Origin of the sequence: Pseudoalteromonas sp. MMG013, assembly GCF_018100885.1 — a bacterium.
GTDB lineage: Bacteria > Pseudomonadota > Gammaproteobacteria > Enterobacterales > Alteromonadaceae > Pseudoalteromonas > Pseudoalteromonas aurantia.
On record NZ_JAGJEE010000001.1, the window covers coordinates 1 to 461,373 of the forward strand.

A 461,373-nucleotide genomic window follows, 5' to 3' on the forward strand; every position below is an offset into this window, starting at 1 on the left:
ATGTTGATATATCAAAGCACTTGCTAACGGTTGATCAGGTTTGTTTTGAAGTAGACACTCATTACTCAGGGTCGGGCTCCACTCCAGGTACGGCGGGTGTAAATGTCTATAACTACTTTATGTATGCTAATGGTAGCCGTAGTGCAAATAAACAGAATGGATCAGCATCAAGCCTTGCAAGACCAACCTTCTCTCATTGTTTTGAACTTGCGGAGAGTTATGCAAAGAGTTTCGTTAACGAGGGTAAAATTGCATTTACACCGTATACGACCAATGAAAATGTAGCGATTGCTGATGTTAGGGTGTCGGTGACTGGGTTATCAAAAATCAGTGGCGATATCGTAACAATAGACGCCGCGTCGAATGTGGTAGGCAACGCCGGTGGTGAAGCTGTGATGCACCCTGTAGAAAGTGGGGTCACTTATGCGCTTACTATTATCGATAATACGACGGCACTCAGCAGTGGCGTTGGCTCGTACTCTACGTTAGGCGTTTCATACTTAGATGCAAGTGGAAATAGCACACTAAAAACGCTTGATGGCCATACGCCAGTGTATCTTGAATCAATGAGTGATCTATCATTGTTCTTAATTGGTAGTGATACATCAAGCCAAGGTCAAATGAGTGTGAATATTAAGAAAGTTAACTTTGATTAATTACTGTGCCTGATCAGAGTGCTATTACAATTACTCAGGAATAGTGCGAGTGATGAACAATTGAATTGTTGATTTGAATGCTCGTATTAAAAGGTAAAGCCCAGCACTTGCTGGGTTTTATATTTGCGGGTAAAAGCTGGTGTGTGACAACAAAACAGGGCAGGGAAAGTTACAAAAAGGGTTGGGTGTGATGATAACCTGAGTTGATATGGGGACTTTTTGAAATAATGACTAAAGTGGTGAGCCAAAGTTAATTTTGCATCGTAATACACTGTACATGCAGTTGCGGAAGATAAAATATGCTTCATTATCTAATCACTAGTCAAAATTACCATGCCTTTGTTAAAGCTCAGCAGCAAATCGACGCATTTGCGCTAACAGAAGACATATCGGCCCTATGTGGCAAAAAACCTCACCCATTACACACGTGGCTCACAAAAAGTGTGTTGAAGATTGTTAAATTAGAACTTTACACTTTTATGTGTGCATTGGTTTGTGTATCTGTATTCTCAGTGGCATTTAATTTAACACTGGGTGTGTTTCTACTCTTATCCTTGCTCTCGTTGCTGTTTTCTGTCTGGGTTTCAGGTTTAGCGGGGGCAGAGTTACTGCAGCATTATTTACAATGCCAACATGCAACACAAGATAGTGAGAGCCTTCTTGCCCTTTACGTTGAAGTGCGAGAGCCTGAAGTATCGCAACTGACGTCTTTTTTATGTGAGTCAAAAGAGGTTGCAGCGGTAAAAATTGATTAGCCTATAGGTAGGCTTTGCAATGAATGGGTATAGGTGGGCACCGAGGCGGTTTTGGTGGTTCTAATAGCTGATAGCACGAAATGGAAGTGCAAGCAGAGGGTATATCCTAGCGTTTAGCAGGGATAACCTCTTCTTACTTTATTTTAAGAGTGATATAGTACTTTTCACACTGTTGGCATGTTCATTCGCACGTACCGTTTGCCTTTTTCTCTTTCTAAGTACGCTAATTTCACAGCGGTACTTAGCTCTTCATATAGGGCATTCACAATCGGTTTATTAACGTGTTGCCCAGCGATTGGGAAACCCCATTCAAATAGCCAGACCAAAATTTGGTTGAGTACGGTGTCGCTTTCTTTGTGCGGGTTGATCATACCATAGACTAACTTATTCGAAATCTCCGTTTTTTGTATAGCAGATAGCTCTGATGCAGCATCTGTCCATCCTTTTAAACGCATCAGCGTATCGCTTTTTGCGCTATTCATGGCTTGGCTCATTTGCTTGGTTTGGCGTAAGTCTTCATTTTTACACCTGCCAAGTATATCAAGGTCTCGATTGGGCAGGTCAATTGTTGCCCAGTTTGGATAATTGATAAAGTCGAGTTTATACGATTCATTCACCGCAACATGGGTTAACTCGTGGACTAAATTTCCGATATTACCGAACTGGTAACGTACTTCATATTGCCGTGTGTTGTCTGTTTTGTAACGACACACGGCCGAGCCACTTGTTTGCACGTTTATCCACTCTACGACTAAAGGTGTCACTTCTAAGACTTCACTTATGATGAATTTTAGTGGCCCACTGACGATACTATTTAAGCGATGAAGTTTCGCCAAATCTTGCTCTACACTCATGATTTACCTATATAAAATAGCCATTAACCAAAACCTTAGGATGGTTAATCTGTATCAAGAAAAATGACATTTGCTGTTTATATATCACAGTAAATATGCAATATCGAGGATGAATGACCACTCTTTATAAGTAATCTCAGCTCTGGATAAGCGAATTTGCCCAATAAAGCTCTTTTTCTCACTCTCGGCGTTGTTTTCATTTGTAATAGCCCGCTATTACTGCATAAAATCGCCTTGATATTGAACAAAATATCATCATTGGATTGTACATAAGTTTGTTTGCAAAACATTTTCTACTCCAAAACCCTTATCCAAACCTGAGGTTAAGTATTTTTACAATGATCCATGGGCATATTAGTGAGTAAATCAAAATATGGAATTGAATCATGTAGCGCAATGAATAGTTCAATTCGTGAGATATAAAAATTTAACTTTCATGCGATTATGTACTGTAATCTACGGTAGAGAATGTCAGCAATGAAAAATTATTGCGATGAAAGTTATTATTATACCAACAATCATACGCATAACAGGTGTTTTATATTAATGCAGATTAGTTGATTGTTTTTTAATTGTTAACTCCAAGTTTATAATTTCTTGTTTTTCATAGTGTTGAATTTTTCAAAATAGTGTCGCATAGTGTTTATGCACAATAATAATCAAACAAAGGAATTGCGATGAATATGAATAGAGGTTTTATTACGTATGCGTTAATGGTTGCAGTCATCTTTATTATTGCGACTTTTCAGGTTAAGGCTGCTATAAAAATAAAAAAAGAGGTATATCCCGCCAATTATATCATTTTAGATAATGACAATCGGTATACTGCCACACAGTTAACACTCAAAAGAAACGGTGAGGGCATTTTAAAGCAACAAACTCGGTCACGTATTAACTGGGAACAAACGGTCGGTGGCACCGTGATAAAATTTGATCAGCCGATGATCATGTCTCGCTTTGAAAATGCGCCCAACTCTGTTATTCGGATAGAGCTGACTCAACTTCAGCTAATACATCAGGATGACTCAATTTATCAAAGTATTAGGCATCATAATGTGGTTGACGATAGTTCGAATGATGTTATTGAAACATTTATTGAACAGTCGAGTGTCACCTTATTAGAAAAACAAGATTTAGCGGGTTGGCACCTTGATTTGGTGGGCAAAAAATGGACTGTTGACGGGGTTGAACTGCTTACATACCCAGAACAGCCTTATTTTTCTGATTTGGCCTCGGCGAGTGCTCACTTCATCAGTAAAAAACAGGGGGAATTTACGTTTTTTAATGGCGAAAAAGCCCCATTTAAGTGGCGCATTAAAAACAATAAGTTGATTATAAAAGCATATATAAATGGAAAGAAAATAAAGTATACCTTTTGGCAAACCAACCCGGTTGGCAGCGTGGGGGCGGAATTTGTTGCCAACGTAAGTCAAGGTAGTGGTGTTAAGTGGCATACACGCCGAGGCATGTTTATTGAGCAACAAGAAGAGGTATTTGATTTAGATTCAATTGTCGGTAGTTGGCATTTAGGTAGCCGCCAATATGATCATTATGCAGATAACATCACGGTACCCAATATTGTACATCCAGGTTCTCGCTGGGAGTTAACAGACAACGGGACTTTTTTAAGATTTAAACTGACTCATCCAGAACTCGGCTCGGTGGTCGATTGCCCCGATGATACGTGTTACTTGGCATGTAAATTTACCCATCGTCTTATCGCAAAGGAAGGTAACACATTTTACATGGAAAATGGGGTTATTTCAGAATTTGAACCAATGAGCCCGTTAAAGCTGAATAATGCGTCAGTGAGCGTGGTCGAATTCGACCCTGCTCATGGGGTGGAGCGGTTTTCACATAGCTGGCTGGATCATGCCACATTGACATTTAATGATGAGCAAGGGAGTGACAAGTTACGGTTTATTGCCCAAACACAGGCTGATGGTAAAACCAATTATACGGTGCGCAGTATGCATAGTAATAGCGAGTTAGGCCGTTATAGTGTCGCTAATAGCGTACTATCTATCGTCACTGAGCAAGTGACAACGCATTTTAAGATGTTGTCTTTTTCCCGCGATCAATTGACAGCATGTAAGTATAGCGAAGCACAAACCTGTGACGACGGCGAAGTAATTAAAATAGACTTACATAACGGAGTACTGAACTAATGGTGCACTAAAAAGGTATGCTAAAAATATGTGTCGAACTTTACGTAAGGCCTATTTTTAGCATGTCACAACGAGTGAATTAAGGAGAGTGATTTTTGGTTGCTCTTTTTGTTGAAAGCTCGACTTGCCATTTATGACGTATTATTTTTCTAAAAATAGTGCAGAGTAAAAATAATCCTCCTCTTGCCCGTCTTCGGGCACAAATTTGTGCAATTGCGCCATCTCGAGTTTTTTTATCTTTTATCGCAAAGTGGGCGCTACTTATTGGTGACAAGCAGGTTGTTACGAAGGCATAGGGGCTTTGAATAAATAATTTACGATAATCAGGGTTATCTCCTGATAAGTGCGCTATTTGCTTACAGTAAGTGTATGGTTCGACGAGTGTGTCAGAATTTGCTTGGCGGTTGATATAGCGTGACCAAAACTGATTATCGAAATTAATTTGGTTTTGCATCCTAGGTAGACTTGGTAAATATTTCTTTCCGCTGAGTATTTTAAAAGCCCATCGACATTGTAATTCACTGATAAGTGGTAATGTGCCTACACAGGGGCGTACAGAACCAATAAAAATAAGAGACGGGTCTTGGCAATCAAACACCGATTTATAACATTGGTTTCGCGCCTTATAGGCATATTTTTTAGGGAGGAAAGATAATTGATAGGTGTACCCAGTACATAATATTATTCGATCAAAGTAACGGGTTTCACCAGAATAGAATTTGACAGATTGCCCAATGGAGCTATGTATCGCATCTTTACAATTTATGTTTGCATCGTACTTAGGTATGGCTGTTGTTTTTTTTAACTGTGATGTATATCGGCATTTATTGATCCATAACTTGAGTGTTGAAGTCGCGGTATTTAGCCACCTCGATAAGGTGTCTGTAGAGTATTGAGACGCTTTATTTAGCGCACATGCGTGGATTTCTTGATGCAAGGAAATATCATCAGGTTGTGTTAAATTAATGGCTGAGAAACACGTGTATTGCTTTGGTATAGAACACGTTAATGTGTGCGTTGATGTCGCTAAAAACTTTAAAGTATCAATAGCCAGCCCTTCATTTCCGTATAATAAAATCCGTTCTTTTGAATACATATGGTGGTTTTTATACTCTTTGATATGACCTAAATGCTCAACCTTACCTTCAAAGTCTCGAAGTTCTCTTGGTCGTGACGGCGTTATCGCATTGGCTCCACCGGATACAACTAAGTTTTTTGCTTTGATGGTGGCAGACTGGGTGGTGACTAACCAGTTATTTTCATTCGTGGTATGAATCACTGTTTCATTGAACTTGATATGAGGTAACAAATTAAAGTGTCTTGCGTAATCATTAAGGTATTTAATGATTTGGCTTTTGTTAAGGAGATCACTGGTCTCTGGACTAAGATAAAAGTCACAAGCTTCAGTCAAGTAAGCGGGTGAGGGTATAGCGGCTGATGTTGCAACTGAGACAACATTAGGGTCTTGGCTATAATTCCATATACCACCTAAGTGGGCTCTTTGCTCAAATACAATGACAGATAGTCCGTTTTCTAACGCATATTTACATGCCATTAAACCAGACCACCCAGCACCTACTACACACACATCGTATAGTGTTGGGTCAGTTTTCTGTTTTTTGTCCATAAAAAGTAATCACTATCAGCGACCAGTTGAATATGCATTGTAAATAAAAATAATTCATTTACAAATATTTAACTTAAAATATTTTCATGTGTAATTGCCTAATTTGGTATACGTAAAGAGCATGAACAATAGTGAGTTGCACTAGTGCTATTCAAGTTTTTGATTTTAATGCACTTTATTTTGTTTTGACCAACTACAGTCTTGTACATGCTTAAACCAAGGCCGATTAAACATAATTTGTGTTGTGGTTGGATCTTCCATGTGTTTAAAGTCAAGCGCTGGAGCTAAATACTTATTAATTAACATTTTTAGCTTTGGACCTTTAATATGTGAATAAGCAATTTTGAGCTGGCGTTGTTCTTTAGCGGTTATGGGCTCGCCTTGTAATTGTAAAAACCGAGTATGTAACCAAAGCAATAGTGCTTGCTTTGCAACACTTGAAAAGCCATTGGTTAAGTTTTTTGTGGGGCTATATAATCGTTGAAAATTAACCAACTCTTGCTGTATTAAGAAAGTAAATAATAAATTCAAGCCAGCGGATATTTGACCTGAGCGTTTATCTAGGTTCTGATACCCAACTAAGGCAAGCCTAAAATGTTGTTCAGCTAAAGCGATGTTACCTTCTTCTAGCGCAATCATGCCTTGATTATTTTCTATTATGGCTAATACATTATCGCGTTGAGTGAGCTTTGCTATTTTTTTTGCTTCATTATAGAGTGCTTTCGCGGTGTCTAGGTCACCTATATGGCGAGCGACAAGCGCTAAACTATTTGTTAATGTTAATTTTTGTCGATCATTTTTGGCATGCTTGTAGGAGCATTCTAAGCTTGTTTGTGCCTCAATAAGATGGTTGTTTTTACGCAACCAGATACCTAAAGCACTGGTGATTGTAGTGAGGTTTTCAATAAAGTAAGGGTGTTGATAGTGATAAAAAATAGCTTCTAAAGAGTCAATAAGCATGTCGGGGTTATCTGTTGGTACTGATGCGCGCATGGTAATAATGTGCCATTGTATTTGCTGTTTTACTGACAGCGCGTTGATATTAGGTATTGCCTGAAGAATTGTGAGTGAGTGAGCGGGATTTACCGTTAAGTAATCTTTCGCTTCTTTTAGCTTGTCATTGGTGCTTTGTGCGGTTACGTCTTTTAAAAATAACAACAAAATGACAAAGCAGAACATCTTCATTGGCAAGTTCCGTTAGCATATAGGCCGAACTAAAACTATAGAGTGTTGTGGGTGAATATTCAAAGAAGCGTTGGAGCGAAGGCGAGTATTGAAGTTGTCACTTGGTAGTTACCTTGTGGCTAATCAGGGAATGCTGCAAATGGCATTCCCACAGATATAATTTATTTTATGTACATATAGTTACATGTTGTGCACTCTGGTAGGCATTAGGGTGTCTAAAACCTCCATCTAGAACTCCCCCAGTGTTTGATCTTTACTCCTCTTAATTGTTGCAGTATTTGGGGCTTTTAAGTTACTGATATTCTTTTTAAATAGTCGCCTTGCGTTCAAGTCTTAAGTAACGGATAGCGAAGTGTGTTTCTATAGTTTTGGTTTGTATATTAACCATAGTTGCATAGCATCTGTTGACTTAATTAAACGAGATGAAAGGACTTATTGTTTTAATTTCATCTGGGTTTATTTACTACAAGCCAAAGCAAACTTAATCAAGTCTGCTTTCTTCAGTGTAAGAAAACTCTTTCCCTTTTTAATTTGCAGTTCTAGCATGCATTACATTTCTGTCTTTTTTGCTATCGTCGTGCTGTTTTGTCGGGAATGTATGGCTTCGGTTGTAGTGGCTAATGTTTTCCTGGTATTGCTTTAATTGTTCTTCGCTCATTAAACCTTGCAACTGATTTTGATAGTTGCTTGTTAATTGAGAAAATGTATTTCTATACTGCTCAGGGGAAGTTTGATATTTATTACTTTCTAAATCCCTGCGTTGTTGAACATGGGCTTTTACTATACTTTGATAGGCTTTTATTTGCTGTTGTGATAGGCCTATATTCTCATAAGGTTCGGGCTGAGCACGAGCAACGCTGAGGCTTTCATTTGTGCCACTCACTTGTCGCTTTTTATCTTGATATGAATGCCGAACTTGTTGATGAGCGACTACTTTTACACTAGATGTTTTATTGTCATTTATTTTCTTTTTATATTCTTTATTGGTGCTGGTAACTAAAGGAGGGTGATCGATTAATTTAGTGGGGCCATGCTTTGGATAAAAGCTGAAAGTTATTATACCGATAGCCACAATAATGACGGGGGTGGTGAATACTGCTTGACGAGTCATCATTTATTTCCTGAGTAAGTATAGTGTAAAGAGCTACGACTAGAGCCCTATTAACCGGGCTTTAGTCGTAGAGCGCAATTATTGAATGGTGACCGTATAGTCTTCAATTTCGCCTTCAAACCCACCAGTGGCTGTGGGTGTACGGTATGACATGGCGATACGCATACGTGTTGTTAAACCCATTGCATCCGTTAGGTTCTCTAATGTACCAGAGACGTCATTAGACTTATTAGGGCTTTGATAAGTAACTTCATCATCACTGAACTGTCCATCACTATTTAAATCAACCCAAACAATCCAACGCTCATTTTTATTTCCTGATGCGCTTAAACTGATCTCGTCATTTTGCGAAATAGTTATAGCCGGTTTGTGAGAATAATCACCATAGCCACCATCATCACCACTTAAGTGGGTGGTCATATTAATCTTTACACTATCAATATGCTCCCAGTGAGTATTGTTTTTTTCTGGTTCTGCATAGGTAACAGTGTCACAGTCGGGTGTACAGCCAGCAGAATTATCAATAATTGTGACTGTGTAATCTTCAATTTCCCCTTCAAACCCACCGATAGCAGTTGGTGTACGATAGGACATAGCAATACGCATACGCGTGGTAATGCCTACAGCAGCGCTAAGATTGGATAGAGTACCACTCACGTCGTTGGATTTAACGTCACTTTGATAAACAAGTTCATCGTTACTAAATTCGAAGTCATTATTTAAATCAACCCATACTAGCCAATTCTCTTTGCTTTTACCTGATGCACTCATACTAATGCTGTCGCCCTGAGCGATTTCAAAGGGGGCCAATGCCGAATAATCGCCATAACCTGCATCGTCACCACTAGAATGTGCAACATTAGCAAGGCTAATATTATCTATATGCTCCCAATTAGTGTTGTTTTGTGCGGGCACAGCGTAATCTTTTGGTAAATCATCTCCAAGATCAAATATTTTAACATTGTTTGCATAACCCCCATCGCTACGAATTTCAACGTCTGTGCCAGCATTTCCTAGAGTGGTAACGGCTAAACAATTATCACTTTGGTCAACTAAAACAATTTTATCACCCGATTTAAAATCTGTTGCGTTATAAGGAGCAGCATCCGGTGTAAGCCACGCATAAGGGGCGCGTAATGCGAAGTCAGGGTATCTTTTTCCTTCTTCATTTAACCAGTAAAACCCAACAGTTTTATCGGTCGACGTGTTTTTAATGTTAAGCGTTACTTCACTGGGTCCTCTGGTATAAGCTTTTTCATCGGCACAAAAAATAGGTTGGTCCATATTCGGGAAAGACACATTAATGTCTGCCGTCATAATTGGCCCCGAAGCACTAATATTGGTAATGGCTAAACCACTTTCAGAAAAGTCATAAAATCGCGTGCTAGGGTAGGTTGAAGTTGAAATACCGGCAATGCGGTTTGAATATAAATCACCTTGATTTGCACCTTTACCTTTTTGCAATTCCCATAAGTTGTCGGCTTGAACTAATGCAATGACGGAATGAGCAAATTTATCACAAGTTCCTTTTGTTGCTGCATCTATTGGATTATCAGGGAAAGAGCAACCTTTTTTAGTTGCCGTAGACCACGAGCCTTCATCTATATGCCAAACTGCTAAACCTGATGTTTCTATGCCAGCATCGAAACTATCGGCATCTTGATAGCGATTTTCAATAAGATAATATTCTTCAGGATTTTTGGGATTGGTAAGTTTATAAATGGTCGGATTATTGGTGGAAGCTGCATGAATTTGAGCGTTTTTAATGCTGTCGCCAGCAGATAGCTCAATCGGTTCAACCCAATTCATTAGCACTTTAGTAAAGGCTGTCGCGTGCGCTGGGCGAGAGTAGTTGTCAGCGACATAATTTGGATTTCTTTGACCATCAGGGGTGCGATAAGGAATCGAACTTAAATGGTTACCTATACCCATAAGTCCCCAACGACTTATCCCTTTGTGATTGCCCGAACCATATAAATCAGGGAACCAACTACCGCCGAGTCGGTTTCCAAAACCACTATGAACCAACTCATGAGTGAGTAAGCCAATGGGGGTTAGGCCATCGGCGTTGTCGCTTCTCAATTCTGGAATTAAAGTCAAGCGTTCAACTGTCATGAAGCGAGTTGTATCTGAGGTACAGCGATCTTTCGTGGGCTCATTTTTAAGTGCCATATTGATGGGCCAAATGTCAGTTGGCAGTCCTTCATCGGTACCTGGGTCGTTCTCAGCATAACCTTGATATACAACAGCAACAGAATCGACAATACAATCACTGTTAGCATCGAATTTTGAGAAGTCAATCAACGCATCAGATGCTGCGATAGAATCTTTACCTAACTGAACGTAGTTAGTATCCCAGTCATTGTTATCGGCATCATTTGTTCCATAAAAATCATGCTTTTGAGGTAGTTGAACCCAATCAAAAGCAGTCCCGATAACATCGAAATTACCGTAACTGACTTCGTCAAAATAAGCGCTTACATCATGTTCACTGTTAAAAAGTTTATTTTCTATTTGAGAAGGTGTTGTTGTTGTTTTTGTGTCGCTAAAATTGGCTAATATAAGTGGTACTTTCATTTTTCCCGCTTCAAGCAATGTTTCAGCTTGCACTGGGAAAGAAAAAGCCATTATAGCGGAAATGATGGATATGGCAGGTATACCATTGTTAAATTTCTTCATTTTTATATTTATTACCTTTCATATTATTTTAAAGTTTCATTTATCTATCGGTTGTTTCAATTCAAAGGCCTGTTTTCGACCATTCACAATATATAGTGAGTAGGTTTTATTTGTAAATGTGTCGGCCTTCACAGAAAATACATGGTTTTTCTATCGTGATATTTCTTAATGTTTATTTTTGTGGTGATGTGAAGTGAGGTGTTCTTATCTTGTTGCTTTATATGGTTAAGTTTTTATTTTTTTAAGTGTCATAACTTACGTGATAGTTTGTGACTTTTTATTCGGAAGAGATAAAAAGATAATTAATTATAAATTATTTTATATTTTAATGGGTGGGGTTGTTTTTTTAGTGTGGGTGGTAGGTTTAAGAGTTCTTGATATGATGATATTTTTGTGTGAGCTAAAAGGTAAGTTTGACTATATTTTAAAAAGTGGAGAGTGTGGTGCTGGGATTATTGTGTTCTATATTGTCTTGATTGCTATATTAACCCAGCGCTACATTATATCAATGCCGCATTATATCAATGCCAAATTGTAAAATATTATTGTTGGGTTTGAGTTATTCAATCAATAATAATTTACTGTCGTGATTTGTTGACTCTATTAAATATATAAAACGTTCATCTTCGCTAATTACAAGGGATGGGTAATTTCCTTTGCTATCAATGATATACTCACTTTTTTTGCTGGAAAAGTCATAGTAGTAAATGCTATTTTTGGTAACTGCGATTCTATCCATATAGTAAATTCCCTGTGCAGTCACAACAAAGTCATTGCCAGAGTAGCGGTGATAGACAAAAGTTCGCTTAACTATTAGGGTGTTTTCTCCTGTTGTGGGATTAAAGTGATAAATATCAAAGCTTGGTTCTTTACTGTAATAGAAACTACCATCACTGTTTTGATGAATGGAATTCACTGAGCCTAACTCTGGAATATTATTAACAGGATAACCGCTCACACCAATTTCAATTGCATTAGAGTTATCAAAGCTGGCCAAAAAAATTGATTGGCCATCATAACTAAACCTTCCAGCATAAATATTTTCATTGTCTGGGCAGAGCGGTGTGTCTTTACCTGAGTCGATATCTATTATTCGACAACTTTTATTTATGGAAAGTAAAGCTGTATTGGTATTCTTTGACCAATGTAGGTTTAATGGTTCACGATACTCTATGGTTTCGTGAAATTCATTTAATTTAAACACTTTACCGTGTTGATATTTCCAGATCTCAATTTGTTGATTAGGTTTTACCGAGGCAAAAATGAGACCTCCATTGGCGATACCTTCAACCGCCGCAATTGATAAGCCGTTGTTGACGACCACTTCCGAAGCACCATCACCACCGACTCTTGGGTTATTAGTTTTAATTATCTGAGCTGTCAATGGGGATAGTCCCCAATCTTCTTGCATTATAAATTGCTCTTTACCAGGGATTTTTAAAGGCCAATATCCCATATGCTGCTGTGCTGATATTTTTGTTATAACTTTCTTTTTTATATCATAACTGGATAAAAAGCCTTGCTGGTCAACAAAATATACCTTTAGGCTATCATCACTAAAGCTAATGTTTAATCGCTGTTCTGTATTTGTGACTTGCGTTTTCATTAAGGTTTTTGTACTGAGATGATATAAATATAATTGATAGCCATGTAGATTATCTGCACGCATTATCGCTAACCAGTTTCTATCAGGGGAAACAACAACTGCAAAATCACCAACGGTATTGATTGGTGGAGAGGTAACTTGCTCCGAGCGGTTGGTTGCTAAGTCGTATAAATAGATTTTTAACGGTGCTAAAGCGGTTTTTTTTGCGGTATAAAAAAATTGACTGTTATTGAGCCAACTGATAGCAGGTGTTGAATTAACTGCACTAAGCGGAATGGTTAATTTTTCGTTATGCGCAGTTAAACTATCAGCGTTAAAGTTTGCAATATAGATGCCTTCGGCACCTTTTGCATAACGGATAAACGCGATGTATTTTTTGTTAGGAGAAATACTGACAAAATTATCATGGTTTACCATAGAACTAAATACTTTAGTCGGCTGCAAAGGGGTTTGGACTTTACTTGCATAGAGCTCCCAAGTAAAAGGTCTACGTGTCCGATTGGCATAAATGATTATATCACCATCTAGGCTGATCGCAGGGTTTTGTTCTTGACCCGCGTGGCTAGTAAGTGCAGTAGCGTGGTTATAGAACTTAGTCTCTTGAGAAAGGAATATAATAATACAAGTTACAATTAAAAATGATGGTAAAATCAATGAACGTAATTTTGTTTTATTTAATTTATTTTTATTATGTGCACTTTCATCACTTAATTTTGATGCGTTTAAACCTGTACTAGATGATATTGGTTGAATTGTTTCTTGCGTAACGTCAGCGAGTAATCGATAACCATTTTTAGTGCCTGTGACTGTATGAAAAAACTTTGTTTGATCATCGAGTTGAGCAAGTGATTGTCGCAAGCTATAGATATGGTTATTAATCGTATGATTTGATGTCGTGGGGTTTTGCCATAGGTCATTACGTAAACAGTCTCGACTAATGACAATATCTTTATTTTTTGCAAAGTAGCAGATCACTTTCATAGCCATCGACTTGATTGCAATGGTTTTTCCACAATAACTCAGCTCATCAGTTTTAGGGTGGACAGTAATGTTTTCGAGTTTAAAAGGTTTTTCGATATCAATCATAATTATTACTTGTTAGCTAATACAAATTAATTCTTGGGATTTTAGATAAATAGCTTATTCTTAGTTTAGAGGTAACATGTTTTATCAATAGGATACGTTAATTGATCTTGTTGAGCAAATTTGAATTTTTTGCGTTTGTTATGTTAAAAACTAGGGTTGATCTATATGTTAATGATTAATTGTCTGTAAATTTTAGGATTATAAGCAATTGAAATTAGCTTGGGTTTTTATGTTTTTAGTGGGTTTGTTGTGTTTTTTGGTTGTTAAATAAGCCACTCAAGAGAGTGGCTTAAGGGGGTATAATTGGCAAATTAAATGATCCTTATTTACTTTACCAACACTATGAAATTAAATTTATTTAAAAGCATATAGTCTGTTAATGATTCGAATAAAACACTACTTAATCTCACCGTTTCTTTTTAAATTATATTAAAATTCGTATGAAATCCCACCATAAAAGAACCGTCCCATGGAATCATACTGACCTAGGCCTGAGGCTGTTGTAGGGTGATCATAATATGTTTTATCAAAGACGTTCCTTATGCCGAAATAAAGATTCGTGTTATCTGTTGCTTTATAAGCGATTCTTACGTCATGCTTGAGAGCATCTTCTGTAAAGGGCTTTTCATATAAATCATAAGTGCCGTCAATATCAACTTGAACGCCTTCCGCATAGTTTGTTATCCAATTGATACTGATATCTTCATATCGATAAGTCATCGTTAAGCGGCCCCTCAAATTTGAGTTAAAGGTTCCAATACCTCTAAACTCTTCTTCGTCATTATCAATGGAGTCTCTACTTGTTGAATGAATTAGCTTAGTGACATATATAGAGAAATCGATTTCGCCATAGCTTTCTAAGTTACGTAAATAAGAGATTTCGAAATCAACGGCACGTCTGCCCCTTAATGCTTGGTTGACTACAGCATTTAATACAGAATCGATTTGTCCTGTGCTATTACGATTAACCAGTGCGCAATAAATATCAGAATTAATATCGTCAGCTGTTGCACATTTATCGAGAGAGTTTTGTATGCCTGTTGATTGCATTGCATTGGTTAAATCAATATCAAAATAATCTACAGTGAGTGATAAATTATCTATAAAGTTGGGTGTATATACTACCCCTATCGTTAAGGTGTCAGCTTTCTCTGGTTGTAAAGCAATATTACCACCACTAATTGAATTTACACCACCATCAGTCGCTGTTGGAGAATCCCAACTTTCGGGGTCAGTAATACCAAATGCTTTACAATTACTGATTGTTTTCGCTCGGTCACTGTTAGCAGCATTGGCTATTTGTAGTTTATCGCATGGATCTTCTATATTTGCCCTCCAACCAAGGCTAGCTGCACGAAATTGCTCTACTAGCTGTGGTGCACGTACTGTATGTGCTAGGGTAGAGCGCATAGCTAGGCCATCAATAATGGTCCATGTTGCGCCAAGCTTCCATGTATTATGTTTTCCTGAGTAGGTATAATCAGAGACTCGACCAGCTGCACTTAATACTAACTCCTCAACTAAGAATGTATCACCAAGTACTGGCGCTTCTAATTCAAAATAAAGCTCTTTAATTGTTCTACCTGCATCCCAAGGTAATCGACTTGACCCTGTTATTTTTGAATTTTGCCAAGCTTCATCTGTATTTAACTCTAAAGATTCACGGCGAACTTCAGCCCCCGCGGCAAAAGCTAAGGCACCATAGGGTAATTCCAACAAATCACCTGATGTAGTAAAGGCAAATGTATGTTGCTCTGACTTTATTTGACTTCCATAAGGCGCAACTCTAACGTAATCAATTGCTTCTTGTGACATGGGGAGTAAAGGGTTAAAAGCAGGGCAGTTGTTACCATTGCATATCTCACCGCTAGCACTTAAGGTTTGATAGCCATTTCGAGGTAGACGGCGTTTGTCTGTTCTATTGAAAAATAAGCTATCATTGTGTGTTACACCACTAGAAGCGTAAGCATCCCAAACCCAACCATTTTCAAACTCCCCCTCTAGCGTGGCTGAGAAAGCAAATAAATCACGCTCAACTGCCGCTTTGCGTGGACCTAACTCGTATAAACCTACAGACGTTTGAAAGTAGCCATCATCTTGAGCCAGTAAGTTTTGTACATGGCTTGGTAAAACGAGGTTGCTTTGTGCAAAATCATTAATATTTATAAAACGTTGACCATAGTTGAACTCGGGTGAAGAAAGTAAATTTGATTCGACCTTGGTGTAACGAAAATCAGTGGTAAGACTGGTATTGTCGTCTAATTCATAGTTGAAAAGTAAGTAGGCTGTATGGCGTTCAAAAGGGTTGCGCGTCATAGCAAATGTGTCTAGCTCATATCCTTGTGCACTGTCACTGTTTTGTATGTAAAAAGGCCCCACTTTATCGTTACTATTGTACATGTATAGGGCTTCATCGCCTGAAATATCATAATAGTTTGTTCTGTCGTTATCTGCGTCCCAAACTCCCATTAGCTGACCAACGACATTATAATCAGGCCAACCAAGGTTTGTACCTACAATTTTATTTGAGTGGCCATCGCCAGTGCCTGTACTTAGTGGGTTATTGATCCAACGAGTTGTGCCAGAACCTGGACGATTGCTATCTTTTGCTCTCTCCTGATTATAATAATCTAAAGAGAATACAACATTACCTCGCTGATCATCAAAATTATGGCCCGTGGTGATCGTGAAAGTACTTTCTTCACCATCACCAACCGCTGAGCCACCATATTGTCCAGATATTTTAGTGCCTTCATAATTCTTTTTCATCACATAGTTAACTACACCAGCGACTGCATCTGCACCATATGTAGATGCCGCGCCTCCAGTTAGTATGTCAATCCGATCAATTAATTCGGTTGGAATATAACTGGTATCAGTGACCATCTCTCCCGTGTCGTAGGTAGACTGTACTACACGACGTCCATTGATTAACGTTAGTGTTCTTTCGGTCCCTAAATTACGTAAGTTTGCAGCATTTAGACCGGCATTTGAGAATCCATCCTGGTTACTAGAGGCGGTACCTACACCAAAAACGAACTGCGGCAACTCGGTTAATAATTCATTTATGTTTAAATAACCTGAGGCTTTGACTGCTTCAGCATCAACACTGATCACAGGCGATGGTGTGTGTGTATTGATACGAGCAATACGTGAGCCTGTAACCTGAATGCGGTCAATTGTATCATTTGCTTCTGATTGGCCCTTATCTTCTTCTGCGTAAGTTGGAATTGCAGTTAATGCACTTATCAAAGCAAGCGTTATTGGGGAGTTCTTAAACCTCATAACTCTAGTATCTCCATCTTATTTTTTAATAATTATTTTACTCAAATATTGAGTTTTTAGATCCTGCCTCTGAGGTGGCAGAACACAATATATATTGAGAACGCTTTCACTGTAAATATACCCAAAATCAGGTCGAAGGTTCATTGCTATGTTCAAATTTATGAAGTTATTATAAGTTTTTATTTATATAAGATTTTGTTTTTGAAGCTTACTTTTATTTTTATCTTTGTGGTTTGATCTTCTAATCGCCTTGCGGAGATGATGTTTTATAATGCTTATGTAACGCTATATATGAGCTAAAAGGATAATAAATTATATTTTTTGTCTACATATTAACTGATATGTCACCATACAAACCCTAGTTCTATTAAAGCCAATCGAAAGTGGCTCTCCACTCGCTTAATATTACCTGCCTCTAGCGCAATCATTCTTTGGTTATTTTCAATTATTGCTAAAATATTATCTCGGTGCGTAAGTTTCGTTAGCTTCTTTGCTTTAATACAGTGTGTCTTTGCGACATCTAAATCATTGATGTGCCTGTTTACGACCGATAAACTATTGCTTAATTTAAACTTTGCCTGTCATTTTTAGTGTGGCTTTAGGAACATTCTAAGCTTGTTTGTGCCTCAATAAGCGGGTTATTTTGACGCAACCAGATACCTAAAGCACGGGTGATCGTGTTGATGTGTTCAATCAAGTAAGGATGTTGATAGTGATAAAAAATAGCTTCTAAAGAGTCAATAAGCATGTCGGGGTTATCTGGTGGTACTGATGCGCGCATGGTAATTATATACCATTGTATTTGCTGCTTTACTGACAGCGCGTTGATATTAGGTATTGCCTGAAGAATTTTGAGTGAGCGGGATTTACCGTTAAGTAATCTTTCGCTTCTTTTAGCTTGTCATGGGTGCTTTGTGCGGTTACGCCTTTTAAAAATAACAACAAAATGACAAAGCAGAACATCTTCATTGCAAGTTCCGTTAGCATTTAGGCCGAACTAAAGTTATAGAGTGTTGTGGGTGAATATTCAAAGAGACGTTGGAGCGAAGGCCGAGTATTGAAGTTGTCACTAGGTAGTTACCTTGTGGCGAATCAGGGAATGCTGTAAATGGCATTCCCACAGATATAATTTATTTTATGTACATACAGTTACATGTTGTGAAGGCTGGCAGGCATTAGGGTGTCTAGAAGCCCCACAGAGTTGGATATTAGAAAAACATACATATATCTCAGAACCTCTGCCACCTGCAATCATCGGCGTGGCATTTTTCCGATAACAGTATTATTAGACAGATTTTTTATTTTGTTCTTTTTTAATTTTAAATTCATCGTAATTTCCTTTTTCGGTTAAAGTTGATTTACTCTTACTCAAAGCTGGCATTTATAGAATAGAGAATATCTCTAGAGTTATCGCCGTCTATGTCAACGCGAATATATATCCGACTATTTACTTCAACACCAATATTAAAGTCAACGTCCATTCCATTTACAGCCTTTACTTTACTTATTTACTCTTCGGTTGCATTGTAAATGTAGATTGTATAATTACTTGATGCGCTCAGCTTATCTGAGTGAGTGAACTGAACACGTAGCGTGTTTGATTCGGTATTGATGTAATAGTAGTCGCGATAGTCGCTTCTGAAACTCCGAGAGCCACGTTTTGTTGTGTTATTGAGAAGTAAGTTAGCATCAGACAAAGCGTTATTAGGCTCTAGTTCATAATTATAATTTAAAATCCGAGTTCCAGGTTATATCTATCGTTAATCGTGGTGTCGTTTTTCATGTTCATTTTTATGTATACCGGCTTGTTTTTTTCTACCCCAATAATATGTTGATCATTTTCTCCATTATATGATGGAAAAGAGTGGATAAGCTCTTCATTGTGGTTATATATATAAATATCGTAATCACTTGTTGCACTATATTGCTTTTCATGGATAACTTTGAAATCTAAAGCTGTTTTTGAAGGAATGAGTTTAAACACATCATTATAATCTTGCGCCGTTGTTTTTTGACCTGATACAACGCCTGCTCGGATCTCTTGTGCTGAATTTATATCATTATTCGGTTCTACTTCAGGTTGTTTACTGTTTCCACCGCCATCAATTGGCCCATCACCAGGTGGTGTTTCATCTCCAGGGATTGTTTGAATGCCATCTTCAAGCCCAGTTTCACTTTCTTGGCGATTAACTGTGAAAGACACTTTGAAATAATATGATTGATTTGGCGCACCTTCAAAGGTATAAAATGGATCCTCAACAGTTATTTTCTGACTGTATGTAGAAGTGGAGTTGGCATTAATCCCCGCGGTCTCTGATTGAAATATATTGTAGTAGCTTGCATTTTCGACAGCCTTCCAAGTTATATTTATTAAATTTGCATTATTAGGATCGAGCGCAAGCTTCAATGATGTTGGGATCCGGTTAATACTGGCAATATTTCGCTTTAAAAAGCCTATTTGAACAGGTGCCACACCCTCAAATTTATATTTTGATGAAATTTGGCTGCTTGAAGACTTTTTGACATTTGCTTCAGCACTAAACAGGTCGGTCTCAAACCCTGCTCCTAGTGTAATTTCTTTAGCATATTCATCATAAAACGAAATACCATATTTTATTTTTGCGCTGTATACCCCGTAGGAAAATTCATTTGCTGCGACGGTATCACTGCCACCAGATAAAATTGCATGTACAGGGTTTTTAAGTTTGGTTAATGTAATATCTGACAGGGATATTGTGTAGTTGATGGTTTTAACTTTGGCGTTATTACTTCCTGCACCAAGGGTAAATGAGAACCCAGGGATCACTTTTAATGATGTATCGGCATCTTTGTAGGAAGCATCTTTTTCGTCTAGTTCAAAACGGTAGCTGATCTCTTCAAAAGAATTCAGAGTCATTTGTTGATCTGCAATATCCTAGCTACCATGTAACGCACCATCTTGTAGAAAAGATCCTACTTCATATGCACTTAATCCTACTCTTAAGTTAAATTCCGGAGTGTTATTGGCAACTTGGAGTAATTTAGTGTCAAAATCAGCACGTGCATCCGAGAAGCTAATCGTCCTTCTTGGATCAATAGTTGGTTTACTCGCGGTGCTACCTTCGTCACTGTCTCCACATCCAGATATTAAAAAGAGTGGTGTGAGAAATATTGCGCTATAGCTGTAAGTTTTTGCGTGAATGATCGATACCATTATTACTCCTTATTAAATCAATCATGGCATTTAAGTTACCTTCAAAAATAAATGAACCTTATTGTATGTGTTGAACTTAACATTAATCTATTTTTAATCTTGATTTCACACCATTTACTTTTTGCTATCAATTTTAACGGGGTTTATAATTTTATCTTGAAATGAGTCGTTTTCAATATGGTATACTTCGCGCGTTTTTTATATCGATAGGTGCAATTATGGCAAATACGGCGCATGCATTACATATTCTAGTGAAGCACAAAGAGCTTGCTGAAGACATTATTAAACAACTTAAAAAGGGTGCAAAGTTTCAAGTTCTCGCGAAGAAGCACTCAACATGCCCATCGGGCAAAAAAGGTGGAGATTTAGGTGAATTTAAGCGTGGTCAAATGGTGCCACAGTTCGATAAAGTTGCATTTGGCGCTGAGATCTTAGAACCCCACCTAGTTAAAACACGTTTTGGTTGGCATGTGATCAAGGTACTCTATCGTACATGATTTGTGTTTGTTAGAAGGTAGTGCTTGCTGACCTTCTAACAAATTTCTCTTTAAGTGGCTAACACTGGTTGGCCATTATTACGGCTTACATATCACAGCTTAAAATTTTCATGGCTTTGCTCGCCGCTAACACACATCCTCGTGCTTCATCACTGGCTTCTTTACATTGCTTTGTCATATCTGCGGTACTGGGTGCTTTATCCCCTAATACTTTTTTTGCATGTGCAACGACTTTGGCACATTCACCGACCGGAACCGGTGCTGCGTCAGAGCAAGCTGAAAGTGTAAAAAGCGTACTCAGTACAAGAGCTATTCGTAATATCATCATGGTTCCTTGTTTAATTATGAGTTTTATCACCTTAAGGAAAGTAGGTTTTATGAGACTTAGCAAATAATTACTGCTGTTTGCATTCATTAAAAGTGGTTTCATGGTGAATTAGAATCTATTTATGAGTATTCCAACCGTAGGTAAAAACCCGTATAATTCGCGCCCTGTAATTTTATTTGATAACGCGGCGTCGGTGAACTGGCGATGTGGGAAGCCTGCAATGACTCAAAAAGAAACACCTGAAATCACTAAACTACATAAACGCCTCAGAAAGAATGTTGGTAATGCGGTTGTAGATTACAACATGATAGAAGAAAATGACGTAGTCATGGCGTGTATTAGTGGCGGTAAAGATTCATTTGCTATGCTGGATATACTTTTGAGTCTGCAAAAAGTTGCGCCGATCAAATTTGATGTTGTAGCGGTTAATCTTGATCAAAAGCAGCCTGGCTTTCCCGAGCACATTTTACCAGAATACTTTGAAAGTCTTGATATTCCTTATTACATTGTTGATAAAGACACCTATTCGGTTGTAAAGCAAAAGGTGCCTGAAGGCAAAACGACATGTGGACTTTGCTCTCGTTTAAGACGAGGTACTTTATATTCGTTTGCGGAAAAAATTGGTGCAACTAAAATCGCGCTGGGTCACCATCTAGATGATATTGTTGAAACCATGTTTCTAAATATGTTTCACGGTGCTCGACTAAAAGCAATGCCGCCAAAATTGCGTTCAGATGATGGCCGAAATGTGGTGATCAGACCATTGACCTATTGTCGCGAAGATGATTTGATTAAATACGCAGAGTATAAACAATTCCCAATTATTCCTTGTAATCTGTGTGGTTCACAAGAAAACTTACAGCGACAGAATATTAAAGCCATGTTGGTTGATTGGGATACTAAAACCCCCGGGCGCGTCGAGAGTATTTTTAAATCAATACAAAATGTAAGTCCAAGCCAACTGGCGGATAGAGACTTATTTGATTTTATTAACTTACCAATCGATCGAGCAGCGCAAAAAGCGGAATATGAATTTGCTGAAGCAACCGTCTCGTCTTCAAATATTGATGAGTCTTTATTTATAGATATCACAAATATTTAATGCGTGCTGATAGCACGTTCGTTAACGAGCCACCGGAATATTTCAGTGGCTTTTTATTGGCTGCAAGCGAATATTTATCAATGCGTTAAATAGCTTTTTCTTGTCTGAATTGCTTAAATAATCCACGGTTAAAGCGTTTATAAATCCAGTCTCTTGATCTGCAGTGAAGGGTTGTCCATGCTTTAGGCAGTATGCAATTTGTGTATTGATCTTACTCCCTAATTCAATCAATTGGGGACGAATAATTGTGTTTAGATCTCTCGGCTTATGACTTGTTTTGTTACTGAGTAGATCGGCTCGATATCGGTATTGAACTGCTTTTGCTGCAGAGATTTGTGCAATAAAAAATGCTTTGACACTCTCTTTATCTAACCCAATTTTGGCCGCTGAGTTACTACTTGCGGTAATGACAATGTTCTCGCGCGCGATATCTTCTATGGCTAAATGGTTATTGGCTTTATATAGCGCGATATCTTGCATATAACTGAGTCGTTTATTGATCGTATTGAAAGTTTCAGTCGTGCAAGATATTGACCATGCGGGAAGGGACATTACGACCATAAGCAATACAATGAATTTGAGCATAGTTACCTTATTTGATTTAAGTATATTTGCAGGGCATGCCAAAAACGCATCAGCAATAAATGGGTAATTAAAGCACACTTTATTGTATTGTATCAACGCGATAATGTTGTTCTCACGTGTGAAATATACGTTAGTAGCAGCAGAAGGTTTTATGTGGTGCGAACCTGAATAACTGTTTTTATAGAGGGAGTGTATGTCTGTTAGACACGATGACTGTACTGTTTGGTTTGGTGGCAGCAATTTGGATAGAAAAGGTGTTTACATTACAGGTCGCTTTTATCCAGATTATGACCACAGTAAACAGTTTTACAGCGCGTTAGGAGTCACTGGGAGCCCAACAGAAAAGCGAACACCTCGAATGAGTAATTATCCACTGGCGGTACTTTTTGCCTATTTGGTGGCTATATCGCAAGTGTTGGGATCATGGTAGCAATTTTATCTGGAGGGTTTATTGTGCTACATGGTATTGGAGCAGGGTATTGGAACAAAGGTTGCGGGTTACTTCCCAATGGATGCAGACCCTTGTACTAAATCACCAACCTTAATCTGTAAGATTAACTTAGGGTTGGGTGCGTTATGTTACTTAGCCTACTGATAGCACCAATTTTAATGTTACTTTCTTCCTATGATGATGTTACCTCAGTCGTGTTTCGTACTTTTTCATTCATTTTTGTCACCGTTACCTGTGTGGTTAAGTGTATTTTCTGTATTTTAGGGGTGGGAAGAGAAAGTGTTTTTGCACAAGCGGAAGTACCTTCAGAACAGATAAGAATAGCATTGCAGCGAAAGTGTTATATACGGTAAGCTTCTCTTATATGAAAGCAAAATATGAATAGGGCAGCTGAATTAAGTGTTCCACATCATATCGTAATAAAAATGGTTCAGTTAATTAAAAGAGACATTGAGCATGAGACTTCACCCATATGATACGTTGTCACTAGATAATGGTGGACAAATTATTTTTACTCCCTGCCCAGGCACGAAAGACGCAACGCTGCAAGAGTCGGTCGAAATATTGAAATCAGCGGGCGCAAATGCGTTGATATCGGTAATGTATGATAAAGAATTAACGCGTTATGGCGCGCAGACATTATCTCAAGTGTGCATGACACAAGGCATTGAATGGTATCAACTCCCCATCAGCGATGAGGCACCACCAACGGATGCTTTTTCAACTGCATGGGCAGATTATGTACCAAAGATTATTTCACTACTTAATGATCAGGGTGTTGTCGTCGTGCATTGTAAAGGAGGATCAGGCCGCACAGGCTTAGTAGTAGCACTGTTAATGCATGCGCTAGGGTATGACAAGTTATCTGCAAAAAATGCTGTCCAACGCCTACGACCTAAAGCGTTGTGCCATCCAGAGCAGTTGCGTTTTTTCAATGACTTTATGATTTAAAAACTGCAATGATACGCTTTAAGTTAGCTTGGTGTAAGTTAACGTATTTAATAGCCAAATATGCGTGAAGCCTATTTGGCTATTGGCTTATGAAAGATCCTTACTTGAAAAGGGCTGGTGGTGCACCAAACTTCAATAAGTTTGGAAAGATATTTTCAAGTGTGTTTTGGTCTATGCCTAGCCATTGGCCGAAACTGGCGGCGTATTGATCTACCGACAGTGTTGGAATTAAACGGCCATTGCCCGCATCTAATGAATGGTTTAATTTGGCCTCGGGAATATCACCGAATATCGTCCCACCTTGTACAGCCCCTCCCATCACAAAGTGATGAGAGCCCCAGCCATGGTCAGTGCCATCTCCATTAATTGCCAAAGTGCGACCAAAATCGGATGCTGTAAATAGGGTAACTTTATCAGAGAGTCCAAGACTTTGCATTGCAGAATCAAACGCGACGAGTGCGCCATCTAAGGCTGATTGCAACTTAGGCAGCGATTGTGCTTGCCCAGAGTGTGTGTCAAACCCACCCATAGCAACAACAAAAACTTGCCGCTTTTCTTGAAGTTGATCTCGAATCGCAATGGTTTTACTCACGGTTTCTAGTTGTTTGGCGACGGACGTTGCAGGGAATGTTGGCAGTGCAACAGAGACCTCAGACAAAGCCGCATTAAACTGATCATTGGCACTATAGGCTTGGTTGATTTGCGTTGACATATCTTGTTCAACCAAATTGTTAGTTTGGTGTCCAAGCGCGCTAAAGTGCTTTTGTAATGCGTTTGGTTCATCGAACATATCCAAAACATCTATAGTTGCCGCTTGACCGTCATGAACATGATACGGTGTTGTGTTACTCCCAGTGATGAGTAACTCGGCGCTTGAGGTTGTTATGGCAGAAAATGTGCTAGGGCTTTGTTGTCCTTGTTCTATTAAAGCATCATTAAGCATGCCAGCCCAACCGAATTGAGCCCCCTCCGTTTGGCCTGACATCCAAGTTGATTGCTGGTCGTTATGGGAAAACAGCCTTGATGGTAACTTTGCTGTTTCTGATCGAATACTCGCAGCGGTGGTTGGTTCAAGCAAAGGGCCCACATTACCTACCAGAGATACTTTTCCTTGTTGGTATAATTGTGCAATTCCGCTGAGCTCTGGGGGCAAGGCAAATTGACGCGATCCGAATCGAGCAGGGGTATCAATGGGTAATAAGTTAGCCTGTGAGCGTTTATTGGTATATTGAGATAATAATGTATTTCTAATATTTGACCATTGCGTATAGCTTGCTTGATCATATGGGATCACGGTGTCGTGGTTATCCATGCCACCGTATAGAAAAACACATACAAGGGCTTTATAGTCATCGTTGTTTGTCGTAGGGGTATTTGCAATCGCTTGTGCAAGATTCAAAAATGGTGCTGCTGCCATAGAAGCACTGCCCGCTTTTAGAAATGATCGTCTGTTCATGAGAGAGTCCCCTATTTTTGCACTAAATAATCAGGTGTTGTCATAACGAGCAGTACAGCAACTCGTACACGCATTAGGTAACCGTCATCTTCATCGTTGGGTATTGTGCCAACAATACGCTTAATTGCCGTGAGAGTGGTACTTGAAAGTTGATTGGCAGTGAGTAATAAGTTTAGTCGGGCAAGCAGGGCATCAACATCTTGTGCGATTGCTAGTTCTTCTTCATAGGTAACGAGAAAGCTTTTCCGAATATCTTCGACGGTGATTGGCACGCTGGGGTGGTCAAATTCTTCGAGGATATCTTCTACATCTGCTTCTTGTGGTTCCCCTGATATATAGTGGGTCATAAAATTAACATAGCCAGGAATGGTGGTGGCATTGGTAATTTGTAGTTCAGGTGCAACTAACCCCTTTTTTGCTGTGATCGAGCCAGGTGCGGTATACCCAGGACGAAAGAAGTTAAACACACTGGATGAGCGATATGGGTGTTGCCCGAGTGCATTTGGTGCACTGGTGTCCCACAGCATGGTTTGATACTGAGGGGTAATATTTTGTGCATTAAAAGCTCTTGCCCACTGTGTAAAACGAAGTATGGGTTCTCTTATTTTTCCTGCGGTAGTGATAGCAGGCTCGCGAGCTTCATTATCAAATAAAATAGCGGCCACAGTTGCACTGAGATCCCCCCGTTTACCTGTACCTACTTGTGACCCATCCGGCAGTGTAAATAGACCACTGGTAAACGCGGCAACGGTACGTGAAATATAGGCATTACTAGGGTTAGAACTCACCAGTCGTTGGATGAGCTGTCTAGTAACAAAGGGAGGTAAATTTGGGTGTGTGAAAATGTGATCCAATGCCATACTGATAGACGCTTCAGCATCAATACCAGCTGGAATAGTAAGCCCTAAGAATACCTTTTCTTGGTCTGAATGGGCTTCGGGGTTAATTGCCATTGGGCGGGTGAAAATATTATTGCTAACGGTATCTTTATCAGTCTCATTATAATCTAACCCGGTCATAACCTTTGCTAGGCCGGTGATGTCTTTGTTTGAATATAACTCCACGGGGACGTTGTTTTCGTTTTTGTTTATTGAGCCATCGCTGTTGAGTTTAACCACACCTAAAGTGAACAGCTGTAATAATTCTCTGGCATAGTTTTCGTCGGGGACTCTGCCAGTATCGGGGTCCGTTTTTTCATTACCCAAATAAGTTAGATAGTGACCCATGGCAGGAGAATAGGTTATTGCTTCTAGTAAGGTTCGGTAATTACCAAAAGCATTGTTGATCAGTATATCTTGATAGGCAGCCACGGCAGTGGGTTGATCGGTTAAGGTTTCTCCGCCCCCGTTAGAGACCACCAAGATTTCAGATAATGCAAAAGCCACTCTTTGGCGCAGTTGGTCCTTGCCTGAGATACTATTTTTCCAAAATGCGAAGGTGGTTGATTCGATGAAAAACAAATCAAACTCATCGTTGTGGTTTACACTTTTTGGCGCATAGCTAACCACAGTTGGCATGATGTTGCTTGTGGGTATACTGAGTTGGTTTTTAAACCACTTGGATGCACTGCTGTGCGTGAGTGTTTTAATATCTTGCGCAGTTGCCCCAAAAGTTGATTGCTGTAAAAAACGGGATGTTTTTTCCGCTGAAGAAAAGGTCCGGTCAGCATGTGTATTTTGGTCGTTATTCACGGGAGGAAAGGGAGTTGGAGTGAATGCTGATAGTGTTGACTGAGGCTGGCTTACAACGGAATGTGCATTGTAATCCAGTGAGACATCTGAGCCAGAAGCACCGCCGCAAGCAAGAATTAAACTTATGACAGTACTAAGGGTGAGGTGTCGAAACGTTATATTAATTTTCATTATTAAATTGCCCCTAACTAAACATAGCTTCAGTATATAGAAGAAATTTAACACTATGTTTTACATTTCACAGTACCAAATCATACAAAGTTGTATGGTTTATTGTTGTGATAATAAGGGTAATTCAATATTAAATACAGCGCCTTTTTGATGCTCAAGCAATTGGATTTCGCCGCGGTGCACTTTACAAATGGCTTTAACAATGCTCAATCCTAAACCATTGCCTGGTTTCGAACGGCTAATATCGGCGCGATAGAATTTATCAAACACATGGGATCTATCCTGTACTGAAATACCTGGGCCATTGTCACCTACTTGCAATAATGCACCGTCAATATGGTTTTGCAGTCTGATCCAAACCTGTGCATCCTGGCTGCTATATTCCAATGCATTTTCTAATAAATTACATACTAATTGATTGATAAGGTCTTCATCTGCAAGACAAAATACGTCATCTACAATGGAGATCTCAAGGTTGCGGCCAGTATCAATAAAGACCGGTTCATAGCTTTGGGCTAAATCAAGAATTGTTGATGATAAGTTGAGTTCTACAAAGCCATTTTTATGCTTTCCAGATTCAATGGCATTGAGGCGAACTAAATTATTGAAAGTGGCAATAACCGTGTGTAAATCTGATGATGCTTTATCTAAATGAGTCTCAAGCATATCGGGGCTGGTGATATCCTGCTGCATACATTGGAGTCTATTTGCCACGCGTGTTAACGGCGTCTTTAAGTCATGTGCAATACCAACAGACATGGTTTTCATGGTGGTGTGAAGATCTGAAATGTCATCTAACATGGCATTTAAAGAAATGACTAACGCATTTAATTCATCAGGTGTTTGGTCACCGTCAATGCGTTCTGAATCGGGAGATTCAGCGACCTTTGAAAGCGCGTTTTTTATACGAACAATACGTACGGCATATTGCTGTGTTATAGAAAATATGATGAATAGTATCGGTAACCAGCTGAGTGCAGTGAACCATATATTGATACTTATGAGCGTATTTCGAGTATCTATATAATGATGCGTCAGTGGTTGAAGTATGGCTAGGCTATAACGTTCATCAAGCGTAAAGTGTATGTATAATGCGCTTATAGGCTCATCAAGTGTTGAATCATACTTTTGCCATACAGCTTCATCAACAGGGGTTATTGTTAACTCAGTGCTACCTAGCAGCAAAGTATTCTTGTCGTAAAGTGAAAATAGTAACCCTTCTTCATCTAGTCGTTCATCGCTCTCATGCTTATGCCAAATTGGGCGGTGGGATAGCTCATATTCATCGAGTAAAGCGTTTAAGCCGTCCTCGTTGTAGAGGTGAGTCACTTCGCTTTGCATTTCTATAAACTCGTCTGTTTGCTGCGTTTTTACTTGTTGCAATAGGAGATAGCTGATCGCAATGAGCATGCTACAAACGAGCACCCACGCAGTGAGTGTTATTTTCAGTACTTTGCCAACCCAGTGGTAGTTTTTCATATGTGTCATGGTCAATCAGATATTATGTAGCCACTGCCGCGCACTGTTTTAATGAGCTCAGTAGTAAAAGGTTTGTCTATTTTATTGCGTAGTCTACTTACATGGGTTTGTACGAGACTGGTTTTGGGGTCAAAACTGAACCCCCACACTTGTTCAAGTAGCATGGTTTTTGTGACTAACTGCTTAGGATTGAGCATGAGGTACTCTAAAATTTGATATTCTTTGGGCATTAAGTCAATGTGTGTATCCGCACGCTTTACTTGTCTGGTGGTACGCTCTAACGTTAGGTCAGCAACGACTAATTCAAGTGCCTTAGGTGTCAACGGTTGACGGCGAGTAAGGGCTTTTAAGCGTGCGTAAAGCTCAGAAAATGCGAATGGTTTCACAAGGTAATCATCTGCGCCAGCATTTAGCCCGGCGACTCGGTCTGATGTTTCACTGAGCGCCGTCAGCATAATAATAGGCGTCACTATTTTACTCTGCCTAAGAATACGTACCGCATCCAAACCATCCATACTCGGTAGCAAACGATCAAAAATAATTACGTCGAATGGGTGTGTAGATGCACTCAGCAAAGCCTGTTCGGCATTATCACAGAGAGTGGCTGAATCGCCACTTTGTTCTAATCCGCGTGCGATAAATTGGGCGGTGTCTAAGTCATCTTCAACAATTAATACTTTCATTCAATATACCAGTGTCAGTCTAACGGCAACGTCTATGACTAAAGCATATCGTAAATTAGCGTAAGGATCAGATACAATTTTGTAAGAAAAGCGTGCCACATATACAGTGGCACGAGAAAATAAGATGATTAAAACTGAGTGTCATTTATGAGCCAGTGGGCTTTTGTAGCCATCGGGTTTTAAGGCCAATACATCACAATCGAGACTATCAATAACATGTTCTGCGGTGTTTCCTACCAGCGCAGCACTTAATCCAGTGCGCCCAACGGTACCGATAACGACAAGTTCTGAGCCTTTCTCACTGGCAACGTAGGGAATAACATCTTCTGGTAACCCTTCTTTAACTTCGCATTCTGAACGCGCAATATTGAATGAATCGGCTAAGGAAAATGTCTCATCTTCATGATGCTTTTTAACTGCTTCATTGTATTGCGAAGGGTTGAATTCAGGGATCTCTATTGCAATATTGACAGGCGTAGCGGGGTAGGTGTTAACGAGGCTCAGTTGGGCATTGGCAAGTTGGCAAATAAATTGTGCATCACTAATAATGCGTTTATTCAATGCTTGATGTTGTTCGTTATCACTGACGGCATTAACAGCCGCTAATATATGGCCTTCTTCTGGCCATTCATGATCTTTTACAAGCAGCACAGGACTTGGACATTTTCGTATTAAATGCCAGTCAGTTGGCGTGAAAATAACCGATTTTAAAGTGTCGTGTTGGTGGGTGCTTTTTATCACTATATCGTACCCGTCATCAATCACGGTGTTAATAATGGCTTCATAAGGGCGGTTATGCCACAACACTAAGCTATGTACATCAATATTTTCAATACTAGAGAGTAAATCATTGATCCACGCTTCTCTGTCTTTGATGACGGCGGCACGCATTGCTTCACGTTCATCTTTTGAGAGCATTGTGGTCATTTCATATGAGAAATCATATATCGACAAGAAGGCGGTGATCTGTGCCCCTGTTTTTTTTGCTAATGAAAGAGCACGTTGCAAACTATTTTGCTGTGCTTTGGTTGGATCGATAACGGCAAGAATGCGTTTTATTTTATCCATTATGAACTCCTTAACATACTTTATCAGCTAAACCAGTTACATTAAGTGTAACTGATTTAGCGTAAGGTGAAAGTCGTTATTGAGAATTCATTGCCCTAGATCAAACCGCTATCGCTGCTGTTTTAGCTAATTCAGGGATATTTAAGATGGTAATAAACTTACCTTCAACTTTAATGAGATTGGCTTTTTGGAAGCGGCTCAATAAACGGCTTATTGTTTCAACCGTAAGCCCTAAATAGTTACCAATTTCTCCTCGAGTCATGGTAAAGCGGAATTCTTTACGTGAAAAGCCTCGCTCACCAAACCGGTTTGACAAATTATATATAAACGTAGCGAGTCGTTCTTCAGCTGTTTTTTTGTTCAGCAGTAATAACATTTCTTGATCATAGTTAATTTCGTTACTCATTAAGCGCATGATCTGCTGGCGCAATTTAGGTAGCTTGCCGGCGAGCTCGTCCAGTGTATCAAATGGGATCTCACACACCATTGACGTTTCCAGTGCTTGTGCAAAGCTCTGATGCTGCATTTTGTTGATGGCATCAAATCCGACTAAATCACCCGCTAGGTGGAAGCCGGTTATTTGTTCATCACCTTGTTCTGATAGTGTATAAGATTTAAACGACCCAGAGCGTACGGCAAAGATGGAGTTAAGTTTCGCACCCGACTCGAATAAGTAGTCGCCTTTATGTAATGGTTTCTTACGTTCGATAATTTCATCTAGTTTATCCATTTCACTGCCATTTAAGGTAAATGGTAAACATAGTTGGCTGATACTACAGTCATTACAACTGATGGTGCATTGACTTTTCGAACGTTGTTGATTATTTAAATCCATAATAAATCCATTAAAATATGACGCTGAGACTAGGTTAATGTACTAATCTATCGGATGCAATGATTAGTAGATAGATTCCATACCAGATAAAAATACTACCTAGCGCCCACCTAATAAGCGTGTGGTTTAAAAAGCGGCTAAGCTGTTGTGCCGATTGTCCAACAATGAGCATCGAAGGCAAAGTACCCAGTGCAAAGCTCAACATAATAGCACTGCCGTACCACGGAGTAGGGGCTTGTAATGTCCATGTGAGTGCTGAATATACCAGTCCACAAGGTAGCCAACCCCATAGCATGCCGTAGAGTAAAGTTTTAGAGTATGTATTAATAGGGAGTAAATGTTTGTTCAGTTTCACCAAGTGTTGCCAAAGAACGGTTTTTCCAGCTTGCTCTAGCCACTTTAATGAACTGGCAAGGCGCATAACATAAAGCCCAACCAATATCATGAATACGCCACTGAATATCTTTAAACTTAGAGCAAATTCGGTGTTTTGTTTTGCAAATGAGTTCCCCAATGACGCCACTAACGCACCGGCTACCATATAACTTGTCGCTCGGCCTAAGTTGTAAGTAAGCCCGACGCGAATAGGTTTGAGTGTTGAATTAGCCATTTGTAGGCTTGAAGCAATACCACCGCACATCACAATACAGTGGCCACTGCCAACTAATCCCATAATAAACGCACCAAATAAACTAATCTCTGTCATTGGCATTTTGATGCTGTTCTTTGTCATCTTCAAACAAAATGCTGTGACCTTGTTTATTTAAGTCAGAAAATTGTTCACTTTTAACTGCCCAAAAGAAGATACCAATGGCAATAATGACAAATAAAATAGCGATGGGAATTAAAATGTAAATGATGCTCATAGCTTTAATAACCTCAATGAATTACCTATCACAATAATTGAGCTGGCCGACATACCGATGACCGCGACCCATGGTGGGACCATACCAAGAGCAGCCAGTGGCAAGATTGAACCGTTATATAACAAGGAAATGGTCAAATTTTGCTTCACGATACGACGGGTTTGCAGTGCAATTTTTTGCAACTGCAAAATGGCATTTAGGTCACTCTTTAACAATACCACATCGGCGGTATTTTTTGATATGTCTGCGCCGGTTTCCATCGCGATAGAAAGGTGAGCACTGTTAAACACTGGGCTATCGTTGACGCCATCGCCCACCATAGCAACGATTTCGCCCTGTTTAGACCACGCTTCAACAGCATGTTGTTTGTCTTTTGGAGAGCAACTGCTTTGTTGTGAGTCAAGTTTAAGCGCTGTTGTTAGCTTTGCACCTGCATCGGAGCTGTCGCCTGTTAATAAGTGGCAGCTTAAACCGTTATTCTGCAATTGTGTTATTACGTCGTGGGCATTTTTTCTGACTTTGTCATTGAAATAAAAGTCCGCGATTGCATGTTCATCTATGTATAAAGTTGCTTGTGCATTAGAGCGCTGCTGTTGGTGCCAGCCACTTTTTCCTATTGCCAGTGTTTGCTCGCCCAATGACGCGCTGATCCCTTTCCCGGTATGTACTTCAATATTTTTGAGATCATGATGGGTGTTTAAGTGCTCATTGAATGCGGCTGCAATAGGGTGTTCTGAGTACTTTTCTAAGCTGGCGGCTAAGGAAAGTACCTCGTTTTGGCTATAAGCATTATTGTGTAATACCACTTTATCTATCGAAAAATGCCCTTCAGTTAAGGTGCCTGTTTTGTCAAAGGCAACCCGAGTGAGTTTTGTGAGTGTTTCTAGCACATGGGCTTCTTTTATTAATACACCTTTTTTGGTTAGCGTGGCGACAGCACAGGTTAATGCGGTCGGTATTGCTAAGCTCAGTGCACACGGGCAGGTTGCTACTAAGACTGAAATAGTGATCCAGAATGCTTGTTCAGGGGAAACGGGATACCAGCCAATCGCTGTGATAGAGGCAAATATTAATAGGCAAGCGACGAACCATTGTGCCACTTTGTCTGTTACTTCAACCAGCTTTGGGCGCTTAGACAGTGCAGAGTGTTGCAATTTAATAATTTGATTAAGTAGGGTGTTTTGCCCCACTTTATTAATTTTTATGCTAACGACGCCATCGTGATTCACTGTACCGGCAAACACTTGTTGACCAAGGTACTTTTTCACAGGTAAATGCTCACCGGTCATCATTGATTCATCAACGGTGGTGGTGCCAGCGGTGATGATTCCGTCAGCGGCAATGGTTTCGCCGGCTTTGATTAATACTTGGTCATTCAATTTTAGATTTTTTGCAGCGACTACAGACTCGTCACCTTTTTCATCCAGCTTTCGGGCTGTGAGCGGCAAGAGTTTTTGTAAGTTAGCAGTAAACTCACTGGCTTTTAAGCGCGCTCTAAATTCGAGATATTTACCCAATAAAAGTAAGAAGGTAAACATACAAATAGACTCGAAATACACTTCACCCACTTCCATAACAGTGGCGTAGCAACTTGCGGCATAGGCACCAAAAATGGCCAACGAAACGGGCAAATCCATGTTGAGTTGTTTGGCTTTGAGGCCTTTAATCGCATTGGTTAAAAAGGGCAGTGCGGAGTAAAGAATAACCGGAGAGGCCAAGATCAGGCTGATCCAGCGAAAGTACTGTTCGAAGTCTTCTTCCATGCCTGAAAACATGCCAAAGTACATCGCAAATGCAAACATCATGACTTGCATCGTCATTAAGCCTGCTACGCCTAAACGACGAATGTAGGCTTTGGCCGTCGCTTGTTTTTGGCTTGCTTCTTCATCTGCTTGGAATGGGTAGGCTTTATAGCCGATATGTATTAATGCTTGAATAATATCACTGAGTAAAGTTTGTTCTTTATCCCACAAGATCATGGCGCGATGAGTTGATGTATTTACATCGACGCGGTTGACGCCTTTTAGTGCCAATAACTGCTTTTCTATCAACCATGCGCATGCCGCACAGCTAATGCCCTCTACACTCAATAATACTTCTGACAATTTACCACTATCAGAGACAAAATCAGATTGAATATCTTGATTGTCGTAGCTTTTTATCAGTGAGAGTTGTTCTGGAATTAACTCATCAACTTTACCGGCACTTTCAGTACGAAATTTGTAATAGTCACTCATACCTTGAGCAACGATGGTTTCAGCAACAGCTTGACAGCCAATGCAACACACTGGGTGTTGCTGGCTATCAAATAGCACCGTTTCATTAAACCCTTTTGGGACAGGCTCTAAGCAATGGAAACACGCTTTTGACATGGTGACTACTTATATTCTGGTGATATTTTTATGATTGTGTCGCTAGGTAGTTGTAAGTTTTCTTTCAGTTTCCAACTGCCATCCATAGGCTCAAGAAAAACCGTATAGGCCCCTTGTTCAATTGAATCTAATACGGCGGTAAATTCGCCATTGGCATTGGCGAGTAAGTTGGTACTGAAATCGTATTTTTTGATTGTGCGGTGATAAAACGATGCTTTTAATGCATTTACCTTGCTGGCATCACCTTTGGTAAAATGAAACTTGATGGTGTCAGCTGTGACTTCTAAATCTCCGTGTAAATAGAGCGCTTTTGCTTTGTCGAATTTGGTAAGCTCAAGGTTAATTGCTTTCCCTTTTTTGTAGTAGTCATCAACGACCATATCTGGGCCATTACCAACAGCAAAAACCACTAACCCAATACAGGCAATGATGGTAACAACAGGAAAGAACATTAAAAACCAAGGCCAAAAGTTTTTATACCACGGGGTAGGATTCATAACGACTCAAAGACTTAAAAAGTGTGCAGGTATTTTATCTCATTTGCGGTGAAAAACCTAAAAAAAAGCCTCCAAATGGAGGCTTTTTTGATCTCGATTAATTCGTTATAATTTATTGATTATTTTGCGATAAGCTATAAACATAAGCGGTTAATAAGTGAACTTTATCTTCACCTAAGATCTCTTTCCATGCTGGCATTACACCGGCACGACCATGGTTAAGCGTTTCTTCAACTGCGCGCTTAGAGCCACCATATAACCAAACATTGTCTGTGAGGTTAGGCGCACCAAATGGCAGGTTATGGGCAACAGAGCCTTTACCGTCCATACCGTGACAGGCTGCACACATTGCGAACTTAGCTTTACCTGCATCAGCGTCTTTTTGGTTTACTTTACGACCTGAAAGGCTCAGCACGAATGCAGTCATTTCTTCAACGCCTTGTTCACCAAGTGCATCTTTCCAACCCGGCATTGCTGCAACACGACCGTTAAGCAGTGTTTCTTTGATTTGGTCCGGCTTGCCGCCGTATAACCAATCATTGTCGGTTAGATTAGGAAAGCCCATTCCACCGCGAGCATCAGAACCGTGACATTGTGCACAGTTTTGTGCAAACAAACGCTGGCCAATCTCAAGTGCTTTTTCGTCTTTAGCCAATGTTACAACATCTTGCTTTGCAAATGCTTCAAAGATAGGACCAAAACGCTCTTGTGCATATTCAACTTCTTTGTCTAGCTGCACCCAATGGCCATTCTCTTGAGCGGCTAAAACTGCCGCCTTAGATTCTTCCATTGATTTAACGCCCTGGTTTGAGCTAGTCCAATTAAGCCAACCTGCGAAATTACCAAGACCAGGGTAGGCTGCAAGGTAATAAACAGACCAAACAAAGGTTGCGAAGAACATGTAGGTCCACCATTTAGGGAGTGGGTTGTTCAGTTCTTCAATACCATCAAACTCGTGACCACAGCTTTCACCTTCTTCAACACCTGCATAGTTTTTCAGGTTCCAAAGTAGTAGGCCTAAGATCAGAGCAAGACACGCAAGGGTTAATACAATTACCCAAATACTCCAAAAGCTAGTCATTTTTCAGACTCCTTTTCCTCGTTAGAGATTGTGCTGTCGTGCTTTTTCTCGTCTTCGAAAATCGCATTTGCTGCGCTGTCGAATCGATTTTTTGAGCGTTTACTGTATGCCCAGCCAACAATCACAATAAATAGTACCAAAATTATCAGAGTCAAAATGCCTCTGTATGTGCCGTAATCCATAATAATTACTTCAAATGTGTGCCAAGTTGCTGAAGGTATGCAATTAGGGCTTGCATTTCGGTTGCACCAGTGCCGTTATTCATAGAATCGACTTTAGCGATTTGAGCTAATAGCTCATTATCATCGCCGTAACCTTTTCCATCATACTTGGGTGATGCTTTATCAATACCAAAATTGTCACGGAAGATCTGCAGCTTCTTAAGGGTAAGAGAGGTATCTACCTTTGTGCTGTCTAACCATGGATAACCTGGCATATTTGATTCTGGAACTACTGAACGAGGATCCATCAAATGGGCATAATGCCAATCATCAGAATAGCGTTCGCCAACACGTGCTAAGTCAGGACCAGTACGCTTAGAGCCCCACTGGAATGGGTGATCCCATACTGATTCACCAGCAACTGAGTAGTGACCATAACGTTCAACTTCATCACGAAACGGGCGGATCATTTGCGAGTGACAGTTATAACACCCTTCACGCACATAAATATCACGACCTTCCATTTCTAATGCAGTTAATGGGCGTAAGCCATCAACAGGTTTCGTTGTGTCTTCTTGGAACATAAGTGGCGTAATTTCTACCAGTGCACCAAAGCTGATCGCAAAAACAGTCAGTATGGCCATTAGGCCGACGTTCTTTTCTACGATTTCATGTTTGTTGGCTGAATTTTTATTGCTCATATTCTACACCCCTTAAGCCATTTTTGTGTGTGCATCAGTAGCAAGGGTGCCACTTTTAGCACTCACTGTGCGGAACACGTTGTATGCCATAACCAGCATACCAATTACGATGAATACACCGCCAAGGAATCGCATTATGTAGAACGGTTTAGACGCTTCAAGTGATTGTACAAAGCTATACATCAATGTACCGTCAGCATTTACCGCACGCCACATAAGGCCTTGCATTACACCTGAGATCCACATTGCAACTATGTATAAAACAACACCAACAGTGTGTAGCCAGAAGTGGGTGTTAACAAGCTTAACGCTGAACATGTTACCGTGACCAAATAGTGCAGGGATCAAGTGATAAATAGCACCGATAGAGATCATAGCAACCCAACCGAGGGCACCTGAATGTACGTGACCAACAGTCCAATCAGTGTAGTGAGATAATGCGTTCACTGATTTAATTGCCATCATTGGACCTTCAAACGTCGACATACCGTAAAACGATAGAGAGACAACTAAGAAGCGCAATACCGGATCGGTACGAAGTTTATGCCATGCCCCAGAAAGCGTCATAATACCGTTGATCATTCCGCCCCATGAAGGCACGAATAAGATAACAGACATTACCATTCCTAAAGACTGCGTCCAGTCTGGAAGCGCGGTGTAATGAAGGTGGTGAGGGCCAGCCCAAATGTAAAGAGAAACCAATGCCCAGAAGTGAACAACTGACAAACGGTAAGAATAGACAGGACGGCCAGCTTGCTTTGGTACGAAGTAGTACATCATACCTAGGAAACCAGCAGTTAATAAGAAGCCTACCGCGTTATGACCATACCACCACTGCACCATGGCATCGACGGCGCCGGCATAAATTGAGTATGATTTAGTTAACGATACAGGCACAGCCATACTGTTCACGATGTGAAGTACAGCAACCGTAATAATGAAACCAGCGTAGAACCAGTTAGCTACGTAGATATGAGACACTTTACGCTTGATCAATGTACCAAAGAAAACAACCGCATAAGTGATCCAAACAACCGCAATTGCGATATCAATTGGCCACTCTAGCTCAGCATATTCTTTTGACGATGTAATACCAAGAGGAAGCGTAATAGCTGCCGAGACAATGATTGCTTGCCAACCCCAAAAGGTAAACGAAGCGAGTTTGTCGGAGAAAAGTCGCGTTTGACATGTACGTTGCACAACATAATAAGACGTTGCGAAAAGTGCACTAGTACCAAATGCGAATATGACTGCGTTCGTGTGTAACGGACGAAGTCGTGAGTATGTTAACCATGGTGTATCAAAGTTCAATGCTGGCCAAGCGAGTTGGGCAGCAATTAGAACACCAACACCCATGCCAACGATGCCCCAAATCACTGTCATGATAGCGAATTGGCGTACAACTTTATAATTGTACTCAGTTTGTGATGCTACTGTCTGGCTCATTTTCTGGATTCCGCTGCAATTAATGCGATTAGAAATGAATTACCTGCATAAACAGGCCCTGCTTTATATTTCAACAAGCTTGATTCAAAATAAAATTGCTTGACAATTACATTTCAAACCAACCTGAGAAACCCTTATTTTTGCAAGGAAATAATAATTTTTTTGCAAAAAAAAAGATACCTCAAACGCATAAAATTATGACATCAATCAAATTTTGCCCCATTCTTTGTTCAGTTATTCATCATTGTAGCGCAATAATAAAATCTGCATTACTATGCATCAGTTTTTATCGTCTAAATTAGGATAAATAATGCTCAAATTGTGGTTTTGCGTACTTGCCGTGTTGAGTTTTGTGAGCGCATGCTCTGACCCTACAGCTATTATACATGAAAGTTCAGAAAAAAGTGAAAGCTTAAGTAAAATAGAAAATTGTATAAGACAATCGCCTTGCTTACAGAGCAATGGAGTACGACTTTGGTATTCATCAACAGTGATAAAAGGTGAAGAAGAGATTGGCGTGACTCTAGTGCTACCGCAAAGCAATACTGTTGACTCTGCTTTTTTAGCTGGGGAAGACATGAACATGGGCTATATTCCTGTTTTCTTTGAACAGCAAGAGCATGGTGTGTTTCATGCAACAACCATGGTCGGGCTATGCACTACGCAGTTGATGCAGTGGAAGCTGACCATTAAAATAGTCGATAATAAGAAACAGGAACAGTCATTGGCTTTTCCTTTATATGTGATTTTGTAGTCGTAAGAGAGAGAAAATGAATAAGGGCCATGTAATAGAGCATATTAAATTTGCGTTAGAGGCAAAATTGGCACAAGCAAAACAGGCGGCCGACAGTGCACATCAAGATGCAACCCATGAGCAAAGTGCTGCCGAGACCCAGTATGACTCGTTAAGCATTGAGTCTGGCTATTTAGCCCATGGTCAAAGTGAGCGGGTGAATGATATTTATAAATCTATTGCCCTTTTTACCCATAGCTTTAACCAAGACACTGAAATACGGGCTAAAGAGGGTAGCCTTGTTCAGCTTATTGATATGAATAACGTTATGCACTGGTTTTATTTAGGCCCATCCGAAGGCGGGTTAAAAGTGACCGTTCAGCAACAAGATATATTAGTTATTACACATGCTTCACCAATAGGGCAGGCGTTATTCATGAAACAACTCGGCGATGAGGTTGTATTAACGGTAGGCGAGTGCACCCAGTATTTTGAAGTAGAGGCTATTTTATAGTCATTTAAGTGTAAAGTTTATGAATTGTTGGCCGATATTTGAGATATAACCCGTTATTAGGCACTTTAATCGCAAGGAAACAGCGATGCGTATTCAGTATCCCTTCGTCAGTCAGAATCAAGTTAATCAGAGTCAAGTTAGTCGGGGTCAAGCTATCAAGTTAGAAATGACCCCGATTACGGTGTCGAAAGAAGACAGAGCTTTACTTGATAGTGAAGTAGAAAAACAACACAAAAATAGTGTGACTACAACTCAACGCGACGTTGCGATCATAAAAAATGAAGCGCCCGAAATAGGATCAAAGCTTTATTTTTCAGGCTATCAGCCCAAAGTGACGATTGATCTATCAGCCCCTGATAGTGAAAGACAATATCAATACGGCGAGTTAGATAATAAACAAGATATAGACGCGTTTTTAGATCAGCTGGACAGATTAAGTCCAGATCAGCGCGATATCATGAAACAATATAAGCCTTCAAAAACGTTATTATCTATTTTAGAAAAAATGGATGACGAAACTTTCAGTAAATTCACCCAAGTGCTAGATCAATCATTTCCTCCTTTGAGATTGTTCAACAATAAAAAACCCGAGGAGTTGTTTAACGCACTCGAAGGCATGTCGACTGAGATGTTAAAAGATACGGTAGACACGTTTATGGCTTTATCTGCACAGGCGCAAAACAGGACTGCACCTACTTCATTGATCCCCGTTGATGAAGATGGTAGAGAGCCTATTTTACTGCATGTTCCACGGGCTGAAAATGGATTAGATATGCGCTTAACAAAAAGCAATAACAGCAAAGACCTCACCGATACCTATACGGATATTCTGGCGCGTACAACTTTCAGCGAAGATGATTTACTGACTATAAATACTCATTTAAAAGACAGTGACTTTGAAAAAAGTCGCGGTATTGTCGATATGGCAAGCCTGGTTGCACACAACGACAAACGCACCTTTTTTGATATGTTAAGTGAGGCTGATGACACTGGGCCAATCAATATTTTTAGCTATATAGGTCAACAAGTTGATTATGAAGCACATGTTAATTATTACCAAAGCTCAAAAGGGCAATATGTCTCTTTGAATGATGCGATGCCTGACGATGGCCAGCGTAAAAGTTTCCATAAAAAGCTCTTGAATGCTTACGAAGATTATGGACTCAGTTGGATGAATGACATGGTTGAGCAAGTTAATGAAAAACCCGCTCAAATACAATCAGAACTTTGGTCTAAGTTGATGACGGATGTAGCAGAAAAGCCGCATTTATTTAAAAAGTCAGATTCCATTGAACAATGGACTGGCGCAAATATAGCTGATGTTGAACAGCGATTTCATGCGCGGCAAATAGACGATATTCATACCTATTCATATGATCTGGAAGTACCAGTGGTATTAGGGACACTTACATGGGCTGAGCGGTTTGCCGCATAAGTAAGATTCACGGGTTAACAAAAAACAGGCGCGTGATACGAATGTAAAAACACATTAACTAATACAATGTAGTAATGTACTCAAAAGAGACGCTATTTTACACTTTAGTTAACCTCAGGTTTGAATAATGGTTTTGGAATAGAAAATGTTTGAAAACACACTTACGTCCAATCCAATGATGATATTTAGTTCAATATCAAGGCGCTTTTATGCAGTAATAGCGGGCTATTAAAAATGAAAGCAACGCCGAGAGTGAGAAAAATAGCTTTATTGGGCAAATTCGCTTATTCAGAGCTGAGGTTAGTTAATTCAGTTTGGGTGTTTTACTTTTCTTGGTGCTAAGCGCGCAGCACCAATGGCAACGCCAATACCAACGCCAAATGCACACCCAATAGAGATGCTAAATGCCAAAATATCAAAAATAGCACCCGCAATTGCGCCTACCCCGGAGCCGACTCCAGCGCCCAAAGCGATATATAGCCCCAGTTTGTTTTGTACGACTTTATTGTCACTTTTATGCATGATTATTTTTCCTTGTATTGTCTCATTGTATAAAAAACAATGACCTTCAATGAATAAAGTCGTTAGTTACTTTTGCATCAGTAATACATCTATGCAAGATGAATTTCCCATTTTTGTAGCGTATTTTTTCTGAATTGGATTGCCATCAGTAATTCGGCTAATGACGAACTAAACACTGTCACACGAGTTTAGTTTCACCTATCTATTGGGCTTAAAGTATGGCTAAATCGACTCCCTATCACATGCGTGTATAGTTCGGTTGTTTTTAGATCTGAATGGCCTAACAGTTCTTGAACTGTTCTAATATCAGTACCGTGTTGTAAAAGTTCAGTGGCGAAAGAGTGACGAAATGTATGCGCTTTTACATGTTTGGTAATAGGCGTTGCTAACACAGCTTGCCTTAGTTGCTTTCTAAAGGACGTTTCATGAAGGTGGTGTCGACAAATATAGTTGTCATACGGATGAACACAACGTGTAGATGAAGGAAATAGATATTGCCACGCAGTATCTTTTGCTGCATCGCCGTATTTTCGTAATAAAGCAGGCGGTAGTGAAGTTAAGCCATACCCTTCAGATACGTCTTTAGTATGAAGTAGTTTCACCTGCGCTATTTGTTGGGTTATTGCATGGTTCAGCCGCTGTGGCAGCAAAGTATATCGGTCTTTTTTACCTTTTCCTCGAAATATAAAGAGGGAATTGTCATGTAAATTAATGTCTTTTATGCGAAGTTGGAGTGCTTCATTTATTCTTAGCCCACACCCGTAAAGTAGCGAGCCGATTAACCAGTATTTTCCATGCAGCTGTGCAATTACTTGCATGGCTTCTTCATGGGATAACACGCTAGGCATTGACTTCTCTCGTTTAGTAAACGAGTAGCGAAGGTTTTTAATATCTCTTTGAATAATATATCGATACAGAAAAATTATAGCGCATAAGGCTTGATTTTGAGTGGCACCACTGACGAGCCTGTTGACCGCTAAGTGGTTTAGAAAACGCTCAATGTCATGGTTGCTCATATCCTTAGGGTGTTTTTTATCATTAAAAATGATGAACGATTTGATCCAGTATAAGTACACCTTCTCAGTTTTAATACTATAGCGCCTTGTACGCAGTTCGGTTCGAACCGATTCAAGAAAAGGAGATGAAGACATAAGATGCTCTACACCTGTTTTTATATACAGTTATAATTTAATTTCTCAAAATTGCTAACCTCTCTTCTCGTTATGTAAATTAAAAAATGCACGTTTAAATTGACATATAAATTTAATCGACTGAATTATATATAGTTTTTACTTTAGTAAAATTACATAACGACCCAAATGCTTCTCGGATAAGTAAACTCTCGGTTTCATCAGTGGTAGGAGGTGATTGTTGTGTGTTAGAAAAAATGTTAAGTTACTAATATATATTAAATTAATTGGCAGTTCTGATTGTCTCTGCATGAAATAAGGGCAGAGTGTTTATCGGTATTCACGCTAATACACTGTTGAACTAAGCCGCTACGCGGAGATCCTATTCTCAGCATTTGAGCCACACTTTCTCTGAGTTATTTCACAACTTAGAGGTCAAAAATGCATACACTCATTGAACAGGTCAAGGCAGAAATAGCCTATCGAGGTTATTCACAAAGAACAAGTAAAAGCTATTGTGCGCACTTACTTAAACTCAGAAATTACTTTAATAAATCATTGGATTTAATTACAGATGAAGAGTTGAATTCATTCTTTCAAGATCCGGCTATTCGCAGGCTTTCTCGGGCAAGCCAAAAGTTGCAGATAAACAGTATTTGGTTCTTGTTTAAGCACATTTTACATCGGCCATTGAACTTAGATATTACCTTACCAAAAGCGAAGTCTCGTGCACCCATTTATTTATCTCGTAGCGATATACAACGGCTGATAGCAAGCTGCACAGACATGAGATTAAAGACGCTAATTATGGTGTGTTATGGCTGTGGTTTACGTATTGGTGAGCTATTACGCATTAAAGTTAAAGACATAGACGGTCAACGAAAAACCATTTTAATTGAACAGGGTAAAGGAGATAAATCACGTTACGTTGTTGTGTCAGAGAGTGTATTGAAGCAATTACGTTGCTACTGGAAAATGTATCATCCTACAGGTTGGATGTTCTATTCTCGGTGGTTTATGGACAAACCGATGTCGCCATCGAGCTTCAGAAAGTCATTAAAAAAGCAGTCACACAGCATTGGTTTGCAGCAGTGTAACCCGCATGCACTTCGCCATGCTTATGCGACACATCAACTTGAATCAGGCATGCCGCTTCATCAATTGCAACATCAGCTTGGTCACAGTGATATTAAAACGACACAGAGTTACTTGCATTGGTTACCTGAATTAGGCCATGGCGGCATTGATTTACTGGCCGATTGGTCGAAACAATGAGTACGCTACACCTTGCTGATATTTTAAAATTAGGGTTAGATGATTATCGGCAACACCACTCATTGAATTACCAGCAGACACGGGTCTGTCAACACCTTCAATCATGCAGGACAGGCAAGTTAGGGTATCAATCATGGCAATGTGATACGTGTGGCGAGGTAAAGCAGGTCGGGTGCAGTTGCCGAGACCGCCATTGCCCACGCTGTCAAAGTATGGCAACAGCACAGTGGGCGCAAAAACAGCAAGCACGTTTATTGCCTTGTCGTTACTTCCACCTTGTTTTTACACTGCCACATGAGCTGAATATTGTTGCACGCTATGACCCAAACACGCTTTATCAGTGTTTATTTAAAGCAGTATGGGACACCCTAAGTAAATTTGCACAGCGTAAAGGGCATGGGCAGTTAGGGATGACAAGCGTTTTGCATACATGGGGACAAACCTTAAGTCAGCATATTCACCTGCATTGCTTAGTGCCTGCGGGAGGGCTAACGCAAACTCAATGGCATGAAATAGAACAGGGCTACTTATACCCAGTTAAAGCATTATCAACGGTATTTAGAGGGAAAATGCTTGCGGCATTGCATGCGCAAGGTACTTCGCTGACACATATAACGACACCAGCTAAATGGTGTGTGTATAGCAAAGCGTGTTTAACATACAGTGATAAGTTAGTAAGTTATCTAGCACGGTATACCCGAAAGGGCGCGATGTCAGAATCGAGACTGGTGTCGGTGAATAAACAAAGCGTGTGCTTTAAATATCGAGGTTATACAGGTAAACACAGTGAAAAGGTCATGACACTGAATTGTAGAGAGTTCTTACGACGCTATTTACAGCATGTGCTACCAAAAGGGTTTATGCGAATTCGTCACTATGGCTTTTTAGCCAATGCATGTTACAAGCGAAAGTTGGCGTTGATAAAGGCGCAAGGGCCCAGTTTACGTAAAGTGAAGAAGAAAAAGGCGGAAGCTGCGTCACCATCCCCTCATTGGGCTTGTGAAGTATGTAAAATCGGAGTCTTACGATTTAGTGAAATGGTTAATTCAAGTGAAGAGACAATGAAATTAGCACGAACGAGTTAGCAGCAGAGCTTGCTGAATTAAATCAACGCGTTAACCTGCTTAATTGTTCGGGCTAGAAAAGTGCGTGTGTGGTGAAAATATCATTGATAAATCGGAGAAAATTAGCTCTAATGGCAGGATAAAACGTACTGAGTAATGCAGGGATGGCTTAATCATGAAAGACAAGCCGATAAAATAGGCTCGAGACAAGTTACGCCACTAAAAGCAAATTCCCATAGCATAAATAACACCAACTCTGACACACCGAGCAGGTAGCGGCTCAGTCCAACAAGCGATTATGCAGCACAAACAACGTGCTGCATAAATACTAAATAGTTAAGTTTCTCGAGCGTCCCAAATAGCGCTTGAGTTATTCGTTCCATCTTACGGAAAAATAAATGAAAGAAATTATTGATAAATTTACAAAAGCTCAGGATAGCTTAGTTACACAACAGTCTGATTTTTCGTTATCAGCCATAGCTGAGATGGTGAAATTTGAATCGATAGATATATCTCCTCACTATCAAAGACGAGATAGGTGGCCAAGCGAAAAGCAATCTGCATTAATTGAATCATTTTTGTTAAACGTACCTGTTCCACCTGTTTATTTATCTGAGGATGACTATGGAACATATACGGTAATTGATGGAAAGCAAAGAATAACAGCAATATATGATTTTCTATCTGGAAAGCTAAAGTTAAAAGATTTGAAGGAGTTGCCTGAATTAAATGGCTTTGTTTTCGAAGAGTTGCCACCACAGCTAAAACGCGCACTATCAATTAGACCTTTTATTCGAGTGATTACATTGTTAAAGCAATCTAATTCGGAACTAAAATATGAAGTTTTTCTCCGGTTAAATACTGGTGGAGAAAAATTGAAAGCACAAGAGATTAGGAATGTTGCCTACTCAGGGCCTTTAAATGATCTTCTTTTTGAACTGTCTGAGAATAACTTTTTAAAGAGAAAAATGAAAATAACCTCTAAGAAATCTGCATCGTATAGAAATATGGATGACTTAGAAATGGTGCTAAGATTTTTCACTATCCGATCAAGATGGGAAAATTTTGGTAAAAAAATATCCGTAGCTATGGATGACTTTATGGCAGAAAATCGAGACTCCAGTCCTGGTGAACTCCGTGAAGTATTTAACCGTTCCATTATTGGTTGTGAACGTCTTTGGGGGAATCACGCATTCGAAAAACCTCAAAATAGTGGATGGAGAGAGCAATTAATTGCTCCACTTTTCGATGCACAAATGGTAGCGGTGTCACTATTAAATGACGCAAGGCTTGAACTCTTATCAAATCACTCGTCCGAGGTTCTAAGAGCTACTCGTGAATTGTATTCTGAGGATGGCGAATTCTTAAAAGCAGTTTCACAAGCCACAGGGGATTCACTTGCTATAAGAAACAGAATTAGTAAGTTATTGAATATGCTTAATACGTTAGAGGTATAGTATGCCCTCTGCAAAAACGGATTTCATTGAACGCATACGTTGTCTAAATATATCTGTACAATCACAAGCAGTTCAAAATAGACCCCTAAGTGAAAGAGAACATAACTCCATCGCAAGAATGCTACGAAATGGTTTGGCAGTTGTCAGCTTTGCGGCACTGGAAGATTTTATTAAAAAGCGCTCTTCTGAAGCAATGGCTGAAATAAGCCGTTGTTCAATAGCATTTACAGCATTGCCTGAAAAATTACAGAAGGCTGCTACTTACGAAGCGTTAAATGCAATTTCATATCAGTTAAGTTTGTTAGATAAAGAAGACAAGGCTTCTTATGTCCAAACTCAGGCATCAAAAATAGCCTCTACAGCGACTACTCATTATGAGCTTTCTGACCATACTTTTGCGTATTCTCAAGCAAATGTTAATGGTGCAGTCATTGGTGATATATTAAAAAGCTTCAATGTAGAAGACCCTTGGAGACAAATGTCGACAATATCTTCAGGTTTGGGATTGACGGGATTATTATTAGCTGAAGCGTATAGAAATGCTGCAACCAGAAGACACAGAGCCGCTCATGTAGCTTCAGCAGATACCCCTCCCAATGATATTTTGCAGTTCGTTAAAGAAGCATTTGCTATTGCGATTAGTTTTGATGCTCTCTTATCAAAATCCATCCAAAAATTTCGTGAAAATGAAATGGCTCATCTAAACGGAACGATAAAATTAAATGCTTCAGCAATTAACACTCGAGTTCTGAAAAACATAAACAACACATGGAAAGAGTTCTCGAACAACAACACTCGAGCTTATCGGACTTCTAATGACTTACAAACTTTGCAAACAGATTGCAAAAGAAGAGCATCAACGGCAAAACAGCTATATGTAGAGTTCGATGATCAAGGCCTCATAATAGACTGGGAATGTTATTAATAATGAAACTTAACAAGCCAAGTCAGTCGGACTCCTAACATTGTCGCGCTTTTTCTTACCCGCTTCGCGGGCAAAAAGCCCATCAATGTTCCTCACCTCTGCTTGGGGCGTTACATACCAAATGAACTTAGCATCATTAGGCGATGGAGTTTGAATGTCAGATAAAGATACATGGAAGTTAGATAAAGACTCTCCTGTTTTTAATTTTTTCATAGAGTTTGTTGCATATATCATTACTGCAATCGTAGTTCTTGTTGTTGGTTTTATAGCCGCAATCCTATTTAAGGATTTTACGCATTTAGGCCGGGCGGGGGCTGTTGTAACCTTGATAGCGATAGCTATGGCCTATAAAGATTTCTATTTGGATCTCAGGAATATGAGTTTTGAAGAAACGATTAAATTTATAGGCAAGGAGAAACTTTTTGAAATATGGGCATCGGGTTTTGTGCATAAGAAAAAGAATGAGTTGAAGAGTATTAAGCCAGGGTTCAGCGAAAAGGACGCTCTTGATATCCTAGAGAGCCTAAAGAATTACAAGAATGGTGAGTTAGCAGGTCTTGATAAAGAAGGGTTTATTAAGGCTTGGCTCAAAGATATGTTTAATATTTGGTCAAAAAATCTTAGGGGTTTGGAATTTACAATGCTTAAAATTGGCACTGTGTTATGGGCCTTCTCAGATTTAATAAATATCCCACTTGGATGGTAGTATGTAACAAACAAAAGCAGCGGATAAATCGCTGTTTTGGGCGTTACCGAGCGTCTGCTTCCAAAAAGTCAGGAGTATTGCATTTTTTAGTAGCCGAACGGCGGTTGTTGGCACAAAACTGTCCTTCGTCTCTAACACGTTTATGTCCAAAAACGAGTTTGCTGTCCGTCTCTTCGCGCTCATAGCAGCCAGTAAGGTATTTTAGATAAAGCAGGATGAGTCGATGTTAGGCGTTAGGAGTAATGTAGTGATACACCCGTTTTAATTCTTCACTCAGGCTCTGAATGTGTAATTTACATGTGGCTTTATCCTGCTCCTGTGAAGAGTCTTCAAGGGTTTGTAAATGATGAGCGCAAATTTCGGCGCCGACGGCTTTGGCCGAGGTTTTTAAAAAATGTGCTTCTTCTTTTATTTTTGCCAGTTGCTCGGTACGATAAAATGTGGCGATATGTTGTAAGCTTTGTTTTGCTTGTAATAAAAATTGTTGTTGAAAGCGAATGATTTCATTGCGGTCATTGCCAATAAGGTCCATCATCACTTGTTGATTTATGGTTTGTAACTCACCTACTTCACGCTCCTTCATACCACCTCCCAATCACATTTTTAAATTTGTCTAAGGTAATCGGTTTACTAATAAAGTCAGACATGCCTTTAGATAAACAATAGTCCCTGTCACCCTTCATGGCAGCACCCGTCACCGCTATTATCGGAATATGTGGTTTATCTAAATTATTCTCTATTTCACGGATCTGCCGCGTCATTTCATAGCCATCCATTTCAGGCATATGGCAGTCAGTTAAAATTAATGTGTACGCTTTATTCTGCCATTGCTTTAACCCTAGAAGCCCATTCTCAGCAATATCACATTGATAGCCAAGCTGGTTGAGCTGCTTTGTCATAAGGTTTTGGTTAAAGGGATTGTCTTCGACAAGTAAAATAGTCGGGTTACCCTGCTTGTTTGCGTTAGTTGCGTTAGTTGCGGCATAAAGCAATGAGTTATCACAGACTTGAGTAAGCTGATTGTCAATATCTGTACTTTGATTATGTAATTGTGGTTCGCACACAAGATTCAGGTCAAAATCCGTTGCGCTGAGACTTGGCGTTGAGTCATTGTGAGTACGTACTAATCGGCGCAAAAGCTTTTGTATCGAAAACAGTGTTTGTGTACTCAAAAACCCAGTAGGTGTGTCTTTAATTAATTGTTTAAGCTGTGTTATGTCACCTTTTTCCACAAGGACGACCGCATTGTGGTCAATCGTTTTTAACATATTGTATTGTAACGAGGACTGCATGTTATCGACAGCGAGTATATAAGTGCTGAGCTTATCTAATTGGGGTAAGGCCCCCCAATCAAGTATATGAATTTCATTACAAAACATCTCAACTATTTTGATAAGTTGCTGTATATTTTGAGCTGTTGAATTTGAGCAAATGAGGGTGATAACCGAAAAAAGGGTATCTACTTTACGAGGCTCGAATTGCCAAGTCGGTATGCGTACTGTAAATGTGCTACCTATATTCAATTCGCTGTGTAAATTTAACTGACCGCCCATCAAATCAATCAATCTGCCACATATTGCAAGCCCTAACCCTGTGCCCCCAAAGCGACGAGTGGTGGTTTTGTCTCCTTGTGTAAACGGGGAAAATAATTTTTTTTGCGTGTTTTTATCAATACCAATGCCATTGTCTTTCACTGAGATAACAAGCGTATGGATGATTTCATTTTCAGGCTCCCAGCTTACAGAAATATCAACGGTACCCGCGTGTGTTTTGTCGTTACCGCTAAATTTGATGGCATTACTAATTAGGTTAAACAGTATTTGTCTGATCCTATTGTCGTCGTTGTGTATGGTTAAAGGAAGGGTGCTTGATTCATATACGGACAAGTTAACCCCTTTACTGTGAGCTATGGGGCCAAATACAACCAAAATATTATAAAGTAGCTCTGAAAAGTCGAAACTAATACAATCAAGCTCTAGCTTACCGGCTTCTATTTTCGTAATGTCTAAAATATCGTTGAGTATTGCAACCAGATTATTGGCTGAAATTGATGCGGTATCCAATAACTCTTGTTCTTCAAAACTATTTTGCTGGAGAGTAAGCAAGTCAAGTGCCCCAATGATGACATTCATTGGTGTACGTAGCTCGTGGCTCATCATTGAAAGGAAATCCGACTTAGACTTGTTTGCTGTTTCAGCATGTTCAAGTGCTTTATTTAATTCAGTGGTTCTATCTCGAACTTTTTCCTCCAGATTTAGATTTATTTCTTGTAGCTGTGCTTTGGTTTTATAGGCGGCGGTTTGATCTATTACAACTCCATCCATACGGATGCTCTCTCGTTGATCATTTTTACTTACCAGCCCTTTCACTAACACATGAATGACATTGTTAGATGGTTGGATATATCGGCATTCTTGCTCAAATTCATTCCCGGTATCTAGTGCGTGTCTGAAGGCTTTAAATACATTCGAGGTGTCTTGTGGGTGAATGTTCTTCAACCAGCTTGTTATTTTGCTATCTTCAGTAAGGTCCATTTGAAAAATCGCATTGGCCTGTTTATCCCACACCCATTCCCAATGCCCATTGCGTTTTACGCTGCTCCAATTACCGATTTTACCCGCTTCTAAAGCAATGCGGCGATTTTCATTGGCCTCAGACAATGCTTTTGTCATTTGTTTTTCTTGGCTGCACTCCTGTAACGTACCATACCAGTATTTTTTATAATTATTGGGCTGGTTTGCAAGGAGTTGATACCAATGTAGGTGGCCATGTATGGTCATTCTGAATTCAAGACTTAAGGGTACATTTGCGATGGAATTAGTGAAAAATGACTTTAAGGTAAGTTGATCTTCTGGGTGGATCAAAGAAACAAATCGATCCCAAGATAAGCCTTGCGCGGGCGATTTTTTAATAAGCTGATAAAAACTGTCTGAGAAATAAACATTGTTGAGTGAGTTATCAACTCGCCAAATCCCTATTTTGGCACAGGAAATTGCGGTATCAAGAATATAACTTGAGTTAGGTGTTAACGGTGTAATGGCATAGGTTTGATTACAAGTGATGAGTATGTCGTAATGATTGGGTTTTGTTTTATAGCAGTGTAATGTATAAGGAAATCTATTTTTAAAATACGCAGTAATACTCTTTGACTCATTCATTTTAATGCACTGATAAGAAACGTGCTGTGTGAATGCAAAGAGTGATGCTAAAGGTTTTCTAAGGAGTTCATCTATTGTGACGTTGAGTAGCTCACACGCGGGATTGTTCGCAGCGCAAACTTCTCCATTTTCAGTGACCTCTAAAAGAGGTAGCGCATCCAGTAATGAACTCATCTGTCTATCCTTGCTATTAGCTGGCTAAGGCCCGCTTTGCTTTTTCGACGGTTTTTAATATTGAGTGCTTAGTAGATGGCTTTGCAATATATGCTGTTAATCCAAGTGTTGCCCACTTTCGAATTAACTCTTTGTTTTTATTACTTGTAAGCGCAACAATTGGTAAATTTTTACAGTGGTTAATATTACGAATGTTTCTGGTAGTATTATATCCATCAAGCTCTGGCATAAATAAATCCATGAAGATCATGTCGTATTTTTGTTTTTTGAGCTTTTTAATTGCCACTAAGCCACTTGATACCGCTTCTACATTATGTCCTTCGTCAATTAGGATTTTACTGATCATTTCACGATAAATTTCATTGTCTTCAACGACCATGATTTTGATATTACGATTGGTCAGTGCAATTACTTTGTCGGAAGGGTCTTCAGCTGCATATTCAGTTGCTGAGCGGGTGGTTTCAGGCAACGATTTTTCAATTAATAATGCTGACAACTCAGCCAAAGTGATTTGCTTGTTTTTTAAGTTGTTAGTAAGTTCTTCGATGCTCATAGCGAGTTTTTTTTCGAGCTGGTCTAGCAACGGATCAATATGTTGTGCCCTGAGTTCTTTCATTAATGCCGTTTGGATATCATTAACCCCCTTGGCTTGTTCTAAATTTTTTCGTGCGTTTGTTAAAGTTTGCTGAGCGTCAACATGATAAACAGCTGCATCATCAATCAGCTGTTTGAGACTTTCATCAATTTTACCAAAGTGCTCTTCTCGTATGTGTGTGGTGTCGTGTGCATTTTTACAGCGTAATAACGCATTATGTAATATCATGCGCAATCGATAGTTTTCATACATAGGTTTATAAACGAAATAGTCGCTGAAGACGTGCTTCATACAGCAGCGAAATCCAACGCCTGATTCCTTGTTTTCACACAGCAATATATTTTCATGGGGGTAATCAAGAAAACCAAGTTGTGCTAACTGCCGGTACAGTTCAATACTTGCACTGACAGAAGGCATCGCGATAATGATGACAAGGGGGGCCGACTCAAGTAACACTTCTTTTATGTCATGCATTTTTGTGAGTACGCGAAAAGCACTGACTTGCGAACTAATGATATCACTGACCCCACTGAGTTCTTCAACTTTGTTGCACAATAATACGACTTTAGGGTGGCGTTCGATATGTTCAATTTCTTTTCGAGCCATGGCTACGTCCATTCATGAATTTTTCATTACTAACATGGGTTATCTATATCTAAGTCGCATTAACATACGATAGGAGTAAGACATTATTACTACATCCTTTTTTACTATAGTAAGGTTATTCAGCAACGCAACCCGCATTAAAAAGTAATTATTTTAGTTAGAATTGGGTACAAATATATGGCTGTATTTATATATCCGCGGCTTTACATGGAAATAGAAATGGGTAAATAGTGAGGTTTTTAATGCGTCATAAGTAAATTCAGGCTACAATTGCGACTGTATATCATTACCCTTGCGGTAGCATTTCATCAGTTTAAGGTTTCCAACTTCTTCAATGACGGACATAACAACACATCGTGCTTCTCGAGCTCGATTATTAATTGCTTTGGCAATTACTTGCACATTTATGGTTATTCAATTAATCGGTGCCTATTTCTCGAATTCACTTGCTGTTGCAGCCGATGCAGGTCACTTATTTGTTCATAACAGTAGCTTATTCATTGCTTTAATCGCTTCTACATTGGCTATTCATTTGGCCAAAACATTCAATGATGGGTATAAAAAAACCGAATATGTAGGGGGGCTAATTAATGGCTCTCTTTATTTAGTCATTTCATTGGTTATTTTGTTTGAGGGCTCAGAGCGATTTTTAGAGCACAGCCAAGGGCATGATTTTGAAGTGAATACTTATTTGATGTCAGTGGTGTCTGCGATTGGGTTTTTATTTCATGGTGCATCAGCCTGGGTGTTATACAAAGGTAGAAAAGACAGCATTAATGTATATGCCGTTTTTTTACATTCATTTTTTGATCTTCTGTCAACGATATCAACGTTTGCAGCAGGTATTTTGATCTATGTGACTGGCTATGAGGTGATTGACATTATTTCTAGTATGTTGATCTCTATGTTTGTTTTGTTTACTGGTGTGAAAGTCATTCGTAGTTGTGTTATTGGGTTGTTTTTTACGTCAGTGAAATTACCAAAAATTCAGCAAATTGAAAGTGAAATTCTACGAACAGAGCATGTTGAAAGTGTTCACAATATCGCTATCAGTGAGCTAGATGGTAAGTTGGCTGTTGGTGCGCATATTGTTTTAAAACATCATTGTACAATAGATAATCATGACGAGTCATGTCGATCTCAAGTTGAGTTACTTTTGCAAAAAACGTTTGGTGTTTCTAGCTGCGTTTTGCAAATAGAAAGTCATGATTGTCCTGAACATTAAATGTACGCTAATAAAATTGCGTAGTTACAGTATATAACTTGGCAAAATGGTGTTTTTCTTTTACCTTTAAGAGACTTAAGCTAAGAGACATGCCATTGCTCGCATTGAATAACAAATACAAGCCGATTATACTCACGCTAGTTCTGGCGACTATTGGCGGGTTTGTCAATCTATTACCCATTTGGTTTTTAGATAGTTCAGAGTTCTTGTTTGGCCAACTATTTGTATTAAGTTGTTTGGTTTTATTTGGTTGGCAATATGCCGTACTCGCCATTGCTATTACCGGTAGCTTTATTTTTTATAGATGGGGGCATAGCTGGCCCTCCGTGGTATTTTTATTAGAAATACTCTGGCTACAGTTATTTTGTGTACGTCCGAAAAAACCATTTTTTACTCGAGGATTGAGTTTTTGGTTTGTGATCGGCCTGCCATTGTTATTTATTTTTGGCTTTTATGTATTACAACTTCCTTTATTAGTGATATTCACTGCGTTAGCAAAGTATTTTATTAACGCGACACTGTACCTTGCCGTCATCGATTTACTGAGCTTTTTTCTTATAAGAGCGTTATGGCGTGCCCAACCTCTCTATTCAATACTCAATTACACGATCAGTTTGTTAGTTGTGTTGGTGGTTTTGATCACATCAATTGTTTTAACCAATAATCATTACAGTAGAATAGAGTTTGAGGTGCAAGCCCAGCTTGGTGAAGCGTCTGAAACAATCAATAAGCAAGTTGAAGACTATTTACAAAGTTATACCAGAGCAATTTCAATGACGGCTCGAGGAATTGCACACGGTATTGACAAAGATTTTGCATTGGAGCGTTTAATATCGATGCACTCAGGGCTTCGCACAGCCATTGTTTCAGATGAAAAAGCATTTGTATCACATTATTATCCCGCGGCATTAAAAGAAAGTTTAGTTGGTGATATACCCTCAATTGCTGACCGAGATTATTTTATACAAGCCCCATTTCATCCTGACGGCTACATTTCTTATATTTTCCGTGGCCGTGGCTTTGGTGATGACCCCATCGTAGCAATTTCAGCACCAATTTTTGAGGGGGAAGAGTTTAAAGGGGTTGTGGAAGGCTCATTGATTTTTGAATCGCTTGAACAGTTTATTCCCAAACTGCTGTCTCAAAAAGGGGAGTTAATTGTACTTGATGGCCGTCACCAAGTGGTATATAGCTCTTTGAAAAGTGATTTCAATACGTTAGATTTGGTGCCAAAAGATGTGTTTAATGGCTGGTTATCAAAAGACCAGCAATTGTTTACAACCAAACATGGGCAGGTATTTTATCGTCAGGCATTTAAATCGAAAGTCTTAAGCTGGACTGTAGTCACAATGCTTGAGCGCAAGCACGTTAATTTGGCAGCAGCAGCAGCGTGGGGACAATCTCTGTTGTTAGCTGTTTTTATTATTGTTTTGAGCAGTGTTTTTGTGAGTCAATTAACCCGAATGCTGGTTAAACCGATTGCAGCACTCAGTGATGACATTCATAAGTTTGAACCAGATAAGCTAATAGAGGACTCTTCTCAGTCAGATACCAGTTGTTTGGAGGTGATTGCATTACAACAACAATTTAATCAACTTGCTTTTAAACTCACGATGAACTTTTCTAAGTTGCAAATGGCCAGTGGAGAAAATGAGGCACTTAACAAGAGGTTAACTGATTTTAATTCAAAGCTTGAGCAACAAGTTGATGAAAAAACGCAAGAACTTATTGCTGCTGTTGCGGCGGCAAATAATGCCAGCAAAGCAAAGAGTCAATTTTTGGCTAATATGAGTCATGAAATTCGAACGCCTCTCAACGGTATTATAGGTTTAACCGGCTTATTAAAGGAGCAATTGGAAGAGGATGAAGAATCCGCACATCAACTAGAAATTATTCAAACATCAGCGCGTAATTTATTACTGATCCTAAATGATATTTTGGATTATTCGAAAATTGAAGCCGGTGCATTATCTTTGGATTTGCATGCAACAGATCCATTTCGTATGTTTGATAGCTTAGCTGCTGTTTTTAGGCAAACAGGATTAAAGTCAGGCGTGACATTTGAGTATTCAATAGATGCAAAATTGCCGGAATATATCCTTATTGATTCGTTACGAGCGACGCAAGTGATTAATAATTTACTGAGTAATGCGGGGAAATTTACGGAGCAGGGGAGTGTCACGTTAAAGGTTGAGTTTATCGAAGATCATATCGAAGTTTGTGTGAGTGACACGGGGATTGGCATTTCAGATGCTCAACAAGAAATTTTATTTCAAGAGTTTACGCAAGCAGATGTGTCTACAACGAGAAAGTATGGGGGGACTGGATTGGGTTTAACCATAACAAAGCGTTTAGTAGAAGCAATGGCCGGATCATTATCATTAGAAAGTAAGGTTGGGAAGGGCAGTCGATTTAAAGTTAGATTACCAGCAACAGCAACAAACTCAGATATAGCAACTCATGCATTTAAAAAAATACCTGATCTTGCTGGGGTTGAAGTACTATTAGTGGAAGATAACATGGTCAATCAAATTGTTGCATCGAAAATTTTAAGTAAAACAAATTGCACTTTACATAAGGCCGTTGATGGTATTGAAGCGTTAAAACACCTTGAGAACCATGCCACAGCTTTAGTATTGATGGATTGCCAAATGCCCAATATGGATGGCTTCGATTGCACACATCATATTAAGCATGCGCCTGACAAGTATGGCACGCCGTATATTATTGCCATTACTGCAAATGCATATAATGAAGATAGATTGAAATGCTTACAATATGGAATGGACGACTTCGTCGCCAAGCCAATCGACGAAGAGTTACTGTTTAAAGCCATTGCGCATTGGTATAGGGTGTAATTAAGCTTAATAATTCGGATTTTACGGCTATTTGCGGTAATTAAAAAGCGGCTAGTTTCTCAATGAGCAGAGGAACTTATGTTACCCGGCCTTATGATAATAGCAATAATTCTCATTTTTTATCTATATCGAGTTGATAACTATTTTTGTTTAGATTAAACTTAGCAGCAGTTAATGTTATTGAGATTGGTTTTCATTCATGTATATCTGCATATGCCATGGCGTCACAGACAAGAAAATAGTTCAAACCATCGAAAATGGTGCGACTAGCATGCGTGAATTAAGCAAAGAATTGGGTGTGGGTACACAATGTGGTAAGTGTACAAACTGCACTAAAAAGATACTTAATGAGAAACTAATAGATATTGTTGATATAACCGACAAGGTCGCATAGAACACGATCAACATTCTCATCGATTAAAAAAGGGCTTAGAAGCCCTTTTTTAATGGGTATATGACTTTCACATTAGAGTTGAGACTGTAAATAATTCTCTATCCCTGTCACCTTAATTAAGTGTTGTTGAGTTTCAAGCCAGTCAATTTGTTCTTCTTGTTCGTTCATTATTTTATCTAGCGCATCACGAGATATGTAATCTTGGTGTTGTTCTGCGAGCGCAATCGCATGCTTTAAGTCAATGATCGATAGTTGCTCAAATGCCATGTTGGCCGCTATCATTTCTTCACTATTCTCACCAATTTTTAGCCGACCTAAATCTTGCAGATTTGGTAATCCCTCTAAGAATAGTATTCGTTCAATTATTCTGTCTGCGTTTTTCATTTTTTGAATGGATGTTTTGTAGTCTGCTTTATCTAGTTGCATAAAACCAAAATCTTTAAACATACGCGCATGCAAAAAATACTGATTAATGCCAACAAGTTCATTTGCGAGCACCTTATTTAAAGCAATAATAACGTCTTTATTTCCTTTCATGATAGTGCCTTACCCAATTTGAGATTGAATGTAATTTTGCGAACCAATTTTTTCCATTAAACCAAGTTGCTGTTCAAGCCAATACACATGATCTTCTTCCGTATCGAATAATAGTTTCGATAATACTTCTCGAGATTGATAATCTTGTTCTTGCTCGCAAATTGCAATTGCATTTTTAACACTGGAGACGACTTCAAGCTCAAGTGTTAAATCGTTTTGCATCATTGATTTTACGTCGTGACCAATCAGTAAATCACGACGATTAGTCATATTAGGTACGCCTTCGAGGAATAGTATACGCTTAATAAGCCAATCAGCGTGGGTTGTTTCCTCTTCCATTTCATGATTAAGGCGTTCATATAGTTTGCTCAGGCCCCAATCATCATACATACGTGAATGGATAAAGTACTGATCAATTGCCGCTAACTCGTTTGCCAGAAGTGCATTAAATGCATCAATGACTTTTTGCTTACCTTGCATACTATTCACCTTCATAAATTTAATTGTCGCCAGTTTATCCCAAAACACTGCCCTGTCAATAAAAATGCTTATAAATCATGTGCTTGCAATTGGTTTTGATTCGTATTACAGTTTGTTTTTAAACAATTAGAATAGAATTATTTGCATTAAGCTCCTGTCGTTTGTTGTTCAAGTCACCTGCATATGGAGCGCTTGTGCTTAAGCCTGTGCTTTTTTCTTGAGTTAGGGGGCGTAGTTGGGTATGGTACTGCTCAACATCCTCGCTTTTTGGTTTCTATGTATAAATCATTTATTTTAGTCTTGTTGTTACTATGCCAGCCTTTGCTGGATAGTTTTGATGTAGCTAAAAACAATGATGCTTTTCATTTGACAACACACCTGCTTGATGCGACTCAAATTTTAGAAGCGCACTGTCAGGCTTCCGATGATCATGAACGCCATAAAATACAACATGACAATTTAAGTGCACAATTATCAGAAGCCGCAAATGATGCCCATTGTCATGTGTGCCATTTGAGCCATGATTTATGGATGGGGGTTTTAACAAATAACATCGGTTATAAGTCTGTACATCATCATCATACACAACATGTGTTTATAAATGCCCAATACAAAGTCCCGCTTCGACCTCCTCTAGCTTAGTAATTAAATCAATCTGTTCCTTTTTTAATTACTGAGAATCAAAATATGAAAAAAATTAATTTTATAGACATTAAGTCTATGGGTTTGAATGTGCGTATATGTGCATTGGCACTGATGTTTACTTTGCCAGTTAAGGCGAGTGAAAACGATCATGATCACGTAGACAATAGCGGTATTGAATTAACGACGCGTCAACAAGCCAATAGTGGGATCGAAGTGAGTACAGTGGAGCTCAGTTACAACAAAGTTGTTGCTGTAGCGCCTGCTGAGGTGATTAATAATGATTTCGCAACTGAACTTGTGAGCATTGCAGTGCCTTCACAGGTTAAAAAACGCTATGTGAGCTTGGGTGAAAAAGTCAAAAGTCAGCAAAAATTAGCCACTTTATATAGCTATGAGGTCGCAAAAGCACAGATCCGCTACCGATTGGCAGAAGATGAGTGGCAGCGAGTAACGAAACTCAAAGGTGAGGCTGTGAGTGAAAAGGCATACTTGCTAGGGAAAGCTGAGCGAGAGGCCGCCGCAAGTCAGCTAAGAGATTATGGTTTTAATGAATCAGATATTATTAACACTCAAAAAAAACACGCCAAGCAACTGGGGCTTTACACTATTTATGCACAACTTGAAGGCACCATACTACAAGAGCAATTAACCCTAGGGCGCCGCTTTTCTGGTGGAGAAGTTATTGCGAAAATAAGTAATGAAGCGCAAGTCTGGGTTCAAGCGAGGTTACCGCAAGATCAAGATTTGGAAATATACCTTAATTCTAAAATTAGTATATTACATGCCGGCCAACGATTTATGGCTCGTTTGCTTCAGGCCGGACATAGTATAGACCCAAAAACTAGAACAGCCCTTATTCGCGTTGTTGTAGACAACCCTAACCACATGCTTCACGCAGGTATGTTTGTAAAAACGGAGTTTGTGACAGCTGGAACTGAACCTCAATTATTAATTTCTAGGGGGGCTCTGAGTCAAAGTGCTGATGGTGATTGGCAAGTTTTTATTGAATCAGAACCAGGACATTATGTCGTCAAAGAAATAAAAATAACGAAAGATTATGGTGAGCAAGTCGAAGTAACAGGCTTGATGGTGGGTGAGCAGTTGGTGACTGGAGGTGTATTTTTCTTAAATGCACAAGCGGCGAAATCTAACTTTGATGTTCACAGCCATTAGGAGAGGGCAATGCTTAATCGATTAGTGTCAGTTGTTATTGAACAACGTGTATTAGTGATCGGTGTGTTTATCACCGTTTTAGTACTTAGTGTATTTCAAGCAAATAAATTAAATCTTGATGCCTTTCCTGATGTGACTAATGTACAAGTAGCCGTTAATACGCAAGCACCAGGCCTTGGTGCTGAAGAAGTCGAGAAATTAATAACGTATCCCATCGAAGCGGTGATGTACGCGCTTCCTGATGTTGAGCAAGTTCGTTCGATTTCAAAAACAGGCTTAAGCGGGGTTACCGTTGTTTTCAAAGAAGGGGTTGATATTTATTTTGCTCGGCAACTTGTATTTGAACGATTACAAGAAGCCAAAAACTTAATTCCAGATGGCATAGGCACACCTCAAATGGGTCCTAATACATCTGGGTTAGGGCAAATATTTCAGTATGTTTTGAAAACATCACCGGATTCAGATATTGATTTAATGACCCTGCGCAGCTTGAATGACTGGTTAGTGAAACGGTTGTTGATGCCTATCGATGGCGTGACAGATGTGTTGTCATTTGGTGGGCAGGTCAAGCAGTATCAAGTACACGTATCAGGAGATAAACTGTTGTCTTATGGGCTTTCTTTACAGCAACTGATGACCGCTTTATCGGATAATAACCAAAATGCTGGCGGTTGGTACCTCCCAAAAGGGGCTGAGCAGGTTACGATAAGAGGGAGTGGGTGGTTTGATAGTGACACACAAGGGCTTGAACAAATTGCGGAAGTACCCGTTAAAGTCGTTGATGGTACTGTGGTTAAAATATCTGATGTCGGGACGGTAAAGCTTGGCGCGGAAATTCGCCAAGGTGCTGTTTCCATGTCATCAAAGAATAGAGATGGGTCAATTGAGCGCCATGGGGAAGTGATCAGCGGTATTGTTTTAAAACGGATAGGCGCCAATACATCAGAAACAATCAATAGTGTCAACGACCTGATCCCGAAAATAAACCAAGCCCTTCCAGCTGGTGTAACACTGATACCGGTATATAACCAAGCAGAATTGGTGAATGCAGCAGTATCAACCATAACACAAGCATTAATAAGTGCTTTTGTAATGATAGTGATTGTACTTTTCCTATTTATGCTCGACGTGACGGTCACTTTTTTAGTGTTATTGGCGATCCCTATTTCAATTGCAGTTGCTTTGATGTTGTTAAGTCTGTTTGGTATATCAGCCAATTTAATGTCATTGGGCGGGCTAGCGGTTGCAATTGGTATGTTAGTTGATGGGTCTGTGGTTATGGTTGAACGTTTGTTTCATCAAGCGCAATTAGGCAAAGTCGGGTTTATTGAAAATTTAAAAGCAGGTGCGCAACAAGTTACGAAACCTATTTTACTGGCAACGAGTATTATTATTGTGGTGTTTCTGCCGTTGTTTAGTTTTGAGGGAGTAGAAGCAAAACTATTTGAGCCCATGGCCATGAGTATTATATTTGCGTTGATTTCAGCTTTGTTCGTTGCGTTATTATTATTGCCAGCATTGTCTTCATTTTTATTGAGGAACAAAGAGAAGCCCCGTAAAAACCATCTGTTATTGAAGTTGGCAAACATTTACCAGTCTAGTTTAATATGGGCGTTTAATCATGTAGGCGTAATGTGCGTACTTGTGGCGATAGCATCAGGTGCGGCATTGTATTCGTTTAAGCAATTAGGCAGTGAGTTTATTCCTACCTTGGAAGAGGGAACATTAAACTTGCGGGTAACGCTTGCGCCATCGGCTAGTCTTGAAACGTCTTTAGAATTAGCCCCAAAGATTGAGCAACAGTTATTAACGTTTCCAGAAATAACTTATGCACTTAGTCGAGTAGGGAGGCCTGAATTGGGGGGGGATCCTGAGCCAGTAAATAATATTGAAATATATATCGGCCTGAAACCAACATCACAGCGACAGGGCGGACGAACTCGCGTTGAACTTGAGAAAGCCATTTCAAAGAACTTAGCTCAGTTTCCAGGCGTTTTGTTTACATTTTCACAACCAATAGCGACAAGGGTTGATGAGCTCTTATCTGGCGTTAAGGCTCAGTTGTCAATCAAATTAAGTGGCCCTGAATTGACTGTATTAACGGAGCAAGCTGAAGTAATTTCACAAGCAATAGCAGCAGTAGAAGGCACGGTGGATGTGGCGGCAGAACAGCTAGGAGGTGAGCTGCAATTAATGATAACGCCAAATCGTACGGCATTGTCGCGTTATGGTATGTCAGTAAAAGACGTCATGTCAGTGGTATCACAAGGGATCGGAGGCGCCCGAGCAGGTCAGGTAATTGTTGCCAACGAGCGTTATGACATTCAAGTACGTTTAAACGCGAATGAACGTAATAGCCTTACGGCGATCAGAAACATTCCTGTGTTATCTGAGACCGGTGCGTGGCTTACGTTATCACAAGTGGCCAATATTGGATATCAACAAGGTCCCGCTCAAATTCGAAGGGATGACGTGCAAAGGCGTATTGTTATTCAAGCGAATGTGTCAGGTCGAGACATGGGGGGGGTGGTCAGTGATATTCAAAGAAAATTGAATGAGGTGCCTTTACCTTCGGGGTATAGTTTGAAGATTGGCGGGCAATTTGAAAGTCAGCAGCGTGCTAATTTACGTTTGTTGTTTGTGATCCCCATGGCACTAGTTGGCGTTATGGTGTTGTTATATTTAGCTTTTAATTCAATTAAGCAAACGTTGATTGTAACTTGTGCAATTCCCTTATCTCTTATTGGTGGCGTGATTGCATTGTATAGTTCGGGGCTCTATTTATCGGTGGCCAGTGCTGTTGGGTTTATTACATTGTTTGGTGTTGCTGTATTGAATGGGGTCGTTTTGGTCGATAGCATTAATCAACAGCGGCATACTCATAGTTTGCAATCTGCGGTGCTGATAGGGGCTCAGTCTAGGCTAACCCCTGTTTTGATGACTGCGATTACCTCTGTATTAGGGTTGTTACCGATGCTGTTGGTTTCAACCACTGGCGCTGAAATACAAAAGCCTTTAGCGACGGTCATCATTGGAGGGATTTTTTCGGCCACTATACTGACATTATACATTTTGCCCACATTGTACTTTAGATCTTATAAGTAACCGTTTTGCGCACAATGAATCTTTATTGTGCGCAGTAACACTAATGACAATATAAATAAAAATCATTTGCAATAACTTTTGTAAAGTGTATATTCGCTACACCTCATACCCATTGTGTAAGTTTAGCGAAGTCATGTATTGAATGTGTGATAGCTTTACAACGCGTGGCACTGTTATTGGAATGTAATCTATGTCATTAGCTGAACAACTTAAAAAACACCCTCAAAATTATGTAGATATGGCGTTAAGTCCATGGCAAAGCAACATTATGGCCGGAAATCATGCGTTTGAGCGCGGCGCATTTTTAGAAGCTCGAGATAAATATGTTGCAGCTTGGACTTTAGCAACCCACTTACTTGAGCAATTTTGTAAAGTACAAGTAGATAGAAATGTATGCGGTGCAATTGAGCACTGTTGCCCAGCCGTTGTGGTCGCTGCACATAATCTGGCTGATTGTTATTTGGCAATGGGAAGGCCTGCACAAGCATGCCATAAATTATGTGATGCGCATGAGTTGGTATCGCAGTTGAGGCAACATCCAGATGAAAATATTGCAAAAATAGCTTGTCACCATATAAATAAAACCCGACAAGAGTTACTGCACTTTGCCAGTCATCACCCCCATTTTCCAGAGTTGATTGTACAGGTTAATAGCAGTATTAACGTCCCAATCAATAGTTCAATTACCCTACATTAGTAAAATAAACGAGGAATAATCATGGCTTTTACTCTACCGGCATTGCCATACGCTTATGATGCATTAGAGCCACATATTGATGCAAAAACAATGGAAATCCACCATACTCTGCATCACCAAACTTATATTAACAAAGCAAATGCTGCGCTGGAAGGCACAGAGTTCGCAGATAAACCAACACAATGGTTACTAAACAACATTTCGACACTACCTGAGTTATTGCAAAAGGCCGTCCAAGAGCACGTTGGCGGGCATAACAATCATAGTTTATTTTGGCAAGTAATGAGTCCTACAGGTGGTGTATTACAAGCGGGTGAATTAGCAAAGGCGATTGATCAAAAGTTTGGTAGTTTTGATACATTTAAAGAGCAATTTACGGCAGCAGCGGTGAGTAGGTTTGGGAGCGGCTGGGCATGGTTAGTGGTTGACGAAAATAAAGCGCTTCAAGTTACTAGTAGCTTAAACCAAGACAGTCCATTGATGGAGCAACACACACCAATATTAGGTTTGGATGTGTGGGAACATGCGTACTATCTAAAATATCAAAATCGTCGACCTGAATATATTGCGGCATTTTATAATGTAATTAATTGGACCGACGTTGAGCAACGGTACTTGGGTGCCTTGTAATAGATACACTATAAATAAACAATTGAGATAAATTGTTTGGTATTTAGTGCCATTTATGGCCATTCATAGCTTTCATATCAGTTAATATATAATCAATGATATAGATATGAGTGGTCACATGTATTCATCTGAAGTTTGTCAACAAGCAAGGAAAAGTCGAGATCATCGATTTGATGGGCTATTTTTTGTCGCGGTTAAAAGTACAGGTATTTACTGCCGGCCAATTTGTCCTGCACCGATGGCCCACGAAAAAAATGTCTCGTATTTTGAACATGCTTATAGTGCAGCAGCCGCGGGGTTTCGCCCCTGTATTCGTTGTCGACCAGATTCAGCACCAGGCAGTTATGCATGGCTTGGCGTAGAAACTACGGCGGTGAGAGCTAAAAAACTCATAGATGAAGGTGCGCTGAGTCATATGTCAGTTGAGGGGCTTTCGAATAGACTAGGTATATCTCAACGTTATTTAAATAAGCTTTTTAAAAGGTATTATGGCACTAGCCCAAAACAATATGTGTTGTACAAGCAATGTGATTTAGCGAAACAGCTGCTTCAACAAACACAGTTACCAATTTCCCAAATAGCGTTTGCCAGTGGCTTCAACTCATTGCGCCGTTTTAATGACGCATTTTCAAAACTATTTTCACTCAATCCCAGCCAGTTTAGAAAGGAACGCGTTATTTCCGATACGCCAATTAAGTTATTCATGGCTTTTCGCCCCCCTTACAATTGGTTCGCATTGCATCAGTTTTTTAGTGCGCGATTGATTGAACCAATAGAATGGCTAGGTGAAAGAAAGTACGGAAGAACGTACTCTTTGGGTGAGTATACGGGGGCATTTACAGCACACTTTGATGAATTGAACCATGGCTTTAATGTGGAAATTAAAATCAATGATATCCGTGGGCTTCATTTAGTTGTGGCGAACATTCGTCGCGTCTTGGATTTAGACGCAGATCCAGAGTTTATTAATCAATATCTGGAGGCGAATATACCGAGTGGCTTAATATTAGAACAAGGGCTACGTCTACCAGGGATTTGGGATGTGTTCGAAGCTGGTATTCGTGCCATTCTAGGTCAGCAAGTGAGTGTGTCAGCAGCTCGCAATTTGCTATGTATATTGGTTGAACATAAAGGTTTATCAGGTCAATCTAATGAACCGTTATTTCCAACTGCAAATGCTTTACAAAACTGTGAATTTGAGTTTTTTAAAATGCCAGGGGCAAGAAAGAGTGCTTTACGTAGTTTAGCTCAGTATTGCGTTGAGCATAAAAATAACGATGATTTAGATACATGGTTAGATATCAAAGGAGTCGGACCATGGACTGTTGATTACGTAAAAATGAGAGGACAAAGTAACCCAGATATATATCTAGGGGGAGATTTAGGTGTTAAAAAAGCTTTTGCACAGTGCGGATCATTTGATACCCAAACATGTGCACCGTTTCGCAGTTATCTGACATTCCACCTTTGGCGCACATTGTAGTTGTTATAGCCGGAAGCGTTGTATTTTTGTGTTTCAGCTAGATGACTGTTTAGTGCAACAATTTCGGCAATTTCGATGAATTTGCGTATACTAGAAAGAGGCTAACATATTTATAGGTCTTACTTTGTTATTACGTTGGTTGGTTAGTTTAGCTTTTGTGGCAGTGTCTCCATTCTCTTATGGCGTGAACTTAACGTTTTGTTATGAAGATAAGGAGCTGTCACCCGCATACATGGGCAACGGACAAGCAGTTCCCAGACACAATCCCGGTGCGGCAATTGAAATATTGCGCCGAGCTGATGCGCAAATCCCACAAGTCTCTTTTACTTATGTTCGTAAACCTTGGCAACGGTGTTTGCATGAACTGAAAAAGAACAAAGTCAATGCCGTAATTGCAAGTTACCGTACGGAAAGAGAAGCGTTTATGGTTTATCCATTTAACGCGGATGGTTCGGTGAATTCCACAGTGGCGATTAGCCGTTTTGGACGATGCATCGTTGGAAAAGAGGCGCTTTACCAACATATTCAAGCGCGTAACAAAGCACTCTCTTTGGCAATACCAAGTGGTTATTCAGCGGCATCAAGTATAGATACCAAACGTTTTGCTATTGTTAATACAAGCTCTCAAACAGAAGCTTATGATTTGGTTATGAAAGATGTTGTTGATGGCTCAATTGGTTTGTGTTTAATTAATGGTGAAAAAGTGCGCGCCTATCCTTATTCACAAGAGTTGGTATCCGTTTACCCACCTTTTGACATGAGCTATGGGTTTTTAACATTTTCAAAAGAGTTTTTTACACACAACAGCCATGAAATTAATTTGATTTGGTCTTTATTAGGTACTATGCCAGTCGCCGAGTTTTATATGGAGTACCTTGAAATGGATGATGACGGTATTGAGTAATATGGTTAATTCTAAGTGACGGTAAGGTCAACATAGCAAATTTGTATTTGGTTGGGTAGACTACGGCTAAATTTCTAGTGTGGAACGATTAAGAATGGCTCAACTTTATTTTTATTATTCAGCAATGAATGCGGGTAAATCTACCACTTTATTACAATCAGCATTTAACTATCGTGAAAGAGGGATGAATCCTTTTATTTTGACGGCGGCGATAGATAATCGCGCTCAAGTGGGTAAAGTCGCTTCTCGAATTGGACTACAAGCCGATGCGCATATTTATGCAAATGACACAGGTCTTAAACAATTAATCAAAACTCATCATAATGAAACTAAATTGGACTGTATTTTAGTTGATGAATGCCAATTTTTAACCAAAAAGCAAGTTGATGAATTAACTGACGTGGTTGACCAATTGGATATTCCCGTTTTATGTTACGGGTTAAGAACTGATTTTAGAAGCGAGTTGTTTGAAGGATCGCAATATTTGTTAGCTTGGGCTGATAAATTAATTGAACTGAAAACGATTTGTCATTGTGGACGCAAAGCGAACAGGGTGCTGCGTACTGATGAGCATGGCAAAGCGATTGCAGATGGGGCGCAAGTTGAAATTGGTGGAAATGACCGCTATGTTTCAGTCTGTAGACATCACTATAAAGCGGAGTTAAATCAAGTTTAAAACTTGAAAAATCACCTTATAGCGCCCAAGCTTAGCGTTAAAACTCCTTGGGCAGTTATGACAGATAGAAATAAACCTCTTGCGTTGTTTTCCAGTGAGCCTGAGCAGGCAAAGCCACAAGCAAGGCAACCCCAAATAGGCAACCATGATCCTTGGTATGTTTTAATTGTGGATGATGATGAGTCCGTTCATCAGCTGTCTAAGTTAGTATTAAGAAGCTATAAATTTGAGCAGCGCTCCCTTCAATTGGTGCATGCTTATAGTAAAATCGAAGCACTTACTATTTTAAAAGATTCACCAGATATTGCGCTGGTTTTGTTAGATGTCATTATGGAAAGTGATGAAGCAGGGCTTGAATGTGCGCAAGAAATTAGGCAAGTGTTACGTAACGAGACTATCAGGATTGTACTTAGGACTGGGCAACCAGGTTCTATTCCTGAACATGAATTGATGCTGAAATATGATATCAATGATTATAAAACGAAGACTGAGCTAACAAAAGAACGACTTTATACTGTTATTACCGCGTCTTTAAGATCATATGAACACCTAGTTAAACTCGCGAATATGGCCAAGAGGCTGTCGTCGTTTAATGAAGAACTGGAGCAATGTGTAGCCGAGCGCACTTATGAACTTGAGCAACGAAACATAGCGCTTGAATTGGCAAAACAAAAAATAGATGCGCAACAACAAGTGTTAGTGCAACAAGAAAAACTGGCATCCGTCGGGCAACTCGCTGCCGGCATTGCCCATGAAATTAACAATCCTTTGAGTGCCATTAGTAGTAATAACGAATTTATCTCTGAACATTTTACTAAGTTAAATGATGCTTGGGCGCGATTATGTATGGCGACGAGTGAGCATAATGAATTGGCAGAACTTGTTAAGGAAATAGAAGGGCAATTTGATTTACCTTGGATTCAAACTGAAAGTAAGGATTTGGTTAATGAAACAAAGCAAGGTTTAACGCGTATTGCACATATAGTTAGAGATTTGAGTGTTTTTACCAATTCAAGTCAACAAGTGAGCTCAGGTAATTGTATCCAAGATATTCTTGATACTGTCATTATTAACTTAAATTTAGAACCTTCATCCTCTTTTGAGTTGATGGTAGAGTGCAAAGATTCGTTTAGTGCCGCTGCTGATTTATTAGGCCAAGCCATTGGCTGTATATTGATAAATGCTTTGGAAGCACAGTGTGATATGAATCATACCGTTCATGTTAAAGCGATACGCCGAGATGCCTTTTTAGAGATAACAGTGATAGATTCAGGATGCGGTATTAGTACTGAGCATATTCATCAAATATTCGACCCGTTTTATACATCAAAGCCGATTGGTTCAGCGACTGGTTTGGGGTTAACTATCGCAAATTCAATAGTTAAAAGTCACAATGGCACAATTCATGTTGAAAGTGAAGTTGGCTTTGGTAGTACGTTTATTATCACATTACCGTTTTGGTAAATGCAGCTCAGCGCTCGCTTATCTCGCTATATTTTTTCAAAAAGTGTCGTCTTTTTTTATACGCCTCCGTCTTAAAGATGTAAAGACACTGAAATTACTTTAGAGGTAAAGCATGGTTAAATTAGTGAGTTTTAAAATATGTCCTTTTGTTCAAAGAGTCACTGCGGCGTTAGAGGCCAAAAATGTTCCTTATGAGATCCAATATATAAACCTTCAAGATAAGCCAGATTGGTTTTTGAATATTTCGCCTAATGGACAAGTTCCGGTCATGGTAAGTGAAAATGGAATCACGATATTTGAATCGGATGCTATCGTTGAATATATTGAAGATGAATATGGCCCATTGGAAACGAACGTAAGTAACGAGCAACGCGCTCTGGATAGGGCATGGAGTTATTTAGGTACTAAAAACTACTTAGCACAATGTGGCACCATGAGCAGTAAAAATGAAGAAACCTTCACAATGCGTGCTGGCAAGTTAAATGAAATATTTAATAAAATAGAAGCTCAGTTGTCAGGTAAAACACAATTTTTTAAATCAGACAGTCTAAGTAATGTAGATATCGCATGGTTACCGCTTTTACACCGAGCCGCCATTGTTAAAAAATATACAGGACATGACTTTTTATGTGATTTACCAAAAGCTCAGGCATGGCAAAGTGCAGTGCTGGCGACCACGATTATGGATAATACGGTCTCAGATGACTTTGAATTACAATTTAAAGACTTTTATCTGACAAATACTTATTTAGCAAACAACAGTCACGTAAATCAACCGAGTAGCAGCAATTTAAGTGCTTGTTGTTAATTGTTATAAGAGGAGTGCCGAGAGGCACTTCTTCTCACCGATATTTTACGTGATTGGAGCTCAAGGAATATTTTATGAACTTAGAAGCTATTTGGGCTGATTATCAAAGTAGCGTCAAGGCGTTTTTGTACAAGCATATTTCAAACCCAAGTGATGTCGAAGACTTATTACAAGACATTCTGATCAAGACTTATCAAAACCTAGATACAGTGAAAGATACGAAAAAAGTTAAATCCTGGGTATTCCAAATCGCGAATCATGCAATTATAGACTTTTACCGGAAACGAGCCACTATCTCTAAAATAAATAAACAGGTGATTTGGTATGAGTTAGCTGAGGAAGATATCTATAGTCAACTTTCTCACTGTGTCACTGCATTTATTAACGGGTTACCAGACAGTGAAGCAAAGCTACTTACCGCAATTGATATTGATGGCATTTCACAGAAGGATTATGCAGCCTTAAACGGGATGAAATACTCAACGTTAAAGTCACGGGTAAAAAAAAGTCGGCAAAATCTGAGCGAATTATTTAATCAGTGTTGTGAATTATCGATAAATTCAAAAGGGGAATTAATCGATTTTGATAAGAGAGATAAAAAATGCTCATCCTGTTAGGCGCATTTTGTTAATCGCACCATCTGTTTACTTTATGCTAAGTATTTACGCCTCAAGACGTATAGGTAAGGCCACTTATCTATCACGGCTAACCCTCATCAGCACAGCATTCGTCTTGTAAAAATGCGATAACAGACAGTAATTTTTCATACTCAACAACACAGTAAAGTGTTCTACCCTCACGTCTTTGTTTAATTAACCCAGCAGAAGCTAAACTTGAAATATGGTGTGACAATGTAGAGCCAGGAATTTGTAACTCTTCTTGAACAACTCCAACAGCAATACCTTGTTCACCCGCTTTTACTAGCCGCTTAAAAATAGTTAACCGTGTTGGGTGGCCAAGCTCCTTAAGTGCTTTAGCAATCGTTTCTATTTCCAAAATAACACCTCAAAAACTCTTTATATTTCGATATTACTAGAAATGTATTGACAATGATACTGTTTCCTATATATTTCGATATAACTGGAATTATGGAATTGTTTTTGATCATGAATATCACAGAAAATATGGTGTTTGAAGCACTGCACATGTTCGTTTTTCTGGCTATTGAGTTAACCGTACTATTTTTACTGATTAGCTATCTTGTTGGGGCACTTCAAGCGTATATCCCGCCAGATAAAATACGGGACATATTAAGTAGTAAAAATGGTAAGGGGTATATTATTGCAGGGTTTCTTGGCGCTATTACGCCTTTTTGTTCATGCTCAACTATCCCATTTTTAAAAGGGTTGTTAAGAGCTAAAGCAGGCTTTGGCACTATGATGGTATTTCTATTTGCCAGCCCCTTACTTAATCCAATTATTATCGGGTTATTTGCAGTAACATTTGGATGGAAAGTCACAGTTTTTTATTTTGTCATGGCTATGGGCGTGTCTGTGGTCGCAGGGTTTTTGTTAGAAAAGCTAGGCTTTGAGAAGTATATCCGTCCTGAAGCTTACGTCGAGCCTAAGATAAGTCGCTGTTCTACGAGTGGTCGTAAGGAAAGTAAACCAGTAAACAAGTGGTTTGAAATATGGATTGTGACATGGGCTGATTTCAAAAAAGTACTGCCTTTTTTAGTCGGAGGCATTGCGATTGGTTCATTGATCTATGGCTTTATGCCTACTGAATTTGTAGCAAGAGTCGCCAGTGATGACAACCCATTGGCAATACCCTTTGCTGCGATAATTGGGATTCCATTGTATATACGTGCTGAAGCAGTGATCCCATTAAGCGCAGCATTAGCAGCCAAAGGTATGGGATTAGGGGCGGTCATGGCGTTGGTGATAGGTAGTGCTGGAGCAAGCCTTACTGAAGTCGTGTTATTAAAATCTATTTTTAAAAATCAGATGATAGTTGCATTTTTAGTCGTGATATTGTCAATGGCTGTGAGTGCAGGCTACTTATACTCATATCTTTTTTAATCGTGGTATCTCCAACAGGTTTAGAATATTCAAAATAGTCATATCAGTGAATTGAAGCTGGTATGCATAAAGTAGAGACAATAGGCGTTTGTTGCATGTGACGTATACAGCGAAACTGAAAGTTGTTTTACGTCTTTATCACAATAGCGACGTCTTATTGTTGTTAGTTATAAGTGTAAAGAGAGGATATATGTTTCAAATTACCCCAAAACATACCAATACTCGTCATAAATTCATAAAGAGCGATAGCAAGATGCTACAGCAAATTTATGGTACAGATGATGTCACACCTTATTGGATAGCTGATATGGATTTCCCCATTGCTTCTCCAATAACGAATGTAATGCAGCAATTAGTTAACCGTGAGCTGTATTCTTATGAATTCGATTCTCAAACTGTTTTTGAGGCTATTTCAACATGGAATAAAGAACGACATAATCTTGATTTGAAGCCAGAGCATTTTGTACAAGTTCCAGGAGTACTAAGTGCCATTGCAATGTTGATACGTGATTTCACTCATGAAGGGGATGGTATTTTAATCCAAACACCCGTATACCACCAATTTCGTAGGTTGATTGAATCAGCAGGGCGGCAGGTAATAAATAACCCTTTAAAAATTGAGGGTGACCAGTATGTTATTGATTTCGAAGACTACGAACAACAGCTGAAAAGTGGAAATATAGCAATGATATTGTTGTGTAACCCACATAATCCAGTTGGTAGGGTATGGACTAAATCGGAATTACAGAAGCTTGTTTCGATTGCAAAAAAATATAATACAACAATAATTAGTGACGAGGTGCATGGCGATATTATTTTTGACGGCGCGAGATTCACAAGTATTGCATCGTTAGATTATAACAATAGTTTAACAATTATCGGTTCACCCGCAAAAAACTTTGGATTAAATAGTATCTCAAATGGTTACATTTACAGTGATAATCAGATGCTACGAGAAAAAATTAAAGCAACGTCGAGTTCTATGTCGCTAGACCATGCAAATGCAGTAACTATGTATGCCACGATTGCAGCATATCAACATGGTCAAGAGTGGTTTGATGGATTTTTGAATTATACACAAATAACCCGTAACTGGATTGTTGACTTTATGGCCAAGCAGCTTCCCCAAGTTAAAACATTTTTACCACAAGGTACAAATCAAATTTGGTTTGATTTTTCTGGGTTGGATTTGAAACCAAAACAATTAAAGGCGTTGTTAACTCTAGAAGCTAAAATAGCGTTAACACCTGGCACATGGTTTGGTGAGGAGGATGAAAATTTTTATCGTATGAACTTTGCATCTCCATTAGAAAAGGTACAAGCTTCGCTTCAATTACTTAAATCTAAAGTGGGTTGAAGAATAGGTGATATTCAAGTGCAGGTCGCTAATTTTTTCATTTTCCTGAGATGGATCTCGACAATGTTGGCGATTAAGAGGACCATTGTTGGGCGGTAGGTACGTAGCTTATTTATTTTTTTAATTATAGAGTGATATATTAATGTACATCACAACCTCAGTTTGTGATGTACCCAGATGTTATTGGCAGAGCAATGTTTTACGTTGCTCTCGATTTATAAATGTCCACGCTATAAATCGACTTTGTTTTTGTCCTTGAGCCATTTTTATCACTTTAACCTCAACAGGTTGCAATTTATTTAGTGCTTTTTTGAGTGGCTGCAAATTGTCTTTGTTAGAGACTAATGACGTAAACCACACGCATTGCTGTGAAAAAAGCCTACTTTCATTGATCATTGTTTTAATAAATCGCAGTTCACCACCCGTACACCATAGCTCAGGTGCGTGCCCGCCAAAATTAAGTGTTTTTGGAGGGGTCTTTCCTAAGTTTTTCCATTTACGCTGAGTGCCTGCGCTTGCGGCTTTTTCGCTGCTATGGAATGGGGGGTTACACATGGAGAAATGCAGCGTTTGATTTGGCATAATGACATTTTTGAAAATAAACTCTGCGTTAGGTTGATGAATGACTTTAATAGGTAATTTGTTTGCTGTACAAATTGTTTGAGCACTTTTCACTGCTTTTAAATTAATATCAGAGCCAATAAATTGCCACTTGTATTGCGCATTTCCAATGAGCGGGTAAATCACATTTGCGCCGGTGCCAATATCAAGCCCATATATTTGACAAAGATTGTCTTGTTTGCAGGTCATGTCACACTCTAACAGGTCTGCAATACCGTGAATGTAATCGGCTCTTCCTGGTACTGGTGGACATAAAAATTCGTCAGCTATATCCCAATACTTCACGCCATAATGGTGTTGTAACAGTGCTTTGTTTAGGGTCTTCACTGCTGTTTTATTGGCAAAATCAATGCTGGTATCCCCTCGGGGTGTCACTATGGTGAACTCGGATAACGCAGGCAGTGTGGTGATCAAAGCTTTAAAGTCATAGCCCTGTTTATGTTGGTTTCTTGAATGCATATAAATTCTAGCTGTGTTTGATTTTTACATTATAGCGAAGTCATAGACATCTCGACCAGCACTGAATTTTCTTTATGTGTCGCTATGCAATTGATGGAAGTGAATTCAACTGGTACGATGAGGTGGGTTGATAATAATAATGATGAAATGATGATAAAACAAACCTCTTTATACTGCGAGTTAACAAACCAACAAACACTGCATTTAAGACATATTTATAAAGAAGGCGTAAACGGGCCTTGCATTTTTTTTATGCATGGTGCAGTTGAGAACGGCAAAATCTTTTATTCAGAAAAGAATAAGGGGTTGGCTCCTTATTTAGCAGAGCAAGGGTTTCACTGCTATGTTGCTGACTTAAGAGGGCGAGGAAAAAGCCTGCCTGCAATCTCTAAGACATCGATGTATGGTCAGACAGAAGCGATCTTAGAAGATTTCCCAGCAATGCTTGCGTTTATTGAAAGTCATCATGGCAGTTTTCCTAAATACTGGGTTGCACATTCATGGGGCGGCGTATTAATGAATAGTTATTTTGCACGCTTTCCCGAGGTAATAAACAAGGTCGCATCATGTGTTTATTTTGGGTCAAAGCGGAGTTTATATAACCATCATATTAGTAAATATTTCCAGGCCAATTTATTGTGGTTTGGCCTCGCGCATTTATACACAAAAAAGTATGGCTTTTTACCAGCGAAAAAGTTGAAGTGGGGCAGTGACAATGAAACGCGTAAATCGCATCGACAAAGTGCTCTATGGGCAAAACGAGCCCCATGGGTTGATAGTGATGATGGATTTGATTACGCAAAAGTACTCAAAAATAAAGCGCTTCCACCGGTACTGCATGTAGCTGGTGTTAATGACAAAGCCCTAGCTCAACCTGTTGATATTGAAAAATTTATTGATGAGTCGGGTTGCGGCATTCAAAAAATGACGATATACGGGCGAAAATATGGGTATAGCTTTGATTATGGTCATATTGATATGCTTACACATACGCTCGCCCATCAAGATCAGTTTAAAGACCTCATATCATGGTTTACTCAGTATTCTGAGCCGGAAGTAGTTGTGACATAAGTTTTTCATAATGACGCCAGTTTGACCTTGGGGCTTGGTTTATAGGTTGGCGAACTTGAGACTTACTCAAAGTGTGCACTTTATGTCGAGCTTTATGAAACTCTAAGCACTGAGGTTGAAAATCTTGATACATAAAACTCAAAACTTTCCGTATTTGCATAGTTGGATCGTCTAATAGATCTTCGTAACTTAAGCTATAGATGCTTCGAGGTATCATGGCTTTAAAGTGATGCATGGTGTCGTCGTGGTATTGGGCATATAATTGAAATTCACTGAGAGAACAAAAATAGGGCTCGTTCTCAGCAAAGTGATTGCTAAATACTGACCAAGCAGTGGCATTGAAGCTACGAGTTAGGTGAATGATACGGGCCTCAGGAAACAATTTATAGATTAGCCCTATATTCTGAAAATTCGCAGGGAGCTTGTTTATTACAGTTTGTTCGCCGACACGATGCTTTTTGACTTCATCAATATAGAGTGCGCGGCAGTGGTCCAACACGGAAGTAGTCAAATTTTGTAAACATTCAGGAAAAGCTGATTCTGAGCGATGCATTAAAAAAGGAACTAGTTTATCACTAATAACTGTACTCTCTCCCATGCTCCCTATATTGCTATGTTGAATAAGCATCTGCTCTAATAGCGTTGAACCAGTTCTTGGTAGCCCTAGAATAAAGGTGGGTACAAATGTGGTTTTGACTTTGTCATTAGGGGATTCAAAAAAGTCACTGTTACAATGAGCTTTGATGCTGTCATAAAAGGGTTGCATATATTCGGTGCGAAAATCACAGTATTCTAATTGCGTACTATTTGCCAGCTTAAAGTAATCAAACGCTTGGTTGAAATCATCTAGCCTGTGACAACATTTAGCTAGTGCATAATAGACCACCACCTTTAAGCGGTTGTTATCATATTCATTCAGCAATTCATGTAAAGGCGTTAAATAGCCATCGAGATTTGCTTTGGGCGCTATCTGCACGAGTTCATAGAGCATAAAAGCGGTGACGGCGCCTTTTGGGCAGGTGATACCTTTTTCAAATGTACGTCTAGCGTTGTCGATGAAACCATGATCCAAATAAAATTGACCAAGCTGATAATGTGCTTGTGAATTATGCTGTGCGACGGTTAGTGTATATTCAAGCACTGTTTTGGCATCAACAGGTGAACCTGCTTCAATAAATGCGTCAGCAAGGGCAAACAATGGATCGAGCATTTTAGGGAGGTATTCACAAGCCCGTTTTAAATAGTAAATCGCGCTATCGTATTCTTCTAAGCGCATACAAATTCGGCCCAACCCAAATAAAGCAGGCCCATTCTTTTGGTTCTCCTTCAAGACCGCCTTAAACATAAATTCGGCTTCTCGAAGTTGGTTATCGGCCAATAACTCGTTGGCTCTTTTAAGTAGTAGCATGTATTTTTTATAAACGGATATTCAATAGTTAGATAATAAAAATAAAAAGGCGAAATAGCTATTGCCATTTCGCCTTTGCTGCTGGGTTACAGTAAATTAGAACGTATATGTTGCTTTAACGTAATAGAAGCCACCATTGATCCCGTACGGAGAGGTTTCATAATACTTTCCACCCCAGTTATTATTTGGAATGCCTGTTGCACCCACAAAATCTAACTTTTCAGGTTCTTGGTCAAATAGGTTGTTTGCGCCGACACTGATACTCACTGATTCAGTTGCAAAATAGGTGACTTCAGCATCGATAGTTACAGAAGCATCAGCAATTTTTGCAGTTTGGTCGAAATCAACGTGTACGCCTTGATACTCACCAAAGTAGTTAGCACGTACGAATGAAGACACGGTTTCCCACTGCGAAGACCACGTAAATGATGAGCGGTGTTTAGGTAAGTCTTCTTCTAAGCGTTTTACTTTGAAGTCACCTGTAATTGCAGAAAACTTATCTACTGTGGTCTCATTCCAGTTGTAAGCAAATGCAAAGGTTGAGTAACCATCTAATAAATCCATAGAGTAGTTTGCAACAACGTCTACACCCTGCGTCGTGGTATCAAAGTCATTGGTGAAAAAGCTTACTTGGGCTAATCCATCAACATTTGGTACGCCAGCCGCTTTAAGTGCTGTTTTGTCTGCCTGTGTCAGCTCAATCTTTTCTGATTGACTAATACGGTCAGTTACTTCGATGTTGTAGTAATCTACGGTTAAGAATAAATCACCAGATTGGTAAACGGCACCAAACGTATAGCTTTGCGATTCTTCTGGTTGTAGCTCACTACCGCCAAGTTGCACTGCGATAGGGTTTGTCGGTGGCAATAAAGCTGAATCAACTAAAACACCACTGCTTAAGTTGGTTTGTACGTTACTTACATTTGCTTGGCCAACTGTGGGTGCTCTAAAACCAGTACTGATTGAACCTCGCAGAGATAAGTCGTCGGTTGCTTGATATTGTGCAGTTACTTTGTAGTTTGTTGTAGAGCCAAATGAATCGTAATCTTCATAGCGCAGTGCCCAACCCATTAAAAACTCGTCAGTAAAAGGTGTTTCAATATCGATATACGCGCCATAGTTACGACGGGTAAACACACCAGCTGCCGAAGGCTGGAACCCAGGGAAGCCATTTGACCCAATACCAAAACCTTGTTGTGTTAATGGGCCAGGTAAGAATGATGCTTCATCACCTGAAACGACTTCGAACGACTCTTCATGCCACTCAAGACCAGCAGCAACGTTGACTTCATAGGCTAAATCGAAATCGTAGCCTTTTGAAATATCTGCATTAAAATTCTTTTCTAGTTGAATGTATTTACCTGGGCTGAAATCTTGTGGGCTATCTGGGCCTAAAGATGCATTCACTGTGTTAGTAATAAAATACCGTGATTCATTGCGTCCCACAGAGCCGCTTAAGTCGAAATATGCACCTTCAAAGTAACCTTCATCAATTTCACCTTTTGTACCAACAGTGAAAGAGGTATCTGTTATGTTACCACCAAAAAATGGCGTGAAACCAGCCGGTAATACTTGGTTAAATGCAAAACAATTGGCAGCAGTCAGTGAATCTAACGCAGCTTGATCAGGTAAACCATTGGTGCCAATTTCGACAACCGGGCAGTTTAATTGTTGATCATAGCCATCAAGTGAGCCAACGAGTATGGTAGGCATTGCGGCATCCCATAACTTTTGTTGTTCAACATCATTAGGATCGCGGCGTGATGGTGTGCCATTTACATTACGTATCACACCTCCGTATACACCTGGGCGAGTTGTTGGGTTACGATAGTAAAATCCACCTCGTACATCTCGTTCAGAGTAGTTACCAAACATATAAAATTGGTCATTATTAGATATGTCTAAACCGACATTAGCAAATAAAGAGATATCATCATTAATTTCAGGTGCACCCCAAACTTGGGCTGGGTCTCGAACGCCTTCTAAGCCTGCCGAAGCAAATGCTGCCGCATCAGGGCGTTGTACGCTGCGACTCGTTGGATCAGCTTCTTTGTACTGGAAACTTAAGTTCGCGAAACCGTCATCAGAAAAGGGTAATCCAACGTTACCTTCGTACGTTGTTGCATCACCGTCTCCTTCGAAGTATTGACCTTTCTTAACTGAGAAACTGCCGCCTTCAGATGCGTCTTTTAATACAAAGTTAATTACACCTGCAATTGCATCAGAACCATATTGTGCAGCTGCACCATCACGCAGAACCTCAACTTGTTTCAGTGCAATACTGGGTATCGTTGAAATATCTGGTCCTTGGGCTCCATCATTGATGCCACCGCCCAAAAATGCAATAACAGATGAACGGTGACGACGTTTACCATTCAATAAAATGAGCGTGCTATCGGCAGGTAAGCCACGTAAGTTCGCCGGACGTACTAAAGAAGCGGCATCACTAATTGGATTTTGGTGAACATTGAGCGATGGCACGGAGCCTTTTAGTAACTCAAGCATATCATCGCCACCACCTTTCGATAGTTCCTCGCCACCGATGATGTCGATTGGAACTGGTGAGTCACCAACCGAACGAGGCGCAGCCCGAGAGCCAACGACGGCAATTTTTTCTATTTTCTTGTCGGTTGCTTCATCCCCCTCCGCAGCGATAGCCGACGTTGACATAATGCCCATTGTGGCAGTTGAAGCGAGCGCGTACGTTAAAGCACGGCTTACCTTATTTAATTGTAATTTCATCCTGTTTCCCCAGTTGTTCTATTGTTGTCATAAGTTAAATAGAGCTCGGTATTATTATTTGAGCTTCTGAATATATACATATCATTAACTTAGGATGCAAATTAAATTTGCATCTTTTCAAACTTAGCAGTGTTTTTAATAAAGGCAAATATTTTGATAAGTTTATGTAATTAAATGAGGTTTTTGGTTGTTTTTTGAACTTTTCATCGGCGGAAATCAGTATTTTTCTAAAGGTTTAGTTAGATTTCTCCAATACTTCACTCTTTTGAACGCTTATTATCCATGCTTTTCGAGCGACACGGTACTCATCCCATACACAAGGACAGCAACTACCGCCCCCACAGCAATCATCAGAACGTGGCTTGGTTGGTTCTGGAAGGGGAGTATCAGTATTTTGATTATTAAGCTCAGACATAATGCGTGCAGTAATTAAGACTAAAATCACATAGTAACATAGGTCTTTCTTTTGCTACACTGTCTTCATAATACATACGTGTTTATAAGTGATAATGCGCCTAATTAGAGTAGTTCATAAGGCTCCGTTGAGAGTTGCAAAAATAACAAAGCGAAAACAGCAAGTGCGCTTGAGGCGTACAATGTTGGCTCTTAAAGGTGCTTTAGCTCAAGAAAAGCAAGAGACAAAAGAGATGCTCACAATCTATAAACGCTATACGATGGGGGAAGGAAATAAATCAGACTTAAAGGTGGCGAATAAGCAGCTAGTCGACATTTTGAAAGGGCTTGGTCTTGGTGTGTTTGCTGTTTTACCGTTTGCGCCTATTACGATTCCATTGATCGTAAAATTAGGACAATGGGTTGGTGTTGATGTATTACCGAGTTCTTTCTCCGTCAATAACAAGTCAAATCATAACCGTAAATAAGTGATCTCGAACGCGTAACTTGGTATTCTAAATTTAGAATTTACCAGATAGAGAGTATTATGCGCGGATTACTTGTCCACTCTGATCAAGGAACACCCTTACACTTTGTTGAGAAAGCCCAATTAGACAATTGGCTAAACAACCAAACTCATTATGTTGCGAATGTAGTTAATGCATGTCGCAGTCAATCATCACCAGTATTTACCATTACAGATGCGAATAGCAGCGAATTGCAGTTGGTCCTGTGTGTAGTGGATGAACTGGAAAGCATGTGGTTAGCTGGAGATCTTGCTAAGCAATTACCGAAAGGTCAGTATCAAATTCAAGGAGCACATGAGTTTGTAGAGCAGCAGGCGCTTAGCTTTATTCTCGGTGCTTATCAGTTCTCAGCATATAAATCGTTACCTAAAATAGAGGCGTGCTTAGCAGTCAGCGACGCGGCAATATTTAAGAAAGTATATCAACAAGCTGAGTCAATTTACTTAGTTCGAGATTTAGTGAATACACCAGCGGCAGATATGATGCCTCAGCATCTTGCTGAGACAATGATTGAGCTAGCAGAGCGCTTTGACGGGCAGTTTAACGAACTGATTGGTGATGAGTTACTCGAACATAATTATCCGACTGTGCATATGGTTGGACGTGCCAGTGATAACAAACCACGGTTGCTAGATTTGGTTTGGGGGAATGAGTCGCATGCAAAACTCACCCTGGTGGGCAAAGGCGTTTGTTTTGACTCGGGTGGCTTGGACTTAAAACCAGCTGCTGGTATGCGCAATATGAAAAAAGATATGGGCGGAGCTGCTCATGTTATCGGTTTAGCACAAATGATTATGGCTGCTAATTTACCGGTACGCCTAAGAGTGTTAGTACCTGCGGTTGAAAACGCGGTGTCACGCAATGCATTTAGGCCAGGCGATGTTATTAAAACGCGTAAAGGTATTACTGTAGAAATTGATAACACGGACGCTGAAGGGCGTTTGATCTTGTGTGATGCACTCGCAGAAGCGCAAAATGACAAACCTGACTTGTTAATGGATTTTGCGACACTGACGGGCGCGTGCAGAGTTGCGTTAGGTACAGAGTTACCAGGCTTTTTTAGTACAGATCACACTGTAGCAAGTGGGCTTGTTGAACAAGGATTACTTAATCAAGATCCCGTTTGGCAGCTGCCATTGTTTGATCAATACAAAGGATTATTTAAAAGTGAAATAGCTGATATTTCTAACTGTGGTTCAACCCCTTTTGGTGGCGCTATCACGGCTGCACTGTACTTAAAAGAGTTTGTTGAACCTGCACAAACACCTTGGGTACATTTTGATGTGATGGCTTGGAATGTTCGTTCATTACCGGGTCGTCCAGCAGGTGGGGAAGGGTTAGGCCTACGTGCAACCTTTTCTTATTTAGAAAAACGTTATTCGGCATAATATTGCAAGAGTGTGGTGAACCACACATCGCACTCTTGCGCTTCTATGTTTTGTGCTCAAGGTATAATTCAAAGCGGTAAACATAGTCTTGTTGTCTATGTTTTCGGATCCAAATAAATAGTCGCGTTAACCAGCTCTGCTAGGTCAGCCTAACTTAAGTCTGTACATTACCATCAAGTATATATGATTCGAAGAGAATAGGGACACCAAAGGCTAAAGGGACCGTTTGCTTTGTAGAGCGAACAGTTTAAGCAAAAATTCCAAGGCTATTGTAAGCAGAGCCTTTACCAATAATGAGTAAATATTGGTAAAGGGTATACCTAACTTTCAGTTATTTCGCTGGGATATTTTCTAATATCGCTTTCATTTGCTGCCAATATAGACCAACGGTATCAATTTTCACCTTTTCGTCAGGTGAATGGGGGAACTTGATAGTTGGACCAAAAGATATCATATCCATTTCGGGATAAGGCTTTTTGAATAACCCACACTCAAGGCCGGCATGGATCACCATGATATGTGGTTTTCTTCTGTAAATACCTTCATACACATCGCGGAAAATATGCAGTATTTTCGAGTCAGGCTCAGGCTTCCAACCAGGATATGCGCCTGAAAATACGATGTTGGCGCCAGCTAACTCAGCCAATGAATTTAGGTGCCCTTCAACGTCAGAGCGACCTGAGTCGATTAAAGAGCGAATTAAGCACAGCACTTCGAATTCGTCGGTACGTGTATTGATCACACCCATGTTAAGTGATGTCTCAACGACCCCAGCAATATCGTCACTCATTCTGATCACGCCATTAGGACATGCATTCATAAGCGCTAAAACTCGCTGCTTAGTTTCGTCGCTCATTGGTAATTCAGTGGAGGATGAAGGTGTGCAGTCGAACGTTAAAGTTGTTTCGATAGAGGCAAGTTCTTGCGAGATAAGTTGTAGGTATTCATCGACGGAAGTTTCAAAAGCAGTAAGTTGAGAGGTCGCGATCGATATTTCAGCATAAGCTTCTCGTGGAATCGCATTTCTTAATGAACCACCTTTAAAGCTAATGAGCTGAAATGGGGTGCTCTGAACATGGTTCTTTAAAAAACGTGAAAGCAACTTATTAGCATTGGCACGACCAGTATGAATATCGACACCTGAGTGGCCTCCTTTGAGTCCTTTTAAAGTGAGTGTAACAATGGTTTGGTGTTCACTAGCCTGTACTCTGTCAATTGGTAAGGTGATCGTAGCATCTACGCCACCGGCACAGCCCATGTAGATTTCACCTTCTTGTTCTGAATCGGTATTTAATAATATTTCGCCTTCTAGATAGCCAGCTTCTAAGCCAAAGGCACCCGTCATACCTGCTTCTTCGTCGACCGTCAGCAGCACTTCAAGAGGGCCATGATTTATGTCATTTGCAGCAAGTACAGCTAGGCAAGATGCCATCCCCATACCATTGTCTGCGCCTAGGGTTGTGCCAGTTGCAGTGACCCATTCCCCATCAATATATGGACGGATCGGGTCTGTTGTGAAGTCATGATCAACATCGTCGTTCTTTTGTGGAACCATATCAATATGTGCTTGTAAAACAACCGGTGTGATATTTTCCATGCCAGATGTAGCTGCTTTTCTGATGAAAACATTACCAGTAGGGTCTCTTCGAACGTCCAGACCTTGCTCATTTGCCCAGTTAATAATGAATTGTGCAAGCGCTTCTTCATATTTTGATGGATGTGGAATAGCGCAAATTTGATCGAAGAACTGCCAAATGGCCTTTGGTTCAAGTTGAGCGATTTCAGTGTGTTGGGTGAACAAGGTTGTCCCCTTAAGTGAGTAAAGTTTTTATTATTTTACCACTGGATTAGGGGACAAAGGAATAACTTTATTGGCATGCCTTTACAGCATGCTCTATCAGCTGTAGGCCTGTTTTATCGGTATCAGGCAGTTTGGCGTCACTTATATTAATAGGGGTTGTGCGCTCACCCCATTTAATGTAGCTTGCAGCCCATGTTAAGCCTGCGCCAAATGCTGCGGACATAATATTACTATGTGGCTTTATCAAACCCTGTTCTACAGCTTCACATAATGCAATGGCAATCGTCGCAGCCGAGGTATTACCGTATTTATCGATGTTAACCATGACTTTGTCATCGTTTATATCAAGGCGTTGTTGCATTGCCTGGATAATTCGTAAGTTTGCTTGATGCGGAACCAGAACATCTATATCAGATAAGGTTAATTGAGCTTGATTTAGCACGTCATCACATGCTTCACTCATGCCTTTTACAGCGCGTTTAAAGATTTCACGACCTTCAAAAAGTAATTCAGAAGGGCCTGTTGGATTATATTTATTCATATCGGTACCATAATTTTCGATGTGAAGAATATTGCGATCAGTGCTATCGCATCCGGTTTTAGACCCTAACAGACCGCTAGGTGTTTCGCTTGCTTCAAGCACAACAGCGCCTGCACCATCGCCAAAAAGGACCGCACTATCACGTTTTGCCCAATTGACATACCAAGTCATGCGCTCTGCTGCAACAACGACCGCGCGTTTAATCATACCAGCTTGAATTTGCGCCGTCGCATTTTGTATGGCATACAAAAATCCAGAGCATGCGGCATTGGTATCGCATGCTGCTGCGCCTTGTGCCCCAATGTTTTTTTGTACCAAAGATGCGGTATTAGCAACCATCGTAGATGGTGTGCAAGTGGCCAGTAATACCAGGTCGATATCTGAGCCATCGATACCAGCACAGGCTAGCGCATGTTGACTGGCTACCGTTGCCAATTCAGCGGTGCTTACATGACTGACGCGACGTTCTTTAATGCCCGTTCGAGTTGTTATCCACTCGTCATTAGTCTCGACTATCTGACTGATTTCGTCATTAGTAATGGTTGCTGGAGGAATGCATTTCCCCCAGCCCGTAATTTTGGCATAAATCATAATTGTTCTCTATTCTTGTCTGACCAGTCGGGCTAACCCGCATTTATAGCAAACATTGCTTTTCAAAGCCAGTTGATATTGTTAAGCATATAACTGTGAACTAAACTTTCAATACTTTAGTTAAACTGTCCCGCTTATTTGTTATGACGACAAAAATATCTGAGTCTTTACTTGAACATTTGGTTGAACTTGAACGCATCTTATTAGAACCAAGTGTAAGGCAGTCAGTGAATAGGTTAGATCAGCTACTTAGCCCTAATTTTCACGAAATATCAGCCAATGGGTTAATGTTTAATAAAGCGCATATAATGTCTAGGCTACCCAGTGAGAAAGTGCCACAGTTTTATAATCAGTCATTTATAGGTCAAATGTTGAGTGCTGATATAGCGCAGCTCACTTATCACGCAGCATATCGGCACAGTGCTAGAGCACCCTTGCATTATTCGATTAGAATGTCGATATGGAAAAAGGTCGCTGAGCAGTGGCAACTTATTTATCACCAAGGAACTCCTTGCCCAGAGTTTGCACTACAATACGAATAGTGCTTTATTTGATCTAACACATACCATTCATAGACTATCGCTTGTTATTTGTCATGAGTTAGTTAAAGTGACGAGCTTAATTCGTTATCTGGTTTTGCAAATAGGCATGATAGTATTTTCACCTAACTCTTCAATCGGTCGATTACTTTTACTGAGAACAATCGCGATTGCGCTACAACTAATAATGGTGTTAAGCGGGGCTTACTTTTTTAACAAAGAAATTACTTTGCTACCTGCGTTTATTGTCATTGGTATTGAATCTTTATTTCAATTAGTCAGTGTCTATGCCTATCGCAATACCAGTGAAGCGGCACCTACAGGTATGTTATTTCAATTACTGGCTGATCTGTTGTTCTTAACCGTCTTATTATCGCTGTCTGGTGGCGCGAGTAATGCCTTTGTGTCTTTATTACTGTTGCCAATTGTTATTGCGGCCGTCACCGTACCTAAAAACTATGTCGTTATTGTCGCAGGTTTAGCATTAGCAAGTTATGGCTATTTATTTGTCACTATGCCAAGTCATCATTTACATCATATGGACATGCATCAACATTTAACAGGCATGTTGGTCAATTTTGTTTTCAGCGTTATTGTGATTGTTGCAGTCGTAATGGCGTTAGTAAATCAAATTCAAAACAAAGAACATAAACTTGCAAAAGCACGAGAACAACAACTAAAAAGTGAGCAAATTATGGCATTGGGCAGTGCAGCGGCTCAAGCAACACATCAATTGGCAACACCCATCGCAAATTTAAATCTTTTGTTTGAGGAGGTTCAGGAGGATATGCCTGAGCATCCCGCTATTGCAGATATTCAAGTCGCTCTTACGCAATGTAAAACTCAACTAAATAGTTTTAGACGACAGACGGAGAATTTTAAAGAAGGTATTTCTGATAAAGCTAAATTGGTTTCGGAAGTCTTGGCGGAGCTTGTGACGTTAATGGCGCTTCAGTACCCAGAGCAAAAACTTGAATGCTCTGATGAAACTGGTAGATTAATGGTCAGCTCTGACCCGATGTTGATCCCCGCAATACTGAATATTTTGAGCAATGCAGCCCGTGCTAATCAGCATAATGCTCATAGCACCATTGTATTATCGAGTAAAATACAGCAAAGCCGTTGGCAATTGACCATTGTGGACAATGGCAAAGGCATTGATCCGCAAAAACTCAGTGAGTTGGGCCACGAAATTGTACAAAGTGATGATGGAATGGGGATTGCGTTGTTACTTTCTCACGCTACATTTGAACGGTTAAATGGAAGCCTAACAATTGAAAACCATATGAGTTTAGGGGCTCAAACACGCCTCTTACTCCCTGCAAAATTAGCCAAATAATGAAAAAACTAATAATTATTGAAGATGATATCGCCTTTTCAAATACGTTAGCCCGTAGATTAAGTAAATATGGCTTTGAATGTGCAATTGTGAATGAGGAGTGCAAGGTTTTACTTACCTGTGATGAGTTTATGCCTGATTATGTATTGTTAGATATGAAATTGACAACGCAATCAGGTTTGCATTTTATTGAACCAATTAAAGCACGGTTACCGAATTGTAAACTGGTTCTTTTGACTGGGTTTGCCAGTATTGCCACCGCAGTTGAAGCAGTAAAATTGGGGGCCGATGATTATTTGACGAAGCCAGCAGATACACAAGTTATATTACAAGCGTTAACAGGTCAGATCCCCAAAGGAAGTACGAACACCGAAGAAGTGATTATGTCGCCAGAGAGGTTGGAGTGGGAACATATTCAGCAGGTCCTCAAAAATAATGAAGGAAATATTTCACATACCGCGCGGCAATTGAATATGCATCGACGTACGTTGCAACGGAAACTACAAAAGAAGCCGGCACCAAGATAAATCAAATTAAAGTGAGAGAATGTTGGGTTGATCACGGTCTGTTTATTAACTAAATTAAAATAATAGTGCGTAAGAGATACGAGACATGGAGATACTTGAACTTAATTATTGGGCGGTATTACTTGCTGCTTTATCTACATTTATGTTGGGTGGGATATGGTATTCATCGTGGCTTTTTGGACAAATGTGGATGGAGGGGTGTGGCTTAACGGAACTAGACCTAAAAAATAGCGACCCCAAACTGATATACGGCGTTGCAATGTGTTTATCACTGATCGTATCTTTTTCGATGGCACTGCTCCTAGGTAAAGATCCGACATTTTGGAATGCGGTTGTATTCGGCTTATTGACAGGGCTTGGCTTTGTCACTGCGGCGTTTGGAATTAGCTATATTTTCGAGCAAAGACCACTCAAACTTTTGTTGGTTAATGGCGGCTTTCACACGGTTCAGTTTATACTCAATGCTGTTGTGTTAAGCCTTACTGGATAAAATTAATGGCAAAACCGAATAAATCAGGACCGACACGAACGGTTGATATCTTTTGTGCAAAATGTAAAGCCACTCTGTTTAAATATCGTAAAGGAGGGAAGGGGGCATTGGTAAAGTGCTTTATTGAGCGAATATCAAAAGACTTTACACATGACCAAGTGCACTGTCCTGAATGTGATACTCTTTTTTCTCGGCAAACTTTGATCCGTGGCACACCCGCATTAAAAATTATTGGGGGTAAAGTGACGTTTAAGTGAAGCGGACAAATGCCCTGTATTTAACATGCTTAAATGGTAGGATTGCTCGGTTTTGTGCTGTTTCAACGATTGAAAATAACCCTTCCCATGGACCGGGCCAGTCAGTTTGGGTGACTTTTATTGCCGATATTATTGTATCGGCTGCACAGATGGAAAAGACATGATCGATTTATTGTTTGATGTTATTGGTATGAGTGGTACTGGGTTAGTAGTTGGCGCATTCTTTATGTTGCAATTAGGGAAAGCAAACCCAGAAAGCCTCACTTATAATCTGATGAATTTATCAGGCGCAATCCTTTTACTTATTAGCTTATGTTACAACTTTAATTTGGCCAGCTTCGTCATTGAGATATTCTGGATTGCGGCGTCTTTGATAGGCTTATATAAGTACTTTAAAGCCAAACAGTCTACAGCAACAGCTTAAATATCAATAAACTCCGCTAAAAGCTTGCACAGTTAGCCATCGCTTGTATTATTAAAGTAGAATTGGTTGCTGTGCGGTGGTTTCTCTATATTGCGAGCAACGTTCTTGCAATTTAGAGAATGTGATGAAAAATAAATTAGTATTGTTTATAACTGGGTGTGTTTTTTCATTTTCAAGCTTTGCTCAGACAGATCCTGATGAGGGGCTATTTGAATTATCTTTTGAAGAATTGCTCGATGTAAACATTAGTTTAGCTACCAAAACCGCAGAAACACGCGCAAGCGTCCCCTCGAGTATCACTGTTTTCAATCATCAACACATTTCTTTGTTAGGTGTAAATAGCGCCTATGAGTTAATGAATTTTGTGCCAGGCTTTCAATCTACCCGAGGTGATTGGGTTGGTGCAGTTCCAAAAGAACACACACGCGGTGTTTACTTAGACAGTGGCAATGTATTAGTGATGATCAACGGCCTTCGGCTAAATGAGTCATCGTTTGGTAAAGCCTCTGTGTACATGCCTTTTATTCCAGTTGAAATTATTGAACGCGTTGAGTTTATACGCGGTCCTGGTTCGGCTTTGTATGGTAGCAATGCATTTCTAGGCGTTATGAATGTTGTTACAAAACAAGATGCAAATCAAATCTCGGTTGCGCTTGGAGAGCAAGGGCATGTAGAAGGGAGTGTCAATCTGTTTAAGCAGCTGAATGAAGAGATTGATGTATATGCCAATTTATCATGGCAAACACGCAATGGTGAGCGTTACATGCCTTTTAATGTGCGTGATCCTATAGAAACACATTTTGTTGAGTTGGGGATGAAATGGCAAAATGGACGGCTTTCCATACATCATAATCGAACTAAACTTCGGGAGTTTGTAAATTTAGCTGGCTGGTCGGTAGGGAATGAACACAATAGCGAAAATATTGCGTTTAATTTGACACATCAATGGTTAAGCAATGAAAAGTGGCAGGTAACCAGTGATGTTCAATTTATTGAGCATGAAATAATAAGCAATGGCTTAATTGCACCCGCCGAGTTATTGGGTTTAGAGAGTGACTTTTTTGTAGGTCCAGCTTGGCAAACACAAGATGCCACCATTAAGTTAGATGCTTCTTACACATTTGATGCTGAACTTGTATTGAACTTTGGCGCTGAATATTCGGAAGAAGAGCAATCGAAAGCTGGGATCAGGACAAGCTATTTCGATTTTGAACGTGGCGATGTTTACGTTGATAAACCGTATGATCAAAATGGATTAACGACGGTCTACGATTACGATGCTTTTAGTGGCCTGTTACAATCATTTGATTCATATGCGGTTTATGGTCAAGTTAAGTATGGTATTACCCCTGATACGACGTTATTTTTAGGGGCTCGATTTGATGAGGTGAAACACATTGATAATAAGCTCTCACCTCGGTTAGCGATTATTTATAATATTTATGAGCACCATACCGTAAAGCTTCAATATGGGGAGTCATTTAGAACGCCTGTGAGTAACGAGTTGAATTCAAATGACGATGTCACCATTGGCAATCCAAACTTAAAATCTGAATATGTTAAAACAACGGAGCTGGTTTGGCATGCCCAGTATGATTCGTGGCAGGCTGACGTGGTTGTATTTGACAATGAACTAGAAGACTTTATCAACCTAGTACCGATTGATGCAGAGCAAGGTCGTTTTACTTTCGATAATGTGTTTGAAACAAGTATGCAGGGTGTGGAGCTCAACGGTAACTTCAATTTGTCGAACAACACATGGTTTGAACTAGGCTATACACAATTATTCGATGAACCGTTTAATGCCAGTTTTAAACGCTTTGGTGCATTGGCATTAACACATCAGTTCTTAGATTTTCAATTGAGTATTAATGCAGTTTGGCGTGATAGCGTTTTTGTTGAATCGCTTGATCTGAGCGTTTCTCCACATTTTAATCAATCGGCCTATTTTGTTTTTGGTTCAAGTGTTACTTGGCAATTATCACCTGTCCAGTCGTTGCAGCTAAAGGCACAAAATCTATTTGATAAAGGCTATGTTGTATTTGACCCTAGAATGCTTGATGGACAGCTTCCTGCAAAAGGACGGAATTTGCGTTTACAATACAGCTATACATTTTGATTTTAAAGCGAATATTCAGTTTTAATTCATACATAAACCTGCCAATCTAGATACCTATTGATATCAATTTCCCCAGTGTTGTGCCGCAACTTATAAGAAAACTTTGATCTAAAACAAAGAAAGAATAATTATACCTATAATGCAAATCTAAATGAAAATAATTATTGAATGCACCTTCTTTATTGGTTAATATTTCGCACGGTGAAACAATCTAATAAAAAAAGATGGGATAATTGTGAAAAATATTAAAAATATTGCGTTAACTTTAGTTTGTACTGCGGTACTAGCTGCATGTAGTGGTGATGATGGAAAAGATGGCACAGTTGGAACCGCTGGTGTTCAGGGTGAATAAGGCGTTGCCGGTGTCAGTAATTTCGTGACAGCACAAGATGTTGTTAACACAAATGCACAACATGCATATGCCGCATTTGCCGACTCACTGATCGCAGCTAAATTTTTGCAAGAAAAAGTTAATGAATTAGTTCAAAACCCTACCGAGGCTAATTTTACTGCGGCGAAATCAGCATGGTTAGCAGCGAGAGAACCTTATGGTCAAACTGAGGTATATCGATTCCGTGAAGGCCCTATCGATGCGTTAACAAAAAATGAAGCAGGTGAATGGGTGCTTGTCGATGGTGAAGGTCCAGAAGGTGCAATTAATGCGTGGCCTTTAGCTGAAGCTTTGATTGATTATACGATTGATATGGATGGTAACGAAGGTCGTGGCAACGCTGCTGTATATCAAAATGGTGGAAATATTATTCATGACGTAACGTCATTCCCTGTTATCACCAAAGCACTTCTACAAGAAAAATTTGAATTAGATGGGGAAGAAGCTAATGTCACTTCAGGTTACCATGCAGTTGAGTTCTTACTTTGGGGGCAAGATTTAAACGCTGATCTTACTTATACCGCAAACCGAGATTACACAGCTGGTCACCGCCCTGTTACTGATTTTTATACCGCCGCAACCATCCCAGCTGATGAAGCAAATGGCAGAACATGTACATCTGGTGAACAAGGTGCACAAGATGCTGTATGTGAGCGCAGAGCACAATTTCTAATTGCAGCAGCTGATTTGCTGGTGGATGATTTGCAAAACGTTGTTAACGCATGGAAACCAGGGTCTGGCTTTCACTATAGTGAATATACAAAAGCAGAAAATGTTGATAAGAGTCTAGCATCGATGTTTGAAAGTATGGGTCGCTTGAGCTTCGGTGAGTTAGCGGGTGAGCGTATGAGCATTGCGGTGCGAACTGATAGTCAAGAAGATGAACATTCGTGTTTTTCTGATAATACACATAGAGATATTTGGTTAAATGCAAAAGGTGTCCAAAATCATTATTCAGGTTCTTACACCAAAGTCGATGGTGAAGCACTTATAGGTGCCAGTATTCATGATCTGCTTGTTGTGAAAGGGCATCATGAACTAGCAAATGAGCTTCGTGCAGCTTTTGAAGCAACGATGGCGACGGCTTCGGTGATTGATAACACAGCTAAGCTAGGCATGTCTTTTGATGTTCAAATACAAAATGAACAAAATAAGCAAGATGTCTATTCGACGATTCAAGCGCTTGTAAAGCAAACAGAATTGATACAAAAAGCGGTTGATGCGCTTGGCTTAGAAATTGATAACTCACTTAAAGGTGATACGGAAGAAGATATCTAATACATATCCTTTAATTTCTATAGTGGCTGATGCAACGTCAGCCTTTTTCAGTTTTCTGCATTGCAATTTTGCATTGGAGAAGTAGGGGCACTGAAGATGAATTTTTTAAATAAATATAACTATATAGCGGCATTGTTAGTCACTATTTTGCTGTCGGGTGTGGCGGCGGTTCGAGTGAATCAAGTAATCCAACCACAGGCACACCGCCAGATACCAGTACACCACCAGATCCCGTTCCAGATACGTCAAATCACGCATTTTCAATTACCGTAAATGATGGGTTACCACCATTATTAACCGATCAAGTAGATAATAATGAGCATTTATCGGCGGGTGCTGCAACGACAACTATCCAAAACAATGATGCTTATAGCCAGGCTATTCCTGCAATTGTGCAACAGCCCGAGCGTGATGCTGTTTTTAAAGCTGGAGATCATACATTTAGAAGTAATCATGACGGTGAAGGTCCATTGTTTAATAATACGAGCTGTCAAGGTTGTCATATCAAAGATGGCAGAGGCGAGGTGCCGTCATCGAATGATGAGCCAATGATGAGCATGTTTTTAAGGGTGGGGGATTCAAAAGGTCATATCGATCCAATTTATGGCGACCAGATCCAAGTGTTTGGCGTAATTGAAGGTAAATCAGGACCTATATTAGCCAAATATCAAGGCGCGATTAACGAAGGCTTATCCTACGGTGAAGCATATACTTGGGTTGAATATGAAACACAACAGGGTGAATTTTCAGATGGGGAGAGTTACACACTTAGAAAGCCCATCTATAAAGTGAAAGATTTGGCATATGGGGACTTCAATGAAGATGTCAGGTTTTCGGCTCGAGTGACGCCACATGTATATGGCTCAGGCCTAATAGAAAGCATTCCTGAATCGTCAATTCTGGTCTACGCAGACCCAAATGACAGTAACAACGATGGTATATCGGGTCGCGCTGCATATACATCGCAACCTATCACTGGCGCTCGCCAGTTAGCAAGGTTCGGACAGAAGGCCGTTACAGGGTCGATACTACAGCAAATATCAGGTGCGTATCGCGGAGATATGGGGGTGACCAGTAGCCTAAACCCTGAAGAGCCGTGTACGAATTTGCAACCAGCGTGTGATCAGCAAGCATTGCGAGAAAATAACAGGCACCACAATGGTGTAGATCTAAATAATATTGACTTAGCACAAGTTGAATTTTATAACCGAACGCTAGCTGTGCCTAAGCGCAGAGGGTTCGACGAAGCGAGTAATACATGGAACTCAGACGTATTAGCAGGAAGAGGTTTGTTCTATAAAGCTAATTGCCATAGTTGTCATGTACCACGCCATAAAACTGGTAAGGCGCTCGGTAGTGTTTTAGGAGATGTTGACTTGCTACAAATCAAAGAAACTAAAACCAATATTACCGCACTTGAGGACTTAGTGATTTATCCTTACACAGATTTGTTATTGCATGATATGGGGGGGTCCTGTGATGTTACTCGAGAATTGGCGTCGGGTGAAAGTTGCACAAGTGGTGAGCAGTGTGTGTATGTCCAGCGATGTGACGGGTTAGCAGATGGACGTCCGGAGGGAGATGCAACAGGAGTAGAATGGAAAACCCCGCCTTTATGGGGGATCGGTTTAGTGAAGACGGTTAACCCTAAAGCGACTTTTTTACATGATGGTCGGGCATTGACAATTGAAGAAGCGATTTTATGGCACGGCGGTGAAGCGCTTGCGGCTCAAAAAAGCTATATCAACATGACTAAAGCAGAGCGCTCAAACTTACAGGCATTTTTGAACTCGTTATGATAATAAGACGTAACTATCGACTAAATATGCGGATTATTATTGGCGTCATACTGTTCGTTGGTGCTGCTTTATATAAAGTAGCGGAATCCTTTGGCGATACGCCGCAATTTAGCGCGAGTGAATTAAAACCTGGAGGCGAGACAACCCGTAAATCAGTGTCTCACCGCACATTTGTGTATCCAGCAGAGAATGTGCCAATTATGACTCAGTTAGATTTTTGGGATGGGTTTTCTTTTTTTAGAGATCCATGGGTTGCATCACCGGCTATTACCAAGGATCGGGATGGATTAGGGCCGCTGTTTAATGCTCGGTCATGTAAAACATGCCATGTAGATGGTGGCCGTGGAAAGCCACCGAAGCATGGGGAGCTTGCGCCACCAGCGTTGTTGTTTCGGTTTTTGAATATAAAGAGTTACATGGCAGACAGTCGATATGGCGGACAACTACAACCTCTTAATGTGCGTTTGTCTCATGCTAATTTGGACGGGCCAGTGAAAGGCGAGGGGCAAGTTCGCGTGTTTTATGACCAGATAGTCGGAACATATACCGACGGCACTGAATATACCTTACGAAAACCTCGATACCAATTTGAGAATTATCATTATGGTCAAATGGATAGTGACTCTAGGCTATCAGCACGTTATGCACCTGCAGTTTATGGTATGGGGCTATTGGATGCAATTAAAGCAGAAGACTTGCTAGTACAAGAAGATATCGACGATCTCGACGGTGATGGAGTCAGTGGAAAATACAACTTTGTTGTAGATGCGATTGACCAGACTCGACAGATTGGCCGCTTTGGCTTTAAAGGACTGCATAGCACATTAGAGCAACAAATTGCGGGAGCCTTTGTAAATGATATTGGTATTACTAATCCAATATTTGAGCAAGAACAATGTTTACCTCATCAAGTTCGATGTCAACAAGCCGCTGATGTTGATCCTAATGGCACACTAGATATACCAAAAAAGCTACATGACCTCACTGTCTTTATGGGTCAAACCATAGCCGTGCCACCTGCTCGGGATTTAACCAGTGATCAAGCGATACAGGGGCGAAAACTTTTTTATCAGATTGGGTGTAATACATGCCATACCCCGAGCTATATAACGGATCCTGATTATGCTATTGCGGCAATCGCGGGTCAAAAAATTTGGCCTTATACCGATTTGGCTTTGCATGACATGGGAGAAGGACTGGCAGATGAAGGCATAGAAAATTCAGCAACTGGTATTGAATGGAGAACCCCGCCGCTATGGGGGATTGGTCTACAAAAACGCGTACAAGGCTTCGCTGCGTATTTGCATGATGGTCGAGCCAGAACCATAGAAGAAGCGGTGTTATGGCATGGTGGTGAAGCAAAGTCACATCAACAAAAATTTATTGATCTAAAAATAACAGAACGTGAAGCATTACTTCACTTTATTAATCAAATTTAATCGAGGCTGGATCTGCAATGAACTTATTTTCGGAGCCTAGAATGGCGTTACACACATTAAGACCTATTACTTTAATATTAGCAGGCATATTTAGTTTTTCTTTCTTGTCAGGATGTGGTGGTTCATCTGGTGGGACGGATACAACCCCAACAACCCCAACGACACCTACAGTACCAACGACTCCGACTGTCGGTGCATTAAGCGTGAATGATGGTTTAACGAAGCTAGCAGCAAGCTTAGTTGATAATACAATATTGCCAGCGTACCAAAATATGTACTCAGCGGCTAAAAAGTTAGAAAGTAATAGCACAGAATTTTGTGCGTTAACTACGCCTTCAAATACTGACTTAGAAAAGCTAAAACAAACTTGGCGTGAGACAAATCTGGCTTGGCAGGCTGCAAGAACTTTGAAATTCGGACCGATTGCTGAGACATTCTACTACTCACGAGTGCAATTTTGGCCGATATCGGCCAGTAAATTAGCCTTAGATGTAGAGGCTGCACTGGCAGAAAAAAGTGATTTTTCGGAAGGGTTTGGTAGTCAAAAACACCAAATTCAGGGCTTGCCAGCAATGGAGTACGTGTTGTTTAACAGTGATCCAGCAACATCGCTAGTCGGCGCGCAAGATAAGGAAAACAGGTGTGGCTATGTTAAGGCTATTACACGTAATGTAAGTGATATTATGGAAGATACCTTATTGCAGTGGAACTCAGGGTACGCGCAGAGTTTTAAAGATGGGAATGGCGATTTCGATAGTAAAAAACATGCATTAGAGAAGTTTCTTACTATATGGTTTGAATATCTAGAGATCATCAATGACGACAAGTTGAAAGCGCCGTTAGGTGTTGGCATCCCAGGTAAGCCTGATTTACTCGAAAGTGCCATAAGTTTAAGTTCATTCGACAATATAGTGGTTAACATCAATACCTTATTCTCTCAGTATAAAGGGGGCAATGAATTTGGTTTTGACGATTACCTAACTCAAGTCAATGATCGAGAAGATGTCAATACTGCACTTATGACGGCGTTTGATACTTTATTGGCAAAGGTAAATGGACTTAAAAGTGACACGTTAACTGATTTAATTAAAACAGATGAGGGTCGGGTCAAATTACAAGAACTCCGCAAAGCTATCACAGAGCTACGTACCATTATGAGTACTGATTTTGTACAAGTGACAGATCTTGCTCCAGGGTTTAATACTAACGACGGAGATTAAACTTGGCAGGCAATACAATACAGTTTGATGGTAGGCGAAAGTTTTGCAAGAACATGCTCGCAATTGGTGCAGCAGCGTCGGCTGCTGTGCTAATAAGCGGTTGTGCATTTTCGGAAACGTCACAGTTTGCCAGTGCATTCACCGACCTGTCAGGAAGGCATTTTATTGGGTGGTTCGACCATAATGGTAATATGCTTGGCCGAGTTGAAATACCAGAGCGAGCGCATGATTTAACTTATTGTGGTAAAAATAAAACGCTCTTTGCGTTTTCACGGCGACCAGGTAACAAATTATACGTTATTGATATTAATGCCGGTGCAATAAAAAAACAGCTATTATCTTCTGTTGGGCAGCATTTCTATGGACATGGTGTCTTGACTGAGAGCGGGGACTTTTTGTATACCACCGAGAATCGGTTTGACAAGAGTTATCAAGCATATGAGGGAGTGATCGTGGTTCGCAACACGACTACCTATGCAATTGAAGCCGAGTTTTTAAGTGGTGGGGTAGGCCCCCACCAACTGGCACTGATGAATCAAGGTAATACAATTGTGGTTGCCAATGGAGGGATCCATACTCATCCTGCAAGTCCAAGGACCAAACTTAATATTGAATCAATGAAGCCCAATATCAGTTACTTAGATACTGTGTCGGGTAAGTTAATGGGATCATTTTCTCCACCGAATAATCAGTTAAGCACACGTCATTTATGCGTGTCTAATGATGATAAAGTGTATGTAGGGTGCCAATATCAGGGGGCTAAACACCATACTCAGCCACTTATCTTTTCACATAAGTTAAGTGACGAGTCTGAACTAGAAGCGCTCAATACAGAATTAAATACATGGCGAGTGTTTAATCAATACACGGCAAGTCTGGCCATAGACCCTATGAATAAGCGCCTTGCTGTTACGTCGCCCCGAGGCGGAGTAATAAGCTATTGGGATACTCAAACAGATAGCTTACTTGAAGTAACTAAACAGCGAGATTGCGCTGGTATAGCCAGTAGTAATGGGCAATTTATGGGAAGTACGGGGCGAGGTGATCTCATACTGCAAGATAAGCGAAAAGTGAGATTAAAGAAACATCAACTTAAATGGGATAACCATATGATACATATGGTATAAAGTAGGGGCGCGAATGTGAGTGATTTTAAGCGTTTGTGGCTTACTTTTAGCTGCGCCCTAGATATTCCTTCGGAAATAACAGAGTTAATATTCAGAATATTGTATTATTCATATGGTTTTATTAATAATTATTTAGTTAAGCTTGGATAGCACGACTTTTATTTCATCTCTGACTTTATCAATATTCAACACAATCTTATCAACCGCTATTTTATCTTCATGAAGCTGTGGCCAATTGTCACGCCAGACCTGCTCTAAATTGGCAGCACTTTTTTCTATGTCAGTAGAGGTTAAGGCACTGAAGTCGTTAATAAGTCCCACTTTTATCCAGCCTTTTCTTGGATTACCTTCGACTTTATCTTGGTCGTAATAAGCGTAATAAATAATTTGCTCTAGTGACGCGAGCTCTTTTAATGTTTCAAAACAGGCGACTCGGATATTGTTATTGGTCTCGGTTGATTCTAGACGCCATATATTATATGAAAATCCAACCAGCGCAAAAATCATACTAAAGATAACGCTAAGTTGGTAAAGCTGAAATTTTTTGTCGTTCATATATATGACAACCTTATTTTTTGGTACTTACTGTTTAGATATTTTCATTTATAGCATGGTCCTAGCATTTATTCTCATCATCGTGAGTTTTGAAATATGCTTAGTTGTGTATATTTTTCAATATATTGATTTGATATAACATATCTTTATTGTTTTTTAAAGAAGCGTTCCATATTTATATTATTAACATTTGTAAGTAAAAGTTTACATTAAAACTATACACTTAGGTTTGATGTTTATTTGAACAGTTACAATTTGTTGATGTTTAAAGTTTTATTTTTTGGTAAATGAAATATGTATTAAATGTTAAGTTTGGGTTTATTTATTTCCAATGATGTCTAGGCTGGGTGATGTAACGGTTATTACTGTTGCAAAATTCAATTTATAAAAAGCCAATCTAAATGGCTGATAATACTAAACAACATTTTGGAGCGTAAACGTGAAACTATCACAAATCACTTTAGCCACAATTACAGCGATGGCATTAAGCTACGCAGGCAATGCAGCTGCTGCGAATAAGCAGTACTTGAACGTACAAGGGAGTATGAATAGCTTATTACAGTCTAATTCTACAACATTGTTGTCGGCAACTGCGAGTCAAGTTGTCGGTTTAGGTGCAGGGAACGATCTGGTCTTAGTTAAAGAATTTGCAGGAAAAAATGGCGAAGTTACTCGCCGATATCAACAAGTTTATAAGGGTGTACCGGTTGTCGGAGACCATGCGATTTTAACGTTTGATAAGCATGGCCAGGTGCAAAGAGCACATGGTGCCGCTGTATATGATCTTGCAAGTGATGTTAAAACGGTAAAACCATCATTAACGGAAGCTGTGGCGGTTAAAAAAGCGATAACGCAGCATCAAGCATTGTCAGGTACATCAGAGGAACTAACTCAGCATAATAAGACGTCTCGTTTAGTTATTTGGCTAGACGAAAACTCGACAGCACGACTTGCGTACGAAGTGACATATGTTACCTATGGCAAAACGCCTTCTCGACCGTATCAGATCATTGATGCGCATTCGGGTGAAATGATTCACAGCTTTGATAATCTACAGCATGCAAACGCAACAGGCCCTGGTGGAAATGCTAAAACAGGCAAGTATGTATACGGCACAGACTTTGGTCATCTTGACGTCGCGCAGTCAGGCAATACTTGTACGATGACAAATGCCAATGTTAAGACAATTAACTTGAATCACGGTACAAGTGGCAGTTCAGCACATAGCTTTACGTGCCCAGAAAATACGGTAAAAGAGATTAATGGCGCATTTTCGCCACTTAACGATGCGCATTATTTCGGAAATGTTGTTTTCAACATGTATAACGATTGGATAGGGACAGCTCCATTAACCTTCCAATTAAAAATGCGAGTTCATTATAGCAATAACTATGAAAATGCGTTTTGGGATGGCAGTGCAATGACTTTTGGTGACGGGCAAAGCACATTTTACCCGCTCGTAAGTCTTGATGTGTCAGCACATGAAGTGAGTCATGGTTTTACTGAGCAAAACTCAGGCCTAATATATAGTGGCAAATCAGGTGGCTTGAATGAAGCGTTTTCTGATATGGCGGGTGAAGCAGCTGAATTCTATATGAAGGGTTCTAATGACTGGTTAGTAGGACAAGAGATATTCAAAGGGACTGGCGCACTACGTTATATGAATAATCCAACACAAGATGGACGTTCAATTGATCAACAATCTAGCTATACGTCAGGTATGGATGTTCACCATAGTTCAGGAGTGTTCAATAAAGCTTTCTATAACTTAGCCACAACGGCGGGTTGGGATACTCAAAAAGCATTTAAAGTGATGGCTAAAGCAAACCAACAATACTGGACTGCAAGTACTAACTGGGACTTAGCGGGTAATGGTGTGATGGATGCAGCATGTGATCTTAATTACAACACCGACGATGTAAAAGCGGCGCTTGCTGCGGTTGGTGTTGTATCTAACTTGAGTTCGGGTAGTTCATGTGGCGGTGGTGAGCCACCCATTGGTGATGAAGAGATAAGCAATGGTGTTGCGCGTACTGGAATTAGTGGTGCGGCAAAAGAGCAAAAGTTCTTTGTGCTTAACGTGCCTGCTGGCGCATCAAACTTAAAGTTTGAAACAACAGGTAATTCAGGGGATGCTGACCTATACGTTAAATTTGGTTCTCGCCCATCATTATCCGTTTCAGATTGTAAAAGTACGACGTCTAGTAGCAATGAAACATGCCCTATCGCAACATCTCAAGCCGGTGCTTATTATGTGATGGTAGAAGCGTGGAATGCAATTTCAGGGGTGTCATTAACTGGAAGTTATTCAACAGGTGGTTCAACTCAACCAATTGACAGAACAGAAAGTAACGTGAGTGTAAGTCGCAATGGCTGGACACGTTTCACGCAAGACTTGAGCGCAGGTTATTCATCATTAGATGTCACAATCTCAGGCGGTACAGGGGATGCGGATTTATATGTGAATTTCGGTTCACAGTCTACAACAACGTCTTATGAATGTCGCCCATATAAAAATGGCAACTCAGAAACATGTACGATCGCCAACCCACAGGCTGGTACATGGCATGTAGATGTTCGCGGTTATAGCGCAGCAAGCGGTGTAACTTTAAGCATAAAAGCGAATTAATACCTAGGACTAAGCAAGGGAGCTTCATGCTCCCTTTTTTGTTTATCAGACAATGGAATTTAGTTATGAAACATCATGTAAAGTACTTACTGAGCTGCTTTTTTTTACCCATGGGGCTGTCGGCTTCTGAAGTATCAAATGAGCATGTTTGGGTCACAGTTGGGCCTGACGCTGCTCACCACTATAAATTGAAAAAAAGCTTGCTGGGTGAACAGCTACAATCAAAACCCAGTTTTCATCAACATGCCCAGTTATTAAATATCAATGTAAATCAAGTGAATGAACTAAGTGAATTTATGCACGATAATTACCATCGTTGTGGTGGGTTCGTTGCACATGATTCAGTAGAGGAAGCGCACACGTATTTGGCTCAACTGGCGTTGGTTGAGCAGCAACAAATTCAGCCGCTGGCGGTAAATTATACAATAGATAACCCAGATACGGTGAATGCCCTGATAGGGAAAATATCGGCGAGTAATTTAACGAATACAGTGAATACAATGTCGGCATTTCATAACCGTTATTATACACAGCAAACGGGCATAGATGCTTCTGAGTGGTTAAAAGGTCATTGGCAACAAATTGCTCAGTCTCGCAGTGATATTAGCGTAGAATATTTTTCGCATAGTTGGGCACAGTCCTCGGTGGTTGTGACCATTGCTGGTAGCGAAAAAGCAGATGAAATAGTTGTTATTGGAGGCCATCTGGATTCAATTAACAGCGCGAATGCCAGTGGTGGAAGAGCCCCTGGTGCAGATGACAATGCATCGGGAATTTCCGTGTTAACTGAAGCTCTACGGGCAGTGGTTGCAAGTGATTTTAAGCCAAAAAGAACGATAAAAATCATGGGTTTTGCTGCAGAAGAAGTGGGGTTAAGAGGTTCTAAGGCTATAGCTCAATCATACAAGTCACAAGGCAAAAATGTTGTGGGAATGGTACAGTTTGATATGACTGGTCGTAATGGTAGCACTCAAGACATTGTGATGATGACTGATTATACCAATGCCGCACAGAATACATTTTTAGGTCAACTAATAGACGCTTACTTACCGGCAATGAGTTATGGCTTTGATCAATGTGGTTATGGATGTTCAGACCACGCGTCATGGCATCAACAAGGTTATGCCGCTTCAATGCCTTTTGAGTCTAAAATGGCTGACATTAATCGTAAGATCCACACAGTAAATGATGCTGAATTTGACGCAGACCATGCAAGCAAGTTTGCTAAATTGGCGGTCACCTATTTGGCTGAGTTAGGTAAGTCTGCTGGAACGATAGACCCACCACCAGTTGATAACAGTTTGGAAAATGGCGTTACAAAAACAGGGATAACTGGGGCTGCAAAAGCGCAGTTATTTTACACTCTTGATGTTCCCGCTGACAGCGCCAATTTAAAGTTTAATACATCAGGCGGAACAGGCGATGCCGACCTTTACGTTAAGTTTGGCGCTAAACCATCGCTACAATCTTATGATTGTAAAAGTACCAACTCGAATAGCAATGAAACATGTAACATTACAACTGCACAAGTTGGTAAATATCATGTCATGGTTGAAGCGTGGAACGCCATTACAGATGTCAGTTTAGTAGGCAGCTATCAAGTCCAAAATGGTGGACCTACTCCTATCAATCGTACTGAAAGTAACTTGTCAGTAACGCGAGGTGGCTGGGTGCGTTTTAATCAGACGCTAGATTCTGGCTATCAAAATTTAACGGTTACGGTTTCCGGTGGTACAGGAGACGCTGATCTTTACGTTAAACATGCAAGCGATGTATCAGAGTCAGTATATGATTGTAGACCTTACAAAAACGGCAACCAAGAGAGTTGTACATTTGATTCGCCAGCATCTGGGCAATGGTTCATCGGTATGAAAGGATATAGTGCAGCCAGCGGTATAACACTTTCGGTCACTGCGAATTAGTGTGACATTAAAGTTAGGTGATACGACTTAGTATCACCTTCATTATATTAAATAACCTCAGGTTTAGATAAAGGTTTTGAAATAGGAAATATTTTGTAAACAAACTTACGTACAATCCAATGATGATATTTTGTTCAATATCAAGGTACTTTGCTGCAGTAATAGCGGGCTATTACAAATGAAAGCAACGCCGAGAGTGAGAAAAGTAGTTTTATTGGCAAATTCGCTTATCCAGAACTGAGGTTAAATATAATTCCTCACTTGAGCTATGCATTCAGCTGCTCCATACTCTGTCCTCAATTAATTATTACTATTGTGTAAATTTATTCAAGATATTATGACTGTGAATTCAAAGAACAAAAATAGGTTTAACCAGTTAATGCTGTTACTTGGGCCAAGTATTTTTTTATTAACTTGCCTTACAAATGCACCGGTTGGTATGGAGGTGAATGCATGGAGAACTGCTGGGCTGGCTCTTTGGCTAGCTATTTGGTGGGTTAGTGAGGTTGTTCCAATACCTGCGACGTCATTGGTCCCTCTGATTGCAGTGCCACTTGCGGGTATTAACGACATTAAAACAGCGGCAAGTTTGTATGCACATCCATTGATTTTTCTTTTCCTAGGTGGTTTTTTAATCTCAATTGCTATGGAAAGGTGGCAGCTACACCGACGAATTGCACTCCATACTATGCTGCGAAGCGGCAATAATCCGAAGCGCCAAATTTTGGCCATGATGTTGGTCAGTGGCTTTTTGTCGATGTGGATCAACAACACCGCAACAACCCTGATGATGTTGCCTATTGCATTGTCTGTTATTCACGTTTTAAAAGAAAACAGTCAAGGTGACGATAATTATGGGAAAGCGCTTTTACTGGCTATTGCCTACAGCGCCAGTTTAGGTGGAATTGGAACAATTATTGGCACAGCCCCGAATGCGTTAATGGTCGCATATTTATGGGAAAGTTATCAAATTAAAATAGGCTTTGCACAGTGGATGGCACTGGCTGTGCCATTTAGTTTTATTATGATCATAATTTGTTGGTACTGGTTGACTCGTTTTGCATTTAAGCTGCAAGACGATAAGCAGGATGACACAGTTAATTTATCTACTTTATTTAGACAACAGTTAAGCGAACTTGGGTCTATGACTTTAGCAGAAAAAAACGTGCTGGCAGTATTCGTTTTTGCTGCGGTCAGCTGGATTTTGAGACCATATATAGCACAATTTACAGGATTAAATATCACCGATACAGGTATTGCAATGATAGCAGCTATTATGCTGTTTATTTTGCCCGCGAAGAAGAAAACAGATGAACGAGTACTCGATTGGCAGTCGGCCAATCAGTTGCCATGGGGAATTTTATTGCTGTTTGGTGGCGGCTTAACGCTTGCTGCTCAAATTAAATCATCAGGTTTAGCCGTGTACATTGCGAACTCTTTAGCGGGAGCATCAGCAATGCCGATTGTTATTGGGGTTTTAGTTGTTACTGCTTTAATTTGTTTCTTAACGGAAATGACCAGCAATACGGCGACGGCTGCTGGGTTTTTACCCTTGCTTGGGCCTGTTGCTGAACAAGTTGCAGGCACGCCGCTTATATGGGTTATTCCGGCTGCGATTGCCGCAAGTTGTGCATTTATGATGCCAGTTGCAACACCGCCCAATGCAATTATATTTGGCTCTGGTGAAGTAAAAATAAAAGAGATGATAAAAGCAGGCTTTGCGATGAATGTTATCGCCATTGCGATTATAACAGTGATGACCATGAGTGTAGGGTCATTGGTGTTTGGCTTTTAAGGACATATTCATTAAGGTCGAATGTAAAACTAAATACTTACATTTTGTAAATACTAAGCATTAATTTTGCGTATATCACCTTGCTTGGTTATAGTGGTCATATCAGTAACTAATGTGGTCATAAAATCGTGCATGTACAAGAAATATCACAATTAAATCAAGAGCTTTTAAGGATGAAAGCTGCATACTCGGCAGCCCCATTTGCTGATTTGAATGACAGGGTTGCGTTACTTCAAACATTATTATCACGGTTGGTTAAAGCACAAGAGGCGTTTGTGAATGCAGCTGACCTTGATTTTAATGGTCGAACCGAATTTGACTCGAAAATTGGCGATATAATGCCAACCATCAATGGCTTAAAATATCAAATTAAGCATTTATCGAAATGGATGAAACCAGACAGACGCCGCTCTGGGTTAGCTATGTGGCCTTCAAAGGTGTGGGTACAACAAGTGCCAAAGGGAGTTGTGGGTGTGATAGCCCCTTGGAATTACCCCATTCAGTTGTCACTTTTACCGGTTTTCACAGCACTTGCAGCAGGTAATAGAGTGATGCTAAAGCTCAGCGAATTTACGCCACATGTGAATCAAGAAATTATCATGTTATTTGCAGACCTCACGGAGCATTGTATGATTATTGAAGGGGATCATACTGTTGCATCTGAGTTTTCGAGTTTGAATTTTGATCATTTATTTTTTACCGGCGCAACCAACATTGGAAAAAAAGTAATGATGTCGGCGGCAGAAAACTTAGTGCCCGTGACACTTGAACTTGGGGGGAAATCGCCGGTTATTGTTGCCGATGATGCAGATATGACACACACCGCCCAGAGTATTTTGTTGGGGAAACTGACAAATGCAGGACAAATATGCGTTGCGCCTGATTATGTGCTAGTGACTAAAAAGAACAAGAGTGCACTCATTGAAGCATTAAAAGAGCAATATTTATTACACTTTAGTGACGGTAAGCACGATAAAAAATTATCGAGCATTATTACTAAAAGGCAGTTTCAACGTTTGTGCGGTGTTTTAGATGATGCAATAAACAAAGGGGCAACAGTTTGGCCTGAAGTCAAAAATGATACTGACCAAACTTCACCATTTCGTATGGGGTTACATATTGTTACCGAGCCAACTGAAGATATGCGTGTGTTGCAAGACGAAATATTCGGGCCAATTTTACCCATCATCGAAGTTGATAGTATTGATGCAGCATTACAATACATAGAACTGTCTGAGCGTCCTTTGGCGAGTTATTTATTTACCGAGAATAAAACGCTGCAAGACTTAGTATGTAAACGTCTGCGCACAGGAACGTTGGCAATCAATGAAACTATTTTGCAAGTGACGATTGAAGATATGCCGTTTGGTGGGATAGGCCATTCTGGAATGGGGCAGTATCATGCTAAAGAAGGCTTTCTGACCTTCAGTCATGGTAAAAGCATACTTGCCAGCGACAAAAAGTTACGCTTTAGAACGGCTTTGTTACTTAAGCAATCTAAGATTTTGTTAGAGCCGATTAAGGCACTTTTCCTGAAATAAGTATTGCGTCTATGATGTATTGAATATTCACTAAAAAGTGTGAACCAGCCAGTGAATATTCAACATTGTCATAACGCGTTTAGAATGTATAAGATTTTTGCTTTGGTCTTATCTCGGGTGCGTAAGTACCCTGTTGTATTCTTTGGTATATATCGTCTGCTATTGCAGTGGCCTTTTCAATTTGTGATGGAGACATCTGTTGCTCATCTAAATCTCGGCTTTTACTCGCGTCTCTACTGCCGTTATATTCGGCTATTAAATTCCAGATATATGATCTTTCAATATTTTTATCAGTACCAAGGCCTTGATAATAGAGTAACGCAAGATTGAATTGTGCTAAGGTATAGTTGTTAGAGGCCGCTCTTTCATACCAGTCCATCGCTGTATAATAGCTTTGTACAACACCATCTCCATTGGCATACATTACACCTAGGTTAAACTGTGCAGCTGATAGGTTTTTATTTGCAGCTTGTGTAAATAGCGTAATGGCTTTGTGCTTGTCTTGTTTAACTCCTTTTCCATCATCGTACATCACTGCCAGTGCAAACATGGCATCGGCACTGCCAAGTTCAATTGCATCATTAAAGAGTGAAGCAGCTTTACGTAGGTCTTTGTTTACGCCAAACCCACCTTGATACATTTTAGCTAACTCGTAGATACCAGGCGCGTAGTTCATATCTGTGAGGTAACGAAATTCTTTAAGTGCAATGTCAAACTGCCCTGAATTAGCAGCTTCAATGCCTTCTTCTAACCCTGCGATTGAAGTGTGAGTCCAACTAAATAGTGCGACGAACATTACAGACTTGATTTTAGCGTGCCACATAACGCTGTTCCTTAATAACCATTTTGTACAGTTTAAATCACTGATTAAGAAATACAATCATTACCTACAAGTAATACAAATCGACTGTGCGTCACGCTAAATAGAAGACCCATCAAGGAGTCATGTATGATGAGACATGCTCCACTTTAAATTAAGTTAATCAGAGGGCTGTTGATTTTCCAAGTCAATAAATTGTGGCGGCTCGAAAGGCTTTGCATATTTAAGGCGGCCTAAAGGTTTTGTCGAGTGATAGCTGTCGAGCCCAGAAACCGCAACTGTGCCCATCTTCTCAAGGTCGACAAACCCATCGTCACAAATTGAATCACATTCAATATGTACGTCTATGATTTCACCGACCACAAGCTCTGTTTTATTTATTTCCAGTGTTTGCACACAGCGTAATGCCAGCCCGATTTTTACACGACTTTGCTGCACATAAGGGGCGGAAAAGTCGTTTAAATATTGTGAGGTAAGCTTAACTGCGTCGAATTCAGATTGGCTTTTATCGTAGCGAGCAGATGTCTGGTGTGCTGAAGTAACAATATCAGTGTTGACATGATTGATTGTGTAAAATTGGGTTTGTAAAATATTCTCAAGTGTGTGGCGAGGTACTGAATTGGGCCGTATTATCATACCCATTAAAGGAGGGTTTGCACCCAAATGAAATACGGAGCTGACAATTGCGAGGTTCTCATTCCCGTCTTTGTCAGTGGTGCCAATGAGGTTGGCACTTTTGAAACCTGACAGTGAATTGATCATTAGCGCTCGATAACGATCATCGAATTGTTGGATATCATGTTGGGAAAAATACATAGTATGTGCTCTTTTAAGGTTTAATGGGTATAGCTACCAGCTAATTGTATGCCCTTGCCAATCTATATAATCAACATCGCCATCTATAACACGAGTATCGATAACGTGAGATAATTGCTGTGCCACAAACACGGGGGTAAATAACTTTCCTTTTGGTACATTTTTTTGAAATGGTTCTGATAGGGGAGTATCAGTAGTACCTGGGTGAAATAACACTAACTTGGTTGTTTTTGCTCTACGTTTGAGTTCAATAGCGGCTGTTTTAACCATCATATTGAGAGCGGCCTTTGATGCGCGATAGCTATACCATCCACCAAGTTCATTTTCGGTGATACTGGCAACGCGTGCACTTAAGCAAGTAACAATGCATGGGTGGTTAATTTTGCTTAAATGGGGGGCGAGATATTTGAGCCATAACAATGGTGTTGCGGCATTTGCTCTGAACAGCCAATCGAAATAGGCCAGTGAGAAGTCTTCAAGTTTTTTTTCCGGGGAAAACTCGCTGTTGTGAAGCTGCCCAGTAAAGATAGTGATGCTTTTCACAGACTTTAATATCTCTGAGAGTTGCTGCACTGCAGCCTCAATACTCTGTTCATTGTAGTCGCACGTGATGTGGTGGTGATTTTCATCCTGTTTCACTAGGCTTTTTTGACTTAACGAATAAAGCGATGAATTAGGGTCTCTGTGCCGTTGGAGTTTTATAAAAGCCTGTGCAATGGCGGCAGAAGCGCCAATAACTATGTGGGTATCTTGCATCACTTTATCTCACACCGAGGGTGGTCACATTGATTTGGAAACAACCGTGTAGACAAATGAACTCTATGCTTAGCAAACAGTAGATAGGCTTTGTCTGCAACCCATTTTATGGGCGGCTTGCGTAGATATTGTAGCCATTTGAATTTACCGACTAGGTGCCAAACGCGACAAGTTACATCAAGCCCCAGCAAGAGTGTACCGTCGTTGTCGATACCATGCAGTATATCTAACGTGCTTTGTTTATTTAAGTGGCCATAGTGTCGTTCAAAAAAATCGCTGTGAACGTCAACAAGTGTGATTCTATTGTTCGTATCGTGCTTTTTAAGGCTGTTCATTTCCCGTGAGCACAATGCGCATTGTCCATCGTAGAATATTATCATAATCGACCTTTTGTCATTTTTACATGAGGTAATACGCAGTGAAGGACATAATCGATCGATCGTATTTATCTTAAATCTCTGTATAGTGAAAAGTATGAAATGTAGACAAAGGATGTATGATGACTGAGCAATATCAAACACTTCGCGCTAACGTAAGTATGTTGGGTGAGCTACTAGGGCAAACAATAAAGCAAGCCCAAGGTCCTGCAATGCTGGATAAGGTTGAACAAATTAGGCAACTATCTAAATCATCACGAGGTGGTAATGAGCAAGATAGAGCAAAGTTAATCGACACACTCCACTCTTTAAAAGACGATGAACTCCTGCCTGTTGCACGTGCGTTTAATCATTTTCTTAATTTGGCGAATGTCGCCGATCAATACCACACAACCTCAAAAAGCGGCGCGCCAGAAGGGGTGCTTCAGCCGCTCAAAAAAACCTTGGCTACACTTGCCGACGATATACAAGCAGGGACGTTAAATTTAAACACGGTCGCTGATACCATCGCAAATTTGAAAATGGATTTGGTATTAACTGCGCACCCAACCGAAGTAACTCGACGAACTATCATTAATAAGCATGTTGAGCTCAGTGATTGTCTTGCAGCTATGGATTTACATTGTTTGGCACCCGATGAACAAAGCTATTTAAGTAACCGAATTGAGCAATTGATTTGCCAAGCTTGGCACACAAATGATATTCGCCAAAAAAGACCAACCCCATTAGATGAGGCTAAGTGGGGGTTTGCAGTAATTGAAAACAGTTTATGGCAAGCGGTACCAGATTTTATTAGGGAGTTTCATGCACAAACTAAGTCGCTGCTTGCTTTAGAGTTACCAAGTTCGTTTGCGCCAATTAACTTTACATCATGGATGGGCGGAGATAGAGATGGAAACCCATTTGTCACGGCGCAAGTGACGGCAACCGTGTTGGATCATGGCCGATGGATGGCATTAGATTTGTACCGTCGTGACCTTGATAAACTCAGTGCCGAGCTGTCAATGTATCAGGCCAGTGATGCGCTTTTAAATATTGTAGGAAATGAGCCAGAACCCTACCGCTATTTACTCAAAGGATTAAAGGCAGACATTGCTGAAACCATTAATGCGTTAGAGAGCCGAATAAAACAGCAACCCAGCAAGTGCCAAGATATAGTGGTTGATTTGTCTCAATTAAAAACCCCATTGGAGTTGATATACCGGTCGCTGGTCGCATGTGATATGACCGTAATAGCGGATGGACTATTGCTTGATGTCTTAAGGCGCCTAGAGTGTTTTGGTATTAATTTATGTAAGCTCGATATCAGACAAGACTCAGCGCGCCACACTGAGGTTTTGAGTGAATTAACGGGGTATTTAGGCCTAGGTCAATACGGTGATTGGAGTGAGCAAGATAAGCAAGCATTTTTGTTAGCGGAGCTACATTCGCGGCGGCCTTTGATCCCCAAACATTGGCAGCCTAGTTCAAATGTGCAAGAAGTCTTGGATACGTTCGACGTGATAGCCAAGCAAGACCTGCAATCATTAGGTATTTATATTATTTCTATGGCGCGCGCTGCATCAGATGTGTTAGCTGTAGAGCTACTTTTACAAGAAGCGGGTTGCCGCTTTAAGCTTCCTGTTGCGCCTTTATTTGAGACTTTAAATGACCTTAATAATGGTGCTCAGGTGATGTCAGAATTATTTAGTCATTCTTGGTATCGACAACATATTGACCGGTCACAACACGTAATGATTGGCTATTCTGATTCTGCGAAAGATGCAGGAATGATGGCCGCGGGCTGGGCCCAGTATAGCGCCATGGAGCAATTGGTATCTTTATGTGCAGATCAAGATATTGAGTTAATCTTGTTCCATGGTCGCGGAGGCACGATTGGCCGAGGCGGCGCACCTGCGGCTCAAGCACTTCGATCTCAACCCCCAGGTTCACTTAAGAATGGTTTACGGGTGACAGAACAAGGCGAAATGATCCGCTTTAAATTTGGTTTACCTAAGGTTGCATTGCAAAGCTTCGCGCTATACAGCTCAGCAATTATTGAGAGTAATTTATTACCACCTCCTGCACCAAAGGCGCATTGGCGGGAAGTTATGGAGATTATTTCCGTTAATTCTTGTCAGCATTATCGGTCAATAGTGAGAGAAAATCCGCAATTTGTACCGTATTTTAGAATGGCCACACCGGAGGTAGAACTCGCTAAATTACCGCTTGGTTCTAGACCTGCAAAACGCAATCCGCAAGGCGGAGTCGAGAGTTTACGTGCGATCCCATGGATTTTCGCGTGGAGTCAAAATCGTCTGATGTTGCCAGCATGGCTTGGTGCACTGCAGGGTTTGGGTGCGGCACTTGACCAGTTTGGTGAAAGTGAACTTCATACTATGAGCGAACAATGGCCATTTTTTAGAACTCGATTAGAAATGCTGGAAATGGTTTTTTGTAAAGCAGATAGCTGGTTAAGTGAGCATTACGAACAAGGTTTAGTATCGCCTGAGTATCATGACCTTGGCAAACAATTAAGAACGGAGCTAATGCAGGTTAAGTCTTTGGTCGAACGTCTTGCCCCTAAGTCCACGCTGCTGTCTGCACAGCCTTGGATCAAAGAGTCAATCGCATTGCGTAATCCTTATACGGACCCGTTGAATGTGTTGCAGGTAGAGTTGCTTAATAGGGCGCGCTCAAATCAAAGTGAAGACATTGATAATGCGCTGATGATCACCATGACAGGGATAGCAGCCGGCATGCGAAATACAGGTTAGATCTGAAATAAAAGCAGCTAAGTATATTTTAACAAATTGTTCCCACTTTGACTAAAAACCAACCCGAAAGGGTTGGTTTTTGTTTTTTATTTAGTTTATTTATACTAAATTTATTGACATTACTTCTCATTTTCATAAGAATTCCTTTCTGGTTAAACCAGTTGTCTATTTTTTGTATAAAACCAATGGTGGTGTTTATATGAACTTTTGTATATTGAGGTCCAATGTCTACACTTTCCACAAGCATTACTTATGATGAAACGACATCTTTGGTAATGATGACACTCAGAGGTATAGCAAGTGCACAGGATGTGGTTGATGTTTATCAAATAGCGAATGGATACGCCAAAACGCATAACAGTTCAAAAATCTTGGTTGATGTCAGTGAGCTAGAACATCGTTTTGCCGCGATTGATATTGTTAATATCATGCCAAAAATAGCACACTATCTTACCGATTTACATATTGCGCGAGTGGTCGGGTTCGAAGGGTATATGCATGATTTGTTTTTACTTAAAGCAAAGCGCTTTAATGTACGTGCAGAAAATTTCGAATGTTTTAAATCTGCAAAGCAGTGGTTGTGTAATACTTAATTAGTGCTTAAACTATGCTGCCATTGGTTTACGATGAATACATAATGGCAGTATTAACTCCGCATCAAACAGAAAACTTACAAGAACAAGCGAAACAATCGCGCGGTCACTTATCACATTTAATTATCTCTGACCTGCTCACGACATTTCATTGCGATATTGAAACGTTATTGAAAACACTATTACCTGTTGCCGCATCTTTTTCTCAAGCACCCATATCTCAGTTTAACGTGGGAGCGATAGCGTATGATGAGAAAACCGGGAGCGCGTATTTAGGTGCTAACCTAGAATTTACCCATCAGGCGTTAAATCAAGCTGTTCATGCAGAACAGGCAGCCATTAATAATGCATGGTTAAATGGGGCTCGTTCAGTCTCCTTGATTGCGATTACCGATGCACCGTGTGGTCATTGTCGCCAATTCATGAATGAAATAGCGGGTGCCGAGTCTCTTAGGGTTCTGTTACCAACACAAGAGACTGATTTAAAAGCACTGTTACCAAGCTCTTTTGGCCCCTTAGATTTGGGTAATAGTTGTCGCTTGCTGGATAACAATACCGGAAATGCGACTTCAACGTCAGAGGTGCTGAGTTCAATGCTGAGAGAGCAACTTTCGTTAGCATACGCACCTTATTCAAAAAATGCCGCCGCGGTCGAAGTGGTCACAGTTGCACATGGCACTTTTTATGGCAGATACGCAGAGAATGCGGCTTATAATCCAAGTTTATCGCCAATGCAAAGTGCGTTAAGCCAACTTGCATTAGCCGGTTTAACTATTGATGATGTTGAATTGGAGTCTGTGACGTTAGTAGAGTCAAAAAATGGCTTTAATCAAAAGGCAGTGGCACAAGCAGTACTTGATAGTTATGTGGCAGACATAACACTTCAGCATGTTTTAGTTTAGGGCTGAGGTAGAAAACCGCGTTATATTAAACAACAAAAAAGGGGCAATATTGCCCCTGAATCTATGAATGACTGTACTAATTACAATAAACTTGCAGCTGCTGAAATGACCACTGCAACGGCATTTTTTTCAATTTCACCATGATCAACGTTAGGGATCTCTTGACGTGTACGATTCACAAGTACACCAGCAACACAGGCAGCCTTGAGTCCAAGTGCGGCACACATAGTGAATAATGTGGCTGACTCCATTTCATAGTTCATGACGTTGAGCTTTTGCCATTGCTCAAAAGTGCCTTGGAAGTCTTTGGCAACATAACCTGAGTAAGTATCATATCGCTCTTGTCCTGGGTAAAACGTATCACTAGAAGCGGTGATACCAACATGGTGCGTTACGCCTAAAGACTCACAGGCTTTAACCATTGCTTGTGTACAATGAAAATCAGACACAGCAGGATAGCTAAGTGGTGCAAAATGCTGGCTTGCACCATCTAAACGCACAGATGCGGTACTGACCAGTAAATCACCTTCGTTGATATGCGGTTGAATTGCGCCAGTTGTCCCGATGCGTAAGAAAGTAGTGATGCCTAGCTGAGCAAGTTCCTCAACAGCAATTGACGTTGAAGGGCCGCCAATACCGGTTGAACAAACAATGACGGTTTTATCTTTTAGTTTTGCTGAATAGACATGAAACTCGCGAGTCTGCGCTAGACATTTTGGAGACTCCATTTTTTCTGCGATGCGCTTAGCGCGTTCTGGATCGCCCGGGACTATTGCTAACGTAGCACCTTCTAAAGCGGCTTTGTCTAGTCCTAAATGAAATACCTTGTCCATAGTAAACCTTATTTTTGTGTAAAGCGTAATACTTAATAGTTATGAGTTAAAAGTACAGGACAGATGTCCGAATGTTTTATTCAGAATAGGGTATTGGCTTGCAACTTTAAAGTTGTTCTTCTAAACCTTAAGTAATGCAACTATGAGGAAGAGTTATGCCTGCATCACCGTCACTAGATAAAAACACCGAATTTGCTCGTTGTCTTGAAAGCAATAAAATCGCTGCATTAGCGCCTTTTCATTGGCTGGCTTTGGCGTTTAAAGACATCTCTCGGGCACCCATTTTAAGTCTCATTTATGGACTGGTCTTTACAATTATCCCAGCAAGTATCATGTACCTAGTGTATGAAGCTGGTACACATTTAGTCATACTTCCAGCAGCGGTTGCGTTTGCACTTATTGGCCCAGCGTTTGCCTCGGGTTTATACGACGTGGCATGGGAGCTTGAGAAAGGGCACAAACCAACATTAGGACATAGTTTACATTCCATGTTTAGAAACCCAGCAGGAGAATGGGGGTTTGCGGTTCTTCTAATGGTGATAATGATTGTTTGGATGCGTTTGGCCGCGTTAATACATGCACTGTATCCCAACGTACCTAATCCGACCTTTGAACAATTGTCGGCATTTCTTACTCTGGGAAGTATTGTGGGTGGTTTGTTAATGGCGGCAGTTTTTGCAATCTCCGCATTTACCCCTCAAATAATGATGGAGCGCCGCGTTGATATCATGACAGCGGTGATCTCCTCGATTCACGCGGTAAAAGTGAATGCGCCCGCAATGTTTGTTTGGGGCGCGTTGATAGTCACCTTAGTATTGCTTGGCTTTGCAACCGGCACTGCTGGGTTTATTGTGATTATGCCGCTATTGAGTTATGCAAGCTGGCATGGCTATATCGCCATTATTAAAACCAAAAAAGCGCGAGGGTACGAATAACACGTAACTATGCACCCTCAATGCATATAAAACCATAGCGCGTATTGAAGCGAGTAGCGCTATGGTTGACTTTCCTTATTGGCATGTTATATCTCTCGACTAAAGCATAAATAGCAAGATTGTGGCACCAATTAGCGATCACTTAATTTAAGTAATCCTTTGATTTAAATTGATATTACTAGAAAGTAATTTGGTTGTGATCGACTCATACAGCCGTAACAATATGCACATGCGTAAATAGCGAAATATATGGCTATTCGCATGAATATGCAAAAATAAGCTACCCGGAGGACAATATGACTAACCCAAAACAACAACTTCAAGAAAAACTAGAGCATTGTTTGTGCCCACCAGGAGACGGAGTATTTACCGTTAATACAGCTAAGGAACGCAAAGACGCGCTACGAACTAAGTTATATGGGCAAACTGACGGTGTAGATGAAATTTGGAAACAATCATTAAAGACCATTGATTCTTCTGTGCACAAAGCGGCAATTTTAGGTATTGCATCAGATTGTGGCGGCGGCATATTGCGCGGTGCAAATTGGGGGCCTTTATTTTTACGTTCAACCTTAATTGAGCAGCACCCCCATATTAGCGCGTTCGATCTAGGTGATGTACGGGTGATCCCGCACTTATTACACGATAAGTATTTAAATGAAGCGACTATCAGCAACTGCCAGAAAGCGCTTTATCAAAACCCAAACAGTGACTATTACGTGTCACCTTTGTCAATTACAGAAGATGTGTGCGATGGTTTTTATCAGCAGCATCCAGATAAAGGAATATTTGGTATTGGCGGCGACCACTCAATCAGTTACCCATTAACTAAGTCGTACTTAAAAGCTAAGCGTGATGCAGGAAAGCGTACGGCGATCATCCATTTTGATGCCCATACAGACTTGCTAGTGGAGCGTTTAGGTATTGATTTGTGCTTTGGCTCGTGGTGCACACATGTACTAGAGTATTTACCTGCGCCACACCATTTAATCCAATTCGGTATTCGCTCCAGTGGTAAAGATAAATCTCATTGGGAAAATACATTTGGTGTTAAACAACATTGGGCACATGAAATTCGTGAACAAGGTCCTGCCGCGATAGTTGCACAAGTTATTGCACAGCTAAAAGCAGATAATGTCGATGAGCTATATGTTAGTTTTGATATTGACGCATTAGATGAAGAGTTTGCATCAGCGACTGGTACTCCTGAAGGGAATGGGATGACCCCAGATGAAGCACTTGAAATTTTAGTTGCGTTACGCGCTGAGTTTCCAATAACAGGTGCCGATATGATGGAAATCGCGCCATTTACCGACAGTTCGTTGGTTGGCCAAACAAGTTCAGAAACCACATTACGAGAAGGTGCGAAGATTTCAGCATTTTTAATTGATGCAATGAATAATAGCTAAAATTATAATCAGACGGAGTGCCTGCTCCGTCTTTTCATGCACTACTCCTACCTAATTGAATTTAAATAGCAATGTTAAGTAAAACATTGACCATTCTAACGCGTTAAATAGCGGAATTAATTGCGTCAAAATAATGTAGATAAAATAACGACATTCTGAAATTCTTGCCTCTGTACGACGCTGTTTTCTTGCCGATTTATCTGTGCTGTTATTTCAAACAATGTGCATAACAATTGTAACAGGCTTTATCATTTTTAGCTTATACGCTATATTTTTCTGTAAGTTAACAAAGAAGCACAATACATGTATATAGGATTTGTACTGCTACTGAGCGTGTTTACAGGGAGCGCTTTTGCACAAAAATTGAGTATTGTAACGGAAGATTTTCCTCTATTTCAGTATTATAAAAATGGTCAACTAGTTGGGGAAGCCGTTGATAAAGTTCAAGCCGTGCTTAGACAAGCCGAAGTGGATTATACAATCCATGTGAATCGATGGTCAGTGTCATACACTGCTGCGCTTCGCGATGCGAATACCTGTATATTTTCAATGGGTCGGTCACATACTCGTGAAAAATTGTTTACCTGGGTGTTTCCTATTTCGAAATTTACTACGTCATTTTATGGGCTGAAGTCAGAGAATATTAAAATTCAGACACTGGGTGATGCAAAGCAGTATAAAACAGGTGTGATCCGCAATAATTATAGTCACCAATACCTTAAAATGAGAGGCTTTAAAGAAGATCAGCAGCTTATCATGTTATCAAGTTTTGACCGGGTGTTTGAACTGCTTGAAGCGCGGCGAGGGCTCCTTGACTTGGTTATCTTAAATGACGCACAATTTGACTACCGCGCATTAACCGACCCATTTACCGTGCAGCTTGAAAAGGTGTATACACTAGAAAATAGTGGGGCACAGTTATATTTTGCATGTAATAAACAGGTGCCCAAGCCACTTATCAATAAAATGAGTAGTGCTTATGAAGCATTGCTTCACGATTCATCACTTTTTAATTGATGGCCATGTGAAGCTGTGAAACGTATCTAAGTATAGTTGCTCAACTTTGTCTCTTGCCCACGGTGTTTTTCTTAAAAACTTAAGGCTCGATTTAATACTTGGATCATGTGTGAAGCATCGAATGTCAACCGCTTCACCCATAGCGCGCCAACCCAACTGATCTTTGAGTTTGATTAATATATCTTCTAGTTTAATGCCATGAAGTGGATTCTTTGGCTGCTCTTGGCTCATGATTACCCTAATTTTCAAATCGGTTATTTTACGCGAATAGTACGTTCAGGGTCTAGCTTTATTGGTACACCCGATGCATCGGCTTTTACCCATACGACTCGACTATTGGTTTGCTTTGGATGTTTATTGCTGCAGGCAAATAGCATATCAAACTGTTTGATAAGCGCCCCTTCACTGTATTTTTGGCCTTGATACCAACACACATTTAAGGGTTCATCTATAAAAACGGTATTTTTATGATTTTTATCAAATGCCATACTGTGGGTTGTGGTTAGTATGAAGCATAAGTTGGTGGTTAAAGTTAAAATTCTCATGGCATAACTCCCAGATTTGTCTAATCTTACTATGATTGTAGATAAGATCTTAATTGTGTGAGTAATATTACAACGATTAATCACCTTTCAGATAAGATTAAAAACAAAATAAGAGGGAATCACAATGGCTTTTGATCAAAATATGATGGCAGAGCTGACCTTATTAGCTAAATTTCCGAGAAACAGTATGCATCAAGGTATTAAGCTCCATAAGTCGGCCGAGCCCAGTCTTAAAGATGCGGCAGAACGACTATTTAATAAAGGGGTGATTGATAGCCCTGATGGCGGGTATTTAACAGATTTGGGATTAGACTTAGTAGTGCACCTTGATCAGGTGCACTGTGCACTACAATAAGTCATTACTTAGGAGTAAGCTTAGGCATTAGTACCATTCATTATTGCGCGTCAGGTTGATTCTCTGGCGCTGCATCGATAAAGGCAGGTAATGTGTTGCAACGCGCATAAATCGCTGAGATTTTTGGGTATTGCGACATATCTACTTTAAAACGCAGTGCATTGAACACTTGTGGTACTAGGCAAATGTCTGCCAGTGATGGCTCAGATCCAAAACAATAATCGTGATCACCCAGTAGCGATTCAAGACGGTTAAATCCTTCGATTACCCAATGACGATACCAGGTGTTTTTTTGCACATCATCTACATTTAGTTCACCACTTAAATATTTCAACACCCTTAAGTTATCGATTGGGTGTATATCGCTTGCGATGGCATAACAAAAACTACGTACTTGGGCTTTTTCCCAGCTATCAGCAGGTAATAGCGGGGTATCAGGGTGTGTTTCTTCTAGCCATTCTAAAATTGCCAAAGATTGTGCTAACACACCGTGTTCAGTTTCCAGAGCTGGCAGCAACCCTTGGGGGTTTTTCTCGGTATATGGCGCAGCTTGTTGCTCTGACTTCAATAAATTAACACCAGACAATTCGTGCGAAATATTTTTTAAATTCAGTGCAATACGCACTCGATATGCCGCTGACGAGCGGAAGTAAGTATAGAGTTTCATAGTTGTTCCTTAATCACGACAAAGGCACTATATCAGTGCCTTGTTAAGTATTAGTGTATCGGCTGGTTATTCGCCTTTGTAGTATTTTTTGATGTTTTTCCAGCATTCGGCGTAATTAGGCTGGCGCTCTTTTCCTTCCAGTGCATATTTTGTTGGCGATATGATATATCGAGATTCAAACATAAATGCCAAGGTATTGTCATAACGCTGTGGCTTAAGATCAGCATTTGAGGCTTTCTCAAATACCTCAGCTTCAGGCCCATGTGGAGACATACAGTTATGCAAACTCATACCGCCTGGTACAAAACCGTGTTCTTTCGCGTCATAAACCCCCTCAATGAGGCCCATGAATTCACTCATAATATTGCGGTGATAATACGGTGGACGGAACGTATTTTCTGCCACCATCCAACGTGGTGGAAAAATAACAAAGTCGACGTTGGCAACACCTTCAGTGCCTGATGGCGAGGTAAGTACGGTAAATATTGACGGATCAGGGTGATCAAAGCTAACTGTATTCATCACATTAAAGCGCGATAAGTCATATTTGTATGGGGCACTGTTACCGGTCCAAGCAACCACATCAAATGGTGAATGGCCAATATCACAACGGAACAGGTTACCGTTAAATTTAGCAACTAATTCAAAGTCGCCTTCCTTATCTTCAAAGGCGGCAATGGGATACTGAAAGTCTCGCTCGTTGGTATAGCCATTAGCGCCAACAGGACCACGTTCAGGCAACACCATTGGATGACCGTAATTTTCGCAGATGAAACCACGTGCTTCATCATTTAATAACTCAACGTTAAATTTAATGCCGCGTGGAATAACCGCAATTTCACCAGGCTTAATGGTTAACTTGCCGCACTCAGTGTGAAGCAGTAACTCGCCTTGCTGCGGTACAAAAAGCATTTCGCCGTCTGCATTATAAAAATACCGGTCTGTCATCGATTTGTTGATCACGTATACGTGAATGCCAATGCCGGTTTGGCCGTTCGCACTGCCATTGGCGGCCATGGTGACTAAGCCATCAACAAAGTCTGTTTGTTCTTTTGGAATATCGACTGGGTTCCACCGTAACATAGTTGGCGGCGTCGGGATTTCTGTGATCGGTGCTGTGCGCAATAATCCGTTATCGAGCGGCTGGTAATCACCTTGTACAACAGAAGGGCGAATACGGTAGAACCAATTTCTACGGTTGTCGGCACGAGGGGCGGTAAAAGCGGTGGTGTTATATTGCTCAGCGTATAGATCGTATTTTATTTTTTGTGGCGAAAACTGACCAATTGGTAAAGCACCCGGTAAAGCTTCAGACTCAAATTGATTGCCAAAACCGGTTAAGTATTGATACTCGTGATTCATTCGTTCGACTCCAGTAGGTTTTCATGTAAGATACTCTCACGTGAGAGTAATATCAAGTGTCTATAGCAATTCTTTTTGTATATAATTGTTTACGTAAATTGCTGTATTCAAAGTTGAGTTAGATGTCATTAAAAATAGAAGAGTTTTTACCCTATAGATTGGTAAAATTAGCGAACAAGGTCAGCCATGCATTCTCTGTAGTTTATTTTGAAGAGGCTGGGTTAAGCATGCCGCAATGGCGCGCAGTTGCACATTTGGCACAACGAGAAACATGTTCTGCTAAAACGTTATGTGATTTAACCGAAATAGATAAGTCCACCATGTCTCGTGCAGTCAAACAGCTCACTGATAAAGGCTTCATTGAATTGTGTACAGATGCTAATGATAAGAGAGCAAAATTGCTGAGTTTAACGAGTGAGGGAAAAGCGTTATTCAACCAGTTATCTAAAAAAGCTCAGCAGTGGGAAAGTGATGTATTGGCCAGTTTATCGCACACTGAAAGAGATACCTTACTCAGCGTGATAAGTAAGGTAGAGCAACAAGTTGATAAAGGGTAGTGTATTACGTCAAAGGAGGCTTCACAAAGCACAGTGGTGAGTACTTAGCATATTGTTGATACTCAGAGATAAAAAAGAACCGAAAAGCATATCTGTTAGTTAGCAAGATGATGTATAAAGATATAACACCAAAAATCAGAGTGGTAAACTAAACTGGTATTATATCATTAGTAATTTCAGTAAAGTAGCTTATACTTTATCGGTTAGTAAGGCTTAACAATTGGTAATACAATAATGATTAAAAGACCCTGTAACTAATTCTGTGTAACTGTCTATCATTAATACCCATGTAGGGTTTAGGATAGGCAGACTATGAGAAGAATTTGCTAAACAAGCTGCTAAATCAATAAAGTCAGAAGCCGACTTAACTGATTTTCGTAAAATGTTAACCAAGGTCACTGTTGAAGCAGCACTCAATGCTGAGCTAAACGAACATCTAGGCTACGCTCGTCATGAAAAATTTAGTACAGAGAATTATCGTAACGGTTATTCATCTAAGACCATTCGCACTGAAGATGGCGAAATTGATTTAGATGTGCCACGCGATAGAGACTCAAGCTTTGAGCCTGTGCTCGTTAAGAAGAATCAAACCCGTTTTACCTCAATGGATGACAAGATTTTATACCTGTACTCCAAGGGCATGACCACGCGTGGTATCGTTGCGACCTTCAAAGAAATGTAGGATGTTGATGTTTCAGCAACGCTCATTTCTCGCGTGACTAACGCGGTAATTGAGCAAGTCGTTGAATGGCAAGCTAGGCTTTTAGATGCGGTTTACCCCATTGTTTACCTCGACTGTTTAGTGGTAAAAATCAGACAAGATAAACAAGTTATCAATAAAGCGGTTTACCTTGCCCTTGGCGTTAACTTTGAAGGCCACAAAGAGTTGCTCGGTATGTGGATATCAGAAAACGAAGGCGCGAAGTTCTGGCTTAATGTACTGACTGAGCTTCAAAATCGTGGCGTGAAAGATAGTCTCATTGCCTGTGTTGATGGTCTCAAAGGTTTTCCTGATGCAATTAATGCCGTTTACCCTGACATCCAAATTCAACTCTGTATTGTGCATATGGTACGTAATTCACTCAAATTCGTCCCGTCGAAAGACTATAAAGCGATCACGGCTGATTTAAAGTGAATATATCAATTCATAACAGAAGATGAAGCCTTGATGTCACTCGAGCAGTTTGAGCAACGTTGGGATAGTAAATATCTCAATATATCACGCTCATGACGTAATAACTGGGAAAATGTCAGTACGTTATTCAACTATCCTGAGGATATCCGTAAGGCCATTTACACCACCAATGCGATAGAATCACTCAACAGTGTTATTTGTAAAGCCATTAAGAAACGTAAGCTATTCCCACATGATGATTCAGCGAGGAAGGTTATTTACTTAGCGATTGAGCAAGTATCGAAAAAATGGACAATGCCAATAAGAAATTGGAAAACGGCCTTGAATCGATTTATGATTGAGTTCGAAGACCGTTTGAAAGATGTTATTTAAACTTGGCAGTTACACAAAACCTGTTACAGGCTCGATTAAAACCTTCGGAGTTTAGCTATAACTTCTTCAATTTTTGCAAATTTAGATTGGTAATATTCCTCTTTAGCTTCGTTGGCTCCATCTAGCCATTCATACCATTCTTCTTGCCCATCATAAGAATCATTAAAGATAGTGTTACCATATGGGTCGTTAATTACACAATAGCGCTCTGTATCTTGGTCATATGGGTCACGCTCATCACAACGTTTTCGCAGAGGATAGTCTGCACTTTTTTTATCAAGAAACATTGTATTTAGCGAATTAGCTAGTTGATTCGCTTTAACAGATACAGATTGTTTGGATATAGAGCCAGTTAAATATCGCTCAGTGTAAATAGAAACAGTAAGGGATGCTGCTAACGCATAAGTATCTGCTAGATAAAAGTAGTCATCATTATAACGTGAATCAATAGCTCTATGATTTGTTAAATCATTTACCTTTATTAATAAACTACTCAATAGTGCCAAGTCTTCTCCAGTATGAGCGATAGTATCACTGTAGTGCTTCATGCTAGCATCGATAGATCTAAACTCAGATATAAAATCAAATTCAGCATCTCTAATTACCTCTTTTCTAACTCGGTCTTGGATAGCTTGGAGGCTTTCTTCGCTGAGAGTGACATATTGAGGTCCTTGCGAACCAAATAAAGCATCGCCAAGGAGAGAGCCTACATTTGAAACAAATTTGCTTTTTGCTTTGTCGAGAATTAGAGAGCCCAAGCTTGCTGTTGTAGCTTCAGCCTGTGTTGCTTCCGTTGTAAAAGTTACAGAGCTTAGAGAAATAGCTAAGATTGAAGTAATATACTTTAATTTCATTATAAATCCTTTAAATAATTAAGTATTATGTCACTAATCATTAGTGACATAATAAAGTTATCATAATTTTATGTCCTTTTTATGTCCTGTAAATATAATGAATTAATGTTGGCTATTACTGGGTGTTCTTCACGTTATATCGTTCACTCTTTTTACGATTTATTTTTTAATAAGAATACGCAGCTAAGCCAATAATTAAGCCAGGTACTGATGCCAACATAACATACGGTGTAAAAAGTATTATTCCACTCAGTGCGGATGTGGGAAATAGCGTGCTGCCAAAAATAAGCACATAGTATGAAAATGCAATAATTAGGGTAGTAACCGATACAAAAACAGTTAAAAACAGGTAGCCGGCCTGACTTCTTGTGTATTTAATGACTAGATAAATGATGGCAGCCGGAATTGCTTTAATATACAAGTCTATGAAGATCCAGAACAGTATAGTGCTAAAATAATACTCGCTTGTTCCCCAAATTAAGGAGCTCAGAATGAAAAATACGGGTGCGCTAATGAGTAGGGTACTCATAAGTGCCAATGTTGTTGCGTTTTGATACTTTTTTTCAATGTTCATGTTTCAAAATCCTTTGAAATGCAAGCTTACAGTTTTTTATCGTTAGGTTTTCCAATTTTAAATGTGAATAATATAGTATTGAAGATGGATGAAATATCGAAATTAAATAAGTACACATAAAAAAGGCCAGTGATCACTGGCCTTTAGAGTTTATCTAATTTGCGTGTTAGATACTCTATACGGTGTATTGTTACAAAAGTGCACTTAAATAGCGTATTTAAGTGCACCAATTCATATTAGAACGTGTAACGAATACCAATTTTAGCTTGCCATGCAGATGAGCCTTTAACTATTGTAGAGTAGTTACGAACATCTGAACCTTGGTAACGTTGGTCAATGATTAACTTTTTGTTATCATCTAGGCCACCAAAGTCATATAGTTTTTGGTCTGCATATTGAATTTTCTTTTCAATTCCCCAGTCGCTGTTCAACAGGTTCGCGAAGTTTTCAACCATGAAATATATTTCGCCTTTATGACCTTCAGAAAAACCAGGGATCTCTTGCTTAAAGCTGACGTCCATAGTTGTAACCCAAGGTTGAGTCCCTGTGTTGCGACCAAGTAATTGGCCTCGTTCAGAAATACCGGCTCTATTTAGTAGTGTTTCAAGTTCGCTCCAAGATAGGCCAGATTCATCCCAGTTTACATTGGCATCATCCGCACCAGTAGGGATGTAAGCTAAGTAAGCTGAAGTACTATTGAAGTCTCTTGTATCACCAAAGTCGCCATCACGGAATGAGCCCATTGTATAGCTAAGAGGTCTACCTGAGCGACGTTCGAAGAATACGTTAAACTTAGACGCATAGCCATCGAAGAACTCAGTTTGATAGCTAATGTTTATTTTTAAGTTATGTTCAACTTCATAGTGACCACGGCTAACCAGATCTACGTTACGGCTGTGTGTTGTAGCGTGTTTATAGTTACCATCGGCAGTTGATGCACTACCAGGCGCTACGTCTTCTACATCTTGGTGTGTGTAACTTGCAGAAACATACAGGCCGTTGTCCCACTGTTTTGCAATCGCTGTTGAGAAAATAATTGAACGTGCACTTTCGTCAGCGTTAGTCATCATGATGTCGTAATTATCTCTTAGATCACCAGAGTACATTGTGTCATATATAATACGCCCCGTTGCTGAACGAACGATATCACCATTCTCATCAAGCTTTGGTGAAATAGCTGTATTGTGCCAAACAGCTTCGTTCTGTTTTCTGTGGTACGCAAGCTCTGCTGTCCACTTAAATCCATCACCTAGTAACGCCGAATCAAAATCATACTCAAAGCCTACTTGGGCGCGAATACTTGATGGCAATTCAAAATTAGGGTCGGTATAAGCTGTGCTGCCGGCACCTTGCTCTAATGAATTAACAATTTGCTCAGGTACTTGTGTAATATCAACCTGTTCAATCCCAGAGAAGTAATCGTTGATGGCATTTTGTGAGGCCGCAACGTATGTGATCCCATCGTTTTGGAATGGGTTGTTGTACCAAATACTTGGAACGCCACCTTGGAATCGACCAATACCACCATTAATTGTTAGTGACTCAGTTGCGTAATACTTAAAGCCAACACGTGGTAGAATAATATCAGCACCGTCTAAATTCTCTTGGTTTGTGTAACCATAGGTATTTTGGAATGCAGTATTAAGTGATGGTTTATCGCTCGAAGACAAACGCTCATAGCGTACACCAGCCGTTAATTCTAAATCATCGGTAGGGTAAAACGTATCTTCAACATAAAGCGCTATTTGCTCACGCGTTGCATCGTAGGCCAGGTCATTTGCATTACCCGTGTATGCATTAGAGTAGTCAAATTGGTAGTTATCACGGTTTAAATGTAGTTTTTTGTTCGCAAAGTCTTCTAAACTTCCAAAGTCCCATGAACCTCTGGAGTTTCTAGCATATAAATTATAAAGGCGCATATCTTTCAACTCTGCACCAAAGTTAATTTCATGCTCACCAAGTAAATAACTCGCATCGAACGTAACAGCAAGCGTCTGTGTTTCACCTTCATTTTCATGTCGATTGATATCGCGGCCAAATTCAAATGAATCTCCACGGCCACCGTCAACGTACACTTTGATTGAACCAAGCTGAGAGTTTGAAATACTGTCATTGGTTACATCTTTATATGAAATACCTAGCTCAGTAGTAAAATCATCAGACCAATCAGAGTAAATCTTGGTGGCAAAGTTATTGAATTTAGTGACGTACTGATAACGGCTAGATGCCATCTTTACAGAACCACCACCGGTAGCGAAGCCTTTCGTTTCTTCTTCATCTTGCCATTGATAAGTGAAATCAGCACGATGCATATCATTGATGTTCCAGCTTAACTTAACAAGCAAGCTGTCACTGGTGTCTTCTGGGTTTCCACCAAAGTTATCGTCTAGGCCATATACATTATTTAACGTGCCGATAAATTGGTTATAACTTGCTTCACTTACATCGAATTCATGTGATTTACCAGAGCCATCAAATCCATAATCCATTTCCATCTCTTGCTTCCAAGAGTTGTAGTTCACAAAATAGAAAAGCTCGTCTTCAATTAGTGCGCCACCAGTGCTAAAGCCTAGACGTTTTTCTGTAACGATAGGATCGGTACTTGCTGTCTCGTAGATTCTGTGGCCGTCTTCATCTAGTGCAGGTCTGCCATCTTCTTTAACCTCAGAGAGGTTATCTACTTTACCGCCAAGACTAGGGGTACTTGTTTCGTAGAAACTGGTGAAAGTATATTCATTTGATCCAGATTTAGTTACAGCATTGATGGTACCACCGCCAAAATTCCCTTTTTTTGCAGAAAATGGCGAAGCATCAACTGAGATCTGTTCAATTGCATCAAGTGCTACTGGTGGTTGTGCCGTAGGGTAGCCACCGAAGCTAAGACCAAAGTCATCATTCTGGCCAATACCATCAACGGTTAAACCGTTTGTTCTTGGGTTATTTCCCGCAATTGTAAGTTCACCATTACCGTTAATACTAGCCAGTGGGTTTAAACGGGCAATGTCTTTAATATCGTTGTTAAAGCTTGGGGTATTTGCAATGGTGTCTGCACCGAATACGCTGTTTGAACCACCTGCTTGTTGTACGATACGGTAACCCGTTACTTCAATTTTTTCTACTTTTTGTAGAGGCTGAAGTTGAGATACAAGACGATGCGTGTCACCTAGCTCAAGAAAGATGCTATCTAATTCAGTGTCTGAGTAAATATCAGAATCAAGCACCACGCGGTAAGGACCACCAACGCGTAGACCTTTGGCAATAAATGCACCAGAGTCATTGGTTGTGAATGTGCTCGTTGTGCCTGTTGGCTCGTGAATAACTGTAACTTTAACGTTGGCAGCAGCGTCACCAGCAGGTGTGGTGATTTTACCGCGCATGGCTGATGACGTATCAGATGCAAATGCACTTACAGATACGCCCAAAGCGAGCGCTAACGCGCCGGCTACTTGAGTCAAGCGAACGTTTTTCATTGTGTTGTTTCCCGTGTAAGGTTATTTAAATTACTACTACTGTGCGAATAGCCAAAAAGCTGTAACTTTTCAGTATTACCAGTATTTTTATAGTATGTTGCAGTAAAGCAGTTGTTTTAATCTGCAACGGTTTAATTTGTAAAGTACAATATTTAAGCTTATTTATTGGTTACTTCGTATTTGATAAATAACGGCTAATTTGCAATTTAAGCACCTTAGCCGCTTATAAATATTATATTTTACAGGTGGGTTAACTCCTTGAACCCGTTAAAACTTAAAAGTCGTATTTTACCCCTAGGCGAATTTCGTACAATGAAGGCTTAATTTCAAAGTCAGTACCTGATGGGTTATTAAATTTATGAAACACATATTGACCTTTGTCATTTATTGACGCAGTCACGGCATTTTGCATAAAGCTACCGGTGTTGAGGGTGCCCCAGTTATCATTAAGTAGGTTACCCACATTCTTGATTACGAAGAACGCTGAGCCTTTGTGGTTATCAGAGAAACCGGCAAATTCTTGCTCGATTTTCAAATCAAACGTGACCCACCAATCGCCATCTTGCGAGTTACGGCCTTGAATTTCACCACGTGATAAACCTTCACGTTCAACCCATTTATCAAAATCCGCTTTTTGAAATGGAACTTGTTCCCCTGCATCATTTGTATGGAATCCATATTCGACTAAACCATCATTCTCGCGTGGTACGTACAAGAGATCACGTTTATTATCGGCAAACCCAAACATGTGAGTGTTATCAAACGTATAAGAGTATGGGTTGGTCATACTTGCTTGACCAAATACACTGAACTTAGTTGCTAGCCCATCAATGAACTCATGCTTGTACGATAAAGACATGGTGGCACGGTGTGGAATTTCATAATTTGACGTAGATACACCCGGGTTTTGCGGGTCATGAGCGGCAATACCATGGAAGTTTGAAAACGCCACTGAACTTGTCATTGGGTGAACATCGTTTGACATGGTATACGCATAAGACAGCGCCACATCGATGCCGTTATCAAATGACTTATTCATGCCAAATGATAAAACATGAGTATATCCATCATCACCCGTGACATTGGTTAATAGCAAGTCTGACTTACGAGAATGAAGGTCGTCGTTATAAATAGGTCGACCATCTGGAGCAGTTTCGGTACTGGCAAGCGTTAAGTTGCGTACAATCGCAGAGTCTTGTTTGTCGGTATATAAGTAATCAACCGTAAAGACATAGTCAGACTCAGTGACATAGGTAGCACCGAGTGAATATTTCCACTCTGATGGTAGCTCAAAGTTAGGGTCAGTGACGTTAGTGCTGTCATCTGCGCTGCCTGAGCCTACCGCATTGTATAATTCTTGTGGAATTGCAAACCCAGCCTTTCCGCCATCAACAAAGGCAACCGCATCTGGGCCTAGTAGTTGAACACCACGTTCACTCTCTTGAATATTACGTACGCCATCGTTCGAGTAACTATTTGAGATCCAAACATTCGGGTTACCACCAGAATATAAGCCAAAGCCACCCCGAATTTCTAGTTGGTCGTCGTAAATCCAGTTAAAGCCAAAACGTGGTTGAATGAGGTCAACGCCATCTAAGTTTTGCTGATTAGAAAAACCAAAGCGCTCTTGGAAATTCGGGTTATGTGCAGGTACATCGTCACTGGTATACCAGTCGTAGCGTAAACCGGCTGTTAGGGTAATGTCGTAGTCAATTAGGTCGAATTTATCTTGCGCGTAAAGGGTATTTAATGCGTACTTAAATTCACCTGCAGCATCGACAGGGTTATGCGATGAAGCATTTCCGTAGTAAACACGGGCAACCCCATTTTCAAAGTCTTCGATACTACCAAAACGGTGCTCACCTTCATTGTGCTGTACGAACATATTGAATACGTCGAGTTCTTCGCGCTCATAACCAAATGACAGCTCGTGATCGTCTAAGTAGTATGTACCGGCAAACTTTAACGATAGGTTGTCGTATTTTAATTTATTTGCTTGACGAGAATCATCTGGGCCGAGGTATACATCAACATCACCCGTGTCAATTCTAAACTCACCAAAGCCTGACGTTTGGTCTAATGAAAGTTGGCGGTTATCTAGTTCGGAGTAGCCGATGCGAACTTCTGTCGAAAATACGTCATTCCAATCTGAATAAAGAGAGGTCACAAATGATTGAAGTTCTGCACCACGCTCATAGAAGTGGTTAGACAATGAGATTCTATCAGAACCGCTATCAGACTGAGATAACGTAAAGCCATCGTTGTAGTTGTATACAAAACTTGCACGGTGGTCATCGTTGATGTTCCAGTCAAGTTTTACCAATAGCTTTTCATCTTCAACTGGCATGCTAGGAACAAGCGAACCTGCATCATAGCCATATTTGTTGAGTGATATTGCCGCAATGTTATCAATCGTCGCTTGGCTTATTTTACCGTTTGCAAGCGGAGCATATTCAAAAACTTGTGCACCTTCTAGCTTTTCATAACTGGTGAACAAGAACAGCGTATCTTCTACTAATGGCATGCCTACATTAAAGCCATAACGCTTTTCATTGTAGTCGCCGATGGCTTGCTCTTTACCATCAATTTTATCACCTGACAGTGAGTCATTGGTGTAATCAAAAAACACACCACCAGATAGGGTATTGGTACCTGATTTTGTTACTGCATTGATATTACATGATGTGAAACCACCATATTGCACATCAAATGGTGCTAACTCAACAGCAACTTGGGCAATTGAATCGAATGAGAAAGGCATACGCTCAGTTGGGTAACCATTGCGGTTGAGGCCAAAGTTATCGTTCATGCGCATACCATCAACAGTTAAACTGTTAAAACGCGGGTTACCTCCAGCACATTGAATGGCACCAGAGTTGCTTTCATCTACATAAATACGTGGATCAGTACGTACAATATCTTTGATATCACGGTTTATTGCAGGTTTTTCTTGCAGGTCTGCGAGTGAGAAATGAGTTGCAGGGCCTGTACCACCAGATTGCATGGTCATAGGGCGACCGGTAACAACAATCTGCTCCATGTTTTGCTGAGAATTTAGTTGAACAGTCACGGGATATGTTTTACCTAAAGACAAATAAATGTCTTCAACCAATGTATCTTCAAATTTATTCGAATCGATAATAACTTGATAAGGGCCGCCTACGCGTAGCCCTTTTGCTGAAAACGTGCCATTTTCATTTACCACTGTGGTTTTCACTGAGCCTGACGGAGTGTGGATAATCGTCACTTTCGTGCCAGCAGCGGGGTTCCCTTGAGGACCAACAACTTGACCTTTCATACTAGAAGCTGTGTCGTTAGCAAATGCAGCTCCACTTGCACCGATGCTTGCTGCAATAGCAAGTGATAGGGCTGTTTTGCGCAATAGAGTTTTCATTATGTCGTTTCCCGTGTTTTGAATAGTTTATTTAACAGCGGTTACTTTTGAAGTCTTGAGTGCTTCTTTTAAAGGCGCTGCATTTTTGTCAAAAATTTGATTCAATAAGCCAGCTAAACGAATACCACCTTGTTGTAGGCGTGTTCTTACAGTCGGCATATATTTATAAATGTACCCATAACTTATTTCAGTTTCATTTAAGTTATAGACTTTATCCGAAATATAATGGCTTTCTAATAACCAGTCTGCAGGCTCACTGTCAAGGTAATCACTTATAATGGTTTTATTTGACGTTTTTATGAAATCTGCAAACTCACTGTAAGATAGACTCTCATTTTCAATTAAGCGAGTGTCCCACGTTGAATGTAGGTTTGTTTTATCACCAAAAAATGTCACTTTGATTAGGTTTCCGCCACGATCTTCGCCACGTCCTGCGTGAAATGGTTGGTGGCTATCACCCACAAGGTGCACTAAAAAACGCAAGGCAAAGCGTTTCTCATCTATTGATTTATCATTAGATTGAAGGGTGTTTTTTGCGTAGTAAATACCATCTAGGATGTGCTTTACTTGATCTTTTGAAGAAATCGTATGGTCAACATGGTTATGCATTTTGCTCGCATCTTTAATGTTGATGTAGTGCCATTTTGTGGACTTTTTACGCCAGAAGTCACTGCTGTCAGAGCGCATTTCGTCTGCCCAAGTTGATATTTGCGCCAGTGAACTTTCTTCTAAAAGAGGGGTCAGAGCTTTCGTGGTTGTTTCTGTTAGATGATCTTCAGCAACTTTACCAATAATGCGGTGACCATTTTGGCCCCATGCTACGGCATTAAATGAACTAGACAACACACCCACAAGTGCAATTACAGAGAGCTTTTTAACTAACATATGCATTTTCTTCATTGTTAAAAAGTCGCCAATGACGACTATTCGATAAGGTCAATTGTCCGTATTTTTCAAGAAATAAAAAGGACTTAACGGGATTCATAATTTCTTGTTAATAAAGCATAAAATTCAATGGTTTATAGAGTTTAAGTAAAATTACTTATTGTAATAAGTAAGGATTACTGGTCTAATGGCTAAGTCGGCACTATAAGAATAAATTACCCTTGAGATATCATAACATTCTAATCAATAAACCCTCTATTGTTACATTATTGTTTCTATCTATGTGGGCCTGCTGGGTTTTAGGTCAGGCTTTTAGTAAATCAAACATAGATGATGTAGCCCATGTGTTGACACATTCTTACCAATGCACGACCTCTTCTATTGCAAATAAATCAGTATTACGGGTGCATGTTCCTATCGAACGATTAGCCATAGACATAAAAGAAGGGCTTTGTGAGAGTAAGGTTGTCGCCAAGCAGTATGGGCACGTTGAAATATATTGGGGGGGCAACTTAGCTGAGCAAATAGAGTTTTTAGCCAAAGGTGTTGCGGATGTGATATTAAGCAAAGAGAATGTTATGCAAGCACTCATGGCTGAATCAACACACAACTACCGGCCTATTATTGGTTATCAAAATTACACTGCGTTTTTTATTTCAAATAAAGAGAAACCTAAGTTAAATAAAGCCTATTTTTTAGATAAACGAATTGGCTTACTTGACTACCCAACCAGTCGTTCAGGCCATATATTACCAAAACAGGCGTTTAAGCAGTTAGATATTGATTTAGACGCGTTAGATATTGTTTATGCGAGTACTCATACGTCATTACGAGATAAACTGGCAAAAGGCGAGGTTGATATTATTTCGTCATACTGGAGAAAAGACGACCAAGTGCGTTTTTCTAATAATTATATAGTTCCAATTGGCGGCGAAATCGTGGGCAGCCGATGGTTTTTAAAAATGAATGACGAGAATATAGACTTAGCGTGCGAATTACAATCAGTGATTAGCGCGCTTGCCCGTTCGCAAAGTTCTTCTTATTTCAAGTCATTACAACAGTATTGGCAATGCGAGAAATCACCTTATCACTTTTTAGGGGAGCAAGTGTGATGCCGCATTGGAAAAATATTGCTTTATTCATTGTTATATCGGGTATTTTCACAGGAATATTTTATCGCGCACAAACTATACAAATTGAACAAGACATAAATCAACACGCAGCACAAATTATTACTCGCGTTGCGTTGGACATAAATGCATTGCCCATTGCTGATCCGTTTTTTAGCTATTCTGGCAACCCAAACGTTGTCGCATCTTATATCGAGAAAATAAACAGCAGGCTTGGGAGCCAAGCGGCGAGGGTATCACTAAAAGAAATTAGTATTTCTAAATTACCAGAGCATGATAGTACCGTGGTAAAACCGCTTGCTGCGGCACATCGTACTATATACGTGTCTTTTGATGTTGATACCCAGCACAACAAATCAGCCTATATTTTGCCATTTGTTCTTGCGTTATTAAATTCTGCTTTTTTTGGCTGGGTGAGTACTGGGGTTGTACGAGATAAAGTGCGTACTACCAACACAAATGTTGAGTCAAAAATACCAAAAAGATTGGTTGTTGACCTATATACTAAAACAATTATGCTCAATTGTGCGAAGGAAGATGCAGTTAAGCTTGCCAATAAACCACTGTGTTTTTATTTAGCGTTGGTGGAATTCTGCGAAGCGCAACCTGACGTAATACTAAATCAGAATAAAGATGTGCCTGATGAATTAATGGTAATCGCTGACAAGTATTTTGACAGGTTAATTACATTAGGGCACACCATTCGTAAGCGCCCTAATTTTTCTTCGAGTTTGGAAAAAACATTAAGTGAGATAAGAGCGGCATTAGATGAGATCATGGCTGAGCATAGCGAGCTTAAAATGAAGTATTACCCACCAAAAGCACATGGTGAGGGCTCCCGTTCTAAATTACATAGTTATGGCTTATCTGACGTTTTGCTCGAAGATATTGAAGTGATCGGGAAGTAACAAAATTTACAACGTGAAAATTAAACGCAGTAACTAACTGGTGCATGTGTAAAGGTCTGTTATTGAACTTAAGGCATAGGCCATATAGGCGCTATGCCTTTTAAAGTCTATTTTATAGCTGGTCGACTTTAATTGGAGAGTGGTTTTGGAGGTAATTGATCAATACTTCAGAGTCAGTTAAATCACTCGAAGCAAATCCTGAGTGTTTATTAAGCAGTGGGTAGCCATCTCCACCTGCGGCATTATAGCTGTTAATACTCATGGTATAAGTGCTATCAGCTTGAAATGCCTCACCCTTTATTTTTAAGTTGACTAATTTTCCAGATTCAATATCAAATGTTATACCATAGTACTGTAAGTAAGCACCTGAATCTGCAGGAAATTGAGTAACAACATTCAGGTATTGATATAGTTGCTCACCTGTAAAGGTAATTTTTGTGATCCTGTTTTTAAATGGGTGTACTTTTAGTACATCCTTATAACTGACATCACCCGCTTTAATACTATGACGTATACCACCGCCACTGATAAGGCCAAAATCAGCGTTCACCGCAGCCATTTGTGCCTTTATGATCAAATCAGCCAGTTTGCTTTGCTTAAACCGAACGGTATTTCGGCCTCCATCTAAGTATTTGTCGATTGACCCGACCGTTTTAGCTAATTGCTTTTCACCGATAGATTGATAAGGTTGTAGGAAGTCTTGTAGCTTTTTGTCAGGTTTTATATGCGATTGAACATAATTGCCATCGGCTTTTTTAAGGTTGACCGGGATGAGTTCATAGCTTAGTAGTGATTTCTGGCCATTTTCAATTTTAAACTCTGCTTTGCCAACGTACTTACCCCACTCGTGTGCCTGCATAATCCAAGTGCCATTTTGTTGGTCTGGCTGACATGATTTACCAGGCGCAAAATGCGGATCTTCAGCACCTGTATCAGTTACACAAATGGGTTCTTGAGAATGGCCACCAATAATAATGTCTAATGTCCCTGGTGTTAGCGCACGTGCTAACGTTACGTCACCAGGCGCATTTATTCCGTATTTACCATCGTGATAATGGCCCATGTGAGTTACTGCAATCATGACATCGATGTTTTGTTTTGCACGAATTTCATCAACGACCTGTTTGGTAATAGCTGATGGCTCCACAAAATCTAGTTCCCCAATATAAGTAGGGTTAGCAATTTTTGCAGTATCTACCGTTGTTAGACCGACAATACCTATGGTTAAGCCACCTTTATTTATAATGGTATAAGGTTGATAGGCGTGAGAGTGATCGTCTTTGTTCAAAATATTGGCTGATAACAAAGGAAAGTTAGACCAAGCAATTTGCTTGTCTAAAATAGATAAGGGATTATCGAATTCGTGATTACCTATCGCCATTGCATCATAACCGATTAGGCTCATCCCCTTAAAGTCAGGCTCGGCTTTTTGCAAATCAGACTCAGGGATCCCTGTATTGATATCACCACCAGAGAGCAGTAAAACACGATGACCTTTATTGGCTGCTGTAAGTCGTAATTCATCTATGAGTGTTTTTCGAGCTGCCATGCCATACTCACCATCTTCGTTATGCCAAAAGCGGCCGTGATGATCATTGGTGTGTAAAACAGTTAAGTATTTGGCTTTAGATTCTGAGGTGTTATCAGAAGACGTCGGTAATAAGTTACATGCCGATAAAAGCAAGCAACTCGCGAACAAAGTTATGCGCATAATATAATTTTGTGGAATAAAATAGTTAGGCCCTAGTTTAAACTAAAAGCTCTAAGAATAAATGCAAATATTAGGAGTTTTTTGATACCTCATTCGCAGATTGTACAGCCATGCTTCTTCGTTGCAGTTCATTCTTGGCAATGTGAGACTTTAAATGATCGGTTTCAACCATCCAATTTAAAAATGTCACAGGCAAAGCACGATATGATTCACCACTATGCAACCCAAAATCACAGATTTCTTTTTCGTTATTCATCCTAGACAGCCCCGATTTTTTTATTTTTCGGGGCTTATCCTATCAAAATATTTCAAGAGGAAAAGAACAATACGTTACAAGGTGATGCTTTTTTATAACCTTTTGTTATAAAAGTGTGAATATTATTACTACCCATTGAATAATAAGGAAGACACAGCCGATAAGAAATGTGCGGTATCGCATGAGTACATGATTGGTACTGAGGTGTATGTAACTATGGACTAGTCTAGAAATCACGAAAAGCACCGCACTCAGAGCAAAGACCCATGACACTTTATTCAAGGCAATAGCCAACACACATACAACGAAAAATAGCATAGGAATTTCAAATTGATTACTGAAATTTCTTCCCGCAACGATGACATCTTCAGGCGCGGTCGTCAGATCCATCGTTTTAAATGCATTTTTATCGACTAACTTATTCTTGGCCGCTTTGAATCGGCGTTTACCCATAATAAACATCACCAAAAGTGTGAGTAGAGTTTGGCCAAACATAGCGAATATGACTAAAAGTAACGGGGTGTGCTGCATATTAAGGTGCCTTTTTACAGAGTGTTACAAACAAAGTACGTTTATGATTGCAAATTGGCAAGGAAATTATGACTATATTAAATAGTAAATTTATTATGGAAAGTATATGAAAAGATTATTCGCATTAAGTGCACTGTCGCTGTTCGTCATTACGGGCTGCTCTACGACATCAACGGTCAATAATAGCGTTTCAGCTCCCTTGATTTCAGACTCTTTAATTGTCAGTCCAAATGATAATCGACAATATGAAACAATGACACTTGAAAATGGTATCGATGTGTTATTGATCTCAGATCCAAAAGTAGAAAAGTCGGCAGCTGCATTAAGTGTGGGGGTCGGGTTACTTCATGACCCTATGAGTCAACAAGGTATGGCACATTATCTTGAGCATATGCTTTTTTTGGGGACTGAGCGTTACCCCGATTCAAAAGGGTATACGAATTTTATGACGCAAAATGGGGGCGTTCATAACGCTTATACTTGGCTTGATATCACCAATTATATGTTTAAAGTGAATAATGATGCCTATGAGGAAGGACTTGATAGATTTTCTGATTTTTTTAAAGCGCCGAAGCTTTACCCTGAATACACAGATAAAGAAAAAAATGCCGTAAATGCAGAATGGTCAATGCGCAGAGAAATGGATTTTTTTGGTCAATTCAAACTCTCTAGAAATATGCTGGGTGATCATGCAGCCAACCGCTTTTTAATCGGTAATTTAGAAACACTGGGTGATAAAAAAGACAGCAACTTGCACCAAGAAACGGTGGCATTTTACAACCAATATTATTCGTCGAATATAATGAAAGTCGCCATGATTTCCAATTTACCGACTCAGGAAATGGCGTTAAAAGCGAAAAAATACTTTTCCACAATTAAAAATAAAAATATCGAGAAGCCAGAAGTCGTCAAAGCCATCGACTTTTCAACAGTGGGCAAAAAACGGATTCACTATGTACCCAATGAAGATGTAAAGCAGCTAAAAATTGACTTTACCATCGAGAACAATAGCGCTGATTTCGCAGTAAAACCCAACTATTTTGTCACGTATTTATTGAGTAATGAAATGACCGGTGGGCCTGCACAAGTGCTCAAAGACAAAGGGTGGATTTCTAGTTTAACAGCCTATGCAAGTCCCGCCATGTATGGCAACTATGGTTCGTTAACGGTTGACATCAATTTAACGGATGCGGGTATGGCAAAGCGTTCAGATATTGTCGCGGCTGTTATGCAATATATTTCGTTAATTAAAAAGCAAGGTGTAGATAGTAAATACTTCAATGAGATCAACACGTCTCTTAGTAATGAGTTCCAGTTTTTAGAAAAGGGAGATGAATTTAGTTACGTCAGTAACTTAGCCGATAATATGCAAAAATATCCGCTAAATCACGTGTTGAATTCAGGTTATCATTACGCACAGTTTGATAAAAAAGCGGTTAATAATGTGCTCGAGCAATTAACGCCTGAGCGGTTGCGAGTATGGTATATCAGTCAACAAGAGCCTGCGGATAGCCAACTGCACTTTTATGATGGTAAGTATCAAATCGCAAAGATCAGTGATGAAGAAGTTGCAAATTGGAATAAAGCGACAGATCTTAACTTAGAGTTACCATCAATCAACCGCTTACTACCACAGAAGTTCGATATTAAAACCACAGCTAAACAGGCAAAAGCAGGTGTTTCTGAGGTATTCAATGATGAGCGGATCACCATATGGCATTCGGCGAGTGAGCGGTTTTCTCACCAACCGAAAGGATCAATGGATATTTTTATCAATACTGCAACACCTAATACGAGTATCAAACACGATGTAGCAATGCATTTGTGGGCAGATCTGTTTGGCTTACAACAAAGTCGTTTGATCACAGAAGCGAGTGTAGCTGGTATGTCGGTTAGTTTGGCACCGAGTAATGGTTTAATTTTATCGGTTTCAGGCTTTACGGACAAGCAACCAACGCTTGTAAGTCAAGCACTAAAAAGTGTTGAGTTAAGTGTAGATGAGGTAACATTTTCTCAGGCGGTGGATAGATATCGCCGCGGGTTACTAAACGCTAAAAAGCAATTCCCATTCCGTCAAGCGTTTGGCCAATATTCAAAGCTTATACGGTCCGGAAATTATGACTTGGGCGCTCAATTAGAGGTGCTAGACAGTATCACTGTCGCCGAGTTTAATGCATTACAGCAACAAACGTTAACCGAAAATAATATTCGAGTGTTTAGTTATGGAAATTATGATCAAGCAGAATTGGCTGTCATTGCAGCTAAAATAAATGAAGTACTGCCAGCAGCGAAATTGATCACCCAATATACAAAATCTAAACACCTAGTGCCAAAAGTAGGGCAGACGTTAGTATGGCAGCAGGATATAGATGTTGCAGATGTGGCTATCGTCGATATGTATGTTCACCCAACGCCAGGGTACACACAAAAAGCGGCTGGCTTATTACTTAAATCACACTTTAGTCAGCATGCATTTGAAACCCTAAGAACAGAAGAGCAATTAGCCTATGCGGTTGGCGTAACAGCACAAAGCATTGATGACTATTCCGCGATAGGGTTATATATTCAAACTCCGGTGAATGATGTAGAAAAAATGCAGGCACGTTTTGACCTATTTAAAACGCAATATAGCAAAACGCTGAATGATTTGGATGATGCAACATTTACTGATCTGAAAAATGCATTGTTAGTGTCTTTGAAAGAAGAACCTAAGAATTTAGGGGATGAATTACGACCTTTAATCGCAGATTGGTATAGAGAACGTTATGACTATGACTCAATGGACAAGTTAATTAATGCGGTAGCGCAATTGTCATTGAGTGACATCAAATCGTACTATCAACAAACAATGCTGAATAACACAGCGCCTAGAATCAACGTTCAAATGAGAGGCAAGAAGTTTGCGGATGAACCATTTGCGCAATTGCCAAACCAAACGGTTGTGCACTCTTTAGAGGAGCTTTATAAGCAAATAAAAATGAAATAGTCCAATACAGTGGGGTGAACGCAGGTGTGTTCACCCTTACTTTAGCCGACACAATTTACACTTCAGTCTAATCACGAACATCGAACCACATTAATGTCGTTTAATTATCACTCAATTATAATGCGCTAAGCTCTATGATGAACAAATAGTTACTGCTGAAACCAAAATGTAAGTTACGATTACTGATAAAAATAATGATTTTATTTATCGCCGTATAACGCTTCAAGTTCGGTTACAATATCTGAGTTTAATGCGGCCCAATTCGCTTCAAGTGCACTGATGAGTGCTTGGTAGCCGTCGGCTTTAAGCGCATTGGATTTGAAGAAGTAACTTGATTTTACTAAGTTTTTCTTGCCCTCTTTAGAAGAGAATATATACCAATTTCCAGATATTATTCCGCCATGATCATCATGACCGGCAAAATCATTAACATGTATTTCGACCTCAAAATAGTCTGAAAATGTCGTAGAGACTCTGGCATTAATAATTTGCCATCCATGTAACTGTGAAGACAGCATTTGCTGAGCAGACTTATAAAGCATGTGCTTTGGGTGCTCTGACCAATAATTAAAATTTGCAATGGAAACACTATGATTGGTGTGAACTTGCACGATTGCTTGTTGATCAGATACACCAATAAGCTTGACCGGTTTTAGGAGTAAAGTGCCGCTCGGTATTGCGGCACTCGTTACAGCTGGGGTCGTATTAAATTGATAATAATTGACCGCATTTTGTGAATTACCGCTGCACCCACTAATAAACAAAATGACCCATATTATTATTAACAAACCCTTCATTATTTCTTCCTTGGTTGCTTATCTTCTGGGCTTTGTTTGTCGAAAATGAGCATACTTGGTTGCTCAGTTAAGCCTTTTGATATAGGTTTTAAAGTATTGGACAGGCTTTCTAACTCCTCAAGAGTATCAGTGAGTTGGTCAACCATTCCTGAGCCTTGTTGATAATTCGTCAACGTTTTCTCAAACTGTTTTAAGCTAGAGGTTAATTGACTCAAAGTAGTGTTGATTTGGCCTAAACTGCCTTTTGTGTCACCAGCTAAATCTTGCTGATTAAATTCACTAATTAGTTTATTCATTTCCATTGCAAGTAACCTATATTCCTGTAATGTGCTGTCAAATGTTGTCATTGTTTGTGACAGTGGAAGATTATTTAATTTGTTAAGTAAATCTGTAACTTGTTCTGATATAGCAGTGAAACCACTAGAAACACTGGGCAATACCGGGTAAACCGAAGAGTTTGCTAGTACAGCTTTAGGTGCTTTGCTATAAAAATCTAATTCTATGTATACAGCACCCGTTAAGATATTACCACTTTTTAGCGATGCCCTCAGTCCATTTCTAATCCATTTTTCTATATTATTTTGCCAGTAACTTTCAGCTAAGTCACTTTGTTCGTAAATTCTCCCATATTCAATTTTTATAAGTACAGGCACAGATGTTGTGTCTTGTTGAAAGTATAAAGGCTGACCATCTCTTTCAATTTGTGCGGGGGCTTGTTCAACTGTGCCTATGCGCATGCCACGGTACTCAACAGGTGCACCGACCGTTAATCCTCTAATTGATTGTTCAAATTCAACTAGGAAAAAGTCAAAGTTATCAAAACGTTTTTCTAAAGCTGCAGCAAAATTTTCATGGAGTTTATATTGTCTGAGTGCACTGGCAACGTCTGATGCGGTGCTATTCGGTGGGTAATCGACAGATATGCCTCCCTTAATCAACTTTGATAAGCTCCCCGTAGAGACTTGGATCCCTTCTGTCGACAGGTTGACGTCAATCCCTGAGCTTACCCAGAAAATCGCGTTGGTCGTGATCAGTTTATCGTAAGGAGAGAAAATAAATATGCCATATTCCATAATAAGGTCATCGACATTGAATTTAGCCGATTCAATTTGCCCTATTTTATAGTTACGAAAGTAGATGCCGGAACCAATATCGAGCACTTCGGCTTGTTTAGCTTTCAATTGAAACCGTTTTCCTGACACATCTTGGCTTATTAATGCCGGTTCTTCTTGCAACGTGAAAAGCGTTGAGCGTGCTTCACTTTGACCGGGCTCTAACTCCAAATAAACCCCAGATAATAAAGTATTCATACCTGATATACCTGATTCATCAATTCTAGGTTTCACCACCCATAGTTTTGCATCTTCGGTTAAGAGGTGGTCATAGTGACTGTCTATTTGAACGCGCGCTATAACGGCATTTTGCTCCAATTGCAGCCTTAATGTTTCAACAGTCCCAATTTTAACATTACGCACTTTCACTTGCGTTTTTCCTGCGACAATGCCCTCGGCACTGGCCATTTTAACAAAAATGGTATATCCCTGATTTATTTGATGTTGATAGAGCATCCATCCTGTAATTAATAGTGCAATGACTGGAATAAACCAGATAAATGAAAACTTAGGTTTGCTTTCTATATGTGCGTGCTCATTCATAAGCGTGATATTTATCCCATAATATACGAGGGTCAAAACTGTGTACGGCTATCATTTGGCATAAAACCATAGCGGTAAAAAATACGATGCCTAATTGGGGTTCGACCGTTAAAACATTTCCTAGCTGGACTAAAGACACTAATACAATTACTACGAAGACGTCAATCATGGACCATTTCCCAATAACTTCCAACAATCGGTAAAGTTGGCTTGCTCGTTGTGGAGAACGACATTTGTTTGTTTGTACTATTAAGTAAAAAAGTAAAATAGCTTTTACGATAGGAATGCAAATACTGGCAACAAAGATAATGGTTGCAATGGGATATGACCCAGATTCCCACATTATAATGATACCTGAAAATATGGTTGCAGGAGTATGCTGGCCTAAATTGATGGTGTCCATAATAGGCAGAAAATTAGCCGGTATTAATAGTACGAGTGCAGTGAGCATCCATACTGACGCGCGTTCGATAGATTTCGGTTTTCTAAAATAGGTTTTTGCTTCACATCGTGGACAAGTCTCGCTGCGCGAGAGTTGGTTACATATATGGCATTGCCTAAGTTTGTTTAGCATTGCGGTTTGTCCACACACATGTGGGACCGGTTCAAATTGGCACTGTTGACGCTCCCAAAGCTCACTTTCATCAATCAATGTTAATAATTCGATAAAGCAAATTACAAACAAAACGTAAGCCCAAAACCCATAGCCAAGTGATAACTCTGCAAGTGACATCAGTTTAAATGCACTGACCAGAACGGCGACGAGAAATATATCGGCCAAATTGAGCGGGGTAACATAGCTAAAACTTTTGGTAAGCTTTCGTGCAAGACTTAACGAAAGTGTTGACCAAATCTTACTATGCGAGATCAAAGTTAATGTACATACATACACCGGCATAATTAAAATAGTAAATAGAAATAAACCAGCAAGTATGGCGTTGTACTTTTCGCTTAATAGGACAGAGGCTTGCCAAAGGCTGATTTCTTGTACCAGGCCATGTTGACTAAAGGAAATAAAGCTTGGGTATAAACTGGTGAATAAAAAGAGTAATGAGGTAACGGCAAACGCCATATTCCATTGTGATAAATTTTGTCTACAGGTGATCAAATGTGCATTGCAGTTGGGGCAATTTGCACGTTGCTGCGCCCCTAACTGTGCTACATTAACTAACCTATCGCATTGTTTGCACGCCAATATCACGAGAAAACCAAATCTACTTTACCCATGTTCACAGTGTGATACATCATTCGAGTGAGTGCAATCCTTATCACGTTTATAAGATTCACATATCAAAAATAGCAACGGTTTGACGGCTCAAAGCCAGTAAACGGCCATCGTCAGCATATATTTTTGCATCTTCTAACCCATACCCGTTTGCGCTGTGATGTGTATGTGCTTCAAACCCAAGCCATGCGTTGTTTGATAAGGTTATATCTTCTACAAACTCTATGTACCATGACATACTGCTTGCAGGGGAAGGGGTGTCAGCCATTTGTAATAATGTGGGAGGCCAAGCATCAGCTAATGCGAGTAGGTGCACGTCTTGTAAGGTATCGGTAGGCGCTTGCTTGAATTTCATCCAACCGCCTAACGTGGAGTTGTTTGAACCACTAAATGGCATATCACCGTCTTGAAGGTTCAGAGCAACATGTTGAAAGAATTCTGGCATAACATTTTTTTGATATGGTAAAATGCGTTCACTATTGGCAGGCGATAACTGGTGGTTTTGGGTAATAGGTACTATCGCTTTGGATTCACGTTCTTTTGCAAAACACCCTTGTGCAACAAGGCATACCTTCTCATCTTGTTTGATAGTAGACAGCATTTGTGTCGCATTTTTACCACTGCGGAGTATGTGTGTTTCTATTATAAAAGGGTGTTCAGAAAAAAGAGGGCCAACAAAATTAACACTCATAGATAGCACTCTGCGGTTGTCGGGTAGTTGATGCTTCATATTTTGTAGCATCATCGCAGCAGATAAACCACCAAAAGCAGTGCGCCCTTGGCACCAACTCTGAGGAAATACCAATTCGCAAGGCGTTTTTAGCAAGGTGGGATTACTTAATAGTTCATCAAATGTCATTATGCATCCTATTTATCATTCATTTTTTATAATTATGGATAGCATATCTGGTCATACCTGTTTAATAAACCGTTAATGCTGGTGTTTTTTTGACTAAAAAAGCAGATATTGAAAAAAAATTTCAAAAAAGTGCATTTTTTTTTGTTTTTACGGTTGAATTCGATTTTCTCGCCCCTATTTACAAGTCATCTAAACAGAACAACGAATTTTGAAGTCGGAGAAGATTCATGGGTAAAATTATTGGAATCGATTTAGGTACTACTAACTCTTGTGTAGCAGTACTTGATGGTGAAAAAGCACGCGTTATCGAAAACGCAGAGGGCGATCGTACAACCCCTTCTATTATTGCATTTACTGCAGAAGGTGAAACGCTTGTAGGTCAACCTGCTAAGCGCCAAGCGGTTACAAACCCACAAAATACATTATTTGCAATCAAGCGTCTGATTGGTCGTCGCTTTGAAGATGAAGAAGTACAACGTGATATCGATATCATGCCGTTTAAAATTGCAAAAGCAGACAATGGCGATGCATGGGTAGAAGTACGCGGTGAAAAACGTGCTGCACCACAGATTTCAGCAGAAGTTCTTAAGAAAATGAAGAAAACTGCTGAAGACTTTCTTGGTGAAGAAGTAACTGAAGCGGTAATCACCGTACCAGCTTACTTTAATGATTCACAGCGTCAAGCAACGAAAGATGCAGGCCGTATTGCGGGTCTAGAAGTTAAGCGCATCATTAATGAGCCAACAGCCGCTGCACTTGCATACGGTATGGACAAGAAGCAAGGTGACAACGTTATTGCTGTATACGACTTAGGTGGTGGTACGTTTGATATCTCAATCATTGAAATCGATGAAGTAGATGGCGAGCACACATTCGAAGTATTGGCGACAAATGGTGACACGCACTTAGGTGGTGAAGATTTCGATAACCGCGTTATTAACTACTTAGTAGACGAGTTTAAGAAAGATCAAGGGATTGACCTTAAAGTTGACCCACTAGCGATGCAACGTGTTAAAGAAGCGGCAGAAAAAGCGAAGATTGAACTATCTTCAGCACAGCATACAGAAGTTAACCTTCCTTATGTAACTGCAGACGCAACGGGTCCTAAGCACATGAATGTGAAGCTTACTCGTGCAAAACTTGAGTCTTTAGTTGAAGACTTAGTAACTCAATCTATCGAGCCTCTTAAGCGCGCGCTAGCTGATGCTGACCTAACAGTAAGTGATGTAAATGACATCATTCTAGTTGGTGGTCAAACACGTATGCCACTGGTACAAACAACGGTTACAGAGTTCTTTGGTAAAGAGCCTCGTAAAGATGTAAACCCTGATGAAGCGGTTGCCGTTGGTGCAGCTGTTCAAGGTGGTGTATTAGCTGGTGACGTTAAAGACGTACTTTTACTAGACGTTTCTCCATTGTCTCTAGGTATCGAGACTATGGGTCAAGTAATGACTGCGCTAATCGAGAAAAACACAACGATTCCTACTAAGAAATCGCAAACATTCTCAACAGCTGAAGATAACCAATCTGCGGTAACGATTCATGTATTGCAAGGTGAGCGTAAGCGTTCAAGTGATAACAAATCTCTTGGCCAATTCAACCTTGAAGGTATTCGCCCTGCACAACGTGGCGCACCGCAAATCGAAGTGACTTTTGATGTAGATGCTGATGGTATCTTACATGTATCTGCAAAAGACAAAGATACAGGTAAAGAGCAAAAAATCACAATCCAAGCTTCTTCAGGTCTAAACGATGAAGAAATTGAGAAAATGGTACGTGATGCAGAAGCGAATGCAGAAGAAGATAAAAAGTTTGAAGAGCTAGTTGCTTCACGCAACCAAGCTGATGCAATGCTACACGGTACTCGTAAGCAAGTTGAAGAAGCGGGTGAAGAACTTCCAAGTGAAGATAAAGAAGCAATTGAAGCGGCTTTAACTGAACTTGAAACTGCGATTAAAGGCGATAGCAAAGAAGACATCGATGCTAAAGTACAAGTACTTGCAGAAAAGTCACAAAAGCTAATGGAAATCGCACAAGCTAAGGCGCAAGCACAACAAGCAGGCCCTGATGCTGGTGAGCAACAGTCAGGAGCTGGTTCAGCTAAGCAAGACGACGATGTTGTTGATGCTGAATTTGAAGAAGTTAAAGACAACAAGTAATTGTTGACTTGTAAGGGCGCGCTGGCGAATTTCGCTTGTCGCGCCCTTAGTGTATGTAAATTTGGGTAATACATGCTTACGTGTGGATTCCATAATGGCAGATACTTCATTTGCCAACCAATTAGAGTAGTGTGATAACGATGTCAAAAAGTGATTATTACGAAGTACTTGGTGTTAGCAAAGATGCCAGTGATCGTGACATAAAAAAAGCGTATAAGCGCTTAGCCATGAAATATCACCCAGACCGTACAGCAGGTGATACTGCACTCGAGGCCAAATTCAAAGAAGTAAAAGAAGCCTACGAAGTACTGACGGACAGCCAAAAACGTCAGATGTATGATCAATATGGTCATGCCGCATTTGATCAAAACGGTGGCACTGGAGGCCATGGTGGTGGTCAAGGTGACTTCGGCGATATTTTCGGTGATGTGTTTGGTGACATTTTTGGAGGGGGCGGTGGTCGCCGTCAATCTCGTCAACAACGTGGTGCCGATTTGCGTTACAACATGGACCTATCTTTAGAAGAGGCGGTTCGTGGTAAAGAAGTTGAAATTAAAGTACCTACATGGGTAAGTTGTAAGCCATGTGATGGCAGTGGTGCGAAAGCGGGTTCTAAACCGAAAACATGTTCTACGTGTCATGGTGCCGGTCAAGTACAAATGCGACAAGGTTTCTTTGCTGTACAGCAAACTTGTCCAACATGTAGTGGCACAGGTCAAACAATCTCAGACCCATGTAATAAGTGTCATGGTCAAGGTCGTGTTGAGAAGACCAAAACGCTTTCAGTTAAGATCCCAGCAGGTGTTGATACGGGTGATCGTATTCGTTTATCTGGCGAAGGTGAAGCTGGTATGCATGGTGCGCCAGCAGGTGACTTGTATGTGCAAGTTTCGGTAAGAGAGCACCCTATCTTTGTGCGTGACGGTAACAACCTATACTGTGAAGTACCGATCAGCTTTACCACTGCAGCAGTGGGTGGCGAGATTGAAGTACCAACGCTAGATGGTCGTGCTAATTTGAAGATCCCTTCAGAGAGTCAAACAGGCAAGATGTTCCGTATGCGTGCGAAAGGCGTCAAGTCTGTACGCAGTGGTGCGGTGGGTGATTTGATCTGTAAGGTCGTGATTGAAACACCGGTTAACCTAAATGAACACCAGCGTGACCTTTTAAAACAGTTAGAAGACAGCATGGGTTCAGATGGCAATAAAAACCGTCCGAAGGCACAAGGCTTTTTCGATGGTGTAAAAAAGTTTTTTGATGATTTAACGAAGTAAATTACGTCGTAGAAATCATGTTTTAAAGCGGTGCCTAGGGCACCGCTTTTTTGTATGGTTAGATTAATTTAATAATACGAGATAGTCCTGCTCACTGTCACATTTGCAGCCAATCATTCTACGCTGGTCACTGAAAATGAGCTTTCCAGATTTGCACCCCAATATTTCGCATTTAGTACTACAGGCCAAGTTGCTGGTCCATAAAGAATACTCGGTCATCATAAATTTGATCGCGAAGAAACCCACAAACATTAAAAGTAAAACCCTCCAGTTACGATTAAGCATATCCTAAACCTGTTATCACACTGCATTATTAGACTTTAGTCTAATGTATGAATTAATCTAGTAGGGCATATTGATGTGTAGGCGCTGCAAAGGGGATCTCATGACACCAGCAATAAGGTTATTGGAAAAATACCGAATACCATTTGAGGTATTGCAATTTAAGCACCTGAAAACTTCTGTAAACTTTGCAGAGGAAGCGGTGGAACAACTCGGTTTAAATCCTGAGGAAGTATTTAAAACCCTATTAATTAATGTGGATGGTGTATTACATGTGGCGATATTACCGTCAACTCATAGAGTGGATTTGAAAGCTTACGCAAAGGCGTGCAAGGGGAAAAAAGCAGAGCTGGCCGATGTACAGCAAGCACAAACGAGTACTGGGTATGTGGTCGGTGGGATCAGTCCCTTAGCACAAAAAAAGCGACTAAAAACATTGCTACATTATAGCGCTGAGTATCATGCCCATATTTATGTCAGTGCAGGGCGAAGAGGCGTTGAAGTAAAAGTGCCTCCATTAGATTTATTACGGGTATGTCGTGCTGAATTTGCACATTTCTAGCTATCAATCGTTATATCTGGCGCCGATATAGGCTGGGTGTTACACCAACATGTTGCTTGAAATTTCGACCAAAATGGCTTTGATTGGCAAAGCCACATCGTAACGCAATCTGAGCGAGTGAGTGCTCTGAGGTTTCTAAGGCCATTTTTGCATACTCAATTCTTATCGACATTAAGTATTGCTGGGGAGTTTGGGCAAAATTCAACTTAAACATACGGCAGAAATGATATTCGCTGAGCTCGGCTAAATCAGCTAGCTCAGACAACAATATTTGGCGACTAAAGTTACCATGGATAAAGTCGGTCACTTGCTTGGCCTTTTTCGGTGAAAGCCCTCCGGTGATGATTCTTCGTGTGTTTTTTAACTCTAAAGTCTGTAATACGCTGACAAGGATAGTATCGGTGAATTGTTCTATTGCCAATATGTTGTGCTTATCATACCAGTCAGTGTCGTTAATTTGGTGACGGAACAAGGTTTCTAGCTTAGCGTTTTCAAAAAATATTCGTTCTGGTAGGCAAACTTGTCGTGGGTCAATATCGAATACTTTGAGTGCGGTATGTTTGAGGTGTGCATCACTAAAATATAAATGAACAAACTCTTGAGGAACACCAATTTCCCAGCGACTTTCACTATTTTGTGGCATAAGACAAAATCGTCCTGGTGCACCATTAGAGGAAGGCACATCGGTACGGTGTGTTTCATAGCCGCCATTAAGGTACATACTCAAGGTATGTTGTTGTTGGTTTTGGTAATACAACCGCTCGTACTGATTTGTATAGTGTGACCATTCGACTTCATTACGCAGCAGAGTATGCCTAACACACTGTTTTTTCGATTGCGCAAAACTGACATGGGGATTTTTGTTTGGCATGTGTCTCTACATACTATTTATTCTTAAAATTTAGCTTATCTTAAGTGTTTGTTAGTCGCAATTACTTGTGCTGGAAGCTATAAGTAATAACCGCAAGATCATGTTAATTTAGGCAATAACGTGACATATCTATTTGCTCCAACGAGACATACTTAATGACATTATTGATTAGGAGTACAAAAATAATGTCGTTAATTTTATATTTTTTGTTGGTGTTTGTTTGGGGGTTGTCGTGGATTGCAATTAAGTGGCAGCAAGGGGATGTTGCCTTAGAAGTGTCGATATTTTACAGATTTTTCATTGCTGCCGTCATTATGCTGGTGATGGGTAAGTTTATGAATAAATTGCAGCATACATCTGGTCAAGATCACGTTTGGTTTGCTCTGCAAGGCGCGAGCTTATTTTGTTTTAATTTTATCGCATTTTATGTGGCAACATCGTATATACCCAGTGGGTTAGTTGCTTTACTGATGGCAACAGCGCCACTTTTTAATAGTATTCATGGGCGACTCTTTTTTGGCGCACCTATTACCTTTAATTTTGTTTTAGGTATGTTATTTGGGTTAGTGGGTATAGGTTTTTTATTTGCGAACGAGCTATCTACTTTGCAGCTATCTTTAAATACGTTGTATGGTGTACTTTATTCATTGGTTGGCACATGGTGTTTTTCCATAGGTAACATGCTGAGCGTTAAAAATACAAATAAGGGCATTCGGCCATTCACAGCAACCAGTTACGCAATGATTTACGGATGTGTATGTTTGCTCTCAATCATATTTTTCAAACAATTGAATTTCAACTTTGAGCTTACTACTTTGTATATCGGTAGTTTGCTGTACTTATCTATTCCTGCTTCGGTCCTTGGCTTTACCGCATTTCTAGTGCTTGTTAATCGTATAGGTGCTAGTAATGCGGCTTATATTTTAGTTTGCACGCCAGTAATTGCATTAACGATGTCGAGCATATTTGAAGGATATGTTTGGACTTTTAGCGCTGGTGTTGGACTTGTCTTAATTTGCTTAGGCAATGTGGTTTCACGTATGCACGAAGACATGTTCAATTTAGCAATTCGTTTATTTAAATGGCGACCTGTAAGGTTGACGGATCAATAACTGAACTCTCTATTCTTACTCAGTGACGTAATGACTAACGGTATTTTTTACCAGAAAAGTTACTTCACTGATGCTAAATGCGAGATTTAAATAAAATTGATTAAATTTAATTTTAAAATTGTAACCTTATGATTATTAATGTTTTAGTTTGATTAATGCAATTGTGTTATTGAGAGCGAGTATAAAAATAATTATTGAGTATTTGATCTAAACTGATTTTTATGCAGTAATGTACTTATATCTATCTGGTCGGATGAGTTGATTATGAGCTTAAGAACACAATTAAAAAAAGTATTACCGAGTATTTCAGTAACTGAACAAGAGGCATTAGACGCAGGGGACGTTTGGTTAGAAGGGTCGATTTACCGCGGTAAACCTGACTTTGATGCATTACGTGCCGTTCCTGAAGCGAAGTTATCTAATGAGGAACAAGCATTTCTAGACGGCCCTGTAAAAGAGCTTATGGCAATGGTAGACGACTCGGTTATTCAAAACAGTAAACACTTGCCTGATCACATTTTAGAATTTTTGAAAAAAGAGCGATTTTTTTCTTTGATCATTCCCAAATCGTTTGGTGGTTTAGAGTTTAGCCCTTATGCAAATTCAACCATTGTAGGCACAATTGCAACTAAGTCTTCAGCAGTTGCAGTGACGGTAATGGTACCAAATTCATTGGGGCCTGGTGAACTATTACTCCATTATGGCACTAAAGAACAACAAGCCCATTATTTACCTCGATTGGCAAATGGACGTGAGATTCCTTGTTTTGCGTTAACAAGCCCTGAGGCTGGTTCAGATGCCGGTGGGATCCCAGATTGTGGGATTGTTACCAAAGGCATGTATGAAGGAAAAGAAGTTATTGGTATGGAAGTGACATGGGATAAACGCTATATCACACTCGCACCAATCGCGACCGTTTTAGGGCTTGCATTTAAAGTAGAAGACCCTGAAGGGATTTTAGGAGGCAAAGAGCACTTAGGTATAACGTGTGCGTTAATTCCCAAATCTCATCCGGGGGTAGAGCTAGGTAATCGTCATGATCCTATGGGGATACGATTCTACAACGGAACAACACGCGGCAATAAAGTGTTTATCCCGATGGAGTTTATCATTGGTGGCCAAGAGAATATTGGCCGAGGCTGGCAAATGCTGGTCAGTTGTTTAGGTGCAGGTCGTGGTATTTCTTTACCTGCTTTGGGGGTTTCTACGAGTCAAGTGTCCTTCAAGTCTGCATCAGAATATGCCGCTGTGCGTGAACAATTTGGTTTGTCCATCGGACAATTTGAAGGTATTCAAGAGAAGCTTGCTGATATTGCTGGTAAAACCTATTTACAAGAGTCGATGCGAGTATTAACAACCGAAGGTTTAGGCATGGGTCTTAAGCCATCTGTTGTCACTGCAATTGCAAAATATCATATGACCGAAATTGGTCGAGATGTGCTTGATTCTGCGATGGATATTCAAGCGGGTAAAGCGATTCAAAATGGGCCTCAAAATACGCTAGCAAGCGGTTATGTTGCACAACCTATAGCGATCACCGTTGAGGGAGCAAATATCCTTACCAGAAACTTAATGATCTTTGGTCAAGGTGTCATGCGATGTCACCCATATTTACAATCGATGGTTGAATCTATACATAGTCAAGATAAATCAGCAGATAAAACATTTAATAAAATTTTTAGAAAAACGGTAGGCTATAGTGTTGGTAATGGTTTGAGAGCATTCGGCTTAGGCTTGATGCCGTTTACTGCGAGTAGCACATCGACTTTGCCTGAAGTGCAGCAATACGAAAAGGCGGTGCATCAGTTATCAGCGAAACTGGCAGTTTATGCGGATTTCTCTTTGCTGGTATTAGGTGGAAAGCTAAAGCAAGCTGAAATGTTGTCGGCCCGTTTAGGTGATGTGATGAGCCATTTGTATGGTGCGATGGCTGCAATTAAGTATTATGAACAGAAAGTTGCCGTGAGCGATAGACAATCAGCTGCACCATATTTTCATTATGCTACTCGTTGGTCATTGCAAAGCGCAGAGAATGCACTCCACAAGTTTTTAGATAACTTCCCAGCTTCAGCAGCGCGTAAAGTAATGCGTACAATTACCTTACAATTTAGACATAAAATGCCTGCAATATCAGATGATATGATACGTGAATTAGCCAAAGCGGCACAGCAAGATACGGCTTTCAAAGCGCAGCTTACGCATTTGGTAAAACCGAGCCCAGGAGACGGACACGACATAAATGAACAAGCATACAAAGCAAAATTAGCGTGTTTAGATTTGCTATCTAAAGTTAAAAAAGCGCTGCGTAAAAAAGACATTAAACCAGGAGTTCGTTTCGGTGAAACGTTGGATAATGCCTTGGCAGCGAGTTTAATTAATGCGCAAGAGTATGCACAATTAGTTGATTATAATAAAAAGCGTGAAAAAGCGATTCGTGTTGACGAATTCGACTTTGATATGAATTTGTTAGATGACAATGCTCAGCCTATTGAGCAGGTAAAACAAGCAAGCTAGTCAACAATGCCTAAGCGCTCGCTGTATCAGCGCTTAACTACTCAAAAACCTCGATGTATCATCGAGGTTTTTTTATTGTTTTCGTTTGATGATAATAAATGACATGCGTGATAGGGTACGCAAAAATGGGGTGACGTTTAGAACAAGTATGACGGTATATTTAAAGCAATTAAAAAATGCGTTTGATCAGGTTTTACTCTACGATGATATACACGCATTGTGGAGTGGGTGTGGCTCAATCATTAAAGCCAATATTGATGGGCAAGATGTTGTTATTAAGCATACATTCGTTCCGGACTCACTGAAACATCGGCATATCATACAAACCGATATAGCAAAGCACCGGAAGGCCAAGTCATATGCTGTTGAAAAGGACTTTTATCAATTTATTACTGCGGCGTTACCTGCTCACATTGATGTACCTGAATTAATTTGGTCTGCATCATCAGATGTTAGTAATACATTGGTTTTTAAAGATTTTTCTGTTTCTGGTTTTGTGACCCCTGAAATTGCAAGTCTAGCTGATATTAAAGAGATTATTACTTGGTTGGCTCGATTTCATGGCACATTCTTAGGTGTAAGCAGCCCGTTAATTGAACAAAAGCTGTGGTCTCAGGGCGGCTATTGGCACTTAGCAACTAGACCTGACGAGTTTCGTAAAATGGCGGATTGCCCAGAGAAAATTCATGCAGCTCAGATGGATACAATAATAACAAATAGTCCATTTAAAACACTGATCCATGGTGATGCGAAACTCGCGAACTTTGCTTTAAATCAACAAATGGTTATTGGCTATGATTTTCAGTACGTAGGGAAAGGTATTGGTTTGCAAGATGTGATGTTATTTTTTACCAGTGTATTCAATGCTGAACAGTTAACTGAGCATTGTGATATGTTACTCGAGTTTTATTTTGAGGCATTACAACTTGCTTTGTCCAATAGATTCGAGCCGCGTGTTATTCAACAGATCGAACAGTCATGGCGTGAAGCATGGCCTATCATATGGGCTGACTTTTATCGCTTTTTGCTTGGTTGGAAGCCAGATCATTCCAAGATCAACCCCTATATGAAGATGCAGTCAAAAACGGCTGTGGCACATATGGTATTGTAATTGGCAAAAAATGGCGCTGTGACAAACACAGCGCCCAAGGTATTAATAAATAACGCGCTTATTTACATGAAGCACCACGACGCCAAACGTTAGAGAACACGTCTGGTTGTGCGCCTCGTGACCACCAAATTGCTGCATATTCATTGTTCTTGTATGCAACCTTGTCGCCTACACGGTAGTACTTCGAACTATTCCATGCTTCAACTCCTTGACAACCGCCGCCCGTTGAACCGTCGGTTACAGTAACTGTCGCTGTTTTTGAAGAGGTTTTCTGGTCTGCGCCTGTCGCAGTCAAAGTTACTTGGTAGCTACCAGCAGCCACATAAGTGTGATTAGGGGACGTCGCTGAACTGCTAGACCCATCACCGAAGCTCCAATTGTAGCTTTGTGCATTTGTTGATGAATTACTGAAGCTGACAGTTAAACCAGATGCGTTATGTGAAAAGTTAGCCACTGGTGTAACAACTGGGTCACCGCTACAGCCATTTTGGGCAATATAGTCATATGCTGCTTTAGCTTGCACAATACCATATCCGTATGAGGTATCTTTACCCGCAGCACCTTTATCTTTGGCTGTAACATTTAAGATGTTACGGATCTGCTTGTTGGTACATTGAGGATAGTGACTCCATACGAGTGCGGCGACACCTGAAACGTGTGGCGTTGCCATTGATGTGCCACTGATACTCTTATAGCCATTGTTATTCCAAGTAGAATTAACGCCAACACCTGGCCCCGCAATTTCAACTTGGCTATTATATTGTGAGAAAGAGGCTTTGTTTTCGCCACTATCAACGGCTGCAACAGATACAACATCATCATATGACGCTGGGTAACTTAGGCTGCTATTTCCGCCATTACCAGCGGCTGCAATGTGTAAAACACCACGGTTGTAACTCGCTTGGAACGCATTACGCTCTGCTGTAGAACTACCACTACCACCTAAACTCATACTTGTTACATTTGCGCCAGCAGCTTCACATTGTTCAATGGCTTTAATTAAATCTGAACCATAAGCCCAACGTCCTTGGTCGTTAAATACTTTAACGATATGGAGTCCAAGTTGACCTGATGGATTCACACCTACAACGCCTTGGCCATTGCCGCCAACCGCCGCGATTGTACCCGCCACGTGCGTCCCGTGACCATTACCATCGTTATACCAGTTGCCAGTATTATTGCTGCCATGGCCATCGTTACCTGTGATTCCAGTGCTAGGAAGATCTGGGTGATTCAGTGTATAACCGGTATCCATGATACACACTTTACGATTACCGCTCATCGTATCTGCAAGTTGGTTCGCTTGGACCATACCAATACCGTAAGGGGTTGATTCAGCCATTAAATAGCGTTTTGGATCTACTTCAACTAACGCAACATCATCACTTTCAGCCAGCTGAGTCATTTGTTCTTGTGTTACTTCAGCTACAAAGCCATTCACACTTGGCAGCGTTGAAAGTGCTGGAGAGTTAACTGAACTAGCAAACTCAGCCAAAGTTTGCTGTTTGAAAGACGTTAATTCTTGACCAGACATTTTCACTGGTAAGTGAGCATTAACCGCTTGTGACTTTAGAGTTACTATCACGCGTTGAGTATCTTGAGCGTGCGCAGTTAGAGATGCACATATACACGCTGATAGCGCTGTCATTTTTAAGCTTGTTGAAACCATATTTTTCATTTTTAATTACCTTAGTTACATGTTGTTAACGGCTGTAAATAAAACAGGTAATTAGTTCAGTGTCAATTGTGTGTAATTTACTCAATAATAAATTGGTGGTATTAAATTTCAACGATTATGGTAATTTGGGGTTTTTAATTTTATATTTATATGATTCTTACATTAATTATTTATTGATTTGTTTGTTTTTGAAATTTTTAAGTTATTTAAAAAAACCATTTAAGACATCTAAGTTATAATTCAAAGGGGAGCCCGCTGTCTCAGAGAATTGTGTAAAGTCAATTTCTGTAACATTTTTGTCATGTATTGCTCGATATAATGGCATGTATTTTTCACTGAACACGTCGAATATCGGGTACAGTTCTTCACTCTGTATTGGTTTTTTATTACGAGCATGGTCATAAATTTTCACCATAGCTAATCCCCCAAGAGTGACATGTCCACCAACCGAAGCATCTAATGCGAGATGTTGGTTTTTGTCCCAATTGATACCCCCAACTTTGACTTTTTTACGAACACCGAGCTTCTCAAGTGCTTGAACTGATCCCATTGCCATTGCATCGTTTGCAGCCCAAATAATTTTGGTATCCGGTAGCCGTTGCATGAGCCCTAACGTGAGTTGAAACGCTTCATCATGAGACCAGTTAGCAGATATTCGTTGTTTTAACTGTAAGCTAGGTTCTCTATTGGAATAGCTCAGGAGACCTTGTTCTCTGTTTCTGGCTGCTAAAGTGGCGGTCTCACCCAACAATGCAATCATCTGATTACGTGTATATGACTTGGGTGGTGTTACAATGGTGTTGAGGTGTTGCGCAAGAAGCTTTCCTGCTTGAAAGTTATCAGGCATTATGCTGCTAAGAATACCAAAGCCTTTACTATTGATGCGTTTCATTTGTTGATCATGTGGCTTGTTCAACAGAAAAACAATAGCGGGGTGCGTTTGTGTTGAGTTTATGAGCGTGTCTGTAATTACCGATTTTTCATCCACTAAGATTAAATAGCTGCTGGTATCTTGTAACGCTTTTCTAACCATTTGTTTCATAACAATATGATTGCGTTCAGCATAGTGTACTGTTAACTGTATATCTAAATCATCCGCCGCAGCTTGCATAAATAAGGTAACGTTGAGCCAGAAGTCTCCTGTCGGGTTTTCAAACTCATAGCCTGGATTAATAAAAGTAACTTTTGTACTCGATAGTGCGTGGCAGGAAAATATAAACAAAAATACAAGGCTAATAATTGGCAATTTCATCGTGTATTCTAATAATGAATCTTACTGACTATTATGACACATATTCAGACTTTCGACGTTGTTTCGTAAAGGCCCTTTACACGGCAAATGCATTTTTTTAATGCGTGATAGCAGGTATAATACAGTCTGTCTATTATGGGGGCGTTATGTATAAAATACTATTACTCATCGGTGTAATTTCTTTATCGGTGAGTGCACAACAATCAAGTGAACTATCAGTTGATATGAAAAATATTGGCTTGAGCTACAAAAAAGTTATGCACGCAGAGAATAAAGTCGATTTATTAATGTCATTGGAAGCGATGGCTACCTTGATATCAAATATTCAAAAAGAGCAATTTAAACCAGATCTGCAAAAGCAATCAATCGAGGGGTTAGAAAAAGTGCTTAGCGTCATTTCCGTCGCGAAAAAGTACGCTGAAAATGATGATATTAAAAGTGCCAAAAAGGCCTTAGAAAGAGTTGATAGGTATAGAAAAGAATATCATAAGCTGCATGAGCCTCCCAGTATTTGGCAACTGTTATTTGGTTAATTTCAGTCATATATTAACGGTGAATTATCCACATTGAACTATGTATCGAACTTTTGGATAAGAAATTAGAACGAGTGTATTCTTCAATCACTTTTTTGACTAGAGCCTCTTATTAATTAAAGCTTGCTTTGCATTAGGAACGATCCAATAATGTTGTTTTTACTTTATAGGAGATAAAGAATGCAGTGCAAGTTTATTGTAGTGACCGCGTTAGCGGGGAGTATAGCAAATCATACGGTTGCAAAAGACACAGTATTATATGACATAACGGAGCAAAGTCCGTTTACGACCGCCACACAGTATGAAACATTCATAGAAAACGAAGGGGTTGAGCAACTGTTTGATGTATCGCTACGTAGTAAGTTTATTTCAAAGCACGCGCGTAGCTGGGTATCTTTGGCGTTCGATAACAAGCAACAGGTTTTGGAGTATAGCTTAACTTCAGCAGCAGATGCACCTGAGAGGGACCCAAAGCAATGGACCTTGTATGGGTCAAATGACGCTAAGGTTTGGCAAACGTTAGACTCTCGCGACAATATTAATTTTGCAAAACGTACGCATGTAAAGCGGTTTGTCGTAACAAACCCCGGTAAATTTACATTTTTCAAGTTAGATATGGCGCAGCAGGGCACGACAGCGTGGGGGGACAGCTATTTACAGTTGGCTGACTTCAGTCTGTTCGCGCCAACAAATTTACCTGTTGCACAATTTGAAATAGAAGCACCAACAACTTTGATTAATCAGCCTGTCGACATTGTTGGTAAGGTTCAAAATACGCCAGCAACACTAAATTGGTTGGTACCTGGTGCTAAAATATTCTCCCATGGCAATAAAGCAAAAGCGTACTTTCCCAAACCTGGTCGTTATTCGGTTACGCTGATTAGTAAAAACATTTATGGTGAGAGTCGGGTAGTTCAACGAAATGCCATTAAGGTACTCGACAAATCACACCCATGGCTAGGTTACGAAACGCCTGAAGTAAAAGTTGTTATTGAAGACGGTGAGTCAGAAGGTGCGAAACGGTTACTTCGATTATTTCCTGATATTAAGCGCACAATTGATCGGGTGACAAGAGAGCTTGCACCATTGCTCTACAAGAATTTTGTAGAATTACCCAACTTCGAGCAAGTTACTTTCACTTTGAAATGGATGGATACTATTGCTTATCGTGCAGGAGATGATAGCAATATGGAGATTGCATTTAGCTCTAAATATATCACTGAGCGTCTAGCCAATAAATCTGATGAGGTCGTTAAGTATGAATTACTTGGGGTATTGTGGCATGAATTGACGCATGGGTATCAACATTTTCCTAAATCAATAGGTTACGATGATCCCCAAGCTCATGCTTTTATTGAGGGAATGGCTGATTTAATTCGTATTCAAGCTGGTTATCACAAAAGCCGAAAACCAAAATTATCAGAAAGTTACCTGGGGGGGTATACCAATACAGGATTCTTTTTACATTGGCTTGCACCTCAATATCCAGACTTTACGTACCGGTTTAATCAAACGGCGATAGAACTGAATGAGTGGAGTTTTGAGAAGGCAATTCATGTTGTAACGCAAGAAAATATTGAACAATTGTGGGCTAAATATCAATCTCATCTCAGAGGTCAATTGACGATTATTGAATAAAATACATTGACAGGAAATTAAACAGTGCTAATAATTGGAACGTTCCTTTTTGTTTTATTTAGAGAATTTAATTCGATTCTTACTTTATTTAACATTAAATTGGAACGTTCTAACTTAAAATAATAATCAATGGGTTGAATATGAATAATAATTTAGGTCGATTATCGCCAATTGCAATAGCGATGACTATGGCTGCTTCAAGTATGGCATCTGAAGTCAATGGTGTTAACACAATTGAGCGAGTAGAAGTCACGTCGTCTCGAATAAAGCGAGTCGATGTTGAGGGGGCAATCAATGTCCATAGTATTAGCTCATCTGATATGGTGAGAAACGGTTTTGACTCAGTATACGATGCACTTATGGGTTCAGTTGCAGCTGGGGGGGCAGTACTAGGGGAAGTTGAAACAGGTTCTTATACGCCTGGTGCGAAAGAGCTAAATCTAAGAGGTTTAGGCCCAGAGTATACGCTTATACTCGTTAATGGTAAGCGATTGGCCTATTACCCCATGCCTTTTGGTGGTCAAACTAACTTTGTTAATTTAGATATGATCCCGACCGCGATGGTGGAGAGGATTGATATTCAAACCGGTGGTGCATCCGCTATTTATGGCTCTGACGCGATGGCGGGTGTGGTAAATATTATCACCAAAAAAGGCATAGAAGGGCATTTTATTGATGCCAAATTTGGTCAAGACACCTATGGAAAAGGGGATAAAAAATCGCTGACGTTTGTCGGTGGAACAAAAAGCGACAAGTTAACATTTGACTATGCACTCGAATACAAAAAAGAAGATGCATTGCAGTCAGGAGACCGACCTTTTCACGACAGTGTATGGGATAACCCCGATCCTGATGCGAATAAAGAAGTGAACCGCTCAATTACAGTCTGGGCAGAAAACACGCAATATAGAAACCAATATTCGAAGCAGTTTTGTAATACTGATGATAATCCGCACCCGTCAGCGATTCAACATTTTGTCAGCCGTAATGGCTATGGTCCAAGTTGTGGCTGGGATGAAACTGGCGATAAGTTACTGAGAAATGAAAGTGAAACTTACAGTATTTACCTGAATTCGGAATATGCTCTGTCAGAGTCTATGAGTTTATTTGCTAATGGGTTTTATATCCAACAAGACAAAAAGGGCCGTCGAAACCCTTTTCTATGGGGGCATTTAGATTCAATTCATGGTGGTAACTTTTGGGATCCCGACATCGAAAATAAAGATGGCGGCTATGGCGCGCCAGTTAAGTACATGTGGCGAGTCCTCTCTGATGATGAATACACCGATGATGGCCTAGGACGTATTTTTAATGACGAGTCTTTGTCATTTAACTTCGGTCTAAGAGGGGAAGTCGCGGGGTTTTATTACTCTGTTGGTTACAGCCACGCAAACTATGATTTTGCAGACCGATATTTGTCTCACACTGTTGAAGGAAATAAACGACTCAAAGGTCCTAAACTCGGTGAAGTGGATGGTATGGCGGTCTATCGTCCGAACTATAAATTGTGGTTTGGTGGTGTAACGGCTGACAGTGTCAGCGAGTTAATGGATTGGTCAACATATGATGGTAATTCGTTTAATGACACCATCACTGCGGATCTATCGGGGGATTTATTTGAGTTACCTGCTGGACCACTACAGTTTTCAGCTTACATAGAGTTAATGAGAGAGGGCACTAGAGCAACACCCGACAGTCGTATCCTGAATAAACAATTTGTTGGTTTAACTGGCGTTGTGACAGACGGAGAGCGTGACAGATATGCCGCGGCATTTGAGTTTTTAGTGCCTATCACACAAGAGCTGAGTGCTGAAGCGGCGGTGCGTTATGACTATTACGATGATGCGAGTCAAGTTGGTGGGGCAATGACATCGCAATTAGGTTTAACCTACAAACCAACAGAACAAATTGTGATTAGAAGTGCCTTTGGTACAACGTTTAGAGGCCCAGATATGTCGTCATTGTATCAAGGGTTTAGCGGTAATTTTGGTTCATCAAACGATCGGATCACGGCTGATGCTTGTCGTACGCTCATAAATACACAGCAAGCTGGTGGCTATAATGCACAAGCACTTGCGCATACGTGTGCTAGCGGTGATTTAGACTTAACGAGTAATAATATTAGTCGTCTAAAAGCTGATTTTGAAACATTGTCGGCAGGAGATTTAACCTTAGAAGAGGAAACGGGAAGTTCATTTACCGCGGGTGTGGTGTATGAATATTCAGACGAACTGTCGTTTAACATCGATTTTTATTCGATTAAAATTGAAGATAAGATCAAAAAACTTGATGCAACGTATATCTTAGACAAATTGTGGTTGTGCGAAAATGGCGGTGAAAAAGCAGATTCGAGTTTGTGTAATAACATGCGCAACCGAGTTAAACGCTACGATGAACATGGCAAAGGGGTAGATAGGTTAGGTAATGGCATCGCTGGGTTAGCATATACGCCCCATACGATTCAAGAGGGTTACATTAATGCCGCTGAGCGACAAGATGCGGGAATTGATTTAGGGATTAGAGGTTTTTTTGATACTGAATTTGGAACGTTCCGCTACAAGGCAGATTACAACAGAGTGATAAAGAAAAAAGAGCGTATAAAGGCGGAAGACCCGCTTGTTGATATTTTAAATGATCAAGATAATCGTGATTTTAAAGAACTTGGCTCTTTTGCGACCACGTGGGAACAAGGAGACACTTCTGTGAGTTGGTTGATGCTGTACAAAGGGAAAATGTGGAATAACGCTGAATATGGAGAACGTCAAAAGTTACCCGCTTGGATAAAGCACAACTTAACCCTTGGTCAACATATTAATGATGAAACTCGACTGATATTTACGGTTAAAAACTTATTAAATGCAATGCCGCCACAAGATGAAACGTTCAGTAGTTATCCCTTTTATCATGGCGGTCGTTACGACAGCATCGGGCGTGAATTCAGCCTTCGTTTAACCTACCAATTCTAATAAGGTGCAAGTTATGTTTAATTTTAAATATCCAGCGGTTATGTTTGCAATATGCACAGTATTAACCGGGTGTAACGATGGATCAGGGTTTACTCCTACGTTAAAGAATGACACGTCTGAATTGTCAAGTGCAGTGGTTGACGCAGCTCAGCGTAATATGGCTCAAGACGCAGGGTCAACAATTGAAGCATTCTTGCAAGAGGGTGTAAACGTGTCTCCAGCAGGAGAGCAAGTAACGAATTTAATTGATGGCAATAGCGCGACCAAATATTTGGCGTTTGATGGCAAAGCCACCATTGTATTTTCGTCTGTGAAACCCTTTGAATTAAAAGGGTACAATTTTATTTCTGCAAATGATGAACCTAAACGTGACCCGATGAATTGGGTGGTGTTTGGGTCTAATGACAAATCTGAATGGGTTGAAATAGACTCTCGCTCAAATGAGGCATTTGAATTTCGTGGTTTAACTCGCTCCTTTGTCATCGAAGAAGCCGCTGAATATCAGCATTTTAAATTTGAAATGATGCATGGTGGTACTGATAGCTATGGCAGCAACATATTACAGCTAGCTGAAATACAATTAATGGTGGTATCAGATGTACCATTGGTTGAATTTATAGCGACTAACACGACTCCAGCTATGGATGAATTAGTGGTATTCAAAGATGAATCATTAGTCAACCCAACGAGTTGGAAATGGACATTTGAAGGAGGAACGCCCGAAACGAGTAATGAAAAATCGCCCTTGGTGAAGTTTTCATCGCTTGGTGCAAAATCGGTTACTTTGGTTGCTGCAAATGACAAAGGAGAGTCAACACTTATAAAGGAAGACTACATACGTGTATGGGATGAAAATGAGCCTTGGAAAGGGTTTGAAAATCCAAGTGTCACGTTTGAGAGAAAACAGCCTACACACCCAGGTCAAGTGGCCCTTGAACGAGTAATGCCGGATTTAGAGTCAGTAATACAAGATATTTCTCTTAAAATTGCCAAGCGACTTTTTGACAATGTGACACAAATTAATACATTCGAATCAGTTACTTTTATTACTGATGAATATGACTTCCCAGCAGCAAAAGGAGGGTCAGATAAGCATATGGAACTGATGTTTGACTTGAACCATATAGCAAACTTAGAAAGTCAAGGTGATGACGCGTTACGGGAAGAAATATTAGGGGTACTGTGGCATGAGCTGACGCATGGTTACAATAACAGCCCAAAGACTGGGCAGTATATAACCGGTACCGATTACCATACCTACTTAGAATCTTTGGCCAACTTTATTCGCATTGAAGCCGGTTTTTATGAGCATGCTCGAGCCAGCATTACGTGGGTAAAAGACTATAATGAAGACGCTTATAATCAAACATCATTCTTTTTAGAGTGGGTGGTTAAAAGCCATCGCAATATCGACTTTATCAAACAGTTTAATGCCAGTGCAAAAATACTCGATGAGTGGAGCTTTGATTTGGCATTTAAACACATATTTGGTGAAGCGCGAGGCATTGACACTGTGTTTAGTGAATATATTCAGTACTTAAGTGATGAGAAAGGGATCATGGCACCATTTACCACCCCAGTAGAGGGTTACCAAAATATATCAGTTGAAGAGGGCGTCTTAGTAACGACTAACGCTACGCACATTGGTATTTGGGATGAGGGCCCTGATAAGTTGATAGATAATAACATTAATAATAAGTTTAATGCGCTAATAGAAGCACCTTGGTGGGTTGCAGAGTATGCTGCCTCTTTATTGCCAATCGCTGATGTAAGTAGCGTTTACGCCGATTTTATCTTGCCAGAAGCAAAAATAGTTGAAAAGTACTCAATTGCAACAGCAAAAGACAATGAAATTCGCTTTCCGAGTCGGTGGGATGTGTACGGTTCTCATGATGGACTAACATGGAAATTAATAGACACACAAAATTTTTCGGAGTTACCACAGTTGAGCACAACCTATACCTTTGATGTACAAACGCCAGACAGTTACACACAAGTTCGATTTGATTTTTATAATGAACGAACAGGAGAGCAGATTGGAGGGGATGAAGGAAGGTTGGTGCAAATTGGTGAAATTGCGTTACTCATAAAAGAATAAAAACGCACTCGGTAGCATGACCACTATGATTGGTTGTTGTTTAACGTGTTAGATTTATTGGTACGGGAGGTGAATTAATATTCTATGCTAACTTACCATTAAAAATGAGCCGTTGCAGGTTAGCAGTTATAACTAGAAAAACCTCTACCGCGTTGGTAGAGGTTTTGCTTTGTTAAGATGGCTTCATTATTTCTTAGAGCCGCCTTTACCTTGAACTGCTTTAAAGCGAGGGTTAGTTTTGCAAATTACAAACACACGACCGCGTCTTTTTACCACTTGGCACCCAGGGCGGTTCTTTGCACTTTTTAGCGAGCTAAGTACTTTCATAAATCCTCCGTTACTTTGTACTTAAGTTTTTAAACCTTCTATTGAATTGAGCAACACGTCCATCACTGGCAACGGCTTTTTGCTTACCGGTATAAAATGGATGTGATTCACTTGAAACATCAATTGGTACATAAGGGTAAGTGACACCTTCCAACTCAATGGTTCTATCAGTTTTGATTGTTGAGCCTACAACAAAGTAGCTATCAGCTGCGGTATCGTGAAAAGCAACTTGTTGGTAATCAGGGTGGATCCCAGGCTTCATAAAAACTCCGTAAATAATGTTTTGTTATAATGTAACGAATGGTATTTTAAATAAGAATTGATTGCAACAATTAAAAGTAATTATAAATTTATCTACAGAGATCGCGTGAATGTTGCGCAATCAAGCACTTTGGGGGTACCAATTCCTTTTCAGCCTGTTATAACTAGTAAAACAACAAGAAAAGGGAACACTTATGATGCAGGACAATGAGCAGTTGGATAACACTGTTATTGCAACTTTGAAAAATAAAGATCACTCCGCATTGAGTGAACAACTCGATAGTTTAAGCTGCACACATACCGACATTATAGAGTTGCTGTCTCAGTACCAAGTGCTGAGCGAGCAAGATGACGATGAGAAATTTGATACATGGTACGACGCACTGTGTAAAGAGCAACTGGCTGTATTAAAAGCATTTGAAGTAATGCGAGCTCATTATGAGCAGGCATAGCAGCAGTCAAATACACCGAGCTACTTGACGCTGAGGTCATATTTAACCACTAAAGCGTTAATGTATCGCTCACGCAAAGATAGATTTTGCTCGTGTTTGGCTTGATGACTAATCGCACGGTTTAGCAGCTTTATAGCCTTAAGTAACTGTGGGCGTATCGCTACGTCAATACTTGAGGCTGAGCGTTCATCGGTTAATTCATCAACAATTGCTCTGCCAAGCTCAATGTAAACGATTTCTTCTATTAGCCCGTTTTGGCTAATCGCGCCGTATTTGCTGCATAAATATTGTTGCCAGCTACTTTGTATTTGTTCGTCTAAGTCATCGCTAAACCGAGGGTCATGGCAAGCAAGCCCTTGCTGTTGGCACTTACTTAATGTCTGTAAATACTGTTGATAATATAACTCATAAGCTTGTGATGAACTTTGTACTGTATGTTTTGCTAAATCTTGGCCCCATTGAACGCAACCACGTGGGTAAAAGTCTGTAAACTCCTCACATTCATATAGCCCAAGGTAAGAACTACATTTAATGTTGTTTTGAATACTATATGATGGTTTTGGGAATAACCCTTTTTGCTGCCATTCAAATAATGTATCTTCAGAAATTTTCAGCGTTTGACACAATTCATCAACACTATAAAAATAGGTATTTAGGTGGCTAAGTAAGCTCATAATAAAATTAACTGGATAAATATACAGTTTTTTTATTGTGGATGATTAAATTTAATAATTCAAGTACTATTTTGCATCGTGAAGTACTCGGATATTGCCACTATTTATGGTAAAACATAGCCCAAATGATACAACGCCAAAAAAACCAAATGCGAACAATACAAACAATTAAACAAGCAAGCTTAATCACCGCAATTAAAACGCCGTATACCATGAGTGGTGAAATTGACTTACAAGCGTATGATCGCTTAGTTGAAGCGCAGATAGATTCAGGTGTTGACGGTATTATTGTTGGTGGCACCACGGGCGAAGGCCAACTCATGAATTGGGAAGAGCATTTAATGCTTATTGCCCATAGTGTAAACAAGTTTGCAGATAAGTTAGTTATTGTGGGCAATACAGGCAGTAATAATACTCGCGAAGCAATAAAAGCAACAGAATATGGTTTTGCATCTGGTATGGATGCAGCATTGCAGATAAACCCGTATTACGGACGCACTTCAATTGAGGGTGTAAAACTACACTTTGAACGATTACTAGAGCTAGGGCCTGCGTTTGTTTACAATGTCCCAGGTAGAACAGGGCAAGACCTAACACCAGATATTATTGAACCGCTAGCAAAACATAAAAACTTTATTGGTGTAAAAGAGTGCGGTGGTAATGAGCGCATCGGCCATTATGAATCTCAAGGAATTGCATGTTGGTCAGGTAATGATGATGAAGCCCATGATGGTCGGCATTTATATCAATCACATGGGGTGATCTCGGTCACTTCAAACCTGATCCCTGGCTTGTTCCGTGATTTGATGGACCGAAAAAACCCTGAGCTAAATCAGCAACTAACGCCATTGATGAACTGGTTGTTTTGCGAGCCAAACCCGATTGCGATAAATAGCGCATTAATTATGACGGGCGCAGTGAAACCTGTATTTCGCTTACCTTACGTCCCATTGAGTAGTGTGCAGCAGCTTCAGGGCGTCGAGCTTATCAATGCACTCAACGAAACGGATGTTGTCGGGGGTAAAGCAAATATCATAGACGAAACCCTATTAAAACTTTGTTAGGGCGCAACAAATAACGTATAATCTGCGGCCCTTAAGTATTGGTCGCAGGTTTTTTCATGAATTTTAAATCTTTTAGTTTTTCTCCGTTGTTGCTACAGGCACTAGACGAAATAAACTTTCTTACCTTAACCCCAATACAACAAGCCGCTATTCCGGTTGTGCGAAAAGGGCATGATGTACTCGCGACAGCGCAAACTGGCACCGGCAAAACAGCTGCATTCGCACTCCCTATTATCCAAAAGTTACTTGAATCTCAGCGTGCACAGCAAGCTACCACTAAATCGCCGCGTGCTCTTATCTTGGCACCAACACGGGAACTGGCTGAACAGATCGGCCGAAACTGTGACGAGTTTGCACAATATACTGATATTAAAACGGTATCACTTTTTGGTGGGGTAAATACAACGGGTCAAGCTGATAAGCTTGCACTTGGCGTAGACATTGTTGTTGCGACGCCTGGACGCTTACTTGACCACATTCGTTTGGGTAATATCAGCTTAGCCAATGTTCAGCATTTGGTATTAGATGAAGCCGACCGCATGCTCGATATGGGGTTCATCACTGACATTCAGCAAGTCATCGATTTAACCCATGCTGACAAGCAGATATTGCTGTTTTCAGCGACCTTCCCGCCAGCAATGAAGCAATTTGCTGGGTCGGTACTGAGACACCCTAAATATGTGCAAGTAACACCAGAAAATACAACGGCTGACACGGTTCGACACGTTGTGTATCCGGTAGAGCAATCTCGAAAGCAAGAATTGTTATCAGAGCTTATAGGTAAGAAAAATTGGCAGCAAGTATTAGTCTTCGTCAATATGAAAGACGTTGCGGATGATTTGGTGAATGAATTGATGCTTGATGGGATCCCGGCAATTGTATGCCATGGTGATAAAACCCAAGGGGCACGCCGACGTGCACTGCGTGAATTTAAAGAAGGTAAAGTGCGCGTATTGGTTGCAACTGAAGTTGCTGCGCGTGGGATTGATATTGAAGGATTGCCGAGAGTCGTTAACTACGACCTACCTTATTTAGCAGAAGATTATGTACACCGCATTGGTCGGACGGGTCGTGCTGGCAATGAAGGACAGGCAATCTCTTTTGTTGCACGCGAAGAAGAGCAAGTATTGGTTCATATTGAAGAGCTTATTGAGCAACAAATTAAACGTTATTACTTACCGGGCTATGAAGTCAGTAATCGCGACAATTTGATTAAAAAGCTGAGTAAAAAGCAATCGCACCAACGTCGTCAGCCACGCAGTAATAGGCCAAGTAACCAAGCCAGTGGTGAAGCACGTGCTAAAAACCGTTCGCGTATTGCAAATGTACGAAAGCAAGTAAAAGGCACTAAGCTAGGTCTCGAGAAGTAATGTCAGAACTAGTTTATCGAATTAAATAGCGGCTGAGTCCGCTATTTTTATGCCCAATACAAGAACGGTCGCTGCACTTTAAAACCCAGATAAAAGACAATAAAAAAGCACAATTAAATCCCTCCCAAAGCACCCCTCAAAAAGATGACCGAGTCCATATAAGTCAACCAGCGGAATTAAAGCCATGTGGTGGAGAGCACATAGCAGGGAACATCCCATTTAGCCCATTAGATTATTTAACCTTAGCTCTGGATAAGCGAATTTGCCCAATAAAGCTATTTTTCTCACTCCCGGCGTTGCTTTCATTTGTAATAGCCCGCTATTACTGCATAAAAGCGCCTTGATATTGAACAAAATATCATCATTGGATTGTACGTAAGTTTGTTTGCAAAACATTTTCTATTCCAAAACCCTTATCTAAACCTGAGGTTATTTAGAATTGGTAGATTGGAGTGGCCGCCATGTACACCCAAAAAAGACAGGTTAGATAAAAAAATCTATTCCAAGAGTATTGGTGACTCTCACTATAGAAGAAGCGGTATGGTTAGAGCAGGTACAAAGCTTTAGACGACAATATGCAAACTTTGCAGGGAGTAAACACGCTTTAAGCCACAGGCAGCAGTGAATGACGTCAAATGGTACAAAGGGGCTGGGTAACACAGCAAGTCTTCTGTAGAATATAAAAAACCTCAAAACGAACCAAGCAAGCACACCGGCTAGCTGTTTTGCTTGTCTTGAATTCGGAAATCGACGTTAGAATAGCAAAAGCGAAATATGGGAAGTCCAATAAAAGAATATTCATTGGTCGCATTTTTTCATGTTATTCATAGCGAGTAGTATAGAGCGTGGCTGCAATTGGAGGGGTATAATTGTGCGCCTGTCCCATGTGCACTCGGAAAGTGGGAAAATGCAAGTATGATTATTTGTAGGACACCAAATGCTGCTGGCTTCATACATAGAGGGTATGGAGACGCTGCAAAGATTGGAGATATTAAATTTCGAGGAATTAGCTAATACAATCGGTGAAACTGTTGACGGTTTAATAGGCGCAGCAGATCAACCTATGGGGTCAGACAGCACCAAACCCAAAAGGGAAAGGAAGTAGACCAAACTTTGGAAATAGCCTCTTTCACCGTGGAAATATGACAAAGAGAAAACAAGGTTCGAGTAGATGAATACTAAGTTAGGTATAGCGGTAAAAGTATTTATAATCACATTTGTGATTTATATTATCTACACTCTCATCGTAGGGAAAGTGGAAAGTGGCAAAGCGTTTGAATTAATGAAATCATCAAACTTTACTACCTTTGAAGTATCTGATTCTAATTCTTTCAATACCAAAATTGGTTTTAGGTTTTATAGAGACAAAGAAACGCTTAGTTCGATAAATATGTGTATAAAAAAGCTTGAGCAAGTACCGGATTATAGATTCGGGAAGTTAAAGGTTCAAAAAACAGCGGTATTATCGAATGAGAAATATGAGCATAAGTTTAATGTATATTATTATGAAAATGGTATTGTGCTGCTTGGGGGTGGTTACACTCTCAAAGATCTATTGACTAATAAAGTGAAAAATGTAGGGGGGAAAGTCTTTAAATCTGAATGCCTATATCATACGATTAATTTGTAATAGAAAAAAGCAAAGGCACAAATCTCTTGTTATTCATAGCGAGCAGTATAGAGCGTGACTGCAATTGGTGAGGTATAATTATGTGCCTGTCCCGTGCGTACTCGATCAGTCAAAACCTAAAGAAAAATCGACATCAAAAAATAGTCAACCATCTTTCATGGTTATTGAGATGCCTTCCAGAACACAGAGACATAGAGAACGGGTAAAAAGTGAAGAGCGTTAGATATGAATAGAAAAAAAGCTATAGTTATTTTATTAGGTATAATATGGTTCTCTGTGGCGGCTGTTTTTTTCATAGGGTTCGAACCATTTGAAAAACTACTTTTCTGTTTTTTTATTTTTATTATCTGCTATAGGTATATATATGCTTTTATCTTAGGTAAAAGTATATACGTGCCATATTCAGGAGAGGAAATTCCCGCTACTCCTGAAAGGTATATTGCTAGGCTTTATGCACTTATTATAGGAATTATAGCGTGCTCATACATTACTTTTTACGTTTGACCTCATCGGCAATAAAACTAAAAAAGAAATTAAACATGATATATATGGATAGTCCCAGTATGTCAAACAAAATAACTCTGGCGGGGTAGAATAAACTACCTCGTTTTTTCATTTCGTCTTTGCAAAATAATATGGGGCAGGTGAAAATAATATGGGGCAGGCACAAATTGCTTCTTACTCGATGAAGCGGCACTAGCGGCCTGTATGGCCTATGTTGATTTAAACCCAATTAGAGCGAAAATGGCTGACACGCCAGAAATCTCAGAGTACACCAGTGTTAAAACCCGCTGTGAACATGCCAAAGAAGGCAAACAGCCTAAACAATTGGCACGTTTTGCAGGTAGCCCCAGAAAACATATGCCCAAAGGGGTACCGTTTGAATTAAAGTCGTATTTAGAACTTGTCGAGCTAACAGGCAGATGTATGCGAACAGACAAGCGAGGCGCTATCAATCCCATTAACTCCCCTATTTTAGACAGGCTCAACATAGCCCCAGAAAGCTGGCAAAAACTCACCACCCAATTTACCAAAGTACTCCATGGTGCAGTAGGGCGACCACAAAAGCTTTATAATTATTGTGTGAGTCTAGAAATAAAGCGACGGGTTAATTATCGGCAGTACGAAAAGTTGCTGGCTTAACGTTTACACTATTAAGATAATCCTCCTCTAAACACTCTAACCCTAGACTACACAGCATTGAGGTGGTGGATTAGCTATGCGCTCTGAGCAATACCATTTTTGTATGCATTTTGAGTATACAGCTCATATTTAAAATTCAGGCTTATGAACTAAGCGATATGCTTGTGATATTCTTCAGGATCTGGCTTAATTTTTGAGTGGGTGTCAGCATAAGATTTGTTCGCCAATGGAGCGCTTTTTAGAAGCTTTAAAACAGAGTGGATGCCAAGAACAGGCTATAAAAATATAACAGCAGCAATAGGAGAGATATCACAATATATCGTGGGCTACTATATTCGTTACCGACCTCATCAATATAATGACGGGAGTTCGCCGATAGCGAAAGAAAACCGGTATTGGAAAACTTATAACGAGGTGGCCAAAAAGAATTGATCAGTACATACTCACTGAGGGAATTTGACAAAGAGAAGGCGAGGTTCAAGTCGATGAAGGTTAATTTAGGAGTAGTGGCAGTTGTATTTATTCTTTTTATTGGTTTCTATAATATCTTTTTATCACATGGAGAGAGTGGTAGAGCATTTGAGTTAATGAAAAATTCAACCTTTACTGTATTTAAAATATCAGACTCAAAATTTGTTGATAGTCATGGCTATAGAATATACGAGGATAAAGATACACTTCGCTCGATAAATGCGTGTATCAAAAAGATTGAACAAGCGCCGGACTATAGGGTTGGTAAATTAATTCATCATAAATCAGTATTGTTATCTGATGAGAACTATGAACATAAATTAGTTTTTAGTTACTATGAAAATGGTATTGTGTTACTTGGTTCACCTTATACTCTAAAAGAGTTAGTTACTAAAAAAGTCAAAGATGTAGGTGCTAAAATCTTTAAATCTGAATGCCTATATCATACGATTAATTTGTAATAGAAAAAAGTAAAGGCACAAATCTCTTGTTATTCATTGCGAGCAGTATAGAGCGTGACTGCAATTGGTGAGGTATAATTATGTGCCTGTCCCATGTGTATGCAGACAGCACCAAATCCAAAAAGAAAAGGAAGTAGACCAGGCTTTAGAAATAGCCTCTCCCACCGTGGAAATATGACAAAGAGAAAACAAGGTTCGAGTAGATGAATACTAAGTTAGGTATAGCGGTAAAAGTATTTATAATCACATTTGTGATTTATATTCTCTACACTCTCATCGTAGGGAAAGTGGAAAGTGGCAAAGCGTTTGAATTAATGAAATCATCAAACTTTACTACCTTTGAAGTATCTAATTCTCGTTTTCTCAATGACAAAACTGGTTTTAGGCTTTATAGAGACAAAGAAACGCTTAGTTCGATAAATATGTGTATCAAAAAGCTTGAGCAAGTACCTGATTATAGGGTCGGGAAGTTAAAGACCGAAAAAACAGCGGTATTATCCAATGAGAAATATAAGCATAAGTTTAATATACATTATTATGAAAATGGTATTGTGCTGCTTGGGGGCGGTTACACTCTCAAAGATCTATTGACTAATAAAGTGAAAAATGTGGGGGGGAAAGTCTTTAAATCTGAATGCCTATATCATACGATTAATTTGTAGGCTTTTAATTTTAAAAAATTTAGATTAGAAAAAGGACAAAACTAAGAAAGGACAGGCATAAGTTTCTTGCACAACTGGGTTGGTTAACGACTATTGATATATCCAGTTTTTGTGAGTGATTAAAATGGCAAGCGCAAGGAATGCTTTAATTGATTTGTCTGCAACGCTTTATTACCATTTAATAGCACGGTGTGTATGCCGTGCTTTTTGTGGGGAGTTACACAATGATTCACAGAGGTTTACTATCGCGTTGTGTACAACATTGAAATTATGTAATATTCCTTTTTAAATAGCAGTTAAGGAATTAGCATGAACATTTTATGGACTTCACTATCTCTCACTATATTAAGTGGCACTGTACACGCGGAGCAAATAAAAACACGGTTTGAAGGTGAGTATAAATTAAAAATAGACCATGAGCATAATGGTGCTTTATTTAATGAAGTCGCTACAGATTATGTTTTTCAAGGATTTAACGCTCACTTTATTGCAACATCTAATAACAAGATAGTTTCAGGCTCGACCAGCGACAATGGCGTGAGTATTCAGTTTGAACTTAGTAAGCTAAATACTGGGCAAAATCAATATTTTTCAGGTCATAAAACAAGCAATGGTGGCTATCAAGGTAGCTGGCATAGTGATGATGGCAGTTCAGGAGATTGGGGCTTAGTAAATTATAAACAGCAAGTTTTTACCACCTGTAAACAAATTTTAGATTCAGGCGCCAGTATCGGCGATGGTGTCTACGAGTTAGTGGATGACAATAATGACCCTATGTCTGCTTATTGTGACATGACATCCAATGGCGGTGGCTGGACGTTAGTTGGGAGTTATCCGAATACGGCACCAGGGGGTATTAAACGTACCTCTGAATATGGCCAAATACCAGAAACGAACCCAAGTGGGCCAACCCAACTTTGGATGTATCCAGGTACGCTCGCCAAGTTCAGTGATGCAAAAGAGCAGATTGCCTGCAATGTTGGTGAATTATGTGACACTGGAAAACAAGCATTTGCCGATAATCTAACGGCCCATGAACTTGAGCTTGTTCGTTACTCATGGGGTTATCTTGACCGCGGTGAACACATGCCAAAACTGGTGGATATTCCTTCATGTAGAACTGATTATAATGATGCTACAACGTTAAGAACAGGATGTGTAAACCCTGCTTATCTAGAGTGGAACGACACGGTTTACCGCAGTACTTACCAAATTGGGTGGCAAATTGATTTATATGGCACAACACACTGTTGGGTAGCACGTGGTGAATATAAATCGGGAGGCTTAGGTTCAACAAGGTGTGCGACTAACGCTGAGCCAAATGGCACAACTTTTGCGCTTCTGTGGATGCGTTAATCGTTGTAACTTAAGGTTGTAATGGGTCAAATGCCTCGTTTCATAATACTGACTACATATTAAAGTATTATGAACTTACGGTCTGGCCCTTTTTACGTAAATAATCATAAAGAAACAGATTAAACAAATAGAGACACCGTTCAATTTAGGTAAAAAAAGAGCTTCGGTTACATGCGGCTTGCCGTTGTATTCGAAGAATTGTGAAGCACAGTGTATTCGTCTCCCTGACGAAGGTCAGGGTCTATTAATGTGTAAATAGAAAGTCATAAATAGGCTCCGAAGCAAGCTTTGAGCAAGGAGCTTTTAGTTTAGTGAAAGCACGGCTGCTTATTGACTAAAGGCTAACGGTTCAATAACAACGAAGAATTTATCGGAATGAAGTCGTCACATGATTCAATGAGTAAATTTGCGGTTAACTTGGTCGCGCCATAAACGGTACTTTTGATTTGATATTGATTACGTAAATGTGCGAGTAAAATGGCAAAGTCGCCATCACCAGATAACAGTATGATTTCATCAACTTTTTTAGCCGCCTCCATCATATCAATGGTAATACCCACATCCCAATCTCCTTTTTTTGAACCATCTTGTCGTTGAATATAGGGCTTAAGCTTCACCTCAAAACCAATTGCTCGTAAAATATTTTGAAATTGAGTTTGTTTATCGTCGCCTTTGTAGGTTGCATAGGCATAGGCGTATTCAATTTGGCCAAACTCTTTCGCTTGTGCCCAAAACGCATTGTAATCAAAGTTGCCACCTAAAGATTGTCTACAGGTGTAATAGATATTTTGAACATCGACAAAAATTGCGATCTTTTTCATGGCTAAGCCTAAGTGGTTATTCTTTTAGAATCGGTACCTTATAGTATTAGAAGTTATTTGTCATTGATACGATAAACTTGTGCCGAATAATATGATAAGCCACGGTGTTGGTAGACAAGGCAATTATTTTGGGCTGGTATGCGGTGGCATTTTTACAATGTTACGACCGCATTAATGTGGAATAACGACACGAAAACGGACCCGTTTAGTGTAAATGTTAAATTGGCGGCTGTAAGCATATTGCAAAGGCTTTGAAAAAGCGCATATATTTGGCGACCAATGCCGCCAAAATAAGGCTGATCACGCACTACACTTTAAATTCACTGACCAGATGATTTAACTGATGCGACATTTCGCTTAAGTTGTGGCTTGAGGCCTTTGTATGCTCCGCCCCAGTTTCTGTTTGACTCGCAACAAGGGCGATACCACTCATCCTATTGGCAATATCACTGGTATTTTGTGTTTGAACTTGGGCAGAGTTAGCAATTTTAATATTTATTTCACTCAATGATTTTACTGCTGAGTCAATTCTTTTTAGTGTGTCGTTACATCTAGAGCCTGTTTCTAACCCTTGTTCAGTTGCACGTTTGCAAGTTAACATTTCGGTTACGGTGGCCGCGACGCCTTGATGGAGCTTAGCAATTATATTTTGAATATCATCCGTTGATTGTTGGGTGCGCATGGCGAGTGTTCTAACCTCGTCAGCAACGACAGCGAACCCACGGCCTTGTTCACCGGCTCTGGCGGCTTCTATTGCGGCGTTTAAGGCGAGCAAGTTGGTTTGTTCTGCCACTTTATTTATCACATCGAGCACGGCGCCGATTTCAGTCGATGATTGCTGTAAATCGATAACCACTTTTTCTGCTTGAGATACGCTTTCTGCCACTTTTTCGATGGCAGCCATATTTGATTGCAAATGTTCAATGCCTTGTTCGGTAAGTTGCGACGATTGTTGAGCGGTTTTTAAAGCATGCTGTGTTTGTAAAAATACCGACTCTGATGATGCGCTTAGCGCCGATATTTTATTTTGTACAGATTCAGTATCGGTATTTTGTTGTTTAATACCGGTTTGAATTTGATTTGTCACACACGCAAGTTCTTCAGCCTGAGAGGCGAGTGAATGGGTATTACCGTTAATATTGTTGAGTACATCACGAAAGTGTTGATTCATGCTGTTGAAGGTACGAGCCATAATCGTTAGTTCATCATTACCTTGGCTTTTTAATTGAATGGTGAGATCTTTATTTTGGGTGATTTGTCCCATAGTGCGGGTGAGTTTTGTCAGTGGTTTGGTGATGTTTCTGGCAATAACATGTGAAAGCAATACGAGTAAGCCGATATAAAACACTGTTTCAATGACTATTTGGACTAGGATGTCTTGATAAGCTTGGTGAACATCAGCCAAATATATACCGGTGCCAATGGCCCAATTCCAGTGACTTAAGCGGTAAATATACGATGTTTTACTTTCTTGCTCTGTCGATCCAGGTTTTGGCCACAGGTATTGAACGAACCCTTGGTGTTGGAATTTTGCTTTTGCCACAAAGTCTGTAAATGCAGATGAAATGAATACCTGTGGGTGCAAAGTCATAGATTGGGCGTTTAGTTTTGGTTTAATAGGGTGTGTGATCATATTCCCCTCTAAATCAAACATGAAAAAGTAACCAGACTGGCCGTATCTGGTTGAGTTAATTAGGTGTTTGGCTTGGCGTTTTTGCTGTTCCTCATTGAGTTCATGGTTGAGCTTTATCGCGTTAATTTGAGAATTCAAAGTCCCAACCAAATTTTGAGCTTGTATTTTTCTTTCGGCGATCATGGTTGCCTCAAGTTTATTCGCTGAGGTAAGTTGAATTCCAATGATGATAATACTTGCGAGTATGATGCTGAGTCTTAGCTTATTTGCCACACTTAATTGGCCCAAAAGGTGATTTACTTTTAACATGATTTACCTTCAACTGATTGAGATTTGATAGCTAATTGAAACAGCGTTGTCATTTTTGGGCGCAAGTGTACCCTTTGGAGGTAATAATGAAAGAGGGAACTGAGCCGTTGTTAAGTGTCCACACGGTTAAAGGTAACTATGTTATTGATAATAAATCTCATTATTCACATTATTCACATTGTGAAAGTATGTAAATGGGGAGCATGCTTTACAATAAGAGTTAAGTTTAATAGTGATAAAGGATGGTTCTATGTTTGATTAACAACCTGTAATTAAGTGAAGGTATGTTTACCTTGAGCCGATTTTAGTGGGGAAAGTTAGTTTTTTATACTTTATATCTTAATGTTAGGTATTAGCATGTTGTGTACTCATAATTGGAGATATATAAATATCCTCTACTCAATACAATACTTTATGGTTGGTTCTTTACGTTGTAAAAAGGTATAGAACAATGCTGCATAGTGATACAACATTGTTTTAAATTCAACATTTGAACTGTACAAATGATAGGGAGTAAGCTCGTCACTGAATTTATTGATAGCAGTATATCGGATTTCTACCCTAGTGGTTTAATGGGGTGTTAATATTTATTTCGAGATTGATGATGAGTAAAACCAGCCCGGTAATTAAAAACATCGCACAACCAGATAAGAGAAAGGGATCGATGAGTACGTTGTTGTTAAATTCAAATGTTCCTGCTGAGATTTTCTTCCAGCCCATGAAGTGTTGATTGGCTGCAACGACAGCGCCGAACAATCCAATGACAATAGCAATATATTTGACCATCCAGTGGTATACAAATGGGAGTATAAGTATGATCCCGAGTATCCCAATTACTGTTCTTTGCACCCGACAATATGGGCAAACATACACCGCGCCCATTAACTCTACCAACCATGCAGTTATACTAATTAATATCGCGATAACAGCAACTATTTTTCGATTGTTCGTATACGTATTTAAATCAAGTAATCCCATGCGTTCCCTAATGATTATAGTTAAAAGTTAAAAGTAAAGTTATTTCTTATAGTGTTATAGTATAACATATTCACCTTTGGCGCAAAGGTTTGAGGTAATGGATGCAAAGGGGGCTGGTTGGCTAGGGCGGTTCTTATGAAGCGCGGCATAATTTATTCGCTGATAAGGTACTAAAGTGCTGCACAGAGAATTAACATGGCACACCATCATTGAGAAATACGAATAAGGTACATAAGTGAGTAGACAACCACAGCATATAAATTGAGGTAGCGAAAACCCCTAGTTTTTCGTGCTTAGGATAAATTATTGCATTAAACGCTCGGTGATAGACCAATTTTGCATTTCGACCAAACGGCTTTTAGTTCGTTCAAATTCAAATGCTAACTGTTTACCGACGTACAACAACTGAAGCTCTACGGCACAATGCATGACAACTAAGCAACGTTGGTCATAATATTCATCCACTAAGGCAATGAATCTTCGAGCTTCATCGTCAAGTTGGTGGCTTTGCACCGACTGTTGTGCTCGTTTATAGCCATCTTCAATACCTTGTACGGTATGTTTATCGTCAGCGAATACACCCATTTGTGGTACGTTCTTAACAAATATAACTGGATAATTTTGTGCGAGGTACATGTAGTCAGCTGTAGCCCTTGGCGCAGAACAAAGCTGCATAAAATCAAAGGCAATTAAATTACTGGTGCAACATAGCGTTGCTACTTGTCGATTGCAAATATCAATATTGAACACCTGTTTGAATGAGGTGCAGTGCCGGCGTGCATTTTTAAGCGCGTCATCGAATGGCCTAGGATCTTCGATAAAGATATAACTCGGATCAAACCCATGGTTAAACCTGTGGTCGATATGACCATGTACACTCATTAATTCACAGTGTTGCTTTAGTAATTCAATGGTCGGCAGGAAGCGATCTCGTTGTAAGCCATTTCGGTATAGGTGGTCTGGCTGACAATTTGATGTAGTGACTAATACAAGGCCATTTTTAAACAAATGTTCAAATAGTCTGGCCATGATCATGGCGTCTCCAATATCAGAGACAAAAAACTCGTCAAAGCAGAGTACTTTGGTTTTGTTGGCCCAAGTATCTGCAATTAATTTCAATGGGTTGGCAGCCCCTTGTAGTTGATTTAGCTCTTTATGGACCAGTGCCATAAAATGATGAAAGTGTAAACGCTGTTTTGGAATGTTATCTAACGTACTAAAAAACAGGTCCATTAGCATGCTTTTTCCACGGCCAACCGGACCATATAAATAAGCACCACTACAAGGCTTTTGATTAACAAGTTTTTCTTGTAAGCGAGTTAAATAATTTAGGGCGTGCTGTTGTGCAACGTCGTTAATGAGTTTGCCTGATTGAATTTGCGCCTGGTATTGTTGCAGCATTGAGTAGTCTGTAAAATTATTTGTCAGTATTAGAGCATATTCATAGGTATTAACCTAGATGCTTAAGGTTTGAAGTTTTGATAAGGAGGTTATATGTCAGCTATCTACAGCCATATGCGCAATGAAATGGACGCTTTTTCTTCGTTAAGTGATGAAACTTGGCAACGATTTTTATCTTTTTGCCGGGTGATCACCAAAAGCAAGGGCGAACATTTATACCCGTATTCTCATATGCCAACGAGTTATTGTTTTCTGCACAAAGGCGTTGCAAGACTCTACGCATGTGATGAGTTAGGCCAAGAGTATAACAAGCGTTTTTTTATTGAAGGGCAGTTTCCAGGAGTTATGAGTGCGCTACATTTGGGCAAAGCAACTGATCAGGGGATTGAGTGCTTAACAGACTGTGAACTCGTTGAAGTTGACTTTCACCGTTATCGCACTTACTTATTCACTAGTAATGAACTGATGGCATTTCAAATTAAATATCTAGAAGCCAATTGGCTATTAGACAAAGACCAGAGGGAAATTTTACTTGTACAGCAAGATGCCACTGCGCGTTACCTGTTATTTTTAAAGCAATGGCCTACACTTACCAATCGTATTGCCCAGTACCATGTTGCCTCACACCTTGGCATTTCTGCAACACAATTAAGCCGTATTCGAAAGTCATTAAATTTTGTTGAAAATTAGTCGAGGTATTTACATAGGTAAATGAAGTAAGCGTGGCCTATCCATACAATGAATCCACATTAAATGATTGAGGATAATTGTAATGACTTGCTACCCTGATATTTCTACTTATTTAAACTGGCGGTATGCTGTGCGTCAGTTTTCAGATAAAAAAGTGTCTCGACAGTGTTTGGCTCAGTTGCTTACGATGACGGGTTTAAGTGCGTCTTCTTATGGACTACAGCCTTATAAAATTATCGTGATTGAAGACCCCGCATTAAAGAAAGAATTGGTTGCTCATAGCTGTGGGCAAGAAAAAGTTTCTACTAATAGTCACTTATTGATATTTGCTGCGGATATGTCTGATATACGCACTATGATACAACACTATTTCTTGGTGTTTTCACACGTCAGTACAATACCAGCGCCGAAAATGAAGGTAATGGAAGAAAATATGCGTGATGCACTGACCGCAATGACGGCTGAACAACAATTTCATTGGGCAAGTCAGCAGGTAAATATTGCGTTAGGGACATTCCTTGTATCGGCTGCAAGTTTGGGGGTCGATAGCTGTCCAGTTGGGGGCATTGACACAAAAGCGTATGACGATGTTTTAAAACTAGGTGAGCAGCACCTTAAAACAGTACTTGCGTGCCCGATAGGTTACCGCCATAGAAACGATCAAAGTGCTGATGCAGTAAAGGTAAGAAAGCCATTGAGTGAGCTGGTGCTCAATATTACATCATGATGTATGTTTTACTTGCGTGCATTGCTGGTGCGGCGATTGCTTTTCAGGCCAGTATGAACGCGCAACTTGGTGTTTTGCTCAAAAGCCCAATATTGGCAACCACCACGGCTTTTTTTGTCAGTGGATGCTACGCAATGGTGGTTTATCTCTCAACTGAACGACCTGTAATCGACCTGCAAACTGCAGCAAAAGTGCCTTGGTATTTATGGACGGTGGGCGGGCTGTTTAGTGTGATTGGTGTTGGCTTAAGTTACTATTTAATACCAAAAATGGGTATTGGAAATCTCATGTCTTTGGTTTTAACTGGGCAACTATTAATGGCCATGATGATTAATCATTTTGGGTGGTTCCATACAGAACCCCTACCAATAACAACCACAAAAGTATTGGGGATCCTAGCTTTGCTAGTGGGTATTTATTTAGTTAATAAAGGGAAAGGGTATGCGTAATTTTTATCTTAAAGAAAACATTCAAAATTTACTGTCATTGTGGCATTGCTATGGTGATGTATCAAAACACCAAAACTTGCGTATTCACGGTCAGTGGCCTCATAAAGTGTGGCATGAGCCACTGCTCTTTGATGAACCGGCTAATGTGATCAGGGGATATAAGCGTGATAAACCGCGAGAAAAAAAGGGGGTTGGTTTTGATACTAAAAGAAGGCCGGACTCAGATGAGGTATCTACGTTGGTGGTAATGCATAAATTACTTTTAGACGATGTTGATATTACCGATGATAACACGATAAAGATCCTATCAAGTGAGAGTGAACTAGATCTATGGTTGTCTCTAGGCTGTGCTGGGTTTGGCTATAAAATTGATAAAGCACCAATTGCAAGGGCGTTTATTGATAGCCGTTCTAAGTTTTATTTTATTCTAAACGAAGGTGAGCCGGTGGGGACTGTATTAACTTGGGCTCAAGGGCATGATGTAGGCATACATCAAATGACGATTACACAAGCCTGCAGAGGTCGGGGACTGGCAGGTAAGGCGCTATTACAGCTGGAAAAGCGAGCAAGGGGGAGTAGCGCTAAGTCTATGTCATTACAAGCATCAAAAAAGGGGCTAAAAATTTATGAAAGTCTTGGTTTTGTGCCCCTAGGGTTTCTATCAAGTTATTTGTAGATAGTGAGGTCGGTCTCTTCAAACTCACAGACACTCGTTATAGCTGGGTGTTTTGCTAGGCGTTTTAAGTAACGGTTTAAGTTTGCAAAACTTAAAGGAGGCTTAGTTATCTCGTCTGCCCACATGCATAACATAAACATGTAACAGTCACATACAGTGAATTGGTCATTAATGAGATAATCACTTTCGCCAACTTTATGGTCTAAAATAGCTAAAGCATCACTGATCCGGGTTTGTTGTGTTTTTATTATATCGTCATACATAATGGCATTTTGTGTATGGCGTTCGGGGTAGAAGTACACCATTAACTCATTCTGAAGTGTACCGGTTAAATACATGAGCCACTGATAAAACGCCGCTTTGGCTTGAGGGCCTTCAGGGATCAAGTGCTTTTCTGGGTGCTTTTCGCATAAGTACAGGCATATTGCTGCACTTTCACATAATACAAAGTCATCATCTACTAAGGTGGGTATTCGCCCTGTTGGATTCAAGCGCAGGTATTGTGCCGATTTTTGTGCAACTTTTTTTCTGTCAACGAGTTCAAGCTGAAATGGTACATCTAAAGCTTTTAAAACAAAGTGAGGGGCAAGACTGGCATTACGAGGATAATAAAAAAGTGTATACATAAATTACCTTTGTGATTTGTTTAAGCGTTTCATACGAAACCTAAGCTCCTTTTTGGCAATTTCTAACTTTCAACTTTAGGCTAGCAATTACCATTTAACAAATAATTACGTTCTCCTTCACGCTTTTTGTATCAACAACTATGTACTTAACCTCAGTTCTGGATAAGCGAATTTGCCCAATAAAGCTATTTTTCTCACTCTCGCGTTGCTTTCATTTGTAATAGCCCGCTATTACTGCATAAAAGTGCCTTGATATTGAACAAAATATCATCATTGGATTGTACGTAAGTTTGTTTTCAAAACATTTTCTATTGCAAAACCCTTATCCAAACCTGAGGTTACTTAAATAAAAAATGCCAGCAAAACTGGCATTTATTTATAGTGTATTACGGTGTGTAATAAATAGGGGAGTTGGGTCCAACTGGGAAACCAAATCCAAACACCCAAATATAAAACAACGCGACCCAACCAATTAAGAAAAACATGCTGTAAGGCAACATAGTTGCTACTAATGTGCCAATACCCATGTCTTTCTTATATTTGGTGGCGACTGCCAATATTAAGCCAAAATAACTCATCATCGGTGTGATTAGGTTAGTTACTGAATCACCAATTCGATAAGCTGCTTGAATTGTTTCAGGAGCATAGCCGATGAGCATAAGCATAGGCACAAAAATGGGGGCTGTGACGGCCCATTGTGCCGACGAAGAACCTAAAGTTAAGTTAACTAAGGCACACATGAGTATGAACAATACAAATACTTCAGGACCGGTTAGATGCAGCGCCTGTAGTAAGGCTGCGCCATTGATTGCTAAAATAGTGCCTAAGTTTGTCCACTTAAAAAAGGCAACGAATTGTGCTGCAAAGAACACAAGTACAATGTACATCCCCATTGAGCTCATTGATTTACTCATTGCATCAATGACATCACGGTCGTTCTTCATAGTGCCAACAACGCGACCATACACAAAACCTGGAATGGCAAACGTAACAAAAATGAATACAACAATGCCTTTTAAGAAAGGAGAGCCTGCGACTGCTCCTGTTTCAGGATGACGCAAAATGCCGTTCTCAGGTACGATTGTCAGTGCCAATAGTGCAGAAACAACGAGTAAAGAGACACCTGCCCACTTTAATCCTGAACGTTCCTTATCTGACAAATGATCGATATTATTTTCATTTAAATCGATACTAGCTTCTTCAGGGTTGTACTTTCCTAATCGAGGTTCGACGATTTTTTCTGTGACTAAGGTACCAACAATAGCGATTAAAAATACCGATATCATCATGAAGTACCAGTTGGCTTCAGGGCCAACTTGGTAGGTCGGATCAATCATTTGTGCTGCAGGCGTTGTGATCCCAGCTAGCAGTGGATCAATCGTACCGAGCAGCAAGTTTGCGCTATAACCGCCGGACACCCCTGCAAATGCAGCAGCCAAACCAGCTAATGGGTGGCGACCTAAGCTATGGAAGATCATCGCAGCCAAAGGAATAAGGACAACATACCCTAACTCTGACGCTGTATTTGATAAGATTGCTGCGAATACGACCATGAAAGTCACGAGTCGTTTTGAAGCGCCCATGACCATGCCACGCATGGCAGCAGATAACATCCCTGAGTGCTCAGCAACACTGACGCCAAGTAGAGCGACCAGTACGGTTCCAAGAGGCGCGAAACCCGTAAAGTTGGTTACAAGGCCGGTGACAATTTTTTGAAGACCTTCGGCACTGAGTAAGCTGACGACTTCGATAATACCATCTGGATCACGACCTTTGGCTCCTTCTGGGCGAGGGTCTATGGCGCTGAGCCCAAACCAGTCGGCAATGCCACTGAATACCACAATGGCCACACAGAACATTGCGAATAAAGTGATTGGATGGGGAAGCATATTACCCAAAAACTCAACGGTGGCTAAAAAACGGTTAAACCAACCTTTTGGTTGTTGAGGGTTATCATCCTTTTGAGCTGTTGTCTCTACTGCATTTGACATAGCTGAATTTCTCAAGTGTAAAAATTGGCGATAAGGTATCACTTTTTATTGCGTGGGTCATTTAGATACGGTGATTTATGTCATTAATGCGTTAAAAAGTTAAGTAATTAAATACGCCAGCATTAAGTTGAAACACATTGCTCTGTTAAGTCTGTAGAGGTCTGCTTTGTGTTAAGTCACAATGTGTTCAACGTTTGCGAGTGAGAGTGAGACGGCTTTACTCATGGGTCGTAACCACCCCCTTAAACAGCAATGGATAGAGGCGAACCCGGTTACCAATATAATCGTTAGCGCTAATTTGATTACATATTCTTTGTATGTCATTGTCTAATGCGAGGACCCACTCAATGCGTTCTATAGCAAGTAAAAAGCCACGTTTTAAATAAACTTGAGTTTTATAGTATTCACAGTTTGCTTTGATAATGCGCAATTTTTCCGGTTTTACTCTTAATTCGTTGAGCACACTGTTTAGGTAGTCGCAAGAAGGAGTATTTATTCTAAGGCGTGATAAGCGTCCTCGTGCGGGTCGTTTTTGATACATAGATTTAGCCTTGATTAAGATAACGCGAGCGTATCTAGGTACTTAACCTTTTCTAAGAAGGCGTGCTTTTGGCGTTCATGTTGATACTCTAGGTGATATGTATTGTGAAAACCATAGCGCATCAAGACGCCACAGCCCTTTAAGTAAATGGTATATCCATCAAAATCAGAAAACGCGATGAGGCCATGCGCGTGCTTCTGGTCATTATTTTGTACACCATGCTTTTGAATAAACTCGTAGACACGTAATATCGTTTTGCTGTCGATGTCATTTTTCATATTCACCTCTTTTACTGTTCATACGTGTTAGAACTCAGATACGATTAATGTAATCTTAGTTTTCGTTCTTTTTATATGAAAATCCAATTTTTAGGTACTTCTTCAGGAAGTCCGAGTGTATTTAGAAATGTGTCGGCGACAGCCATTGGCTTTGATAAATCAAAAGAGTGGCTATTAGTTGATTGTGGAGAAGGCTCGCAGCATCAGGTCCTCAAAAGTCAATATACCGCGTATCACTTGGGCACAATTTGTATCACACATACACATGGCGACCATTGCTATGGCTTACCGGGTTTATTGGCATCTATGTCTATGAGCGGTCGAAAAGCGGCCGTAAATCTTGTTGCGCCAAAACAAGTAATCGAGTTTGTACATAACGCAATGCAGTTAACGGATTTATCACTCGGATTTGATTTGCATACCCATATCATTGAGGCGCTAAACAATAAACTTGATTTTGATGATTTCGCTATTGAAATTATTAAGTTACAACATAGGGTCCCGAGTTATGGCTTTAAAATTACTGAAAAATGTATTCCCAATAAATTAAGGTTCAATAAGCTAACTCAGCAAGGTATTCCATCGGGGCCACACTTTAATCAATTACAGCGAGGCTTCGATGTTAATTTCTCAGGAAAGCTACTGAGCGCTAAAGAATATACGTACCCAAGCTGGCGGCCTCGCGTAATAATTGTATGTGGAGATAATGAGAAACCGGCACTATTGAAACCATACATAGCAGGTGTTGATGTGGTGGTGCATGAAGCGACATTTACGCAGTCCGACTTACATAAGGTAGGCATACATACGGGTCACTCGGATGCAAAAAGAGTCGCAGAATTTGCACAGCAATGCCAAATTCCACTGCTTGTGCTATTTCACTTTAGTGTGCGCTATCATGGGGTCGGTCAGTTAGATAAGTTGCGCCAAGAGGCGGCAACTTATTATGATGGGCAATTGCTATTGGCTGAAGATTTTGAGTCAGTCTCCGTTGCTAAGCATTTCAGCCAGCAATGAACAATCAACCTCTATTTGTTTTGCGTAAACGTGTGCTGCTCGAATTAAATGTGGTACATATTCGGGCAACGTATCGATACACTGTTGCTGGAAATTGAGCGAGCGCCGATCGCCTCGCATATGTGCCAGTGCTAATGTGTAACCACAGCTTTGCGCAAATTGCTGAAGTCCCTGCTTTTGAGCTGCACGCTTTCCTAAGCAAAAATCTTCAGGGTCTAGACCTACTCGCGCGTGATGACGAGACCGTACTAACCAGTTTTGTTGTTGCCATAGTGTATCGTCAAGTACGAGGTCAGGTCGACGTTGCATTTTACGTTGACAATTTACGGTAAGATGCGCGGCATTGAGTTCATTTATGGGGCTAAGTGAAGGGAAGTTATGTAAAGGTGCTGCACGACGCTGTTGTTTTACCTCAACAATGTGGCATAGATTTAATTGGTTTGCATCGTTGTTTACTTGCTTTGGACCCACAAGTAAATAGTAGCGACGCATATTATTTGAGCCAGTCCCTGCATTTAACCGTTCTACGCAATCCAATATTGTATCGTCAACATACGGTGAGAAATGTTTCATTAAATCACTCTTGTGTTGTTCTGGTATTGGCTCAAAGCGCTGTGGATTTGTTTTGAATCGAAGAGGTGCTTTAGTGAGGTCAAGTTCTTTTGCGAGTGTACTGCTCGTTAAAAAAGCTGCACCTCCAGCCATGCGCTGTAAACCCTTCTGCCAGCGTTTGTGCAATATGTGTTCTTTATCAAATTCAGTCAGTGCAGATTGATTATTCAGAGTGCCCTCGATAGAGCGAGCACATGCATGTAAATATTGGTCGAAAAAAGCCAAGGCAGCAGAGTCAACTTGCTGTTCTGTAACGAGTGGTTTTTGTCGGAGCTTTAAATCATCGCTATTTTCTTGCAAGTTCTGACAATGCTTTTGGCTTAAATAGAGGCTGACTGTGAACCGGAACAAATCCCAAATCATATTGCCGATACAGGCATCATCAAAGTCATTAGGCGCAAATATTAAGGTGTCGCCATGAGAGCCTTCCTCGCTAATGAATCCAAAATTTCCAGTATGGCAATCACCGACAATATTCGTTAAAGGCAATGTGTACAGCGCCTGTGGTATATCGATTAATCCACACGCGATGTCTTGGTACATAAGAGCGGCACTACCACGGAAAAAGAAAAATGGGCTGCTCGCCATTTTTATATGTTTGTTGATCGAGTGTTCAGGGGTTACCTCATCGACCAGCTGCAGTTGTTCACGGATGGTGTTTTTTCTTATCATAATATGTCCTTTAACCGATGTTCTTAACTAAGAAATTAGCTGTTCTATACCGTAAAAAATACGGAACCACTGTGTATCCGCGTTCATTATTGTATTGCGGTATCTATGTTTAACTATATACCACTTTGATTTATATAGAGTTACCTTGAATCATCGGTAACATAGATAGACACTTTAGTCACGCTACCTCAGTATTATGACAATTATACGACGCTCAATACATGAGTGAGATCATGTTTGATTTAAGGAGTATTGACTGCCAAAAGCGCTAGTGTTATCTGTTTAGCGTGAGCCATACAATAAACAGCGTTGCTTTTGATAAATGAGGAGGTAACTAAAAGTACTTTATATACTGCAAGCCAAGCTTCTGATGTTGCAGTTGACTTGTTTTTACACGGGACAAGCTGAGCGTAATTGAACTATTTTGAGATGGAAACCAACTGATATGCGTATCTAGAGAGTGATACTCATTTGTTTGCTTAGCTTTACCTGAGTTGACTTCATAACTAGCGATGAGCTTCAAATCACCAATAAGGTCGATGATCACACCCGATTTTGAGTTCACAAACCATTGCGAGTGTTTAATATCAGAAGTCAGTCCTGTGCCAATAAGTAAGAATCCAGAAATGTCTTTTGAGATATTCATAGTTTTACCGATGGCCCCAGATATTTCTAGTAATGAATCGTTGTCTAATAACTTATTATAAGACGGTCGATAACCGATATAGAACTCGCCCGATAACATAGGGAAATACGGGTTATCTTTTCCGTAGCTTTTAACCGAGTAAATAGATAACTCTTCTATATTCGCAGCGCCAGTGTCCAAATCAACCTCTAAAGTTGTGTTGCCCATCGTCAGTTCAGACTCACTAAGATATTGCCTATTGTCACCATGAATGTAATGCCCTGTAGGTAACCAATGAAGCTTAATTTTATCCGCGTTCTCCTCATTGCTATATGACAAACCAATACCAGAATCTTGTGGAGTTAAAGCGGGGTGCTTATAGTTTGAAAAATCGAGTCGGTCTGTCTTTTCATTCGGTAAATTGGTTATTTCAGGATTGTGTTTATGGGTACTTTTGTACGGTTTCGAATTTTCAATAACAGTGCGGGCATAATCGTAAACGAGAGGGCGTTTAAGTAGTGCTTTGTCAGCAATATGTTCAGGCTCTGATTGTAGAGCTTGATCAATGAGTTTCTTATCGGTTGGATCAATCGTATCGTTAAGTGCACTAAATAACCATATTGGGCTTGTAGAGACGTTTGTTTCAAGAACCATTTTATGCTTTAACAATATCGGCAGGGCTAACAAAGATGCTACGTTCTGACATTATGTTTGGCTTGGCAAGAGCAAGTAACTCTAGTGTTAATGTTGCGCAATTAAATGACTGAAAATAGTATGTCATATTTATTTGATTTAATTCCCACAAGTGATATTGAATCAAGGTTTTTTGTGCACTGGAGAGGTCTAATTTAAATTGCCATAGGTTTCTAGACTCTGTATCTCGGTATTGGGCTTTGTCTTTATGAAATGGGCGTACTGAAAAAAAACCAGGCATGCCTTTTATTGTGCTGTCGACAATCAATTTTGCTGGGTTGAGAGTATCAATCTCGGTAAAATAGGCTAAAGAATGTTCGACTAAGTTACCTTTAAAGTTAACACCGCTCGCTTTTAAAAAAATATGCCCCATCATGCTAGATGCAGATGAAAGTACTTCAGATGCATAAACAACGTCTAAGGCATCGAATGGCACATGGTTAATAAATTTTTGCAGTTCAGGGCAGAGTTCTATTTGAGCACCAGTTAATCGAATATTTAGAGCATTTGCAAGATAAGTCACACGAGCTGGAAATCGACACAGCGCAGCTTGTGAATCCGATTTTATGAGCGCTAATGTTTCGGTCAATTCGTTTGCTGCTGAATAATTAGGAAGGCTTAAAAGGAAGCTAGCGTCGGTTATTTGTGCGTTACTGTGCCACGAGTGAATAAGGGTTAACCAAATTGGGGTGTTTGCTATGCGCGTAATTTCGTTTGCCTCAGCTCTGGCCTGAGAAATGAAAATGGAAGAGATTAAAAAAGCTGCATGAATGCAGCTTTTTAGTGTATTACTTAACATGTACTTATTCAGGGTTACATTGTACTTCAACGTCAGAGTAATCCCACATTTTGCCTGTCGATGCATCTGTTGTTGAACCTAATACACCACCAATAAGAAGGTTTCCAAAAAATACAGGCGTTACTTTTTTGTCAATAACAGTAGATTTGTCGCAATTTCCACTGGTGCTATGCGCAACTTTATTTTTACCATCACGAAGAACGATGACAGTGCCTGGTGTCGTGATAATTTTGTCGTCTACACGTACTTCAACCGCTTTATTATTTGAAGAAGTTACATTGATCGTTTGTTGGTCTGAAGTCATTACACTGGCACAGCCAGAGAGTGTAAGGATTACTGTAGCAGACAATAGCGTTTTCATGAATTTTCCCTTAATTTCTTGTGATTTCTAACACTCATATTTTAGAGCGCAGGGAATGTACCTTATAATTTTGTTTTTTTTCAATATACGTTTCGCTTAATCGTAAATATAAGTAAATGAAATATCAATATATACATACATGGAACGAATTTAAATTATTGTTTTAAATTTGATTTTGTTATTTCTGTGAGGTTTTTTATATTTCGGTCATGTGGGAAGTGAGAGAAGTTTATTGTTGTTTTTATTTAATTTAATGTTCATGTATTAACTCTATCGCTAAGGTATAAAGTGATTAAAAAGTAAGAGAGAACGAAGTACATTATGCTGGTTTATCTTTTTTCCTATAAACGTGTCAACTTGCACGTACTATATGAATGTTTTCAATATAGTACGTGCATTGTATTTATCTGTTATCTGGCATTCGTACTTTCAAAGATTTTATCGGCAGATGCAGCTACGAAGCCGGTGTATAATTCACCGTCTGGTTTTGCATACCGTAGCGCAAACTCGTAAAAGCAGCTTGGAATTTTGAATTCGCCATCAGAAAACTGCACTGGGTGATGGTCAGCTAAAGTAGATGATTGCTCAAGAAGTACTTCTGGAGAGCCTTTGATTTCACCACCTGCAGTATTTAATTCAAACCCTGCATTCTTTAGATTCTGATTTACGGCATCAATTGTCGTGAAGTTATTCAAATAATTAATGCTTACGGTAAAGTGGTTAGCACGATATCCCCAAGCGGCCATCCATGCAGCATATTCACTTTCAGCAAGCAATGCTTGGTATGTGTCATGGCTTACTTGCCAATGAGTACCTGAATATAAGAAATTATCTGCTGTTACAGCATGTTCATCTATTTTTGCTACCATGTCTTTTACAGCTGCTTGTACTGTGTCAGAGCACTTTTCTACTAGCAGTTCTGAAATAAATACCTTCGGTTTAGTCGGATCTGAATGTTCATAGTGTTTGGCATACAGCTTCTTAGCTTCAAAATGGTATTCTCCACACTCTTTATAACCAACTGCGATAAAGTGTGCTGCGAGTTTTTCTAATCCTACTTTTTCCAGATTAAAGGTACGCAAAGCAATATGATCATTGATTACATCATCTTTTTGAGTTGAGCCAAGTAATTCGTGAACTTTGACTGCTGAAGGCGTCACTTCTAAATAGTTATTCCACAGGGATTGAAATAATTTGTCGACATTGTTGTGCATAATGGGGTCCTATATATTGCGATTTACATCGCGTTAAACTTGGTGCGAATTAAGCTCGACGCATCAAGGTTATAATTTAAATATTCTCACGCTATCACCAGAGGTTACATTCAGTGCGCTCGCTACGTTTGGATGTAAGTCTAGAGTGTTATTTTGCGGATGGTAAAGCGCTTCTTCAGTGAAAGTTGCTCTAAAGTCATTGAGCTTCTGATTGGAAATCGCCAAACTGCCGGTTCCGGTTGGCTCGCAGATATTCACTTTTGCCACAGATGAGTCTTGTACCGTTTGAATATTGTGAAGTCTCGCTTCAACGGTGGGGCCTGCATCAAATAGGTCAACATAGCCTCGGTGTTCAAAACCTTCTTTTTCTAACAGGCGTAATGCTGGTTTAGTTTTTTCATGCACATTACCAATAACCGCTTGTGCTTTTTCGCTCAGTAAGTTGGCGTAAATAGGGTACTTTGGCATTAATTCGCTAATGAATACCTTTTCGCCAAGTCCTACTAAGTGGTCTGCTTGAGGGAATTCAATGCTGAAAAAATGTTCTTGTAGCCATTGCCAAAATGGAGAATGCCCATTTTCATCACTGACCCCTCGCATTTCAGCAATTACCGTATTACTAAACCGATCACTGTGATCCGCCATAAAAGTAAAACGTGAACGGCTTAAAAACCGACCAGCTAGGCCTTTACGATATGGCTCTCGTAAAAACAGAGTACATATTTCACTCGCGCCAGTGTAGTCATTACACATAGATAAAATATCAACCGTGTTATATACGCCAAGTGTTGGGGAGTGGTGTACTGTTTTACCTTGATGATAATGATACAGTGGAACCGTCATACCAACGGCGGCTTCGATGGCGGTTGTACCCATTATGTTGCCTGTTTCGCTGTCTTCAAGAACAAATAAATACCCCTCATCCTGCGGTGTAGATATCTGCTTTATAAAACTTTGCTCTGAGCGATTTATTTTTTCTCTGAGCATGTCATCATTCACAGGTAATGATGTGAAGCCATGGCCAGACTCTTCAGCTATTTGACGTAGTGCATCAAAATCAGTGCTTTTAATTGGTCTTAATATATGCATAGTGCAGCCTTAGGGGCTCTGATCAAGAGCCCCTAACTGAATTAACCGTTAACGACATCAGCAACAGCAAGCTCAAAGCGTGCTAAACCTGCTTTTATGTCATCATCAGAAATTACTAATGATGGCGTGAAGCGAACCACGTTCGTGCCGGCAACCAGTGCCATTAATCCATTCTTGGTGCTTGCAACTAAAAAGTCACGCGCACGCCCTGTGTAATCGTCATTTAAAACGGCACCGAGCAGCAACCCTTTTCCTCTGACTTCACTAAATACTTTAAACTTGTCATTGATGGCAGATAGGCCTTCACGGAAAAGTTGTTCTTTACGTTTAACATCGTCCAAAACCGATGATGTATTTACCGTGTCAAAAGCAGCTTCAGCAACAGCGCAAGCGAGTGGGTTACCGCCATAGGTTGAACCATGAGTACCTATTTTTAAATGTACAGCAATGTCTGTTGTGGTGATCATAGCGCCGATTGGAAAGCCACCACCTAGTGCTTTTGCTGTGGTTAAAATATCAGGTGTAACATTTAGCCCTTGATATGCGTATAAGTCGCCTGTACGACCTACGCCTGTTTGCACTTCGTCAAAAATAAGCAAAGCGTTGTGTTTGGTACAAAGAGCTTTCACCCCTTCGATAAAGTCTTTGTTAGGTGAAATGATACCGCCTTCGCCTTGCAATGGCTCCATCATTACGGCACAGGTAGTGTCACTAATTAGGGCTTCAAATGCGGCTAAATCATTGTAATCACAATGTACGATATCAGCAGGTTTAGGGCCAAAACCGTCAGAATAAGCAGCTTGTCCACCCACAGTCACGGTAAAGAATGTTCTACCATGAAAACCTTTATTAAAAGCAATAATTTGTGTTTTATGCTCACCGTGTTTATCAAGTGCAAACCTGCGAGCAAGCTTGAGTGCGGCTTCATTAGCTTCGGCACCTGAATTGGCAAAGTATACTTTGTCAGCAAATGTCGCGTCGGTAATTTTTTTTGCGAGGCGAAGTGCAGGTTCATTTGTCATGACATTAGATAGGTGCCAAATTTTTTCCCCTTGCTCTTTTAGTGCATTAACTAAAGCAGGGTGGCAGTGACCCAAGCAGTTAACAGCGATACCACCTGCAAAATCGATATATTCATCGCCTTTTTGATCCCAAACTCGAGAGCCTTTACCTTTTATTGGGATAATTTCTGACGGGTTATAGTTAGGTACCATAACTTGATCGAATAATTCACGGTTAGCTTGCATGACAACTTCCTCTATTTTACTTCAACTACTATTGACCACTAAGCAAACGAATTCATGTGAAGACAATGTCTTTTGGTAAAATTGTTTGGTAACGCAAAAGCGATTTTAGTGTTCAATACTGAATATGTTCTATTTATTAGGACCATTATTACTGGTAATGAAGTAAATATGCAGTGCAAAAATGTACAAATTGATTAAAATAAAAGTCAAAATAACGAAATTAATAGTTAATATGATAAATTCACAAGATGAAAAGCTCATTGGTTTGTTACGAGGTAATGCACGTGCCAGTATTTCAGATTTAGCGAGAAACTTAGATGTCTCTCGTTCTACAGTGCAAAGTAGGTTACTAAAACTTGAGCTGTCAGGGGTCATTAAAGGCTACAGTGTTGAATTTGGCGCAGCCTATATTGCGGGTTTAGTGTCTGCGCATGTATCAATCAAAGTGCGGCAAAAGCTCACTACTCAAACCACAATAGCTTTGAAGCATATCAATCAAGTCAGTGCGTTGTATGCCATTAGTGGGGAATACGATATGATTGCTCTAGTTGAAGCACAAAGCCTTGAGCAGCTTAACCATATATTAGATGATATTGGCAATTTAGATGGGGTCGAACGAACAAATTCATCGGTCGTTTTAGAAACCAAGTTTACCCGTTAAACTTTGGCTATTTACTGTCAGGCAACCAAATACTTGTTCCCGTTGAGGCAATATGATTGACATTGCCTTTAAGCACTTTAGTGCCGACGTTGTGTGACGTTTCGGGGCGACTTACAAGATAGCCTTGAACACATCGGATCCCCATACTTTTGACCAGCTCGAACTGTTCAGCTTGCTCAACACCTTCAGCAACAATTTTAAGTCCAAGTTGGTTACCTAGCTCGCTGATTGAGTTCAGTATTTTATGATATTTCTGATTTTGACTGGCTTGTGTAATAAATAGTTTATCAATTTTAATAACATCAATTGGCAGGTCTGCAAGTGTGCTAAGCGAACTAAACCCAGTACCAAAATCATCAATCGCAATCGTTACACCCGCTCGGCGACAGGCCTCAAGTTGCTCGATGATTTCTTCACTGGCTGTGATAAGCGTTGATTCTGTAATTTCAAGCATCAGTGAACTGGCTGGCAGTCCTGTTTTTTCTAATGTTTGTTCAACCCATTTGGCGATTGGTCGGTGTTTTAACTGAATTCCAGATACATTGACTGAAATTTTGACCTTTTTCATTCCTGCATTGTGCCATGCCGACATTTGACGACATGACTCTAATAATATCCAATCCCCTAACTCCAAGATGAGGTTTGACTCTTCTGCAATCGGAATAAATTCAGCAGGGGGTATCAATCCTTCTATGGGATGATGCCAACGTATTAACGCTTCAAAGTAATCAATTGCACAGTCTTCAACATGTACTATTGGTTGAAAAGATAAATGAAAGTTTTGCGATGCAATTGCAAGTCGTAACTCTTCTAATAGGTAGTGATAGCGACGGATTTTACTGCCCATTTCTGGAGAATAAACTTTGAAAATACCTCGACCGTCGGTTTTTGCTCGATACATCGCAACATCAGCCATTTGCAATAATGCGTGCGGATGAGAAGCACTCTCTGGGTAGATAGCAATACCAATACTCGCGCCAATTTTAACTATTTTATTGCCGAGCACAAAATCTCTTTCGATTTCATTTAAAATAGTTTGTGACACGCGGGTACAAAAACTAGCGTCTTCAATTTTGGGAATAAAAATTGAAAATTCATCCCCCCCTAAGCGAGATAAATTTTGTTCGAGGCCATGGATTGGGTGGATATCTTGAATATCATACTGCTTGACGATGCTGGATAAGCGGTTTGCAACTTGAATGAGAATTTCATCACCAAAGCTATGACCAAATGAATCATTAACTTGTTTAAACCCATCTAAGTCAATAAATAGTAAGCCACAATGTTGGTGCTTTTTTTCGGCTTCTGTTAATTGAATATCTAGATGTTCTAGATAGGCATGGCGATCGATGAGCTGAGTTAATTTGTCTTGATATAGGTTGCTATCTGTTTGTAGTTTAATACGATCAACGTTATCTGCTATGACATGGACTGCATGGCTTATTTGCGCTAGTAGTCCACCATGCTGCAAAATTTGAGTTTTGATATCAAGAGATTCAAGTAATTTAGTCACGTCGGTGCGGACCAAGTTTAGCGCGATGTTATGCCTATATTTTTTCCGTTCAGCCCTAAACAGATAGATTAGTGTGAATATTAACATACAAAAACTTACCAAAGCCGTTGGCGATAACAATGTGGTTGTTAGTAATTCTGAGTTTTTAGCGAGTATTAAATTATCGTTATGCTTATCTAAAAGTACGAACGTGTCGTCTTGGTAGGTGAAAAACTGTTGACCAAATATGAATAGCTGATACCAAGGCGTTGGCATTTCTGAGCTTGAATGTTCAGCAATTTCAACTAGTGATATATTATTAAATCCCAAGCGAGCATCGACGCAGGTCTTCGAAAAAAGTATGTTAAAAACATAGCCAAATAAAAACGTGCTCACTGCTAAAAAGCTTAATACTTTTAATGTTTTACTCATAATTGGCTAAATCCAGAACCTTAAATTAACTCGCGCTTTGACGTGACACCCTATTATACATATCTAAGCCATTAGAATTATAATCTTTTACACCCTTTTTTTCTTTATTTCAATTAAGTTTACTGCTTACCGCGATTATTGCAAAAGGAATAAACAATACAATGATTGTAGTCAATCTTTAGATAAATTCACTTTACATGAGAAGAGTTCTCACCTAATTTTTAATAACTCTCACAATTTGGTCTATGTTTTGCTAATTATACTAGCAAGAATGAAAATTTAGACTTAAATGGTATTAAATAGCACCTAGTTGGTGCAAATACTGAACTATTGCACTGTCATAAAGCATAAATATTGTTTTGTTGTAATGTGCAATGATGCCCACCGTTTCCGATTGTTGAGTAGTTAAAAGCACGGCGCAGGGGCAAGGACGTAATTACCCAAAACGATTTATTTGGAGCCTGCTATGTTAACAAAACGTTTTTTTAAAACAAAAGACGAAGCTGAAGTCACATTCGCATTTTCTCACCCTGAAGCAAAAAAAGTGCAACTGGTTGCTGAGTTTACCGATTGGGAACCCGTGACGATGAAGTTTAATAAAAAGGAACGGACGTTTAAGAGTAAATATCGCTTACCAACAGATAAACAGTTCCATTTTAGGTATTTGATTGATGGAGAGTTATGGGATAACGACCACAAAGCAGATGCTTATGTTACCAATAGTTTTGGTACACAAAATAGTGTGGTAAATACCCAAAAAACAGCGCTGTAGATACAAATGAGTGGATTACAGCAATTATTTTACTTGCATGGTGTTGGCTACGACTATGTTAAGTACACCGGTGAGCATGTCATTTTTGATCAAAATACCCGTAGCCAAGCGTTACAGGCTTGCGGCATTGATACCAACGATGAGCAAATTATCGCTGAGTTAAATTACCAGCTAGACGTGGTTCAGTGGCAATCGGTAGTACCTGAAGTCAGCTTAGTTGATGCTCAGTGTAGTACACTGAGCATCAAAGTACCTGCGCATAACAGAGTTACACACGGCGTCATATCAGTTCGAACTATCAACTACGAGCATAATTTTGATACCGCGCATTTAAAAGTTACCGGTGAATATTATTATGACAATATAGCGTATTTGGAACTAGAGGTACCATTACCACCGATGCCTATTGGCTATCATGATGCTGTTATTTCGTTACCTTGGGGTCAATATAATACCCAAATCTGGTCTACTCCAAGCCAATGTTTCAATCCCATAGAAAAAAAGCAATTAGGGATATCAGTCCAACTGTATACGCTAAAAAGCGAGAGAAATTTGGGGATCGGGGACTTTTTAGACCTCGAAGCGTTAATTATTGCCTGTGCTAAATCAGGCTGCGACTTTGTCTTACTTAACCCTCTGCACTTATTGTTTCCAGATGAGCCAGATAGAGCCAGCCCATATAGCCCGAATCATAGGGGGCTAATTAATCCACTTTATATTTCATTAGATAACTGCCGTTGGGCACATGATAGTGATGAATATAACGCACAGTTAGAAGCTGCGTCCAAGCTTTTAGAAACTCAAAAGCAAGAGCAATACATTAATTATAGCTTGATTAGTGACGTTAAACATTCAGTTCTACGTGGACTATATAAAGGGTTCAAGTCTCATGCCCCCGAGAATTTAAAAACACAATTCATTTGCTATCAATCTGAGCAAAGCACTTTGCTGACAGGCTTAAAGGGAGAGGGCTTCGCTGTTTTTTGCCAATGGCTTGCCTCAAGACAACTGCAGAGGTGTCAAGAAGTTGCAAAGCGAAGTGGGATGTCGGTTGGGTTAATAAATGACTTAGCGGTAGGTTGTGCAGAAGATGGCATTGAATATACAGCAAATAGTCAATTATATGCTGGAAATGCAAATGTTGGCGCGCCACCGGACCCTTGGGCTGAAGGGGGACAAAATTGGGGATTGCCCGCTTTAGATCCGGTGAAGATTAAACATAACCGGTTTAGTTTCTTTAAAACATTAGTGCGAAGTAATTTAAATTATGTAGGTGGACTGCGCATCGATCACGTAATGGCACTGCGCCGGCTTTGGTGGTGTTTACAAGTAGAGCAGGAACAAAGTGGTTGTTATGTTTACTACCCCTTTGAACATTTAATGGCGATATTGAAAATCGAGTCAAATATTGCTCAGAGCATGATCATTGGAGAAGACCTCGGGGTTGTGCCGCCAGAGGTGGTTACTTCAATGAAAGAAGCGTCATTATTTGGAAATATTCTTTTCTATTTTGAAAAAGACCATCATGGAAACTTTGTACCACGTGATTATTTGCGTGAAGATACGATTTTGATGGTTGCTAATCATGATGTTCCTCCATTTAAGGGATGGTGGTACGGTGATGATTTGCAACTTAAGTATACTTACAATTTGATCACAGAGCGTGAACTCGGTACCGAGCAACAGAAACGAAGTGTTGAGCGGCAACGATTGTTAACCTGGCTATCAGAACATGGCAAAAATGGTCTGACGCAAAGTAGTGAGTCGGATGTGATTTATCAGGCTTTACTGATTGTATTGGCAAGTTCACCATCTAAACTCCTTTGCCTTCAACTCGATGATTTAGATTTTCAATCATTACCAGTAAATATACCAGGAACAGATAAAGAGTACCCTAATTGGCGAAGACGTTTGACGCATTCAATTGACGATATTTTTTCGGAACACGCCCATTTCATTAAAAATTTAACGGATATTAGGACAGGTCATGAATAGCATATTAAAACCAACCAATAAGATACATGACTATTCAGCGCAGCTGGCAGCACTCCAAGCAGGGGTATTTGGTGACCCATTCTCGTTTTTAGGAGCGCATAAAGTCAGTGATACAGAGTACGAAGTACGTGTTTATTTGCCGAGTGCGAAGCACGTTTCGTTAGTAGGAAAAAACCATAAATCCGTATTTAAACGTTATGTGAACAGTGATTTATTTTTAGTAAGAGTGAATAAAGATGATCTGCCAATTCCGTACAAGCTAGATGTGGCATATGCAGACCAAACAGTTTTAAAAGACGATGTCTATCGTTTCGGTAGCAACTTAAGTGACAGTGTATTGTACTTATTTAATGAGGGGACACTGGAGCATGCATATCGCCATCTTGGCGCCCATTTTGTTTCTCATGAAAATGTAAGTGGTGTACGATTTGCTGTGTGGGCTCCGAATGCACAAAGTGTTTCGGTCATTGGCGAGTTTAATTGTTGGCAGCGAACAGAGCATTTTATGCGTAAGCATCCAGCCAGTGGTATTTGGGAATTGTTTATACCAGCACTGAACGCAGGGCAAATATACAAGTATTCCGTTGTTGACAGTTACGGGAATGTGAATGATAGAGCGGACCCTTTTGCTTTTAAGATGCAACAAGCGCCAGGTACCGCCTCTGTGATACAGCCTTTGACGGTAAGAAAAAAACCTTCATCTAAGCAATTAAACAGCAGAGCTAAACGCAATAAAGTTGACGCCCCTATTAGCATTTATGAAGTGCAGCTAGGTTCTTGGAAACGCCGTGCTGAAGAGGGTAATCGCTTTTTAACCTATCGCGAATTAGCGGATGATTTGCTTCCTTATGTAAAGGACTTAGGCTTTACACATCTGCAGTTAATGCCTGTGAGTGAATACCCTTTCGATGGGTCATGGGGCTATCAACCAGTTGGTTTATTCTCGCCGACAAGCCGTTTTGGGAGTTACGATGATTTCGTTTACTTTGTTGAACGGTGTGAAGATGAAAACCTAGGGCTTTTAATCGACTGGGTGCCAGGGCACTTTCCTTCAGATCCACACGGTTTACATAAATTTGATGGCACACATTTATACGAGCATGCTGACGTTAGGCAAGGTTTCCACCCAGACTGGAATACCTATATTTATAATTACGATCGACCAGAAGTAAAGAGCTTCCTGCTTGCAAACGCGATGTATTGGCTTAGCGAGTTTAACCTCGATGGGTTACGGGTGGATGCTGTCGCATCAATGCTTTACTTAGACTACAGTCGTAATGATGGTGAATGGATTGCAAATAAACATGGCGGACGTGAAAATCTAGGCGCAATTGCATGTATTCAAGATGTAAATAGTCGATGTTATGGACACAACCCAAATATTATGATGGTTGCAGAAGAATCAACAGCATGGCCAGGCGTCACTAATAGTGTTGATAATAACGGGTTAGGCTTCGGGTTTAAGTGGAATATGGGGTGGATGAATGACAGTTTAAATTATGTCAGTCGCGACCCCATTCATCGCCGTTATCATCATCATGAAATGACATTCTCTATGGCGTACGCTTATTCTGAAAACTATATCTTGCCACTTAGTCATGATGAAGTCGTTCATGGTAAAGGGGCGCTGTTGAGTAAAATGCCCGGAGATGATTGGCAACAGTTTGCAACATTGAGAGCGTATTACGGTTTTATGTATGCACATCCGGGTAAAAAGCTGTTGTTTATGGGGAGTGAATTGGCACCTCGGTCAGAATGGGATCACAATCAAGGCTTAGATTGGCAATTACTTGATTCAGCAGCTCATTTGGGAATACAAGCAACGGTCAAATTATTAAATCACGTCTATAAAAAACAAAGCGCATTGCATGAATGCGATAACTCACCAGCGGGCTTTCAGTGGATTGATGGTGATAATGCGGAGCAAAGTATCTTTAGTTTTGCTAGGTATGGGCATTCTAAAGATGATCTTATTGTGGTCATTAGTCACTTTACCCCCCAAGTATTTCACCAGTACAGAGTTGGCGTACCGCTGCGTGGTGTGTATGAAGTTATCTTAAATACAGATGATGAAAACCTGTATGGCTCTGGCGTGAAGGCTGTTGCAGCGAAACAGCAATTGATTGAATCAACGTCAGCTTCTGCGCATGGCTTCGACAATAGTATTGTGCTTACAATTCCTCCTTTAGCCACTGTGTACTTAAAGCGAATTACGGGTTAACCAATGTTAAATTCATGTCGTGGCAACTGTGTGCGTTTTGGTAGTGTAGTAAAAGAATCTGGCGTAAATTTTGCGGTGTTTGCGCCGTATGCTACCCAAGTTTATTTGTGTCTTTTTGATACGAGTGGTCACTCGCAAATTGCAATGATTGATATGTATTTGCATGAGGGAGGCGGTTGGAGCGTATTTGTTGAGCCATTGAGAGAAAATACCCTCTATGGATATCGAGTGGATGGTGATTATGACCCGAATACAGGGAGGTTATTTAACGTACATAAATTACTGATGGACCCATATAGTCAAGACTTCTTTGGGGAGTTTATGTGGAGTGAACGGCATTTCTGTCATATGCCAGTAGGGACATTGAGTACTTTGGATAACGCCATTGATATGCCTAAATCTAAAGTGAGCAATATATCTAAGTATGTGGAAGAGCGACCAAATCATGCATGGTCAAAAACGGTTATTTATGAGTGTCATGTTAAAGGCGCAACCTTTAAGCACCCTGACGTTAACCCTGCATTTCGAGGTAAATTTTTAGGACTCTCAGACCCTGCATTTATACGTCATATCAAACGTCTAGGGATAACAACGCTAGAGTTATTGCCTGTGCATGCATTTGTGAGTGAGCAATTTCTTATCACAAAAGGGCTGCGGAACTACTGGGGCTATAACACGCTAAGTTATTTCACACCTCATAAGTCTTACTTGGTAGACAATGATATAACTGAGTTCCAACGTATGATGGCGACTTTACATGAGGTTGGAATTGAAGTCATCTTAGATGTGGTTTTCAACCATACTGCAGAAGCTGGAATTGATGGTCCGACTTTGTCACTAAAGGGGTTAAATAATCTTGGGTACTATCGACATGTATTAGGGGAGCCAAGTGTATATATTAATGACACCGGGTGCGGAAATACCCTCAACATTGACGACCCACAAACATTGAGATTGGTTTTAGATAGTTTGCGATATTGGGTCGAAGTAATGGGCGTCGATGGGTTTAGATTTGACTTAGCCACCATTTTAGCTCGCACAGAACATGGTTTTAATGCACGACATGCATTTATGCATGCGGTGTTACAAGATCCTGTTTTGAGTAATGCAAAGCTCATTGCTGAGCCTTGGGATATTGGTCCTGGAGGGTATCAGTTGGGGGCTTTTTTGCCACCATGGCGAGAATGGAATGATAAATATAGGGATACTGTTAGGCGTTTTTGGCGCCAAGACGAAGGTGTGTTGCCTGAATTAGCTAAGCGGGTACATGGCTCAAATGACATATTTGAACACAATCGGAGGGGTCCTTTAAACTCAATAAACTTTGTAACGAGTCATGATGGATACACGTTAGCGGATTGGGTGAGTTACGAAAATAAGCATAATCTCGCTAATGGCGAAGTGAATCGAGACGGACATAGTGAGAATTATTCGTTCAATTGCGGTGCTGAGGGATTCTCTACCGATACGAAAATAAGTAACTTAAGGCTAAAAATGCAAAAAAATGCATTGGCCACGCTACTTTTATCTAAAGGGGTGCCAATGCTTGCAGCTGGTACTGAATTTTCTCATTCTCAAGGCGGTAATAACAATGCTTATTGCCAAGATAATCGAACGAACTGGTTAGCGTGGAAATCATCTCAGCAGGATCATGAATTGACGTTCTTTATTCAAGATTTATTGGCGATTAGAAAACAGTTTAGTGTTTTTCAACATCCTTTCTATGTTCACCCTGATGATAGTCGATTCTCGGTAAGTTGGCTTGATGAAAATGGCGAACAAATGAAAGAGTCGGATTGGCATAGCGAAGGGCGAAAGTGGCTTTTATATTCAATTCAAGATCGCCAATTAGAGGAGGCATTGTTTATTGTATTTAATGCGCATGATGCTTGTTTAGACGCAAGATTACCCAGCGCACCGTTTTCAAAACATTGGCAACTTGCATTAAGTAGTTGTGATTCAGCCAAATATGATAATGCACAAAGTATGTGCACAATCTCAGCCCAATCAAGTTGGGTATTTACATCGCTAAAAGAGGGAAACATACATGGCTAATAAAGGCACAAATGTATGCGTCGTAAAACACTGGCAAGATGCACCTAAGCTAGATGAAAGTACATTGAACGATGATTTAACACGTCATTTTTATTATACCTTAGGCCGCGACCGAGTGGGTGAGTCACAATTGTATCTCTACCATGCTTTGGCATTGACAATTAAAGATCGCATGGTTGCTCGATGCAGGGCAACTAATTTGCATCTAACGTCAAAAAAAACACGTAAAGCAGCATACTTATCTCTTGAATTTTTAATGGGGAGAGCGTTGGGTAATGCGGTACTTAATTTAGATCTACAAGAGTCCACGGCGCTTGCACTTAAGCAATATTGCAGCGAGCTAGAAATTGTTGCTGAGGCTGAGCATGATGCCGGGCTTGGTAATGGCGGGTTAGGTCGCTTAGCAGCCTGTTTTTTAGATAGTTGCGCGAGTCTTGCGTTACCCGTAATAGGATATGGGATTCGATATGAGTATGGCATGTTTAACCAAAGTATTGAAAAGGGGCATCAGATTGAACAACCTGATAATTGGTTAAGAGAGGGGCATCCTTGGGAGTTGAGTGCGCCTGATCAAGCTTGTAGAGTTAAGTTTTTTGGTCGAGTTGACAGTTATAAGAGTAAGCAAGGGCGAAATGTTCGTTGCTGGGTAGACACTCAAGATGTACTCGCAGTGCCGTACGATGTCCCTATCCCTGGTTATAAAAATGGGGTTGTTAACACATTACGGTTATGGAAATCGGAAGCGACAGATGAATTTGACTTAAATGAGTTTAATGCGGGTAGTTATTCTGAAGCTGTGGCCCGTAAAAATATGGCTGAACAGATCACCATGGTTTTGTATCCTAATGACAGCAGTGAGAACGGCAAAGAATTACGTTTACGTCAGCAGTATTTTTTATCAAGTGCGAGTTTACAAGACATACTTAATAAATGGGTAGGCCAGTATGGTGCGGAGTTTTCAGATTTCGCGAAATACCATGTGTTTCAATTAAACGATACGCATCCGAGTATTGCTGTTGCCGAGTTGATGCGTTTATTGGTTGATGAATATGATATTGACTGGGATAAAGCTTGGTCCATTACTACAAGTACCATGGCATATACTAACCATACGCTATTACCAGAAGCGTTAGAACGTTGGTCAGTGCCTTTATTTAGCAAATTATTACCTAGATTACTTGAAATTATTTACGAAATTAATGCTAGGTTTTTAGCTGAGGTCGCATTGCAGTGGCCTGGCGATATAGATAAGCAAAGAGAGCTATCTTTAATAGAAGAAGGGGATGTGCCACAGGTTCGTATGGCGTATTTAGCAATTGTTGGAAGTTACTCGGTAAATGGGGTCGCTGCACTCCATACGCAATTGCTCAAGGCAGGCTTATTTAAAACATTTTATGAATTATGGCCTGGCAAATTTAATAATAAAACAAATGGCGTCACGCCTAGGCGTTGGTTGGCTCATTGTAACCCAGCTTTAAGTGAGTTAATCACGAGTAAAATAGGCGATGAATGGGTTGCTGATTTTAGTCAAATTGAGAAAGTGAGACGTTACTACGATGACAAAACCTTTCATAAGCAATGGCAACAAGTTAAGTATCAAAATAAGGAAAGGCTAAGAGCTTTAGTACAAGCGCGCTGTGGTGTTGAGTTTGATCCGACGATGATGTTTGATGTTCAAGTTAAGCGCATACATGAATATAAGCGGCAACTTCTCAATGTATTACATGTGATCCACTTATATGACCGAATTTGTAGAGGCGATGTAGAAGGCTTTACGCCACGCTGTGTATTAATTGGTGGGAAAGCTGCGCCTGGGTATTACATGGCGAAGAAAGTTATTAAGCTCATTAACAATGTAGCTGATGTTGTTAATCAGGATAAGCGTGCAGCTGGACTGTTACGAGTGGCATTTATCCCCAACTATAACGTTACCGCAATGGAAACAATTTGTGCGGCAACGGATTTATCAGAGCAAATATCAACTGCGGGCAAAGAAGCTTCAGGCACAGGTAACATGAAGTTCATGATGAATGGCGCGATAACAATAGGCACCTTAGATGGTGCAAATATTGAAATTAGAGAGCAAGTTGGTGCAGATAACTTTTTCTTATTTGGAGCACACGCAGCACACACTGACCAGATCCGCAGTAATTATGACCCTGTTTCAATTATTGCCGAAGATGAAAACTTAAAACGAGTCATTGCATTACTTGAAAGTGGTCATTTTAATTTGTTTGAACCACATATATTTGACGATGTGATAAATGCCATTAAATGCCCTACCGATCCTTGGCTTGTCGCGCATGACTTTGCAAGTTATGTAGATGCACAAAACCTCGCATCTAAAACGTATCAAGATAGTAAAACGTGGACACGAATTAGTATTTTAAATACGGCGGCCAGTGGAAACTTTTCTAGTGACCGAACAATTTCACAATATAGTAATGAAATTTGGCGACTTGAGCCAATGCAATAGCCCTGCAAGGATATATGGAGAAGATGAATGCCTAGTTACGCAAACCGCTACATAAGTAGTTTAACAAGAGAGACATACGCCCTTATTTTGGCTGGTGGCCGAGGTTCACGTTTGCATGAGCTGACAAATTGGCGCGCTAAACCAGCGGTTTATTTTGGTGGTAAGCACAGAATTATTGATTTCCCTCTGTCAAATTGTATCAACTCAGGAATACGTAGAGTGGGTATTGCAACTCAATACAAGTCGCACTCTTTGATACGCCATGTAAATAGAGCCTGGGGCCACTTCAAAAAAGAATTGGGAGAGTCTGTTGAGATATTGCCTGCATCACAGCGATATGGAGATGAGTGGTACTGCGGCACAGCGGACGCCGTATTTCAAAATATGGATATTATTCGTCATGAGCTACCGAAGTATGTGATGATCTTATCAGGCGACCATGTTTATAGAATGGATTATGGTGCGCTGTTAGCGAAGCATGTTGAAACCGGTGCAGATATGACGGTGTGTTGTATTGAAGTTGAATGTGAAGAAGCTGCCAACACATTCGGTGTTATGACAGTAGACAAAGATAAGCGTGTTAGAAGGTTCGATGAAAAACCTGCTGAGCCATCATCGATACCGGGCAAAGAGGGTATATGTTTAGCTTCAATGGGGAACTATGTATTTAATACGGAATTTTTATTTGAGCAATTAAAGCAAGATGCTGAAAGAGAAGGTTCTGGTCGCGACTTTGGACATGATATTATTCCCGCTATTATTGAAGAACATAATGTTTTTGCATTTCCGTTTAGAGATCCTAGTCATGAAGGACAACCCTATTGGCGTGATGTGGGTACTATAGATTCATTTTGGGAAGCCAATATGGAGTTGGTGTCACCAGAGCCTCAATTAGACTTGTATGATCCGACATGGCCAATTTGGACTTACCAAGAGCAATTGCCACCGGCGAAATTTATATTCGATGATGAAGAACGCAGAGGTATGGCTGTAGACTCGACGGTATCTGGTGGTTGTATTATTTCAGGGTCTGTGGTTAGGAAATCGTTGTTGTTCTCTAATGTTCACGTGCATTCATTTTGCGAAATTGAAGGTGCAGTGTTATTACCTGGCGCGATAGTTGAGAGACATTGTAAAATTCGTAATGCTATTGTAGATCGAGGATGCCATCTACCTGAAGGGTTAGTATTAGGTTTTGATGCGGACGAAGATCGCAAAAATGGCTTCCGTGTGTCTAATAAAGGTATAGTATTGGTAACACGAGAAATGCTAGTGGCGTATAGTCAACGTAAAGAACAAGAAGCGTCCAAGCTTAAAACAGCGTAGTAAGGCGAAATATGAGGGTATTAATAGTTGCAGCGGAGAATGACCGCTTACCAAAATGTAAAGTGGGAGGGGTAGCCGATGTTATTCGAGATATCCCTTACGCATTAGCAAAGCACGAAATTGAAGCACTAGTAGTTGTGCCTGATTATGGTCAAAATGATCTAAATAGAACTTTTGTAGGTGATATCGCAGTACCATTTAGGCAACACTTGGAAACTGCGACTTTATGGGAAGTCGAGCGAGGTGAGGGGGTAATACAATATGTTATTTCTCACTCCCTCTTTAGTGCGCACGGTGGGTCAATTTATTGTAACGATGATGAGCAACGTCCATTTGCAACTGATGCGAGCAAGTTTGCTTTTTTTAGTGCTGCCGTAAGTGAAGCGATAGAGCATGGTCTATTCCAGAAACTCGATGTATTACATTTACATGATTGGCATGCAGCATGTGTTGCAGTCTTGAAAGAGTTTAGCCCTCGTTTTGTTCGATTGAAGACATTAAGAACTATTTATACGGTGCATAATTTGGCATTACAGGGGATCAGGCCGTTTAAGCATGATGAATCGAGCCTAGAGGCTTGGTTTCCTACATTAAGTTATGATGGACAAATGCTGTGCGATCATCAGTACCCTCATTGCTTTAATCCAATGCGCAGTGCAATCACATTGTGCGATAAAGTGCATGTTGTTTCACCGAATTATAGTAATGAAGTATTGCGTAGTAGTGAACCTGACAGAGGTTTCTTTGGTGGGGAGGGACTAGAGCATGATATGCAAATAGCAAACCGCCATGGGAAGTTAGTCGGGATCTTAAATGGATGTGAATACCCTCATAAGCAAGAGTCAAAAGGCGATCAAACGATGTTTCTCAATGCGAGTGAAGCACTTTTGTTTGAGTGGATGGCAAGCTCGCCGCAACTGTCTTCTAGCCACTATCTTGCGCATCAGCGCATCAAGCAGTGGCGAGAAGCTCAAGAGCAAGGGCCTGTTGTCACGAGTGTCGGGCGACTGACAGATCAAAAAGCATTACTTTTGAGGCAGGAGGTAAACACTGGGGTTTTATTGGATGAACTCTCAAGTATCGCTGCTAAAATAGGGGGACGAATCATAGTTTTGGGCTCTGGCGATACTAATTTAGAGTTTACTTTTACTCAAGTGATGGCTCGAAACGAGAATTTACTGTTTCTAAATGGATATGGGCAGCATTTAGGAGATATGCTTTATGAGCTCGGAGATTTGTTTTTGATGCCAAGCTCGTTTGAACCATGTGGCATTAGCCAAATGCTGGCAATGCGGGCAGGACAACCCTGTTTGGTGCACAAAGTGGGTGGTCTCAGCGATACAGTCGTTCATTGTGAAAGTGGTTTTGTATTTGAAGGGGAAGACTTGGATAAACAACAAAGTGCATTAATTAGTACGTTTACTTCAACACTGGCAATGTATGATGAGGATAATGAAAAATACAACCAAATACGCGAGTGTGCACGAACACAGCGTTTTGAATGGCATAATGTAGCGAAAGATTATATTAATTTACTTTATTCCACTACGTAAAATTCAGTAAGTATATCTTTAAAAAGCAGGCCTATGGCCTGCTTTTTGTCATTTGACTGCTATATTTATGCGAGGGTGATTTTAGTAATCTCTTTGTTCTATATGATTTTTAATCATTTATGGTTAAAATAAGTGTATCATTGCAAACCAAAGTACTATCTTCTGGGTAGTGATCAGCAAGGAGCCACCATTTGAAGGTATTTGTAGCTAGGCAAGCTATTTTTAATCGAAAAAAACAGGTTGTTGCATACGAGCTGTTATTTAGAGATGGGACGAGTAATAGCTTTCCTAATGTGAGTGATGATGCTGCAACCGCAAAATTGATCATGGATAACCAACTCAATCTTGGAACGCGTTATCTTACATCAGGTAAAAAAGCGCTCATTAATATAGGTCCAGATTCTTTAACGCAGGAGTTGGCGCAATTTTTACCTGCGCACGATGTTATCTTGGAGCTGCTAGAAACGATAGAACCAACAGCTGAAAATTACGAATTAGTAAGAACGCTTTTCCACAGTGACTACCGTTTGGCGCTTGATGACTTCGAGTACACCAAAGATTGGGAACCTTTTCTTAAACTGGTAAGACTCGTTAAGTTTGATATTATGCAAAGCCCTTTATCAAGCATTGAACCTTTGGTTAATAACTTTAAACGTCGAAAGAATATGAAGTTACTGGCGGAAAAGGTTGAAACGGAAGAGGAGTTTAAGCAAGCATATGCTATGGGATTTCATTTTTTTCAAGGATACTTTTTCGCAAAACCGAAAGTCATAGAACAGAATGACATTGAAATTAACTATGCTGTTGCAATGCTGATTTATGCAGAGGTGCTTAAACCTCATATGAATATGGTACGAGTGGCTGAATTATTTGCACAAGATACAGCGTTAGCATACAAATTGCTTCGTTTATTAAACTCAGGGGTGTTTCCTATAAAAAACAAAATAGAGTCTCTTAAACAAGCATTAGTGTATTTAGGTAATGAACGAACGAAGAAGTTTGTGGGGCTGATTATGACTGCACATATCGCAGAAGGTAAGCCAACAGAGCTAACTCGGCTGAGTATTGTTAGATCGCGGTTTTGTGAGTTAATCGCGAGAAAACTAAGTCCTAATATGGCGGGTATGAGTTTTTTAACTGGCTTATTTTCGTTACTCGATGCGATATTGGATAAGCCAATGACGCAAGTAATTAATCGTTTACCGTTTCCCGAGGCGCTTAGGGATGCGCTAATCGGTGAGCCCAATATTCTTTATTACATACTGAATGTAGTTAAAGCGTATGAGTCTGGAAGTTGGTGGCATTTGCAAGAGGCGTGTACCTTACTTAACTTGGAAGATACTTGCTTACCAGATTTTCACGCTTCAGCGATTAGTTGGGCTGATATGTATAAAGATAGAGTGTGAGCATGGAGCGTATTGCAACACTAGATATAAACCGAGGTATTGCAGTACTTGGGTTATTATTTTTGAATATTTACTACTTCTCAATGTTCGAAGTGGGCTATGTTAATCTACCTGTAGTGCCTTTATCAGATTCTGTTATTGATTGGATCAATGCATTGCTACTTGACGGCCGATTTCGAAGTTTGTTTTGCTTATTATTTGGCGCTGCCTTGTGTTTGCAAATGGATAAAAATGGCAGTGATAAGCAAATAAAAGACCGGCTTTTTTGGATCGTGACAATAGGCCTACTCCACGGTTTTATTCTTTGGCCTGGTGACATTTTGGTCAGTTATGGTTTGGCTGGGTTTATCGCATTAAAGTATATAGATGCAGGGCCATCTCGGCTAATTAGACATGGCTGTGGTTTTGGCTTGTTTGGTGTTTCAATGATGCTTGTATTGGGATCTATAGATGTGGCAGATCCCATTATTAGAGGGAGTAGCGAGTTTTATGAAATAGTAGATAATTTGCCAAGAGATGTCGTGTCACATTTTGGACATAATGGTGTGTATTATTCAATTATGTTGCTTATCATGCCGCTGATCACACTTTGGTATAGTGCGGGCTTGATGATTGCGGGAATTTACTGTTATAAACAGGGGATTTTTAAACATGGCTTATCAAATAACGCAAAGCCATTAGTTATTACCGCAACAGCTTTGCTGTCCGTAGGTACGATTTATCTTAAGGTTCTGGACATTAACTCTTTGTCGGTGTTAGTAGATAGTCTTATTTGGGTCAACGCGTTTGCGGGGGCTTTATTAATTATTCACTGTGTGGTGAAAATGAGTCGTAAGGGTTTTCAGTTTTCTTGGCTTCAAGCGGTCGGACGCATGGCTTTGACACTTTATGTATTTCAATCAGTACTGATGGTGTCATTCTTCTATTGGGTTATGCCTAACGGATATGAACAATACAATCGTATGGAATACATGGCTATCGCTCTACTTTTCTCTCTTTTTCAATTGCTTATTGCGCCGCTTTACTTTCGCTTTTTCAAACAAGGACCACTAGAGTATCTATTGAAGAGGCTGTGTTTGCGCAGTAAGGAGGCAGATTATGTTTAGAGTTAGATTATCACTGTGGTTAATTGCTGTGTTGATGCTACCTCTAGAAGGGGCTGCTAAAAGTGAGTTTTCAGTATTGTTCGTTAACCCATCGGTTGCTGGAGAGCCATTTTGGCATAAAGTTCAAACGATTACTGAGCAGGCTGCCGCCCAACTTAATGTTAAAATTGATACGATTTACGGAGAAGGGAATCGCCATATTCAATTGGCGGAATTGAAAAAATATTTAAGTTATCGTGCGACACCAGACTATGTCATTCTCATGAATTATCCTGGAGGTGCTGAGGCGACATTAGAGCTGTTAGATAAATATGGCATTAATTTTATTACATTGGAGCAGACAATTACTGGTCCTGAAAGGTTTGCAATAGGAAACCCTCATGAACGTTATCCAACATGGCTCGGAGAGGTATTTCATGATAATTATGATGCGGGAAGCAGGCTTGCAGAAGCGCTCGTGCTAGATAGTGATATACACATAAAAGAGATTAAAGCTATCGTAATTAATGGCCATTATGGTTCTGAATCTGATGTACGAAGTCAAGGCGCAATCGATTATTTTAATGAACAGGGCATTAAGCTACACCAACAGGTTCATGCAAGTTGGTCCAAAGAGCAAGCGTATGATAAAACCAAGCGACTATTATCACGCTATCCAGGTACGAATTTAATTTGGACTGCCTCAGATCTAATGGCAATGGGAGCTCTTACTGGGGTTAAGTCTTCGAAAATACCTCACAAAGTTGCCATCGGAGGTTTTGATTGGTTAGGTGATGCCATTGAGCTTGTAGATAATGGCGATATGAGCGCAACAATTGGTGGCCATTTTATGATGGGAGGATGGGCACTCGTTACTCTAAGTGACCATTACCATAGCCACCAATTTTGGCAAAAAAACGCCATGTTAAGTTTTAAACTGGGTGTAATTAGCCGCAAAAACTTAGACGACTTCAGATGGATAGTACATAACCCAGACTGGTCATTGATTGATTACAAAGCGATGAGCTTGATTGGGACGAAAAAGTTGACGTATGACTTTAATTTAACTCAGTTACAGCGAAGTGCAGAAAAATAAGAAATTTAACAACGGTTAGTTTAGAATACGGTTTTTTCTTCAGGTAAGAGTAACAAGTGACGCAATTAACCCGCCTAAATAAATATATAAGCGAAACGGGATTCTGTTCTCGCCGAGAAGCTGACAAACTTATAGAGTCAGGCCGAGTTAGGGTCAATAATGCTCTACCTGAAATGGGCGTAAAGGTGAGTGATTCCGATACAATTACTGTAGACGGTAAGCCTCTAAAAGCGAAGCCTAAATGTGTATATATTGCGTATAATAAGCCTGTAGGGGTCACGTGCACGACAGAACGAAAAATTAGAAGTAATATTGTTAGCGCGATCGACTATCCTGAGCGTATTTTTCCAATCGGTCGATTAGACAGGCCTTCTGAGGGACTCATTTTTCTGACGAACGAAGGTGATATCGTCAACAAAATATTGCGAGCGGGGAATAATCACGAAAAAGAATACGTGGTTACTGTTGATAGACCAATTAATAAAAGGTTTATTGAACGAATGGCTGGTGGAATTCCAATTTTAGACACAGTCACCAAAAAGTGTCAGGTGAAACAAACGTCGAATAAAGAGTTTGTGATTGTGCTAACTCAAGGGTTGAATCGTCAGATCCGACGTATGTGCGAATATTTAGGCTATGAAGTTGAAACGTTAAAGCGTGTGCGTATTATGAACGTAAGAATGGAGGGTCTCAAACCGGGTCAGTGGCGTCATTTAACGCAAAAAGAAATGAATGAAATAAATAGCTCTATCGAATCGTCAGCTAAAACGGAAGAGGGCTCAATTGACCCAAATAAAAGGCCGGAAAGAAAGCCAAACGTTCACGATAAAGAGCAAGCTGATAGAAAAGGGGTTAATCGTGAAGAACATTCAAAGCCACAGCGAAATGACGTAAAAGCGCGGCATAAAGTTGAGAAAAGCGCGTCTAAACCTAAAAGAGCGAATAATAAGGCGTCAACGACAAACAAGCCAGTTAAACGCAAAGGTGGCACACTATCACTGAAGAAATAATAAAAGGCCCAGAAGGGCCTTTTATTGGTTTATGGGAAGAACTAAGACGTACTCGCTTCGTGTTTAATGCCAAATAATAGACAATACATAACAGGCACAAATACGAGAGTTAATATTGTTGCAAAGCCAAGTCCAAACATAATTGTGACTGCCATAGACTTGAAAAACACATCAAATAATAGTGGGATCATCCCTAAAATGGTTGTAATTGCCGCCATGGAGACTGGTCGAACTCGACTGACGCCAGAGTCAAATACGGCCATGTAAGGTGGCTTGCCTTCTTGCAATTCTAGGTTGATTTGATCAACAAGTACGATACCATTTTTAATTAACATACCAGACAAACTTAATAGCCCAAGCAGTGCCATAAAACTGAATGGCGCGTTGAGTGAGACTAGCCCAGCTGTTACACCAATAATCGCAAGTGGCACAGTTGACCATATTACTAATGGCTTTTTAACTGAGTTAAACAGCAATACGGTGATCATGAACATCGCCAAGTATCCGATAGGTAATGAACCAAAAATAGCCGTTTTTGCTTTTGACGATGATTCAAATTCGCCGCCCCAGCTCATTTCATAGCCATTAGGGAGTTCAATTGCTTCAATGTCATTGCGCACGCGGTTAAATAGTTTTGCAGGTGTTTCATCACCAATAACATTATGATCTGCCATAACGGTAATCGTGCGTTTTCTATCCCGCCTCATGATCAGTGGGTCTTCCCAGAGCACATTAAAATCGTCGACGATTTGGGTTATCGGAATGTATACATTGAGTAACGGGCTAAATATCTGTAAATCACTGAGGTTTTCTACATTCTTACGCTCTTCTTCGGGAGAGCGCGCGACGATGGGCAACAATTGTGTACCATCTCTATACAGGCCAACTTTATTACCAGACACACTGGTAAGCAGTAATTGATCAAGGTCTGATTTACTTATGCCTAATCGACGTGCTTTCTGCTCATTAAATTCAGGACGGATTACTTTGGTTCTTTGACGCCAATCGTCTCGAATATTAAACGCCTTAGGGTCTTTAGCGAGCATTATTTGAGCTTGTGCAGATAACCGACGAAGGATAACGGGATCAGGGCCTGAGAAGCGAGCTTCAATTTTTGCTTTGGTGGAAGGGCCGATCTCCATACGTTTGATGTTTAACGTGCCAGTTAAGACATGTTGTTTTTCAAACTCTCTTAACTTCGCAATCATATTGGTGACCGCTTCACGGTTTTTAACACGGACAATGAGTTGTCCGTATGCGTCATATTGTTGCTCAGGAGAATACGTTAACATGAAACGTGGGGCGCCTTGCCCAATTGTTGAGGTAACTTCTAGCACTAAATCGTCATTTTGCAAAAATCGTTCTATTTTCGCAAGGTTATCAGCTGTACTACGAATGTCAGCGCCTTGATAATGCCAATAGTCTACGTAAAACATAGGGGTGTTCGATGACGGAAAAAATGATTGTTTAACTGACTTAAATCCAAACAAAGACAGGCCGAGTAACGCAATCATGATCATAACTGTAGATAGCCTGTATTTCAAAGCGGTGCTCAGTAGAGCTTTATAAAGCGTGAATATCATGCCTTGATATGGGTCTTGCTGTTGTACTTCTTTACTTGCAATCGTCGCCTTAAAAAGTAAATCAGCAAAAAATGGCGTCAATGTAATCGCAGTAACCCAGCTTAACAATAATGAAATAAGTAGCACCCAAAATAAAGAGCCTGCAAATTCGCCACTGGCATCACTACTTAGACCAATAGGAGCGAAAGCGGTAATGCCAATAACCGTTGCGCCTAATAAAGGCCACTTTGTTTGCTCCACAATATTGATGGCTGCTCGTAGCTTAGTTTGACCACGTTTTAAATTGATCAAAATTCCTTCAGTGACAACAATGGCGTTATCGACCAGCATACCCAAAGCGATAATGAGTGCACCCAGAGAAATACGCTGTAGATCAATTGCAAATAGCTTCATAAAAATGAAAGTACCAAGGACTGTCAGAAGCAATACCGCACCGATTAATAAGCCACTTTTTACACCCATAAACAGCAATAAGACCACAATAACGATTGCCACGGCTTCGATAAGGCTGATTATAAATCCATCAACTGATTTTTGTACTTCATTAGGTTGATGGTATACCACATTAATTTCGATGCCATGCGGTCGCTGATATTCTAGTGACGCAAGGTGTGCCTCCATTGCTTGACCAATATCGACAACATTTACACCAGAGCTAAAAGAGACACCTACGAGTAGAGCTCGCTGTTCATTAAACCGTGTAATGTGCTGTGGAATTTCAGCATATTCACGACTCACGCTGGCAACGTCACCTAAATATATAAGCTCTTTTGCGCCAGGTTTCGATATCAACAAATGTTCTAGTTCTGTGACATCTTGGAACTCACCCGTTGGATGGAGGCGAATAGACTCGGCGCCAACTCTTATTTTTCCAGCATTTGAAACGCTGTTTTGCGCTTCTAAAAGTGAGAATATACGAGAAGGGGCAATACCGAGTTGAGACAACTTATGTGTCGCAATTTCTACAACGACTTGAGCTTGTTGTTCTCCTGCTACAGTGATTTTACTCACCCCTTTAACCAATACAAGTTCACGCTTTAGATAATCAACATAGTCTTTGAGTTCATCGTAGGAGTACCCATCTCCTGTAACCGCATACATAACCCCATATACATCTGCAAAATCATCAATAACTTTAGGTGTGTAAACACCTGGTGGTAGGCTAGGGGTTAGATCATTAACTTTACGGCGCAGTTCATCCCAAATTTGTTTAAGGTCATTCTTACGGTAGGTGCTCTTCATCTCAACGGATATTTGTGATTTTCCTGCCGATGAAATCGACGTAACGTAATCAACATAGGGGAGCTGTTGTATGGCATTCTCAATTGGAAAAGTGACCTCTTCTTCAACTTGTTGTGGAGAAGCGCCTGGGTACATTGTCACTATCATGGCTTTTTTTAAGGTAAATTCTGGGTCTTCAAGTTGGCCCAAACCAAAATAGGAAATCGCGCCAGCCAAAAGTAGCAGCAATGCAAACATCCAACTTATTACTTTGTTTTCAATTGACCATTTAGCTAAGCTCATTGTTATAGCCCTCGTTCTTTAGCCCAAGGTCGTACTCTTAAACCTTGTTTTAAATGGTGTACACCCGCACCGACGACAATATCTGTGTTTGAAAGGCCTGACAATATTTCTATACCTTGGTCATACATATCACCCACAGTGACCGAATGCATAGAAATCGTCTGGGTTTGTTCGTTGTACAACCATACATAGGCATTGTTGGTGAGTTGCTCTGTTTGCTTTGAAAAAACGGCTTCAACTGGAACAAACAGCTTTTTGGCAGGCAGCTTTGTTACTTTACTGTGATCTATATATACATGACCACTCATACCGGCAAGCAAATTAAAGTCCTTAGGAATTGGTAGGGTAAATACGACTTTGTAACTTAACGTCGCTGGATCTGCCTGTGTATCCCACTCTTTAATGGTCAGCTGATATGATTTAGACGGATAGCCGTCAAAAACTACACTGGGGTGATAATCTAGATCTTTATTAACACGAGCCACCAACTTTTCGGGTACTTGTATGATCACATCCATCATGTCTCTGGTTTCTAGACGAAGGATGTTTTGCTTGGCGACCACACTTTCATAGTTTTTAACAAACACTTTAGCAATTGTGCCACTAAATGGTGCTCTCAATTCAGAGTTTTCAAGATTGGTTTTGGCAATTTTAAACGCAGACTCAGCGACTTGTTTGTTGGCAAGCGCTTGGTCAAATTCAGACTTGGTGGCGATTGATTTATCGAAGAGCGATTTTATTCGTGCTAGTTGTGAACGTGCCAATTCAAATTGTGCACTACGTTGCTCGTATTGTAACTGTAGATCCTCAGGGTCAAGTTTTGCAAGCAACTGGCCTTTATCAACATGCTGCCCAGCAAGAACTGGAAATGCAAGCAATTCACCATTGACTCTAAATGCAAGATAAGAGCCTTGGTTTGCAACCACCTCAGCAGGAAAGCTGCGAACTAACCCTTGCTGGGAATCAGTCACGGTCACTAATTTTACCGGTCTAATAACCTCGGCTTGTGAGTTCTGTTCTGTGGCATCTTGGCAGCCGAGCAATAAAAACAAGGCGATCGTAATAGCGGTGGACCTTAGCATGGTAAAACTCCATCTTAAATTCAGTGTATTAATAATTGTGGTGCACGATATAGAAAAGCACGATAAAATAAAAATTATATAATATTTGAATTTATATAAATACTTATTATGAAGATCAGTGATATTGAAATGTTACATGTTGTGGCCCATTCTCGAAGCTTAAACGAGGCGGCACAAAAGCTATATAAAACGCAGCCTGCGATCACGCAGGCTATGAAACGACTTGAAAGTCAATTGGGGTTTAAGTTGTTCGACAGGCAAAATTATCGCGTGGTCCTGACAGAGCATGGCCAGCGATTTTATAAAGAGTCTACGAAGTTAATTGGAATAAGAGATGATTTACAAATCATGGCCAATGAATTCTCTGCAGGAAATGAAGCAAAGTTAACGATATGCTATGAACCACTATGCCATCAAAGTGCTTACAATCAAGTTATTGCGTCGGTGTTTAAGCAGTACACTCAAACAGAAATAGCCATTACCAGTGGCAAGCGGTTTGTTGCGTTAGAACAAGTTAACAGCGGCGATGCAGATTTAGGCATTGGGCCGTGGTTTGATTTGTTTCATTCCACAGGAGATTTAGACTCGATTGCAGTAGGGGAGTTTAAGCTTGGACTAGTCGCAAAAACAGGTTTACTGCCCAGTGCCTTACCTTATGAGGCGCTTGCCAATTACCCATGCTTAGCTATGTTCGAAAGTGGTTTTGATTTTGATAGTGAGCGGCTTGCTTATGTTCGCGGCACAAATGTAATGAAACTCGATGATATCGCATCAATTAAGTCATTTTTATTATCAGGGTTAGGCTTCGCAATGATAAGCCTGAGCCACTGCCAAAATGAATTAGATGCAGGATTACTAGAACGCATTACGATTACTGATCGACAAGACTCTTTTACTGCGGGGATCCATGTATTTCGTCAACATAATAAACACCATGGACCCGTAGCTCGTAAAGTATGGTCTGATTTTCAAGAATTAGGGAAAGTGTATGGAAGATGAGCATAAGCAATTACTGTTTACATTAATAGGCAGTGTTCCCAGTGGTAAAGTTGTGGCTTATGGCCAATTGGCTAACTTAGCTGGGTTACCCCGTCAAGCGAGGGCCGTCGGTCGGCTATTGAAAAACCTTCCTGAAGGTACAACATTGCCCTGGCACCGAGTGGTAAATAGTCAGGGTAAGATCTCATTTCCTGCTGGCTCAGAAAAATTTAATGAACAAAAAGGACGCTTACAAGAAGAAGGTATTGTATTTAAAAATGATAAAATTAATATGACGGAGTTTCAATGGTGTTGAGTAATCGGGGCTTTAAATGATGTAGTTGATCTGATAGTCCCTGTGCAGCGTATCATTTACAAAGTTATCTAATGTAATCGTTGCCAATGAAATGTGCTATTTTCCCACTCCCGATCTTTTTACTGCCAGAAGGGTATACTCGCTTACGAATTTTTGAAGAGAGATATCTTCGCATGGTAAAAGAGTCGTTAAAAAGCGAAACAGGATTTGTGCTGTGTAATACCGACAATACAGCCAATAAAGGGGCAATATATGAAGGTGTTTATGTTGAAATCGTGGATTTTTCGCAAGATGAAAGCGGCTATCTTCTTGTCGATGTTTACGCTTTATCCAGCGTGAACATTACCAATGTTGTCGAGGATAGCACTCAGCTTCGTTATGGAGATATGATCTTTGAAAAAAGGCCGCTTTGGAGAAGCAATTTAGATCCTAAGCGCTGTCATCATATTGAATTGGCCACAATGTTAGAAGAAACATTCAAAAATCATCCACATATTAGTTCACTTTATAAAGAACAAGCTTTTGATACACCGGTTTGGGTCGCTTCTCGATGGCTGGAATTATTGCCACTTGAGAATGGACAAAAAGAAAAAATAAAGACTGTGACAGACTTTGAACAAGTTGTTGATTTCCTTCATACTGTTTTAATCGAATCTAAGTGATCGCTCTGGTAATAATATACGTATTGTCTTTTAGTAAGCACAAACGAGGCATAGGTTATGGTTAGCCAGTTATCGAGTACAGCTGTACCGCAAAATTCTGGACACACTAAAAGTATGGAAGATACTCCTACAAAAGCACTTTCTAGTGCATTAGTTAAGGTTGCAGAGCAACGAGACAAAACCGCGTTTGCGGTATTGTTTAAATACTTTGCACCCAAAATAAAACGATTTGGAATAAAGCAATATGGTTCTGAAGCAATGGCGATGGAGCTAGTTCAAGACACAATGACGTCAGTTTGGCGAAAAGCACATTTGTATAGTCAAGACAAAGGGGCGGCGACAACGTGGGTCTACACGGTTATGAGAAATGCATCGTTTGACGCACTGCGAAAAATAAAAAGCAAAAAAGAAGATCAGATAAGCGAAGACATTTGGCCGACTTTGCAAGAAGGCGAATGTAGCAATGATGGTTTTAATGACCATCTACAGGATAAGCAGATTCAGAAGTACATTAGTTGTTTACCCAAGGCGCAACAAGAAGTTGTAAAGGGGGTTTACTTTCAGGAAATGTCGCAGGAACAACTCGCTGAGCAGTTAAACATCCCTGTGGGGACTGTCAAATCGAGGTTACGTCTCGCTTTACAAAAATTAAGAGCGGAAATGGGAGATAGTCATGATTAAGCATCACCCTACACAAGAAATGTTAACACAGTTTGCCGAGGGTACATTACCGGCGTCTTTGAGTATTGCTATTTCAGCGCATGTAGAGCTATGTCCCTGTTGTGCCAAACAAGTGAAGGCCTTGGAAAACGATAGCAGTGAAAGGTATTTTGTTCAAATTGATGATGATTTGGGCGGTGATTTAAGCACTGATGTAGATTTTGCTGAGATGCTGAGTGACATAACGTCTGATGATTCGATCACTCAGGTACACAGATACATCCCTCAAACGTTACAATATCAAGCAAAAGAAGTGATTGTACCCAGAGCGATTGCGAGTATCGAGCGGTCAGACTTCTCTCAGGTAGGAAAACTGTCTCGGTCGCGTCTAGACTTAGAAGATGGGGAATTAAGGGCTAGCTTATTACAAATAGCGCCTGGAGGGGAAATACCGAACCATACTCATACAGGCTTTGAGTTAACGCTATTATTAGATGGAAGCTTCGAAGACGAGTCTGGAACTTACGTTGCAGGTGATTTTATTTGGTTAGACGGGCGACATTCACATACGCCGCGCACTGAAAACGGTTGCCTGTGCTTTACTCTGGTTAATAGTGCGTTACATTTTAATAAAGGGCTCAGTAAGTTGTTGAACCCAATTGGCAATCTTATTTATTAAGAGGTGGATATGGAAACTTTTGAGTCAACTATTCAAATAGGGATAAGTGCTTGCCTTGCCGGTGAAAAAGTTCGCTTTGACTCGGGTCACAAACGCTCTAACTTTTGTATGGATGAATTAGGGAACTATGTTGAGTACAAGAAGTTTTGCCCAGAAGTTGCCGTGGGAATGTCAATCCCTAGAGCAACAATAAGGCAGGTCCGTGTAGGCGACACAATAAAGGTGTGCCGGCCAGATGGGAGCGGAGATGTAGGGCAGAGTTTGACGGCATATGGAGAACGAGTTGCAACTGAACAGGCAAAAGAGTTGTCTGGGTTTGTGTTTTGTGCAAAAAGTCCAAGTTGCGGCATGGAGCGGGTCAAAGTATACAATGAAGCAGGTACCGGGAACTCTTCTGAAGGCATCGGTTTTTTTGCAGCGCAAATAATGAAACATAATCCGAATTTGCCGTGTGAAGAGAATGGGCGATTGAGCGACCCACACCTGAGAGAAAATTTTGTCATGCGTGTCTATGTCTATAAACATTGGCAAACGTTGAATTTAGATTGTGTTGGGGTGCATGAGCTGACACGTTTTCATGCCAAACATAAATATTTGTTAATGAGCCATAATTACGAAGCGTATAAAGCGCTGGGCAGATTGTTAGGTAATGCGGTAGGACAGGATATTGAAAAGATAAAAGCGCAGTATATAAGTCATTTAATGAAAGGGTTATCTAGGCCAGCTTCACGTAAAAACCAAGCTAATACACTCAGTCATTTGCAAGGGTATTTTAAGAATGTGTTATCTAAAATCGAGAAGCAGGAATTATGTGAAGCGATTGAGCAGTACCGAGGAGGGATCGTGCCTTTATATGTTCCTCTCACCTTACTGAAACACCATTTAACCGTCCATAGTAATGATTACTTGACTGAGCAGGTGTACTTCAATCCATACCCTAATGCGTTAAAACTGAGGTTTGGCATTTAATGGGCGCCTTGTTTTGGTTTCGACGGGATCTTAGGTACTTCGCCAATGAAGCATTAATTGAGGCAATTGAAAGCGGCGCCAAATCGGCGCTTTTTTTTGTCTGTGAGAGGCAATGGATTGGTAAGCACGGTGCTGCACCGATTCAGTTTGATCTCATCAAGAGAAGAGTGGACTATTTGGGAAGGAAATTGGCGCAATACGGTATCAACTTGCATGTGGAAGTAGCTGATACTTATGCAGAAATACCTGCTCTGTTAAAGCATTTTTGTGTAGCGAACGATATCGAACAAATTTTTGCCAATAAAGAGTATGAAATTAATGAGGTTTTAAGAGACGAGCAATGTAGATCATTAGGCATTAACTTAAGGTTATTTGATGGTGACGTGATTGCTAAACCCACTACGGTGGTGACTAAAAACAGTGAGATGTTTAAAGTTTTCACGCCGTTTAAAAAGGCGTGGCTAAAAATTTATGAGCAACAGATGTTCATAGTCAAACCTTGGAGGGTGGTTGCCCAAACAACCCCTTCAATTGAGTGGCAAACACCTGAATGTTTGAATACCGACAATTCGTCTCAAAAGTGGCCTGTTGACGATGAAAATCTATTTGGCATAGCCAGTCGTTTTGTACAAGAGAAGTGTACTCATTATTCATTACATCGCGATGTACCAAGCATAAAAGGGACATCCGGGTTAAGTCCTTATATCGCCATTGGGGCGATTTCAGTTAAGCAATTACTGGCTGAAGTACAATACTATTATCCTGATATTCTTCAAACACCGAGTAAGCGTGAATTTACTTGGATTAACGAGTTGATATGGCGCGAGTTTTATCGGCATCTAATCAGTGCTTTTCCGTCTTTGTGCCAGTACAAGAACTTTAATCGTAAATATGACACCGTAATTTGGCAAGATAGTGACGCGCAATTTAAAGCTTGGTGCACGGGCAATACGGGCTACCCAATTGTTGATGCTGCTATGCGTCAGCTCAATCAAACTGGATGGATGCATAATCGATTAAGAATGATCGTAGCCAGTTTTTTGACTAAACACTTACTGATAGATTGGCGTAAGGGAGAACGTTACTTTATGAGCAAGTTAATTGATGGAGATTTGGCAAGCAATAACGGAGGATGGCAATGGGCTGCGAGTACGGGATGTGATGCCCAACCGTACTTTAGGATATTTAACCCGATCACACAAAGCAAAAAATTTGATCCTGAAGGCGCCTTCATTCGTACCTATATACCTGAGCTGGTTGATGTTCCAAATAAATATATTCATTTTCCACATGAGTATTTAGCGGAGTCACCAACCTGTAATTATTCATCAGCGATTGTTGAGCATAAAGCGGCACGGCAGCGCGCATTGGACGCATTTAAGGTTTGATATGGGACCTATTTTAGATAGATTTATCGGCATGTATGATGTTTTACGTGTTGATAACTTAGCGGTACTTGCGGATGTATACCACCGAGATATTACTTTTGTTGACCCGCTTCATCAGGTAGAAGGGCTTGCTGATTTAACTCAGTATTTTGCGCATTTATATACAAATGTTAGTGCAATTCATTTTGAAATAGAAGACAAATTTGCAATAGACAATTATGGCTGCGTCTATTGGCAAATGCGCTATATTCATCCACGCCTAAATTCAGGCTGTGAAATTGCAGTGAATGGACATAGCAAGTTGATGTTTAAAGAGGAGAAAGTGATTCATCACAGGGATTATTTTGATGTTGGTGAATTGTTGTATCGTCAATTACCGATACTAAGTTCTGTCATTAAAGTGGTTGACAGAAAGGCGTCAGGAGAATGAAAAAAATACTTATTACAGGAGCAACCTCAGGTATTGGCAGAGGCTTAGCTGAATATTACGCGTTAAACGACGAAGTTTTTGCCTGTGGTAGAAATAAAGATGCATTGCTTGAACTCAGTCGGTTACCCAAAGTTACAGCGTTGCAATTTGATGTAACAGATCTTGGTAGTATTCAAGATGCCACAGGAAATCTACCAGCATTGGATATTTTGATTTTAAATGCAGGAAATTGTGAATACATAGATGATGCTAAGGCGTTCGATAGTGCTTTGTTTGAGCGAATTATACAAGTTAATTTGGTGTCAATTGGTTACTGCTTAGAGCAGCTATTGCCAAAAGTAAAGTCAGGTGGGCAGCTTGTTATTGTCAGCTCTAGTGCCGCTTTTTTAGCCCTTCCTAGGGCGCAGGCGTACGGGGCATCAAAAGCCGCAGTGTCTTATTTAGCGCAGTCACTGTCGATTGATTTAACAGACATAGACGTGACATTGGTGCACCCAGGGTTTGTAAAAACCCCGCTGACTGATAAAAATGATTTTTCGATGCCTATGGCCGTAACTGTAGACAAAGCCGTTGCATGTATCACTGCTGGTATTATTAAACGGAGAAAGGACATTCATTTTCCGAAACGTCTAACAATTATAATGAAATTACTCCAAATGCTACCTTTTGGGTTATGGAGACCAATAGCAAAAGGAATATCTCGATGAAAAATATAGCAATAATAGGCAGTGGTATTTCTGGAATGACAGCCGCTTACCTACTAAGTAAAGTACCTAATCATAATGTAACTGTGTTTGAAAAAAATGATTATGTTGGTGGGCACACTGCGACAGTCGACGTTGAAGTTGATGGTCAAATGCATGCCATAGATACTGGGTTTATTGTATTCAATGATCGTACCTACCCAAAGTTTGAGAAATTGCTGAGTGAGATAGGTATCTCGAGGCAACCGACGCAAATGAGCTTCAGTGTCCAGAATACTCAAAGCGAGTTTGAATATAATGGGCATACATTTACTTCTTTGTTTGCACAGCGACGAAACATATTTCGGCCGACCTTTTGGCGATTGTTATACGATATCGTGAGATTTAATAAACTATGTAAGCAGCTGTTTTATAGTAATGATTATTCGCGTTATTCCACTCTAGGAGCGTTGCTTACCCAGCATAACTTTAATGAATTTTTTAAAACGCACTATATTTTACCAATGGGCGCTGCTATCTGGTCAACAAGCATTGCAAAAATGAGTGAATTTGAAGCGCAGTTTTTTGTGAAGTTTTTTTTCAACCACGGTTTGTTGGATATAGCTAATCGACCTCAGTGGTATGTCATACCTGGAGGATCTCGTTCATATATTACGCCATTAATTGAGTCGTTTAAAAATGCAATTCATTTAAATGCCAACATTAAAACAGTACGTAGAAATGAGGGAGGTGTAGAGCTTGTGATGGAAGATGGGCGAGTGCAGTTATTTGACGAAATCGTTTTTGCCTGTCATTCCGATCAAGCACTGGCTTTGCTAGAGGCGCCAACTGAGGATGAAGCACAAATATTGGGGAGTATGGCCTACACTGAAAACTCTGTTGTATTACATACCGATAAAAGCATGTTGCCGAAGCGTCATGCAGCTTGGGCTAGTTGGAATTATTTATTAGATGGTAATGCAGATGCAGCCGCAGTAGTGACCTATCAAATGAATATCCTACAAGGTATTGAAAGTGAACAGCCGCTGTGTGTGACCCTAAATTATGATAAGGGTATTGATGATTCAAAGGTGCTGCGTAGATTTACGTATCATCACCCTGTGTTTAATCAAACAAGTATTGATGCTCAAAAGAAAAAAGCACTTATCGATGGTAAACATAATAGCTACTTTTGCGGGGCTTATTGGTTTAATGGGTTTCATGAAGATGGAGTTAAAAGCGCAGTAGATGTGGCGAGGCAATTTGGGGTTGAGTTTTAAATGGGGTTAAATAGTGCGTTATACCTTGGCGATGTAAGTCACAGACGTCTCGAACCCACTGAGCATAAGTTCAAGTACCCTATGTATATGGCGTGGATTGATTTAGATGAGTTAGATCACTTAAATGTGGTTCATCCTTGGTTTGGAACGAATTATTTTAAGCCGTTGCGATTCAAGCAAAATGATTATTTAAAAGGGTACTCTGGGCAATTAAAAGACAGAGCCCTAACAGTGAGCGCTCAATTAGGCGCACAACCCAGTTCAGATAGCGTCATGATGTTGTGTCAATTAAGGTGCTTTGGCTTATATTTCAGCCCAGTCAACTTTTATTTTTTCGCTGATCCCACTGGTAAGTTTACGCATATGGTGGCTGAAGTCAGTAATACACCGTGGAATGAGTGCCATTGTTATTTAGTTTATTTAGATAGAAAAGTGAACTTTAAAAAAGTTTTTCACGTATCTCCTTTTATGAATTTGGATATGCATTATCACTGGTCTGTTCGAGCGCCGGCTGCTAGCACCTTGATTCATATTGAAAATAGACGTGAGCAAACACGACTCTTTGATGCAACCCTGAGACTTAAACGGTATACGCTATCAAGGGAAAATATCACGTTTATTTTAAAGCGATTCCCTGCAATGACAGTATCAATTTTTAAAGGTATTTATTGGCAGGCGTTAAGGTTGTTTTTGAAAAAAGTGCCGTTTATTGGGCACCCAGGATCATAAAATGGAAAATACCTCAGATTTAAAAATACGTGCAACATCCAGTTGGCTAACTGGCTTATATAAAAAATTAGTTCTTTCGGCTTTTGGTAAGATTGAAGAGGGCTATATAACTGTGATTGAGGGCGCGCAGACCTATACCTTTGGCTCAGAGCATAGCACGTTGTCTTGTGTAATAACGGTTCTCAATGACCAGATGTATAAGCAGTTTGCACTTGGAGGAAGTGTTGGTGCTGGTGAGGCCTATATAGATGGTCATTGGAAATGCAATGACTTAACTAAAATGATAGAAATATTTGCTATAAACCAGAGTCAATTGGATGATTTTGAGAGGAAATTTTCAGCTTTAAGTGGTTTGGCTAATAAGCTTGCACATCTTAAAAATCAAAATTCAAAAGCGGGCTCAAAAAAGAATATCGCTGCGCATTACGATTTAGGTAACGAACTTTACTCTGCATTTTTGAGTAAAGAAATGCTTTATTCTAGCGCGATATATCAGCATCCAAATACGACTTTAGAGCAAGCCCAAAATAACAAACTTGCAGTTATATGCCGCAAACTGGATATACAAGCAACAGATAAAGTTGTAGAAATAGGCACTGGATGGGGGGCATTCGCAATATATGCTGCGCAAAACATTGGATGCCATGTCACAACGACAACAATTTCTGAAGAGCAGTATACCTACGTTGAAAACTTGATTAAGCGTAACCAGCTTGAGAGTAAAATTACTTTACTAAAAAGCGACTACCGAGAACTAACGGGTCAGTTTGATAAGTTGGTGTCTATAGAGATGATTGAAGCAGTAGGCCACGATTATCTACCGAGCTTTTTTGATAAATGTAATAGATTATTGAAACCCTCTGGTGCTATGCTTATCCAAGCAATAACAATTGCATGTCAAAGGTATGACCATTACCTAAAAAAATCTGATTTTATTCAACAGCATATTTTTCCTGGAGGGTGTTTACCATCACTAGAACAAATGCATATTCAGATTAAAAACGGCACTGATATGGTGGTTCATGAGGTGTCGGATATTGGTTTACATTATGCCCGTACTCTAAACGATTGGCGTGTAAGGTTTATTGAGGCGTGGCCAAAGCTGGACCATAGTAAATTTGACGAGCGTTTTAAACGACTTTGGCTATTCTACTTAAGTTACTGTGAAGGTGCATTTAAGCAGAGAGCGACCAGTACGGTCCATCTAATTGCGAGGAAGCCAAGGTATGTATCGACCGAGTGCAAAAGTACGCTTAGTTATTAATTTCAGCCTATTCCAATTATGTTGGTTTAGTGCGCTGTTTATGCAGGCTGATGCGATTTTTTTTATACTTGTTTGCATAGCTGCCATGTTTATTTTTGTGAGTAACAAAAAGCAGAGTGGGTTTTTGGTGATATGTTTGTTGCCCGTATCGTTATTACTGGAAATACTGTCAATATCACTTGGTATAATAAATTATGGTAGTCCAACAATACCGGTATGGTTAGTCGGGATTTGGGTGGCTTTCATACTGACGTTTAATGAATCACTTAAAAAGGTAATGTCGTTAGGTGTATGGCAAGCAATGTGCTTGTTTGCCGTATTTGCACCGTTAAGTTACCAAGCAGGCGAAAAGTTTGGTGCACTGACGATTGATTTTTCGTTAGTGGACTTTTGGTTCGCATTTTCAGCAATTTGGGCTGTTTATAGTGTCGCTGTACGGACGTTATACCAGGCAATAACAACAAATTTCTAGGAACATTAGGCATAAGCTATTGCTTAATCATTAATGCCTTGCTAATTTGTATTCGCTGATTAGATTTAACGCAAAATGTGCAATGAATGCGCGCCACTACTGAGTTACATCGATTTTTTTTGAAAAAGCTAAGGAAATGGTTGCACATCTAGTCAAAATGCATAAACATAGCTTTTGCTCAGGCAAAATATAAATGAATAGGAATCTTATAATGAATAAAGCTCAACTAGTTGAAAAAATGGCGGCAGATGCTGAAATTTCTAAAGCAGCAGCAGCTCGTGCTCTTGAAGCGTTCACAGGTGCTGTAACTACCTCTCTAAAAGATGGTGATTCAGTTGCACTGGTTGGTTTTGGTACTTTCTCAGTAAAAGAGCGTGCTGCGCGCACAGGTCGTAACCCGCAAACTGGCGATGAGATCCAAATCGCTGCTGCAAATATCCCAAGCTTCAAAGCTGGTAAAGGGCTTAAAGATCAAGTTAACCTATAAGCGTTAATTTTGGTATGAAAAAGGGGCTTTTGGCCCCTTTTATATATTTAATATCGAGTAAATGTCAGCCTTTAAGTGCCTTATCTCCTCTGCCAATACCCACCGCACCAGACCTAACCAGTTCAATAATGTCACTTTCATGACGCAACATATCGAGAAAAGATTCTATTTTCTCTGCACTACTTACTAGTTGCAGTGTATAGCTTTGTTTTCCCATATCAATAATTGCCCCGTTATATACATCTGCAATGCGTGTCACGGAAGCACGAGTCACCTCGTCTTTTGCATAAACCTTAACAAGCAGTAACTCACGTTCAATGTTTGGCATATCGGTCAAGTCAATTACTTTTAGTACATCAACAAGTTTATTTACTTGTTTGGTTATTTGCTCAACGACTCTATCGTCACCATGGGTTGTAATGGTAATTCGAGATAAGGTCTTATCATCAGTTGTACCGACCGTTAAACTGTCGATGTTGTAAGCTCGTTGAGAAAATAGCCCAACAATACGTGATAGGGCACCTGGCTCGTTCTCCAATAAAACACTGAGTATTCTACGCATTATCCTTTAACTCCTTTTTTAAGCCACATATCGTCTATTGCACCCAGCTTTATTTGCATAGGGTACACATGTTCTTTTTCATCTACTCTAATATCAAGGAACACGAGCTTATCTGTAATAGAAAATGCTTTTTCTAGCGCAGCGTCTAATTGGTCAGGGTGATCTACCCGAATACCCACGTGTCCGTAGCTTTCAGTAAGCTTAACGAAGTCTGGTAAAGATTCCATATAGGAACTTGAATGCCGGCCATCATACATCATATCTTGCCACTGTCTGACCATACCTAAAGAACGGTTGTTTAAAGACACGATTTTTACTGCAAGACCATATTGCAAACAAGTTGATAACTCTTGTATATTCATTTGGATTGAACCATCGCCCGTTACACAGACAACGTGCTTATCAGGGAATGCGAGTTTTACGCCCATCGCTGCAGGTAGACCAAACCCCATTGTCCCAAGACCGCCGGAGTTAATCCACTGACGAGGATGTTTAAAGGGGTAATATTGCGCTGCGAACATCTGATGTTGACCTACATCTGAGCTCACATAGGCCTCACCTTTAGTCACTTGATATACTTTTTCAATGACTGTCTGTGGTTTTATGCAGTCATCCGTTTTGGCGTAATCTAAACACTTAACTTCTCGCCATTGTGTTATTTGTCGCCACCAATCTTCTTGTGCGGACCGATCAATACGTTTGTCATTATTGTCGAGTGCCGTTTGCAGTTGCGTCAGTACAGTGGCTAAACAACCTACAACAGGAATATGAGCGGGAATTGTTTTTGAAATAGACGTAGGGTCTACATCAACATGAATAATCGTCGCATTTGGACAGAACTTTTTAACATTATTGGTTACACGATCATCAAATCGAGCACCTAAAGCTAAAATTACATCGGCATTGGCCATTGCTTTATTCGCTTCTAAACTCCCATGCATTCCAAGCATGCCAATGAAATTTGGGTGAGTACCACTAATACCACCAAGTCCCATTAAGGTGTTAGTTATAGGTGCATTCAAAGACTCAACGAGTTCCGTAAGTTGCTCAGACGTGTCAGACAGTATTATGCCGCCGCCAGAATAAACGACCAGCTTTTTTGCATCCAATATTGCATTCACGGCTTTTTTAATTTGTTTAGGGTGACCCTTCACACTAGGATGGTAGGTACGCATTTCAGTGTTGTTAGGAAATTGATATTCGAATTTTGTTTGTGGATTAAGAATATCTTTAGGTAACTCAACCACAACAGGACCGGGGCGTCCGCTAGCCGCTAAATAAAAGGCTTTTGCTAGTATACTGGGAATATCTTGTGCGTTTCGACAGTTGAAGCTGTGCTTAACAATAGGTCGAGAGCAACCAACGATATCAGTTTCTTGAAAAGCATCATCACCGATTAAACTAGAAGGAACTTGACCTGACAGTACTACCATCGGAATTGAATCCATATAAGCTGTTGCGATGCCAGTAATACAGTTTGTTGCACCAGGTCCCGAGGTTGCCAATACTACACCGACTTGACCAGTTGCACGGGCATATCCATCGGCCATATGTGTTGCGGCCTGTTCATGACGAACGAGTATATGTTTAACGTCATTTTGCTGAAATAGTGCATCATATAGATCTAGTACTGAACCTCCGGGGTAACCGAATATGTATTCTACGTCTAGCTCTTTTAGTGCTTTTACGACTAATTCTGAGCCATTAAATTGCCCTTTATTCATCCTCATTCCTCAGTTATCGACTGAATATATAAATTTGACCAAAAAAAAACCCCGCATTTGCGGGGTTAAAGCGTAAACTTGCTCAACACGGCCCCGCTGGACTTATATACAAGACCAGGACGAGGACATTAAGGCTAGAAATACGTTTCATTTTGGTGACGATCCAAATAATAATTAACAAAAGTTATTAAAAGTGTTTTTAGCTATTAAGTCAATAGGGAAACAGCTTTATTGCATAAATAACTCTAAAAGTCGTTTTTTTAGTGTTTTTTTTGCTTTTTATTGTTCTTTGTTGATTTGCTTTGGATTTATTATGCAGTCAATTGTGCCGTTATGGTATTTTATTCCTAATCCAATGTACAAAATAGTAAAATTGCTGTAGCTTTTCTGAGTTTGCAGCTAGTAGGCTCAAAAGATAGATGAAATGTGGTAAATACATACATTGATAGATCAAAAAAGCCCGCACTATGGCGGGCTTTGATACTTTATTTCTAATTATAAGCGGTCAATAACGGCTTGTGTAAAGTCAGTGGTACCATGGTTACCACCTAAATCTCGTGTTGTTCTGTCACCGGTTTTGATTACGTCGGCGACTGCATTTCGAATACGCTCAGCGGTATCACCCATTTGTAAATATTCTAACATTTGGATTGACGCTAAAATGACTGAAGTGGGGTTTGCAAGGTTTTTACCTGCAATGTCAGGTGCACTTCCATGAACTGCTTCGAATATTGCTGCATTTTCACCGATATTTGCACCCGGAGCCATGCCCAAACCACCTACTAAACCAGCGCATAAGTCAGATAAAATATCACCAAACAGGTTTGTGGTTACAATGACATCAAACTCTTCAGGCGTCATTACTAATTTCATGCATGTTGCATCGACAATCATCTCCGCTGATTCGATATCAGGGTAACGCTCACCAATTTCACGTGCAACTTTTAAGAATAAACCTGATGTTGACTTTAAGATGTTCGCTTTGTGAACGGCTGTCACTTTATTACGACCTTCTCGCTGTGCCAGCTCGTATGCAAAAGTTACTATTTTTTCAGCACCTTCGCGTGTGATTTTTGACATTGCTTCAGCTTCGTTGCCATCATCAGATACAACTTGGCCAAGCCCTGAGTACATACCTTGCGTATTTTCACGAACAGTAATGATATCGATGTCGTCATAGCGTGCTTTTGTGCCTTCAAATGACTTCACAGGGCGTACATTTGCATATAAGCCAAATTGCTTACGTAAAGTTACATTAATTGACGTGAAGCCTTCGCCAACTGGAGTCGTTAAAGGACCTTTTAAAGTGATTTTATTTTTTTCAATCACCTCTAATGTTTCTTGAGGTAATAGTTCACCTGTTTTTTCAAGAGCTGCAAGACCTGCATCTACGAATTCGTAATCAAAGTCACAGCCAGCTGCATTTAAGATCTCGATTGCTGAGTCAATGATACTCGGGCCGATGCCGTCGCCTTTAATTACAGTAATGGTTTGCTTAGCCATTGTAGGTTTCCTTTATCAAAAATATATATAACACCAGCTCACGTTGAGCATCTAAATGTTTAATTGTAGTAAACAAAGTAAGAAGGTGTCTGTTCGCTTGAATTTTTAAGGGCGATTTATATCAATTTATGATGATATATTCCAGTTAGGAATGGCTAATTGGTATAACCTGTAATTATACTTACTATGCTTTGTATTTATGTTCTTGATAAAGGGTGGAATTTACAGCAATTTGTATAAACTTTGAGTGATGTTTATCACTCCGTTGTGCAATAAGGTGATTGTTCTAGTAGCGTATTAAAGAATAGTGTACGGCTCTTCCAGCTAAATTCATCTAATGTGAATTCGAGTATTTGGTTTTGCCATGTGGTTAACTCATCATTGCCAGTCAACATCATAACCACGATGAGCTTGATGGCAGAAAAATATTTGGCGTGTATTGAAAGTGCATGTTTATCCATCAATTCAGTTTCAGCAAAAGCATTGTGCATGCTTGAATATTTGAAATACTTTTGAATAAATTGTTCGAACTCAGCGTTATCAAGCTGTTCAAACCCAAAAATATGCGCGATGGATAAGGGCTTTTGAGAAAACTGGTCGGATGGCGTTTTTATCAGTCGCATCACTTGAGAGTCATGTTTAGACAACATAAAGTATATTGCAGCGGTGAACGGGCCAAGTAGTGTTTCAAATAGATCCGATTTAGAATGCTGAGTCAAAACGTAAATGACTTTGTTAAATAAGGCATATTTACACCATATGTCGGTGGAGAAAGGGTGGGGTTTATCGGCTAATAGTGTTTCAAGTAATACGCGTTGACACAGTAAACCCGCAGTATCCAACCCTACCATTGTCAAACAGTGTCTTAGGGTCGTAGCCTTTTGACCTTGTCGATTATACTGTCGTGCGGCTTGTCGTAGCGCATGTTCAAGCTGTGTGAAAGGCGCAATATTTTTTTCTATTGCTTTGAATTCAACATATTCATCACTTCCTAATTCAGCAATGGCATCTAAAATGGACTCAGAGGTAGGAAGTTCAGACGGGGTCATTCTGACTAGATCGTTAAACCAGATGCTATATAGTAGGGTTTTATCATCGGTGATAATTGGTTTATATATTAAGCTCAATTGCTTAGTTGTTTTGACAATACCTTTTACTTGTGTATTTTCTAGTAACGCAAGTGTTACAGTTTTCCCTTCCTTAGCGAGAAGCAGTGCATTACTTTTTTTATAGGATACCATTGCTCCTGACGGGCAGTCGGAAAATTGCTTAGCAAGTGTTACTAAACTCGATTGAGCAAAGACGTTATGTGTATTGAGGTACAGTGACTTTATCGCTTGTATGACACTAAATGTTCTTACTTGAGGTCTGGGTGTGATCGCTTTGGCTATACGTTTAGACAAACATACCAGCACCGTTGTATTGTCATACAAGGGTATGTTTTTAACCCCAGTTATTGAAGCGGTGTATTTATCTAGCCGAGCAAGTATCCTTTGTAACTGACCATTAGGGACTTTAGCACTATTTAGCATTTTAATAGCAATTTGATGACGTAGGTTGAGTAATTTTTGTTCTTGTGATGAAAGAGGTTTACCACTTGCCTTACGGTTGGTTTCATTGGTGCTGCAGATGTGATCTGATAAACAAGCAAGTACCAGCTCTTCTGTAAACTCAGGTGAGTAACCATTTGCTTTGCATAATGCGCAGATAAGGATCGATTGATTGACAACTAAATTTGTTGTGTAGCCATGGTTTTTGGCATAAAACTGTAAATGAGCATGAAGGGCATTCGGTACTTGTGTGTACAATAGCACAAACCGTTCAGCAAGTTGGGTTAATACCGGGTAAATTGTAGGCCATTTTTCTTTACTATAGTAAAGCCGAAGCGCCTGATGGGTATGCTCAAGTAGACGCTTTAGTTGGTTAGGATTTGCTTTAAAAGCTTGCACTAATTGAACGCCTTTTCATAGGCTACCGAGGCGCTAGGCCCCCAAAGCGTCAGTTTTCCATTTTTAAATAACAAACCAGTACATTCATCTTTGGTTGTAATCCCATCAGGTTTAACCAGTTGAGTTCTAAAGTAAACAATTTGAACAATGTCATTGTTTTTCTTCTTTAAAAATGTCAAATCGGGGCTTCCAAGCGTTTCGAGTACGTCGTCAATAGCAATATGTTCCCCTATTTTAAGCTTTGAGATAAAGCGATTATTAAACGCTTCTCTATCTTGCCAAATCATAGCTTGAGGATCATCCTTGTAGAAGTTGATGACAAGCATAACAATGACTGCATAAACCGCTAGCCCCAAAATAATATAACGTAATACTTTTTTTATCATGTAAGGCTCACCAAATAATTAGCTTTAAGTATAGCAAAGCGCATTGTTTGAAAAATATAGTTGCGACTAACGTATATGATTCAATCTTATCTGACTTAAATTGAAGCCTAAATGAATGTCGGTTCGTAACGTGACTAAATTTTTACTAATAATAAAATCATCCATGCCCCTATTTAACTTATTTTTTAAGCTTTGTTTGCAATCATCACTCGCCAGTGCTGACTCAATATCACCGAACTTGTTTAGCAGTTGTGAGGCTGATTTATTGCCTACACCTAGCACACCTGGGATATCGTTGGTTTTGTCTCCAGCGAGCGCCCAGAGATCAATAAGTAAATGTTTTGGGACATCGAAACGTTCCGTAATTTCTTGCTCCGTTAACCAGTTCTTTTTAAAATAGTCAAATACACTAATGTACTCACTTGTCAGAGGATAAAAACCTTTATCTGTAGAGATAATCGTAGAGTGAATTCTTCCCGCTTGTGCTTTAGCCGCTAACGTTGCAATGATATCGTCAGCTTCATCTTGCAATGGTCGATATGCTGTAACGCCAAGCTCCGAAAAAGCATCAGCCATAATATTTAAATTATCGGCAAGTAAACTGGGCATAGGTTTACGAGAATGCTTATATTGCTCAAAATAATGATAACGCCAGCTTTTATCGCCATCAAATATAGCAATCATGTGAGTTGCGTTAGTTGCTTTGATTATTTTTTGCGTTGCGTGTTTCACGCGAGACTTGCAAGATGAAATTATATGCTGGTCACTGTGGTGACTTTGTTGTACATCTACAGCAAAAATGCGCCGAATTAAATTCAGCGCGTCAATAAGTACTAAATTTTTTTTCATGCTTTTATTTTATAACACGGTATATATTTACTGCCTGGAAGCTTCATTCTACCTTGATCAACAAATGCTTGCAGAAGTTTATCCATATCTTTCATTAAAGAGGTATCACCACTTAAAATATAGGGGCCGTGGCTTTGTATTGCTTTTATTCCTTCATCTTTAACATTACCCGCAACAATTCCAGAAAATGCTCGTCGCAGATTGGCGGCTAATTGTTGTGTAGGTTGCTCTAGATGTAAATTAAGACCAGACATATTATCGTGAGTAGGTGCAAATGGCATTTGAAACTCATTGTCAATTTTTAATGTCCAGTTGAAATAGTATGCGTCACCTTGCTCCTTTCTATATAATCGAACATCTGCCATACTGCTTTTGAGCTTCTTGGCGACAAGCTCGGGGTCGTCAACAATGACTTCAAACTTACTAAGTGCTTCTTTACCTAAAATACTTTCAACAAATGCGCAAATCTCATTGAAATAGGCTGCAGACTCTTTTGGCCCTGTTAAAATAACAGGTAAGCATTGCTTAGCGTTCTCAGGGTGAAGTAGTATACCGAGTAAATAAAGTAACTCTTCGGCAGTTCCCGCACCTCCTGGGAAAATAATAATACCATGTGACATACGGACAAACGCTTCTAAACGCTTTTCTATATCAGGCAGTATCACTAACTCATTCACAATCGGGTTAGGCGGTTCAGCAGCAATAATACTGGGTTCAGTTAACCCTAAATAGCGATTACTGGTGATACGTTGTTTTGCATGACCAATGGTGGCACCCTTCATTGGGCCCTTCATTGCTCCGGGTCCACAGCCAGTACATATATTCATACCACGTAAACCAAGCTGATACCCAACTTCCTTGGTGTATTTATATTCAGTTTCGTTAATTGAGTGGCCACCCCAACAAACGATCAAATTTGGGTCTGTGTTTACTTGTAATGCATCTGCATTACGAAGCATATCGAAAACCATATGTGTGATTTCACGGGGTTCTTCGATTTGTTCTTGATGCTTTTGGCAAATAAAAAGGATGTCACGAATGACAGAAAAAATGTGTTCGTGGATCCCTATGATGATCTCACCGTCAACAAAAGCCGTACTAGGTGGGTTATCTAACTCGATTTTAATTCCGCGTTCTCTAGCAATAAGGCGAATAGCAAAATCTTGGTATTTATTATAGATTTCTGAACTTGAGTCAGTATGGCTACCAACATTTAGTACTGCAAGTGCACAGTTTCTAAACAATCTATAGCGCTCGCTATGTGATGATTGTTGTAGTAAGTCTACTTCTAATTGAGATAGAAGATTCAAAACACCTGTTGGGTTTAACTGTATTTGCATAGGCATACTCCTTGTTATTCACGAAGACAAATTCGGTCTCTCCCGCTATTTTTTGCTTCGTAAAGTGCATCATCTGCTCTATCAAAAGCCGACAACGGTGTATCACCATCTCTAAATTGTGTTGCACCTAAAGAAATAGTGATTTGTACTTGTTTTTCTTTAAATTTAAAGGGGATCGACTTAATTGTGGTTCTTACCTTCTCTAACGGTTGTTTCGCTTGGCCTAGTGGCATACCAGGCATAAGTAAAACAAACTCCTCGCCGCCATAACGCGCAATAAAATCTGTTTTTCTAATAGATTTTTTCAATGCGCGAGCAATGACTTGCAGTGTTTTGTCACCGGCGCTGTGACCATACTGATCATTGATAGATTTGAAGTGATCAACATCAATTACAACGAGCGTTACATCAGATTTTTGCACATCGAATAAATGAAACTCTTGGTTAAATCTATCATCAAATGCGGCTCTGTTAGGTAGCTTGGTAAGCCCATCTAACAAGCTCTTAAAACGTTGTTCTGATAAGCGCTTTTTATAATTAGTTACTTTAGATTCAAGTACATTAATGCGCTCGTTAATTTGCTCGAAGCTTGCAAAAAGGGCTTCTTTATCAGCTCGCTCTAATCTTTCTCGCTCAACCAAATCGTGACTTAGAATCTTCAGTTCTCCGTCCACTAATGATTTAAGCTCCGCTATTGATGTCGCTTTTTGAGTTTGTTCATTGAGGTTTTTTATTTTTGATTCAATTTGCTTATTTAAACCATTAAGCTCATGACTCATTGAACGTGAGTTTTTGGTTGTACTAATAATCGATGTATGAAGTTCTTCTAGTGTTTGGTTTAACGACACCAAAAAACCTTGCGCAGATTGACGCTCTCTGGCAATACTTTTTGCAATGATCCTTATTATCCCTAAACCGGACTCTAACAATACGTCGACATTGTCATTAAGACTAATATTATTCTTTATCGCTTTTACTTCGTTAGCAACATCTTCATCAAAAATAAGCTCGTTAGCCAGTGCGAGTAATTCAGCTGCAATCTCAGGATTTTTATCAGAACGATTATTTGCGTCAGAGTCAGTTAAAATAGTTGCTTTACTTTGCAATGTCTTGTGATAAATCGTCACGAGTTTATCAAGGATTGGTATAAACTCGTTCGTGGACTGCACGTCCAATTCATGATCAAGCAAATGGCGTAACATTCGTCTGCCATCTTCAGGTAAACCTTTTACTCTTTGAAGTTGTTTTCCTGAGATTGTGATAGATTCCAGTAATTTTCTATGATTAGCAGAATTCACCGCTTCTTGTTGCTTGAGCATTGCTGACATATTGTCGATTAACGGGGCAAATTCCTCAAAATCCATGCCTTTGTTAAGCGCACTTCTAAATTTAGCAAGTTGGTTATCTAGGGCAACGTCTTGTCCTTTGCAGCTTAGCGATAATTTCGCAGAAAATTGAGAAAGCACATCTACTTGATGTTTTCTTGCTGTTTCTAAGGCCTTGCGAACTTTTATTGCTTGTCCGAGTTTTTTTTCTAATTGCTCAGTATTATCAGTCACAAATATAGACCACTTCCATCGTAGATAAACACGCTTTTAAGTTTACAACAAATATTTGATTAATGTAGATGATTTTGTAATTAGCTGCTAATTATTCATCCAATAATGTAGATTCACCGCGTTTTTTAAATAATCGGTCGTATCTTTGTTAGGGTCCGTGGAACCGACGTTATGTAGAAATAATTATGATTAAAAATACTGCTTGGCTAGCCTTGACGGCATTGCCGTTTTTGTCTTTTGCTGAGGTTGAATATAGGCTGAAAATAGATCAACCAGAACATCATTTAGGCAATGTATCAATTTCATTTCCAAAATTAGCGCAATCCCACATAGATATCCAGTTGCCCGATTGGCGGACTGGTCGTTACGAGATTTTGAATTTGGCAAATGGCGTACGTTTGTTCTCTGCGACAAATAGCCTTGGTGCAGCATTAGAGTGGAATAAAGTAGATAAAAATACTTGGCGAGTCCATTTTGATAAGCCAACAGAAGTGAACGTGAATTACCAAGTATACGCGAATGAACTTGGCCTGCGAGCTAGGCACATCGATGATAGTCATGCATTCATTGATGCTTCAGGGTTTTTCATGTTTAGTGATTCATTCAGGCAAGAACCCATTAACGTTGAGTTGGAAGTTCCCAAAGCGTGGCGTTCAGTTTCTGGCATGAAGTTCGGTGACAATGAACACAGTTTTGTTGCTCAAAACTATGATGTGTTACTAGATTCGCCAATTGAGACTGGTATAAATGATTTAAGTAAGTTTGAAGTCGATGGCCGACAATATGAGTTAGTTGTTTGGGGGGAGGGCAATTATGATATTGCGCTTATGTTGCGAGACCTTAAAAAGCTGGTCAAAACTGGGACGCTGATCTGGGATGATTATCCGTACGAGCGTTACGTATTTATGGTACACGCTACAAGTGGTGCCCGAGGCGCTACCGAACATTTAAATTCAACTATAATCCAGAGGCACAGAGATAAGTTTTCAAAAAGAAAAGATTATATAGGTTTCATTTCTACTGCGGCGCACGAATTCATTCATACATGGAATGTTAAAAATTATCGCCCTTCTGGCCTAGTTCCTTACGATTATGTCGACATTAACTATAGTGATCTTTTATGGTTGGCGGAGGGTTCTACGAGTTATTTAGAAGATTATCTATTACTAAGTGCAGGAATAACCACCAATCAAGAGTACTTCAAAAGTTTGACTCGCTCAATTAACCGGCATTTGGCGACCCCTGGTCGAGAAGTTCAATCTGCGGCGGAAACCAGCTTTGATAAGTGGATTAATCAAGGAGGAGATCATGGCCGAAATTATAGTACAAACATTTATTCTGAAGGTGCGTTAATATCTATGGCATTGGATATTACGTTATTAAAGGATTCTGATGGTGCGGTAAGTTATAAAGATGTTCATCGGGAACTTTACAAGCAATTTAAGCTGCCAAAATCTTTTACCAGTCAGGATGTGAAGAATATACTGAAGCAAGTGAGCGGTAAAGATTATTCTCAATGGTGGACTACGTACGTAGATAGTCCATTAGACATTGATTTTGACGAACTACTCAGTTTGGTTGGTCTACAACATGTACTGCCTACATCGGCTGAAATAACAGCGAGTATTAATGCTCAGGCTAGTATTTCAGGTGAGTTGTTACTCTTAACACATGTAGCTCGTAATGGAGCTGCTTGGAATGGGGGATTGACAGCAGGTGATAAAATCGTCGCCATTGATGGCCATCATGTAAGGAATTCGTTGGCACAAACGCTAAAGTTATTAAAACCTGAAAAAAAAGTCCGTGTAGATTTTATTCGTAGACATAAAATAAATAGCACTTATATTACTTTAGAAAAAGACTATAATATGCCTAAAGAAGTGAAGGCAATTAAAAACCCATCGCAATTGCAGAGAAAAATGTATCAATCTTGGATGGGAGTACCACATCCATATAATATGTAGGTTTATATTGAATGTTACTTTTTATTTAATTATGGCCATATAAAATTTCTGAATTTATAATAAGCGGAGTTAACTTCGCTTATTATTTACTATCTAATGTATTTTTCAGTGCCTTGTTGATCAAATAGAGGACTACTAATCAATTGCTTAATTTTAACTCTGTAGTTGGTATTTGGACATATCTAGCCTGTTTATTACCTTCACTTTAATCATCGTTTCAGTATGCTGACTATTAAAATGACGACTTGTAAGCTTATCACCCATTAATTTTTTAAGCTGATACATTGCCGTCTAAGCAAGTGAATGTAAATGTGAGGACTTCCCTGAATTAACTTTCCACTGCGTTAACCTATTTTGTCATGTTTAAATAGGTTAGCGCTTAATCAAATATTGATGTTACTGAGCTGAACTAAAGCACGATTGTACTGTGAGCTATTTCTAATTTTCTTCTTGACCTAAAAATACGGATTAAAACGTTATATTGCCTTATCTTATATAATCTAATTTAATCAATGAATTAGATGGTGACGACGAATAACATAGCTGTTTATGAAATTGTTAATAAATTGCGTCAATTATGGAAATAAAAAGAATTGACACTAAGTGCATATTGAATAAAATAGGGACACTCAAGTTTGAGTTTATATATTTTTAAGGATAATAATATGCATTTAAAAAAAATTGCTTTTTCAATACTCTCATGTTCAGCTGTTTTTTCTTCGCTTTCAAATGCGGCAACAGAGCGTTTAGAATTTCAACAATTCACGCAAGTTGAAATTAGGAATTCAGCTCAAGGTCTCTGTTTAGATCCACAGGGTACTTCAGGTGCTAAACGAAGTGATGTACAGCTTTGGACCTGTGATAATACCCTAGATCAAAAATGGTATATTGAACCTTTGGGAACGTGGGAGAGTATTAAACTTGGTGGTTCCTTTAGAATAAAAAATGCGGCATCAGACCTATGTTTAGATGTTCGTGGTGAAAATGGAAGTAAAGGGGAAAATGTAGGTATCTGGAACTGTGAGTTTAACACTGACCAATACTGGAGAATAGATGGTAATTTACTCATTAATACCTCTAAGGGCTATGTATTAGACCCTAAGGGTAAATCAGGTAGCCATGGGGCTGATGTGGTTATTTGGGATTGGGAAAAATTTTCAGATGACCAATACTGGTATACTGTAAAATAAATTATTTTAAATAGTCAAAGAGTACTTTAAACTAAAGTTGCTCTTTGACTTATTATTGATTGAAAAATAAAAATGGGAATTTAGAAACAAAACGATAGTAAATAATGGCTCAGGGCAAGAGCATGAAAAAGCACTGTAAATTCAATCTATCAATGTGATTTTTACAATTAATATAAAGTGAATAGGTGTTATACAAATTTTAGGCGCTATTTTTCAGCGCTTTAATTACGTCGCGAGTGGCTATCATATTTAGTCGTTTTTCTTGAAACTGATGCCACTTTCGCTTCCAAAAATGCTTTTTAATAGGTGTGTTACTCGACGCTTTAGCTATATCACTTTCAAATTCACCCGCTTGTTCAATATAGTAGGGCATTATCGAATAAACTGGCACTGCAGTTTCCCAGATATGCTGTATATCAGTATCTACAGGTCTGGCAAATTGCTCAGAGGCTTCAAGAAGTCTTTTTGCGCCTTCTAAACTAATCGCTTGAGCGCAACATCCTGTCATGGCTTTTTTATGAATTACAAGACTAAACAGACCATTTAATTTTTGTGAGTATGCAATCGGCTTTTTTCGGTTTTCATAGGCTGCAAGCTTAATGAGTTGCCAATCGAAATTGAGGTTTTTGATCGTATTAAAGACATCATGTAGGTTTCCTACAAGTTTGAAATCATCTTCGATTACAATGGCATAATCAAGTTTACGGTCAACGATGGTTTGCCAAGCCTTTCTATGACTCAAATAGCAACCAATTTCCCCTTGACTAAGTGCTCGGTGGTATTTTTTGCTATTTAAATTTGTACTATAATGGCGATGTAATTCATCATAACTGAGGGATTTACCATATACTCCCGAGATTCGCTCAAAGCTCAAGCTTTGTTGGTTTAGTCTATCCGAGCAGGCTTTCAAACGTTGTGTGCTCTGATCTAAATTAATCAAAAAAATGGGGGGAACAATATTACTCATTTCAGTGAGATCTCAAGTTTAAAATGCCAAAAGTACTTTTATCTATTTTTGCTGTTACTACAAACAATAATAAATTGCAGCCAGTTAAACCAATAACAAGAGCAAAAGCGCAATGAAGAGGTTTTACCATGGTGAGGTCCTTAACTATTTTTAGCAAGCATACCATGGTAAACCGTAAAGAACAGAATAGCGTTATTTATGCCTGCTTTGTAGGCAACTTATAACACTCGACAAATCAGTTTCACTTCGTTGTAACAACACCAGCAAGTGATAAAGTAAATCAGCTGATTCATTCTCTAGTTCATCTTTGTCTGCCTTCATAGCAGCTAATGCGACTTCAACGCCTTCTTCTCCTACTTTTTGGCAGCTTCGACTGATGTCTTTGGCAAATAATGAAGCAGTATAGCTTGTCTTAGGATCATCTTGCTTACGAGATACAATCACTTGTTCTAATTCGGCTAAAAATCCGAGGGAAGGTTTAGCTTCTCCAAAGCAGCTTTGAGTCCCCAAGTGGCAAGTCGGTCCTTCAGGAATAGCAAGCACTAAGATAGAGTCTTGATCGCAATCAGTATGCGCACTCACTAAATTGAGCACATTGTTAGACTCTTCTCCTTTAGTCCATAAACGCTGTTTTGAGCGAGAATAAAAGGTGACTAATTTTTTCTCTAACGTTACATTTATTGCTTCGCTGTTCATAAATCCTTGCATGAGGATCACACCTGATGTAGCGTGTTGAACGATAGCCGGTAATAATTCTGCTTTCTCAAAATCTAGTTTTGAAATGTTGGTTGGTGTTAATTGCATAATCTGCTCGCTATATTTTGAGTGGCTAAAAATTGCTTCAACTCTTTTATATTTATTATGTTTTTGTGGAATACACTAGCGGCCAAAGCGCCATCTACGTGACTGCTTGTAAATACGTCGGCAAAGTCTTGCATGGTACCAGCGCCGCCAGAAGCGATAAGAGGTACGTCACATATTGCTCGAATTTGGCTTAACTGGTCGTTATCATAACCTTTTCTTACGCCATCTTGATTCATGCAGTTTAATACGATTTCACCTGCGCCAAGCTCTTGGACTTTCCTAACCCAATCTTGGGTTTTATAGCGTGTACGGCTAGACGCATTTGGATCACCAGTCAACTGATAGACCAAGTATTCATCTGATTGTTCATCATAAAAACTATCTATACCTACCACGACGCATTGTTTACCAAATTCATCATGTAATTCCTTAATAAGCTCTGGTCGGGCAATGGCAGGGCTATTAATACTTATTTTATCTGCGCCTTGCTCGAGTACTTTCGCAGCATCCGCAACGGATTTAATGCCCCCAGCAACACAGAAGGGAATATCGATATGCCTCGCTATATTTTCTACCCAATTTACATCCAGTAAGCGCTTTTCAACACTGGCGCTTATTTCATAGAATACTAATTCATCAGCGCCAGCTTCACTGTATAGTTTAGCAAGATCCAATATATCTCCGACGACCTCATGACCTTTGAATTTGACGCCTTTAACAACTTGTCCATTCTTCACGTCTAAACAGGGAATTATGCGCTTTGATAACATTTTAGCGCCTCCTCAACTGTAAACGCATTATCTAATAACGATTTTCCAAGGATTATGCCGCTGACGCCAATCTTGACTAGTTTTTCTATGTCTTCTAATGAACTTACCCCACCAGAAGCTTGAACCTTTATAGCAGGATTGTGCTTGCACAGTTGCTCGTAAAGAGTAAATGATGGACCTGTCATCGTGCCATCCTTGCTGATGTCCGTACATAGAAAATCAGCAATGCCTAGGCTGGCATAAAAATCGACTAATTCGAACAAATCGACTTTCGCATCAGAAAGCCACCCATGTGTCGCGGGTGCCCACCCACTTTCAGTTTTATTAACATCCAGGGCGATAACAAAGTACTCAGGCCCGAATTCTTTTATCCAGTTCGATACTTCTGCTTGTTTATCGACCGCCATCGAACCAATAACAACTTGTGCGGCTCCTGCGTCAAGCCATTGCTTGACATCTTCATAGCTACGAATACCACCGCCGACTTGATAGGGTACAGATAACGCGCTGGTCGCGGCTTGAATTTGCAGCCACTGTTTATTTTTAGGATCTCTGGCGCCCTCAAGGTCGACTAAGTGCAACTTTTCTGCACCACTTTGTTGGTAAGACATCAGTCGTTCATCTAACTGAAACGGATAAAATTGTGCGGTATCGTATTTACCTTGATATAGCCTCACAACCTGGTTTTGTAATACATCTAGCGCAGGTATAATCATTATAAATTCCTTTACAGCTGCCAATTTAAAAAGTTTTGTAACAAAGTTGCGCCAATTTTAGCGCTTCGTTCAGGGTGAAATTGCATTCCTGCATAATTATCTTTCGCTACGATTGCAGAAAAACGCTGACCATACTCACTCTGAGCAAGGGTTACTGAACTGACTGCATGCGCGAAACTGTGCACAAAATACACTTGGTCATTACTAGTGATATTTTCTGTTAACGGGTGTTTGATGCATTCAGATAAGTTATTCCATCCCATATGTGGTGCTGTTAAGCCTTTTACATCTAGTTGAGAGATCACGCCAGGTATTTTACCGAGACAATTTATATCGCCTTCTGCGGTTTTATCACAAAGTAGCTGCATACCTAGGCAAATGCCCATTAAAGGCTTTTGGTACTCATCAATTGCCGCATTCCACCCAGAGCTAGTAAGGCGCTCCATTGCCACTTTTGCATGGCCAACACCTGGTAATATTGCACGGTCAAAGTGTACCAATTGCTGAGGATCAGTAATGACTTCAGGGGTAACACCCAGCCGCTCAAAGGCAAACCGCACAGAGTTTATATTGGCACACCCAGTATTTATAATTGCAATCATAAGCACCCCTTAGAGCTTGCCGTTTGTTGAGTTATATCTTGGGCTATCGCCATTCTTAAAGCGCGTGAAAACGCTTTGAATAACCCTTCAACTTGGTGGTGGCAATTTCCATCAGACACCGACAAAATTAGACTAAACTGTGCATTGTCTGCTAAAGATTTGAAAAAGTGCTCTACCATTTGCACATCCAAATCGCCGGTGCTCTGTCGTGTGAAATTGGCATTGAGTACAAATGACGCTCGCCCAGACAAATCTAACTGGCATTCAGCTTTACATTCATCCATTGGGAGTGAAAAACCATACCGAGCAATTTGTGATTTTGTACCAAGCGCTTCTTTTATTACTTGCCCCAAAGCAATGCCAACATCTTCAACTAAGTGATGTTCATCAATATGCAAGTCACCTTTGGCGATAATATTCAAACCTATATTGGCATGTGTTCTTATTTGGTCCAGCATATGGTCAAAAAATCCTAGACCAGTAGAAATTTCACCATTTTTTGTTTGGTCTAGGTTAGCTGATACGCTGATCTGTGTTTCTTTTGTATTACGACTTACAGTCGCTTGCCTATTTAAAGTCGTTAATTGTGTGACAATGTGGGACCAGCTACCTTCATACAAAATACCTTTAATGCATAAGTTTTCGGCAAGACCTATATCGGTTTGACGATCCCCAATCACATAAGATTTAGCGAGATCCACCTTACCTGAGCGCATAAGTTCGGTCAGTAACCCGGTTTTAGGCTTACGACATAGACAGGCTTGCTCGTCAAAATGAGGACATATGAGAACGTCTTCAAAACGTATCCCTTCACCTTCAAAGATCTCCATCATTTTGTCTTGTGCAATATCAAAATCAGCAGTTGGGAAACTATCAGTGCCAAGGCCGTCTTGATTCGACACCATAACAAGTTTGTATCCCGCGCTTTGCAACTGAATCAAAGCGGTAATTACATTAGGCAACAGCACGAGTTTTTCAAGGCTATCTACTTGTTTGTCTATTGCTGGCTCATCTATTAACGTGCCATCTCGGTCGATGAATAAATATGGACTACTCATGATTAATTCCTTACACCTGCGCAGAGATGGCGTTCAACCAATCTTTTACAGATTTTAATTCTTGTTCATTACCAATTGATATACGTAACCAGTTATCTTGATTGTATAAATTAAATGGCCTCATTATTAAACCTGTGTTGGTAGCAAACGTTAAAAGTGCTTTATCTTTTAATTGCAAAGTAACGAAGTTGCCTTCACCACTGAGTATTTTCGACACTGCGGGAGATTGCTCCAACCAATCTATGAGCGTTGCTTTTGCTTTATTCAAGATCACTACTTGGCGTCGCATTTGTGTAATTGCGTCGCTGCATAACGCATTGGCGGCAATTTGCGCCACAACAGTTGAAACTGGGTAGGGCGCGATTACTTTACGAACCGGAACGAGTGTATTTTTGGCGCCTAACATGAAGCCAGTACGCAAACCCGCTAACGCAAATGCTTTTGATAAGGTTCTCAATACAACTAGATTATCAAAGTCTTTGATTAATAATGCACAAGAATATGACTCAGAAAACTCAATGTACGCTTCATCAACAACAACAATGGCTTTATTTGCTAGCGCTTTAGTAAGTTCAGCAATCTTTTCTACAGAGGTGACGGCACCTGTTGGGTTATTTGGATTACATATAAACACCAGCTTACTACCTGACACAGCATTAATGATGTCTTTTACTTCACCATTGAGTAATAAGTCTTGAGATAAGCTGTTAATTTCAACATTGTGGGTATCAGCAGTTACTTTATACATTCCATAGGTTGGTAGGAACAGAGATATACTGTCTTTTGCCGGTTCACAATATGTACGTACTAAGAGTTCAATACCTTCATCTGCACCTCGGGTCATAATGACCTGATCAGAGTCCACACTTGCATAAGTTGAATAGGCATCGATAACAACTTGAGGTTGTGGATCTGGGTATCTATTTAAGGCGCTAATCTCGATGCACGCCTCTTTCGAATACGGACTTTCATTCGCGTTTAACCAAGTATTACCCGATATTTTTTCGCTTTTAGCTGAACTATAAGCTGTCAATACTGCTATGTTGTCAGGCAACAAGGTTGCTTCTGCTGATTTATTCGTCATTTTCTAATTGCTCCAATCTTACTTTTACGGCATAGGCGTGAGCGTCTAACCCCTCGGCCTTTGCAAGGGGGAGTATCGAAGCACTTAATGACTTAAGTCCTTTTTTCGATATTGTTTGGACCGTATATGTTCTAAAGAAATCTAATAGATTTAAGCTAGAATAAACTTTGCTATAACCATAAGTCGGTAACACATGATTGGTGCCAGAAGCGTAATCCCCTGCAGATTCTGGTGTGTAGTCTCCCACGAATACAGAACCGGCATTGGTGACCAAGTCTAAGTATTTCTGAGGCTCTTTGAGTTGCAAGATTAAGTGTTCAGGCCCATATTCTGCTGAAACTTTGAAAGCTTGCTCGATTGAATCAACTAATATCAAACTACTATTTTTCATTGCTGCTTTTGCGATGTCTGCACGAGGCAGGCATGAAAGTTGTGAGCTGATAGCTTGCTGAGTTTGGTTAATTGTTTCTTGATCATTGCAGAGTAAAATTACTTGCGAATCTTGGCCGTGTTCTGCTTGAGATAAAAGATCTGCAGCGATAAACTGAGGGTTAGCACGCTGATCTGCAATGACCAGTACTTCTGAAGGGCCTGCGGGCATATCAATTGCGAATCCTGGTTGGTTTTGACTTAGCAATTGCTTTGCCATAGTGACATAACTATTTCCGGGGCCAAAAACCTTGTTTACTTTAGGTACTGAATTTGTACCAAACGCCATTGCTGCAATCGCACCCGCTCCACCGCTTTCGACAACCGTCGTGATACCACATAATTTAGCGGCATATAAGATAGCTGGATCAATGCGCTTATCACCATTTACAGGCGTCGCGAGAACAATTGTATTTGCGCCACTAAGTTGTGCACAAACACCTTGCATTAACACTGATGAAGGCAAAGGTGCACTGCCACCTGGCACATAAAGACCAACAGCATCAATTGCCTGATAACGAAGCTCACATAGTACGCCTGCCGTTGTTTCCAGTTCGATGTTTTTTGGTCGTTGTGCTTGGTGAAACATTTTAATATTGTTATATGCGGTATCAATTGCCGCCTTCAATTCCGTCGATAACGCGTGTGCGCTGTTATCTATCTCATCTTGCGGGACAATAAGTCTCACATTACTGCGTTTATCAAATTTCTCAGCAAATGTAATAAGTGCCGCATCACCGAGCTGTTTGACTTGCTCAATTATGTTATTAACAGTGGCTTCAATACTTGCACTGGCTGATACAGCTGGGCGCATTAGAGCGCCTCGCTGCTGTTGTGACGTCAAGTCGTTCCAACGGATCACGTGCCTACTCCATCATTTTTTCAATTGGCATAACGAGAATTGAATTTGCACCCAATGTTTTTAATTCTTCCATGGTTTCCCAGAATAGAGTTTCACTGCTGACCATGTGCAATGCGACGTATTCATCGCTGCCAGCTAGGGCAAGTAAAGTTGGCTGACCAGTGCCTGGTAGCAGTGCACAAACTTCGTCTAGCTTGTTCTTTGGTGCATGGAGCATAATGTACTTGCTTTCTTTTGCTTGTTTTACGCCTTTCAAGCGCGGCATTAACTTTTCAATTAAAGCTAATTTTTCAGGATCTTGAAGCGATGGGTTTTGAATAAGGCAAGCGTTAGACTCTAAAATTGTTTCTCCTTGCATTAAACCATTGGCTTCTAGCGTCGCGCCTGTAGAGACTAAATCACAGATCGCATCAGCCAACCCAGCTCTTGGTGCTACTTCCACCGATCCGGTAAGCATCACAGCGCTTGCATTTATATTTTCACGCTTAAGATATTGCTTTAATATTTCTGGGTATGTTGTCGCTATTCTTTTACCTTCAAACCATGATTTTGATTGCTCACCTAATTCTTGTGGCCACGCAAGTGCTAAGCGGCAATAACCAAAATCTAATTTGGATAGCTTAATTACATCAGCGCACTGTTGTTGATTTTGTCTTTCGGCTTGAGACTCTACAAGGACATTTTCACCAACAATGCCGAGGTCGCATACTCCGTCCATCACTAAACCTGGAATATCGTCATCACGCACACGTAATACATCGATAGGCATGTTGGTTGAGTGCGCAATTAAACGCTGTTCACGTAAATTAAGTTTAACGCCAATTTGTTTTAAAAGGTCTTGGCAGTCTTTTGATAAACGGCCTGATTTTTGAATTGCGATACGTAGTCTATTTGTGTTGCTCATAATTTATTTTCCTTAAGTTATAAAACTAAAAACCCCGAGGGAACCTCGGGGCGAAAATAAGCTATGATTTTTTGCTCGCCGGAGGTTCCTTTTAGGAATAACCCACCAGCGAAATACCTGACAGGTTATCCCGATGAATGATGATGGTGATGTATAGCTGTCATAGTATTGAACATGGTTAACTCTTCGTTAGTATTTGATTACGTATATAGATAAACATATTTACAGAAAGTAACGCAAGCTTTTTTTATATAAGCTTTAGTATATCTTATAACTGCCGATAATAAGTTAAGGTAAACGGTAAGAGGTGAATCAAATGGATGCACTTAAACCATTGTTGTTTAACATTGTTCGTTTAGAGGTTCAGCATAAACCATTATTTTATATAGCTGGGGTACAAGAAAGTGCAATTGATAGAGTAAAATTAGAGCGTGCAAAAAAAGAAGAAATGAAAAAGAAAAAACAGCACATAGATGCAAAAAACAAACAAATTAGCAACAATCAAGACCCTGAAAGCGACAAACACCTTGATACATGGGCATAGTGCTTATGTACTAATAAAAAAGTTGTAATTTTTAAGCCCTTCAAGATATAATTATTTTTAACTTACCAATATCATTACACTTTTCCCTACTTAAGTGGTGAAAAGAAAAATGCAACGGACATGCAGTTTATTTAAGGTTGTAAACATGAGTCTTACTATAGTTCAAAAACTCTATGCTGCATTTTTTGCAGTATTGTTTTTACTTTCTGGCACTTCTGCTTTTGTAATTATTAAAGAAATTCAGATATCAGACGTAACAAAAGAAGTTGCACGTGACGACGTGCCTGGTGCATTCGTTTACATGCAACTTATCGATGAGCTCGGCGATGTAAATACGGCTTTGTATGCAATAGTAAACAATGTTGATGGCGCCATTCTTACTTATAATAAAGATAAAAATGAGTTATTAGACTACTACGATCAATTGTATAAATTAGAATCTAAAAAGCCCGCAGATAGACGAGTTATGGCAGAAATAAAAAGTTTAATTGATGCCGTATTAGACATGTCTAATCAAAAGATAATTAATTCAACTGCATCTATGGAAGATAAGCTCAGGACTTTAATTGATGTTGAACAGCGCTATATATCTAAACTAGAGGATATGCTGGAATTAGGCGCGAATGAAGAAAGGGATGATACATCACGTGCAATGAACAAAATTCAGAACGAACTAGATTTACTCAATAAAGTGCTGGTGGTGATTACTCTTATTGCAATTGCCATTAGTGTTGTGATTGCGTGGCGGTTGGGAAGCTCTATATCGAAACGTTTAAAGTTGGTAGCTGCACAAGCGGAAAACATTGCCCAAGGCCGTTTAGATATTATGCCGCTTACCACAGGTAATACGGATGAAATAGGTGCTTTATCATCCTCTATAAACGATATGCAACGAGCTTTGACAACATTGGTAGGGCAAATCAAATCGGTAACCAGTGAGGTTGGTAGCAGCAGCTCAACGCTCGAAACAATTAATCAGCAAGTGGCTGAAGGGATCAAAGGGCAACAGCAAAAAGCAGATCAAATCTCTACTGCTGCGGCACAAATGAGTAGCTCTATTGCTGAAGTAGCCCATCAAAGTGTTGACGCAGCTGACATTGCAAACCAAGCGGGTAGCAGTGCAAGCCATGGAGGAAAAATTGTAAACGAAATGGTGCTAAGTATTCGCAATGTATCAACCACTATTCAAGACTTGTCAGACTCAGTTGGTAACCTAGGGCAACGGGGTAAACAAATTGGCGAAATAATCAAAGTGATAAATGAGATTGCGGAACAAACTAATTTGTTGGCACTGAATGCTGCGATAGAAGCCGCACGTGCTGGTGAACAGGGTAGAGGGTTTGCCGTGGTTGCTGATGAGGTAAGAGGGTTAGCAAGCCGAACGGCGACAGCGACACAGGAAGTTGCGGAATCGATAAGCGCGATTCAACAAGAAACGGATATAGCGGTCTCTAGAATGGCGCAAAGTACCGATGTGGTTGATAAAGGAGTGTCATTGAGTGAAGAAGCGTTGGCTGCGTTAGAGGATATAGTGAGTCAAGCGCAGACTGTAAATAGAATGATTGATTCAGTCGCGGCTTCAGCAGAAGAGCAAGCAGCGGTTACGAAGGAAATTAGTCATGATATTGCCGATATTAATGATATAGCCACTGTTGCGGTTGGTAACTCAGTGTCAGCTCAATCTGCCGCAAATGTACTATCAGATAACGTTGCCCATCTTGAAGATGCATTAGGCAAATTTAAAGTCTAATGCTGCGGCCAAGCGTATAGAGGCGACTTGCTCTATACGCCAACTATTCGTACAATTATCGAAAATATTCTAGCAGTACTAAAAATTTGTCTATACAACAGGTATTTTCAGAGCAAGGACCTCTTGCTTTACAGTTCTCAGGTTATAAACCACGCCAAGCACAAATTGATATGGCTCAGGCTGTTTTTGACACAATGGAACAGTCGGGGCAATGTATTGTTGAAGCTGGAACTGGCACAGGCAAAACATTCGCATATTTAGCGCCTGCACTTCTAAGTAAACAAAAAAGCATCATCTCTACAGGTTCTAAAGCGCTGCAAGAGCAACTGTTCCATCGTGACTTACCAGTTTTACAAAAAGCATTAAAAGTGGGTAAAAAAGTCGCTTTATTAAAGGGGAGAGCTAATTATTTATGCAGTTACAGGTTGAATGAACATGTAACAAATGTGCCAACAGACGATCCAGATGTTATGCATCAGCTTGCTATGGTTGCTAAGTTTGCAGCAGAAACAAGTACCGGAGACTTAGCGGATTGCATAGGCATTGAAGAGGATGCGAAAGTTTTACCGTATGTGAATTCAACCGCGGATAATTGCTTGGGTAAGGAATGTCCTGACTATCAACAGTGCTACATTCGTAAAGCGCGTGTAGCCGCAATTGACGCAGAATTGGTGGTGATTAATCATCACTTATTTTTTGCGGATATGGCAGTCAAAGATTTAGGCTTTGCGGAGTTAATGCCCAATGCTGATTGTTACATTTTTGATGAAGCACATCAGCTGCCTGAAATTGCCAGTGATTACTTTGGTGAATCGGTAAATACAAAGCAGTTATTCGCGTTAATTCATGATATTCGTTTGATTTATCGCTCAGATATTCCTGACATGCTGCAGTTAGGAAAAACCCTAAATAAATTGGAAACAACTGTCGCTGACTTACGGATTGCCTTCGGTAATGAAGGTGGCAGAGGGGACTGGCGAGAAGCGTTGGCTAATAAAACAATTTGTGATGCGTTACATAGGGTAATTGGAGATCTTGATTTTTTGTATCAGGTACTAAAGCTATGCCTAGATAGAACGGATAAAATAGAACACCCTTTTGAAAGAGTGATTAAGTTTAAAAATCAACTTGAGCGTGCGTTTGAAGTTAGCCAAACGGGTTTTAGTTACTGGTATGAAACGTCTCGTCGATTCATAACTATCCACATAACTCCGCTTGACGTATCGAGTAAATTTAAAAGTATTATTGATAAAACACAAGCCAGTTTTGTGTTTACTTCGGCCACATTGTCAGTGGATCAATCGTTGAAACATTTTACTGCGAGCTTAGGGCTTAAGCCTACACATGAGAGCATTGTTGACAGTCCCTTTGATTATCAAAAACAAGCGCTACTTTGTATGCCGCGATACCTGCCAGAGAGCCGAGATGATGCTATGCCTCATACTCTTGTGAAAATAGCGAAACAACTGATCAATGCGGCCAAAGGGCGTACATTTTTGCTATTTACGAGCTATAGAGTCATGCACTTAGTTTATGAGGGGTTAAACACCGCAATGGAGTACCCCATTTTCATGCAAGGCCAGTCTTCTAAAAGGATCATACTTGAACAATTTGTTCGTAATGGTAATGCAGTACTCATGGGCACAGCGTCATTTTGGGAGGGGGTGGATGTTCGAGGAGATACATTAAGTTGCGTATTAATTGATAAATTGCCTTTTTCTTCTCCAGATGACCCGTTACTACAAGCTCGGATGAAAGATGCGGAAATACTCGGTAATGAGCCATTCGACACTGTGCAGTTACCACAAGCTGTGATCAGCTTAAAACAAGGCGTTGGACGCCTCATTAGAGATAAAACAGATAAAGGTGTCCTTGTTATTTGCGATAATCGTTTAGTTACGCGAAAATACGGTGAAACATTTCTGAAAAGTTTACCAAATATGCGACGAACTCGTAGTTTGGAAGCTGTAACACAATTCTTAGAGAATATAGAATAATATGAAGTATAACTTGTTAGCGATCGATGCTTCGACTGAAGCACTTAGTATAGCGATATATTATAACGGTAAAACGTTTCGTTACTTTGAGGAGTGCCCGCAGCAACATAGCCAAAAAATATTACCGAAAATTGATGCAATGCTAGTGGATGCTGAATGTTCACTGAAAGATCTTGATGGTATTGCATTTGGCAAAGGGCCTGGAAGCTTTACTGGGGTCAGAATAGGCGTAGCAATAGCACAAGGGCTGGCGTATTCATCAGGTCTAAAATTAGTGGGCGTGTCTAGTTTACAGACGATGGCGCAGCAAGCGATTGATGAACATAACCAATGTCGCGTTATATCTGGAATTGATGCTCGGATGGGGGAGATTTATATTGGAGATTATAGCAAAGACGAAAACGGTCTCGCTGTATCCAACAATCAGGAAATAGTATGTAATCCGGATAATTTGGAAAATATTGTTTCATCAAGTTGTGCTGTAGGCACTGCATGGGTAACTTATCCAAACACTGCATTAAGCCATAATTTGTCTGTGCTTGAAAACGTCACCTTACCGGATGCATTTTATATGCTAAAAATTGCCGACCATGCATTTAGCACAGGCAATACTGTGGATGCTGCGAATGCACAACCAAACTACGTGCGAGATACTGTAACCTGGAAAAAGTTGCCAGGAAAGGAATAATTCGTTAAGTTTATAAAGTAGTCAACGAAAAGTGTACGATTAGAATGAAGACGGTAACGGTTAGTAACAACCAACATACATATCAATTGAAGCCTGTGCCTAAAGCGCCTCGGGAGAATGTAACTGCGCCGTCTTCAAACCCTCCAAACCTCGTTGCGCAAGTTAGGGATTCAGCAGAAGGCATCAAACTAGCGCAGGCATTTCAAGAACAGTCTCGTTCAACAATTTATGATCAACCCGATTTCAAGAGTAGTTTGGCTATTAGTGCTTATAAAGAGATTAATAACCAATCACGTCGAGAAGATGTAGAGTCGTTAATTGGTGTCAATATCTATGCCTAGGCATTTGAAATTTATTCACTTTAAATTATTCACTGGAGATTGTTTTATTTTCTAAGTTCGGTATTGTTAAAAGAAAATTTGAGGGGCCGTTTTGCTGAGAGCGTCGTTTAATCACTTTAATAAAACAGCTGTGAAAGTCTCGTCCAATACGCTAATTCTATCTTTACGAGAAGGCTATATTGCTTTAATCCCCTTTTTTATTGTCGCCTCTTTAATTACCCTCGTTAACCAGTGGCTTGATATAGCAGCTAAAGGGTTTGACCATCATTATTTAAATCAATTTAACCAACTTGTGTGGGGGCTATTTCCACTATTTACATTACTTTCCTTTAGTTATCACTTAGCGAAAAATATTAAAATACATACAATAGCGGCACCAATACTGGTGATTAGTTGTTTTACTGCCACGACGGGTTACATTTATGTTGATGATCGAACATTGCATATTGACCATCGAGCAGGCGTACTTTACACCTTGTTTATGCCTATTTTTTGCTGTTACTCACTGGCGTATTTTGAGCGTCTTCGTGCTTTCAAAATAGTGGAAGTAAGCACCATCAGTTTGTTTCTTAGAAAACATGTCAATTTGATTTTTCCCTATATGTTGGTTACAGCGATTACACTTTTTATCTATCCTTTTGTTGAGCAAGGCGCTGATATAGCGCTGGATTACTTAGCACTGGATAGTTTGATATTAAACCCACAAGATAAGATAAGTTTGCAGCTCATTGGCGCTCACCTTTTATGGTTCTTAGGAATACATGGCGATAATACATATCATATTTTAGTGTCTAGCGAGTTATCTGGTTTTATGGTTACACCTGAGCTCATTAACTACCATTTCTTTTCTACTTTCGTAATTTTGGGTGGCACCGGCTGTGTATGGGGACTGATTCTTGCGTGTTTGTTGCTTAAAAATGCTCAACATGAAAAGCATATAGCGAAGTTGTCAGCGCCACTGGCAGTATTTAATATCAGTGAAGTGATGCTATATGCACTACCCATCGTATTTAACCCATATATTTTTATTCCCTTTTTATTAGCACCAGCAATAAACGCTTTTATTTCATATCAACTTTTGATTAACGATTTTATTCCCATTGTTACACAAGATTCTATCCCCTGGTTTACTCCCGTATTTGTGAATGCTTGGATATTAACTGAAAGTGTATGGATAGTACTGTTACAAGCATTGCTAATTATCATGAATGTAGCAATTTACTATCCATTTTTAGTTGCCCACCAAAAAAATAATATGTCAGGGAAAGCGCTTGATATGCTTGTAAAACGGTATGCAGCTGGTCGCATGATAGAAGAACAAGCTGAAAGCCGCTTTGCGACACATCATGCGGAACAACAAATTTCGGGATATACATTAAGTGAAGTAACTGATGCATTAAATCACGGTGCACTTACCCTATATTATCAACCTAAAATAAATCCAGTTACGCAGGAGATAGTCGGATTTGAAGCGCTATTGCGGCTTGTGAATCCAGATAAATCTGTATCAGGACCTTGGTTTTTAGAAACTTTGGAGGAACACAACCTACTGCATGTGATTGATAACTTTGTGATAGACCAATTAGAGGTTGACTTAGAAGCATTTGCGAGTCGAGGACTTTACCCCAAAATTAGTTTTAATATTTCCCCAGATAATTTGTTATCTGGGGGCTATAAACGAGTCATAAAAGCTTTCTCTCGTTTTGCCGATCAAGTAGAGGTTGAGTTGCTAGAGTCAAGTTATATAGAAGACTTCAATAAGATGGTGGCAATAGTAACGACTTTAAAAGATAGCAATATTCAGTGTGCAATGGATGACTTTGGAACGGGTTACTCATGCCTCTCTATTTTGTCTAAATTGAACATTGATACTATCAAGTTCGACAAAAGTTTGTTACCTGATGGCAGTAACGAAAAGGCAGCGCTGTTATATAAAAACCTCGCCGATTTATGTGCTGAGCTTGGGTTTAAAACCGTTGCAGAAGGCATTGAATCTAAAGCAGATGCACAGGTGGTGATTGCGGCTAATATTACGTGTGTTCAAGGGTTTTTATATTATAAAGCAATGCCAATAGAAGAAGCTATTGGCATCTATAAGTCAACATAGCGATAGCGTCACACTGATTCTATTTAATATAGCTAATTAACTTTTCTGCTATGTCTGTATTATTTTGTGAGCCAATAAATTGCTCATATCCTTTTCCATGAGCAAAAACCTGTACATCTATGGCAGTATGCCCACCTGTGGTCCACCCCGTGTAACTGGCTTTGTTAATGATCTGCTTGATAACCTTTTTCAATGCTTTCTCACCGCCAGATTTAGCCTCTTTCAGTAAAATAGCCGTTGCTTTGTTGTAAGGTAATTGAGTGTATTGAATCCATAGCTTTTCTAGATCATCACTTGCCATCATTTGCTTTGTTAATATTGAAGCTGAAGCTGAGACACCTTTTACCACATCACGTAACCATAAGTACTTGCCATTAGCGCCTAGTGTCAAGCCACCTGTAGAGTGATCAGCTGTAATAACTAACAATGTATCTGGGTTTTTATCGACATAGGCTTTAGCCAGTTTGATTGATTGGGCAAAGTCATGCATTTCTCTCATGGCACAGGCTATATCATTAGCATGACCACACCAGTCAATTTGGCTTCCTTCAATCATAACGAAGAATCCGTTGTCTTTATTACTATCGAGCAGTGACAGTGCTTTTTTTGTCATTTGCTCCAAGCGGTTAGGGTGTTCGTCTATCGCATACGGTAAACCTTTTGGCGCAAACAGGCCTAACGCAGGTATTTGTGTCAATTTATGCAAATCTGATAATGAATCAGCATATTGATAGCCAGCATTTGTAAACTCTTTAACTAAATTACGGTCGTCTCTTTTGAAATATTGAGTCCCGCCACCGAGTAATAAATCGACTGGCAACTTGCCTGCTATTTTATTATCGACGTAGTCATCTGCAATTTGATCATAATTACGTCTAGATTCATTGTGAGCTGCGAAACTTGCAGGGGTAGCATGATTGATTTGAGATGTTGCGATAAGCGCGGTGACCATGCCTTTCTCTTTGGCTATTTCAAGCATGGTTTTGAGAGGCGCTTTTTTTGTGTCTACCGCTATGGCGCCATTGTAGCTTTTAGTTGCAGTACTTAACGCAGTGGCGCCAGCTGCGCTGTCAGTGACAACTGTGTCATCATCTGGGTAGGTATGTGCCATGCCTACTAAAATTTCATCGAATATGGTGTTATCTACATGCTTTGTTTTTGGATCGTCAATATAGTAGCGATATGCACTCGTATACGCAGGTCCCATACCATCGCCTATCATATAGATAATATTCTTCGGTTCGGCTATTGCAGCGTTACTGCATAAAAATGCGACGCTGGCTGTAACAGCGCGTAATGTCTTTTTCATGATTACTTCCTTAAGATTCCCGTGTTTGACATTAAGCAGCATATCATTAACGTGTTACATTTAACTTGTGATATGCCTTAGTTGTCAGGCAAGATATTAAATTATAAGTTGTGCAAAGAATACGGAAATAAAGTTGATTGATGAAAAAAATACGATAGACCTCCTTGGGAAACATGGTTTTTCGGCCCAAATACATGGCTCTGGTGAAGAGTGGGTGATTTGTTTGCATGGCTGGTTAGATAATTCGAACAGCTTTTCTCCTTTAGTAGATCATAAAAAAGAAGGTTATAGGTGGTTAATGATTGATATGGCAGGCCATGGTAAATCGCAATGGCGAGGTCCCAATGCCCATTATTACTTTGTCGACTATGTTTATGATTTGCTTACCATTATAGATGTTTTAAAGATTGAGAAGTGTCATCTACTAGGGCACTCATTAGGGGCACTAGTATGTGGAATGTTCAGTGCATTATATCCAAGTCGCGTTAAAAGTTTATGCATGATTGAAGGCATTGGCATGATGTATGGGGATGAAAAAGGCACTAAAGAGCAACTTATTGCGTCTTTTCGTGAACGAAAAAGAATAGACAAGAAAACAGAGTTGAAAGCTTTTCCAAACTTTGAAACACTGGTCAACCTTCGCTTGAATGTGTCTGACTTTACCCCGGAGATTGCACGGTTGCTTATGCTCAGAAACACTAAAAGTACTGATGGGCAGTTACTTCTAACAACGGATCCAAAATTAAAAACACATTCAGCATTTAGGTTTACCCTTGAACAGAGCAAACATTTATTAAACGGATTATCTGTTCCTAGCCTTTTAATTATGGGAGACCGAGGGTATGACTTCGTTAAGAAAAACTTGGTCACCTTTAAATTTTGTTTCAATACTTTACAGGTTGAAATTGTCGAAGGAGGTCATCATTGCCACATGGAAAACCCCCGAGATTGTTGTGCGTTAATAGAGCGTCACCTGAATACAATTAATGGAACTTGATTGTATATTTATTCAAAATATGGGAATATCTCCCAATTAGAGTATTTGCTCAATTGTTTATGTGCCTTATTTCTATTAAGGTAACGTATTAAAAAAATAAATAGAACACAGGAGCTAAGAGTGGAAAAAATCTGGCTAAAGCGCTACCCAAAAGGGATGCCTGAAACTATCGATCCAGAGCATTATAACTCGTTGCTTGAAATGTTGGATAAGAGCTTCACTGAATTCGGGTCTTTACCTGCTTATTCCAATATGGGGAAGACGTTAACTTACGAACAAATTGATGATGCAACTAAATCAGTTGCCAGTTATATTCAAAACGTATTGAAATTGGGTAAAGGTGACAAAATTGCGGTTATGATGCCTAATTTGTTACAAACACCTATTTCTATTCTGGGCATTTTGCGTGCTGGATGTACAGTTGTGAATGTTAATCCGTTATACACAGTACGTGAGCTTGAGCATCAATTAAACGACTCAGAAACAAAAGCAATATTTATTCTAGCGAACTTCGCAAAAACGTTACAAGACGCTTTACCAAAAACAGCCGTTAAACATATTGTGCTTACGGAAATCGGCGATATGATGGGTGGCGTCAAAAAACACCTTGTTAATTTCGTGGTCAAACGTGTTAAAAAAATGGTGCCTGATTTTACCTTACCAGCAACGATACCATTTGCAGATGTGGTGGCGGCTGACCCTAATTTATATACAGTACCGGACATATCACTTACTGACTTGGCGTTTTTACAATACACCGGTGGCACAACTGGGGTATCTAAAGGCGCCATGTTGACTCATGGCAACATGGTTGGCAATTTAGAGCAGGTTTCAGGGTGTTTGGACAAAGTGCTAGATAATGGTAAAGAAGTCGTTATTACCGCATTACCGCTTTATCATATATTTGCACTTACAGCGAATTGCTTGACGTTTATGAAGTATGGTGGACACAATATACTGATCACCAACCCACGTGATATGCCTGGTTTTGTTAAAGAATTGGCTAAACAACGCTTTACTGCGATTACCGGCGTAAATACACTTTTTAATGGTTTATTAAATACACCAGGTTTTGCTGAGTTAGACTTTTCCAGCTTAAAGATGTCACTTGGTGGGGGAATGGCTGTTCAGCGTCCTGTTGCCGAAAAATGGCAAAAGGTAACCAGCAGTAAGTTAATGGAAGGGTATGGTTTAACAGAATGTGCACCTTTAGTGACTATCTGCCCTTGGGACCTTGATGGGTATAACGGGTCAATTGGTTTGCCTGCACCGAGTACAGAATTAAAAATTATATTAGAAAGTGGTGAAGAAGCAGCCAAAGGTGAATCTGGAGAGTTATTAGTAAAAGGTCCACAAGTAATGGCCGGATATTATAACAGACCTGATGCGACGGCTGAATGCCTTCAAGATGGGTGGTTTTCCACTGGTGACATAGCCACTTATGACGATAATGGATTCTTTTATATCGTAGATAGAAAGAAAGATATGATTATTGTTTCAGGTTTTAATGTTTATCCAAATGAAATTGAAGAGGTTGTTGCAATGCACGATGGTGTGCTTGAAGTTGCAGCAATCGGGATCCCACACGAAGTCAGTGGTGAGCAAGTCAAAGTATTTGTTGTGAAAAAAGACCAATCATTGACAGAAAAGGATATAATTGGCCATTGTCGAGATAATCTTACAAATTATAAGGTCCCTAAATTGGTTGAGTTTCGTGAGGAGCTGCCAAAAACGAACGTTGGAAAGATACTTCGTAGGGCTTTAAAAGAGTAGGTAAGAAACCGGCATTAGCCGGTTTTTTTATGTACAAATTTCACTAGGAGTGAACGTGCAGTATCAGTTAATTACCACGCAAAACCAATTAAATCAGTTTGTTTCATCGGTGTCTAACGCTCCCATTCTTGCAATAGATACAGAGTTTATGCGTCGCCGCACGTTATATCCGGAAGTTGCCTTAATTCAAGTGTACGACGGCTCACATTTAGCGTTGATAGACCCTTTATGTGAATTAGATTTTACGCTGTTTTGGCATTTACTGCAGGATGAAAAAGTTTTAAAGGTTTTCCATTCGCCATCTGAAGATATAGAAGTATTTCAAAAGTTTGCAGGGTTTGTTCCTCACCCAATGTTTGATACACAGTTTGCGTTGCAGTTATTAGGTGAAGGTAATTGTGTCGGTTTTGCAAGTATGGTGAAAAAGCTTTTAGATGTTGAAATAGACAAAAGTGAATCAAGAACAAATTGGTTACAAAGGCCGCTAACCGAAAAGCAGCTTGATTATGCAGCAAGTGATGTATATTTTCTATTACCCTGTTTTGAAAAAATAGCAGAACAGATCAGTGAGAAGAGCTTGTTTGACATCATAATTCAAGAGTCACAATTAATTGCTTCTAAACGTGCATTTGAAGTGCCAGACGACCACGTCTATTTAGATATTAAAAATGCATGGCAATTAAAGCCTCGAGATTTAGCAGTATTAAAAGAGTTAGCAGCTTGGCGAAGAGCGAAAGCACAAAAAAAGAATTTAGCGCTCAGTTTTGTGTTGAAAGAGCTGAATATGGTAGAAGTTGCCAAGCGCAGGCCGACAACTTTAGTCAGTCTAAGAAACATACCGGGTATTGAACTGAGTGAGGTAAATCGTTCAGGCAAAGAGATTTTACAATGTGTTGAACGTGGTAAAGCAGTAACTGAGTCCAATTGTCCAGAAAAGCTATTAAGACTGATAGATTATCCAAATTACAAAAAAGCAGCGAAAGATATCTCTGCAATTATAAAAATGGTTGCTGTTGATGCTGGTATTCCCGCTGATGTATTCGCATCTAAAAAGCAAATAAACCAATTATTAAGCTGGAACTGGAAGAAAACAGCAGAAGAACGGGCAGTGTTGTTGAAACCTGATTTACTACAAAACTGGCGCTATTGCTATGTTAAAAAAGCACTATCTCAATGGGATGTGTAATCGATTACTTATCACTATGAAACAAAATTAAAAAGGCGCTCTATTAAGCGCCTTTTTAATGTGTTTCTATTTCTCGTCCTTAATGTCATCAGGTAAAGTTACATTAAGCTCTAAAACAGCTAAGTCATCTTCATTTTGTTCAAATTGAACATTAACTGCGTCTGAGTCAACTTTCACATACTTGCGGATCACATCAAGTATATCCTGTTTAAGCTGAGGCAAATAATCTGGTGTACCACGTTTGGAGCGTTCATGTGCAACAATAATTTGTAGGCGTTCTTTCGCTAAAGAAGCACTGCTTTTCTTTTCTGAACGAAAATAGTCAAGTAATGACACGTTAACCTCCAAATATACGCTTAAGTAAGCCTTTCTTTTCGACGGCTAAAAACCTAAAGTCAATCACTTCACCTAGCAGACGGCTGATCGCATCACTGTAAGCTTGTCCTGCATCAGACTCACTATCTAAAACCACAGGTTGTCCGGAGTTAGATGCATTTAACACCGCTGTTGATTCGGGGATAACGCCTAACAAGTCAATAGCCAAGATATCTTGAACATCCTCGACTGAAAGCATTTCTCCATTCTCTACTCTCGTTGGATTATATCGTGTTAAAAGAAGGTGCTCTTTAACTGGCGCCAAGCCTTGTTCAGCGCGTTGTGATTTGCTTTGTAATATACCTAAGATACGGTCGGAGTCTCTTACTGATGAAACTTCCGGATTCGTAGTTACAATGGCTTCATCTGCGAAATAAAGGGCCATCATTGCGCCAGCTTCGATCCCCGCAGGTGAATCACAAATAATGTAATCAAAACTTTCTTTCATCTCATTCAAGACTTTTTCTACACCGTCTCTGGTCAGAGCATCTTTGTCCCGTGTTTGTGAGGCTGGCAATATAAATAGCTTTTCAACACGTTTGTCTTTAATAAGTGCTTGATTTAGATTAGCTTCACCGTTTATTACGTTTACGAAATCGTATACTACACGACGCTCGCAGCCCATGATCAAATCTAAATTACGTAAACCAATATCAAAGTCGATTATGGCTGTCTTGTAGCCTTTTAAGGCAAGCCCAGTACCTATTGCAGCGCTTGAAGTTGTTTTACCAACGCCACCTTTACCTGATGTTACGACAATAATTTTTGCCATCTGAATTATCCTTTGACCAAAGCGGTAATTTCTAATGAATCATTAATTTGTTTTATTTGAGCAGGGTTGCCCCAATGTTCACCTTGGAGTGAATCACTGATCCAGTAACTGCCATTTATTGACACGAGTTCTGCCTCAAGGCGTTGACAATATATACTTGCTTCCTCGTACCCTTGTGCTCCTGCAATGGCTCTGCCACGCAGTGTGCCATAAATATGTATATTACCGTCGGCAATAACTTCTGCACCATGACTCACAGAGCCTAATACAATTAAGTCTCTGTCTTTCGCATAAATTTGTTGTCCAGAGCGAACAGTTGCCTGAACGATTTGTGCGGGCAAATAAATTTGCTTTTCTACGACTTCAGTCGCTGTTTGAGTTGGAGTAGTTGGTTTTATATCTTTACTATAGTTCAATACTGACAGTTTGGCTGATTTAGCTTGATTATGCTGTTGTTCAGTACCGTTACATACACCAACAGGATTCAGCTGTAGATCAGACAAGGTTGTTTTCAGTAATGCAAAGTCAACCTCTACCTCTTGGATTTCAGCAAGATTGACAACTATGGGTGCACCAAAAAAGAATTTTGGTGCTTGGGAAATCTTTTCATCCAGTTCACTTCGTAATCGTGCAATGTCAACGGAGAACAAGTGTAAAACAGAAAGAGTAAATAAGTTTCCTTTTAACTCAAATATTTGATCTGACATAAGCGCTCTAATAACTATACAAATTCAAGAAAGTTCAAAAGGGAACACGTTAGAGTTTTGTAGATCTTTTACAAACGGACCTATGTGTTACTTTATAATAGTATTATTGTTTGGCCCCGTATTTAATACGTCTAAGCGTCGCAAAACTTTCCAAATATACTGTCTGTCATGGTATAGTGCTGATTAGACATAAGCAAGAAATTATGGGTGTATAATGCTTACTGCTGTATATAAAAGTTCAAAAAAAGCCGATACCTATCTTTATATAGAGAAACGTGACGATTTTAGCAAGATCCCTGAAGCATTGATGGATATGTTTGGGCTACCTAAGTATGTCATGATGTTTGACTTATCAAAACGTGAAAAATTAGGCTTCGCTGATATAGTATTGGTTAAGGAAAAGTTAAGTGAAGATGGTTTTTACTTGCAAATACCACCACCAGAAGAAAACTTACTGGATCAGTTTAAGGCTCACAACGGAGTAGAAAGTGATTAAGACAATTTCACTATTATTGGCATCAGTTGTTTTATCAACAACCAGTTATGCTAACACACAAGAGAAGTTTGATCTGTATGTCAATGCCCTAAAACAAGAAGCGCAGCAAAAGGGGTATGAGCAATCTTTGATTGACGAAGCCTTCGCTACGGCAAAGTTTAAAAAGAAGGTGATTAAGGCGGATAAAAATCAACCTGAAGTAGTAGAAACATTAGAAACGTATTTACCTAAACGTGTGCCGCAGTGGAAAATAGACCGCGCCAGAAAATTGTATAAAAAGCATCAAGTAGAACTTGAGAAAATAGCACAAGAATTCGGTGTTCAGGCTCGTTTTATCGTCGCTTTATGGGGACTAGAAAGCAACTTTGGCCGCATTCAAGGGGGTTATTCAGTGATTAGCTCACTTGTCACATTGGCATTTGATGGGCGCCGAGAAGCATTATATAAACGTCAGTTATGGGCTGCATTAGATATATTAAAAAACGGACATATCTCATTAGAGAAATTTAAGGGTTCTTGGGCTGGTGCGATGGGTCAAACTCAGTTTATGCCGACCTCTTTTAATGCATATGCAGTTGATTATGATAAAGACGGACGAAAAGACATCTGGACGACAGAACTTGACGCATTTGCCTCAATCGCGAATTATTTAAAACAAGCTGGCTGGAACGACGATTTAACTTGGGGGCGTCAAGTGAAACTTCCTGAAGGGTTGAATAGTGAGTATGTTCTAAAGCGTGGAACTAAGACACGTAAACAATGGCTAGAGTATTGGAAGGATTCGGAACGTTCGCTTGCTAAGTGGCAATCACTGGGGTTGCGAAAAGCAGATGGTACAAATCTACCTTTAGTAGATATTACAGCAGCTCTTGTCATGCCTGATGATATCAATGGCAGAATGTATCTGGCATATGATAATTATAAAGCACTGATGCACTGGAATCGTTCCTATTATTTCGCAACAAGTGTAGGTTACTTATCAGATAGAATTGCTTACCCTAAGATTTAGTAGGGGAATAGATAAAAAAGGCAGCCCTCCAACAGGTTGCCTTTTTGTTTGCGCTAAATATACCTCTACGTGAATAATTAATAGTATGAAAGAGGTTGTACTTTCCCCCAAAAAACACGATATGAAAAAATCGTGTAAGTTATTATGGTAGGTACGACGATTGCGACGCCATACAACAAAAAGTTGAGTGATTCAGGTGCTGCAACGGCTTCAAATATGGTGAGTTGTCCCGGAACAACAAAGGGATAGAAGCTGTATGTTAAGCCAAAAAAGCACAGCCCAAAAATGACAGCCGAAATGATAAATGGTTGCCAAGCTCTTTTAGTTGGGGCTAGTACTAACCGTTTGAGTGCTTTATCTTGAATAAAGAACAAACTCAAGCATAACAGTGGTACACAAAGCAGTAAGGTAAATAGGTTAGACTCGAACCAACGAGTATATACGTCATTGTTTATTAAGGGGTTAATGATAGAAACCGCGATGACACCCAAAAACGTGATCCGTCCTGCTGTTTTACACCATTGAATAGCCTTTAATTGTAGTTCACCTTCCGTTTTTAATATTAACCATGCGGATCCAATTAATGTATAGGCGGCGACAACGCCAGCGCCACTAAGCATGGCAAATGTAAATGATACGACCGTTGTCTCAAATGACATGACATATAAACCAAGCATAAAGCCTTGCATAAACGCACTAATGATCGATCCAGCTTTGAAAATAGTATCCCATAGCTGTTTTCTTTTGGTTTTCGCTTTCGCCCTAAAATCGAATGCGACACCACGCAGTATTAAGCCTATGAGCATGATTGTGACAGGCAGATACAAAGCTTGGAGGATAATACTATGTGCTGTTGGGAAAGCGATAAGCGCAAGGCCAACAGCAAGCACAAGCCAGGTTTCGTTGGCATCCCAAAAAGGCCCAATAGAGGCGATCATGGTATTTGCATGTTCATCATGTTTTGTTGGTAATAGAATACCTACGCCTAAGTCATAACCGTCTAAAATAGCATAAACCAAAATGGACAGTGCCATTAAGGAAGCATAGATATAAGATAACATTTCAGGACTAAGCATTGGTTACCTCTGGCATTGTTGAGTAGTCATACTCTTCGACTTGAACGGCTTTGTCGGCCGTATAAAATAAGGTTTTAATGTAAACGACGAGCAAAACAAGGTAAGTTAATAAATACGCGGCAAGAGAAATAGCAACGTTGCTCGATGGCACTAATGTTACCGCTTCTTCCACGGTGAGAATGCCAGAGACTAGGTAGGGTTGACGGCCTATTTCTGTTACATACCATCCAGCAAGTGTAGCTATCCAACCAGAGAAACTCATGTACACGAGTAATTTTAATTGCCAACTGTTTAGTTTTTTATTTCGCCATAAAGTAAACCGACTATAATACGCAACAATGATCATTAGCATACCAATGCCAACCATTATTCTAAAGCCAAAAAATACGGGTTTAACGGGCGGGTGTTCGCCTTGAAACTCATTTAGCCCCTTGATTTCTCCGTCTAAGTCATGGGTCAAAATTAAGCTAGCTGCTTTGGGTATTTCGATGGCAAAATCATTACTACGTGTGTGTTCATTGGGAATAGCGAATAACACTAATGGTAGGCCTTTTTCAGTTTCCCAAGCACCTTCCATTGCTGCGACTTTTTGTGGCTGGTGTTCAAGTGTATTCAATCCATGGAGGTCACCGACAAAAATTTGTAATGGCGCAAGTATGGCTGCAACTGTCAACGCAACTTTTAACGTGACTTGTGGTGCATGTTTGTCATCCTTTTTGAGCAATCTATAACTACTTACGCCAGCGATTAGGAAGGAAGCCGTTAAGCCACTCGCCAACAGCATGTGGAAAAATCGGTAGGGAAATGAAGGATTAAAAATGACCGCAAACCAGTCTGTTGGATACACAATGCCATCACGTAATTCAAATCCTGCCGGAGTCTGCATCCAGGAGTTCAATGACAGTATCCAAAATGCTGAAATAGTAGTACCGACGGCCACAACAATTGTGGATAGGGTATGAACTTTAGGGGAAACACGCTTCATTCCAAAGAGCATGATGCCCAAAAATGTGGCTTCCATGAAAAATGCGGTTAGCACTTCATAGCCCAATAATGGACCAGCAATGTTACCGACTTTTTCCATAAAACCGGGCCAGTTTGTACCAAATTGAAATGACATGGTAATGCCACTGACTACGCCAAGCGCAAAGGTTAGGGCAAATATCTTGACCCAAAAACGGTAGGCTCTTAGCCAGACGGGGTGTTGGGTCAAATCATATCGTATTTTAAAAAATACCAAAAACCATCCAAGCGCTATGGTTATGGTAGGAAATAGAATGTGAAAACTAATATTTGTTGCGAACTGGATCCGAGATAGTAATAATGTATCAAGCATGACGCACCTCTGCTTTTTACGATTTTCTAAGAAGCTTATCTTTTAAATCAATGACTTTACTGACAGATGAACCTAATTTCATTAAAGATTGAAGTTGTTCAGGTGATAAGCGTTGGAGTTCAGCTGACCATTTAGTGACGGTTTCCAAAAGGTCATGAATAGATTGCATTTGGTCTTGGGCATACTCCTCTTCGGGTGTGTTGGCGTTATCTAAAATTTGGCCTCTTAATAGAGTAAGTGTTGGATCTATTTCTCTTTTTCTACGTTCTTCAAATACTTTGTTTGCAAGGTCCCAAATAGACCCGTTAGGTGAATAGTACTCTTTACGGTCCCCAGGAATGTGATGAACTTTCACAAGTTGCCAAGATTGCAACTCTTTGATCCCCATACTGACGTTGCCACGGCTGATTTTTAGTGCTTCAGCAATTTCATTAGCTGTAAGTGGTTTCTCATGAATGACGAGTAGCCCAACCATTTGCCCAATTGTCCGATTGAAGCCCCAGCGACTACCCATTTCACCGCAATGAAGCACGAAATTTTCTATTTTAGGAGATAAAATCATAGTTATTAAACTTTCAGTAATTATTGAAACTTTAATATATAGGGACATTTGATTTGGATCAAGCTTTTAATGAGGATATTTTAATCAAATAATAACAAGATTGATAAGTTGTTTTATAGATGCTGTAACCTTTTGTTTTAAATTGAATAAAAATATTAGTGAGTTTGATATTAAGCTTAATAAGCGTCTAAAAGGAGTGCTATATTTTTGTCCTGATTTGACTTTGAAATGGCGATAGCCAAAAGCTATCCTAGTAATTAGTTCAGGTGGTGTTGGGTTAAATTGAAGGTCTGTGACTTTGGAGCACATTCAATTTAATCACAAGTTATTGGCGTTAAGGGCGGTTTGGGCCTAACAGGTAAGCCCAATGTGCTGTTGTTACTTAGGTGAATACTTCTAAGAAGTGAGCGCCTTGTTATTCAGGGCGCTACTTTAAAATATCAATTCATCAATAAGTGTTGCCAAACAGCTGTTAACCCAAGTGCATGTGCTAAAGTGCCGGATTTTTCCATTTCTGAATAACAAGATTGAATATTTTTCTCCTCGTTGATACCTATATATTTTAACACGGCCTCTAAGTTGTTAGCTGTGTCTTGATTATATTGATACTCAAACATAGGTATTGAACTTTTGCCAAAAAAATGACCAAAACCAAACCGAGACGCAAGGCCTGGGTAGCGTTGAAATAACGTGAGTCCCTTGTTTAGTGGTTTTGACGTTTTATCCCAGTTTATGGCGCCGAGCTTTGGCGATAATTTACAAATCGCTTTTCGATGAAATGCACTACTGACTTTAAAGTTCGCTGGCAACGAGCCTATCGCAGATACGACCTCTGGGGACAAAAATGGGTGGGTTCGATTGTAGTCTTCATCTAGTAACTGTTGACCTGCAACAACCATTCTTGCAGCCCGAACTTTCAAATAGAAATTATCGGCAAATTGTGCTGCACTATAGCTATTATCATTCAACGCTTGGAGTAATTCACGTACTTGCGCCTGTAATTGTTCAGCGTATTCAGGAAATAATTCAAAAGCCGTACGGGCTGTTTTTCCATATTCTTCGGTGATATAGCGCTCAACTCTTGGCATTGTTAAACGGTTTAGGCATTTCAGACCGAAAGCTGAAAAACCAGGCATTCCTCGGTCATAGTAAAAAGCTCGATATGTTTCTGCACCTGTACCCGTCAATAACGTGTGGTTTTTTGTGGCGGCGACAAGAGATGCATCAATTAATGCGTGTGCATGGTGGATTGGCACTTCTCCTTGTCCGGCCAGCGCAATCCGTTTACTATTTTCAATTGTGACATTTCCTGCCAAATCTGAGCTGGTATAAAGTTTAATATTACACACACTTGCAAGCTCAGCAGCAATTTTTGCATCTGCACTGTGCTTATTACCGTAGCATAAAGCAGGTAGTTTCATATTCAAAGCTTCGCAACAAGCAAGAATAAGCCGGGAGTCAAGACCGCCAGAAAGGGAAAGCATTGGGTTTTGACAGTTGTCGATGCTTGCTCTGACAGATTCTACAACGGCTTCTACAGCGTCACTAAAGTTTGTTGTGCGATTAGCTGCTTCACTTAAAGTCCCTGTTTTAAGCTTGAACAGTCGCTCAGAGGATAACGATAAGGAAAATGTTGAACTTGCGCTGATGTGGTGAGTATTTTCTAAAATGCTCATTTCATTAAAGAGTTGACCAAAGGTCAGCATGCATCGCATCGCATTAGAATTTAAAGCAATGGGGCGACCTAACATTTCCACTAAGGCTTGACGGCTTGATGAAACGATAATGTTGTCAGTATCTTGATAGAGAAAGACCGGAAATAGACCGTATAGATCAGCACCAGCGTAAATAGTTCGACTCAGTAAATTTATAAATAGCCAACTTCGACCGGCGACGGTCGGTTGTTGATTTTGTTGAACGCTATGCCAAATTTCTCGGTCGCGCGCCTGCTGTGCGACATCGCCCCAAATCAACAAGTGACCACACTCATTTTTCATTTGAACAACAGCATGAGCGTCGCCATTGCATGTCACGTCAATATCATAAAATGACTTTGGCAGAGTCGCTTTTGAATGTTCTAGGTTAAACTTAACGCTTAATTGTGACATATCAGGGTCCTTCAGAGACAAGAGTGATATGTTTTTAAAGCAGTTAATATACCAACAAATGACCAAAATAAAGCTTATATTAATTAGAAGGTTAGCTTTATGTATGACAGGGAGACGCGGTTAAGTTTGCAATGTGCAAACCAATATGAAAAAAGCCAGCATAGTGCTGGCTTATTAACAATTGATTGTTTTAGCGAACTGCCATCATAATGAGTCCAGGTACGATAAAGAATGAACCTAAAACGTATCCAAGCGCGGCAGGTTTGTTGTTAGCGCCTATTTTAGCGAGTTTTTCTGCCATAATCAGTGGCAACTCACGTAAAGTTGGGATCCCATATATTAGCGTTACCGCAAATATATTAAACATCACGTGTACTAGGGCAATAGTTAAGGCAACCTCGGCAGCAGCTCCCGAAATAGAGGTTGCAGCAAGCAATGCAGTGATAGTTGTTCCTATATTTGCTCCTAATGTAAAAGGATAGATTTGTCGTGTATTAAACACGCCACTACCGGCTAATGGGATCATTAAACTCGTTGTTGTAGAAGATGATTGAACCATAATAGTCACCGCTGCACCTGAGGTGATACCCGCGACTGGACCGCGACCAATCGCACTGTGTAGTAATTCTTTTGCAGTGCCAACTAACGCTTTTTTAAGCAACTTCCCTAACGTGGTTACGGCAAATAGGATCAGGGCAATACCAATGACGACCATTGCAATACCAATGGCTTTACCATCGAGAAAGCTCACGGTGTCTTTAATTACATTAACCGCAGGTTTAACAAGAGGTTTTATAAAGTTATAACTTTTAAGGGATAAATCAGCATCGCCGACAAATAAATGCGATAGACTTTCAGCAAGTTTTTGTAACATGCCAAACATAATTTCTAAAGGTAGGAATATAGCGACTGCCAGTAAGTTAAAAAAGTCGTGTACCGTGGAGGCAGCAAAGGCGCGCTGAAACTCTTCTTTTGAGCGAATATGGCCGATTGAAACCAGTGTGTTTGTTATGGTGGTGCCAATGTTTGCACCCATTACCATAGGTATAGCGATACTAATTGGTAAACCACCAGCTACTAAGCCAACAATGACGGATGTTACCGTAGAGGATGATTGCACAAGTGCGGTGGCTAATGCGCCAAGGAGCAAAGCAACAAATGGGTTAGTTGCAAATTCAAATATTTCTTTTGCACCAGCGCTACCGCCTGAAGCAAGTTTAAATCCACCACTGACTGTTCCTACCGCAACGAGTACTAAATAGACTAGAAATGCGATTGCTGCCCAATTGGTAGCTTTTGAAAATAACGAATTTTGGTTTGATTCACTCATTGTATAGTCTCAAGTGTATGTCTAGCTCATTAATTAGGCTAATATGACGTTTTTATTTCGAGGTGATTAGAACATTGAAATATTACAGAAATATTTCAGTGTGATTAGAAATTCGGCGAATGGCAAAAAGTACTGATAAATTGATTTCGATAACTCTAATGAAAGTGCGAGTTTTAAATTTAAGGTATTGATATTAAATACCTTAATATACAGTTTGGTTACAGAGGATACACTATACCTATTTACATTACTTTACAAAGCTGCAAAGGAGGGGAGCCGGAAATTGCAAGTGCTTTAAATGAGAATGCTTCTCCATATTCTCTACATTTTTTAAGATTAAGCTATTGTTAATCAAAGAGAGAATTGTGACTACAATGAAGCTAGTAAATCTACTCCTGTTGCTAATGTGTACAAATTTGTTTGCTCAGGATGTTAAATTAACACTCACCAATAAACAAGTAGTCTATTCTGTAAAACCCAGTGCGCTTCATTATAACGATTTTTCCGAGATCATTACGTCGAAACAACAATTTATTGATCAACCGCAGTTGTTATCTCCTTTCAATTTAGAACAAAAAAAACCCCATAACCAGCAGTACGATCGGTGGCTTAAAGTCACAATAGTCAATGATTCAGATACGGCATTATGGTATCTCTCATTTGGATTTGCACGCTTACCAAGACTTATGGTGTATTGGGAAGATACACCGGATGATGCGCCTTTATATAAGCTGACTGAAAGTAGTTCTTTCTATGAACGGCCGGTGTTAGACCCACAAACCTATATCCCCATAGAACTGACCTCAGGGGAAACCAAAACGCTATATGTCAGTTACCAAACATTTGCCAATGCACCAGCCAATATCCGTATTCATAGCGCTGAACATTACTTGAATACATCACAATCCAGTTTGTTGACTAACGCAGCACTAGTTGGAGTAATTGCAGCAATTTTACTGATTGTCGTTGTTAATTTGTCATTTAATTTGAATATGACGAATGTATTTTATGCTATTTGGACTCTATTGTTTTTAGCCATCGTCGTCGATATGGCAGGGTTTTCATATCAATATCTTTGGCCTCAAAATGGGCTCTTTGCAGGTCAGTTTTCAATTGCGTTGATGGCCATTGTACCAATATTCCATTTGTTATTCGTACGCGGCTTTTTACAGTTACAGCATCACCATTCAGTATTGAACAGTATATATATTATTGCGATTATTGTGTATTGCCTGCTGGTGCCCTTAGCGCTCTATATTGAAACGGTGTACTACAACTTATTAACAAGTACATTTATTATTCCACTGTTTGTGTACACATGTATTTGGGCGCTAAAGCAACAAGCCCCAGGGATCCGCGTTTTTTCATTGAGCCTATTCAATCATGTATTGTTTCTTAATGTACTAACGATAATGGGCGCGAGTTATGGCAACGTATTCGATGTCTTTGAAATTGCCAGTTACATTAAAATAGGCTATTTAGTTGAGGTTTGTTTGTTTACAGTTGCCATGGCAATTCAACATAAGTCAGTTCAAAAGCAGCTTGTATTTCAGTTACAAAACCAAGTTAATTCGCTCAATCAGACTGTTGCATTTGAAAAGCGTACATCTGAGCAGCAAAAACAAGACATCAAGAAACATGAAGCGCAATTGTTTACGGATCTATCTCACGAATTAAGAACACCTCTTACGGTTATGAAAATTCAGGTGGAGTCATTGCAGCACAATATCGTTGATAACGTTCATGATTCATATACTAAACTGATGGATAAAATTGATGAGCTAAATCAATTTATAAATTCATTGATGCTTGTCACAACTAAGGGGGATATGCATAAGTTATTGAAGGTTGAGTCGGTTTCCTTGAGGCCTTTTATTAATGAAGTCCATCAAGAGTGTCAGCATTTAGTCGATATGCGTCATCAAAGCTTGACGTTGCATAATCACCTTAATTCTATCGACAGTCTGAACTTTGACTCCTCAGCATTAAAAAAAGTCATTATTGAGGTGGTAAAAAACGCATTGCGTTTTGGTGGTAAAAATGTCGAAGTGGAATTGAGCTTTGTTGAACAGGTTGAAGGGATTATCATCAGAATAGAGGACTCAGGAACACCGTTGACCTATGAAGCTCACCAACAGCTTTTCCAACCGCTTTATCGCCAAGAAGCATCTCGCAGTGCGATGCTTGGAGGCAAGGGTATGGGCTTGGCAATGTGTAAAAAAATAATAGAAGCGCATCATGGTAAAATCGGTTCTCACAATAGCTTACTAGGTGGCTTGTGCATTGAACTGATATTACCACGTAGAATTGCTTCTGCAGCGTAACCGATCATAACGTATAAGCCGTTTTCCTTTACAGGGTAAAACTCCAGGTTCTCGTACATCAAATACAGCATTCATTACTTAGCGAGAACCCTACTTTATTGATCACGTACATTGGGTGCTTTATTTATGGGGGGAATGAATTGGTATTTGGTTTGTATGTGATGGCTTTAATGTGTTTCATGACTGAATTCCGATAAGTTATGGTTTAGTTAGATGTTCTCTGTCAGAATCGGACACTTCTAATAAAGTGATAAGGTAATGATAGTAATGTTTAAAAACGTTTCAATTGCAATAACTATTGGACTTATGGCAAGCGGTTGCCAGTTACTTGAGTCTAGTAACTCAATAGAAAGCACAACTAAAATTCAAAAGCTTCGCTCTGCAAATGAGAGTATGGCATTGATTGCCAAAAGTTACTTTGATGAATCAATATCACTAAGACCTGTAAGCGGCACATTTATTGGCTATACCCAATACAATGGTCAGTTTAATAAGCCGAGTACGGAAGATACTCGACAAGCATATATCGAGTTCTTAAAAAAATATCAGGCACAATTGTCAATGATTGACAAGAGCCAGTTATCTGGGCAAAGCCTGCTGAGTTATGATGTATTGTCACGTGATTTGGCCTTTTCACTAAGGGGAACTGAATTTCCTTCTTATATGATGCCAATTAATCAAATGACGGGCGCGCACAATACGTTTGCGAGTTTAGGTTCAGGTGCCAGCGCGCAGCCTTTTAATACAGTCAGTGATTATATGAATTTTCTTTCGAGAGCTGAACAGTATTTTATTTGGCTTGATGGCATCGTTGATAATATGCGGTTAGGTATTAAAAATGATGTTGTATTACCGCAAGTATTAAGTGAAAAGCTGTTACCGCAATTTAAAGCTCATATTGTTGATAAAGCTGAAGATTCGATCTTTTGGAAGCCGATTTCTCAGATGCCTGATACATTTTCAGAAGAACAAATTCGTCAGTTACAATCAAATTATCGAATTATGATTGAGCGATCACTTATACCTGCGTACACCAAAATGGCTCGCTTTTTAGAAGAAGAGTATATACCGAATAGTCGCAGCTCTGTTGGGATAAGCGCTATACCAAATGGCAATGCATGGTATGAGTATCAAATAGAACAGCATACAACACTCTCCTTGACTGCCGATGAAATACACCAAACGGGTCTAAATGAAGTTCAACGAATTCGTAATGAAATGAACTGGGTTAAAGAGCAAGTACAGTTTCAGGGAGATTTGCAGGCATTTTTTATTCATTTAAGGGAGAGTGACGAATTTTACTTTGATTCTTCGCAAGACTTAATCGCAGCTTATGAAGATGCGAAACGTAGAATTGACGCCAAAGTTCCCTTGTTATTTGATGTACAGCCTAAAGCAGATTATGTCGTAAAAGCTGTTGAAGCATATAGAGCACAATCAGCCGCTGGCGCTTCATACGCAAGCCCTGCTCCTGATGGCTCCCGACCAGGTGTCTTTTATATAAATACACACAACTTAAAGGCACAACCTAAGTTTTTAGTTGAAACATTGTCAATTCATGAAGCCGCACCAGGGCATCATTTTCAAATTGCCTTACAACAAGAGATCAAAGACTTACCGTTATTTAGAAAGTTTGGGGGATATACTGTTTTTTCTGAAGGGTGGGCATTATATGCTGAAAGCTTAGGGAAAGAACTCGGGTTATTTACTGATCCTTTAATGTGGTATGGCCGGTTAGTTGATGAACAATTAAGAGCGATGCGCTTAGTTGTTGATACCGGCTTACATGCCAAAAAATGGACCCGTGAACAAGCAATCGAATTTATGATTAATAACTCATCGATGGCAAAAAGTGATGTTATTGCAGAAGTGGAGCGTTATATCGCGTGGCCTGGCCAAGCTGTATCCTATAAAATAGGGCAGTTTAAAATTCAAGAGCTTAGAGCGCACGCTCAGAAAGAATTAGGTGAACAGTTTGATATTAAAGCATTTCATCGTCAGCTATTGATCGATGGTGCATTGCCTATGGTGTTGCTTGAGAAAAAAATCAAGGCATGGGTTACGAGTCAAAAATAGCAACTAGGTAATTAAAAAGCAAAAGCTTAAAAATATTATTTTGAGTTTTTGCTTAAACAGCATATCTTGCGTAAAATCGGGGCTTGGGGCAATCAGAAGTAGTATTTGTACACGTGAATAAAAAACCGTTTTGGCTTTCAATAGGCCTTGAAGATATGACGCAGCAGCAATGGGAATCTATCTGTGATGGATGTGGAAAATGCTGTTTACATTCGTTTATTGATAGTGATGAAGATGACGAATTTGAAAGCACTGACTTTCTAAGAGAAGGTGAAGAGCTTATTTATACAAGCTTAGTGTGCCAGTATATTGATGAAGATACCTGTGGCTGCACACGTTATGAACAAAGACATCAGCTTGTGCCATCTTGCGTCAAGTTGACAAAGGAAAACCTGAAAGACATATTTTTTATGCCTCAAAGTTGTAGTTATCGTCGACTGTATGAGGGGCGAGGCCTCGCAAGTTGGCATCCTCTGCTTAATGATGGGGATAAAACCCAAATGCATCAAGCTGGGATCAGCGCCAAAGGCAGAATCACTAAGGACAATACCGTGGACATTGAATCAGACTTTGAAGATTACATTTCGGATTGGCCAAAATTTGATTGTGATTAGGTTTACTTTACTTCACTAAATTAGCTCGATATAACTAATAATTTAATAAAAAAGAACATAGACTCATGCCTTCAGAACAGTACAGTTTAAAAGAATTAAAAAACAACGAAATTGGACCCGTGAAACGACTGAAAATAGTGGAAGATTTAACTGAATTTCCACATGAGATCTTAGACTTAAAAGCGTCTTTAGAGATACTTGATCTATCAAATAATGCATTATCATCACTGCCACCTGAATTTAAGCAGTTAGATAATTTGAAAATCGTTTTTTTGTCAAATAATAAATTCACAGAGCTACCAGAGGTACTTGGGCAGTGTAAAAACCTTGAGATGATCGCGTTCAAAGGGAATAAAATTTCGAAAGTAGCAGAATATAGTTTACCTCCTAGCGTACGTTGGTTAATTTTGACAGACAACGAAATAACTGAATTACCCGATTCGATGGGGCAGCTGACACAGCTTAGGAAGCTGGCTTTGGCTGGAAACCGCTTGACGAAGTTACCTGCTAAAATGGCGAATTGTAACGAGTTAGAACTGGTTCGTTTATCAGCAAATAAGTTAAATACCTTGCCCAATTGGCTATTTAACTTACCTAAACTTGCTTGGCTCGCATTTTCGGGTAACCCGGTTTGTGGGCCTCGAAGTGAAGCACTTACTTTATTTCCTAAAAACAAACTGGCAGAATTCGAGCTTAAAGAAAAGTTAGGTGAAGGTGCGTCGGGCGAAATCTTTTTAGCTAAACCTCAGGTGGAAGGTAACAGCACCGTAGCAATAAAATTGTTTAAAGGCGATATTACCAGTGATGGTTACCCTCAAGATGAATTAGATTGCTGCTTGAATGCCGGGGTACATTCGAATCTTGTTAAAACGTTAGCGCAAATTAACGCAGTACCTTCACTTGGTATGGTTATGGAATTAATCCCTTCCTCATATCGGAACCTTGGGCTCCCCCCGAGTTTAAGTTCTTGTACGAGAGATACATTTACTTCAGAAACAGCACACCATATTAATAACATATATAAATTAGCACAACAAATGGCGTCGGTCTTAGCGCATTTACATGAGAATAACGTGAGTCATGGAGATATTTATGCGCATAATTCTCTCATAAACGGTCAGTATCACTTATTGTTTGGTGATTTTGGTGCTGCGAGCCAGTTACACCATTTAAGTGAGTACCAACGAGATGCAGTGCAAGCAATAGAGGTAAGAGCATTTGGATATTTTGTTGAGGATTTACTACAGGTTTGTAGCGATAGCGATGAAAAGTACAAAGAGACTTATTTAAAGTTGGCGAAAATCGTTGCGTCATGTACTTCAAATGTGTTGAAAGACAGACCAAAATTTTTAGATCTAGTGGGTATTTTGGGTTCAGAATAACAGTTGGTATTTGATAAAAAGCGATGATTTTTTAGAGAATAAACTTTGATAGTCGCTTGCTATACAGACCGTAATCTATGCAAATACACTAAGTATTCGTCCTATTAGTCTCTAACTGGATAAAAGCGATATAGTGCTATCAATAAAAGTGTTTATGGCGTGTGGGGTAGACTGATTGTTATTTTGACCCCTCCCATAGAGCTTTGTTCTGCGCTAATGTCACCTTTGTGAAGAGCGACAATTTGTTTGACTATCGCCAATCCGATCCCGTGACCTGAAGTGTTGGTAGTCGCTAAGTTAGGTGCTCTATAGAGGTGGTCAAAAATATGAGGTAAATGTTGTTTACTGATTGTAGGTGCAGAGTCTTCAACAATTAACTCGAATGATTTTTTAGTTACATTCAGCTTTACCGCAATAGTGCCGGGTTGATGGGTATATTTAATGGCGTTATTGAGTAAGTTAGAAATAACCTGACGGATCCGTACAGGGTCAATGTATACTGCGTCAATATTACCTAAATTAGTGAAACGATATTCGAATGTATGTTGCGTGATTAGCATAGGCAACTCAGATTCAAGTTGCGCTGAAAATTCAGACAAACACTGTTTTTCTAATGAAACTTTAAAGGTCGCTTCTTCAAGTAATGCAATACCAGCTAAGTCATTCACTAAACAGTTGATGTCACCCAATTTATTATCAAGCCGCTCTAAGTTTTCATCATCTCTTGGAGAGATATTATATTGCATGGCTTCTAGTTGCAGTTTCGCAGCGGTGATAGGGGTGCTTAAGTCATGAGCGATTTGAGAAAATAATTTGTTTCTTTGTAAAAGAATTTGGTCTAAATAGGCGTTTTTTTGGCTGAGTAATGTTTTGTTACTGTGACTTCGCAAAAAGAAAATGACAAAAATCATACTGATTAGAACCAGTGCTAGCAATATCATCAGCGCATGATTCTGAGAGCTCGTTAGCTTAGCTTGTGTGCTAGAGTGAGCTAATTGACTATTTTTGATTAAGATGTCTTTATTTAAAGACTCTAACGAGTTTTGTACATAAGCCAATTCTTTATCAAGGTTTGTACTTGCATATTGCTTTTCGAGCTCCGAGAGCTGTTTTTGCCATTGATACGCGGTTATGTAGTTATGCTCTTTCGCTGATAATTCACTTAACATTTTAACCACAGCAATTTGGGTCAGGTTGAAATCATGCTTTTTTGCTTGTTTTAATACCTGTTTGGCTAGGTGCTTTGCCTGTTGTGTATTATCAAGTAAATAATGTATGCGACTTAGTTGCAGTAAACTTCTATTTTTAAGGTGGTAGTCACCTTCGGCTTTATTTGCAATGTTGACAACATCAGTTTGAAGTTTGAGTGCATCTTTTAACTTATTTTGTGCGGTGAGTATGAGTGATAAATTATGCTGTGCCCACGCGACATTGCGCTCACTTTTACTTGCTTTAAATGCATCTATTGCTTTTAAAGCATAGCGTTTCGCTGTGTCTTGATCACCTAATTTGTGGATGTTGAAACTGAGTTGGGTCAGGCTATGCCCCATGTGAGAAAAATCCCCTGATTTTTTGTCTATTTCATACGTTTGTTTAAAGTAATTTACCGCTTTTTCATATTGGCCGATGTCAGAATACGATACGGCTATAGCATATAGGGTACCGGCCTTTTCATTGTCATTTAGCTCAAGTGACGTTTCAATTTCGAATTTCTTTAGCTTATACGTGAGCGCCAACTTTATCTGATCGACTTGCTCAAGTAATCTTGCAATACTGTGATATAGCTCTGGGAGTAAATCAGGGGTGAGTTGTGCTTCAAAATTACTTAGATGGTGGTTTATTAAATTTATTCCCTCGTAATAGCGACCAGTGTTGTGGTACAAATTCGCTATATCGTTAATTGCTTTGGTATGAAGAGCAAAATCGGCTGATTTTTTGACCGTGATGAGTGCATTGTTAAAGTGGGTTTCGCTAGCTGCATAACGGTGGTTGTTGTAGAGTATCTTACCCAATGCAAGTCTTGTCTTTGCATGCTGCAAGGTATTTTCTTGTGACTGTAACAGCATTTGCTCAAGAATGCGTAGTGCTTGATTCCCTTGCCCTGTGTTGTCCAGCGATTTAGCCAACAATATAGTAAAGTCAACTTTCAGCTCTAAGTTCTTGGACTCGCTAATATGTGTATTTATCGAATTTAGAAATTCAATGCGATCAAGGTGATTATGCAAGGTGTGGGCGTGGAGTAACTGCGTACTAAGCGTACTCTGTTCTATGGCTAAGCTTGCATTTACCCAAAACAATAAACAGAATATAACCCTTGCCAAATTTGAAACTCATTAATCGTCGATAGACAAGTTAGAATATATTAAATTCAGCTGTGTGGCTAGAAAACAAGGGGCTCAGTTAGAAATAGGTCGAAGCTAACTCTTAGTTGAGTTAGCTTAATTACGCTGTGCGTGTTTATGTTTTAATATCGTCCCGTGACGGCAAGGCTGAAAATGCGCCTTTTCGAGTCACTGCAAATGCGCCACAACGGCTTGCATGCTTGATAAATTGCGCTAATAACTTAGGGTCGGTAATAGCCGTTTTATGCTCGCGTTTAGCCATAAGTTGCGCAATAAGCCCACCCATAAAAGCATCACCGGCTGCTGTTGTGTCAATTGCTTGCACGGCGGGTGGTGTCACTCGGCCATGTCCATTTTTAGTGAAATACTGAATGTCGTTGCTACCATCTGTGATAATAAGGCACTTTACATTTGCTTTCATGATAGCATCAATTGTGGTGGTTTTTGGATGGCCTGCATGACTATGCTGATTTAAAAACTCAAGCTCCTCGCTTGCTAGTTTCACAACATCACTCAATGAAATAACATGCCATAGACGCTCGATAGTATGATTTAAAGACGACCACAGGTTGACTCGCAAGTTCATATCGAAACTGGTCGTTAAGCCATGCTTTTTGGCTTGAGTAAGGGCATAGATCGTTGATTTATATATATTTGACTCTGTTAAACTATTACTGCAAACATGTATTAACTTATGCTCATGAAACATCTCAGGATTAAAATCATCGATTCTAAATAATAAATCTGCTGCGGGCGGACGATAGAAATTAAAGCTACGCTCACCATGTTGATCTAAAGAGACAAAGGCGAGGGCGGTCTTGGCTTTATCAGTAAATAAACAATATTTAGTATTTACTTGATGGGATTGTAATTCTTGGTTAAGGAATTCCCCAAACATGTCATTACCTAACATGCCACAAAAGCTTGTACTAATGCCTTGTTTTGCAACGGCTACTGCTACGTTTGCCGGAGCACCACCTGCGAACTTGGTAAATGACTCAGGGGTTTGACCGTTAGACAAAAAATCGATAAGGGCTTCCCCAAAACATACAACACTCATTATACTTGCTCTTTTAATGTATAGGCGCGTAAGACCTCATAACAGGCCCCCATAGTATGATAGTCCGTTTTTCCAGCAGGACTTTTTTCATCGCTATATGCGCGGTTATCTTGCGTTAAGATACGATACCATGCACCATGAGTATGGTCGATCATATGTTCCCAGCTGTATTGCCAAATTTTGTCGTACCATTGCCAATACTTATTCTCACCTGTTTCTAAAGCTAACAGGGCAGCGGCTGAAAAGCTCTCTGCTTGTACCCAGAAATACTTGTCTCCATCACAAACGCTATTATCAGGGGCAAAACCGTAACAGATTCCGCCATGCTCCTTATCCCAGGCATGCTCTAAAGCTGAATCAAACAATGATTTTGCTGTCGAAACCATCCAAGGCTCACTTTTATGGCGGTGCAAGATCAGTAATAGCTTGGTCCATTCTGTTTGGTGACCTGGCTGAAACCCCCAAGGTCTAAATAGATGTTTTGGATCGTCTTTGTTGTAGTTCCAGTCGATTTGCCAGTTTGCATTGTAATGTTCCCAGACGAGGCCATTGGCTAGTGCGGCTTTTTCGACCGTCATTGTGTATGCAAGGTCATAGGCGCGAGTTAAAAACTTGTTATTATTTGTGGCTTCAAAGCACATAAGTAACGCTTCGCACATATGCATATTAGCATTTTGTCCACGATAAGGGTCAGCATTGTGAAAAGCACCATCGTATTCGTCGAGGTACAATTTGTGTTCTGGCAAAAAGTATTTTTCTTCAAGCAGCTGCCATACGCGCTCGATTGTTGTGAGTGCACTATTTAAACCCGCTTTAAGTGCGACCGCATTAGCCAATAAAACAAATGCTAATCCATAACAATGGTTGGTCGTATCTTTGGCTACGCCGTGCTCAATCAACCAGGCATAACCTCCATTACTTTGCTTGTGAATGTCCTCTAAATACGCTATTCCTCTAACTATTTGTTCGAAGTAACACTCATTTGGCTGGTCTATGTGAGCCATTGCATAATTAAATACGAAACGTGTGCTCGATACCAAGTGACGCGTGTGTTTGTCATACACATGACCATCGTCATTAAAGAATTGATAAAACCCACCTTGCTGGTCAATACAATTTGGGTGATAGAATTTCATGGTAGTATTGATGTGCTCACGCAAAAAATCGGCACTTCTAAAGTCTTGTGGCATCCGGCGCTCCAAAAATATAATGATAATTCACTTTATCATTATTTAAAAAAATATGGAACGATCCAATAAAACATTTGTGATTTTCTTGTAACAGTGTGTAGAATCTGGCTATCCCTTTTAATGGAGTATCTCTTGTGAGTGAAATTAATACTAACCAAAGCTTTATCGCTGGTGGAAGCGCACAAAACCAAAACTATGCGTTGCCTTTAACCGCTATGACGACCTTATTTTTTCTATGGGGTTTTATTACGGTTTTAAATGATGTGCTTATACCGCGTCTAAAAGATGTATTTGACCTTAGTTACACAGAAGCGATGATGATTCAATTTTGTTTCTTCAGTGCATATTTCATCGTTTCATTGCCTGCTGGTATGTTAGTAAAGCGGTTTGGTTATAAAAATGGCGTGTTGAGCGGCCTTATTGTCGCATCAATAGGGTGTTTATTGTTTTACCCCGCTGTTGTGGTGCACGAATATTGGCTCTTTTTAAGTGCGTTATTTGTGTTAGCTGCTGGGATCACTGTTTTGCAAGTGTCTGCGAACCCATATGTCGCGGCACTTGGACCAGAAAAAACGGCTTCGAGTAGGCTCAATCTCGCACAGGCACTTAATTCATTAGGTACAACAATAGGGCCAGCAGTTGGTGGGTTTTTGTTATTTGGTGGGGCCGGTGCATTGGCCGCTGAAGCGGGTGCGGACGCAGTTAAAGTGCCGTATTTAATGTTAGCAGCTGCGCTATTGACTATCGCAGTTGTGTTTGCCTTTTTGAAATTACCAGAGATCACCGCTCATACTGAAGAACAAGACTGTAAAGTGAAAGAGCATAACTTGTTAGAAGCCCCCCACTTAGTGATGGGTGTCGTTGCGATCTTTTGTTATGTGGGTGCTGAAGTCGCAATTGGTAGCTTTTTAGTGAATTATTTTTCTGAAGGGCACATTGCAGGTCTTGCTGAGCATGAGGCAGCTAAATACATCAGTTATTATTGGGGCGGGGCAATGATTGGTCGCTTTATCGGTTCTGCTGCCTTACAAAAGGTTGCTCCTTCTAAAGCATTGTTATTTAATACGATATGTATTGTCATTTTGCTCGCTGTGACGATATTAACGGATGGTACTGTTGCTATGTGGTCTGTACTTGCCATCGGCTTATTCAACTCTATTATGTTTCCGACGATATTTTCAATTGCGATTGAAGGGCTAGGATCGTTAACAAGTAAAGGCTCAGGTTGGTTATGCTTAGCGATAGTTGGTGGTGCAATCGTACCGTTACTGCAAGGTTTATTTGCGGACTTTGTTAACATCCAGCTTAGCTTTATTATCCCTGCGATATGTTATGTTTATATTGCTTGGTATGCCATTAACGTGGTTAAATTATCAGAACGCTGGACGCGTAAGGTAAGCTAAGATCACTGACTTATCGTGATCAGGCAAGCATTCGCTTGCCTTTTTTATATCTGTTAACAAAATTCTATCGCAATTGTATTGAATACGTATTCATAATCGGTGTAGTATAAATTACCTTGGAACGATCCAAAGAAGTTTAATAATAAAGGAGAGGCAGATGCAACGCTCAGTATGGGCTTTCGCAATCGCAGTTACTGCAACAAGTGCGTTAGCAAATTCAAAAGATACGAGTAATACCCAATGGGTCGATACATTTATCGGTACTGGTGGCGATGGTCACACATTTCCAGGTGCCGTGGTACCTTTTGGGATGGTGCAACTGAGCCCTGATACAGATAACCCGATGCGCGGCGAGTCTCAACAGTCAGAGATTTATAAACGCTGTGCTGGCTATCATTATGATGACCATACTATTACTGGTTTTTCCCATACCCATTTTTCAGGCACGGGTCACTCTGATTTAGGTGACTTATTGGTTATGCCGATGACGGGCGATATTAAAACTTCGGCGGGGACAGCCAGTCACCCTGAACAAGGTTATCGTTCGCGATTTAGTCATGATAAAGAATGGTCAGAACCAGGATATTACGGTGTTGAGCTGCTTGATTATGATGTCACGGCAGAAGTTACGGCGACCACGCGTGTCGGTATGCATAAGTATACGTTTAATAGCGCTGACAAAGGTCATGTTATGTTTGATCTAACCGCAGCAATTTACAATTTTAAGAATAAAGTGATTTGGAGCGATTTACGCAAAGTAGATGACCACACCTTGGTCGCTTATCGTGCTACTAATGGCTGGGCACGCAACCGCCAAATGTACTTTGCGATAGAATTTTCGAAGCCAATTAGCGAATATAAGTTTATTAATGAAGATAACAATCGTTATCGCTGTATGGGGTGTTTAGGCAAAGAAAAGCACTCAACCATCGAAAACCAAGCTGTTAAGCAAACAGCGGGAAAGGCTGTAAAATTTGTTGCATCATTTAATGATGTTAAAGGTGAACCACTTTACATTAAAGTAGGGTTATCCGCAGTGAGTCGTTCAAACGCACTGGAGAATCTAAAAGCTGAGATCCCTGACTGGGATTTTGACAAAACTCGCCAAGCAGCTAAGGCGCAATGGGCAGAGCATTTGGACAAAGTAGATGTTGAAGGAACTAAGGCACAAAAACGTCAATTTTACACCGCACTTTACCACACTCTACAAGCACCAAGTATTTATCAAGATGTGAATGGGCAGTATAGAGGTGTTGATGGTGAAATCCATGAAGGGAAAGGGTTTGAGCATTACACGTTATTTTCGCTGTGGGACACATATCGTGCATTACATCCTCTGCTTACATATATCGCGCCAGAGCGGGTATCGGGGATGATCCAGTCTATGTTAGTACATTACCAGCAAAGTTATGAAAAGATGCTACCTATTTGGTCATTCCATGCACATGAAACATGGACAATGATTGGTTACCATGCCGTATCTGTCATTGCTGATGCCTATTTGAAAGGAATACGAGATTTTGATACTGACTTAGCAGTTGAGGCCATATTAAGCACAGCAAACAATCCTGTTTATGACGCTATTCCCGAATATAAAAAGTTTGGTTATGTACCCATGGACGTATTACCCGAGTCTGTTTCGATTACGCTGGAGTATGCATATAATGATTATGCAATAGCACGTTTGTTTGAATCTATGGGTAAAACTGAATTATCAAAAGAGTACTTTGCACGTGCTATGAGTTACAAAAATGTGTTTAACCAAGAAACAGGTTATATGCGAGGCAGAGACAGTGCGGGTAAATGGAATCCAGACTTTAACCCATTTGAGGCTAAGTACATGGGGCCATTTACAGAAGGAAACTCAAAGCAATATAGCTTCTATGTACCACAAGATGTTGCTGGACTTATTGACTTAATGGGGGGAGATGAAAAGTTTGAGCAACGGCTAGATGCTTTGTTTGATACCCATTTGTCAGATGAGATGATCAAAGAACATGAGGATATTGCGGGCCTTATTGGTAATTATGCACATGGAAATGAGCCTAGCCACCATATTGCATATCTATATAACTATGCAGGTAAGCCATGGCGCACACAAGAGCGTATACGTCAGATAATGGATACATTGAGTTCAGATAAACCGGATGGCTTAGCTGGAAATGATGACGTCGGGCAAATGTCTGCTTGGTATATTTTCTCGGCGATGGGCTTTTACCCTGTATCACCGGGCGATTTAAGCTATGCAATTGGCGCACCGCAAGTTGAAAAGGTAACTTTGAAGCTGGCGGGAAATAAATCATTTACGACGTTTGCAAAAGGATTGAGTGAGCAAAATAAATATATCCAATCAGTGACGTTAAATGGTAAGGCGTTTACTCGGAATTACTTAACACATAACGATATTGTTGCCGGTGGCGAGCTACGCTATGTAATGGGGAACAAGCCTAATAAACAGTGGGGTAAGAATATAACAGCGCGTCCACCTGCTTTATCGGAGTATCAATAATGAAACATCGATTAAATATTATCGTCAGCGGATTTGCTTTATTGTTAAACACGAGCCTATTTGCGGCGGCGCCAAAAGAGGTTGAGTTATCTTTAAAGCCAGTAACCTATGTAGGCGATATTCATTGGCAGAAATTTTCTTTACCTAAAGTTACGTTGACACGCAAAACGAAAATAGCAAATACGCATTGGGATAGTTTGAATAGCACACTAATTCAACAAATTAGCTATAATGTCGCACGATTATTATACCGTGATGTAGCCAAAGCCCCAAAGTTACCAACGCTAAGTATAATACTCGAAGATATGAAGGGAGTGGCGTATAAAGAAGGTGACTTCAATGGCGCGGTAATTCATGTAAGTGCTCAATATTTTGCAACATTTGCGGCTAAAAATAGTGCGCAAGCCGTGTATGATGAATTAGTTGGGGTGCTCTATCATGAAATTGCGCATGCCTATCAGCTTGATGATCATAATTATCAAGAAATAGGTCCCGTGATTGAAGGCATTGCAGATGTAGTAAGAATGAAGGCCGGCTACGTTGATTTCTCACATCGCAAGCGTGGCGGGCAATACGATAGTGGTTACAAAACCACAGCTTTCTACCTGTATTGGCTAGAAAAAAACCATCAGCCGAACTTGTTGATTGACCTCAATGCTCAGCTTGATCCGCATGACAAAGTAAAATGGAGCTGGTCGTTATTTGCTGAAAAGACCGAAATATCACTCACTGAATCTTGGCAGAGATATCAAAACTCATTGTAAACAACTGTGATTTTGCTTACCCCTAGCAAGGACAAAAGTTGTGTTGTTGTACCAAAGGTGAGTTAGCTCACCTTTTTTATTTTGTATTTTTAATTATTTTATGCAGTACTAAATCAGTAATTTACTAAACTATCAAAAGGATTGTCCGATAAGTAAGAGACATATGCTCTCATTTTTGCTAATTATGGGTAGAGTGGGATATCAAGCTTACAGTTGATAGTAGTCCCTGCAATAAATACAAAAGAATAGGCTCAGGATGTTCAAATCGTTTAAGTTCACAAGTAAAGTCACAATCGCAGCATCATTGGTTCTTGTCATTGTACTGGGATTGTTTACCGTTAATAATTTTGTGTCGATGCGCACACAAACGCAAACTCAGTTAACCGCAGTCCTTCAAGAAATATCTCATTCAGTTTCCCAAAATATCGCCAACTGGCTAAATGATCGATTACAAGTTGTTGAGTCTGTCGCATTGGGTCATCGAGAGTCTGATAGTGAAGAGCAGGTTCTTAGGCGCTTGAAAACGGCCGATGTCGCAGGAGACTTTAAAAATGTCTATGTCGGAATGCCCAGTGGTAAATTTGTGTTAGATGATCCGAGTATTCAGCTTCCAGCAGATTATGACGCGACAACTCGGCCATGGTACAAATTAGCGCAGTCAAAACGCAGCACAGCATTTACTAACCCGTATATTGATGTCACAACAAATGAATTAACTATTTCAGCTGTGGTTCCCATGTATGATGGTAGCGCATTTGCAGGTGTTGCTGGTGGTGATATCGACATGGCAACGATTACTGAGATTATTACCGAAATTGACTTTTTAGGGTTTGGCTATGGTTTCTTACTAGATAATAACGGGCGTATTTTATCTCACCCTGATCCTGCATTTAACGACAAGCCAATGGCAGAGTTGTTTGGTAGTAACGTGCCATTAAATGAAGCATTTATTGAGCTCGAGATTGACGGCCAAGATAAACTGGTTTCTTTTATTGAAATGAAAGGAATCAAAAATGTTGATTGGTATTTGGGGGTCGTGATCAACAAAGAGATTGCTTACTCTTCAGTGTCGTCATTTAGAAATATGGCGGCTATTTATATGCTCTTGGGTGTGGTCGTTATTGTGGTCATGTTACAAGTGTTACTCAAATACTTGATGAAGCCGGTTGTTAATCTTAATGAAGCGATAAAAGACATTGCACAGGGTGAGGGCGACTTAACACGCCGACTGGTTGTAGAGAATGATGATGAGTTTGGTGAGCTGTCTAATTACTTTAATCTATTTATAGACAAGATCCATAACTCTATTGTGCAGGTGCGTGATACAACAGTGTCACTTGATGACTCAGTAAAAAGTTTGGTAGACCAAACCCAATCCACATTAAATATGTATGGCGATCAATCTAAACGTACTGACAATGTTGCTACGGCGATTAACGAACTATCTTCTAGTGCCGTTGAAATATCGAATAATGCAACCCATGCGTCGGAACTTGCCAGCGAGGCAAACCAGCTGAGTAACGATAGTCAAACAGCACTCAATGCAAACATTGCGGAAATAGCATCGCTCAGTGACAAAATGTCAAAAGCGCAGTCGACAGTCGATAGTTTAGATAAACACTCAGCGAGTATTGGCCAAGTACTTGAAGTGATTAAGAGTGTGAGTGAGCAAACTAACCTGCTTGCGCTCAATGCAGCGATAGAAGCTGCTAGAGCAGGAGAAGCAGGGAGAGGATTTGCTGTCGTTGCTGATGAAGTTCGGCAGTTGGCTCAAAGAACACAAGAGTCGACCCAAGAAATCGAAAATACCATTGTTGAGTTACAACAGGGCTCGGCATCAGCGGTTGCCGTGATGAATTCAAGCTTGGATGACTCCGCTAAAAGTGCGCTCCAAGCGACAGCGGCGGGTGATAAAATGGGGGAAGTAAGCCATGCGATTGAGTCCATTGATGGTGTAAATCATGCCGTTGCAAGTGCGACGGCTGAACAAAACTCGGTTATTCAATCACTTGATAGTGATATTCATCATATCAGTGACTTAAGTGTTCAAGGAGCAGAAAATTTAAATGGTACCTTGGCTGAATGTAAACAGTTACAACAGCAGTTTGATGAACTTGAAGAAATGGTATTGAAGTTCAAAGTATAAACAAAAAATTTAAGGAACCAGCAATTATTTGCTGGTTTTTTTTGCCTAATAAATACGTCCTCACTGTTCAGATTCCTTTAATAATACTGTACCTGAAAGGGTTGGTTTCTCTATTATGACAACTGTCATTTTTTTGTATTTTTATCGCAACACGTTTGTCATTAAACGACTTTAGACTGCTCGCAACTTAATTACTAGAAAACTAAGGTGTATGCGATGAAGTGCGTGAAACCCCTGCTACTTGCAACTGTATTTGCAACTACAGCAAGCGTTCAAGCGAATGACTTACAAAAAGTCATAGACAAGAGCAATGTGATCAATGATTCAGCTCAAACTACTCAAACAAAAATTGATTCTATTTCAGACTCAATGCAATCTCGTCTGCAAAAATTCAAGACGCTTAATAAAGAGATTGACGGGCTGACAGTTTATAACGCACAACTTGATAAGCAAATCGAAAACCAACTGAGTGAAATGGTTGCAATTAATGCCTCTATGGATCAGGTGTCGGTTATAGAGCGCCAAATTACACCTTTGATGTTAAGAATGATCACAGGTCTTGAGCAATTTGTCGCTCTTGATGTGCCATTTTTATCTGAAGAGCGCGCGGAGCGCGTTGAAACACTTAAAAAAATGATGGAACGAGCTGATGTGACATCGAGTGAAAAGTTTCGCCGTGTTGTTGAAGCTTACCAAGTTGAAGTGGATTACGGCCGAACAATCGAAGCTTATACCAGTCTACTAGACGTAAATGGTCAAGAGCGAGAAGTAGACTTCTTACGAATCGGTCGATTAGAGCTACTATATGTGACCAAAGATGGCTCTCATGCCGGCAGCTGGGATCAAAAAGCGCAGCAATTTGTTGCGGTTGATGATACAGCGATTAGTCAAATCAACAAAGGGCTGCGTATTGCTCGCAAACAACTAGCCCCTGATATGCTTACCCTACCTGTTCACGCGTCTAAATAGAGGTTCAAGATGAAATTTTTAAAGCAGTTTAGCCAAAAAGCCATCTTGGCAGCAACACTGGCACTATCAACAAGCGCATTGGCAGATCAAGCGTTGAACTTAGATTCGCTACTTAAAACGTTAGAACAAGGGCAAGTAGCTCAAACAACGCAAAACAAAGCGCGCGAAGCAGACTTTCGCGCGAAGCAAGACCAACAAGTGTCTATGCTAAATGCGCTTACAAATAAGCGTAACGGAGAGTTATCACGTTCAGAACGATTAGAAACATCATTTGAAGAAAATGAAATCAAGCTGCAAAACTTAACAGATACCTTGTCTAAGAGAATGGGCTCTTTAAAGGAGCTATTTGGTGTGTTGCAGCAAGTTGCGGGTGATTCAAGTAACAAATTTCAGACTTCTGTGGTTTCTGCACAAATCTCAGGTAGAAGTGCATTCATGGATGAAATGGCGAAAAAAATGGGTTCTTCATCACGCCTTGCATCTATCGAAGACATCGAAAAGGTGTGGTATGAATTGCAGCGGGAAATGACAGAGCAAGGTAAAGTATCTCGCTACAACAGTGAAGTGATTGTCGCTGGTGGAAGTAAGGTGACGAAAGAGGTGTTGAGAGTTGGTGCATTTAACTTAATTGCTGATGGAAAATACCTTACATATAACCCAGTAACAAACACAACATCAGAGCTTACGCGTCAGCCTGTTTCTCGATTCACAGAAACGGCTGCTGACTTGCAATCAGCAACGGCGGGTACGGTTGAGTTTGCGCTTGACCCGACAGGTGGCTCTATACTTGGTTTGCTAGTTCAAGCACCCAATACACAAGAGCAGGTTCATCAAGGTGGTGCGGTTGGTTACGTGATCCTTGGCGTTGGTGTACTTGCACTGCTGATTGCACTAGAGCGATTTTTCTCTTTGATGATTATGGGGGCAAAAATCCGTCGTCAACTTAAAGAAGATGTGGCACGAGATGACAACCCATTAGGTCGTGTTATGAAGGTAAAAGAACAATACCCGAATGTGGCTTATGACACCCTAGAGTTAAAATTGAGCGAAGCTATTTTGCGAGAAATGCCAAAAATTACACGTAATTTAACGCTCATTAAGATTATATCGGTTGTAGCACCTTTATTAGGCCTGTTAGGTACGGTGACCGGCATGATTAATACCTTCCAAGCAATTACTTTATTTGGTACAGGTGACCCTAAATTAATGGCTGGTGGTATTTCACAAGCACTTGTTACTACTGTACTAGGTCTTGTTGTGGCTATTCCAACGGTATTCTTATACACGCTGTTAAATACCCGTTCTCGTAACTTGCTACTGATATTACAAGAGCAAAGTGCAGGGATCATTGCTGAGCGTAGCGAAAAAGGAGCGTAATCGTGGTGCTATTGATTGAAGCAATCAATACGCTGCGAGAGTTTTTAGACACAGGTGGCCAAGTTCTCTTGGTCATCGGTCTAATAATCTTTGCGATGTGGTTGCTAATTTTAGAGCGGTTCATGTTTCTATTTGGACGGTATCGCACATACAAAAGAAGTGTTTTATCACTTTGGGAAAACAGGGCTGAGCGCAACAGCTGGAATGCAGAGCAAATACGCCAAGCTCAGATTTCACGGGTTGGCATTCAGTTAAATGCAAATTTATCTTATATCAACGTAATGGTCGCATTGTGTCCGCTTTTAGGTTTATTAGGTACGGTTACCGGCATGATAGAAGTGTTTGATGTGATGGCTATAACGGGTAGTGGTAGTGCTCGCTCAATGGCATCGGGTGTGTCTAAAGCAACGATCCCCACTATGGCTGGCATGGTTGGCGCATTATCAGGTGTTTTTGCATCGACGTATTTACAGCGCAAAGCAAAACGCGAAGTTGAGTTACTAGAAGATAAAATGTTACTTGACCATTAAGTGGTTAAGTATAGGAGGAAAATATGAGAGCCCCATTAGCAAAAGTGTTTCAAGAAGAAGAAGCCGAAGAAATTAATATGACCCCAATGTTAGATGTTGTATTTATCATGTTGATATTCTTCATCGTTACAGCATCATTCGTCAAAGAAGCAGGCATTGATGTAAATCGCCCAGAAGCGGCGACTGCAGTTAAAAAGCAGCGTGCAAATATTTTAGTTGCAATTTCCGATACTGGTGAGATTTGGATTAATAAACGACAAATTGATGTCCGCGCAGTTCAAGCGAACATTGAGCGTTTAAAAGCTGAAAACCCTCAAGGTAGTGTGGTTATTCAAGCCGATAAAAAGGCCACGACTGAAATGTTGATCAAAGTCATGGATGCGTCTCGTGCCGCTGGTGCCTTTGATGTATCAATTGCTGCACAGGAATCATAACTATGCGTTACTTAATAGCACTTGTGATTGCAGGTGTTGTTACTTTCTTCTTGTTCTTGGGTATGCAGGCGCTTATCCAAGGCGGGGAAGGGGCAATGACAGAGCCTGTTAAAGGAAATGTACTTGATTTTGTGCGTTTGAAAAAAGAAGAAACGGTACAAAAGAAAGAGCGTAAACCGCAAAAACCACCTACGCCAAAAGAGCCGCCACCACCAATGGATGCCCCCCAAATGCAAAATAATAACCTCGATGCTGCAGGTGCTGATTTTGATTTCAGTGCAAATGTAGAGGCTGATGTAAATCTGGCCGGCGGGCTTGCACTAGAATCGAGCGATGGCGAATATTTACCGATTGTTAAAGTAGCACCCGTTTATCCACGTCGCGCTTTGTCTCGGGGTATTGAAGGGTATGTGATTGTAGAGTTTATAGTAACTAAAAATGGCACGGTTCGAGCGCCTAAAGTTATTAATGCAGAACCCGAGTCTATTTTTGACCGCGCAGCACTAGATGCCGCACTAAAGTTCAAATATAAGCCTCGAGTTGTTAATGGCGAAGCTGTTGAAGTTGCGGGTGTGCAAAACAAAATATCATTCCAAATAAACGGTTAATTGTTGCGGACCGAGGATGCGATTATGAATAAAATTAAATTATTAGCACTGTACGGTGCCATGTTTGTGACTGGGACTGTGGGACCAGTAATATTGTCATTGACTCCAATGACTGATGTAGGAACAGCGTTTGCTGAAACAAAAACCAAACGGGTTCCAGCTTTAAGAGAAAAAGTATATAGCCAATTAGCCCGTGCTCAAAAGCTTGCCGACGATGGTGATGTCCAAGCCGGACTTGAGGCACTTGATGGTATTAAAGAGCGTGCATCAAGTATGAACTCTTATGAGATTGCAATGATGTATAACTTTTATGGGTTCATTTATTATAATGAAAATGAACTAGATAAAGCCATTGCTGCATTTGAGTCAGTAGTTTCTGAGGAAGGAATACCAGAATCACTTAGGTTATCTACAACGTTTAGCCTAGCACAGCTGGCAATGGCAAACTCTGATTATAATAAAGTGAGTAAGTACCTCGATGCATGGGATGAAATTAATAATAAACCTGTGCCTGAGTCTTATTATATACTCAGAGGTCAAGTACATTATCAGTTGAAGGAGTACGCTAAAGCGCTCAGTTATATTGATACAGTTATATCACTTTCAGAAAATAAAGGTGATATACCAAAAGAAAACTGGTTAGTACTAAAACGCGCACTGCATTATTCAATGAGTGAATCAAAAGAAGTTGTAAGTGTGCTGGAAAAAATGGTTCGATTATATAATAAGCCTGCATATTGGATTCAGCTATCAGGCATGTACGGAGAAGTTGGTGAAGAGAAAAAACAACTAGCATTGTTTGAAGCTGCTGACCAGCAAGGATTTGTCAAATCACGCTCTGAACATATGCAATTGGCGCAAGTATATATGTTTAATGGTTTGTCATATAAAGCCGCACAAGTATTAAAAAGAGGCTTAGCTGCTGAGGTTGTCGAAAATAATGCTAAAAATAATGCATTTATCGCAGAAGCCTTTATTCAAGCAAGGGAAGATGAAAAAGCCATCCCGTTTTTTGAGCAAGCAAGCAGTCAAACACAGCACGGTAATTTTGATCAACGCTTGGCCGAAGTTTACATTAATTTAGAAATGTTTGATGAAGCTGCTGATGCTGCACGTAGTGCTTTAAATAAAGGGGAGCTAACATTCGAAGCGAATGCGTATGTTGCTTTAGGCATGGCGCAATATAATCTTACGAATTTTGACGCTTCTATATTAGCTTTTGAACAAGCAGAAAAGCACAAAAAATCGGCAAGGCTTGCAAAGCAGTGGATAAAGTATGTGAAAAAAGAAAAAATACATGCTGAAACATTAAAGCAAACTTTACTGTAAAAATATAATCGCAACACCAAAGCTGCTCTAGGGCGGCTTTTTTCATTTCTTTTATATTATATTTTGTTGTAATAACAAATTAAAATACATTATTAAATCTGTATTTACTTATCATTAACCAAAGTCGTTATTTGATTTTTTAATTTGAAATAAATTAAGAATTCTTTTGTTAACTTTTGATGACAGGTTGTTTTTGTAACCTGTTTGTCATGAAAGTATTCTAATTTACCCCTCAACAAATTAAAACACATAAATAATAAGTTTATATCTCATATTGGAGTTAGCAATGGAATTACAAAACCTTTTCAAAGTTTCGGCGATTGTAGCAGCGATGGCATTAACTGGTTGTGGTGGTGATATAGAAGTTACACCGACCGTTAATGACACAAGTGTTAATAATTCAAATAACACAACAAATAACACTGGTACAGATACAGGCGGAACACCAACTACTCCAACTGACCCTGTAACACCGACTAATCCTTGTACATCTAGAACAGTTTCTGGCACGGAAGTTCAAGGTACATTCCAAGCTCCTCATTGTGTATACGGTACAGATTTCGCGGGTAAAAACTTAGAGATAGCATCTGATATTACATTTGCAGACTTAGAGAATGATGGCGCTCATGTATTCAAAGGTGCTCTTTTAATTGGTGAGAACTGTAATACTACAACGGGTTGTTCAGTACCAGTGAATGGCCCTACTTTAAAAGTAGAAGCAGGTGCGACGCTTGCGTTCACATCAGGCGAAGCCATCATCCGTATCGCACGTGGTGCAAAAATTGATGCAATCGGCACCGCTGACAAGCCAATTTCATTTACTTCAGCAAATACAATCGAAGCGTTTGATTTAGCGAATATTGGTCCGCAGTTTGCTGACTGGGGCGGTATCATCATCAATGGTAAAGGCTTAACAAATCAGTGTACAAATGTCGAACGAGCTGAAAATACTTGTAATGCTAACGCTGAAGGTATTGTGAGTCACTTTGGTGGTTCTGATAATGCAGATGGCAGTGGTCATATTAAATACGCGAATATTTGGTACGCGGGTTCAGGTCCTCGTGATGGCGGCCCTGGAGATGATTTAAATTCATTAACATTAAATGCTGTGGGGTCAGGCTCAAGCTTTGAGTATCTTCACATTCACCAAGGTTTCGATGATGGTATTGAATTCTTTGGCGGTGCTTCGACGATTAAAAACATCGTTGTGACGGATACACAAGATGATGCAATTGACATTGATGCAGGTTGGAAAGGTAAAGCACAGTTTATCTACGTACAGCATGGTACTATAAAAACTAAAAAAGATGTTACGTATCAAGATTCTGATGGTAACCCAGCGTTAATTCCCGCAGGCTCTGAAGGCTACATGGGTAACAATGGTTTTGAAACTGATGGTGAGAAAAATAAAGGCGCTGATTATAGTGAAGTACCAGCATCAAACCCAATGATTGCAAATGTTACAGTGGTAACGACCGATGGTAATTCTATCCGGGATAATCGAGGTTCTCAGGCCGCAAAATTTGATGACGCTATTCAGGGGCAATATTACAACGCGTTGTTTGTGAAATCAGCAGCCGCGCAAGGTGGTCAAGATACAAAATGTATTGAATTTAAAGATTCGGATGCAGCTGCAAATGCAGAAGCTGATACACTTAATTTCCACAACTCTGTTTTAGCGTGTACCACAAACTTTAAATCAGGTTCAGAGCCACTTCCAAATGGCGAAGATAAAGAAGAGTGGTTTAAAAATGCAGGTTCTAGCTTAGTGTTAGATGGTGCGCAAGATGTACTTGCTGCAGATGGCTTTTCAACTAACTCAACATCAACAGCCATTACGATTGCAGCAAATGATTTGAGCTCATTAAATGACAGCTTTTTTACATCAGTTAACTACATTGGTGCTGTTTCAAATGCTGACACATCGAGCGAGTGGTACAAGTGGGTTCAAAAAGCAGTAACAGCTGCTAACAACGACTAATCATATCGATTTAGGTTGTTATCAAAAAAGTAGGCGCAGTGGTTGCGCCTTTTTTATGATTTTTGGCAGGAATGAAAATGAATAAACACATGAAACTTAAAAAAATAGCCTTAGCTGTTAGCACCACACTGATGGTGGGCGTTTCAATGCCAATACTTGCGGCAGAAGAGCAAACAATTGAAGAAGTTGTTGCTGTTGGAACACGTTTGCAAGGCAGTGCCGCAGCGGTAATTGAAGAGCGTAAAAATCAAGCATTTGTTGCCGATATTATGGGGGCAGAGCAGCTATCGCGAACAGGTGACAGTGACGTCGCGTCTGCTTTGAGGCGAGTGACAGGGCTAACTTTGGTTGATGGTAAATTTGTATATGTTCGTGGTTTAGGAGAGCGATATTCAAGTGCTCGACTAAATGGCGCTTCGGTACCAAGCCCTGATTTGACACGAAATGTTGTACCTTTAGATATCTTCCCTGCGAGTATCATCGAAAGCTTAGCGGTACAAAAAGCTTATTCACCATCCATGCCAGCAGCGTTTGGTGGCGGTAATATCGATATTCGAACAAAGTCAGTACCGAGTGAATTTACGGCTGGGTTTGAAGTTGGCGTTGGTCAAAATTCAAATGCAACAGATGGATTTACTTACAACCGTAGTGATGGCGGAATTCCTGAAGCTTTAAAACAAGGCGTTGTAAGATATAGAGGTGATTTCAGTTTAGCAGGAATAGTCGATAAAGACGCATTAACAGGCAGTGAGTCTCTGACACGTGCTGACCAAGCCGGTTTAGTCAACAAAGCGTTGCTACTATCGTTACCCAGAGATATCACGGTAAAAGAAGAGTCGTTATCGCCAAATTATGATTTTAAAGCAAATATTGGTGATAGTTTTGAAGAGCCGTATTTCGGTGGCACAATTGGTGCAATGTTGGCTGGCTCTTATGACAAAGATTGGCATTACAGCGACCGAAACACGGCCGTGGTTGACGAATCATTGCAAGAAGGTTGTAGCACAACCTTAGTGAGTGCCGAAGATGCCAGTAACTCTTGTTATGTCACTGTGAAAAATTCGAAAGTGACCACTGAGAATGAACGCATTAATGGTGTGTTCAATATTGGCTATAAACTCGAACAACACAGTGTTACATACTCAAAAATATACCTTGAAGATAATGAGGATGAGCTTGAAATCTCAGTACTTGAGAGTCCAAACGGCAGTACCGTTAGAACGATATTTGGCACTGGTGAAGCACAGCGTCAACATAAGTTCAATTATGAAGAACGTACACTTGATATTGACCAAGTAATTGGTCAACATACGTTCCTTGACTTGGGGGGGATCGGCTTTGACTGGCAGTATACTGAGTCGACGGCAGAGACAGATATCCCGACCAACATCGATTATAAATTTATTGATAGCTACAATGAAGCTGGTCAATATGAAGGGTCGATTGTCACCGGAGATGATAACCGAGTCACTTACAACTTTACTGATATGGAAGATTATGTAAAGTCGTACAGTGGCAATGTGACATTACCGCTTACATTTGGTAAAGCGGAAGTCACCTTAAAAACAGGGTACGATTTTACTGACAGAGCGCGGGTATACAATACATCGAGTTTTGTTATTAATAATGAGACGGGCATTTCTATTCCGGTCAATTCTGATAGTGGTGTGCTTGGGCTTACTGGGTATGTAACGGATGAATTTGTTGGTAATAATGACTTTTTCTTAAGTTTCAATGAGCCAACGGCGCCAAGTGCCGATGATTATATTGCAGCGCAAAAAATAGATGCTGGATATGCTGAGTTCGACGTGTTTTTTGACAATACTTGGCGCGTAAGTGGCGGTATTCGTTACGAAGATTTCAAGCAAGTGTCGATCGGTACGTCTAGTTTGATTTTTGATAGAATTACACAAGGCATTTTTTATGATGCTGCAAAAATTGAAGCTGGCACAGTCAATGATGATGACTTTTTTAGCGCATTGTCACTTACTTACCTAGCTGACAATAATTATCAAGTGAGATTTGGCTATGGTGAAACTGTTGTCCGTCCAGATTTGCGTGAATTAGTTGCCGTTGCATATTTTGATCCGCTGACCGATATTAAAACGTTCGGTGTTGCTGGCTTAAAAAGCAGTGATTTAAAGAACTATGATGCGCGATTTGAGTATTATATGGATAACGGAGATAACTTCTCTGTTGCTGCATTTTACAAAGATATTACTGCACCAATTGAAACCATTTTAAAAGTGGGTGATGAAGATTATACCGCAACGTTTGTAAATGGGGACACTGGTGAAGTGTACGGTATTGAAGCTGAATGGATGTATGATTTATCAAATGTAACCAGTGGTTTGTTTACCGCGGGTAACATTACACTGAGTGATTCTGAAGTGTCGATTAATCCAGCTCTAGCAGGCAATTTGACCAACCCGACTAAAAGAATGACCGGTCATTCTAAGTACGTGGTTAATATGCAATTGAACTATGACTCTGTGGACGGAATGCACAGTGGTTCTTTGGTATATAACGTATTTGGTGAGCGGATCCTAGCATCAGGCATTGGTGGTAGAGAAGATGCATTTGAGAAACCATTTCACTCGTTAGATTTAGTGTATACTTGGTACCCAGATTTTAACTCTAAAGTTAAATTTAAAGTGAAAAACTTACTGGGTGAAGACCAAGAAGTAACACAATCTGGTTACGCTGTTCGTCAGAAAGAATCAGGTACAGCTATGAGTGTAAGTTATAGCTATGAATTTTAATTAAGTTGCTAAAAAAACAAAAGGCTGAACAGGTGTTCGGCCTTTTTTGTTTCTCATAAAAAGCCACTATCTTTTTATATAAAAGTGATAATTTCAATAGACTCTCTTCAAGTTATTTTGTATAGTACGCCACATAAAAATAAACATTAAGTTCATAAGCTTAATGACATTGTCACCTTTGTAACTAGAGGTGAACAAATCGACCCGGATATAATAATAATTAATACCAGGTTGTCAGAACCGAGTTCTTTTTTAGCGCTACTGGCGCTTGATTGGGACAACCTTTACATGTTGTATCCAAACCCCGCTTTGCGGGGTTTTTTATTTCCCGCTTTTGCTTATTGCCTATTCCAACTTTATTAGTATAAATTTCAATTGTTAACCTGATTTTTCTTTGTTGCGTTAGAAAGTATGAACGAAGTAAAAGTTGGTAAATCATTGGCAGTTCATTTACAGAATATGTAATAACTTTTACTCATTAAAGAAACGCTAGTAGTCGGTTAAGTTATTTGTTACTTTTAGACGTCTAGACTCACGCAATGACTCTAAATAACTTATATAAAGGTAAAATAAATATGAATAAAGTAGGACTCGTTGGTTGGCGTGGCATGGTTGGCTCAGTATTGATGGATAGAATGCAAGCTGAGGACGACTTCAGCAAGATCAATGCGCATTTCTTTACCACATCTCAATCTGGAGAGTTGGGGCCGAATTTTGCAGGTGAAGCTAAACCACTGCTAGATGCAACCGATGTTAGTGCTTTATCTAAGATGGATATTATTATTTCTTGTCAAGGAGGCGATTACACTAAATCTGTGTATCCAACATTGCGTGAAACGGGGTGGCAAGGGTATTGGATTGATGCAGCATCCGCTCTGCGCATGGATAACGACAGCATTATTGTATTAGACCCAGTCAACAAAGATGTCATAGAGCAAGGGCTAGAACAAGGCGTTAAAACGTTTGTTGGTGGTAATTGTACCGTCTCACTGATGCTTATTGCTTTAGGTGGCTTATTTGAACAGGATTTAATTGAGTGGGTAAGCCCAATGACGTATCAAGCAGCATCTGGTGCGGGGGCTCGAAATATGAAAGAGCTGATCACTCAAATGGGTGAAATACATGGGTCAGTTGCACATCACTTATCTAACCCTTCGTCTGCTATTTTAGAAATTGATAAGCTGGTTGCCAATAAAATTAAGTCAGATGATTTACCTAAAGATCAGTTTGGGGTGCCATTAGCAGGAAGTTTGATCCCTTGGATTGATGTACCTATGCCTAGTGGACAATCAAAAGAAGAATGGAAGGCACAAGTTGAAGCAAATAAAATACTTGGCTCAAGCTGTTCTCCAATACCGATTGATGGTTTATGTATACGTATTGGTGCAATGCGGTGTCATTCACAAGCATTAACAATAAAGTTGCGAGATGATATCAGCGTAGAGCGAATTGAAGAAATCCTCGAAGGCCACAATGAATGGGTCAAAGTTATCCCTAACGAAAGAGATGTCAGTGCAGAGGAACTTACCCCAGTGAATGTAACAGGCACTTTAAGTGTCCCTATTGGGCGTATTCGTAAATTGACGATGGGCCCTAAGTATATTAGTGCATTTACTGTCGGTGACCAATTATTATGGGGTGCAGCTGAACCTTTACGTCGAATGTTACGGATAATACTGGCTAATTAAGTGCTGTAATTAGTTTGTAATTTTTATACATTAAAAACTTAATGTTCCTGATTTAATTTAGATTGGCGTTATAAAATTACACCAATCTAAATTACACTAAGGAAATGAGATGAAAGGATATACTAAAGCGATCGCTGCAAGTGCGCTAATTTTTGCAGCTCAGTCACAGGCTGCAGTATTTACGTGTTCAGGTTATGTTAAAGCTGTGTTTTCGAAGGGGAATAATACATTCGAAGTTAAATATAACAGAAATTTGGGGAATTTCGAAAACGAGCCAGTGATTATATACCCAGAGCACTCCTATTTACTGGGCCCAGTATTGGAAGCTATACGTGAAAACGCAGAAAATCAAACTAAATATACACTAGTAATTGAAAATCGTGATGGTTCTGATAGTAGATGCCATGACGGTGAAAGTGGTAATGCGTTACTCGCTATCACAAAATACTAGCGGGTATAAAGACTTGCTGTTGGCGCCGAACGGCGCCATTATTATTTTTTATGCCAAAATTTTGTATATAGCTTAGGGTATTGCTCTTTAAGTAGTTTAGGTTTACTTTTGAACTTTTTTCCCTGAGGCGCAAAATTCACGACATTGTGGTACGGTAACTCATTGCCGTTTCTTTCCTCGTATAATAACCCTGAGACTAAATCTAACTCATCACAATAGGGATAAGGGAGTGCGTCTTTTAGCGGGATATTTTCAACGCTAATAAGCGCGTCTGGATCAGATATTATATTATCTACCGTTTCCTTACCTTGTGTGAGTAGCCAATTGCAAAAGTCTAAAAAGTCATATTCTGTATTGCACCCACAGGTTACGAACGCTGCGCCCCAAATATCCCAATGCCATAACCGTCTGAGTTGCGTATTATAGTGGGCATCAAATGCTTCAATATCGTCACTTGAGAGACGCTCTAATAGTGATTTGAGGTGGCTATTTTTATCTTCAATTTCAACATCAATGGTAATGGTTTGCCAAAACAGGTCTAAGTTCATTGCTATATGTACATCGTATATCTTTGATATGAAGATCATAGCATAGACAAGGACTTTATTGATAAACCTATAATTATCGATTTGTTGGGGAATTTAGTGTAAATTTGCGCATACTTTGATGTGGGAGGACCTCTTGCGTTAAGTCACGGGTAAATTTAATATAGAAACAGAAGTATATAGAGGCGTTTATGTTCGATAATGGGTTTGCATGTATAGGGTTAACCAACCCAAAAAGTCCAAGTAATGTTGGCGCGGTAATGAGAGCGGCAGGTTGTTATGGGGTGAACTCTGTATTTTATACCGGTAAACGTTTTGATAATGCACGTAAATTTGCCACTGATACTAAAAAGGTTTATCAGAATATTCCATTAATAGGTGCAGATACATTGGAGTCGATGATCCCGCTAGGAGCAACCCCTGTCGCAATTGAGCTTATTGAAGGTGCAAAACCATTAACGGAGTACACTCACCCTAAAAGTGCTTTTTATATGTTCGGACCAGAAGATGGCTCCTTAGCAAAAGAGTCATTGAAGATGTGCCAAGATGTGATTTACGTGCCAACACAAGGTTGTATGAATCTGGCTGCAACCGTAAATGTTGTACTGTATGACCGGTTACTTAAGTCTGGTGTGACGTTTAATAATGATGAGATCATCCGTGGTAGCCGAGACAATAACAACAATATTGTATTGTCAGAGCTAATTGCCCGATGAATTTTCTGGGCAATGCATGAGCAATTAAAAAAGTAGCATGCAAGCCTAAATTTATTTATCGTTTTGTAATGCGCTTTTCCAGTCACAATGTGACATATTAGTAATTAAGCTGAGATTGATTTTACGTGGTTTTGGGGTTGGTGTTAGGCTGACCTCAACAGCTAATTTCTCTGCGAAATAGAATTTAACTAATTGTTTTACTCTGCGACTTTCTAACATTGAAAATTCATTCGCGAGGCGTACTTTAAGCCTGTTATCTGTTACAGGTTGGCCTTTGGCGTTATGCATTGTACGTATCCAAAATAGTAAAGCTTGTTTTGCTTTATTGGGAAAAGCATTTGTTAACGCGGCAATTGGTTCATATAAACGTTGATAGTTGACCTCCTGATTTTGGAGAGTAAACAAAAACAACAAATTAAGTCCAGCAGTAACATTACCTGCGCGATTGTCATTATTTTGGTGCCCCTTTAACGCGCGTCTAAAGTAATGCTCGGCTCGTTCATATTCTTTTTTGTCTAATGCGATTACGCCTAAATTATTAGCAATTGTTGCGAGTTTGATTTTATTATTGTGTTTAGTAGCAATCGAAGTAGCTTGCTCGTAAAGTAATTCGGCACGGCGATATTTTTTTAAATGGCGCGCAACTAGAGCTTTACTATTAATTAGCGCTAAACGTTGTTTAGGGTTCTTAGCGTATGTCAAAGCACAACTCAAACTTGCATTCGCATATTGGGGAAAACCAGATCTTCTAAACCAAATACCAATGGCACTAAAAATAGTGACTAAATTGTCTTTAAAATAAGCCGAATGTTGGTAGCCTTGTAATTGTTCTATCGAGCTGTCCATTTCTACTAAACGGTTAGTGGAAACTGATGCGCGTAATTTCAATAAATGCCAACGAATTTGTGTGTTATCAGTGTATGAGGCTAAATTATTAACCTGATTGAGTAATGTGAGTGTGCGAGATGGCTTAACCACCAAATAGTCTTCTGCCTCATCGAGTAGAGAATCGATATCACTTTGACTTGCATTGACAAACATAGTGAGTAAAAAGACGATAATAAAGAATGCTCTTAGGACCATCAGTCAATAACCTCTATGTTTAGTTATGTTACTTATATCACTTATTTTTTTTACTGTTTAGTGTGGCTTATTTTGTGGTTAGTTAACATTGATGCACTCATAATTATAGTTGAGTGTTTGCTTTACGAGACAATTTATTTTGATAAAGGGCAATATCGGCGTTGTGAATTAACTCATTGATTGTATCGCTTTCACTCATTTCGCATACACCAAAACTCATTCCTAGCTCTACAGTTTTGTAGTTAACGACCTGTGGTACTATTTTTTGTAGTCTGGATACAAAGGCATAAGCATCTGCTATTTGTAGGCAGGGCAGTACAAGCATAAATTCATCGCCCCCTAGTCTAAACAACGTATCATTCTTGCGTATCGATTCATGCATTAATTTTACAAACCGTATAAGCAACTCATCTCCCGAGGAGTGGCCATAAGTATCATTAAGCATTTTGAAATTATCTAGATCAATCATCACAAGACAGCATGTTTGCCCATACCTCGCGACCCGCTCGTGCTCTTTATGCAACACATTGAGCATCGTTCGCCTATTTAGTGCACCGGTTAATACATCGGTTGTTGCGAGCCCTTCAGCAGTGCCAATTGCATCATTGTATATTTTGACGATAACTGCAGTGAGCATCATCACAATGCACGATGATAACGTACTGCGTAATGCAATTTCGAAGTCTAGTTGCGATATAAATGATGTTGACAGGGTAAGCCAATAAAAAAATGCAAAACCACATGCTACTTTGAAAGGAAACAACAAGAAAAGAGCGACTAAAAATGCCGGTAACCAGATTGCAGCGGCCAGAGGGGAACTTGATGCTAAGTACATTAGCATCATTCCTTCTACCACACCTATGAGCACACTATTAAACACATTTAATGGTTTTTTTAGCAGTCGTACACCGGTGATCAATAGCACTGAAATGATGATAACGACAGATATGGCTAACATCCATTGTGCGTTAAGCGCATATTTAATTGGGAAATAACACAGCAGTAACGCCGTTATAAAAACAACTGCAGCGGCGTAGCGCGGGTAACGATTCACCAAAACAGGTTGCTGTTTAAATAATTGGTCAATACCTAATTGTAATTTTGTATTCATATCAGCACTAACACCAAACGTTTTGAGAAGATAAGGTCATTGGCGTTTCTCTTCGATTAGCTCAATCATGGTGGACCAACTTATGGGTTTAGATAAGTAATAACCTTGATATGAATCGCACTGTCGATGCTTTAGATAGTCGAGTTGCTGACTGTTTTCAACCCCCTCAGCGACGACATTCAAATTGTATAAATGAGCGAGTGATAAAATTACATCGACCATCTTACCTTGATCAATACCTGAGTTATCTATGTTTGAGGTAAATGAACGGTCTATTTTTAATGTATCTACAGGAAAGTTGCGCAGTTGACTGAAGGCGGTATAACCGGTACCGAAATCATCGAGCGCGACACTAAACCCATACGCTTTGGTTTGCTTAATAATATCGATTGACGTTTGATCAAAATCAACGAGTGCCGTTTCGGTTAACTCAAACTCAATTTGTCGTGGATCAACACCTTCCTCAAGCGCCATTTTGTGAGCCATGGTTGCAAAGTGTTTATTTTTTAATTGTTGAGACGAAATGTTAATGGCTAACGAAAATGTGTCGGTATGATTCAACACACTTTGTTTTAGTGTCTTGAAAGCTTTTCTAATCACCATTTCATCCAACTGATGAATTAGCCCATGCTCTTCCGCAATGGGAATGTAAATGTCGGGCGTGTAACTTGAAAGTGCATCATTATGCGTGCGGATCAGCGCTTCCGCCCCTGTAATATTACTGCCTGTTGGTCCATAAACCGGCATGAATACTAAGTAAAACTCGTCTTTTAGCAGTGCATTTTTCAATAGCTCAACAACGTGAAGCTTTTCTTGTACTGCTTTTGCAAGCTTAGAAGAGTAAAAGCGGGTTTGATTCTTTGATGCTTTCTTTGCTTCATACATGGCGATATGTACTTCTTTAATAACCTGCTCATATGAAAATGCGCTCGAACGAGTTGTTAGGCCAACACAAGCATCTACGCTCAGCGAAACCCCCTGTATACAATCAATATTATTTACGCAGTTTAACAATTTAGGACTAATTGATTTAATAAGTGTGTAAGGTATGACTCCATAAATGCCGACGATAAATTCGTCTCCAGCAACGCGAGACAAGACTATATCTTTATCACCTGCTCTGAGAGGGTTGATCTGCTCTTCAATTTTACTGGCAATCTCTTGTAATAAATAATCGCCAAAAGAGTGGCCATATTGATCGTTAATATGTTTAAAGTTGTCAACGCCAAGGCATAAAAATAGCAAATGGTTGTTGCGACTGATGCGCGCCTCTTTTTCTTTTAGCCAGGATATGAGCTTTCGGCGGTTGTATAACCCCGTTAAATGATCACTTTTGGCAATGTGTCTAAGTTGCGTTTGATGATATTCGACTTTCTTTGCATATAAAAAACTGATCACCACGGTAATCATAATGGGCACCAGTGTTCTTATTGCAGTTTCGTAATCGAGATGTTTTAAAGAAGCAATTAACGCAAATGTACACAGTGCTGTACTGACGATGATGGCAGCTTTTGCCTTGTAGTAATAAATATATCCCGCCACCACAGGGAATATATAAATGATGCCACGGCTGCCCAGTTCATAACATGCCGCAATCACAGATAAGGAGAGTAGCGCGATGAATAGATCATTGTGTATATGTTGCAATTGGTTATTTTTATACTTAACAAGAATAAAGGTAATCGCGATCACATTAATAATTGAAATAGAGGCAATGATTGGGTTGCCTCTAAGAATATGAAAAGCGGCATAAAAAATAAAACACACAAAACCGATGAAGTAAAAATACTTATTAAAAGGGACGCATTTATGCATAGAGTACCAATACTGAATTTGAACAGCTTAACACTAGCTAAAGTATTGGATGATAACAAGAAAAGCCAGTACCTAATAAAGCTAACTTATTGATATTGATGTAGATAATTTTAAATTGGAGCTTTAACTCTATTGTTAAACAACTTAGTGTTGGTGTATTAATAAAACTGCTTTAATTCTTTGCTTCGCACAAGTCACTAATCTATTGAAGGCCATCAGCTTACAAATTTAGGGTCTTCTCAGTGTTTCTTTAAACTAGAGTATTAGCTTTATTATGTAGATGAAAATAAACGGCCGTAACTTTAAGTATGCCTTTACTGCATTTTTGCAAATTAGTTAAAAATATATTTGTTAGTTCCGAAAACTACACTAAAGTATATTGTATGCAAATACCCCTTTTTAAAAAGAGGTATTTGTATGTTTGCAGCTTGCTAATGACAGCGCTGTCTTGGTGGGCTGAGTTTTATTTAAAACAATATGTAGAGGAAAAAAATGGATATTTTTAATAAAAAGCACTTAAGTGCCTGTATCTTGCTGGGCCTATGCACAAACGCATTTGCGGTAAAAACAATAAGTAATGAGCAGTATCAACAATTGCTACCACAACAAGCGAATTCAGTAGATTATACAATATCATTAGCAGATAAAGTGACGGTTAATTACCACTGCGAGATCATTGAGACGCCCGACGGAGGTTACGATATTGATCGTGAGGGGTGTAATAAGCCTGGTCAATTTTATAGCATTGATTGGAAGGGTGAGTTTGGCACAATAATTAACTTATCAATAAAAGATAAACCTTCTTCAGCAACAATGATAGAGCACAAATTGTGGGCATTGGCTTTTGCCCACGCGAGTGCGTCAAGTCGAGTACAAATGCAATATGGCTTAAGAAAGGGAGCAAGTGGTACATTCGATTTAACAAAGCCGTTTGCAACGGGTGAGCGTTTCGGAGACTATTTTGACAGACAGATGAATCCCAATTACTTTGTATCAAAAGGTTTGCAAGAAAGTTCCTTAGGCAAGGATTTACCTGCTGGGGTGGATGAGGATGATGGTGTACTACAAATTGAATATCCTGGTAGCGCATGGGCAGAATTACAGGGGGTAGTGGGCGGTGGCTTTCCATTACCTTATAAAGACTTAGAACCACAAACGGTACTAAGTTCACACACGGGGCCTGCACGCAATATACTTGGTTCTTCCATAAGCAGTGGTTTTTACAATGGCTCTGCGTTAGCGATTGTAAGTGGCTCTTTACCATGGAATCAGGGTTCGGACTCGTCGCAAGACTCTATGCACTTATTCATTCAACAGTCAAAAGATGCTGATGCTTTATCTATGCTAATGTCTTTTATGTACAATCGTGGTCCTTATGCTGCAAAAGACCAAGTGCTGCGCACTCAAGAGATATTTGACCATTGTGTCGGTATTGCAGAGGACCTTGAAGATGATTGGACATGCTTTCAAAAGCAAAATGACTTTGGCGCACGTTATATTAGACAAATTCCAGATGTGACAAATACCCTAACACTTGCGGCTAAGCACTCTACGACAAGTTATGATACCGACTTAAGTTGGTCTGATGTGAGTAACTACTTGGATGTTCTAGAAGCATATGGGTTTTATTCTGCTGCTATAACCGCGAAAGCAAAGGCTGCGGCTCAGCAGAGCTTTGATACACTTAGTAGCAATGGGGTTATTTCATATCGTACTGACTTTGGTAAAGTGCTAGAACAAATAATTGTTAACTTGCCCATTTATGAGCTTGGTGAGGGAGGCCCATACGATGAACTTGGCAAAAAACAGTTTTATTTATATAACGAGTATTCAGGTACTAGTTTGGTAGTGACCAGCAATGAAGCTGGGCAAGCCGATGTAAATGAGTTCGTGTTAGCAAAAAACAGAGTTGCTGTTGATATTAATGGCGCTTTCACGCAATTAAAAACCAGCGATGGTGTAGCTGATTGTACTGCTCAGGCAAACACCGCACTACAAGCACTAAAGGCATCAACAGACGAAACTTACGTTTCTCTGAGCGCTCAAATAACATTTACTATCAATGATTCGGGGACATGTACGTTTGAGAGTGGTCCGCATACTCCTCCACCACCGGTTAAAGATGGCTATTGGGATGCAAGTAAGCTCTACAACGACCCCGGTAATATTGTAATCGATGGTATTGACTGTTTTGAATATACAAACGCTTGGTATGTTGTAGGTGGGATGTCACCTAGCAAGGCGTATAGCGCTGATGAGTGGGGGGTTTGGAGGAAATCATCAGCGTTGCCAAACAGTACTTGCTTGAGTGATAAATAGCCTATCCTCCGAGAGCATTGGCTACACCGACCCTGATAGCTTTTATTAGTGACTGCTATAGATAACTACAATCCGTTGTTTTTAAGGGTTACTGTATAACTATTTGTGTTAAGTTCACAAAGACAAATTATAAGCCGCTCGTATAAGGTAGCGGCTTTTTTAATGCGTTATGTCAGAATGCCAAAGACGGCTCTAGCTAATTTAAATTCAGGGAAGGCTTTTGTCGAAAAATGGGTAAGCTATTATTAAAAACAATGTATATTATGGCCGATGTATGGGGGAAAACCCACGCAAGTAAGAAAACCATGAGAATAATGAACGAGTTAAATAGGGTGAATCTTGAAACAAAATATTATGCACATAGCACTCGTCGTGGATGATTACGATGAAGCAATTGAGTTTTATGTTAACAAGCTGAAGTTTGATCTAATCGAAGACACATATCAAGCGGAACAAAATAAGCGTTGGGTCGTTGTTGCGCCACCAAACTCAACAGGTACAGCACTACTATTGGCTAAAGCATCTAAACCGAGGCAGAAAGCATTTATTGGCGACCAAGCTGGTGGTAGGGTATTTCTGTTTTTGAATACGGATGATTTTTGGCGAGACTATGAACATATGGTATCAATTGGTATTCGATTTATTCGGCCTCCGGCACAGCAAGATTATGGCACTGTTGCGGTTTTTGAAGACTTATATGGTAATTTATGGGATTTACTGCAGCTTAATGAAGATCACCCAATGATGTTAAGGACCCGTGACTAACACATTGGAAGTTCAAAATTTAGAATAGAGCGTTCAACATATAACGTTTTCACTACACAAATGCACTCTTCAGAATATATTTAACCTTGAAATTGACGTACAATGCCTACCTCGCAGTCAACGTAGATAGTTATGTCTATATCGGTTAAGAATATTCCAGAACCTGAACTTACTTGCTCAACATGTAAAGCATGCTGTTGTCGATTAGAAGTGATGGTTATTAGCGACACAGGCGTACCTGCGCAGCACCTAAGTATTGATAAATGGGGCGCAGAAACTATGAAGCGTTTAGCGGACGGTTGGTGTTCAGCACTCGACAGAGAAACGTTTATGTGTACTATTTATGAGAATCGCCCCTGGATCTGCCGTGAATTTGAAATGGGATCGTATGAGTGCAAAGATGAAAGAGCGGAGTTTATGGAGCAGTCAAATTGATATGTTGTAGTTCTTGAAAGTAATTTCAAACTATTCAAGTTAATTAATACTTAATAAGGAGACCCTGTATAAGGTTTTTGTTGAGTGTATAGTCTTATCATAGTATGTTCCTAATTTATACTCTGACTTAATGGAATGCTACGATGCAGGCGAAATTAGTTTATTTCAAGTTAATGGCAGTAATGGTCTTTATACTGCACACTTTTATTCAAAATACTTATGCAAACTCGGGTGATCCAGTGCCAATTTTTAAATTGTCTGGGATCGGGATCGTGAAAGATTTCATACATACAGAACATTACTCAGACTCTATTAATGAGATTACTATAATAGACACGAATGATGGCTTCGATTTTGTTTCTTTTTTAAAAGAGAATGGCAATGAATATCAAGTAGCTGAGCGCATTTTATTAAATGGCAGTGTTGTTAGCCATGTCGTATTACAACACCCAGAAACAAGTAACTCACTTGTTGCGGTTGTAACGAATTCTGGTCAGCTATTAATCATCGACGTAATAACCAAGCAACTTTTATTTTCAGAATTGATATCGCAGGAACCGCTGCTTTCATTAACTACTTGGGATGGCTCAAAACTATTCATCAGCTCGCTAAATACGCTGTACGAGGTTTCTATATTACCGAGTATAACGATAGTAAGTCATGGTGATATAGGAGGTGATATGATCTCTGGTAGCTTTACCAAAGCGAATTCTACACAGCTGCTTTTTGCAAATGGTGATATATACGAAGAAGAGAATGATAAAATTACGCGAGTTTTTAATGTAAGTCCTGGTTTGTTCACTGATATGCAATTTGTATATGCTCAAGATCTAAATAATGACGACTTAGACGAAGTTGTTGTAACTGAGCAAAGAGTTGTAGAGTTGGAAACAATCAGAAACTTCGACATAATTGAAGTTAAAAGTGAGTCAAAACTAAAAAGTTTCAGCGGTAAGCGTTTTATTTCCCCTGCGGTTGCTGGAGATAACGCATTCGTAGCAACGTGGACAGAATCTAAAACAGGGTCCCTGAGGCACCACTACAGCCCATCATATTGTATTAATCCGGTACAGTTATCACCATCGACGCCTTTGTGCCGTGAATTTAGTCGCTCTAATCAAGCATATTACATTCAACATATCGTTATTCATTACGGTGATGTAAATTTTGATGGTACGCTAGATTTAGTTGGTCGCACTGAGTTTGAAGATAACTTTGTCAATAAAAGTATTGATGCTGAAGATCCGACTGAGATACAAATGCCGATACATGATAAACGATGTCAAAATTCTTACCTTAATTCAGTCATTAAATACACAGCGACACAAGTAGGGTTAACATGCTACGGCAGGTACTCTGTCGAAAGTGCGATGTCGGGTGGTTTACGCGATATAGAACAAAAAACAGTAATAGAAATATCACAAGGGCAAACCTTAACTAAACAAGACTTTGGTTCTGGTACATATGAGTTAAATAAAAGGTTTGATCACAGGGTTGATATTGATCTTGACGGCAAACAAGAGGATATCGAGTTTTTCAACGTTGAGCTTAATGAATATATATTACTGATCAGTCGTCTTTACGATAATGACAGCAGAGAAGTCCTAATCACTAAATCGCTGCCTGTAGATGTGAACAACCCGCCTAAAAAGTTCGCTTACGAGAGAGCAATAGACAACCATCTAAAACACGGAATGTATATTCAATTTAAAGAGTCCACGTTGTATTACGAATATGGAGAAGACTTCATCGAGTTAGGTAACGGTGCTTATGTTGATTTATCCACAGCTGCATATTTCGAAGAAACGGGAGTTTACGCTTTAACTAACGCTGGTGAATTAAAGGTAATAAATGTATCAATAGATCCGATAGTTATCGCGCGTTTTTGTGACAATGATACGGCAGTTGGGTTAGAAAAAAGTGGACTTAATAAACTGATATATTCTTGTAAAAATCGATTTGGTCAATTTGATACGTTAAACAAAAAAATTGATTGGGAAATAGAGGGGATCGCCAACACCGAATTTGTTAATAGTCGTATTATCGACGACAAAAAATTGGTTGTAACGTCAGGATCAAAGCCATCTATATTTGAAGTTGCGAGTAATAAAATAGACGTTGCAGCAATTGCAGATATTAACTTGCGGGTGCACGCAAATAAATCATTAATAGTTGAATTGCCAAATACGGAGCAAAATAAGCGGTATGTATGGACATCATCTTCGCGGCTGGGTGAACTTTCGACAATTGAAGGTGAGTCAAGCACGTTTGAGTACACTCCTGATATTCTCGGTCGAGAAACCCTAAGTTATAGTATTTTAAAAGGGGAATGGGAGGCCGCACGAGGTATCGTAAATATTGATGTATACAATAAACCTCCGCAACTTAGTGATATTGCATTATTAACTCATTGGCGTAACCCCATTGAATTCTCGTTACCACTAACTGATGAAGATGGTGATAAAATCATTTACACATTCATCAATAGCCCTCAAGTAGGGCAGTTATCATGGGCCAATGAAAATACCAATACTTTACGTTATGCACCAACGAGTTATAAAACGGTTGAAAGTATTCAATACCGAGGCAATGACGGTAGAGCTAATTCCACTGTAAAAAACATAGATATTACGCTAACAAACACGGCCCCACAAGCAGCGGCTTTATCACATGTTGCAGAGCGCAATAAGCCAATTACCATAAAGCTTAAGGGTAGTGATCCTGATGGCGATATTATCACCTACCATGTAGATTCAGTAGAGCAAATAGAGGGGTTTAAATTAGACGCCAATACGGGTGAAGTTTCACTTACACCAAACGTTAATTCACCTGCATCTATTACCTTTGGCTATTCAGTGTCTGATTCAATATCAAATTCTACAGTGGCATCAGTCACAGTGGTTGTTAACGACTCAAACGCTGTAGTATCTGATAGTAAAAGCAGCGGTAATATCAGCCCGGTGTATCTTGTATTTTTGATGTTGATGAGTTGTGTAAAGGGATTTGTGCAGAGGAAGAATATGCGGAGTGTTTGTTAGCGGTTAACTGACACTTAACAGGGACTTGGTTTAAAGCAAGTTCCAGCTTCTCTTTAGTTACTGTACATAACTTAAGCAGTGAGTGTTTTTAATCGTGTGGTTGCCGTAGAGAAACTTTAAACGTTATTTAAACCCGTATTAAACACGTTTTAAAGTGAACATTTGATTTGTGATGATTTTAACGTTAGTCTAGGCGAAGTCCTTAGTTAATAGGGGCTTCAGAGCAATCAATTCTAAAATATCACTTCATCATTAAATCTAGAAATGAGCGACCCCTTACACCCTTACAACAGCAATATGACGTGAATGTGGCAATTTAACATAACGTAAAGCATGGGAGGGCGCATAGCATGCAGCCCCCACGACAGAAGGGTTTAACAGGCTATTTACAGTCAAAATGTCTGTGATTTTCATAGCTAAGCTGCTTGTTCTCGCCAAATTTTTGCGGCCTTTTCGTCACCATGTCTTTCTGCCTTGTAAGACTCCAATAACGCCATGGTTTTCAATGGTTTAGGGTGTTCACCTACGACAAGAATGTGCAATGTGTAATATTCTGAAAAGTCTCTGTCTCCATTCCTTACAGCACTAACCATTTGTTTTGATATACCTAACAACTTGCTAGCCATGTAGTCAGATTCAATATCTGCAATATGTTTGAACCAATCGAGCAACTCGATTGAGTTGGTCATTTTCATAAGTTTTCTTGCCATCATCAATGTTCCCTATTTGTGATTGTAGACTTAGTCCACACCTAATGCACCAGTCTCTACGTGTGGACATGTACTCACGTGGGGACTATCATCCCTTCCGTTGGATTTTTTGACCCAACATCAATCCCTTGGCTTTAGCTACTGTACTGCGCAGTACAGTAGCTAATTTTCGATTAAGCCAAGGTGAATAGTGAAATAGGAACAACCAAGGTGATTTATGTGTACGTTAGGAACGAGTGAAGTATTCAGATATTTACGCTCATTAACGCGAGAGCAAAGAGCGTTGATCAAAGTGATGCGGGATAGACGTCTAGAGAGATTTAATAGCAAAAGGCCAGCTTAGTCTGGCTCAGTGTTTATAGCTAAAGCTATCAGGGTAGCTTTAGCTATAAATACTCGTTAAATAAACAGCTTTAGCATTAGGCGCCTAACTTGGATGACAGAGTAAGTGGGTTAGGTCGGCTTTAGCTGTGCGTATTGAGTCAACGAATGGGGTTATCACGGGAACATTGCCAACAGCCCCACGTGTACGAAGCGATAGCATAATGACTAGGATAAGCGCCCTTATTAGGGGTAATAGAGGTGTCGCAACCTTCGCCCACAACCTACGGAATACGGTCACGCTATGGGAGTGAGCACGGGCAAAAGGGGCGCACTGGTTGAAAGCGCTTTAAAGTCACTCTTGCTGATGGGTTTACCACCACCCGCAGCCGTCTGAAGCCAGACTTACCTAGACGCATTAGCTTTAGTGTATCTAGGTAAGTCTACAGAGCTTTAGATGCAGCGCCGATGTTGCGATTAGTTATAGATACCGATTGAGTTCGGTTAGTTCTTTAACGGTTCGCAAGGGCCTTGCTGCATCTGAAGCGCAGCGAAGATGCAGCAAGTATGGAGAGTCATCGACCGCAGGGCGGCATTATAACCCTAAGAATAGGCCCGCTAGGGGCCAGCATTTTCAGGGTTGAAAAGGGGCTTCTTTTCAGTCCTTGCAACGAGAGGCGCAAGCAAAGGTGAATAGCCTCGCGAGAGGCCAGCATTTTGCGCCCGCAGGGCGCCATAGAAACCCCGATAAATATCAGCCCAAATAGAAAAAACTTACAGGGCTGTGCGGTATGTGCGTCAATAAGGCCCTTTAGGGGCCTTTTGTCCACATATCCACGGCTTGATTGTTCTTGTGCGTTAAGTGTGTCAGCAATCACAAAGTGATTCTGTCCACTTATCCACAATTTTCGATTTTTTTGAAAAAATAGAAGGATATAGCCACATGACAGACGTCAAAAACCAGCTATTTAATGAACTTGAACGTAGCGCAATGCTTGAAAAGCAAGTCGAGAAAGCCAGCCCCCTAAATATTAAACAACCCGCCTTAGCGCTCATTAAGTCACAGCGTAAGTTAATCGCCATGCTTGCCCACCTAGTTTTAGAACCCGGACATACCAAAGGGGGGGCAAATGGCTAGCGAAGTGCTCGGCAAGATTACATGCCCTCATTGCCACTCAAAGGATGCGACAGTTCATAGGCAGGCAAGTAAAAACGCAAAACTGTATTACAGATGCTATGACGGCCCTAACGGGCCTTGTGGCACAGTGCAAATTACGCTTGAGGGCGGCCAGAAATGGATTAAAGACAATATTAGATCCTTATCAGGGGCAGAAGTGGAAGAAGTGGCACACGAAGCCGCAGAGAGCGCAAGAGAGGCACAACTTAAAGCAGTTAAACAAGAAAAGCGCTCAGGCAGCTTTCTAGAGTCAATATTTAGCGGAGATGATGACGAATGAACGATGAAGAAACTACAACCCAAGTAGATGAGGTGTCGGAGAATCTGGGTACACCTGATTTCAGTGCATTCATTGAAGAAAGCCCAGATATAACGCAGGAACTCATGCACGACGATAAAGGGGGCAATGCGGCCGTTGGTGCAGGAGATGTAACGGTTGTTATGGCCCGCTTTCTAACGTCATTTATGGCAAGTCGCAATGGTGAACACTGGAAGTTATCAGAGGGCGAAGCGAACGAGCTTAAGCACTCAATGGACACGTTAATACCAGATTTAGAGTTATCTCCCGGGTGGGCGGTTGCTGCGGTTGCGGTGGGTATCACAGCCCCTCGCATTTTAACCGACTTTCAAATTCAAAAAGAACTAGACGAAAAAGAAGTACAACAGCAAGGAGGCGAGCATGGCAGTAGCAAAGAAGCCAACGCTTAAGCGTCAAGACCCCTCATTACCAAACAACAATATGTTGATTGTAGGCGCCTCAGGTTCCGGTAAAAGTGCCTTTTTACGTAAGACAATCGACTTTGCACAAAAACGTATTGTTGCATGGGACCCAGAAGAAGATTACGCATTGCCACGCGTGACTAGCATCGAAGCGTTTTTAAAGTTGGCTAGAAAGTCTGGATATGGTCCTATTCGTGTTGCTGTCACCGTAGCGCCCACAGAAGAAAATTTCGAACGTTGGGCTGGCATTGTATTCGAGCTATCTCATGCCGCCGCACCGATGGCAATTTTAGCTGACGAAATAGCAGACGTAACACGGGTCAGTAAGGCCAGTTACTACTGGGGCCAACTGTGCAGAAAAGTACGTAAGTACGGCGGCACACTGTGTGCAATCACCCAACGGCCCCAAGAAGCAGATAAAACCATCATGAATCAGGTTGAATACACATGGTGTGGGGCCCTTAAAACCCAAGCCAGTGCAAAGTATATGGCGGGTGAAATGGGCGTAAGTGTGGATGAACTGCAATCAATTAAAAATATTCATCGTAAGCAAATTCAGTTTTGGATCAGGAAGGGAACCGAAGCGGCCAAGATGGAAACCATCAAGTTTTAAGGAAAACCCATGATTAGATTTATAGATAACGCTACTTATGAGTTATTAGTATTCTGCGAAAGGTATGGAATTATTTTAAGTTTTTTATTTTCCATGCTATTTGGATGGAGGTTCATTGAGTTGATGATTGATTCAAATGTTGACTCATGCAAGGCGTATGGTGATGCGATGCAATTAGAATCAAAACTTGTGTATGGCGAGTGCTTCGTTAAAGTAGAGAATCGTTTTATTCCCGCGAGTAATTTTGTTTTTTACGACTAGTAAGGTGTGATTGAGTACATAATAAATATTACGTACTCAATTACTTTGGTTTATAGTACATCGACCAGCGTAGCATCAAGAAGTTAGTAAACAATATGGAATTTTTGGCCGCCTTAGAACGTCTTGTATATGTAATCTTTTTTTGTGTGGGTCTGATGCTTTCATTCCTAATAGCTAGGAAAAGGCATTCAATAATGCTGTTTGTGTTAAATTGCTTCTTGAAAATTTCATTTTTAATAATTGTTAATTTCTACGTTATTACTTTCCTTTCAACTGCTTCTGTGATTCTTTACTACATAATTACAGGGGAAATCCCTGATAATGCTTATTCATTAACATTTATCTTGTCAGGCCCTGCTAAAGCTTTTGATTTTGATATCACTTACTTACTTATCGAATACTACAAGAACAGCTTTGTGTATTTTTGTTTAGTATCTTTAATCTCCATGGTTATTGCTATTGATAAAAAAGATAGCGGCATTACTCGAGTAAATGTAATTTGCGCGAGGCTTTTTTCTATCACAATCATGAGTTTTTTGAGAAAAGGGGGGAAGTCTGGACGCTGGGATATATAGCATCAGCTCATTGATAATATTTATAACTTAAAATAATAAAAAATAGCTTTAGTTATAGCCCAAGAGCCCATTCTCAATTTTGTATATCTTCACGCCGTCAATTCGGACAATTACGGAGATATAAAATGTTCACAAAAAACCGCTTAATCACTGTCGGCATGGCGTTAGCCGCTTTTGCTGTTATCAATAAAGTACGCGTATTGCGTCCTGTTAAAAACTTAATTAACTAGGATTTGATATGCGCGAAATAGCAGACTTACCAACAATCACAGGCGTAGCACCGGGCGCCACCGTTTCACAGACAATCCCAGTCGGGCCAACGTATGACCGTATTCACTTTATGTATTCAGGGGTAACCCCTTCACAGATTAAAAATGTGTCTTTGAATCTCGGTACTAACATGGTTACTGAATATGCAACATTACAAGACTTGATAGATGAAAATAACCGCTTTAAACGTGTAAGCAAAGAAGGGGTGACGACTTGGCATTTTGTAAATGACCAGTTCCGCTCTGCACAGCACTTCGAATTAGTCGAGCAGCGCATGTTTTCACTCGGAACCGCAGGCGTTCGTAGCGTCCAAATCAAATTTCAAATAGATAAGGATGCTACGGCAGAAGTCGAAATAAGCGCATATGCAGAAAAAAGCGCCCCGGTCGCACCGGGTTGGCTGATGAAGCGCCGCTCGTTTTATTACACCGTCACTAATGGCCGCGTCGAAGTGCAAGACTTACCCCGTCCACCTAACGCCTCAATTTGTGCCATAGCAATTAAAGCACCGGGCATTAAGGGCGTTGAATTCTTAGTGGACAATGTTAAGTGGCGCGAATCTATTCCGCTCGATCTTCACAATCACATCATGGAACAAAACGGTAAAACGCCCATCGCCGGAGAGTTTTATCTCGATTTCTGCTTAGAGGGCGACAAGTACGGCACTTTGTTTTTAGACCCTGCCATTAGAGATATGCGTTTACGTATTGATGGCTCAGAGCAAGCGCAAGCCGAAGTGGTGGTGTATTACATGGATAACTTTGCTGTATCCACATTCTAAGGGGGCAATATGAGTGCTCAAGCAGCGGGGCCAGTACGCGCCCCTAATTCGGAAAGTATTTGGGGTGGTATCGGTGGGTTCTTATCTGATGCCGTTGCAACATACGGACAATATGAAGCGGTGAAAGCCCGTAAAAACTCAACAGGACAAGGACGGCTAGAACATGCGGCGACCCCAGAACTTGATAATGCAGCGGTGCAAGTTGAGGCCAACAAAGCCCTTCCTACGTCACAAAATAGCGCAGAGCCTGAGATATTAGGTATACCACAGAAAACTGTAATTATGGCTTTTGGAGGTCTTCTTGCGATAGGACTACTGATGAAGGTGGCCAAGTAATGCAAAACCCAAAAAACCTTAAGTATTTCGCATTCGGGGTGCTGGTTTCGGCGGGCGGTGCATTGCTTGCCGAAGTCGTGAGAAGTGTATATCGCAATCACATTAAGGAGGCTATTCAATGAACCCAATGATGGCCGCAACAGGTATACCCGGCTTTTCTAATGGCGCCCAAAGCCCCATTAGCTCAAGCGCGAGCAGCGCAACGGGAGACCAGACCCAAAATATTGGCTTTACCGGGCACGGCGTGACATTTGGTGGCGGTAGCAATAACCAGTTGTTAATTATTGGTGGTCTTGCCTTAGCTGCTTTGTTCTTGCTTAAGAAGTAACACAATGCGAATTGCACACAGTAGCGAGCTGGTAAACATTCGAGCAGCAGCCGGAAGTTCAGCAGATTATGCAAGCATTAAAGATGAGATTGAAACGGGCCGGGCTTTACTCGTTGAATATCAGCATTGCTATTGTGTGTTACGCATAGACAGTGACGGGTTGTGTGTGGTGTGCGCGCAAGGTAAAAACCTACGCACAATTGCGCCTTACATTGTAAGGCTTGCAAAGCGACTACGCACACACTCCATTGTATTTCATACCCAAAGTAGGGCGCTTAGCCGCCTTTTATCTCGATACAATTTTCAATATGAAATGACCGATACCAGCGGTTATTTCGTTTACAGGATGGTAATTAATTATGGGCAGTAAATCCCGCTCTAGTAGCCGTCAAGCCACGCATAACTCCAATACAAGTTTGGGGGTTCACGGCGATAACAACGGCTATATGACCGTTGGAAACGGTAATACATACAACATTTCACAAACAGACCATGGCTTAGTCGAAGCGTTGGTTGATATTGGTGGCAATATGGCCGACCAGTCAATATCTGCCATTGATGCAGCAAGCGATATGGCGTACTACAACAATGGCATGGTTGAGAGTGTCACGAATGATGCATTTAGCTATGGCCGAGACATTAACAGCGACTCATTAGACTTTGCGAGAGACACAGTAAACAGCGGATTTGATTTTGGGAGTGATTCGCTCGACGTTGCATCAAACGCACTTCAAGACGCGTTCGCGTTTGGTGGTTCGGCCATGCAAACCAACGGTAGCTTAGCACTCGATGCACTCTCTTATCAAAATGGCCTAGCCAATGAAGCGATGGCAAACAATGCCGACTTAGCCGGGGATATGATTGCCAGCGCTGAGGGGATGCACGCACGCAATAACGCCTTTGCGTCTAACTTGTTTGGCGATGCAGTGGGCGCCATTGAGCAAAGCGGCCAGCAAGTTTCTGATATGGCGTATTTCACTGCAAATAAAACGAGTGATTTAGCAAGTGAATTTGCCGCCGGTTCGTCTGATTTAGCCGCACTCGCGATGGAACACGCCAATCAAGCGTATTCAGAAATGTCAGATAAAACGGTGTTATCAAGCAAACAGGCTTTGCAGTTTGCCGACAACATGAGTCGCTCTGACGGTCAACAACTCGCCAAAGATACCAATAAAACCATGATGTACGTGGTTGTAGGCGTGGTCGGTGTCACCGTGCTTGCAATGATGGGGAAGAAATAACGATGTTGATTAGAAAAACAGTTAAAGCGGGGGACGTGGTTGTTGATCACGTGAGAGGGTCTAATATTGCTATCATTCGCGCAAGCGCTGAATTAAAGGTTGTTGCGAGAAATGTCGAAGGTAAACCCATCATTGATACTGAAATGTTTCAGGGCATGAACTTACAAAAGCTCAATTACGCAAGCGTTCAGATAAAAACAGAAGTTGATCAGGAAATAGAATATTGGCTTGGTTTTTATCCATACTCTTATGAAACACAGTCAGATAGACCCAGCTCTATCGTATCGCGTCAAATCCCACTCAAGTCAGGAGTGCATAAGTTATTGCGATATGACCCGCCACGTGTTCGCACGTTTATAAATTCCCCTGTAGATATTTACATAGGTGGAAAAGATTTAAAGTCGTCAGATGGAGTTGTGGAAAATGGCAGACTTTTCAAAAAAGACAAAGAAATTGAACTGTCTAACTTTGGGGATATTTACTATTGGGTATCTGATATGAATAACCGGGTATTCTATTCTCAAACAGAACCCATGATTGCATCTAAATATGTTACCGAAACCTCACCGACTCAAAGCTACTTAATATCGAAGGGTATACCGTTTGTAAATGTAGATGTTCCGCAAGCTTTAGCAAATAAAGTGTTCGATTTGAATGTAGAAATAATTCATAACAGTGAAGGTTTAAATGCAGGATTTAAACCTGCAATTTTTTACACAAAGAATGGGGCTGATTCAAATGAACTTACACGATACATTCCTTATGGCATGGGCGGCATCGGAAATGGTGTAAGTATTCAGAAGCATACAATTCAGGTGACAATGCCAGCGGGATTAAACCGCCTTTTCTTCGCTGAAACAACATTGCACAGTAATGCGATAGCGCAAGGCCATACCAATTACGGCGAATCTTTTACCTATCTCCAGAAAGTAAGTACAAAGGACCCAGAATTATTGGTGCTTGGTATATCACAGATATTGGAAGAGCGAACATGACCCAGAATACACTTATTTTAACAGTCCTAACATGCTCAATTATGGCAGGCGTATTTTACATAAATACAGATAAACCGCGTGGTATACGCAACAACAACCCATTGAACATAAAACAAGGTGATAACTGGTTAGGGCTCACCGGGTTAGATGGCCCGTTCATCATTTTCGAAAGTTACACGCATGGCCTGCGCGCCGCCGGACGTATCTTAAGAACCTACGTAACACGCTATAACATTAATAGCATATCGGCCATTGTCACACGCTGGGCGCCCAGCAGTGAAAACGATACCCAAGGGTATATAAAGTTCGTCACAAAAAAGACAGGCATAGACGAGAACAAAGCGCTAGAGCGGGGCGACTATCCCCATGTTTTAGGTGCAATGATACATATGGAAAATGGACAACAACCTTACGATATTGCAGATATTCGCAAGGGCTTTGAATGGGGGTTCTATGGGTAACTTTATCAGTAAGAACGTCAGCCTAATGCTCGCAGTTGCAGCAGCGTATTATGTCTATAAACAGATAGACGAGAAATCAAAGGTGATCACAAAGCCAATCGGCCAAGCGCTTGCTGAAATTCAGTTTGTGCTAAACGGCAGTAACTATATCAAAGTGCCTAATCCGGGGTTCTTTCTAAACCCGGATAAGTTAGACACCAATTTTAAAGTAAAGGATAAGACCTGGTTAAAAGCCATGACCATGACACACGATGACCACCAAGACTTAATAGAACAAATCTTTGATGGTGATTTTGTACTAAAACCACGTTACCAAGTGCTTATGGGCCAAGCGGTAACAGCCGGGTCAATCGCAACAGCAGACAAAGGACAGTAACAATGACAATCAGCATAGACACAATTGCAATCGTTATATCTAACGGTGTAGCACTATTTACAGCCGTAACAGTCAATAAAACGGATATACGGTGGCTTAAAGATGCAGTAAAAGAGATAAAACAGCAGATAAAATAAAAGGGCAGTTAGCCCTTTTTTAATACTATAAAACCAATTTAAACCTTAGTTAATGTTTTGAACAATAGCGAAGAATGAACAAATCACAATAAGTACAATAATGTAGAGTATTAATGGCCCCGGGTTTCCATTTTTTGCTTCAGCAGCGAGGTAAGCATTGAACTCTTTTTTACTTTGGCGACGCCCGTGACTGGTTCGATAGTTATGCTGACTACCATAAACGGTCCCTTCGGAAACGTATTGTTTAGCTGTTTTAAGTGTTGGTAATGGGCCAAAAGACATTTCTTGATCACTGTTGAGCACGTACCAATCAGAACCTTCTTTTATAATATATCGTCCATCAGATACAATATATTGCCCAGCTTGAATCCGCTTGTATGTCAGCATAACGTTCTATCTATAGTTAAACATACATTTAGTGTAGTTGATGATGCATAATTCTTCTTAGGTGATAAAAAAGAAGGGCCACAAATGCGGCCCTTAAAGTTTAAGCGCTTTTTTCCTTCTTAGCGCGATAATGCATTACAGCTTGTTTAAACCTGAACTTATCACTCATGGCGATTAAATCATTACCCATTGACTTAAGAACATCGCTCGCTTCAACTAATTCTTGTAAGTGATCTATTTGCATCTGTAAAGTTGCCGCGTTGCTTTCGTGCATGCGGTTACTTCGTTGCAAAAAATCAATCTTATTAAGATATAAAGCGTCATAACGATGGCCTCTAGGCGTCCACAGATAGCCATCACGGCATATATGGAAGCCGTTCCACTCTTTACGGTTTGAGATGATGCCGTCAATACGCGAATTGAGCATGTGAACAGCTCTAGGGCATGGTTTGTTAGTTGTAATCCATCTATCTAATGTACGTTCCGTCGTGTACATGAACTTTGCCGCTCCTTTGCGATCTAATTTTCCAAAGTTCATAAATCCAGCTCTAAATAATAGCTGCTTAAAATCCGTCATACTATCCGTACTCCTTTGACGTTGTTATGTCGAGCGTCCAAGCGCGGAATAATCTTAATGATTTTTTTAGATTGCATTCTGGGTTTTTAATTAAAAAAATCAATGGGATGAAGTGGGCAGGAATTATATATTTATAGAGGTTACGATACAATTCTGATTCGTAAGGGGTTTTTGAGACAATATGACGTAAATGTAGCAATTTAACATAACGTAAATTATGGGGTGTTAATTAATTATTATAATATACTGGTATTTTGATTTGTATTAAGCGCATGATTTACACATTAAATGTCCAATACTAGACGGTATCGGACATTTCTATACTTGTGATGAGGTGTTAAGTACCACTGCAATTTAAGAACACAATTAACTTACTTATTGCCGTTGTGAATCCTCTTGGAAAAATCTCACAATTGTACTCCAAACTTTTGACTTGACCGGCTCTTGTACTTTGCCATTCGTTTCTTTCCATGCATTCGTTGGAAATTGAATAAATTAGAGTGAGAATATACATGATAATTGTACTATAGGTAATAGACAGTATCGGGCTTTTCTGGTGTTTAAATAGCTATGCTTTTGCTCTAGCTTTAACATCTTTTTACACGCTATCGTCCCGCTACCCCATAAAACTTAGTAGCACTTTATAAAATAGTTTTTATTTAGTGACAAACCGACGTTACAAAGTGATGGCTGAAAGCCAAAAATCGTTGTTTGTCACGGTCTTATTGGTCCCTATAAACCCATGCAAACGCACTTGCGGTCTGGATTGGAATGAAAATGTATATGGGTGATCCACAATGCTCTTAACTTCACCATTATCCATCTTGTAGTATTTTACGGTGCCATTGGTGTCTATATAGTAGATGCCATAAAGGTCGACATCCCAGTTTCGATCTAACGTCATTTGTTTCGGAGTCGGTATTTTTTTAGGTTTATTATTAAAGTCCCATTGCCATAGCGTGCGCGTAACAGCGTCGATATACAGCAAGGATTCTTTATCCGGTAAAAGTCGGCCTTGATAGACGTTTATAGCTGGATAATACGAGTGTGCTGAGGTCGCACTATTGTAACTGGCTAAACGCCAGTGCAGGTGGTGTCTTTGAGCGTAAAGCACCCTATTATGTTTGTTCCAGCCTATAACATGTACAGGATCTGAACTTAACCATGTAACATGTAAATTATCGAGCTCAACATGATAGATTGCTATGCCATATTTACTACCCTGTTTAACAGTCGCAGCAATGCGTTGGTTGTCTGTTGACCACACTAGATCATAAATATCATCGAATTTAGAGTTGTTAATACTGCTTAAGTGATTGTTACCTCTAATCCATAGTGTTTTGTAACCTTTACGCGTTGAAACAAAACCCATTTTTTTTGCATCTGGACTAATCGAAAGTTCGCTATCATTACTGTTTGATGCTGTGAGTGGTAATGCGTTTTTTGGCTGGGTTAAATCTAGAGCGACGCCTTTTAAGTTTGTCTGCTGTAAAGAGAATAAAAGAGTACCGGTATTACTACTAATTTGTAAGTTTGATAATGTATTTGTGGGAAGTGGCGCTGATATTGTTTTAGTTTCACCAGTCAGAGCAAGTAAATGTACGCCCTGCTCATTGGCATATAGCAGGTGTTCATCATCGACCCAGTCATACCCAGAAATTGTAGTTTGATAGTTACTCAATTGAGTTTCGTTCCCGTCGAGGTCCACCGTAAATAGCGCGTGGTCAGATGAAGCTTTAGAACGGATATAAGCAATTTTTAACCCTGAAGGTGAAAATATCGGGTACTTATCAGTCAATCCCCGCGGTGGTGTTGAAAGTGGCTCTATTAAATCGATTAAAGCGTCGTAAATTGCTAGTCGATGTGTTTTTGAGTTGATGTGTTCTTGGGTAAAAACAAGGGTTTTGTTATTTATATGATGGTTTAAACCATAACTTTCACCGCGTAGCTTAACAATGTGCTTGATTGTGTCGTTAGACAGGTCAATAAGTGATATTGAATGAGCTTGGTTTTTACGGGTTAAAGCGAGTACAGAGTTTGTTTTAGCGGTAATTACTGGGTGCATAAATTCGTAGCCATATGCGCTGAAGTGTTCTTTGCGCTGATTTTTCACCGTCATCAATACAATGGTATCCATTTCGCCTATGTCTGATTCAATATATGTTAAATGCGTACCGTCTTCGCTTAGGTTGGGCATAAGCTTTAGGTCAGTGTTGTAAGTTAAGCGCTGCATAGAACCCATCGATATTGTGGGCTCAGTAGTTGATACAATGCGTGTTATGAGTGGCAATGTGAATAATATAATTAAAAAAAAGCTTATATAACTAATTACCCTACGCTTTGCATACTTACTTCCCGATGGTAAAGGGGCCACCTCTGCCACTAATCTGTAGCCAGTCTTGCGTATGGTCGCAATGTATTGTGGTTCGTTCAGATTGTCATCAAACGCCTTTCTTAAAGAAGAAATAACGCGATTCAAGGCATCTTCTGTGACCACTTGATTAGACCAAAATTGATTAAATAGTTCTTCTCGGTTAATGATTTGGCCCGGTCGAGCAGCCATATATTGCAAGATCAGCGCTGCTTTTGGTTCTAATCGAACTTTTTTATTAGCATGTACTGCTGTGAGTTTTTTACAATCTACAACCCACTGATTCATGGTGAAGTGGTCTAGAAAAGGGGGTTCAGTACTAGGCATAAATATATGAAGAAACTAATTTTTGTGGGTTGAATAGGTATAGTACTTATAATTTTCTCAGAGTCCAATTAATGGATTTAATTGACTATGAAGGACTGTGTTACTCTATCGTCTTTGAGCATCTTGAAATAGGTAAGACCGCAGTCAGCCTTACCTCATGAGTGGAAATTAATCTATTGATACTTGCATGGATACACCGTCAAAGTGTTGCTCTGTGGTGATGTGTATATAATGCCAGCCTGTTTTAAGATTCGTAACTTTGAGTGATTCATTGTTGCCATCAGTAATGCTTCTGGCATCCCAGTTTGTTTTGTTTGGACGACTAGAGTATTGATAGTAAATGTTGGCGTTACCCGTTCCATGCGCGGTATTTATGAACAGGTTTTTACCTAAGTATTGCTCATTAATATACAGTGAATACTGTAACTGCCCTGCACTATTTTGCGTGGCTAGACAATATTGTTTGGCAGGTTCTATTCGCCCTCCATGGGTTGGCTCTACACCTTGTTCGCAGTTATTTGGTTGTGCAATGTCATCGGATACTGTTACAAAAGTAGTATCGGTACTTTGTGCACCATGCGGGTCTTGCACGGTTAAAGAAACGCTGTACCTTCCCTCTTTGATATACGCGTGTTCAGGTGAGACCTGTGTACTGGTAACGCCGTCACCGAATTGCCAATAGTAACTTAATTCATCTTGATCAGAATCGAAGCTTCCGGCACTGCTGAAGTGTACATTAGTCCCTAATGTTGTTTGGTATGGGCCATTCGCATCGGCAATAGGGTTAGAATTATTAAGCGTGGTTTGGGTAGCTAGCAATGTGACATCAGAGAAAGCTCTGTGGCCATACAGCATGATGAAGTACTTCCCAGCACTCAGCTCGGTAATATTGCATGTTTCAACACTCCCATTTTTGTTAGGTTTACAGTCATAGTCAGTTTTAGTTGGTCGCTGTGCATACTTTACATAAAGGTCGGCATCACCTTGTGTTCCTGTTATAGATACCGTCACAGGCTGAGAGGTATTATCCACTTCATAATAAAAATAAATGGTATCTTTTGCATTACCTGAAACCGTAATTGGTTCATTTTTGGTGAGTTTAGTCGTAAGCGCAGAGCTTACTGAAATGTGAGTGTTGGTACTTGTTTGTGCGCCTTTATCATCTGTTAACGTTAAACGAACAATATAATCTCCTGGCGCTGAGTATTGGTGTGTACTATTTGCGAGTGTGCTTGTTACGCCATCTCCAAACTGCCAATAGTAAGCCACGATATGACCATCAGAATCAAGTGAATCTTCACTCGAGAATTGCCCAGGTTCAAATAATGCCAGTTCTGACGGTGCGTTGATAACGGCGATAGGTGGATTGTTTGCGGGCGAATTGTCATCTCTGTGTGTGATAGTAAAGTAATCGACAATATCACCTTGCGGACCGAGAACATGTGCTTTGAGAGAGTTGGCAAAAATATCTAAAACAATTGAGCCTCGGCCACCGTATATATAATCTGTCGGATGACGCTTCCCCTCACTTATTTCGTCTGGGCGTACTTGCCTTGCATACCCCTTTCCACTACCTGCACTGGCTCCGTGAGTTATAAAAACGGCCCCTTTTTCTCCCTGTTTTTTAGTATAAGCGCCATCCTTATCAGGTTGACCGTTGCCACCGTGCATTATGTGTGTAGAAGGATTGTAATCCCCCGACTTTTTGTGGTGATCAGCCATTAACACAGAACGGGTGTAAAAATGATTATGACCAGCTAAAATAAGATCGACGCCGTACTGTTCAAGTACAGGTAAGAAGCGCTCACGCATAAAGATCATGTTTTCTGCTTCATCTGAATCGTGACCACTTTTTCCATACACTGGATGATGAAATGCACTGATAAGCCATTCACTGTCATTCGCTGCTAGGTCCTGTTTTAGCCAATCTAACATGGCACTAGACTCTTTATAATGCTCTTTGTCAGATGAGTTGAGCACGACAACATGAATATTGCCATAGTCAAACGAGTAATAGGCTTCATGAGATGATGCAACACCGCCTGATTGGGCATTCGTAGGGATGGAAAATAAATCATAGAAGCCACCCGTTTGGGTTTCAACATCTGCAGAGCGATTATCATGATTTCCCATAATAGGCCAAAGAGTTGATTGTTTTAAAATAGTGGGATATTGACTAAATACGGCATTGTCATACTCGGTGATGGTGCCATCGTTATACGCATTATCACCTAACATCATCCAAAAATCAGGCGGTGTATTGCCTGCGAATTTCAAATATCCGTCCCGTACAATTTTTTGTGCGGTGGTATCTGGATCTGTGCCAGCTCTTCCAGGATCGCCTAATATCCATATTCTTGTATTCTTACCACTGTCTTTTAATGGAGAGGTGCGAAAATAAGTTTGTTCATCATTGCCACTGAGTAACGTTGCACCATCATATATTGCATAGAAGTATTTTTTATCAGGCTGTAGCTTGTCTACGGTTATTTCGTGTTCTGTACTCAGTGCTTCAGAATAAGAGAGTGGTTTCAGATTGCCAAGTGACTCTCCATAGTGCAATTGTGATTTTACAGGGGTATCTGTTTGCCAACGTATTGTGACTTGTTTTTGCGCCGCCATTTGTAAATACGGGCCTCTAGTGAGATCCGCTGTGTGGCCGACAAATGAGGTGCTTATTAAGCTTGTTGCTAAAACTAAATTAATTATTGTGGTTTTCATTCGTTATAAACCTGCGTTGTTTTAATTGTTGTATACGCGGCAGCATATGCCTCGAAGTTATACCTTGGAACAGCATTTAGTTTTTTGTTAGTGATGTTGGTTGATAAAACCTAATGTAAAGCGATGTTATTTTTATAATTAGTAATATCAGAATGATAGTGTTAAAGTTTTGAGTCGAAATGCTTATATAGCACAATCTAAAACGTATATAACATTATGGTGTTTGTGAGTGAGAATGAATAAAGCGTTAAGGTTTATTTTTATAGTATGTTTAATTGCGTTAAGTTCGCAATCTTTGGCGCAAAATGTGCTCGTTCCAGTCAATGCAAAATGGCGATATTATGATAGCGCCATAGCACCTGCTAACAATTGGCATCACCCACTTTTTGATGATTCAAAATGGCCGTTAGGGAAAGCACAATTGGGTTTCGGAGAAGGAGATGAACAAACACGTTTAGCAAAGACAAGTGCAGGAACGCCGATTATTGCCTATTACTTTCGTCATGAGTTTAATTGGAATGGCCCTAATGTCCCCACTAAGCTTAATTTACGAATGTTGGTTGATGATGGCGCAAGAGTCTTTATTAATGGCATCGAAGTCCACCGCTTGCTACTCCCAAATGGTACACAATCAGGGCAACCCCGCTTAACTTCTAATAATAGTGATGTTCACTTTGCAACAGGTTCTTTGATTGAATATATGTGGTATGAAGTGACGCTTAATAAAAAAGTGACGCTGCAACAAAATAATGTCGTCGCGGTCGAAGTAAGGCAAATATCTCAACACAGTAGTGACTTAAGCTTTAATCTAGAGTTACTCCTAAAGTAACGCTAGACAATGGATAAGTAACCTCAGCTCTGGATAAGCGAATTTGCCCAATAAAGCTATTTTACTCACTCTCAGCGTTGCTTTCATTTGTAATAGCCCGCTATTACTGCATAAAAGCGCCTTGATATTGAACAAAATGTCATCATTGGATTGTACGTAAGTTTGTTTACAAAACATCGTCTATTCCAAAACCCTTATCCAAACCTGAGGTTAAATAAGTAATTGACTAGAGCACTAAGTAATCTACCTATGTAAGCCCCCTTCATTGACTTGTTTCTCGATTTTCTATCACTTCTTACATCGATTTCCAAAAATTTATCGTCAATTCGAATGCGGTAATGCCATTGTGAATTTGGCGCCACCATGTTCACTATCTTGTATGGCAATGGCGCCTTGGTGCAGGCTAACTATTTCTTTAACAATAGCCAGACCTAATCCAAAGCCTGATTGGTTATTCGCTTCTCTTATTCTGTAGTATGGCGCAAATACTTCCTGCTTGTGGTTGTCGTCAATGCCCTCGCCATCATCTTCAATTATTATGGTTAAGGTTTCGCTGTTTGCAGTTAAAAGAACATATATATGTTCTTTGGCGTACTTATCTGCATTGGTAATTAAGTTTCCAAGCGCTCTGGCCAATAAGGAAGGGTCAGCGAGTACAAAATAACGTAAGGATTGGTTGTTGATGTAATGTAAGGTATGCACGCATTCGAAAGTTAACTTATCACACAAGGTCTGTATAAATTCGTGGAGCTCTAGGCGTTTTAATTCGGGTCTGAGTTCAGCTCTTTCCATTTGTGCGTAGCTGAGTAATTCATCGACCATATCTTCAAGAGAAAAAAGTTCATCTTCAAGTTCTTTAATATGGTTCGAATTTACTCCTTTTTTATTTAAACTTAGTAGTTCTAAATGTAATTGCATACGAAATAGCGGTGAGCGAAACTCGTGCGCTATTGTGTAAGTCAAGCGTTTGTGACTCGTTAAAAGGTGCTCAATTTTATCAGCCATCACATTGACGCACGTATTGAGCTGACCAATTTGTAAATGTTGCTTGACGGGTGTTCTCGCAGCCATATCCCCTTCGCTGATGCTAATGAGCGTTTTTTCAATTAGGGCTAGTTTACGATGTAATACAAAAAACCAAATAAAGCAGCACAATGCCACACACACCATAAGTGCAATGATAATATAGTTCTCTATCGTTTCTTCAATCTGTATTAACGGGTGGTTATAGTCCCTCGCGATTCTATAATAGTTATCTTCTGTAAACGCCTTGAAGTAGTTAAACTCTTCATCATCAAACCAGACATTGCTCTGGGTTAAATGCGTTTGCACATAATCGGGGATTTGTGTTTTTCCTATTAATTCGATGGTTATTTGGTTATGTTCAGCAATCATATTTAATAAAGACTGCCGACGTTCTGGTGAGATATGTGGGTCTAATTCTTCGAGTAATTGTATTTCAGCCGAGAATCGGCGGGCATCAGTGATGTTATCAACGTCAATAATGGCATACGTATTAATTAAATGTGCGAGTACCACAAACCCATAAAGCGTCAGCAATAGCCCTGTATAAAATGAAATAAATAACCTAGTCACGATATGACTCCCGAACAATCTTAAATTTACTTTACGTAGTAGGCCTGTAGGTTACCTGTTTTTTATTGATGCGACTGTATGGGATTGTATGGGGTTTACTTACCAAAAGTCGGGTACGAACATATAACCCTTGCCACGAACTGTGATGATCCCCTGGGGGCGGCTTGTATCGTCTTTTAATTTTTTACGAATTTGCGATATTTTATTATCGATTGACCTGTCGAGGCCGTCATAATCAATATTTCGCAGTGATTTAAGTAGATGTTCTCGACTTCTAACTTGCTCAGAATGTTCAACCAAATGCCACAGTAAAGCAAATTCAGACGGAGTAAGGGTAATTAACTCATCGGCAAGTGTACAGCGTTGAAGTGTTTGGTTTAACCACAGTGCGCCAAAGGTCTTTATTGTGTTTGTCTCGCTACTTTCTTGAATATTGTTTGTAACATTTTGGTTATTTGTGCGGCGTAACAGGTTTTTAATGCGTGCTAATAATACCCTTGGCTGAATAGGCTTTTGCACAAAGTCGTCAGCACCGATTTCCAGTGCTGCCACTTGATCCATATCATCACCGCTTGCTGTGAGCATTAAAATTGCGCCGTGATAGTGTTCTCTAACTGCGCGGCAAATACTTAATCCGTCTTGATGAGGTAACATGAGGTCTAATATAACGAGCTCAGGAGACTGGTTTACGATGTGTGAAACGGCATGTTCACCTGAAGTCAGTATTTCGACATCAAAGCCATACCCTGAAAAATAACTATTGAGTAAAGAAGCCAATTTTCCATCATCTTCTACCAGTAAAATACGTGTAGGCTGGGGCATATACTCTGCAAAAATAATTAATTCAACGAGTAATAAAATATAACAGACATAACGCAAAGAGGCACCTTTATCAGGTGCCTCTCTACATTTTTAAACAATTTTTTGATTATTTGATAAGTAAAAACTTATCTAGTTCCTGTTGGGTCATCTCATGAATTGAATCAAAAGCGGCTGAATCTATCGTGAAAAAATAGAATTCTGGGCCGAGTTCTTTGCCTAACATTTCTCTAAAATAAGTCAGTTGTGGACCATGAGCGGGATCATCTTTTTCGAGGTCTGCGGCAGATTTACCCGCGTCATTACAACACCATGAGTGTACCCCAACGACTGCGCCTGGTGTGTATGTACGGCTGAACCCCGCGGCATATAAATCAACACCACCCGAATATATTTTAGAAGTCGCTTCTACTTTGGTATTTAATTGTGCGTTGCGTATTAACCTGCCTGTATGCATGTTGATATCGTCATTCAAAGAACCCCCAATAGATTGTAGTAATAGTGTTTTTACAGCAGGTTGGTTGTTAATTAAGTCATTTAATTGTACATATGTTAAAGAACCAAGCTCGCCATTGAGTTTTGCCGTGTCACCTTCAACTTCTATACTGCTATTGCCACTGGAAAGGAGCGATTCATTTATAAGCAACCTGACAGAGTACTCCCCTGTGGTGTTATTAATACTTCCTGAATAGATAATATTGTCGCTATCATCCGAAGTCGTGTTAAGACCAGTCCCAAAGAAGTAAGCGGTCGGCTCGGCAATGGCGTCGTTAATATCATCTAATTCGGTTTCTAATACGGTAAGTGAGGCAATAGGTTGATTATTGTCAAAATCAAACCCGAAAAATAAATAGCCTTTGTCGTATTTCGCATAAATAACGTTAGCATCTCTATCGCTATCTACATAAGATATGTCATATTTTACGCCATTAATTTGTAGGTCAAGCGCATCATATTGGCGCTTAAATGTTTCAATATATTGCGCAACGTTTTCTGGCTGAATAGAATGTACAGCAGCAGGTTCTGGTGTAACGGGTGTTGGAGTTACAGGCGTTGTAGGTGTTTCTGATTTTACTGGGGCAGTCGTCGGTTTAGTGCTGCTACTGCTTCCACAAGCTGATAGTATAATTGCAGCAGTGAAAGGCAGTGTTAATTTGAGTAAAGTATTCATAATATGTTTCCAAGCTAGTTCGATGGTGAGAATTCTAGTGGAGTATGTGAATATACAATATCTGTCATGTGTCATAGAAATGTATGTGAAATGCTTACATTGTGGTTACTGTACTTGAGTTAGAAACGTTGCTACTTTAATAAGTCTAAATTTTTGAATAATCGCTGGTGGGTTACGTGCCACCAGCAATTTGGGGGATGATCTCATCTGAATTCTTGATATGTCTCCATATCGCCCAGTTTAAGTGCTAAGTCCATACCGAGTGAGTTCAGGTTTGACTTATCAGTATAGCTTTTGATGATTAAGCGCAATTGTTTTAAGGCTTTTTCACTTTGCCCCAAACTATCAAGCACTAATACATAGGTGTAGGCATAGTGCGGGTTGGTCTTGTCTAATAGCATTGCTTTTTTAATATGGCTCATTGCAAGGTCAAGTTGCTTAGTGCGCACAAAGTGCAAGCCTAGGGCATATGAAATAATGGACGAGCGTGGAATTGTAACAATGCCCTTTTCTAATATGGACTTTGCTTGGTTTTCTCGTTTTTGACTTTGATATAAATCGGCTAAATTGATATACCCTACTTCATGATATGGGTCTAATTCGATGGCTTGAATAAGTGCTTTTTCCGACCCCTTTAACTGGCTGGCGCTTGCCAGTAAAGCAGCATGCTCTACTAAACCCTCTCCTCGCCAACTATTTAATGCTGAAACACCCATGAGTTCTTTAAATGCATGAACAAACTTGGGGTGTGATATATCAGTCATACCCGATAGAATCATAGTGCGTGACGCGCTTATTCTGACAGCTTTGTAAGCGTCATTCAGTAACGGTAGTAACTGTGTATTTAATATTGCGTTTGGCATTAACTTGGATGCTTCGATGGCGGCCAACCGTAGTAACGGCTCATCGTGCTTTAAATAATGAATGAGCTTTTGTTGTTGCTTTGCATTAGATATAGTTTTGAGCAACTGCAGCGCGCTTGCTCTACGAATAATACTGATCTTGCTGTCATTGATAATGTTCCAATGTTCGTTGTCAGACAGAACTAGACCCAAGTTTAATTTTACTAGGTTCATTTCATTCACAGTCAGAGGTTTGGGTTTACCATGCCATTGATTTACTGCATTGCTTGCCCACTGTGCGCTTTTGTTCTCATGACAGCGATTACACGAGTTTGGCGTACTAAAACGTGCAGATAAATGAGGCCTAGGGATTTTAAAACTGTGGTCACGGCGTTTATCTACACCCATGTATTCTGTTTCCGGCATATGGCAATTTACACACAAACTTCCTGCCGATTCTGTTTGATGTCGGTGATGTTCATAGCTATTGTAAACATCATTGCTGTGGCATTGTAAACACAACCCATTGCCCTGCTGCTTTACTTTCATAGTATGTTTATCGTGGCAATCCAGGCAATTTACCCCCGCTTTATACATCTTACTTTGTAAAAACGAGCCATAAACATACACTTCGTCTTTTATTTGTCCATCGGCATGATAATACGGAGATATTGGTAATTGCGGAATGAACTGATCTAAAAATGCTGCTCCGGTGGTAATGCCGTCAGTTAACGGGAGTCGTCTTGAATGACATGAGAAGCAATTGTCCATAAAACTATTGTCTCGTTTGGGTCCATGCCATACCGCGTTCGCGCCATTTGACTCAAATACCCAGCTTTGATTTTTTAAAGACTTAGTTGAGTGTGTTGCAGGCCTGTTTGGGGATTTTAGAAGATGCTTTTCGGCGTGGTCATTTAACTCTGTATGACAAGCATTGCAACTGACATTAACGTCCTTAAAGGTTGTATTAAAGGTGTTACTCTCGCTATCGTAGTGTCTCTTTAAGCCTGTTGAGTGGCAATCGGCACACATACCATTCCAATTTTGTAACGGTTGGGTCCAATGCAAACGCTTTGATGAGGTCATCATTGCGTCTGTATAGTTTGGATACCAACGTTGCCCTCCAAGGTTTTTTGCTCTACTGTCCCAGCTAAAAGGAAGTACCTGTAATCGACCATTTTGTGTTTCAACCAAATATTGTTGCAATGGTCTATGACCAAACGTGTACTTAATCACCACCGTGTGTTCGGTATCTTTGTCGGTAACCGTCATGAGGTATTGGTCGGTGCGTTTATAAAATCTGACTATTTGTTCATGGTGGTTTATGGTCTTATTATTAAAATCTCCAAGGACATTTTCGGGGGTTGCATCTAACATGGCTTTTGCGTGGTCGGAGTCGAGCCAATCAGTAGACTGTTTCGCGTGGCAGTTAACACATGATGGCTTTGCGTTGGTGACTGCATAGACGGTGGTGACACATAAACCATTCATGTAAATAATTAATATGGTTCTGAACACCCTCCAATTAAACATGATCAAACTTATATACGGTATGTTGCTTAAATAAGGCACCTGACTTGAGTATCGGGCTGGGAAAAAGCGGGTTATTGATGGCATTGGGAAATCGTTGTGCTTCTATGCATATTCCTTGATAAGGTTTAAATGGTGGCTCTAGGTGTTGTCCAGAATAAAATTGAACACCTTCATAGTCGGTATATACCTGCATACGAATACCTGTATTCTTTGCTATTAGGGTTGCGACTGGTGATTGAGCTAAATGGGGATTGATCACATAGCAATGGTCAAATCCGCGATTGGCAATAATTTGTGGGTCGTTAGCTGATCCTATAGTTAATCCGATGCTTTTTAGTTGGCTGTTAAATGCAAAATCACCGTCACCCACCGATTTCATATCGCCTGTCGGAATACCTAATTCATCTATTGGTAAGTATCGCGTAGCATCAAGGGATAAGAATAGGTTATCGACGGACGTTTCTGCGAGATTGAAATAACAGTGATTACATACTGATAAGAGGGTGTCTTGAGTGCTGGTTGCATAATAGCTAATTTCAAGTGCGTTATCCTCAGTCAAATTATAGCCAACCGTAATATTAAGATGCCCAGGGAGACCATGTTCCATATGTTTTGACTCTAAATTTAACTCTAAATAGGTAAGTGTCCGAGTTGTTTCGTTAACTTGCCATAGGTGCTGCGAAAAACCTTTTTCGCCACCATGTAAGCAGTTTCCCCGGTCATTTTTATCTAACATATAACGGGTTTGATTTAAGTAAAACTGGCCATTCTCTATTCTATTACTGACAGGCCCGACAGTGGCACCGATATATGCTTTGTCGTTGAGAAAGCATTGCGGGTTATCATATGTCACAGTCATTTCAGTTAGACATTGATCAATCGGCACTTTAATAGAACTTACCCGCGCACCTAGGTTTACGATTTTCACGGTCATAGCGTTGTTGTTTTGCAGTTCGTATTCTTGAATTTTACTCATTATTACTTCTTATTACTTCTTATTATTGGTATATACGTATAAATAGTCAGCTAAGTTGTGTATTACCACCAAGTCACATACAGTGCGGCTAAAATGATCACGCAGCCCAGTCCCGCAATGTTAAATGCTTGGCTGGTATTGAATAACTCAGAGGTAACACCAGTACTTACGCTAGCAGAAGTAGGTAAATGACAGGACCTATTGTCTGTTATATGTCCAGTGGTTGTATTAGAGGTAATAATCGCAGTTAATAAACACATGAGAAACACTAAGCCAATTCTGTCCATAAATGGAAAGTTGGGGAAGTAATAGGCTAAAGCGATTGAATACAAAGCCGACCCAATCGCTGCTGCAAGTGCTCCCTGTGAGTTTGCGCGAGGCCAAAACATCCCCAGCAGGAAAATGACGACGATACCGGGGGTAAAGATACCGGTGAACTCCTGAACATATTGAAATGCTTGTTCAAACTGACCTAATAAAGGTTTCGCGACTACTAATGCTATCGTTAATGAAAAAACGGCAGCAACGCGGCCAATAAACACATAATGGTGTTGGCTCTTATGTGGTTTAATTTCTTTATATAAATCCATGGTAAATATGGTTGAAATAGAATTTGTCATAGACGCCAGTGAAGAAACAATCGCTGCAACCAGAGCCGCAAAAATCAGCCCCTTGATACCCGAAGGCATTAGCCCCATCATGGCAGGATACGCAAGGTCAGGTGAAGGTAGTTTGGGGTAAAGTATGACAGCGGTAATACCGGGTAACACGACAATAAATGGCATCAACAGTTTTAAATAGGCGGCAAATGCAATGCCTTTTTGTGCTTCATTTAAGTCTTTTGCCGCAAGTGCACGCTGAATGATATATTGATTGAAGCCCCAGTAACTGATATTCATGATCCATAAACCACCAACCAATACGGAGACACCAGGAAGACTTGCGTAGTGACTATTCTCTGGGGATAGAATCATATCGAAATGACTGGGTAGTTGCTCAGAAAGCTTTGTAAACCCGACAATAATGCCCTTACCTGCTGACACCTGGTTGAGCGCCAAGTAACTTAAAAGTAACCCGCCTAAAACCAATAAAACAACTTGAATAATATCTGTATAGGCAACTGCTTTTAGCCCCCCATAAGTGGAATATGCAACAGAGAAAAGGCATAGTAATAGCATGCCAATCATGGCATCTAAACCAGAGATAGATTCAATCGCCATGCCCGCCAACCATAATACGGCGGTCAAATTAACAAATATGTACACCACCAGCCAAAACAGTGCGAGCGTAACTTTGACTGGTTTATTGTAACGCTGTTCTAAGTATTGCGGCATTGTGTAAATTTGTTGCTTTAAGAATATGGGTAGTAAGTATTTGCCAACAAGTATTAACGTAATTGCGGCCATCCATTCGTATGAAGCAATGGCGAGTCCCATCGCATACCCAGAACCAGACATTCCTATGATCTGTTCTGCTGAAATGTTTGATGCAATCAGTGATGCGCCGATGGCCCACCATGGTAATGCTTTACTTGCTAAAAAGTAATCCTCGGTATTTGAGGCAGCTGACTTGTCGCTTTTTGATATGTACAATGCGACGGTCAGTAATAGCACGGCGTAAAAAACAAGTACGGTAATATCCAGCTGGCTTAATGTCATAGGTTTTTTTTCTCATTATTATTGTTATATATCGTTAAACTAGCTGTCTAAGCAGCTTGTGAAGTGAGCGATATTTGTGTGTTTACTATGTACTCCTTGCACAGCTGAACACACAAATATTGTGGGAATGAGGCCGGTTGTTGTCATATATTTAGAATTGATAACTGACGTTATCCAATCAACATAGTCTGTGGGTAGTAACGCAATTACGCAGCCACCAAAGCCACCCCCAGTCATTCGTACCCCTCCTTTGTCACCAATTTCTGATTTAATTATATTTACCAGTGAGTCTATTTCAGGCACGGTATTTTCAAAGTCATCTCGCATCGATTCGTGAGATTGCTTCATTAAACGTTGCATTGAATGGATGTCTTGATCCGCCATGGCCTCTACAAATTCAATTACTCGTTCGTTTTCGCTGATCACATGCCTAGCGCGTTTGGCGATAATGGGGTCTAATATATGCTGCTGTCGGTTAAAATCAGCGAGGCTAATATCACGCAGTGCCGAAAGGCCGAGTTTGTTTGCTGCTTGCTCACACTGGGCCCGGCGTTCGTTGTATTTACTGTCCACTAACCCGCGCTTTCTATTTGAATTTACAATCAAAAGGCTAAAGTTATCAGGCAGTGAAACATACTTTGTCTGCATAGACCGACAGTCAATTAAAGATGCTTTCCCTTCTTTTGCGTTGGTAGAGATGAGTTGATCCATAATGCCGCATTGGCACCCTACAAACTGATTTTCCGCTTGTTGGGCTATTAAGGCGATATCGGTATCGCTTAAATGCAATGAATATAACTGATCGAAGCTACTGACTATTGACACTTCTAAAGCGGCCGAAGAACTTAACCCTGCGCCTTGTGGTACGTCTCCGTAAATAACCATATCCACGCCTGAAATATTATGTCCTAAGAGGCGAATATGTTGTACGACGCCTCGTACATAATTAGCCCAGAGTTTATTACTGGGAGCGATATTATTTGAAAGCTGGAACTCGTCAATTTCATTGTGGTGATTGGCAGAAATAACGCGGACCTTATTGTCGTGGCGGGGGCTTGCGCATGCAACAACATGAAAGTTTATTGCACAGGGTAAAACATACCCGTCATTATAATCAGTGTGCTCACCAATCAAGTTAACGCGTCCAGGTGCGATAGTTGTTAATTGTGGTGCACTTTCAAATATCTCAGTAAATAACGCTTTTGTTTTTGCTTCAACGTGTGACATGGTTAATGCATTCCTTTATTTTTAGGCCGTAGTAGCGTGTAAGCTGTAATGAATGTCTGATGTTTCTCGCAATCTTTCAGCGGCTTGCTCGGGGGTGAGATCACGCTGTGTTTCAGCTAACATTTCGTATCCAACCATAAACTTTTGCACACTGGATGAACGTAATAATGGTGGATAAAAACTCGCGTGAAGTGTCCATTCGAGATGTGCATCATCATCATATGGTGCACCATGCCACCCCATAGAGTATGGAAATGAGCAATTGAATAAATTGTCATACTTAACCGTTAATTTACCTATTATGTCGGCTAAAGATATTGACTGGCTTGCACTGAGCTGGGTCATTCTTTGAATATCAAATGTTGGTAAAACGAGCGTTTCAAATGGCCAAGCTGCCCAATACGGTACGACCACCACCCAGTGCGCGTTGCTAAGTATTAGCCTTTTAGCATTGATGCACTCTCGTGCAACATAGTCTTGTAGTAAGTTGGTGCCATACGTTTGGAAATAGTGAGATTGTGCCTTTGCTTTTCTGGCAACCACGGTCGGGATCTCATTTTGTGCCCATACTTGCCCATGTGGGTGAGGATTAGAACAACCCATTAAGCTGCCCTTATTTTCAAATATTTGTACCCAACGATAGGAGCTTCCTAACTCATTGCATTGCGCTTTCCAAACCTTTACAACGTCACATAATTCAGATGGTTGAAGCAAAGGTAGTGTTTTACCATGGTTCGGAGAGAAGCATATAACACGGCTTTCGCCTTGCTCTGTGTGCATCGTAAACAGTGGGTCATCACTACTATAAATAGGTGTTTGCGGACTCAAAGCAGCAAAGTCATTGTTAAAAACAAACGTAGAGTGGTAATGGGGGTTTTTTTGGCCAGTAACACGATGGTTGCCTGGACACAAGTAGCAATTTGGATCATGGTTTGGTTGTGTAATGCCCTCAGGCTCCATTGTTTTGCCTTGCCAAGGTCGATTAGCTCTGTGGGGAGAAACTAAAACCCACTCATCTAATAATGGATTGTAACGGCGATGTGGATGAACCGTCGGGTCAAACACTCCTTCACTTTGGTGGCTCGGCATATTCTTAACCTGTCAGTAATATATACAAGCATTTATACTAAACTTAATCTTTCTCACATACGTTCCTAAAAATAACTATTTTAGTCTCAAAAAACACTCAACGAAGTGACAAAAAAGCCTATGAACAATTTCGTAGGCTTTGACAACAAAGGGTAAATTGTGGATAGTTAATCGAGGGTATTGTAACGGCCCGTTAGCGTGACATTGGTAAAAGATGGATCTGCAGATAGCATAATGTAGTAGGTACCGGCTTTGACATTCCTAATGTGACACGTTTCGGTTGTACCCACTTTCCAAGGCCGGCATTCGAAATCTGACAGTGTTGGCGCGCTGCCATATTTAACATGCATATCAGATTCTCCAGCCCCCCCGACAGTGCTGAAAGTAAGAGAGCTGGCGTTGTCAGGTACTGACATTGAATATGTCACTTGCTGTTGTTCTGAGACTGACACCATTTTACTTACATTATTTTTAAGTGTGAGGTCGTCTTCAAATGAGTTCTGAATATACCGTGCTAGAAGCGTGGTATTATTGAACGTATGTGTTGCCTTTATACCGATGTAATTCCAACCAGGCTTCACATTATCAATGACAATAGTTTCTGAGTTAGTTGGCCCTGTTGATTTATGTTCATATTGACTGCCGTTATTCGCGCTACCGTGTTCATGGTATAAATCGGCGTTACCAGATCCGTGGCGTAATGTCAGTTGTAATGAAACGTTTTTAAACCCTTGAGGCACAGGTAAACCATACTCGCGAGTTTTACCAGTAGTTTGGCCCGTTAAACACGAAGCGACGCCTGCAGATAGTGTAAAGTCTAAATTGGGACGGCCTAAATGACATGCGTTAACTGCTACAGTGTCTGGGCCTTGATAGTCATCGGGGTTTTTCGGCTCAACAGGAGATGGGGGCCGCGTAGTGTCAATTTTACAGCCGTATGAATTGACGGTTGATAGCCAATTAGCAAACTCTGCATCGAAAGATTGCGTGTCAATCCACACATCAACAAGATCATCTCTATATGTTTGAAACTGCCCTTCTTTGAATAAGGACATCATCTGGAAGAACTGGCTGTTTTTTCGCTCAAACATAAATCGGTTTGCTAGGTACCCCCAGTCATAGATACGCTCTTGTCCAACCCCATATTCATTATTAAAAATTGTGCTTAACGGATATTTTTTGGTTCTGGCTATGTCAATGGCGTCATCATTGCAATTTTTGAGAGAGATATATTCAGCAATACCTTCACCAAACCAGACGGTTCGACCTGCGTCATCGCTGTCTCTGAAACTCCCTTTTGAGACAAAGCGGCCTTCTAGATAATGAATGTATTCATGGCGAAGATTCCAAATATCGAAAATGGGCCGCTCAGAAACATGCTCATACGCATAAAAAGTAGCTTGATCGCCAGAGCGGCTTGGGTCCCCTTCTCGATATGTACCACCGTTATTCGTACTGACATTAAATAAGGCTCCTCCATAAGTGACCCATTCTTTTTTGTCATTGAATATAATCATTCTGAGTTTGTTATTGTCATCAGGGACAACCGGTACTCTGTTGGTTTGTAATGTACTGTGAAAATGGTTTTCGTGACTTTTAAGTGAATTACACGTCCACTCTAACTGTTGCTGGTTCATATCTTGCGCCCAAATAAACAACGTTCCAGATGGGCAAGTTTTTCTATCACCAAGGACTTGGGTAATAATTTCTTGTGTTTTGTGACAAACATTGTAAGCAGAACACATGTTGTTATAGTTAATGCTTTCTAGTACTGCTAAATATAATGTTCTGGCCTTGTCATCTTCTAACGGTCCAAAGCTGTCGAAAATCGTCGATATGTGTTTTGTTAGCTCCGTCTGTATCGCAGCAAAATGAGGATCGTTCTTACCCCGATACATATTTGCAAGCTGGTAGCCTAAATTAAATAAATGGTAGTCATTGTCACTTTTAGTTAGCCATGTGAGATTGGTATTAATAAAGTGAGCCATTTCGATAATGAGCGCTTTATTGTGTTCATCAGTACGACAACTCGCTTGTTTTGCACAGGCGCTTAGTGTTTGCCAAAATAGTGGAGTTACAGCTTGTCCCCAGTTATCGACTTGTTCATATTCCGCATTATAACGACTCAACATGGCGCGAGTAATGTGAATAAAACGCTCCCCTATGACGGCGTTTTTTATAATACCGGTCGCGTTGCGAACAACTAAAGCATGTTGTGCAGACTTATCAAAAAAATGGCTATTTTGATAAACTGCATTAATTGCTTCCTCCATGCCATGTTGTGTTGTCGGTGTGACAAATCGCCTTTCATCGTAATAGGCATAGGCTTTCAACCAATAAAACAAACTGCTGATATAATCGGTGTCATTAAGCCCATTATACGTCACCATCTTGGTTTTTATTTCATTAATAACGGTTGAAAAATTCGCATCACTGTAAGCGCCTAGCGCTTGCGTTTCAGGGCGGTCGTTAAATAAGGTGTTTATACATTCTCTGCCGTTGTTTTTTATTGCAGCCAAAAATACAGCACCTTTTAAACCGGTGAAGACATTGTTGGGACATGTGGTCTCTGCGTCAGTTGATTGGGGGGGGAGTATGAGCTGTGTTGAAAGTTGCTTTTGGCGTTTTTCTCGTTTATCTATTAAGTGAACATCAGGGTACAAAGCACTTGGTATGTAGCGCGAGTTATGATCAGTATGTTCAATGTCATGATGTGTGGCTATATTTTCATGAAAAGCAGGATCTCTTGTATCCGCCGTTGATGTATTTGCCCATGGGGCACTTGATATAAGTGATAGTAATATCAATGACAACTTATGGTAATTTCTCATAGCGTCCTCTGTTATTCTTCTATATGTTGTATGAATTATATTGTTACGGTATGAAGAGCCCTAACACGGTGTGCTAGGACTCAAAAGTAACCATGAAGAGTTATTGAGTGTTTGTGCGGCAGCTTTGAGTATCAAAGTCCATAACGATTGTTGCCCCTTCAGAGATGCCAGATACATCAATATATCCCCAGTATCTTGCATTACTTGGTATATCGTAAATTAGGCATTGTTGCTCACCTTGTGCCACTGATTTAGCGTCAAAATGGTTGCGTGGTATAGAAGGTCGGCCACCGTTTTTGAAATATACTTGAGCGTCAGCAGAGGCATTTAACATGGTAATAGCAACACTCTGATGTTGGTCAACAGCTCTAAATGCATAGCTTGCACGGTTGCCAATACAGCGAGCTTCTCCTGATAACAAATCTCTGGTGGTTTTGTCAGCATCACTGACAGAACATGCATCTGTTAAAGCTGGCATTGCAATTGTGAGAGACTTACTTGTACTAGAGACTAGGCCATCATTATCGGTGACAGTGAGCGTTACATCGAACAGCCCTAATTGGCTATAAGCATGAACAGGGTTTTGTTGAGTGCTGGTCGTGCCGTCACCAAAGTCCCAAAAATAACTGACAATATGTCCATCAGAGTCGTAAGAATTTGCAGCACTGAAGGCAACGTGTTCGTTTACAACACTGCCAGATATCACTATGTCGGCATGAGGAGCTTGCTTAGGTATATCATTGACCAGTGGTCTACATCCAGGTACATCGTAATCCATAACGATGGTCGCCCCGTTAGGCTGGCCAGATACTTCAATATATCCCCAGTAGTTAGCATCGGCCGGAATCGTATAATAAATACATTGCTGATCGCCCTGTGTCTCAGATACAAGAGTATGATCGCCATTGCCTGTTTTAGGCCAGTTACCATCCCCGAAATAAATTAAAGCGTCATCAGGTGCGCCAATTAGGGTAATCGCAACATGTGTGTGACCGCTATTTAAATTATTAAAAGAAAACGCTTTTCGATTTTCAATACAGCGAGGCGCAGATGGCAGTATTTCTCTTGAATCATTGGGTGCATTATCACATGCAGAAACAAGTGGTGGATGATCAATATTAACGATAACGCGTGCGGTCGATGTCATATCATCATTGTCGGTTATGCTCAAAATAACCTCGTAAATACCCGCTTTTGCATATTGGTGTGTTGGATTAGCAAAGTCACTGCGAGTACCGTCTCCAAAATCCCAATCATAAGTGACTATTTGACCATATTGATCTGATGACTCTTGGCTACTAAAGTTAATGGAACTACTTACTTGTACATCGTTTTGTAACGCTCTAGCAATGGCAATTGGTGCTTGTGGTGGTGGTGGAATATTCGTACAAGCATTATAAGAACATAGTTCTCTGATTGCCGTGATATCTGCGGCATCAATTCTACCATCACCATTAATATCAAATGACGAGTCTATGGGGTCGTTGTTATTGAGGGCGGCATTAAATGCGGCAATATCATCTATATCTACGTCCCCGTCGTTATCGATATCACCAATCGGGAGAATCGTCACCGTCGCTTTGTTTTCATGGGTTGCACCGTCATTATCAGTTACAGTTAATGTTGTAAAGTATGTTCCGGCTTGTGGGTAGGTGTGAGTAATAGATTGCCCCGCTTTGACAACACCATGGCCAAAATTCCACGAGTAATCCACTATTTGTCCGTCTTCATCGCGAGACTGACCGCCATCAAAGTTAATTCGGTATGTTGCTCGGCCCACATACTCTCCTCCAGCATTGGCAGTGGGTAAACGGTTTGGTGCAGAATGGTCGGCATCATCTCGAATGTCGTAATATGCTCTAAATCTAAGTGAATCATAATTTAGGAACGGGTCAATCATGACATTAAATATCCCGCCACTGGTAAATTGGCAAAGCTCAGTTTGGCCAGGAGCCTCCCAAGGTCGGCAATCGTAAACTTCTTTAGAAACAGATTTATTTTGGCTCACATGGATATCAGGATCGCCGTTATAACGACTGACAAGTTCGTATGTTACTAAAGATGCTGCATCAGGTACTGCAAATTCATAATTGCGCGGCTGTGAACCTGCGAGTGCTGATAATTTAATTTCGTCATTTAAATAAAAACGAGAGCACCCAGTACATAATTCAGCATCGTTAGGCGAATTTTCAGTGATGACCGCGGTGGTCGTTCCCACTACAGATGCGCCAGAGTTGTCAGTGACAGTTAGTTTAACTGGGTAGCTTCCAACATTGTTATAGATGTGAGACGGGTTTGCTTGAACACTTGAGTTTCCATCCCCAAAGTCCCAAGCGTAGCTGATTATATTACCGTCTGGATCATTTGAGTTGGCACTACTGAATTCAATAGCATGTCCAAGCGCTTCCTCATATTTTTTGCCGTTAGTGTTAGCAAAAGGGAGTTGATTTGCAGTATTTGAGGTTTCATAATAAACATGAAGTGACGCTTTAGTATAAGTTTGGAATGGGTCAATTAAGAGGTCAAACTTTCCGCCGCCATCGAACTCACAGTACTCCGCAATCCCTTTCCATGTAAACGGTCTACAGTCATAACTATCTCGACTCACTTCACTATTTTTACTTACGTATAGGTCTAAGTCGCCATTATATTTAATACTCCCATCGGCCATTTTTGGGCCTTGATATCCCCCAGGAACCACCACCACAACTCGGCTTGCATCTTCAGGGACGTTAAATTGGAAGTCATGGGTTTTCCCTAACCTATCAGTCCACATCCCATCGGTTTTATTTGCCCATAGGTCATCGATTTTTAACAGCGTGAATCGACGTTCTCCAGCTTTAAGGAAAGGATCGTCAGCTTGTATGACTTGTAGTTTTGAGTTACTAAACTCACTAAAAGCATGTACCGATGCATAGTAAGGGACTGTTGTGTCGGGTTCATCAATTGATAACACTTCCGCATCCCCAGGAGAATTAAAAGAAGTGAAATCTGCTATCCAATCTTCAGAGCCTTCTGGTGGCGGCGTCGGGACAACCCCTTTAGATAAATACATATCAGGATCTTCAGTGTGCCCATTCAAATAGAACAGAATATTATTAGCCCCATCCGGGAGGTTAATTTCAAACGTATTTATGTCGCCTTTTAACCCTGATATATTATCAAATGACATGAGTTCAGTACCTTCAGGCTCAACATCGATGCCTGATATTCCATCCCAAGGGTGGTCTGCATTGCTAACATACTCTTCTAATCCCGTAGCGATTAAATTGTCATTTGACCAAAGTGTTCTTCGTGAAGGACCATGTAACGCAGCCGTTATACGTGCAACTTGGTCTGCAGTGAACATCGCATAGTTGTCAGAGTAATGCATAAAGTTTTCGGTGTTTGTTGGTTCACCGAAACAATTTGGTGCATTGTCTTGCATGGGGGATGGTAGAGACATCTGCGGGGTATCACAGTTTCTATCACCGGTAGACTCACACAATGTTTGATTGGTTATGGTGCACTGCTTATCTTCAAAGGTATGGATTAAGTTTAACCAGTGACCAAATTCATGGGTAAGCACCGATCTGAAGTTCTCATTGGTATTGTTGCCAACATAATTGCCATTATAGACAACTCGAGCTGTGCCAGCTTCTGACATGGCAACTTCAGGGTACCACGCTATACCAGAATTATTACCTTTACCATTAGCGTGCAAGTCATTCATGATATACACATTCATGTATTTGAAATTATCCCATGAATCTTGATTGATACGGCTAAGCGTCTGTGCATCATGATTGCCATAGCCGGCCTCTTCTCTGTCATAACGTACGATACCATTGGTGTCGCGCCCAGTAGGGTCTTTTTTCGGCAATACGAACTCAATATTGACGTTCTTTCGAAGTGCACTGAAGATGGGGGATATTTGTGGAGAGTCTACAGCTAGGCCTTGAAAATCATCGTTTAATTTACGTAGTGCGTCTCTTACCTTATCGTCAGTTAAACACTTTTGTGTCGCGTCTGCGCAATTATAGGCTTCGCCGTAAATGTGAAATACGACGGGAATGTAATAACGACCATCTTCCGCAATACTGCTACTTACCAGATCACCTGAAATAGCGTCATTTCTTAGCTGTTCAGTTACGCGATTTAGTTTTAATTGTGTCATTTGCGCGTTAAACTGAGATTGTAATTTGGACCAGTTCTGGCCATTATGATCGGTTTGACAATTATGGTCGATATGGTTGTCTACGGCGGTTAAATCATGGGGATATTTACTATTAATATCGGTGAGTTTATGACTTGCTTTGGTTGCTGCCAGCACTGATAGCGGACTCGTAAGCAGGGTAAATAGGCATAAACTTACAACTTTGCCTGACGTTTTCATGTTGTTTCCTTGTTGGTTAATTTAATTATTTGCGAACAATGTTAAATCTATTCACGGTTACAAATTAACGTATCAAGTAATAAACGTCTTATTGCTTATTAAATAAAGATTCCTGATTTACACGCCACTTTCACATTATTATTTCATAATTTACCTATATAATTGGATTTTATATGCAAAAAAGGGAGCGTTAGCTCCCTGTAGCACTGAATTAGTACTTTTATAATTTACATTGTTTTTTAACCTGTTGACGAATTGTGCAGTCTAGGAACGTTTCAGGTCCTAATCCAGAATAACCTTTACCTTGTCTGACCTGCCCTGATATGAGATCTTTATACCAGTCCATCCAGGGATATGTATAACCGTATTCGGAAGCGGCATGCAAGATGAGTTTATCTTTGGGAGGAATAGGCACCGAAACGCCTTTATTTGGGTAAAATTGTTCAATAACAACGTGCAACCATTCGTGGGTCCACACACCGGGGTCGTCATTTAAATACTTATTTATACGTTGTTTTACACCCATCTCACCTGGATTAAACTTTACCGTTACGTATCCAGTTTCAAGGGTGTCGGGGGACGTTGGTTCTAGCCAAGCTAGACCAAAGTATGGACTCTCAAAACTGCAATCTCCCATTTCAGCACGCCAAAACAGGAATATTGTGTCGTAATCCCCAGGTTTTATATGTTTAAGTTGCGCCAAACCTTGTTGTGCTTCAAGCGTGTACCAGTCATTGTCCGGGTTATGAGTGAGTTCAACAGGCTCACTTAAGTCTTGCCGATTTATATCCCACTTTATTGTGCCATACGAAAACGGTTCTATGTGCTCTCGTAAATTTTGTTTAAAAAAATTGTACCCCTCATCCAATTCGTGCTGGGTAAAGTTACTATGACATTTTTTAGCGCCTATGCCTGCGTACACAGACGGAATACCGACAAAAAGTGCTCGCCACTTTGAAGGCGGTTGTATTGCTTGGTGGCTAAGGGTAACTTTCATTGGCTTCTTTGGAGTATGTTTTTCTAATACGTTGATTTGTTTTTTTAGGTACTGCTTTTCTTTTTCAAGGCCAACACCAATTGAGTACTTACCCGGTGGTAAATTTAATTTTGCAGGGGTATATTGTCCGGTGAATTGACCATTTAAATATACAGCCCCTTGATTGAAAGCGCGGATTTCAACATTACTTTTTTCGCAGTACTGTGTATTGTTACATGAAAATGCATTAGCGTATGTTGAGTTTGTCACGAGTAATATAAGAGTAAATAGTAAACTGAATGTCTGCTTCATTTAACGACCTATGTGCTGAATGGGAAGGTACAGCCATTCATTACGTATGACTGTACCTGATATATTTAAAATTTGTATCGAAGACCAACGGAATAGCTTTTACCGTAACTGGCATTTTCAAAAATGTAACTTCCTTCGCTTGCGCCGGCTGTTAATAACTCTGTTTTTAAGGCATTAACGGTCAACGTTTCATCAGGGTCAAGCAAGTTATAAGCATCCGCTGTAACTCTTAAATTATCGGTAATGTCGTATGACATTCCAACACTCAAATTGCCCCAACTAGGTGCTACAGCTTGCTCCGTATCAACCGAACCACCTGTTTCATATGTCCAATGACTTACTTTTTTTACGCTATAACTTGAGCGTTTATTATAAGCGATGTTCATGCTCAAGCCATTTTGCTCATAAAACAGGTTTACATTGGATTGATGCTTAGATAAGCCAAAAAATGGAATTTCTTTTCCTTCGCTGTCACTTTCCCCGGAGGTACTATTGTTCAATGTATAGTTTGCAGAAATACCGAATCCAGCAAATTGCTCGGGCAAAAATTCGTCAAATGTTTGGAACCATGAAATTTCATACCCTCGAATCAAGCTATGGCGGTCGTCGTTTATTTCACGTGTTGCGAGAAATGAATTGCCGGCGATGGTTTCTTCGAACTCATTATCTTTTACAAAGCCTGCAAATTGCTTAAAATATGATGCGAATGAAAGGTTACCGTTTTCGCTATAGTACCATTCTAGAGCAGTATCAAACTGCTTTGACGAATAAGGTGTCAAGCCTGGGTTGTTGTACTTTATGGTACGTCGCTCCTTGTCATCGTTGACGTCCTCTAACTCAGGATCAATTTTGGTGTTTGGGATCAGCTGTGATAGGAATGGGCGAGATATTGCTTTTGCCGCAGCAAATCGTAGTACCAGTTCTTCTGATAAGTTTAATTTGAGATTCACACTCGGTAATACATCTGAATAACTGTCTTCGAATTGCTGTAAATCGCGCTTTTTCCAGTCACTATTGGCAACCGTACCATCGTCATTGAAGACTAAATTGGCTGGGTTTCGAGAGTAACTAAAAGAGGTAATATCAGTTTTTATGTAGCGTACGCCAATATCTAGCATATAGGGAAGCCCAAACATATTATCTTCAAATTTCGATTCTATGTATGCATGAAGGGTTTCTTCTTTTACGCCATAAGTGTCGCCATTCTCAGAGGATTGTGGCACTAATGATTTAGCAGCATTAGGATCTAATTTATTGAAGTAGGCAAATAAAGCAGATTGGTTAATGCTCGGCCATACTTGTGGCACATTTGCACCCCCACCGAAACCATTTCCTGTTCCCGGTGAAATCACATTATGGGGTAGTTGCCACATGGTATTCCCTCCAATATTGACGGTTGGTGCAGTAAATGTGGGGTTTACTTCATCACTGTGATCAAACGCAAATATACTAGGGGAAGAAGGATAAAAGTTATACTTTTCTTTATTTTGTGAGTTGTAACCAAGACCAAAAAATAATGCACTCATAGTGCCAGTAAGCGGCTCCCATGTACCGTCTATAACGAATCGAGCCGTTTTGTCGTCAACGGTATTACCAAATTTGCGAGAATGATGAGCGCCATACACTGCATTTTCATCTAACGCCTGTGCTAGGGTCATATCTGGGATCGGGTGATTGCCATTAAAGTTAATTGTCGCACCACTGACTCCAGCTCTGACCACGACAAGGCTACCATTTCCATCATCTTCATTTTTTGCGCCAGAAACTGACATATCAAAGTTTAAGGTGATATCGTCAAGCACCCAATTAGTATTTAGACCTACTTGGTATGTATCACTTTTTCTCGGTACACCGGTTTCAAGCAGTTCAACGGTTGCGTTATTCCATGATATGTTATCAACGAAGCCATCCGGACCGACGTTAAACTCTGTTATTTTGGCGGCACCATCGTAAGCAGGTAACACAAGTGTCATCGCTTTGGCTTTATTATCTACATCATATGAACTAAATAGCACATCAAAGTTGACGTCTAAATCGTCATTTGGAAGCCATTGCAGTGCCAATGTTCCTCCAAGGCGTTCACGTTCTGATTCAGTTTGAGTAATACGCGGCCAACGGGGCATTCTAAAGGTGTCATTGATATTTGCATTGTTGGGTGTAACCACGTCTTCTTGTTCAGAATTTGGATTTGCAGTGCTATATAGCTCATGATATTGCCAATCATCCCAATTGGTAGAGTTATATTTGTCATAGCGAGATACGCGCTTTGTGTGTACTAACGAAGCAAGTACGCCAAAGGTATCATCCAGAAATACATCACTTACTAAAAATGATGTTTTTGGGTTATGTGATTTCGCTCGAGCATTGTATTCATTTTTAACTGAAAGGCTCAACTCTTCACCAAGGTCTAGCGGTTTGCGGGAGTAGATATTAACGACTCCTCCAACGGCGCCTTCTTGAAGTTTGGCTTGTTGTGTTTTGTATACCTCTATTTTGCCAACTAACTCAGATGCAATGACATCATAGTTGAAGTCTCGGTTTTCGCTGTCAGTGGCCAACTTACGACCATTAAATGTTGTGATATTATACTTACCAGACATCCCGCGAATTGTTACTTTTTGGCCTGCACCATCAGTACGAGTGACGCTGATCCCAGGAATACGTTGCAAGGCTTCTGCTACGTTATCATCAGGAAATTTGCCGATGTCTTCGGCGACAATTGCATCAACCACGTTATCCGATTGCCTTTTGATGCTTTGGGCCTCTCGCAGGCTACCTAAAATTCCTAAGGTTGCTTTGACTTCAATAACTTCGATGTCGTCTTTTTTGTTGCTCTGTTCAGCGTATGCTGAATGACTTAACATAGTGCTTAATGCAAGTGCGAGAGGAGATAATATAAATATGTTGTTTTTATCTTTGCGCTTACTTTTTTTCATATGACACGTTCCAATCTAATTATTATTTTTGAACTAACTTGCTTTGCAATAAATTAACTTGCTTAAACATTTCCCCGTACCAAAAAGAAAGGCTCTTTGGCTTTGTTAATTCAATCATATGTCGGTAATTTGAACGTCTCGAAATAATAGATATATATCCCGTTATATAACATAGGAGATATGTGGCGTGATTATTTGGCTGTTGTATAAAAAGTGATTGTTGTTATAATTTAAACGAATAACAAAAAGATAAATGTAAAAATATACAGTTTTATTCGGTGTTTATTCGATAGTATGAGTATTTAAAAAAGGGGTAAAGTCATAATGTTTGATTTTAAAATACCCCTAAAAAACTGTTTACTTAATACAACTTAATGCCTGCTCTAAATCGGTGATCAAATCATCACTGCTTTCAAGGCCAACTGAAATTCTCATATCACCAAGTGAAATTCCCATTTTTTCAAATTGTTCAGGGGGTTGTTCTTTTATACAACTGATGGCAGGAGCATATATTAAACTCTCATGCCCGCCCCAACTAACACCTATCTGAAATAGTTCAAGATGATTAAAAAACGACTTAATGCTCGGTAAGTGATTTGTTTTTAGTTGAAAACTCATAAGCCCGCTGACACCGCTCATTTGCGATTCAACTAAGGACTTTTGCTCGAAGTTATCTAGGCCAGGGTAATTGACATGTTTGATTTTTTTGTGACTATATAAAAATTCAGCGATTTTTTTGGCTGTACTTTGGTGGCGCTCCATTCTTAAGTGCAATGTTCTCAGACTTCTTAGTAAATACCAGGCTTCAACAGGCGCCATTTTGGCACCCAAAAGTTCATATTCACGAGCACAGATCGCACTAATCAGTTTATCACTCCCAATGAGAACCCCTGACACTATATCACTATGACCGCCAAGATATTTAGAACAAGAGTGGAGCTCTAAATCTACCCCCATAGTGAGCGGCTTTTGATAAATAGGAGTACACCAAGTATTGTCAATGATGGTTGCTATGTTATTTGTCCTCGCTAACTGGGTTACTTTACGAATGTCTTGCAGCGAAAAAACCACAGATGAGGGGCTTTCTAAGTAAATCAGCTTAGTATTTGGTTGAATTGCTTTCTCTATCTCGTCATTGTCTTTTCCAGAGACAAACGTAACTTGAATGTTCATTTTGGGAATTAAAAAATCATTAATAAAACTGATTGATGGGCCATAAATATTGTTTAGCGTAATGATATGGTCATTATACGATAAAAAATGAAGCATTCCTGCAGAAACAGCCGCCATTCCTGAAGCAAAAAGCTTGGCTTTTTCACCATTAGCAAGTTGCGCAATTTTCTTCTCAACAGTCGACACTGTTGGGTTATTTCCTCTGGTGTAAATTGCGTTGTTTATTTTGTCCTCAAATGCCAATTCAATGTCATCCCAACTGTCAAAAGTAAACAAAGAGTTTTGGTAGATGGGTGGCACAACAGCACCAAATTGGTCGCTTTTTTCAATATTATCATTGATTAATAGTGTACTGGGTTTAAAGTGATTGGTCATAATGTTTTACGCCACCTTTGGATATTAATGATGTGGATTTAAAAGCTCGGCTGTTGTAAAAACCAACGCCAAAAATAGCAAATATAAATGCGATAGATATATTAATTATTGATAGGAACTGCCATTGCCAGTAGTCAATAATAGATACACCTAATGTTGAGAAGATAAAAACTGAGGTTGTACTCCACGGTACCAAACTTTCTATCATGGTACCTGTATCCTCTAAAGAACGGGAAAGAACCGGTTTAGGTAAATGAAACTCATCGTATTTGTTGCTAAATGCCTCGCCAATAATGAAGCTATTAGCGTACTGACTTGAAGTTAACGCATTGGTGAGCGCAGAAGAGAGTAAGGTGGTAATTACCAGCATACTTTTGGTTTTTATTTTATTTAAAAGGTAATGTATGACTGTGGGTAATGCGTTGATGCGGTCGATGGCACCGACATAGATAAATACCATGATGGTGATTATAATTGGGTCGATTAAGGCATATATCCCACCTCGATTGAATAAGCTCGCTAACATTGGAGTAAGTGTGCTTGTTAAAGGTTGACTCTGGACCATGTCATACGTGAAGCCTTTATAGACTGTTTGCACTATATTATCTAATGATGAAGATTGAATGATAGCGGCCAACACACAAGCCAAAAAAGAAGAAGCAATTAATGTTGGCAACGGAGGTTTTCTAAATATTGAACCTACCATGATAATTAAAGGCGGAGCCAATAATAGCACGTTGATATCAAACATAGTTTTAATGGTTCTGAGCGTATTGTTTAATAATGAGGCGGTATTTAGTTGTGAGCTTGTTGATGGATAAAAGTAGTCAAGAGTAAAAAAAAGACCCGCCGAAATAATTGCAGATGGGAAGGTAGTTGTTCTCATTGCTTTAATATGGTCTGTTAAAGGCACTTTAACGGCAATGGCGGCAATATTGGTAGTATCTGATAGAGGAGACATTTTATCGCCAAAATATGCACCACCGATGACCGCTCCAGCCGTAATACCTAAATCAGCACCTACGACCGTGCTAACAGAGATAATGACTAATCCAATGGTTGCAATTGCGCCCCAAGATGTGCCTGTACACATAGAAAAAAGTATCGGAATAACAAACGCATAAAAATAAATGTGTTCGGCTGTAATTAGTTTTAAGCCAATATAGATCAGAAGTGGAATAGTACCTGAAATCATCCATGTGCCTATTAATATGCCAATTGCAAATAATAATAGTACTGTAGGTAAAGCTTGGGTGAGGCGTTTGGTGAGCGAATCTTGAATTTGATCCCAAGAGTAGCCGAGAAACATAAGTTGGATAACGACAAATACTGCTGAGAACAAAAATATAACCTCTAATGAGAAAGCACTTTGTTCAAACATTAATGGTCTTAGAATTAACCCGTACACGACAGTTAAAAGCAATGAAAATATCGAAATAAATGATTGTAATACTTGGTTACTTTTCATAAATAGCCCTATTGGTTAGCGGTAATACTATTGTGCGTTTCATTGGGCTTCCTTAATGATTGCTGCAGCACCACCGCTTGGGGCGAGGTTAAGTATGAAAGTTGAGTTATGAGTTACAGGCTTAGTTTCAATTTTATGGTCACTGGCGAATTTATCGGCATTTAGCCCATCTTTGAATAATGTCATTTCAAAGCGCTTATTGGCGGGCAAAAATGATAGGTCAACATTGATTTTGTGTTCGTTACTGTTCCCCATGGCCCCAAGGTACCATTGTGTACCATTGCGTCTGGCAATAACAATATGGTCTGCCAGCTTCGCGGATATCACGTGAGTCTCATCCCATACTGTTGGAATTGCAGTTATAAACTCTGTGGTTTGTGACTCTTTAACATAGGCAGAAGGACTATCAGCAAGCATCTGAAGAGGACTTTCATAAACGATATACATTGCGACTTGATGGGCTCTAGTTGTTTTGCTCATTGGTCTAGCAAAGCTTATTGAGAAATTATTAGGCTGTGCATTACTCATTGCGCCAGGCGTGTAATCCATCGGCCCAGCGACTTGGCGAATGAAGGGCAAGGTTAAGTTATGTTCTGCCGTAATGTAATTGGCCCATTTATTATGTTCTAGCCCTCGCACACCTTCACGCGTTATTACATTAGGATAAGCTCTTCGCAGGCCTGCAGGTTTATAAGAGCCATGAAAATTCACAAGCAACTTTCTTTTTGCGGTCTCTCGTGCAATTTTCCAGTAATAGTTAACCATAGCTTGATCATCTCTTTGCATAAAGTCGACTTTAATACCGGCAGCGCCCCAATGTGCAAATAGATCTAATGCTTCGGTGAGTTGAGTGTCTAACGTTTTCCAGATAACCCATAGGATAACGTCGACATTTTTTAACTTTCCGTAGGCAATGATTTCCTTAACATCGATGTCTTCAACAACATTCATAACACTATCTAAATGGTGCCAACCCTCATCTAGAATGATATATTCGATGCCGTTCTTTGCCGCAAAGTCTATATAGTATTTGTACGTTTGAGTATTGATACCGGCTATAAAATCAACCCCATACACATTATTTGCATTCCACCAATCCCATGCTACTTGGCCAGGCTTAACCCATGACGGATTGATAGCTAGCTCGTCAGCCAATAAATAACTTAACTGGTTGGTTAAAAGCTCGCTGTCATCTTTGGATATAGCAAGAATTCGCCATGGAAAAGACCTTGAATTCGCCTGTGGCGCTAACTTTGATTCAAATATAAAAGGAGAACGCTGTTCAATAACCTCATTTCTATCGGATCCTTTTTGTAATTTAGATGAAACTATTGTTTTTGGGAATGTTGCCCTTAAACTTTCTCTACCTGTACCTTGTAGCCACATACCAGGATAGTCTTTTAGCCCAGACTCGGTAATAACGAGTTTACTCTTATTAAACTCGACCATTAGCGGCAAACTTGCAAACTCATTCTCTGTTATAGCGCTTAACTGTTTTGACTCGTAAGTACGTTCGTTATGGGAAACAAAACTCTTTTCTGCGGGAAATAATGTACGCGTACTATCTATGAATTTGAATTGTGCAAGTTCGTTTTTAATCGCAAAATGGTCAGTCATAAACGTGTTGAATCGATAGGCAATGCCACTGTTAAATACTCTAAAGTTAACAGTTTGCTGGTTATCAAAAATCAGGGTTATTTGGTTGTAGTGTTCGACAATTTGCGCAGATTTTTGTTTAATATGCGGGGTTAATAATCTATTTTGCGATGACCTTTTTATATTTTTAATAGTTATAGGGTTATGGGGATTGTTAGGCTCGTTAAAATATAACGCTGCTGTAGCTTTAGAGATAATCATACTCCCTGAGACAGAGATAGAATATTCAATGGGATAAGTTTCTGATAAAAATAGCTTTATAGAACCGTCTGGGGACGTGACTTGCAATGGTTGTGCAAATACTGAAATGTGGGTATTGAAGAGTAAAAACGTGATCAATACAGAGATAATGCGATATAGATAATTCATAAGTATCTTTATTTTTATATATAAATGATATGGGGACGGTGAGTCCCCGTTATAGACTTCAATCGAAAGTGTAGGTAATGGGTGCAATGCCATCCCAATCAAATTTATTTATTTGATTATCATGTGCAATGGCAATTTCAAATTTATTTCTTTTGCGTTGTACACAAATATCAAACTCTTGCTTAAACGCTTTAATTGATTTTAAACACATATTCGGCCATTCACTAGGAAGGTAAGGCGCAAGTTGAAAGCGATCAAAACCAAGTGGTTCGATACCGAATATACCTTCAGTGACAACACGTGCATATAGTGCGCTTTCAGCAGATAAGTGGCGTTGGTTACCTTCAGGCCATGCTTCTACGGCATAGGGAACATGCTCCCCTAAAAGGCGCTTTCTTGAATAGTATTTAAAGTAACGCATGGCTATATCGGTTTCACCCGCCGCAAAAATACCTCTAAATGCATATAGAGTTGCACGATCCCAAAAGGTATTATTGCCAGCTTCGGTGTAAATGCCGTCAGCACTCCATAAGTGTGGAGACAATAATGCGTTCAAAGTGTCTTGTTTTTTATCAAAAATCCCCATAGTTAAAGGCAGTGCAATCCAAGATCTTAGTTTGGTGTTTCCTTTAAAGTATTGGTAAGTATTATAGCCCTGTACGTTAGCTGAAAAGTAGTTATTCATATCAGCTTTAAGCTTAAATGCACGTTTGCTGTACTCAGCCGATTTAGCTTCATTTCCGAGCTGGTGGTGCAAGTTTGATGATGTTTTTAGTGCCCCATACGCTAGCATGTTAGTACTTAGATTGTACTGGCCTGTTTTAAACCTTCCTTCGAGTTCATCACTGTCTGATCTTATAATACCTTGGGTATTCATTTGCTTAAAGCTGTACTCTAGACACCAATCAATTAAAGGGGTTAATTCGCGGGCAATGTTTTCATCAGCAAAGCTTAGAGCAAAACGGCTGGCCCCATAAGCAATCATTGCGCAGTCTCCCCGATCACCCGCACCATTCCAGATGTCGACACCTTCTGCAATAATCGACGATGGTATGGGATCGAACTTATCATTCATAAATCGAGCAAAATGACGATAACTATTTACTGCCGATTCATTGCCATTGTTATCACCTAGAAAAGGAAAAAACGGGTTGATATACTCAGCTTGGTCATTTGCCCATAACGCAGCATAATAACGCCCGCCACCTGGGCCGTGCATTAGCCCACCTTTGGTGCGATAAATACTTTCAGCAGCACGTAACTTCGAAAATTGAAACATTTGGTTTAATATCGGATCGGGCGTTTCGAGTACTAACGCATGTTTTAAGCTAGCAATATAGTTTACGCGTTTTTTCAGTTCGTCTTGACTGTTAAAATCTCTATTTTCAGCTGTTTTCGTCGCGACAAATTGAGCACTGAATTGGATAGAATCACCAGAATTTAGTGCTGTTTTAGGTATTGCATTACTTTTAGCTGTAATGGTATATGCGCCGTAAACCCCGTCTTTTGCAGGTGTTTTAAATTGGTAATTTAGGGAGGTAATTTCAATGTTTTGTGATGAATTACCTGTGTTAGTTATTTTATAGGTTTCAATTAAAGCTGGGTGTTCGGTACTTGGTGATAATACACGAGTTAACGTTAAATTATCGCGAAGTGAACTGGTCAATGTCAGTACACCATTAAAACTCACGTCTGTCAGTTTCTCTGACTTATAGAGGACGTCATTGATATAAATATTGGGTGAAATGGCGGTAGGAAATTCATGAATAAGACTTGCATGTGTATCATTTGGAACCGTCCGTAACATAGGCCAAACAATTTTCCGATTAAGGACTAAATTGCCTGTTTCATTATTTCCATAATAGATGATTGCAGATAATTTTTCGCCGCTAAATTCCAAATGATCATGATGTTGATTTTTAACTTGCCAAGTGATCGTATCGTTGTCGAGTACCCATCGATTATTTAATGTGTTTGCTAAGTCATCAAGCTTATTATTAACCGAACAAGCAACGGTTAAACATGATAAGCCAACCAATATAAACGCTTTATTTCCTAACACACCCTACTCCAAGCTTTTTAATATTATAATTATTGAAGCATTTTGCTTTTGTAATAACGTACCGTTAATCACTTAATAGTTCCCAAAAACTAACTTTCGTTAAGTTTCTGCTGTGGTAGTGTCGTGTGCCTTGCCGATATCATTTCTAAATTGTTGCGGGGTTTTATCAAACTCTCTTTGAAAAATATCGTAAAAGCGGCTAATTGAGCCAAACCCTGCTTGTAACGCAATGCTTAGTACTGCGTCATTTGTGTCAATTAATAGCGCTTGGGCATGTTGCAGCCTTAATTTATTAATGTATTGTTTAATAGAAATTTTCATGACTCTATGGAACAATTTCATTGCGTAGTTCGGGTGCAGTCCTGTGATGTTTGCAACGTCATCTATGGTTATCTTTTGATCATAGTGGTCAGCTATATACTGTAAAATGACTTCTATATGACATAGGCCACTGACGATCGATTTTTTGTCTGTTAATTCTGTCGTATTTGATAGGTTAAATGTGCTGTAAGGCTCTAAAGACATTCTACGTATCCTGTTTCGGATTTCGTCAATGACTTGCATGATCAATGGTAATTTTTTACTCGCTAAATCATTTTCCCACATTGAGGTGGTTAGTTGGTCGCCCAGATGTAAGTTATCAGCAACCAGTACTTCACCATGTAATATCTCACTAATAAATTCATCTGAAAATCGCCAAGATAAAAATGCATGTAAAGGAATATATATATTTACCATTTCCCCATTACCTTCAGATGCAATCATTTGATGAGGAATTGACGCCCAAAAAATAATCATTTTTCCTTCAGGCACACTTATTTTTTGGCCATTTATCAGATAATCTGCAGAGCATCCGAATAGGTAATTTATTTCTACATGACCATGCCAATGGCTAGAATCCATAATTTTAGGGCGGTGTCGTTGGAACCCCCAAGAGTTTTCATGCCCCTGCACCTCTAATGGACTATTTTCATTAAATTTTATTCTACTGACCCAGTCCATATCGAACCCTTAGTTACGATTACGGTACAAACGCTAAACTAATCTATTGATTAAAACAATATGAAGGTTGTTTTTCGGGAATAAATAGTACAAAAACAGGATATGATGGCCGAATATGCAAATTAAACTGGTTATAAGGTACAGGCCTTCTCTTAAACAAATTAGTTACCTTATTATTCGGGAAGTTTTAATGTGAGTTTAAGAAGCAAAGCGGTGTTATTGATGGTTATAGTGAATTGATTCACAGCATCTAGGTACATCGTTGTAATATGTTTAGTTAAACTGAATCAGCCATCTAGGATAACCACATAATAATTATTAGGCAGGTAAAGTATGATCCCTTGGTTCAAATATATATTCTTCTTATGCGCGATAGCCGTATCGCTCATATCTAGTTTTTCATATGCAAATGAGCAAGTTAAAAAAAGACCAAATATTCTTTGGATATACGTTGAAGATATTTCGCCGCACTTAGGCACATATGGTGAACCATTGGTAAATACTCCGATACTAGACGAATTAGCCCATAATGGCGTTAAGTTCACGAACACAATTATGCCCGCGCCTGTTTGTTCAGCGTTACGCTCGGCTATGATGACAGGTGTCACACAAACTAAACTAGGGTTACATAATCATCATAGTGCAAGAACCAAAGAGTCAGAGTTTTATTTACCCCCTAACGTAAAAACAGTACCTGAGTTATTTAAAGCAGCGGGTTACTATACTTTTAACAGTGGTAAAGATGACTACAATTTTTCATATAATCGTGCTGATTTATATAACGGGGATTATATGGTACATCCGTTATACGGAAAATCAGGGGTAAAAATTGATTGGCATAGTAGAAGTAACAAGTCACAACCGTTTTTTGGACAAATTCAACTTAAAGGTGGCAAACACATTTTTAGTAAAACTTTTAAAAACAAAGTTAAACAGCCCATTGATCGAAGTGAAGTTGTACTGCCCCCCTATTACCCGACCCACCCTACTGTGACTGAAGAGTGGGCAAGATATCTTGAATCATTACAGATCACTGATTCTGAAGTCGGTGATATTATAAAAAGACTTGAACGTGATAAGTTATTAGATAATACAATCGTGTTCTTTTTTGCTGATCATGGAATGCGGTTTTTACGCCATAAGCAATTTCTCTATGAAGGTGGAATAAAAGTCCCATTTATCGTTTATGCACCGGGTTACAAAAGATTGATAAAGACTGGCACGCGAGCTGAGTTGATTAACGGGCTGAATATTAGTGCAACATCACTTGCATTAGCGGGTATAGAGATCCCCGACTATTTTGAAGGTAGTAATTTGTTTGATGAAAATTTTCACGGAGATAAGCACGTTATTTCTGCAAGAGATAGGTGCGATTTTACGATTGACCGTATTCGTTCCGTAAGAACAGAAAACTATAAATACATTCGGAACTATTATCCAGAACGCTCGGCGATGCAACCAAGTTATCGAGACGAATGGGAGTTAACGAAAGTGATGAAGCAACTTTATGAGCATGGAAAACTAGACAAGGTCCAAGCTATGCATTTTTCGCCAACACGCGAAATTGAAGAGCTGTATGATTTACGAAATGACCCTCACGAAATTGTTAATTTGGCTACTAAGCCGGACTATAAAACGACTTTAGAGCAACATAGAAAAATTTTAGATAATTGGGTTAAAGATAATGATATGGGCCAATTCCCTGAGCGAGAAGAGTCATTAAAACTTATGTTGGGTATTTGGGGAGATACCGCAATAAATCCTGAGTTTGATAATTTGCGTAAACAGTACCCTAAGCTTTCTGGTTCTCAATATCATCTTAAAAATCAGCATTTTAAAAGAGCCTTAAATAAAGGGAATAATTCTAATCAATAATAAAAGGGTTGAGTTTAATTAGGTATATATGTCCGATTTAGCTATACAAATCGTAGAGAACCCTCTACCATAATAGCTACTTAATATCGGACATATAGAATATGCTTACCCCACTTGTCGATACCTTGAAACAACTTCGTTATCAAATAGCACATATTGAAGACGATACACTTATTCAAGAATACCCAGAGCTTAATGCATATTTGTCTACACTGAACCATGATGTTCCGAGGGCGCTCGAAGATATTGAGTTTTTATACCAATTCTTATATGTTTATGGTCGAAAATCGGAAGCGACATTTAACCGATTCAGAAATGAACTGGAGCGGTTCTATTTGTGGTCTTGGAACTTTAAACAGATGTCGGTCTTTGATTTAAGGCGCGAAGATATCGAGGCATATGTTGAATTCGTTGTGGACCCAGATAGTAATTGGGTGTCGAATTCTGTGCAGTGGCGATTTAAAGATAAGCAAGGCGTGCGCTGTGTGAATATAGCATGGCGCCCATTTGTATATAAAGAGAATGGCCTAAGCCAACAAACATTTGCAGCCATGTTCACTGCACTTAATGTGTTTTATAAATTCGCAATTCTGGAAGAAAAAACGTTTGCCAACTTTGTACCAGTGGTGAAAAAAAATAGCCCCTATTTAATAACTGAATCGCAGATAAAATTACCTGATACATTGAGTAATTTACAGTGGGAATATGTGTTTGGTGTAACAAGGGATTATTGTGATGCTAAACCTGAGTTAGAGCGTAATTTGTTTGTGCTAGCCTGTTTAAAAGGCTTGTACTTACGTATTTCTGAATTGTCGGAGCGGCCGCAGTGGTCTCCTGTTATGTCACACTTTTGGCAAGACCCTGATGGGTTTTGGTATATTAGAGTTATGGGCAAAGGTAATAAACTCCGAGATGTAACTCTGAGTGAAGACTTTATCGTATATTTGCGTCGCTACAGAGAATATCGAGGTTTACCTGCGTTGCCGAGAGTTGATGAGCCTTACCCAATTGTGCACAAATTACGTGGTCAAGGGGGAATGAATGTCCGACAAATTAGGCGGATTGTACAACAAAGTTTTGACTTGGCGATTGAATCTTTAAAGCAAGATGGCTTTTCGGATGAGTCAGAGCAATTGGAAGCGGCAACGGCACACTGGTTAAGACACACCGGTGCGACTCATGATGCTCAACATCGCCCACTTAAACATTTATCTGAAGATTTAGGGCATGCCAAAATCGCGACCACTGATCAAATTTATATTCAAACTAACATTAAAGACAGGGCTAAGTCTGGAGCTAAAAGAAAACTCTAATTAGATTTTAATCAGCATAGTTGGGAACTCAAAGTTATTAATGTGCATCATAATGTATAAGTTAATTATAAATAAGTAAAAACATCAAGCTCTAACATATAGGGCTTGATGTTGGGTTAAACTAATAAAAATCGTTCTGTAATACGACGATGTGCATCGAAATTATAGGCCTCGTAATTTAGCAATTACGCTATTAAAGTCAGAGCCTTTGATCTCAGCAGCGTACTCATTGCTCATTCGGTTTAGGTACTCAAATGCCATTTCTTCAGCTTCCATTCTACCTATTCTAGAGGCGTTCCATGTTTTTGATGGTTTACCTGGAAAGCTTGCTGTTACTAGGCAGTCTACCGGCGCCATAGGGCTATCTTCATCGATTTCAATTGTTATGCTGTTTAAGTTTTGCTCTTGATATAAATTAGACTCTAAATTTGAGAATTCACCACCCCAACATCTGCTACCTATACTGCGAACATAACCAAGAGTATATGCGTGGCTACTCGCGAGGCTACCAAGCTCTTCTAATTTTGTCGCCATAAGATTACCTTGATTCTTAACATAGGCCGCGCTGATGAACCCTTTTACATGGCGTTCGGTTAAAACTGCAATATTAAGAGCTGCCATTGTTGAATAAGAGGATGTTAATGCAAAAGCTTTTGTATTGTAGCTTGCCTCGTATGCCCTATGATGACGTAAAGAATTTACATATGTTAATAGTGAAGTAAGAATTGAAGCATCAAATTGGCTACTATTTAGTGAGTCTTGATAGTAATCAAATGTTGTACTGAAAGCGGCTAGATCACTTTTTGCATCATACACTGCATCATTGATCACCACACCTGACACAAGACTTTCTATTTTTTCAAGGTCTTCAGAATGAAGTCTTACTATTTGAGGACCCGCTGGACCACCGCCAAATAGTAAATTTGAAATAAAGTCTTTAGCACCCCCTTTTATTGCGCTCTTTGCACCATCAAGGATCCAACCTCTAATTAATGCGCCTGTTATAAAACCTTGTGCTGCAGCGGTATTTGCCTGGTCAATATTTAGTATATCAGCTGAATGTATTGCTGGATTTATTGCTTCCTCAGTTGAAGCTGAAGTATTAAAAGAGCTGAAAAGTATAGCCATAGTAGCTGCGATTGTTTTTATTTTCATTTTATTATCCTTTAAAATTGCTTTTATTTATTAGGTTGGTAATTTCCAAAAACCTATTTATTATTAACTTTAAGCTAATGGACAGCCAAAAATTTAACAAAGAGTATATTGGATTTCAAATTTGGTAATTTAGAGTTATTGCTTTATATATCAATGTGATGGATTTTGTGATGTTGCTACTCTAATGTTTTTATAATTAATGAAGGTTTTAAAATCAATGAGTTACTGCTTTTAGTTACTCAATAGTAATCTATTCTTATTGAATATTATATCGCGTTTATATATTGATTTTTGTTTATTTTTTCAAGTAGCAGGTCGTTAATTGCATATATCTTACTATTAAGAGAGGTCTAATATTTTCGTGTCTTTAAGCATTTAATACAAATAAATCATGTAAATTACTATAATTGAACTGGTTCATTTTTTTGGGAGAGTTACAGACTAGCTGGCGAAGTACAAAAAACATTGAGATTTATCAATCTCCAATACCTAGGAATATAGCATAGTTAAAGTATAATTATGTAATTACTGATGGAGCTTTTGTAAAGAAAGAATACACTACTAGCGAGGTTATTAGTGTATTCTTTTCAATTTTATATGTTATGTTAAATTGTGAGTTGTACGATTTTCACTTACCCTAACCCCATTTTATTTTAAACTCAAGAGCGTAGATTAGCGGCAATAAACTCTATTGGATGTTTAGGTTTCCTATTTTCATAGCGCTTTACTTGGCTTCGGCATGAGAATCCCGTTGAAAGAAGGTTTCCTTTGGCTGTTTTTTCTACATATGGTTTCCAAGACATGTTGTAGAGTGACCTTGAGTTTTCTTGGTTTTGTAATTCATGCCCGTAGGTACCTGCCATACCACAGCAACCGGTGACTGGGGTATTGAGTGTTACACCTAGCTGACTAAAAATGGATTTCCATATCTGGCTTGCGTTTGGTAATGCAGTAGTTTCTGTACAATGAGAAAGTAAGGTATAGTGTTCTTTCTGACTTGCTTCTGTTAAAGATATACTTTGCCAATTTTGTTTTTCAAGCCACTCATGAGCGAGCATAACTTCAAAGCTACCACGTAAATCGCCAAGCAGAGTTTTGTATTCATCACGGTAGACCATAACGAGAGATGCATCCAAGCCAATCATTGGAACTTTATAATCAGTGAGAGAGTTCAAAAAATCACATGCAGTTTTAGCTGTTGACTTAAACTCTTTTAAAAATCCCTTAACATGTTGTGCTTTACCATTTGGCAAAAATGGTAATAAAATAGGATTAATTCCGAGCGCCACAATAACTTCAATACACGAAGAAACCAACTCAGCTTCATAGAAACTTGTAAATGGATCTTGCACAATAAAAACTGAGTTTTCTCTTTCAGTCTCTGACATACGTTCGAGTTTTGTTTGATCGAATAGATATTTTTTATTTACTCGGTTAACGAGAGTTGGCGTACTTAATAAGGGAGTGTCTACGTACCCAAATACTTTTTCTATTACATATGCGGTTGGTTTACTTTGTACTATGGGGTTAACAACAGGTCCTAACTTTGAAAGTATGGGCGCCGTCTTTTCTATGTTACTGACCAAATAATCTTTTAAAGGTCTATTGTATTTACTGTGATATAAATTTAAAAATCGAGATCTGAAAGTGGGTACATCTACTTTTATAGGACAGGCTGTAGTACAAGCTTTACAAGCTAGACACTCATCCATAGATTCTTTAACTTCATGTGAAAAATCATATTGGCCTTTATTTTTTTCTCGCGTATTTAAGTACCTTTCCCACCAAGTAATGTCATTCTCTTTATTGATCAATTGTTTTTCAACATCAATAACATTTACGTTCGCATTTTCTTGTAACCGCAGCCATTCCCTAATTAAACTGGCTCTGCCTTTTGGTGAATGTCTTCGGTCTTTTGTTACTTTATAAGAAGGACACATTGGTGAAGATTCATCGTAGTTATAGCAAAGTCCATTACCATTACAGTTCATCGCATTTTCAAAACTGTCACGAACTTTGATATTAATTTTTTTGTCAAACCAAGCTCGCTTTTGTGAGTCAACACTTACTAACTCTTCAGTGCTTTCAATTGGTGTGCAAATTTTCCCTGGGTTTAATCGATTATTCTTATCAAAAGCAGACTTTATTTTTCTTAACTCTGCAAAAAGTATTTCACCAAAAAATTCTGGCCCATATTCACTTCGATAACCTTTACCGTGTTCACCCCACATTAAACCTCGGTACTTTGCTGTTAAAGCGACTACTTGGTCTGAAATTTTACGTAATAGTTTTTCTTGTTCTGGATCACACATATCAAGTGCGGGTCGAACATGTAGAACACCCGCATCGACATGGCCGAACATGCCGTAATTTAAATTGTGGGAATCTAACAAAGCTCGAAACTCTACAATAAAATCAGCGAGGTTTTCTGGGGGAACTGCAGTGTCTTCAGCGAAAGCGAGTGGTTTTTGTTTTCCTTTCGTGTTGCCTAATAGGCCAACTGCTTTTTTACGCATGGCATAGATTTTTAGAATATCGGCTTTATCATTTATAAGTTGATAGCCGATCACACCAGCCTGTTTATGTGCGATCAATTTGTCTAATTCTTTGCACAGTGATGAAATTTTCCCGTCCATTTCATTTTCGGTTTCACCGTTAAACTCGACCATATTGAGTCCTTGCATCTCGATGCCAGGAACACTGGTTATTAAATCTGATACGGAATGCCAGACTATATCTTCTTTTGCTAAATTTAATACTTTACTGTCAACCGTTTCAACGGATGTTGCTTGAGCGGAAACTAGAAATGGTGAATTTCTTAATGCAGAGTCAAAACTATCATACTTAATATTGATTAATGTTTTGAACGGTGCAATTGGTGTAATATTTAGTTTGGCTTCTGTGACAACACCCAATGAACCTTCAGAACCTGTAATAATTCTTGATAAGTCAAAATTCTCGAGTGTATTATCGAATACGTTTTCAAGATCGTAACCCGTTAGGAAGCGATTTAGCCTTGGAAACTTAGATAAGATCAACGCTCGGTTTGAATGACAGCTTTCTATCACTTGATGATAAATTTGTGACGCCCGTCCTTCTTGAGCGGCGATTAATTGTGCTTTTTCAATGGATATTTTCCGGGTATTAAGCTCGGTTCCATCAACCAAATAAGTTTTCAAGCCTAAAACATGATCACTGGTTTTGCCATATACAAGCGAACCTTGACCTGAAGCATCGGTGTTGACCATTCCGCCAATAGTTGCTCTATTACTTGTTGAAAGATCAGGCGCAAAGAAAAAACCATATGGTCTAAGGTAATCATTTAATTGATCTTTTATAACACCAGCCTGTACTTTTACCCACTTTTCTTCCACATTTATTTCTATGATTTCACGCATATGACGTGATAAGTCAATGACGATGCCAGGAGTAAGTGACTGACCATTTGTACCTGTTCCCCCGCCTCGAGGCCCAAATGTTAACGACAAAAATGGATCTTGCTGAGCACAATGCAATGCGGTTTGAATATCTTTGTTATTTTTTGGATAAATTACGGCTTGTGGCACATTTTGATATATGCTGTTATCCGTGGCAGTTACTAAGCGAGTAGCATAACTGCTGTCTGTTTCCCCTAAAAAACCATTGTTTATTATAAGGTTGAGGTAATCATTGAGTAATTCACTTGCGGTATCTTGCTGATTTATATTGGCAATCATGACGGTAATAATTTATTGCTTTTAACTAATTGTACCACGGAGTGAAGGACAAAAAGTTGAGAAATTTAATCTTTGTTACATATTAAGCAAACTAATACATACTTTGGCTTGTATACTTTAATTATGGTCATTTTTTAAATAGGTAAAAGTAAAATATGAAAAAAGTAATGGTCCTTGGGGTAGGTGTAGTATTTGTATTTCTTGCGATTATATTTTTTGTTGTGCCAGGACCGTCAATCATATTCGCAATGGCTGCATTAGTGTGCTTTTCTATATATTATCCAACAGCGAGGAAGTATTTAAGAAAGTTACAAAAGATATTTACCAAAGCGTGTCACAAACTTGATGGTATTAAATAAAAAAGCCGGCAACTAGAGCCGGCTTTTTCAGATTCTTTGATACTAGTCTTTTAGCTTGTCAGCTAGGTATAACCAAGTTTCTAATACAGTATCAGGGTTAAGTGAGACAGAGTCGATCCCCTGCTCTACCAACCATGCTGCAAAATCTTCATGATCCGAAGGGCCTTGACCACAAATACCAACGTATTTGCCTTTTGCCTTAGCCGTTTGAATTGCCATAGATAGTAATTTTTTAATCGCTGGATTACGCTCATCAAATAAATGTGCAATTAACCCTGAATCTCTATCTAAGCCTAGTGTAAGCTGAGTTAAGTCATTTGAACCGATTGAGAATCCGTCAAAATACTCTAAAAACTCTTCTGCTAACAGAGCATTTGAAGGTAGTTCGCACATCATAATTACTTTTAGACCATTTTCGCCACGTTTAAGGCCATGCTCTTCAAGTAATTCAATAACGCGTGCAGCTTCTTCTAATGTTCTAACAAATGGGATCATTACTTCAACATTTGTTAAGCCCATTGAGTTACGAACACGTTTGATAGCTTCACACTCTAATGCAAAACACTCTCTGAAATCTTCAGAGATATAACGCGCTGCACCCCTGAAGCCAATCATAGGGTTTTCTTCTTCTGGCTCGTACTGTTGCCCGCCAACTAAGTTTGCATATTCATTAGATTTAAAATCAGACATGCGAACAATAACGCGTTCTGGTGCAAACGCACACCCTAGAGTAGAAATACCTTCAACAAGCTTAGATATGTAAAATTCTACCGGCGATTCATAGCCTGCAATAATTTCTTTAATTTCTGCTTGTAACTCTGCTGGTTGGTCAGCAAAGTTGATAAGCGCTTTAGGGTGGACACCGATCATTCTATTTATAATGAACTCAACACGAGCTAGACCAATACCTGCATGGGGTAACTTTGCAAAATCGAATGCACGATCCGGGTTACCTACATTCATCATTATTTTCATTGGTAGGTCTGGCATGGTGTCGACACGGGATGAAATAATATCAAACTCAAGTTGACCTTCATAAATAAAGCCGGTGTCACCTTCGGCACAAGATACAGTAACTTCTTGATTATTTGTTATTAGATCAGTTGCATTGCCACAACCAACGACTGCAGGAATACCTAACTCTCGCGCTATGATAGCTGCGTGGCAAGTGCGGCCACCTCGGTTTGTTACAATCGCAGCGGCGCGTTTCATGATTGGTTCCCAATCAGGGTCGGTCATGTCAGTTACAAGTACATCGCCCACTTGGACTTTGTCCATTTCGTCAATGGAGTTTAATACGCGAACAACACCTTTGCCAATTTTATGGCCAATTGCTCGACCTTCCGCAATGACTTTAGATTGAGATTTAAGTTGGAAGCGCTCCATGACGTTTGAATCTTCATTTGAACGCACGGTTTCTGGACGGGCTTGTACGATATACAATTTGCCATCGTTACCATCTTTCGCCCACTCGATGTCCATTGGACGTCCATAGTGTTTCTCAATAATAACAGCTTGCTTTGCGAGCTCTTGGACTTCGTCATCTGTTATAGAAAATTGTGTTGATTGTTCAGCGGCAATATCAATAATTTCAACTTGCTTACCATGAGACTCGTCTGATGAATAAACCATTTGAATTGCTTTAGAGCCAATGTTACGTCTAACAACAGCTGGTAACCCTTTAGCAAGCGTCGGCTTGTGAACATAAAATTCATCTGGATTGACTGCGCCTTGAACAACCATTTCTCCCAGTCCATAACTAGAAGTAACAAAGACAACATCTTCGAAACCAGACTCAGTATCGATGCTGAACATAACACCAGATGATGCTTTGTCTGAGCGGACCATGCGCTGAATGCCCGCGGATAGAGCAACACCACGGTGATCGTAACCCTGGTGTACACGATAAGATATTGCTCGGTCGTTAAATAATGAGGCGAATACGTGCTTAATTGCAACCATGACGGCGTCAATACCACGTACATTAAGAAATGTTTCTTGTTGTCCGGCAAATGATGCATCTGGCATATCTTCGGCTGTTGCAGAAGAACGCACTGCGAACGAAACATCGGAATTTGTATCACCGTGAAGGGTATTATAAGCGTCGTGAATTGCTTTATTAAGTTCTGGTTGGAATGGAGTATCGATGATCCATTGTCTTATTTCGGCACCAACCTTGGCGAGTGTAATAACGTCATCGACGTCTAGTGTGTCTAAAATTGTGTGGATCTTTTCGTTAAGTCCAGATTGCTCTAAAAACTCATTAAAAGCATCGGCTGTAGTAGCGAATCCACCAGGTACTTGTACACCAGCGTTAGAAAGGTTCGATATCATTTCCCCAAGTGAAGCGTTTTTACCACCAACTCGAGGTACATCTTGCATACCTAACTCTTGATACCAGAGAACGTAGTCTTGCACGGAACTGTCTCCAAAACAAATTGTATTTAATGTGAGAGATTGTTTGACCTTTAGTATAGGTCAAGGGCATTCTACACTGGCAAGCACGCTTACGTAAACCACGGAAGCGAAAATTCAGCTAATTTGTAAGAACAAGGTTAAAATGAGAACTGCATTTTATATATCAGATGGTACTGCTATTACATCGGAGGTGTTTGGGCACGCGACACTTTCAATGTTTCCAGTGGAATTTAATCATCAAACAATCCCATTTGTTGAAACTGTTAGGAAAGCTGAAGAAATCAAAGAGCTTATTGACTTAAATGCAAAAAATACAGGCGAACGGCCACTCGTATTTTTCACTTTTGTGAATCCTGAATTGTCAGACATTATTTTGTCGTCTCAGGGGGTTTGTTATGACTTTTTGGCATTAGCTAGTAAGGTGGTTAAAAAGGAATTGAATGTAGAGCCTGTGCCAAAAATACATCGAACTCACTCAATTCATGAAGCGAGTTACGACTTTAGAATAGATGCTGTTAATTATGCATTGGCAAATGATGATGGGGCAAATATCAAAGATTATGAGCAAGCTGATATTATTTTAGTTGGTGTGAGCCGGTCAGGTAAAACCCCGACGAGTTTATATTTAGCACTTCAGTACGGGATAAAAGCAGCTAATTATCCAATTACTGAGGATGATTTAGAAAAAGGCAATTTTCCTAAGTGTTTACTCACTTACAAAAAGAAGCTGTTTGGGTTAACAATAAATCCAGAAAGGTTAGCGGCAATAAGAGAAGGGAGAATGGCAAATTCTAAATACGCCTCACTACGTCAGTGTAGAATTGAAGTGAGAGAAGTAGAAATGTTATTTAAAAAGCATAAAACCCCTTACTTGAATTCAACAAGTCATTCTGTTGAAGAAATATCAGCGAAAATTATTTCTGAAACGGGTTTAACTCGTCGGAAATATTAAAAGGCTGTACTACAGCCTTTTAATATTCCTTAACTTAGACTTTGTTTCGCGCATCTTTAAGTAAATCAGCGACAAGAAAACCGAGTTCTAATACTTGGTCAGCATTAAGACGAGGGTCACATTGAGTCCGGTAGCGCTGTGCTAAATCTTCATCAGACAGACCGTATGCCCCACCAACACATTCTGTAACGTGTTGGCCAGTCATTTCTAAGTGGACACCACCTGGATAAGATCCTTCCGCTTTATGTACTGCGAAAAATTGGCTGATTTCACGCAGTATATTATTGAAGCTTCGAGTTTTATACCCTGTACTCGCCTTTTCAGTATTTCCGTGCATTGGGTCAGAGGTCCAAACAACTTTTCTGCCTTCGTCTTGTACTCTACGAACTAGGGCTGGTAGTTTTTCTGGTAGTACGTCTGCTCCCATTCTTGTTATTAGCGTTAAACGTCCAGGAATGTTATCTGGGTTTAGCGCATCAATTAACTTTATGAGCTCATCAGGTGTCATACCTGGACCTACTTTGACACCTATTGGGTTTTTAATGCCTCGGAAAAATTCAATGTGGGCATGGTCTAGTTGTCGTGTGCGTTCTCCAATCCAAACGAAGTGTGCAGAGCAATCATACCAGTCACCTGTTAGATGATCCCTGCGAGTAAGTGCTTCTTCATACCCTAATAAGAGTGCTTCATGAGATGTATAGAGAGACGTTTCTTTTAGACTGGGTGCTACGCTTGAATCTATACCACACACTTCCATAAACTCGAGAGCGTCTTGAATCTTATCAGCCATTTGCTGATACTTCTCTTTAAGAGGGTTTGCAGCGACAAAGCTCATATTCCAACGGTTTACTTGGTGTAAATCAGCTAAACCACCTTGTGCGAATGCACGTAATAAGTTTAGTGTTGCTGCGCTATGGTGGTAAGCCGTCATTAATCTATTAGGATCCGGAACGCGAGACGCTTCGGTAAACTCAAAGTTATTTATTATATCACCACGATATGATGGCAAAGATACCCCATTAATTGTTTCAAAATTAGAAGAACGAGGTTTTGCGTATTGACCTGCCATTCTTCCTATTTTAACAACAGGACATTTCCCGCCATATGTTAAAACAACAGCCATTTGTAACAGTGTTTTAAAAGTATCGCGAATATTGGTAGCATTAAAATCAGAGAACGATTCTGCACAGTCTCCGCCTTGAAGTAAAAATGCTTTACCTTCACAAACATCTGCTAAACTCTTATAAAGACTTCTTGTTTCTTCAGCAAAGACTAAAGGTGGAGCTTTATTTAGTTGGTTCTCAATATCGATTAACGCGCTATTATCTGGGTATTCTGGTTGTTGAACTATTGGGTGTTCTCTCCAACTGTCAGGGTTCCAAGGTTTCATTAATTTTCCTCATTCTAATGTAGTGTTACCTCACCACGAAAGTAACGTATAGACGTACTCGCTTCAAGATAAATTTAGTATTTATTTCAGGAAAGAACACATCATCCTAAAAGGGTTCACAAGTGTCAACTTTCCAACCCAATTTAAACTGCTACACTTGTTAAAGAACACATCATACTTTTTTTTAGAAAAACGAAAGTCTTAGCATCTCTCCAGATATAGAAATATTTATCAAAGTAACTAAGTAAAATTCATTCTTAAAAACGTAAAAGAGCCTGTGACAATTAGTACTCTTTTTATGGTGATTAATAGACTGGTCAACTCCCCCCAAATTTGTATTATTAAGTTACTCAAAAGATTAAAATAAGATGACCAAGAATTAAAAATACATTATTTTAGCCTGCGTATAAGAAAGACAAATCACTAACTTTATCTGACGAGCCAAATCTTAGAAATATAAGAGAACCAATTATTGGATTTCTAGTAACTACTAAAATATTGGCTATGTAAGAAGGCTTTTAAGCATAGCAAAGAGGAGTTTGCGAGAGTACTAAAGCGTTATGGGCAGTTAGAATCAATAATTGATATTATGTTAAATTAAGTGTAGCTAGTAATTATTCTTATAGATTGGCTTTGAACTTTCAATTGAAAATTTAGAAAATCGAGCCTTGAGCATTAAACTTATAAAGTTAATTAATAAACTTTAACACTATAAATCAAAGCCTAGCCTCTAAAGCATATGCACCCATTTTTAACCATTTATCTAAAGATTATGTAATCTTTGAAAGTAACATAAGATAAAAAATGATATAGAAATGTGTGTAACTCCAGCCAATTTTGTACAGCTCTTCAGTAGAATTATACAGCCTAAAGGTAATCAATTAGTATCATGGGGCCTCTCAAAATATAGATAACTCGCCACTAATCTATGATTTCACGTACTTCTTGAAGTGATTCAAGCAAGTATCAAGCTAACACTTCTTCGCAGTAATTTTGGTTGAACCTCTTCACTCTGCCATTTTGATAAGTACTACCCTGTTTTATATATTCTAGCTTGCTGTTTTTCCAGAGCCAACTTTCCAGCCCTGTCGGATAAATCAAAGACTATTGTCGACTCAAATTTGATTTAGTTTACCGCGCCAAGCAATGGTGTAATTTAGTGTACTGTTCACTTTCTCAGTTCTTAAACCTGTATCGACTTCAATCGCTAGTCCTTGTCGATTGAAATCACGACATGTGTTCAATGTTTCTAAAAAATAACATTAGCTTATTAAATCACTTATAAGTTCCATTGGCCAAGATTCATTATATTGATTTTGTACTCTCAATGGGTAAGGTGTTCTCGTTGGTACACAGCATTTTCCTTTGTTAGTTTTTGTAAACACGTTCAACACATTTTTTATTCCAACGCTGCCTTATTGCAAATACTTTTAAATAATTTACCTACCCCGATCTTTAAAGTTCGTCAATGAACTCATCATCTGACAGAAGTCTATGTTTGTAATAAAAAACTGAGCGACTTAGCCCTTTTACTTGAAAAGGAAAATGCGACGCTCACTTCAAATTTGGCTATTAAATGTTCTACCGAAGCTCAGTGCCTACTTATTTTTACGCCTTTTTCCGATGATATCGTCAAGCATATCAAATGCTTTTAGCTTACGGTTTTATTCTTCAGCTCTTTAAGTCGCCTAGCATCTGATGCTTCCATACTTTGAACGCCAGTTTTAAAAGGTGACCTGGCCGATGCCATGTTTACGATAAACTTCAGGAACATGAATACTCGATTCAATTTTATTTGTCATGCAGACTTTAGAGTTTCAATGACCTTGCTTTTTCTCATTGTAAATTTTCCTATTTTTGTTAATCGAGAATTCTACTTATGATTTGTTTTATTTTTGGGAAATTACATTGATTATTTTTACTGTAAAGGTGCACCTGCAATGACAAATTAGTTAGCTTACCAAAGCTTGAATTAATTAAGTTTAATAGACTTATTATTCTGTTTAATGTTAGAATAAGATCAAAGAACACATCATACTTTATATTCTACACCAACAACATAAGCATTCAACCTAACTAGATAACACAGCTTACAGAACACACCGTTTTTTCTGCTGCATGAATGATTTTCCGAGGCTCTCATCCACGCTAAAGTAAGTAGTGCCCACAATAACAAATTAAGCTAGCTCACTAAAGCTTGAATTAATTAAGTTTATTAGACTTGCCATTAGATTCAGTGTTAAAATTATAGATAGAGAAAGAACACATCATACTTTATATTCTATAACAACAACATAAGCATTAAACCTAACTACACAATGTAGCTTACAGAACGCACCGTTTTATCTGCTACATAAATGATTTTTCGAGCTCTCATCCACTCTAAAGTAAGTAGTGCCCACAATGACAAATTAAGTTTATAGATTTATTATTCTGTTCAATGGTAGGATAGGAAAGAACACTATCATACAGATAGTTTTAAATTAGAACCCTGATCTTTTTATCTAAATAAATAATATACTGCAACATGGTCTAATCACCAGATTTTCAAAGCCCTCAGTAATTATTTTATCAATAGTAACAACATAGTAAATCGGGTTAATCAACAAACAGAGTTTTGAGACCGTTTATTAGACTTGCCATTAGATTCAATGTTAAAATTATAGATAGAGAAAGAACACATCATATATGTATATAATAGGAACAATTGTCACTAACATGATAACGCCATTTTCAATACGATCTCATTTTGATTATTTGCACGAACAGATTTCTCTATTTTGCAACGAATTAGCGGAAGCTGATATCGTCTCTGCAGATTACTATCAGCTCCCTCTCATAACTAAAGAGGATGAAAACAAAGCGCCGGAAAGCATTCATGTAGAAAAAATCTCAGGAACAAGTGCGCTAAACAAAGCAATAAACGCTTATAAAGACCTTTATTTAGATAAAAAAATAAGCGGTAAAATAATCCAACGTCATCCAGGGCTAATAACGGTTAACGATAAAAATCTACATATACAATCAAGATTAAAAGAAGTAAACAAAGCCAAAAATGATTTTAAAAACCTTATCTTATCTATTGAAAATAATGATGCCCGCTTCGATGCTGTGCACAGTGCCATTCCTAATTTAGTTACTCTTGCAGCATATAGAAAAATCCATAGTGAAATAGCTGACCCTTACTCAGTTCGATTTACTTGGATGACAAAACATGCAATACGCACGTTATCAAAAGATACAGCACTAAAAATGTTGAATAACTCATCTAATTACACAAACCCAAGAATGATCGATCAACAGTCTTGGATATCTCTTGTGGAAACTGAAAAACTGAGAATTTCAAATTTAAATGAAAAAAGTAAGCTAAGAATTAGAAGACCAACTAGAGTATCACCTGAAGTTAATATTCGCTTTACTGCAGAAAATAGATATCACGTTAGTGCAGCGCTCCCTTTTATTTTGTTTAACCCTGGTAAAAATACAAAACTTGGAACGCTAACTAATTATGAAAAAGTAGAAAATCACCCAAGAAAAAGAGCATACAACTTTCTTGTTGATAGAATATATTTAGAAAAATTAGCTGAATAATCGGTTATTTTTTGACTATCTGTTCAAGAATTTCTTCATCAATAACTTCTACATCTTCAACAATACGTTTGCCACCTTGAATTTCTATTCGTTTATTATGCTTATTTAGTGCTAATATTTCTTCACAAAACTGAGCTGAAGGATGCATTTCATACACATAATCTACGATTTTTCCACTATTATCGTCTTTAACATTGCTTATACTGTAATCAGAAATCGCACCTTTTTCAATCAAGTCCTTCATTGTTGTAGTCATATCTCGACGTAGTGCTTTTAATTTATTCTCAACAATTTCATCTGTTGAATAAATAGAACCATATTTTTCCATTATTGATAAAAGACGGAAGTGGTAAGTTTTTCCTGGAGCTGCATAGCGCCATAAGTGATATAAACGAAGCATCATCCAACGGGATAATCCACGCTTTAACTCTTGCGCACTGTTAAAATAGTAACCTTTATACTCTAAATTATCGATCATATTATGTACAAACGCGTTGAGACATGCGACACATTTGATATTACCACCTTGCCCTTTTTTCCCACTAAAATGTAGGGAAGATAGGAAATTCATATTTGACTCATAAAATGAATCATCAATATCCGTATTTTTTGTATCTGTCGCTGAATATTTAAATGACAATTTAGAACCTTGCAATGCCTCTAAAGATTCTTTTATTTGTGGGTAAGGCATTGATTGTCCAACGGCTTTTAACTCTTGAGCCAATTCATTCATCGAAAAAATTACAGCATATTGAATACCGGACTTAAAATTTATTTTAACTATTTTGCCTTTTGAAGCTAGCCGAATAAGTGCCCGCTCTACTTTTTCTTCTCTGTCAGAAGGCCATACAAGATACTCGACATCTTCCCCTTCTTTTTTACTACTCACTACCGCAGGCGTTATTTTTATTTCACCTTCGTATAAAATGCCATCGACTTTTTCAGATATACGACGAGTAATGATTGTTTTTTTTGGTGCTTCTTCTAACGGTAGCTTTTTGTGCCCAGAGCGAACAAACCGTCCCCATAAATCATAATGATTAAAAGTATTAGAGTATGCACGTAACCCATGAGCTGCATTTTCTAATGATACTCGAACATCTTTATTATCAGTAAATAGCGCTAAACTTTCATTATCAATAGCACTTTCCACACCATGGATCTGACCACGCAATGAATCAGGCAGATTATCTACAGAGATGTTCACCTTTCGGCTCATTATATTACTTCCAAAATTTATGACAGCTAATAACAACATATTCATGAACAAAAGTTAATGATTTAAGTTAGTACAAAAGTGATCTGGACGTTTTTTTTTTCATAGATCCAATTTTTACCAACTAAGAAATATTTTGGATCAATATATTACTAACATAGAGTATATTTCCGGCCCAGCTTCCAAAAAACCTTTCAAATATACGTCAAAATAAGGCGATTCCTTAACGCTATGTGGATAACTTTAGTCTCTGTTGGTATAGATCAGATCTATACTTAGAATGGATCCGATCCTAATCTACTAGATCTATGAAGTACAAAAGAAAATGTTTATAACTTATTGAATTTACTTAGTATAAACACGATCCAACTCAATAGTTTTGTGAGTAACTATGTGCATAAACTGTGCTCAATTAACCTTTTCAGTTTATACTTAGTAGAATAGTGATCTGGGAGTACATAAAGATCGGATCTTTACTTCGTTAAAATCAGATCTGACATTTAAATTAATCTTTATTATTATCAATGGTTTAGTTGTTATTTTTATGCTCTATCCTTTAATACCTATATACTTAACCAATTTAATCTTCTTATTTATTCTAAAGTAAATTGAATTGATACTATGTCTTTATATTTTTATGTTTACTACTAAAGTAATGGACATTATAATGTTTGGTATCAAGTCAAGGATATCGCGTATGTCAATCAATAATAAAGCACTATCAACCTATCGTTTGTTAAAAGCAACCGCTGAGGTTGCTGAACAATCATTAGAAGGTCGAATTCAGCATTACAGAGCTCATTTAAAAACAGATGAAAAAGAGCTTAGAACATACACTCAAAAAGCAGCTGCCGACTTATTAGGTTGTAACAATAGAACATTGAAAAGGCGACATGATCAAGGAGACTTCGATCATTTGCATATTCAAAAAGGTGCAAACGGACATTACGCATATACATTGGCTAATATTTTTTCTATGGCTGACATTCTTGGAGTTGCAGCAGATCAACGAAAGTCAACTGATAAATTACAAGTTATCGTTATCAATTCACTTAAAGGTGGTTGTGGTAAAACAACATCACTTGTCAATATCGCAGCTGCACTTGCAACAACAAATATTAAAAGATACAGAATTGGCATAATAGATCTAGATCCTCAAGGATCATCATCAAGCTTTTTTCCTGCGAATGATCCTGAACCAATTACGGTTGGCGATTTAATGAGAGATTGTATTGAATTAGATCAAGATGAAAGTTGGTCTGATGTTGTTACCAATGCTTTTAAAGAAACCCATATTCCAAATATTAGAGTATTACCTTCAGGAATGGATGATTTTTATTTTGAACATGAAACAGCAACAGAACTAAAAGAGAGTTCAAGCTATGATCAAACTCGGCATTACCATAAACTTTTAGAAAGAGTGATAACACCAGTTGAATCACAATTTGACATAATTTTAATTGATACTGCCCCATCATTAAATTTTATGTTTTATAATGCATTAATGGCGTCTACAGCAATGCTCATTCCTGTACATCCAGAGGCTGTCGATTTTGATGCGAATAACAAATATTTAAAAAGACTTGGTGAGATATATCATACTGTCGCAGCACTGGGTCATGAGGGCTGGGACTTTATGCAATTTTTGGTTACTAACTATGTTAAAGGTAATCATTCGCAACGAGATATTGTTAAAGACGTTCGCAGTGCATTTGGTCGACAAGTTATGAGTTATCCAATAAATCATAGCTCAGCAATAACCGCGAGTTCCTCATCGTTTAATACTATTTTTGATCAAAAAACATCTGATAGCTTAGCCAGTAGAGAATCTTTGGTAAAATCACAAGAAAATATAAAAGATGTTGTCGATGAATTAGAAATGTTAATTCGTTCTAATTGGTTATCTACACAATCATCACTCGGTCAATGATAAAAGGTTTTTAATAACATGGCTAAAAAACGTAAAAATGACACCCGTTTAGATCCTTTTGCAACTCCAGTAGAAGGAAGTAGTCTGGATGATCTATTGGATCAAGCTAAAATTGGTGATGTGATCACTATGCCTGCACCAAGTGATCCACAACGTACAATTACATTAACCTGCCAAGTGATAAAATCACATAATATAGAAAATCATACTCAGGTTTATGGTCAAAATAGACGTGAGCAATCATTACTAAATGAAAAGTCCGTCGCAGATATCTTACCAGCGATAAAAAATGATAAGAGAAACCTCCACCCGGCTCTGTGCTGGCAAAAAGGACAACAACAATGGGTCTTATCAGGTTCAAGGAGAAGAAAGGCCTGTATGCTCGCTGAGGCTGATTACGTTATACTCACTTCTTCTGATTTTAATGATCAAGATGCTAAAGCATTAGCTATTTCATCAGATCAATACATTGCACCGAGTCTATGGGAATTAGGACAAGCTTATCATGCCACCAAAGTTTATCTTATGGAGCAAGGCTTAAAGGGGTCATATCGCGAGATCGGCTCACTTGAAGGCGTATCTCATACAGCTGTCGCTGATGCTTTAAAAGCATTTGAATATATTCCAAAGGAAGTGCTTAGCTTGTATCCAACAGCCAATCATTTGGGTAGAGAAGCTGCAAAGAAATTAATTGAAGCTATTAAGCTTAATAAAAATGCATTCGAAATTAATCATTTAAATATTCATGATCAAGAATTTTTGAATGATACAGTCAGTGATGAAAAGCGAGCAATGCTGATAACCCAGTATTTAACAACATTTGAAAACAAACCAGCCCGCTCAGAAGCTTTGTTAGACAACAAATTCATTAAAGTTCAAAGGAACCTTAAAAGTGGCGACGTAACAATTAAAATTGATAGTAAGGTATTGACTCAGAAAAGAATTGATCAATTGCAAAAGCTATTAGCTAATTACAATTAATCCACATAATTAAGTTAGCAAAATAATAGAAAAATTTTAACTGGTTGAAATACAAGCAATGAGAATTAATTCGCTACTCCAACCAGTTAAAAATCGCGACTTTATTACGAGATAACCCTTTTGGTAGTTCCTATAATTTCATATACTGGCGAAATATTTCATTTTACATGCTGAACTGATGTCAACGCAGTTATCTAAAGAACAATTATTTGCATTGTTCGAAGAAATTAAACAGGAACAAGCAACACAATTTCCTTTGTCTGAACGGTTTTTGAAGCAGTACTTCAATAGCGCTTTATTAGTCAAAGCGAAGGAATATTTAAATAATTCGCAAATTAGTTACTTAGATCACTTGGATGACTTTTCTCGTATAGATTCTCAAGTATTGGGCAATTTTGGGAATACTTTTTCTCAGTATATTAAGATTTCTCAAGTTAATAATTCAGCTCGTGTAGAGGCCCAATGTACGTGCTCTAATAATCCCAAGTGTCGTCATATTGCTGCAGTGTTGCTTAAATTAAAAATAGAGCACTCAGGCGGGTTTGGAGAAGCTTATTTAGTTAACGACTGGTTTAATGAGCTTATTCAATTACAACAAGATAGCATCCAAGGCGCCAACAACGTTTTGTTATTTGTTTTAGAGCCTCATAACAAAGAAGTGCTGTTAAGCCCAAAATTGTCACCATTGCGGCCTGATGGTCTGTATCCACTAGGCCGACCATTATCGGAACAACAACTAAATAGCCATATCCCTCTTCAAGATTTACTCGAATCAGACTTTAGGTTATTTAACTGGATCCGTTCGCAAAACCCACCGGGTCATTTCGAATTATTTGGACGCTGGGGGTTTACAGCGATTGAGCAACTGGTAAAAACAAAACGATTTTACCTACAAACTCAACGCCAACCTTTGACATTGGGTCATCAGCAACGGTTGCAGTTTGTTTGGGATATGAGCCAATCTAATGCGCAATTATGTGCTCAATTATCTTCCATTGATAACTGGTTACTACTTAGAACTGATCCGCCAATGTATGTAGATACAGATAAGTTGGTGCTTGGTAGGATAAACTCCGAACTCAGTGCCGCAGAAATCGCTCATTTACAAAGTATGCCTAGTGTTGCAAACGATCAGTTGCAGCAAGTCATGAAGCGATTTTCAGAGACATTCGCAACTGATGTAATTGGCAGTCCAAAAGGGGTCGTAGCGCCTACTCATTCAGTACATTTACGTACAAGGCTTAATATTGTAAAGCTCGCACCAAGTAAAGGCTTTTCATTGTCGATTGATAAAACTGATGAGCTTTCTAAAACGGAATATGCAAAATACATTAAGCGATGTGAAAAAGTACTATTAGGCCTAGGTCTTTTAATTGAAAATGGATTGTTTTTATTACCTGTAAATGATGCAAATGGAGTACATTGGTTTAATCACGAGGTGCGACCTAAACTGCAATCGCAAAATTGGCTTGTTGATGAGCTAACACATGAGTTAACAGTGCAAACGCCTAAAATTACATTGTTACTAAAGCGAGATAAGCAGCACCATATTTTAGGTAAATTGATGTTTGATGGTAAGTCTATCTTACTTGATTGGGATGTGACTGAGCCACTTGATGTCAATAATTTAGCTGATTTGCATCAGTATATTCAAATTGCAGATCAGTTCTATGCAATACCTACACTTACTTTTAATGAATTACTTGGTTTGAAAGCTCGATTTAGTTATTACAGTTCAAGTCAACAGTTCAAGTTTCCTTTATCGTACGCCAGAAAGCTCTACGAGTTAGAAAGTACCACAGTAGTAAGCTCAGATGCGAAATTGACTGACTATTTAGCTGAACTTGATTCTCCCCAAAGCATTCAGTTTAATATCCCATCTACTGATAGCCAAACGTTTGTACTACGAGATTATCAAGAACAAGGAGTACGTTGGTTAAAGTTTCTGAATAAACATCAGCTTGGCGGTATTTTGGCTGACGATATGGGTCTTGGTAAAACACTGCAAGTGATTGCTTATTTTATTAGTCAACACAATACATTAATGACTCAACCTAGCTTAATTGTTTGTCCTACGAGTCTGGTAAGCAATTGGCAGAATGAATTTAAGCGGTTTGCTCCGCACTTAACATTAACTACAGTACACGGCTCCGATAGAGAAAAAACGTTAGAACGTGTACATACAGCTCGGTTTATATTAACAACTTACCCATTGTTAAAGCGTGATTTGCATTATTACAAAGGCCTTAAATTTGATTCTATTGTACTGGATGAAGCTCAGTATATTAAAAACGAGTCAGCACAAGTATCTAAATGTGTTAAGCAATTACAAGCGGAATTTAAATTGTGTCTTAGTGGTACGCCTGTCGAAAATAATTTATTGGAGTTAAAGTCATTACTGGATTTTGTGATGCCAGATGTTTTGGGAACTAAACAACAATTCAAGCACTACTTTCAAATTCCTATTGAAAAAGAACAAGATATTGCTCGTGCTAACGAGTTGAAAGCTTTAATTGCCCCTTTTATTTTAAGGCGCACAAAAGTGGATGTTGTTAAAGAGTTACCAGATAAAACGGAATTAATTAAAGAGCTTGAATTTACTCCAGAACAAGCGAATTTATATCACAGTGTCCAGACCAAAATTGAAGATAAGTTATTGACATTGTTTAAAGAGCAAGGAGCGCAAAAAAGTAAACTTGTATTTTTAGATGCGCTTTTAAAGTTGCGTCAGATTTGTTGTCACCCACAGCTTGTGGATAAGCAAGTCAATAGTGAAAGTGCTAAGTTTCAGTGGCTTTGTGAACACCTGCCCGTCATGCTATCGCAAGGAAGAAAAATAATTATTTTCAGCCAATTTACATCAGTACTGGAATTAATTGCAAAGCAATTGACTGAAAGTGACATCGGGTTTTCAACTTTAACGGGCCAAACACGAAACCGTGAACGTGTAATAAGTACGTTTACAGAAGGGTTATGTGATGTATTTTTGATTAGTTTAAAAGCGGGTGGTACGGGACTAAACTTGACACAAGCTGACACCGTAATCCATTTTGACCCATGGTGGAACCCTGCTGTAGAAAATCAAGCGACGGACCGAGCCTATCGTATTGGACAAGATAAACCGGTCTTTGTTTATAAACTCATTATGGCTAATTCTATTGAGCAAAAAGTGCATAGTATGCAGCTGCAGAAGCAGGCGTTGGTTGATGCTTTATTTGAAGATAAGAGCTTAAATTTAAGCCAATTTGATGAAACTCAGATGTTAGAAATGTTGAAATCATAAAATAATTTTGAAATGAGTGAAATAATTCTGAACTAACTTCAAAGTATGCTGTCTATTATTATGCTTATTGGCAGCAGTGAGCTTAACGTTGATTTCCCCCTTGATTACTTATTTGTAATAAAGCCAGCAGATTTTGCTGGCTTTTTTGTTTCTGTCCGTAAATTTTATATTGGGTTTGAAATTCCACATTTGATCCACATTGTTTCGTTTAAATAGATACATTGAAATAAGGTAACTGGTTCATTGAACTAGTATTACTTAGTTAATCTAGAAGGTGAATATATATGTTGTGTCATGAAGAAACACCATCGCATCTAAACTTTATTGAACCTGTATCACAATGTGACTATGATCTACTGGTAGAGGTCGCAACTAGTGACGACCTAAATAGTATTTTAACAATGTTATTGTTTGACGAAACACTGTCTGATTCGTTAAAAAATGATGTGAAAAACCAATTAAAAGCAAATCAATTAAGTAATAATTAAGCAAAGAGAAATTATGCAGCACATCCTAATCGTTGAAGATGACTATGATATAGCAGAGCAAGTTATGCTATTTTTTAAAGCATCGGGGTTTAAAACGTCACACATTGCTGACGGTGCAGATGTGGTTTCTTGGGTTGAGAAAAACAGCCCTAATGCAATCTTGATGGACATCATGCTGCCAAATCAAGACGGCGTTGAATGTATGAAGAAAATTCGTGCCTTTTCCATGGTGCCGATTATTATGATGACAGCTAAAGTCGCAGAGTCTGATAGGCTAAAGGGACTTGAATTTGGTGCAGATGATTATGTGTGTAAGCCTTTCAGTGCAGCAGAATTGGTAATGAGAGTGAAAGCTATTTTGCGAAGATGCGCACCCGCTGTTGAAACTGAGAAATTAGTGAATGTTGATGAGCAGCAACTCACTGTAACGTTAAAAGGTAGAATCCTCGCGCTAACGAAAGTTGAGTTTGATGTGTTTGCGCTATTGTATAATGCACCTAGCCGCGTTTTTTCAAGGCAGCAAATTTTAGATTACATTCAACCAGATAACTTCGATATTTCAGATAGAGTGATTGATAGTCATATTAAAAACATTCGAAAAAAGATCAAGTTGTTGGATTGTTCTCCAAAATTGGTCGGGTCTGTTTATGGCGCAGGCTATCGTTATGACGAACAACAAATCAATGACACTAATTAAGTGATATCAGTTAGGCTCTCAGGTATTATTAACTAAAAATATTACCTGAGAACATTATGTTAGATGCACTCTTTTCTCAATTATCTTGGTTGCATGGCACGTTATTCTTATCGGCGATTTTATGTCCCCTCCCCTTCTATTATCGAGGTCGCCACTTACTTAAAACGCAATGTACAGTGCTTGAACAACAATACATTCATTGTTTGAGTGCTAAAGAACAAGTGCAATCTCAGCTTCAAACTTTGCAAACTGAGCATCAGCAACTTCAAGCAGAAAAAGTACAGCTTCATGGTCATTGTCAGCAATACCAAGCAAGACTCACTGAAAAGCAAACTCAAGTTCATCAATTTCAGGAATTATGGCAGAAAAGTGAGCATAATTTGTCTCATGCTCAAGCTCACGCTCACAAACTTGAAATCGAGCTTACGGATATTAAAGCTATGTTTGAGCAGAAACAGCAAGCATTTGATGCACAAATAGCGCAACTAAAAAATTCAAAAGAGCAGTTAAAGCTGGAGTTTGAAAATATTGCCAATCAGATCTTTGAAGAGAAAACGGCACGCTTTAGTCAACAAAGCCAAGAGACAATCGACCAAATTTTAAAGCCTGTTCAAGGTGAACTAAAGGGTTTTAGAGACAAAATGGAAGCGATTCATAGCGAGGAGTTAAAGCAAAGAGCCTCATTAAAAACCGAATTGCTTCACTTACAAGAGAATAATCGAAATATTACCGAGCAAGCCAGCCAGTTAACAAATGCTTTGCAAGGCCAGAAAAAAGTTCAGGGTAACTGGGGCGAGCTTATGCTTGAAAATGTGTTAGATAGCGCAGGATTAAGGGCCGGGTATGATTATAAAAGAGAGGTTTCATTCTCCACAGATGACGGTAAATATCGACCTGATGTGGTAGTGTATTTACCACAAAAAAGACACCTAGTTATAGATGCGAAAACCTCGCTGAATGCGTATACACGATATGTTAATGCAACGAGCGAAATAGACGCGAATACAGCCTTAATTGAACACTCACAAGCTGTTCTATCGCGTATCAAAGAGCTCGGAGATAAATCCTACGAGAGGTTGCCAGGGCTCAACTCACCAGATGTTGTGATTATGTTCATTCCGATTGAATCAGCGTTTGTTGAAGCTATTAAGCACACACCGAATATGTATCAGCAAGCACTTGAGCAGAATGTGCTCGTAGCGACACCCACTACGCTGTTGACGAGTATGAATATAGTAAAGCAGCTGTGGAGATTTGAGGAACAAAGTAAGCACAGTAGAGAGTTAGCGCTTCGAGCTGAAAAATTTTATGGCAAGTTAAATAGCTTTTTGCACAGTATGGAAGGTGTTGGTCGCCAGTTAGATAAGGCCAGAGAAAGTTATGATCGGGCTTTTTCACAACTCTATCATGGTAAAGGAAATTTGATTAAGCAAGCGTCTGACTTTAAAGAGTTGGGAGTATCGGTGAGTAAAGAGTTGCCAGTAGAGTTATTAGAGAAAGCCAATTTAGAGCTTGAGTAAGTTGTTTTTTGGTGTAAACCCCCTTTACAGAAGCTGTGTACAGGGGGCTAAAAAAGGGAGGGTTAAGTTTGGCGGTTTGGGTTACTGCACTGCGCAAAACTTCCTTTTCTTGGTGAATCAACATAAAGGTTGATGAATAAGTTGTTTTTATCAATGTCTAACCAAACTCGGCTATTTTCAGGTGGACATAAAGAGTGTTTAATATAACCTTCCAGCTCATTCTTATTCATCGCAAGTTTTTGTGGGATGCTGATGAATATATTGACTTCACCAGTATCAAATTTTGCTTGTTTAAATTGCCAGCTGCCCATCATAAATTGTTTTGAAAAATAGCGGGATATCTTGTTTTGAGCGTCTACATTTAAAAGTGAGCTGTGCGTTGTATTTTCTTCAAAAAAATACATCCAAGCGCTTGCTAGGATAATAAAACCAGCCAATAACATTGATATAATAGGGAATGGGGCTTTTTTACTCAATACTACTTTTTTACGCGACCCTTTGCGCAGTGATTGTTTTTTTTGCTCCGTGCGTGACTCGACGATTTTTACCCAATCACCATGCTTAATTGTTCGTTGTGTCATAAATTTCTCTCCAATATTCTATGTTGGTATTAAAACAATACAATGTGGAAGAAAAATGAAGTGAAAGGCCTTATTTAGGGCTTCTAACGGTGAAACTGGTATGAACAGTATCGTAGTGAAGAACCTACATTGTGGGTGTTATAGGTAATTTCATGCGAACACATAGACCTCCGGATTTACCGTGATGTAAACATATTTCACCTTGCAGAGCTTGTGTCAAACTTTCACAAATTGACAACCCTAATCCAGACCCTCCTAATGCTCGACTGCGAGATTTGTCTATACGATATAAGCGCTCAAAAAGTTTATTAAGCTGCGCATCTGACACTCCTGGAGTAGTATCATCGATCTGAATAAAAACATGTTCAGTACATATTCGGACTTTTAATCTGATATGCCCTGGGGTATCTGTATATAAACATGCATTTTTGATTAAGTTAGTAATAATTTGATCTAGCTTTTGCTTATCGGTCGTTATATAGGTGTCATCAGCAATCTCAATATCAGCAATAAAGCGTAGATTATGTTGTTCAGCTAATGCCTTTGAGTCTGAAAGGTAGTGAGCAATCAGTGTGCTCAACTGGTATTGTTGCCAGTTAAGCTGTAGTGCTTGGTTTTGTGCTTGTGACAGTTGATATACATCTGAAATAAGATTATTTAGTTGAGATATTTTATTATTAATTTTACTGTACGCTAATACTTTATTATCTAACAGGTTATGTTCAAGTGCTTCAACATGTAGCTTTAGAACACTAAGCGGAGTTCGAAGTTCGTGTGATATATCAGCTAACATTTGATCTTTTTGTTTGAGGTTAGTTTGATACAGCTTAGCCTTATACTGAGCGTTTCGGTGTTTGATGATGTACAAGTAAACAACGATAGCGCTAATGAGGAATACCATAATGCAAGCTAAGAGCCACGAGCGTTTTAATAAGATCTGGTTCTCTAGCTCAACTTTCATTAATGCTGACTTTTGCTCAGTTTGCGCTAATTTTTGATATTGCACAAGTGCATTGATTTGTTGTTTGTATTGCTCTGTGGCACCTTGATTAACTTCAATATCGGCTAATTTATGGATAGAAAATGCTTTATTTAAGTAAGAGTAGGCTTGTTTATATTGCTGCTTTAGGTGTGCGTTTTGTGCTTTATAGAGATGTAATTTTGCTTCAAAAATGTGGTTGTTCATTGTCATGACTAAGGGTTCAACCTTTGCTATATATATTTCACTTAATGCTATATTTTTTAGTTTCAAATGAAATTTGATGATATGCAAATAAGAATAAGCTTTTTGTATTGGTGATTGCGTTATTAACGAATGATTTAAGCTTTTTTGAATACTACTTAGTGCCATATGATGATTGCCAAGCTCTATGTAAATCAAGTGGAGGGAATTATACGCCCTGGATAAGCTCAAATTGGCACCTAATGGCTTTAAAATTTTTATGACGTCTAAAAATTGCGATAAGGCCTGTGGATATTTTTTATTTTTCAACGTCACTTCAGCTAGGCGTATTGTAGTATCGGCGATATTTATCACTTGTGTACTTTTTTTGTCATTGATGAGCGCTTTCGTGAAAAAGAACTCTGCTTGCTCAAGGTTGTTCACTCGAACTGAAAGGTCGCCTAAATTGTAGAAGTTAGATGCTTTGACCTCCCAATCAAGAGAATCTTTTAATGTTGTTTGTGCTTTAAGTAGGTACTCCATTGATGTGGCGACGTTATTTTTTGTGTCATATAGCGTACCTAAGTTATTGTAAGATTGGCCTATTAGCGTTTTATCTTGGGTTTGTTTTGCCAATTTGAGCGCTAGCAAATAGGTACTTTCAGCTAAGTCTAACAGGTGGCTTTTACGGTAATTTATCCCAAGCTCTTTAGTCACTTCATATTGAAATGATAAACGGGTTGAGGGCGATAATGCTATATTACTGAGAATGTTTATTGCTTCGTCATACTTATGCTGCTTTCTTAAAATATTCGCGAATGTCAGTTGTATTTTATTTTGATTTTGCTTACCACTTGCCTCAACCGTTTTTAATGTAGAATAAGCTTGCTCTAATTGTCCCTGTGAAATTAAGTTCTCAATGGTTGAAAGTGACACTGATGCCTCTGTGTTATAAGAGGTAATTAGTATGATTGTGAATATAAAACTTGCGAAGTAGTGCATTATAATTTGGTTTGTATATGGAGCCGTGCGTATTGTTAACCAATAATGTGGTTGAATTATGAAGAGTGTAAAGGGCCTTTACAGATTGCAATTTATGCAATGATTGACTTTTTGATGATAAATAGGAGTTAGTAAAATTGTAATTTATCCGATATGGGAGTTAGTAAAATTGTAGCCTGAGGAGTTGTTTATGTTAGTAAAATTTTGTTCCATGGCATGGAACACATCTGATAGTATCGCAAAATGACGTTATTTTTAGCTCTGGCAGTGTATTTTCCGATTTGTTCGTCAATTTTATAGAAGATAGTAAAAATATGATCCAAAGCTGGATATATGAAGAAGGGCCATAGGCCCCTCAAAGGTTGATTTATATAGTTAGAACTGATTCATCGTATTTGCAGTTCCACCTGCTTTTAAGGCATTTTCACCAGAAAAGTACTCTTTATGTGTGTCACCTATATTTGAGCCAGCAAGGTCTTGATGTTTAACTGATGCTTGCTCCCTCCTAATTTCTTGACGCTGAACATCCCTGACATAAGCCAGCATCCCAAGTTCACCAAAATACCCTTCAGCTAAAATATCGGTACTTAGTGCAGCTGTATGGTATGTGGGTAAAGTAATTAAGTGATGAAATATTCCAGCTTCTCTGGCACCATCTTGCTGGAAGTTTTGTACTAATTTATCTGCTTCTCGTGCTAATTCTGTATTATCTAGCTCAGGAGCCATGAGGGCTTTAGCATCAACGTTTGGATTTGGGTAACGACTTAAGTCTTTTCCTTGTGTTTCCCATTGAGAGTAGACTTGTTCTCGAAACTTCAACGTCCAATTAAACGAAGGGGAGTTATTATAAACAAGCTTCGCATTTGGCACTTGCTCTTTAATGCTATTAACGAGCTCAGCGATTTGATTTACGTTGGGCTTCTCTGTTTCTATCCAAAGTAGATCCGCACCTGACTGTAAACTGGTAACACAATCTAAAATCACCCGAGCTTTTTCTGTGCCTTCTTTAAATTGGTATAGTCCATTATCTAATCTGACGGGTTTACACAGTTTGCCATTGATCTTAATGGCCATTTCCCCATCTGTGAGGTCGTTTACGTTATGTATCTCTGTGGTATCAAGAAAAGCGGTATATTGACTTGCTAGGTCTCCTGGAGACTGAGACACAGGGATTTTCTGAGTTAAGCTTGCACCAAGTGAATCGGTTCTCGCTACAATGACACCGTCTTCCACTCCAAGTTCTAAGAAGGCATATCGAACGGCATTGATCTTCGCAAGAAAGTCTTCATGTGGAACGGTTACTTTACCGGCTTGATGCCCACATTGTTTTGCATCTGAAACTTGATTTTCTATTTGAATGGCGCATGCCCCGGCTTCGATCATTTTTTTTGCGAGTAAGTAAGTGGCTTCTTCGTTACCAAACCCTGCATCAATATCGGCTATGATCGGAACCACGTGGGTTTCAAAGTTATTAATTTTGGCCGTAATTTCTTGTGTCGCTTGTCCTCGAGATTTTGCTTCATCCAGAGCTTTATAGAGGTGGTCAAGTTCTCTAGCATCTGCCTGTTTTAAAAAGGTGTAAATCTCTTCGATTAATGCAGGTACCGACGTTTTTTCATGCATACTTTGATCTGGTAATGGGCCAAATTCAGAGCGAAGTGCTGCTACCATCCAGCCACTTAAGTATACATATGAGCGTTTTGTGGTTTTTTGATGCCTTTTTACTGCCATCATCATTTGCTGAGCAGTGAAACCATGCCAGCAGCCTAATGATTGCGTGTATTGGCTGTTGTCTGCGTCATAAGCCGCCATATCTTCACGCATAATGTTTGCTGTATACTTTGCTATGTCTAATCCTGTTTTGAATCTGTTTTGTAAATTCATTCGACTTGCAAACTCAGGGTTAATTGACTGCCATGAAGTGTTCTTGTTCTGACATAAAGTTGTGTAGTGGTCTATTTTAGATTGATAGTTTGTCATGACTAGTTGTCCTTCGAACGGTTAATTTTACGATATTTGATTGTGAGAGTGCGTTGAGTGGTCTGACCCCGCGCTTAATTAAACATTAGGCCTGAATTTAAAATTTTTTAAATTTATAGTTGTTATTACCAACATACATTTCATGAATGTCATTTGCAGTTTAATTTGAGTGTATTTGAGATATGGTTATTGAGGACCCGTTCAGTATAGTTAGGATTTAGATATGAGCATGACGACTCAACAATCAGGTTTAACCATCGACCGACAACTTTTCGATTTTGTAAATATGCAAGCATTGCCCGGCACTGATATCGAACAAGAAACCTTTTGGAGTGGCTTTGCAAAGCTTATTGAGACTCTCTCACCAATCAATAAGCAGTTATTGTTTAAACGCGATAAACTACAGTCTCAAATTGATGAATATCATAAGAGTCACCCCGTATGGAATGGTGATAAATATCGGACATTTTTAATGGATATAGGCTATTTGGTGCCTTCTCCAGAACGAGTTAGCATTGATACTGACTCTGTTGACCCAGAGATAGCGTCAATCGCAGGTCCACAGCTTGTAGTACCCGTGAGTAATGCTCGGTTTGCGCTAAATGCAGCGAACGCAAGGTGGGGCTCTCTTTATGATGCACTTTATGGAACCGATGTATTACCGCAAGAAGAAGGTGCTGAAAAAACACAGGAATACAACCCTGTACGCGGTTTTAAAGTGATGGCCTACGCTCGCCAATTCCTTGATAACACTTTTCCTTTGAGAAATGGCTCGCATATTGAAAGTACACATTATGCGGTGCTAAATGGGCAATTGGTGGTCACGCTTAATGATAGTAAACAAGTTAGCCTATTAGATCCTCAGCAATTTGTAGGTTATCAAGGTGAAGCGCAAAACCCTTCCTCATTATTATTAAAGCGCAATGGTCTGCATGTTGAGATCCAAATAGATCCGCATCACCCAATAGGTCAATCCGATAAAGCAGGGATCAGCGATCTTATTTTAGAGTCAGCCTTGACGACCATTATGGACTGTGAAGATTCCGTAGCTGCCGTTGATGCACAAGATAAAGTCGGTGTTTACACAAATTGGTTAGGCTTAATGACTGGCACATTGAAAGAAGAATTTATAAAAGAAGATACTGTAATTACACGCGTTTTAAATAAAGATAAGCATTTTGTAATGGCTTCAGGGAAGATACTTAAATTAAAAGGTCGGAGTATGATGTTTGTTCGCAATGTTGGTCATTTAATGACAACCCCTGCTATTTTAGACCAAAATGGTGAACAAGTTTTTGAAGGCATTTTAGATGCGGTCATAACGTCACTGTGTGCATTACATGATTTAAAAGGCAATTCAAAATATCGGAACTCAATCTCTAAAAGTATCAATATAGTTAAGCCAAAAATGCACGGACCAGAAGAGGTTGCTTTTACTTCTAGACTATTTTCGGCGGTTGAAGGTTTATTATCCTTACCTAACAACACCATAAAAATGGGGATAATGGATGAAGAGCGGCGAACATCGGTTAATTTGAAAGCATGTATTGAGCAGGCTAAGTCTCGAGTTGTATTCATTAACACAGGTTTTTTGGATAGAACAGGCGATGAAATACATACTTCGATGTTGGCGGGGCCTATGCTCCCTAAGTCTCGTATCAAGTCGCAACCGTGGATTTCAGCGTACGAAAAGGGGAATGTTGAAGTCGGGTTAGCCTGTGGGTTTAGCGGCAAAGCACAAATAGGAAAAGGGATGTGGCCAATGCCAGATTTAATGGCATTGATGATGAAGCAAAAGTTAGCTCATCCAGAGTCTGGTGCTAATACGGCTTGGGTCCCCTCCCCTGCGGCTGCAACGTTACACGCCATGCATTATCATACTATCGATGTCTTTCAAGTACAGGCAGCAATAGGTCAATATGAAGAGGCTGCTTTGACTGACTTATTGACCCCTCCATTGTTAGGTGAGTTAGTGTTAACGAAAGAGGACATTCAGGCCGAATTAGATAATAATGTACAAGGGATCCTTGGTTATGTGGTACGTTGGATTGATCAGGGTATTGGCTGCTCTAAGGTGCCAGATATAAATCATATTGGTTTAATGGAGGATAGGGCTACTTTGCGCATTTCAAGCCAACATATTGCAAACTGGTTGGTGCATGGAATATGTTCACCGCAACAAGTAAAAAGCACGTTTGCAAAAATGGCTAAGGTTGTTGATGGACAAAACCATCATGATGCGAGTTATATTTGCATGGCTGACAATAAAGTTAAGTTAAATGATAATTTGGCTTATCAGGCAGCTTTATCTCTCGTTTTTGAAGGTAAGAATCAGCCTAATGGCTACACGGAACCTTTATTGCACTCTTATCGTTTGAAACATAAAGCTTTCCAATAAAATACGATTTTAGAAGCCCTTTTGATGAGTGTAAGCCCCCTTTACACTCACAATGATCTCAGTATTCAATAATAGTTATGCGCCTCTAAAGGCTCGAACCAGTTACAAATAAATGAAACGGATAGGTCATTTTGAAATCGCGACATTTTCATTTTGTAAATAACATAACTGAATATCCAGAGAGCTTAAGCATAAACAGTTGACTCGTCTTACCATATGAGCTTTTATGAACACAAATTAATGTCCTTTAAAGGAGTTTGTATGAAGTTATCACTGATAACGATTGGGCTCAGTTTTTTTGTAAGTTCAGCCTTTTGTGAAGCCTCACCACTGGAGCTTGATGATGTGTTTGACCTAGAGTACGCAAATCAGGTTGAGTTTAGTGAAGACGGTAAAGTCGTTTATTTTGTTAGAAATCGCATGGATATAAAGACTGACAAAAAGGTGGGAAATATTTGGTCAATCGATGTTGACACTAATGAGTTAGAACCTGTGACCTCGGGTATTCATATCGATTATGATCCACAATTGTCTCCGGATGGAAAGCGGCTTGCCTTTATTTCCACCAGAGATGGTAACAGTCAAATTTATATGAAATGGTTAAATTCCGGCGCAGTAGCCAAAGTGAGTAACTTAACACAATCTCCAAGTGGGATCACTTGGACGCCAGATAGCAAGCATCTTGTTTTTTCTCAGTTTGTACCAGCAAAGGCTCGTTCACCTATTAACCTACCAGGCAAGCCTAAAAGCGCTAACTGGGCTAAACCTCCCGTTTTTATAGATGATGTCTATTATCGGTCGGATGGTGCAGGTTATTCTAAGCCAGGCTTTTCTCACTTATTTAAAATGGATGCAAATGGTGGTAATGCTCAGCAGTTAACGTCAGGTAATTTTAATCATGGCGGTACTGTCAGTTTTGGTAAAGAAGGTGAGGTACTCTATTTTAGCGCTAATCGGCATAAAAATCATGCTTTAAAACCGAATAATAGCGAGGTGTATGCACTAAATATGCATACTAGAGTAATCTCTTCTGTAACTGAGCGAGTTGGACCCGACAGCTTTCCACAAGTTTCACCTAATGGTCGGCTTTTAGCCTATATAGGTTATGATGATAAGCTAATGAATTATGAAAATTCAGATATTTATGTGCTTAATTTTAAAACCGGTGAGACAAACGTTATCACCGCAGCACTTGACCGAAATGTAAAAGACATTCAATGGGATAACAAAAGCAGAGGGCTTTATTATAGCTATGACTCTGAAGGGAAAACAACGGTAGCGCACCAGCCCCTAAAAGGAAAAGCGAAAGTGCTTACTGATGAAGTTGGGAGTGTCGCATTTGGTCGACCTTATTCTGGCGGTAGTTATGATGTTAGTGCTCGAGGTGATATTGCCTTTACACTTGCAGATCCAAATAAGCCAGCTGACGTTGCGTTAGTTAAACGTGACAAAACAACGCAATTGACGGACTTAAATAGTGATGCGCTTGCAAGTAAAACGCTAGGCAAAGTGGAAGAAATTTGGGTTAAATCTAAATATGATAAGCTGGATATTCAGGGATGGGTCGTATACCCTCCAGGTTTTGATAAAACGAAGAAGTATCCTTTAGTACTGGAAATACATGGTGGGCCAGTTGCAAATTATGGGCCTCACTTTAGCGCCGAAGCTCAGCTGTTTGCAGCAAAAGGTAATGTCGTTTTATATATGAATCCAAGAGGAAGTGATTCATATGGAAAAGAATTCGCGCAAAAAATTCATCATAATTATCCAAGTAATGACTTTGATGATTTAATGACAGGAGTCGACTCGTTGATTGATAAGGGCTTTATTGATGATAAGCGTTTATATGTAACGGGTGGTTCGGGTGGTGGTGTATTAACTGCGTGGATTGTTGGTCATACGAATCGCTTTGCAGCTGCGGTTGTTGCTAAGCCAGTAATTAATTGGTTTAGCTTTGTATTAACGGCTGACTACTATCCATTTTTTGCGGACTATTGGTTTCCCGGTAAACCGTGGGATCATATGGAGCACTACATGAAATACTCACCAATTAGCTATGTAGGTAATGTGACGACTCCGACAATGTTATTAACTGGTGAAGCTGATTATCGCACACCAATATCTGAAACTGAGCAGTATTATCAAGCGCTTAAGTTGCAGGGTGTTGAAACGGCGATGGTGCGTATTCCAGATGCATCACATGGCATAACGGCGCGTCCATCGAATTTAATGAATAAAGTTGCTTATATTCAGTGGTGGTTTGATAAGCATACAGGAAAGTAACCACCTATTTTGCGTAGATAGTTTGCTTGTTCGTTGCGAGTAAGCCATCTACGCAGGACAAAATATTAAGGTTAAAAGTTCAGAATATAACGCGTATATTACTATTTTAATCCACACTTACGCGTCCCTATTAATATTGCCTTTGATCACTTTTTTAAACAGGTAGTATACAATGAAGTGAGCTCGTAGTTTTTGTTTTCCAAGGTGATGAGCCTACCACCTGTTCATTTGGAGCATTATGCAATCATTTAGACAATGGGTCAGATATAGAGCTGTGCTATTTTCTTTTATTGCGTTTAGTAATATAAGCATTGCTGAGTCATTACGTATCTATATAGATGATGAAAAAGACCTCTTGGTGTTTACTGGACAAGTTGCACCTTCCAATATTGCCGGCGCGACAAACAATATGTTATTTAACATGATTGATGGGGTGGATATTGAATTTGTGCCATCGAGTTATAAGCGTGCCTTGAGGATTATGAGTCAGCAGCCTGAGCCTATTTGCGTTGTTAATAAAGTAAAAACGCAAGAAAGAGAAGCTGCATTTTTATTTAGCCTGCCAATTAATCTGTATCTTAGCCGACGGCTATATTTACAATTAGATGCAGAGCCATTGGCGCCTTCATTGCTTGATGAGCAAGGAAATGTAATCTCTTTGCCTAAACTATTTCATGCACATAGACATAAATTAATTGTGCTTGCTGGGGCATTTTCTTATGGCCCATTTTTAGATAAGCAATTGGCGCAAGTAAGAAGCGCGAATAAAGTGATTAGAGAAGGCAGTAATCATTACGATACGGTGTATAGAATGTTTCACTTGCGTCGCGTAGATTTTTTATTGGCATACCCTGCAGAGGTGTATCGGCATTCTAAAACGGATAAATCACAGTACCAGTCATATCGAATGGCTAACTCTCCAGGATTCATCTTGGGACACATTATGTGCAATGATACGAAAGCGAGCCGTACGTTCATTAAGAAAGTGAATACAATAATGTTACAGATGTACAATCAAGATGAATTCACTAATGCGCACTTACACTTTTTACCGAAACAAGAGCATGATGTGACAAAACAATATATTGAACAACTTAAGCGTTATCAAATTCAGCCTTAAATTATATGATATGCGTAATTGGCAATGCTTAGGGGTATAAAATAATGCAAAATAGAGCGATTCTATGTGTTTTTGTTTGCTTTAGTTTCATTGGTAACTCTGCTTTGGCAATGTCAGCAGAGCAACAGCTAGAAGAGCTTTTAAGTCAACATAGTGGAAAAGTTGTATACGTGGATTTCTGGGCTTCATGGTGTGTACCGTGTCGTTATGCTTTTCCGTGGATGGGCAGTATACAGAAACGGTTTTCACAAGATGTGCAAATTATTGCTGTTAATATGGATACCGATGTAGAGGATGCGAAAAAGTTTCTATTGGAAACTCCGGCTAATTTTCCAGTTATTTTTAATCCCTCGATGAGCATAGGTAAAGCAAATAAGCTTAAAGGTATGCCCAGTAGTATTATTTTTGATAAAACGGGTAAAAAAATAGTGCAGCTATCAGGGTTTAATGATGAGAAGAAAAAAGACTATGAAGCAATACTAATTCACTTGGTAAAAAGTCGATAAATGCATCTGAGTTTAGGTAAGAGTATAGTGATAAAAGTTTGCCGTATCAGACGCATTAAGCTATAACAGCACATAGCTCATTTTTATTTTTTGGAAAACTATTTGTATCGTTATTTTGTTGTGTTTATTTGCTTTTTCCTTGTTTCATTGCGTTGTTTTTCACAACATCAGTTACCAGCAAAAACCGACCATATTTTACCGACTAACTTAGGAGAAGCAAATTGGCAGCCTTTGTTTCAGGTGGAGTTACCCAGTGGTAAGCCTCGTTTAAAAAAAAATGAATTGCTCAATTTAGACTTTTCTTTTGCCTTTACACCTACGGCTCATCAACGTATTGAATCACCTGAAATAGTATCTTCTGAGTGGGTCTCTTTTAAGTCTCAATTTAAGCCGTTTGCGTCACCTATAAAGTCATCTTGGAAGTCCGTCAAGCCTGCGCAATATGCGTTGAATGTGCAGTCGGATATTCGACATTTTTCAATACGGCAAGGCTTGCCTACTGGCGCCGTATATAGTGTGCAACAAGATGTTGACGATATGATTTGGCTTGGTACGAATGGAGAAGGAGCATGTCAGTATACAGGTAACTACTTACGCTGTTTAACGGACCAAGATGGTCTGAACAATAATCGGGTATGGGATATCGCAAAACACGTTAATGGTGAGTTGTGGCTAGCAACAGATCGAGGCGTGAACGTTTTTGATGGCAATGTGGTATCCGCGTTACAGATTGATGGTGCACTTTATACCCCTAAAGTGAATGATATTTTGTTTGATGATGATACCACTTATTTGGCATCAGATGAGGGACTGTATCTAGCTAAATATGGCTCTCTTTCTCGTTTGAAAATCGGTAACTCTTTAAAAATAAATCAATTATTAAAAGGACCAGAGCAGAGTATTTGGCTCGCGACTGATATTGGGTTGTTTCAGTATCGAGAAAGTAAGCTGTATAAAGTCGAGTTGCCTGAGCCATCATGCCAAGGGCCTATCTTAGCAATGGCGAGCGCTCAAAATACCGTGTGGTTGGGTGTAAAAGGAACCGGTGTTTGCCAAGTTGATTGGAGTTCTAAGCAAATTGTTTTTTTATCGGGTTTGCTAATGCCGAATATTCAAACACTAGCATACGATCAAAATGCTGCAGCACTATGGATTGGTGATGACAGCAAAGGCGTTATTCGAATGACGGGTAACTCAGCGCATACTTTTAATAGCGCTAATGGATTAAACGATCACCATATTCGAGATATTATGTTGGGTAGTCAGGGGAATGTGTGGATTGCAACGTATGGCGGTGGAGTGAACCGCCTTAAAGAACATAGTTTTCAATTGCTAACAAAACGCAATGGGTTATTAAATGAAAGAGTCAGCGCCCTCGCGAATATCAATGAGCGATTATGGATTGGGCAATATGGAGCAGGATTTCAAATTTTAGATAATAATCAATGGTTTAATTCTATTCATGATTTTTCAGAGCAGTATGTGCATGCGATTAGCACAAGTGAAAATGAAAGTGTTTGGGTCGGTACTCGAGCAGGACTTATTGTTATTGGAAATAACGGTTATCAGCGGGTGGACCGTCAAATGGGGTTGGACGCTGACATTGTGCACCGAATTATAGCGAGCCAAGACGGTTGTATGTATTTAGCGACTCAAAGTGGGCTTATTCGTGCTTGTGAAGGTGCCTTTGAGAAATTGGTTCTACCAGATATGGCATATGTGGTCAGTGTATTTGAAGATACCAGCAAGCGGCTATGGTTTGTCACAAATGGGCAAGGGATTTATTATTTAGAGCGCGGTTCTTTGTTTCACATAACAGAAGCACAGGGGCTTCCTAGCAATTGGGCTTATAGTATCGCGCAGGTTTTAGATGATTTTGTTGCACTGGGTACCCGCAGAGGGGTTCTTTTACTTAAAAAAGACATCAATGGTTGGCGTAGCAGACACGTGAGTGTGAGTGATGGGTTGAGTAATAACATTATTTTATCGTTGTTAGTGAAAGGTGATGTGCTCTGGGCTGGCACTGAGCGCGGCATAAACAGGTTTAAGCCACAAGCAATGTTTGGATCAAATAGTTCATCAAAACCCCAGCAGTATACGTATGATAATGGTTACATTGCTGTTGATAGTACTCTTAATACAGCGCTGCTTTTTAAAGACAGTTACACTTGGGGGTCTGGGAAAGGAGTGTCTTATTTTAAGCCTGAGAGTGTAAAAATAAATGTGAATTCTCAAGTTAACTTGTTGCGCGTTAGTGCGAGTCAAAGTGGCAGTCCTCGGCCTAAATTTAAGGATATAGAACATTTAACACACCCTCTAATTGATTTACCTGCGACGACATTTCAAATCCGTTTTCAATATGGTCATAGCGAATGGGGTAACCCAGAGAGGATTATGTATGAAACTCGTCTAATCGGCAGTAATGAATATTGGAGTGACCCTTCTTACGATGACGAGATGACCTTTACACAATTGTCACCGGGTAATTATGAGTTTCAAGTTAGAATATCAACGCAAGATAAGACAGCTGATTATGAGTACTTTTCTTTTGTAATTCAGCCACCCTGGTGGCAAACTTGGAGGGCCTTTTCTCTGGGCCTATTATTCGTCATTGGCGCTATTTATAGTTTATTAAAATTGCGATTTGAGTTTATTCAAAAGCAACAAAGAATAAGCGATAGAGCTGAGTTTTCTGAAGCGCTTTTAGCGCGGAAAAAACAACTGTTGGCGGAGGTATCTCATGAAATCCGCACACCATTAAGTGTACTGAAAATGCAAATAGAAGCACTCGAATACAACCTTGTTGAAAATACGGAACAGACCTATGAGTTGCTACATCGTCGTATAGGCGATATTAGTACGCTTATTGCAGACATAGATCAATTAGCGATGACGGAGCTGTCTGAACTGAGCTTAAATGTCAAAGTGATAGATGTCGTGCCTTGGCTGGCGTCTTGGGCGGATGATGCATGTACACGGTCATCTCAGCTACGAGAGTGTGAGTTCAGTCATGTCGTAAAATTACCCAAAAACTTGTTTATAAACGCAGATCAAGACAGATTAACTCAAGTGCTTAATAATCTACTCTCTAATAGCCTACGATACACCACGCCGCCTATTCGTATAACATTTGAAGCTACTTATACCGAAACGCAGTTAATATTATCTTTGAGCGACAGTGCACCTGGTGTATCAGAACACGAACTATCATGCATATTTACGCGCTTATACCAAAATGAAAGTAATAAGACGTTATTCAAAGGTGGAACTGGGTTAGGGTTGACTATCTGCAAAGACTTGATTGAACGCCATAGTGGCGAAATAGAAGCGCAACATAGCGAGCTGGGAGGGCTTACTGTTCGTGTTACCCTACCTAGGTAGGGGAACACGAATACCGACAAGTTATGCAGGCCCTAATCATACATCACTATAGCGGGCCATTATTAGCTGAGGGAGTTTGCCATAAACTGTGCCAAATATAGTTACCATGAATATAATAAATATCGTCGTTGTGAAGTACTGTCCGGTCTTCATTACCATATATTAATGGAATTTGTTGCGGGCCAGTTACTTCATATTTTATATGGCTACTGCCCATGTAAGCTAACTTTTTAGTTTGGCTATTTATTTCAAACAATGTTAATTGGTTTTGCTTTATCCAGTCATAGTTTTGAGGTGTATTACCTGTTTCAATCCATCGCTCAAGTGGCATCGTAAACCGGTATTGATGTGCTGCTGTTTTAACGAAACTAAGCGAATGGTAATCTTGTTCTGCAGGAGTATAGGCTTCGGGGAATACCTTACTATCGAGTAAGATTGGAGAAGTGGTATCACTGATGTCAAATAAGCTTACTTTCGCGCCTTGCGTTATATTCGGTTGCTCGGGTATTGTGATATCGGCGACTTCTTGACCGATGCCAAGCAGGAGGCTGTCTCCGATAGGATGAAGGTATGCAGAGTACCCTGGAATTTCTAGCGCGCCCTTAATCATAGGGGCTTCCGCATTCTTCAAATCAATAACATATAAAGGATCTGTTTGTTGAAATGTGACTATATAGGCCTGTTCATCAACAAAGCGGACTGCATAAATATCTTCGTCGACAATACCTGTTGCACTATTTACTTTTCCAATAGGCGTTGGGTGGGATTGATTTGGTAGTTCGGAGATCAACACAAGTTCTGAGCCTTGTTGACGCAGTATTCGAAGTTTATGCTCAAACCCATCAAATTGATTACCTTCGCTCGTCATTACGCGCAGCTGGTTGTTATACTCACTGAATCGTAAGTTACGCATATTTTGTCCGAAATGGCCTGAGAGCTTGCCTGTGGCTGAATACTCAAATGCTTGTTCATTAATCGTGAATTTGTGAATTACAGACTTTGGGCCCTCTGCATTGAAGTGCGTACTATGTGTATAGATTGCTGTCTCTGAAGCATAAATCCCTTCAACTTCAGTATTTACGCAAAGTGAAACTTGCTGGGACGGATCAGCCAACGATATACGCGTAATGGTCATTATTGAATCGTAGCCATCGGTGTCGGAAGCGGTATCGGATAAATAGCATTCGTCAGCATTAAACAGCGGCTGGCTGTCACCCGATTGGCTATGGGTTATAGTCGGTATGAAGTGTGTAATAGGTGTGTCGTTGAGCGTTTGGTAGTTTTTTAACTGTGTTTCAGGCTGTGAGTTCGTCAGATCAAAACCGCTAAAGGAAGGTCTGAAATTGCTTACTAAATAGAGTTGGTTGTTAATGACTCGACTTTCAATGAGTTGCCCATCAATACTGTATGTATGTGATATGTCGGCTTGTTCTGGTGTGGTGACATCCGCAAAATTTAATTCAAATTGTGTATGGTTTAAGTTTGGTGCTGTTGAACTAGCGCTGAGGGGTTCAATTGTTGCGGTGCTAAAGATTGAAAACCAGCCGCTATTCGCACTGATGGATACGAGCGTATCTTGCTCTAAAAATAATTGTTGCTGTGCATACTCATTGGAAGAGGTTGGTAGATCTTTTACCGCCTGAATTAGGCCATTATTATTGCGTTTCATGATACGAATATAATGAGGTAATTCACTTTCATTTGGTTGCGTTAAATTATGATATTGATTTGCTGCAATGTACAAGTAATTACCATCATATTTTACTCGGTCTGCTTCATTGACGTTCTGCTCTTGTTGGTTTGTACCTGAAAATGCACTTGATGTTGTGCTGGGATCCGATGTCTCCCTGCTATCATTTACTGGAGGCGTAATATCATGTTGATGATAACGCATGAAAACCCCATTTTTTATATGGGTTGTAAATTGTGCTGTATTGGCTTTTTTTAACGGGGTTGTAGAAACCGAGAATCCTGTAAAGTTAGGAAGCTTTTGGATTTTTTGGGGATCACTGGATATTGTATCAGTGTCATTACCGCAACCACTTAAAACGGTGAGCGCAGTAATTCCCAGTAAACGTGTATAATACATAGTACTTTTCCTTGAATGAAGAACTCAGCATTTACTTTACGAAATACGTTAGAAATAACTGTTACCTTTCACAAATGATTTGTTATTTAATGTAACCCTTTCTGGTAAATCACGAATACAATGTTAAATTAGCAGCGGTAATATAAGGAATTGCAAATTGAAATATTTAATTGCTGCAATAGCATGGCTGTTGTCCACATCTACTTTTGCGTCGAGCTCACTATGTAATAGTAGTGACAGTGACTGTGTGAACACCAGTCAGTGGCAGTTTTCAGTGGCAATTGGCATTGGTGAACTGACTAACCCGTTAGCTGGTGGAGATAATCTTCCTTTATTCGTTATCCCTTATGTTAGCTATTATCGAGACCGGTTTTTCTTAGAAAATACGACCCTTGGTTTTACATTACTGGATAAACCAAAATTCGATTTGAGCTTCATTGTAGAGCCTAATGCAGAGCAAGCATTTTTTGAACAGTTTCATTTACGCAATATTATTGCGCCAGGCTCTTACGTTGCCACCGATGGTAATATTGTCGACTCCCCTGATGGCGCTTTAGAAATACCAGATGACGTAACCCCTCCCATTGAGCAACGAGAAGTTACGGTTGATGATATAGCCAATAGAAAGTGGGCGATTGATTCCGGGCTTTTAGGGCATTGGTATATTAATGACAGCAGTAAATTATCTATGCAGTGGCTACATGATGTATCTGGGGTGTACCGAGGACATCATGCAAAAGTAACTTATCATTATGAATTCATACCAATAAGTAAATTGCCAGTAAAAGTACGACTCATCGCAGGCGTACACTGGAAAGAGAGTGCATTAGTTGACTACTATTATGGTTTAAGAAGTAGTGATGAAATAGATGAACAGTTGTATTATCAAGGTCGTAGTGTACTAAACCCCTTCTTGGGCGCGACATTGCAATATAAACTCACAGATGATTGGCAACTAAAGGCCAGTGTTAAACGACAGTTTTTAGGTGCTGGTATAACGGACAGCCCGCTCATTAGAAAAGATGATGTAAATTACTTTTTTATTGGGGGGGTCTATGCATTCTAGTTCTGCTTGTTTATTTAGCCTAAGTCTATTTTTATCTTTTCAAGGTGTTACGCAGAGTGAGTTTGTTAATCAAGTCCCCTTTGATATTAAACCCGTTACCTGCATAGTTCACCAATTAGGTGAGCCTTGTCAAATGACGATAAGCCTTCAATGGCAAAACCCGCAAGTAATAGATGCTTGTTTGTACCAAGAAGCCAATAAATTACGATGTTGGAAAAAGCAAAGCGCAGTGCAAGAAAAGCTGAAGATTACATTAGCTCAAAGTATGAATTTTAGTCTATTCGATTTACACGGCAGGTTGTTGGCAACGCAAACTGTTAATGTACATGCTACCGTAAGTAAGCGGTACCGTAGAAAATTAAAAACTGATTGGAGTTTCTTTTAATGGCCCATATTATGCTCGTCGAAGATGACGAACGTCTTGCAACTTTGACTGCTCAATTTTTACAAAGTAACGAGTTTGAGGTAACGATTGTCAATGATGGTGCTGAAGCTGTTGAAGCCATTATTACCAAACAGCCTGATATTGTTATATTAGATATCATGTTACCTAATCAAGATGGATTTAGTATTTGTCGAGCTGTTCGCCCCCATTACAATGGCCCTGTGCTATTCCTAACCGCTAAAGACAGTGATTTTGACCAAGTCAAAGGGTTAGAAATTGGTGCCGATGACTATGTTATTAAGCCTGTTGAACCGTATGTGTTATTGGCAAGGCTCAATGCTTTGCTACGCCGAAGCTTTAGTAAAAAAGAAGCACTTGATAGCTTAGTGCTTGGTCAATTACGAATTGATAAAGCTGATCGAGCCGTGTATTTGGCTGACCAAGAAGTTGAGTTGACCAGCTATGAATTTGATTTGTTATGGGCTTTGGCAAGTAATGCAGGGGAAACGCAAAGCCGGGAATATATATACAAACATGTTGTTGGTCGCGAGTATGATGGTTTGGATCGGAGTGTGGACGTGAGAATCTCTCGTCTTAGGAAAAAGCTAGGGGATAGCCCTGAGCAACCATTTAGGCTGATAACTGTATGGGGAAAAGGCTATTTATGTTCTAAATCAGCCTGGGAGTAGATTAGAGATATGATCAGGTTATTGATCAGTTTATATTTTGTTGTGTTTATTAGTATTGTATTGATCAATCAAAGCAGTGAAGTAATTTGGCAAAGCTGGGGCCATCAGGCCCCCGATGAATTGCGCCATGCTAAAGTGGTTGCAAAGACTCTCCAAACTAGTATTTCCAATATTAAGCAGCTACCTAAACCCGTTAAGACGTTCCATATAGGAGATATTGCTTGGTTACCAGAGCAGAGCGCTACCCTAGAAGCGGGAGGGATTGTTACCACGTTTACTGAAGATGGGCATGCACTGTTGACTTTCTCTGTTGATGATAGTGAACAATTAGCTCAGTTGGGGCCTTTTCTGCCTGCACAGAGTCAATTAGCCAAGAAGTATTTGTTTAAGCTGTTCTCTTTTGCAGTATTAGCATTGTTATTGATTTTATGGTTAAGGCCATTGTGGTTAGACTTAATGCAGCTGAAACGTGTGACAGGGCAACTTGCGCAAGGGCATTTGGATATTTCTATTAGCCCATCAAAGTTTTCTGCAATTTCTAGTTTAACGAGTCAATTCCATGCTATGGCGAATAAAGTTGCGAGTTTAATGAGTGATCAGAAGCAGCTAGTTAACGCGGTATCTCACGAACTACGTACACCTTTAGCAAGGTTGAAATTTGCTTTGGCAATGCTAGCATCAAAAGACCCTAAAGAAGTACAAGCTATGTCTCAAGATGTGCAAGAAATGGAGTTATTGATTGATGAAATGTTAGGTTATGCCAGACTTGAAATTGCAGCGGAAGCTTTAGTGTACCAGCAGTTTAACCTAACAATCTTAATCGAATCTCAAATAGATAAACTACAGCGTACTTATTGCAAAGATTTACACGTTTCACTGATGCCTAATGTGATGATTGTCGCGAATCAGCATTATCTAGCCCGTGTTGTACAAAACTTACTCTTAAATGCATGCAAGTATGGAGAGCGTGAGATCCACGTGTCGTTGTTGGAAAACAATCAACAGATAGAGCTGATCATTGAAGATGATGGCCTAGGGATCAAGCCTGAAGATCGGGATAAAGTGTTTTCACCTTTTGTCCGTGTTGACAGTAGTCGAAATAAGGCCTCTGGAGGCGTTGGTCTGGGGCTTGCGATAGTTCAGAAAATACTAAACTGGCATCATGGGCAGTGTGAAATTCGCAGCTCTCAATTGGGGGGAGCTTTATTTGCAATTGGTTTACCCAAGGATGCTACCCGCCTTAAAGGGAAAGATCTGGCGTAAAACCTATCTCAGCATTTTCACCATTGTATTTAACCTCCGGTTTAGATAAAGGTTTTGGAATAAGAAATATTTTGTAAGCAAACTTACGTACAATCCAATGATGATATTTTGTTCAATATCAAGGCGCTTTTATGCAGTAATAGCGAGCTATTACAAATGAAAGCAACGCCGAGAGTGAGAGAAATAACTTTATTGGGCAAATTCGCTCATCCAGAGCTGAGGTTAATTAGGCTAATACTTCAGTTTTTTACGTAAGTTTTTTGTTTGTCCATGTTTTACTTTACTGTCAACCCGTTTTCTTTGAGAGTTTCGTGTTGGCTTTGTTGCCCGTCTGGTTTTTTCTATTTTTATAGCATCTAATATGAGTGTTTTTAAGCGCGTTAAGGCCTCTTCTTTATTCATTTCCTGCGTTCTATGGCTTTGCGCCTTAATCACAATGACACCCTCTTTAGTGATACGGCTATCTTTAAGTGACAGTAATTGAGATTTATAAAATTCAGGAAGTGAGGAGCGTTTAATATCAAATTTTAGGTGAATGGCGCTCGATACTTTATTTACATTTTGGCCACCTGCACCTTGTGCACGAATTGCTGTCATGTCAATTTCCCATGCAGCGAGTTCAACAGCGTTGGATATTTTTAACACAATAATCTTCTCAAAATAAATACACAGACGCAGTTTATCATAATTGCCTAATGGAGCGCACTGCCGCCCTACTAGCGCCTAACGTGATAGATAGATTAAGCGCCTCGCGTTGTTATTGCGGGAGAAACTTTAGCTGCTTGACTCACAGGATAAGCAACAGCTATTTGCCCTAATAATACAATAGCAATAGCGCCAAATAGCAAAAAGTTTATCGGTACTGGTGTGAGTGAAAGTAGTTCTACAAATTGGTTATTTAGTATTATGGCTGCCAAAAAGCCAACGAAAACTCCTATTATTGAGATGATGGCATTTTCCAACATAAAGTAGCTGATGACTTGATGCTTACTGGCTCCGAGTGCTCTACGAGTCCCTATTTGTTTTGTTCTACGACTGATACTGAACTTTGCTTGCCCTAAGATACCAAAGACAGTGATAATTGTGAGGCTGATACACACTGCAGTGAGTAATTTATTGGTAGCTAAATCCTCTCGGTAACTGCGCATTTTTACATCAGTTAATAATTCAATACTTTCTATTTGTTTTTGAGGGTGTGTTAATAACCTCTCCGGTATCACAGCGATCACGTTTTCTATTTGAGCGGGGTCAACACGAAGAACATAACGTTGAGTATCGTTGGCTTCTTGGACTGCGGAAATAACCGTATATTCTATTGCACTCCAAAAGTTCCAAGCATTCTGGAGTGTGTCCACAATACCAACAACTTCATGGGGCTCATTATGGTAATACAAGTTTTTGCCGAGTACTTCTAGCCAATCATCTGGATATAGCTTTTTAGCCAATGCTTGAGTTATGAGTAGCTTTGATGATTTGAATACACCATCATTTTCAACTTTTTGAATATCAGAGGGCAAAAAGTTTTCACCTGCCACTAAAGTTAAGCCAAAGGTATCAATCAGCTGCTCATTGGAGCCAAAATAGCCACCATATGCGACATCCTCGCCATTTGGTTCTAATTTAAAGTCTGTATACATACCCCAACCTTCCAGGGGGAGTCCGGTAATAGGTGCCGCATTAATAACACCGTGAATACTTTTTAATATAGTTAAATCATGTTCTAACTGGGCTGTTAAATCGCCTTGCTGAGTCGGCAGGTTAGTGATGATGGTGAGTGTGCTCTCCATATTTGCCCCGATAGGGCGTGCAATGAGTTCGCTGCGTTGCGCAATCATGTAAATCGCATTGACGAGCACCATAAATGTGACCGCAATTTGAAATGCCAGTAATGCGGGGGCCGTTTTTTGCTTTTTAAAGGTTTTGAGTATGGGTATTAGGTCGCGCATATACTTTCGTCCTATAAACTTTTAAGTTGGCTCGATGGCTGCATTTGGCTAGCTCTAATGATTGGGTATAGGCCGAAAGCTAAACTAGAAATAACGGCCAGTACGACAGTGCCAATAATAAGCGGGGCATTCATTTGCATCAGATCGGAATGAAGGTAAGAATAGGTGTTTGCTGCGCTAATGAGCCCAATCTTAGCAAATAACAGCCCTAATAACCCTCCAATAGCACCGACAACGGATAGTTCGATAGAAAACTGCTTAATAATGTCTTGCTGGCTTGCTCCAATGGCTCGGCGTAAACCAACTTCCCCAGCTTTGGCGTGGAATTTAGCTATCATCAAGCTCATGCAGTTGAGCAAACAAACTACGAGAAACAATGCGGCTAGCCATACGGCCATTTTACTATCATCACTTACCACTTCTTCGTCGATTAAGTATTGTTTTAATGGCACTAGCTTATTGTAAATACGATTTTGAAAACGACCCAAAGATTGTTGAACTAAAGCATGGTTATCTATAAATGATTGGTATTGTTGATGTATTTTTTTGCTGGGAAGTTCGACCCAAAAAATCACCCACATACATTCAGATGTTAATAAAGAGGAGAATGATTCATCATCTGGTTTTTTCCAGCAGTAATTACTTACTAACTTTTGAGAGAAAAGCTCATTTTTTATCTGTGTATTGAAAGGAATAAATAAGTCATGAGGTTTTGTGAATGCCGTATGAGGAAGTGCATAGTATTTTGGAAGTGGATCCCATGAGTCTAAAACTCCCACAACTCGGTATGTGTCGGCGCCCAATTTGAATGTTTTACCAACCGAATTTTCCCCATTAAAAAGCCAGCTATTTGTCTCTTTTGATAAAACTGCAATTTGTGCCGCATCTTTGCCATCTTGTTTACTCCAACCTGAACCATATAAAAAGGGCGTCTCAAACATACTGAAAAAATCACTGGTTGTCGTGCGAACTTTTAAACTTTTTGGTGTCAGGTGTATATTCGCTTCATGGCTAACTCTCTGCTGGATAGCGGCAATCGCAACGTGATGTTTCGGTATATCTGAATCAAGTAATGTTTGCGCATCTTGGTATGAAATCATGGTAGGTAAGGTTTTTCCATCACCGTAAATTTCATCCATACTATCAAGTTGAACTTGAAATAAGTGTGCACTCTTATTCGGGATTGGGTCTTTTGACATCATATAACTGACGGTATACGTTGTCATGGTTGCACCAATACCAATGGCAATCATCATCACCATGAGTAAACTTAACAGGGGGGTTTTTCTTAGGCTGATTAATGCAAGTTTAAAGTAGTATGGGTACATGATTTACCTATGCAATAGCTTGTTGAGATTGCGAGTATTCAGATAGTTGACCGTCTTTAATTTGTATTACGCGGTTTGCTTGTGTCGCTTGAGTATTATCGTGCGTGACCATGATGACACTGGTACCTGCTGCATTAATATCCTTTAGCAGTGACATTATTCCTTGCGCCATTTTTGAGTCTAAATTTCCAGTGGGTTCGTCAGCGAAAATAACCGCAGGTGTTCCAGCTATCGCTCTTGCGATAGCTACACGCTGCTGTTGCCCTCCAGATAATTGGGTTGGGTAATGATCTTTTCGAGTTGCAAGGCCTATTTGCTCAAGCGCTTGCATAATTCGTTGATGCCTTTGCTCCCGGTTAAACCGACGATACCGTAATGGCATGTCGACATTATCATAGAGAGTGAGTTCAGGAATAAGGTTAAAACTTTGAAATACGAACCCAATTTTTTCATTTCTATAGGCTGATTTCTGTTTATCTGAAAGTTCAGCAACATCTTTTCCATCGAGTGTATATAGCCCGCTTGAGTGCGTTTCAAGGAGACCCGCAATATTCAAAAAAGTTGTTTTCCCGGATCCGGATGGTCCGATAATGCTGACAAACTCACCGTGCTGAATTGTTAGGTCAAATGGGTGGAGTGCTTGCGTTTTAATGTCATCCGTGTAAAACGCTTTAGCTAAGCTCTTCATTACTAACATTATTAATAGTTCCTTGTTACTGTAAAATGCGAACACTAGGAGCATCTTTAAATATTTCTGAGTCAGATATCACAACGGTATCTCCCACTTTAAGCCCCGTTATCACTTCAACTTTTGCGAGGCTCCTGGATCCAATTTTTATAGGTGTTTTAACGGCAGAGTTATTGGTTATTACATACGCAAATTGTCCATTGTAAGTATTCAAGAACTGGCCGCGCGGTAAATAATGTATGTTGTTCTTTTTCTCTAAAATAACACGAGTGGTTAGCCGTTGGTTTTGTCGTAACCCAGTCAATGACTCATCGTTAAAGCGAATTTTTCCTTGGACTCGGCCTTTTAAAATCTCAGGAGAAATCGCAACAAGTTCACCTTTATAGCTTTGTTGATTTAGTGTGATCTCAGCTTCCATACCCAGAGCTAAATCATCGGCGTAACTTTCAGGAATTTGTACTTCTAACTGATAACGAGATAAGTCAACAATACTTAAGAGTGATTGGTTTTTCGCAACTGCATTTTTTTGCTGTACGTTGAGGTTCCCTACCAAACCGCTTACTGGAGATTTTATTTTAAGGCTATCAACCTGCCTTTTCAATTCAGTAACTTTGACTTGCTGTGACTTTAATTCCAGTTCTCGTGTTTTGATTTCAAACTTTTGGCTTTCTTTTATGAGTTCAATTTCCTTAATAACGTGTTTGTACTCTCTATTGGCATTTTGTAAGTCATCTTTTGCTTTTTGATAATCAATATCACTGATGACTTGATTTTTCATTGCGTCTTCAGAGCGACGCATCTCTCTTCTAGCTGCATTAAGAGAGACATTCGCATGCCCGATTTGATTTTCTTGCTCTAAATTAGATCTTTTTACTTGAATTTTTTCACGTTCAAGTTGGTTCTTTAATCTTGTTAGATTAGCAACTTCTTGGTTATATTCGCTTTTTAACTGCGGGCTTTCAATGATTGCAATAGTTTGCGTGGCAACTACACTATCTCCGGGTTCAACGAGGTACGTCACGGTTCCTTGTGCTGAACTATATAGTACAGGTCTTCTGGCAGCTATAACTTTACCTTGCACCGATAAGTCTTTAACAAATAGGCCTTTCTCTACTGTTGCTAGATGCAATTTTTCTTTATTGATAGCGCTTTGTCCAGAACGCCAATTAAGTAAAGAGGGCAAAATAAATACATAGCTCAATATCAAAACCAGTACCACATAACTCAATATGACTGTTATTTTCTTGATGGAATGAGGTGTAGCAATTTTTGTATCTTGCGCACTTGTATCTGCTATATAGCTCATTGTGGGTTAAGGCTTCCTTTCAATGGTCGTATTTCGATAGTTTAGATACATAAAAGTTACTTTTGAACTTCTAATCAAAGAGATTTCCGAAATAAACTACACTTTATTTTATCAAAAGTCACTTAAGTTAATTAAATGTTTATTTAATTTTTTTTTGGAGAGCTTTTATTCTTCGCTTATGATTAGTTTGAATTGTTTTTTATTTTTTTACATTGTTGTTTTTGTAAGCTTTATTTTTTTATTTGTTCCTGTTTTTATCGTGACAAGTTATTTTTGGTAAATGTTATTTCTAATAATCAAGTGTTGCAATGTTGTAATGTCTTGATGCGTTTCCTGGGCTCTAAAACGTTACTTCTATATTTGGAGGTTGCTTTCTATTACTGGGAATCATCTGCAATGTTTTCATGGTGTGGGCGAATATTTGCATTGACGATACCTTTTTATTGTATTAACTGCTAATTTATCGTCTTGATATTAAAGCTTTTAGTGTTAATTTTGTACGCTTTTGTATTTAAAATACGCTATTTGGTTGAGTTGTTTCGGTAAGCAAGCGCAAAGATTGCTGAAAGTGCAAATTATTTTCACGTTAGTGGCTAACTTTAATTTAAGCGTTGGTTGTTTATATGTTTGGAACGTACTGGTTTATTATTACGAATAACAAGAAAGCGCCAGGTTTTGTAGCACTGCCTTTCTTTACATAACAATCGCTAGATTGGTCGTAGGGTATGCTTAAAGTAACCAGTCGAACACAGATTGTTAGATATTCATTTTGGTTAGGTTTTGTATGGCATTATTATTTTTTACGAAACGACAATATACAGTACCTAAAACCGAAACATCACAGAAAAATACGCAACTTGGCGTTTAGTCATAGGGCTTGATTGCGAATTAACTTAGGGATCTTTGTTTTCGTGTGTTTTTACAATATCTAAATATCGACTTTCAATAAATTTCTTCTCTTTGGTTAAGTGTTTTAGTGCTGACTTTGTTTGTGCCAATTCGCCCTGTAATTGAGCTAATGCGGGGCCATCTTCGGTATTGTGAGCTTGCAATGAAAGCTGCTCTAATGCTTGGCTTTGCTCCGATATTTGACGTTTATAGTTATTCAGCGTATCAATCATATCAGCCTTTTCTCGCTCAAATGAGAGCATCATATTCTGTACATGTTGAGGTGAAGAGTTTGTTTGCTCATTTTCAAGTTGTAATGCTTGGTATTTCTCTTCTAACTGCTCTTTTTCTTTTTGTAACGACTCCACCGTATCGTATTGATCGTAGAGTTTCTTCCGCGTTACTTTCAACTTATTCACACTTTTATCAAGATCGCCTTTGAGCTTGCGTATTAATGCATGCGACCTTGATAACTTTTTATTAAGATCTTTAATGGATTGATCTTCTTCAGGTGTTATATGGTCTTTTGTAGAGGCTCTAATATCGGTGAGCTGTTGTTCTAATGCAATTTGTACTTTTGCTAACTCTGCAATAGTATTGCTGTGGTCATTAATATAGCCTAGTGCGTTATCAACAGACTCTCTGCACATGATGAGCATTTGGTCATCTTGTTGCTGCTGTGGCTTGTTAGATACCACGCTTGTAGCAAACTTTCTGAACTCTCTCAGAATTAATAGTAAGATATAAAACCATGCAGCAAGGATCAATAATCCAAAATTAATGGCTAAATATTGGTAAACAGTAATCGGTAATTGTAAACTCGGCATAATGATGGTTTATTGTTAATTTTGTTGATCATATCTTTTCAGTTTAGTGATGGATGAAAAATATGCCTATAATAAAAAACAAGTTTTTATAAAAGTGGCGCAGAGTGAAAATCTTAATTGTTGATGATAGCCATGCAACTCTGGAAATCGTAAAGCGCGGTTTGGAGAGGTTCGGTTATCGTAAGTTGTTAATTCAAAAGGCAAATAGTGCGAAATCGGCATTGCAATATATAGGTAATTGGAAGCCTGATATTGTTTTGACTGATTGGCATATGCCTGACATGTCAGGTCTAATTTTATTGCAAGCAATAAAACAACGGCAACTAAATATTACCGTTGCGATGATAACGACAGTCGATGAGCAGTCTCAAATAGATCAAGCACTTGAAGCAGGTGCAAGCTTTGTATTATCAAAACCATTCAGCGATGATGAATTACATGAAAAGCTGCTGCCTTTAGTACAAGGTGCGGAAGAAAATGAAATTATACTGGATGATATTGAGGTTAATGGTGAATTAGCTCTACCGAAATTAAGTCAGTTAGAACGTTTGATTCATAAACACATTGATGAATCGTTATGTATTAAACCGATTCAGTCACAAGTGTTTGATGAAACAAAAGTGCCTTGCGTTATGGCCGTTTATGAAGATCGAGAAAGCCAAAAAGTGAGAGCGATTGGGTTGTTAGATATTTATGCGACGTGCGTTATGGCAAGTGGTATTCGCATGATATCTGAGGCAGAAGCACAACAAGCAATCCACCAAAATTTGGTGTCTTCTGAGATATTGGAGGCGGGCAAAGAGGCCCTCAGCGCGACTGCTTTTGCATTTCTGGATAAGAAAACAAGAATGAGCTTAAGAATTAAAACGGTGAAGTTTATAGCATCTCCGTTTCGAAAGCTTGAGCTTTTATATCAAACCCAAGCAGATAGTAGAATCGATTTTAGCTGTCAGCGAGATGGAATGGCGCTCGGAAAGATTTTGCTAGTTGGCTTTTAGTATATTAATTGAACGCAGTTTTAAAACATTCTGTTATGCTATGGCACTGATCAATACGCTCGGATCGGTGATCCCAGCATCCTTCATTGCTTCTTTTACATTATCGACTAAAGTCAGTAAGTTCATTTGTAGCTGTGCGATATAATTGGCTTGTTGGAGTATCATATCTTTTTTAGTGTCTTCATTTAGATCTGTTTGATTTTTCAATTTTACTAAGCGCTCTTCTTCTTCTTTTATTTGTTCTTTAATACGCTCTATTTGTTCAAGCATTTTTTGAATATGTTGCGGTAAGCCGTCCTTTTTGGATTTTACTTGTTCAGAATCGTCGGTGTTACTCAACTGCTCTCGGTCTTTTTGAGAAAGGCGGAAAGTTGTCGATTTTTCATCTAATTCATTCTTGTTCTCAGTTTGGGATAATGCGCTTTGATGAATCTGCGAATTAGAGTGTAATTGTAAGTACTGAGATGCCGGTTGCTGAATTTTCATCCTGTAAATCCATAAAATAATATAAACTACTGAGTAATGTTATCGGCGCAGGATAAATTTTCTTTAGAAGAAATAGGCGGCATCCGTGCCGCTGCAAGTGCTTGGGAATTGCTGTATTGCTGTTTCATGAAAATATTACTTAAATACTAAATATATCAATGTCTTACTGATTATTGAGCAAAACTTATAATGAGATTTTGGTTAAGACAATTTGTACTTTTGAGCAAGAACTAATTGACTATTATGGAGCGCTCGCATTAACGCTTGCAGTAAATCTTTGCCCTTTGCTTTAACTGAGATGTCGGGCAACCCTGGCATCACTAGACTAATATGACAAAGTTTTAAAGCGCCATGGCGAGCATGTCGTATATCACTGACTTGTATATCTATTTTTCGAATATTTGCCTTATATCGGATAAGTTGGCCTGAAACGAGCTTTGACAACTTGATCCTCATAGCGGCATTCATTACCTTATCTTTCACTGTCAATTTTAGCTTCATGGCTATATCCAAGTATAAATTTAGTGTAATTAGTCGCGCCTTTATTGCAGGCATGTAGTTAATCTACTAAGGTATATAAAAAGATTAAAGCTGATTATTTCTTACTTATTCATCGGTAAAAGCGAATGATAACAAACATAAATTACAACCACCTCTATTATTTCTGGCAGGTAAGCAAGCATGGCAGCATTGCGAGTGCAAGCAAGGTCTTACATTTGACGCCGCAAACCGTCAGCGCACAGATTACCAGTTTAGAGCAGCGCTTAGGGAAACCATTATTCATACGTGAAGGGAGAGGGCTGAGATTGACCGAATTTGGTCAAATTACTCAACAATACGCTGATGATATGTTTGCGATTGCTGAAGAGTGGTTGGAAACTACACAAGGAGACTTGGATCATATATCGCGAACGCTAAGAGTTGGGATTTCTGATGCATTACCTAAATCTTTGGTATCAAAGTGGTTATCACCGTTTATAGATAATGAACGGATCACGAATTTACATTGTATTGATGGCCAGCAAGCTGAGCTGCTTGCCCAGATGTCGATCCACAAGCTAGATTTAGTCTTAGCTGATAAGCCATTAGACAGCACATTGCCATTTAAAGCGTTTTGTCATGAGCTCGGTAAAAGCCAATTAGGTTTTTTCGGTAATAGAGCATCACTTGATGCACTAAAAGAAAGCTACCCTAACTCTCTTGCCGATGTTCCAGTCATTCTCCCTGCTAAGTCAAGTCCGATGACGAGTGCAATTAAATACTGGTTAGAGCAACAGAGTATCGAAATATCTATTGCAGGTCATGTCGATGATAGTGCATTGATGAAGGCATTGGGTCAACAAGGCTTCGGCTTATTTGCAGCCCCGTTGCTTGTCAGTAAAGAAATTGAACGTCATTATGATGTGAGTCTAATAGGTAGCATTGACAATGTTTACCAGCACTATTATGCATTTACGCCAGATAGGTTAATTAAAGACTCTATCTATTCTGAATTTGTAAAATATGCGCAGCACATTCATATTTAAAGATTCTGTGGCTGAGAAGCGTGAATAAATTTATGTTTTAACCATGATGTAAATTGATGAAGGTCTGATGGCTCCTGTGGCTTTTCTGGGCTTACTAAGTAATAGCTGTAGTCGAGTTTTAACACTGTATGGTCACACTGAACCAGCATACCCCATTTTATTAAGTCTGAAACCATATGATGCCATGCTAACGCGAGCCCTTGTTTGTGCTTGGCAGCTTCGAGTGAAAGTCCTACATGACTAAAATGACGGTGTATCATTTTTGTGTCAACACAAATGTGATGTTTTGATAACCAGTGTTGCCAAGTTAAGTTACTCGGCCCATCCTCAAGAGCTGCGTTGTATTGTAATAAGGGATATTGAGAGACGAGCCTTGATATATGATTATCGCATCCCACCGTCAACAGATCTGGGTGGCAGACTGGATAAACGTATTCTGAAGCGAGAAATTGGGCATGGTTGTTTTGGGTATAGCCAGTACCAAAATGTAGGTGGGCGTCTATATGGGATGTGGAGAAGTTGACGAGTTGGTCTTGTGCATGTAATACGATGCTAATATCAGGGTGCAAATCATAAAAATCAGGTAGTTTTGGCAATAACCAGTTTTGCGCTAATGATGGGATGGCGGCAATATGTAACGTGCGCAGCTTTGTTGTAGAAATACTTTTTGAAACGCCCTCTTGAATTAATGATACACCCTTGTTGGCATTTTCCATCAGAGCTTTGCCTGCTTCAGTGAGCATGATCCCTTTAGATTGGCGCGTAAACAGTGATACACCAAGCTGCGATTCAAGTAATTTCATTTGATGACTTATTGCACTGGGCGTGATGTGTAAAATTTCTGCAGCGCGTGAGAAGCTCAAAGTTTGTGTGACAACCGTAAAAGTATGAATTGCTGAGAAAGAGAATTGGGTTGTCATATCTTTGATGAGTTTAAATCATAGGATTGCTGATTATGACCGTATATTTAAGAATAATTCAAGGTTTTACTGGAGTTACTATTTAAAAATTAAGTTGTTGTGTGAGTATTACTCATGTGAGGGTGATGGATTTTCGCTTTTTTTAGAACCGCGAGTTATGCAAAATATGTGGTGTTGAATTACGAAAAAATTTGAGGAAAAAGCATGTCTAACTATCAGGCCGTTATACAGTGGAATAAACAAAGTACAGAGTTATTTGTTGATAGAAAATACAGTCGTGTACACCACTGGCTATTTTCAAGTGGCACACGTATAGCTGCATCATCATCACCGAGTATAGTCCCAGTACCCTACTCTAATGAAGCTCATATTGATCCTGAAGAAGCATTTGTAGCGGCGCTATCAAGCTGTCATATGTTGTTTTTCCTTGATTTGGCTGCACAAAGAAAACTCATGATTGAGTCGTATTATGATGATGCACTCGGAACACTTGGTTTAAACCATCTTGGTAAAAAAGCAATGACGAAAGTTGTCTTAAACCCCAAAGTAATTTGGGGCGCAGGTGTTGAGGTTGAGCATAGCTTGATTGAAAGCCTTCACCATCAAGCTCACGAGTTATGTTTTATCGCCAACTCTGTACAAACTGATGTGTCAATTAACTTAGCTTGATATGATTTATTGGATTAGAAAACAAAATTTTATGTCAATGTAAGTACCAACTTACATTGCGCGATGTATTTATTGCTACTCACTCATGGTGATACTTAGGTGACTAAATGGACTTGCTAAATATTACTTCTAACGAAAATAACGGAGGTTCATGTGCTATTTCATGGTGCCAATTGAGTTTTTGACATATCTGCTTTAGTAATAATAGTCCTAAGCCAGAGCCCTTTGTATCCATTTTTGATGCAATGCAGGGGTTACTAAATACCATCCGTGTATGAGATAAAGTCGTGGTCACTTCGCCATTGCCATGTTGTAAAGCGTTTCGATAAACTTGTGTGAGTAGTAAACTGACAAGCGGTTGATGTGCATTAATGAATGTCTCCTCGGTGGTTATTAGGTTGTGTATGAGCCCATGAGTGGTATATAAAGCTGCAACAGTGTTGATTGTTGCACTGAGGTTTATGGGTTTAATTTCATGAGGATTAAGATGCCACAAGGCTAAAATGGCGGTACTCGTCTCAGTTAAATTAGCTTGAGCGCACTCTAATTGCTCGATGATTGATAAAGACTCAAATGGTAAATCATCTAGTTGTTGCAAGCGGGCTAAACTGTGCCTAATTTGTGTTAAAGGTGTTCGCACTTCATGACTTAAATAGGCTGAAAGTAAGCGGTCTTTTTGTTGTGCATAACGTTCGGCTTGCCGCGAAATAAGGAGTGCGTCAGCGATATTTTGTAACTCAATAAACTTAAATTCTAGTGCTTTGTGCTCTGGGGTTATTAACTGTTCTAGCAGGCGAGTTTGCTGTTTGATGCGGTAAGCTGCTTTACCTATCACATAAAGGAATATGGTCGTCAAAGCACCCATTAGTAACATCAGAAAAGGTAGAATCGGCGCCGATTCATCCTCATCAAAATAGTGCATGACGAAAATCGTTGGTGTATTAGCATCATGCAGGTATGGCAAAATATAGACGGCGTCTTCTTGATGGTTACTAAAATATATGTCGTTAATAGGGAGTAGCTTTGCTTTCCATAGCGATAAGGCCCAAGCTGGTAAATCCTGTTCATCGGAGGTTATCAGCTTAAAGTCATCTGTGTATGGTAATACCTGATTTTGTATGACGGCTTGTTCTGCATCATAAAACAGATAATGGGCTGCCGTTTCATCCAGAGCAAAGTCATAACTTACTTTCGCCATACAGCCCCATAGAAACATGACTATTAGCGCGCATAACCCGAAACGCGCAATAAGATAATTAACGAGTGATTGGTTGTTACTCATCATCGCGCTCTTTAAGTGCTAAGCCTTGTTTCTTCAACGTGTGTAACAGTACTTTTTCGTTCGGCTTTGTTATATTTGTACGTAAACGTGTTACAAGTGATTTATACATATTATTATTAACATCTTGGTCTGGCCAAATTGTGGCAATGAGGCTGTCTTTACTTACAGGGTTGGGGCTGTGGGTGATAAGCAGAGCCAATAGGCTCCATTGCTGGGGAGATAGTACCAATGTTCGTTCGGCTCTTTTTGCTATCTTGGCATCTAAATCAACAAACAGGGAGTCGAGTTGGAACGTGGTATTTTTTGCCGGGGTGTTTTTTCGGGCAAGCAGTTTTATACGTACAGCGAGCTCCTCTAATGCGAAGGGCTTAGTGATGTAATCTAAGGCTCCCACAGAAAACGCAGCAAGTTTGTCAGTGAGCGCATTACGCGCAGATAGAAATAATATGGGGGCACTGTTTTTTTCTAGTGTTTTGGCAAATTCAATACCAGTGCCATCAGGGAGGTTTATATCTAAAATAATGGCCTCATAATACATACCTTTTGAAATACTTCTAGCTTGTGTTAGTGAACTTGCATAATCAACTTCGATACCCTCTGCATTTAAAAAGTCGATGGTTTGGGCTGCTAAGATAGAATCATCCTCTACCAGTAATATAATCATAGTTAGCCTATGCTGTTACCTTATGGTTACCTCTATCCTGATATTGTATCGTGAAACCTAAGGAGTCAACTATGAGTAATCCAACTATGATATTAAGTACGACTTTACTGGCAATATCTTGTGCTATTTCCGGCTGTGGTAGCGATTCGAATTCTGTGACAGCACCAACAGTTGAAAGTGATGGTGACTTATCTAGTCATGTAGTCGCAACAAAGGTGTTCACAAATGGTGAAGTGTATACGGTAAACCCTGAGCAGCCTTGGGCACAAGCTGTGGCACTCAAGGGTAACAAAATTATTTTTGTTGGTAATAACCAAGGTGTAAAAGCGTATTTAGGGAAAAGTACCCACATTATAGATCTTAAAGGGAAGATGATGATGCCTGGTTTTCATGATGTGCATATGCACCCTTTGGAGTCTGCATCTGCAGCAACGCAATTCACAATTCCTGCCTATGCAAGTGAAGGAGAATACATTGATGCGATTTACACAGCGTCAGTGCAAAATCCAGACGCTCAATGGTTAATTGGGTATGGCCATGAAATTACTTCTTTACTTGAAATGGAAAGCGCTCCTTTATCGGTTATCAATGAAGCCGTAGCAGATCGGCCCGTCATCATTATGGAGCAAACTTCTCATTCGATGTGGGTGAATGGCAAAGCATTGCAACTTGCTGGTATTAATGTCAATAGCCAAGATCCTATTGGCGGAGTTTATGGTCGGGATGTTTCCGGAAAATTAGATGGTATTTTATATGATAATGCCGGCAATCAAGTTATGGAATTGGCGATGAAGTCGCTGCCGAATGCACAGCAGCAAGATCATTCAGGCCTAATTGAATACACTATGCCTGAGTTAAATAAAGCGGGGATCACTTCGATTAGTGATGCGCGCACTTATTGGCAGCGAGGTCACTTAGAAACGTGGCAGCAAGTTGAAAAGGACGATAAGTTGACATTACGTGTCAGTTTGGGGTTATGGGCATATCCGGGAATGAATGATGAGCGCCAAATTTCAACGCTTAAGTCTTTGTACCAAAATGACCCACAGAGTTTGCTCAAAGTGAATCAAGTTAAGTTCTATATGGATGGTATTTTGGTTAATACGACTGCTGCGATGCATGAACCATATGATACAAATTGGCTCGATTTGTATCAAAATAAAGGTTTGAATTATTTTACGCAAAGTCGTTTGGAAAAGTATATTAAAGCGCTAGAGGCTACAGGCTTTGATTTTAATATCCATGGAATTGGCGATAGAGGCATTCATGAAGCACTGAATGCTATTGAGCGCGCATCAAAGGGCAATGCTCGACATCGTATAACCCATTTGGAAGTTGTTAACTCAGAAGACTATACACGTTTTGAAAAGCTGAATGTGATCGCTGATGCGCAAGTTGCGGGTGAGTTTACAGATCCTAACCATTGGCCTGATACCATACCATTAATAGGTAGCGAGCGTGCCCAAGACCTTGTGCCAATTAAAAATTTACTGAGTGCAGGTGCTACCCTCACGCTCAGTAGTGACTGGAATGTGAGTACTTTTAACCCATTTGTTGGCTTGAGTAATGCGATATCGAGGGTTCCACAAAACATTACACTTGCCCAAGCAATTGAAGCATATACAATAAATAGTGCTTATGCGATGCGTCAGGAGCAAGTGGTCGGTAGTATTGAGGTAGGAAAATTAGCGGATCTTGTTGTGCTAGACAGGAACCTGTTTGAGCAAAATGCATCTGAAATAAAAAATACCAAAGTTGAAATGACGTTACTAGACGGTGAGGTTGTGTATCAACGTTAACTCATTAACTAACCTCAGGTTTGGATAAGGGTTTTGGAATAGGAAATATTTTGAAAACAAACTTACGTACAATCCAATGATGATATTTTGTTTAATATCAAGGCGCTTTTATGCAGTAATAGCGGGCTATTACAAATGAAAGCAACGTCGAGAGTGAGAAAAATAGCTTTATTGGACAAATTCGCTTATCCAGAGCTGAGGTTAACTATATTTATGTAATATAAGGGGGGGGGAGAACGCCCCTTTTTCAATTCTGATTTAGTTCTTTGATTTAGTTCTGGGAAGTCGTTTGAATACTGATGATAAATACCTTGCTAGGCTATACCGTTTTGTTACTCAATAAATCTCTCATAGCCGTGACTCCTAATTTATGCGCGATTTCTTATTCGACTGAGCTGTTACTTTTTTTCAAGGCACGTACAATGTGCATATTTGAAATTATGTGTACATAATTATGACCCCAGCAGCTCTAACAACACTTGATCAGCACATTCGTGAGGTAAATTATTTTGGTGATGAAGTACGTCGCCTGTTTCATGGGCGAGGTCGGTTTTACCCTGGCTTAGAACAGCTCACTGTTGATTGGCTAAATGGACAAATATTAATTTCTTTGTTTAAAGAACCTTCAGTTGAATTTATCAAGGAATTGACTCAATGCGTTGATAAATGGACACAAATACCAATGTGGCAAGGGCAAGTTCGCAGTGTTTTATTGCACCACCGTAGCCGACAAGGTGCCCCTATGGATGTGCTATTTGGAGAGCTCACCCCAACTCAAGTAGTGATTGAGAATGGTTTAAAGTTTTCACTTGATTTAGGGTTAAAGCAAAACAATGGACTGTTTTTAGATATGAGAAACGGTCGAAAATGGGTAATGGAAAATGCCAGAGATAAAAATGTGCTCAACCTCTTTGCTTATACGTGTGGTTTTTCTGTGGCGGCAATCGCAGGAGGTGCAGCTCAGGTTGTCAATTTAGATATGGCAAAAGCAGCATTGAGTAAAGGAAGAGATAACCATCGTCTCAATCAACATGACACGGATAAAGTGAAATTTTTAGGTCATGATCTGTTTAAATCTTGGGGGAAATTAAGAAAGTCTGGACCTTATGATTTAGTCATAATTGACCCGCCAACATTTCAAAAAGGCAGCTTTGCTTTGACTAAAGACTATAAAAAAATATTACGCCGTTTGCCTGAACTGTTGAAAAGCAACGCTTATGTACTAGCATGTGTGAATGATCCAAATTTAGAATCACAGTTTTTGATAGATGAAATGTTAGAACAGGCGCCAGAAGTAACATTTGTTACGCGATTAAACAATCCGCCAGAGTTCGTTGATAATAATATTGAAGGAGGGTTGAAGAGCTTACTATTTTCATATGGCAAAATTTAATGTTTATTTTGCAAGCTCTATCCATACGCCTTGAGTCAGTAGGTTAAAGTTACAGGCTTTAAGCTCAAAGACTGCATTGGGCGTCCCCGCGGCTGCCCAAATGACATTATAGTTTTTTAGTTCATTGTCTAATATTGTGATGACTTGTTTATTTAATGCAACAGGAGGGACGCCGCCAATTGCATATCCAATTTTTTCTTTAACAAATTTGGCATCAGCCTTGTCTAATTCAATCCCTGTTGCGGCAAATACTTTGTCTTTACAGACCGTGTGCTTTCCAGAAGTGACGACTAATACTGGCTCCCCCGAATCTCTATTTTTGAATATGAGAGATTTGGCTATTTGAGCAATATCACAGCCTAGGGCTTGCGATGCATCGAACGCAGTTCTAGTTGAATATGGGAGTTGTTTAACGACAAATGCGATATCAAATTGTGCAAGGTAGTCTTGCACTCGTTGGGCACTTCCTTTTAGCGTAGTTGACATCTTAACCTCTCTCGGGCGGGAGACTTACTGGTTGCGTATTGTATTTATATCGAATGGGCATGTGATATTCAAGCTTGCGTTACATTCTGCAAGCTTTTGCAATGCTAGAAAATAAAATTAACTCGTAAAATTTAGCCAAATATTACTGGTTTTTGTTTTGGAAACGTAAATTTTATGGGGTTATTTAGATAAATTTAAATTTAAGATGAAATCCAACCGTGAGAATATTTCATGTTTTTATTGACAAATAATAATACACTAGGATGCTGAAATATAGGGCTTTAAGTTAAGTGTATTGACATAATGTTGTTGCTTGACCTACACACTTAAGGACTCTGTATAGGGGGGTTCATCAATACTCCGTTAATTGACCTGTGATTTAGACAGAATCATTTCTTACATAACACGTGATGAAAGTGTGTTTTACGGTCGTAAGCTGCTGTGTTTGGCACTTTTGCAAAAAATGCACGATAAGAAAATGTTGACTTAGTATAAGAGTGTAGCGCTAACACGTGTATTTTTAAATGAGTAACCGGTTCGATGAATGTTCAGTACTGCCGGTAAGAGTATGTATCAAATCTTGATTTATGTCCTAATAATAGAAACCAAAATAAGCAAGTGTGGCTTTATATTAGAATTGTTCAATCCGTATGGTTGTAAATTGATCTATATATCCTAAAGTGTAGTTAGAATTAGATGGTATTGACTGAGTAGGTTGTGCAGTAAGTCAGCATCATCAGGGATGTTGTTAGCAGGTTTGAAGGAATATATGTACTCTCGTTACGCAATGCGACTTAAGCGGATGTCGGTACCATTCATCTTGTTGGTGCTAATTGGTACGCTGATCATATCTTTGTTCTTTTTTGAACAGAAAATTCAACGTGAAGCCCAACAAAGTGTTGATGAGTCTTTGACATTTTTATTGAAAAATAAAAAACAGCACTTGTCTGAATATATTCAAATAAATAGTGACTTTTTATTTTTTTTGTTAGATACCCCACCGATACAAGGCGTTTCCCGAGCGTTGTTGAATGAAGGGGTAGACCCCGTTGATGGTATAACTGTAACACGTTGGAAAGAGCGGTTAAGTACTATTTTTCAGTCAATGATGCACACTTATACTGATATTCGGCAATTGAGGTTAATTGATAGCAGCGATGGTGATGAGCTGGTCAGGGTTGATCGTTTCGGTGGTATTGTTAAAGTACAACTTGAACCTAAGTTACAAAATAAAGCAAGCAAAGATTACTTTACTGAAACGCTAAAATTAAATGAAAGAAGCTTGTACATATCTCAATTAGATCTAAATAAAGAGCGTGGTAAAATAGTACACCCTATCGAGCCTACGTTAAGGTTTGCGTTACCTGTTTATAATGATGATAACGTATTACTTACTGTACTGGTATTAAACCTCAATGCCGAAGAGCTATTACAAAATCTATACAGCAATGTAGAACCAGCGTTACAGTTATTACTGTTAACCCAAACGGGTCATTTCATTTATCATTTTGACGAGGCATTACGCTTTAGCCGTGATCTGAGCCCAGATACAACATGGCAATCCTTATACTCAAAAGAGCCTTGGCTGCATGGCGGCCTATCTCTTGTCACGTTAAAGAAGGATGAAAAGCAGCAGTTTATTTCAAAAGAGGGAGTTTTAAGAACATCATCGAGTGACCAGCATGGTTTAATTAAAATTATGGTGGCTATGCCTATTTCAACGTACACAGAATTATTATTTGAAAAGAGATTGAGTACTTATGGTTTGCTTGTGGTGCTGAGTTTGATCTTTGTGATTGTTTTGACAATTATATGGTTCTACTTTAAAAGCTCTCAAAAACTTATCGACACTCAGTCAGAATTTGCAGATATTATTGATGGGGCTTCTGGTGGCATTATTGGTTTTAATACGAAGCTACAAATAACCAGTTTTAATCGCACCGCGGAGCGGTTTTTTCCTGAATTGGCGCGCAATATTGGTATTGGGTATAAAATCTTAGAGCCGTATGTGGAACAAGATTTTTTCCACCATGTATTAAATCAAGTCAGTAAAAGTCAAGTAATTAGCCCTTTAGAGGTCACTTTAGAGCGTGAAGAAGAGCAGGTTATTGACCTTGAGTTTACTATTTCTCCCATTCGAAATGCCAATACAACGATAAAAGGGTTTGCTTTATTCATTACAGATGTGACCGCTCAGAATAAGGCCAAAGACAAGATTAAGAATAATAATGCATTACTAGAGCAGCAAGTCACAGAGCGAACTGCAGAGCTTGAAAGTGCGAAAAAACGAGCTGAGGAAGCGTCCAACATAAAAAGCTCATTCATCTCAAGTATTAGCCATGAAATGAGAACCCCCCTCAATGGCATTCTGGGCACATTAAACTTGGTGTGTAGAGATGTCGTATCTAAACAACAAAAGAGTTACTTAGATATGATGAAAACCAGTGCACAAACATTAACGAGTTTAATTAATGATATTTTGGATTTATCGAAAATTGAAGCTGGGAAACTGGAGCTAGATAGTGAATTGTTTGATCCTATTTCTTTGCTGGAGCATGTCACTTCATCTATAGGGGTAAAAGCACAAGAAAAGCAATTAGATTATCAATTAGATGCTCTAGATATTGAGTATTTAGGACTATTTGGTGATGCGAGTAGATTGAAGCAGGTGTTATATAATCTATTAAGTAATGCAATTAAGTTCACGGAAAAAGGTGGCGTATATGTAGTTGCAAAAACGGTGACCGATAGCGAATATGTTTGGCTTGAAATAAATGTGCGTGATACGGGCGTTGGCATCTCGAGAGAAAACTATAATAAGTTGTTTCAAGCATTTTCTCAAGAATCTGCAACAATCACCAGTCAATATGGTGGTACTGGCCTTGGATTATCTATTTGTAAACAACTGTGTAAACTGATGGGAGGAGATATCTCTTTTTCTTCAGAGAAAGGTTTTGGCAGTGAGTTTATATTGCGGTTGCCCTACCCTATTGAAAGTGCCAAACCACTTCATGTTATGCCTGTATTATCAGGTACTCGTGTTTACATTGAAAGCCCATCTCCTGAATTCGTTCAGTTTTTAGAAAAGCTAACGACCCGTTTTGCAGGCGAAGTAACGCACCAAGATAACGCTGATTATTGGTTTATCGATGCATCAAGTAGTGCTATGGAACGACATATTATACATCCGTTGGCTAGTAAACGTTGTTGTGTATTTTATGATGCGATGAATTGTACTGTGCCAGCTAATGTTCGTGCGAGTGTGGCCAAACCAATACGTTATCTCGATGTATTGGTATTAATTAATAAAGATAAAGCGAATATCATGTTTGATTTGATAGAAGACAATCAGCCTCATCCGCAAGAGCCCGAACAGTACCGAGCGCTGAAAGGAAAGGTTGTTATGGTGGTAGATGATAATCAAATTAATCTTGAGGTAGCAAAAGGAATGTTGGTGTCACAAGGTATTGATGTATTGATGGCAAATTCTGGAATTGATTTATTAGAGAAGCTTAATGTGGCATCAGCCCAGTCTTTGGAGATTATGGCAATTTTGATGGATTGTAACATGCCATTAATGGATGGTTATGAAGCGACGAGTGCCGTTCGCGCAGGAAAAGGCACAGAGCACTACCGAAATATACCTATCATTGCGATGACTGCAGGTACTATGTCGGGTGAAAGAGAGCGCTGTTTGTCTATCGGCATGAATAATTACATCACTAAGCCGGTAAACCCCGATAACTTGTTCAGTACATTGATACTATATATCTCTGATGATATTGAGCGTGGAATTGAAAGTTCCACGACCTTTTTGGAAGTGCTTGAAGATGAGCAAACCCTCAACATTGAAGATGCATTAGAGCGCATGCAAGGTGATAAATCACTGTATTTAATGATTTGTGAGTTATTTTTGGCTGACGTCCCTACCAAGTTTGATGAAATAGCACTGGCAATAAAAAACGAAGCGCACGAAGAAATTAAACATTTAGCACATGCGATTAGAGGTCAATCAGGAGATGTAGGTGCAGAAAAGCTATTCTCGCTGGCGGTAGTGCTTGAAGAGGATGCTTGTACACAACCAACGATTGCCATTTATGAGGCGACGTATAACAAAATGCTAGAAGAGTTAATACGAGTCAATAAAAGGATCGATAGTATGCGTCATGTCAAAGCCAGCTGAAGTAGTTGTTTTGCGCGCTGTTGATATGACTTATGTTTACGGGAGCCAATCATAGTCCATCTGCCGTGCAGTTTTATGGGCTATGCCTTTTCCAAACTTAGATTGAATAATTGATAAGCTCATATCTATCCCAGCCGCTATCCCCGCAGAGCTAGTAAAATTTTGATCTACAACAAAGCGTTGGTTTTTTATAACTTCTAGTTCTGGGTAACTATGTTGGAGGTCACTCACATCACTCCAGTGCGTGGTAACCTTTTTTCCATCAATAATACCTGCTTGAGCAAAAAGAAATACGCCTGTACACACTGATGCGCATGCGGGAGTGTGTCTCGCTGTTTCGGCTAACCATCTAAGGACTGTGGGGTTTTTTATAATACCCGTGTGTATACCTCCTGCGGCGATGAGTAAATCGAATTTCGGGTGGCCATGAATACTGTAATGGGGGTTGACACTCAGTCCTCCCCTCGCTTTTACAGGGGAATGAGTCGGTGCGATTAAACTGACATTGATGTGTTGTTCGGTAAAGCGGTTAGCAGTACAAAACACCTCAAAAGGCCCACAAAAATCGAGTACTTCAACATTGTCATATATAAATATACCGATTTCCATATTTATACCAAGATCAGTTTCTTACTAAGTTGCATCAATATGACGACAATTGCAACAGTCATTTTTATTGAACGCGATAAATTGGCTTTTGCCGCGAATTGATTGCATGTTTTGATAGTGATATTAGACTAACGCCCATTGAAGGTTGTAGACATAACTAAATTGAAAGAGAACAATATGATTAAATCAACAATAACGGCGCTAAGTGTTGCTGTTGTTATCGGCTTAAGTGGCTGTAACAATACGTCAGAACCACAAGGAACTGATGCGGTGAAAAAAGCGAATTATTCAAATGTTCTATTACAAGAATTCTCAGGTCCATTTCAGGGCGTTCCACAGTTCGACAAGATGAACCTTGTAGATTTGAAGCCTGCATTAGAAATGGGGATGGCTGAACATTTGGCTGATGTAGATAAAATAGCAAACAACCCTGCCTCACCAACATTTGATAATACCATTGCAGAATTAGAGCGAGCAGGGAGAAGCTTAGATCGCGTTTTTACGTATTATGGTATTTGGAGAAATAATAAGTCATCAGCTGAAGCGCGTGAATTGCAAAAAGAAATAGCGCCTAAGCTTTCTGAGTATGACTCAAAAATAATACAAAATAGTAAGTTGTTTAATCGTGTTAAAACGGTTTTTAATAGTGATGAGTATAAAGCGTTAACACCTGAGCAGCAGCGTATTACTTGGCTAACTTATAATAACTTTGCTCGAAATGGCGCGACATTGCAAGGTAATGCAAAATTACGTTATGCAGAAATTAATCAGCAATTAGCCTCTTTGCAAACGAAGTTTTCTAGTAATGTCCTGGCTGATGAGGAAAGCTATGTTGTTTATTTAAATGCATCTCAATTATCAGGTTTACCGGAGTCATTTGTGGTAGGTGCGGCGGCGGCTGCTGCGGAGCGAGGTAAAGTTGGTCAATATGCAATAACAAACTCTCGTTCATCTATGGATCCGTTTTTAACCTACTCAACAGAGCGCTCACTTAGAGAGCAGGTATGGAAAAATTATTACAATCGAGGTGGGAATGGCGATCAATATGATAATAATGGAATAATTAAAGAAATCTTAACGCTACGCCATGAACGAGTTCAGTTGTTGGGGTACGAGAACTACGCACAATGGCGTTTAGAAGATAGAATGGCGAAAACACCAGAGAATGCGAAGGCATTAATGGACCAAGTTTGGCCTGCGGCTGTTGCTCGTGTAAAGGAAGAAGTTGCAGATATGCAGGCGATAGCAGATAAAGAAGAGGTAAAAATAACAATTGAACCTTGGGATTATCGCTTTTACTCAGAAAAAGTACGTAACGACAAGTATGCTTTAGATTCAAATGAAGTGAAGCAATACTTACAACTCGATAAACTCCGAGAGGCAATGTTTTATGTCGCTGGGCGACTGTTTAATTTTGAGTTTTCAGAGGTAGTAGATGGTTCGGTGCCTGTGTATCACGATGATGTACGTGTCTGGGAAGTAAAAGATAAGGCGTCAGGTAAACATGTCGGATTATGGTATTTAGATCCATTTGCGAGAAAAGGAAAGCGTTCAGGTGCTTGGGCAAATACATTTAGAAGTTATACCACGATGGATGGTGAAACTAATGTTTTGAGCACGAACAACTCTAACTTTGTAAAAGGGCCAGAAGGTAAGGCAACATTAATTTCTTGGTCTGATGCACAAACGTACTTCCATGAATTTGGTCATGCATTACATTTTTTATCTGCTGATGTTGTCTATCCTCAATCACATTCTGGTGTGCGTGATTACACTGAGTTTCAATCACAGCTACTTGAGCGTTGGTTAACAACTGATGAAGTGATTAATCAATTCCTAGTGCATCATGAAACGGGTAAACCGATACCCAAAGAGCTGGTCGCTAAGATTAAGAAGTCAGCAACCTTTAATCAAGGCTTCTCTACAACTGAGTATATGGGTTCAGCAATAATGGACTTGTTATATCATAGTACGGATCCGACAAAGATTGATCCCGCTAAATTTGAAAAAGAGCAACTGACAAAGTTGGGTATGCCTGCGGAGTTGGTAATGCGTCATCGCAGCACTCACTTTGGGCATATTTTTTCAAGTGAAGGATATGCAGCAGCATATTATGGATACTTGTGGGCTGAGGTTTTAACTTCAGATGCTGCTGAGGCGTTTGCTGATGCACCAGGTGGATTTTATGATGAAGCACTGGCAAATAAGTTGGTTAAACACCTATTTTCGGTCAGAAATGCGATGGATCCAGCTCAAGCTTATCGTTTGTTTCGTGGACGAGATGCGGATGTTAGCGCACTAATGCGTGACCGAGGCTTCCCTGTTAAGCAATAAGATTAAATAAGTTTTGAAGAGAGCTCACAAAAGTGGGTTCTCTTAAACTATGTGCTTATATCTGGCGAGGGGACGAATTGTCACGAACGTTTTTTTGGAAATAATTTCCACCAGAACATGGCTTCAAAAGTAAAACCGCAGATTATAAAAATAAAAAAACCGCTTTTAATTCCAGCGCTATAGCTTGATAGTGCCGCTATAAGCAGCAAAAATAGAATCATAACCCGATATATAATATTCATAATTGCTTCCTGCTGTTGAGTTCTAATTAATTCATACAACTATTCATTTAATATTGAAAACTTATTTCGACCTGTTTCTTTCGCGTTATACAATGCAGCATCGGCGCGACTTAGTAACTGTTTGGTATCACATCGCTGACTTTCAGCTAAAAAGGTCATGCCCACACTCACTGTCACTACTTCCATAGGCGAACCGATGTTTATTATCGACAGGTTTTTAATTGCTGAGACAAGTTGGTTGGCAATACTTTTGGCGCCGTCTTGAGAGGTGTTGGGTAACAGCACAATGAACTCTTCCCCTCCATACCTAAAAACCGTATCTATGGGTCTTTTTATTTGGTTTTTCAGTGTTATGGCAACTTGTTTCAGTACATCATCTCCTTGTAAGTGGCCGTATTCGTCATTGTATTTTTTAAAAAAATCAATATCAATCATCATTGCGGCAAACGGCTGTTGTAATCGGGTTGTTTGCTTAAGTAACCGTATTATTTCCATATCGAAGAAGCGGCGATTGTAGATACCAGTTAAACCGTCGACAAAAGAGTATTTTTTTAATAAATCAGTTTGTAGCTTGTACTTTAAGTGTGTTTTTACTCGATTTTGTAATGTTTTTGGGACTATTGGTTTTGGTACAAAATCTACAGCACCAGAAGACCAACAAAGTTCTTGGTTGGCTTCGCTGGTGTTCGATGTGACAAAAATAACGGGAATTTCAGAAAGTTCTGAAATATTTTGCATTGTTTGGCATGCTTCAATACCTGACATTCCTTCTAATATCCAGTCCATTAATACCAAATCAGGTTGAGAATCTTGGCAGACACGAATTGCCTCTTCCGCGGATTCAACGGCTGTTACTTTACACACGCTTCTTAAACAACTCACCAGTAGTTGGCGCATTAAAGAAGAGTCATCGACCACAAGTACCCAGCAGTCATCCATGTCATTTAAGCCTTGAAACATAGTCCTTTAAAACCCTTCTTCTGTGGCGCATAAGCCGTATTACTAACGTTACTTATTCCAAATTTAAACTAAAACAAAGATAAAATCACGTTAATATACGGTGCGAGATAAATAAATGCGCTTATACGCTCCTTAAATTGAGCACCTTATCAGTGCACCACTGTTGCTAAAAAGTATGACAGTTCATTATGAATTACCAGAGACTAATTGGAACATTTTTGGTGGCGCAGGAGCAGGCAATAACTCCTGGTTTTGTGATGTATTAAATGTTGATATTTGTTGTAAAAGGTGTCGTGCTTGCTCTCGCATTTCTTGTCCAGCTTGGGTTGATTGTTCAACCAATTGCATGTTCTTTTGAGTTAAATTATCAAGTTGGGCTACGGTAGATGAAACTGCTACAACACCATCAGATTGTTCTTTACCTGCACGAGCGATATCCATAATCATACTATTAACTTCCTGAACGACGAGGGTCAATTCTTTGAAGCGTTCACCGGATGTCACTACCAACTCACTGCCTTTGGAAACCGCTAAGCTGCTATCTTCAATTAAATTTTTTATTTCTTTGGCTGCTGATGCACTTCGTTGTGCTAAATTGCGGACTTCACTTGCAACTACTGCAAAGCCTCTACCAGCTTCCCCTGCTCTAGCAGCTTCAACAGAGGCATTGAGTGCAAGTAGGTTTGTTTGAAAAGCGATTTCATTAATTACTCCGATAATATCGGAGATTCTGTTACTACATGCTTCAATATCAGACATGGCAGATACCGCGTTTGACACGGTTTCACCACCTTGTGACGCCTTCTCCATCGTAAGCTCAGTGCGTGCAGAGACATCTTGGGTGCTTTTAGCATTTTGTTGCACGGTTGCGGTTAATTGCTCCATGGTGGATGCCGTTTCTTCTAAACTAGATGCTTGGCGCTCAATACGTTTACTTAACTCTTCGCTGTCAGTCGCGATGTTTTGTGCACCTTGGAATACATTGTTTGATGCTGCGGTGATCTCATGAATCATGTTGTTTAGGTTGCGTGTAAGTCCATTCATCGCGTCTTTTAATATATTGAATTCATTCCCTAAATCGTCATGTATTTGATGAGATAAATGGCCCTCAGAAAGAGAGATGATGGCATCTTTAATACTCTTTATTGCTAACTTTCTCGCCGTGATATCGGTTGCGTATTTGACAATTTTAAAAGGTTTACCGTTGGTATCAAAGATGGGGTTGTACGATGCTTGGATCCAGATATCAGTGCCATCTTTAGCCTGTCGCTTATATTCTCCGCTATCGAATTGACCCTGATTCAATTTCTGCCAAAACAAACTGTATTCATTGCTAACAGCATAGTCTAGGTCGACAAATATACGATGATGCTTTCCTTGAATTTCTTCTAATCGGTATTGGGTGGTTTTCAAAAAGTTGTCATTGGCATGAAGTATGGTGCCGTCCAAATTAAACTCGATAACAGCTTGTGATTTATTTATTGCACTGAGCTGCCCTTCATAGTTTGCGCTTTTGGCCTTTTGTTCTGTGATATCGGTGGCGAACTTTACGACTTTTATGGGTTGGTTATCAGAATTAAAAATTGGATTGTATGTTGCTTGGATCCAGATTTCCTTTTTATTTTTTCCGAGGCGTTTATACTCGCCTGAATGAAATTTACCTTGGTTCAATGAAGACCAAAAATCACGATACTCTTGACTATTGGCGTAACTTGGCTCGGCAAATATACTATGATGTTGGCCTTGTATTTCATCAAGGGTGTAACCCATAGCAGACAAAAAGTTGTCGTTCGCGGTCAGTATGGTGCCATCCATGGTAAATTCAATGACTGCTTGAGATCTATTGATTGCTTCAAGTTGGCCTTCAAAGTTTGCGGTTAATTGTTTTTGTTTTGTAATATCTGCGGCATATTTAACTACTTTAAAAGGTTTACCACTTAAGTCAAAAATAGGGTTATAGGAAGCCTGTATCCATATTTCTCGTGCATTCTTGTCTAATCTTTTAAATTCTCCAGAGCTAAATTGTCCTGCGTTTAATTGCGCCCAAAAAGTGTGGTATTCATCGCTTTGGGCATATTGCGGGTCTAAAAATATTTTATGATGTTGCCCCACTACTTCATCAAGCGTATACCCCGTTGTAGCTAAAAAGTTTTCATTAGCAGAAATGATTGTGCCATCCATAGCAAATTCTATCACCGCTTGAGATGTACTAATTGCATTAAGTTGACCTTCATAGTCGGCCGCTTGTAATTTGCTCGCGGTTATATCTGAGGCGTATTTTACAACCTTAAAAGGTTTCTTTTCGCTATCAAAAATCGGATTGTAAGTTGCGTGTATCCATATTTCTTTGTTGCCTTTAGCTAGTCGCTTAAATTCTCCTGAGTAATATTGTCCTTGTTTTAAGTTACGCCAAAAGTCACGGTATTGCTCGCTTTCTGCGTAGTCTTGTTCGGCAAACATACTATGATGTTGACCAATGACTTGATGACGTTCATACCCCATGGTACTCAGAAAGTTATCGTTTGCTTTTAAAATATTTCCGTTTAAGTCAAATTCTATTACAGCTTGTGATTTATCGATGGCTGTAATTTGTCCATTGCTATCAATTTGTTGTTCTTTGTATGAAGAGATATCAAACAGTAAGAGTATTATTTTATCCTCAATTGAGCTGTCAGTTGGCACTGTTGAGGTGACGCTAAACCAAAGAGTGCGGCCTGCTTTTGTGGCTACTTTAAATTCACAAGGGGATGTATTCGAGCTTTTATGCTCGAAGCCTTGCAAAACAGCCTTGATGGGCGAACCGATTAAGTCCGTATCAAGATAGCCGGTTAGGGATAAGAAATGCTGGCTAAGGTGAATGACATTTCCAACATTGCTGACTTCAATAATGGATTGATTGTGTTCGATTAAATTTAATTTTGATTGTATCGCTATTTGCTTTAAGCGATCAGTCCTTGAAGTAAATATCATGGAAAACCACGTATATAAATGAGTTATTTATACAAAAAGATAGTTCAACATAAAGGTTCTGCCACTGTGCAGTTCGTATATTTCTAAATAGTTGGGTTACAGCCAACAGGGTAACAGTGTTTACCTACAAAACGGCTCAGAAGTTTTAATACTTTCTAAGCCTGTCTTTTCTTTAGGTACAAATAAGAGGGAGTTATAGATAATGGCCTCTTTGGTCAGACCTGTGTGTAGGGTTATGAATTTATTATCGAAGCTGTGTGTTTGTTTTTATTTTAGGTATATAAAAACCAATGCTAAAAGGTCATTTTTATTACTTTAACTAGAACAATGGGGTTTATTTTGATACAAATGGTGCAACTTTTGACATACTAAATAATAAAAAACTAATACAAAGGATTGTTTTGGCAAGCCTCATGGAGCAGGAAAATTGCTATATGTCACTTTTGATAGCTAATTATACTGTTGGAGGTCTTAATGGCTTTGTATCCGTCTTTTTCATTCACACCGTATGGTCGAAGTTCGTTGCCGAGTATTGTTTTAACGACACTGGTTTTATTATTAGTGACGTTACTGAGCTTTCCAAGCTATGCACATAAAGTAATGTCGGGAGAGCTGGCTAAGCATTTAAAGGCCATAAATTACGGCTCTAAACTGGATGATAAATGGGTACGACCAAGTCATCATGAACAACAGCAGTTTGAGGCTGGGTTTGCAGCTTTTATTTCGCAAAACTACCCGCTAGCGCAAGAGTTAGTCGCGCCAATTGGATATGATGTAGCACAGTTTTTTGATACCAATACACAAACCACATATTATTTATTGCAAGAGCGTGCCACGTTACCAAGTGCAGATTTCCGTGGTGGTGGTACGTACATTTATAACCCAAATGGGTTAAACGCTATTTTACAAGCACCCCACCCTAAAAGAGACTCATTTACAGACACGCAAGCCATTGATGCATTTCTATTTACCGAAACTAAATTATTGATGCTTGCCGGTACGCGTAGAGACAGCAGTCACGCATTAAGTTCATGCACAAATGGGCATTATGAAGCCAGCGATGTGGCACATCAAACCGACTCATATTTCAACGTGGTACACAAATACATGAGTGACTTTGACGATAACTCAGTTTTTATTCAGTATCATGGCTTTGGGAAGACAACGCTTGCTAAGTTGCAAAATCAGTGTATGACAAACAATGATCTCATGCTTAATTTGAGTGAAAGTGTGAATTACAACACAACCGAGAATGAGCAAAGTATTTTGCACTCATTACGCCGAGCTGTTGAAGAGGATGGTAAAATTGCAGCATGCGTATATGGTAATGATACAAAAAGCTTGGGTGGAACTTGGAATGTGCAAGCGCGGTACACCAATGGGTCTGCCAATATATGTTCGACAAGCTCTACGGCCTCGTCGAAGCGGTTTATACATTTAGAGCAAAGTTATAATGTCCGTAAGTTTCATCGAGATGACATGCAAAAATACTTGAAGAAAGCTCTAGAAAACCACTTTTTGTAAGTAACTTGTTGTTTTATATTGGCTATTTCAGAGTTTATAGCAATGTGTAGTAAAAGGTTACAAATTTAAACTTATTTTACTTGTTACTCATTATTATGTCGGTATAGTTTGTCCTCACATTTGGAATGTTTCGTTAAACACTGAGTTGAGTGAGTATATGCAATTAGTTGATTTAAACCCTGAAGATAGCCATGTTATTGAATTATTCTCAGAAATAGATCGATTAATGAATTCCTTATATCCCGTAGCAAGTGCACAGTCACTTGAATTACCAGAATTAAAGCAACCGAACGTACATGGCATTGGCTTAATGAACGACGATGGCATCGTTGCGTGTGGTGCAATTGTAAAGCAGTTTGATAATACCCTGTACGGTGAGCTTAAACGGTTATATGTGAAGCCGAGTTACCGTGGTAAAGGGTTATCTCGTCGTATAATGCAAACACTTTTACATTATGCTGGCGAAGCACAAATCCCCCTTATGCGATTAGAAACCGGTAGTAAACAAACAGAAGCGATCAACTTGTATGAAAGTCTCGGGTTTTCTCGATGTGAAAGGTTTGGTTTGTATCGTGACAATTCGTTAAGTGTGTTTATGGAATTGCCATTAAACTCGTAGGTAGTTGAAGTGGGGGTTAGGCGTCAATACGTGTATTTCTGCGATAGTGTCTAATTCAATGAGTATGGGTTGTTCATCACATACTATGCATATGCACTGTTGTCGTTGTTGGTTATATTGCGTATCAAGGGCCCTACCTTGGTAGTTATCCGCCGAGCGAGTTGTTATTTTGATTGAATAGTTATACAGGCAAGCTATTTCAATAAAATCATGGTCATCACATGTCATTACTTGGCTTACCCTTGTGCGGTTATTCATCGTACTACGCTATTTAATCCGTAAAACGTGCAAATGTCACGCATTACATCTTTCTATTATTGTCTCATATCTGCTTTGACTAAAATTTGATACACAACTTTTTAATACATTGACTTGCTATCTTAGTATTGCTTTTAAAGCGCAGAGATTAATATTTGAATTCAATGTTATCGCTTACTTTCAAGATAGGAGATATAGGCTACACTCATTATCTACTAAGTTTTAGCTCGCTCATAATCGTTTGTTTTTAATCTAGGTAAGGAGGCCCAATGCGTATACTCGTAGTTGATGACATGGCATCTATGCGACATGTGATGATAAATATGTTACGCCACGTTGGGTTTAAAGATATTGATGAGGCGGTTGATGGTTATCAAGCAATGGTCTTACTAAAAAGTCGGCCCTATGATTTAGTTATCTCTGATTTAAATATGCCTAAGATTGATGGACTACAATTATTGCAAGCGATCAGGCAAGATCGAATATTAGCGAATACACCTTTGCTAATGGTGACTTGCGAAAGTGATAAAGAAAAAGTACAGCAAGCGTTGTTAGCGAAAGTAAATGGCTTTGTGATCAAGCCTTTTAACATGAACACATTAGAAAAACAGCTTAATCGATTGCACTTGTTGGAGTAGATGTAAAACCCCTTTACAGCTTGAGGTATTGATTAGGTGTCAAGCCAAGTATTTTTTTAAATTCTTTAATTAAATGAGCCTGGTCGGTGAGACCGAGCAATGTAATTACATCATATATATCAACTTTTTCCTCTTCTAACAGTTGCAAAGCATGTATACAGCGTTGCTTTCTGAGCAACCATTTAGGTGCAAGACCAATATGTTTAATACATAACCTTTGCAATGTTCTGACTGACAATTGAGATTGCTTGGCCCATTGATCAACGGTATTTATGGTGGGGTTGTTTGCTAGAATTTGCCAAGTTCTATTCATTTTTTCTTGTGAATTGTCAGGTTGTGGAAGATGTGACAGAAGCTGGTTGAGAGTTGTAATACATAGTTGATGATTTTCCGTGTTATGCAGTGCATCACTTTGGCATTCATCAAAAAGAAAACCACTATTAAAATGCAAATTTTGCAGCTCCTGATGAGGGTACGGAAGTATTGTATTGAGTGCACCGACACGAAACTTCACACCAATTAAGGTTTTGCTACCCTGTAGCGGCGTTTCATATGCGTGCGTCATAACACCCGTACAATATAGACTTTGCTGGTCAAAAATTAAATGCATATTAGGGCTAGGTAAATTTCGCTGTATCCAAGTAGCTCCGCATTCGAGTTGCCATGATACAAACCAATAGCAATCAACGAGACGTTTTAAGTTTTCAGATGGTTGATACTTTTTTAGATTATAATTAAGTGTGCTTTTGTTGGCATGGTATACGCCTGAACTTGGTTTGGAATGAGTATTAAGTTGTCGCATTTTTACAATTACCAACAGAGAAGGTTTTGTAATCTTGCCATACACCGTGAATTATAGGAAAAGTTATGACAAAATTTACCATAGAAAGTTGGCAAGAGAGTGATATCTGCAAAGAAAGCATGAATGAAACGACTATACGCAGCGCCACGATTAAAAAACACTATATCGGTGTTTTGCAAGGCAACTCCATAACGCATTATAGTTTATGTTATTTGCCCGATGGCAGTGCGGTCTTTACTGGAATAGAAGTTTTTACTGGTGAATACAACAACTGCAACGGACAGTTTGCACTATCTCATGAAGGGAAATTCGAAAAGGGCGAGGCCAAAGGTTCTTTAACGGTTGTTGCAGGCAGTGGAATTGGACAGCTGAAAACTATATCTGGCTATGCTCACTTTTGTGCCGGAGAACAAAGTGAGCATGAATTACATACTTCGTTTACACTGTAAAAAAACCGACTAATGTGGGTCTCTTGTTGAGCGTTGCTTTTGCATAAAGATGGTTACTTCGGCCATTACGATGCCAAACTTACTGATATAAGAACGGTTTACAATAGTATCGCTATCAAACGCCCACATCCAGTCGTCAAAGTGTACGGTGTAACTTGTACTATTAACCGGTAGCTCCATGTTGTAACTCCATTGCATGGCATTGCCGTAAACTCTGCCTGTTGCGTTATTTTTTATATCAGATGCAGTGCCTCGAAACTGTTTAGCACCCTCTTTTTCAATTTTCCATACTCGCTTTAATGTGCCGTTACCGACACCGTATTTGAACGTTTCATCAAGGGTAAGTACATTGTTGTTGCTCACGCTACCGCGAATATTAACGGTGAATCTCTGTATGAGTTGGCCGGATCTATCTTGTACTATACCCCAAGCTTTTACGTCTGAATTGAAAAACTTGAATGGGTCGAAATACGGTGTAGCATCTTCATACACCTCACCTTTAATCGATACACCGCAACCACTTATTATCATACATAGCGTTACAGCAAATAACCCTTTTTTCATGGTGCTTCCTCAAGTGCCAATAATTCTTTTCTCATCATCGGCTCCGATGTGCGTTCGTTAAGCCAAATGGCAAAAAAGTGCGTGGTAAACTCAGTGTCACTGACTTGACCAATGAGCTGATCATCATTGTAAAAAACGCTTTCTCCGGCTGCATTTCTAACACCTAATAATTGAGTGCCATTTTTAACATCAGGAAAAATGTTTTGCATAGTAATCCGCCATAGCTGTAATTTTTGATGATTGTTAAAACCTTGTTTTTCCATCTCATCGATCGAACGGTTAGCGATATCATGTCCGGACAAGTCTCTTAAGTAATTTAGTTTTAGAGCAAATGGTTTAGCAGCATCGTAGTGGCCATTTTGAGCATAGAGCGTTGCATCATAAATATCCCAAAATAAATAACTCATACGGCTTGTACTTCCTACTGCCTTCGGGTTTTCTATGAATAAGCTCATAGGGGTTGCGTATACCAACTTTATATTCATTAGCATGACAATGACAAATGCTATGGTTTTCATCCTAGATGTCCTTAATATGGAATGTCTTTATACATACGTAATGTAAGGTACTGTTGGTTCACTCACTCCTCAGTAATATGCTCAAAGACTGTGTTTAGTGTATTTTTGAACCACATAATTTTTGGATCTTGTAGACGAGTTTTATGTATATAAAACTTTAAGTTGTAGTTTGGCACCGCGACAGGAGGTTGATGTATCTTTAAGGCCAATTGTTTTTTGACGAAACGGGCGTAATGTTGCGGTAATGTCAGTAACCAACTGGTGTTATTGAGCATATAGGGGGCATTTAGTACATAGGGGGTCGTCAGTGCTATTTTCCGTATTGTTCTATGCTTGACGAGTGCTTTATCTACGACTCCTCTCCCCTCGTTCCAAGGTGCGATCAAGACATGTTGATATGCAATAAAATCGTCTAAAGAAATGCTCTTTTGATCAGCAAGCGGGTGCTGTGTAGACATGACAGTAACATAATTGTCTGCAAACCAAGTCACACCTGAAATGCTTTGTGAAGGCTCAGCTTGGTGAGCAAAGCCACACGCAAGATCAATTTTCCCAGATTTCAATTTTTCTTCAGGGATCCGCTGTTCAAGTGAGACCAGTCGAATTGAGATATTGGGGTGATAACGTTGAATGTGCTCTAGCAATGGTTGCATGCACCATGCTGTGTAATCTGTTACAGCAATAACATAAGTTGTATCGGCGTTGGGGTTGAATTGCTCAATCGGTGTTAGCCCCAATTGCAATATCTCCATTGCTGGCAATATTTTTGCCGCTAAGTTTTCTGAAAACAGTGTTGGTTCCATTTTATTTTCGATGCGAATAAATAGGTCATTATTGAGTTTTTGCCGTAATCTAGTTAATGCGTGACTGCATGCAGATTGACTGATGTTTAACACATCAGCGGTATCACTGACTGAACCCGTTTGATACAAAACGGAAAAAAGTTTGAGCAAGTTTAAATCTATATTTGATATATTATGCATGGAATTCATTCACTCAGTGCAATATATGCACTTAATACATGTGTTTTTTTAGCATACACTGAGGTTTGTTAATTCACTAAGGGAAAACCATAATGACACTGCAAATACGTGTAGCTGAGCAATCTGATGCTGCAACGATTCTACATTTTATCAATGAGCTTGCTATCTATGAAAAAGAACCCGAGGCGGTGCTTAACTCAATAGCTGATATCGAAGAGAAGTTATTTGGAGAAGATGTGCGAGCTCACGCATTGATTTGTGAAGAGCAAGGGGAAGCCATAGGGTTTGCGGTTTACTTTTTTAATTATTCAACTTGGCTGGGGAAGTACGGGCTTTATTTAGAGGATTTATACGTTGCTCAAAATAAGCGTGGTAATGGCGCAGGTAAAGCAATTATGAAATATCTAGCCCGTCTGGCGATTGAAAAAGATTGCGGCCGTTTTGAGTGGGTGGTTTTAGATTGGAATCAACCCGCGATTGATTTTTATCATAGCATTGGCGCTAAGCAGCAAAACGAATGGATAATTAATCGTTTGTCAGGAGAAGAGTTGCACGCTTTTGCATTTGAGTCATAAATTTGATTTATAATTGTGACTGAGTGACTTTTTTATTGGGCGCTTCATATGCATCTTGGCTAGAAGCGTCTTCCCGTCTGAGCAAAAAGCTGCAAATACTCCCGATCACGAAAAATATGCCATACATTGAACCGATATAGACCCAGTCGGTTTGTTTGATAAGTAGCATAACCCGAGTACCATCATTAATTATGAAAACATTAATAACGGCAATCAAAAATACAAGTCGATAATAGAAGTAATTCCCTAAGTGACTTGCAAAAGCACTTATCAGTAGTGAGAAAAGACATAAGTAAAAGCCTATGACAGATAAAGCACCTGTTTGATAGCTGGGGAGTAACGCAGATAAAGCGAGTATAATCGCTGCCCAACCAGTAATTTTATAAAGCATATTCAAATCCTTTGAAAATGTTAATGTTATTATTATGGTGTGTTGATGGAATTATGCGTAATAAATCAAAAATACGCAATTGGATTCCGGGTTTATTTAACTTTTGTTATAACTTTGTGTGTTATTTTTTGCAGTTCTGGTAGTAGCTCGTTACTAAACCAAGGGTTTTTTTTCAACCAATGCTGATTCCTGGGACTTGGATGAGGCAGAGCAATCATGCTCGGAAGCAGAGATTGCCAAACGCGCGTTTGTTCCGTGACACTTGTAAAATTTGGAAAATGATATTGTTGAGCATATTGACCGATAACAATAGTCAGTTTTACTTGTGAGAATTGTTTCAGCAATTGTGAGCGCCAAGTTTTTGCGCAAATAGGAGGGGGTGGTAGATCTCCACTGCTCCCCTTGCCAGGGTAACAAAACGCCATGGGTACAATGGCGAATAGACTCGGATCGTAAAAAGTACGTTCCGTCACATTTAACCATGCTCTGAGTCGACTTCCACTGGCATCATTAAATGGTTTATTTGTTTGATGGACAGTTTTACTTGGCGCCTGTCCTGCGATAAGAATACGTGCATTTTCATTACCTTGAACAACTGGATTAGCACCTAGCTGCAAAGTGTCATGGCAAATTCTACATTTTTTAATATCATCAAAAATAGTCACAATAATGTCGTGCCTTACCTATCGCCATGGCATACGAATACCTTACGAAAGTATACACTGATTTTTACGTATTTCTTGATAGTTTGGGGTTTGCGTAGGTAGTTTCTAAATAAACTCTCGAATATGCCATATTTACATATAAATACAAATGAGAATGACTATCTTTTTTGTGTCTAATTTAGCATAATTTATTTTTCAATTTGTTATTTCCTAGGGTTTTATAGTGGTTATACCCCAATTTAGTGCTTGGTTTCAAAGTGCTGCATTTTTAGTGTGCTCACGGTTTCTTGCGGCAATTCTCGGTGGCTATATATTTTCAGCAATATCAGTGTCTCTTTTAGCTGTATTAGTGCCTCTATCTAAAACAGACTCAGTGTTACTCGCTGTGAGCTTGAGTGTTTTAGTTTATACGTGTGTATTTATATGGGTGTTTAGTGTGCGCTCGCTCGTGAAAATATATGGCTGGTTAATTGCGTTAAGCGCAAGTCAGATTTTCTTGCTGGCTGTTATCAAAGGTTGGTTATGAAAGAGAATTTTTTCCGTTCAATGACATGGTTGCATACTTGGACTGGCTTACTCGTGTGTTGGCTATTATTTCTGATTTTCTTTGCTGGGACACTGAGTTTTTTTCGTCATGAAATTACGTTATGGGCACAGCCCGCCGCACACGATGTGCAGCCGCAATTAAATCGCGTTGCAGCTCAAAGGCAGCAGATTAGTACAGCTTTAGAGCACTTAGCTATGAAAGCGCCTGAGGCCGAAACTTGGTGGGTAGGTTTACCTAATGAGCGTAATCATACCATGGCCGTTTCATACCGAGAGAAGGGCGACGATGGGGTTCGAGGTAAATGGCAAGATAACTACATGGATCCTAATTCACAGTCGCTCCTTGCCGAGTATCGAGATACCAAAGGCGGACATTTTTTTTATAGGTTGCATTTTGACTTGCACTATATGGATCGCACGGTTGCCCGGTGGATTGTGTCATTTGCTAGCTTGTTTATGTTAATTGGCTTAATTTCGGGTGTGGTGATTCACAAGCGCATTTTTAAAGATATGTTTCAATTTCGCAGTGCAAAGGGAGTTCGGACGTGGCTAGATGCGCATAACTTATCGTCTGTCTTGGCGCTACCTTTTCATATTATGATCACATATACCGGTTTAGTAACGCTCATTTTCATGCTGTTCCCTTATCCAGCTATGACACAGTATGAAGGGGGTAATCGCGCTTTTTTTGCAGACCTTAATTCTGCGAGGCAACATGCTGATGCAACAGGTAAACAAGTCGAAATGTTGCCCATGAAACAGCTTGTAGATCAATTTTATACTAACTGGCCAAACGTAGATATAAAGCGCGTTATTTTAGATCACCCATTCGATGAAACTGCGATTGTGAAATTTTATGCGAACACCGGTACTCAAGTACAAGATGAGATGCCAGTGTGGGTATATAGTGCGGTCACTGGAGAATTAAAGACGTCGGCAAATACTGATTTATCACCGAGTGAAACATTATATGATGGCATGATTGCTTTACATACTGGGCGTTTGGCTTTACCTGGGTTGCGATGGTTATATTTTATTTGTGGTATTGCTGGTTGTGTGATGATTGCAAGTGGTGCTGTAATGTGGGCGAAACGAATTCGCGCACGTATGAAATCCAATGAGCAACCAGGTTTTGGCTTAAAGTTGGTTGAGGCATTGAACTTGGCTACGCTGATGGGGTTACCTGTTGCGACGACCGCATTTTTCTATGCAAATCGACTATTACCTAATGATTTATCTAATCGTGCAGATATGGAGGTACATCTATTTTTTGTGACTTGGCTCTGTGTGGCCGTGCTTGCTATATACCGAGCGGGTACAAAACAGTGGAAAAAGTTGGCACAACTCAATGTCATTTTGTGGCTTTTGTTACCTATTTGCAATGCCCTTACGACACAAGGAAACCTAGTCAGCTATCTACTCGAACAGCAGTGGATATTGGCAGGTTTTGACTTGCTTTGTATCTTGACCGCGTTCGGCTTTTTTATACAAATGAACAAACTTGCAACACAAGAAAAAGCAAATGACGTTGGTACATTTAAGTTGAAGGAGAGAAGCACATGACACAGTTACTTGCTTTTTTACTGTGTTTTACAAGCTTCTCTTGTTTTGCATTGATAAAAAATAGTCACTGTAAAGCTGTATTTGCTCAAAGGGTTGATGCAGTGCTGGGGCGGCGAATGCTTATGATTGCATGGTGTGCTTTAATCGCGAGCATTATAATAAGTCTCTGGGATCTAGCTGGATATGGCGGTGTGTTGTTTTGTGGTTATATGGCTATATCAATCATTTTGCTGGTTTTGTTATTAAGTTATCATCCCACTAAATTGAGATCACTAATTTACGTACTGCCGACTTTAATCAGTGCAACATGCATAGGTCTATTGCTTTAATCACGGATATTACAGCTTACTTTGCATTATTAAGGCTTATTTTCCATAACGAGTTGATTCAAGCCTTATAGAGATCACTATATTACCAACTAAGCTTAGTAATATAGTGATCTCAGTTTAAACTCCCTTCTTTTCGTTAGTAAAAATGTGATCTATTCAGCACATTTCTGAACTCATCTTAGTAAAAATCTGATCTTTAACCAGTTTTGAATTATATCAGTAAGTAAAATAGTGATCTCAAGGAGGCTTGGACATACTATCTAGTGCTTTTAGACTTATATTTTGAGGAAGTATTTGACTTAGCAGGGCATTAAGTTGGTAAAATCATGATCTAAAAGAATTAACTTAGTAAAATAATGATCTACCTTTGTACCTAGTTGGTAAAATACCGATCTATGAATACACGTTGGTAAAATGGTGATCTGAAAGAGTGCATATTTAAACATTTTTGTGTTGAGCGCTCCATTAAGTTAGTAAAATATTGATCTATACTGAGAGCGCTATTTTACTAACTTAGAAGAGTACGAGTCGTTTTCGTTATTGCTCAGCCCATGCTAATTGCATGTCCCACACATAACGATGATTGGGTTTTAATGGTTGTTGGCTATCGTCAATATACTCTAATACGTTACGCGCCTTACCTAATGTTGCATCTCGGCCAAAGAGGTAGCTTTGTTCTTTTACGATGCTGAGATACGCTTTATTTAATGCAAGTGCTCGAGTAGGCGAAGGTGTGATTAACTCATATAAGTTGGTTGCTGCGGTCACTTTTTTTATGTCAACTTGTCCATCTTTAGTGAACCAGCGCATCAACATTTCTTGATTTTGTCTAAACTCGTCCCCTCCTCCAACACGCTGCATGTAGGTTAAAAACTCTCCTTGAGATTCTCCTTTATTGGGCACATCTGTCATTGATTTTAAATCGATATAGCCCCAGCCCGCTGCGCCAGTGACTTTTCTAGCAAATGAAAATGTTTGGTCGTATGTCGCACCAACTGTTTTGTGACAGCCATTACAAAATGCCAATTCTTGTTTATGCTGTGGTCTTAATTTTCCTTGTCCATCTTCAATATATCCATTAATTGTCCAGCCAAAGCTGTTATTGATACCAGCGTCACCTAAATACAGTGTTTGTGGTAAATTTTCGAATGCTTTCTCTTTAGCCTCACGATAGTAAGAAGTAGCAAGCTCTTGTTTTGATTTGAAATTGTGCTTTTTCATATAACGCACTTCTTTCATGCGAGGCGCATTGAATATGGTGCCGTTATCATTTACACCAATATAGCGTACCGTATGCAAAAACTCAGTTCCCTCAGGGTAGAGTTGGTAGGCGAGTGGTGATTGTGCATCGCCTACGTAATGCGATCGTACCTTGATGTTTTGAATAGTTGTATATTTGCCATCTTGGTTAAGGTCGATACCGATACGCTTTTCGTTTAATGGAGGCGTTGAAATATTTTTCAGGCCTTTTAGTGTCAATTCTACTAAGCTGAGATTTGCCAAATATACATCTTGATTGTACACGCCTTGCTGTTGTCTATATTCGCTTGGTAACCGGATCATGACATCACCCGTAGAACCATTAGTGGGCCAAAATGTACTTGGAAATGGCTTGTAATTAAAGGCTACCCACCCACTGCCATCTTCAGCAATACCTAGAGCGTTAAATGCTTTCTCTGGATATGCAAGGTTTTCAATGGGTGTGATCTCCCCTTTCCAATCTGTATTTGCTTGTTGGGTTTTAATGAATTCGCTGTAATTATCTTGATTGATCCAATCAAGAATTACGTCATCCGAAATACCACTGATTAAGTGTGTGCGATCAATAAATAGATTTTTCCAATGGTTTTTTGCGCCAAGGTCTGAGAACTCATACGCACCTTGTAAATTACCATCGGCCATTTGGTTTGGTCTGTGTTGATCTGTTGTGTCAGTTTGGTGGCAGGCATAGCAAGGGTTATTTACGCCGTCCGTTTTAGTATAACACTGCGGCGGGATCACTGACTCTGCATTATAAGTTTCATTGTGTTTCATATAATCCAGCGCAGGGATATTATCGCCAGGTTGATACGGGGCTGACGTTTCAGTAATAACAGGTGATTGAGTCGTTGGTAAGCTATGCTCGGAGCACCCAAGCAAAAGCGTTGCTGGTATAAGTAATAGAATAAGTACGTGGCATTTCATTTTTATGACTTCTATTTTTGCTGCGAAAAAAGCGGTAACACCTTGGTTACCGCTATTGCGAGTAATAAGTAATTACACTATTTAGATTTTGGGTCGTACATCCATAGCGTATTGTTTTCTTGAAAACCATCTTCGCCAATGAGAATGCGCCCATCTCGCATCACTATGACATTATCAGGCTGTGATAGCTGATTGACATCACAACGTTCAGCACCGGTGAGACTTGAGCGATATGTACCCCCCATAACGACGGGCTCAATACGAGTTAGGTTATAGTTGCTATCAATTGCTGCACGATAAACACCACCACAATCTTTTACGCGTGGAGAGAGCTGAATGTCGCCTTCACCATCGGTCATAGTGTTATCTAAATCTGCAATGCCAATATACATATAGGCACTTTTAACAATTTCGTCAGCAATAACATCTTGGCCGGTAACGGCTTCCAGTACACGATCATGGTTGATGCTGATCCCTTCGAGTTTACGCCACTCAGCTGTAGCGCCTTTTAACTTAGCTGCTTGTCGTGATTCTAAAAAGGCAACTCGGTCGTCCATAGGCTTACCAGCAGTAATTGGGCTGCCACCTTCTGCAACGGATGGATAGGTTGCTTTACCATCAACCCATGCCTGTACATCAGCAACAGAGATGTAGCTGGTTTTGCCTTCTACATAGTCAGCGCTGGTAATATCATCATATTGCGCTACCCATGTTTCTATCTGTGCATTCGTATTAGACGCTAATTCTACCCACTCAATGTCAAACCCAGTAATGGCCGGATCACTAAGCCCAGTATCTTGGGTTAACTTTGCACCATATAATGTGCCTGAACTGAGATCTTCAGGCTGATCTGCAATGAATTTAAATAGTACGCCGCCGGTATCATCTTGTGATGAATACACTGTTTTACGGTCAGGCATCACGACTGAATTTTCATGTTCGTAGCGACCGATTGTAAAATGTTTAACAACGTCAGGTGTGTCGGTTGTTGGGTTTTGGACTTCAGCGATATATCCATAGCGGTAAGGGTTTGGAAATTCAGGTGCAAGAAATTGTCTGAAGTTTTCTAACCGAGATCCCACGTCGGTGGGCTTATTCCATGTCGGATTGGTTGTGGTGTCTACTGTGGAATTTACAATCCATTCTTCAGACGTCAGGGGAGTTCCCCATGGTGAGACAGAGCCAAAGCAGTTTGCAGCTGTACCTTTAACCGAATCAAAGTCAACCATCATTGCTTCTTCAACCGACCAAGCTCCATTGGTCGTTTTACTCATTTTCAAGCGGCTCATACCACCAGGGTAGTCTTCCCAGTTAGTAAATAAATAACCTGTGTTGTCACCAGTTGGGATAAAGCCATTAAAATCAGGCATGTTGTTTTTGATGATTTCTTGTTTTGTATTAAGGCCATATATGACACCTAATCCGCCAGACAGGCTTTTTTCGTTGAGTCCGGAGAAAGTATCACCGGTTTGACCCAGTATTTGGTATTGACCAATGGCGGATACAACCGTCTGCTGCTCAAGCGCTGATGAGGTGGCAGGTACGGGAGAGCTGACGATATTACGTGGTAATTCATTGAAGTTTACACCAGTAAGTACGCCAACAGTACCTGTATTAAAAGGTGTGTTATTGAGCGTGTCTACTTCGGTATTTGCATCATTAGGGTGCTGGATATTAAAAAACAAATCCCCTTGCTTGGTTAAATGTAATCCTGTCACTTCTGCACCTGCTGGTACGGTCGCAATACGAATTAGACCAGCTCCACCATTCGTGCCATTCGTACCATTCGTGCCATTCGTGCCATTCGTACCATTCGTACCATTAGTGCCTGTTTCACCTTGAACTCCTTGTTCACCGGTTACTCCTTGTGCTCCGTCATCACCATTACAAGCCGTTAGCGCTAGTGTGACGGCACTTGCGATAAGAGAATATGCTACGCGATTCATCAGTTACTCCAGATTGCTATCATTCATTATTGTTTTAAACCGAATAGCAGTGTGGAGTGGACCTGTTACATGTACCTGACAGTTATATTAATTTTTTCAGACAGTAATAATACATTGATTGGTCTGGGGTTATTGACTGACTGTAAAGGGGGTTTACATATTTCCTAATTTAGTGTGATTCAAATAAATTAGAGATTGAACATCAAATCCTTTTGCTTGCGCCGTTGTTTTAAAGTGTTCAAGACGTTGTGTCGAAACCGTGGGAGTGCGAGCGAGCAGCCACAAATACTTTTTATTGTAACTGGTTACATAGGCAAATTGGTATTGTTGATGATCAAGTTCAAATATAATATAAGATCCATAAAAAGGGCCAAAAAACGACACTTTCAAATGGCCTACAGAGGTATTATGGGCAAATTTCGCAGTGCCAATAGCTTGTTTCCATTTAGACTTTTCTGCAATGTAGCCTTGGTTTATGACTTGTACTGTGCCGTCCGATAATACCTTATAATTTGCTGTTACGTGACTCATTCCTCTTTCAAACCGATGGTCAAGTCTGGCAATTTCATACCATTTACCTTGATATTTTCCTATATCTAAATTAGTAACGGGTTTGACTCCCTGAGGAATGCCGGTACAGGCGCTTAGTACACATGTTAAGGTGAATATTATCATTTTAAGCATGGTGACTCTGCCTCGATTTATCATTTTAAGCATGGTGACTCTGCCTCGATTTATCATTTTGAATTAATGCAAATTAAAGTAGGTTACGATTACAATAAGGGGTAAGATCACTATTTTACCTACCAACAATGATAGAGATTATATTATGCAAATTTGGGTTGATGCTGACGCCTGTCCTACACCGATCAAAGAGATTATCTTTCGCGCTGCTGAGCGAACTCAAACGCCAACAACCTTAGTCGCAAATCATGCCATGAGGGTCCCTGCGACGCGCTTTGTAAGTATGTTACGGGTCAGCCAAGGCTTTGATATAGCAGACAATGAAATTGTGAAACGTGTGCAAGCAGGTGATATTGTCATTACCTCTGATATCCCTTTGGCTGCAGAGGTTGTAGAGCTCAATGTACATGCAATAAACCCCAGAGGAGAAGAGTACACTGAGCATAATATTAAGTCGATTTTAAATATGCGTGATTTTATGGATACCATGCGCAGTAGCGGCGTAGAAATGAGTGGCGGCCCAGCAAAGCTATCAGCAACGGATAAACAAGCATTTGGCAATGCACTAGATCGTATTCTGCAACGCGCCAAATCATGAAAATACTAACTCATGGTTTTGGTGTGAAAAGCGGCATATTTGCTGTTTATATTGAACGCCCTCCTCCGATGTCGGAATATAATTATTTAGATATAATACAACCACTTACCTGTGGAGAGATCACAGCTATAAATGCGGCTTGCGGCAATGGTTGGCGGAAAATATTTAATGTTTACGCTAAATTTATCGCGGAATTCAATCATAAAGATCACGATTTTACTAAGCATAAAACGTGGCAAGAATATCGAGATAAATGCTTACTTCAGCAACATAGTCATGAGGTTTTGCTATTCAGCCCCCCTAATTTTGCTGATAAAAGCTACAAGTATCACATTATTGCAGGTCGAGGTTATGCAAAAAAAATATTGCGAGATCATATTTTTACCAACTCTTTGGTATGGATAGACGAAGAGTTTGCTATTGATCCAAAGTTAAATTTGGTGATTTGTCCTTATTTTGATTATAGGCAACTTAGCAATATCAAAATCAGTAAATTATGTGGCATTTTGAAAAGCCTAGACTAATCTCAAATTAATATTGTTGGAAAAAGAGTCATTGTTAGGGAATGAAAATACTCGTTGTGGATGATATGCCCTTAATGCGTCATGTGTTGATAAACATGCTGAGGCGGCTTGAATACGCTGATATTACCGAAGCAACCGACGGTATTCAGGCTATGTCTCTCTTAAAGAAACAGACGTTTGATTTGTTAGTGACAGATTTAAATATGCCGAAAATGGACGGCTCAACGTTAATTGATAAAGTTAAGCATGAACTAAACTGTGCTGATACAGCCATATTGGTCGTCACATGTGAAGATAATAAGCGAATATTGCTCAAACTAATCTCTGCTAAAATTGACGGTATAATGGTGAAACCGTTTTGCTTAAAAACACTCGAAAAGCAACTTGCTTATATTGCTACAAAGCGCGGCAAGCAAAACCAGAAAAACCAAGTGCTTTGAAGTAACAGTTTGCACTTGAGAATGCAGCTTGATCGAGTAGTTCAGCCAACCGCATTCGCTCTAGCGGGTAGAACTCGTGATTTAAGTTGTGTCGCATGCGTTGCTCCCCTACTTCAGTTAACCCCAAACTTCGACACATTAATAGCTGAGACTCTCGCTCAAATTGTGTTTCTGGGGAAACTAAATCGGCTAGAAAAAGAGGTGCTTTAGGCTGTAGATTTCGGTGAATCGATTTAAGTAATGCGTGCTTTTCTCCTGTATCAGGTAAAAAGTGCATGACGAGTAAGCAAATTGCAGCGTCAACGGGCGTATCTAGTACTGAGAGTGCGCCATAGTGAAATGTAACGCGTGAAGCAAGGCCGTGATGTGTAAGTTGTAGCTTAGCTATATTGAGCATGTCACAAGAAATATCTTGAGCAACAAAGTGCCAGCTGTTGTTATGCTGAGCAAGCTCAATAATATCTTTACCTGTGCCAGCACCAATTACGAGAATCGTTGATTCATCAGGCAATAAAGTAACCAGTTGTGCCGCTGTTAGTTGATGTAACAACTCATAGCCTGGTACCAACTTAATAATGTTTGAATCATATCGCTTAGCTTCATCACCCTGAAAATGAGGCATGGTTTTATCCTTTTACCGTAATACTTGAATAGCCGCCAGGTTGTTTTTTAACATGTATTTGTGTAGCAACGCGTTCGGTCATTTCACTCACATGAGAGATAACCCCTACTTTGCGTCCTTGTGCTTGAAGTGAGTCTAGCGCATCTAGCGCAACACTCAATGTTTCGGGGTCTAAAGTCCCGAAGCCTTCATCAATAAACAATGAACCAATTTTTACTTTATTTGATGATAATGACGCAAGTCCCAATGCCAATGCTAAAGAAACTAAGAAAGATTCTCCACCAGAGAGGGTATTAACAGAACGTTGCTCATCTGCCATGTCTTTATCAATAATTGCAATGTCTAGAGATTGACCAATCACACTGAGTTTATAGCGTTTGGATAAATTCTTCAGATGAAGGTTTGCATATTGCAATAGTATTCTTAAAGTTTGCGTTTGCGCGATATTACGAAGTTTCTTTCCGGTGGCATCGCCTAATAGCTTATCGAGCAAGTGCCAATGTTCATACGTCGCTTGTTGTTGTAACAGTTGCACTTTTCTCGTCTGCAGTTGTTTGGTGTTTTGAGTATGCTGTGTCAGTTGCGTATTACATTCTAGCCATAGGTTTTGAGTTACTTCTCGTTGTGTATTGAGCTCGTGATATTGTTCTTCTAGCACACTCAATGGTAAATCAGTGAGAGCGAGTTGTTGGTGCTCAAGGTGTTCGCTTTGCAAGTGCGTTAAGGTTGCTTGTGTTTGATTCTGTTGTATTTTTAACTGCTCAAGTAATGCTTTTAATTTTACGAACTGAGTGTTGTCTTGAGACAAAATATCAAGTACGAGAGTGCTATTTAATTGAGGGTAATCATGTTGCTGGACTAAAATCCAGTCATTAAAGCGTTGCTCAACAATGTGCTGTTGTTCATTGTTTTGGCGTATTTGTTGTTGTAAGTTATCAAGCATTAAGGTTTTTTCTTGCTGTGCTTGAGTAAGCTGCACTAAGGTATTTTGCAGTTTTTGTTGCTCGCTTTCAGCATGTTCAAGCGTATTTTGTAATCGCTGATGCCACTGGTCTGGGCTGTCATCAAGAGGTAATAACAGCGCCCGTTCAGCATTTAATTGGTGTGATAAAGCAGTTAAGGTATCAACGGTACTTTGCGTTCTTTCCAAATGTAGGCGTTGTTCCTTTATTTGAATCATGGTAACACTTAATTCATTTTTTAGCGTCAGTAGCTTGGCATTACACTCATTTAATTGAGTGTCTGTTGTTTGCAATAGCGTGATACGGCTATCAAGCTCAGATAGAGCTTGTTGGTTGTTTGTTGAAAATACATTCCACCAATTTGGGTCCGTAAATAAAGTATGTGCTTGGTTGTACAATGCAGTTATATCATGACTTACCCGCGTAAGCTGTTGTGTATTATGCTGCTGTGTTTGCTCATTAGAGTGAAGTGATTTATCTAGGTCTTGTAGGGCTGATTGAGTTACTTGTAATTGGCTTTGATAAAGCTGAAATTGTTGCCAAGCAGCCTGCTGTTGTTGTGTTAGTGCACTGTATTGTTTTAGTTGCGATTCTATAGAATCTAGTTCTGATAAACAGTCTTGTGTTGTCCAATCAGCAACGTCGTCAAGTGCGGCTAATTGGTCTTTAATCTGCTGCCACTTTTGCTTGAGTTGGGCCTGTTGTTGTAGTGTTACTTGCAGCTGAGCGTTAATTTGTTCTATTGCACCAAGATGCTCAGAGTAACGTTGCTGCGCTAATTGATTCGCATGTTCAGCATGTTCATTCTGCTGCTTAAAATCATTTAAGAGGTTTTGCCAATGCTCGTCAATATGTTCAACACCATATGGATGTTCAGTTGCCCCGCATACAACACATTCTTTGCCTGGCTGTAACACTGCACGTAAGGCACTGATATTTTCACTGGCACGCAATTGCACCTGATTGTAATTATCTTGTGTGAGAACAAGCCGTTGCTTCGATAATTCGGTTTGCTTTTCGGCATCCTGTAATTGTTGACTAAGTGTATGTTGTTGATGGCGTGTTTTATCTAAACGGACTTGTAATTGGATTAACTCCGCATCGATACTATTTTGTTCGTTTTTGTACGCTATGCAGTTTTGTAGTGCAAAACGACGCTTTTGCATGGCTTCATAATCGAGTTGATCTAGCGTTGTTTTTAGTTGCTCGAGTTGACTTTCGGTCTGGTCATTGTCGGCTTGATGTTGAGCGAGTTTCGTCAATAGAGGGGCGCGTTGTTCGCTCAGCTTTACATGTTGCTGCACTGCGTCATTGTACTGTGTTTGTGTATCGTGCTGTTGCTGCGTTAATTGCGTTAACTGAGTGAGTAATACATTTAAGTGCTGCCAATGCGGTAATACTTGAGTGCCATTAGGGTCTGCCTCTAGGATTGTGTGCAGGCTGGTTTGAGTGACGGTGTTTTCATCTAAATCTTTGTGTAAGTTATGTTGTTGTTGTGTGGTTTGCGCCAATGTAGAGTGGGCTTTCTCAGCGAGCAGCTTTGCATTAGTCAGTTGAGAGTGGTTCTCTGAACGTTTGGTATCCAGTGATCTTACAGCAATAATATCTGGCTGATATCGGTTAAAATCAGACTTCGCGTGTACTGTTATTTTTGTTATTTCGAGCAGCTTTTTTTCTTGCTGAGATATGGCTTCTGCATGATCAATGGCGTTGACCTTTTTTAGTTCCGTATTTAAGGCCGTTATTTGTGAGTTTAACTGGTCGGCTTGGGTACGGTTATCAGCGATTTGTTGGACCACATCAGCTAGGTTAGCGAGTTCAAATTGGGCGGATTGGGCGGTTATTTTTTCCTTAATATCGTTTAACTTAATCGTATGGTTACTTACCTTAGAATGAAGTAATTCCCCAGCTTGTAGCCAATTTTTTTGCTGCTCGATACCTTGTTGCTGCTGTTTTAATAGTTCGAGTTCATTATGGTACTTGCGGGCTTTATTTGTGACGTCTTCCAGCTCTTCGTCAGTTAACAAAGAGTATGCTTCTAAACTAAGGCGCAGTTGTTCTAGTGCCGTTTTTTTCTGTTTGTGTTGTTCGAATATTATTTGCCCCAAGCGACTAAACTTATCAGTACCAGTTAAGCATTCGAGTAGTTGAGCTCGCTCATCGCCACTGGCTTTTAAAAATGCCGCGAATTCATGTTGAGCAAGTAATACAGCGCGTGTAAATTGATCGAAATTAAGACCGATTAACTGCTCGATTTTCTTTACCGCCGCTGACTTCTGTGCGAGTAAGGTATCATCGCTGAGTGCAAATATCTCATGTTCAGCCGTTTTGAGTCGGCCATCAACTTTATTGCGCGCGCGCGCTATTTTCCACCGGGCCATATAACGCATGTTGTCTTGGCCTTCAAAGGTGACTTCAGCGCTCCCATTAGCACACCCTCGACGTAGCAAATTTCTTGGGTCGTTTAACTTAATGTCGTCGCCATTAAAGGCTACGGTATTTTTTAAATCATTTTTAAGGCGAGCTGTTTTACCATAAAGCGCTAAGCATATTGCATCAAGTAATGTGCTCTTTCCTGCGCCAGTATCCCCTGTGATTGCAAATAAACCGCTCTGATGCAACGGGGCTTGCTCGAAGTCAATGGCGGCGTTTGTAATGGATGCTAAGTTATGTAATTTCACGCTGATAAGTTTCATTATTCACTGACCTCACTCAGAACAGCAAGGGCTTCGCAGAGACATTGCTGTACTGATGCCGGCGCACATTCATCGCTATCCATATGTTCTTTAAACGCCAAATCGAGCAGTCTTACTGGGTCGAGTTGTTCCACCTGCCCCAAATCTTCAAGTTGTGAGTCATGCTTATTATGCGTACTACTTTTGACGCGTTCGATACCGCAAAAGAGAACGTGCTTATTCGCAAGTGCGTCGTCTATTTTTGCACGGAATTGGCTATCCGTTTCATTGGCATTTAACTTAAGTCGGATATATGGTGGGGGAGCATCAATATCACACTCAAGTTGCTCAATTAAATCACATAAATCGTCCAATGTGGCGCCTCCTGTTTCAGGAAGTAAACAAACATCTTGGTGCCTAGGAATGAGTATGGGGTCGACGGCAATACACGTGTGCTTATCAAATTGCGCGATCAGCACTTGATGTTGGTAATGTCGTTCGGAGAAAGACATTGGCATCGGCGTGCCACTATAGCGAATGAATTCGCTTTTTGCGACGCGTTGTGATTTATGAAGATGTCCTAAAGCGACGTAGTCAGCGAGCTCAGTAAATACAGTTGCGCTTATGGCGTCAAATCCACCAATGGTGATGTTTCGCTCTGAGTCACTGGAAATATCACCCCCTTTGGCATGTAAGTGACCCATTACAAGTAAGGGCCCCTGTTTTATATCCATCGCGCAAGCAATACTGCTTTGATAAGCATTGTGAACTCCTTGCTGGTACGCATCGGGATGTTGATTGTCGAGTGTTAAGTCGCCTGCACGTAGAAAAGGCATTGCAACCACTGTCAGCGGTCCATGCTGAGTGTGGAGGGTTAGAACAACATCTTCTGGACTATGTTTGTTGAATCGGCCAACAACATGGGTATCAAACGCTTGCAGTAATGGCTTCGCGGTCTCAATACGATTAGCGGAGTCATGATTACCCGCAATGATGATAATGTGTAAATTAGGGCAATGGCGCTTTGCTTGTTTAATGAAGGCGTAAAGTTGCTGTTCAGCGTGTGCTGGAGGTGTCGCGGTGTGATAAATATCACCTGAAATTAGTAACACATCAATAGCATGCTGCTTGAGTGCATTGCTCAGCCATGTTAAAAAGGCATCGTGCTCTAATGTACGATTATGTTCATAAAATTGTTGACCAAGATGCCAATCTGATGTGTGCAGTACTTTCATTAAACGTCCCTATACTCATAGAAACGCTAATATAGCATTGCAAAACGAATTTGTTTATCGAGTTATTTGCAACCAAGCAAAAATAATTATAGGTAAAACAAGTAATAACAACAAAGTAGGAGTTTTAAACAGCCTATTTTGTTTTGCCTGTTGCCTTTTTAGTGCAGATTTTTCGTTACAAGCAGCTATTTTATCTACATAAAAGTAGCCATCATCTAAGTACTGCTTGCAGTTTTGCTCATCTGCAGGGATGGCAACTAATTTTTCTTGTTTTTTTAGGATGTAAAAATCCATACTGCTCACCACATGTCTATTACTAAACGGGTATAATTAACAGAGCAAAACTAACGCCAACTTTTTGAAGTGAGTTTTACCTGAAATAAAAAAGAGCGCGATTTTAAAGATAAATTGGTCCAAATATCAACACTTTTTTTTCGCTTTCTTTATTTATTTAAAAAATAGGCATAATAACCACCAGAAATACCATAGTGGCATGCCCGCCATTGCACGAATTAGCAACAGTAAAGTCGAATTTTATTCAAGTTTCTCTTGTACTTTAGTCTGTACTACTTAATAAACGCTGAATACCCTTTTTATAGGGTGTTTCTATATTTGTTACATTATATCAATATAACGAACAAAAATAGCTGTTTGCGCCACCACTAATTTGGTAAGTTAGCTTTTATTTCTTGTTTGAATAAAGCGTATAGATAAAACGCGACGGGCAAGCATGTTCCCACTTTTTCAATTTATAACTGAGTGTTGTTGGGTTAATAAGTCAGTATGAAAAAGCAACTTAACCAAACAACCCATATTTTTGGTATTTCAAGGTGATGGTTTTTGATGAACACTAAATTGCTAATAATGTCTTTGCTGTTTGTTTCTTCGTCTGGGGTCGCACACCAATTAAAGTCAGCCAAAACGACTGTACATATAAACCGTGTTAATGGTCACGTTGAAGTGTTACATCGATATTATGTCCACGATGTAGAGCACGCTGCAGAGGTTTTATTTGGTACTAACACGGATATATTTACCAATATGGAAGCTCAAAAAAGATTTGCTGATTATGTTAGTGAACATGTCCACTTTAAAGTAGCGGGAGGCAAGCGCTTGTCTCTTGTTAATTTGGGGACACATATTGATGGGCCGTTTTTTATCGTGTATCAAGAAACTCAATCATCAGGAAAACATGCTATTGTGAGTATGCAAAATCGTGTTTTGCAGGATATTTGGCCAGAGCAAATTAATATGGTGTATTTTGAAGAAAAAGGCAGCATTCGCTCTTTGCACTTTGATAAGGGGGATGACTGGCTACCAATTATTTTTAATGAAGCCCGTTAGCTATGGCTCGTAGCATAGTGAGAAAATTTCATCAACAAGCGATCTTTGCAAGTGGTGATAACGTAAACTAAAGTTAAATTCAAAATAGCTGAGAGGGCAAGGAATATTATGGCTCAAGCGACAGTACAACACGAATCGTCTAGTGTAGTCTCGTCATCTGAAATAAAGGGAGTTATATTTGACTTAGATGGCACCTTGGTAAGCTCTGGGCTTGACTTTTCTATCATCAAAGCTCAAGTTGGCTGCCCACATGAGCAAGACCTGCTTACATATATTGATAATTTACCTTCGCCTTACATGCGTCAAGAAGCAATGCACATTGTACATCAACATGAGTTAATGGATGCACAGACTGCTGAGTTACTACCTGGGGTACGAGATTGCCTAGAAGCATTAATTGATATGAGCATTCCGATGGCCATTGTGACGCGTAATTATACAAAAGCAGCAGAGCTTAAAGTACGCCATTGCCACATTCCCATAGCAACCATGATAACCCGTGATGATGCGCCCGCTAAGCCCGATCCAACTGCATTACTGCATATTGCTAAACTGTGGCATTTTAATGCCAAAAATTGTATTTATGTTGGAGATTATTTATATGATATCCAAGCTGCGCACAATGCGAGTATGAGAGCGTGTTTGTATGCACCAGAGTGCGTCCCAGCCTATGCATCGGAAGCGCAATTCGTTATGCATCATTTTAGTGAATTACCTCGCCTGATTTTATCGACTCAATGATATTATCATTGGACAAAGTGAGATCCGCTCTAGCTCATTTGACTTAGTCTTGTTAAAATCTCGGCAATTTAATTTTATAAAACGAGAATTAAGATGGGCAGAGCATTTGAAGTCCGCAAAAACGCCATGGCAAAAACGGCGGCGGCAAAAACCAAAGTAAACTCAAAATACGGAAAAGAAATTTACGTTGTCGCAAAAAATGGTGGCTCTGATCCGGATACAAACCAATCTTTACGTCGTTTAATTGAAAAAGCGAAAAAAGATCAAGTACCGGCCCATGTTATTGATAAAGCATTGGAAAAGGCAGCTGGTGGTGCAGGTGAAGACTATTCTCCAGCACGTTATGAAGGTTATGGCCCTGGTAACTGTATGGTAATTGTTGACTGTTTAACGGATAATCCGAATCGCACGATTAAAGATGTTCGATTACCATTTACAAAAACTGATTCGAAAATTGGCAGCCCAGGTTGTGTTGCACATATGTTTGATCACTTTTCAATACTTGGCTTTGCTGGTGATGACGACGAAGCTGTGCTGGAAGCGCTGATGATGGCTGATGTCGATGTAACAGATGTTGAAGTGGAAGACGGAAAAGTGTCAGTATTTGCACCTCACACAGAGTATTTCAAAGCAAAAACGGCGCTGACAGAAGCATTCCCTGACATTAATTTTGAAGTAGACGAAATTACGTTTGTACCACAAACTCAAGTTGAAATTACCAATGAAGATGATATTGCAAATTTCGAAAAGTTTATGGGTATGCTTGAAGATTGTGATGACGTGCAAAACATTTATCATAACGCGATTGTAAATTAATTATTTTTACGATTGGGTTATTTTAAAAACCGGGCTCGAAGCTCGGTTTTTTTATGTCTGAATTATTCCTAACGCAATTTCACATTTGCTGACAAAATGCTAACTATTGACAACAGTTTCCTTTTTTACACTGCACTATATTTTGGCCTTACTACTTTTTAAGCAAAGGAAAGGCATACAATGAAACTCTTGATAAAACCACTAACTCTCTTGGTTTCTAGTTTAATTTTGACGGCATGTGGTTCCAGTAGTCATGCACCGAAAATTACGTTAGAAAAAACGAGCTTTACCGCAATCGCAACAACACACTTAACAATTACTGCTGATATTACTGATGAAGATAATGACCTAAATGCAATTGAGTGGCAACAAGTTCAAGGGCCCGGTACTACAGAGTTTGTCGATCAAGCGGTAGGCTCTAATAAAATGACTTTCATGTTACCGCACGAGGCCGGAGAGTACGTATATGTTGTCAGTGCCATAGATAAAAAGAACTTTAAACGCTCTGAACGTATTACGGTTCAAGTAGGTAGCTTACAAGAGCATATATTTGAACCCTTATCGACATTGTTTGATAGTACTTTTA

General features: G+C 39.7%; 385 protein-coding genes and 5 pseudogenes (1 of these 390 only partly in view). 209 read left to right on the forward strand and 181 right to left on the reverse strand.

What is annotated here, in order from left to right; genetic code table 11:
• Positions 1–656 (forward strand): hypothetical protein (locus tag J8L98_RS00005; RefSeq protein ID WP_210994719.1); only part of this gene is annotated, 656 nt, incomplete at its 5' end.
• A 299-nt stretch (positions 657–955) separates the two neighbouring features.
• The gene (locus J8L98_RS00010; protein WP_210994720.1) at positions 956–1,411 is read left to right on the forward strand and encodes a hypothetical protein; all 456 of its coding nucleotides are present in this window, start codon (positions 956–958) and stop codon (positions 1,409–1,411) included.
• Positions 1,412–1,575: 164 nt separating this feature from the next.
• On the opposite strand, the gene J8L98_RS00015 is transcribed toward J8L98_RS00010, so the two are convergent.
• Positions 1,576–2,265 carry a hypothetical protein gene (locus J8L98_RS00015; protein ID WP_210994721.1) on the reverse strand — a complete coding sequence of 230 codons (690 nt, stop codon included), beginning with the start codon at positions 2,263–2,265 and terminating at the stop codon, positions 1,576–1,578.
• 677 nt (positions 2,266–2,942) lie between these two features.
• Between J8L98_RS00015 and J8L98_RS00020 the strand changes: the two genes are divergently transcribed.
• The gene (locus tag J8L98_RS00020) at positions 2,943–4,433 is read left to right on the forward strand and encodes a hypothetical protein (RefSeq protein ID WP_210994722.1); all 1,491 of its coding nucleotides are present in this window, start codon (positions 2,943–2,945) and stop codon (positions 4,431–4,433) included.
• A 79-nt stretch (positions 4,434–4,512) separates the two neighbouring features.
• Here the strand turns inward: J8L98_RS00020 and J8L98_RS00025 are convergent, their stop codons facing one another.
• From J8L98_RS00025 to J8L98_RS00040, 4 genes are all read right to left on the reverse strand, one after another.
• Positions 4,513–6,060 (reverse strand): NAD(P)-binding domain-containing protein, encoded by a 1,548-nt coding sequence (locus tag J8L98_RS00025; protein WP_210994723.1) that lies wholly within the window; start codon positions 6,058–6,060, stop codon positions 4,513–4,515.
• Positions 6,061–6,225: 165 nt separating this feature from the next.
• Positions 6,226–7,245 carry a tetratricopeptide repeat protein gene (locus J8L98_RS00030; protein ID WP_210994724.1) on the reverse strand — a complete coding sequence of 340 codons (1,020 nt, stop codon included), beginning with the start codon at positions 7,243–7,245 and terminating at the stop codon, positions 6,226–6,228.
• Between the two features lie 526 nt (positions 7,246–7,771).
• A complete protein-coding gene (locus J8L98_RS00035) occupies positions 7,772–8,359 on the reverse strand; it encodes a hypothetical protein (RefSeq protein ID WP_210994725.1) in 588 nt (195 codons plus the stop codon).
• A gap of 75 nt (positions 8,360–8,434) precedes the next feature.
• Positions 8,435–11,035: a GEVED domain-containing protein gene (locus J8L98_RS00040; RefSeq protein ID WP_210994726.1), complete on the reverse strand. Its 2,601-nt coding sequence runs from the start codon at positions 11,033–11,035 to the stop codon at positions 8,435–8,437.
• 379 nt (positions 11,036–11,414) lie between these two features.
• On the opposite strand from J8L98_RS00040, the gene J8L98_RS00045 reads away from it, so the two are divergent.
• A complete protein-coding gene (locus tag J8L98_RS00045; RefSeq protein WP_210994727.1) occupies positions 11,415–11,573 on the forward strand; it encodes a hypothetical protein in 159 nt (52 codons plus the stop codon).
• A gap of 21 nt (positions 11,574–11,594) precedes the next feature.
• Here J8L98_RS00045 and J8L98_RS00050 read toward each other — a convergent pair whose 3' ends face one another.
• The 6 genes from J8L98_RS00050 to J8L98_RS00075 all read right to left on the reverse strand — a co-directional run bounded on the left by J8L98_RS00050 (position 11,595) and on the right by J8L98_RS00075 (position 20,205).
• Positions 11,595–13,727, reverse strand: a complete 2,133-nt coding sequence (locus tag J8L98_RS00050; protein WP_210994728.1) for a winged helix-turn-helix domain-containing protein — start codon at positions 13,725–13,727, stop codon at positions 11,595–11,597.
• Between the two features lie 429 nt (positions 13,728–14,156).
• Complete coding sequence (locus J8L98_RS00055) at positions 14,157–17,012, reverse strand: TonB-dependent receptor (RefSeq protein ID WP_210994729.1); 2,856 nt, start codon at positions 17,010–17,012, stop codon at positions 14,157–14,159.
• A 598-nt stretch (positions 17,013–17,610) separates the two neighbouring features.
• Positions 17,611–17,793, reverse strand: a complete 183-nt coding sequence (locus J8L98_RS00060) for a hypothetical protein (protein WP_210994730.1) — start codon at positions 17,791–17,793, stop codon at positions 17,611–17,613.
• A gap of 29 nt (positions 17,794–17,822) precedes the next feature.
• Positions 17,823–17,981 carry a hypothetical protein gene (locus tag J8L98_RS00065; protein ID WP_210994731.1) on the reverse strand — a complete coding sequence of 53 codons (159 nt, stop codon included), beginning with the start codon at positions 17,979–17,981 and terminating at the stop codon, positions 17,823–17,825.
• A 760-nt stretch (positions 17,982–18,741) separates the two neighbouring features.
• Entirely contained in the window at positions 18,742–19,908 is a 1,167-nt protein-coding gene (locus J8L98_RS00070; protein WP_210994732.1) for a hypothetical protein, read from the reverse strand.
• Positions 19,909–19,926: 18 nt separating this feature from the next.
• Positions 19,927–20,205 carry a hypothetical protein gene (locus J8L98_RS00075; RefSeq protein WP_210994733.1) on the reverse strand — a complete coding sequence of 93 codons (279 nt, stop codon included), beginning with the start codon at positions 20,203–20,205 and terminating at the stop codon, positions 19,927–19,929.
• Between the two features lie 218 nt (positions 20,206–20,423).
• On the opposite strand from J8L98_RS00075, the gene ppiC reads away from it, so the two are divergent.
• Positions 20,424–20,702: a peptidylprolyl isomerase PpiC gene (gene ppiC / locus J8L98_RS00080; protein ID WP_210994734.1), complete on the forward strand. Its 279-nt coding sequence runs from the start codon at positions 20,424–20,426 to the stop codon at positions 20,700–20,702.
• Between the two features lie 85 nt (positions 20,703–20,787).
• On the opposite strand, the gene J8L98_RS00085 is transcribed toward ppiC, so the two are convergent.
• Positions 20,788–21,030 carry a hypothetical protein gene (locus J8L98_RS00085; protein WP_192507806.1) on the reverse strand — a complete coding sequence of 81 codons (243 nt, stop codon included), beginning with the start codon at positions 21,028–21,030 and terminating at the stop codon, positions 20,788–20,790.
• A 220-nt stretch (positions 21,031–21,250) separates the two neighbouring features.
• On the opposite strand from J8L98_RS00085, the gene ttcA reads away from it, so the two are divergent.
• Positions 21,251–22,132: a tRNA 2-thiocytidine(32) synthetase TtcA gene (ttcA, locus tag J8L98_RS00090; RefSeq protein ID WP_192508560.1), complete on the forward strand. Its 882-nt coding sequence runs from the start codon at positions 21,251–21,253 to the stop codon at positions 22,130–22,132.
• 42 nt (positions 22,133–22,174) lie between these two features.
• Here ttcA and J8L98_RS00095 read toward each other — a convergent pair whose 3' ends face one another.
• The gene (locus J8L98_RS00095) at positions 22,175–22,717 is read right to left on the reverse strand and encodes a chorismate mutase (RefSeq protein WP_210994735.1); all 543 of its coding nucleotides are present in this window, start codon (positions 22,715–22,717) and stop codon (positions 22,175–22,177) included.
• Between the two features lie 193 nt (positions 22,718–22,910).
• On the opposite strand from J8L98_RS00095, the gene J8L98_RS00100 reads away from it, so the two are divergent.
• Positions 22,911–23,147 (forward strand): hypothetical protein, encoded by a 237-nt coding sequence (locus tag J8L98_RS00100; protein WP_210994736.1) that lies wholly within the window; start codon positions 22,911–22,913, stop codon positions 23,145–23,147.
• 477 nt (positions 23,148–23,624) lie between these two features.
• Complete coding sequence (locus J8L98_RS00105) at positions 23,625–24,119, forward strand: tyrosine-protein phosphatase (RefSeq protein WP_210994737.1); 495 nt, start codon at positions 23,625–23,627, stop codon at positions 24,117–24,119.
• 100 nt (positions 24,120–24,219) lie between these two features.
• On the opposite strand, the gene J8L98_RS00110 is transcribed toward J8L98_RS00105, so the two are convergent.
• From J8L98_RS00110 to ccoN, 14 genes are all read right to left on the reverse strand, one after another.
• Positions 24,220–25,575, reverse strand: a complete 1,356-nt coding sequence (locus tag J8L98_RS00110) for a DUF1501 domain-containing protein (RefSeq protein WP_210994738.1) — start codon at positions 25,573–25,575, stop codon at positions 24,220–24,222.
• A gap of 11 nt (positions 25,576–25,586) precedes the next feature.
• Positions 25,587–27,437: a DUF1800 family protein gene (locus tag J8L98_RS00115; RefSeq protein WP_210994739.1), complete on the reverse strand. Its 1,851-nt coding sequence runs from the start codon at positions 27,435–27,437 to the stop codon at positions 25,587–25,589.
• A 99-nt stretch (positions 27,438–27,536) separates the two neighbouring features.
• On the reverse strand, positions 27,537–28,916 hold the full coding sequence (locus J8L98_RS00120; protein WP_210994740.1) for a HAMP domain-containing sensor histidine kinase: 1,380 nt from the start codon (positions 28,914–28,916) through the stop codon (positions 27,537–27,539).
• An 11-nt stretch (positions 28,917–28,927) separates the two neighbouring features.
• Entirely contained in the window at positions 28,928–29,599 is a 672-nt protein-coding gene (locus tag J8L98_RS00125; protein WP_210994741.1) for a response regulator transcription factor, read from the reverse strand.
• Between the two features lie 141 nt (positions 29,600–29,740).
• A complete protein-coding gene (gene uspE, locus J8L98_RS00130; protein WP_192507798.1) occupies positions 29,741–30,667 on the reverse strand; it encodes a universal stress protein UspE in 927 nt (308 codons plus the stop codon).
• A gap of 100 nt (positions 30,668–30,767) precedes the next feature.
• The gene (locus J8L98_RS00135) at positions 30,768–31,502 is read right to left on the reverse strand and encodes an FNR family transcription factor (protein ID WP_210994742.1); all 735 of its coding nucleotides are present in this window, start codon (positions 31,500–31,502) and stop codon (positions 30,768–30,770) included.
• Positions 31,503–31,536: 34 nt separating this feature from the next.
• Positions 31,537–32,208: a sulfite exporter TauE/SafE family protein gene (locus tag J8L98_RS00140; protein ID WP_210994743.1), complete on the reverse strand. Its 672-nt coding sequence runs from the start codon at positions 32,206–32,208 to the stop codon at positions 31,537–31,539.
• Positions 32,195–32,368 carry a cbb3-type cytochrome oxidase assembly protein CcoS gene (gene ccoS, locus J8L98_RS00145; RefSeq protein WP_192507796.1) on the reverse strand — a complete coding sequence of 58 codons (174 nt, stop codon included), beginning with the start codon at positions 32,366–32,368 and terminating at the stop codon, positions 32,195–32,197. The genes J8L98_RS00140 and ccoS overlap by 14 nt, the downstream gene beginning before the upstream one ends.
• Positions 32,365–34,740: a heavy metal translocating P-type ATPase gene (locus tag J8L98_RS00150; RefSeq protein WP_210994744.1), complete on the reverse strand. Its 2,376-nt coding sequence runs from the start codon at positions 34,738–34,740 to the stop codon at positions 32,365–32,367. Before J8L98_RS00150 ends, ccoS begins: the two co-directional genes overlap by 4 nt.
• 5 nt (positions 34,741–34,745) lie before the next feature.
• A complete protein-coding gene (locus tag J8L98_RS00155; protein ID WP_210994745.1) occupies positions 34,746–35,237 on the reverse strand; it encodes a FixH family protein in 492 nt (163 codons plus the stop codon).
• Positions 35,238–35,349: 112 nt separating this feature from the next.
• Positions 35,350–36,318: a cytochrome-c oxidase, cbb3-type subunit III gene (ccoP, locus tag J8L98_RS00160; RefSeq protein WP_210994746.1), complete on the reverse strand. Its 969-nt coding sequence runs from the start codon at positions 36,316–36,318 to the stop codon at positions 35,350–35,352.
• On the reverse strand, positions 36,315–36,500 hold the full coding sequence (locus J8L98_RS00165; protein ID WP_010362722.1) for a CcoQ/FixQ family Cbb3-type cytochrome c oxidase assembly chaperone: 186 nt from the start codon (positions 36,498–36,500) through the stop codon (positions 36,315–36,317). The genes ccoP and J8L98_RS00165 overlap by 4 nt, the downstream gene beginning before the upstream one ends.
• Before the next feature lie 5 nt (positions 36,501–36,505).
• Positions 36,506–37,180, reverse strand: coding sequence for a cytochrome-c oxidase, cbb3-type subunit II (ccoO, locus tag J8L98_RS00170; protein ID WP_210994747.1), 675 nt, complete (start codon positions 37,178–37,180; stop codon positions 36,506–36,508).
• A 12-nt stretch (positions 37,181–37,192) separates the two neighbouring features.
• Positions 37,193–38,626 (reverse strand): cytochrome-c oxidase, cbb3-type subunit I, encoded by a 1,434-nt coding sequence (ccoN, locus tag J8L98_RS00175; protein WP_192507791.1) that lies wholly within the window; start codon positions 38,624–38,626, stop codon positions 37,193–37,195.
• Between the two features lie 310 nt (positions 38,627–38,936).
• Between ccoN and J8L98_RS00180 the strand changes: the two genes are divergently transcribed.
• From J8L98_RS00180 to J8L98_RS00190, 3 genes are all read left to right on the forward strand, one after another.
• Positions 38,937–39,380 (forward strand): hypothetical protein, encoded by a 444-nt coding sequence (locus tag J8L98_RS00180; protein WP_210994748.1) that lies wholly within the window; start codon positions 38,937–38,939, stop codon positions 39,378–39,380.
• Positions 39,381–39,396: 16 nt separating this feature from the next.
• A complete protein-coding gene (locus tag J8L98_RS00185; RefSeq protein WP_210994749.1) occupies positions 39,397–39,873 on the forward strand; it encodes a GreA/GreB family elongation factor in 477 nt (158 codons plus the stop codon).
• An 85-nt stretch (positions 39,874–39,958) separates the two neighbouring features.
• Positions 39,959–41,308: a hypothetical protein gene (locus J8L98_RS00190; protein ID WP_210994750.1), complete on the forward strand. Its 1,350-nt coding sequence runs from the start codon at positions 39,959–39,961 to the stop codon at positions 41,306–41,308.
• Between the two features lie 309 nt (positions 41,309–41,617).
• Here the strand turns inward: J8L98_RS00190 and J8L98_RS00195 are convergent, their stop codons facing one another.
• On the reverse strand, positions 41,618–41,830 hold the full coding sequence (locus J8L98_RS00195; RefSeq protein WP_210994751.1) for a hypothetical protein: 213 nt from the start codon (positions 41,828–41,830) through the stop codon (positions 41,618–41,620).
• 194 nt (positions 41,831–42,024) lie between these two features.
• Positions 42,025–42,981, reverse strand: coding sequence for an integron integrase (locus J8L98_RS00200; protein ID WP_210994752.1), 957 nt, complete (start codon positions 42,979–42,981; stop codon positions 42,025–42,027).
• A 420-nt stretch (positions 42,982–43,401) separates the two neighbouring features.
• Between J8L98_RS00200 and J8L98_RS00205 the strand changes: the two genes are divergently transcribed.
• The 5 genes from J8L98_RS00205 to J8L98_RS00225 all read left to right on the forward strand — a co-directional run bounded on the left by J8L98_RS00205 (position 43,402) and on the right by J8L98_RS00225 (position 48,387).
• On the forward strand, positions 43,402–44,235 hold the full coding sequence (locus J8L98_RS00205) for a tyrosine-type recombinase/integrase (RefSeq protein WP_210994753.1): 834 nt from the start codon (positions 43,402–43,404) through the stop codon (positions 44,233–44,235).
• Positions 44,232–45,320: an IS91 family transposase gene (locus tag J8L98_RS00210; protein WP_210994754.1), complete on the forward strand. Its 1,089-nt coding sequence runs from the start codon at positions 44,232–44,234 to the stop codon at positions 45,318–45,320. Before J8L98_RS00205 ends, J8L98_RS00210 begins: the two co-directional genes overlap by 4 nt.
• Positions 45,321–45,697: 377 nt before the next feature.
• On the forward strand, positions 45,698–46,756 hold the full coding sequence (locus J8L98_RS00215; protein WP_210994755.1) for a DUF262 domain-containing protein: 1,059 nt from the start codon (positions 45,698–45,700) through the stop codon (positions 46,754–46,756).
• A gap of 1 nt (position 46,757) precedes the next feature.
• Entirely contained in the window at positions 46,758–47,681 is a 924-nt protein-coding gene (locus J8L98_RS00220; RefSeq protein WP_210994756.1) for a HEPN domain-containing protein, read from the forward strand.
• Between the two features lie 154 nt (positions 47,682–47,835).
• Complete coding sequence (locus J8L98_RS00225; RefSeq protein WP_210994757.1) at positions 47,836–48,387, forward strand: hypothetical protein; 552 nt, start codon at positions 47,836–47,838, stop codon at positions 48,385–48,387.
• Between the two features lie 226 nt (positions 48,388–48,613).
• Here the strand turns inward: J8L98_RS00225 and J8L98_RS00230 are convergent, their stop codons facing one another.
• Genes J8L98_RS00230 through J8L98_RS00240 form a run of 3 tightly spaced genes read right to left on the reverse strand, consistent with a single transcriptional unit; the run spans position 48,614 to position 52,920 of the window.
• On the reverse strand, positions 48,614–48,970 hold the full coding sequence (locus J8L98_RS00230; RefSeq protein WP_210994758.1) for an Hpt domain-containing protein: 357 nt from the start codon (positions 48,968–48,970) through the stop codon (positions 48,614–48,616).
• On the reverse strand, positions 48,957–51,719 hold the full coding sequence (locus J8L98_RS00235) for a PAS domain-containing hybrid sensor histidine kinase/response regulator (protein WP_210994759.1): 2,763 nt from the start codon (positions 51,717–51,719) through the stop codon (positions 48,957–48,959). The genes J8L98_RS00230 and J8L98_RS00235 overlap by 14 nt, the downstream gene beginning before the upstream one ends.
• 16 nt (positions 51,720–51,735) lie before the next feature.
• Positions 51,736–52,920, reverse strand: a complete 1,185-nt coding sequence (locus tag J8L98_RS00240; protein ID WP_192510015.1) for a response regulator — start codon at positions 52,918–52,920, stop codon at positions 51,736–51,738.
• 334 nt (positions 52,921–53,254) lie between these two features.
• Here J8L98_RS00240 and J8L98_RS00245 point away from each other — a divergent pair, with 334 nt between their 5' ends.
• The 3 genes from J8L98_RS00245 to J8L98_RS00255 all read left to right on the forward strand — a co-directional run bounded on the left by J8L98_RS00245 (position 53,255) and on the right by J8L98_RS00255 (position 57,397).
• Entirely contained in the window at positions 53,255–54,145 is an 891-nt protein-coding gene (locus J8L98_RS00245; protein WP_210994760.1) for a cation diffusion facilitator family transporter, read from the forward strand.
• Between the two features lie 89 nt (positions 54,146–54,234).
• Positions 54,235–57,003 carry an ATP-binding protein gene (locus J8L98_RS00250; RefSeq protein WP_210994761.1) on the forward strand — a complete coding sequence of 923 codons (2,769 nt, stop codon included), beginning with the start codon at positions 54,235–54,237 and terminating at the stop codon, positions 57,001–57,003.
• 199 nt (positions 57,004–57,202) lie between these two features.
• Positions 57,203–57,397 (forward strand): bacterioferritin-associated ferredoxin, encoded by a 195-nt coding sequence (locus tag J8L98_RS00255; protein ID WP_210994762.1) that lies wholly within the window; start codon positions 57,203–57,205, stop codon positions 57,395–57,397.
• Positions 57,398–57,469: 72 nt separating this feature from the next.
• On the opposite strand, the gene bfr (J8L98_RS00260) is transcribed toward J8L98_RS00255, so the two are convergent.
• Positions 57,470–57,934, reverse strand: a complete 465-nt coding sequence (bfr, locus tag J8L98_RS00260) for a bacterioferritin (protein WP_210994763.1) — start codon at positions 57,932–57,934, stop codon at positions 57,470–57,472.
• A gap of 9 nt (positions 57,935–57,943) precedes the next feature.
• Positions 57,944–58,414: a bacterioferritin gene (bfr, locus tag J8L98_RS00265; RefSeq protein ID WP_210994764.1), complete on the reverse strand. Its 471-nt coding sequence runs from the start codon at positions 58,412–58,414 to the stop codon at positions 57,944–57,946.
• 276 nt (positions 58,415–58,690) lie between these two features.
• On the opposite strand from bfr (J8L98_RS00265), the gene J8L98_RS00270 reads away from it, so the two are divergent.
• The 11 genes from J8L98_RS00270 to sigZ all read left to right on the forward strand — a co-directional run bounded on the left by J8L98_RS00270 (position 58,691) and on the right by sigZ (position 70,616).
• Complete coding sequence (locus J8L98_RS00270; RefSeq protein WP_210994765.1) at positions 58,691–59,056, forward strand: hypothetical protein; 366 nt, start codon at positions 58,691–58,693, stop codon at positions 59,054–59,056.
• 45 nt (positions 59,057–59,101) lie between these two features.
• On the forward strand, positions 59,102–60,232 hold the full coding sequence (locus tag J8L98_RS00275; RefSeq protein WP_210994766.1) for an efflux RND transporter periplasmic adaptor subunit: 1,131 nt from the start codon (positions 59,102–59,104) through the stop codon (positions 60,230–60,232).
• Between the two features lie 9 nt (positions 60,233–60,241).
• Positions 60,242–63,337 carry a CusA/CzcA family heavy metal efflux RND transporter gene (locus J8L98_RS00280; RefSeq protein ID WP_210994767.1) on the forward strand — a complete coding sequence of 1,032 codons (3,096 nt, stop codon included), beginning with the start codon at positions 60,242–60,244 and terminating at the stop codon, positions 63,335–63,337.
• A gap of 190 nt (positions 63,338–63,527) precedes the next feature.
• Positions 63,528–64,034, forward strand: coding sequence for a hypothetical protein (locus J8L98_RS00285; RefSeq protein WP_192510024.1), 507 nt, complete (start codon positions 63,528–63,530; stop codon positions 64,032–64,034).
• A 21-nt stretch (positions 64,035–64,055) separates the two neighbouring features.
• Positions 64,056–64,664, forward strand: a complete 609-nt coding sequence (locus J8L98_RS00290; protein WP_210994768.1) for a superoxide dismutase — start codon at positions 64,056–64,058, stop codon at positions 64,662–64,664.
• A 118-nt stretch (positions 64,665–64,782) separates the two neighbouring features.
• Positions 64,783–66,147: an AlkA N-terminal domain-containing protein gene (locus tag J8L98_RS00295; RefSeq protein ID WP_210994769.1), complete on the forward strand. Its 1,365-nt coding sequence runs from the start codon at positions 64,783–64,785 to the stop codon at positions 66,145–66,147.
• A gap of 124 nt (positions 66,148–66,271) precedes the next feature.
• Positions 66,272–67,051, forward strand: coding sequence for an amino acid ABC transporter substrate-binding protein (locus J8L98_RS00300; RefSeq protein ID WP_210994770.1), 780 nt, complete (start codon positions 66,272–66,274; stop codon positions 67,049–67,051).
• Between the two features lie 94 nt (positions 67,052–67,145).
• A complete protein-coding gene (locus tag J8L98_RS00305; RefSeq protein WP_210994771.1) occupies positions 67,146–67,727 on the forward strand; it encodes a thymidine kinase in 582 nt (193 codons plus the stop codon).
• Positions 67,728–67,784: 57 nt separating this feature from the next.
• Entirely contained in the window at positions 67,785–69,191 is a 1,407-nt protein-coding gene (locus tag J8L98_RS00310) for an ATP-binding protein (protein ID WP_210994772.1), read from the forward strand.
• A 112-nt stretch (positions 69,192–69,303) separates the two neighbouring features.
• Positions 69,304–69,999: a glutathione S-transferase family protein gene (locus J8L98_RS00315; RefSeq protein ID WP_210994773.1), complete on the forward strand. Its 696-nt coding sequence runs from the start codon at positions 69,304–69,306 to the stop codon at positions 69,997–69,999.
• A gap of 74 nt (positions 70,000–70,073) precedes the next feature.
• A complete protein-coding gene (gene sigZ, locus J8L98_RS00320; RefSeq protein ID WP_210994774.1) occupies positions 70,074–70,616 on the forward strand; it encodes an RNA polymerase sigma factor SigZ in 543 nt (180 codons plus the stop codon).
• An 88-nt stretch (positions 70,617–70,704) separates the two neighbouring features.
• Here sigZ and J8L98_RS00325 read toward each other — a convergent pair whose 3' ends face one another.
• On the reverse strand, positions 70,705–70,995 hold the full coding sequence (locus J8L98_RS00325; protein ID WP_210994775.1) for a metalloregulator ArsR/SmtB family transcription factor: 291 nt from the start codon (positions 70,993–70,995) through the stop codon (positions 70,705–70,707).
• Between the two features lie 110 nt (positions 70,996–71,105).
• Here J8L98_RS00325 and J8L98_RS00330 point away from each other — a divergent pair, with 110 nt between their 5' ends.
• Together J8L98_RS00330 and J8L98_RS00335 are read left to right on the forward strand one after the other, a co-directional pair.
• The gene (locus J8L98_RS00330; RefSeq protein WP_210994776.1) at positions 71,106–72,020 is read left to right on the forward strand and encodes a permease; all 915 of its coding nucleotides are present in this window, start codon (positions 71,106–71,108) and stop codon (positions 72,018–72,020) included.
• Between the two features lie 190 nt (positions 72,021–72,210).
• Entirely contained in the window at positions 72,211–73,377 is a 1,167-nt protein-coding gene (locus J8L98_RS00335; RefSeq protein ID WP_210994777.1) for an aminotransferase class I/II-fold pyridoxal phosphate-dependent enzyme, read from the forward strand.
• A gap of 180 nt (positions 73,378–73,557) precedes the next feature.
• Here the strand turns inward: J8L98_RS00335 and rlmF are convergent, their stop codons facing one another.
• A complete protein-coding gene (gene rlmF / locus J8L98_RS00340; RefSeq protein WP_210994778.1) occupies positions 73,558–74,457 on the reverse strand; it encodes a 23S rRNA (adenine(1618)-N(6))-methyltransferase RlmF in 900 nt (299 codons plus the stop codon).
• Between the two features lie 147 nt (positions 74,458–74,604).
• Here rlmF and J8L98_RS00345 point away from each other — a divergent pair, with 147 nt between their 5' ends.
• Complete coding sequence (locus J8L98_RS00345) at positions 74,605–75,528, forward strand: alpha/beta fold hydrolase (protein WP_210995044.1); 924 nt, start codon at positions 74,605–74,607, stop codon at positions 75,526–75,528.
• Here the strand turns inward: J8L98_RS00345 and J8L98_RS00350 are convergent.
• The 3 genes from J8L98_RS00350 to J8L98_RS00360 form a co-directional block, all read right to left on the reverse strand.
• On the reverse strand, positions 75,491–76,936 hold the full coding sequence (locus J8L98_RS00350) for a sulfotransferase (RefSeq protein WP_210994779.1): 1,446 nt from the start codon (positions 76,934–76,936) through the stop codon (positions 75,491–75,493). The genes J8L98_RS00345 and J8L98_RS00350 overlap by 38 nt on opposite strands.
• A 96-nt stretch (positions 76,937–77,032) precedes the next feature.
• Complete coding sequence (locus J8L98_RS00355) at positions 77,033–79,678, reverse strand: TonB-dependent receptor (RefSeq protein WP_210994780.1); 2,646 nt, start codon at positions 79,676–79,678, stop codon at positions 77,033–77,035.
• A 235-nt stretch (positions 79,679–79,913) separates the two neighbouring features.
• Positions 79,914–80,093, reverse strand: coding sequence for an oxidoreductase-like domain-containing protein (locus tag J8L98_RS00360; protein WP_210994781.1), 180 nt, complete (start codon positions 80,091–80,093; stop codon positions 79,914–79,916).
• Between the two features lie 94 nt (positions 80,094–80,187).
• Here J8L98_RS00360 and J8L98_RS00365 point away from each other — a divergent pair, with 94 nt between their 5' ends.
• Both J8L98_RS00365 and J8L98_RS00370 read left to right on the forward strand, forming a co-directional pair.
• Positions 80,188–80,559, forward strand: a complete 372-nt coding sequence (locus J8L98_RS00365; RefSeq protein ID WP_192510038.1) for a hypothetical protein — start codon at positions 80,188–80,190, stop codon at positions 80,557–80,559.
• Between the two features lie 59 nt (positions 80,560–80,618).
• The gene (locus J8L98_RS00370; protein ID WP_210994782.1) at positions 80,619–81,986 is read left to right on the forward strand and encodes a leucyl aminopeptidase family protein; all 1,368 of its coding nucleotides are present in this window, start codon (positions 80,619–80,621) and stop codon (positions 81,984–81,986) included.
• Positions 81,987–82,317: 331 nt separating this feature from the next.
• Here the strand turns inward: J8L98_RS00370 and J8L98_RS00375 are convergent, their stop codons facing one another.
• Together J8L98_RS00375 and J8L98_RS00380 are read right to left on the reverse strand one after the other, a co-directional pair.
• Positions 82,318–83,787, reverse strand: a complete 1,470-nt coding sequence (locus J8L98_RS00375; protein WP_210994783.1) for an aminoacyl-histidine dipeptidase — start codon at positions 83,785–83,787, stop codon at positions 82,318–82,320.
• 67 nt (positions 83,788–83,854) lie between these two features.
• Positions 83,855–84,919 (reverse strand): ketoacyl-ACP synthase III, encoded by a 1,065-nt coding sequence (locus J8L98_RS00380; protein ID WP_192510041.1) that lies wholly within the window; start codon positions 84,917–84,919, stop codon positions 83,855–83,857.
• 143 nt (positions 84,920–85,062) lie between these two features.
• Here J8L98_RS00380 and J8L98_RS00385 point away from each other — a divergent pair, with 143 nt between their 5' ends.
• From J8L98_RS00385 to J8L98_RS00445, 13 genes are all read left to right on the forward strand, one after another.
• The gene (locus J8L98_RS00385; RefSeq protein ID WP_192510042.1) at positions 85,063–85,461 is read left to right on the forward strand and encodes a DUF4440 domain-containing protein; all 399 of its coding nucleotides are present in this window, start codon (positions 85,063–85,065) and stop codon (positions 85,459–85,461) included.
• Positions 85,462–85,567: 106 nt separating this feature from the next.
• A complete protein-coding gene (locus J8L98_RS00390; RefSeq protein ID WP_210994784.1) occupies positions 85,568–86,797 on the forward strand; it encodes a HAMP domain-containing sensor histidine kinase in 1,230 nt (409 codons plus the stop codon).
• Entirely contained in the window at positions 86,797–87,324 is a 528-nt protein-coding gene (locus tag J8L98_RS00395) for a response regulator (protein WP_210994785.1), read from the forward strand. The genes J8L98_RS00390 and J8L98_RS00395 overlap by 1 nt, the downstream gene beginning before the upstream one ends.
• 85 nt (positions 87,325–87,409) lie before the next feature.
• Positions 87,410–87,814 carry a DUF1761 domain-containing protein gene (locus tag J8L98_RS00400; protein WP_210994786.1) on the forward strand — a complete coding sequence of 135 codons (405 nt, stop codon included), beginning with the start codon at positions 87,410–87,412 and terminating at the stop codon, positions 87,812–87,814.
• 5 nt (positions 87,815–87,819) lie between these two features.
• Positions 87,820–88,071, forward strand: coding sequence for a hypothetical protein (locus J8L98_RS00405; protein ID WP_192510046.1), 252 nt, complete (start codon positions 87,820–87,822; stop codon positions 88,069–88,071).
• 160 nt (positions 88,072–88,231) lie between these two features.
• On the forward strand, positions 88,232–88,495 hold the full coding sequence (locus tag J8L98_RS00410) for a hypothetical protein (protein ID WP_192510047.1): 264 nt from the start codon (positions 88,232–88,234) through the stop codon (positions 88,493–88,495).
• 124 nt (positions 88,496–88,619) lie between these two features.
• Positions 88,620–90,614, forward strand: coding sequence for a TonB-dependent receptor (locus J8L98_RS00415; RefSeq protein WP_210994787.1), 1,995 nt, complete (start codon positions 88,620–88,622; stop codon positions 90,612–90,614).
• A gap of 376 nt (positions 90,615–90,990) precedes the next feature.
• Positions 90,991–92,283, forward strand: a complete 1,293-nt coding sequence (locus J8L98_RS00420) for an imelysin family protein (RefSeq protein ID WP_348771880.1) — start codon at positions 90,991–90,993, stop codon at positions 92,281–92,283.
• 96 nt (positions 92,284–92,379) lie between these two features.
• Entirely contained in the window at positions 92,380–92,556 is a 177-nt protein-coding gene (locus tag J8L98_RS00425) for a hypothetical protein (protein ID WP_210994788.1), read from the forward strand.
• A gap of 119 nt (positions 92,557–92,675) precedes the next feature.
• The gene (locus J8L98_RS00430; protein WP_348771881.1) at positions 92,676–94,082 is read left to right on the forward strand and encodes a di-heme oxidoredictase family protein; all 1,407 of its coding nucleotides are present in this window, start codon (positions 92,676–92,678) and stop codon (positions 94,080–94,082) included.
• Positions 94,079–95,521 carry a di-heme oxidoredictase family protein gene (locus J8L98_RS00435; RefSeq protein WP_210994789.1) on the forward strand — a complete coding sequence of 481 codons (1,443 nt, stop codon included), beginning with the start codon at positions 94,079–94,081 and terminating at the stop codon, positions 95,519–95,521. The genes J8L98_RS00430 and J8L98_RS00435 overlap by 4 nt, the downstream gene beginning before the upstream one ends.
• A gap of 17 nt (positions 95,522–95,538) precedes the next feature.
• Positions 95,539–96,741, forward strand: a complete 1,203-nt coding sequence (locus J8L98_RS00440; protein ID WP_210994790.1) for an imelysin family protein — start codon at positions 95,539–95,541, stop codon at positions 96,739–96,741.
• 2 nt (positions 96,742–96,743) lie between these two features.
• Positions 96,744–97,868: a DUF1513 domain-containing protein gene (locus J8L98_RS00445; RefSeq protein ID WP_210994791.1), complete on the forward strand. Its 1,125-nt coding sequence runs from the start codon at positions 96,744–96,746 to the stop codon at positions 97,866–97,868.
• A 132-nt stretch (positions 97,869–98,000) separates the two neighbouring features.
• Here the strand turns inward: J8L98_RS00445 and J8L98_RS00450 are convergent, their stop codons facing one another.
• The gene (locus J8L98_RS00450) at positions 98,001–98,423 is read right to left on the reverse strand and encodes a hypothetical protein (protein ID WP_210994792.1); all 423 of its coding nucleotides are present in this window, start codon (positions 98,421–98,423) and stop codon (positions 98,001–98,003) included.
• Between the two features lie 439 nt (positions 98,424–98,862).
• Between J8L98_RS00450 and J8L98_RS00455 the strand changes: the two genes are divergently transcribed.
• The 4 genes from J8L98_RS00455 to J8L98_RS00470 all read left to right on the forward strand — a co-directional run bounded on the left by J8L98_RS00455 (position 98,863) and on the right by J8L98_RS00470 (position 106,310).
• Positions 98,863–101,052 (forward strand): M4 family metallopeptidase, encoded by a 2,190-nt coding sequence (locus tag J8L98_RS00455; RefSeq protein WP_210994793.1) that lies wholly within the window; start codon positions 98,863–98,865, stop codon positions 101,050–101,052.
• 65 nt (positions 101,053–101,117) lie between these two features.
• Positions 101,118–102,974: a M28 family metallopeptidase gene (locus J8L98_RS00460; protein ID WP_210994794.1), complete on the forward strand. Its 1,857-nt coding sequence runs from the start codon at positions 101,118–101,120 to the stop codon at positions 102,972–102,974.
• A gap of 337 nt (positions 102,975–103,311) precedes the next feature.
• Positions 103,312–104,769, forward strand: coding sequence for a DASS family sodium-coupled anion symporter (locus tag J8L98_RS00465; RefSeq protein ID WP_210994795.1), 1,458 nt, complete (start codon positions 103,312–103,314; stop codon positions 104,767–104,769).
• 173 nt (positions 104,770–104,942) lie between these two features.
• Positions 104,943–106,310: an aldehyde dehydrogenase family protein gene (locus J8L98_RS00470; RefSeq protein WP_210994796.1), complete on the forward strand. Its 1,368-nt coding sequence runs from the start codon at positions 104,943–104,945 to the stop codon at positions 106,308–106,310.
• A 79-nt stretch (positions 106,311–106,389) separates the two neighbouring features.
• Here the strand turns inward: J8L98_RS00470 and J8L98_RS00475 are convergent, their stop codons facing one another.
• The 4 genes from J8L98_RS00475 to J8L98_RS00490 form a co-directional block, all read right to left on the reverse strand.
• The gene (locus J8L98_RS00475) at positions 106,390–107,133 is read right to left on the reverse strand and encodes a tetratricopeptide repeat protein (protein ID WP_210994797.1); all 744 of its coding nucleotides are present in this window, start codon (positions 107,131–107,133) and stop codon (positions 106,390–106,392) included.
• 156 nt (positions 107,134–107,289) lie between these two features.
• Positions 107,290–107,946 carry a flavin reductase gene (locus J8L98_RS00480; protein ID WP_210994798.1) on the reverse strand — a complete coding sequence of 219 codons (657 nt, stop codon included), beginning with the start codon at positions 107,944–107,946 and terminating at the stop codon, positions 107,290–107,292.
• A 33-nt stretch (positions 107,947–107,979) separates the two neighbouring features.
• Positions 107,980–108,702, reverse strand: coding sequence for an SDR family NAD(P)-dependent oxidoreductase (locus J8L98_RS00485; RefSeq protein ID WP_210994799.1), 723 nt, complete (start codon positions 108,700–108,702; stop codon positions 107,980–107,982).
• Entirely contained in the window at positions 108,702–109,082 is a 381-nt protein-coding gene (locus J8L98_RS00490) for a DUF393 domain-containing protein (protein ID WP_210994800.1), read from the reverse strand. The genes J8L98_RS00485 and J8L98_RS00490 overlap by 1 nt, the downstream gene beginning before the upstream one ends.
• A gap of 119 nt (positions 109,083–109,201) precedes the next feature.
• Here J8L98_RS00490 and ppc point away from each other — a divergent pair, with 119 nt between their 5' ends.
• The 3 genes from ppc (at position 109,202) to cdd (ending at position 113,330) form a co-directional block, all read left to right on the forward strand.
• The gene (gene ppc, locus J8L98_RS00495) at positions 109,202–111,835 is read left to right on the forward strand and encodes a phosphoenolpyruvate carboxylase (RefSeq protein ID WP_210994801.1); all 2,634 of its coding nucleotides are present in this window, start codon (positions 109,202–109,204) and stop codon (positions 111,833–111,835) included.
• A 224-nt stretch (positions 111,836–112,059) separates the two neighbouring features.
• Complete coding sequence (locus J8L98_RS00500) at positions 112,060–112,428, forward strand: hypothetical protein (RefSeq protein WP_192510063.1); 369 nt, start codon at positions 112,060–112,062, stop codon at positions 112,426–112,428.
• Between the two features lie 44 nt (positions 112,429–112,472).
• The gene (gene cdd / locus J8L98_RS00505) at positions 112,473–113,330 is read left to right on the forward strand and encodes a cytidine deaminase (protein WP_210994802.1); all 858 of its coding nucleotides are present in this window, start codon (positions 112,473–112,475) and stop codon (positions 113,328–113,330) included.
• Positions 113,331–113,410: 80 nt separating this feature from the next.
• Here cdd and udp read toward each other — a convergent pair whose 3' ends face one another.
• Positions 113,411–114,163 carry a uridine phosphorylase gene (udp, locus tag J8L98_RS00510; protein WP_192510065.1) on the reverse strand — a complete coding sequence of 251 codons (753 nt, stop codon included), beginning with the start codon at positions 114,161–114,163 and terminating at the stop codon, positions 113,411–113,413.
• A gap of 155 nt (positions 114,164–114,318) precedes the next feature.
• Between udp and J8L98_RS00515 the strand changes: the two genes are divergently transcribed.
• The 3 genes from J8L98_RS00515 to J8L98_RS00525 all read left to right on the forward strand — a co-directional run bounded on the left by J8L98_RS00515 (position 114,319) and on the right by J8L98_RS00525 (position 117,524).
• Positions 114,319–115,098 (forward strand): DUF2189 domain-containing protein, encoded by a 780-nt coding sequence (locus J8L98_RS00515; protein WP_210994803.1) that lies wholly within the window; start codon positions 114,319–114,321, stop codon positions 115,096–115,098.
• Between the two features lie 296 nt (positions 115,099–115,394).
• Complete coding sequence (locus J8L98_RS00520) at positions 115,395–116,507, forward strand: arginase family protein (protein ID WP_210994804.1); 1,113 nt, start codon at positions 115,395–115,397, stop codon at positions 116,505–116,507.
• 303 nt (positions 116,508–116,810) lie between these two features.
• On the forward strand, positions 116,811–117,524 hold the full coding sequence (locus J8L98_RS00525) for a transporter substrate-binding domain-containing protein (RefSeq protein ID WP_210994805.1): 714 nt from the start codon (positions 116,811–116,813) through the stop codon (positions 117,522–117,524).
• Here J8L98_RS00525 and J8L98_RS00530 read toward each other — a convergent pair.
• Together J8L98_RS00530 and J8L98_RS00535 are read right to left on the reverse strand one after the other, a co-directional pair.
• Positions 117,510–117,755, reverse strand: coding sequence for a VF530 family protein (locus J8L98_RS00530; protein ID WP_210994806.1), 246 nt, complete (start codon positions 117,753–117,755; stop codon positions 117,510–117,512). The genes J8L98_RS00525 and J8L98_RS00530 overlap by 15 nt on opposite strands.
• A 23-nt stretch (positions 117,756–117,778) precedes the next feature.
• Entirely contained in the window at positions 117,779–118,069 is a 291-nt protein-coding gene (locus J8L98_RS00535) for a DUF1496 domain-containing protein (protein ID WP_192510070.1), read from the reverse strand.
• Between the two features lie 124 nt (positions 118,070–118,193).
• Between J8L98_RS00535 and J8L98_RS00540 the strand changes: the two genes are divergently transcribed.
• Positions 118,194–118,424, forward strand: coding sequence for a TIGR02647 family protein (locus J8L98_RS00540; RefSeq protein WP_192510071.1), 231 nt, complete (start codon positions 118,194–118,196; stop codon positions 118,422–118,424).
• 40 nt (positions 118,425–118,464) lie between these two features.
• Here J8L98_RS00540 and maiA read toward each other — a convergent pair whose 3' ends face one another.
• Together maiA and hmgA are read right to left on the reverse strand one after the other, a co-directional pair.
• Positions 118,465–119,091, reverse strand: coding sequence for a maleylacetoacetate isomerase (gene maiA / locus J8L98_RS00545; RefSeq protein WP_210994807.1), 627 nt, complete (start codon positions 119,089–119,091; stop codon positions 118,465–118,467).
• 66 nt (positions 119,092–119,157) lie between these two features.
• Positions 119,158–120,453: a homogentisate 1,2-dioxygenase gene (hmgA, locus tag J8L98_RS00550; protein ID WP_210994808.1), complete on the reverse strand. Its 1,296-nt coding sequence runs from the start codon at positions 120,451–120,453 to the stop codon at positions 119,158–119,160.
• Positions 120,454–120,575: 122 nt separating this feature from the next.
• On the opposite strand from hmgA, the gene J8L98_RS00555 reads away from it, so the two are divergent.
• On the forward strand, positions 120,576–121,010 hold the full coding sequence (locus J8L98_RS00555; protein WP_210994809.1) for a MarR family transcriptional regulator: 435 nt from the start codon (positions 120,576–120,578) through the stop codon (positions 121,008–121,010).
• A 301-nt stretch (positions 121,011–121,311) separates the two neighbouring features.
• Positions 121,312–122,517: pseudogene (locus tag J8L98_RS00560) on the forward strand (IS256 family transposase).
• Between the two features lie 35 nt (positions 122,518–122,552).
• Here the strand turns inward: J8L98_RS00560 and J8L98_RS00565 are convergent.
• The 5 genes from J8L98_RS00565 to J8L98_RS00585 form a co-directional block, all read right to left on the reverse strand.
• Positions 122,553–123,371 (reverse strand): hypothetical protein, encoded by an 819-nt coding sequence (locus J8L98_RS00565; protein WP_210994810.1) that lies wholly within the window; start codon positions 123,369–123,371, stop codon positions 122,553–122,555.
• A 166-nt stretch (positions 123,372–123,537) separates the two neighbouring features.
• Entirely contained in the window at positions 123,538–123,945 is a 408-nt protein-coding gene (locus J8L98_RS00570; protein ID WP_210994811.1) for a hypothetical protein, read from the reverse strand.
• Between the two features lie 236 nt (positions 123,946–124,181).
• Positions 124,182–127,415, reverse strand: a complete 3,234-nt coding sequence (locus J8L98_RS00575) for a TonB-dependent receptor (protein ID WP_210994812.1) — start codon at positions 127,413–127,415, stop codon at positions 124,182–124,184.
• 274 nt (positions 127,416–127,689) lie between these two features.
• The gene (locus J8L98_RS00580) at positions 127,690–130,809 is read right to left on the reverse strand and encodes a TonB-dependent receptor (protein ID WP_210994813.1); all 3,120 of its coding nucleotides are present in this window, start codon (positions 130,807–130,809) and stop codon (positions 127,690–127,692) included.
• A gap of 27 nt (positions 130,810–130,836) precedes the next feature.
• Positions 130,837–131,694: a S1/P1 nuclease gene (locus J8L98_RS00585; protein ID WP_210994814.1), complete on the reverse strand. Its 858-nt coding sequence runs from the start codon at positions 131,692–131,694 to the stop codon at positions 130,837–130,839.
• A gap of 344 nt (positions 131,695–132,038) precedes the next feature.
• Between J8L98_RS00585 and J8L98_RS00590 the strand changes: the two genes are divergently transcribed.
• Positions 132,039–132,806 (forward strand): PhnD/SsuA/transferrin family substrate-binding protein, encoded by a 768-nt coding sequence (locus tag J8L98_RS00590; RefSeq protein WP_318782648.1) that lies wholly within the window; start codon positions 132,039–132,041, stop codon positions 132,804–132,806.
• Positions 132,806–133,732 carry a hypothetical protein gene (locus J8L98_RS00595; RefSeq protein ID WP_210994815.1) on the forward strand — a complete coding sequence of 309 codons (927 nt, stop codon included), beginning with the start codon at positions 132,806–132,808 and terminating at the stop codon, positions 133,730–133,732. The genes J8L98_RS00590 and J8L98_RS00595 overlap by 1 nt, the downstream gene beginning before the upstream one ends.
• A gap of 112 nt (positions 133,733–133,844) precedes the next feature.
• On the opposite strand, the gene ushA is transcribed toward J8L98_RS00595, so the two are convergent.
• The 3 genes from ushA to J8L98_RS00610 all read right to left on the reverse strand — a co-directional run bounded on the left by ushA (position 133,845) and on the right by J8L98_RS00610 (position 136,230).
• Complete coding sequence (gene ushA, locus J8L98_RS00600) at positions 133,845–135,443, reverse strand: bifunctional UDP-sugar hydrolase/5'-nucleotidase UshA (RefSeq protein ID WP_210994816.1); 1,599 nt, start codon at positions 135,441–135,443, stop codon at positions 133,845–133,847.
• A 70-nt stretch (positions 135,444–135,513) separates the two neighbouring features.
• Positions 135,514–135,699 carry a hypothetical protein gene (locus J8L98_RS00605; protein WP_210994817.1) on the reverse strand — a complete coding sequence of 62 codons (186 nt, stop codon included), beginning with the start codon at positions 135,697–135,699 and terminating at the stop codon, positions 135,514–135,516.
• A 105-nt stretch (positions 135,700–135,804) separates the two neighbouring features.
• Entirely contained in the window at positions 135,805–136,230 is a 426-nt protein-coding gene (locus tag J8L98_RS00610) for an MAPEG family protein (protein ID WP_210994818.1), read from the reverse strand.
• A gap of 106 nt (positions 136,231–136,336) precedes the next feature.
• On the opposite strand from J8L98_RS00610, the gene J8L98_RS00615 reads away from it, so the two are divergent.
• Positions 136,337–139,216: an insulinase family protein gene (locus J8L98_RS00615; protein ID WP_210994819.1), complete on the forward strand. Its 2,880-nt coding sequence runs from the start codon at positions 136,337–136,339 to the stop codon at positions 139,214–139,216.
• A gap of 200 nt (positions 139,217–139,416) precedes the next feature.
• Here the strand turns inward: J8L98_RS00615 and J8L98_RS00620 are convergent, their stop codons facing one another.
• The 4 genes from J8L98_RS00620 to J8L98_RS00635 all read right to left on the reverse strand — a co-directional run bounded on the left by J8L98_RS00620 (position 139,417) and on the right by J8L98_RS00635 (position 143,752).
• The gene (locus J8L98_RS00620) at positions 139,417–140,013 is read right to left on the reverse strand and encodes an ABC-type transport auxiliary lipoprotein family protein (RefSeq protein WP_210994820.1); all 597 of its coding nucleotides are present in this window, start codon (positions 140,011–140,013) and stop codon (positions 139,417–139,419) included.
• Positions 140,013–141,668 (reverse strand): intermembrane transport protein PqiB, encoded by a 1,656-nt coding sequence (gene pqiB / locus J8L98_RS00625; RefSeq protein WP_210994821.1) that lies wholly within the window; start codon positions 141,666–141,668, stop codon positions 140,013–140,015. Before pqiB ends, J8L98_RS00620 begins: the two co-directional genes overlap by 1 nt.
• Positions 141,661–142,869: a paraquat-inducible protein A gene (locus J8L98_RS00630; RefSeq protein WP_210994822.1), complete on the reverse strand. Its 1,209-nt coding sequence runs from the start codon at positions 142,867–142,869 to the stop codon at positions 141,661–141,663. Before J8L98_RS00630 ends, pqiB begins: the two co-directional genes overlap by 8 nt.
• Before the next feature lie 82 nt (positions 142,870–142,951).
• Positions 142,952–143,752 (reverse strand): thioesterase family protein, encoded by an 801-nt coding sequence (locus J8L98_RS00635; RefSeq protein ID WP_192510088.1) that lies wholly within the window; start codon positions 143,750–143,752, stop codon positions 142,952–142,954.
• Positions 143,753–143,979: 227 nt separating this feature from the next.
• Between J8L98_RS00635 and dnaK the strand changes: the two genes are divergently transcribed.
• The 3 genes from dnaK (at position 143,980) to ybaK (ending at position 148,029) form a co-directional block, all read left to right on the forward strand.
• On the forward strand, positions 143,980–145,911 hold the full coding sequence (dnaK, locus tag J8L98_RS00640; RefSeq protein ID WP_210994823.1) for a molecular chaperone DnaK: 1,932 nt from the start codon (positions 143,980–143,982) through the stop codon (positions 145,909–145,911).
• A gap of 140 nt (positions 145,912–146,051) precedes the next feature.
• Positions 146,052–147,185 (forward strand): molecular chaperone DnaJ, encoded by a 1,134-nt coding sequence (gene dnaJ, locus J8L98_RS00645; protein ID WP_210994824.1) that lies wholly within the window; start codon positions 146,052–146,054, stop codon positions 147,183–147,185.
• 385 nt (positions 147,186–147,570) lie between these two features.
• A complete protein-coding gene (gene ybaK, locus J8L98_RS00650) occupies positions 147,571–148,029 on the forward strand; it encodes a Cys-tRNA(Pro) deacylase (RefSeq protein WP_210994825.1) in 459 nt (152 codons plus the stop codon).
• Positions 148,030–148,039: 10 nt separating this feature from the next.
• Here ybaK and J8L98_RS00655 read toward each other — a convergent pair whose 3' ends face one another.
• On the reverse strand, positions 148,040–148,900 hold the full coding sequence (locus J8L98_RS00655; protein ID WP_210994826.1) for an AraC family transcriptional regulator: 861 nt from the start codon (positions 148,898–148,900) through the stop codon (positions 148,040–148,042).
• A gap of 185 nt (positions 148,901–149,085) precedes the next feature.
• Between J8L98_RS00655 and J8L98_RS00660 the strand changes: the two genes are divergently transcribed.
• From J8L98_RS00660 to J8L98_RS00670, 3 genes are all read left to right on the forward strand, one after another.
• Positions 149,086–150,012 carry a DMT family transporter gene (locus J8L98_RS00660; RefSeq protein WP_210994827.1) on the forward strand — a complete coding sequence of 309 codons (927 nt, stop codon included), beginning with the start codon at positions 149,086–149,088 and terminating at the stop codon, positions 150,010–150,012.
• Positions 150,013–150,276: 264 nt separating this feature from the next.
• Positions 150,277–152,526 carry an acyl-CoA dehydrogenase gene (locus tag J8L98_RS00665; protein ID WP_210994828.1) on the forward strand — a complete coding sequence of 750 codons (2,250 nt, stop codon included), beginning with the start codon at positions 150,277–150,279 and terminating at the stop codon, positions 152,524–152,526.
• Between the two features lie 103 nt (positions 152,527–152,629).
• Complete coding sequence (locus J8L98_RS00670; protein ID WP_210994829.1) at positions 152,630–153,637, forward strand: phosphotransferase; 1,008 nt, start codon at positions 152,630–152,632, stop codon at positions 153,635–153,637.
• A 58-nt stretch (positions 153,638–153,695) separates the two neighbouring features.
• On the opposite strand, the gene J8L98_RS00675 is transcribed toward J8L98_RS00670, so the two are convergent.
• Together J8L98_RS00675 and J8L98_RS00680 are read right to left on the reverse strand one after the other, a co-directional pair.
• Positions 153,696–155,315, reverse strand: coding sequence for a S8 family serine peptidase (locus tag J8L98_RS00675; RefSeq protein WP_210994830.1), 1,620 nt, complete (start codon positions 155,313–155,315; stop codon positions 153,696–153,698).
• A gap of 202 nt (positions 155,316–155,517) precedes the next feature.
• On the reverse strand, positions 155,518–156,567 hold the full coding sequence (locus J8L98_RS00680; RefSeq protein ID WP_210994831.1) for an ABC transporter substrate-binding protein: 1,050 nt from the start codon (positions 156,565–156,567) through the stop codon (positions 155,518–155,520).
• Between the two features lie 146 nt (positions 156,568–156,713).
• Here J8L98_RS00680 and J8L98_RS00685 point away from each other — a divergent pair, with 146 nt between their 5' ends.
• The 4 genes from J8L98_RS00685 (at position 156,714) to J8L98_RS00700 (ending at position 163,802) form a co-directional block, all read left to right on the forward strand.
• Positions 156,714–157,100, forward strand: coding sequence for a cytochrome b562 (locus tag J8L98_RS00685; RefSeq protein ID WP_210994832.1), 387 nt, complete (start codon positions 156,714–156,716; stop codon positions 157,098–157,100).
• A gap of 180 nt (positions 157,101–157,280) precedes the next feature.
• Positions 157,281–158,738: a basic secretory family protein gene (locus J8L98_RS00690; RefSeq protein WP_210994833.1), complete on the forward strand. Its 1,458-nt coding sequence runs from the start codon at positions 157,281–157,283 to the stop codon at positions 158,736–158,738.
• 140 nt (positions 158,739–158,878) lie between these two features.
• Complete coding sequence (locus tag J8L98_RS00695) at positions 158,879–161,704, forward strand: TonB-dependent receptor (protein WP_210994834.1); 2,826 nt, start codon at positions 158,879–158,881, stop codon at positions 161,702–161,704.
• A 13-nt stretch (positions 161,705–161,717) separates the two neighbouring features.
• Positions 161,718–163,802, forward strand: coding sequence for a basic secretory protein-like protein (locus J8L98_RS00700; protein ID WP_210994835.1), 2,085 nt, complete (start codon positions 161,718–161,720; stop codon positions 163,800–163,802).
• Positions 163,803–163,988: 186 nt separating this feature from the next.
• On the opposite strand, the gene ykgO is transcribed toward J8L98_RS00700, so the two are convergent.
• Together ykgO and J8L98_RS00710 are read right to left on the reverse strand one after the other, a co-directional pair.
• Positions 163,989–164,129, reverse strand: a complete 141-nt coding sequence (gene ykgO / locus J8L98_RS00705) for a type B 50S ribosomal protein L36 (protein WP_010361844.1) — start codon at positions 164,127–164,129, stop codon at positions 163,989–163,991.
• A 10-nt stretch (positions 164,130–164,139) separates the two neighbouring features.
• Entirely contained in the window at positions 164,140–164,391 is a 252-nt protein-coding gene (locus tag J8L98_RS00710) for a type B 50S ribosomal protein L31 (protein WP_010361845.1), read from the reverse strand.
• 196 nt (positions 164,392–164,587) lie between these two features.
• Here J8L98_RS00710 and J8L98_RS00715 point away from each other — a divergent pair, with 196 nt between their 5' ends.
• Positions 164,588–164,842 (forward strand): hypothetical protein, encoded by a 255-nt coding sequence (locus J8L98_RS00715; RefSeq protein WP_192510184.1) that lies wholly within the window; start codon positions 164,588–164,590, stop codon positions 164,840–164,842.
• 20 nt (positions 164,843–164,862) lie between these two features.
• Here J8L98_RS00715 and J8L98_RS00720 read toward each other — a convergent pair whose 3' ends face one another.
• Complete coding sequence (locus tag J8L98_RS00720; RefSeq protein ID WP_210994836.1) at positions 164,863–165,516, reverse strand: DUF6058 family natural product biosynthesis protein; 654 nt, start codon at positions 165,514–165,516, stop codon at positions 164,863–164,865.
• A gap of 149 nt (positions 165,517–165,665) precedes the next feature.
• Between J8L98_RS00720 and dapA the strand changes: the two genes are divergently transcribed.
• From dapA to J8L98_RS00760, 10 genes and pseudogenes are all read left to right on the forward strand, one after another.
• Entirely contained in the window at positions 165,666–166,580 is a 915-nt protein-coding gene (gene dapA, locus J8L98_RS00725; RefSeq protein ID WP_210994837.1) for a 4-hydroxy-tetrahydrodipicolinate synthase, read from the forward strand.
• Between the two features lie 56 nt (positions 166,581–166,636).
• On the forward strand, positions 166,637–167,950 hold the full coding sequence (locus J8L98_RS00730; RefSeq protein WP_210994838.1) for a DEAD/DEAH box helicase: 1,314 nt from the start codon (positions 166,637–166,639) through the stop codon (positions 167,948–167,950).
• Between the two features lie 430 nt (positions 167,951–168,380).
• Positions 168,381–168,607: pseudogene (locus J8L98_RS00735) on the forward strand (alpha-amylase family glycosyl hydrolase); the annotation flags it as partial.
• Between the two features lie 514 nt (positions 168,608–169,121).
• On the forward strand, positions 169,122–169,580 hold the full coding sequence (locus tag J8L98_RS00740; RefSeq protein ID WP_210994839.1) for a hypothetical protein: 459 nt from the start codon (positions 169,122–169,124) through the stop codon (positions 169,578–169,580).
• A 678-nt stretch (positions 169,581–170,258) separates the two neighbouring features.
• Positions 170,259–170,723, forward strand: a pseudogene (locus J8L98_RS00745) (transposase); the annotation flags it as partial.
• Between the two features lie 220 nt (positions 170,724–170,943).
• Positions 170,944–171,155, forward strand: a pseudogene (locus J8L98_RS24740) (IS3 family transposase); the annotation flags it as partial.
• A 53-nt stretch (positions 171,156–171,208) separates the two neighbouring features.
• Complete coding sequence (locus tag J8L98_RS00750) at positions 171,209–171,655, forward strand: hypothetical protein (RefSeq protein WP_210994840.1); 447 nt, start codon at positions 171,209–171,211, stop codon at positions 171,653–171,655.
• Positions 171,656–171,858: 203 nt separating this feature from the next.
• Entirely contained in the window at positions 171,859–172,317 is a 459-nt protein-coding gene (locus J8L98_RS00755; protein ID WP_210994841.1) for a hypothetical protein, read from the forward strand.
• A 124-nt stretch (positions 172,318–172,441) separates the two neighbouring features.
• A pseudogene (locus J8L98_RS24745) lies at positions 172,442–172,534 on the forward strand (transposase); the annotation flags it as partial.
• A gap of 92 nt (positions 172,535–172,626) precedes the next feature.
• Positions 172,627–173,673, forward strand: coding sequence for a fibrinogen-like YCDxxxxGGGW domain-containing protein (locus J8L98_RS00760; protein WP_210994842.1), 1,047 nt, complete (start codon positions 172,627–172,629; stop codon positions 173,671–173,673).
• A 341-nt stretch (positions 173,674–174,014) separates the two neighbouring features.
• On the opposite strand, the gene J8L98_RS00765 is transcribed toward J8L98_RS00760, so the two are convergent.
• From J8L98_RS00765 to zapE, 4 genes are all read right to left on the reverse strand, one after another.
• Complete coding sequence (locus tag J8L98_RS00765; protein WP_210994843.1) at positions 174,015–174,494, reverse strand: NYN domain-containing protein; 480 nt, start codon at positions 174,492–174,494, stop codon at positions 174,015–174,017.
• 307 nt (positions 174,495–174,801) lie between these two features.
• A complete protein-coding gene (locus J8L98_RS00770) occupies positions 174,802–176,436 on the reverse strand; it encodes a methyl-accepting chemotaxis protein (RefSeq protein WP_210994844.1) in 1,635 nt (544 codons plus the stop codon).
• Positions 176,437–176,997: 561 nt separating this feature from the next.
• A complete protein-coding gene (locus J8L98_RS00775; protein ID WP_210994845.1) occupies positions 176,998–177,414 on the reverse strand; it encodes a hypothetical protein in 417 nt (138 codons plus the stop codon).
• Positions 177,415–177,717: 303 nt separating this feature from the next.
• Positions 177,718–178,815 carry a cell division protein ZapE gene (zapE, locus tag J8L98_RS00780; protein WP_210994846.1) on the reverse strand — a complete coding sequence of 366 codons (1,098 nt, stop codon included), beginning with the start codon at positions 178,813–178,815 and terminating at the stop codon, positions 177,718–177,720.
• A 93-nt stretch (positions 178,816–178,908) separates the two neighbouring features.
• On the opposite strand from zapE, the gene J8L98_RS00785 reads away from it, so the two are divergent.
• The 4 genes from J8L98_RS00785 (at position 178,909) to J8L98_RS00800 (ending at position 181,357) form a co-directional block, all read left to right on the forward strand.
• Positions 178,909–179,505: a Crp/Fnr family transcriptional regulator gene (locus J8L98_RS00785; RefSeq protein ID WP_210994847.1), complete on the forward strand. Its 597-nt coding sequence runs from the start codon at positions 178,909–178,911 to the stop codon at positions 179,503–179,505.
• A gap of 82 nt (positions 179,506–179,587) precedes the next feature.
• Complete coding sequence (locus J8L98_RS00790; protein ID WP_210994848.1) at positions 179,588–180,232, forward strand: NAD(P)H-dependent oxidoreductase; 645 nt, start codon at positions 179,588–179,590, stop codon at positions 180,230–180,232.
• Positions 180,229–180,681, forward strand: coding sequence for a DMT family transporter (locus J8L98_RS00795; protein ID WP_210994849.1), 453 nt, complete (start codon positions 180,229–180,231; stop codon positions 180,679–180,681). Before J8L98_RS00790 ends, J8L98_RS00795 begins: the two co-directional genes overlap by 4 nt.
• Positions 180,674–181,357, forward strand: coding sequence for a GNAT family N-acetyltransferase (locus tag J8L98_RS00800; RefSeq protein WP_210994850.1), 684 nt, complete (start codon positions 180,674–180,676; stop codon positions 181,355–181,357). The genes J8L98_RS00795 and J8L98_RS00800 overlap by 8 nt, the downstream gene beginning before the upstream one ends.
• Here J8L98_RS00800 and J8L98_RS00805 read toward each other — a convergent pair.
• From J8L98_RS00805 to J8L98_RS00815, 4 genes are all read right to left on the reverse strand, one after another.
• Positions 181,348–181,983 carry a glutathione S-transferase family protein gene (locus tag J8L98_RS00805; RefSeq protein WP_210994851.1) on the reverse strand — a complete coding sequence of 212 codons (636 nt, stop codon included), beginning with the start codon at positions 181,981–181,983 and terminating at the stop codon, positions 181,348–181,350. The genes J8L98_RS00800 and J8L98_RS00805 overlap by 10 nt on opposite strands.
• A 386-nt stretch (positions 181,984–182,369) precedes the next feature.
• On the reverse strand, positions 182,370–183,974 hold the full coding sequence (locus J8L98_RS00810; RefSeq protein WP_192510117.1) for an AbgT family transporter: 1,605 nt from the start codon (positions 183,972–183,974) through the stop codon (positions 182,370–182,372).
• 217 nt (positions 183,975–184,191) lie between these two features.
• A complete protein-coding gene (locus J8L98_RS24750; protein WP_247682376.1) occupies positions 184,192–184,515 on the reverse strand; it encodes a hypothetical protein in 324 nt (107 codons plus the stop codon).
• Positions 184,516–184,529: 14 nt separating this feature from the next.
• Positions 184,530–184,793 carry a DUF3081 family protein gene (locus J8L98_RS00815; RefSeq protein ID WP_210994852.1) on the reverse strand — a complete coding sequence of 88 codons (264 nt, stop codon included), beginning with the start codon at positions 184,791–184,793 and terminating at the stop codon, positions 184,530–184,532.
• A 75-nt stretch (positions 184,794–184,868) separates the two neighbouring features.
• On the opposite strand from J8L98_RS00815, the gene J8L98_RS00820 reads away from it, so the two are divergent.
• Positions 184,869–185,810, forward strand: a complete 942-nt coding sequence (locus J8L98_RS00820; RefSeq protein WP_210994853.1) for a ribonuclease Z — start codon at positions 184,869–184,871, stop codon at positions 185,808–185,810.
• Here J8L98_RS00820 and J8L98_RS00825 read toward each other — a convergent pair.
• The 7 genes from J8L98_RS00825 to J8L98_RS00855 all read right to left on the reverse strand — a co-directional run bounded on the left by J8L98_RS00825 (position 185,775) and on the right by J8L98_RS00855 (position 193,122).
• Positions 185,775–187,094 (reverse strand): DUF2252 family protein, encoded by a 1,320-nt coding sequence (locus J8L98_RS00825; RefSeq protein ID WP_210994854.1) that lies wholly within the window; start codon positions 187,092–187,094, stop codon positions 185,775–185,777. The genes J8L98_RS00820 and J8L98_RS00825 overlap by 36 nt on opposite strands.
• A 334-nt stretch (positions 187,095–187,428) precedes the next feature.
• Positions 187,429–188,373 (reverse strand): hypothetical protein, encoded by a 945-nt coding sequence (locus J8L98_RS00830; protein WP_210994855.1) that lies wholly within the window; start codon positions 188,371–188,373, stop codon positions 187,429–187,431.
• 1 nt (position 188,374) lies between these two features.
• Positions 188,375–189,211, reverse strand: a complete 837-nt coding sequence (locus J8L98_RS00835; RefSeq protein WP_210994856.1) for a DUF4105 domain-containing protein — start codon at positions 189,209–189,211, stop codon at positions 188,375–188,377.
• Positions 189,212–189,215: 4 nt separating this feature from the next.
• The gene (locus J8L98_RS00840; protein WP_210994857.1) at positions 189,216–189,572 is read right to left on the reverse strand and encodes an adenosine deaminase; all 357 of its coding nucleotides are present in this window, start codon (positions 189,570–189,572) and stop codon (positions 189,216–189,218) included.
• A gap of 410 nt (positions 189,573–189,982) precedes the next feature.
• Complete coding sequence (locus J8L98_RS00845; protein ID WP_210994858.1) at positions 189,983–190,786, reverse strand: DUF1338 domain-containing protein; 804 nt, start codon at positions 190,784–190,786, stop codon at positions 189,983–189,985.
• Positions 190,787–190,855: 69 nt separating this feature from the next.
• Positions 190,856–191,875: an arginine N-succinyltransferase gene (gene astA, locus J8L98_RS00850; RefSeq protein ID WP_210994859.1), complete on the reverse strand. Its 1,020-nt coding sequence runs from the start codon at positions 191,873–191,875 to the stop codon at positions 190,856–190,858.
• Positions 191,876–191,916: 41 nt separating this feature from the next.
• The gene (locus J8L98_RS00855) at positions 191,917–193,122 is read right to left on the reverse strand and encodes an aspartate aminotransferase family protein (RefSeq protein WP_210994860.1); all 1,206 of its coding nucleotides are present in this window, start codon (positions 193,120–193,122) and stop codon (positions 191,917–191,919) included.
• A gap of 232 nt (positions 193,123–193,354) precedes the next feature.
• Here J8L98_RS00855 and J8L98_RS00860 point away from each other — a divergent pair, with 232 nt between their 5' ends.
• On the forward strand, positions 193,355–193,783 hold the full coding sequence (locus tag J8L98_RS00860) for an Lrp/AsnC family transcriptional regulator (protein ID WP_192510126.1): 429 nt from the start codon (positions 193,355–193,357) through the stop codon (positions 193,781–193,783).
• A gap of 7 nt (positions 193,784–193,790) precedes the next feature.
• Here the strand turns inward: J8L98_RS00860 and J8L98_RS00865 are convergent, their stop codons facing one another.
• Positions 193,791–195,707, reverse strand: a complete 1,917-nt coding sequence (locus J8L98_RS00865; RefSeq protein WP_210994861.1) for a bifunctional diguanylate cyclase/phosphodiesterase — start codon at positions 195,705–195,707, stop codon at positions 193,791–193,793.
• A gap of 466 nt (positions 195,708–196,173) precedes the next feature.
• Here J8L98_RS00865 and J8L98_RS00870 point away from each other — a divergent pair, with 466 nt between their 5' ends.
• The 11 genes from J8L98_RS00870 to rluF all read left to right on the forward strand — a co-directional run bounded on the left by J8L98_RS00870 (position 196,174) and on the right by rluF (position 212,702).
• The gene (locus J8L98_RS00870) at positions 196,174–196,479 is read left to right on the forward strand and encodes an isoamylase early set domain-containing protein (protein WP_192510128.1); all 306 of its coding nucleotides are present in this window, start codon (positions 196,174–196,176) and stop codon (positions 196,477–196,479) included.
• Between the two features lie 6 nt (positions 196,480–196,485).
• Positions 196,486–198,474, forward strand: coding sequence for a 4-alpha-glucanotransferase (malQ, locus tag J8L98_RS00875; RefSeq protein WP_210994862.1), 1,989 nt, complete (start codon positions 196,486–196,488; stop codon positions 198,472–198,474).
• The gene (gene glgB / locus J8L98_RS00880) at positions 198,467–200,695 is read left to right on the forward strand and encodes a 1,4-alpha-glucan branching protein GlgB (protein ID WP_210994863.1); all 2,229 of its coding nucleotides are present in this window, start codon (positions 198,467–198,469) and stop codon (positions 200,693–200,695) included. Before malQ ends, glgB begins: the two co-directional genes overlap by 8 nt.
• A gap of 3 nt (positions 200,696–200,698) precedes the next feature.
• Positions 200,699–202,750, forward strand: coding sequence for a glycogen debranching protein GlgX (gene glgX / locus J8L98_RS00885; RefSeq protein WP_210994864.1), 2,052 nt, complete (start codon positions 200,699–200,701; stop codon positions 202,748–202,750).
• Entirely contained in the window at positions 202,743–205,226 is a 2,484-nt protein-coding gene (locus J8L98_RS00890; RefSeq protein ID WP_210994865.1) for a glycogen/starch/alpha-glucan phosphorylase, read from the forward strand. Before glgX ends, J8L98_RS00890 begins: the two co-directional genes overlap by 8 nt.
• Before the next feature lie 27 nt (positions 205,227–205,253).
• Positions 205,254–206,552 (forward strand): glucose-1-phosphate adenylyltransferase, encoded by a 1,299-nt coding sequence (glgC, locus tag J8L98_RS00895; RefSeq protein WP_192510133.1) that lies wholly within the window; start codon positions 205,254–205,256, stop codon positions 206,550–206,552.
• An 11-nt stretch (positions 206,553–206,563) separates the two neighbouring features.
• Positions 206,564–208,105, forward strand: coding sequence for a glycogen/starch synthase (locus J8L98_RS00900; RefSeq protein ID WP_210994866.1), 1,542 nt, complete (start codon positions 206,564–206,566; stop codon positions 208,103–208,105).
• 191 nt (positions 208,106–208,296) lie between these two features.
• On the forward strand, positions 208,297–209,511 hold the full coding sequence (locus J8L98_RS00905) for an HDOD domain-containing protein (RefSeq protein ID WP_210994867.1): 1,215 nt from the start codon (positions 208,297–208,299) through the stop codon (positions 209,509–209,511).
• Positions 209,512–209,513: 2 nt separating this feature from the next.
• Positions 209,514–210,617, forward strand: a complete 1,104-nt coding sequence (locus J8L98_RS00910; RefSeq protein ID WP_210994868.1) for a DUF418 domain-containing protein — start codon at positions 209,514–209,516, stop codon at positions 210,615–210,617.
• On the forward strand, positions 210,610–211,692 hold the full coding sequence (locus J8L98_RS00915) for an ABC transporter substrate-binding protein (RefSeq protein WP_210994869.1): 1,083 nt from the start codon (positions 210,610–210,612) through the stop codon (positions 211,690–211,692). The genes J8L98_RS00910 and J8L98_RS00915 overlap by 8 nt, the downstream gene beginning before the upstream one ends.
• Positions 211,693–211,748: 56 nt before the next feature.
• Entirely contained in the window at positions 211,749–212,702 is a 954-nt protein-coding gene (gene rluF / locus J8L98_RS00920; protein ID WP_210994870.1) for a 23S rRNA pseudouridine(2604) synthase RluF, read from the forward strand.
• 41 nt (positions 212,703–212,743) lie between these two features.
• Here rluF and J8L98_RS00925 read toward each other — a convergent pair whose 3' ends face one another.
• Both J8L98_RS00925 and J8L98_RS00930 read right to left on the reverse strand, forming a co-directional pair.
• A complete protein-coding gene (locus tag J8L98_RS00925; RefSeq protein WP_210994871.1) occupies positions 212,744–215,809 on the reverse strand; it encodes an efflux RND transporter permease subunit in 3,066 nt (1,021 codons plus the stop codon).
• Positions 215,810–215,811: 2 nt separating this feature from the next.
• Positions 215,812–216,891 carry an efflux RND transporter periplasmic adaptor subunit gene (locus J8L98_RS00930; RefSeq protein WP_210994872.1) on the reverse strand — a complete coding sequence of 360 codons (1,080 nt, stop codon included), beginning with the start codon at positions 216,889–216,891 and terminating at the stop codon, positions 215,812–215,814.
• 108 nt (positions 216,892–216,999) lie between these two features.
• Here J8L98_RS00930 and J8L98_RS00935 point away from each other — a divergent pair, with 108 nt between their 5' ends.
• The 14 genes from J8L98_RS00935 to J8L98_RS01000 all read left to right on the forward strand — a co-directional run bounded on the left by J8L98_RS00935 (position 217,000) and on the right by J8L98_RS01000 (position 227,888).
• Entirely contained in the window at positions 217,000–217,890 is an 891-nt protein-coding gene (locus J8L98_RS00935) for a LysR family transcriptional regulator (protein WP_210994873.1), read from the forward strand.
• Entirely contained in the window at positions 217,880–218,185 is a 306-nt protein-coding gene (locus J8L98_RS00940) for an MGMT family protein (RefSeq protein WP_192509225.1), read from the forward strand. Before J8L98_RS00935 ends, J8L98_RS00940 begins: the two co-directional genes overlap by 11 nt.
• Before the next feature lie 86 nt (positions 218,186–218,271).
• Positions 218,272–218,847, forward strand: a complete 576-nt coding sequence (locus tag J8L98_RS00945) for an LON peptidase substrate-binding domain-containing protein (protein WP_210994874.1) — start codon at positions 218,272–218,274, stop codon at positions 218,845–218,847.
• A 57-nt stretch (positions 218,848–218,904) separates the two neighbouring features.
• Positions 218,905–219,528, forward strand: coding sequence for a sigma-70 family RNA polymerase sigma factor (locus tag J8L98_RS00950; RefSeq protein WP_210994875.1), 624 nt, complete (start codon positions 218,905–218,907; stop codon positions 219,526–219,528).
• The gene (locus tag J8L98_RS00955; protein ID WP_210994876.1) at positions 219,521–220,186 is read left to right on the forward strand and encodes a ChrR family anti-sigma-E factor; all 666 of its coding nucleotides are present in this window, start codon (positions 219,521–219,523) and stop codon (positions 220,184–220,186) included. Before J8L98_RS00950 ends, J8L98_RS00955 begins: the two co-directional genes overlap by 8 nt.
• A 9-nt stretch (positions 220,187–220,195) precedes the next feature.
• Positions 220,196–221,155: a DUF523 and DUF1722 domain-containing protein gene (locus tag J8L98_RS00960; protein ID WP_210994877.1), complete on the forward strand. Its 960-nt coding sequence runs from the start codon at positions 220,196–220,198 to the stop codon at positions 221,153–221,155.
• Positions 221,155–222,543 carry a deoxyribodipyrimidine photo-lyase gene (gene phrB / locus J8L98_RS00965; RefSeq protein ID WP_210994878.1) on the forward strand — a complete coding sequence of 463 codons (1,389 nt, stop codon included), beginning with the start codon at positions 221,155–221,157 and terminating at the stop codon, positions 222,541–222,543. Before J8L98_RS00960 ends, phrB begins: the two co-directional genes overlap by 1 nt.
• A gap of 1 nt (position 222,544) precedes the next feature.
• Positions 222,545–222,973, forward strand: a complete 429-nt coding sequence (locus J8L98_RS00970) for a nuclear transport factor 2 family protein (RefSeq protein WP_210994879.1) — start codon at positions 222,545–222,547, stop codon at positions 222,971–222,973.
• Positions 222,970–223,680, forward strand: coding sequence for an SDR family NAD(P)-dependent oxidoreductase (locus tag J8L98_RS00975; RefSeq protein WP_210994880.1), 711 nt, complete (start codon positions 222,970–222,972; stop codon positions 223,678–223,680). Before J8L98_RS00970 ends, J8L98_RS00975 begins: the two co-directional genes overlap by 4 nt.
• A complete protein-coding gene (locus tag J8L98_RS00980; RefSeq protein ID WP_210994881.1) occupies positions 223,677–224,936 on the forward strand; it encodes an FAD-dependent oxidoreductase in 1,260 nt (419 codons plus the stop codon). Before J8L98_RS00975 ends, J8L98_RS00980 begins: the two co-directional genes overlap by 4 nt.
• Positions 224,937–225,665 (forward strand): DUF1365 domain-containing protein, encoded by a 729-nt coding sequence (locus J8L98_RS00985; protein WP_210994882.1) that lies wholly within the window; start codon positions 224,937–224,939, stop codon positions 225,663–225,665.
• Position 225,666: 1 nt separating this feature from the next.
• Complete coding sequence (locus tag J8L98_RS00990; RefSeq protein WP_192509235.1) at positions 225,667–226,929, forward strand: cyclopropane-fatty-acyl-phospholipid synthase family protein; 1,263 nt, start codon at positions 225,667–225,669, stop codon at positions 226,927–226,929.
• Positions 226,892–227,401: a DUF2878 domain-containing protein gene (locus J8L98_RS00995; protein ID WP_210994883.1), complete on the forward strand. Its 510-nt coding sequence runs from the start codon at positions 226,892–226,894 to the stop codon at positions 227,399–227,401. The genes J8L98_RS00990 and J8L98_RS00995 overlap by 38 nt, the downstream gene beginning before the upstream one ends.
• 211 nt (positions 227,402–227,612) lie before the next feature.
• Positions 227,613–227,888 (forward strand): HU family DNA-binding protein, encoded by a 276-nt coding sequence (locus tag J8L98_RS01000; RefSeq protein ID WP_192509237.1) that lies wholly within the window; start codon positions 227,613–227,615, stop codon positions 227,886–227,888.
• A gap of 64 nt (positions 227,889–227,952) precedes the next feature.
• Here the strand turns inward: J8L98_RS01000 and ilvN are convergent, their stop codons facing one another.
• The 8 genes from ilvN to J8L98_RS01040 form a co-directional block, all read right to left on the reverse strand.
• A complete protein-coding gene (gene ilvN, locus J8L98_RS01005; protein WP_192509238.1) occupies positions 227,953–228,450 on the reverse strand; it encodes an acetolactate synthase small subunit in 498 nt (165 codons plus the stop codon).
• Complete coding sequence (locus J8L98_RS01010) at positions 228,450–230,174, reverse strand: acetolactate synthase 3 large subunit (protein ID WP_210994884.1); 1,725 nt, start codon at positions 230,172–230,174, stop codon at positions 228,450–228,452. The genes ilvN and J8L98_RS01010 overlap by 1 nt, the downstream gene beginning before the upstream one ends.
• 495 nt (positions 230,175–230,669) lie before the next feature.
• The gene (locus tag J8L98_RS01015) at positions 230,670–231,677 is read right to left on the reverse strand and encodes an isocitrate dehydrogenase (RefSeq protein WP_192509240.1); all 1,008 of its coding nucleotides are present in this window, start codon (positions 231,675–231,677) and stop codon (positions 230,670–230,672) included.
• Positions 231,678–231,934: 257 nt separating this feature from the next.
• Positions 231,935–233,626, reverse strand: coding sequence for a hypothetical protein (locus tag J8L98_RS01020; protein ID WP_210994885.1), 1,692 nt, complete (start codon positions 233,624–233,626; stop codon positions 231,935–231,937).
• Positions 233,626–234,012 (reverse strand): DUF3192 domain-containing protein, encoded by a 387-nt coding sequence (locus J8L98_RS01025; protein ID WP_192509242.1) that lies wholly within the window; start codon positions 234,010–234,012, stop codon positions 233,626–233,628. Before J8L98_RS01025 ends, J8L98_RS01020 begins: the two co-directional genes overlap by 1 nt.
• A 66-nt stretch (positions 234,013–234,078) precedes the next feature.
• Complete coding sequence (gene xni / locus J8L98_RS01030; protein ID WP_210994886.1) at positions 234,079–234,861, reverse strand: flap endonuclease Xni; 783 nt, start codon at positions 234,859–234,861, stop codon at positions 234,079–234,081.
• Positions 234,858–236,201 carry a nucleotide 5'-monophosphate nucleosidase PpnN gene (ppnN, locus tag J8L98_RS01035; RefSeq protein ID WP_210994887.1) on the reverse strand — a complete coding sequence of 448 codons (1,344 nt, stop codon included), beginning with the start codon at positions 236,199–236,201 and terminating at the stop codon, positions 234,858–234,860. Before ppnN ends, xni begins: the two co-directional genes overlap by 4 nt.
• 14 nt (positions 236,202–236,215) lie before the next feature.
• Positions 236,216–237,760 (reverse strand): GGDEF domain-containing protein, encoded by a 1,545-nt coding sequence (locus tag J8L98_RS01040; RefSeq protein ID WP_210994888.1) that lies wholly within the window; start codon positions 237,758–237,760, stop codon positions 236,216–236,218.
• Positions 237,761–237,945: 185 nt separating this feature from the next.
• Here J8L98_RS01040 and J8L98_RS01045 point away from each other — a divergent pair, with 185 nt between their 5' ends.
• Together J8L98_RS01045 and J8L98_RS01050 are read left to right on the forward strand one after the other, a co-directional pair.
• Positions 237,946–239,724: a PDZ domain-containing protein gene (locus J8L98_RS01045; RefSeq protein ID WP_210994889.1), complete on the forward strand. Its 1,779-nt coding sequence runs from the start codon at positions 237,946–237,948 to the stop codon at positions 239,722–239,724.
• 665 nt (positions 239,725–240,389) lie between these two features.
• A complete protein-coding gene (locus J8L98_RS01050) occupies positions 240,390–240,914 on the forward strand; it encodes an RICIN domain-containing protein (protein ID WP_210994890.1) in 525 nt (174 codons plus the stop codon).
• Between the two features lie 199 nt (positions 240,915–241,113).
• On the opposite strand, the gene J8L98_RS01055 is transcribed toward J8L98_RS01050, so the two are convergent.
• From J8L98_RS01055 to hisG, 9 genes are all read right to left on the reverse strand, one after another.
• Positions 241,114–241,881, reverse strand: coding sequence for a glycosyltransferase family 25 protein (locus J8L98_RS01055; RefSeq protein ID WP_210994891.1), 768 nt, complete (start codon positions 241,879–241,881; stop codon positions 241,114–241,116).
• A gap of 192 nt (positions 241,882–242,073) precedes the next feature.
• A complete protein-coding gene (hisIE, locus tag J8L98_RS01060) occupies positions 242,074–242,685 on the reverse strand; it encodes a bifunctional phosphoribosyl-AMP cyclohydrolase/phosphoribosyl-ATP diphosphatase HisIE (RefSeq protein ID WP_210994892.1) in 612 nt (203 codons plus the stop codon).
• Entirely contained in the window at positions 242,676–243,455 is a 780-nt protein-coding gene (gene hisF, locus J8L98_RS01065; protein WP_192509251.1) for an imidazole glycerol phosphate synthase subunit HisF, read from the reverse strand. The genes hisIE and hisF overlap by 10 nt, the downstream gene beginning before the upstream one ends.
• The gene (hisA, locus tag J8L98_RS01070) at positions 243,437–244,171 is read right to left on the reverse strand and encodes a 1-(5-phosphoribosyl)-5-[(5-phosphoribosylamino)methylideneamino]imidazole-4-carboxamide isomerase (protein ID WP_210994893.1); all 735 of its coding nucleotides are present in this window, start codon (positions 244,169–244,171) and stop codon (positions 243,437–243,439) included. Before hisA ends, hisF begins: the two co-directional genes overlap by 19 nt.
• An 11-nt stretch (positions 244,172–244,182) precedes the next feature.
• Positions 244,183–244,773 carry an imidazole glycerol phosphate synthase subunit HisH gene (gene hisH, locus J8L98_RS01075; protein ID WP_210994894.1) on the reverse strand — a complete coding sequence of 197 codons (591 nt, stop codon included), beginning with the start codon at positions 244,771–244,773 and terminating at the stop codon, positions 244,183–244,185.
• Positions 244,770–245,831 carry a bifunctional histidinol-phosphatase/imidazoleglycerol-phosphate dehydratase HisB gene (gene hisB, locus J8L98_RS01080; RefSeq protein ID WP_210994895.1) on the reverse strand — a complete coding sequence of 354 codons (1,062 nt, stop codon included), beginning with the start codon at positions 245,829–245,831 and terminating at the stop codon, positions 244,770–244,772. The genes hisH and hisB overlap by 4 nt, the downstream gene beginning before the upstream one ends.
• A 10-nt stretch (positions 245,832–245,841) precedes the next feature.
• Positions 245,842–246,915: a histidinol-phosphate transaminase gene (gene hisC / locus J8L98_RS01085; protein ID WP_210994896.1), complete on the reverse strand. Its 1,074-nt coding sequence runs from the start codon at positions 246,913–246,915 to the stop codon at positions 245,842–245,844.
• Positions 246,905–248,206, reverse strand: a complete 1,302-nt coding sequence (gene hisD, locus J8L98_RS01090) for a histidinol dehydrogenase (protein WP_210994897.1) — start codon at positions 248,204–248,206, stop codon at positions 246,905–246,907. The genes hisC and hisD overlap by 11 nt, the downstream gene beginning before the upstream one ends.
• A 4-nt stretch (positions 248,207–248,210) precedes the next feature.
• Complete coding sequence (gene hisG, locus J8L98_RS01095; RefSeq protein ID WP_192509256.1) at positions 248,211–249,110, reverse strand: ATP phosphoribosyltransferase; 900 nt, start codon at positions 249,108–249,110, stop codon at positions 248,211–248,213.
• A 316-nt stretch (positions 249,111–249,426) separates the two neighbouring features.
• Between hisG and J8L98_RS01100 the strand changes: the two genes are divergently transcribed.
• The 6 genes from J8L98_RS01100 to J8L98_RS01125 all read left to right on the forward strand — a co-directional run bounded on the left by J8L98_RS01100 (position 249,427) and on the right by J8L98_RS01125 (position 256,537).
• Entirely contained in the window at positions 249,427–249,654 is a 228-nt protein-coding gene (locus J8L98_RS01100) for a hypothetical protein (protein ID WP_210994898.1), read from the forward strand.
• A gap of 145 nt (positions 249,655–249,799) precedes the next feature.
• Positions 249,800–251,404, forward strand: coding sequence for a methyl-accepting chemotaxis protein (locus J8L98_RS01105; protein WP_210994899.1), 1,605 nt, complete (start codon positions 249,800–249,802; stop codon positions 251,402–251,404).
• A 170-nt stretch (positions 251,405–251,574) separates the two neighbouring features.
• Positions 251,575–253,401, forward strand: a complete 1,827-nt coding sequence (locus J8L98_RS01110; protein ID WP_247682387.1) for an ATP-dependent DNA helicase — start codon at positions 251,575–251,577, stop codon at positions 253,399–253,401.
• A gap of 1 nt (position 253,402) precedes the next feature.
• Positions 253,403–254,089, forward strand: a complete 687-nt coding sequence (tsaB, locus tag J8L98_RS01115; protein WP_210994901.1) for a tRNA (adenosine(37)-N6)-threonylcarbamoyltransferase complex dimerization subunit type 1 TsaB — start codon at positions 253,403–253,405, stop codon at positions 254,087–254,089.
• A gap of 44 nt (positions 254,090–254,133) precedes the next feature.
• Positions 254,134–254,430 carry a hypothetical protein gene (locus tag J8L98_RS01120; RefSeq protein ID WP_210994902.1) on the forward strand — a complete coding sequence of 99 codons (297 nt, stop codon included), beginning with the start codon at positions 254,134–254,136 and terminating at the stop codon, positions 254,428–254,430.
• A 91-nt stretch (positions 254,431–254,521) separates the two neighbouring features.
• On the forward strand, positions 254,522–256,537 hold the full coding sequence (locus J8L98_RS01125; protein ID WP_247682377.1) for an EAL domain-containing protein: 2,016 nt from the start codon (positions 254,522–254,524) through the stop codon (positions 256,535–256,537).
• A gap of 19 nt (positions 256,538–256,556) precedes the next feature.
• Here the strand turns inward: J8L98_RS01125 and J8L98_RS01130 are convergent, their stop codons facing one another.
• Entirely contained in the window at positions 256,557–257,846 is a 1,290-nt protein-coding gene (locus tag J8L98_RS01130; RefSeq protein WP_210994903.1) for an alkaline phosphatase, read from the reverse strand.
• Between the two features lie 133 nt (positions 257,847–257,979).
• On the opposite strand from J8L98_RS01130, the gene J8L98_RS01135 reads away from it, so the two are divergent.
• The 3 genes from J8L98_RS01135 to rnd all read left to right on the forward strand — a co-directional run bounded on the left by J8L98_RS01135 (position 257,980) and on the right by rnd (position 261,802).
• Entirely contained in the window at positions 257,980–258,843 is an 864-nt protein-coding gene (locus J8L98_RS01135) for an alpha/beta hydrolase (RefSeq protein ID WP_210994904.1), read from the forward strand.
• Positions 258,844–258,963: 120 nt separating this feature from the next.
• On the forward strand, positions 258,964–260,616 hold the full coding sequence (locus J8L98_RS01140) for an AMP-binding protein (protein ID WP_210994905.1): 1,653 nt from the start codon (positions 258,964–258,966) through the stop codon (positions 260,614–260,616).
• Between the two features lie 55 nt (positions 260,617–260,671).
• Positions 260,672–261,802, forward strand: a complete 1,131-nt coding sequence (gene rnd, locus J8L98_RS01145) for a ribonuclease D (RefSeq protein ID WP_210994906.1) — start codon at positions 260,672–260,674, stop codon at positions 261,800–261,802.
• 66 nt (positions 261,803–261,868) lie between these two features.
• On the opposite strand, the gene minE is transcribed toward rnd, so the two are convergent.
• Genes minE through minC form a run of 3 tightly spaced genes read right to left on the reverse strand, consistent with a single transcriptional unit; the run spans position 261,869 to position 263,656 of the window.
• Positions 261,869–262,138: a cell division topological specificity factor MinE gene (minE, locus tag J8L98_RS01150; protein ID WP_210994907.1), complete on the reverse strand. Its 270-nt coding sequence runs from the start codon at positions 262,136–262,138 to the stop codon at positions 261,869–261,871.
• 1 nt (position 262,139) lies between these two features.
• The gene (minD, locus tag J8L98_RS01155) at positions 262,140–262,949 is read right to left on the reverse strand and encodes a septum site-determining protein MinD (protein ID WP_192509267.1); all 810 of its coding nucleotides are present in this window, start codon (positions 262,947–262,949) and stop codon (positions 262,140–262,142) included.
• Between the two features lie 5 nt (positions 262,950–262,954).
• The gene (gene minC / locus J8L98_RS01160; protein WP_192509268.1) at positions 262,955–263,656 is read right to left on the reverse strand and encodes a septum site-determining protein MinC; all 702 of its coding nucleotides are present in this window, start codon (positions 263,654–263,656) and stop codon (positions 262,955–262,957) included.
• 214 nt (positions 263,657–263,870) lie between these two features.
• On the opposite strand from minC, the gene J8L98_RS01165 reads away from it, so the two are divergent.
• Both J8L98_RS01165 and J8L98_RS01170 read left to right on the forward strand, forming a co-directional pair.
• The gene (locus tag J8L98_RS01165; protein WP_210994908.1) at positions 263,871–264,152 is read left to right on the forward strand and encodes a YcgL domain-containing protein; all 282 of its coding nucleotides are present in this window, start codon (positions 263,871–263,873) and stop codon (positions 264,150–264,152) included.
• Complete coding sequence (locus J8L98_RS01170) at positions 264,145–265,161, forward strand: lytic murein transglycosylase (protein WP_210994909.1); 1,017 nt, start codon at positions 264,145–264,147, stop codon at positions 265,159–265,161. Before J8L98_RS01165 ends, J8L98_RS01170 begins: the two co-directional genes overlap by 8 nt.
• A 77-nt stretch (positions 265,162–265,238) precedes the next feature.
• On the opposite strand, the gene J8L98_RS01175 is transcribed toward J8L98_RS01170, so the two are convergent.
• The 5 genes from J8L98_RS01175 to J8L98_RS01195 all read right to left on the reverse strand — a co-directional run bounded on the left by J8L98_RS01175 (position 265,239) and on the right by J8L98_RS01195 (position 271,573).
• Entirely contained in the window at positions 265,239–266,237 is a 999-nt protein-coding gene (locus tag J8L98_RS01175) for a cytochrome d ubiquinol oxidase subunit II (protein ID WP_210994910.1), read from the reverse strand.
• The gene (locus tag J8L98_RS01180; RefSeq protein ID WP_210994911.1) at positions 266,230–267,573 is read right to left on the reverse strand and encodes a cytochrome ubiquinol oxidase subunit I; all 1,344 of its coding nucleotides are present in this window, start codon (positions 267,571–267,573) and stop codon (positions 266,230–266,232) included. The genes J8L98_RS01175 and J8L98_RS01180 overlap by 8 nt, the downstream gene beginning before the upstream one ends.
• Before the next feature lie 16 nt (positions 267,574–267,589).
• Positions 267,590–268,135: a MarR family transcriptional regulator gene (locus tag J8L98_RS01185; RefSeq protein WP_192509273.1), complete on the reverse strand. Its 546-nt coding sequence runs from the start codon at positions 268,133–268,135 to the stop codon at positions 267,590–267,592.
• A 440-nt stretch (positions 268,136–268,575) separates the two neighbouring features.
• Positions 268,576–270,243, reverse strand: a complete 1,668-nt coding sequence (locus J8L98_RS01190) for a hypothetical protein (RefSeq protein WP_210994912.1) — start codon at positions 270,241–270,243, stop codon at positions 268,576–268,578.
• Between the two features lie 190 nt (positions 270,244–270,433).
• Complete coding sequence (locus tag J8L98_RS01195) at positions 270,434–271,573, reverse strand: Na/Pi symporter (RefSeq protein WP_210994913.1); 1,140 nt, start codon at positions 271,571–271,573, stop codon at positions 270,434–270,436.
• A gap of 374 nt (positions 271,574–271,947) precedes the next feature.
• Here J8L98_RS01195 and J8L98_RS01200 point away from each other — a divergent pair, with 374 nt between their 5' ends.
• The 4 genes from J8L98_RS01200 (at position 271,948) to J8L98_RS01215 (ending at position 277,969) form a co-directional block, all read left to right on the forward strand.
• Positions 271,948–273,897 (forward strand): sensor histidine kinase, encoded by a 1,950-nt coding sequence (locus J8L98_RS01200; RefSeq protein ID WP_247682390.1) that lies wholly within the window; start codon positions 271,948–271,950, stop codon positions 273,895–273,897.
• Between the two features lie 267 nt (positions 273,898–274,164).
• Positions 274,165–275,973 carry a DUF885 domain-containing protein gene (locus J8L98_RS01205; protein WP_210994915.1) on the forward strand — a complete coding sequence of 603 codons (1,809 nt, stop codon included), beginning with the start codon at positions 274,165–274,167 and terminating at the stop codon, positions 275,971–275,973.
• A gap of 113 nt (positions 275,974–276,086) precedes the next feature.
• Complete coding sequence (locus J8L98_RS01210) at positions 276,087–276,587, forward strand: YcgN family cysteine cluster protein (protein WP_210994916.1); 501 nt, start codon at positions 276,087–276,089, stop codon at positions 276,585–276,587.
• 65 nt (positions 276,588–276,652) lie between these two features.
• Positions 276,653–277,969, forward strand: coding sequence for a leucine-rich repeat-containing protein kinase family protein (locus J8L98_RS01215; RefSeq protein WP_210994917.1), 1,317 nt, complete (start codon positions 276,653–276,655; stop codon positions 277,967–277,969).
• 152 nt (positions 277,970–278,121) lie between these two features.
• Here J8L98_RS01215 and J8L98_RS01220 read toward each other — a convergent pair whose 3' ends face one another.
• From J8L98_RS01220 to J8L98_RS01230, 3 genes are all read right to left on the reverse strand, one after another.
• Positions 278,122–280,290: a tetratricopeptide repeat-containing sensor histidine kinase gene (locus J8L98_RS01220; protein WP_210994918.1), complete on the reverse strand. Its 2,169-nt coding sequence runs from the start codon at positions 280,288–280,290 to the stop codon at positions 278,122–278,124.
• 136 nt (positions 280,291–280,426) lie between these two features.
• A complete protein-coding gene (locus J8L98_RS01225) occupies positions 280,427–281,371 on the reverse strand; it encodes a carbohydrate kinase (RefSeq protein WP_210994919.1) in 945 nt (314 codons plus the stop codon).
• Positions 281,371–282,561, reverse strand: a complete 1,191-nt coding sequence (locus J8L98_RS01230; protein ID WP_210994920.1) for an AGE family epimerase/isomerase — start codon at positions 282,559–282,561, stop codon at positions 281,371–281,373. Before J8L98_RS01230 ends, J8L98_RS01225 begins: the two co-directional genes overlap by 1 nt.
• A gap of 134 nt (positions 282,562–282,695) precedes the next feature.
• Here J8L98_RS01230 and J8L98_RS01235 point away from each other — a divergent pair, with 134 nt between their 5' ends.
• The 14 genes from J8L98_RS01235 to J8L98_RS01300 all read left to right on the forward strand — a co-directional run bounded on the left by J8L98_RS01235 (position 282,696) and on the right by J8L98_RS01300 (position 301,512).
• Positions 282,696–283,964 carry a sugar MFS transporter gene (locus J8L98_RS01235; protein WP_210994921.1) on the forward strand — a complete coding sequence of 423 codons (1,269 nt, stop codon included), beginning with the start codon at positions 282,696–282,698 and terminating at the stop codon, positions 283,962–283,964.
• Positions 283,965–284,121: 157 nt separating this feature from the next.
• Positions 284,122–286,473: a GH92 family glycosyl hydrolase gene (locus J8L98_RS01240; protein ID WP_210994922.1), complete on the forward strand. Its 2,352-nt coding sequence runs from the start codon at positions 284,122–284,124 to the stop codon at positions 286,471–286,473.
• Positions 286,473–287,237: a basic secretory protein-like protein gene (locus tag J8L98_RS01245; RefSeq protein WP_210994923.1), complete on the forward strand. Its 765-nt coding sequence runs from the start codon at positions 286,473–286,475 to the stop codon at positions 287,235–287,237. Before J8L98_RS01240 ends, J8L98_RS01245 begins: the two co-directional genes overlap by 1 nt.
• A gap of 256 nt (positions 287,238–287,493) precedes the next feature.
• Complete coding sequence (locus J8L98_RS01250; protein WP_210994924.1) at positions 287,494–289,383, forward strand: methyl-accepting chemotaxis protein; 1,890 nt, start codon at positions 287,494–287,496, stop codon at positions 289,381–289,383.
• A 216-nt stretch (positions 289,384–289,599) separates the two neighbouring features.
• Positions 289,600–290,352, forward strand: a complete 753-nt coding sequence (locus tag J8L98_RS01255; protein ID WP_210994925.1) for a DUF3450 domain-containing protein — start codon at positions 289,600–289,602, stop codon at positions 290,350–290,352.
• A 9-nt stretch (positions 290,353–290,361) separates the two neighbouring features.
• The gene (locus J8L98_RS01260) at positions 290,362–291,729 is read left to right on the forward strand and encodes a MotA/TolQ/ExbB proton channel family protein (protein WP_210994926.1); all 1,368 of its coding nucleotides are present in this window, start codon (positions 290,362–290,364) and stop codon (positions 291,727–291,729) included.
• A gap of 2 nt (positions 291,730–291,731) precedes the next feature.
• The gene (locus tag J8L98_RS01265; RefSeq protein WP_210994927.1) at positions 291,732–292,259 is read left to right on the forward strand and encodes a MotA/TolQ/ExbB proton channel family protein; all 528 of its coding nucleotides are present in this window, start codon (positions 291,732–291,734) and stop codon (positions 292,257–292,259) included.
• Between the two features lie 23 nt (positions 292,260–292,282).
• Positions 292,283–292,693: a biopolymer transporter ExbD gene (locus J8L98_RS01270; RefSeq protein ID WP_192509289.1), complete on the forward strand. Its 411-nt coding sequence runs from the start codon at positions 292,283–292,285 to the stop codon at positions 292,691–292,693.
• A 2-nt stretch (positions 292,694–292,695) separates the two neighbouring features.
• Positions 292,696–293,301 carry an energy transducer TonB gene (locus J8L98_RS01275; RefSeq protein WP_210994928.1) on the forward strand — a complete coding sequence of 202 codons (606 nt, stop codon included), beginning with the start codon at positions 292,696–292,698 and terminating at the stop codon, positions 293,299–293,301.
• Between the two features lie 60 nt (positions 293,302–293,361).
• Positions 293,362–294,630, forward strand: a complete 1,269-nt coding sequence (locus J8L98_RS01280; protein WP_247682392.1) for a hypothetical protein — start codon at positions 293,362–293,364, stop codon at positions 294,628–294,630.
• Between the two features lie 286 nt (positions 294,631–294,916).
• Positions 294,917–296,611 (forward strand): hypothetical protein, encoded by a 1,695-nt coding sequence (locus J8L98_RS01285; protein ID WP_210994930.1) that lies wholly within the window; start codon positions 294,917–294,919, stop codon positions 296,609–296,611.
• A gap of 77 nt (positions 296,612–296,688) precedes the next feature.
• On the forward strand, positions 296,689–299,373 hold the full coding sequence (locus J8L98_RS01290) for a TonB-dependent receptor (RefSeq protein ID WP_210994931.1): 2,685 nt from the start codon (positions 296,689–296,691) through the stop codon (positions 299,371–299,373).
• 575 nt (positions 299,374–299,948) lie between these two features.
• Positions 299,949–301,061 (forward strand): aspartate-semialdehyde dehydrogenase, encoded by a 1,113-nt coding sequence (asd, locus tag J8L98_RS01295; protein ID WP_210994932.1) that lies wholly within the window; start codon positions 299,949–299,951, stop codon positions 301,059–301,061.
• Between the two features lie 109 nt (positions 301,062–301,170).
• Positions 301,171–301,512: a hypothetical protein gene (locus tag J8L98_RS01300; protein ID WP_210994933.1), complete on the forward strand. Its 342-nt coding sequence runs from the start codon at positions 301,171–301,173 to the stop codon at positions 301,510–301,512.
• A gap of 41 nt (positions 301,513–301,553) precedes the next feature.
• On the opposite strand, the gene J8L98_RS01305 is transcribed toward J8L98_RS01300, so the two are convergent.
• On the reverse strand, positions 301,554–302,060 hold the full coding sequence (locus J8L98_RS01305) for a DUF4240 domain-containing protein (protein WP_210994934.1): 507 nt from the start codon (positions 302,058–302,060) through the stop codon (positions 301,554–301,556).
• Positions 302,061–302,248: 188 nt separating this feature from the next.
• Here J8L98_RS01305 and J8L98_RS01310 point away from each other — a divergent pair, with 188 nt between their 5' ends.
• Positions 302,249–302,773: an RNA methyltransferase gene (locus J8L98_RS01310; protein ID WP_192510145.1), complete on the forward strand. Its 525-nt coding sequence runs from the start codon at positions 302,249–302,251 to the stop codon at positions 302,771–302,773.
• A gap of 51 nt (positions 302,774–302,824) precedes the next feature.
• Here the strand turns inward: J8L98_RS01310 and J8L98_RS01315 are convergent, their stop codons facing one another.
• The 3 genes from J8L98_RS01315 to J8L98_RS01325 all read right to left on the reverse strand — a co-directional run bounded on the left by J8L98_RS01315 (position 302,825) and on the right by J8L98_RS01325 (position 306,782).
• Complete coding sequence (locus J8L98_RS01315; RefSeq protein ID WP_210994935.1) at positions 302,825–303,856, reverse strand: tetratricopeptide repeat protein; 1,032 nt, start codon at positions 303,854–303,856, stop codon at positions 302,825–302,827.
• A gap of 103 nt (positions 303,857–303,959) precedes the next feature.
• On the reverse strand, positions 303,960–304,967 hold the full coding sequence (locus tag J8L98_RS01320) for a GGDEF domain-containing protein (protein ID WP_210994936.1): 1,008 nt from the start codon (positions 304,965–304,967) through the stop codon (positions 303,960–303,962).
• 36 nt (positions 304,968–305,003) lie between these two features.
• The gene (locus J8L98_RS01325; RefSeq protein WP_210994937.1) at positions 305,004–306,782 is read right to left on the reverse strand and encodes a GGDEF domain-containing phosphodiesterase; all 1,779 of its coding nucleotides are present in this window, start codon (positions 306,780–306,782) and stop codon (positions 305,004–305,006) included.
• Between the two features lie 492 nt (positions 306,783–307,274).
• On the opposite strand from J8L98_RS01325, the gene J8L98_RS01330 reads away from it, so the two are divergent.
• From J8L98_RS01330 to J8L98_RS01345, 4 genes are all read left to right on the forward strand, one after another.
• Positions 307,275–309,101, forward strand: a complete 1,827-nt coding sequence (locus J8L98_RS01330) for a hypothetical protein (protein WP_210994938.1) — start codon at positions 307,275–307,277, stop codon at positions 309,099–309,101.
• Between the two features lie 339 nt (positions 309,102–309,440).
• Positions 309,441–309,866, forward strand: coding sequence for a VOC family protein (locus J8L98_RS01335; RefSeq protein WP_210994939.1), 426 nt, complete (start codon positions 309,441–309,443; stop codon positions 309,864–309,866).
• Between the two features lie 132 nt (positions 309,867–309,998).
• Positions 309,999–310,301, forward strand: coding sequence for a YkgJ family cysteine cluster protein (locus J8L98_RS01340; RefSeq protein ID WP_210994940.1), 303 nt, complete (start codon positions 309,999–310,001; stop codon positions 310,299–310,301).
• A 143-nt stretch (positions 310,302–310,444) separates the two neighbouring features.
• On the forward strand, positions 310,445–313,339 hold the full coding sequence (locus J8L98_RS01345; protein ID WP_210994941.1) for an Ig-like domain-containing protein: 2,895 nt from the start codon (positions 310,445–310,447) through the stop codon (positions 313,337–313,339).
• 416 nt (positions 313,340–313,755) lie between these two features.
• On the opposite strand, the gene J8L98_RS01350 is transcribed toward J8L98_RS01345, so the two are convergent.
• Positions 313,756–314,052: a hypothetical protein gene (locus J8L98_RS01350; protein ID WP_247682378.1), complete on the reverse strand. Its 297-nt coding sequence runs from the start codon at positions 314,050–314,052 to the stop codon at positions 313,756–313,758.
• 1,261 nt (positions 314,053–315,313) lie between these two features.
• Here J8L98_RS01350 and J8L98_RS01355 point away from each other — a divergent pair.
• From J8L98_RS01355 to J8L98_RS24995, 15 genes are all read left to right on the forward strand, one after another.
• A complete protein-coding gene (locus J8L98_RS01355; protein WP_210994942.1) occupies positions 315,314–315,508 on the forward strand; it encodes a hypothetical protein in 195 nt (64 codons plus the stop codon).
• Positions 315,501–315,827: a hypothetical protein gene (locus J8L98_RS01360; RefSeq protein WP_210994943.1), complete on the forward strand. Its 327-nt coding sequence runs from the start codon at positions 315,501–315,503 to the stop codon at positions 315,825–315,827. Before J8L98_RS01355 ends, J8L98_RS01360 begins: the two co-directional genes overlap by 8 nt.
• Positions 315,824–316,255, forward strand: coding sequence for a hypothetical protein (locus J8L98_RS01365; RefSeq protein ID WP_210994944.1), 432 nt, complete (start codon positions 315,824–315,826; stop codon positions 316,253–316,255). The genes J8L98_RS01360 and J8L98_RS01365 overlap by 4 nt, the downstream gene beginning before the upstream one ends.
• The gene (locus J8L98_RS01370) at positions 316,227–316,880 is read left to right on the forward strand and encodes an ATP-binding protein (protein WP_210994945.1); all 654 of its coding nucleotides are present in this window, start codon (positions 316,227–316,229) and stop codon (positions 316,878–316,880) included. Before J8L98_RS01365 ends, J8L98_RS01370 begins: the two co-directional genes overlap by 29 nt.
• Positions 316,881–316,889: 9 nt before the next feature.
• Complete coding sequence (locus J8L98_RS01375) at positions 316,890–317,141, forward strand: hypothetical protein (RefSeq protein ID WP_210994946.1); 252 nt, start codon at positions 316,890–316,892, stop codon at positions 317,139–317,141.
• A 194-nt stretch (positions 317,142–317,335) separates the two neighbouring features.
• Positions 317,336–317,716, forward strand: a complete 381-nt coding sequence (locus J8L98_RS01380; protein WP_210994947.1) for a hypothetical protein — start codon at positions 317,336–317,338, stop codon at positions 317,714–317,716.
• Positions 317,717–317,954: 238 nt separating this feature from the next.
• Positions 317,955–318,767, forward strand: a complete 813-nt coding sequence (locus J8L98_RS01385; protein WP_210994948.1) for a major capsid protein P2 — start codon at positions 317,955–317,957, stop codon at positions 318,765–318,767.
• 9 nt (positions 318,768–318,776) lie between these two features.
• Positions 318,777–319,103 carry a hypothetical protein gene (locus J8L98_RS01390; protein WP_247682379.1) on the forward strand — a complete coding sequence of 109 codons (327 nt, stop codon included), beginning with the start codon at positions 318,777–318,779 and terminating at the stop codon, positions 319,101–319,103.
• 118 nt (positions 319,104–319,221) lie between these two features.
• Complete coding sequence (locus J8L98_RS01395) at positions 319,222–319,431, forward strand: hypothetical protein (protein WP_210994949.1); 210 nt, start codon at positions 319,222–319,224, stop codon at positions 319,429–319,431.
• Between the two features lie 4 nt (positions 319,432–319,435).
• Positions 319,436–319,801, forward strand: a complete 366-nt coding sequence (locus J8L98_RS01400; RefSeq protein WP_210994950.1) for a hypothetical protein — start codon at positions 319,436–319,438, stop codon at positions 319,799–319,801.
• Positions 319,791–320,672 carry a hypothetical protein gene (locus J8L98_RS01405; protein ID WP_210994951.1) on the forward strand — a complete coding sequence of 294 codons (882 nt, stop codon included), beginning with the start codon at positions 319,791–319,793 and terminating at the stop codon, positions 320,670–320,672. The genes J8L98_RS01400 and J8L98_RS01405 overlap by 11 nt, the downstream gene beginning before the upstream one ends.
• A 2-nt stretch (positions 320,673–320,674) precedes the next feature.
• Entirely contained in the window at positions 320,675–321,667 is a 993-nt protein-coding gene (locus J8L98_RS01410) for a hypothetical protein (protein ID WP_210994952.1), read from the forward strand.
• Positions 321,664–322,128 carry a virion protein gene (locus J8L98_RS01415; RefSeq protein ID WP_210994953.1) on the forward strand — a complete coding sequence of 155 codons (465 nt, stop codon included), beginning with the start codon at positions 321,664–321,666 and terminating at the stop codon, positions 322,126–322,128. Before J8L98_RS01410 ends, J8L98_RS01415 begins: the two co-directional genes overlap by 4 nt.
• Entirely contained in the window at positions 322,121–322,504 is a 384-nt protein-coding gene (locus tag J8L98_RS01420) for a hypothetical protein (RefSeq protein WP_210994954.1), read from the forward strand. The genes J8L98_RS01415 and J8L98_RS01420 overlap by 8 nt, the downstream gene beginning before the upstream one ends.
• Positions 322,505–322,506: 2 nt before the next feature.
• Positions 322,507–322,641, forward strand: coding sequence for a hypothetical protein (locus J8L98_RS24995; RefSeq protein ID WP_282098741.1), 135 nt, complete (start codon positions 322,507–322,509; stop codon positions 322,639–322,641).
• Positions 322,642–322,686: 45 nt separating this feature from the next.
• On the opposite strand, the gene J8L98_RS01425 is transcribed toward J8L98_RS24995, so the two are convergent.
• The 5 genes from J8L98_RS01425 to J8L98_RS01440 form a co-directional block, all read right to left on the reverse strand.
• Positions 322,687–323,028: a hypothetical protein gene (locus J8L98_RS01425; RefSeq protein ID WP_210994955.1), complete on the reverse strand. Its 342-nt coding sequence runs from the start codon at positions 323,026–323,028 to the stop codon at positions 322,687–322,689.
• A gap of 100 nt (positions 323,029–323,128) precedes the next feature.
• Positions 323,129–323,605 carry a hypothetical protein gene (locus J8L98_RS01430; RefSeq protein ID WP_210994956.1) on the reverse strand — a complete coding sequence of 159 codons (477 nt, stop codon included), beginning with the start codon at positions 323,603–323,605 and terminating at the stop codon, positions 323,129–323,131.
• Positions 323,606–323,942: 337 nt separating this feature from the next.
• Complete coding sequence (gene gmtX / locus J8L98_RS24755; protein WP_282098742.1) at positions 323,943–324,119, reverse strand: gamma-mobile-trio protein GmtX; 177 nt, start codon at positions 324,117–324,119, stop codon at positions 323,943–323,945.
• 162 nt (positions 324,120–324,281) lie between these two features.
• Positions 324,282–326,264, reverse strand: coding sequence for a winged helix-turn-helix domain-containing protein (locus J8L98_RS01435; protein ID WP_210994957.1), 1,983 nt, complete (start codon positions 326,262–326,264; stop codon positions 324,282–324,284).
• Between the two features lie 207 nt (positions 326,265–326,471).
• Positions 326,472–329,024: a PKD domain-containing protein gene (locus J8L98_RS01440; RefSeq protein ID WP_210994958.1), complete on the reverse strand. Its 2,553-nt coding sequence runs from the start codon at positions 329,022–329,024 to the stop codon at positions 326,472–326,474.
• Positions 329,025–329,259: 235 nt separating this feature from the next.
• Here J8L98_RS01440 and J8L98_RS01445 point away from each other — a divergent pair, with 235 nt between their 5' ends.
• Positions 329,260–329,853 carry a hypothetical protein gene (locus tag J8L98_RS01445; protein WP_210994959.1) on the forward strand — a complete coding sequence of 198 codons (594 nt, stop codon included), beginning with the start codon at positions 329,260–329,262 and terminating at the stop codon, positions 329,851–329,853.
• Positions 329,854–330,174: 321 nt separating this feature from the next.
• Here J8L98_RS01445 and J8L98_RS25125 read toward each other — a convergent pair whose 3' ends face one another.
• The 17 genes from J8L98_RS25125 to melR all read right to left on the reverse strand — a co-directional run bounded on the left by J8L98_RS25125 (position 330,175) and on the right by melR (position 360,299).
• Positions 330,175–331,449 (reverse strand): ATP-binding protein, encoded by a 1,275-nt coding sequence (locus J8L98_RS25125; RefSeq protein ID WP_210994960.1) that lies wholly within the window; start codon positions 331,447–331,449, stop codon positions 330,175–330,177.
• Positions 331,450–331,548: 99 nt separating this feature from the next.
• A complete protein-coding gene (locus J8L98_RS01455) occupies positions 331,549–332,328 on the reverse strand; it encodes a response regulator (protein WP_247682381.1) in 780 nt (259 codons plus the stop codon).
• A gap of 49 nt (positions 332,329–332,377) precedes the next feature.
• Positions 332,378–333,439, reverse strand: a complete 1,062-nt coding sequence (locus J8L98_RS01460; protein ID WP_210994961.1) for a hypothetical protein — start codon at positions 333,437–333,439, stop codon at positions 332,378–332,380.
• Positions 333,440–333,642: 203 nt separating this feature from the next.
• Positions 333,643–335,814: a HEAT repeat domain-containing protein gene (locus J8L98_RS01465; RefSeq protein ID WP_210994962.1), complete on the reverse strand. Its 2,172-nt coding sequence runs from the start codon at positions 335,812–335,814 to the stop codon at positions 333,643–333,645.
• A complete protein-coding gene (locus J8L98_RS01470) occupies positions 335,807–336,790 on the reverse strand; it encodes an aldose epimerase family protein (RefSeq protein WP_210994963.1) in 984 nt (327 codons plus the stop codon). The genes J8L98_RS01465 and J8L98_RS01470 overlap by 8 nt, the downstream gene beginning before the upstream one ends.
• 62 nt (positions 336,791–336,852) lie before the next feature.
• Positions 336,853–338,448: a sodium/solute symporter gene (locus tag J8L98_RS01475; protein ID WP_210994964.1), complete on the reverse strand. Its 1,596-nt coding sequence runs from the start codon at positions 338,446–338,448 to the stop codon at positions 336,853–336,855.
• A 39-nt stretch (positions 338,449–338,487) separates the two neighbouring features.
• Complete coding sequence (gene galK, locus J8L98_RS01480) at positions 338,488–339,675, reverse strand: galactokinase (RefSeq protein ID WP_210994965.1); 1,188 nt, start codon at positions 339,673–339,675, stop codon at positions 338,488–338,490.
• Positions 339,676–339,696: 21 nt separating this feature from the next.
• Positions 339,697–340,764 carry a UDP-glucose--hexose-1-phosphate uridylyltransferase gene (locus J8L98_RS01485; protein ID WP_210994966.1) on the reverse strand — a complete coding sequence of 356 codons (1,068 nt, stop codon included), beginning with the start codon at positions 340,762–340,764 and terminating at the stop codon, positions 339,697–339,699.
• Between the two features lie 167 nt (positions 340,765–340,931).
• Entirely contained in the window at positions 340,932–343,595 is a 2,664-nt protein-coding gene (locus tag J8L98_RS01490; RefSeq protein ID WP_210994967.1) for a collagenase, read from the reverse strand.
• A 100-nt stretch (positions 343,596–343,695) separates the two neighbouring features.
• Entirely contained in the window at positions 343,696–347,970 is a 4,275-nt protein-coding gene (locus J8L98_RS01495) for a PKD domain-containing protein (RefSeq protein WP_210994968.1), read from the reverse strand.
• A 220-nt stretch (positions 347,971–348,190) separates the two neighbouring features.
• Positions 348,191–349,258, reverse strand: coding sequence for a hypothetical protein (locus J8L98_RS01500; RefSeq protein ID WP_210994969.1), 1,068 nt, complete (start codon positions 349,256–349,258; stop codon positions 348,191–348,193).
• 65 nt (positions 349,259–349,323) lie between these two features.
• Positions 349,324–352,194, reverse strand: coding sequence for a TonB-dependent receptor (locus J8L98_RS01505; protein WP_210994970.1), 2,871 nt, complete (start codon positions 352,192–352,194; stop codon positions 349,324–349,326).
• A 357-nt stretch (positions 352,195–352,551) separates the two neighbouring features.
• On the reverse strand, positions 352,552–353,742 hold the full coding sequence (locus J8L98_RS01510; RefSeq protein WP_210994971.1) for an aminotransferase class I/II-fold pyridoxal phosphate-dependent enzyme: 1,191 nt from the start codon (positions 353,740–353,742) through the stop codon (positions 352,552–352,554).
• Complete coding sequence (locus J8L98_RS01515) at positions 353,726–355,210, reverse strand: Na+/H+ antiporter NhaC family protein (RefSeq protein WP_210994972.1); 1,485 nt, start codon at positions 355,208–355,210, stop codon at positions 353,726–353,728. Before J8L98_RS01515 ends, J8L98_RS01510 begins: the two co-directional genes overlap by 17 nt.
• Positions 355,211–355,249: 39 nt before the next feature.
• Entirely contained in the window at positions 355,250–357,235 is a 1,986-nt protein-coding gene (locus J8L98_RS01520) for a glycoside hydrolase family 97 protein (RefSeq protein ID WP_210994973.1), read from the reverse strand.
• A gap of 58 nt (positions 357,236–357,293) precedes the next feature.
• Positions 357,294–359,297 (reverse strand): hypothetical protein, encoded by a 2,004-nt coding sequence (locus tag J8L98_RS01525; protein WP_210994974.1) that lies wholly within the window; start codon positions 359,295–359,297, stop codon positions 357,294–357,296.
• A gap of 99 nt (positions 359,298–359,396) precedes the next feature.
• A complete protein-coding gene (gene melR, locus J8L98_RS01530) occupies positions 359,397–360,299 on the reverse strand; it encodes a transcriptional regulator MelR (protein ID WP_210994975.1) in 903 nt (300 codons plus the stop codon).
• 333 nt (positions 360,300–360,632) lie between these two features.
• Between melR and J8L98_RS01535 the strand changes: the two genes are divergently transcribed.
• Entirely contained in the window at positions 360,633–362,174 is a 1,542-nt protein-coding gene (locus tag J8L98_RS01535) for a sulfatase (RefSeq protein WP_210994976.1), read from the forward strand.
• 101 nt (positions 362,175–362,275) lie between these two features.
• Positions 362,276–363,487, forward strand: coding sequence for a site-specific integrase (locus J8L98_RS01540; RefSeq protein ID WP_210994977.1), 1,212 nt, complete (start codon positions 362,276–362,278; stop codon positions 363,485–363,487).
• A 162-nt stretch (positions 363,488–363,649) separates the two neighbouring features.
• Here the strand turns inward: J8L98_RS01540 and J8L98_RS01545 are convergent, their stop codons facing one another.
• Entirely contained in the window at positions 363,650–364,642 is a 993-nt protein-coding gene (locus J8L98_RS01545) for a hypothetical protein (RefSeq protein WP_210994978.1), read from the reverse strand.
• A 659-nt stretch (positions 364,643–365,301) separates the two neighbouring features.
• Entirely contained in the window at positions 365,302–368,358 is a 3,057-nt protein-coding gene (locus J8L98_RS01550) for an FAD-binding and (Fe-S)-binding domain-containing protein (protein ID WP_210994979.1), read from the reverse strand.
• A gap of 155 nt (positions 368,359–368,513) precedes the next feature.
• Here J8L98_RS01550 and J8L98_RS01555 point away from each other — a divergent pair, with 155 nt between their 5' ends.
• Entirely contained in the window at positions 368,514–368,717 is a 204-nt protein-coding gene (locus J8L98_RS01555) for a PGPGW domain-containing protein (protein ID WP_210994980.1), read from the forward strand.
• A gap of 42 nt (positions 368,718–368,759) precedes the next feature.
• On the opposite strand, the gene ppsA is transcribed toward J8L98_RS01555, so the two are convergent.
• Positions 368,760–371,135 (reverse strand): phosphoenolpyruvate synthase, encoded by a 2,376-nt coding sequence (ppsA, locus tag J8L98_RS01560; protein WP_210994981.1) that lies wholly within the window; start codon positions 371,133–371,135, stop codon positions 368,760–368,762.
• 142 nt (positions 371,136–371,277) lie between these two features.
• Here ppsA and J8L98_RS01565 point away from each other — a divergent pair, with 142 nt between their 5' ends.
• The gene (locus tag J8L98_RS01565) at positions 371,278–372,087 is read left to right on the forward strand and encodes a pyruvate, water dikinase regulatory protein (RefSeq protein WP_192509328.1); all 810 of its coding nucleotides are present in this window, start codon (positions 371,278–371,280) and stop codon (positions 372,085–372,087) included.
• A 34-nt stretch (positions 372,088–372,121) separates the two neighbouring features.
• Here J8L98_RS01565 and J8L98_RS01570 read toward each other — a convergent pair whose 3' ends face one another.
• Positions 372,122–373,477, reverse strand: a complete 1,356-nt coding sequence (locus J8L98_RS01570) for a 3-deoxy-7-phosphoheptulonate synthase class II (RefSeq protein ID WP_210994982.1) — start codon at positions 373,475–373,477, stop codon at positions 372,122–372,124.
• Positions 373,478–376,195: 2,718 nt separating this feature from the next.
• On the opposite strand from J8L98_RS01570, the gene J8L98_RS01575 reads away from it, so the two are divergent.
• The gene (locus J8L98_RS01575; protein ID WP_210995049.1) at positions 376,196–377,068 is read left to right on the forward strand and encodes a DNA replication terminus site-binding protein; all 873 of its coding nucleotides are present in this window, start codon (positions 376,196–376,198) and stop codon (positions 377,066–377,068) included.
• 4 nt (positions 377,069–377,072) lie between these two features.
• Here J8L98_RS01575 and J8L98_RS01580 read toward each other — a convergent pair whose 3' ends face one another.
• Positions 377,073–378,287: a replication protein A gene (locus J8L98_RS01580; RefSeq protein ID WP_192509331.1), complete on the reverse strand. Its 1,215-nt coding sequence runs from the start codon at positions 378,285–378,287 to the stop codon at positions 377,073–377,075.
• Positions 378,288–378,981: 694 nt separating this feature from the next.
• Here J8L98_RS01580 and J8L98_RS01585 point away from each other — a divergent pair.
• The 6 genes from J8L98_RS01585 (at position 378,982) to rmuC (ending at position 387,183) form a co-directional block, all read left to right on the forward strand.
• Positions 378,982–380,214 (forward strand): AAA family ATPase, encoded by a 1,233-nt coding sequence (locus J8L98_RS01585; RefSeq protein ID WP_192509332.1) that lies wholly within the window; start codon positions 378,982–378,984, stop codon positions 380,212–380,214.
• Between the two features lie 18 nt (positions 380,215–380,232).
• Positions 380,233–381,195 carry a ParB N-terminal domain-containing protein gene (locus J8L98_RS01590; RefSeq protein WP_210994983.1) on the forward strand — a complete coding sequence of 321 codons (963 nt, stop codon included), beginning with the start codon at positions 380,233–380,235 and terminating at the stop codon, positions 381,193–381,195.
• Between the two features lie 178 nt (positions 381,196–381,373).
• Positions 381,374–384,478: a DEAD/DEAH box helicase gene (locus tag J8L98_RS01595; RefSeq protein WP_210994984.1), complete on the forward strand. Its 3,105-nt coding sequence runs from the start codon at positions 381,374–381,376 to the stop codon at positions 384,476–384,478.
• Between the two features lie 284 nt (positions 384,479–384,762).
• The gene (locus J8L98_RS01600; protein ID WP_192509335.1) at positions 384,763–384,966 is read left to right on the forward strand and encodes a hypothetical protein; all 204 of its coding nucleotides are present in this window, start codon (positions 384,763–384,765) and stop codon (positions 384,964–384,966) included.
• A 13-nt stretch (positions 384,967–384,979) separates the two neighbouring features.
• Complete coding sequence (locus J8L98_RS01605) at positions 384,980–385,663, forward strand: response regulator (RefSeq protein ID WP_210994985.1); 684 nt, start codon at positions 384,980–384,982, stop codon at positions 385,661–385,663.
• 56 nt (positions 385,664–385,719) lie between these two features.
• Positions 385,720–387,183 carry a DNA recombination protein RmuC gene (rmuC, locus tag J8L98_RS01610; protein WP_192509337.1) on the forward strand — a complete coding sequence of 488 codons (1,464 nt, stop codon included), beginning with the start codon at positions 385,720–385,722 and terminating at the stop codon, positions 387,181–387,183.
• Positions 387,184–387,245: 62 nt separating this feature from the next.
• Here the strand turns inward: rmuC and J8L98_RS01615 are convergent, their stop codons facing one another.
• From J8L98_RS01615 to J8L98_RS01625, 3 genes are all read right to left on the reverse strand, one after another.
• On the reverse strand, positions 387,246–387,764 hold the full coding sequence (locus tag J8L98_RS01615; RefSeq protein ID WP_210994986.1) for a hypothetical protein: 519 nt from the start codon (positions 387,762–387,764) through the stop codon (positions 387,246–387,248).
• A 124-nt stretch (positions 387,765–387,888) separates the two neighbouring features.
• A complete protein-coding gene (locus J8L98_RS25130; RefSeq protein WP_210994987.1) occupies positions 387,889–389,862 on the reverse strand; it encodes a DUF2225 domain-containing protein in 1,974 nt (657 codons plus the stop codon).
• Positions 389,863–390,303: 441 nt separating this feature from the next.
• Entirely contained in the window at positions 390,304–391,908 is a 1,605-nt protein-coding gene (locus J8L98_RS01625; RefSeq protein ID WP_210994988.1) for an isocitrate lyase, read from the reverse strand.
• Between the two features lie 223 nt (positions 391,909–392,131).
• Between J8L98_RS01625 and J8L98_RS01630 the strand changes: the two genes are divergently transcribed.
• From J8L98_RS01630 to J8L98_RS01650, 5 genes are all read left to right on the forward strand, one after another.
• The gene (locus J8L98_RS01630) at positions 392,132–394,306 is read left to right on the forward strand and encodes a malate synthase G (RefSeq protein WP_210994989.1); all 2,175 of its coding nucleotides are present in this window, start codon (positions 392,132–392,134) and stop codon (positions 394,304–394,306) included.
• Between the two features lie 261 nt (positions 394,307–394,567).
• Positions 394,568–396,589: a S9 family peptidase gene (locus J8L98_RS01635; RefSeq protein WP_210994990.1), complete on the forward strand. Its 2,022-nt coding sequence runs from the start codon at positions 394,568–394,570 to the stop codon at positions 396,587–396,589.
• Between the two features lie 238 nt (positions 396,590–396,827).
• Positions 396,828–397,709 (forward strand): hypothetical protein, encoded by an 882-nt coding sequence (locus J8L98_RS01640; RefSeq protein WP_210994991.1) that lies wholly within the window; start codon positions 396,828–396,830, stop codon positions 397,707–397,709.
• Between the two features lie 44 nt (positions 397,710–397,753).
• Complete coding sequence (locus tag J8L98_RS01645; protein WP_210994992.1) at positions 397,754–398,215, forward strand: TlpA disulfide reductase family protein; 462 nt, start codon at positions 397,754–397,756, stop codon at positions 398,213–398,215.
• Positions 398,216–398,317: 102 nt separating this feature from the next.
• A complete protein-coding gene (locus J8L98_RS01650; protein ID WP_210994993.1) occupies positions 398,318–401,596 on the forward strand; it encodes an ATP-binding protein in 3,279 nt (1,092 codons plus the stop codon).
• Between the two features lie 46 nt (positions 401,597–401,642).
• Here J8L98_RS01650 and J8L98_RS01655 read toward each other — a convergent pair whose 3' ends face one another.
• Positions 401,643–403,685 carry a beta-propeller domain-containing protein gene (locus tag J8L98_RS01655; RefSeq protein ID WP_210994994.1) on the reverse strand — a complete coding sequence of 681 codons (2,043 nt, stop codon included), beginning with the start codon at positions 403,683–403,685 and terminating at the stop codon, positions 401,643–401,645.
• 157 nt (positions 403,686–403,842) lie between these two features.
• On the opposite strand from J8L98_RS01655, the gene J8L98_RS01660 reads away from it, so the two are divergent.
• The 4 genes from J8L98_RS01660 to J8L98_RS01675 are packed head-to-tail and all read left to right on the forward strand — an operon-like array spanning position 403,843 to position 407,088.
• Entirely contained in the window at positions 403,843–404,751 is a 909-nt protein-coding gene (locus J8L98_RS01660) for a MipA/OmpV family protein (RefSeq protein WP_210994995.1), read from the forward strand.
• Positions 404,741–405,136, forward strand: coding sequence for a DUF3019 domain-containing protein (locus J8L98_RS01665; RefSeq protein WP_210994996.1), 396 nt, complete (start codon positions 404,741–404,743; stop codon positions 405,134–405,136). The genes J8L98_RS01660 and J8L98_RS01665 overlap by 11 nt, the downstream gene beginning before the upstream one ends.
• Positions 405,136–405,825 (forward strand): response regulator, encoded by a 690-nt coding sequence (locus tag J8L98_RS01670; protein ID WP_192509349.1) that lies wholly within the window; start codon positions 405,136–405,138, stop codon positions 405,823–405,825. Before J8L98_RS01665 ends, J8L98_RS01670 begins: the two co-directional genes overlap by 1 nt.
• A gap of 9 nt (positions 405,826–405,834) precedes the next feature.
• The gene (locus J8L98_RS01675) at positions 405,835–407,088 is read left to right on the forward strand and encodes an ATP-binding protein (RefSeq protein WP_210994997.1); all 1,254 of its coding nucleotides are present in this window, start codon (positions 405,835–405,837) and stop codon (positions 407,086–407,088) included.
• Between the two features lie 231 nt (positions 407,089–407,319).
• Here the strand turns inward: J8L98_RS01675 and arfB are convergent, their stop codons facing one another.
• From arfB to J8L98_RS01705, 6 genes are all read right to left on the reverse strand, one after another.
• Positions 407,320–407,733 (reverse strand): alternative ribosome rescue aminoacyl-tRNA hydrolase ArfB, encoded by a 414-nt coding sequence (gene arfB, locus J8L98_RS01680; protein ID WP_210994998.1) that lies wholly within the window; start codon positions 407,731–407,733, stop codon positions 407,320–407,322.
• 95 nt (positions 407,734–407,828) lie between these two features.
• Positions 407,829–409,034 carry an FtsX-like permease family protein gene (locus tag J8L98_RS01685; protein ID WP_210994999.1) on the reverse strand — a complete coding sequence of 402 codons (1,206 nt, stop codon included), beginning with the start codon at positions 409,032–409,034 and terminating at the stop codon, positions 407,829–407,831.
• Positions 409,035–409,045: 11 nt separating this feature from the next.
• A complete protein-coding gene (locus J8L98_RS01690) occupies positions 409,046–410,362 on the reverse strand; it encodes an ABC transporter permease (RefSeq protein ID WP_210995000.1) in 1,317 nt (438 codons plus the stop codon).
• 7 nt (positions 410,363–410,369) lie between these two features.
• Positions 410,370–411,059 carry an ABC transporter ATP-binding protein gene (locus J8L98_RS01695; protein WP_210995001.1) on the reverse strand — a complete coding sequence of 230 codons (690 nt, stop codon included), beginning with the start codon at positions 411,057–411,059 and terminating at the stop codon, positions 410,370–410,372.
• A gap of 16 nt (positions 411,060–411,075) precedes the next feature.
• Entirely contained in the window at positions 411,076–412,356 is a 1,281-nt protein-coding gene (locus tag J8L98_RS01700) for an HlyD family efflux transporter periplasmic adaptor subunit (protein ID WP_210995002.1), read from the reverse strand.
• A gap of 893 nt (positions 412,357–413,249) precedes the next feature.
• Entirely contained in the window at positions 413,250–414,071 is an 822-nt protein-coding gene (locus J8L98_RS01705) for a chromosome partitioning protein ParA (RefSeq protein WP_210995003.1), read from the reverse strand.
• 104 nt (positions 414,072–414,175) lie between these two features.
• Between J8L98_RS01705 and J8L98_RS01710 the strand changes: the two genes are divergently transcribed.
• Positions 414,176–415,069 (forward strand): response regulator, encoded by an 894-nt coding sequence (locus J8L98_RS01710; protein ID WP_210995004.1) that lies wholly within the window; start codon positions 414,176–414,178, stop codon positions 415,067–415,069.
• A gap of 33 nt (positions 415,070–415,102) precedes the next feature.
• Here the strand turns inward: J8L98_RS01710 and J8L98_RS01715 are convergent, their stop codons facing one another.
• Entirely contained in the window at positions 415,103–415,555 is a 453-nt protein-coding gene (locus J8L98_RS01715) for a hypothetical protein (RefSeq protein ID WP_210995005.1), read from the reverse strand.
• A 201-nt stretch (positions 415,556–415,756) separates the two neighbouring features.
• Complete coding sequence (locus J8L98_RS01720; RefSeq protein ID WP_225738519.1) at positions 415,757–416,056, reverse strand: hypothetical protein; 300 nt, start codon at positions 416,054–416,056, stop codon at positions 415,757–415,759.
• A gap of 125 nt (positions 416,057–416,181) precedes the next feature.
• Between J8L98_RS01720 and nhaR the strand changes: the two genes are divergently transcribed.
• Entirely contained in the window at positions 416,182–417,081 is a 900-nt protein-coding gene (gene nhaR / locus J8L98_RS01725) for a transcriptional activator NhaR (RefSeq protein WP_192509360.1), read from the forward strand.
• On the opposite strand, the gene J8L98_RS01730 is transcribed toward nhaR, so the two are convergent.
• A complete protein-coding gene (locus tag J8L98_RS01730) occupies positions 417,078–418,001 on the reverse strand; it encodes a LysR family transcriptional regulator (RefSeq protein ID WP_210995006.1) in 924 nt (307 codons plus the stop codon). The two genes, nhaR and J8L98_RS01730, sit on opposite strands and share 4 nt — an antisense overlap.
• 204 nt (positions 418,002–418,205) lie before the next feature.
• Here J8L98_RS01730 and J8L98_RS01735 point away from each other — a divergent pair, with 204 nt between their 5' ends.
• Positions 418,206–418,670, forward strand: a complete 465-nt coding sequence (locus J8L98_RS01735) for an OsmC family protein (protein WP_192509362.1) — start codon at positions 418,206–418,208, stop codon at positions 418,668–418,670.
• A 103-nt stretch (positions 418,671–418,773) separates the two neighbouring features.
• On the opposite strand, the gene J8L98_RS01740 is transcribed toward J8L98_RS01735, so the two are convergent.
• Both J8L98_RS01740 and J8L98_RS01745 read right to left on the reverse strand, forming a co-directional pair.
• Positions 418,774–419,955, reverse strand: coding sequence for a HAMP domain-containing histidine kinase (locus J8L98_RS01740; RefSeq protein ID WP_210995007.1), 1,182 nt, complete (start codon positions 419,953–419,955; stop codon positions 418,774–418,776).
• A complete protein-coding gene (locus J8L98_RS01745; protein WP_210995008.1) occupies positions 419,945–420,616 on the reverse strand; it encodes a response regulator transcription factor in 672 nt (223 codons plus the stop codon). The genes J8L98_RS01740 and J8L98_RS01745 overlap by 11 nt, the downstream gene beginning before the upstream one ends.
• Before the next feature lie 71 nt (positions 420,617–420,687).
• On the opposite strand from J8L98_RS01745, the gene J8L98_RS01750 reads away from it, so the two are divergent.
• Positions 420,688–422,415, forward strand: coding sequence for an amidohydrolase (locus tag J8L98_RS01750; protein ID WP_210995009.1), 1,728 nt, complete (start codon positions 420,688–420,690; stop codon positions 422,413–422,415).
• A gap of 454 nt (positions 422,416–422,869) precedes the next feature.
• Positions 422,870–423,808, forward strand: a complete 939-nt coding sequence (locus J8L98_RS01755) for a class I SAM-dependent methyltransferase (RefSeq protein ID WP_210995010.1) — start codon at positions 422,870–422,872, stop codon at positions 423,806–423,808.
• A gap of 3 nt (positions 423,809–423,811) precedes the next feature.
• Here the strand turns inward: J8L98_RS01755 and J8L98_RS01760 are convergent, their stop codons facing one another.
• Positions 423,812–424,294 (reverse strand): YbaK/EbsC family protein, encoded by a 483-nt coding sequence (locus J8L98_RS01760; protein ID WP_210995011.1) that lies wholly within the window; start codon positions 424,292–424,294, stop codon positions 423,812–423,814.
• 769 nt (positions 424,295–425,063) lie between these two features.
• Between J8L98_RS01760 and J8L98_RS01765 the strand changes: the two genes are divergently transcribed.
• Positions 425,064–428,477, forward strand: coding sequence for an ATP-binding protein (locus tag J8L98_RS01765; RefSeq protein ID WP_210995012.1), 3,414 nt, complete (start codon positions 425,064–425,066; stop codon positions 428,475–428,477).
• A 36-nt stretch (positions 428,478–428,513) separates the two neighbouring features.
• Here J8L98_RS01765 and J8L98_RS01770 read toward each other — a convergent pair whose 3' ends face one another.
• A complete protein-coding gene (locus J8L98_RS01770; RefSeq protein ID WP_210995013.1) occupies positions 428,514–429,086 on the reverse strand; it encodes a DJ-1/PfpI family protein in 573 nt (190 codons plus the stop codon).
• Between the two features lie 177 nt (positions 429,087–429,263).
• On the opposite strand from J8L98_RS01770, the gene J8L98_RS01775 reads away from it, so the two are divergent.
• Positions 429,264–431,420 (forward strand): M3 family metallopeptidase, encoded by a 2,157-nt coding sequence (locus J8L98_RS01775; RefSeq protein ID WP_210995014.1) that lies wholly within the window; start codon positions 429,264–429,266, stop codon positions 431,418–431,420.
• Positions 431,421–431,701: 281 nt separating this feature from the next.
• On the opposite strand, the gene J8L98_RS01780 is transcribed toward J8L98_RS01775, so the two are convergent.
• The gene (locus J8L98_RS01780) at positions 431,702–432,622 is read right to left on the reverse strand and encodes a diguanylate cyclase (protein WP_210995015.1); all 921 of its coding nucleotides are present in this window, start codon (positions 432,620–432,622) and stop codon (positions 431,702–431,704) included.
• A 186-nt stretch (positions 432,623–432,808) separates the two neighbouring features.
• Positions 432,809–435,592: a methyl-accepting chemotaxis protein gene (locus tag J8L98_RS01785; protein WP_210995016.1), complete on the reverse strand. Its 2,784-nt coding sequence runs from the start codon at positions 435,590–435,592 to the stop codon at positions 432,809–432,811.
• Positions 435,593–436,066: 474 nt separating this feature from the next.
• On the opposite strand from J8L98_RS01785, the gene J8L98_RS01790 reads away from it, so the two are divergent.
• Positions 436,067–437,116 (forward strand): hypothetical protein, encoded by a 1,050-nt coding sequence (locus tag J8L98_RS01790; RefSeq protein ID WP_210995017.1) that lies wholly within the window; start codon positions 436,067–436,069, stop codon positions 437,114–437,116.
• Between the two features lie 157 nt (positions 437,117–437,273).
• Entirely contained in the window at positions 437,274–437,735 is a 462-nt protein-coding gene (locus tag J8L98_RS01795) for a GNAT family N-acetyltransferase (RefSeq protein WP_192509374.1), read from the forward strand.
• On the opposite strand, the gene J8L98_RS01800 is transcribed toward J8L98_RS01795, so the two are convergent.
• A complete protein-coding gene (locus J8L98_RS01800; RefSeq protein WP_210995018.1) occupies positions 437,724–437,993 on the reverse strand; it encodes a Rho-binding antiterminator in 270 nt (89 codons plus the stop codon). The genes J8L98_RS01795 and J8L98_RS01800 overlap by 12 nt on opposite strands.
• A gap of 269 nt (positions 437,994–438,262) precedes the next feature.
• Between J8L98_RS01800 and J8L98_RS01805 the strand changes: the two genes are divergently transcribed.
• The gene (locus tag J8L98_RS01805) at positions 438,263–438,631 is read left to right on the forward strand and encodes a response regulator (RefSeq protein WP_192509376.1); all 369 of its coding nucleotides are present in this window, start codon (positions 438,263–438,265) and stop codon (positions 438,629–438,631) included.
• A 13-nt stretch (positions 438,632–438,644) separates the two neighbouring features.
• On the opposite strand, the gene J8L98_RS01810 is transcribed toward J8L98_RS01805, so the two are convergent.
• Positions 438,645–439,433, reverse strand: coding sequence for an AraC family transcriptional regulator (locus J8L98_RS01810; RefSeq protein ID WP_210995019.1), 789 nt, complete (start codon positions 439,431–439,433; stop codon positions 438,645–438,647).
• 65 nt (positions 439,434–439,498) lie between these two features.
• On the opposite strand from J8L98_RS01810, the gene J8L98_RS01815 reads away from it, so the two are divergent.
• Positions 439,499–439,882, forward strand: a complete 384-nt coding sequence (locus J8L98_RS01815; RefSeq protein ID WP_210995020.1) for a DUF3224 domain-containing protein — start codon at positions 439,499–439,501, stop codon at positions 439,880–439,882.
• Between the two features lie 9 nt (positions 439,883–439,891).
• Here the strand turns inward: J8L98_RS01815 and J8L98_RS01820 are convergent, their stop codons facing one another.
• The 3 genes from J8L98_RS01820 to J8L98_RS01830 all read right to left on the reverse strand — a co-directional run bounded on the left by J8L98_RS01820 (position 439,892) and on the right by J8L98_RS01830 (position 441,947).
• A complete protein-coding gene (locus J8L98_RS01820; RefSeq protein WP_210995021.1) occupies positions 439,892–440,446 on the reverse strand; it encodes a DUF3833 family protein in 555 nt (184 codons plus the stop codon).
• Positions 440,443–440,964, reverse strand: coding sequence for a chalcone isomerase family protein (locus J8L98_RS01825; RefSeq protein WP_210995022.1), 522 nt, complete (start codon positions 440,962–440,964; stop codon positions 440,443–440,445). The genes J8L98_RS01820 and J8L98_RS01825 overlap by 4 nt, the downstream gene beginning before the upstream one ends.
• 62 nt (positions 440,965–441,026) lie before the next feature.
• A complete protein-coding gene (locus J8L98_RS01830) occupies positions 441,027–441,947 on the reverse strand; it encodes a LysR family transcriptional regulator (protein WP_210995023.1) in 921 nt (306 codons plus the stop codon).
• Between the two features lie 92 nt (positions 441,948–442,039).
• Between J8L98_RS01830 and J8L98_RS01835 the strand changes: the two genes are divergently transcribed.
• Entirely contained in the window at positions 442,040–442,522 is a 483-nt protein-coding gene (locus tag J8L98_RS01835; protein WP_192509382.1) for a GNAT family N-acetyltransferase, read from the forward strand.
• A 7-nt stretch (positions 442,523–442,529) separates the two neighbouring features.
• On the opposite strand, the gene J8L98_RS01840 is transcribed toward J8L98_RS01835, so the two are convergent.
• Together J8L98_RS01840 and J8L98_RS01845 are read right to left on the reverse strand one after the other, a co-directional pair.
• Entirely contained in the window at positions 442,530–442,913 is a 384-nt protein-coding gene (locus J8L98_RS01840; protein WP_210995024.1) for a hypothetical protein, read from the reverse strand.
• Positions 442,914–443,005: 92 nt separating this feature from the next.
• Positions 443,006–443,578, reverse strand: a complete 573-nt coding sequence (locus tag J8L98_RS01845; RefSeq protein ID WP_210995025.1) for a uracil-DNA glycosylase family protein — start codon at positions 443,576–443,578, stop codon at positions 443,006–443,008.
• 223 nt (positions 443,579–443,801) lie between these two features.
• On the opposite strand from J8L98_RS01845, the gene J8L98_RS01850 reads away from it, so the two are divergent.
• Positions 443,802–444,104: a hypothetical protein gene (locus tag J8L98_RS01850; protein ID WP_192509385.1), complete on the forward strand. Its 303-nt coding sequence runs from the start codon at positions 443,802–443,804 to the stop codon at positions 444,102–444,104.
• Complete coding sequence (locus J8L98_RS01855) at positions 444,101–445,687, forward strand: PepSY-associated TM helix domain-containing protein (protein ID WP_210995026.1); 1,587 nt, start codon at positions 444,101–444,103, stop codon at positions 445,685–445,687. The genes J8L98_RS01850 and J8L98_RS01855 overlap by 4 nt, the downstream gene beginning before the upstream one ends.
• Positions 445,688–446,553: 866 nt before the next feature.
• Here the strand turns inward: J8L98_RS01855 and J8L98_RS01865 are convergent.
• The 3 genes from J8L98_RS01865 to J8L98_RS01875 all read right to left on the reverse strand — a co-directional run bounded on the left by J8L98_RS01865 (position 446,554) and on the right by J8L98_RS01875 (position 450,830).
• The gene (locus tag J8L98_RS01865; RefSeq protein WP_210995028.1) at positions 446,554–448,200 is read right to left on the reverse strand and encodes a hypothetical protein; all 1,647 of its coding nucleotides are present in this window, start codon (positions 448,198–448,200) and stop codon (positions 446,554–446,556) included.
• 77 nt (positions 448,201–448,277) lie between these two features.
• On the reverse strand, positions 448,278–450,146 hold the full coding sequence (locus J8L98_RS01870; RefSeq protein ID WP_210995029.1) for an alkaline phosphatase PhoX: 1,869 nt from the start codon (positions 450,144–450,146) through the stop codon (positions 448,278–448,280).
• A gap of 153 nt (positions 450,147–450,299) precedes the next feature.
• Positions 450,300–450,830, reverse strand: a complete 531-nt coding sequence (locus tag J8L98_RS01875) for a lipocalin family protein (RefSeq protein ID WP_210995030.1) — start codon at positions 450,828–450,830, stop codon at positions 450,300–450,302.
• Between the two features lie 145 nt (positions 450,831–450,975).
• Between J8L98_RS01875 and J8L98_RS01880 the strand changes: the two genes are divergently transcribed.
• The 3 genes from J8L98_RS01880 to J8L98_RS01890 are packed head-to-tail and all read left to right on the forward strand — an operon-like array spanning position 450,976 to position 452,392.
• Complete coding sequence (locus J8L98_RS01880; protein ID WP_210995031.1) at positions 450,976–451,428, forward strand: YaiI/YqxD family protein; 453 nt, start codon at positions 450,976–450,978, stop codon at positions 451,426–451,428.
• Positions 451,425–451,952, forward strand: coding sequence for a hypothetical protein (locus tag J8L98_RS01885; RefSeq protein ID WP_210995032.1), 528 nt, complete (start codon positions 451,425–451,427; stop codon positions 451,950–451,952). Before J8L98_RS01880 ends, J8L98_RS01885 begins: the two co-directional genes overlap by 4 nt.
• 41 nt (positions 451,953–451,993) lie before the next feature.
• Positions 451,994–452,392, forward strand: coding sequence for a response regulator (locus J8L98_RS01890; protein WP_210995033.1), 399 nt, complete (start codon positions 451,994–451,996; stop codon positions 452,390–452,392).
• Here J8L98_RS01890 and J8L98_RS01895 read toward each other — a convergent pair.
• From J8L98_RS01895 to J8L98_RS01910, 4 genes are read right to left on the reverse strand one after another with little or no spacing between them, the layout of a single operon-like run.
• Positions 452,349–453,014, reverse strand: coding sequence for a class I SAM-dependent methyltransferase (locus tag J8L98_RS01895; protein ID WP_210995034.1), 666 nt, complete (start codon positions 453,012–453,014; stop codon positions 452,349–452,351). The genes J8L98_RS01890 and J8L98_RS01895 overlap by 44 nt on opposite strands.
• Positions 453,015–453,018: 4 nt before the next feature.
• Positions 453,019–456,672: an AAA family ATPase gene (locus tag J8L98_RS01900; protein ID WP_210995035.1), complete on the reverse strand. Its 3,654-nt coding sequence runs from the start codon at positions 456,670–456,672 to the stop codon at positions 453,019–453,021.
• On the reverse strand, positions 456,672–457,886 hold the full coding sequence (sbcD, locus tag J8L98_RS01905; protein ID WP_210995036.1) for an exonuclease SbcCD subunit D: 1,215 nt from the start codon (positions 457,884–457,886) through the stop codon (positions 456,672–456,674). Before sbcD ends, J8L98_RS01900 begins: the two co-directional genes overlap by 1 nt.
• A gap of 54 nt (positions 457,887–457,940) precedes the next feature.
• Positions 457,941–458,180, reverse strand: a complete 240-nt coding sequence (locus J8L98_RS01910; protein ID WP_192509397.1) for a hypothetical protein — start codon at positions 458,178–458,180, stop codon at positions 457,941–457,943.
• A 549-nt stretch (positions 458,181–458,729) separates the two neighbouring features.
• On the opposite strand from J8L98_RS01910, the gene J8L98_RS01915 reads away from it, so the two are divergent.
• The 4 genes from J8L98_RS01915 to J8L98_RS01930 all read left to right on the forward strand — a co-directional run.
• Positions 458,730–459,230, forward strand: coding sequence for a DUF6702 family protein (locus J8L98_RS01915; protein ID WP_210995037.1), 501 nt, complete (start codon positions 458,730–458,732; stop codon positions 459,228–459,230).
• A gap of 108 nt (positions 459,231–459,338) precedes the next feature.
• Positions 459,339–459,971 carry an HAD-IA family hydrolase gene (locus J8L98_RS01920; RefSeq protein WP_210995038.1) on the forward strand — a complete coding sequence of 211 codons (633 nt, stop codon included), beginning with the start codon at positions 459,339–459,341 and terminating at the stop codon, positions 459,969–459,971.
• A gap of 93 nt (positions 459,972–460,064) precedes the next feature.
• Entirely contained in the window at positions 460,065–460,787 is a 723-nt protein-coding gene (locus J8L98_RS01925) for a YebC/PmpR family DNA-binding transcriptional regulator (protein ID WP_192509400.1), read from the forward strand.
• Positions 460,788–460,967: 180 nt separating this feature from the next.
• Positions 460,968–461,373, forward strand: the beginning of a protein-coding gene (locus J8L98_RS01930) for a serine hydrolase domain-containing protein (protein ID WP_210995039.1). 1,157 nt of this gene lie beyond the right edge of the window; only the first 406 of its 1,563 coding nucleotides appear in the window; the start codon lies at positions 460,968–460,970; its stop codon lies off the right edge, out of view.

What these genes read in the sequence shown, in the direction of transcription:
- J8L98_RS00010 (WP_210994720.1), top strand. Translation starts at nt 956, where the DNA reads ATGCTTCATTATCTAATCACTAGTCAAAATTACCATGCCTTTGTTAAA.
- J8L98_RS00015 (WP_210994721.1), bottom strand. Translation starts at nt 2,265, where the DNA reads ATGAGTGTAGAGCAAGATTTGGCGAAACTTCATCGCTTAAATAGTATC.
- J8L98_RS00020 (WP_210994722.1), top strand. Translation starts at nt 2,943, where the DNA reads ATGAATATGAATAGAGGTTTTATTACGTATGCGTTAATGGTTGCAGTC.
- J8L98_RS00025 (WP_210994723.1), bottom strand. Translation starts at nt 6,060, where the DNA reads ATGGACAAAAAACAGAAAACTGACCCAACACTATACGATGTGTGTGTA.
- J8L98_RS00030 (WP_210994724.1), bottom strand. Translation starts at nt 7,245, where the DNA reads ATGAAGATGTTCTGCTTTGTCATTTTGTTGTTATTTTTAAAAGACGTA.
- J8L98_RS00035 (WP_210994725.1), bottom strand. Translation starts at nt 8,359, where the DNA reads ATGATGACTCGTCAAGCAGTATTCACCACCCCCGTCATTATTGTGGCT.
- J8L98_RS00040 (WP_210994726.1), bottom strand. Translation starts at nt 11,035, where the DNA reads ATGAAGAAATTTAACAATGGTATACCTGCCATATCCATCATTTCCGCT.
- J8L98_RS00045 (WP_210994727.1), top strand. Translation starts at nt 11,415, where the DNA reads ATGATGATATTTTTGTGTGAGCTAAAAGGTAAGTTTGACTATATTTTA.
- J8L98_RS00050 (WP_210994728.1), bottom strand. Translation starts at nt 13,727, where the DNA reads ATGATTGATATCGAAAAACCTTTTAAACTCGAAAACATTACTGTCCAC.
- J8L98_RS00055 (WP_210994729.1), bottom strand. Translation starts at nt 17,012, where the DNA reads ATGAGGTTTAAGAACTCCCCAATAACGCTTGCTTTGATAAGTGCATTA.
- J8L98_RS00060 (WP_210994730.1), bottom strand. Translation starts at nt 17,793, where the DNA reads ATGCGCGCATCAGTACCACCAGATAACCCCGACATGCTTATTGACTCT.
- J8L98_RS00065 (WP_210994731.1), bottom strand. Translation starts at nt 17,981, where the DNA reads ATGAAGATGTTCTGCTTTGTCATTTTGTTGTTATTTTTAAAAGGCGTA.
- J8L98_RS00070 (WP_210994732.1), bottom strand. Translation starts at nt 19,908, where the DNA reads ATGACTCTGAATTCTTTTGAAGAGATCAGCTACCGTTTTGAACTAGAC.
- J8L98_RS00075 (WP_210994733.1), bottom strand. Translation starts at nt 20,205, where the DNA reads ATGGTATCGATCATTCACGCAAAAACTTACAGCTATAGCGCAATATTT.
- ppiC (WP_210994734.1), top strand. Translation starts at nt 20,424, where the DNA reads ATGGCAAATACGGCGCATGCATTACATATTCTAGTGAAGCACAAAGAG.
- J8L98_RS00085 (WP_192507806.1), bottom strand. Translation starts at nt 21,030, where the DNA reads ATGATGATATTACGAATAGCTCTTGTACTGAGTACGCTTTTTACACTT.
- ttcA (WP_192508560.1), top strand. Translation starts at nt 21,251, where the DNA reads ATGACTCAAAAAGAAACACCTGAAATCACTAAACTACATAAACGCCTC.
- J8L98_RS00095 (WP_210994735.1), bottom strand. Translation starts at nt 22,717, where the DNA reads ATGCTCAAATTCATTGTATTGCTTATGGTCGTAATGTCCCTTCCCGCA.
- J8L98_RS00100 (WP_210994736.1), top strand. Translation starts at nt 22,911, where the DNA reads ATGTCTGTTAGACACGATGACTGTACTGTTTGGTTTGGTGGCAGCAAT.
- J8L98_RS00105 (WP_210994737.1), top strand. Translation starts at nt 23,625, where the DNA reads ATGAGACTTCACCCATATGATACGTTGTCACTAGATAATGGTGGACAA.
- J8L98_RS00110 (WP_210994738.1), bottom strand. Translation starts at nt 25,575, where the DNA reads ATGAACAGACGATCATTTCTAAAAGCGGGCAGTGCTTCTATGGCAGCA.
- J8L98_RS00115 (WP_210994739.1), bottom strand. Translation starts at nt 27,437, where the DNA reads ATGAAAATTAATATAACGTTTCGACACCTCACCCTTAGTACTGTCATA.
- J8L98_RS00120 (WP_210994740.1), bottom strand. Translation starts at nt 28,916, where the DNA reads ATGAAAAACTACCACTGGGTTGGCAAAGTACTGAAAATAACACTCACT.
- J8L98_RS00125 (WP_210994741.1), bottom strand. Translation starts at nt 29,599, where the DNA reads ATGAAAGTATTAATTGTTGAAGATGACTTAGACACCGCCCAATTTATC.
- uspE (WP_192507798.1), bottom strand. Translation starts at nt 30,667, where the DNA reads ATGGATAAAATAAAACGCATTCTTGCCGTTATCGATCCAACCAAAGCA.
- J8L98_RS00135 (WP_210994742.1), bottom strand. Translation starts at nt 31,502, where the DNA reads ATGGATTTAAATAATCAACAACGTTCGAAAAGTCAATGCACCATCAGT.
- J8L98_RS00140 (WP_210994743.1), bottom strand. Translation starts at nt 32,208, where the DNA reads ATGACAGAGATTAGTTTATTTGGTGCGTTTATTATGGGATTAGTTGGC.
- ccoS (WP_192507796.1), bottom strand. Translation starts at nt 32,368, where the DNA reads ATGAGCATCATTTACATTTTAATTCCCATCGCTATTTTATTTGTCATT.
- J8L98_RS00150 (WP_210994744.1), bottom strand. Translation starts at nt 34,740, where the DNA reads ATGTCAAAAGCGTGTTTCCATTGCTTAGAGCCTGTCCCAAAAGGGTTT.
- J8L98_RS00155 (WP_210994745.1), bottom strand. Translation starts at nt 35,237, where the DNA reads ATGAATCCTACCCCGTGGTATAAAAACTTTTGGCCTTGGTTTTTAATG.
- ccoP (WP_210994746.1), bottom strand. Translation starts at nt 36,318, where the DNA reads ATGACTAGCTTTTGGAGTATTTGGGTAATTGTATTAACCCTTGCGTGT.
- J8L98_RS00165 (WP_010362722.1), bottom strand. Translation starts at nt 36,500, where the DNA reads ATGGATTACGGCACATACAGAGGCATTTTGACTCTGATAATTTTGGTA.
- ccoO (WP_210994747.1), bottom strand. Translation starts at nt 37,180, where the DNA reads ATGAGCAATAAAAATTCAGCCAACAAACATGAAATCGTAGAAAAGAAC.
- ccoN (WP_192507791.1), bottom strand. Translation starts at nt 38,626, where the DNA reads ATGAGCCAGACAGTAGCATCACAAACTGAGTACAATTATAAAGTTGTA.
- J8L98_RS00180 (WP_210994748.1), top strand. Translation starts at nt 38,937, where the DNA reads ATGCTCAAATTGTGGTTTTGCGTACTTGCCGTGTTGAGTTTTGTGAGC.
- J8L98_RS00185 (WP_210994749.1), top strand. Translation starts at nt 39,397, where the DNA reads ATGAATAAGGGCCATGTAATAGAGCATATTAAATTTGCGTTAGAGGCA.
- J8L98_RS00190 (WP_210994750.1), top strand. Translation starts at nt 39,959, where the DNA reads ATGCGTATTCAGTATCCCTTCGTCAGTCAGAATCAAGTTAATCAGAGT.
- J8L98_RS00195 (WP_210994751.1), bottom strand. Translation starts at nt 41,830, where the DNA reads ATGCATAAAAGTGACAATAAAGTCGTACAAAACAAACTGGGGCTATAT.
- J8L98_RS00200 (WP_210994752.1), bottom strand. Translation starts at nt 42,981, where the DNA reads ATGTCTTCATCTCCTTTTCTTGAATCGGTTCGAACCGAACTGCGTACA.
- J8L98_RS00205 (WP_210994753.1), top strand. Translation starts at nt 43,402, where the DNA reads ATGCATACACTCATTGAACAGGTCAAGGCAGAAATAGCCTATCGAGGT.
- J8L98_RS00210 (WP_210994754.1), top strand. Translation starts at nt 44,232, where the DNA reads ATGAGTACGCTACACCTTGCTGATATTTTAAAATTAGGGTTAGATGAT.
- J8L98_RS00215 (WP_210994755.1), top strand. Translation starts at nt 45,698, where the DNA reads ATGAAAGAAATTATTGATAAATTTACAAAAGCTCAGGATAGCTTAGTT.
- J8L98_RS00220 (WP_210994756.1), top strand. Translation starts at nt 46,758, where the DNA reads ATGCCCTCTGCAAAAACGGATTTCATTGAACGCATACGTTGTCTAAAT.
- J8L98_RS00225 (WP_210994757.1), top strand. Translation starts at nt 47,836, where the DNA reads ATGTCAGATAAAGATACATGGAAGTTAGATAAAGACTCTCCTGTTTTT.
- J8L98_RS00230 (WP_210994758.1), bottom strand. Translation starts at nt 48,970, where the DNA reads ATGAAGGAGCGTGAAGTAGGTGAGTTACAAACCATAAATCAACAAGTG.
- J8L98_RS00235 (WP_210994759.1), bottom strand. Translation starts at nt 51,719, where the DNA reads ATGAGTTCATTACTGGATGCGCTACCTCTTTTAGAGGTCACTGAAAAT.
- J8L98_RS00240 (WP_192510015.1), bottom strand. Translation starts at nt 52,920, where the DNA reads ATGGCTCGAAAAGAAATTGAACATATCGAACGCCACCCTAAAGTCGTA.
- J8L98_RS00245 (WP_210994760.1), top strand. Translation starts at nt 53,255, where the DNA reads ATGACGGACATAACAACACATCGTGCTTCTCGAGCTCGATTATTAATT.
- J8L98_RS00250 (WP_210994761.1), top strand. Translation starts at nt 54,235, where the DNA reads ATGCCATTGCTCGCATTGAATAACAAATACAAGCCGATTATACTCACG.
- J8L98_RS00255 (WP_210994762.1), top strand. Translation starts at nt 57,203, where the DNA reads ATGTATATCTGCATATGCCATGGCGTCACAGACAAGAAAATAGTTCAA.
- bfr (WP_210994763.1), bottom strand. Translation starts at nt 57,934, where the DNA reads ATGAAAGGAAATAAAGACGTTATTATTGCTTTAAATAAGGTGCTCGCA.
- bfr (WP_210994764.1), bottom strand. Translation starts at nt 58,414, where the DNA reads ATGCAAGGTAAGCAAAAAGTCATTGATGCATTTAATGCACTTCTGGCA.
- J8L98_RS00270 (WP_210994765.1), top strand. Translation starts at nt 58,691, where the DNA reads ATGTATAAATCATTTATTTTAGTCTTGTTGTTACTATGCCAGCCTTTG.
- J8L98_RS00275 (WP_210994766.1), top strand. Translation starts at nt 59,102, where the DNA reads ATGAAAAAAATTAATTTTATAGACATTAAGTCTATGGGTTTGAATGTG.
- J8L98_RS00280 (WP_210994767.1), top strand. Translation starts at nt 60,242, where the DNA reads ATGCTTAATCGATTAGTGTCAGTTGTTATTGAACAACGTGTATTAGTG.
- J8L98_RS00285 (WP_192510024.1), top strand. Translation starts at nt 63,528, where the DNA reads ATGTCATTAGCTGAACAACTTAAAAAACACCCTCAAAATTATGTAGAT.
- J8L98_RS00290 (WP_210994768.1), top strand. Translation starts at nt 64,056, where the DNA reads ATGGCTTTTACTCTACCGGCATTGCCATACGCTTATGATGCATTAGAG.
- J8L98_RS00295 (WP_210994769.1), top strand. Translation starts at nt 64,783, where the DNA reads ATGTATTCATCTGAAGTTTGTCAACAAGCAAGGAAAAGTCGAGATCAT.
- J8L98_RS00305 (WP_210994771.1), top strand. Translation starts at nt 67,146, where the DNA reads ATGGCTCAACTTTATTTTTATTATTCAGCAATGAATGCGGGTAAATCT.
- J8L98_RS00310 (WP_210994772.1), top strand. Translation starts at nt 67,785, where the DNA reads ATGACAGATAGAAATAAACCTCTTGCGTTGTTTTCCAGTGAGCCTGAG.
- J8L98_RS00315 (WP_210994773.1), top strand. Translation starts at nt 69,304, where the DNA reads ATGGTTAAATTAGTGAGTTTTAAAATATGTCCTTTTGTTCAAAGAGTC.
- sigZ (WP_210994774.1), top strand. Translation starts at nt 70,074, where the DNA reads ATGAACTTAGAAGCTATTTGGGCTGATTATCAAAGTAGCGTCAAGGCG.
- J8L98_RS00330 (WP_210994776.1), top strand. Translation starts at nt 71,106, where the DNA reads ATGAATATCACAGAAAATATGGTGTTTGAAGCACTGCACATGTTCGTT.
- J8L98_RS00335 (WP_210994777.1), top strand. Translation starts at nt 72,211, where the DNA reads ATGTTTCAAATTACCCCAAAACATACCAATACTCGTCATAAATTCATA.
- rlmF (WP_210994778.1), bottom strand. Translation starts at nt 74,457, where the DNA reads ATGCATTCAAGAAACCAACATAAACAGGGCTATGACTTTAAAGCTTTG.
- J8L98_RS00345 (WP_210995044.1), top strand. Translation starts at nt 74,605, where the DNA reads ATGATGATAAAACAAACCTCTTTATACTGCGAGTTAACAAACCAACAA.
- J8L98_RS00350 (WP_210994779.1), bottom strand. Translation starts at nt 76,936, where the DNA reads ATGCTACTACTTAAAAGAGCCAACGAGTTATTGGCCGATAACCAACTT.
- J8L98_RS00355 (WP_210994780.1), bottom strand. Translation starts at nt 79,678, where the DNA reads ATGAAATTACAATTAAATAAGGTAAGCCGTGCTTTAACGTACGCGCTC.
- J8L98_RS00360 (WP_210994781.1), bottom strand. Translation starts at nt 80,093, where the DNA reads ATGTCTGAGCTTAATAATCAAAATACTGATACTCCCCTTCCAGAACCA.
- J8L98_RS00365 (WP_192510038.1), top strand. Translation starts at nt 80,188, where the DNA reads ATGCGCCTAATTAGAGTAGTTCATAAGGCTCCGTTGAGAGTTGCAAAA.
- J8L98_RS00370 (WP_210994782.1), top strand. Translation starts at nt 80,619, where the DNA reads ATGCGCGGATTACTTGTCCACTCTGATCAAGGAACACCCTTACACTTT.
- J8L98_RS00380 (WP_192510041.1), bottom strand. Translation starts at nt 84,919, where the DNA reads ATGATTTATGCCAAAATTACGGGCTGGGGGAAATGCATTCCTCCAGCA.
- J8L98_RS00385 (WP_192510042.1), top strand. Translation starts at nt 85,063, where the DNA reads ATGACGACAAAAATATCTGAGTCTTTACTTGAACATTTGGTTGAACTT.
- J8L98_RS00390 (WP_210994784.1), top strand. Translation starts at nt 85,568, where the DNA reads ATGATAGTATTTTCACCTAACTCTTCAATCGGTCGATTACTTTTACTG.
- J8L98_RS00395 (WP_210994785.1), top strand. Translation starts at nt 86,797, where the DNA reads ATGAAAAAACTAATAATTATTGAAGATGATATCGCCTTTTCAAATACG.
- J8L98_RS00400 (WP_210994786.1), top strand. Translation starts at nt 87,410, where the DNA reads ATGGAGATACTTGAACTTAATTATTGGGCGGTATTACTTGCTGCTTTA.
- J8L98_RS00405 (WP_192510046.1), top strand. Translation starts at nt 87,820, where the DNA reads ATGGCAAAACCGAATAAATCAGGACCGACACGAACGGTTGATATCTTT.
- J8L98_RS00410 (WP_192510047.1), top strand. Translation starts at nt 88,232, where the DNA reads ATGATCGATTTATTGTTTGATGTTATTGGTATGAGTGGTACTGGGTTA.
- J8L98_RS00415 (WP_210994787.1), top strand. Translation starts at nt 88,620, where the DNA reads ATGAAAAATAAATTAGTATTGTTTATAACTGGGTGTGTTTTTTCATTT.
- J8L98_RS00425 (WP_210994788.1), top strand. Translation starts at nt 92,380, where the DNA reads ATGAATTTTTTAAATAAATATAACTATATAGCGGCATTGTTAGTCACT.
- J8L98_RS00435 (WP_210994789.1), top strand. Translation starts at nt 94,079, where the DNA reads ATGATAATAAGACGTAACTATCGACTAAATATGCGGATTATTATTGGC.
- J8L98_RS00440 (WP_210994790.1), top strand. Translation starts at nt 95,539, where the DNA reads ATGAACTTATTTTCGGAGCCTAGAATGGCGTTACACACATTAAGACCT.
- J8L98_RS00450 (WP_210994792.1), bottom strand. Translation starts at nt 98,423, where the DNA reads ATGAACGACAAAAAATTTCAGCTTTACCAACTTAGCGTTATCTTTAGT.
- J8L98_RS00460 (WP_210994794.1), top strand. Translation starts at nt 101,118, where the DNA reads ATGAAACATCATGTAAAGTACTTACTGAGCTGCTTTTTTTTACCCATG.
- J8L98_RS00465 (WP_210994795.1), top strand. Translation starts at nt 103,312, where the DNA reads ATGACTGTGAATTCAAAGAACAAAAATAGGTTTAACCAGTTAATGCTG.
- J8L98_RS00470 (WP_210994796.1), top strand. Translation starts at nt 104,943, where the DNA reads ATGAAAGCTGCATACTCGGCAGCCCCATTTGCTGATTTGAATGACAGG.
- J8L98_RS00475 (WP_210994797.1), bottom strand. Translation starts at nt 107,133, where the DNA reads ATGTGGCACGCTAAAATCAAGTCTGTAATGTTCGTCGCACTATTTAGT.
- J8L98_RS00480 (WP_210994798.1), bottom strand. Translation starts at nt 107,946, where the DNA reads ATGTATTTTTCCCAACATGATATCCAACAATTCGATGATCGTTATCGA.
- J8L98_RS00485 (WP_210994799.1), bottom strand. Translation starts at nt 108,702, where the DNA reads ATGCAAGATACCCACATAGTTATTGGCGCTTCTGCCGCCATTGCACAG.
- J8L98_RS00490 (WP_210994800.1), bottom strand. Translation starts at nt 109,082, where the DNA reads ATGATAATATTCTACGATGGACAATGCGCATTGTGCTCACGGGAAATG.
- ppc (WP_210994801.1), top strand. Translation starts at nt 109,202, where the DNA reads ATGACTGAGCAATATCAAACACTTCGCGCTAACGTAAGTATGTTGGGT.
- J8L98_RS00500 (WP_192510063.1), top strand. Translation starts at nt 112,060, where the DNA reads ATGTCTACACTTTCCACAAGCATTACTTATGATGAAACGACATCTTTG.
- cdd (WP_210994802.1), top strand. Translation starts at nt 112,473, where the DNA reads ATGGCAGTATTAACTCCGCATCAAACAGAAAACTTACAAGAACAAGCG.
- udp (WP_192510065.1), bottom strand. Translation starts at nt 114,163, where the DNA reads ATGGACAAGGTATTTCATTTAGGACTAGACAAAGCCGCTTTAGAAGGT.
- J8L98_RS00515 (WP_210994803.1), top strand. Translation starts at nt 114,319, where the DNA reads ATGCCTGCATCACCGTCACTAGATAAAAACACCGAATTTGCTCGTTGT.
- J8L98_RS00520 (WP_210994804.1), top strand. Translation starts at nt 115,395, where the DNA reads ATGACTAACCCAAAACAACAACTTCAAGAAAAACTAGAGCATTGTTTG.
- J8L98_RS00525 (WP_210994805.1), top strand. Translation starts at nt 116,811, where the DNA reads ATGTATATAGGATTTGTACTGCTACTGAGCGTGTTTACAGGGAGCGCT.
- J8L98_RS00530 (WP_210994806.1), bottom strand. Translation starts at nt 117,755, where the DNA reads ATGAGCCAAGAGCAGCCAAAGAATCCACTTCATGGCATTAAACTAGAA.
- J8L98_RS00535 (WP_192510070.1), bottom strand. Translation starts at nt 118,069, where the DNA reads ATGAGAATTTTAACTTTAACCACCAACTTATGCTTCATACTAACCACA.
- J8L98_RS00540 (WP_192510071.1), top strand. Translation starts at nt 118,194, where the DNA reads ATGGCTTTTGATCAAAATATGATGGCAGAGCTGACCTTATTAGCTAAA.
- maiA (WP_210994807.1), bottom strand. Translation starts at nt 119,091, where the DNA reads ATGAAACTCTATACTTACTTCCGCTCGTCAGCGGCATATCGAGTGCGT.
- hmgA (WP_210994808.1), bottom strand. Translation starts at nt 120,453, where the DNA reads ATGAATCACGAGTATCAATACTTAACCGGTTTTGGCAATCAATTTGAG.
- J8L98_RS00555 (WP_210994809.1), top strand. Translation starts at nt 120,576, where the DNA reads ATGTCATTAAAAATAGAAGAGTTTTTACCCTATAGATTGGTAAAATTA.
- J8L98_RS00565 (WP_210994810.1), bottom strand. Translation starts at nt 123,371, where the DNA reads ATGAAATTAAAGTATATTACTTCAATCTTAGCTATTTCTCTAAGCTCT.
- J8L98_RS00570 (WP_210994811.1), bottom strand. Translation starts at nt 123,945, where the DNA reads ATGAACATTGAAAAAAAGTATCAAAACGCAACAACATTGGCACTTATG.
- J8L98_RS00575 (WP_210994812.1), bottom strand. Translation starts at nt 127,415, where the DNA reads ATGAAAAACGTTCGCTTGACTCAAGTAGCCGGCGCGTTAGCGCTCGCT.
- J8L98_RS00580 (WP_210994813.1), bottom strand. Translation starts at nt 130,809, where the DNA reads ATGAAAACTCTATTGCGCAAAACAGCCCTATCACTTGCTATTGCAGCA.
- J8L98_RS00585 (WP_210994814.1), bottom strand. Translation starts at nt 131,694, where the DNA reads ATGTTAGTTAAAAAGCTCTCTGTAATTGCACTTGTGGGTGTGTTGTCT.
- J8L98_RS00595 (WP_210994815.1), top strand. Translation starts at nt 132,806, where the DNA reads ATGCCGCATTGGAAAAATATTGCTTTATTCATTGTTATATCGGGTATT.
- ushA (WP_210994816.1), bottom strand. Translation starts at nt 135,443, where the DNA reads ATGCGCATAACTTTGTTCGCGAGTTGCTTGCTTTTATCGGCATGTAAC.
- J8L98_RS00605 (WP_210994817.1), bottom strand. Translation starts at nt 135,699, where the DNA reads ATGAATAACGAAAAAGAAATCTGTGATTTTGGGTTGCATAGTGGTGAA.
- J8L98_RS00610 (WP_210994818.1), bottom strand. Translation starts at nt 136,230, where the DNA reads ATGCAGCACACCCCGTTACTTTTAGTCATATTCGCTATGTTTGGCCAA.
- J8L98_RS00615 (WP_210994819.1), top strand. Translation starts at nt 136,337, where the DNA reads ATGAAAAGATTATTCGCATTAAGTGCACTGTCGCTGTTCGTCATTACG.
- J8L98_RS00620 (WP_210994820.1), bottom strand. Translation starts at nt 140,013, where the DNA reads ATGAAGGGTTTGTTAATAATAATATGGGTCATTTTGTTTATTAGTGGG.
- pqiB (WP_210994821.1), bottom strand. Translation starts at nt 141,668, where the DNA reads ATGAATGAGCACGCACATATAGAAAGCAAACCTAAGTTTTCATTTATC.
- J8L98_RS00635 (WP_192510088.1), bottom strand. Translation starts at nt 143,752, where the DNA reads ATGACATTTGATGAACTATTAAGTAATCCCACCTTGCTAAAAACGCCT.
- dnaK (WP_210994823.1), top strand. Translation starts at nt 143,980, where the DNA reads ATGGGTAAAATTATTGGAATCGATTTAGGTACTACTAACTCTTGTGTA.
- dnaJ (WP_210994824.1), top strand. Translation starts at nt 146,052, where the DNA reads ATGTCAAAAAGTGATTATTACGAAGTACTTGGTGTTAGCAAAGATGCC.
- ybaK (WP_210994825.1), top strand. Translation starts at nt 147,571, where the DNA reads ATGACACCAGCAATAAGGTTATTGGAAAAATACCGAATACCATTTGAG.
- J8L98_RS00655 (WP_210994826.1), bottom strand. Translation starts at nt 148,900, where the DNA reads ATGCCAAACAAAAATCCCCATGTCAGTTTTGCGCAATCGAAAAAACAG.
- J8L98_RS00660 (WP_210994827.1), top strand. Translation starts at nt 149,086, where the DNA reads ATGTCGTTAATTTTATATTTTTTGTTGGTGTTTGTTTGGGGGTTGTCG.
- J8L98_RS00665 (WP_210994828.1), top strand. Translation starts at nt 150,277, where the DNA reads ATGAGCTTAAGAACACAATTAAAAAAAGTATTACCGAGTATTTCAGTA.
- J8L98_RS00670 (WP_210994829.1), top strand. Translation starts at nt 152,630, where the DNA reads ATGCGTGATAGGGTACGCAAAAATGGGGTGACGTTTAGAACAAGTATG.
- J8L98_RS00675 (WP_210994830.1), bottom strand. Translation starts at nt 155,315, where the DNA reads ATGAAAAATATGGTTTCAACAAGCTTAAAAATGACAGCGCTATCAGCG.
- J8L98_RS00680 (WP_210994831.1), bottom strand. Translation starts at nt 156,567, where the DNA reads ATGAAATTGCCAATTATTAGCCTTGTATTTTTGTTTATATTTTCCTGC.
- J8L98_RS00685 (WP_210994832.1), top strand. Translation starts at nt 156,714, where the DNA reads ATGTATAAAATACTATTACTCATCGGTGTAATTTCTTTATCGGTGAGT.
- J8L98_RS00690 (WP_210994833.1), top strand. Translation starts at nt 157,281, where the DNA reads ATGCAGTGCAAGTTTATTGTAGTGACCGCGTTAGCGGGGAGTATAGCA.
- J8L98_RS00695 (WP_210994834.1), top strand. Translation starts at nt 158,879, where the DNA reads ATGAATAATAATTTAGGTCGATTATCGCCAATTGCAATAGCGATGACT.
- J8L98_RS00700 (WP_210994835.1), top strand. Translation starts at nt 161,718, where the DNA reads ATGTTTAATTTTAAATATCCAGCGGTTATGTTTGCAATATGCACAGTA.
- ykgO (WP_010361844.1), bottom strand. Translation starts at nt 164,129, where the DNA reads ATGAAAGTACTTAGCTCGCTAAAAAGTGCAAAGAACCGCCCTGGGTGC.
- J8L98_RS00710 (WP_010361845.1), bottom strand. Translation starts at nt 164,391, where the DNA reads ATGAAGCCTGGGATCCACCCTGATTACCAACAAGTTGCTTTTCACGAT.
- J8L98_RS00715 (WP_192510184.1), top strand. Translation starts at nt 164,588, where the DNA reads ATGCAGGACAATGAGCAGTTGGATAACACTGTTATTGCAACTTTGAAA.
- J8L98_RS00720 (WP_210994836.1), bottom strand. Translation starts at nt 165,516, where the DNA reads ATGAGCTTACTTAGCCACCTAAATACCTATTTTTATAGTGTTGATGAA.
- dapA (WP_210994837.1), top strand. Translation starts at nt 165,666, where the DNA reads ATGCGAACAATACAAACAATTAAACAAGCAAGCTTAATCACCGCAATT.
- J8L98_RS00730 (WP_210994838.1), top strand. Translation starts at nt 166,637, where the DNA reads ATGAATTTTAAATCTTTTAGTTTTTCTCCGTTGTTGCTACAGGCACTA.
- J8L98_RS00740 (WP_210994839.1), top strand. Translation starts at nt 169,122, where the DNA reads ATGAATACTAAGTTAGGTATAGCGGTAAAAGTATTTATAATCACATTT.
- J8L98_RS00750 (WP_210994840.1), top strand. Translation starts at nt 171,209, where the DNA reads ATGAAGGTTAATTTAGGAGTAGTGGCAGTTGTATTTATTCTTTTTATT.
- J8L98_RS00755 (WP_210994841.1), top strand. Translation starts at nt 171,859, where the DNA reads ATGAATACTAAGTTAGGTATAGCGGTAAAAGTATTTATAATCACATTT.
- J8L98_RS00760 (WP_210994842.1), top strand. Translation starts at nt 172,627, where the DNA reads ATGAACATTTTATGGACTTCACTATCTCTCACTATATTAAGTGGCACT.
- J8L98_RS00765 (WP_210994843.1), bottom strand. Translation starts at nt 174,494, where the DNA reads ATGAAAAAGATCGCAATTTTTGTCGATGTTCAAAATATCTATTACACC.
- J8L98_RS00770 (WP_210994844.1), bottom strand. Translation starts at nt 176,436, where the DNA reads ATGTTAAAAGTAAATCACCTTTTGGGCCAATTAAGTGTGGCAAATAAG.
- J8L98_RS00775 (WP_210994845.1), bottom strand. Translation starts at nt 177,414, where the DNA reads ATGGGATTACTTGATTTAAATACGTATACGAACAATCGAAAAATAGTT.
- zapE (WP_210994846.1), bottom strand. Translation starts at nt 178,815, where the DNA reads ATGCTGCAACAATACCAGGCGCAAATTCAATCAGGCAAACTCATTAAC.
- J8L98_RS00785 (WP_210994847.1), top strand. Translation starts at nt 178,909, where the DNA reads ATGTCAGCTATCTACAGCCATATGCGCAATGAAATGGACGCTTTTTCT.
- J8L98_RS00790 (WP_210994848.1), top strand. Translation starts at nt 179,588, where the DNA reads ATGACTTGCTACCCTGATATTTCTACTTATTTAAACTGGCGGTATGCT.
- J8L98_RS00795 (WP_210994849.1), top strand. Translation starts at nt 180,229, where the DNA reads ATGATGTATGTTTTACTTGCGTGCATTGCTGGTGCGGCGATTGCTTTT.
- J8L98_RS00800 (WP_210994850.1), top strand. Translation starts at nt 180,674, where the DNA reads ATGCGTAATTTTTATCTTAAAGAAAACATTCAAAATTTACTGTCATTG.
- J8L98_RS00805 (WP_210994851.1), bottom strand. Translation starts at nt 181,983, where the DNA reads ATGTATACACTTTTTTATTATCCTCGTAATGCCAGTCTTGCCCCTCAC.
- J8L98_RS00810 (WP_192510117.1), bottom strand. Translation starts at nt 183,974, where the DNA reads ATGTCAAATGCAGTAGAGACAACAGCTCAAAAGGATGATAACCCTCAA.
- J8L98_RS24750 (WP_247682376.1), bottom strand. Translation starts at nt 184,515, where the DNA reads ATGTATCAAAAACGACCCGCACGAGGACGCTTATCACGCCTTAGAATA.
- J8L98_RS00815 (WP_210994852.1), bottom strand. Translation starts at nt 184,793, where the DNA reads ATGAAAAATGACATCGACAGCAAAACGATATTACGTGTCTACGAGTTT.
- J8L98_RS00820 (WP_210994853.1), top strand. Translation starts at nt 184,869, where the DNA reads ATGAAAATCCAATTTTTAGGTACTTCTTCAGGAAGTCCGAGTGTATTT.
- J8L98_RS00825 (WP_210994854.1), bottom strand. Translation starts at nt 187,094, where the DNA reads ATGATAAGAAAAAACACCATCCGTGAACAACTGCAGCTGGTCGATGAG.
- J8L98_RS00830 (WP_210994855.1), bottom strand. Translation starts at nt 188,373, where the DNA reads ATGGTTCTTGAAACAAACGTCTCTACAAGCCCAATATGGTTATTTAGT.
- J8L98_RS00835 (WP_210994856.1), bottom strand. Translation starts at nt 189,211, where the DNA reads ATGTTAAGTAATACACTAAAAAGCTGCATTCATGCAGCTTTTTTAATC.
- J8L98_RS00840 (WP_210994857.1), bottom strand. Translation starts at nt 189,572, where the DNA reads ATGAAAACGCTATTGTCTGCTACAGTAATCCTTACACTCTCTGGCTGT.
- J8L98_RS00845 (WP_210994858.1), bottom strand. Translation starts at nt 190,786, where the DNA reads ATGCACAACAATGTCGACAAATTATTTCAATCCCTGTGGAATAACTAT.
- astA (WP_210994859.1), bottom strand. Translation starts at nt 191,875, where the DNA reads ATGCATATATTAAGACCAATTAAAAGCACTGATTTTGATGCACTACGT.
- J8L98_RS00855 (WP_210994860.1), bottom strand. Translation starts at nt 193,122, where the DNA reads ATGCAAGCTAACCGTGAATTATTCGATCAAGTTATGGTACCTAACTAT.
- J8L98_RS00860 (WP_192510126.1), top strand. Translation starts at nt 193,355, where the DNA reads ATGATAAATTCACAAGATGAAAAGCTCATTGGTTTGTTACGAGGTAAT.
- J8L98_RS00865 (WP_210994861.1), bottom strand. Translation starts at nt 195,707, where the DNA reads ATGAGTAAAACATTAAAAGTATTAAGCTTTTTAGCAGTGAGCACGTTT.
- J8L98_RS00870 (WP_192510128.1), top strand. Translation starts at nt 196,174, where the DNA reads ATGTTAACAAAACGTTTTTTTAAAACAAAAGACGAAGCTGAAGTCACA.
- malQ (WP_210994862.1), top strand. Translation starts at nt 196,486, where the DNA reads ATGAGTGGATTACAGCAATTATTTTACTTGCATGGTGTTGGCTACGAC.
- glgB (WP_210994863.1), top strand. Translation starts at nt 198,467, where the DNA reads ATGAATAGCATATTAAAACCAACCAATAAGATACATGACTATTCAGCG.
- glgX (WP_210994864.1), top strand. Translation starts at nt 200,699, where the DNA reads ATGTTAAATTCATGTCGTGGCAACTGTGTGCGTTTTGGTAGTGTAGTA.
- J8L98_RS00890 (WP_210994865.1), top strand. Translation starts at nt 202,743, where the DNA reads ATGGCTAATAAAGGCACAAATGTATGCGTCGTAAAACACTGGCAAGAT.
- glgC (WP_192510133.1), top strand. Translation starts at nt 205,254, where the DNA reads ATGCCTAGTTACGCAAACCGCTACATAAGTAGTTTAACAAGAGAGACA.
- J8L98_RS00900 (WP_210994866.1), top strand. Translation starts at nt 206,564, where the DNA reads ATGAGGGTATTAATAGTTGCAGCGGAGAATGACCGCTTACCAAAATGT.
- J8L98_RS00910 (WP_210994868.1), top strand. Translation starts at nt 209,514, where the DNA reads ATGGAGCGTATTGCAACACTAGATATAAACCGAGGTATTGCAGTACTT.
- J8L98_RS00915 (WP_210994869.1), top strand. Translation starts at nt 210,610, where the DNA reads ATGTTTAGAGTTAGATTATCACTGTGGTTAATTGCTGTGTTGATGCTA.
- J8L98_RS00925 (WP_210994871.1), bottom strand. Translation starts at nt 215,809, where the DNA reads ATGAGCTTAGCTAAATGGTCAATTGAAAACAAAGTAATAAGTTGGATG.
- J8L98_RS00930 (WP_210994872.1), bottom strand. Translation starts at nt 216,891, where the DNA reads ATGCTAAGGTCCACCGCTATTACGATCGCCTTGTTTTTATTGCTCGGC.
- J8L98_RS00935 (WP_210994873.1), top strand. Translation starts at nt 217,000, where the DNA reads ATGAAGATCAGTGATATTGAAATGTTACATGTTGTGGCCCATTCTCGA.
- J8L98_RS00940 (WP_192509225.1), top strand. Translation starts at nt 217,880, where the DNA reads ATGGAAGATGAGCATAAGCAATTACTGTTTACATTAATAGGCAGTGTT.
- J8L98_RS00945 (WP_210994874.1), top strand. Translation starts at nt 218,272, where the DNA reads ATGAAATGTGCTATTTTCCCACTCCCGATCTTTTTACTGCCAGAAGGG.
- J8L98_RS00950 (WP_210994875.1), top strand. Translation starts at nt 218,905, where the DNA reads ATGGTTAGCCAGTTATCGAGTACAGCTGTACCGCAAAATTCTGGACAC.
- J8L98_RS00955 (WP_210994876.1), top strand. Translation starts at nt 219,521, where the DNA reads ATGATTAAGCATCACCCTACACAAGAAATGTTAACACAGTTTGCCGAG.
- J8L98_RS00960 (WP_210994877.1), top strand. Translation starts at nt 220,196, where the DNA reads ATGGAAACTTTTGAGTCAACTATTCAAATAGGGATAAGTGCTTGCCTT.
- phrB (WP_210994878.1), top strand. Translation starts at nt 221,155, where the DNA reads ATGGGCGCCTTGTTTTGGTTTCGACGGGATCTTAGGTACTTCGCCAAT.
- J8L98_RS00970 (WP_210994879.1), top strand. Translation starts at nt 222,545, where the DNA reads ATGGGACCTATTTTAGATAGATTTATCGGCATGTATGATGTTTTACGT.
- J8L98_RS00975 (WP_210994880.1), top strand. Translation starts at nt 222,970, where the DNA reads ATGAAAAAAATACTTATTACAGGAGCAACCTCAGGTATTGGCAGAGGC.
- J8L98_RS00980 (WP_210994881.1), top strand. Translation starts at nt 223,677, where the DNA reads ATGAAAAATATAGCAATAATAGGCAGTGGTATTTCTGGAATGACAGCC.
- J8L98_RS00985 (WP_210994882.1), top strand. Translation starts at nt 224,937, where the DNA reads ATGGGGTTAAATAGTGCGTTATACCTTGGCGATGTAAGTCACAGACGT.
- J8L98_RS00990 (WP_192509235.1), top strand. Translation starts at nt 225,667, where the DNA reads ATGGAAAATACCTCAGATTTAAAAATACGTGCAACATCCAGTTGGCTA.
- J8L98_RS00995 (WP_210994883.1), top strand. Translation starts at nt 226,892, where the DNA reads ATGTATCGACCGAGTGCAAAAGTACGCTTAGTTATTAATTTCAGCCTA.
- J8L98_RS01000 (WP_192509237.1), top strand. Translation starts at nt 227,613, where the DNA reads ATGAATAAAGCTCAACTAGTTGAAAAAATGGCGGCAGATGCTGAAATT.
- ilvN (WP_192509238.1), bottom strand. Translation starts at nt 228,450, where the DNA reads ATGCGTAGAATACTCAGTGTTTTATTGGAGAACGAGCCAGGTGCCCTA.
- J8L98_RS01010 (WP_210994884.1), bottom strand. Translation starts at nt 230,174, where the DNA reads ATGAATAAAGGGCAATTTAATGGCTCAGAATTAGTCGTAAAAGCACTA.
- J8L98_RS01015 (WP_192509240.1), bottom strand. Translation starts at nt 231,677, where the DNA reads ATGGCTAAGCAAACCATTACTGTAATTAAAGGCGACGGCATCGGCCCG.
- J8L98_RS01025 (WP_192509242.1), bottom strand. Translation starts at nt 234,012, where the DNA reads ATGATAAAAAAAGTATTACGTTATATTATTTTGGGGCTAGCGGTTTAT.
- xni (WP_210994886.1), bottom strand. Translation starts at nt 234,861, where the DNA reads ATGAAAAAAAATTTAGTACTTATTGACGCGCTGAATTTAATTCGGCGC.
- ppnN (WP_210994887.1), bottom strand. Translation starts at nt 236,201, where the DNA reads ATGCAAATACAGTTAAACCCAACAGGTGTTTTGAATCTTCTATCTCAA.
- J8L98_RS01045 (WP_210994889.1), top strand. Translation starts at nt 237,946, where the DNA reads ATGATTAAAAATACTGCTTGGCTAGCCTTGACGGCATTGCCGTTTTTG.
- J8L98_RS01050 (WP_210994890.1), top strand. Translation starts at nt 240,390, where the DNA reads ATGCATTTAAAAAAAATTGCTTTTTCAATACTCTCATGTTCAGCTGTT.
- J8L98_RS01055 (WP_210994891.1), bottom strand. Translation starts at nt 241,881, where the DNA reads ATGAGTAATATTGTTCCCCCCATTTTTTTGATTAATTTAGATCAGAGC.
- hisIE (WP_210994892.1), bottom strand. Translation starts at nt 242,685, where the DNA reads ATGCAATTAACACCAACCAACATTTCAAAACTAGATTTTGAGAAAGCA.
- hisF (WP_192509251.1), bottom strand. Translation starts at nt 243,455, where the DNA reads ATGTTATCAAAGCGCATAATTCCCTGTTTAGACGTGAAGAATGGACAA.
- hisA (WP_210994893.1), bottom strand. Translation starts at nt 244,171, where the DNA reads ATGATTATACCTGCGCTAGATGTATTACAAAACCAGGTTGTGAGGCTA.
- hisH (WP_210994894.1), bottom strand. Translation starts at nt 244,773, where the DNA reads ATGATTGCAATTATAAATACTGGGTGTGCCAATATAAACTCTGTGCGG.
- hisB (WP_210994895.1), bottom strand. Translation starts at nt 245,831, where the DNA reads ATGAGTAGTCCATATTTATTCATCGACCGAGATGGCACGTTAATAGAT.
- hisC (WP_210994896.1), bottom strand. Translation starts at nt 246,915, where the DNA reads ATGACGAATAAATCAGCAGAAGCAACCTTGTTGCCTGACAACATAGCA.
- hisG (WP_192509256.1), bottom strand. Translation starts at nt 249,110, where the DNA reads ATGAGCAACACAAATAGACTACGTATCGCAATTCAAAAATCAGGCCGT.
- J8L98_RS01100 (WP_210994898.1), top strand. Translation starts at nt 249,427, where the DNA reads ATGGATGCACTTAAACCATTGTTGTTTAACATTGTTCGTTTAGAGGTT.
- J8L98_RS01105 (WP_210994899.1), top strand. Translation starts at nt 249,800, where the DNA reads ATGAGTCTTACTATAGTTCAAAAACTCTATGCTGCATTTTTTGCAGTA.
- J8L98_RS01110 (WP_247682387.1), top strand. Translation starts at nt 251,575, where the DNA reads ATGGCTCAGGCTGTTTTTGACACAATGGAACAGTCGGGGCAATGTATT.
- tsaB (WP_210994901.1), top strand. Translation starts at nt 253,403, where the DNA reads ATGAAGTATAACTTGTTAGCGATCGATGCTTCGACTGAAGCACTTAGT.
- J8L98_RS01120 (WP_210994902.1), top strand. Translation starts at nt 254,134, where the DNA reads ATGAAGACGGTAACGGTTAGTAACAACCAACATACATATCAATTGAAG.
- J8L98_RS01130 (WP_210994903.1), bottom strand. Translation starts at nt 257,846, where the DNA reads ATGAAAAAGACATTACGCGCTGTTACAGCCAGCGTCGCATTTTTATGC.
- minD (WP_192509267.1), bottom strand. Translation starts at nt 262,949, where the DNA reads ATGGCAAAAATTATTGTCGTAACATCAGGTAAAGGTGGCGTTGGTAAA.
- minC (WP_192509268.1), bottom strand. Translation starts at nt 263,656, where the DNA reads ATGTCAGATCAAATATTTGAGTTAAAAGGAAACTTATTTACTCTTTCT.
- J8L98_RS01165 (WP_210994908.1), top strand. Translation starts at nt 263,871, where the DNA reads ATGCTTACTGCTGTATATAAAAGTTCAAAAAAAGCCGATACCTATCTT.
- J8L98_RS01175 (WP_210994910.1), bottom strand. Translation starts at nt 266,237, where the DNA reads ATGCTTAGTCCTGAAATGTTATCTTATATCTATGCTTCCTTAATGGCA.
- J8L98_RS01180 (WP_210994911.1), bottom strand. Translation starts at nt 267,573, where the DNA reads ATGCTTGATACATTATTACTATCTCGGATCCAGTTCGCAACAAATATT.
- J8L98_RS01185 (WP_192509273.1), bottom strand. Translation starts at nt 268,135, where the DNA reads ATGATTTTATCTCCTAAAATAGAAAATTTCGTGCTTCATTGCGGTGAA.
- J8L98_RS01190 (WP_210994912.1), bottom strand. Translation starts at nt 270,243, where the DNA reads ATGTCACAATTAAGCGTTAAGTTTAACCTAGAACATTCAAAAGCGACT.
- J8L98_RS01195 (WP_210994913.1), bottom strand. Translation starts at nt 271,573, where the DNA reads ATGAGTGAATCAAACCAAAATTCGTTATTTTCAAAAGCTACCAATTGG.
- J8L98_RS01200 (WP_247682390.1), top strand. Translation starts at nt 271,948, where the DNA reads ATGAAGCTAGTAAATCTACTCCTGTTGCTAATGTGTACAAATTTGTTT.
- J8L98_RS01205 (WP_210994915.1), top strand. Translation starts at nt 274,165, where the DNA reads ATGTTTAAAAACGTTTCAATTGCAATAACTATTGGACTTATGGCAAGC.
- J8L98_RS01215 (WP_210994917.1), top strand. Translation starts at nt 276,653, where the DNA reads ATGCCTTCAGAACAGTACAGTTTAAAAGAATTAAAAAACAACGAAATT.
- J8L98_RS01225 (WP_210994919.1), bottom strand. Translation starts at nt 281,371, where the DNA reads ATGAGTGTTGTATGTTTTGGGGAAGCCCTTATCGATTTTTTGTCTAAC.
- J8L98_RS01230 (WP_210994920.1), bottom strand. Translation starts at nt 282,561, where the DNA reads ATGCCACAAGACTTTAGAAGTGCCGATTTTTTGCGTGAGCACATCAAT.
- J8L98_RS01240 (WP_210994922.1), top strand. Translation starts at nt 284,122, where the DNA reads ATGCAACGCTCAGTATGGGCTTTCGCAATCGCAGTTACTGCAACAAGT.
- J8L98_RS01245 (WP_210994923.1), top strand. Translation starts at nt 286,473, where the DNA reads ATGAAACATCGATTAAATATTATCGTCAGCGGATTTGCTTTATTGTTA.
- J8L98_RS01250 (WP_210994924.1), top strand. Translation starts at nt 287,494, where the DNA reads ATGTTCAAATCGTTTAAGTTCACAAGTAAAGTCACAATCGCAGCATCA.
- J8L98_RS01255 (WP_210994925.1), top strand. Translation starts at nt 289,600, where the DNA reads ATGAAGTGCGTGAAACCCCTGCTACTTGCAACTGTATTTGCAACTACA.
- J8L98_RS01260 (WP_210994926.1), top strand. Translation starts at nt 290,362, where the DNA reads ATGAAATTTTTAAAGCAGTTTAGCCAAAAAGCCATCTTGGCAGCAACA.
- J8L98_RS01270 (WP_192509289.1), top strand. Translation starts at nt 292,283, where the DNA reads ATGAGAGCCCCATTAGCAAAAGTGTTTCAAGAAGAAGAAGCCGAAGAA.
- J8L98_RS01275 (WP_210994928.1), top strand. Translation starts at nt 292,696, where the DNA reads ATGCGTTACTTAATAGCACTTGTGATTGCAGGTGTTGTTACTTTCTTC.
- J8L98_RS01280 (WP_247682392.1), top strand. Translation starts at nt 293,362, where the DNA reads ATGTTTGTGACTGGGACTGTGGGACCAGTAATATTGTCATTGACTCCA.
- J8L98_RS01285 (WP_210994930.1), top strand. Translation starts at nt 294,917, where the DNA reads ATGGAATTACAAAACCTTTTCAAAGTTTCGGCGATTGTAGCAGCGATG.
- J8L98_RS01290 (WP_210994931.1), top strand. Translation starts at nt 296,689, where the DNA reads ATGAATAAACACATGAAACTTAAAAAAATAGCCTTAGCTGTTAGCACC.
- asd (WP_210994932.1), top strand. Translation starts at nt 299,949, where the DNA reads ATGAATAAAGTAGGACTCGTTGGTTGGCGTGGCATGGTTGGCTCAGTA.
- J8L98_RS01300 (WP_210994933.1), top strand. Translation starts at nt 301,171, where the DNA reads ATGAAAGGATATACTAAAGCGATCGCTGCAAGTGCGCTAATTTTTGCA.
- J8L98_RS01305 (WP_210994934.1), bottom strand. Translation starts at nt 302,060, where the DNA reads ATGAACTTAGACCTGTTTTGGCAAACCATTACCATTGATGTTGAAATT.
- J8L98_RS01310 (WP_192510145.1), top strand. Translation starts at nt 302,249, where the DNA reads ATGTTCGATAATGGGTTTGCATGTATAGGGTTAACCAACCCAAAAAGT.
- J8L98_RS01315 (WP_210994935.1), bottom strand. Translation starts at nt 303,856, where the DNA reads ATGGTCCTAAGAGCATTCTTTATTATCGTCTTTTTACTCACTATGTTT.
- J8L98_RS01320 (WP_210994936.1), bottom strand. Translation starts at nt 304,967, where the DNA reads ATGAATACAAAATTACAATTAGGTATTGACCAATTATTTAAACAGCAA.
- J8L98_RS01325 (WP_210994937.1), bottom strand. Translation starts at nt 306,782, where the DNA reads ATGCATAAATGCGTCCCTTTTAATAAGTATTTTTACTTCATCGGTTTT.
- J8L98_RS01330 (WP_210994938.1), top strand. Translation starts at nt 307,275, where the DNA reads ATGGATATTTTTAATAAAAAGCACTTAAGTGCCTGTATCTTGCTGGGC.
- J8L98_RS01340 (WP_210994940.1), top strand. Translation starts at nt 309,999, where the DNA reads ATGTCTATATCGGTTAAGAATATTCCAGAACCTGAACTTACTTGCTCA.
- J8L98_RS01345 (WP_210994941.1), top strand. Translation starts at nt 310,445, where the DNA reads ATGCAGGCGAAATTAGTTTATTTCAAGTTAATGGCAGTAATGGTCTTT.
- J8L98_RS01350 (WP_247682378.1), bottom strand. Translation starts at nt 314,052, where the DNA reads ATGATGGCAAGAAAACTTATGAAAATGACCAACTCAATCGAGTTGCTC.
- J8L98_RS01355 (WP_210994942.1), top strand. Translation starts at nt 315,314, where the DNA reads ATGACAGACGTCAAAAACCAGCTATTTAATGAACTTGAACGTAGCGCA.
- J8L98_RS01360 (WP_210994943.1), top strand. Translation starts at nt 315,501, where the DNA reads ATGGCTAGCGAAGTGCTCGGCAAGATTACATGCCCTCATTGCCACTCA.
- J8L98_RS01365 (WP_210994944.1), top strand. Translation starts at nt 315,824, where the DNA reads ATGAACGATGAAGAAACTACAACCCAAGTAGATGAGGTGTCGGAGAAT.
- J8L98_RS01370 (WP_210994945.1), top strand. Translation starts at nt 316,227, where the DNA reads ATGGCAGTAGCAAAGAAGCCAACGCTTAAGCGTCAAGACCCCTCATTA.
- J8L98_RS01375 (WP_210994946.1), top strand. Translation starts at nt 316,890, where the DNA reads ATGATTAGATTTATAGATAACGCTACTTATGAGTTATTAGTATTCTGC.
- J8L98_RS01380 (WP_210994947.1), top strand. Translation starts at nt 317,336, where the DNA reads ATGCTGTTTGTGTTAAATTGCTTCTTGAAAATTTCATTTTTAATAATT.
- J8L98_RS01385 (WP_210994948.1), top strand. Translation starts at nt 317,955, where the DNA reads ATGCGCGAAATAGCAGACTTACCAACAATCACAGGCGTAGCACCGGGC.
- J8L98_RS01390 (WP_247682379.1), top strand. Translation starts at nt 318,777, where the DNA reads ATGAGTGCTCAAGCAGCGGGGCCAGTACGCGCCCCTAATTCGGAAAGT.
- J8L98_RS01395 (WP_210994949.1), top strand. Translation starts at nt 319,222, where the DNA reads ATGAACCCAATGATGGCCGCAACAGGTATACCCGGCTTTTCTAATGGC.
- J8L98_RS01400 (WP_210994950.1), top strand. Translation starts at nt 319,436, where the DNA reads ATGCGAATTGCACACAGTAGCGAGCTGGTAAACATTCGAGCAGCAGCC.
- J8L98_RS01405 (WP_210994951.1), top strand. Translation starts at nt 319,791, where the DNA reads ATGGGCAGTAAATCCCGCTCTAGTAGCCGTCAAGCCACGCATAACTCC.
- J8L98_RS01410 (WP_210994952.1), top strand. Translation starts at nt 320,675, where the DNA reads ATGTTGATTAGAAAAACAGTTAAAGCGGGGGACGTGGTTGTTGATCAC.
- J8L98_RS01415 (WP_210994953.1), top strand. Translation starts at nt 321,664, where the DNA reads ATGACCCAGAATACACTTATTTTAACAGTCCTAACATGCTCAATTATG.
- J8L98_RS01420 (WP_210994954.1), top strand. Translation starts at nt 322,121, where the DNA reads ATGGGTAACTTTATCAGTAAGAACGTCAGCCTAATGCTCGCAGTTGCA.
- J8L98_RS24995 (WP_282098741.1), top strand. Translation starts at nt 322,507, where the DNA reads ATGACAATCAGCATAGACACAATTGCAATCGTTATATCTAACGGTGTA.
- J8L98_RS01425 (WP_210994955.1), bottom strand. Translation starts at nt 323,028, where the DNA reads ATGCTGACATACAAGCGGATTCAAGCTGGGCAATATATTGTATCTGAT.
- J8L98_RS01430 (WP_210994956.1), bottom strand. Translation starts at nt 323,605, where the DNA reads ATGACGGATTTTAAGCAGCTATTATTTAGAGCTGGATTTATGAACTTT.
- gmtX (WP_282098742.1), bottom strand. Translation starts at nt 324,119, where the DNA reads ATGTATATTCTCACTCTAATTTATTCAATTTCCAACGAATGCATGGAA.
- J8L98_RS01435 (WP_210994957.1), bottom strand. Translation starts at nt 326,264, where the DNA reads ATGAATCAGTGGGTTGTAGATTGTAAAAAACTCACAGCAGTACATGCT.
- J8L98_RS01440 (WP_210994958.1), bottom strand. Translation starts at nt 329,024, where the DNA reads ATGAAAACCACAATAATTAATTTAGTTTTAGCAACAAGCTTAATAAGC.
- J8L98_RS01445 (WP_210994959.1), top strand. Translation starts at nt 329,260, where the DNA reads ATGAATAAAGCGTTAAGGTTTATTTTTATAGTATGTTTAATTGCGTTA.
- J8L98_RS01460 (WP_210994961.1), bottom strand. Translation starts at nt 333,439, where the DNA reads ATGAATACTTTACTCAAATTAACACTGCCTTTCACTGCTGCAATTATA.
- J8L98_RS01465 (WP_210994962.1), bottom strand. Translation starts at nt 335,814, where the DNA reads ATGTTTAATTGGAGGGTGTTCAGAACCATATTAATTATTTACATGAAT.
- J8L98_RS01470 (WP_210994963.1), bottom strand. Translation starts at nt 336,790, where the DNA reads ATGAGTAAAATTCAAGAATACGAACTGCAAAACAACAACGCTATGACC.
- J8L98_RS01475 (WP_210994964.1), bottom strand. Translation starts at nt 338,448, where the DNA reads ATGACATTAAGCCAGCTGGATATTACCGTACTTGTTTTTTACGCCGTG.
- galK (WP_210994965.1), bottom strand. Translation starts at nt 339,675, where the DNA reads ATGTCACACGTTGAAGCAAAAACAAAAGCGTTATTTACTGAGATATTT.
- J8L98_RS01485 (WP_210994966.1), bottom strand. Translation starts at nt 340,764, where the DNA reads ATGCCGAGCCACCAAAGTGAAGGAGTGTTTGACCCGACGGTTCATCCA.
- J8L98_RS01490 (WP_210994967.1), bottom strand. Translation starts at nt 343,595, where the DNA reads ATGAGAAATTACCATAAGTTGTCATTGATATTACTATCACTTATATCA.
- J8L98_RS01495 (WP_210994968.1), bottom strand. Translation starts at nt 347,970, where the DNA reads ATGAAAACGTCAGGCAAAGTTGTAAGTTTATGCCTATTTACCCTGCTT.
- J8L98_RS01500 (WP_210994969.1), bottom strand. Translation starts at nt 349,258, where the DNA reads ATGAAGCAGACATTCAGTTTACTATTTACTCTTATATTACTCGTGACA.
- J8L98_RS01505 (WP_210994970.1), bottom strand. Translation starts at nt 352,194, where the DNA reads ATGAAAAAAAGTAAGCGCAAAGATAAAAACAACATATTTATATTATCT.
- J8L98_RS01510 (WP_210994971.1), bottom strand. Translation starts at nt 353,742, where the DNA reads ATGACCAATCACTTTAAACCCAGTACACTATTAATCAATGATAATATT.
- J8L98_RS01515 (WP_210994972.1), bottom strand. Translation starts at nt 355,210, where the DNA reads ATGAAAAGTAACCAAGTATTACAATCATTTATTTCGATATTTTCATTG.
- J8L98_RS01520 (WP_210994973.1), bottom strand. Translation starts at nt 357,235, where the DNA reads ATGAATTATCTATATCGCATTATCTCTGTATTGATCACGTTTTTACTC.
- melR (WP_210994975.1), bottom strand. Translation starts at nt 360,299, where the DNA reads ATGGACTGGGTCAGTAGAATAAAATTTAATGAAAATAGTCCATTAGAG.
- J8L98_RS01535 (WP_210994976.1), top strand. Translation starts at nt 360,633, where the DNA reads ATGATCCCTTGGTTCAAATATATATTCTTCTTATGCGCGATAGCCGTA.
- J8L98_RS01540 (WP_210994977.1), top strand. Translation starts at nt 362,276, where the DNA reads ATGCTTACCCCACTTGTCGATACCTTGAAACAACTTCGTTATCAAATA.
- J8L98_RS01545 (WP_210994978.1), bottom strand. Translation starts at nt 364,642, where the DNA reads ATGAAAATAAAAACAATCGCAGCTACTATGGCTATACTTTTCAGCTCT.
- J8L98_RS01550 (WP_210994979.1), bottom strand. Translation starts at nt 368,358, where the DNA reads ATGATTGCCAATATAAATCAGCAAGATACCGCAAGTGAATTACTCAAT.
- J8L98_RS01555 (WP_210994980.1), top strand. Translation starts at nt 368,514, where the DNA reads ATGAAAAAAGTAATGGTCCTTGGGGTAGGTGTAGTATTTGTATTTCTT.
- J8L98_RS01565 (WP_192509328.1), top strand. Translation starts at nt 371,278, where the DNA reads ATGAGAACTGCATTTTATATATCAGATGGTACTGCTATTACATCGGAG.
- J8L98_RS01570 (WP_210994982.1), bottom strand. Translation starts at nt 373,477, where the DNA reads ATGAAACCTTGGAACCCTGACAGTTGGAGAGAACACCCAATAGTTCAA.
- J8L98_RS01575 (WP_210995049.1), top strand. Translation starts at nt 376,196, where the DNA reads ATGATAACGCCATTTTCAATACGATCTCATTTTGATTATTTGCACGAA.
- J8L98_RS01580 (WP_192509331.1), bottom strand. Translation starts at nt 378,287, where the DNA reads ATGAGCCGAAAGGTGAACATCTCTGTAGATAATCTGCCTGATTCATTG.
- J8L98_RS01585 (WP_192509332.1), top strand. Translation starts at nt 378,982, where the DNA reads ATGTCAATCAATAATAAAGCACTATCAACCTATCGTTTGTTAAAAGCA.
- J8L98_RS01590 (WP_210994983.1), top strand. Translation starts at nt 380,233, where the DNA reads ATGGCTAAAAAACGTAAAAATGACACCCGTTTAGATCCTTTTGCAACT.
- J8L98_RS01595 (WP_210994984.1), top strand. Translation starts at nt 381,374, where the DNA reads ATGTCAACGCAGTTATCTAAAGAACAATTATTTGCATTGTTCGAAGAA.
- J8L98_RS01600 (WP_192509335.1), top strand. Translation starts at nt 384,763, where the DNA reads ATGTTGTGTCATGAAGAAACACCATCGCATCTAAACTTTATTGAACCT.
- J8L98_RS01605 (WP_210994985.1), top strand. Translation starts at nt 384,980, where the DNA reads ATGCAGCACATCCTAATCGTTGAAGATGACTATGATATAGCAGAGCAA.
- rmuC (WP_192509337.1), top strand. Translation starts at nt 385,720, where the DNA reads ATGTTAGATGCACTCTTTTCTCAATTATCTTGGTTGCATGGCACGTTA.
- J8L98_RS01615 (WP_210994986.1), bottom strand. Translation starts at nt 387,764, where the DNA reads ATGACACAACGAACAATTAAGCATGGTGATTGGGTAAAAATCGTCGAG.
- J8L98_RS01625 (WP_210994988.1), bottom strand. Translation starts at nt 391,908, where the DNA reads ATGACAAACTATCAATCTAAAATAGACCACTACACAACTTTATGTCAG.
- J8L98_RS01630 (WP_210994989.1), top strand. Translation starts at nt 392,132, where the DNA reads ATGAGCATGACGACTCAACAATCAGGTTTAACCATCGACCGACAACTT.
- J8L98_RS01635 (WP_210994990.1), top strand. Translation starts at nt 394,568, where the DNA reads ATGAAGTTATCACTGATAACGATTGGGCTCAGTTTTTTTGTAAGTTCA.
- J8L98_RS01640 (WP_210994991.1), top strand. Translation starts at nt 396,828, where the DNA reads ATGCAATCATTTAGACAATGGGTCAGATATAGAGCTGTGCTATTTTCT.
- J8L98_RS01645 (WP_210994992.1), top strand. Translation starts at nt 397,754, where the DNA reads ATGCAAAATAGAGCGATTCTATGTGTTTTTGTTTGCTTTAGTTTCATT.
- J8L98_RS01655 (WP_210994994.1), bottom strand. Translation starts at nt 403,685, where the DNA reads ATGTATTATACACGTTTACTGGGAATTACTGCGCTCACCGTTTTAAGT.
- J8L98_RS01665 (WP_210994996.1), top strand. Translation starts at nt 404,741, where the DNA reads ATGCATTCTAGTTCTGCTTGTTTATTTAGCCTAAGTCTATTTTTATCT.
- J8L98_RS01670 (WP_192509349.1), top strand. Translation starts at nt 405,136, where the DNA reads ATGGCCCATATTATGCTCGTCGAAGATGACGAACGTCTTGCAACTTTG.
- J8L98_RS01675 (WP_210994997.1), top strand. Translation starts at nt 405,835, where the DNA reads ATGATCAGGTTATTGATCAGTTTATATTTTGTTGTGTTTATTAGTATT.
- J8L98_RS01685 (WP_210994999.1), bottom strand. Translation starts at nt 409,034, where the DNA reads ATGCGCGACCTAATACCCATACTCAAAACCTTTAAAAAGCAAAAAACG.
- J8L98_RS01690 (WP_210995000.1), bottom strand. Translation starts at nt 410,362, where the DNA reads ATGTACCCATACTACTTTAAACTTGCATTAATCAGCCTAAGAAAAACC.
- J8L98_RS01695 (WP_210995001.1), bottom strand. Translation starts at nt 411,059, where the DNA reads ATGTTAGTAATGAAGAGCTTAGCTAAAGCGTTTTACACGGATGACATT.
- J8L98_RS01700 (WP_210995002.1), bottom strand. Translation starts at nt 412,356, where the DNA reads ATGAGCTATATAGCAGATACAAGTGCGCAAGATACAAAAATTGCTACA.
- J8L98_RS01705 (WP_210995003.1), bottom strand. Translation starts at nt 414,071, where the DNA reads ATGCCGAGTTTACAATTACCGATTACTGTTTACCAATATTTAGCCATT.
- J8L98_RS01715 (WP_210995005.1), bottom strand. Translation starts at nt 415,555, where the DNA reads ATGAAAATTCAGCAACCGGCATCTCAGTACTTACAATTACACTCTAAT.
- J8L98_RS01720 (WP_225738519.1), bottom strand. Translation starts at nt 416,056, where the DNA reads ATGAAGCTAAAATTGACAGTGAAAGATAAGGTAATGAATGCCGCTATG.
- nhaR (WP_192509360.1), top strand. Translation starts at nt 416,182, where the DNA reads ATGATAACAAACATAAATTACAACCACCTCTATTATTTCTGGCAGGTA.
- J8L98_RS01730 (WP_210995006.1), bottom strand. Translation starts at nt 418,001, where the DNA reads ATGACAACCCAATTCTCTTTCTCAGCAATTCATACTTTTACGGTTGTC.
- J8L98_RS01735 (WP_192509362.1), top strand. Translation starts at nt 418,206, where the DNA reads ATGTCTAACTATCAGGCCGTTATACAGTGGAATAAACAAAGTACAGAG.
- J8L98_RS01740 (WP_210995007.1), bottom strand. Translation starts at nt 419,955, where the DNA reads ATGATGAGTAACAACCAATCACTCGTTAATTATCTTATTGCGCGTTTC.
- J8L98_RS01745 (WP_210995008.1), bottom strand. Translation starts at nt 420,616, where the DNA reads ATGATTATATTACTGGTAGAGGATGATTCTATCTTAGCAGCCCAAACC.
- J8L98_RS01750 (WP_210995009.1), top strand. Translation starts at nt 420,688, where the DNA reads ATGAGTAATCCAACTATGATATTAAGTACGACTTTACTGGCAATATCT.
- J8L98_RS01755 (WP_210995010.1), top strand. Translation starts at nt 422,870, where the DNA reads ATGACCCCAGCAGCTCTAACAACACTTGATCAGCACATTCGTGAGGTA.
- J8L98_RS01760 (WP_210995011.1), bottom strand. Translation starts at nt 424,294, where the DNA reads ATGTCAACTACGCTAAAAGGAAGTGCCCAACGAGTGCAAGACTACCTT.
- J8L98_RS01765 (WP_210995012.1), top strand. Translation starts at nt 425,064, where the DNA reads ATGTACTCTCGTTACGCAATGCGACTTAAGCGGATGTCGGTACCATTC.
- J8L98_RS01770 (WP_210995013.1), bottom strand. Translation starts at nt 429,086, where the DNA reads ATGGAAATCGGTATATTTATATATGACAATGTTGAAGTACTCGATTTT.
- J8L98_RS01775 (WP_210995014.1), top strand. Translation starts at nt 429,264, where the DNA reads ATGATTAAATCAACAATAACGGCGCTAAGTGTTGCTGTTGTTATCGGC.
- J8L98_RS01780 (WP_210995015.1), bottom strand. Translation starts at nt 432,622, where the DNA reads ATGTTTCAAGGCTTAAATGACATGGATGACTGCTGGGTACTTGTGGTC.
- J8L98_RS01785 (WP_210995016.1), bottom strand. Translation starts at nt 435,592, where the DNA reads ATGATATTTACTTCAAGGACTGATCGCTTAAAGCAAATAGCGATACAA.
- J8L98_RS01790 (WP_210995017.1), top strand. Translation starts at nt 436,067, where the DNA reads ATGGCTTTGTATCCGTCTTTTTCATTCACACCGTATGGTCGAAGTTCG.
- J8L98_RS01795 (WP_192509374.1), top strand. Translation starts at nt 437,274, where the DNA reads ATGCAATTAGTTGATTTAAACCCTGAAGATAGCCATGTTATTGAATTA.
- J8L98_RS01800 (WP_210995018.1), bottom strand. Translation starts at nt 437,993, where the DNA reads ATGAATAACCGCACAAGGGTAAGCCAAGTAATGACATGTGATGACCAT.
- J8L98_RS01805 (WP_192509376.1), top strand. Translation starts at nt 438,263, where the DNA reads ATGCGTATACTCGTAGTTGATGACATGGCATCTATGCGACATGTGATG.
- J8L98_RS01810 (WP_210995019.1), bottom strand. Translation starts at nt 439,433, where the DNA reads ATGCGACAACTTAATACTCATTCCAAACCAAGTTCAGGCGTATACCAT.
- J8L98_RS01815 (WP_210995020.1), top strand. Translation starts at nt 439,499, where the DNA reads ATGACAAAATTTACCATAGAAAGTTGGCAAGAGAGTGATATCTGCAAA.
- J8L98_RS01820 (WP_210995021.1), bottom strand. Translation starts at nt 440,446, where the DNA reads ATGAAAAAAGGGTTATTTGCTGTAACGCTATGTATGATAATAAGTGGT.
- J8L98_RS01825 (WP_210995022.1), bottom strand. Translation starts at nt 440,964, where the DNA reads ATGAAAACCATAGCATTTGTCATTGTCATGCTAATGAATATAAAGTTG.
- J8L98_RS01830 (WP_210995023.1), bottom strand. Translation starts at nt 441,947, where the DNA reads ATGCATAATATATCAAATATAGATTTAAACTTGCTCAAACTTTTTTCC.
- J8L98_RS01835 (WP_192509382.1), top strand. Translation starts at nt 442,040, where the DNA reads ATGACACTGCAAATACGTGTAGCTGAGCAATCTGATGCTGCAACGATT.
- J8L98_RS01840 (WP_210995024.1), bottom strand. Translation starts at nt 442,913, where the DNA reads ATGCTTTATAAAATTACTGGTTGGGCAGCGATTATACTCGCTTTATCT.
- J8L98_RS01855 (WP_210995026.1), top strand. Translation starts at nt 444,101, where the DNA reads ATGAAAGAGAATTTTTTCCGTTCAATGACATGGTTGCATACTTGGACT.
- J8L98_RS01865 (WP_210995028.1), bottom strand. Translation starts at nt 448,200, where the DNA reads ATGAAATGCCACGTACTTATTCTATTACTTATACCAGCAACGCTTTTG.
- J8L98_RS01870 (WP_210995029.1), bottom strand. Translation starts at nt 450,146, where the DNA reads ATGAATCGCGTAGCATATTCTCTTATCGCAAGTGCCGTCACACTAGCG.
- J8L98_RS01875 (WP_210995030.1), bottom strand. Translation starts at nt 450,830, where the DNA reads ATGCTTAAAATGATAATATTCACCTTAACATGTGTACTAAGCGCCTGT.
- J8L98_RS01880 (WP_210995031.1), top strand. Translation starts at nt 450,976, where the DNA reads ATGCAAATTTGGGTTGATGCTGACGCCTGTCCTACACCGATCAAAGAG.
- J8L98_RS01885 (WP_210995032.1), top strand. Translation starts at nt 451,425, where the DNA reads ATGAAAATACTAACTCATGGTTTTGGTGTGAAAAGCGGCATATTTGCT.
- J8L98_RS01890 (WP_210995033.1), top strand. Translation starts at nt 451,994, where the DNA reads ATGAAAATACTCGTTGTGGATGATATGCCCTTAATGCGTCATGTGTTG.
- J8L98_RS01895 (WP_210995034.1), bottom strand. Translation starts at nt 453,014, where the DNA reads ATGCCTCATTTTCAGGGTGATGAAGCTAAGCGATATGATTCAAACATT.
- J8L98_RS01900 (WP_210995035.1), bottom strand. Translation starts at nt 456,672, where the DNA reads ATGAAACTTATCAGCGTGAAATTACATAACTTAGCATCCATTACAAAC.
- sbcD (WP_210995036.1), bottom strand. Translation starts at nt 457,886, where the DNA reads ATGAAAGTACTGCACACATCAGATTGGCATCTTGGTCAACAATTTTAT.
- J8L98_RS01910 (WP_192509397.1), bottom strand. Translation starts at nt 458,180, where the DNA reads ATGGATTTTTACATCCTAAAAAAACAAGAAAAATTAGTTGCCATCCCT.
- J8L98_RS01915 (WP_210995037.1), top strand. Translation starts at nt 458,730, where the DNA reads ATGAACACTAAATTGCTAATAATGTCTTTGCTGTTTGTTTCTTCGTCT.
- J8L98_RS01920 (WP_210995038.1), top strand. Translation starts at nt 459,339, where the DNA reads ATGGCTCAAGCGACAGTACAACACGAATCGTCTAGTGTAGTCTCGTCA.
- J8L98_RS01925 (WP_192509400.1), top strand. Translation starts at nt 460,065, where the DNA reads ATGGGCAGAGCATTTGAAGTCCGCAAAAACGCCATGGCAAAAACGGCG.